The 454,504-nt window shown below is 64.2% G+C and carries 430 protein-coding genes, 13 tRNA genes, 3 rRNA genes, 1 other RNA gene and 3 pseudogenes (2 of these 450 only partly in view); 162 read left to right on the top strand and 288 right to left on the bottom strand.

Features of this window, described 5'->3' with window-relative positions; all coding sequences use genetic code 11:
- The 5 genes from H7A13_03630 to gloB all read right to left on the bottom strand — a co-directional run.
- Positions 1-325, bottom strand: partial view of a phosphoglycerate dehydrogenase gene (locus H7A13_03630; protein ID MCP5332435.1) — the start only. The gene continues 851 nt to the left of window position 1, outside the view; the window shows 325 of its 1,176 coding nt (coding positions 1-325); it begins with the start codon at positions 323-325; its stop codon lies beyond the left edge, outside the window.
- Between the two features lie 33 nt (positions 326-358).
- Positions 359-1,132 carry an enoyl-CoA hydratase/isomerase family protein gene (locus H7A13_03625; protein MCP5332434.1) on the bottom strand — a complete coding sequence of 258 codons (774 nt, stop codon included), beginning with the start codon at positions 1,130-1,132 and terminating at the stop codon, positions 359-361.
- 198 nt (positions 1,133-1,330) lie between these two features.
- Positions 1,331-1,642, bottom strand: coding sequence for a DNA-binding transcriptional regulator Fis (gene fis / locus H7A13_03620; GenBank protein ID MCP5332433.1), 312 nt, complete (start codon positions 1,640-1,642; stop codon positions 1,331-1,333).
- Positions 1,643-1,745: 103 nt separating this feature from the next.
- A complete protein-coding gene (locus tag H7A13_03615; GenBank protein MCP5332432.1) occupies positions 1,746-3,377 on the bottom strand; it encodes a LysM peptidoglycan-binding domain-containing protein in 1,632 nt (543 codons plus the stop codon).
- A 181-nt stretch (positions 3,378-3,558) separates the two neighbouring features.
- The gene (gloB, locus tag H7A13_03610) at positions 3,559-4,338 is read right to left on the bottom strand and encodes a hydroxyacylglutathione hydrolase (GenBank protein MCP5332431.1); all 780 of its coding nucleotides are present in this window, start codon (positions 4,336-4,338) and stop codon (positions 3,559-3,561) included.
- A 136-nt stretch (positions 4,339-4,474) separates the two neighbouring features.
- On the opposite strand from gloB, the gene H7A13_03605 reads away from it, so the two are divergent.
- From H7A13_03605 to H7A13_03585, 5 genes are all read left to right on the top strand, one after another.
- A complete protein-coding gene (locus tag H7A13_03605) occupies positions 4,475-5,251 on the top strand; it encodes a methyltransferase domain-containing protein (protein ID MCP5332430.1) in 777 nt (258 codons plus the stop codon).
- Entirely contained in the window at positions 5,244-5,723 is a 480-nt protein-coding gene (rnhA, locus tag H7A13_03600; protein ID MCP5332429.1) for a ribonuclease HI, read from the top strand. The genes H7A13_03605 and rnhA overlap by 8 nt, the downstream gene beginning before the upstream one ends.
- The gene (gene dnaQ, locus H7A13_03595; protein ID MCP5332428.1) at positions 5,720-6,448 is read left to right on the top strand and encodes a DNA polymerase III subunit epsilon; all 729 of its coding nucleotides are present in this window, start codon (positions 5,720-5,722) and stop codon (positions 6,446-6,448) included. Before rnhA ends, dnaQ begins: the two co-directional genes overlap by 4 nt.
- 109 nt (positions 6,449-6,557) lie before the next feature.
- The gene (locus H7A13_03590; protein ID MCP5332427.1) at positions 6,558-6,833 is read left to right on the top strand and encodes a type II toxin-antitoxin system RelE/ParE family toxin; all 276 of its coding nucleotides are present in this window, start codon (positions 6,558-6,560) and stop codon (positions 6,831-6,833) included.
- 9 nt (positions 6,834-6,842) lie between these two features.
- Positions 6,843-7,265, top strand: a complete 423-nt coding sequence (locus H7A13_03585) for a HigA family addiction module antidote protein (protein ID MCP5332426.1) — start codon at positions 6,843-6,845, stop codon at positions 7,263-7,265.
- A gap of 291 nt (positions 7,266-7,556) precedes the next feature.
- Here the strand turns inward: H7A13_03585 and H7A13_03580 are convergent, their stop codons facing one another.
- Entirely contained in the window at positions 7,557-7,868 is a 312-nt protein-coding gene (locus H7A13_03580) for a hypothetical protein (protein MCP5332425.1), read from the bottom strand.
- On the opposite strand from H7A13_03580, the gene H7A13_03575 reads away from it, so the two are divergent.
- Positions 7,858-8,103, top strand: a complete 246-nt coding sequence (locus H7A13_03575; protein MCP5332424.1) for a hypothetical protein — start codon at positions 7,858-7,860, stop codon at positions 8,101-8,103. The genes H7A13_03580 and H7A13_03575 overlap by 11 nt on opposite strands.
- A 68-nt stretch (positions 8,104-8,171) precedes the next feature.
- On the opposite strand, the gene H7A13_03570 is transcribed toward H7A13_03575, so the two are convergent.
- Entirely contained in the window at positions 8,172-8,336 is a 165-nt protein-coding gene (locus H7A13_03570) for a hypothetical protein (GenBank protein MCP5332423.1), read from the bottom strand.
- 77 nt (positions 8,337-8,413) lie between these two features.
- Here H7A13_03570 and H7A13_03565 point away from each other — a divergent pair, with 77 nt between their 5' ends.
- A complete protein-coding gene (locus tag H7A13_03565; protein ID MCP5332422.1) occupies positions 8,414-8,509 on the top strand; it encodes a DEAD/DEAH box helicase family protein in 96 nt (31 codons plus the stop codon).
- Positions 8,510-9,315: 806 nt separating this feature from the next.
- Here the strand turns inward: H7A13_03565 and H7A13_03560 are convergent.
- Complete coding sequence (locus tag H7A13_03560; protein MCP5332421.1) at positions 9,316-9,531, bottom strand: hypothetical protein; 216 nt, start codon at positions 9,529-9,531, stop codon at positions 9,316-9,318.
- 370 nt (positions 9,532-9,901) lie between these two features.
- On the opposite strand from H7A13_03560, the gene H7A13_03555 reads away from it, so the two are divergent.
- Complete coding sequence (locus H7A13_03555) at positions 9,902-10,309, top strand: DUF3427 domain-containing protein (protein MCP5332420.1); 408 nt, start codon at positions 9,902-9,904, stop codon at positions 10,307-10,309.
- Positions 10,310-10,774: 465 nt separating this feature from the next.
- On the opposite strand, the gene H7A13_03550 is transcribed toward H7A13_03555, so the two are convergent.
- The 4 genes from H7A13_03550 to H7A13_03535 form a co-directional block, all read right to left on the bottom strand.
- Positions 10,775-10,972: a hypothetical protein gene (locus H7A13_03550; GenBank protein ID MCP5332419.1), complete on the bottom strand. Its 198-nt coding sequence runs from the start codon at positions 10,970-10,972 to the stop codon at positions 10,775-10,777.
- A gap of 57 nt (positions 10,973-11,029) precedes the next feature.
- The gene (locus H7A13_03545; protein ID MCP5332418.1) at positions 11,030-12,577 is read right to left on the bottom strand and encodes an acetolactate synthase large subunit; all 1,548 of its coding nucleotides are present in this window, start codon (positions 12,575-12,577) and stop codon (positions 11,030-11,032) included.
- Between the two features lie 39 nt (positions 12,578-12,616).
- Positions 12,617-14,020, bottom strand: coding sequence for an FAD-binding oxidoreductase (locus H7A13_03540; protein ID MCP5332417.1), 1,404 nt, complete (start codon positions 14,018-14,020; stop codon positions 12,617-12,619).
- Between the two features lie 71 nt (positions 14,021-14,091).
- The gene (locus tag H7A13_03535) at positions 14,092-14,286 is read right to left on the bottom strand and encodes a hypothetical protein (GenBank protein MCP5332416.1); all 195 of its coding nucleotides are present in this window, start codon (positions 14,284-14,286) and stop codon (positions 14,092-14,094) included.
- A gap of 133 nt (positions 14,287-14,419) precedes the next feature.
- On the opposite strand from H7A13_03535, the gene dsbD reads away from it, so the two are divergent.
- From dsbD to H7A13_03505, 6 genes are all read left to right on the top strand, one after another.
- Positions 14,420-16,249: a protein-disulfide reductase DsbD gene (dsbD, locus tag H7A13_03530; GenBank protein MCP5332415.1), complete on the top strand. Its 1,830-nt coding sequence runs from the start codon at positions 14,420-14,422 to the stop codon at positions 16,247-16,249.
- Positions 16,250-16,384: 135 nt separating this feature from the next.
- The gene (aroQ, locus tag H7A13_03525; GenBank protein ID MCP5332414.1) at positions 16,385-16,840 is read left to right on the top strand and encodes a type II 3-dehydroquinate dehydratase; all 456 of its coding nucleotides are present in this window, start codon (positions 16,385-16,387) and stop codon (positions 16,838-16,840) included.
- A 28-nt stretch (positions 16,841-16,868) separates the two neighbouring features.
- The gene (locus tag H7A13_03520; GenBank protein ID MCP5332413.1) at positions 16,869-17,336 is read left to right on the top strand and encodes an acetyl-CoA carboxylase biotin carboxyl carrier protein; all 468 of its coding nucleotides are present in this window, start codon (positions 16,869-16,871) and stop codon (positions 17,334-17,336) included.
- Positions 17,337-17,369: 33 nt separating this feature from the next.
- The gene (accC, locus tag H7A13_03515) at positions 17,370-18,710 is read left to right on the top strand and encodes an acetyl-CoA carboxylase biotin carboxylase subunit (protein ID MCP5332412.1); all 1,341 of its coding nucleotides are present in this window, start codon (positions 17,370-17,372) and stop codon (positions 18,708-18,710) included.
- 13 nt (positions 18,711-18,723) lie between these two features.
- The gene (gene prmA / locus H7A13_03510; GenBank protein ID MCP5332411.1) at positions 18,724-19,602 is read left to right on the top strand and encodes a 50S ribosomal protein L11 methyltransferase; all 879 of its coding nucleotides are present in this window, start codon (positions 18,724-18,726) and stop codon (positions 19,600-19,602) included.
- Positions 19,599-20,498 (top strand): zinc-ribbon domain-containing protein, encoded by a 900-nt coding sequence (locus H7A13_03505; GenBank protein MCP5332410.1) that lies wholly within the window; start codon positions 19,599-19,601, stop codon positions 20,496-20,498. The genes prmA and H7A13_03505 overlap by 4 nt, the downstream gene beginning before the upstream one ends.
- 21 nt (positions 20,499-20,519) lie before the next feature.
- Here H7A13_03505 and H7A13_03500 read toward each other — a convergent pair whose 3' ends face one another.
- Positions 20,520-21,467 (bottom strand): HPP family protein, encoded by a 948-nt coding sequence (locus H7A13_03500; GenBank protein MCP5332409.1) that lies wholly within the window; start codon positions 21,465-21,467, stop codon positions 20,520-20,522.
- Positions 21,464-22,639, bottom strand: a complete 1,176-nt coding sequence (gene hmpA, locus H7A13_03495; protein ID MCP5332408.1) for an NO-inducible flavohemoprotein — start codon at positions 22,637-22,639, stop codon at positions 21,464-21,466. Before hmpA ends, H7A13_03500 begins: the two co-directional genes overlap by 4 nt.
- 155 nt (positions 22,640-22,794) lie before the next feature.
- On the opposite strand from hmpA, the gene norR reads away from it, so the two are divergent.
- The 4 genes from norR (at position 22,795) to H7A13_03475 (ending at position 26,750) form a co-directional block, all read left to right on the top strand.
- Entirely contained in the window at positions 22,795-24,348 is a 1,554-nt protein-coding gene (norR, locus tag H7A13_03490; protein ID MCP5332407.1) for a nitric oxide reductase transcriptional regulator NorR, read from the top strand.
- A gap of 260 nt (positions 24,349-24,608) precedes the next feature.
- Positions 24,609-25,487 carry a protease HtpX gene (htpX, locus tag H7A13_03485; protein MCP5332406.1) on the top strand — a complete coding sequence of 293 codons (879 nt, stop codon included), beginning with the start codon at positions 24,609-24,611 and terminating at the stop codon, positions 25,485-25,487.
- A gap of 23 nt (positions 25,488-25,510) precedes the next feature.
- Positions 25,511-25,759, top strand: a complete 249-nt coding sequence (locus H7A13_03480) for a zf-TFIIB domain-containing protein (protein ID MCP5332405.1) — start codon at positions 25,511-25,513, stop codon at positions 25,757-25,759.
- A gap of 13 nt (positions 25,760-25,772) precedes the next feature.
- The gene (locus H7A13_03475; GenBank protein MCP5332404.1) at positions 25,773-26,750 is read left to right on the top strand and encodes a TerC family protein; all 978 of its coding nucleotides are present in this window, start codon (positions 25,773-25,775) and stop codon (positions 26,748-26,750) included.
- 16 nt (positions 26,751-26,766) lie between these two features.
- Here H7A13_03475 and H7A13_03470 read toward each other — a convergent pair whose 3' ends face one another.
- The 3 genes from H7A13_03470 to H7A13_03460 all read right to left on the bottom strand — a co-directional run bounded on the left by H7A13_03470 (position 26,767) and on the right by H7A13_03460 (position 29,604).
- Positions 26,767-28,128: an HDOD domain-containing protein gene (locus H7A13_03470; GenBank protein MCP5332403.1), complete on the bottom strand. Its 1,362-nt coding sequence runs from the start codon at positions 28,126-28,128 to the stop codon at positions 26,767-26,769.
- A gap of 276 nt (positions 28,129-28,404) precedes the next feature.
- On the bottom strand, positions 28,405-29,217 hold the full coding sequence (locus tag H7A13_03465; GenBank protein MCP5332402.1) for an alpha/beta hydrolase: 813 nt from the start codon (positions 29,215-29,217) through the stop codon (positions 28,405-28,407).
- A gap of 39 nt (positions 29,218-29,256) precedes the next feature.
- The gene (locus tag H7A13_03460; GenBank protein ID MCP5332401.1) at positions 29,257-29,604 is read right to left on the bottom strand and encodes a 4a-hydroxytetrahydrobiopterin dehydratase; all 348 of its coding nucleotides are present in this window, start codon (positions 29,602-29,604) and stop codon (positions 29,257-29,259) included.
- A gap of 122 nt (positions 29,605-29,726) precedes the next feature.
- Between H7A13_03460 and H7A13_03455 the strand changes: the two genes are divergently transcribed.
- The gene (locus H7A13_03455) at positions 29,727-30,524 is read left to right on the top strand and encodes an enoyl-ACP reductase (protein MCP5332400.1); all 798 of its coding nucleotides are present in this window, start codon (positions 29,727-29,729) and stop codon (positions 30,522-30,524) included.
- A gap of 59 nt (positions 30,525-30,583) precedes the next feature.
- Here the strand turns inward: H7A13_03455 and H7A13_03450 are convergent, their stop codons facing one another.
- From H7A13_03450 to mutY, 5 genes are all read right to left on the bottom strand, one after another.
- Entirely contained in the window at positions 30,584-31,705 is a 1,122-nt protein-coding gene (locus H7A13_03450; protein MCP5332399.1) for a fatty acid desaturase, read from the bottom strand.
- 166 nt (positions 31,706-31,871) lie between these two features.
- Positions 31,872-31,948, bottom strand: a tRNA-Val gene (locus H7A13_03445).
- 174 nt (positions 31,949-32,122) lie between these two features.
- Positions 32,123-32,198, bottom strand: a tRNA-Phe gene (locus H7A13_03440).
- Positions 32,199-32,252: 54 nt separating this feature from the next.
- The gene (locus H7A13_03435; protein ID MCP5332398.1) at positions 32,253-32,525 is read right to left on the bottom strand and encodes an oxidative damage protection protein; all 273 of its coding nucleotides are present in this window, start codon (positions 32,523-32,525) and stop codon (positions 32,253-32,255) included.
- Between the two features lie 14 nt (positions 32,526-32,539).
- Positions 32,540-33,616 carry an A/G-specific adenine glycosylase gene (gene mutY / locus H7A13_03430; GenBank protein MCP5332397.1) on the bottom strand — a complete coding sequence of 359 codons (1,077 nt, stop codon included), beginning with the start codon at positions 33,614-33,616 and terminating at the stop codon, positions 32,540-32,542.
- A 202-nt stretch (positions 33,617-33,818) separates the two neighbouring features.
- Between mutY and H7A13_03425 the strand changes: the two genes are divergently transcribed.
- Positions 33,819-35,729 (top strand): GGDEF domain-containing protein, encoded by a 1,911-nt coding sequence (locus H7A13_03425; GenBank protein MCP5332396.1) that lies wholly within the window; start codon positions 33,819-33,821, stop codon positions 35,727-35,729.
- On the opposite strand, the gene hemE is transcribed toward H7A13_03425, so the two are convergent.
- The 4 genes from hemE to ffh form a co-directional block, all read right to left on the bottom strand.
- Positions 35,720-36,793, bottom strand: coding sequence for a uroporphyrinogen decarboxylase (gene hemE / locus H7A13_03420; GenBank protein ID MCP5332395.1), 1,074 nt, complete (start codon positions 36,791-36,793; stop codon positions 35,720-35,722). The two genes, H7A13_03425 and hemE, sit on opposite strands and share 10 nt — an antisense overlap.
- A 63-nt stretch (positions 36,794-36,856) precedes the next feature.
- The gene (locus tag H7A13_03415) at positions 36,857-38,275 is read right to left on the bottom strand and encodes an FAD-dependent oxidoreductase (protein ID MCP5332394.1); all 1,419 of its coding nucleotides are present in this window, start codon (positions 38,273-38,275) and stop codon (positions 36,857-36,859) included.
- A gap of 34 nt (positions 38,276-38,309) precedes the next feature.
- Positions 38,310-42,764: a glutamate synthase large subunit gene (gene gltB, locus H7A13_03410; GenBank protein ID MCP5332393.1), complete on the bottom strand. Its 4,455-nt coding sequence runs from the start codon at positions 42,762-42,764 to the stop codon at positions 38,310-38,312.
- Positions 42,765-43,003: 239 nt separating this feature from the next.
- Positions 43,004-44,380 carry a signal recognition particle protein gene (gene ffh, locus H7A13_03405; GenBank protein ID MCP5332392.1) on the bottom strand — a complete coding sequence of 459 codons (1,377 nt, stop codon included), beginning with the start codon at positions 44,378-44,380 and terminating at the stop codon, positions 43,004-43,006.
- Positions 44,381-44,542: 162 nt separating this feature from the next.
- Between ffh and ccsA the strand changes: the two genes are divergently transcribed.
- The 5 genes from ccsA (at position 44,543) to H7A13_03380 (ending at position 50,142) form a co-directional block, all read left to right on the top strand.
- On the top strand, positions 44,543-45,346 hold the full coding sequence (gene ccsA, locus H7A13_03400) for a cytochrome c biogenesis protein CcsA (protein MCP5332391.1): 804 nt from the start codon (positions 44,543-44,545) through the stop codon (positions 45,344-45,346).
- 79 nt (positions 45,347-45,425) lie between these two features.
- Complete coding sequence (locus H7A13_03395; protein MCP5332390.1) at positions 45,426-46,658, top strand: HlyC/CorC family transporter; 1,233 nt, start codon at positions 45,426-45,428, stop codon at positions 46,656-46,658.
- Positions 46,659-46,706: 48 nt separating this feature from the next.
- Positions 46,707-47,561 carry a hypothetical protein gene (locus H7A13_03390; protein ID MCP5332389.1) on the top strand — a complete coding sequence of 285 codons (855 nt, stop codon included), beginning with the start codon at positions 46,707-46,709 and terminating at the stop codon, positions 47,559-47,561.
- A complete protein-coding gene (locus H7A13_03385) occupies positions 47,554-48,528 on the top strand; it encodes a diacylglycerol kinase family lipid kinase (protein ID MCP5332388.1) in 975 nt (324 codons plus the stop codon). The genes H7A13_03390 and H7A13_03385 overlap by 8 nt, the downstream gene beginning before the upstream one ends.
- Positions 48,529-48,618: 90 nt before the next feature.
- Positions 48,619-50,142 (top strand): fumarate hydratase, encoded by a 1,524-nt coding sequence (locus H7A13_03380; GenBank protein ID MCP5332387.1) that lies wholly within the window; start codon positions 48,619-48,621, stop codon positions 50,140-50,142.
- Between the two features lie 37 nt (positions 50,143-50,179).
- Here H7A13_03380 and H7A13_03375 read toward each other — a convergent pair whose 3' ends face one another.
- A complete protein-coding gene (locus tag H7A13_03375; GenBank protein ID MCP5332386.1) occupies positions 50,180-50,578 on the bottom strand; it encodes a hypothetical protein in 399 nt (132 codons plus the stop codon).
- A gap of 108 nt (positions 50,579-50,686) precedes the next feature.
- Between H7A13_03375 and H7A13_03370 the strand changes: the two genes are divergently transcribed.
- The gene (locus tag H7A13_03370) at positions 50,687-51,586 is read left to right on the top strand and encodes an acylphosphatase (GenBank protein ID MCP5332385.1); all 900 of its coding nucleotides are present in this window, start codon (positions 50,687-50,689) and stop codon (positions 51,584-51,586) included.
- A 13-nt stretch (positions 51,587-51,599) separates the two neighbouring features.
- On the opposite strand, the gene H7A13_03365 is transcribed toward H7A13_03370, so the two are convergent.
- From H7A13_03365 to H7A13_03240, 26 genes are all read right to left on the bottom strand, one after another.
- Positions 51,600-52,205, bottom strand: coding sequence for a lytic transglycosylase domain-containing protein (locus tag H7A13_03365; GenBank protein MCP5332384.1), 606 nt, complete (start codon positions 52,203-52,205; stop codon positions 51,600-51,602).
- Positions 52,206-52,350: 145 nt separating this feature from the next.
- The gene (locus H7A13_03360; protein MCP5332383.1) at positions 52,351-52,947 is read right to left on the bottom strand and encodes a DUF938 domain-containing protein; all 597 of its coding nucleotides are present in this window, start codon (positions 52,945-52,947) and stop codon (positions 52,351-52,353) included.
- A 144-nt stretch (positions 52,948-53,091) separates the two neighbouring features.
- Entirely contained in the window at positions 53,092-63,549 is a 10,458-nt protein-coding gene (locus H7A13_03355) for a filamentous hemagglutinin family protein (GenBank protein ID MCP5332382.1), read from the bottom strand.
- Positions 63,550-63,582: 33 nt separating this feature from the next.
- Positions 63,583-65,202 (bottom strand): ShlB/FhaC/HecB family hemolysin secretion/activation protein, encoded by a 1,620-nt coding sequence (locus tag H7A13_03350; protein ID MCP5332381.1) that lies wholly within the window; start codon positions 65,200-65,202, stop codon positions 63,583-63,585.
- A 113-nt stretch (positions 65,203-65,315) separates the two neighbouring features.
- Positions 65,316-66,710, bottom strand: a complete 1,395-nt coding sequence (locus tag H7A13_03345; protein ID MCP5332380.1) for a hypothetical protein — start codon at positions 66,708-66,710, stop codon at positions 65,316-65,318.
- Positions 66,711-66,914: 204 nt separating this feature from the next.
- Entirely contained in the window at positions 66,915-67,784 is an 870-nt protein-coding gene (locus tag H7A13_03340; protein ID MCP5332379.1) for a hypothetical protein, read from the bottom strand.
- Positions 67,785-68,064: 280 nt separating this feature from the next.
- Positions 68,065-68,859, bottom strand: coding sequence for a helix-turn-helix transcriptional regulator (locus tag H7A13_03335; protein MCP5332378.1), 795 nt, complete (start codon positions 68,857-68,859; stop codon positions 68,065-68,067).
- Entirely contained in the window at positions 68,856-69,368 is a 513-nt protein-coding gene (locus H7A13_03330; protein MCP5332377.1) for a type II secretion system protein, read from the bottom strand. Before H7A13_03330 ends, H7A13_03335 begins: the two co-directional genes overlap by 4 nt.
- Entirely contained in the window at positions 69,355-69,759 is a 405-nt protein-coding gene (locus tag H7A13_03325; GenBank protein ID MCP5332376.1) for a prepilin-type N-terminal cleavage/methylation domain-containing protein, read from the bottom strand. Before H7A13_03325 ends, H7A13_03330 begins: the two co-directional genes overlap by 14 nt.
- Positions 69,749-70,222 carry a type II secretion system protein gene (locus H7A13_03320; GenBank protein MCP5332375.1) on the bottom strand — a complete coding sequence of 158 codons (474 nt, stop codon included), beginning with the start codon at positions 70,220-70,222 and terminating at the stop codon, positions 69,749-69,751. Before H7A13_03320 ends, H7A13_03325 begins: the two co-directional genes overlap by 11 nt.
- Complete coding sequence (locus H7A13_03315) at positions 70,222-72,267, bottom strand: secretin and TonB N-terminal domain-containing protein (protein ID MCP5332374.1); 2,046 nt, start codon at positions 72,265-72,267, stop codon at positions 70,222-70,224. The genes H7A13_03320 and H7A13_03315 overlap by 1 nt, the downstream gene beginning before the upstream one ends.
- Entirely contained in the window at positions 72,267-72,782 is a 516-nt protein-coding gene (locus H7A13_03310) for a hypothetical protein (GenBank protein ID MCP5332373.1), read from the bottom strand. Before H7A13_03310 ends, H7A13_03315 begins: the two co-directional genes overlap by 1 nt.
- An 11-nt stretch (positions 72,783-72,793) precedes the next feature.
- A complete protein-coding gene (locus H7A13_03305; GenBank protein ID MCP5332372.1) occupies positions 72,794-73,339 on the bottom strand; it encodes a hypothetical protein in 546 nt (181 codons plus the stop codon).
- Entirely contained in the window at positions 73,336-73,863 is a 528-nt protein-coding gene (locus H7A13_03300; GenBank protein ID MCP5332371.1) for a PilN domain-containing protein, read from the bottom strand. Before H7A13_03300 ends, H7A13_03305 begins: the two co-directional genes overlap by 4 nt.
- 8 nt (positions 73,864-73,871) lie before the next feature.
- Positions 73,872-74,690 carry a hypothetical protein gene (locus H7A13_03295; protein ID MCP5332370.1) on the bottom strand — a complete coding sequence of 273 codons (819 nt, stop codon included), beginning with the start codon at positions 74,688-74,690 and terminating at the stop codon, positions 73,872-73,874.
- Positions 74,677-76,362: a type II/IV secretion system protein gene (locus H7A13_03290; protein ID MCP5332369.1), complete on the bottom strand. Its 1,686-nt coding sequence runs from the start codon at positions 76,360-76,362 to the stop codon at positions 74,677-74,679. The genes H7A13_03295 and H7A13_03290 overlap by 14 nt, the downstream gene beginning before the upstream one ends.
- A complete protein-coding gene (locus tag H7A13_03285) occupies positions 76,362-77,552 on the bottom strand; it encodes a type II secretion system F family protein (protein ID MCP5332368.1) in 1,191 nt (396 codons plus the stop codon). The genes H7A13_03290 and H7A13_03285 overlap by 1 nt, the downstream gene beginning before the upstream one ends.
- Before the next feature lie 6 nt (positions 77,553-77,558).
- Positions 77,559-77,987 carry a type II secretion system major pseudopilin GspG gene (gspG, locus tag H7A13_03280; GenBank protein MCP5332367.1) on the bottom strand — a complete coding sequence of 143 codons (429 nt, stop codon included), beginning with the start codon at positions 77,985-77,987 and terminating at the stop codon, positions 77,559-77,561.
- A 142-nt stretch (positions 77,988-78,129) separates the two neighbouring features.
- Positions 78,130-78,825 (bottom strand): phosphate regulon transcriptional regulator PhoB, encoded by a 696-nt coding sequence (phoB, locus tag H7A13_03275; protein MCP5332366.1) that lies wholly within the window; start codon positions 78,823-78,825, stop codon positions 78,130-78,132.
- Positions 78,826-78,917: 92 nt separating this feature from the next.
- The gene (locus tag H7A13_03270; GenBank protein ID MCP5332365.1) at positions 78,918-79,586 is read right to left on the bottom strand and encodes a hypothetical protein; all 669 of its coding nucleotides are present in this window, start codon (positions 79,584-79,586) and stop codon (positions 78,918-78,920) included.
- A gap of 2 nt (positions 79,587-79,588) precedes the next feature.
- Positions 79,589-81,256 (bottom strand): putative porin, encoded by a 1,668-nt coding sequence (locus H7A13_03265; protein MCP5332364.1) that lies wholly within the window; start codon positions 81,254-81,256, stop codon positions 79,589-79,591.
- 50 nt (positions 81,257-81,306) lie between these two features.
- Positions 81,307-81,984 (bottom strand): TonB family protein, encoded by a 678-nt coding sequence (locus tag H7A13_03260; GenBank protein MCP5332363.1) that lies wholly within the window; start codon positions 81,982-81,984, stop codon positions 81,307-81,309.
- Position 81,985: 1 nt separating this feature from the next.
- Positions 81,986-82,390, bottom strand: a complete 405-nt coding sequence (locus H7A13_03255) for a biopolymer transporter ExbD (protein ID MCP5332362.1) — start codon at positions 82,388-82,390, stop codon at positions 81,986-81,988.
- 2 nt (positions 82,391-82,392) lie between these two features.
- Positions 82,393-82,803: a biopolymer transporter ExbD gene (locus tag H7A13_03250; protein MCP5332361.1), complete on the bottom strand. Its 411-nt coding sequence runs from the start codon at positions 82,801-82,803 to the stop codon at positions 82,393-82,395.
- A gap of 51 nt (positions 82,804-82,854) precedes the next feature.
- Positions 82,855-84,549, bottom strand: a complete 1,695-nt coding sequence (locus H7A13_03245) for a DUF2341 domain-containing protein (protein MCP5332360.1) — start codon at positions 84,547-84,549, stop codon at positions 82,855-82,857.
- A 182-nt stretch (positions 84,550-84,731) separates the two neighbouring features.
- Positions 84,732-86,216, bottom strand: a complete 1,485-nt coding sequence (locus H7A13_03240) for an NAD(P)/FAD-dependent oxidoreductase (GenBank protein ID MCP5332359.1) — start codon at positions 86,214-86,216, stop codon at positions 84,732-84,734.
- A 950-nt stretch (positions 86,217-87,166) separates the two neighbouring features.
- Between H7A13_03240 and H7A13_03235 the strand changes: the two are divergent.
- Positions 87,167-87,262 (top strand): annotated as a pseudogene (locus H7A13_03235) (VPLPA-CTERM sorting domain-containing protein).
- A gap of 55 nt (positions 87,263-87,317) precedes the next feature.
- Here H7A13_03235 and H7A13_03230 read toward each other — a convergent pair.
- The gene (locus H7A13_03230; GenBank protein MCP5332358.1) at positions 87,318-87,743 is read right to left on the bottom strand and encodes an HIT family protein; all 426 of its coding nucleotides are present in this window, start codon (positions 87,741-87,743) and stop codon (positions 87,318-87,320) included.
- A gap of 87 nt (positions 87,744-87,830) precedes the next feature.
- Between H7A13_03230 and H7A13_03225 the strand changes: the two genes are divergently transcribed.
- Together H7A13_03225 and H7A13_03220 are read left to right on the top strand one after the other, a co-directional pair.
- Positions 87,831-88,367, top strand: coding sequence for a C40 family peptidase (locus H7A13_03225; GenBank protein ID MCP5332357.1), 537 nt, complete (start codon positions 87,831-87,833; stop codon positions 88,365-88,367).
- 168 nt (positions 88,368-88,535) lie between these two features.
- Positions 88,536-89,519: a malate dehydrogenase gene (locus tag H7A13_03220; GenBank protein ID MCP5332356.1), complete on the top strand. Its 984-nt coding sequence runs from the start codon at positions 88,536-88,538 to the stop codon at positions 89,517-89,519.
- A gap of 147 nt (positions 89,520-89,666) precedes the next feature.
- On the opposite strand, the gene H7A13_03215 is transcribed toward H7A13_03220, so the two are convergent.
- Positions 89,667-89,742 (bottom strand) — tRNA-Asn (locus H7A13_03215).
- 191 nt (positions 89,743-89,933) lie between these two features.
- Here H7A13_03215 and H7A13_03210 point away from each other — a divergent pair.
- The 3 genes from H7A13_03210 to H7A13_03200 all read left to right on the top strand — a co-directional run bounded on the left by H7A13_03210 (position 89,934) and on the right by H7A13_03200 (position 92,764).
- Positions 89,934-91,121 (top strand): acyl-CoA dehydrogenase family protein, encoded by a 1,188-nt coding sequence (locus H7A13_03210; protein MCP5332355.1) that lies wholly within the window; start codon positions 89,934-89,936, stop codon positions 91,119-91,121.
- 46 nt (positions 91,122-91,167) lie between these two features.
- Positions 91,168-92,313, top strand: coding sequence for an acyl-CoA dehydrogenase family protein (locus H7A13_03205; protein ID MCP5332354.1), 1,146 nt, complete (start codon positions 91,168-91,170; stop codon positions 92,311-92,313).
- A gap of 100 nt (positions 92,314-92,413) precedes the next feature.
- Entirely contained in the window at positions 92,414-92,764 is a 351-nt protein-coding gene (locus H7A13_03200) for a hypothetical protein (protein ID MCP5332353.1), read from the top strand.
- 33 nt (positions 92,765-92,797) lie between these two features.
- Here H7A13_03200 and H7A13_03195 read toward each other — a convergent pair whose 3' ends face one another.
- Genes H7A13_03195 through H7A13_03185 form a run of 3 tightly spaced genes read right to left on the bottom strand, consistent with a single transcriptional unit; the run spans position 92,798 to position 96,788 of the window.
- Complete coding sequence (locus H7A13_03195) at positions 92,798-95,299, bottom strand: ABC transporter permease (protein MCP5332352.1); 2,502 nt, start codon at positions 95,297-95,299, stop codon at positions 92,798-92,800.
- Positions 95,296-95,973: an ABC transporter ATP-binding protein gene (locus H7A13_03190; GenBank protein ID MCP5332351.1), complete on the bottom strand. Its 678-nt coding sequence runs from the start codon at positions 95,971-95,973 to the stop codon at positions 95,296-95,298. Before H7A13_03190 ends, H7A13_03195 begins: the two co-directional genes overlap by 4 nt.
- A 32-nt stretch (positions 95,974-96,005) precedes the next feature.
- A complete protein-coding gene (locus tag H7A13_03185) occupies positions 96,006-96,788 on the bottom strand; it encodes an enoyl-CoA hydratase/isomerase family protein (GenBank protein ID MCP5332350.1) in 783 nt (260 codons plus the stop codon).
- A gap of 183 nt (positions 96,789-96,971) precedes the next feature.
- Between H7A13_03185 and H7A13_03180 the strand changes: the two genes are divergently transcribed.
- Genes H7A13_03180 through H7A13_03165 form a run of 4 tightly spaced genes read left to right on the top strand, consistent with a single transcriptional unit; the run spans position 96,972 to position 102,374 of the window.
- Complete coding sequence (locus H7A13_03180) at positions 96,972-99,440, top strand: leucine--tRNA ligase (GenBank protein ID MCP5332349.1); 2,469 nt, start codon at positions 96,972-96,974, stop codon at positions 99,438-99,440.
- Positions 99,437-99,964 carry a hypothetical protein gene (locus H7A13_03175; protein ID MCP5332348.1) on the top strand — a complete coding sequence of 176 codons (528 nt, stop codon included), beginning with the start codon at positions 99,437-99,439 and terminating at the stop codon, positions 99,962-99,964. Before H7A13_03180 ends, H7A13_03175 begins: the two co-directional genes overlap by 4 nt.
- On the top strand, positions 99,961-101,010 hold the full coding sequence (locus H7A13_03170; protein ID MCP5332347.1) for a DNA polymerase III subunit delta: 1,050 nt from the start codon (positions 99,961-99,963) through the stop codon (positions 101,008-101,010). Before H7A13_03175 ends, H7A13_03170 begins: the two co-directional genes overlap by 4 nt.
- Positions 101,011-101,063: 53 nt before the next feature.
- Complete coding sequence (locus H7A13_03165) at positions 101,064-102,374, top strand: MHS family MFS transporter (protein ID MCP5332346.1); 1,311 nt, start codon at positions 101,064-101,066, stop codon at positions 102,372-102,374.
- A gap of 63 nt (positions 102,375-102,437) precedes the next feature.
- On the opposite strand, the gene H7A13_03160 is transcribed toward H7A13_03165, so the two are convergent.
- Both H7A13_03160 and rluC read right to left on the bottom strand, forming a co-directional pair.
- Entirely contained in the window at positions 102,438-103,439 is a 1,002-nt protein-coding gene (locus H7A13_03160; protein MCP5332345.1) for a S49 family peptidase, read from the bottom strand.
- Between the two features lie 53 nt (positions 103,440-103,492).
- Positions 103,493-104,557, bottom strand: a complete 1,065-nt coding sequence (rluC, locus tag H7A13_03155) for a 23S rRNA pseudouridine(955/2504/2580) synthase RluC (GenBank protein MCP5332344.1) — start codon at positions 104,555-104,557, stop codon at positions 103,493-103,495.
- Positions 104,558-104,772: 215 nt separating this feature from the next.
- Here rluC and H7A13_03150 point away from each other — a divergent pair, with 215 nt between their 5' ends.
- The 5 genes and pseudogenes from H7A13_03150 to H7A13_03130 all read left to right on the top strand — a co-directional run bounded on the left by H7A13_03150 (position 104,773) and on the right by H7A13_03130 (position 109,967).
- Positions 104,773-105,126 carry a hypothetical protein gene (locus H7A13_03150; GenBank protein ID MCP5332343.1) on the top strand — a complete coding sequence of 118 codons (354 nt, stop codon included), beginning with the start codon at positions 104,773-104,775 and terminating at the stop codon, positions 105,124-105,126.
- Positions 105,068-107,275 (top strand): annotated as a pseudogene (locus tag H7A13_03145) (Rne/Rng family ribonuclease). The gene H7A13_03150 and the pseudogene H7A13_03145 overlap by 59 nt, the downstream one beginning before the upstream one ends.
- Before the next feature lie 731 nt (positions 107,276-108,006).
- Positions 108,007-108,372, top strand: a complete 366-nt coding sequence (locus H7A13_03140; GenBank protein MCP5332342.1) for a response regulator — start codon at positions 108,007-108,009, stop codon at positions 108,370-108,372.
- Positions 108,369-109,004, top strand: a complete 636-nt coding sequence (locus H7A13_03135) for a hypothetical protein (protein ID MCP5332341.1) — start codon at positions 108,369-108,371, stop codon at positions 109,002-109,004. Before H7A13_03140 ends, H7A13_03135 begins: the two co-directional genes overlap by 4 nt.
- Positions 109,005-109,073: 69 nt before the next feature.
- On the top strand, positions 109,074-109,967 hold the full coding sequence (locus H7A13_03130) for a diguanylate cyclase (GenBank protein ID MCP5332340.1): 894 nt from the start codon (positions 109,074-109,076) through the stop codon (positions 109,965-109,967).
- 30 nt (positions 109,968-109,997) lie between these two features.
- On the opposite strand, the gene H7A13_03125 is transcribed toward H7A13_03130, so the two are convergent.
- Positions 109,998-111,032: an NAD(P)H-dependent glycerol-3-phosphate dehydrogenase gene (locus H7A13_03125; protein ID MCP5332339.1), complete on the bottom strand. Its 1,035-nt coding sequence runs from the start codon at positions 111,030-111,032 to the stop codon at positions 109,998-110,000.
- Between the two features lie 217 nt (positions 111,033-111,249).
- Here H7A13_03125 and H7A13_03120 point away from each other — a divergent pair, with 217 nt between their 5' ends.
- The 3 genes from H7A13_03120 to H7A13_03110 all read left to right on the top strand — a co-directional run bounded on the left by H7A13_03120 (position 111,250) and on the right by H7A13_03110 (position 112,734).
- Entirely contained in the window at positions 111,250-111,561 is a 312-nt protein-coding gene (locus H7A13_03120; GenBank protein MCP5332338.1) for an antibiotic biosynthesis monooxygenase, read from the top strand.
- A 148-nt stretch (positions 111,562-111,709) separates the two neighbouring features.
- Positions 111,710-112,228 carry a MaoC family dehydratase N-terminal domain-containing protein gene (locus tag H7A13_03115; protein MCP5332337.1) on the top strand — a complete coding sequence of 173 codons (519 nt, stop codon included), beginning with the start codon at positions 111,710-111,712 and terminating at the stop codon, positions 112,226-112,228.
- Positions 112,229-112,248: 20 nt separating this feature from the next.
- Positions 112,249-112,734: an acyl dehydratase gene (locus H7A13_03110; GenBank protein ID MCP5332336.1), complete on the top strand. Its 486-nt coding sequence runs from the start codon at positions 112,249-112,251 to the stop codon at positions 112,732-112,734.
- Between the two features lie 77 nt (positions 112,735-112,811).
- Here H7A13_03110 and H7A13_03105 read toward each other — a convergent pair whose 3' ends face one another.
- Together H7A13_03105 and H7A13_03100 are read right to left on the bottom strand one after the other, a co-directional pair.
- Positions 112,812-113,651: an HDOD domain-containing protein gene (locus H7A13_03105; protein ID MCP5332335.1), complete on the bottom strand. Its 840-nt coding sequence runs from the start codon at positions 113,649-113,651 to the stop codon at positions 112,812-112,814.
- A gap of 45 nt (positions 113,652-113,696) precedes the next feature.
- A complete protein-coding gene (locus H7A13_03100) occupies positions 113,697-114,719 on the bottom strand; it encodes a folate-binding protein YgfZ (GenBank protein ID MCP5332334.1) in 1,023 nt (340 codons plus the stop codon).
- 105 nt (positions 114,720-114,824) lie between these two features.
- Here H7A13_03100 and H7A13_03095 point away from each other — a divergent pair, with 105 nt between their 5' ends.
- Positions 114,825-115,091, top strand: a complete 267-nt coding sequence (locus tag H7A13_03095; GenBank protein ID MCP5332333.1) for a succinate dehydrogenase assembly factor 2 — start codon at positions 114,825-114,827, stop codon at positions 115,089-115,091.
- Positions 115,057-115,548: a hypothetical protein gene (locus H7A13_03090; GenBank protein MCP5332332.1), complete on the top strand. Its 492-nt coding sequence runs from the start codon at positions 115,057-115,059 to the stop codon at positions 115,546-115,548. Before H7A13_03095 ends, H7A13_03090 begins: the two co-directional genes overlap by 35 nt.
- Here the strand turns inward: H7A13_03090 and nadB are convergent.
- Positions 115,462-117,102, bottom strand: coding sequence for an L-aspartate oxidase (gene nadB / locus H7A13_03085; GenBank protein ID MCP5332331.1), 1,641 nt, complete (start codon positions 117,100-117,102; stop codon positions 115,462-115,464). The genes H7A13_03090 and nadB overlap by 87 nt on opposite strands.
- 259 nt (positions 117,103-117,361) lie before the next feature.
- On the opposite strand from nadB, the gene rpoE reads away from it, so the two are divergent.
- The 4 genes from rpoE (at position 117,362) to H7A13_03065 (ending at position 121,145) form a co-directional block, all read left to right on the top strand.
- Entirely contained in the window at positions 117,362-117,937 is a 576-nt protein-coding gene (rpoE, locus tag H7A13_03080) for an RNA polymerase sigma factor RpoE (GenBank protein MCP5332330.1), read from the top strand.
- Between the two features lie 169 nt (positions 117,938-118,106).
- Positions 118,107-118,673, top strand: a complete 567-nt coding sequence (locus tag H7A13_03075; protein ID MCP5332329.1) for a hypothetical protein — start codon at positions 118,107-118,109, stop codon at positions 118,671-118,673.
- Complete coding sequence (locus H7A13_03070) at positions 118,670-119,659, top strand: MucB/RseB C-terminal domain-containing protein (GenBank protein ID MCP5332328.1); 990 nt, start codon at positions 118,670-118,672, stop codon at positions 119,657-119,659. Before H7A13_03075 ends, H7A13_03070 begins: the two co-directional genes overlap by 4 nt.
- A gap of 115 nt (positions 119,660-119,774) precedes the next feature.
- A complete protein-coding gene (locus tag H7A13_03065) occupies positions 119,775-121,145 on the top strand; it encodes a DegQ family serine endoprotease (GenBank protein ID MCP5332327.1) in 1,371 nt (456 codons plus the stop codon).
- A 52-nt stretch (positions 121,146-121,197) separates the two neighbouring features.
- Here H7A13_03065 and mazG read toward each other — a convergent pair whose 3' ends face one another.
- Entirely contained in the window at positions 121,198-121,986 is a 789-nt protein-coding gene (gene mazG / locus H7A13_03060; GenBank protein MCP5332326.1) for a nucleoside triphosphate pyrophosphohydrolase, read from the bottom strand.
- A 179-nt stretch (positions 121,987-122,165) separates the two neighbouring features.
- Between mazG and H7A13_03055 the strand changes: the two genes are divergently transcribed.
- On the top strand, positions 122,166-122,921 hold the full coding sequence (locus H7A13_03055) for a TerC family protein (GenBank protein MCP5332325.1): 756 nt from the start codon (positions 122,166-122,168) through the stop codon (positions 122,919-122,921).
- 44 nt (positions 122,922-122,965) lie between these two features.
- Here H7A13_03055 and H7A13_03050 read toward each other — a convergent pair whose 3' ends face one another.
- Positions 122,966-124,603, bottom strand: a complete 1,638-nt coding sequence (locus H7A13_03050) for a L,D-transpeptidase family protein (protein MCP5332324.1) — start codon at positions 124,601-124,603, stop codon at positions 122,966-122,968.
- Positions 124,604-124,775: 172 nt separating this feature from the next.
- Here H7A13_03050 and H7A13_03045 point away from each other — a divergent pair, with 172 nt between their 5' ends.
- Positions 124,776-125,477, top strand: a complete 702-nt coding sequence (locus tag H7A13_03045; GenBank protein MCP5332323.1) for a murein L,D-transpeptidase catalytic domain family protein — start codon at positions 124,776-124,778, stop codon at positions 125,475-125,477.
- Between the two features lie 187 nt (positions 125,478-125,664).
- Here the strand turns inward: H7A13_03045 and H7A13_03040 are convergent.
- Positions 125,665-125,751 (bottom strand) — tRNA-Leu (locus H7A13_03040).
- A 228-nt stretch (positions 125,752-125,979) separates the two neighbouring features.
- Between H7A13_03040 and H7A13_03035 the strand changes: the two genes are divergently transcribed.
- The 4 genes from H7A13_03035 to H7A13_03020 all read left to right on the top strand — a co-directional run bounded on the left by H7A13_03035 (position 125,980) and on the right by H7A13_03020 (position 132,516).
- Positions 125,980-127,551, top strand: coding sequence for a DUF1302 domain-containing protein (locus H7A13_03035; protein MCP5332322.1), 1,572 nt, complete (start codon positions 125,980-125,982; stop codon positions 127,549-127,551).
- A 28-nt stretch (positions 127,552-127,579) separates the two neighbouring features.
- Entirely contained in the window at positions 127,580-128,950 is a 1,371-nt protein-coding gene (locus H7A13_03030; protein MCP5332321.1) for a DUF1329 domain-containing protein, read from the top strand.
- A 188-nt stretch (positions 128,951-129,138) separates the two neighbouring features.
- Positions 129,139-130,065 carry a hypothetical protein gene (locus tag H7A13_03025; protein MCP5332320.1) on the top strand — a complete coding sequence of 309 codons (927 nt, stop codon included), beginning with the start codon at positions 129,139-129,141 and terminating at the stop codon, positions 130,063-130,065.
- A gap of 45 nt (positions 130,066-130,110) precedes the next feature.
- The gene (locus H7A13_03020) at positions 130,111-132,516 is read left to right on the top strand and encodes an MMPL family transporter (GenBank protein ID MCP5332319.1); all 2,406 of its coding nucleotides are present in this window, start codon (positions 130,111-130,113) and stop codon (positions 132,514-132,516) included.
- A gap of 206 nt (positions 132,517-132,722) precedes the next feature.
- Here the strand turns inward: H7A13_03020 and htpG are convergent, their stop codons facing one another.
- The 10 genes from htpG to sdhC form a co-directional block, all read right to left on the bottom strand.
- Positions 132,723-134,630 carry a molecular chaperone HtpG gene (gene htpG / locus H7A13_03015; protein ID MCP5332318.1) on the bottom strand — a complete coding sequence of 636 codons (1,908 nt, stop codon included), beginning with the start codon at positions 134,628-134,630 and terminating at the stop codon, positions 132,723-132,725.
- Positions 134,631-134,850: 220 nt separating this feature from the next.
- Entirely contained in the window at positions 134,851-135,723 is an 873-nt protein-coding gene (gene sucD, locus H7A13_03010) for a succinate--CoA ligase subunit alpha (protein ID MCP5332317.1), read from the bottom strand.
- On the bottom strand, positions 135,720-136,889 hold the full coding sequence (gene sucC, locus H7A13_03005) for an ADP-forming succinate--CoA ligase subunit beta (GenBank protein ID MCP5332316.1): 1,170 nt from the start codon (positions 136,887-136,889) through the stop codon (positions 135,720-135,722). The genes sucD and sucC overlap by 4 nt, the downstream gene beginning before the upstream one ends.
- Before the next feature lie 57 nt (positions 136,890-136,946).
- The gene (gene lpdA, locus H7A13_03000) at positions 136,947-138,380 is read right to left on the bottom strand and encodes a dihydrolipoyl dehydrogenase (GenBank protein MCP5332315.1); all 1,434 of its coding nucleotides are present in this window, start codon (positions 138,378-138,380) and stop codon (positions 136,947-136,949) included.
- A 46-nt stretch (positions 138,381-138,426) separates the two neighbouring features.
- The gene (odhB, locus tag H7A13_02995; GenBank protein MCP5332314.1) at positions 138,427-139,641 is read right to left on the bottom strand and encodes a 2-oxoglutarate dehydrogenase complex dihydrolipoyllysine-residue succinyltransferase; all 1,215 of its coding nucleotides are present in this window, start codon (positions 139,639-139,641) and stop codon (positions 138,427-138,429) included.
- A 36-nt stretch (positions 139,642-139,677) separates the two neighbouring features.
- Positions 139,678-142,509: a 2-oxoglutarate dehydrogenase E1 component gene (locus H7A13_02990; GenBank protein ID MCP5332313.1), complete on the bottom strand. Its 2,832-nt coding sequence runs from the start codon at positions 142,507-142,509 to the stop codon at positions 139,678-139,680.
- 173 nt (positions 142,510-142,682) lie between these two features.
- Positions 142,683-143,393: a succinate dehydrogenase iron-sulfur subunit gene (locus H7A13_02985; GenBank protein ID MCP5332312.1), complete on the bottom strand. Its 711-nt coding sequence runs from the start codon at positions 143,391-143,393 to the stop codon at positions 142,683-142,685.
- A gap of 29 nt (positions 143,394-143,422) precedes the next feature.
- Positions 143,423-145,195 (bottom strand): succinate dehydrogenase flavoprotein subunit, encoded by a 1,773-nt coding sequence (locus H7A13_02980; GenBank protein MCP5332311.1) that lies wholly within the window; start codon positions 145,193-145,195, stop codon positions 143,423-143,425.
- Between the two features lie 3 nt (positions 145,196-145,198).
- Positions 145,199-145,546: a succinate dehydrogenase, hydrophobic membrane anchor protein gene (sdhD, locus tag H7A13_02975; protein ID MCP5332310.1), complete on the bottom strand. Its 348-nt coding sequence runs from the start codon at positions 145,544-145,546 to the stop codon at positions 145,199-145,201.
- Complete coding sequence (gene sdhC / locus H7A13_02970; protein MCP5332309.1) at positions 145,540-145,914, bottom strand: succinate dehydrogenase, cytochrome b556 subunit; 375 nt, start codon at positions 145,912-145,914, stop codon at positions 145,540-145,542. Before sdhC ends, sdhD begins: the two co-directional genes overlap by 7 nt.
- Before the next feature lie 320 nt (positions 145,915-146,234).
- Between sdhC and H7A13_02965 the strand changes: the two genes are divergently transcribed.
- From H7A13_02965 to H7A13_02920, 10 genes are all read left to right on the top strand, one after another.
- Positions 146,235-146,810 (top strand): UPF0149 family protein, encoded by a 576-nt coding sequence (locus tag H7A13_02965; GenBank protein MCP5332308.1) that lies wholly within the window; start codon positions 146,235-146,237, stop codon positions 146,808-146,810.
- A 26-nt stretch (positions 146,811-146,836) separates the two neighbouring features.
- Positions 146,837-148,168 (top strand): Xaa-Pro aminopeptidase, encoded by a 1,332-nt coding sequence (pepP, locus tag H7A13_02960; protein ID MCP5332307.1) that lies wholly within the window; start codon positions 146,837-146,839, stop codon positions 148,166-148,168.
- On the top strand, positions 148,165-149,421 hold the full coding sequence (gene ubiH, locus H7A13_02955; GenBank protein ID MCP5332306.1) for a 2-octaprenyl-6-methoxyphenyl hydroxylase: 1,257 nt from the start codon (positions 148,165-148,167) through the stop codon (positions 149,419-149,421). The genes pepP and ubiH overlap by 4 nt, the downstream gene beginning before the upstream one ends.
- Positions 149,418-150,650: a UbiH/UbiF/VisC/COQ6 family ubiquinone biosynthesis hydroxylase gene (locus H7A13_02950; GenBank protein MCP5332305.1), complete on the top strand. Its 1,233-nt coding sequence runs from the start codon at positions 149,418-149,420 to the stop codon at positions 150,648-150,650. Before ubiH ends, H7A13_02950 begins: the two co-directional genes overlap by 4 nt.
- Positions 150,651-150,708: 58 nt before the next feature.
- Entirely contained in the window at positions 150,709-151,803 is a 1,095-nt protein-coding gene (gene gcvT / locus H7A13_02945) for a glycine cleavage system aminomethyltransferase GcvT (protein MCP5332304.1), read from the top strand.
- Between the two features lie 31 nt (positions 151,804-151,834).
- Positions 151,835-152,221: a glycine cleavage system protein GcvH gene (gcvH, locus tag H7A13_02940; GenBank protein MCP5332303.1), complete on the top strand. Its 387-nt coding sequence runs from the start codon at positions 151,835-151,837 to the stop codon at positions 152,219-152,221.
- Between the two features lie 20 nt (positions 152,222-152,241).
- Complete coding sequence (locus H7A13_02935; protein MCP5332302.1) at positions 152,242-152,733, top strand: hypothetical protein; 492 nt, start codon at positions 152,242-152,244, stop codon at positions 152,731-152,733.
- Positions 152,734-152,902: 169 nt separating this feature from the next.
- Positions 152,903-154,252 carry an aminomethyl-transferring glycine dehydrogenase subunit GcvPA gene (gene gcvPA, locus H7A13_02930; GenBank protein ID MCP5332301.1) on the top strand — a complete coding sequence of 450 codons (1,350 nt, stop codon included), beginning with the start codon at positions 152,903-152,905 and terminating at the stop codon, positions 154,250-154,252.
- A 29-nt stretch (positions 154,253-154,281) separates the two neighbouring features.
- A complete protein-coding gene (gene gcvPB, locus H7A13_02925; protein ID MCP5332300.1) occupies positions 154,282-155,769 on the top strand; it encodes an aminomethyl-transferring glycine dehydrogenase subunit GcvPB in 1,488 nt (495 codons plus the stop codon).
- Positions 155,770-155,801: 32 nt separating this feature from the next.
- Entirely contained in the window at positions 155,802-156,995 is a 1,194-nt protein-coding gene (locus tag H7A13_02920; protein ID MCP5332299.1) for a class I SAM-dependent rRNA methyltransferase, read from the top strand.
- A 3-nt stretch (positions 156,996-156,998) separates the two neighbouring features.
- Here H7A13_02920 and H7A13_02915 read toward each other — a convergent pair whose 3' ends face one another.
- Positions 156,999-157,652: an HAD family hydrolase gene (locus H7A13_02915; GenBank protein ID MCP5332298.1), complete on the bottom strand. Its 654-nt coding sequence runs from the start codon at positions 157,650-157,652 to the stop codon at positions 156,999-157,001.
- 92 nt (positions 157,653-157,744) lie between these two features.
- Between H7A13_02915 and H7A13_02910 the strand changes: the two genes are divergently transcribed.
- Positions 157,745-158,272 (top strand): RNA pyrophosphohydrolase, encoded by a 528-nt coding sequence (locus H7A13_02910; GenBank protein MCP5332297.1) that lies wholly within the window; start codon positions 157,745-157,747, stop codon positions 158,270-158,272.
- Between the two features lie 150 nt (positions 158,273-158,422).
- The gene (locus H7A13_02905; GenBank protein MCP5332296.1) at positions 158,423-160,216 is read left to right on the top strand and encodes a DEAD/DEAH box helicase; all 1,794 of its coding nucleotides are present in this window, start codon (positions 158,423-158,425) and stop codon (positions 160,214-160,216) included.
- 178 nt (positions 160,217-160,394) lie between these two features.
- Here H7A13_02905 and rplQ read toward each other — a convergent pair whose 3' ends face one another.
- The 46 genes from rplQ to H7A13_02675 all read right to left on the bottom strand — a co-directional run bounded on the left by rplQ (position 160,395) and on the right by H7A13_02675 (position 194,079).
- Complete coding sequence (rplQ, locus tag H7A13_02900) at positions 160,395-160,760, bottom strand: 50S ribosomal protein L17 (GenBank protein MCP5332295.1); 366 nt, start codon at positions 160,758-160,760, stop codon at positions 160,395-160,397.
- Positions 160,761-160,812: 52 nt separating this feature from the next.
- Entirely contained in the window at positions 160,813-161,802 is a 990-nt protein-coding gene (gene rpoA / locus H7A13_02895) for a DNA-directed RNA polymerase subunit alpha (protein MCP5332294.1), read from the bottom strand.
- A gap of 26 nt (positions 161,803-161,828) precedes the next feature.
- Positions 161,829-162,449, bottom strand: a complete 621-nt coding sequence (rpsD, locus tag H7A13_02890; protein MCP5332293.1) for a 30S ribosomal protein S4 — start codon at positions 162,447-162,449, stop codon at positions 161,829-161,831.
- A gap of 50 nt (positions 162,450-162,499) precedes the next feature.
- The gene (rpsK, locus tag H7A13_02885; GenBank protein ID MCP5332292.1) at positions 162,500-162,889 is read right to left on the bottom strand and encodes a 30S ribosomal protein S11; all 390 of its coding nucleotides are present in this window, start codon (positions 162,887-162,889) and stop codon (positions 162,500-162,502) included.
- A 28-nt stretch (positions 162,890-162,917) separates the two neighbouring features.
- Positions 162,918-163,274: a 30S ribosomal protein S13 gene (gene rpsM, locus H7A13_02880; GenBank protein MCP5332291.1), complete on the bottom strand. Its 357-nt coding sequence runs from the start codon at positions 163,272-163,274 to the stop codon at positions 162,918-162,920.
- 29 nt (positions 163,275-163,303) lie between these two features.
- Positions 163,304-163,420, bottom strand: a complete 117-nt coding sequence (gene rpmJ / locus H7A13_02875; protein MCP5332290.1) for a 50S ribosomal protein L36 — start codon at positions 163,418-163,420, stop codon at positions 163,304-163,306.
- 49 nt (positions 163,421-163,469) lie between these two features.
- Complete coding sequence (gene secY, locus H7A13_02870; GenBank protein MCP5332289.1) at positions 163,470-164,765, bottom strand: preprotein translocase subunit SecY; 1,296 nt, start codon at positions 164,763-164,765, stop codon at positions 163,470-163,472.
- 7 nt (positions 164,766-164,772) lie between these two features.
- The gene (gene rplO / locus H7A13_02865; protein MCP5332288.1) at positions 164,773-165,225 is read right to left on the bottom strand and encodes a 50S ribosomal protein L15; all 453 of its coding nucleotides are present in this window, start codon (positions 165,223-165,225) and stop codon (positions 164,773-164,775) included.
- On the bottom strand, positions 165,226-165,417 hold the full coding sequence (rpmD, locus tag H7A13_02860) for a 50S ribosomal protein L30 (protein MCP5332287.1): 192 nt from the start codon (positions 165,415-165,417) through the stop codon (positions 165,226-165,228).
- 4 nt (positions 165,418-165,421) lie between these two features.
- Positions 165,422-165,928, bottom strand: coding sequence for a 30S ribosomal protein S5 (gene rpsE, locus H7A13_02855; GenBank protein MCP5332286.1), 507 nt, complete (start codon positions 165,926-165,928; stop codon positions 165,422-165,424).
- Positions 165,929-165,939: 11 nt separating this feature from the next.
- On the bottom strand, positions 165,940-166,290 hold the full coding sequence (gene rplR, locus H7A13_02850; protein MCP5332285.1) for a 50S ribosomal protein L18: 351 nt from the start codon (positions 166,288-166,290) through the stop codon (positions 165,940-165,942).
- Between the two features lie 5 nt (positions 166,291-166,295).
- Positions 166,296-166,823: a 50S ribosomal protein L6 gene (gene rplF / locus H7A13_02845; protein MCP5332284.1), complete on the bottom strand. Its 528-nt coding sequence runs from the start codon at positions 166,821-166,823 to the stop codon at positions 166,296-166,298.
- A gap of 30 nt (positions 166,824-166,853) precedes the next feature.
- Positions 166,854-167,249, bottom strand: a complete 396-nt coding sequence (gene rpsH / locus H7A13_02840) for a 30S ribosomal protein S8 (protein ID MCP5332283.1) — start codon at positions 167,247-167,249, stop codon at positions 166,854-166,856.
- A gap of 22 nt (positions 167,250-167,271) precedes the next feature.
- Positions 167,272-167,577, bottom strand: coding sequence for a 30S ribosomal protein S14 (gene rpsN, locus H7A13_02835; GenBank protein MCP5332282.1), 306 nt, complete (start codon positions 167,575-167,577; stop codon positions 167,272-167,274).
- 3 nt (positions 167,578-167,580) lie between these two features.
- Entirely contained in the window at positions 167,581-168,120 is a 540-nt protein-coding gene (gene rplE / locus H7A13_02830) for a 50S ribosomal protein L5 (protein ID MCP5332281.1), read from the bottom strand.
- A gap of 16 nt (positions 168,121-168,136) precedes the next feature.
- Positions 168,137-168,454 (bottom strand): 50S ribosomal protein L24, encoded by a 318-nt coding sequence (rplX, locus tag H7A13_02825; protein ID MCP5332280.1) that lies wholly within the window; start codon positions 168,452-168,454, stop codon positions 168,137-168,139.
- An 11-nt stretch (positions 168,455-168,465) separates the two neighbouring features.
- Positions 168,466-168,834 carry a 50S ribosomal protein L14 gene (gene rplN / locus H7A13_02820; protein ID MCP5332279.1) on the bottom strand — a complete coding sequence of 123 codons (369 nt, stop codon included), beginning with the start codon at positions 168,832-168,834 and terminating at the stop codon, positions 168,466-168,468.
- Positions 168,835-168,864: 30 nt separating this feature from the next.
- Positions 168,865-169,134, bottom strand: a complete 270-nt coding sequence (gene rpsQ / locus H7A13_02815) for a 30S ribosomal protein S17 (GenBank protein MCP5332278.1) — start codon at positions 169,132-169,134, stop codon at positions 168,865-168,867.
- Positions 169,127-169,327, bottom strand: coding sequence for a 50S ribosomal protein L29 (gene rpmC, locus H7A13_02810; protein ID MCP5332277.1), 201 nt, complete (start codon positions 169,325-169,327; stop codon positions 169,127-169,129). Before rpmC ends, rpsQ begins: the two co-directional genes overlap by 8 nt.
- Positions 169,327-169,740: a 50S ribosomal protein L16 gene (gene rplP / locus H7A13_02805; GenBank protein ID MCP5332276.1), complete on the bottom strand. Its 414-nt coding sequence runs from the start codon at positions 169,738-169,740 to the stop codon at positions 169,327-169,329. Before rplP ends, rpmC begins: the two co-directional genes overlap by 1 nt.
- A gap of 63 nt (positions 169,741-169,803) precedes the next feature.
- A complete protein-coding gene (gene rpsC / locus H7A13_02800) occupies positions 169,804-170,451 on the bottom strand; it encodes a 30S ribosomal protein S3 (GenBank protein ID MCP5332275.1) in 648 nt (215 codons plus the stop codon).
- Between the two features lie 9 nt (positions 170,452-170,460).
- A complete protein-coding gene (gene rplV / locus H7A13_02795) occupies positions 170,461-170,793 on the bottom strand; it encodes a 50S ribosomal protein L22 (protein ID MCP5332274.1) in 333 nt (110 codons plus the stop codon).
- Between the two features lie 24 nt (positions 170,794-170,817).
- Positions 170,818-171,093, bottom strand: coding sequence for a 30S ribosomal protein S19 (rpsS, locus tag H7A13_02790; GenBank protein MCP5332273.1), 276 nt, complete (start codon positions 171,091-171,093; stop codon positions 170,818-170,820).
- Positions 171,094-171,113: 20 nt separating this feature from the next.
- Positions 171,114-171,941: a 50S ribosomal protein L2 gene (gene rplB / locus H7A13_02785; protein ID MCP5332272.1), complete on the bottom strand. Its 828-nt coding sequence runs from the start codon at positions 171,939-171,941 to the stop codon at positions 171,114-171,116.
- Between the two features lie 14 nt (positions 171,942-171,955).
- Positions 171,956-172,252, bottom strand: a complete 297-nt coding sequence (gene rplW, locus H7A13_02780; GenBank protein ID MCP5332271.1) for a 50S ribosomal protein L23 — start codon at positions 172,250-172,252, stop codon at positions 171,956-171,958.
- Positions 172,249-172,872 carry a 50S ribosomal protein L4 gene (gene rplD, locus H7A13_02775; protein MCP5332270.1) on the bottom strand — a complete coding sequence of 208 codons (624 nt, stop codon included), beginning with the start codon at positions 172,870-172,872 and terminating at the stop codon, positions 172,249-172,251. The genes rplW and rplD overlap by 4 nt, the downstream gene beginning before the upstream one ends.
- 8 nt (positions 172,873-172,880) lie before the next feature.
- Positions 172,881-173,516: a 50S ribosomal protein L3 gene (gene rplC / locus H7A13_02770; protein MCP5332269.1), complete on the bottom strand. Its 636-nt coding sequence runs from the start codon at positions 173,514-173,516 to the stop codon at positions 172,881-172,883.
- 116 nt (positions 173,517-173,632) lie between these two features.
- On the bottom strand, positions 173,633-173,944 hold the full coding sequence (gene rpsJ / locus H7A13_02765; protein ID MCP5332268.1) for a 30S ribosomal protein S10: 312 nt from the start codon (positions 173,942-173,944) through the stop codon (positions 173,633-173,635).
- Positions 173,945-174,067: 123 nt separating this feature from the next.
- Positions 174,068-175,258, bottom strand: coding sequence for an elongation factor Tu (gene tuf / locus H7A13_02760; protein MCP5332267.1), 1,191 nt, complete (start codon positions 175,256-175,258; stop codon positions 174,068-174,070).
- Between the two features lie 40 nt (positions 175,259-175,298).
- Positions 175,299-177,395: an elongation factor G gene (gene fusA, locus H7A13_02755; protein MCP5332266.1), complete on the bottom strand. Its 2,097-nt coding sequence runs from the start codon at positions 177,393-177,395 to the stop codon at positions 175,299-175,301.
- A gap of 39 nt (positions 177,396-177,434) precedes the next feature.
- A complete protein-coding gene (gene rpsG / locus H7A13_02750) occupies positions 177,435-177,905 on the bottom strand; it encodes a 30S ribosomal protein S7 (GenBank protein MCP5332265.1) in 471 nt (156 codons plus the stop codon).
- 81 nt (positions 177,906-177,986) lie between these two features.
- A complete protein-coding gene (rpsL, locus tag H7A13_02745) occupies positions 177,987-178,361 on the bottom strand; it encodes a 30S ribosomal protein S12 (GenBank protein ID MCP5332264.1) in 375 nt (124 codons plus the stop codon).
- Positions 178,362-178,537: 176 nt separating this feature from the next.
- Positions 178,538-182,749 carry a DNA-directed RNA polymerase subunit beta' gene (rpoC, locus tag H7A13_02740; GenBank protein ID MCP5332263.1) on the bottom strand — a complete coding sequence of 1,404 codons (4,212 nt, stop codon included), beginning with the start codon at positions 182,747-182,749 and terminating at the stop codon, positions 178,538-178,540.
- A 67-nt stretch (positions 182,750-182,816) separates the two neighbouring features.
- A complete protein-coding gene (rpoB, locus tag H7A13_02735) occupies positions 182,817-186,962 on the bottom strand; it encodes a DNA-directed RNA polymerase subunit beta (protein ID MCP5332262.1) in 4,146 nt (1,381 codons plus the stop codon).
- 258 nt (positions 186,963-187,220) lie between these two features.
- Positions 187,221-187,592 (bottom strand): 50S ribosomal protein L7/L12, encoded by a 372-nt coding sequence (gene rplL / locus H7A13_02730; GenBank protein MCP5332261.1) that lies wholly within the window; start codon positions 187,590-187,592, stop codon positions 187,221-187,223.
- Positions 187,593-187,665: 73 nt separating this feature from the next.
- Positions 187,666-188,196, bottom strand: a complete 531-nt coding sequence (gene rplJ / locus H7A13_02725; protein MCP5332260.1) for a 50S ribosomal protein L10 — start codon at positions 188,194-188,196, stop codon at positions 187,666-187,668.
- A 298-nt stretch (positions 188,197-188,494) separates the two neighbouring features.
- Positions 188,495-189,190, bottom strand: a complete 696-nt coding sequence (gene rplA / locus H7A13_02720; protein MCP5332259.1) for a 50S ribosomal protein L1 — start codon at positions 189,188-189,190, stop codon at positions 188,495-188,497.
- A gap of 1 nt (position 189,191) precedes the next feature.
- Positions 189,192-189,623, bottom strand: a complete 432-nt coding sequence (gene rplK, locus H7A13_02715; GenBank protein ID MCP5332258.1) for a 50S ribosomal protein L11 — start codon at positions 189,621-189,623, stop codon at positions 189,192-189,194.
- A 78-nt stretch (positions 189,624-189,701) separates the two neighbouring features.
- Positions 189,702-190,235: a transcription termination/antitermination protein NusG gene (nusG, locus tag H7A13_02710; protein MCP5332257.1), complete on the bottom strand. Its 534-nt coding sequence runs from the start codon at positions 190,233-190,235 to the stop codon at positions 189,702-189,704.
- 8 nt (positions 190,236-190,243) lie between these two features.
- Positions 190,244-190,615, bottom strand: a complete 372-nt coding sequence (gene secE / locus H7A13_02705; protein ID MCP5332256.1) for a preprotein translocase subunit SecE — start codon at positions 190,613-190,615, stop codon at positions 190,244-190,246.
- Between the two features lie 72 nt (positions 190,616-190,687).
- Positions 190,688-190,763, bottom strand: a tRNA-Trp gene (locus H7A13_02700).
- A 90-nt stretch (positions 190,764-190,853) separates the two neighbouring features.
- The gene (gene tuf, locus H7A13_02695; GenBank protein ID MCP5332255.1) at positions 190,854-192,044 is read right to left on the bottom strand and encodes an elongation factor Tu; all 1,191 of its coding nucleotides are present in this window, start codon (positions 192,042-192,044) and stop codon (positions 190,854-190,856) included.
- Positions 192,045-192,113: 69 nt separating this feature from the next.
- Positions 192,114-192,189: transfer RNA gene (locus H7A13_02690), tRNA-Thr, on the bottom strand.
- A 40-nt stretch (positions 192,190-192,229) separates the two neighbouring features.
- A tRNA-Gly gene (locus H7A13_02685) sits at positions 192,230-192,303 on the bottom strand.
- A gap of 51 nt (positions 192,304-192,354) precedes the next feature.
- Positions 192,355-192,439 (bottom strand) — tRNA-Tyr (locus tag H7A13_02680).
- A 185-nt stretch (positions 192,440-192,624) separates the two neighbouring features.
- Positions 192,625-194,079, bottom strand: coding sequence for a coniferyl aldehyde dehydrogenase (locus tag H7A13_02675; GenBank protein MCP5332254.1), 1,455 nt, complete (start codon positions 194,077-194,079; stop codon positions 192,625-192,627).
- Positions 194,080-194,239: 160 nt separating this feature from the next.
- On the opposite strand from H7A13_02675, the gene can reads away from it, so the two are divergent.
- Positions 194,240-194,887: a carbonate dehydratase gene (gene can / locus H7A13_02670; protein ID MCP5332253.1), complete on the top strand. Its 648-nt coding sequence runs from the start codon at positions 194,240-194,242 to the stop codon at positions 194,885-194,887.
- A gap of 15 nt (positions 194,888-194,902) precedes the next feature.
- On the opposite strand, the gene H7A13_02665 is transcribed toward can, so the two are convergent.
- Positions 194,903-195,331, bottom strand: coding sequence for a hypothetical protein (locus H7A13_02665; protein MCP5332252.1), 429 nt, complete (start codon positions 195,329-195,331; stop codon positions 194,903-194,905).
- Entirely contained in the window at positions 195,328-195,843 is a 516-nt protein-coding gene (locus tag H7A13_02660) for an N-acetylmuramidase (GenBank protein ID MCP5332251.1), read from the bottom strand. The genes H7A13_02665 and H7A13_02660 overlap by 4 nt, the downstream gene beginning before the upstream one ends.
- A 305-nt stretch (positions 195,844-196,148) precedes the next feature.
- Between H7A13_02660 and H7A13_02655 the strand changes: the two genes are divergently transcribed.
- Positions 196,149-196,385, top strand: a complete 237-nt coding sequence (locus tag H7A13_02655) for a hypothetical protein (GenBank protein MCP5332250.1) — start codon at positions 196,149-196,151, stop codon at positions 196,383-196,385.
- A gap of 31 nt (positions 196,386-196,416) precedes the next feature.
- Here H7A13_02655 and H7A13_02650 read toward each other — a convergent pair whose 3' ends face one another.
- The 6 genes from H7A13_02650 to H7A13_02625 all read right to left on the bottom strand — a co-directional run bounded on the left by H7A13_02650 (position 196,417) and on the right by H7A13_02625 (position 201,235).
- The gene (locus tag H7A13_02650; GenBank protein ID MCP5332249.1) at positions 196,417-196,830 is read right to left on the bottom strand and encodes a type II toxin-antitoxin system VapC family toxin; all 414 of its coding nucleotides are present in this window, start codon (positions 196,828-196,830) and stop codon (positions 196,417-196,419) included.
- Complete coding sequence (locus tag H7A13_02645; GenBank protein MCP5332248.1) at positions 196,827-197,066, bottom strand: type II toxin-antitoxin system prevent-host-death family antitoxin; 240 nt, start codon at positions 197,064-197,066, stop codon at positions 196,827-196,829. The genes H7A13_02650 and H7A13_02645 overlap by 4 nt, the downstream gene beginning before the upstream one ends.
- A gap of 68 nt (positions 197,067-197,134) precedes the next feature.
- Positions 197,135-198,697, bottom strand: coding sequence for an alkyl hydroperoxide reductase subunit F (gene ahpF / locus H7A13_02640; GenBank protein MCP5332247.1), 1,563 nt, complete (start codon positions 198,695-198,697; stop codon positions 197,135-197,137).
- 113 nt (positions 198,698-198,810) lie between these two features.
- Positions 198,811-199,377 (bottom strand): peroxiredoxin, encoded by a 567-nt coding sequence (gene ahpC / locus H7A13_02635; GenBank protein MCP5332246.1) that lies wholly within the window; start codon positions 199,375-199,377, stop codon positions 198,811-198,813.
- Between the two features lie 202 nt (positions 199,378-199,579).
- Positions 199,580-200,413 (bottom strand): enoyl-CoA hydratase/isomerase family protein, encoded by an 834-nt coding sequence (locus H7A13_02630; protein MCP5332245.1) that lies wholly within the window; start codon positions 200,411-200,413, stop codon positions 199,580-199,582.
- 144 nt (positions 200,414-200,557) lie between these two features.
- Positions 200,558-201,235: a dienelactone hydrolase family protein gene (locus H7A13_02625; protein MCP5332244.1), complete on the bottom strand. Its 678-nt coding sequence runs from the start codon at positions 201,233-201,235 to the stop codon at positions 200,558-200,560.
- Between the two features lie 164 nt (positions 201,236-201,399).
- On the opposite strand from H7A13_02625, the gene H7A13_02620 reads away from it, so the two are divergent.
- The 5 genes from H7A13_02620 (at position 201,400) to H7A13_02600 (ending at position 206,748) form a co-directional block, all read left to right on the top strand.
- Complete coding sequence (locus H7A13_02620; protein MCP5332243.1) at positions 201,400-201,861, top strand: glycine zipper 2TM domain-containing protein; 462 nt, start codon at positions 201,400-201,402, stop codon at positions 201,859-201,861.
- A gap of 149 nt (positions 201,862-202,010) precedes the next feature.
- Positions 202,011-202,553, top strand: a complete 543-nt coding sequence (gene hslV / locus H7A13_02615; GenBank protein MCP5332242.1) for an ATP-dependent protease subunit HslV — start codon at positions 202,011-202,013, stop codon at positions 202,551-202,553.
- A gap of 10 nt (positions 202,554-202,563) precedes the next feature.
- On the top strand, positions 202,564-203,892 hold the full coding sequence (gene hslU, locus H7A13_02610; GenBank protein MCP5332241.1) for an ATP-dependent protease ATPase subunit HslU: 1,329 nt from the start codon (positions 202,564-202,566) through the stop codon (positions 203,890-203,892).
- Positions 203,893-204,003: 111 nt separating this feature from the next.
- Positions 204,004-205,770: an acyl-CoA dehydrogenase gene (locus tag H7A13_02605; GenBank protein MCP5332240.1), complete on the top strand. Its 1,767-nt coding sequence runs from the start codon at positions 204,004-204,006 to the stop codon at positions 205,768-205,770.
- An 84-nt stretch (positions 205,771-205,854) separates the two neighbouring features.
- The gene (locus H7A13_02600; GenBank protein ID MCP5332239.1) at positions 205,855-206,748 is read left to right on the top strand and encodes an alpha/beta hydrolase; all 894 of its coding nucleotides are present in this window, start codon (positions 205,855-205,857) and stop codon (positions 206,746-206,748) included.
- Between the two features lie 58 nt (positions 206,749-206,806).
- On the opposite strand, the gene chrA is transcribed toward H7A13_02600, so the two are convergent.
- Genes chrA through H7A13_02585 form a run of 3 tightly spaced genes read right to left on the bottom strand, consistent with a single transcriptional unit; the run spans position 206,807 to position 211,431 of the window.
- The gene (gene chrA / locus H7A13_02595) at positions 206,807-208,186 is read right to left on the bottom strand and encodes a chromate efflux transporter (GenBank protein MCP5332238.1); all 1,380 of its coding nucleotides are present in this window, start codon (positions 208,184-208,186) and stop codon (positions 206,807-206,809) included.
- Between the two features lie 4 nt (positions 208,187-208,190).
- A complete protein-coding gene (gene oadA, locus H7A13_02590) occupies positions 208,191-209,999 on the bottom strand; it encodes a sodium-extruding oxaloacetate decarboxylase subunit alpha (GenBank protein ID MCP5332237.1) in 1,809 nt (602 codons plus the stop codon).
- A 13-nt stretch (positions 210,000-210,012) separates the two neighbouring features.
- Positions 210,013-211,431 (bottom strand): acetyl-CoA carboxylase biotin carboxylase subunit, encoded by a 1,419-nt coding sequence (locus H7A13_02585; GenBank protein MCP5332236.1) that lies wholly within the window; start codon positions 211,429-211,431, stop codon positions 210,013-210,015.
- 277 nt (positions 211,432-211,708) lie between these two features.
- On the opposite strand from H7A13_02585, the gene H7A13_02580 reads away from it, so the two are divergent.
- Positions 211,709-212,026, top strand: coding sequence for a PilZ domain-containing protein (locus tag H7A13_02580; GenBank protein ID MCP5332235.1), 318 nt, complete (start codon positions 211,709-211,711; stop codon positions 212,024-212,026).
- Positions 212,027-212,047: 21 nt separating this feature from the next.
- On the opposite strand, the gene H7A13_02575 is transcribed toward H7A13_02580, so the two are convergent.
- The gene (locus H7A13_02575) at positions 212,048-212,728 is read right to left on the bottom strand and encodes a VacJ family lipoprotein (GenBank protein ID MCP5332234.1); all 681 of its coding nucleotides are present in this window, start codon (positions 212,726-212,728) and stop codon (positions 212,048-212,050) included.
- 320 nt (positions 212,729-213,048) lie between these two features.
- Here H7A13_02575 and H7A13_02570 point away from each other — a divergent pair, with 320 nt between their 5' ends.
- Positions 213,049-214,230 (top strand): lipid-transfer protein, encoded by a 1,182-nt coding sequence (locus tag H7A13_02570; protein ID MCP5332233.1) that lies wholly within the window; start codon positions 213,049-213,051, stop codon positions 214,228-214,230.
- Positions 214,231-214,327: 97 nt separating this feature from the next.
- On the opposite strand, the gene H7A13_02565 is transcribed toward H7A13_02570, so the two are convergent.
- The 8 genes from H7A13_02565 to H7A13_02530 form a co-directional block, all read right to left on the bottom strand.
- On the bottom strand, positions 214,328-214,993 hold the full coding sequence (locus H7A13_02565) for a hypothetical protein (GenBank protein MCP5332232.1): 666 nt from the start codon (positions 214,991-214,993) through the stop codon (positions 214,328-214,330).
- 15 nt (positions 214,994-215,008) lie between these two features.
- On the bottom strand, positions 215,009-216,127 hold the full coding sequence (gene ald, locus H7A13_02560; GenBank protein ID MCP5332231.1) for an alanine dehydrogenase: 1,119 nt from the start codon (positions 216,125-216,127) through the stop codon (positions 215,009-215,011).
- Positions 216,128-216,199: 72 nt separating this feature from the next.
- Positions 216,200-216,475, bottom strand: coding sequence for a hypothetical protein (locus tag H7A13_02555; protein MCP5332230.1), 276 nt, complete (start codon positions 216,473-216,475; stop codon positions 216,200-216,202).
- Positions 216,447-216,914, bottom strand: a complete 468-nt coding sequence (locus H7A13_02550) for a gamma-glutamylcyclotransferase (GenBank protein ID MCP5332229.1) — start codon at positions 216,912-216,914, stop codon at positions 216,447-216,449. The genes H7A13_02555 and H7A13_02550 overlap by 29 nt, the downstream gene beginning before the upstream one ends.
- A gap of 5 nt (positions 216,915-216,919) precedes the next feature.
- On the bottom strand, positions 216,920-217,558 hold the full coding sequence (gene msrA, locus H7A13_02545; GenBank protein ID MCP5332228.1) for a peptide-methionine (S)-S-oxide reductase MsrA: 639 nt from the start codon (positions 217,556-217,558) through the stop codon (positions 216,920-216,922).
- A gap of 14 nt (positions 217,559-217,572) precedes the next feature.
- Positions 217,573-217,878, bottom strand: a complete 306-nt coding sequence (locus tag H7A13_02540) for an MTH1187 family thiamine-binding protein (protein ID MCP5332227.1) — start codon at positions 217,876-217,878, stop codon at positions 217,573-217,575.
- An 84-nt stretch (positions 217,879-217,962) separates the two neighbouring features.
- Positions 217,963-218,205 (bottom strand): glutaredoxin family protein, encoded by a 243-nt coding sequence (locus tag H7A13_02535; protein ID MCP5332226.1) that lies wholly within the window; start codon positions 218,203-218,205, stop codon positions 217,963-217,965.
- Complete coding sequence (locus tag H7A13_02530; GenBank protein MCP5332225.1) at positions 218,202-219,065, bottom strand: alpha/beta hydrolase; 864 nt, start codon at positions 219,063-219,065, stop codon at positions 218,202-218,204. Before H7A13_02530 ends, H7A13_02535 begins: the two co-directional genes overlap by 4 nt.
- Before the next feature lie 201 nt (positions 219,066-219,266).
- On the opposite strand from H7A13_02530, the gene H7A13_02525 reads away from it, so the two are divergent.
- The 6 genes from H7A13_02525 to H7A13_02500 all read left to right on the top strand — a co-directional run bounded on the left by H7A13_02525 (position 219,267) and on the right by H7A13_02500 (position 226,861).
- On the top strand, positions 219,267-220,358 hold the full coding sequence (locus H7A13_02525) for a sensor domain-containing diguanylate cyclase (protein ID MCP5332224.1): 1,092 nt from the start codon (positions 219,267-219,269) through the stop codon (positions 220,356-220,358).
- A 35-nt stretch (positions 220,359-220,393) separates the two neighbouring features.
- Positions 220,394-221,863 (top strand): SLC13/DASS family transporter, encoded by a 1,470-nt coding sequence (locus H7A13_02520; protein ID MCP5332223.1) that lies wholly within the window; start codon positions 220,394-220,396, stop codon positions 221,861-221,863.
- 8 nt (positions 221,864-221,871) lie between these two features.
- Positions 221,872-223,875 carry a bifunctional tRNA (5-methylaminomethyl-2-thiouridine)(34)-methyltransferase MnmD/FAD-dependent 5-carboxymethylaminomethyl-2-thiouridine(34) oxidoreductase MnmC gene (mnmC, locus tag H7A13_02515; GenBank protein ID MCP5332222.1) on the top strand — a complete coding sequence of 668 codons (2,004 nt, stop codon included), beginning with the start codon at positions 221,872-221,874 and terminating at the stop codon, positions 223,873-223,875.
- A gap of 151 nt (positions 223,876-224,026) precedes the next feature.
- A complete protein-coding gene (locus H7A13_02510; GenBank protein MCP5332221.1) occupies positions 224,027-225,556 on the top strand; it encodes an AMP-binding protein in 1,530 nt (509 codons plus the stop codon).
- Positions 225,557-225,740: 184 nt separating this feature from the next.
- Positions 225,741-226,052 carry a hypothetical protein gene (locus H7A13_02505; protein MCP5332220.1) on the top strand — a complete coding sequence of 104 codons (312 nt, stop codon included), beginning with the start codon at positions 225,741-225,743 and terminating at the stop codon, positions 226,050-226,052.
- A 68-nt stretch (positions 226,053-226,120) separates the two neighbouring features.
- On the top strand, positions 226,121-226,861 hold the full coding sequence (locus tag H7A13_02500) for a class I SAM-dependent methyltransferase (GenBank protein MCP5332219.1): 741 nt from the start codon (positions 226,121-226,123) through the stop codon (positions 226,859-226,861).
- On the opposite strand, the gene tsaB is transcribed toward H7A13_02500, so the two are convergent.
- From tsaB to H7A13_02485, 3 genes are all read right to left on the bottom strand, one after another.
- Entirely contained in the window at positions 226,850-227,563 is a 714-nt protein-coding gene (tsaB, locus tag H7A13_02495; GenBank protein ID MCP5332218.1) for a tRNA (adenosine(37)-N6)-threonylcarbamoyltransferase complex dimerization subunit type 1 TsaB, read from the bottom strand. The genes H7A13_02500 and tsaB overlap by 12 nt on opposite strands.
- Positions 227,541-229,460 (bottom strand): ATP-dependent DNA helicase, encoded by a 1,920-nt coding sequence (locus tag H7A13_02490; GenBank protein ID MCP5332217.1) that lies wholly within the window; start codon positions 229,458-229,460, stop codon positions 227,541-227,543. Before H7A13_02490 ends, tsaB begins: the two co-directional genes overlap by 23 nt.
- A gap of 104 nt (positions 229,461-229,564) precedes the next feature.
- Positions 229,565-230,011 carry a hypothetical protein gene (locus tag H7A13_02485; GenBank protein ID MCP5332216.1) on the bottom strand — a complete coding sequence of 149 codons (447 nt, stop codon included), beginning with the start codon at positions 230,009-230,011 and terminating at the stop codon, positions 229,565-229,567.
- Positions 230,012-230,056: 45 nt separating this feature from the next.
- On the opposite strand from H7A13_02485, the gene mobA reads away from it, so the two are divergent.
- Positions 230,057-230,716: a molybdenum cofactor guanylyltransferase gene (gene mobA / locus H7A13_02480; protein MCP5332215.1), complete on the top strand. Its 660-nt coding sequence runs from the start codon at positions 230,057-230,059 to the stop codon at positions 230,714-230,716.
- On the opposite strand, the gene H7A13_02475 is transcribed toward mobA, so the two are convergent.
- Genes H7A13_02475 through mpl form a run of 4 tightly spaced genes read right to left on the bottom strand, consistent with a single transcriptional unit; the run spans position 230,688 to position 233,356 of the window.
- Complete coding sequence (locus H7A13_02475; protein MCP5332214.1) at positions 230,688-230,921, bottom strand: sulfurtransferase TusA family protein; 234 nt, start codon at positions 230,919-230,921, stop codon at positions 230,688-230,690. The genes mobA and H7A13_02475 overlap by 29 nt on opposite strands.
- Positions 230,922-230,970: 49 nt before the next feature.
- Positions 230,971-231,300, bottom strand: a complete 330-nt coding sequence (locus H7A13_02470) for a hypothetical protein (GenBank protein MCP5332213.1) — start codon at positions 231,298-231,300, stop codon at positions 230,971-230,973.
- A 2-nt stretch (positions 231,301-231,302) separates the two neighbouring features.
- Positions 231,303-231,980 carry a UbiX family flavin prenyltransferase gene (locus H7A13_02465; protein ID MCP5332212.1) on the bottom strand — a complete coding sequence of 226 codons (678 nt, stop codon included), beginning with the start codon at positions 231,978-231,980 and terminating at the stop codon, positions 231,303-231,305.
- Positions 231,977-233,356 carry a UDP-N-acetylmuramate:L-alanyl-gamma-D-glutamyl-meso-diaminopimelate ligase gene (gene mpl / locus H7A13_02460; protein ID MCP5332211.1) on the bottom strand — a complete coding sequence of 460 codons (1,380 nt, stop codon included), beginning with the start codon at positions 233,354-233,356 and terminating at the stop codon, positions 231,977-231,979. Before mpl ends, H7A13_02465 begins: the two co-directional genes overlap by 4 nt.
- Positions 233,357-233,525: 169 nt before the next feature.
- Here mpl and H7A13_02455 point away from each other — a divergent pair, with 169 nt between their 5' ends.
- A complete protein-coding gene (locus tag H7A13_02455; GenBank protein ID MCP5332210.1) occupies positions 233,526-234,791 on the top strand; it encodes a 6-phosphofructokinase in 1,266 nt (421 codons plus the stop codon).
- Between the two features lie 36 nt (positions 234,792-234,827).
- On the opposite strand, the gene H7A13_02450 is transcribed toward H7A13_02455, so the two are convergent.
- Positions 234,828-235,751 (bottom strand): histone deacetylase family protein, encoded by a 924-nt coding sequence (locus tag H7A13_02450; GenBank protein MCP5332209.1) that lies wholly within the window; start codon positions 235,749-235,751, stop codon positions 234,828-234,830.
- Between the two features lie 102 nt (positions 235,752-235,853).
- Here H7A13_02450 and H7A13_02445 point away from each other — a divergent pair, with 102 nt between their 5' ends.
- A complete protein-coding gene (locus H7A13_02445; GenBank protein ID MCP5332208.1) occupies positions 235,854-238,574 on the top strand; it encodes a GNAT family N-acetyltransferase in 2,721 nt (906 codons plus the stop codon).
- 12 nt (positions 238,575-238,586) lie between these two features.
- Here the strand turns inward: H7A13_02445 and H7A13_02440 are convergent.
- From H7A13_02440 to H7A13_02430, 3 genes are all read right to left on the bottom strand, one after another.
- Positions 238,587-238,662 (bottom strand) — tRNA-Thr (locus H7A13_02440).
- Positions 238,663-238,750: 88 nt separating this feature from the next.
- Positions 238,751-239,446 carry a class I SAM-dependent methyltransferase gene (locus H7A13_02435; GenBank protein ID MCP5332207.1) on the bottom strand — a complete coding sequence of 232 codons (696 nt, stop codon included), beginning with the start codon at positions 239,444-239,446 and terminating at the stop codon, positions 238,751-238,753.
- Between the two features lie 47 nt (positions 239,447-239,493).
- Positions 239,494-240,426 carry a glycosyltransferase family 4 protein gene (locus H7A13_02430; GenBank protein MCP5332206.1) on the bottom strand — a complete coding sequence of 311 codons (933 nt, stop codon included), beginning with the start codon at positions 240,424-240,426 and terminating at the stop codon, positions 239,494-239,496.
- 166 nt (positions 240,427-240,592) lie between these two features.
- Between H7A13_02430 and H7A13_02425 the strand changes: the two genes are divergently transcribed.
- On the top strand, positions 240,593-241,651 hold the full coding sequence (locus tag H7A13_02425; GenBank protein ID MCP5332205.1) for a glycosyltransferase family 2 protein: 1,059 nt from the start codon (positions 240,593-240,595) through the stop codon (positions 241,649-241,651).
- A 62-nt stretch (positions 241,652-241,713) separates the two neighbouring features.
- On the opposite strand, the gene H7A13_02420 is transcribed toward H7A13_02425, so the two are convergent.
- The 16 genes from H7A13_02420 to H7A13_02345 form a co-directional block, all read right to left on the bottom strand.
- Complete coding sequence (locus H7A13_02420) at positions 241,714-242,490, bottom strand: cephalosporin hydroxylase family protein (GenBank protein MCP5332204.1); 777 nt, start codon at positions 242,488-242,490, stop codon at positions 241,714-241,716.
- A complete protein-coding gene (locus tag H7A13_02415; protein ID MCP5332203.1) occupies positions 242,468-243,190 on the bottom strand; it encodes a WbqC family protein in 723 nt (240 codons plus the stop codon). The genes H7A13_02420 and H7A13_02415 overlap by 23 nt, the downstream gene beginning before the upstream one ends.
- Positions 243,187-243,870, bottom strand: a complete 684-nt coding sequence (locus H7A13_02410; protein MCP5332202.1) for a hypothetical protein — start codon at positions 243,868-243,870, stop codon at positions 243,187-243,189. Before H7A13_02410 ends, H7A13_02415 begins: the two co-directional genes overlap by 4 nt.
- Complete coding sequence (locus H7A13_02405) at positions 243,867-244,991, bottom strand: DegT/DnrJ/EryC1/StrS family aminotransferase (GenBank protein ID MCP5332201.1); 1,125 nt, start codon at positions 244,989-244,991, stop codon at positions 243,867-243,869. Before H7A13_02405 ends, H7A13_02410 begins: the two co-directional genes overlap by 4 nt.
- Positions 244,988-246,211 carry a class I SAM-dependent methyltransferase gene (locus H7A13_02400; protein ID MCP5332200.1) on the bottom strand — a complete coding sequence of 408 codons (1,224 nt, stop codon included), beginning with the start codon at positions 246,209-246,211 and terminating at the stop codon, positions 244,988-244,990. Before H7A13_02400 ends, H7A13_02405 begins: the two co-directional genes overlap by 4 nt.
- Complete coding sequence (gene rfbC / locus H7A13_02395) at positions 246,208-246,756, bottom strand: dTDP-4-dehydrorhamnose 3,5-epimerase (GenBank protein MCP5332199.1); 549 nt, start codon at positions 246,754-246,756, stop codon at positions 246,208-246,210. The genes H7A13_02400 and rfbC overlap by 4 nt, the downstream gene beginning before the upstream one ends.
- A gap of 107 nt (positions 246,757-246,863) precedes the next feature.
- Entirely contained in the window at positions 246,864-247,310 is a 447-nt protein-coding gene (locus H7A13_02390) for a PIN domain-containing protein (GenBank protein MCP5332198.1), read from the bottom strand.
- Positions 247,291-247,515, bottom strand: a complete 225-nt coding sequence (locus tag H7A13_02385) for a hypothetical protein (protein MCP5332197.1) — start codon at positions 247,513-247,515, stop codon at positions 247,291-247,293. The genes H7A13_02390 and H7A13_02385 overlap by 20 nt, the downstream gene beginning before the upstream one ends.
- Positions 247,516-247,688: 173 nt before the next feature.
- The gene (rfbG, locus tag H7A13_02380) at positions 247,689-248,762 is read right to left on the bottom strand and encodes a CDP-glucose 4,6-dehydratase (GenBank protein ID MCP5332196.1); all 1,074 of its coding nucleotides are present in this window, start codon (positions 248,760-248,762) and stop codon (positions 247,689-247,691) included.
- Complete coding sequence (rfbF, locus tag H7A13_02375) at positions 248,762-249,529, bottom strand: glucose-1-phosphate cytidylyltransferase (protein MCP5332195.1); 768 nt, start codon at positions 249,527-249,529, stop codon at positions 248,762-248,764. Before rfbF ends, rfbG begins: the two co-directional genes overlap by 1 nt.
- Complete coding sequence (locus tag H7A13_02370) at positions 249,526-250,812, bottom strand: oligosaccharide flippase family protein (protein ID MCP5332194.1); 1,287 nt, start codon at positions 250,810-250,812, stop codon at positions 249,526-249,528. The genes rfbF and H7A13_02370 overlap by 4 nt, the downstream gene beginning before the upstream one ends.
- A 156-nt stretch (positions 250,813-250,968) precedes the next feature.
- Complete coding sequence (locus H7A13_02365; protein MCP5332193.1) at positions 250,969-251,697, bottom strand: class I SAM-dependent methyltransferase; 729 nt, start codon at positions 251,695-251,697, stop codon at positions 250,969-250,971.
- Complete coding sequence (locus H7A13_02360) at positions 251,681-252,907, bottom strand: glycosyltransferase (protein ID MCP5332192.1); 1,227 nt, start codon at positions 252,905-252,907, stop codon at positions 251,681-251,683. Before H7A13_02360 ends, H7A13_02365 begins: the two co-directional genes overlap by 17 nt.
- Positions 252,900-253,766 (bottom strand): glycosyltransferase family 2 protein, encoded by an 867-nt coding sequence (locus H7A13_02355; GenBank protein MCP5332191.1) that lies wholly within the window; start codon positions 253,764-253,766, stop codon positions 252,900-252,902. The genes H7A13_02360 and H7A13_02355 overlap by 8 nt, the downstream gene beginning before the upstream one ends.
- An 84-nt stretch (positions 253,767-253,850) precedes the next feature.
- The gene (locus H7A13_02350; protein MCP5332190.1) at positions 253,851-255,773 is read right to left on the bottom strand and encodes a hypothetical protein; all 1,923 of its coding nucleotides are present in this window, start codon (positions 255,771-255,773) and stop codon (positions 253,851-253,853) included.
- Positions 255,774-255,846: 73 nt separating this feature from the next.
- Complete coding sequence (locus H7A13_02345; protein ID MCP5332189.1) at positions 255,847-256,275, bottom strand: pilin; 429 nt, start codon at positions 256,273-256,275, stop codon at positions 255,847-255,849.
- Positions 256,276-256,594: 319 nt separating this feature from the next.
- On the opposite strand from H7A13_02345, the gene pilB reads away from it, so the two are divergent.
- The 5 genes from pilB to H7A13_02320 are packed head-to-tail and all read left to right on the top strand — an operon-like array spanning position 256,595 to position 261,383.
- Positions 256,595-258,382 carry a type IV-A pilus assembly ATPase PilB gene (gene pilB / locus H7A13_02340; protein ID MCP5332188.1) on the top strand — a complete coding sequence of 596 codons (1,788 nt, stop codon included), beginning with the start codon at positions 256,595-256,597 and terminating at the stop codon, positions 258,380-258,382.
- A 3-nt stretch (positions 258,383-258,385) separates the two neighbouring features.
- The gene (locus tag H7A13_02335) at positions 258,386-259,606 is read left to right on the top strand and encodes a type II secretion system F family protein (protein MCP5332187.1); all 1,221 of its coding nucleotides are present in this window, start codon (positions 258,386-258,388) and stop codon (positions 259,604-259,606) included.
- 5 nt (positions 259,607-259,611) lie between these two features.
- On the top strand, positions 259,612-260,499 hold the full coding sequence (locus tag H7A13_02330) for a prepilin peptidase (protein ID MCP5332186.1): 888 nt from the start codon (positions 259,612-259,614) through the stop codon (positions 260,497-260,499).
- Between the two features lie 51 nt (positions 260,500-260,550).
- Positions 260,551-261,168 (top strand): dephospho-CoA kinase, encoded by a 618-nt coding sequence (locus tag H7A13_02325; protein MCP5332185.1) that lies wholly within the window; start codon positions 260,551-260,553, stop codon positions 261,166-261,168.
- The gene (locus H7A13_02320; protein MCP5332184.1) at positions 261,165-261,383 is read left to right on the top strand and encodes a DNA gyrase inhibitor YacG; all 219 of its coding nucleotides are present in this window, start codon (positions 261,165-261,167) and stop codon (positions 261,381-261,383) included. The genes H7A13_02325 and H7A13_02320 overlap by 4 nt, the downstream gene beginning before the upstream one ends.
- Before the next feature lie 12 nt (positions 261,384-261,395).
- Here H7A13_02320 and H7A13_02315 read toward each other — a convergent pair whose 3' ends face one another.
- The 3 genes from H7A13_02315 to secA are packed head-to-tail and all read right to left on the bottom strand — an operon-like array spanning position 261,396 to position 266,317.
- Positions 261,396-262,331, bottom strand: a complete 936-nt coding sequence (locus H7A13_02315) for a Nudix family hydrolase (GenBank protein MCP5332183.1) — start codon at positions 262,329-262,331, stop codon at positions 261,396-261,398.
- A gap of 12 nt (positions 262,332-262,343) precedes the next feature.
- Positions 262,344-263,564: a bifunctional glutamate N-acetyltransferase/amino-acid acetyltransferase ArgJ gene (gene argJ / locus H7A13_02310; protein MCP5332182.1), complete on the bottom strand. Its 1,221-nt coding sequence runs from the start codon at positions 263,562-263,564 to the stop codon at positions 262,344-262,346.
- Between the two features lie 32 nt (positions 263,565-263,596).
- Positions 263,597-266,317 (bottom strand): preprotein translocase subunit SecA, encoded by a 2,721-nt coding sequence (gene secA / locus H7A13_02305; protein MCP5332181.1) that lies wholly within the window; start codon positions 266,315-266,317, stop codon positions 263,597-263,599.
- Between the two features lie 175 nt (positions 266,318-266,492).
- Between secA and H7A13_02300 the strand changes: the two genes are divergently transcribed.
- On the top strand, positions 266,493-266,957 hold the full coding sequence (locus H7A13_02300) for a hypothetical protein (GenBank protein ID MCP5332180.1): 465 nt from the start codon (positions 266,493-266,495) through the stop codon (positions 266,955-266,957).
- 22 nt (positions 266,958-266,979) lie between these two features.
- On the opposite strand, the gene H7A13_02295 is transcribed toward H7A13_02300, so the two are convergent.
- The 18 genes from H7A13_02295 to H7A13_02210 all read right to left on the bottom strand — a co-directional run bounded on the left by H7A13_02295 (position 266,980) and on the right by H7A13_02210 (position 286,660).
- On the bottom strand, positions 266,980-267,891 hold the full coding sequence (locus H7A13_02295) for a UDP-3-O-acyl-N-acetylglucosamine deacetylase (protein MCP5332179.1): 912 nt from the start codon (positions 267,889-267,891) through the stop codon (positions 266,980-266,982).
- 267 nt (positions 267,892-268,158) lie between these two features.
- The gene (gene ftsZ / locus H7A13_02290) at positions 268,159-269,340 is read right to left on the bottom strand and encodes a cell division protein FtsZ (GenBank protein ID MCP5332178.1); all 1,182 of its coding nucleotides are present in this window, start codon (positions 269,338-269,340) and stop codon (positions 268,159-268,161) included.
- A 75-nt stretch (positions 269,341-269,415) separates the two neighbouring features.
- Entirely contained in the window at positions 269,416-270,651 is a 1,236-nt protein-coding gene (ftsA, locus tag H7A13_02285) for a cell division protein FtsA (protein ID MCP5332177.1), read from the bottom strand.
- A 45-nt stretch (positions 270,652-270,696) separates the two neighbouring features.
- Positions 270,697-271,764 carry an FtsQ-type POTRA domain-containing protein gene (locus H7A13_02280; protein ID MCP5332176.1) on the bottom strand — a complete coding sequence of 356 codons (1,068 nt, stop codon included), beginning with the start codon at positions 271,762-271,764 and terminating at the stop codon, positions 270,697-270,699.
- Positions 271,765-271,766: 2 nt separating this feature from the next.
- A complete protein-coding gene (locus tag H7A13_02275) occupies positions 271,767-272,705 on the bottom strand; it encodes a D-alanine--D-alanine ligase (GenBank protein ID MCP5332175.1) in 939 nt (312 codons plus the stop codon).
- Entirely contained in the window at positions 272,702-274,156 is a 1,455-nt protein-coding gene (murC, locus tag H7A13_02270) for a UDP-N-acetylmuramate--L-alanine ligase (GenBank protein MCP5332174.1), read from the bottom strand. Before murC ends, H7A13_02275 begins: the two co-directional genes overlap by 4 nt.
- A complete protein-coding gene (gene murG, locus H7A13_02265; protein MCP5332173.1) occupies positions 274,140-275,243 on the bottom strand; it encodes an undecaprenyldiphospho-muramoylpentapeptide beta-N-acetylglucosaminyltransferase in 1,104 nt (367 codons plus the stop codon). The genes murC and murG overlap by 17 nt, the downstream gene beginning before the upstream one ends.
- On the bottom strand, positions 275,240-276,427 hold the full coding sequence (gene ftsW, locus H7A13_02260; GenBank protein ID MCP5332172.1) for a putative lipid II flippase FtsW: 1,188 nt from the start codon (positions 276,425-276,427) through the stop codon (positions 275,240-275,242). Before ftsW ends, murG begins: the two co-directional genes overlap by 4 nt.
- Positions 276,418-277,782: a UDP-N-acetylmuramoyl-L-alanine--D-glutamate ligase gene (locus H7A13_02255; protein ID MCP5332171.1), complete on the bottom strand. Its 1,365-nt coding sequence runs from the start codon at positions 277,780-277,782 to the stop codon at positions 276,418-276,420. Before H7A13_02255 ends, ftsW begins: the two co-directional genes overlap by 10 nt.
- A gap of 3 nt (positions 277,783-277,785) precedes the next feature.
- The gene (locus tag H7A13_02250) at positions 277,786-278,868 is read right to left on the bottom strand and encodes a phospho-N-acetylmuramoyl-pentapeptide-transferase (GenBank protein MCP5332170.1); all 1,083 of its coding nucleotides are present in this window, start codon (positions 278,866-278,868) and stop codon (positions 277,786-277,788) included.
- The gene (locus H7A13_02245) at positions 278,868-280,232 is read right to left on the bottom strand and encodes a UDP-N-acetylmuramoyl-tripeptide--D-alanyl-D-alanine ligase (protein MCP5332169.1); all 1,365 of its coding nucleotides are present in this window, start codon (positions 280,230-280,232) and stop codon (positions 278,868-278,870) included. The genes H7A13_02250 and H7A13_02245 overlap by 1 nt, the downstream gene beginning before the upstream one ends.
- Positions 280,229-281,665 (bottom strand): UDP-N-acetylmuramoyl-L-alanyl-D-glutamate--2,6-diaminopimelate ligase, encoded by a 1,437-nt coding sequence (locus H7A13_02240; GenBank protein ID MCP5332168.1) that lies wholly within the window; start codon positions 281,663-281,665, stop codon positions 280,229-280,231. The genes H7A13_02245 and H7A13_02240 overlap by 4 nt, the downstream gene beginning before the upstream one ends.
- A gap of 50 nt (positions 281,666-281,715) precedes the next feature.
- Positions 281,716-283,431, bottom strand: a complete 1,716-nt coding sequence (locus H7A13_02235; protein MCP5332167.1) for a penicillin-binding protein 2 — start codon at positions 283,429-283,431, stop codon at positions 281,716-281,718.
- Positions 283,428-283,700: a cell division protein FtsL gene (gene ftsL / locus H7A13_02230; GenBank protein ID MCP5332166.1), complete on the bottom strand. Its 273-nt coding sequence runs from the start codon at positions 283,698-283,700 to the stop codon at positions 283,428-283,430. The genes H7A13_02235 and ftsL overlap by 4 nt, the downstream gene beginning before the upstream one ends.
- Before the next feature lie 41 nt (positions 283,701-283,741).
- Positions 283,742-284,692, bottom strand: coding sequence for a 16S rRNA (cytosine(1402)-N(4))-methyltransferase RsmH (rsmH, locus tag H7A13_02225; GenBank protein ID MCP5332165.1), 951 nt, complete (start codon positions 284,690-284,692; stop codon positions 283,742-283,744).
- Positions 284,692-285,159 (bottom strand): division/cell wall cluster transcriptional repressor MraZ, encoded by a 468-nt coding sequence (gene mraZ, locus H7A13_02220; protein MCP5332164.1) that lies wholly within the window; start codon positions 285,157-285,159, stop codon positions 284,692-284,694. Before mraZ ends, rsmH begins: the two co-directional genes overlap by 1 nt.
- Before the next feature lie 307 nt (positions 285,160-285,466).
- Positions 285,467-285,823, bottom strand: an RNA gene (rnpB, locus tag H7A13_02215) — RNase P RNA component class A.
- Positions 285,824-286,012: 189 nt separating this feature from the next.
- The gene (locus H7A13_02210; protein MCP5332163.1) at positions 286,013-286,660 is read right to left on the bottom strand and encodes a carbonic anhydrase; all 648 of its coding nucleotides are present in this window, start codon (positions 286,658-286,660) and stop codon (positions 286,013-286,015) included.
- A gap of 293 nt (positions 286,661-286,953) precedes the next feature.
- Between H7A13_02210 and H7A13_02205 the strand changes: the two genes are divergently transcribed.
- Together H7A13_02205 and ribA are read left to right on the top strand one after the other, a co-directional pair.
- Positions 286,954-287,598, top strand: a complete 645-nt coding sequence (locus tag H7A13_02205) for a TIGR02281 family clan AA aspartic protease (GenBank protein ID MCP5332162.1) — start codon at positions 286,954-286,956, stop codon at positions 287,596-287,598.
- Positions 287,599-287,687: 89 nt separating this feature from the next.
- The gene (gene ribA, locus H7A13_02200; protein MCP5332161.1) at positions 287,688-288,305 is read left to right on the top strand and encodes a GTP cyclohydrolase II; all 618 of its coding nucleotides are present in this window, start codon (positions 287,688-287,690) and stop codon (positions 288,303-288,305) included.
- Positions 288,306-288,325: 20 nt separating this feature from the next.
- On the opposite strand, the gene dxs is transcribed toward ribA, so the two are convergent.
- From dxs to H7A13_02175, 5 genes are all read right to left on the bottom strand, one after another.
- The gene (gene dxs / locus H7A13_02195; GenBank protein ID MCP5332160.1) at positions 288,326-290,236 is read right to left on the bottom strand and encodes a 1-deoxy-D-xylulose-5-phosphate synthase; all 1,911 of its coding nucleotides are present in this window, start codon (positions 290,234-290,236) and stop codon (positions 288,326-288,328) included.
- A 96-nt stretch (positions 290,237-290,332) separates the two neighbouring features.
- A complete protein-coding gene (locus tag H7A13_02190) occupies positions 290,333-291,232 on the bottom strand; it encodes a polyprenyl synthetase family protein (GenBank protein MCP5332159.1) in 900 nt (299 codons plus the stop codon).
- Positions 291,229-291,459: an exodeoxyribonuclease VII small subunit gene (locus tag H7A13_02185; protein ID MCP5332158.1), complete on the bottom strand. Its 231-nt coding sequence runs from the start codon at positions 291,457-291,459 to the stop codon at positions 291,229-291,231. The genes H7A13_02190 and H7A13_02185 overlap by 4 nt, the downstream gene beginning before the upstream one ends.
- A gap of 56 nt (positions 291,460-291,515) precedes the next feature.
- Positions 291,516-294,206, bottom strand: coding sequence for a cation-transporting P-type ATPase (locus H7A13_02180; protein MCP5332157.1), 2,691 nt, complete (start codon positions 294,204-294,206; stop codon positions 291,516-291,518).
- A gap of 7 nt (positions 294,207-294,213) precedes the next feature.
- A complete protein-coding gene (locus H7A13_02175; protein ID MCP5332156.1) occupies positions 294,214-294,837 on the bottom strand; it encodes a class I SAM-dependent methyltransferase in 624 nt (207 codons plus the stop codon).
- A gap of 226 nt (positions 294,838-295,063) precedes the next feature.
- Here H7A13_02175 and mgtA point away from each other — a divergent pair, with 226 nt between their 5' ends.
- Positions 295,064-297,601, top strand: a complete 2,538-nt coding sequence (gene mgtA, locus H7A13_02170) for a magnesium-translocating P-type ATPase (GenBank protein ID MCP5332155.1) — start codon at positions 295,064-295,066, stop codon at positions 297,599-297,601.
- Positions 297,602-297,654: 53 nt separating this feature from the next.
- Here the strand turns inward: mgtA and H7A13_02165 are convergent.
- The 6 genes from H7A13_02165 to H7A13_02140 form a co-directional block, all read right to left on the bottom strand.
- Positions 297,655-297,730 (bottom strand) — tRNA-Thr (locus H7A13_02165).
- Positions 297,731-297,852: 122 nt separating this feature from the next.
- Positions 297,853-297,968 (bottom strand): 5S ribosomal RNA (rrf, locus tag H7A13_02160).
- Positions 297,969-298,066: 98 nt separating this feature from the next.
- Positions 298,067-300,989 (bottom strand): 23S ribosomal RNA (locus H7A13_02155).
- 226 nt (positions 300,990-301,215) lie between these two features.
- Positions 301,216-301,291 (bottom strand) — tRNA-Ala (locus H7A13_02150).
- A 41-nt stretch (positions 301,292-301,332) separates the two neighbouring features.
- A tRNA-Ile gene (locus H7A13_02145) sits at positions 301,333-301,409 on the bottom strand.
- Between the two features lie 86 nt (positions 301,410-301,495).
- A 16S ribosomal RNA gene (locus H7A13_02140) occupies positions 301,496-303,040 on the bottom strand.
- The 16S, 23S and 5S rRNA genes sit together here with 3 tRNA genes alongside, the layout of an rRNA operon.
- Positions 303,041-303,495: 455 nt before the next feature.
- Between H7A13_02140 and tkt the strand changes: the two genes are divergently transcribed.
- Genes tkt through H7A13_02125 form a run of 3 tightly spaced genes read left to right on the top strand, consistent with a single transcriptional unit; the run spans position 303,496 to position 307,806 of the window.
- Positions 303,496-305,499 (top strand): transketolase, encoded by a 2,004-nt coding sequence (gene tkt, locus H7A13_02135; protein MCP5332154.1) that lies wholly within the window; start codon positions 303,496-303,498, stop codon positions 305,497-305,499.
- 37 nt (positions 305,500-305,536) lie between these two features.
- Positions 305,537-306,700: a phosphoglycerate kinase gene (locus H7A13_02130; GenBank protein MCP5332153.1), complete on the top strand. Its 1,164-nt coding sequence runs from the start codon at positions 305,537-305,539 to the stop codon at positions 306,698-306,700.
- Between the two features lie 41 nt (positions 306,701-306,741).
- Positions 306,742-307,806, top strand: coding sequence for a fructose-bisphosphate aldolase class II (locus H7A13_02125; GenBank protein ID MCP5332152.1), 1,065 nt, complete (start codon positions 306,742-306,744; stop codon positions 307,804-307,806).
- Between the two features lie 58 nt (positions 307,807-307,864).
- Here H7A13_02125 and cysQ read toward each other — a convergent pair whose 3' ends face one another.
- On the bottom strand, positions 307,865-308,689 hold the full coding sequence (gene cysQ, locus H7A13_02120) for a 3'(2'),5'-bisphosphate nucleotidase CysQ (protein MCP5332151.1): 825 nt from the start codon (positions 308,687-308,689) through the stop codon (positions 307,865-307,867).
- A gap of 89 nt (positions 308,690-308,778) precedes the next feature.
- On the opposite strand from cysQ, the gene yrfG reads away from it, so the two are divergent.
- The 11 genes from yrfG (at position 308,779) to H7A13_02065 (ending at position 317,352) form a co-directional block, all read left to right on the top strand.
- Complete coding sequence (gene yrfG, locus H7A13_02115) at positions 308,779-309,426, top strand: GMP/IMP nucleotidase (GenBank protein ID MCP5332150.1); 648 nt, start codon at positions 308,779-308,781, stop codon at positions 309,424-309,426.
- The gene (locus H7A13_02110) at positions 309,420-309,842 is read left to right on the top strand and encodes an RNA-binding protein (protein ID MCP5332149.1); all 423 of its coding nucleotides are present in this window, start codon (positions 309,420-309,422) and stop codon (positions 309,840-309,842) included. The genes yrfG and H7A13_02110 overlap by 7 nt, the downstream gene beginning before the upstream one ends.
- Before the next feature lie 159 nt (positions 309,843-310,001).
- A complete protein-coding gene (locus H7A13_02105) occupies positions 310,002-311,564 on the top strand; it encodes a phosphoenolpyruvate carboxykinase (GenBank protein ID MCP5332148.1) in 1,563 nt (520 codons plus the stop codon).
- Positions 311,565-311,720: 156 nt separating this feature from the next.
- A complete protein-coding gene (locus H7A13_02100) occupies positions 311,721-313,253 on the top strand; it encodes a glutamate--cysteine ligase (protein ID MCP5332147.1) in 1,533 nt (510 codons plus the stop codon).
- Positions 313,250-313,936: a DUF479 domain-containing protein gene (locus tag H7A13_02095; protein MCP5332146.1), complete on the top strand. Its 687-nt coding sequence runs from the start codon at positions 313,250-313,252 to the stop codon at positions 313,934-313,936. Before H7A13_02100 ends, H7A13_02095 begins: the two co-directional genes overlap by 4 nt.
- On the top strand, positions 313,888-314,388 hold the full coding sequence (locus tag H7A13_02090; GenBank protein ID MCP5332145.1) for a disulfide bond formation protein B: 501 nt from the start codon (positions 313,888-313,890) through the stop codon (positions 314,386-314,388). Before H7A13_02095 ends, H7A13_02090 begins: the two co-directional genes overlap by 49 nt.
- The gene (locus H7A13_02085) at positions 314,385-314,732 is read left to right on the top strand and encodes a CidA/LrgA family protein (GenBank protein MCP5332144.1); all 348 of its coding nucleotides are present in this window, start codon (positions 314,385-314,387) and stop codon (positions 314,730-314,732) included. Before H7A13_02090 ends, H7A13_02085 begins: the two co-directional genes overlap by 4 nt.
- A complete protein-coding gene (locus tag H7A13_02080; GenBank protein MCP5332143.1) occupies positions 314,729-315,427 on the top strand; it encodes an LrgB family protein in 699 nt (232 codons plus the stop codon). Before H7A13_02085 ends, H7A13_02080 begins: the two co-directional genes overlap by 4 nt.
- A 101-nt stretch (positions 315,428-315,528) precedes the next feature.
- Positions 315,529-316,011 carry an Rsd/AlgQ family anti-sigma factor gene (locus H7A13_02075; GenBank protein ID MCP5332142.1) on the top strand — a complete coding sequence of 161 codons (483 nt, stop codon included), beginning with the start codon at positions 315,529-315,531 and terminating at the stop codon, positions 316,009-316,011.
- Between the two features lie 107 nt (positions 316,012-316,118).
- A complete protein-coding gene (locus H7A13_02070) occupies positions 316,119-316,643 on the top strand; it encodes a superoxide dismutase family protein (GenBank protein MCP5332141.1) in 525 nt (174 codons plus the stop codon).
- A gap of 148 nt (positions 316,644-316,791) precedes the next feature.
- Positions 316,792-317,352, top strand: coding sequence for a hypothetical protein (locus H7A13_02065; GenBank protein ID MCP5332140.1), 561 nt, complete (start codon positions 316,792-316,794; stop codon positions 317,350-317,352).
- Positions 317,353-317,498: 146 nt separating this feature from the next.
- On the opposite strand, the gene H7A13_02060 is transcribed toward H7A13_02065, so the two are convergent.
- The 5 genes from H7A13_02060 to rpsU form a co-directional block, all read right to left on the bottom strand.
- Positions 317,499-317,575 (bottom strand) — tRNA-Ile (locus H7A13_02060).
- A 28-nt stretch (positions 317,576-317,603) separates the two neighbouring features.
- Entirely contained in the window at positions 317,604-319,445 is a 1,842-nt protein-coding gene (gene rpoD, locus H7A13_02055; protein ID MCP5332139.1) for an RNA polymerase sigma factor RpoD, read from the bottom strand.
- Positions 319,446-319,711: 266 nt separating this feature from the next.
- Positions 319,712-321,520, bottom strand: coding sequence for a DNA primase (locus H7A13_02050; GenBank protein ID MCP5332138.1), 1,809 nt, complete (start codon positions 321,518-321,520; stop codon positions 319,712-319,714).
- A 65-nt stretch (positions 321,521-321,585) separates the two neighbouring features.
- The gene (locus H7A13_02045) at positions 321,586-322,032 is read right to left on the bottom strand and encodes a GatB/YqeY domain-containing protein (protein MCP5332137.1); all 447 of its coding nucleotides are present in this window, start codon (positions 322,030-322,032) and stop codon (positions 321,586-321,588) included.
- Positions 322,033-322,061: 29 nt separating this feature from the next.
- Positions 322,062-322,277, bottom strand: a complete 216-nt coding sequence (gene rpsU, locus H7A13_02040) for a 30S ribosomal protein S21 (GenBank protein ID MCP5332136.1) — start codon at positions 322,275-322,277, stop codon at positions 322,062-322,064.
- 246 nt (positions 322,278-322,523) lie between these two features.
- On the opposite strand from rpsU, the gene tsaD reads away from it, so the two are divergent.
- Genes tsaD through folK form a run of 3 tightly spaced genes read left to right on the top strand, consistent with a single transcriptional unit; the run spans position 322,524 to position 324,450 of the window.
- Entirely contained in the window at positions 322,524-323,573 is a 1,050-nt protein-coding gene (tsaD, locus tag H7A13_02035; GenBank protein ID MCP5332135.1) for a tRNA (adenosine(37)-N6)-threonylcarbamoyltransferase complex transferase subunit TsaD, read from the top strand.
- A complete protein-coding gene (folB, locus tag H7A13_02030; GenBank protein ID MCP5332134.1) occupies positions 323,573-323,929 on the top strand; it encodes a dihydroneopterin aldolase in 357 nt (118 codons plus the stop codon). Before tsaD ends, folB begins: the two co-directional genes overlap by 1 nt.
- Entirely contained in the window at positions 323,929-324,450 is a 522-nt protein-coding gene (gene folK / locus H7A13_02025) for a 2-amino-4-hydroxy-6-hydroxymethyldihydropteridine diphosphokinase (GenBank protein MCP5332133.1), read from the top strand. Before folB ends, folK begins: the two co-directional genes overlap by 1 nt.
- Here the strand turns inward: folK and H7A13_02020 are convergent.
- A complete protein-coding gene (locus H7A13_02020) occupies positions 324,445-325,191 on the bottom strand; it encodes a pteridine reductase (GenBank protein ID MCP5332132.1) in 747 nt (248 codons plus the stop codon). The two genes, folK and H7A13_02020, sit on opposite strands and share 6 nt — an antisense overlap.
- Complete coding sequence (locus H7A13_02015) at positions 325,188-326,387, bottom strand: multifunctional CCA addition/repair protein (GenBank protein MCP5332131.1); 1,200 nt, start codon at positions 326,385-326,387, stop codon at positions 325,188-325,190. The genes H7A13_02020 and H7A13_02015 overlap by 4 nt, the downstream gene beginning before the upstream one ends.
- Before the next feature lie 103 nt (positions 326,388-326,490).
- Here H7A13_02015 and H7A13_02010 point away from each other — a divergent pair, with 103 nt between their 5' ends.
- The 3 genes from H7A13_02010 to H7A13_02000 are packed head-to-tail and all read left to right on the top strand — an operon-like array spanning position 326,491 to position 329,570.
- Positions 326,491-327,744, top strand: coding sequence for an MFS transporter (locus H7A13_02010; GenBank protein ID MCP5332130.1), 1,254 nt, complete (start codon positions 326,491-326,493; stop codon positions 327,742-327,744).
- 20 nt (positions 327,745-327,764) lie between these two features.
- Positions 327,765-328,415 carry an alpha/beta hydrolase gene (locus H7A13_02005; GenBank protein MCP5332129.1) on the top strand — a complete coding sequence of 217 codons (651 nt, stop codon included), beginning with the start codon at positions 327,765-327,767 and terminating at the stop codon, positions 328,413-328,415.
- Between the two features lie 45 nt (positions 328,416-328,460).
- On the top strand, positions 328,461-329,570 hold the full coding sequence (locus H7A13_02000; protein MCP5332128.1) for a cell division protein ZapE: 1,110 nt from the start codon (positions 328,461-328,463) through the stop codon (positions 329,568-329,570).
- A 30-nt stretch (positions 329,571-329,600) separates the two neighbouring features.
- On the opposite strand, the gene H7A13_01995 is transcribed toward H7A13_02000, so the two are convergent.
- The 9 genes from H7A13_01995 to H7A13_01955 are packed head-to-tail and all read right to left on the bottom strand — an operon-like array spanning position 329,601 to position 336,828.
- Positions 329,601-330,086, bottom strand: coding sequence for a phosphatidylglycerophosphatase A (locus H7A13_01995; GenBank protein MCP5332127.1), 486 nt, complete (start codon positions 330,084-330,086; stop codon positions 329,601-329,603).
- Positions 330,086-331,084: a thiamine-phosphate kinase gene (thiL, locus tag H7A13_01990; protein MCP5332126.1), complete on the bottom strand. Its 999-nt coding sequence runs from the start codon at positions 331,082-331,084 to the stop codon at positions 330,086-330,088. The genes H7A13_01995 and thiL overlap by 1 nt, the downstream gene beginning before the upstream one ends.
- Before the next feature lie 20 nt (positions 331,085-331,104).
- On the bottom strand, positions 331,105-331,572 hold the full coding sequence (nusB, locus tag H7A13_01985; protein MCP5332125.1) for a transcription antitermination factor NusB: 468 nt from the start codon (positions 331,570-331,572) through the stop codon (positions 331,105-331,107).
- A gap of 5 nt (positions 331,573-331,577) precedes the next feature.
- Entirely contained in the window at positions 331,578-332,060 is a 483-nt protein-coding gene (gene ribE, locus H7A13_01980) for a 6,7-dimethyl-8-ribityllumazine synthase (GenBank protein MCP5332124.1), read from the bottom strand.
- Positions 332,061-332,069: 9 nt separating this feature from the next.
- The gene (ribB, locus tag H7A13_01975) at positions 332,070-333,197 is read right to left on the bottom strand and encodes a 3,4-dihydroxy-2-butanone-4-phosphate synthase (protein ID MCP5332123.1); all 1,128 of its coding nucleotides are present in this window, start codon (positions 333,195-333,197) and stop codon (positions 332,070-332,072) included.
- Between the two features lie 16 nt (positions 333,198-333,213).
- Positions 333,214-333,888, bottom strand: a complete 675-nt coding sequence (locus tag H7A13_01970; protein MCP5332122.1) for a riboflavin synthase — start codon at positions 333,886-333,888, stop codon at positions 333,214-333,216.
- Between the two features lies 1 nt (position 333,889).
- Positions 333,890-335,038, bottom strand: a complete 1,149-nt coding sequence (gene ribD / locus H7A13_01965; protein ID MCP5332121.1) for a bifunctional diaminohydroxyphosphoribosylaminopyrimidine deaminase/5-amino-6-(5-phosphoribosylamino)uracil reductase RibD — start codon at positions 335,036-335,038, stop codon at positions 333,890-333,892.
- 48 nt (positions 335,039-335,086) lie between these two features.
- Positions 335,087-335,554 carry a transcriptional regulator NrdR gene (nrdR, locus tag H7A13_01960; GenBank protein MCP5332120.1) on the bottom strand — a complete coding sequence of 156 codons (468 nt, stop codon included), beginning with the start codon at positions 335,552-335,554 and terminating at the stop codon, positions 335,087-335,089.
- Positions 335,555-335,574: 20 nt separating this feature from the next.
- On the bottom strand, positions 335,575-336,828 hold the full coding sequence (locus tag H7A13_01955) for a serine hydroxymethyltransferase (GenBank protein ID MCP5332119.1): 1,254 nt from the start codon (positions 336,826-336,828) through the stop codon (positions 335,575-335,577).
- Positions 336,829-336,948: 120 nt separating this feature from the next.
- On the opposite strand from H7A13_01955, the gene H7A13_01950 reads away from it, so the two are divergent.
- Both H7A13_01950 and H7A13_01945 read left to right on the top strand, forming a co-directional pair.
- A complete protein-coding gene (locus H7A13_01950) occupies positions 336,949-337,371 on the top strand; it encodes a PilZ domain-containing protein (protein ID MCP5332118.1) in 423 nt (140 codons plus the stop codon).
- Between the two features lie 147 nt (positions 337,372-337,518).
- A complete protein-coding gene (locus H7A13_01945; GenBank protein ID MCP5332117.1) occupies positions 337,519-338,958 on the top strand; it encodes an aldehyde dehydrogenase family protein in 1,440 nt (479 codons plus the stop codon).
- A gap of 193 nt (positions 338,959-339,151) precedes the next feature.
- Here H7A13_01945 and H7A13_01940 read toward each other — a convergent pair whose 3' ends face one another.
- The 9 genes from H7A13_01940 to ilvA all read right to left on the bottom strand — a co-directional run bounded on the left by H7A13_01940 (position 339,152) and on the right by ilvA (position 348,279).
- Positions 339,152-340,447, bottom strand: coding sequence for an adenylosuccinate synthase (locus H7A13_01940; GenBank protein MCP5332116.1), 1,296 nt, complete (start codon positions 340,445-340,447; stop codon positions 339,152-339,154).
- Positions 340,448-340,500: 53 nt separating this feature from the next.
- A complete protein-coding gene (locus H7A13_01935; protein MCP5332115.1) occupies positions 340,501-341,682 on the bottom strand; it encodes an ATP phosphoribosyltransferase regulatory subunit in 1,182 nt (393 codons plus the stop codon).
- Between the two features lie 52 nt (positions 341,683-341,734).
- The gene (locus tag H7A13_01930; protein ID MCP5332114.1) at positions 341,735-341,935 is read right to left on the bottom strand and encodes a DUF2065 domain-containing protein; all 201 of its coding nucleotides are present in this window, start codon (positions 341,933-341,935) and stop codon (positions 341,735-341,737) included.
- 44 nt (positions 341,936-341,979) lie between these two features.
- Positions 341,980-342,864 carry a protease modulator HflC gene (gene hflC, locus H7A13_01925; GenBank protein MCP5332113.1) on the bottom strand — a complete coding sequence of 295 codons (885 nt, stop codon included), beginning with the start codon at positions 342,862-342,864 and terminating at the stop codon, positions 341,980-341,982.
- Complete coding sequence (gene hflK / locus H7A13_01920) at positions 342,865-344,049, bottom strand: FtsH protease activity modulator HflK (protein MCP5332112.1); 1,185 nt, start codon at positions 344,047-344,049, stop codon at positions 342,865-342,867. It lies immediately after the preceding gene.
- 51 nt (positions 344,050-344,100) lie between these two features.
- The gene (gene hflX / locus H7A13_01915; protein MCP5332111.1) at positions 344,101-345,435 is read right to left on the bottom strand and encodes a GTPase HflX; all 1,335 of its coding nucleotides are present in this window, start codon (positions 345,433-345,435) and stop codon (positions 344,101-344,103) included.
- An 8-nt stretch (positions 345,436-345,443) separates the two neighbouring features.
- A complete protein-coding gene (gene hfq, locus H7A13_01910; GenBank protein ID MCP5332110.1) occupies positions 345,444-345,713 on the bottom strand; it encodes an RNA chaperone Hfq in 270 nt (89 codons plus the stop codon).
- Positions 345,714-345,790: 77 nt separating this feature from the next.
- Positions 345,791-346,744, bottom strand: coding sequence for a tRNA (adenosine(37)-N6)-dimethylallyltransferase MiaA (miaA, locus tag H7A13_01905; GenBank protein MCP5332109.1), 954 nt, complete (start codon positions 346,742-346,744; stop codon positions 345,791-345,793).
- A 14-nt stretch (positions 346,745-346,758) separates the two neighbouring features.
- On the bottom strand, positions 346,759-348,279 hold the full coding sequence (gene ilvA / locus H7A13_01900) for a threonine ammonia-lyase, biosynthetic (protein MCP5332108.1): 1,521 nt from the start codon (positions 348,277-348,279) through the stop codon (positions 346,759-346,761).
- Between the two features lie 153 nt (positions 348,280-348,432).
- On the opposite strand from ilvA, the gene hemB reads away from it, so the two are divergent.
- From hemB to H7A13_01885, 3 genes are all read left to right on the top strand, one after another.
- Complete coding sequence (hemB, locus tag H7A13_01895) at positions 348,433-349,446, top strand: porphobilinogen synthase (GenBank protein MCP5332107.1); 1,014 nt, start codon at positions 348,433-348,435, stop codon at positions 349,444-349,446.
- Positions 349,447-349,533: 87 nt separating this feature from the next.
- Positions 349,534-349,860 carry a thioredoxin TrxA gene (trxA, locus tag H7A13_01890; GenBank protein MCP5332106.1) on the top strand — a complete coding sequence of 109 codons (327 nt, stop codon included), beginning with the start codon at positions 349,534-349,536 and terminating at the stop codon, positions 349,858-349,860.
- 209 nt (positions 349,861-350,069) lie between these two features.
- Positions 350,070-351,419: an AAA family ATPase gene (locus H7A13_01885; GenBank protein ID MCP5332105.1), complete on the top strand. Its 1,350-nt coding sequence runs from the start codon at positions 350,070-350,072 to the stop codon at positions 351,417-351,419.
- A 12-nt stretch (positions 351,420-351,431) separates the two neighbouring features.
- On the opposite strand, the gene H7A13_01880 is transcribed toward H7A13_01885, so the two are convergent.
- The 4 genes and pseudogenes from H7A13_01880 to H7A13_01865 all read right to left on the bottom strand — a co-directional run bounded on the left by H7A13_01880 (position 351,432) and on the right by H7A13_01865 (position 356,568).
- Positions 351,432-355,532 (bottom strand): DEAD/DEAH box helicase, encoded by a 4,101-nt coding sequence (locus H7A13_01880; GenBank protein MCP5332104.1) that lies wholly within the window; start codon positions 355,530-355,532, stop codon positions 351,432-351,434.
- 83 nt (positions 355,533-355,615) lie between these two features.
- Positions 355,616-355,966, bottom strand: a pseudogene (locus H7A13_01875) (S-adenosylmethionine-binding protein).
- 126 nt (positions 355,967-356,092) lie between these two features.
- The gene (locus H7A13_01870; GenBank protein MCP5332103.1) at positions 356,093-356,395 is read right to left on the bottom strand and encodes a type II toxin-antitoxin system RelE/ParE family toxin; all 303 of its coding nucleotides are present in this window, start codon (positions 356,393-356,395) and stop codon (positions 356,093-356,095) included.
- Positions 356,383-356,568 carry a hypothetical protein gene (locus H7A13_01865; GenBank protein MCP5332102.1) on the bottom strand — a complete coding sequence of 62 codons (186 nt, stop codon included), beginning with the start codon at positions 356,566-356,568 and terminating at the stop codon, positions 356,383-356,385. Before H7A13_01865 ends, H7A13_01870 begins: the two co-directional genes overlap by 13 nt.
- 198 nt (positions 356,569-356,766) lie before the next feature.
- On the opposite strand from H7A13_01865, the gene H7A13_01860 reads away from it, so the two are divergent.
- The 11 genes from H7A13_01860 (at position 356,767) to H7A13_01810 (ending at position 367,625) form a co-directional block, all read left to right on the top strand.
- The gene (locus tag H7A13_01860; GenBank protein ID MCP5332101.1) at positions 356,767-356,919 is read left to right on the top strand and encodes a lipoprotein; all 153 of its coding nucleotides are present in this window, start codon (positions 356,767-356,769) and stop codon (positions 356,917-356,919) included.
- On the top strand, positions 356,919-358,163 hold the full coding sequence (lysA, locus tag H7A13_01855; protein MCP5332100.1) for a diaminopimelate decarboxylase: 1,245 nt from the start codon (positions 356,919-356,921) through the stop codon (positions 358,161-358,163). Before H7A13_01860 ends, lysA begins: the two co-directional genes overlap by 1 nt.
- 48 nt (positions 358,164-358,211) lie before the next feature.
- Positions 358,212-359,042: a diaminopimelate epimerase gene (gene dapF, locus H7A13_01850; protein MCP5332099.1), complete on the top strand. Its 831-nt coding sequence runs from the start codon at positions 358,212-358,214 to the stop codon at positions 359,040-359,042.
- Positions 359,039-359,755, top strand: a complete 717-nt coding sequence (locus H7A13_01845) for a DUF484 family protein (protein MCP5332098.1) — start codon at positions 359,039-359,041, stop codon at positions 359,753-359,755. The genes dapF and H7A13_01845 overlap by 4 nt, the downstream gene beginning before the upstream one ends.
- Before the next feature lie 14 nt (positions 359,756-359,769).
- Positions 359,770-360,672 (top strand): tyrosine recombinase XerC, encoded by a 903-nt coding sequence (gene xerC / locus H7A13_01840; GenBank protein ID MCP5332097.1) that lies wholly within the window; start codon positions 359,770-359,772, stop codon positions 360,670-360,672.
- Complete coding sequence (locus tag H7A13_01835) at positions 360,669-361,406, top strand: HAD family hydrolase (GenBank protein MCP5332096.1); 738 nt, start codon at positions 360,669-360,671, stop codon at positions 361,404-361,406. Before xerC ends, H7A13_01835 begins: the two co-directional genes overlap by 4 nt.
- Positions 361,407-361,587: 181 nt before the next feature.
- Complete coding sequence (locus H7A13_01830; protein MCP5332095.1) at positions 361,588-363,072, top strand: UbiA family prenyltransferase; 1,485 nt, start codon at positions 361,588-361,590, stop codon at positions 363,070-363,072.
- On the top strand, positions 363,069-364,388 hold the full coding sequence (locus tag H7A13_01825) for an FAD-binding oxidoreductase (protein MCP5332094.1): 1,320 nt from the start codon (positions 363,069-363,071) through the stop codon (positions 364,386-364,388). Before H7A13_01830 ends, H7A13_01825 begins: the two co-directional genes overlap by 4 nt.
- Entirely contained in the window at positions 364,385-366,364 is a 1,980-nt protein-coding gene (locus H7A13_01820; protein MCP5332093.1) for a hypothetical protein, read from the top strand. Before H7A13_01825 ends, H7A13_01820 begins: the two co-directional genes overlap by 4 nt.
- Before the next feature lie 40 nt (positions 366,365-366,404).
- A complete protein-coding gene (locus H7A13_01815) occupies positions 366,405-367,142 on the top strand; it encodes an SDR family oxidoreductase (GenBank protein ID MCP5332092.1) in 738 nt (245 codons plus the stop codon).
- A gap of 69 nt (positions 367,143-367,211) precedes the next feature.
- Positions 367,212-367,625 carry a GtrA family protein gene (locus H7A13_01810; GenBank protein MCP5332091.1) on the top strand — a complete coding sequence of 138 codons (414 nt, stop codon included), beginning with the start codon at positions 367,212-367,214 and terminating at the stop codon, positions 367,623-367,625.
- Positions 367,626-367,824: 199 nt separating this feature from the next.
- On the opposite strand, the gene H7A13_01805 is transcribed toward H7A13_01810, so the two are convergent.
- The 3 genes from H7A13_01805 to H7A13_01795 all read right to left on the bottom strand — a co-directional run bounded on the left by H7A13_01805 (position 367,825) and on the right by H7A13_01795 (position 370,603).
- A complete protein-coding gene (locus H7A13_01805; GenBank protein ID MCP5332090.1) occupies positions 367,825-367,962 on the bottom strand; it encodes a hypothetical protein in 138 nt (45 codons plus the stop codon).
- Between the two features lie 76 nt (positions 367,963-368,038).
- Entirely contained in the window at positions 368,039-369,736 is a 1,698-nt protein-coding gene (locus H7A13_01800) for a hypothetical protein (GenBank protein ID MCP5332089.1), read from the bottom strand.
- Positions 369,737-369,982: 246 nt separating this feature from the next.
- Positions 369,983-370,603 carry a glutathione S-transferase family protein gene (locus H7A13_01795; protein MCP5332088.1) on the bottom strand — a complete coding sequence of 207 codons (621 nt, stop codon included), beginning with the start codon at positions 370,601-370,603 and terminating at the stop codon, positions 369,983-369,985.
- 332 nt (positions 370,604-370,935) lie between these two features.
- Here H7A13_01795 and H7A13_01790 point away from each other — a divergent pair, with 332 nt between their 5' ends.
- From H7A13_01790 to H7A13_01775, 4 genes are read left to right on the top strand one after another with little or no spacing between them, the layout of a single operon-like run.
- Positions 370,936-371,859 (top strand): ABC transporter ATP-binding protein, encoded by a 924-nt coding sequence (locus H7A13_01790; GenBank protein ID MCP5332087.1) that lies wholly within the window; start codon positions 370,936-370,938, stop codon positions 371,857-371,859.
- Entirely contained in the window at positions 371,859-372,593 is a 735-nt protein-coding gene (locus H7A13_01785; protein ID MCP5332086.1) for a heme exporter protein CcmB, read from the top strand. Before H7A13_01790 ends, H7A13_01785 begins: the two co-directional genes overlap by 1 nt.
- A gap of 14 nt (positions 372,594-372,607) precedes the next feature.
- The gene (locus tag H7A13_01780) at positions 372,608-374,527 is read left to right on the top strand and encodes a Gldg family protein (GenBank protein ID MCP5332085.1); all 1,920 of its coding nucleotides are present in this window, start codon (positions 372,608-372,610) and stop codon (positions 374,525-374,527) included.
- A 38-nt stretch (positions 374,528-374,565) separates the two neighbouring features.
- Positions 374,566-375,006, top strand: a complete 441-nt coding sequence (locus tag H7A13_01775; protein ID MCP5332084.1) for a GNAT family N-acetyltransferase — start codon at positions 374,566-374,568, stop codon at positions 375,004-375,006.
- Between the two features lie 42 nt (positions 375,007-375,048).
- Here the strand turns inward: H7A13_01775 and queC are convergent, their stop codons facing one another.
- Genes queC through H7A13_01700 form a run of 15 tightly spaced genes read right to left on the bottom strand, consistent with a single transcriptional unit; the run spans position 375,049 to position 386,906 of the window.
- Positions 375,049-375,738, bottom strand: coding sequence for a 7-cyano-7-deazaguanine synthase QueC (gene queC / locus H7A13_01770; protein ID MCP5332083.1), 690 nt, complete (start codon positions 375,736-375,738; stop codon positions 375,049-375,051).
- Positions 375,739-375,742: 4 nt separating this feature from the next.
- Positions 375,743-376,393 carry a 7-carboxy-7-deazaguanine synthase QueE gene (gene queE / locus H7A13_01765; protein MCP5332082.1) on the bottom strand — a complete coding sequence of 217 codons (651 nt, stop codon included), beginning with the start codon at positions 376,391-376,393 and terminating at the stop codon, positions 375,743-375,745.
- Positions 376,394-376,416: 23 nt separating this feature from the next.
- Positions 376,417-377,139, bottom strand: coding sequence for a tol-pal system protein YbgF (gene ybgF, locus H7A13_01760; GenBank protein MCP5332081.1), 723 nt, complete (start codon positions 377,137-377,139; stop codon positions 376,417-376,419).
- Positions 377,140-377,193: 54 nt separating this feature from the next.
- A complete protein-coding gene (pal, locus tag H7A13_01755) occupies positions 377,194-377,733 on the bottom strand; it encodes a peptidoglycan-associated lipoprotein Pal (GenBank protein ID MCP5332080.1) in 540 nt (179 codons plus the stop codon).
- Between the two features lie 50 nt (positions 377,734-377,783).
- Entirely contained in the window at positions 377,784-379,112 is a 1,329-nt protein-coding gene (tolB, locus tag H7A13_01750; GenBank protein ID MCP5332079.1) for a Tol-Pal system protein TolB, read from the bottom strand.
- A gap of 5 nt (positions 379,113-379,117) precedes the next feature.
- The gene (gene tolA / locus H7A13_01745) at positions 379,118-380,116 is read right to left on the bottom strand and encodes a cell envelope integrity protein TolA (GenBank protein ID MCP5332078.1); all 999 of its coding nucleotides are present in this window, start codon (positions 380,114-380,116) and stop codon (positions 379,118-379,120) included.
- A gap of 1 nt (position 380,117) precedes the next feature.
- Positions 380,118-380,540 carry a protein TolR gene (tolR, locus tag H7A13_01740; protein ID MCP5332077.1) on the bottom strand — a complete coding sequence of 141 codons (423 nt, stop codon included), beginning with the start codon at positions 380,538-380,540 and terminating at the stop codon, positions 380,118-380,120.
- Between the two features lie 2 nt (positions 380,541-380,542).
- The gene (gene tolQ / locus H7A13_01735; protein ID MCP5332076.1) at positions 380,543-381,256 is read right to left on the bottom strand and encodes a protein TolQ; all 714 of its coding nucleotides are present in this window, start codon (positions 381,254-381,256) and stop codon (positions 380,543-380,545) included.
- An 11-nt stretch (positions 381,257-381,267) separates the two neighbouring features.
- Positions 381,268-381,684 (bottom strand): tol-pal system-associated acyl-CoA thioesterase, encoded by a 417-nt coding sequence (gene ybgC / locus H7A13_01730; protein MCP5332075.1) that lies wholly within the window; start codon positions 381,682-381,684, stop codon positions 381,268-381,270.
- A 26-nt stretch (positions 381,685-381,710) separates the two neighbouring features.
- A complete protein-coding gene (gene ruvB, locus H7A13_01725; protein MCP5332074.1) occupies positions 381,711-382,751 on the bottom strand; it encodes a Holliday junction branch migration DNA helicase RuvB in 1,041 nt (346 codons plus the stop codon).
- 28 nt (positions 382,752-382,779) lie between these two features.
- Positions 382,780-383,403 (bottom strand): Holliday junction branch migration protein RuvA, encoded by a 624-nt coding sequence (gene ruvA, locus H7A13_01720; GenBank protein MCP5332073.1) that lies wholly within the window; start codon positions 383,401-383,403, stop codon positions 382,780-382,782.
- Complete coding sequence (gene ruvC / locus H7A13_01715; GenBank protein ID MCP5332072.1) at positions 383,400-383,975, bottom strand: crossover junction endodeoxyribonuclease RuvC; 576 nt, start codon at positions 383,973-383,975, stop codon at positions 383,400-383,402. The genes ruvA and ruvC overlap by 4 nt, the downstream gene beginning before the upstream one ends.
- A 42-nt stretch (positions 383,976-384,017) precedes the next feature.
- Positions 384,018-384,764 (bottom strand): YebC/PmpR family DNA-binding transcriptional regulator, encoded by a 747-nt coding sequence (locus H7A13_01710; protein ID MCP5332071.1) that lies wholly within the window; start codon positions 384,762-384,764, stop codon positions 384,018-384,020.
- 27 nt (positions 384,765-384,791) lie between these two features.
- A complete protein-coding gene (aspS, locus tag H7A13_01705) occupies positions 384,792-386,570 on the bottom strand; it encodes an aspartate--tRNA ligase (GenBank protein MCP5332070.1) in 1,779 nt (592 codons plus the stop codon).
- 45 nt (positions 386,571-386,615) lie between these two features.
- Positions 386,616-386,906, bottom strand: a complete 291-nt coding sequence (locus H7A13_01700; protein ID MCP5332069.1) for a zinc ribbon domain-containing protein — start codon at positions 386,904-386,906, stop codon at positions 386,616-386,618.
- A gap of 324 nt (positions 386,907-387,230) precedes the next feature.
- On the opposite strand from H7A13_01700, the gene H7A13_01695 reads away from it, so the two are divergent.
- On the top strand, positions 387,231-387,584 hold the full coding sequence (locus tag H7A13_01695) for an HU family DNA-binding protein (protein ID MCP5332068.1): 354 nt from the start codon (positions 387,231-387,233) through the stop codon (positions 387,582-387,584).
- Positions 387,585-388,000: 416 nt separating this feature from the next.
- Here H7A13_01695 and H7A13_01690 read toward each other — a convergent pair whose 3' ends face one another.
- Together H7A13_01690 and H7A13_01685 are read right to left on the bottom strand one after the other, a co-directional pair.
- A complete protein-coding gene (locus H7A13_01690; GenBank protein MCP5332067.1) occupies positions 388,001-389,188 on the bottom strand; it encodes a thiolase family protein in 1,188 nt (395 codons plus the stop codon).
- A gap of 280 nt (positions 389,189-389,468) precedes the next feature.
- On the bottom strand, positions 389,469-389,966 hold the full coding sequence (locus tag H7A13_01685) for a glutathione peroxidase (GenBank protein ID MCP5332066.1): 498 nt from the start codon (positions 389,964-389,966) through the stop codon (positions 389,469-389,471).
- Between the two features lie 74 nt (positions 389,967-390,040).
- Here H7A13_01685 and H7A13_01680 point away from each other — a divergent pair, with 74 nt between their 5' ends.
- The gene (locus H7A13_01680) at positions 390,041-391,501 is read left to right on the top strand and encodes a YdiU family protein (protein MCP5332065.1); all 1,461 of its coding nucleotides are present in this window, start codon (positions 390,041-390,043) and stop codon (positions 391,499-391,501) included.
- An 86-nt stretch (positions 391,502-391,587) separates the two neighbouring features.
- Here the strand turns inward: H7A13_01680 and H7A13_01675 are convergent, their stop codons facing one another.
- From H7A13_01675 to H7A13_01660, 4 genes are all read right to left on the bottom strand, one after another.
- Positions 391,588-392,961, bottom strand: a complete 1,374-nt coding sequence (locus H7A13_01675; protein MCP5332064.1) for a DUF1329 domain-containing protein — start codon at positions 392,959-392,961, stop codon at positions 391,588-391,590.
- Positions 392,962-393,419: 458 nt separating this feature from the next.
- Entirely contained in the window at positions 393,420-394,793 is a 1,374-nt protein-coding gene (locus tag H7A13_01670; protein MCP5332063.1) for a DUF1329 domain-containing protein, read from the bottom strand.
- A gap of 39 nt (positions 394,794-394,832) precedes the next feature.
- Entirely contained in the window at positions 394,833-396,590 is a 1,758-nt protein-coding gene (locus H7A13_01665; GenBank protein MCP5332062.1) for a DUF1302 domain-containing protein, read from the bottom strand.
- A 178-nt stretch (positions 396,591-396,768) separates the two neighbouring features.
- Positions 396,769-398,682, bottom strand: coding sequence for a beta-ketoacyl synthase (locus H7A13_01660; protein ID MCP5332061.1), 1,914 nt, complete (start codon positions 398,680-398,682; stop codon positions 396,769-396,771).
- A gap of 208 nt (positions 398,683-398,890) precedes the next feature.
- Between H7A13_01660 and H7A13_01655 the strand changes: the two genes are divergently transcribed.
- The 8 genes from H7A13_01655 (at position 398,891) to H7A13_01620 (ending at position 409,512) form a co-directional block, all read left to right on the top strand.
- On the top strand, positions 398,891-399,754 hold the full coding sequence (locus tag H7A13_01655; protein ID MCP5332060.1) for an acyl-CoA thioesterase II: 864 nt from the start codon (positions 398,891-398,893) through the stop codon (positions 399,752-399,754).
- 21 nt (positions 399,755-399,775) lie between these two features.
- Positions 399,776-400,747, top strand: coding sequence for an NAD(P)H-quinone oxidoreductase (locus H7A13_01650; GenBank protein MCP5332059.1), 972 nt, complete (start codon positions 399,776-399,778; stop codon positions 400,745-400,747).
- A gap of 88 nt (positions 400,748-400,835) precedes the next feature.
- Positions 400,836-401,934, top strand: a protein-coding gene (gene prfB, locus H7A13_01645; GenBank protein ID MCP5332058.1) for a peptide chain release factor 2 whose coding sequence is annotated in 2 segments (ribosomal slippage) — positions 400,836-400,910 and positions 400,912-401,934 — 1,098 coding nt in all. Because the reading frame shifts where the segments join, the coding sequence is not laid out codon by codon here.
- A gap of 33 nt (positions 401,935-401,967) precedes the next feature.
- The gene (gene lysS, locus H7A13_01640; GenBank protein ID MCP5332057.1) at positions 401,968-403,491 is read left to right on the top strand and encodes a lysine--tRNA ligase; all 1,524 of its coding nucleotides are present in this window, start codon (positions 401,968-401,970) and stop codon (positions 403,489-403,491) included.
- Positions 403,492-403,505: 14 nt separating this feature from the next.
- A complete protein-coding gene (ung, locus tag H7A13_01635; GenBank protein MCP5332056.1) occupies positions 403,506-404,192 on the top strand; it encodes a uracil-DNA glycosylase in 687 nt (228 codons plus the stop codon).
- A gap of 559 nt (positions 404,193-404,751) precedes the next feature.
- Positions 404,752-406,674 carry a PrkA family serine protein kinase gene (locus H7A13_01630; GenBank protein MCP5332055.1) on the top strand — a complete coding sequence of 641 codons (1,923 nt, stop codon included), beginning with the start codon at positions 404,752-404,754 and terminating at the stop codon, positions 406,672-406,674.
- Between the two features lie 16 nt (positions 406,675-406,690).
- A complete protein-coding gene (locus H7A13_01625) occupies positions 406,691-407,968 on the top strand; it encodes a YeaH/YhbH family protein (protein MCP5332054.1) in 1,278 nt (425 codons plus the stop codon).
- On the top strand, positions 407,965-409,512 hold the full coding sequence (locus tag H7A13_01620) for a SpoVR family protein (GenBank protein ID MCP5332053.1): 1,548 nt from the start codon (positions 407,965-407,967) through the stop codon (positions 409,510-409,512). Before H7A13_01625 ends, H7A13_01620 begins: the two co-directional genes overlap by 4 nt.
- 15 nt (positions 409,513-409,527) lie before the next feature.
- On the opposite strand, the gene H7A13_01615 is transcribed toward H7A13_01620, so the two are convergent.
- Positions 409,528-410,088 (bottom strand): response regulator, encoded by a 561-nt coding sequence (locus H7A13_01615; protein MCP5332052.1) that lies wholly within the window; start codon positions 410,086-410,088, stop codon positions 409,528-409,530.
- A complete protein-coding gene (locus tag H7A13_01610) occupies positions 410,085-411,332 on the bottom strand; it encodes a HAMP domain-containing histidine kinase (GenBank protein ID MCP5332051.1) in 1,248 nt (415 codons plus the stop codon). Before H7A13_01610 ends, H7A13_01615 begins: the two co-directional genes overlap by 4 nt.
- A gap of 125 nt (positions 411,333-411,457) precedes the next feature.
- Here H7A13_01610 and H7A13_01605 point away from each other — a divergent pair, with 125 nt between their 5' ends.
- Complete coding sequence (locus tag H7A13_01605; protein ID MCP5332050.1) at positions 411,458-412,048, top strand: GNAT family N-acetyltransferase; 591 nt, start codon at positions 411,458-411,460, stop codon at positions 412,046-412,048.
- On the opposite strand, the gene H7A13_01600 is transcribed toward H7A13_01605, so the two are convergent.
- The 8 genes from H7A13_01600 to H7A13_01565 all read right to left on the bottom strand — a co-directional run bounded on the left by H7A13_01600 (position 412,045) and on the right by H7A13_01565 (position 419,324).
- A complete protein-coding gene (locus H7A13_01600) occupies positions 412,045-412,812 on the bottom strand; it encodes a glucose 1-dehydrogenase (GenBank protein ID MCP5332049.1) in 768 nt (255 codons plus the stop codon). The two genes, H7A13_01605 and H7A13_01600, sit on opposite strands and share 4 nt — an antisense overlap.
- A 30-nt stretch (positions 412,813-412,842) precedes the next feature.
- On the bottom strand, positions 412,843-413,754 hold the full coding sequence (locus tag H7A13_01595; protein MCP5332048.1) for a CoA ester lyase: 912 nt from the start codon (positions 413,752-413,754) through the stop codon (positions 412,843-412,845).
- 16 nt (positions 413,755-413,770) lie between these two features.
- Positions 413,771-415,003, bottom strand: a complete 1,233-nt coding sequence (locus tag H7A13_01590; protein MCP5332047.1) for a CoA transferase — start codon at positions 415,001-415,003, stop codon at positions 413,771-413,773.
- Positions 415,000-415,479, bottom strand: a complete 480-nt coding sequence (locus tag H7A13_01585) for a MaoC family dehydratase (protein ID MCP5332046.1) — start codon at positions 415,477-415,479, stop codon at positions 415,000-415,002. Before H7A13_01585 ends, H7A13_01590 begins: the two co-directional genes overlap by 4 nt.
- Positions 415,476-416,639 carry an acyl-CoA dehydrogenase family protein gene (locus H7A13_01580; protein MCP5332045.1) on the bottom strand — a complete coding sequence of 388 codons (1,164 nt, stop codon included), beginning with the start codon at positions 416,637-416,639 and terminating at the stop codon, positions 415,476-415,478. Before H7A13_01580 ends, H7A13_01585 begins: the two co-directional genes overlap by 4 nt.
- Positions 416,636-417,133: a MaoC family dehydratase gene (locus H7A13_01575; protein ID MCP5332044.1), complete on the bottom strand. Its 498-nt coding sequence runs from the start codon at positions 417,131-417,133 to the stop codon at positions 416,636-416,638. The genes H7A13_01580 and H7A13_01575 overlap by 4 nt, the downstream gene beginning before the upstream one ends.
- Positions 417,134-417,135: 2 nt before the next feature.
- The gene (locus H7A13_01570; protein MCP5332043.1) at positions 417,136-418,509 is read right to left on the bottom strand and encodes an MmgE/PrpD family protein; all 1,374 of its coding nucleotides are present in this window, start codon (positions 418,507-418,509) and stop codon (positions 417,136-417,138) included.
- A gap of 176 nt (positions 418,510-418,685) precedes the next feature.
- Complete coding sequence (locus tag H7A13_01565) at positions 418,686-419,324, bottom strand: OmpW family protein (protein MCP5332042.1); 639 nt, start codon at positions 419,322-419,324, stop codon at positions 418,686-418,688.
- Between the two features lie 156 nt (positions 419,325-419,480).
- Between H7A13_01565 and moaB the strand changes: the two genes are divergently transcribed.
- Together moaB and H7A13_01555 are read left to right on the top strand one after the other, a co-directional pair.
- A complete protein-coding gene (moaB, locus tag H7A13_01560) occupies positions 419,481-420,011 on the top strand; it encodes a molybdenum cofactor biosynthesis protein B (protein MCP5332041.1) in 531 nt (176 codons plus the stop codon).
- A 2-nt stretch (positions 420,012-420,013) separates the two neighbouring features.
- Positions 420,014-421,246 (top strand): molybdopterin molybdotransferase MoeA, encoded by a 1,233-nt coding sequence (locus tag H7A13_01555; protein ID MCP5332040.1) that lies wholly within the window; start codon positions 420,014-420,016, stop codon positions 421,244-421,246.
- Between the two features lie 39 nt (positions 421,247-421,285).
- Here the strand turns inward: H7A13_01555 and fabB are convergent, their stop codons facing one another.
- Together fabB and fabA are read right to left on the bottom strand one after the other, a co-directional pair.
- A complete protein-coding gene (gene fabB / locus H7A13_01550) occupies positions 421,286-422,503 on the bottom strand; it encodes a beta-ketoacyl-ACP synthase I (protein ID MCP5332039.1) in 1,218 nt (405 codons plus the stop codon).
- A gap of 122 nt (positions 422,504-422,625) precedes the next feature.
- Positions 422,626-423,144 carry a 3-hydroxyacyl-[acyl-carrier-protein] dehydratase FabA gene (fabA, locus tag H7A13_01545; protein MCP5332038.1) on the bottom strand — a complete coding sequence of 173 codons (519 nt, stop codon included), beginning with the start codon at positions 423,142-423,144 and terminating at the stop codon, positions 422,626-422,628.
- A gap of 190 nt (positions 423,145-423,334) precedes the next feature.
- On the opposite strand from fabA, the gene prsT reads away from it, so the two are divergent.
- The 4 genes from prsT to H7A13_01525 all read left to right on the top strand — a co-directional run bounded on the left by prsT (position 423,335) and on the right by H7A13_01525 (position 427,921).
- The gene (gene prsT / locus H7A13_01540; protein ID MCP5332037.1) at positions 423,335-426,112 is read left to right on the top strand and encodes a PEP-CTERM system TPR-repeat protein PrsT; all 2,778 of its coding nucleotides are present in this window, start codon (positions 423,335-423,337) and stop codon (positions 426,110-426,112) included.
- A gap of 238 nt (positions 426,113-426,350) precedes the next feature.
- Positions 426,351-427,304: a PEP-CTERM sorting domain-containing protein gene (locus H7A13_01535; protein MCP5332036.1), complete on the top strand. Its 954-nt coding sequence runs from the start codon at positions 426,351-426,353 to the stop codon at positions 427,302-427,304.
- A gap of 166 nt (positions 427,305-427,470) precedes the next feature.
- Positions 427,471-427,659, top strand: coding sequence for a type II toxin-antitoxin system HicA family toxin (locus H7A13_01530; GenBank protein MCP5332035.1), 189 nt, complete (start codon positions 427,471-427,473; stop codon positions 427,657-427,659).
- Between the two features lie 4 nt (positions 427,660-427,663).
- Positions 427,664-427,921, top strand: coding sequence for a type II toxin-antitoxin system HicB family antitoxin (locus tag H7A13_01525; protein ID MCP5332034.1), 258 nt, complete (start codon positions 427,664-427,666; stop codon positions 427,919-427,921).
- A 167-nt stretch (positions 427,922-428,088) separates the two neighbouring features.
- Here H7A13_01525 and H7A13_01520 read toward each other — a convergent pair whose 3' ends face one another.
- Entirely contained in the window at positions 428,089-428,793 is a 705-nt protein-coding gene (locus tag H7A13_01520) for a transposase (GenBank protein ID MCP5332033.1), read from the bottom strand.
- Positions 428,794-428,910: 117 nt separating this feature from the next.
- Between H7A13_01520 and H7A13_01515 the strand changes: the two genes are divergently transcribed.
- The 4 genes from H7A13_01515 (at position 428,911) to H7A13_01500 (ending at position 430,209) form a co-directional block, all read left to right on the top strand.
- Positions 428,911-429,213 (top strand): type II toxin-antitoxin system RelE/ParE family toxin, encoded by a 303-nt coding sequence (locus tag H7A13_01515; protein ID MCP5332032.1) that lies wholly within the window; start codon positions 428,911-428,913, stop codon positions 429,211-429,213.
- Positions 429,214-429,513: a putative addiction module antidote protein gene (locus H7A13_01510; GenBank protein MCP5332031.1), complete on the top strand. Its 300-nt coding sequence runs from the start codon at positions 429,214-429,216 to the stop codon at positions 429,511-429,513.
- A gap of 184 nt (positions 429,514-429,697) precedes the next feature.
- On the top strand, positions 429,698-429,931 hold the full coding sequence (locus H7A13_01505) for a ParD-like family protein (GenBank protein ID MCP5332030.1): 234 nt from the start codon (positions 429,698-429,700) through the stop codon (positions 429,929-429,931).
- The gene (locus H7A13_01500; protein ID MCP5332029.1) at positions 429,928-430,209 is read left to right on the top strand and encodes a type II toxin-antitoxin system RelE/ParE family toxin; all 282 of its coding nucleotides are present in this window, start codon (positions 429,928-429,930) and stop codon (positions 430,207-430,209) included. Before H7A13_01505 ends, H7A13_01500 begins: the two co-directional genes overlap by 4 nt.
- Positions 430,210-430,426: 217 nt before the next feature.
- Here H7A13_01500 and ppx read toward each other — a convergent pair whose 3' ends face one another.
- From ppx to rsmI, 7 genes are all read right to left on the bottom strand, one after another.
- Positions 430,427-431,953: an exopolyphosphatase gene (gene ppx / locus H7A13_01495; GenBank protein MCP5332028.1), complete on the bottom strand. Its 1,527-nt coding sequence runs from the start codon at positions 431,951-431,953 to the stop codon at positions 430,427-430,429.
- Positions 431,954-431,975: 22 nt separating this feature from the next.
- The gene (murB, locus tag H7A13_01490; protein ID MCP5332027.1) at positions 431,976-433,034 is read right to left on the bottom strand and encodes a UDP-N-acetylmuramate dehydrogenase; all 1,059 of its coding nucleotides are present in this window, start codon (positions 433,032-433,034) and stop codon (positions 431,976-431,978) included.
- A 37-nt stretch (positions 433,035-433,071) separates the two neighbouring features.
- Complete coding sequence (locus H7A13_01485; GenBank protein MCP5332026.1) at positions 433,072-434,583, bottom strand: M48 family metalloprotease; 1,512 nt, start codon at positions 434,581-434,583, stop codon at positions 433,072-433,074.
- Positions 434,570-435,493, bottom strand: coding sequence for an LpxL/LpxP family Kdo(2)-lipid IV(A) lauroyl/palmitoleoyl acyltransferase (lpxL, locus tag H7A13_01480; GenBank protein ID MCP5332025.1), 924 nt, complete (start codon positions 435,491-435,493; stop codon positions 434,570-434,572). Before lpxL ends, H7A13_01485 begins: the two co-directional genes overlap by 14 nt.
- A 145-nt stretch (positions 435,494-435,638) precedes the next feature.
- A complete protein-coding gene (locus H7A13_01475) occupies positions 435,639-436,733 on the bottom strand; it encodes an acyl-CoA/acyl-ACP dehydrogenase (GenBank protein MCP5332024.1) in 1,095 nt (364 codons plus the stop codon).
- Between the two features lie 18 nt (positions 436,734-436,751).
- Entirely contained in the window at positions 436,752-437,948 is a 1,197-nt protein-coding gene (locus H7A13_01470) for an acyl-CoA dehydrogenase family protein (GenBank protein MCP5332023.1), read from the bottom strand.
- A 156-nt stretch (positions 437,949-438,104) separates the two neighbouring features.
- Positions 438,105-438,965 (bottom strand): 16S rRNA (cytidine(1402)-2'-O)-methyltransferase, encoded by an 861-nt coding sequence (rsmI, locus tag H7A13_01465; protein MCP5332022.1) that lies wholly within the window; start codon positions 438,963-438,965, stop codon positions 438,105-438,107.
- 65 nt (positions 438,966-439,030) lie between these two features.
- Here rsmI and H7A13_01460 point away from each other — a divergent pair, with 65 nt between their 5' ends.
- Genes H7A13_01460 through H7A13_01450 form a run of 3 tightly spaced genes read left to right on the top strand, consistent with a single transcriptional unit; the run spans position 439,031 to position 441,891 of the window.
- On the top strand, positions 439,031-440,902 hold the full coding sequence (locus tag H7A13_01460) for a penicillin-binding protein activator (GenBank protein MCP5332021.1): 1,872 nt from the start codon (positions 439,031-439,033) through the stop codon (positions 440,900-440,902).
- Positions 440,899-441,291, top strand: coding sequence for a YraN family protein (locus tag H7A13_01455; GenBank protein ID MCP5332020.1), 393 nt, complete (start codon positions 440,899-440,901; stop codon positions 441,289-441,291). The genes H7A13_01460 and H7A13_01455 overlap by 4 nt, the downstream gene beginning before the upstream one ends.
- A gap of 3 nt (positions 441,292-441,294) precedes the next feature.
- The gene (locus tag H7A13_01450; GenBank protein MCP5332019.1) at positions 441,295-441,891 is read left to right on the top strand and encodes a phosphoheptose isomerase; all 597 of its coding nucleotides are present in this window, start codon (positions 441,295-441,297) and stop codon (positions 441,889-441,891) included.
- Positions 441,892-441,924: 33 nt separating this feature from the next.
- Here H7A13_01450 and H7A13_01445 read toward each other — a convergent pair whose 3' ends face one another.
- From H7A13_01445 to xthA, 8 genes are all read right to left on the bottom strand, one after another.
- Positions 441,925-442,308, bottom strand: a complete 384-nt coding sequence (locus H7A13_01445; protein ID MCP5332018.1) for a ClpXP protease specificity-enhancing factor — start codon at positions 442,306-442,308, stop codon at positions 441,925-441,927.
- A gap of 45 nt (positions 442,309-442,353) precedes the next feature.
- On the bottom strand, positions 442,354-442,983 hold the full coding sequence (locus H7A13_01440; GenBank protein ID MCP5332017.1) for a glutathione S-transferase N-terminal domain-containing protein: 630 nt from the start codon (positions 442,981-442,983) through the stop codon (positions 442,354-442,356).
- A gap of 172 nt (positions 442,984-443,155) precedes the next feature.
- Positions 443,156-443,938, bottom strand: coding sequence for a cytochrome c1 (locus H7A13_01435; GenBank protein MCP5332016.1), 783 nt, complete (start codon positions 443,936-443,938; stop codon positions 443,156-443,158).
- Positions 443,938-445,149 carry a cytochrome bc complex cytochrome b subunit gene (locus tag H7A13_01430; GenBank protein ID MCP5332015.1) on the bottom strand — a complete coding sequence of 404 codons (1,212 nt, stop codon included), beginning with the start codon at positions 445,147-445,149 and terminating at the stop codon, positions 443,938-443,940. Before H7A13_01430 ends, H7A13_01435 begins: the two co-directional genes overlap by 1 nt.
- Positions 445,150-445,160: 11 nt before the next feature.
- The gene (gene petA, locus H7A13_01425) at positions 445,161-445,760 is read right to left on the bottom strand and encodes a ubiquinol-cytochrome c reductase iron-sulfur subunit (protein ID MCP5332014.1); all 600 of its coding nucleotides are present in this window, start codon (positions 445,758-445,760) and stop codon (positions 445,161-445,163) included.
- Between the two features lie 289 nt (positions 445,761-446,049).
- Positions 446,050-446,442, bottom strand: coding sequence for a 30S ribosomal protein S9 (gene rpsI / locus H7A13_01420; protein ID MCP5332013.1), 393 nt, complete (start codon positions 446,440-446,442; stop codon positions 446,050-446,052).
- A gap of 35 nt (positions 446,443-446,477) precedes the next feature.
- The gene (rplM, locus tag H7A13_01415; protein MCP5332012.1) at positions 446,478-446,906 is read right to left on the bottom strand and encodes a 50S ribosomal protein L13; all 429 of its coding nucleotides are present in this window, start codon (positions 446,904-446,906) and stop codon (positions 446,478-446,480) included.
- A 66-nt stretch (positions 446,907-446,972) separates the two neighbouring features.
- Positions 446,973-447,809, bottom strand: coding sequence for an exodeoxyribonuclease III (gene xthA / locus H7A13_01410; protein MCP5332011.1), 837 nt, complete (start codon positions 447,807-447,809; stop codon positions 446,973-446,975).
- 89 nt (positions 447,810-447,898) lie between these two features.
- On the opposite strand from xthA, the gene H7A13_01405 reads away from it, so the two are divergent.
- The gene (locus H7A13_01405; GenBank protein ID MCP5332010.1) at positions 447,899-449,413 is read left to right on the top strand and encodes an FMN-binding glutamate synthase family protein; all 1,515 of its coding nucleotides are present in this window, start codon (positions 447,899-447,901) and stop codon (positions 449,411-449,413) included.
- Here H7A13_01405 and H7A13_01400 read toward each other — a convergent pair.
- The gene (locus tag H7A13_01400) at positions 449,379-450,398 is read right to left on the bottom strand and encodes a DUF2333 family protein (protein ID MCP5332009.1); all 1,020 of its coding nucleotides are present in this window, start codon (positions 450,396-450,398) and stop codon (positions 449,379-449,381) included. The two genes, H7A13_01405 and H7A13_01400, sit on opposite strands and share 35 nt — an antisense overlap.
- 151 nt (positions 450,399-450,549) lie before the next feature.
- Here H7A13_01400 and uvrA point away from each other — a divergent pair, with 151 nt between their 5' ends.
- Entirely contained in the window at positions 450,550-453,387 is a 2,838-nt protein-coding gene (gene uvrA / locus H7A13_01395; protein MCP5332008.1) for an excinuclease ABC subunit UvrA, read from the top strand.
- 113 nt (positions 453,388-453,500) lie between these two features.
- Here uvrA and H7A13_01390 read toward each other — a convergent pair whose 3' ends face one another.
- Together H7A13_01390 and H7A13_01385 are read right to left on the bottom strand one after the other, a co-directional pair.
- Positions 453,501-454,199, bottom strand: coding sequence for a Bax inhibitor-1/YccA family protein (locus H7A13_01390; GenBank protein MCP5332007.1), 699 nt, complete (start codon positions 454,197-454,199; stop codon positions 453,501-453,503).
- Positions 454,200-454,240: 41 nt separating this feature from the next.
- Positions 454,241-454,504 carry the 3' portion of a hypothetical protein gene (locus H7A13_01385; protein MCP5332006.1) on the bottom strand. Its footprint extends 129 nt past the window's final position, so only the last 264 of its 393 coding nucleotides appear in the window; its start codon lies beyond the right edge, outside the window; it ends in the stop codon at positions 454,241-454,243.

The raw sequence follows: 454,504 nt of genomic DNA, 5'->3' as shown, positions 1-454,504 counted from the left end.
CATAGCGCAACCCTGGCACGATCCCGCGCGAAGCGAGCAGCATCGCGCAGAGCACCAGCTCCTTGACCGCGTTGGCATTGGCGCCCGGGGTGTTGAACACCGGAATGCCGCGCTCGCTCAGCACCGAAACCGGAATGTTGTTGACCCCGGCACCGGCCCGCGCCACCGCCTTCAGGTTCGCGCCCAGTTCGCTGACAGCCAGTTTGTGGCTGCGCAGCAAAATGGCGTCGGGCGCCTCGACCTGCCCGCCAAGCTCATAGCGCTCGCGCGCAAAACGGTCGGTGCCCTTGCGGGAGATCTGGTTCAGCAACTGGATTCGGTACATCTGTGACTGCTCTCGTCAAAACAATGGAATGAACTATTCACCCGAGAAACGCGGTTCACGCTTCTCGAAAAAGGCGCGTATCCCCTCTTCGGCATCCTTGCTGCCGCGCACGCCCTTCACCTCGTCCAGTTCGGCCTGCAAACCCGCCGCCATGCCATGGTTCAGACCGATGTGAATCGCCCGCAGCACGGCACGGGTCGCCAGCGGCGGACGCTTGGCCAATGCCACGGCGAAGGCAAAGGCCTGCTGGAACAGCTCCGCGGGCGCGCAGACCCGGTCCACCAGCCCGATCTGGGCCGCCTCCTCGGCATCGATGCGCTCGGCCAGCAGAATCATCTGGGTGGCACGTGAGCGTCCGATCAGCCGCGGCAGTCGCTGGGTGCCACCCCAGACCGGAATCACCCCGAGCTGGGTCTCGGGCAGGCCGATCACCGCCTTGGGCGCCGCAACCATGAAGCGAAAATGGCACGCCAGCGCCAGTTCACAGCCGCCACCCAGCGCATAGCCGTTGATGGCCGCCACCACCGGCTTGGGGAAGGCCTCGATCTGGTTGCAGACCGCCTGCGCCTTCAGACTGACGGTGGTGGAGTTGGCGGTGTCGGTCAGATCGAAACCCGCGCAAAAGCCTTTGTCACCGGCACCGGTCAACACCACCGCCCGCACCTGCGGGTCGCGGGCCAGGGTGTCGAGCAGCTGCTCCAGTTCGATGAACGCCTGCAGATTCATCGAATTGGCCGGTGGCCGGTTCAGGGTCAGCAGCGCAACCCCTTCACGCTGCTCCAGCAGCACTGGACCATTGATTTCCATACGAAGACTCCTTGTTTTTTCGAATGTCGATGGGGGTCGGGACGACAACCCACCCGATCATTCTACGAAATGGGCGCCAACGGGAATACAGCGGTCGACAGCATGGCCTGTCGCACGGGGAGATCGGCTCAGACGAAGCGGGAGGTGGCAGCGTCGCAGCACGACACTGCCACCGTGCGACGCTCGGATGGCGGCGTGCTACAGCAGCCCGTAGGCTTTCATCTTCTTGCGCAGGGTGCCCCGATTGAGGCCTAGGACCTGTGACGCCTTGGTCTGATTGTGATGGACGTGGCGCAGTACGGCCTCGAGCAGCGGCGGTTCGATCTCGGAGAGCACCATCTCATAGACATCGCTGACTGCCTGTCCATCGAGATTCTCGAAGTAGTTGTTCATGGCGATCTCGACACAATCGCGCAGGGTCTGCGCATCCTGCAACTGTGTGCGGCCGCGCTTGGCGCGCGGCGGACGGCGACGGCTGACCTCGACCAAGGGTTCCATTTCATTGCTCATGCTTCCCACTCCTTCTGCTTCCAGCGAACCTGTATCACGGAGCCTCGATCAGAAATCAAGACCTCGGCAAGTTTACGTCGTTGCCGACAGCGCAGACAATGAATCAGCTCTCTGCCGGCAGCTTTTGCGGTTCGACATAGAGGGTCACCTGATCACCCGGCTTGATGGTCTGCTCGCCGCGGACAGACTCGTTCCACTCCAGAATTTTTTCGACCGGAAGCTTGAAACGGCTGGCAATGCGGTAGAGCGTGTCGCCCTTGCGGACCCGATAGTCCACCCGCTGCGTCGCTGCCTTCTGCATGCTCGGGCGCTCAGCAGTCGGGTCACGCCGCTGCGTTGCCGCTGCCTGGTCCTGCGACCGCACCTGCAGCAGCATGCCCGGACGCAGGCTGGCCACCTTGGCCTCACCATTCAGGCGAGCCAACTCGTCCACTGAAATTCCATGCTGTTGGGCGATCCGCCACGGGGTGTCACCCTGCCTGACTCGATATTGCGCGCTCTTTTCGCCGCTGTCTCGGGCGGACTCGGCGTGCTGTGCAGCGGTGCCTTGCGTGTCACTCTCGCTGCGCTTCGTCAGCAGACTCCAGGGCGCCGGAAGCACCAGCTTCTCTCCGGTTCTGAGCGAGCCGTCCAGTTCGTTGAGCTGCTGGATCGTTGTCGTCGAAGTGTCGAAACGCTGTGCGATCGACTCCAGCGAATCACCCTCCTTCACCTTGTAATGCTGCCAGCCCGCAGCACGCTCGGCAGGAAAGAGCGACAGCTTGTAGTTGAGTGCCTCCGCCTGGGCGGCCGGAATCAGCAGCCGATGATTTCCATGAGAGTCGGTGGTCCCGCGTCTATAGCCCGGATTGAGCCGTTCGATCTCCTCCAACGGCAGTTTGGCCAGTTCGGCCGCAACCGAAAGTTCGATCTGTCGTGCGATGTCGACCGTCACGAAATAGGGTCGATCAGGGATGTTCGGCAACGCAACCTGATATTTGTCCGCCTCGGCGGCCAGTTGGGCAAAGGCAAGGATGCGCGGCACGAACTCCATGGTCTGCTGCGGCAGATTCAGATGCCAGAAATCGGTCGGCTTGCCCAGCGCGCGGTTGCGCTCGATGGCACGGTCGATGGCGCCTTGACCGGCGTTGTAGGCGGCCAGCGTCAGCAGCCAGTCGCCGTCGAAATGCTTCTGCATCTGATCGAGATATTGCAGCGCTGCCTCGGTCGACTCCACCACATCACGGCTGCCGTCATAGCCGGTATTCTTGCGCAAACCCAAATGGCGCGCGGTGGAGGGGATCAACTGCCACATGCCCGTGGCCTGACTCGCCGAGCGTGCACGCGGGTCGTAACCCGATTCGATCATCGGCAAAAAGGCCAGCTCCAGCGGAAAGTTACGCTCGACCAGTGCCTGCTTGACGTGGTAGAGATAGCGCGTCGGATTTTCCGCAGCCTTCTCGACAAAGCTCGACTGTTCAAGCAGCAAGCGCCGCTGCACAGCAACCCGGGGATGCGCCATCTCGTCACGCAGCCTGAAGCCTTTGCGCAGTGATTCCCAGATGTCAGGCGCCGGCTGGTTCAGCGAAGCCACCTCTGGCGCAAACCAGTTGTAGTCTCCTGCCGTGCCATTCTCGATGGCCTGGTGGATCTCTCCACCGGTTGCGCCACCGGGCCGGTTGCCGTTCGCAGCGGAGTGATCCGCCAGTCGGGAGGAGTCCTGTTCGACCAGGCTGCAGCCCGTCGTCAGAACCATACAGAATATGAGTGCAGACAGTGTCTGTTTGAAACTCGGCAAAATGAACACCTCATCGATGTCGATCGCCCAAGCCGCTGGGTGATCGTCTTAGGGTTGCGCCTTTGCAGCCCTGAGTGGGTTTCTACTCCAGTTGAGAAATTGATTCACAACAGCCGTGGTGATGACGGTGGCCTTGTTTCTATCCCTTGAAACCATCCTTCCAGTGGCGGATGGCGCCAAAAATCTCTTCTTGCTGGGCAAGTGGACCCTGTTTCCAAGCCTCCGCCGCCCTTTTGACCTCGGCCACGTGGCCCCTCAGAAAAGGGTTCGTAGCAAGTTCGAGGCCGATTGTCGACGGAACCGTCGGTTCGCCGCAACCTCTTTTTTCATTTTCCGTGACGATCCGGCGCTGTAACTGTGCGTTGTCGGGCTCGACCACCGCCGCAAAACGCAGGTTGCTCAGCGTGTATTCATGCGCGCAATGGACCGCGGTTTGTGGTGGAAGTGCCGCCAGTTTCATCAGCGACTGGTACATCTGCGCCACAGTGCCTTCAAAAATGCGTCCGCAACCGCCGGCAAACAGCGTGTCTCCACAGAAGAGTAGCGCTGTTTCACCCTCGATCAAGTAGGCAATGTGCCCCAAGGTATGGCCCGGAATGTCCAGAATCCGCACTTCATGCCCCAGGATCTGGCAGACATCACCCTCGCCCAGCGGCTGGGTCAGATGGGGGATCTTTTCATGACGCGGCCCCAGTACCGGAATCGAACGCCCTGCCATCAGTCCGGCCACGCCACCGATGTGGTCGGGATGGTGGTGGGTGATGAAAATGCCCGAGAGCGTCAGCCCATGCGCCTCGAGGTAGCGCTCGACCACGGCCGCATCGCCCGGATCGCACACCCACGCATGGGCCCCGTCCACCTCGTGCAACAGCCAGATATAATTGTCGCTGAAGGCTGGAATTGGTATCGTTTTCAACATGATCATCTCCTGACTCCACTGGCCGGACGACACAGGAAACCATGGCCATCGACATCAGACAAGACCAGCACGGCGCCATGGATCCAAAACTTTCGCCTGACCTCACACCCGAGAACTGATCCAGATGGTCAAGACGATGCCCCAATCCACCCTCCACACCCGGGTCATGCTGGAGCAGGCACAGCGCTGGTTCACCAGCCCGCTGGGCCAGGAGCTGCTGGAGATCGAACAGCGTCTGCTCGATCAGATATTGCCAAGCTGCCATGGTGACCTGCTGGTCGAGATCAGTCCCTTTTCGACCCAGTTCGACTACGAACGCTGCCCGATCACCCAGCAGTGCCGACTGAGCCCGCTGCTGCATCCACACTGCCCGCCACCAGCACTGGTGGCGGAACCCACCGCCCTGCCGCTCTATCCGGAGAGCGCCAGCGTGGTGCTGCTCCACCACCTGCTGGAGTTCTGTGCCGACCCGCATCGAACCGTGCGCGAAGCGGTGCAGACCCTGGCCCCCGAAGGCCGCATCCTGATCATCGGCTTCAACCCGCGCTCATTGTGGGGCCTGTGGCAACGCATCGCCGCCCATCGGGGCAGCGGCCCCTGGTCCGGCCACTTTCTGACCGCCTCGCGCATGGAAGACTGGCTGTCGCTGCTGCGCTGCCAGCCCGAGGGGGCCCTCTACGATCGGTTCGGACTGCCGCTGCAACCACGCGCCTGGTCCCGTCACTGGCGCGGGATGAGCCAGATTGCGCGGCAACACCACTGGCCGATCGGCGCCATCTATCTGCTGGTGGCACGCAAAAAACGGGCGGCGCTGATCGCTCAACCCATCGCCCGCCGCCGGCTGCGACTGGCCGCCGTCGGCACCCCCAAACTGGTCATGGGCCAGGTGAGCAAGAGCGAATCGCATGAGTGAGAAGGTCGAAATCTATTGCGACGGCGCCTGCCGCGGCAATCCGGGTCCCGGCGGCTGGGGCGCGCTGTTGCGCTGCAACGGCCACGAAAAGCGGCTTTATGGCAGCGAGCCCCTGACCACCAACAACCGCATGGAGCTCCAGGCTGCGATTGCCGGGCTGGCCGCCCTCAAGCGGCCCTGCCACGTCTCGATCACCACCGACTCCAAATATGTCCAGCAGGGAATGACAGAATGGCTGGCCAACTGGAAAAAACGCGGCTGGAAGAGCGCCAGCCGCCAGCCGGTGAAGAATGTCGACCTGTGGATGGAGCTCGACCAGCAGAGCAGCCGCCACCTGCGGGTCGACTGGCACTGGATCAAGGGACACAGCGGCCACGCCGAAAATGAACTGGCTGATCAACTGGCCAACCAGGCGATCGATGAACTGCTCGGCGGCGGCGCCAACAAAAAGGTCCAGGGAGAGGCCCGATGAGCCGTCAGGTCGTGCTCGACACCGAAACCACCGGGCTCGAAGCCCGTCTTGGCCACCGCGTCATCGAAATCGGCGCCGTCGAGATCATCAATCGCCGCCCAACCGGACGCCACTATCACCAATACCTCAATCCCGAACGGGCGGTGGACGCCGGCGCACTGGCCGTTCATGGCCTCGGCGACGAATTTCTGGCCGACAAACCGCTGTTTGCCGAAATCGCCGCGGAGTTTCTGCAGTTCATCGATGGCGCGGAACTGATCATCCACAACGCCCCCTTCGATCTGGAGTTCCTCAACCGCGAACTGGAGCTGCTGAACCGTGAGCCCCGCCGCATCGAGCAGCTCTGCGCCATCACCGACACCCTGAAGCTGGCACGCAACCGCCATCCGGGGCAAAAGAACAGCCTCGATGCGCTCTGCACCCGCTATGGCGTCGACAACTCGGCCCGGCAACTCCACGGCGCCCTGCTCGACGCCGAGATACTGGCCGACCTCTACCTGCTGATGACCAGCGGTCAGGTCAGCCTCTCGCTCGATGAAGCACAGAGCGCTGCCATCCACCCAGGCAGCCAGACCATGGTCGAACAGCTGACGCAACTGGCAGCCGACCGACCACGCCTGCCGGTCATTGCCGCCTCCGCCGAAGAGCTGGCCCGCCACGAAGCCGCCCTCGATGCCATTGCCCGCGAATGCCGGGGCGAACCGCTGTGGCGAAGGCTGTTGTAGGGTCATCTTTTCTTGATCCGATGCACCCGATTGGCCTATCAGTGGCGGTGGGCGCGATGAAGGCACTCTTTCCGCTTGACATGTTCCGTATCACGGAACATGTTGATCCATGATCCACACGTTCGCCTGTCCCGACACTGAAACGCCTTTCCATAGCCAGTCGGTGCCGCGATTCAGGAACATCGAGCGCGTGGCGCGACGCAAGCTGCTGCAACTGCACGCCGCCACCGAGCTGGCCAGTCTGAAAGTTCCTCCTGGCAACCAGCTCGAAGCGCTGAAGGGCGACCGCACCGGGCAGCACAGCATCCGGATCAACGACCAGTGGCGCCTGCTTCTCTGGCAACAGGACGGCGCGCACCGGGTCGAGATCGTGGACTACCACTAGGAGCGGGACATGGCGGAATTGCTCGACGAAATCCACCCCGGCGAAATCCTGCTGGAAGAGTTCATGAAACCGATGGGCATCACCGCGCGCCAGCTCGCGGCCGACATGGACGTCTCCCCCAGCCGCATCAGCGAACTGGTCAACGGTCGCCGCCCCATCACCGCCGACACCGCGCTGCGCCTGGGCCTCTATTTCGGCATGGACGCGCGGTTCTGGATGAACCTGCAAACGGAATACGACATGCGCGTCGCCACGCGCGAATTAAAGGACAAGATCGCGCCGCGGATTCGGGTGCATGAGCATATCGCTGCGCCGGGCGCTTTTCCGCGCGACGGACGAGCAGAGCCGCACACTCGCTTCCCTGTCGGCCGAAGACGCGCCGGAGCGGCTGGCCGAGGCGATCGCCGCGCAGATCGCCCAGATACTCGATGAACTTCAGGGCGACGGCGCCGACAAGCTGCAACGCCAACTGGAGCTGGCCAACGCGCTGCTGGTGAACGCGCGTCAGCGCCTTTGCACCACCGGCGGCAGAAATCGATCCGCTCGCCGCACCGTTGCAACTGCTGCAGGCTGTGCACCGCCACACGCCAGCACCCACCTTTCCTGATACCGGCCTGGCGCTGCCCTGGCTGTTCACTGCCGGCAAGGGCTCGCCATCGCTGCTGTCCGAGCTGCGCCGCGAGCTGGCGGCCTGTGATCAGGTGGACATTCTGGTCAGCTTCATCACCCACCGGCGTGCGCAAGCTGCTCGACATCCTGCAATCCGCGACTGCAGTCGGCGCCGACGGCCAGCCGCGCACGCGACTGCGCATCCTGACCACCACCTACACCGGCGCCACGGAAATCCGGGCGCTCGACGAGTTGGCCGGCCTGCCCGGCTGCGAAATCCGGGTGTCGCTGGACGGCCGCCGCACCCGCCTGCACGCCAAGGCCTGGCTGTTCCAGCGCCGCAGCGGCTTCGGCTCGGCCTATGTGGGCAGCGCCAATCTGTCGGGCGCCGCGCTGATGGGTGGCCTGGAGGACCGTGAAGTTCACCGAGCGCGGCCAGTCGGACCTGTTCAGGCGCGCCCAGGCGCACTTCGAGACCCTGTGGGAAGACAGCGAATTTCAGCCCTACGATCCGGCCAATCCACAGCACCGGGCAGCGCTCGGGGTAGCGCTCCAGCGCGAAGCCGGCGACGACGTCATCGCCCGTCCGACCTATTTCGACCTGCAACCCAAGGCCTACCAGCAGCAGATGCTCGATCAGCTGCACAACGAGCGTGAATAACATGGGCGCTGGCGCAATCTGGTCGTCGCGGCCACCGGCACCGGCAAGACCGTGGTCGCCGCCTTCGATTACCGGCGCAGTTGCGCCCTGGGGCGGGTCGTCCGCGGCTGCTTTTCGTCGCCCATCGGGAGGAAATCCTCAAACAGGCGCTGCGCACCTACCGGGAGGTGCTGCGCGACCATGCCTTTCGGTGAGCTGCTGGTCGGCGGCAGCGCGCCGCGCAGTTCGATCATGTATTCGCCACCATCGACAGCCTGACGGCGCGCGGTCTCGTGGGCCGCTGGGGGAGAGAGTACTGGCACCCGTGGTGGTGGATGAGTGCCACCGGCTGACGGCCGATCGCTTCGACGCCTTCGTCACCACCGTTCGCCCGCGCGTGCTGCTCGGCCTCACGGCCACCCCCTGAGCGCAGCGACGGCAAGCCCATCCTCGGTTACTTCGACAATCGCCCGGATGGTTCGCCGGCGGTCGAATTGCGGCTGTGGCACGCGCTCGACCTGCAACTGCTCTGCCTGTTCGAGTACTACGCCTGCGACGACGACACGGATTTTTCCGACGCCCCTGGCAGCAGCCGGGTGAAGTTTCCGCCATCGACAAGCTGGTGACCGGCAACGACGTCCGTGCGCGGCTGGTGCTCAACGAATGGCGCCGCCTGGCGGGCGACCCGGCGCGTGGCCGGGCGCTGGTGTTTTGCGTCTCGGTCGCCCATGCGCAGTACATGACTGCCAAGCTCAACGCGGCCGGCATCCGGCGGTCTGCGTCGTCGGCGATATACCGCGACCGAGGAACGACGCCGGGCGCCGCAGCGGCTCGCCCGCGGCGAGATCGCCGCCATCGTCACCTGCGACCTGTACAACGAAGGCGTCGATCTGCCGCTGGTCGACACCCTGTTGCTGCTGCGTCCCACGCAGAGCCCGGTGCTGTTTCAGCAGCAGATCGGCCCGCGGCCTGCGCCTGGCTGCCGGCAAGGAAAGCTGCCTGATTCTCGACTTCGTCGGCCGGCACCGGCAGGAATTCCGCTTCGACCGCCTGCTGTCCACCCTCACCGGATTGCCGCGCGGCCGATTGATCGAAGCCGTCGACAAGGGTTTCCAACGCCCTGCCACCCGGCTGCCACATCCACCTGCAGCGCCAGGCGCGGGAGCAGGTGCTGGGCAGCCTGCGCCGGCTGGTGCAGCAGAACTGGCGCCGCCTGCGCACGGAGCTGCAGGCCTACGCGCGTTGCGCGGCCGGAACCATGTGCGCCTGGTCGATTTCCTGCGCGAACAGGCCATCGAGCTCGAAGACCTCTACCGCGACAGCGGCCGTTCCGGCTGGACCAACCTCAAGCGCGACGCCGGGCTGCTGACCACGCCCCCAGGCAGCGAGGACGATTATTTCGGGCGCCGCTTCGGCGATCTGCTGCACCTGGATGACCCCGGAGCGCATCGACCTGCTGCTGAAGGTTGCCGAACCGGCGCCCGAGTACCGACCGCAAAGGCGAACACGAGCGCCGACTGCTGCAGATGCTGGCCTATCAGGTGGATGCACAGCACCGGCAAACCGGCAGCGGCGAGCAGTTCGTCAAGCGCCTGTCATCGGAGCACCGCGCGGAAGTTGGTGAAATCGCCGAGGCGCTGCAGGCGAGCAGCGTCCTGCTGCACAAACCCGTGCCGGGGCTCGAAGACCTGCCGCTGTGCCTGCATCGCCGGCTACGGCATCCGCGAGATCCTGACCGCGGTCGGCTGGCTGTCCGCCGAGCGCCGGCAGCCCTTCCAGGCCGGCACCCTGGCCCCTGCCGGAGCGCAAGGTCCAACTGTTGTTCGTCACCCTCGACAAACGCGAGGGTTACCACGAGCGCATCGCCTATCACGACTACGCCATCAGCCCGAGCGCTTTCACTGGCAGTCGCAGAATTCCGGCCGGCCCTGAAACCGCGGCCGGACGCCGTTACCTGGAGAGTCTGGGCAACGGCTGGACCTTTCAGCTCTTCGTGCGCAAGGCCAAGGGCGATCCCTACCGCGCCTGCGGCCCGGTGCTGCTGGAACGGGCCGAGGGCGCCAAGCCCATGACCATCTACTGGAAGCTCGCGGTTCCGCTGCCGGTTGCGCTGTTCCAGGAGTTCAGTGTGCTGCGGGAGCGTGACTCTTGCCTGCACCGAGCAACGCAATACTGCGGGAATGAGGCAGCCAAGTGCTATACGGCAGAGCCCCGGCACCTCTCATAAAATGAAACGGAATCACACGAAAATGGAGATCGCTCAGCAACTTCGACGCCCAGCTTTGAGCTGATCGATCACTCCTGCCTCACTGGCGCCTCTTCATGGGTGTGGCGACACCTGTGAGGCTCTGCATGATGACCCGGGATACACACTCATGCAGCCCATGGCTTGCCCGTTTCACTAACCGGCGCCACCTGACCAAGAGGACTACCAATGGAACTGCAAGCACTGTCATGGCACCTGCACCCTCGCCCTGGAGTTCATTCATCAGGTGAGACAGTGACACGTTGTTGTCATCATCTATCGATGCACCGAAGATCATGAAGCAGTAGAAGCGATAAATCAAAAAGCAGTCCTGCCGTTACCTTTCGCGCTTCTGATCGGACCACCGCTGGATCGCATTTCAGTGGGCGCTTCGTCGGCGAGAAGACGACATAATCGTGCTCTTGCCATGGCCTTTGCGTTTCCACTTCATCTCCAAAATTTTGCCGCCGTGTCTATCCAAGCCGACACGAATTCGACCTCAAGCTTGGCGAGTTCCAGGGTGCGTTTCTCTGTGGCAATGCGATCACGATCTTTGAACCACGCACCGACCACCCCGACCAAAACGGGAACCGCACCCACAACGGCACCCAGAAGACCCAACAGTGCAATGTTGAACTCGGACACTTTCAGAGCCCCAAGAATCCGAAGAGAGAACGCAGAGACGCTTGCTGCTCACTCCCCCTACAACATCACCTCGATCAGCCGCGGGCCGCGCTGGGCCATGGCTTCGGCAAACTTGTCGTTGAATTCGGCGGCCGAGGTGACCCGTGCGGCCGGCACGCCCATGGCGCGGGCCATTTCGGCAAAGTTGAGCCGGGGGTTGCCGAGGTTGAGCACCTTGTTGGCGTTGGGGCCGGCCTGCATCACGCCGACCCGCATCAGTTCGAACTGCAGGATGGCGTAGGAGGCGTTGTTGAAGATCACGGTGGTGATGTCGAGGTTCTCGCGCGCCTGGGTCCAGAGCGCCTGGATGGTGTACATGGCGCTGCCGTCGCCTTCGAGCGAGACCACCTTGCGGTCGGGACAGGCGATGGCGGCGCCGATCGCCAGCGGCAGGCCCTGACCGATGGCGCCACCGGTCAGCGACAGCCAGTCGTGCAGCGGTGCGCCCTGGGTCGCCGCCGGAATGGCGAAGCCGGCGGTGACGGCCTCATCGCAGACGATGGCCCGTTCGGGCAGCAGCGCACCGAGTGTGGCGGCGACGCTGGCGCTGTCGAGCGCGCCAGTTGGCAGCGGCGGACGGAACGGTTCGGCCGGCCGACCATGCTCGGCGCCGGCGCCGAGTGCGTCGGCCAGCATCCGCAGTGCACCGGTGCCATCTTCATCGAGACGGGCCAGCGTGTGGATCTGGCAGCCATCGGGGGTGAAGTTGCTGGGCTGACCGGGATAGGCGAAGAAGGCGACCGGCGCCTTGGCGCCGACCAGAATCAGGTGCCGCACGCTGGCCATCACTTCGCGTGCCTGGTCGCCGAAGTAGGGAAAACGCTCGATCGGGATGGCGCCAGCACCACGCTGGACGCGGGCGGCAAAGGTCTCGCTGTAGAGTTTTGCGCCGCTTTTGCCGGCGATGCGTCCGGCCAGTTCCAGGCCCGGCGCCAGCAATACGGTGCCATTGAGCAGAAAGAGCGCGGGCTCCTTTTTTTGCAGGATGGCGGCGATGCGCCCGATGCGTTCGGCAGGCACCGTGCGCGCCGTGACCGGCGGGTTGGCCGGCCAGGCCTCTTCGGCGGCTTCGCTCCAGGAGTTGTCGGCCGGCAGGATCAGCGTGGCCACCTGCCCGGGCGGCCCCATCGCCGCCGCCACCGCCTCGGCTGCATCGGCGGCCACCGAGCGCGGATCGGCGGTGGTGCGCACCCAGCCCGACACGCCACGGGCAATGCTCTCGATGTCGGACTGCAAGGGTGCATCGTACTGCTTGTGGTAGGTGGCGTGGTCACCGACGATGTTGACCACCGGCGTGTAGGCGCGCCGGGCGTTGTGCAGGTTGGCGATGCCGTTGCCGAGCCCCGCTCCCAGGTGGAGCAGGGTGCAGGCCGGTTTGCCGGCCATGCGCGCATAGCCATCGGCGGCGCCGGTGGCGACCCCTTCGAACAGTCCGAGCACGGCACGCATGCCGGGCATGCTGTCGAGCGCGGCGACGAAGTGCATCTCTGAGGTACCGGGGTTGGTGAAACAGACCTCCACGCCATTGTTGAGCAGGGTCTTGATCAGGCTCTCTGCGCCGTTCATCGTGCGGTGCTCCTTGTCGCGCTGCGCGACTTCTTGTTTTCAGTCAAAAATCTTGCCGGGGTTGAGGGTGCCCCTGGGGTCGAGCGCCTGCTTGATGCGTCGCATCAGCGCCACTTCATCGGCGCTGCGGCAGTGGTGCAGGTAGGCTTTCTTTTGCAGGCCAATGCCATGTTCGGCCGAGATGGAGCCATTGCGGCTCGCCAGTTCGCTGTAGACGATCTCTTCGACCCGCTGCCGCTCTTCGCTGCTGTCGGCGCGCAGGCTGACGGCCAGATGCAGATTGCCATCGCCGAGGTGGCCAAAGATGATCAGCCGCGTCTGTTCCCAGTCGGCCTTCAGCCGCTGTTCGACTGCGCTCAGGTAGGCCTCCATCGCCTCCAGCGGCAGGCTGATGTCAAAGCCGGTGAGCGGGTAGTAGCGGCCAAGCTGGGCGACGTCGTCACGCAGCGCCCAGAGTCGGTGCCGTTCGGCCTCCGACTTTGCCACCACCGCATCGCTGATCAGCCCCGACTCCAGTGCCGCGCTCATCGCCCGCTCGAAGCGCGGATGGTCCTGCTGCGGATCGCTGCCGAGCGCCTCGATCAGCACATAGAACGGAAAATGGCCCGGCAGCGGCGGCTGGTGCGGTGCCGGCGGCGTGGTGACGGCGCTGTAGAAGCCGTTCCACATCACCTCGAAGGCGCTCAGCGTGCCATCGAGCTGCCGTTTGGCATGGTTCAGCAGCGCGGTGACCGAGGCGAAGTCGTTCAGTGCGACCAGGGCGGTCTCCTGGCTGGCCGGCTTCGGGGTGAGTCGCAACAGGATGCGGGTCACCACGCCCAGCGTGCCTTCGGCGCCGATGAAGAGCTGCTTGAGGTCGTAGCCGCTGTTGTCCTTGAGGATTTTCTTCAGCGAAGTGAGGATGGTGCCATCGGCCAGCACCACTTCGAGCCCCATCACCATCGCCCGGGTCATGCCGTAGCGGATCACCCGGTTGCCGCCAGCGTTGGTGCCGACATTGCCGCCGAGAGTGGCGCTGCCGCGCCCGCCGAGGTCGAGCGGCAACATCCAGCCAGCCGCTTCGGCCGCCTCCTGCGCCGCCTGCAGCGGCACGCCGGCCTGCGCCAGCAGCGTGCCACTCAGGGTGTCGATCTCCTCGATCGCGCTCATGCGCTCCAGCGACAGCGCCACCTGCCCGGCGGCGATCTCCGCCCCCTCCACCAGGCCGGTCATGCCGCCCTGTGGCACCACCTGATAGCCGGCGTCATTGCACAGTCGCAGCACAGCCGAGACCTCCTCCGTGCTGGCCGGGCGCAGCAGAATGTGTGGCGGCGGCGCCTTGCCCGGCCGCACCAGCCCACCCTTGATGCGCACCGAATCCTCGCCGGTGAGCAGGCCGGATGGCCCGACGATGTCGCGCAATGCCTGAATGAAGGGGGTGGAGTCCCGAGGCTCTGAACTCATGCGCTGCTCCATGCGGCCACGGCCGGGTCGTTGTGATGGTTGCACTGCACCGGAGCGGTCGGCGCGGCGGGTCACAGGGCGCTGTTTTTCACCGCGTCGCAGCGTTCACAGTGCCACACCGTGATCAGCTTGCCGGCGGTGACGTCGAACTGCTGATCCTTGCTGATCTTCCAGCGATGAAAGCCGTTCGCGCAGAGCGTTCTGCCCTTGGCCAGCGCGGCACGCCGTGCTTTTTTCTGTTTGCTGAAGGAGATGATCTCTGCCATCGCTGCCACCGCTGATCGACCCCGATTGAATCACCCACCCAAAGTGCAGTCAAGGCGCGCTCTTTTGCTACAATCGCCGGCGTCAGCCGAACCCGGCCTGTCTTCGCCTCACGGAAAAAATCCCTTGCCATTCATGCGCCTGCTCACCCTGCTGCTGTTCACACTCGGCATTGTGCTGGGTGCGGTGCGCGGCATTCAGGCCGAGCCGACACCGCCGCTGACCTCGCCCTCGGCGACGAAACTGCAATCGCTGCTGCAAAGTGACAGCGGCACGCCACACTTCCTGCCGGTCAACGAGGCCTTTCGGCCCCGGTTGCGGCAGAGCGCAGGCGAATTGCAGATCGATTGGCAGGTGGCCGCTGGCTACTACCTCTACCGCGACCGCTTCAAGTTCCGGCTGATCGCCCCGGCGGGCGTCACCCTCGGCACGCCGCGCTTTCCGGACGCTGTAGAGAAAGAGGATGAGCTGTTCGGCAAGGTGGCGGTGTTCGACCACGACTTCACTCTGACGCTGCCCACCTCTGTGACCAGCGACGCCGAGGTGCTGCTCGAAGTGGAGTTCCAGGGCTGCGCCGAAGCCGGGCTCTGTTATCCCCCGGAGCGGCTGCAACTCGGTTCGGCCACGCCCCCCGCTGCTGCCGGCAGCGCCACCACCGAAGCGGCCAATTCGAGCGCGCTGCTGGCCCAGAAGCTGGCCAGTGCCCGCTTCAGTGTGGTGCTGGGGCTGTTCTTTCTGGCCGGCATCGGGCTCAGCTTCACCCCCTGCGTGCTGCCGATGATTCCGATTCTGTCATCGATCGTCGTCGGCCGGGAGCAACACCCCACCCGGATGCAGGCGCTGCTGCTGACGCTGCTCTATGTGGTCAGCATGGCGCTGACGCTGGCAGTGGCCGGCGCCCTCACCGGGCTCTTTGGCGCCAGGCTCAATCTGCAGGCCTATTTGCAGTGGCCACCGCTGCTGGTCGGCTTTGCGCTGCTGTTCGTGCTGCTGTCGCTGTCGATGTTCGGCCTCTATGAACTGCAACTGCCGGCAGCGCTGCGCAACCGGTTCGACCAGCTCAACCGGCAGATGAGCCATGGCCATCTGCTGGGCGCGATGGCGATGGGCGCCCTCTCGACCCTGGTGATTTCGCCCTGCGTCTCGGCGCCGCTGGCCGGTGCGCTGGTCTACATCAGCACCACCCAGGATGCCTGGCTGGGTGGTGCGGCGCTCTTCGCGCTCGGGCTGGGGATGGGCGTTCCGCTGCTGCTGCTCGCCACGCTGGGGAACCATCTGCTGCCCAAGGCCGGCGCGTGGATGGAGCGGGTCAAGTCGTTCTTTGGCCTGCTGCTGCTCGGGGTGGCGGTCTGGCTGCTGGAGCGGCTGCTGCCCGGCCCGGTCACCCTGCTGCTGTGGGCCGCGCTGCTGCTGGGTGGCGCACTGCTGCTCGGCGCGCTGGAGTTCACCGCCCACGGCTCGGGCTGGCACAAACTGGGCCAGACCCTCGGGCTGCTGCTGCTGGCCTGGGCCGTGGCGCTGGTGCTCGGCGCCGCCGCCGGCGGTTCCGACCCATTGCGGCCGCTGCATGGCCTGGGCATCCGTCAGGGGCAGGCGGCCGCCGTGGAGCATCCCAGCTTCACCGACATCACCGATCTGCCGGGGCTCGACCGGCAACTGACGCTGGCGGCCGGACGCATCACGCTGGTCGATGTCTATGCCGACTGGTGCATCGCCTGCAAGGTGCTGGAGCGCGAGGTCTTTCCGACAGTCACCACGCAGTTGGCACCGCTGCATCGACTGCGCGCCGACATCACCGACTATCAGGCCCCGCAACGCGCCCTGCTCGACCGCTACCGCATCGTTGGTCCGCCGACCCTGCTGTTCCTCGATGCAAAGGGGCAGGAGCTGCCCGATTCACGCATCGTCGGCGAGATCGATGCCACACAACTGGCCAGCCACCTCGCCCGGCTGCTGTCGCGCTGAGTGCGATCCTGCCTTGCCTTTCGGGCGGATCGGCCCTAGAGTGCAGCGGCCCGGAATTGGAAATTTGCTGTCAATTGACGGCAAACTTCGGCAAAATAACAGTGACTTGACCCCAGAATTCCAAAACCGATCCGCATGGCGAAACTGCTGCTGCTCAATGGCCCCAACCTCAACATGCTGGGCCGCCGCGAACCCGGCCACTATGGCCGCCAGTCACTCGACGCGATCACCGATGCACTGGTGCGCGAGGCCGAAGCCCGCGGCCACACGCTCTGCTGCTTTCAATCCAATGCCGAGCACGCGCTGATCGACCGCATCCACGGCGCGCTCGAGGATGGCACCGACTTCATCCTGTTCAATCCGGCGGCCTTCACCCACAGCAGCGTGGCGCTGCGCGATGCGCTGCTGGCGGTCGCCATTCCGTTCATCGAGCTGCACCTGTCGAATGTCCATGCACGCGAGCCATTTCGTCATCACTCCTACTTCTCTGACATCGCCGTCGGCGTGATCAGCGGCTTCGGCGCCGACAGCTACCGTCTGGCACTGCTGGCCGCGATCGAGCGGCTGGCCACGCCAAAACCATCACCCTGACCCATCCCGGGAGTACACAACCATCACCATGGACATCCGCAAAGTCAAAAAACTGATCGAACTGGTCGAAGAGTCCGGCATCGAAGAGCTCGAGATCAAGGAGGGCGAGGAGTCGGTGCGCATCAGCCGCCGCCTGCCACAACAGGCTTTCGCCCAGCAGCCGCCGATCTGGCAGGCCGCCGCGCCGCTGGCCCCGCCCGCAGCGGTGCCGGCAGCCGCGCCCGCCCCGGCGGCAATCACGCCGCCGCCAGCCAGCAGTGTGCAGCAGGCCATCACCTCGCCGATGGTGGGCACCTTCTATCGCTCACCGGCACCGGGCAGCAAGGCGTTCGTCGAGGTGGGTCAGCGGATCAATGTCGGCGATGTGGTCTGCATCGTCGAGGCGATGAAGATGATGAACCAGATCGAAGCCGACAAGGCCGGCATCGTCGAGGCCATCTTGGTCGAAGATGGCGCCCCGGTCGAATTCGACCAGCCACTGATCACAGTCGTCTAGGCCGATCTCTCAGACTCCGGAACCGCTCCATCCATGTTCAACAAAATTGCCATCGCCAACCGCGGCGAGATCGCCCTGCGCATCCTGCGTGCCTGCAAGGAGCTTGGCATCAAGACCGTGGCGCTGCACTCCAAGGCCGACCGCGATCTGATGCATGTGCGTCTGGCCGACGAGACCGTCTGCATCGGCCCCAGCCGGCCGCGCGAGAGCTACCTCCACGCGCCGGCCATCCTCAGCGCCATGGAGGTGACCGACGCCGAGGCGGTGCATCCCGGTTACGGTTTTCTCTCTGAAAACGCCGACTTCGCCGAACAGGTCGAGCAGTGCGGCTTCGTCTTCATCGGCCCAACCGCCAGCGTGATCCGCACCATGGGCGACAAGGTCTCGGCCATCCGCACCATGAAAGCAGCCGGCATTCCCACGGTCCCCGGCTCCGACGGCACCCTCGATGACGACAGCGACCGCACCCTGGCGCTGGCGCATCAGATCGGCTATCCGGTCATCATCAAGGCCGCCGCCGGTGGCGGTGGCCGCGGCATGCGGGTGGTCAGAAGCGAGGCCGCGCTGCTCAATGCCGTTCAACTGACCCGCAGCGAGGCCGGTGCCGCGTTCGGCGACGACCGGGTCTATCTCGAGAAATTCCTCGAACGGCCGCGCCATGTCGAGATTCAGGTGCTGGCCGACACCCACGGCAATGTGATCCACCTGGGCGACCGCGACTGCTCGTTGCAGCGACGTCATCAGAAGGTGCTCGAAGAGGCCCCCGCGCCCGGCATCGATCCCGCTCTGCGCGACCGCATCGCCGAGCGCTGCGTGCAGGCCTGCCGTGAGATCGGCTACCGCGGTGCCGGCACCTTCGAGTTTCTCTATCAGGACGATGAGTTCTACTTCATCGAGATGAACACCCGCGTGCAGGTCGAACATCCGGTCACCGAGATGGTCACCGGCGTCGACATCGTCAAGGAGCAGATCAAGATCGCCGCCGGTCAGCCGCTGACGCTGACCCAGCGCGACATCGTGCTGCGCGGCCACGCCATCGAGTGCCGGGTCAATGCCGAGGATCCCAGAACCTTCATCCCCTGCCCCGGCGAGGTCAAGCTGTTTCATGCGCCGGGCGGCAATGGCATCCGTGTCGACTCCCACCTCTACACCGGCTACCGCGTCCCCGCCGACTATGACTCGCTGATCGGCAAACTGATCTGCCTGGGCGAGAACCGCGACAGCGCCATCGCCCGCATGCGCAATGCCCTCGACGAGACCGTGATCAACGGCATCCGCACCAACCTGCCGCTGCACCAGCAGATTCTCGGCAATGGCAACTTCCAGCGTGGCGAGTTGAGCATCCACTTTCTCGAACGGCTGATCGAATCCTGACACGGAGCACGCCATGCCCTGGTGGCAGTTGACACTGGAGGCCGACTCACCGCAGTGCGAGGCGCTCGAAGCGCTGCTGCTCGAACTGGGCGCCTCGGCGGTGACGCTGGATGATGCCGGTGACGAGCCGCTGTTCGAGCTGGCACCCGGCAACATGCCGCGCTGGAGCCAGATTCGGCTGACCGGTCTGTTTGCCGATGAGATCGCGCTGCTGGCCGCGCTGGCGCAACTGCCCGAACCACTGCCCGCCTACCAGATCAGTACGCTGGCCGATGAACCCTGGGAGCGCAGCTGGATGGCGCGCTTTCAGCCGATTCGCTGCGGTGAGCGGCTCTGGATCTGCCCAAGCTGGCATCAGGTGGACGAACCCGGCGCGGTGGTGCTGCAGCTCGATCCTGGCCTGGCCTTTGGCACCGGCAACCATCCAACCACCCAGCTCTGTCTCGGCTGGCTCGACAGCCACCCGCTCGCCGGCCTGCGGGTCATCGACTACGGCTGCGGCTCCGGCATCCTCGCCATCGCCGCGCTGCTGCTGGGCGCCGAGCAGGCAGTGGCCATCGACATCGATCCGCAGGCGCTGCTGGCCACCCGCGAGAATGCCGAACGCAACCAGATCTCCACTGAACGGCTCACCACCTTCACCACCGAAGACGAACCTGCCGTGGTGGCCGATCTGCTGCTGGCCAACATCCTGGCTGGACCGCTGATCACCCTGGCCCCGCACCTGAGCCAGCGGCTGGCACCGGGTGGCACACTGGTACTCAGTGGTCTGCTGGCCGAACAGGTCGAGGCCGTGGCTGCGGCCTATCGACCCTGGTTCGATCTCGCTGCGCCGACCTTCGCGCAGGAGTGGGTCCTGCTGAGCGGCATCAAAAAGGCTGATCCGACATGAGTCCGGACAGTGACAGCGTCACCCTGACGCCGGCAGAGCCGATCCTCAGCCGCTGCCCCAACTGCGCGACACTGTTTCGCGTCAGCCCGGAGCAGTTGCACTCGGCCCAGGGCAAGGTGCGTTGCGGGCTGTGCATGGCTGTCTTCGACGCGCATGGCCAGCAGGAGCTGGCCAGCGCGGTGCCGCCAGCGGTCACGCTCGTCGAACCTCAGCCGACCACAACCGCCACGACACTGCCCCAGAGCGAGCAGCGCACGCCCGCCCGCGAACGGCGCACCAGCATGCCGGCAGCACCCACCACTGACATCCCGGTTCCGCTCATCACCGCGCAGACCGAGCGGCCGCTGCTCGATCGGCGCCTTGCCCGGCAGTTGCAGCAGCTTCGACTCGATGAACCGCTGCCGACGCCCACATCGCGCTCCAGGCGGCCACTGATCTATGGCCTCCTGTCGCTGCTGGCGCTGCTGCTGCTCGCCGCGCAGTTGGCCTGGTACCGCTTCGACCAACTGGCGGTCGATCCGCTGCTGCGTCCGCTGTTCGACCGCTTCTGCACACTCAGCGGATGCAGCCTGCCGCCGCAGCGCGACCTGCAGGCCATGGTCGTGCAGCAGGTCGCCATCACCCCCGATCCACGCCGGCCCGAAGTGGTGACCGTGGAGATCATCCTCACCAATCAGGCGCCCTTCGCACAGCCGTTTCCGGCCATCGAACTCACCTTCGTCGATGCGGCCGACCAGCCGATCGCCCAGCGCCGACTGCAGCCGCGAGAGTATCTGAGTGGTGAATTGCAAGACCGCACGGAAATGCCGAGCGCCACACCGATCCATCTCGCGCTGCCGCTGATCCGTCCGGCACAGCCCGCGCAGCAGATCAAATTGCGCCTCGTCTCGCCCTGACGGGAGCGTTGCCGAGCGAATTCACGCTTGCGGATCGTCCGTGGCTCCCGAACGCTGCACCCGCCGCCAGCGACCCGACGCCATGCGCACCTCGTAACGCGCCCAGTCCGCAAACTCCGCCACGCCGCATTCGGCCTCGAACTGCTCGCCCGGCCCCACCAGACTGCGGTAGCGCAGTCGCTGGTCGTGGAACATCTCCAGCACCTGACGCACCGACCAGGCCTCTCCATGCGCGCCATTGCTGTAACAGCAGCCGCGCACGATCAGTTCCGGTAGCAGATGCTGGCTGCTGGCGCGCTGGAGTGCCAGCGCCAGAATGTGTCGCAGTTCGACCTCATCGACGTCCACCACCAGCCCCAGTTCACGCACGGCATGGGCAATGTCTTCGGAAGAGAGGGTCTCCTCCTCACGCAAGACACCCTGCGAGAGCGCTGCCCGCGCCCAGCGTGCCGGATAGCGCCGCCAGGCAAAGGGGGCGTTGAACAGCATCGCCAGCAGGAACAGAACGCCGACATGGAGCAGCAGCGGATCGAGCAGGTAGTGCCAGCCCAGTGCCTGCACCTCGGGACCATTCATCGCGGCGATCAATGCCGTGGCACCACCCGGCGGATGCAGACAGCGGGCACCATGCATGGCTGCGATGGCGAGCCCCACCGCCAATGCGGGTGTGAAAGGCACATGGTTCAACCAGCGCGCACAGCCCAGACCGATGATGGCCGACAGCAGATGGCCACCGAACAGCGGCCAAGGCTGAGAGACCACCGCATGCGGCAGCGCGAACAGCAGCATGGCAGTGGCCCCCATCGCCCCGGTCAGCAGCGGCATGTCGCCGGCCGCCGGATGGAAGAATCCCAGCACGGCCACCGCCAGCAGGCCGATGAATCCGCCAACAGAAGAGAGCAGCCGCTCCCTCAGCGGCGCGGCGGCCTCGATGCCAAGCCAGGCGGTGAATCGCTCTCTTCGCCTCATTCCAACGTCTGCAATGGCCCGAAGAACTCATAATGGGTCTGCGGTTCGGGCACACCCAGCTTGGCCAGCAGCCGCTTGACCTCGGCCATGAAGGGCTTCGGCCCGATGAAATAGACCTCGGCATCCCGGTCCGCCGGCAGTGCACCGGCCAGCACTGACTCACTGATCAGACCGACGGCATCGGCCTGGTCGGCCGCTGCCGGCTGGCTGTAGAGATAGGTTCGGCGCAGGTTGGCATGGCGGGCGGCCAGCCCGTCGACATGCTCACGAAAGGCATGCACCGACCGATTGCGTGCACAGTGCAGAAAATGGATCGGCCGACCACTGCCCACCGCTGCGTTCAACATCGCCACCGTCGGCGTCAATCCCACACCACCGCTCAGCAGCAGCAGCGGTTTCAGGCCCGGGTTGAGCACAAAATCACCGCAGGGAGGAAAAGCCTCCAGCAGATCGCCGACCGCCACCCGGTCATGCAGATGGGTGGAGATGACCCCGCCGGGCTCGCGCTTGACGCTGATGCGGTAGTGGCTGCCATCGGTGACATCCGAGAGCGAATAGTTGCGGCGCATCTCCTGCCCATCCATCACGAAGCGCAGCGCCAGATATTGCCCGGGGGTGGCCGCCAGCAGCGGCCGGCCGTCGGTCGCTTCGAGATAAAAAGAGGTGATCTCGTCACTCTCCTTTACCTTGCGTGTCACCTTCAACGGGCGAACGCCCCGCCAGCCGCCATTGGCCTGCTCATGCTCGGCGTAGACCTGCTCCTCGGCCTGAATCAGAATGTCGGCCAACTGCTGATAGGCCTGCGCCCAGGCATCGACGATCTCGTCGGTGGCGGCCGCGCCCAGCACCTCCCTGATCGCCCGCAGCAGGCAGCTGCCGACAATCGGATAGTGCTCCGGCAGCACATTCAGCGAAGCGTGCTTGTGCACGATCAGGCCCACGGCCGATCCCAGCGCTTCGAGCCGATCGATGTGTTTGGCATAGGCGATCACACTGTTGGCCAGCGCCCGCGGCTGATCGCCGCTCTGCTGGTGCGCCTGATTGAACAGTGCCCGCACCTGCGGATATTCGCTGAACATGATCTTGTAGAAGTGGCTGGTCAATTTTTCATTGACCGCCTCGAGGGCCGGAACGGTTGCCTTGATCAAGGCCTGGGTCTGTGCTGACAACATGGAGCATGCCTCTGCAGGTTTGAGTGAAGCGTTCGAACAGAGACATTACAAGAGATGTGCCACAACCAAATCAGTTTAAAAACAGACCATTAATTGCTTTTCGTGTCATGATGACAGTCTCTTTATGACAGCATAAATCGACATAAAGCGTTTAAATGACAACAAATCCGCTGCTTCCAGCCATCACCCGCCTGGTCGCCGACCTCTCCCTCGAACTGCCGCAGAGTGAGCGCTATCGTCGCCTGCTCGAAACCTTGCGCGCACTCTTTCCCTGTGATGCCGCCGGGTTGCTGCGGCTGGAGCAGGAGACACTGATTCCACTGGCGGTCGATGGCCTTTCGGCTGACACCCTGGGACGGCGCTTCCGCCTCGCCGAGCATCCCCGTCTCTCTGCCATCACCTCGTCCGGCAGACCGGTTCGCTTCGCCCACGACTCAGAGCTGCCGGACCCCTACGACGGCCTGGTGATCGGCTTTGCCGAACATCTGCCGATTCATGATTGTCTGGGCGTGCCGCTGATGATCGATGGCAGGCTCTGGGGTGTGTTGACACTCGATTCGCTGGAACCCGGCGCCTTTTCCGCGCTGGACATGGAGGCGCTGCTCGCCTTCGTCACGCTGGTCTGCGCCACGGTCAAGGCCGCCGCGCTGATCGATGCACTCGAATCCCGCGCCGAACATGCGCGACAGGCCTACCTCGATCTGCGCGAGGCCACCGTCACCGCTGCGCCGCAAGAGCTGATCGGCGAGAGCGCCGCCATGCGCCGTCTGCGTGACGAAATCGGTGTGGTGGCCGGTACCGAGCTGACCGTGCTGATCACCGGCGAGACCGGCGTCGGCAAGGAGTTGGTGGCGCGGGCCGTTCACAGCCGATCACTGCGCAGCCAACAGCCGCTGGTCGAGCTGAACTGCGCGGCCATACCCGAGAATCTGATCGAAAGCGAGCTGTTCGGCCATCTGAAGGGGGCCTTCTCTGGTGCGGTGACCGAGCGTCGTGGCAAGTTCGACCTGGCGGATGGCGGCAGTCTGTTTCTCGATGAAGTCGGTGAACTGCCGCTGAACGCCCAGGCCAAGCTGCTGCGCGCGCTGCACGGCGGCGAAATTCAGCGTGTCGGCAGTGACCGCGTTCATCGGGTCGATGTGCGCATCATCGCTGCCACCAACCGCGACCTGCAGCAGGAGGTGCGCAACGGACGCTTTCGGGCCGATCTCTACCATCGACTCAGCGTATTTCCGCTGTGGGTGCCGCCCCTGCGCGAACGCGAACGCGATGCCCTGCTGCTGGCCGGCTACTTTCTGGAGCAGAACCGCGGCCGTCTGGGCGTGCGCGCCCTGCGGTTGGCGGCCGACTGCCAGGCCGCCCTGCTCAACTGTGACTGGCCCGGCAATGTGCGTGAACTGGAGCATCTGATCAGCCGCGCCGCCCTGCGTGCCCGCGCCGAAGCCGAAGCTGACGCGCGGATCGTCACCCTCCACCTGCACCACCTCGGCATGCTGAACCCGCCAGCAGTCGAACGCCCCCACGCCCGATCCGAGCCGGACATCACCCAGACTGTCTCACTGCGCCAGGCCGTCGATGACTGCCAGCGCGATCTGCTGCGACAACGGCTGGCGCTGCACCGCGGCAACTGGGCCAGGACCGCACGCAGTCTCGGTGTCGACCGCGGCAACCTGATTCGCCTCGCCCAGCGCCTTGGATTGCGCAACTGAAACGGCAGATTTCGACGCCCGATCGCGCCATGCTCCCATGCATCCGGCCCTGACCGGAACCCGCACCTCACAAATCAGTTTTTTACGAACAAAAAGCAGAAAATAATCTGCTTTTTGTTCGTAAAAAACGGCTCGAGAATGGCTGCGTCAAAACCCAAAGGCGCAGCAAAATCCATGCGAACACAGAGCTCACGCTACCTTCCGCGCAGTCCAGGCACGGCAAATGGCACTTTACCCAACCGCCACCAGGAGTCTCGGCCATGAAACGCATCGTACTTTTTCTGATCACCAACCTCGCCATCGTGCTGGTGCTCTCGGTCAGCATGCGGCTGCTCGGCGTGGAGCCCTACCTGAATGCACAGGGATTGAACCTCGATGCGCTGCTGCTGTTCGCCGCCATCATGGGCTTTGGCGGCGCTTTCATCTCGCTCGCCCTCTCCAAGTGGATGGCCAAAAAATCGGTCGGTGCGCAACTGATCACCACGCCACGCACACCCACCGAGCAGTGGCTGGTACAGACGGTCGCACGTCAGGCGCAGCAGGCTGGCGTCAGGATGCCCGAGGTCGCCATCTGGGAAGCGGACGAGGTCAATGCCTTCGCCACCGGCATGAGCCGGAACAGTTCGCTGGTGGCGGTCTCGACCGGATTGCTGCGCAACATGACCCAGGAGGAAGCCGAGGCGGTGCTGGCGCACGAGATGGCCCACGTCGCCAACGGCGACATGGTGACGCTGGCGCTGATCCAGGGCGTGGTGAACACCTTCGTGCTGTTTCTGTCGCGGGTGATCGGCCACACCGTCGACCGGGTGATCTTCCGCACCGAGAGCGGCCAGGGGCCGGCCTTCTGGGTGACTGTGATCATCGCCGACCTGCTGCTCGGGCTGCTCGCCTCTGTGATTGTCATGTGGTTCTCGCGGCAGCGGGAGTTTCGTGCCGATGCCGGCGGCGCCCGGCTGGCCAGTCGCCCGGCAATGATCGCGGCACTGCAACGGCTCTCCAGCTTGCACCCCCAACCACTGCCGGACAAGATGGCTGCCTTCGGCATCGCCGGCGGCGGCGCGGGCGGCCTGAAACGTCTGTTCATGACCCATCCCCCGCTTGCCGAACGCATCGAAGCGCTGCAACGCGGTCACGACTGAAACCACCCACCAGGAGAAAGCGCATGAAATGCCCAGTCTGCAAGGAACCTGATCTGCTGCTGAGCGAACGCCAAGGCATCGAGATCGACTATTGCCCGCAATGCCGTGGCGTGTGGCTCGATCGCGGTGAATTGGACAAGCTGATCGAACGTTCGGACTCGCCACGCGGCTTCGACCGTGAGCAGGCCGCACCCCGACACGAGCGCCCCTACGATGACGACGCGCAGCGCTACAAGCGGCGCAAATCCTTTCTGAGCGAACTGTTCGACTGAGGGGAGACTCCATATGAGCAGCACGACAGCCATCGTATCGGTCGGCGAACCCTGGATGTGGGCAGCCTTCGTGGCTTTCGTGCTGCTGATGCTGGCACTCGACCTGTTCGTGTTCGGCGGCCGCACCGCACACCGGGTGAGCATCAGGGAGGCCGCGCTCTGGTCCGCTGCATGGATCGGCCTGGCACTGCTCTTCAACCTGGGACTCTGGTGGCATCTCACCGACACCGTCGGGCCGGAGATCGCCAACCGCAAGGCGCTGGAGTTTCTGACCGGCTACCTGATCGAGAAATCACTCTCGGTCGACAATGTCTTTGTCTTCCTGCTGATCTTCTCGTCATTTCACGTTGCGGCCGAATACCAGCGGCGTGTGCTGATCTATGGCGTGGTTGGCGCCATCGCCATGCGCACGGTAATGATTCTGGCCGGCGCCTGGGTGGTGCGCGAGTTCGCCTGGGTACTCTATCTGTTCGGTCTGCTGCTGGTGGTGACCGGCATCCGGATGCTGGTGATGGCGGAAAGAACGCCCGACCTCGAAAAGAATCCAGTGCTGCGCTTCGCCCGGCGCCACCTGCGCATCAGCGACGATCACCACGGCGAGAAATTCATCGTGGTCAAGAACGGGGTCCGTTACTTCACCCCGCTGTTCCTGGTACTTATTCTGATCGAGGCCTCGGACCTGGTGTTCGCCGTCGACTCCATTCCGGCCATTTTCGCCATCACCACCGACCCCTTCATCGTCTTCACCTCCAACATCTTCGCGATTCTGGGGTTGCGGGCGCTCTATTTTCTGATCGCCGATGTGGCCAGCCGCTTCCATCTGCTCAAATATGGACTGGCGATGGTGCTCACCTTCATCGGCACCAAGATGCTGATCGCCCCCTGGTACCATGTTCCGGTGCAGGCGTCGCTCGCCATCGTGGCGGTGCTGATCGGCGCCAGCGTGGTCGCCAGCCTGATCGCCACCCGCGAACCAGCGCCGGAAAATTGATGAAGAGAGGGATGGATCAGCCGCGCGCGGCAGCCAGATGGCCCAGACAGAGCGTCGTGTGCTGGGCCAGTTGGCGGAACCCGGCCAGATCGGCCGCTGTCAGTGGCACGCCACTGACGCTGCGGTCGGCATAGAACAGGCCGAAACGGCGGTGCCCGACCCCGATCGGCGCCAGCAGAAAAGCGCCGGAACCGAACAAGCGAACCATCTTTTCGCTCAGCAGGGCCCGCTGCTCAGCATTGCGTTCGCTGTCGACCAGCATCGGCTTTTGCGTGGCCAGCAGTTCGGTGAAGAGATTCCTGCCCTCATCGAGCGCAAACAAAAACTCCCCGAACAGCCGTTCGCACCCGCTGCCCGCGGCGTACTTGCCGGTCAGACGGGTGTGGGGGCCATTGAGCACAGCCAGAACCACCCGATCGAGCCCCAGCGCCTGGTGCATCCCCTCGACCATCACCTTCAGCAGGCCATTGATGTCGCACCGCTCGAAGGTCATCTGCTCGGCGGCGGCAAACACCTCCACCACCGTTCCCAGCGGATTGTTCACCGCGGCAGACTGGGCACGCGGCTGCAGAATCCATTGCGCCGCCTGAGGCAGACCGTAATCCCGTACCACCTCGGCCGCCTGCTGTGCATTTCTGAGCAGCGACTCACGCGCTGCCTCGGGCTCGCAGCCCATGAATTTCGACAGGGTCGGCAACAGCCGTCCAAGCTCTGGTCCATCCCAGCCGGACTCGACCGCACGGCTCACCTGCTCACCCAGCAGCACCGCCTGCGCCTGCCGCCCGCGCGGCGTCGGCGAGAGGGCATCCTGCAGCACCTCACCCAGATCCCACTGTTTGGCCAGCCCTCGACTCAGCGATTTGAACTGCACGCCGAGGGTCTGCATGCAGCTCTGTTCGACGCTCTGCGCGCCCTCGGCGAGTTTTTGATCGAGCTGATCAATGCGCGGATCGTCGCAGCACCACAGCGTCAGCTCGCCGATGTTGCAGAGCAGCCCGGCAATGAAGATCTCCTCCCTGTGGCTGTGCGACTTCAACTCGGTCATCAGGTTGCGCGCCTGCACTGCGGCATGAAATGAGCGTCCGTAGGACTGCATCAGCCGCTCGCGCCGCCCGCCTTTATTCATCGAATCGGCCACCAGCGCGGAGATGGCGATCGAGAGAATGCCACCGGTGCCGAGCACGACCGTCGCACGGCTGACCGTGTTGATCGGCACCGATGCGGGGTTGTAGAGCGCGGTATTGGCGATGCGCAGCACCTGGGAGGTCAGATTCGGATCGCGCAGGATCACCTCGGAGAGTTGGTAGATCGACGCATCGTCGCTCTTGGCCAGCCCCTTGATTTCGCTCAGCACCCCATTCAACACCGGCAGATTCATCGACTGGATCTTTGCGAGCCACTCCTGGAGTGGTTGATCTGCTGTTCTTTTGAGCGGAGAAAGTTCTGCCGTCAGACCCACGGGGTGACTCCAAACTGGAAACTGGAAGTGGAAAACCACAAAGTGGCCGGGAGGTCCCCGCTCACGCCCTGATGCACGCCACACCCGAAACCGCCATGGCCTCGCGGAACAGTGGTTTCAGCAGTGACGCTGCATCAGTTTCAGTCTAGTCCAGCTTTGCGAGCAGGATCACGATTCGAGCAGAAATCGGAAGAATCAGGCGGTGAAGGCGCGAATCGCCCGCACCGTGTGTTCGAGGGTGAAGTCACGCGCCTCATGGTGCGGAATGTGGCCCGCTTCGGGATGGATGTGCACGGCGAGCGGTGCGGCCAGATCCTGCTCCAGCGCCTCGATGTTGTGGCGATAGCCATAGGGATCACGGTCACCCTGGATCACCACCACCGGTGCGCGAATCTGCCGCAGCTCTTCGCTCATCTGCCAGCCGGCAAACTCCGGGGAGCTCCAGGCATTGGCCCAGCCGTAGAACATCCGCTCGGTGTTGGCGCCATGGTAGCGTTCGAGACGGCGCTTCAGCTCGCCCTTTTCGAAGGCATTGATGACCGCCTGCATCGCGCCGCTGGCACCGGCCGCCACCGGCGCACTCTGCCGTGGCTTGCCCACCTGCGGTGCCAGGCCGACGATCCCCAGCACCCGTTGCGGATGGGACGCGGCGTAGAGCAGACTCATCGCCCCGCCATCACTGTGCCCGATCAGGATCATTGGCCCGACCGGAAACTGCACCAGCACCTCGGGCAGCACCTCCAGCGCCTCGACCCGGCGATAACTCGGCTTGCGCGGCTCGGTCAGCGGATCGGACTCGCCATGCCCCCAGCGGTCGTACATCAGCACCGGCAGTCCGACCTGCTCGGCCACCTGCGCCGGATAGTCCTTCCACATCGAGATCGAACCCAGCCCCTCGTGCAGAAAAACCAGCGTCGGACGGGCCGGATCGGGCTGCCCGAGCGTGGTGCATTTGAGCCGATGGCCACCGGCCTCGATGAACCGTTCCGCTACAGTGAGATCAATCATCTCTTCCTCCCTGGAGTCTGCGCCAGCCAGTCACCCGACTCAGCCCTTCGTGGCGTAACAGAGGTCGCTCTTCGCCGCCATGATGAAGTCGTTGCGGTGCAACCCTTCGATCTTGTGCGACCACCACCAGACCGTCACCTTGCCCCACTCGGTCAGAATGGCCGGGTGGTGCCCCTGCGCCTCGGCCAGTTCGCCAATCTGCTGCGTGAAGGCGAGCGCCTTCGGGTAGTCGTCGAACCGGTACTCGCGCTTCAGCTTGTCGAGGTGGCCATCGCGCTCGATCTTCCAGTCAGGAATCTTCGGCAGCAGCTCGGCCCGCTCGGCCTCGGTCACCTTGGGGGCGCCGATCCGGCAGGCTTCACACTGCTGTTGGGTCAGATCGTTCATTCGTTTCGCTCCTTCTGGGATGGTTGCTAAAATAGCACTTCCTGAAATGGCGACAAGTGGCTGAAATCACGCCGGCCAGTTCGGCCATTCCACTCACGCGACAATAACCAAAGGACACCTCCATGGGCTTTCTCACCGGCAAACGCGCACTCATCGTCGGAGTCGCCAGCAAACTTTCGATCGCCTACGGCATTGCCGAAGCGATGCACCGCGAGGGCGCCGAACTCGCCTTCACCTATCAGGGCGAAAAGCTCAAGGAGCGGGTCGAGGAGTTTGCCAAAGGCTGGGATTCCACCCTCTGCTATCCCTGCGATGTCGCCAGCGATGATGAAATCGACGCCGTCTTCACCGAACTGGGCAAGGTGTGGGATGGACTCGACATTCTGGTGCACTGTGTCGGCTTCGCCCCGCGCGAGGAGCTCGACGGCGACTACCTTGCGGTCACCTCGCGCGACGGTTTCCGCATTGCCCATGACATCAGCGCCTACAGCTTCGTGGCGCTGGCCAAGGCCGCCCGACCGATGCTGGTGAAGAGCCACGGCTCGCTGCTCACCCTCACCTATCTCGGCTCGCAGCGCACCATGCCCAACTACAACGTCATGGGCCTGGCCAAAGCCAGCCTCGAAGCCTCGGTGCGCTACCTCGCCAACAGCCTGGGACCACAGGGCGTGCGGGTCAACGCGATTTCGGCCGGACCGATCCGCACGCTGGCCGCCTCGGGCATCAAGGATTTTCGCAAGATGCTCTCCTACAACGAGGCGCGCACCCCGCTGCGGCGCAATGTCACCATCCATGAAGTCGGCAACACTGCGGCCTTTCTCTGTTCGGAATTGGCCAGCGGCATCACCGGCGAGGTGGTCTATGTCGATGGTGGCTTCAACATCACCGCCATGGGTGACATCGACGAAGCCTCTTCATGAGAGGGTGACGGCACTGCCCCGAATGGATGGTGCATTCGGGGCAACCGTCCGTTCCACCCTCAGGTCAGGCGGGCCAGCAACAGCTCCCAATCGCGCCGCTGTTCAAGCAGCCGCTGCCGCAGCTCCAGACAGCTGCGACGAATCTGCGCCCGCTCCCACTGCTGCAACAACTGATTGGCACGCGCGTCGGCCCAGCGCTGGCGCGAATCGCCCCACGCCTGCACCATCTCGATCAGACGGTCATACTCCTGCTGCAAGCGGCGCAGGTGCGAATCGGCATCGGGCAGCCGGCTGATCTGCTGTGATGAGCGCCTGAACTGTTGCTGCAAAATCGCCTGCTCGATCTTCTCGGGCGAACAGCGCTTGAGGTTGCGCGACAGTCCCACCCAGGCACAGACCCTGATCAGCCATTTGGTCGGATCGAACTGCCACCAGCGGATGCCATTGCGGTAGTCCCACTGAAACTGATGATGGAAGTTGTGATAGCCCTCGCCAAAGGTCAGCAACGCCACCACCGCGTTGTCACGCGCCGTGCAGTCGCTCGAGTAGGGTTGGCGCCCCCAGAAATGGGCCAGCGAATTGATGAAGAAGGTGAAATGGTGCACCACCACCAGCCGCAGCACCCCCGCCAGCAGCAGCGACCCCAGCAGATCGCCATGCACCACGCCAATCAGGGCCGGCAGCGCGACGTTCATCAGCAGCACCAGCAGCAGGTAGTTGCGGTGCTGCCACATCACGATCGGGTCTTTCTGCAAATCCTTTACATTGCTGAAATCGTCCTGCTGTGCCCGATACTCCCGCAACATCCAGCCGATGTGCGCGAACCAGAACCCGCGCCGTGCCGAATAGGGATCGAGTTGCGGATCATCGACATGACGGTGGTGACGACGGTGGTCCGACGCCCAGTTGAGAATGCTGTTTTGCAGTGCGGCGGCACCCCAGAGCGCAAACCAGAGCCGCAGCAGCGGGTGTGCTTCATAAGCCTGGTGTGACCAGAGACGGTGAAACCCCGCCGTGATCGCCGTGCCACTCGCGGCGCCAAAAAACAGAAAGAGCCCCACCTCGAAACCATCATAGCCATGCCACCACCCATAGAGCGGCACCGCCACCAGCGCCAGCGTCGAGGTGATGACAAACAGCAACAGATTGGTCCAGAGCACCGGCGGCCGCACAGACTTCATGATTCCACCATGGGGTCGACAAACAGAAGGGATCGAACTGATTCAAGCATAGAGGACAGAAGCGGCAACCGCCGCGGCAGTCGTCGATTGAGCAGGAATTTGGATATAAAGAAAAACCGCCATGACGGCGGTCCTTCGCGGCAGATCTGGTTGACCTCTGCCTGATTGGTAGGCGCGATTGGACTCGAACCAACGACCCCCACCATGTCAAGGTGGTGCTCTAACCAGCTGAGCTACGCGCCTGTTGGAGCGCGAATTCTAGTCGTTGCCTCTGACAATCTCAACCCTTTGCATGGGACCAGTGCCTTTTCACCTTGCGCTGAAAGCCTGATCCAACCGGAATCTCCGGCACGATGACGCAGGCATTGCACAAAGCAAAAAAGCTTGCCGGTGTTGAACCATGCAAGCCTTTTGGGATGGTGCCCAGGGGCGGAATCGAACCACCGACACGAGGATTTTCAATCCTCTGCTCTACCGACTGAGCTACCTGGGCGAAGGCCGGCAATTAAACCCTCTGACGCCGCCGTGGTCAATAGAAAAGCTGCCGTTACCGCTCCGGTTGCACGTAGCCCTCAACCGCGGTGAGCGCCTCGCCGCTCAGGAAGCGCTCCATCTCCTCCTGCAGGAATTTGCGTGACGCGCTCTCCATCATGTTCAGGCGCCGCTCGTTGATCAGCCGGGTCTGGTGCGCCAGCCACTCCTGCCACGCCTGCTTCGACACCTGCTGGTAGATCGCTTCGCCACGAGGTCCCGGGTAGGGTGGCGCGTCGAGCCCCTCCATTTCGCGCTTGTATTTGCGACAGAACACCATTCTCGTCATGCGGACCTCACCGATCAGGGTTGCAGTTGCCTCAGCAGCCGGGTGACGGGCGCGGCAAGCCCGACCCGGCATGGTTGCTGAATGTTACACCAGCGCACTCCCTGATGAAGCAGGGCATCGTCCGCCAGCGCCACGTCGATCAGCTGGGGCCGCACCCGCAGCCGCAGGTGGGTGAAGAGATGCTCGAAGTGCGGCAGCGGCGTCACGGCCATCACGCTGAAGCCCCAGCGCGCCTGCACCTCGTGATCGATGTCGACATCGATCGCGCTCTCGGGAAAGGCCCACAATCCGCCCCAGACACCGGTCGCCGGGCGCTGTTCGAGCAGCAGCGACTGACTGGCATTGCGCAGCAGCAGCCAGGTCAGCTCACGCACCGGCACCGATCGGCGTGGCCTGGGCGTCGGCAATTCGGCAGTGCGCCCCTGTTGCCGGGCCACGCACTGCTGCGCGACAGGGCAGGCATCGCAGTGGGGTCGGGCACGGGTGCAGACCAGGGCACCAAGGTCCATCACCGCCTGGGTGTAGTCGGAGAATGCGGTTGCCGGAGTGTGTGCCTCGGCCAGTTGCCAGAGCCGCTGCTCGACGCTCCGTTCGCCCGACCAGCCCTCGACACCATGCAGACGGCTCAGCAGCCGCTTGACGTTGCCGTCGAGAATCGGCGCGCGCACGCCCAAGGCGATGCTGAGAATCGCACCCGCTGTCGAGCGACCGATGCCCGGCAGTGCCGCAAGCTGCTCGACAGTGGTGGGAAAACAGCCCTGATGCTGCTCCACCAGCAATCGGGCAGTGCGGTGCAGGTTGCGCGCCCGCGCGTAGTAGCCAAGACCGCTCCAGCGATGCAGCACCTGGTCGAGCGGTGCCGCAGCCAGATGTTCGAGCGCAGGAAAAGCCACCAGAAACCGTTCGAAGTAGCCGGTTGCCGTCGCCACCTGGGTCTGTTGCAGCATGATCTCGGCGATCCAGACCCGATAGGGGGTGATCTGGGTCCGCCATGGCAACCGCTGACGGCCATGGTCGTGATACCAGGCCAGAATGCGCGAAGTCAGCAAGGTGGGCGGCGGCACGGATGCAGTTTCTGCTGTTTTTTTCATGGGTTCTTTCTTGTGTTAGGCTTTGAAAAACAGGAAATTGGTCAGCAATCGTGCTGGCCATCCTGGCATGGAAGGGGAGCCGCCGCGTGAGCAGATCGATCTTCGCAACCGTCGGCGCGGCCTCTGCTTCGCTGCACCCGTCGGCCCGGCCCATGGCAGATCAGGCTTTGTGCCCTCGCCCTGTTCGCCGACGCCACACTCCATGAACAGCACCGCTCATCACCTTCTGCTCAAAAGACTGCTGGTCGTGCTGGCGGGGTGGCTGGTCCTGCATGCGCTTTCACTCCAGGCCGAACTCCTGCAACTGGATCCCGAAGTGCGCGACTACCCGGTCACGGGCTCTCTGCAGGTGTTGCGCGACCCCCGGCACAGATTCTCCATCAATGAACTGTTGCAGGGCACGGCACACGGCCAGTGGCAACAGCTCACCGCATCTTCGCCTCCCAATTTCGGCTTGACCCGCGATGCGATCTGGCTGCGCCTGCCCATCGAGCAGCGGGCGCGCACCACTCAGTGGCTGCTGGAGATGAGCAACCCGCTGCTGGACCAGGTCGACTTCCATCTGGTGCGAAATGGCCGGGTGCTGGCGCATTTCATCACCGGCGACCACTACCCCTTTGTCCAGCGTCCCCGTGCGCACCGCCACCTGCTCTTTCCGCTCGATCTGGAAGCCGAAGGTCGCTACGAAATCTGGCTGCGCGTCGAGAGCAGCAGCACCATGAACCTGGGGCTGCACCTGTGGCAACCCGATCAATTCTGGAAAAAAGATCAGCCGCTGCTGCTCGGCTATGGCTTCTTCCATGGCATGTTGATGCTGTTCTCGCTCTATTACCTGTTCATCTTTGCCTGGACGCGGGAACGGTCACACCTCTACTTTGCGCTGTTCTCGCTCTCCAGCGCGCTCACCGTCCTCACCATTCATGGCTTCGGTTTTCAATACCTCTGGCCGAACGCCATCGAATGGCAGGAGCAGGCGATCTTCTTTCTCGTGCCGATTGCATGCCTGACGCTCGGCAAATTCGCTGGCCATCTGTTGCGGATGAGGGGTTGGCGCCAACTGCGTCCGTTGCTGCTCACGCTGGCCGTCTGGATGAGTCTGCTGTACATGGTGGCCTCCCCACTGCTGCCGCCACAGCCGCGCATGGGGCTGCTCGGTGCACTGCTGCTCTACAGCTTTGGCATCACCTTTGTGATCTCGCTGCTGGAGCTGTTTCGCGGCAACCGGTCGATTCGTTACTTCATCCTCGGCTGGACGCTGTTCCTGCTCTGCGTGCTCGTGTTCGTGCTCAGCCGCCTGGGCTGGCTGCCACCGCTGCCCAATGCCGAAAATGCCATCGAGGTGGGCCTGGCCGGGCTGATCATCATGCTCTCCTTCGCCCTCACCGCCCGTCTCAACGAAGAGCGGCGCAGCAAACTGGCAGCACAGCAGGAGGCGCTGCACCATGAGCAACAACTGGTGCGGGAGCAGCAGCACAGCCTCGACATCATGCGCCAGGCCAGTGCCGAGCTGGAGCAGAATGTGGCCCGGCGCACGCACGACCTCAATGTGGCCCTCAAGAAGCTCGAACATGCCAACGCCCAACTGCAACTGCTGTCGACGGTCGACAGCCTCACCGGCCTGAAGAACCGCCGCTATTTCGATCAGATCTACCATTCGGAGTGGCGCCGCGCCCTGCGTGAGCAGACGCCGCTGTCGCTGCTGCTGATCGATGCCGACCACTTCAAGCGCATCAACGATCAGCTGGGGCACCCGGCCGGCGACGAATGTCTGCGGCAGCTTGCGCAGCGCATCTGTTCGGCGGTGGCACGCCCCTCCGACCTGGTCTCGCGCTATGGCGGAGAGGAGTTCGCCGTGCTGCTGCCCAGCACGGCGCTGACCGGCGCGCTGCAGATCGCCGAGCGGATCAGGGAGCAGGTGAAGGCGGAGGCCGTCGTCTGGCAGGAGCAGCCGATCTGGCTGACCGTCAGCATCGGCGTCGCATCGCTGAAAATCGACAGCAGCATCACGCCCGATCTGATCGTGCGCCAAGCCGACGAGGCACTCTACCGTGCCAAAAACGAAGGGCGCGACCGCACCTGCTGGTCAGCCGAATCGAACAGCCTTCAGCCCTGAACCCGGTGATAGGGCAGCGAGAGCTCATGCACCGCATCGACCAGCGCGGCGACATGGTCCGGTTCGATCTGCGGGTGAATGCCATGCCCCAGGTTGAAGACATGGCCATTGCCGGCACCATAGCGGGCCAGAATGTCACCCACTTCGTGCCGAATGGCGGCCGGTGAGGCATAGAGCACCACCGGATCGAGGTTGCCCTGCAGCGCCACCCGGTCGCCCACCCGCGCACGCGCCTCACCGATGTCGACCGTCCAGTCGAGCCCCAGCGCATCGCAGCCGGTCGCGGCGATCCGCTCCAGCCAGAGTCCCCCCTGCTTGGTGAACAGAATCACCGGCACCCGACTGCCGTCGGGCGCGGGGTTGAGGCCGGCGACGATCCGCGCCATCGGCCGCAGCGAGAAGCGCTCATACCAGCCGGTGGTCAGGGTGCCGCCCCAGGTGTCGAAGATCTGCACCGCCTGCACCCCGGCAGCGATCTGGCCATTCAGATAGTCGGTCACCGCCAGCGTCAGCTTGTCGAGCAGCAGTTCGAGCGCTTCCGGCTGATCGAGCAGCATCCGCTTGATGGTGCGAAAATCGCGGCTCGATTGCCCCTCGACCATGTAGGTGGCCAGCGTCCAGGGGCTGCCGGAGAAGCCGATCAGCGGCACCCGCCCGGCCAGTTCGCGGCGAATCAGCCGCACCGCGTCCATCACATAGCCCAGATCGCGCTCGGCATCGGGAATCGGCAGCGCTTCGATGGCCGCCGGGGTCGTGACCGGCTGGCGAAAGCGCGGCCCTTCACCCTCCTCGAAGTAGAGCCCCAATCCCATCGCATCCGGCACGGTCAGGATGTCGGAGAACAGGATGGCCGCATCCAGCGCAAAGCGCTCCAGCGGCTGCATCGTCACCTCCAGCGCCAGTTGCGGGCTCTGGCACAGGCTCATGAAGTCGCCGGCACGGCTGCGGGTGGCGCGGTACTCCGGCAGATAGCGGCCGGCCTGGCGCATCAGCCAGACCGGGGTGACATCCACCGGCTCACGACGCAGTGCGCGCAGCAGGCGGTCATTGATCAGGGCGGTCATGAGCGTGTCTTGTACCTGTCAGCAGTGGATGGAATCGAAGCAGACTGTCTTGAGGAGTGCGAATCAGACACCGAGCGCATCGAGGATGCCTTCGGCCGCCTGCCGTCCCTCCCAGATGGCCGTCACCACCAGATCGGAGCCACGCACCATGTCGCCGCCAGCGAAGATCTTCGGATTCGCGGTCTGGAACTGGAAAGCGCCCGGCTGACCCACCTCGACGCCGCCCCAACTGTTGACCGCGATGCCATGCTCGGCAAACCAGGGGGCGGGGCTGGGACGAAAACCAAAGGCCAGCAACACCACATCGGCCGGCAGAATCTCCTCGCTGCCCGGAATCGGTTCGGGACGGCGCCGGCCCTTCTCGTCGGGCTCACCGAGCCGGGTCTCCACCACCTTGACTCCCTCGACCCGCCACTGGCCGACGATCTCGACCGGTTGGCGGTTGAACAGGAAGTGGACCCCCTCCTCGCGCGCGTTCTTCACCTCGCGCTTCGATCCGGGCATGTTGGCTTCGTCGCGGCGGTAGGCACAGGTGACCGACTTGGCCCCCTGGCGAATGGCGCTGCGGTTGCAGTCCATCGCAGTGTCACCACCGCCCAGCACCACCACCCGCTGCCCCTTGAGGTTGATATGGGGGTACTGCTCCATCGGCAGTTGCAGGTGGTGGGAGACATTGCCGATCAGATAGGGCAGCGCCTCAATGACGCCGGCAATCTCCTCGCCGGGGAAGCCCCCCTTCATGGTGTCGTAGGTGCCCATGCCGAGAAAGACCGCGTCATACTCCGCCAGCAACTGCTCCATCGTGATGTCGCGCCCCACCTCGGTGTTGAGGCGGAACTCGATGCCCATGTCGGTGAAGATCTCGCGCCGCAGTGCCATCACCTGCTTTTCGAGCTTGAACTCGGGGATGCCGAAGGTCAGCAGTCCGCCGATCTCGGGATGGCGATCAAAGACCACCGCCTTCACGCCGTTGCGGGTCAGCACATCGGCACAGCCAAGGCCAGCCGGCCCCGCACCGACGATCGCCACCCGCTTTCCGGTCGGCACCACATGTGACAGGTCGGGCCGCCAGCCCATCGCAAAAGCGGTGTCGGTGATGTACTTCTCGGCCGAGCCGATGGTCACCGCGCCAAACTTGGTGTTGAGGGTACAGGCCCCCTCACAGAGCCGGTCCTGCGGGCAGACCCGACCACACACCTCTGGCAGGGTGTTGGTCTCGTGGCACAGCTCCACGGCCTCGATGATGTTGCCTTCGGTGAGCAGCCGCAGCCAGTTGGGAATGTAGTTGTGGACCGGACACTTCCACTCGCAGTAGGGGTTTCCGCAATCGAGGCAGCGATGGGCCTGCTGCTCGGCCTGCTTCTGCTCGAAAAGATCATAGATCTCGATGAAGTTGCGCTTGCGCACCCGGATCGGCTTGCGCGGCGGATCGCTGCGCCCCACCTGGATGAATTGAAAGTCGTTGTTCAAACGGTCACTCATGACCACCACCTCGTCACATCAATGGTATCGCCGCTCATTGGGGGCTCTTGCGCACGCTGTCGAGCAGCTCGGCCAACTCGGCGGCCTTGGGTTTGATCAGCCAGAACTTGCGCACGAAGTCGACATAGTTGTCCAGGATCGTCTGACCCCAGCCACTGCCGGTTTCGGCCACATACGCCTCGATCATGCCACGCAGGAAGTTGCGGTGGCCCTCCATGAACTCATTGCGAATCCGGTTGATGTCGACCAGCTGGTGGTTGTACTTGTCGACGAAGGTGTTGTCGAGATCGAGCACATAGGCAAAACCACCGGTCATGCCGGCGCCGAAGTTGTAGCCGGTGTCACCCAGCACGGTGATGATACCGCCGGTCATGTACTCGCAGCAGTGGTCACCGGCCCCCTCGACCACCGCCTGGGCGCCGGAGTTGCGCACACCGAACCGCTCGCCGACCCGGCCGGCCGCGAACAGCTTGCCGCCGGTGGCGCCATAGAGGCAGGTGTTGCCGATGATCGCGGTCTTCTCCGTCGCCAACCGGCTCTGCGGATGGGGGCGAATCACCACCTGGCCACCGGCCATCCCCTTGCCGACGTAGTCGTTGGCCTCACCGGTCAGGTGAATGTGCAGCCCACCGGCATTGAAAGCACCCAGACTCTGTCCGGCGGTTCCCTCCAGCAGCAGCTGGACCGGGGCATCGCTCATGCCGTTGTTGCCATGGCGGCGGGCAATCTCGCCGGAGAGCCGCGCCCCCAGGGTGCGGTCGCAGTTGGTGACCCGATAGTGGTAGCTGCCGCCGCTTTTGCTTTCGATGGCCGGCAGGATGTCACGCACCATCCGCTCGGCCAGTTCGCCCTTGTCGAACGGCATGTTGCGCAGCGACTTGCAGAACTGCGGCAGCTCGGCCGGCAGCGACTGGTTGGCCAGGATTGGCGTCAGGTCAAGCTTGCGCTGCTTGGCAGTCGCTCCGGGCAGCAGCTCCAGCAGATCGCTGCGCCCCACCAGCTCTTCGAGTTTGCGCACGCCGAGCCGCGCCAGCCACTCCCGCGTCTCCATCGCGACGAAGCGGAAGAAGTTCATCGCCATCTCGACGGTGCCGATGTAGTGCTCCTGACGCAACTGGTGGTTCTGCGTCGCCACCCCGGTGGCGCAGTTGTTGAGGTGGCAGATGCGCAGGTATTTGCAGCCGAGCGCCACCATCGGCGCCGTGCCGAAACCGAAACTCTCGGCCCCCAGCATGGCGGCCTTGACCACGTCGAGGCCGCTCTTGAGTCCGCCATCGGTCTGCAAGCGCACCTTGTCACGCAGGTGGTTCATCCGCAGGGTCTGCTGCGCCTCGCTCAGCCCCAGCTCCCATGGGGAGCCGGCATAGCGGATCGAGGTGATCGGACTCGCCGCGGTGCCGCCGTCATAACCGGAGATGGTGATGAGGTCGGCATAGGCCTTGGTGACCCCGGCGGCAATGGTGCCGACACCTGGTTCGGCCACCAGCTTGACCGAAATCAGCGCCTTCGGATTGACCTGCTTGAGATCGAAGATCAGCTGCGCCAGATCCTCGATCGAATAGATGTCATGGTGCGGCGGTGGCGAGATCAGCGTCACGCCGGGAATCGAATAGCGCAGCCGGGCAATCAGCTCGTTGACCTTGCCCCCCGGCAACTGTCCGCCCTCACCCGGCTTGGCCCCCTGGGCGATCTTGATCTGAATCACCTCGGCGTTGACCAGGTAGTGCGGCGTGACGCCAAAGCGGCCGGAGGCGATCTGCTTGATCTTGGAGACCCGCTCGGTGCCGTAGCGGGCCGGATCTTCGCCACCCTCGCCCGAGTTGGAGCGCGCGCCCAGCCGGTTCATCGCCGTCGCCAGCGACTCATGCGCCTCGGGCGACAGGGCGCCCAATGACATGCCGGCGGAGTCGAACCGCGGCAGAATCGCCTCGATCGGCTCCACCTCGTCGAGCGGAACCGGCTTGATGTCGCCGCGCAATGCAAAGAGATCACGCAGCGTCGCCACCGGCCGCTCATTGACCAGTTCGGCATACTTGCGGTAAGTACGGTAATCACCGCTCTGCACCGCCTGCTGCAGCGTCCCCACCACATCGGGATTGAAACAGTGGTACTCCTGACCATGCACATATTTGTGCAGGCCACCGGCACGCAGCGGCTTGCGCGGTGACCAGGCCTCGGCGGCCAGAATCTGCTGCTCAACGTGAAAATCGTCGAAATCGGCGCCGCCGATGCGGCTGACGGTGCCACTGAAGCAGAGGTCGACCAGATTGCGGTGCAGACCGATCGCCTCGAACAGTTGCGCGCCCCGGTAGGAGGCGATGGTGGAGATGCCCATCTTCGAGAGGATCTTCAGCAGCCCCTTGTTGATCCCCTTGCGATAATTCTTGTGCGCCTCCTCGATGTCGCAGAGCAGGGTGCCATCCTCGACCAGGCTGTTGATCACCTCATAGCCGAGATAGGGGTAGACCGCCGTGGCGCCATAGCCCAGCAGCACCGCCAACTGGTGCGGGTCGCGCGCCGTGGCGGTCTCGACGACGATCGAGGTGTCAGCGCGCAGCCCGCTCGCAATCAGCCGGTGATGCACTGCACCGGTGGCCATCAGCGCATGGACCGGCAGCTTGCCCGACGTGATGCCGCGGTCGCTCAGCACCAGGATGTTGACGCCGTCACGCACCCGTTGCTCAGCCTGTTCGATCAGTTGCCGGACCGCTGCTTCGAGCCCGACTTCGACCGGAAAGTTGAGATCAAGGGTGGCCACCTTGAAACCGGCATGGTTGAGTTGCAGCAACTTGGCGAACTTGGCCGGTGACAGCGTCGGCGAGGTGAGCAGCACCTGTTCGGCGTGCTCCGGGGTCTGGGTGAAGATGTTGCGCTCCGAACCCAGCTTGGTCTCCAGCGACATCACCACGCCTTCGCGCAGCGAGTCGATCGGCGGATTGGTCACCTGGGCAAACTGCTGCCGGAAATAGTCATAGAGTGAACGCACCTGCTGCGACAGCACCGCCATCGGAATGTCGTCGCCCATCGAACCGGTCGCTTCCTGCCCACTCTCGCCCAGCACCCGCAGCGTCTGATCACGCTCCTCGCGGGTGACATGGAACATCTTCATGTAGGCATTGCGTTCACCCGGCGCCAGGTGGGCGAGGTCGATGTCCTCCTCGACCAGCTTCGATTCGATGTGAACCGAGCGCTCCTTGATCCAGCGCTTGTAGGGGTGGGCCGATTTCAGCAGATCATCGATCTCGTCGGTGTGCAACACCCGACCCGCCACCGTGTCGATGGCGAGAATCTGTCCCGGTCCGACCCGACCCTTGGCCACCACCGTTTCGGGCGGTACCCGCCGCACGCCGATCTCCGAAGAGACCGTGATGATGCCATCCTGGGTCATCACCCAGCGCGCCGGGCGCAGACCGTTGCGATCGAGCAGACAGACGGCGGTGCTCCCTTCGGTCAGCACGATCCCGGCCGGACCATCCCAGGCCTCCATCAACATCGAGTGATACTCGTGGAAGGCACGCAGGTCGGTGTCGATGGTCTCGACATTTTCCCAGGCCGGCGGAATCATCATCCGCACCGCCCGGTAGAGATCGACCCCGCCGGCCAGCAGTGTCTCCAGCATGTTGTCCATCGACGAGGAGTCGGAGCCCTCGCGGTTGACCAGCGGCGAGATGGCGGCAATGTCGGGCAGCCAGGGCGTGCTCATGCGCGCCTCACGCGCACTCACCCAGTTGCGGTTGCCCTGGATCGTGTTGATTTCGCCATTGTGCGCCAGCAGCCGGAAGGGTTGCGCCAGCGGCCACTTCGGCAGGGTGTTGGTCGAGAAACGCTGATGGAAGGTGCAGATCGCCGTCTCCATGCGCGCATCGTGCAGATCGGGATAGAAGCGCGGCAGATCGGCCGGCATCATCAGCCCCTTGTAGCAGAGCACCTTGCTCGACAGGCTGGTGATGTAAAACTCCTGGTCGACCGGCGCCACGGCGCGTTCGGCCTTGCGCCTGGCGATGAACAGCCGGACATTGAATGTACGCTCATCGAGGCCGGCCGGTGCTTCGACAAAGATCTGCTCGAAGCGCGGCATGTTGCCGAGCGCGATCGGCCCCAGCACCGTCGGATCGGTCGGCACCGGCCGCCATCCCGTCACGACCAAGCCTTCGCCGATCAACGCCTGCTCCAGCGCCTGCCTGGCCGACAGCGCGGCCGACTCCTGCTGCGACAGAAACACCATGCCACAGCTGTACAGCTCGGCCAGTGGCCGACCGAACAGTTCACCCGCCACCTCACGCAGGAAGCGATCGGGCTTCTGCATCAACAGACCACAGCCATCCCCGGTCTTGCCATCCGCGGCGATGCCACCACGGTGGGTCATGCAGTTGAGCGCATCGATGGCCGACCGCAGCAAGGCATGGCTGGTTCGCCCTTCGATCTGGGCGATCAGACCAAAGCCGCAGTTGTCCTTGAACTCATCAGGGTGGTATAGACCGGTCTGCATGGAAAACTACTCTGATCAAATGGGATGACGGACCCCTCCGCAGCGTCAAGACGCAGGCGCGGCAGAGGCATGTCCTGAGCGAAGCGAAAGGGGAGATATTCTAAGCCATTGCCACACATTGGTGACAAGAGTCAGTCGCACCCGCTACGGATCAGCCTGCAGAGAGGCTGTTTCTGGCATGAATCGGCCCGAAACGCCCGGCGTTTGCGGCCGTCGAAGGATGAAAGCGGGCAAAAAGCCTAAAAATTCATCGGCGGCATGCCGCCGGGCGGCAGCCGTCCACCCATGCCGCGCATCAGGTTGGCCATGCCGCCCTTCTTGCCCATGGTCTTCATCATCTTCTGCATCTGCTTGTGCTGCTTCAGCAGACGGTTGAGATCCTGGATCTGCGTCCCTGACCCCTCGGTGATGCGCCGCTTGCGCGAACCGTTGATCAGCTCCGGCTTGCGCCGCTCCAGCGGCGTCATCGAGTTGATCATCGCCTCCATCTGCACGAACAGCCGCTCGTTGACCTGATTGCGTGCCGCCTGGGGAATGCCGCCACCCAGGCCAGGAATCTTATCGAGAATGCCGGTGATGCCACCCATGTTGCGCATCTGCTGCAACTGGTCACGAAAATCCTCCAGATCGAAGCCCTTGCCCTTTTGCAGCTTCTTGCTGAGCTGCTCGGCCTTCTGTTTGTCGAGCTTGCGCTCGGCCTCCTCGATCAGCGACAGCACATCGCCCATGCCGAGGATGCGCGAGGCGATCCGGTCCGGATGGAACGGCTCCAGTGCATCATTGCGCTCGCCGACACCGATGAACTTGATCGGCTTGCCGGTGATCTGCCGGACCGAGAGCGCCGCGCCACCGCGGGCATCGCCATCGACCTTGGTCAGGATCACCCCGGTCAGGGCCAGCGCATCGTTGAACGCCTTGGCGGTGTTGGCGGCATCCTGGCCAGTCATCGCGTCGACCACGAAGAGCGTCTCGACCGGATTGATCGCCGCATGCAGCTGCTTGATCTCGTTCATCATCGCCTCGTCGACATGCAGCCGCCCGGCGGTGTCGACGATCACCACATCGAAGAACTTTCGCCGCGCCTGGTCGATGGCGGCGCGGACGATGTCGAGCGGCTGCTGGCCAGTCTCACTGGGGAAGAACTCGGCCCCGACCTCGTCGGCCAGCAGCTGCAACTGTTTGATCGCGGCCGGACGATAGACGTCGACGCTGACCAGCAGCGGCTTTTTATGTTCACGCTCGGAGAGATAGCGCGCCAGTTTGGCCACGGTGGTGGTCTTGCCCGCGCCCTGCAAGCCCGCCATCAGGATGACGGCCGGCGGTTGAGCGGCCAGATTGAGCCGCTCATTGCGCTCACCCATCACCGCTTCGAGTTCGCGCTGGACGATGCCGACGAAAACCTGGCCCGGCGTCAGGCTGCGCATCACCTCCTGGCCGACCGCCCGCTCCCGGACCCGTTCGATGAAGTCCTTCACCACCGGCAGCGCCACGTCGGCTTCCAGCAGCGCCAGCCGCACCTCGCGCAGCGTCGCCTTGATGTTGTCATCGGTCAGCCGGGCCTGACCGGTGATGCCGCGCAAGGTCTTTGAAAGCCGATCCGCCAGACTCTCGAACATGTCCGCCTCTGCAATCGCAATAAAGTGACAAAGGGCGATTATAGCCGCGACCTCGACCGCGTCGCGCAACAAAGCGGCGCTATTCCCAGCCTGTGGGGATGCTCCTATACTGACCGCGCACGTGCCCTGCCCGAAAAAACCCGACTCACTGATGAGCCTCTGGTGATCCAAACCGCCTTTTTTGCCATTGCCTGCTACAGCCTGGGCGCCCTGCTGCAGTGGCGCTCCTTCACCGACAGAACCGAGATCGCACCACGCTGGATCCGTCTGCTGGGGCTCACCGGACTGGTGGCCCAGACCCTCCACCTGCGCGGGCTGATCCTGACGCCGCTCGGCATCGATCTGGGGCTGTTTCATGTGGTCAGCGCCGTCGCTGCATCGATGGTGCTGATGACACTCGCCGCCAGTCTGCGCGAGCCGATGGACAATCTGTTCATCCTGATTCTGCCACTGGCAGCGCTCAGCACACTGCTGGGCGCGGTGCTGAAGAGTCCTTACCAGCCCTTTCCGACACCCTCCCCGGGCCTGACTCTGCACATCATCAGCTCGGTGCTGGCCTACAGCCTGCTGGCCGTTGCTGCGTTTCAGGCGCTGCTGCTGGCGTTTCAGAACCGGCAATTGAAGGCACGTCATGGCTGGAAGCTGCTGCGCCACCTGCCGCCACTCGAGACGATGGAGAAGCTGCTGTTCCAACTGATCCGCTTCGGCCTGCTGCTGCTGACCCTCGCCATCGTCAGCGGTGCGCTTTCGCTGGAGAATCTGTTCGCCCAGCATCTGGCCCACAAGACCATCCTCTCGCTGATCGCCTGGTGCATTTTCGCTGCGCTATTGTGGGGGCGACATCGGTTCGGCTGGCGCGGCAGCACCGCCGTGCGCTGGACGCTCTTCGGCTTTCTGGCGTTGATGCTGGCCTTCTATGGCAGCAAACTGGTGCTGGAGCTGATTCTGCACCGTCCGAACCCTTGACCCTCGGACCGGCACTGCCGGGAACAACAGAAAAAGGAAGCCCTTGACCGACCTACCGCTCTCCCTGCTGCTCGGCATCATGGTTGGCCTGATGCTGGTCTCGGCATTCTTCTCGGCCGCCGAAACCGGGATGATGGCGCTCAACCGCTACCGCCTGAAGCATCTCGACGCCAAGGGCCATGGCGGCGCGCGCCGCACCACACTGCTGCTGCGGCGGCCCGATCGGCTGATCGGGTTCATCCTGATCGGCAACAACTTCGCCAACAATCTGGCCGCCTCGCTGGCGACCATCCTGGCGGTCCGGCTGATCGGTGAGGACAACATTGCCACCGCCGCCGGCATCGCCACGGCCATCACCACCTTCGCGCTGCTGATCTTCAGCGAGGCCACTCCCAAGACCTGGGCCGCGCTCTACCCGGAACGGATCGCCTACCCCGCCTCCTGGGTGCTGCTGCCACTGCTGCGGCTGTTTTCGCCGCTGGTCTGGCTGATCAATACCTTCTCCAATGGCCTGCTTTACCTTTTTGGCGTCAAGATCAGACAGAGCAGCCCCGACCAGCTCTCGACCGAGGAGCTGCGCACCGTGGTGCTCGAAGCCGGCGGCATGCAGCCCGGCCGTCACCACAGCATGCTGCTGCGCATCTTCGAACTGGAGGAGCTGACCATCCGCGACATCATGATTCCGCGCGGAGAGGTGATCGGCATCGACATCGAGGCCCCGCTCAACCTGATCATCGAGCAACTGCGCAGCAGCCTGCACACCCGCCTGCCGGTCTATCGCGGCGAGCTCAACCAGGTGGTGGGGATTCTGCATCTGCGCAACGTCGCGCGCTTTCTGACCGATCCCAACCCGACCCACGACAAGCTGCTGGCGCTGGTGCGCGAGCCCTACTTCGTGCCGGAAAGCACCGACCTGCAGAGCCAGCTGCTGCACTTCCAGCATGAGAAGCGCCGCATCGGCATCGTCGCCGACGAGTATGGCGAGGTACTCGGCATCGTCACACTCGAGGACATCCTCGAGGAGATCGTCGGCAACTTCACCAGCAACATCGCCGAAACCGAGTGGGGCATCAGTCAGGATGATGAAGCGGGCTACCTGATCGAGGGCTCGATGCCGCTGCGCGAAATCAACCGCTCGCTCAACTGGCACCTGCCCACCGATGGCCCGCGCACGCTGAACGGCCTGATTCTGGAGCAGATGGAGTCGATTCCCGACGGCAATGCCTGCATCCGCATCGGTGCCTACCAGGTCGAAACGGTGCAGATCAAGGAGCACCAGATCAAGATCGCCCGCATCCGGTTGGCGCCATGACGCCACTGTGATTGACTAGCCTCCGCTTTACCACCGGACCCCCTGCCCATGCCCAACAGTGACTCCAAGCCCGCGGGACCGCCACGCCTCGCACCCGAGATCGATGAGATCGCCACCTATCAGCAGCGCCGCCAGAGCGGCCGGCCACGTGACAAGGAGGGGCAGCCCCCCCCTGGAAAAAGTCGCGGACTGCTGCTGGTCTGGCTGGTGCTGATTGCACTGACCGCCGCCATCGCCGGCGGCGGCTTTCTCACCGTGCAGTACCTGACCGCACTGCAACACGACATCAAGTCGCTGCGGGAGGCCGATCTGAACAACATCGCGGCGCTGACCGCCCTGCAGGCCCGCCTCGGCATTGCCGGCAAGGGTACCGGCGGCACCGGCGACCTCTCCAGCCGCATCGAGCAGCTCGACGCCGAGGTGCGCAAACTGATCGAAAGACAGAAGCAGCGCGATCAGGATCTGAGCACCCAGAGCAGACAGTCGATCGACACGGTGCAGAATCAGATGGGCGACCTCTCCAGCCGCATGAGCAAGGGGCTGACCGACATCGACGGGGTCAACCGCCGCATCGGCGAACAGGCACAGCGACAGGAGGCCATCGAGCGGCAGACCGCCAGTCTGGCGGAACAGCTCAGGAGCATCGAGGCCGGCGTCAAGCGCCAGGATGAGCTGATCGCCCGGCAACTGACCAATCGGCTGCGCACCGTCGAAGAGCAACTGGTCACGGTGCAGCAAGCCGACCCCGGCCTGCTGAACGCGATCGAAAGGCGGCTGCGCGAAAACGAGGCCGCCGTGGCCGCCTTCGATCAGCAGCGGATGCAGCTCAACCGCTCGATGCAGGAGTTGCAGATCAACATGCGCCAGCTTCAGCAGATGCAGATGAACCGCCCCGGTGGCTGAGCGGCCACCACCACGACGCCTGGATGCTGAGCTCCGGTACACGCCCGCCACCGCCAGCAAGCGACTGCTGATCATCCACAACCCGGTCGCCGGTCGCCGCCGTCAGGACTATCTGAATGCCGTGATCGCCGCGCTGCGTCGGCAGGGCTGCGAACTGCTGATCCGGCAGACCAGCGCCCCCGGCGAAGGGGAGCGGCTGCTGCGTGATCACCCGGACCGCTTCGACTGCATCGTTGCCGCCGGCGGTGACGGCACCCTCAACGAAGTGCTGAATGGCACGCGCGGGCGCGCCTGCCGCCTGGGTCTGATTCCGCTCGGCACCTCCAATGTGCTCTGCCGCGAGCTGGCGTTGCCGACCCAGCCCGACCGGCTGGCCCAGGTGTTGGCCGGTGACAGCGAGGTCGTGCTGCATCCGGCCCTGGCCAATGGCCGGCGCTTTCTGCTGATGTGCGGCATCGGCTTCGATGCCTGGGTGGTGAATGGCGTCGACCTCGACCTCAAACGCCGGCTGGGCAAGGGTGCCTACCTGCTGACGATGGCCAGAATGGTCGGCCGCTATGGCCGCCAGCGCTATCGGGTGCGCAGCGACGACCGGCAGTGGCAGGTCGGCTCGCTGATCATCAGCCATGCCCGTCACTATGCCGGCCCCTTCGTGCTCGACCCCGAGGCGAGCCTGTTCGCGCCCCACCTCAACCTGGTCATGCTCGAGCGCCATACCCGGCTTGGCCTGCTGAGCTATCTGCTGGCGCTGCCCACCGGCCGCTCCAGCCGATTGCCCGGCGTGCGGCGGGCCCTCGGCAGCCACATCCACGTCGAAGGCGCAGTGGGTGAACCGATCCAGCTCGATGGCGATCCGCATGGCTGCCTGCCGGTGACGATCACGCTCGATCCGGAGCCGGTGCGCATCGCCGTCGATGCCACGCACCCCCACAGTCACACCGACCAACACTGGATGCAGGCGATCTGAACCCGCACCCATGGCTTGCAGCAGTGCCACCTCGCTGCTGTAGTAAAATGCGCGTCATCGCGTCGACACCGTCCACCAGGAGCCCTTCCCATGACCCTCATCCGCCAGCAGGATCTGATCGACAGCGTCGCCGACGCGCTTCAGTACATCTCCTACTACCATCCACTCGACTTCATTCAGGCGCTGCACCGCGCCTATCAGGCCGAGGAGTCGCCGGCCGCAAAGGAGGCGATGGCGCAGATTCTGGTCAATTCACGCCTCTGCGCAGAGGGCCACCGCCCGATCTGCCAGGACACCGGCATCGTCAACGTCTTTCTGAAGGTCGGCATGCAGCTGCGCTGGGAGGGGACGCTCAGCGTCACCGAGATGGTCAACGAAGGGGTGCGCCGCGCCTACACCCACCCCGACAACCTGCTGCGCGGCTCGGTGCTGGCCGACCCGGCCGGCGCGCGCCGCAACACCCGTGACAACACCCCGGCGGTGATCCACATGGAACTGGTGCCGGGCGACAGACTCGAGGTCACCGTCGCTGCCAAGGGTGGCGGTTCGGAGAACAAATCGAAGCTGGCGATGCTCAACCCCAGCGACAGCATCCTCGACTGGGTGGTGAAGACGGTGCCGACCATGGGCGCCGGCTGGTGTCCGCCCGGCATGTTGGGCATCGGCATTGGCGGCACCGCCGAAAAGGCGATGCTGATGGCCAAGGAGTCGCTGATGGAACCGATCGACATCGATGAACTGAAAGCCCGCGGCCCGAGCAACCGGCTGGAGGAGCTGCGGTTGCAGATCTTCGAAGCGGTCAATGACCTCGGCATCGGTGCCCAGGGCCTGGGCGGCCTCACCACCGTGCTCGACGTCAAGATCATGGACCACCCCACCCACGCCGCCTCGCTGCCGGTGGCGATGATTCCCAACTGCGCCGCCACCCGCCATGTCCACTTCACGCTGGATGGCTCCGGGCCGGCCGAGCTGACGCCACCGCGTCTGGATGACTGGCCCAAGCTGGTGTGGGAGGCCGGCCCCACGTCCCGTCGCGTCAACCTCGACACCCTCACCGCCGACGAGGTCGCCAGCTGGAAGCCGGGTGACAACCTGCTGCTGAGCGGGAAGATGCTGACTGGCCGCGATGCCGCGCACAAGCGCATTGCCGACCTCTTCGCCCGCGGCGAACAGTTGCCGGACGGTGTCGACTTCAAGGGCCGCTTCATCTACTACGTCGGGCCGGTCGATCCGGTGCGCGACGAAGTGGTCGGCCCGGCCGGCCCGACCACGGCAACCCGGATGGACAAGTTCACCGAGGTGATGCTGGAGAAGACCGGCCTGCTCGGCATGGTCGGCAAGGCCGAACGGGGGCAGGCTGCCATCGACAGCATCCGCGCCCACAAGGCGGTCTACCTGATCGCGATTGGCGGTGCGGCCTATCTGGTCTCCAAGGCGATTCGAAAATCACGGGTGGTGGCCTTCGCCGACCTGGGCATGGAGGCGATCCACGAATTCGAGGTGGAAGAGATGCCGGTCACAGTCGCGGTCGACACCTCGGGCAACTCGGTGCACCGCAGTGGGCCGGAGCAGTGGCAGGCACGAATCGCCGCACAGAAGGTGACCATTCGCTGACGAAGGGTCGATGGCTCAAATGTGCAAGGGTCGACCGCTACTCGATGGCCGACTCTTCGAGGTCGTCGGTCGACCGCGCCTTGGTCACGGCCCCTGACTTCGGCTTCATCTGTGGATAACGCGTCAGGAACTTCTGCTTCTCTTTCTGCAGGTCATAGAAGACCTCGTCACCTTCCAGATGGATCGACAGGTCATGCTTCTCCTGCTCGCCATCGGCCAGCGTCGTCAGCAGGTCGATCAGGTTGTTGAGCAGGTCGGTCTCGATGCCGCTGCTGACCGAGATGATGACGCTGGTCCAGCTTGATTCGCTCTTGGTCCTGGGTGCCTGCACCACGATGCCGCGGCCGCGAAAGCTCGCCTGAATGCCCTTGGCCAGCTCCTGATAGCGTGTGCTCTGTGGTCCGATGGCCTCGATCACAATGCTCTTTTCGGTCATCTCCATACCCCGTGCAATGGTCGATGTTGTGCGCTGGTTCACATTTTACGGACCGGCGGGCCCCAAGTTAACCTATCCGCCAGAGCAAAGCGACCTTCGGAGTACGGCATGACACGCTGCCTGCATGTTCTCGTCAGTGGCAAGGTACAGCAGGTCGGCTTTCGCGCCGCCACCCGACGCGAAGCCCTGCGACTGGGCGTCACCGGCCATGCCCGCAACCTGGCGGATGGGCAGGTCGAAGTGGTGATGAGCGGCGAAGAAGAGGCGGTCACGGCGCTCGCACAGTGGCTGCGGCGCGGCCCAGCACTGGCCCGGGTCGACCGGGTACGGGTCGATCCATTGCCAACGCAGCGCTTCGATGATTTCGTCATCCGACAACAACCCTCCGCATCGCCGATGACAGTGGCCTTTGTGCTGTTCGACCAGATCGAACCGATGGATCTGGCCGGCCCGTTCGAGGTGTTCTCGACCGCCGCGCGGCTGCACCGGCGTGCCCACCCTGCGGCACCGGCGCTGTTCGAGCTGATCACCGTGGCCGAGCAGCCCGGCCACGTGGTCCGCAGTCGCGGCGATCTGCTGCTGATGCCGAGCCACGGCCTTGACCAGCACCCCGCGATCGACCTGCTGCTCCTGCCCGGCGGTGACATCGACGCCCTGCTCGATCGCGCGACACTGATCGACTGGATCGCCACCACTGCCCGAGGCGCGCAGATCACCGCCACGGTCTGTACCGGTGCCTTTCTGGCCGCGCAGGCCGGCCTGCTCGCCGGCCGCCGCGTCACCACCCACTGGGAAGATTGCGCCGAACTGGCTGCCCGTTTTGGTGACCTGCAGGTGGTGGAGGGGGTGCGCTATCTGGACGAGGGGAAGGTCATCACTTCGGCGGGCGTCGCGGCCGGCATCGACATGGCACTGCATCTGCTCGCCCGCTTGAGGTCACTCCATCTGGCGCTCGATACCGCGCGGCAGATGGCGCATCGCTGGCGGCCAGCCAACGAGAAGGGCTGACGCCTGGCGGCGTTCAGATCTCGCCAAGATACCAGTGTTTTCGCCAGGCACTCAGCACCCGGCGCGGATACCACGCCTGCCCCAGACTGCCGTTGTAGCGGGCCAGCGCGTTGGGCAGGTTGCCACGCTCACGTTGCAGGTAGTGCGCCAGAATCGCGGCGCCGTAGCGGACATTGATTTCGGTCTGGGTCAGGTTGTCATGCGGACGGCCGATCTCCTTGCGCCAGAACGGCATCACCTGCATCAACCCCTGGGCACCGCTGGAAGAGACCGCATAGCGGTCGAACAGACTCTCGACCTCGATCACCGCCAGCAGAATCTCCGGCCGCAGGCCATGACGCACCGACTCGCGGTGCACCAGCCGCAGCAGCGTGATCCGCTCCTGGGTGGCCGGCACGAAGCGGCGCAACCGCTGCTCCATGTCCATCATCCACACTTCGGCATCGAAGCGGTCGACAAAGAGCGAGGCCTCATCGTCGCGAATCACCTTCAGCAGATGGCTGCGCAGCTCCGGATCGACCTCCAGCGCCGCCGGACCACGTGTCGCCGCGGCCGCGGCGCTCCAGAGCGCGAGCGTGAGCACGAGAATGAGCTGGTACAGATGGTTCGGTCTGGTCATCGGTCACTCAACCGGGACAGTCCATGGGGCTTTGAAACAGCAGGTCATCGATCGGCACGCCGGCCTCGGCCCTCGACAGGATTCGTGCGCGAATTCACGATCCTAACTGTAGCACAGCCGGCAAAGGGCATGAAAACCGCGAAGGTCAACGCTTCTGCCAGACCAGCAGCCGGTTGTTGGCCGGCATGGCGTTGTCTTCGCGCAGCGTCATGCCGGCCTCGTTCGCCAGTCGGTCCACCGCCTCGAAATCGCGAATGCCCATCTGCGGTGCCTGCTGCTTCAGCCAGAGATCGAAACGGGCATTGCTCGGCGCGGTGAACTCGCCCCCATAGTTGAAGGGACCATAGACCACCAGCAGGCCCCCGCTCGGCAGCAGCGCCTGCGCACCACGAAACAGGTTGCAGACCGTGGACCAGCCCATGATGTGGCAGGTGTTGGCGGTGAAAATGCCATCCTTGCCGGCCACCGGCCATGGCAACCGGTCGACATCCAGTTCGATCGGTGGCAGCAGATTGGGTGCCGGCTGCTCGGCAAGCCAGGCACTGATGCCGGCATGGTGCTGCGCCAGGTCACTGGTCTGCCAGCGCAGCTGGGGCAGCCGCGGCGCAAAGTGGACCGCATGCTGGCCGGTGCCGCTGCCGATTTCGAGCAGCTCACGGCAGTCGGCCAGGATGCGCTGCAACAGCTCGACGATCGGCTGCCGGTTGTTTTCGCAGGCTTGGGAAAAAGGTTTTTCCGGCATCGATCGAGCTCTCCTGTCTGCGGCGCAGCGGTGCCAAAGCATGCCGCAGCGGCTTCGGTTCAACAACCCCCGCATCGGCAGGCGCGAGTCCTGCCCGCTTCGGTCGCTCCCTGCCATCGGCTTCGTCGCCACAGCCGGCATCACTCACTGTATCGATTTCTTCTTTTTCCGCTCGTCGGGATCGCCCTCCGTCGCCGGCTCCGGGCCTGTCGCGCCACCGGCAGCGGCAGGCATCTCGCCGAGTGCCAGCACCTCGACCGTCAGAATCGAGCTTCTCTCGCGTTCGCTACGCTGGGGCGCTTCGCTGCCCCTGCTCTGCGCTTCACTGTTCTGCGTGGCGCTGCTGCCGAGGCCGGTCACTGTCGGCACCGCCGGCGCGCTGACCGGATTGGGCGCCACCCCCAGCGCGTTGTCGGCGCCACGAATCTTTTCCGGATCGAAGAAGATGACTGGCGCGCGAATGAAGGCATCCAGCGCAATCACCTCGCCACGTGGTGCAAACAGGTAGGCCGCGCCATCCGCGCTGCTGCCGGCCGCGGCCAGAATGCCGATGCCGCTGCCGGTGGCCAGGGTCGGCAACTCGAACGAGATGCTGCCGTCGAGCGGATTGACCTTCGGCACCAGTGGCGGCACCGTCACCGTGTTGTTCGAGCCCTTGCCGGAGTCGATGTTGCCGTTGGAACTCCACAGCAGGATGTCGCCGCTGCCGATCACGAAGACCTTCTGTGCGTTGACCAGAAAATCGCCATCGGTGAAGGCGCGGATGCCGCCACCGCCAAAGGTCACCACGCCACGCTGGTCCGCCGACTTGGCCTGGCCGATGACGTTGGAGACCTCGGCACTCAGCCCGACGTTCACTCCACCGCCCGGGTTGACGAAGTCGATGCCGCCACCGCTCTTGGTCTGCACCTTGCTCTGGCTGAGGTCGATGCCGCCAACGAAGCCAAAGGGTGCGCCATGGCCCGCCAATTCGATGGCCCGGTAGCCCGGGGCATAGCCTGCCTCCTTGGCAGCCGCACCCCTGGCGGCCGCACCGGCGATGCCGGCCAGCCTGATCTCGTTGAACATGACCTCGCGGCGCATCTGCTCGAAGGCCCTGCCGGCATGGTGGTCCACCGCCACCCCGGCCGCAGCGGCATTCGCGGCCCAAGCTGCCGAATAGGTCTGGCCCGGTTGCAGATAGCTGTTGGCGAACTCCTGTGCCAGAACCTGCTGTATGAAGGCGACCTGCGCCTCACTGCCGAAGCCACGGAACAGCGCCAGTGCATCGTCGTAGCCGTATTCGACCTCTCTGCCCTGCCCGAGCGTCTGCCTGACCTGATCGACCAGTGCATTCCGGTAATCCGCGCCGCTCGGGGCACCGGAGGCGGCAAGATAGCGACTCAAGAACTGATCGAGCCCCTGCGCATCGAGCGTGGCCGCCTGGCTCGCCGCCAACTGCACCGCTGCGCCCTGGACCGGCAGCGTGCCGTTGTAGAGGTTGCCCACCGTCTCCACCCCGGCCGAGGCGCCGAGATTGAGCTGCCGTCCGGCGCTGATCTCCAGCCTGCCGGGCCCCGCCAGCGAGATCAGACCATTGTTGCCGAGCAAGGTGGTGTTGAGGAGGTTGCGACCGGCCTCGATCAGGGTGACATCAGTGCTGCGATGGTGCTGGCCGAACAGGGTCAGATTGAGGATGTCCTGTCCGGCACTGAGCAGCGCCTGCTTGGGCATGATCAGCTTCTTGCCGTCCACGACATTGAGTGAGCCTCGAGCATCGATGTGCACCGGGTTGCTGTCCGCTTGATGCAGGTCGGTGAACAGCAGCTTGTTGATGTCGTAACCGATGGTGCTGCCCACCAGACCGAGAATGGCGCTGTTGGTGGCGGTGAAGACCGGATTGGTGACCCCGGCCAGGTCGGCGAGCCGGTTGTCCATCATCCGCAGCGAGCTGTTGAGGAACAGATCACCACCGGCATGCAGCACCAGGCTGCCCAGCGTCGACGGGTAAAGAGAGATCCCCAGCGTGTTGTTGCGGTTGCCGGACAGAACCACATCCGCGGCATGGGCCATGATCTCTACCCGGGGCGGTGCGATGTAGGGGGTTGGAGTGGTGACCGGCACGAAACTGACCAGATCTTCATTCAGGGTGCCGGTGCCGGTGGGCAGCGCCCGCAGACTGTTGAGCCCGGCGCTGCTCAGATCTTGCCAGTGAAAGTCGCCGGCCGTGCTGGCCAGATTCAGAGTGGCACTGCTGCCATAGCTGTAGAAGAAGCTGCCGCTGTTGCTGCTGTTGGGCACCATGATGGTCGGGTTGAACGCGGCAGTGATCGCCACGTCGCTGCGGCCACGCAGCGTCCAGCCGCCGTCATTGAGGGCCAGCACCGGCGCCAGAGGACCGATGGTCGAATTGAGTGCCGTGCCGCTGCCGATTTCGCCTGCCGCCCTGATCAGCCCCTGACCCCGCCCGACGAAGAAGCTGCCGCCGGCAATGTCGCCGCCGGCCAGAACCTCGATGTCGCCGCCATTCTCGACCAGCAGCTTCGATGCATCGGGGATCCGCGACGTCATGCGTGCCGAGCTGGGGGCGAAGGCGCCGACATCCTGAAGGTTCCGCCCGGCGCTGAGCAGGATGTTGCCGCCGCCAAAGGAGCCGAAGCCGTGACGGAACAGGTCGAGGCGGCTCCACCAGGCCAGGCTGCTCGATGAGAAGTTGCCACCTGCATCGAGCCGTCCGGAGCGCCAGAACCAGTTGTTGATCAGGGTCTGGTCGCTGACCGGACTGCGGATGTCACGCCCGGCGCTGGCGGTCAGTCGGCCGCCATGGGCCGTGAAGAGCGCGTTGGCCGGCGTGGTGAACTCGGCCGCGAGCGCCGGAGCGAGCGTCGAGGCCGTGCCGGTGACCATCACGGTCGCCGGCGCCGTCGTGGTGCCACCCAGCACGATGTCGCGCCCGGCCGCCAGTTCGATGGAGCCGGAGCTGGTGCGCAGCAGCTTGCCACCGGCGAGCGTCAGATCACCGATCGGGTTGCGGTTGACCGCCAGCGGATTGGCCGCAGCCAGATCGGCACCACCCACCAGCCGCATCGACCAGGCATCGCCTGACTGAAGCAGCGAAGTGCGCAGCAGCCCATTGAAACCATCGCTGAGGTTGTTGCTGATATTGAGATTGCCGGCCGCGCGCAGCGTCAGAAAGCCGGGTTCACCGCCGGGACGGCTCGCGGCGTAGAGGTTCCAGTCATTCGTCAGCGTCAAATCAGCGCTTGAGGTGACCTCCACGCCCGGCCGCAGATGAAAGCGCGGATCGGTGGCCACCCCCAGCGCGGTCAGAATCGCGCTCTTGTTCGCCATGAAGCTGGTGATGTCCGCCAGCAGCGTGCTCTGGCCAATGGCCGCACCCAGGGTGGTGCCGCTCTTGATCGAACTGCCGACATAGCGCCTGAGCGCCTCGATCGAAACCTCGGCCGCATTGATCACGCCGGCAATCGGATCGACCTTGACTGTCGTGCCACTGCGTTCGGCCCGCAACACCACGCGGCCATCCTTGTCGTCATCGCCGCCGGCATCGATGGCGGCGCCGGCGGCGACAGTGACCCGGCCCGTGCTGGAAGAGAGCAGCACATCACCCCCATTCGCCCCCGCGCGCGTCGAGTTGGCCAGGATGCGTCCGCCGTTCGCCAGCGTGAGCGCATCCCGCGCGCTCAGTTGCACCACCCCACCCCGGGCGGCACGGGCATCGAGGGTCGAGCCGATGGTCAGGCTGCCGGCATCGGCGGAAATCAGAATCTGCCCGGCTTTCACCTGCCCGGTATTGAGGGCCACATCGCCGCTGCCGACCCGCAGGTTGAAGAGGTGGCTGAAGTCGCCGGTCGCGGCAGCGACTCCATCGAGTCCATCGCTGCCGTCGGCGGCATCATCCGGCAGCGTCATCAGGTCGGCAGAGAAGCTCCCACCCGCGCCGCCGTCACCGGCCTCGCCTTCGAGCAGTGCGTTGTCGCCCAGAATCAGCGTGCCATCACTGCCGATCGCCGAGAGGCTCAGTCGCCCTGCATGGCCACCCCCCGCCTGGGCCGCGACACTGACCCTGCCATCGATCAGGATGGCGCCCTGCCGGGCGGTCAGATCGATCCACCCGGCATCGCCGAATGCCGCCCCACCCTCCGGCAGGGTGGTGGCGAAGCCACCGGCACGGGTGATCGAACCGGCCGACAGTTCGATGCCCTGCACGGCATTGGCACTGTTGGTCGCGATCAGCGAAATCTGCCCGCCGGGCAGGTCGATGGTGCCATGCTGAAACACCTGCTGCCCGGTCAGTGTCAGCTTGCCGCCGAGGCCAACGCGCTCATTCAGGCTGTGGCCCGCGGTCGGCCTGCCGATGGTCAGCACACCGCCGGCCGTGACGGTGTGGTCAGCGGCAGTGGTGGTGGTGAGCCGCTGCGCCAGCAGATCGAGCCGATCCAGCGTGGTGAGCTGGCCGCTGCCGGAGAAGATCAGGTCACCCGCCGAACTCAATGTGACCTGATCGAAGCCGAGCGCCTGGCTGCCACCGCCGAGTTCGAGCCCACCGGTGACCCGGTCACGCAGCGGCGGCTGCGCCTCGATGGTGAGCCTGCCCTGTCCCTGTGCCGCCAACGCCCCGCCCGAACTGTTGCGCAGCAGGACCTCGCCCGCACGCAGATGCACCACGTCATCTGCATCGCCCAGACCGCGCAGCGACGCGGCATCCAGCAACAGACGGCCACTGCCCACCAGCGCCAGATCGAGGCTGTCGAGAAAATCGATGGTGCTGTAACTGCGCAGCGAGAGGCTGCTGGCGCCACGCACCGAGTCGAGCAGCGCCCCCTCGATGACCACGCCATCGCCCTCGGGCGAAGCGGCCGAGAAGGCGATGCGTCCGGCACCCAGGCCAAAGGCGTCGGCAAAGAGGCGGGCACTGCTGTCGAGCGTCAGGCTGCCGGTGGCGTCGATCTCCACCTGCGCTGCGTTGAAGGTCGTGTTCGCGCCGATCAGCAGATCACCGAAGCCAGCGGCACGCGCAACCCCGCTGCGCACCAGGTCGACGCCCATGCGGTTGGAGATGCGCAGCAGCGCGCCATCACCGCTCAGATTCAACTGCCCGGCTGCGCTGTCGCGGCGGCCGGTGGCACTCATGTCGACGTCATCGGCCACCTCCACTGCCCTGCGCGCCGCCAGCAGCAGCTCATCGAGCTGCAGGCCACTCTCGACACGCACCCGCTCACTGCCGGTGGTGATGGAGACGACCCCATCACCGCTGCGCGTACCCCCCAGCAGGATGCTGCCGGCGCCGGTGGCCATCAGCCTGTCGATGCTCACCTGCGTGTAACCATCGGCCGCCGTGTGCCCTGCCGACGCCGCTTCACCCTCCCGCGTCAGCACGATGTTCGGCAGCACCAGATCGAACTCCCCGGCCCGGCCACCCAGTGGTGCGGAGAGATCGAACAGCGCCTTCCAGTCGAGCAACTGGTTGGCCACCAGTGAAATCCGTCCGGCATCCCGCGTCAGGCGACCCGGATCGCCACCGAGTCGGGCCGCCTGCCCGCTGAAAAAGTCATCGCCGCTGACCAGCCGATATTCCGCCTTGGCACGAAAGGTCGCGGCCGGCTCGACCAGATAGCGCTGGAGATCGTCCATCGCCGCCGTACCAGCAACCGTGCGATAGCCGGTCACCACCCGGCTGCCATCGCTCAGCAACAGCGCCCGGTCGAGCGCACTGCTGCCCTGATCGGCCGCCCTGGAGACCAGCACGGCGCCGGGCAGCAGGGCGTAGGCCGCCGGCAACAGCGTGTAGCGGCCGGGCGCCAGCGCCGAGCCCGCCATGGTGATGACGATCTGCTCACCCGGCAGCAGGTCGGTGCCGGCCTGAATCTGGGCATCGTGCGGCGCATAGCCGAAGCTGTAACCGGGCAGCACTGCATGGAGGCCCGGCGTGCTGGCCAGATAGTCGATCGAACCACCGGCGCCGGCGATGAACTCCGCCGCCTGCACCGCGCCGCCACCGGCCGCCGAGACCCGCGCCCCGGCAGAGATGGCCATCGTGCCGCCATTCAGCAGCACCTGCCGGTCGACCGGCAGCGCCGTGATGGTGCGGAACAGCTCCGCATTGCCGGCAGCCGTTCCCAGCGGGAAGTAGTTCCAGCTGCTGCCATTCACCGTGGTGCCCACCGGCACGGTCAGACCGCTGCCAGCGAGCGACAGCTCGCTGCCGTCCAGCAGCTCCAGCCGGTTGGTCGCGGCCAGCTCCAGTCGGCCAAAGGGCGCGCGAATGACACCGCCATGCTCGATGGCGTCCGCGCTCAACCTGAGGCTGCCAAAGGCCGACAGCGGCAGTGCCGCGGTCGAACCGCCGACTGGCGCATGGGTGCGCAGCAGCGAGTCACCGGACAATCCGGTGATGTCGAAGGTGGAGAAGGTGGTCGGCGTGATCTGCCCGGCGGTCAGATCGAGCGTGCCGGCAAACAGCAGTGCACCGCGCTGTGCCGTGCCGCTGAGCGGCGCGCCATGCAGGCGAATCTCACCCTGCTGCAGGCCGTGGCGCGCGGCATTGAGCTGGGTGGCAGAGAAGCCCTGCAAACCCAGCGTGCCCACCAGATCAATCAGGTCGGCATGGGCCGTCAATGTCGCCATGCCCGCAGCCGCCGTCGGCGCGGCCATGCCGGCCACCGGCTGAATGTCACTGTCGCCAAGCCGTAGATAGGGCGCCTCCAGCAGCACCGCCGCGCTGCCCTGGGCAGAGATGACCCGGCTGTCGAGTTCCAGTGCACGCGCCGTGGCGAGTGCGACATCCTGGGTGAATTCGATGCGGTCATCGGCCCGCAGTCTGACCGAGGCGAACCCGGCGCTTTCCACCGCTGCGGCCGACAGCGCGGCCACGCCATTGCCGAGGGCCAGATCGAGCACATCGCCCGGATGCAGCCCGGCCGGCAGCACGGTGCCGTCACGCTGGAGCAGGATCTTGCGCTCGCCGGTCGGGTAGGCGGTGCCCTCGGTGAAGTTGTCCAGCCCCTGCCGACTGATCGACAGCGCCAGGCGGCCGCCCAGCGCATGCGGGCTGGGCGCCATCGCCCGCAGCGTGGCGTCGAACAGAATGCCTTCGGGCGAGGTCAGGGTGAGACTGCCGGCATCCCGCGAGATCAGTGCATTCGCTCTGCCAGCGTAAAGGTCGAAGGTCGTCTCATGGCCACTGATGTCGATCAGCGAACCGGCTTCGGCCAGCAGATAGCCACGGTTGGCGTTCAAGGTCACCGTGCCGCCCCCATGGACCACGCCGCTGCGCAGGCCGAGCGGACTGTAGGACTGTTCGGCGGTGCCGCCGGCCAGCAGCCGTGCAGTGTCGGTCAGCCAGAGCGCCTGTGCCGGCAGAAAGCCGATCTTGTCCGGATCGCTGGCCGAGCCACCGCGCACCCCCTCGATCGACAGATCGATGGTGCCGCCCAAGGCTTGCAGCGTGCCGGCCACGGTCAGGCTGTTGCCGGCGCTGAAGCTCAATGCGCCACCGGCCGTGGTGGCCACGCTGGCACCGCGACCGACCTGCAGATTGGCACCGGTGATGCCGGCCGAGGCCGAGGGCAGACGGGTGGCGGCAAAATTCAGATTGACCGGCCTGTTGGCCACCTCATCCTGCTCGCCCGGCACGGCAAAGTGGCTGAGCGCACTGATCGGCGTGCCGCTGGGGCGATCGGCGGCATCGATGTCGAGCACCCGGTTGCGCAAGCGGGCGTCGATCCGGGTGCCATCGGCGATGAGCAGATCATCGATCGACCGCAAGTCGATCGTCTCGAAACCGTGATCGGAGAAGAATGCCGGCATCAGCCACAGCCCGCCGCTGGCCAGATCGGCCACCGTGATCTCCAGCGATGAGAGCGTCAACCGCCCCCCACCCGCAAAACCGTAGCCGGTGACGCTGCCCGCCAGTTGCACCGTGCCGCTCTGCGTCAATGGATCGCCATTGCCGACATTGGCGGCCAGATCGATGGCGCCGGCCGCGCCCTGGCTGACCTTGCCGGTGGCACTGCGCCAGGCCCCCGCCGACACATCGAGCGCCGCACCCGCCGCCAGCAGCACCGAATCGTAAGCCGCCACCTTGATCGACCCACCGCCGACCGCCACCGGGGCATCGAAGGTCGTCCCGTGCAGCGTGCCCAGCGCATCGTTGCTCCAGCGCCCTGCGGTGTCGAGCCGGGCCGACGGCGCCAGCAGCACCGAGAGCCCGGCGTTCGGCGCCGGCGTGGCGCCGGTCAAAATCGTCGGCCGGGCATTGAGGGTGATGCCCCCCGCCGCGGCCTGGATGCGACCCTCCACCTCGATGCGCCGGGCCGTGGCGGTGAAGCTGCCACCCGGACCGAGATCGAGGTCGCTGTCGGCGGCGACCTGCACCCGATCATTGGCCAGCAACTCGATGCGACCCAGCCCGCCCGCCATCAGCATCCGGGACGAGAGGGTGGTGGTGGCGGTGCGCGCGGCCGGCAGCAGCGCCGTGAACGGATTGGCGAAAAAGTCGGCCCCAACGCGCTCGCCACCGGCCGCAGCCAGCAGCACGCTGCTCAGATAGTGGTCCGGCGATGCGGCGGGTCCCGCCACCATGCCCAGTTGCAGGCGACCTGCCAGCGGGCTGGCGCCGGCCGGACCGCCGCGCTGATAACGTCCCAACTGCACGCCGCCGCGCAGGGTGCCATCCAGCAGCAGTTGCCGTCCGACCAGCGTCAGCTCGCCGGCGTTCCTGCCCTCGACATAGCCGGGTTCATAACGGCCCCGCGTCGACGGCATGATCTGGTCATAGACCACGTCGGGCCGGGCGGCGCTGATGTCGACCAGCTGGTTGCCCTTGCGCAACTGCGTGGTGCGGATCTCGCCACCGGCATAGCGCAGGCTGCCGCCGGAGAAGTCGAGCGTCGCCCCCTCACCGACCACCACTGCGCCATCCGCCCGGATGTCGATGCGGCCGCCCGCGGTCAGCCGCTCGGCCGCCGTGCGGCCAATCTGTCCGTAAAAGTCGTCGACATCGGCAATCGACAGCCCCTTGCGCAGGTCGAAGGAGATCTCCTGCCGGTAGAGCACGCCGGTGCGTTGCAGCGGCGAGTCGGCCAACTGGATCGAGAACAGCCGCCCGGTCAGTACGTTGCGCTGCATCGGCAGATCGACATCGTTGCCCGACACATCGATCAGCACGCCGGGATCGATGACGATGCGGCTGTCGTCACTGCTGCTGGCATTGGCCACCCCCAGTGCGCCCGAGCTGAGCGGCGTCGCGCTGGCACGCAGCGTGACGCCGCGCCGCGTTTCCGGATACTGGGCATCGGCCGCCGGCGTCACGCCGCCGGCACCGGGCGCGATGATCTGCGCGCCCCCTTGCAGATGGATCTGCTTGCCTTCCAGGCTGACGGTCGAGTTGTAGAAGGGCTCGGCATCGAGCTGGGTGGCACTGCTGGTATCTGCATCGATCCGGGTCACGCTCTGCGGCCCGACCACCAGTTCGCCGAATTCGCTGGCGGCCGCCATCGTGTGGCCGGTGATGCCATCGCTGTGGCTGGCACTGACGGTCTTGCCGTGGGCCAGCAGACGGATCGCGCCATTCTGTCCCTTCACCGCGGTGGTGGCCCGCACCGTGCCGTTCTGCCGCACCGACAGCCCCACCATGCTGACGCTGCCACGCTCGGCGACGATCTCATTGACCCGCTGCACCAGTTGGCCATTGCTCAGCGTACTGGTCGAACCCCGGGCCGCATTCTCGGCCCGGTTGTAGTCCGGATCACCGCCGGTGACCGCGGCCTCGAACGGATCGACCTCGACCAGCAGGCCGCGCTCGGAGGGGTTGAGCGACGCCGCCAGATAGACCTTCTGCCCGGCGGCCAATGCCACCTGTCCGCTCGGTGCACTCAGCCGCCCCTCGTTGAGCAGCCGTGGCGCGAACAGCATGATGTCGCCGCCACTGGCCGCAGCGATGCTGGCGCCGGCCTCGACCCGCACGAAACCCTCCAGCTCGCCGTCGGCCGCGGCGAAGGCCGGCGCATGGCGGGTGATGTTGCGAAAACCCTGCTCGAACTGCTGATCGGCGATGTTCAGCGTGGTGGCGATGAAGTTGCCGCTGCTGACGGTGGCGCCACTGCCGAACAGCACGCCATTGGCGTTGTAGAGAATCAGTTCACCATTGGCTTCGAGCGACCCCAGAATGACGCTCGGCGAGCTGCCGCCGATGCGGTTGAGCGCCGAGCCGCCGGTCGGCTGATTGAACCTGACGCTGTGGTCCCGGCCGATGTCGAAACTCGACCAGTTGAGAATCACCCGCTGATCCTGCTGCTCGACCAGCAGCCGCTGCGGGTTGGTCGCATCCACGGCCTGGGTGGCCCGTCCGAGCTGGTTGAACTGGGCCGCCGCCTGCGGCAGGTTGGCCTGGGGTGCCTGGGTCGCCGAGCTCGGCAATGGCCGGGCCGCGCTGGCCAGCCGCGGCCAGAGCGCGGCCGGCAGCAGCAGGGTCAGCAGCGCGCAGAGCCCCACCAGCCGACCACTGCCGGCCGCCGTGGATCTGCGGGCGCGCACCGACTCCGCCACCGGCACCAGCATGGCGCGCCGCGGGTCGAAAATCAGCCGGTGGATGCCTCGGTTCATGCTAGCTCCTGCCGTGGTGTTCGGCCGTCATCGTCAAAATTCGCCCCGGGCCGACAGATAGAACAGCCCATCGTTGCGGCGGGTGTGACGGGTGGAAAAGAGCGGCATGCCCCATTCGAACCGGCTGCTGAAGCCGTCGCCCTCGGCCGCCAGCCCCAGGCCATAGCTGGCGAGTGCCATGCTGGCATCCTCGCCGGGCAGCGCGTCGATCAGCCAGGCCTGACCGCGCTCGACGAAACCGAGCGCGCTGAATTTCAACGCGCTCCACTGCCAGAAGGGTGGCGTGCCCAGCTCCAGACTCAGCAGGCCGCCCTGGTCGCCAAACTGCTCATACTCCTGATAGCCGCGCACCGAACTGCTGCCGCCGCTGCCATACTGCTCCTGCGACACCAGTGGCCCGTTGGCCCACTGCGCCTCGCCGCGCAGCCGCAGCGTCCAGCCGCTCCAGAGCGGGCGCCGCTGCTCGGCGGCAGCGCGCCAGACCATGAAGTTGGGCTGGGCATTGAAGCGCTTGCAGGCGAACTGATCGGTCGGCACCCCGTCGCAGTCGACCGTGCGCTCGGCCAGACCGCGGATGCCGAGCGTCAGATTGAGGTCGAAGTTGGCGGTGACGCCGTCGCCACTGTCGAAACGGCTCTGGTCATAACGCGCCGCCAGCGACCAGTATTTGAGCGAGCGCGGCACCAGCAGCCCGGCCTGGGTCAGGTCATCCTGGTTGTCCTTGTGGTCGACCCCGAAGCTGAAGCCGTGGCTGAACAGGCCGCCGCGGTTGGGCAGGTCGATGCGGTAACGCGCTCCCAGCGAGGTGCCCTTGACCACGGTGGCGCCACCGACACCGGTGGGCACATCGCTGTCGGAGCGGGTGATGAAGGCATAGGCGTAATCGCCCCCTGCGAACGGCAGCCCGTAGTTGAGCGTCAGAATGTCGGCATGGTCGGGGTTGCCCGGCGCCAGGATCCAGTTGAGCCCCAAGGTGTGGCCAAGCTGGAACAGGTTGTCATAGCGCAGCCCCCCTTCGAGCCGTCCGGCCACCGTGTTGGGGCTCTGCTTGCTGTTGGCCTCCAGCGTGCCATGCAGCGGCAACTGCTCTTCGACCTGCAGCTCCACCTCCAGCGTGCCCGGCGCCTTGCCCGGTCGCAGCAGTGGCGTCAGTCGCCGGTCGGGCTGCCGCCCCAGATCGGCCAGCTCCTGCTGCACCTGACCGAACTGCGGCACGCTGCCGGCGGCCAGACTGGGCAAGCCTTCGCGAATCGTGCTCGGCAGGTGGTATCTGGCCCCGGTCACACGCAGCTTCTCCACCCGGCCCTCGACCACCTGCAACCGCACCTCGCCATTCTCCACCTGCTGCTCCGGCAGTTCGACGCTGACGGTCAGGTAGCCGCGCTGCTGATAGGCCTTCTCCAATGCCGCGCGGGCGGCTTCGATCTCCTGCACGCTGCGCTGCGGACCCAGAAACGGGTAGACCGCCCGCTCGATCTCCGGCGTCGACAGCACGCTGTTGCCATCGACCAGATAGACCAGCACATCAAAACGCAATGGCGCTGCGGCCGGCGCCTCGGCGGACAGCAGCGCGCTCCACGGCAGCAGCGCGCACGGCAGCCAGCGCGCCAACCGGCGGGGCATCCGTGCATCGAATCGACAGCCTCGCGGCATGAAACACCCTCCAGAAAAATGCAACGGCCCCTTCCATTGCAGAAGAGGCCGTTGCCGGGTCGCGCCCGCCCGGCCGGGGTCAACCCCCGGCCGTCAGATCACGCACGAGTCGCTCAGAACGGCCGGCTGACCGGCTGGCAGGAGTTGGGGCCCGAGCCACCGCGCTGGTAGACCGAGACCTCGGTCGGGTGGTCGGCATGGCTGTAGCCGGCCGTGTTCTCGGGGATGATGAAGAGGCCAACGGTGGCCGGGCCGCCATCGGCGGTCACCGTCGCCATCTTGCCGCTGATGGCGTCGAGCAGCGTGCCTTCAGCGTCGTCGGTCTTGGCCGCCGGCCCCTTGTAGCTGACCGCCTCGACGAAGTAGTCATAGCCGCCATCGATGGCGTTCTGCTTGTTGAGGCCGGTGCTGGTGCCATCCGAGAAGTAAGCACCATTCAGCTTGATGAACTTCCAGCCGGTGGTGGTGCTCGGCGCGCGGTTCTCGCCCGAGACCCAGCCGAAGGCGTAGGCACTGTTGCCGGCGGCGTTCAACCGGTTGATCACGTCACCGGTGCCGGAGTTGGCCGACACCGTGAACAGGCCGCCGTTGTAGCTCTGGGTGGCGCCGGCGGCGATCTCATCGCCGATCACCTGCAACTCACCGCCGTTACTGCCGGTCAGGCAGCCCTTGCCGAGAAAGAGCACCTGCGCCGAGCTCTGGGTGCCGGAGGTGGTGACGCGGCGGGCATACTCGATCGACGCACCAGCGGTCAGCCCGAGCGCCTCGGCGCCACTCTTGTGGGCGGTGAACTCATTGTTGTTGATCAGCGACACCACGTCGGCGCGGCTCAGCGACGGCTGGCAGGCCGGCAGCGGATCGCCGGCGGTGCAACCGGCAGCGGTCAGCCCCTGCGCCGCTTGCAGATCCTTGTACAGCTTCTCGCTGACCGCCAAGCCGAACACCTGGGCCACCCCGGTGAAGCCCTGGGTCACCTCGTCGACGCTGAAGCCATCGACATCGCTCTTCAGCACATCGACCTGCTCGCGCACCGGCGCGTACTCGACATCGGAGAAGCCGCCGTCAGAGGGGGCGGCCGCCGTCTCGAGCGCACAGTTGGCGCGCACGCTGTAACCAGCCAGCGCACCACTGCCGGCAACCGCTGCCGTGCAGCCCGAGGTCAGCGACACTGGCGTCTGCTGCTTGGCGGCGTCGTCGGACATGCCCAGAATCGAGTTCAGCGAGCCGCCGGTGACGGTGTGCAGCACCGTGGTGATCGGCGTGCCGGCCATCGCTGCCGAGCAGACATAGGCCATCTGGTTGGCCAGCGAGCTGGTCGATGCGCCATTTTTGTAGACCGTCAGCGTGCCGCCATCGGCAGTGCACTGCGCCTTGATCGCGGCGGCGACGTTGTTGCGGATCGCCGAGGCGCCGGTCAGGTAGAGGTTGGTGGCGCTGTCGGTGTAGGCCTGCGCCAGCCCGGCAGAAGAGAGGGCGGCGACGGCGAGGGCGAGGGATTTCAGTTGCATGGTCGTTTTCTCCTGTGGTGGGTTCAAGAACATGGTCAAAGTCAAAGCACAAAAGACATGAGAGGCGAATCGACTTCTTCTCGGCTTTTTCAGCGCGACCGCAACCTGCGGTGACGCCAGAGGTGGCGACCGCGCAACAGAAGCGTCGAGGAGGGTCCGCTGCCACCGCACCCCGGCGGTGGCAGCGAACGGCTCAGGCCGGGGTCAGCCCGCCTGGCCGGCGCGGCGGCGCGCCAGCGTGCCGAGCAGGCCGAGGCCGGCCGCCATCAAACCGACCGCCGGCGGCAGCGGCACCGGTGCCGGCACCGAGTAGGTCAGCACGCCGCTGCTGTAATGGAAGGTCGCCGGGCCGGTCGGGTTGTCCAGCGCATACTGCACCGCCAATGCCTTGGTCGAGCTGATGCCGTTGTCGCCGCTCAGCAGGTAGAGCGACTGTGCTTCGCCCTCCAGTGCATAGGCACTCCAGCCAATGGTCTTGTTCTCCCAGGTGCCCGCGACGTTGAAGGCATCAGGGGTGCCCACATAGGCGGCGCCGGCCGTGGCCGTGCTGCCATTCTGGCCACTGGCGGCGCTCTGCAGCAGGTTGTTGGCGTTGTACAGGCTGTCGACGCCGGAGAAACCCGATAGGTTGAATTTGGTCTGGTTCTGCAGCGTCGTCAGCGGCGCCGTGCTGGTGCTCAGATAGCGGATCGGCGTCGAGGTGCTGGCAGTCGACAGCGAATCACCGCCGATCACCGCCCATTTGGTCTCGCCGGCATTGGCAGTGGCCTGGAAGGTGCCGAGGGCGCTGCTCCAGTTGGTCTGAGTGCTGGTCGACAGCACGCCATTGACCGTCAGCCTGTTCTGGTTGAAGTCCCAGACGATCTGGGTGCCGGCGGCGCCTTGGTTCGACGGCAGGAAGTCGTCGAGCCTGAAGTCGAGGTCCATCATCACCGAGATCGGCGAGCCGACCGAGTCGAGCGCGACGAAGGCCAGGCTGCTGTTGCCGCTGATGAAGTTGTCCATCGCCGCATTGGCAGTGGCGGAGCCGGCCAGCGCCACCGCGGCCGCCAGCAGTTTGAGTTGTGAGTTCATCGGTTGATCTCCTTTGAGCAGTTGGGTTTGACAGATCGCAAAAATCGTCTTCACTTGATTCATGGGGGCCTCCGTGTGGAGACAGCAGCACGATAGCCGACGAAAGTTACCGTTTTGCGGTCGCGCTGCCGCTGCGGAGATAGTCCATTTGGCCCGGTTCCGCTGCGGCCGGCGTCGCTGCACGCACCCTCCTCCGACTCCACCACTCTAAGGCGCCGTTGTGACAGGGTCGTTAAGGCGTGATGGCCCAAAAATAGTCCATATGGACTATTGGGCGGGTTCAATCGGCCGTTTCGTCGGCTGGCGGCTTCGCCGCACTGCCTTCGTTGGCGGCCTGGGTGCGGTTGTTGACCTTGAGCTTGACCAGAATCCGCTGCACATGGTTCTTGACCGTCAGCGGACTGATGCCGAGGAGCCGCCCGATCTCCTTGTTGCTCTTGCCGTTGCGCACCCAGTGCAGCACCTGCCGCTCACGCGGGGTGAGCAGCCGCTCGATGGCATCGGGCGCGGCGTCCGCCTCGTCGGGCTCATTGGCCAGCAGCCGCTGCAGCGCGGCGTGCAGGTGCGGCACCAGCAGTTCGAGCAGGTGGCGGTCGCGCGGGCCATAGGGCACAGTGCCGATGAAGACGAAGAAGCTGCCCTGCCCGCCCTGCATCTGCCGCAGGCCATGGGCGGCGACATGGTCGAGATCGGCCTCCCGCAGCGCACGCAGCAGTTGCCAGCGTCCGCTCTGTACATCGGCCTCGGGCAGCGCGTCGGCACCGAGCAGACAGGGCGTGCCCCCCTCGCGCAGCCAGAGCGTGACCAGCCGGGGCAGCAGGTCATGCAGCGGCGGGTCGAGCGCCTGCCCGGTCTGACGGTCGGGCTGGGCATCGGCAGAGAAGCTCAGGTGGCTGAGTTGGCGCTTCTCGAGGTCACCATGGGCGCACAGCAGCGTCCGATGGGGAATCACTCCCTGCAGCACCCCTTGCGCCCAGAGAAAGAACTGGAAGCGCCGGCCGATCTTCAGCGAGGCCTCGATGGTGAACAGCAGGTGCTCGCGGTCCTGACTGCTGAGCAGGATGTCGTCACTCACTCTGGCACCCTCATCGACTCGCCGGCGGCGTCACCGGCCACGGTGGCGCTGAACAGCCAGTCGCTGTAGCGCTGCTTGCCGGTCAGGTCGGCATCGCGCCCGTCGAAGCGCTGCTTCAGCGGCCGTGCGCTCGACAGGCTGTGGATGGCGACGATGCGGCCATCGAGCCGGACCAGCCCCCAGTCGCGCTGACCGGTCAGCGGATCGCGGTAGATCTGCCGCAGATGACGGCGTGGCGTCGGAAAGCGGCGATCCTCCAGCAGCTCCTGCAGCGTCGCCGGAGCGCGGCTGGCCGCCTCGGGCGAGCTCTGTTGGTAACGGCTGAGCGCCCGACGGAACTGCTCGCCGATCCAGAGCAGCTCGGCCTCCTTCTCGCGCTGCATCGTCGTGGACCAGACCTCGCCGGCACCGGCCAGCAGCAGGCCGATGGCGGCAATCGCAAACAGCGCCAGCAGATAGCCGAAGCCGCGCTGGGCCGCAGCCGAGCCCAACCGCTCACCACTGCGCATAGGGCTGCGCCTCGCCGCCGGCGCCACTGCGGATGTCCCAGACACCGCTGGCGGCCTGCGTGTCGGCCGGATCGGTCGGCTCGGCGGGCTCGGCCGGTGGCGGCAGCAGGATCCAGGTCTCGCTGCTCTCGCTGACCGGATCGATCGGCAGCGTGCGCAGATAGCGCCGGCTCACCAGCTCTTCGAGACTCTCCGGGTAGCGGCCGGTGTCGCCATGAAACTTGTCGATCGCATCGCGCACCACCACCAGCGTCTCGCGCAGCGCCGCCTCGCGCGCCCGGTCGAGGTGGGTGAAGTAGCGCGGCGCGACGATGCTGAGCAGCGTGGCGATGATCGCCATCACCACCAGCAGTTCGATCAGCGTGAAGCCACGGCGCCGGTCACCATTCACGGTAGGGCACCCCGTTCAGGCCGATCCGCTGCGAACGCGAGTAAACATCGAACACATCCTCGCCCTCGAAGGGTGCATCGGGTGGACTGCGGTAGGCACGCTTGCCCCAGCTGTCGGCCGCCGGCAGCTGGGGCGCGGCAAAGGGATCGCGCGGCAGGCGGCGCAAAAAATAGATCTTCGCCCCGCTGGGGCTCCTGGCATCCTCGACCCCTGCGACCAGCTCATCGAGCGAACGGGGATAACCGGAGCCGTCGGCCCGGCCGCGGATGCGCCCTTCATCCACCGCCTGGCGGTAGGCATCGAGACCGTCACGAATCTGCCGCAGCGCACTGCGCAGATCACGCTCCTTCATCCGCTGCACGGTCAGTTCGCCAAAGGGCAGCGCCACCGAGGCCAGCACGCCGATGATCGCCACCGTCACCACCAGTTCGAGCAGCGTGAAGCCCCGGCTGCGGCGCTGCATCACTGCGGCGCCGGCAGTGGCGGCGTCCTCGCTGCAGGCAGTGGCAGCGCCGGCATGGCGGCCGGTTCCGGCGGCAGTGACGGCGGTTCGGGGGCGGGTGGCGGCAGTGGCAGCTCGGGCGTCTCGACCGGTTCGGCCGGCTGCTCTGACAGCGGCGGCGACACCACGGCAGAGCCGCCCGCCGGCTGCGATGAGAGTGACAGGCCATGCAGCCCCGTCTGGTTCACCCGCAGTGCCGGGGCGCCCACCGCGGCCTCGGAGCCCGCTGCGTTCACCGCCGTGGCGCCCTCCGGCAGTGCCAGATTGCGCACGACCCGTGGGGTGATCAGCAGGATGATCTCGGTCTTGCTGCCACTGTCGCGCTGATTGGAGAAGAGCCGGCCGACGACCGGGATGTCGCCGAGGCCCGGCAGCCGGTTGGCGCTGCTGCGCTCCTCGTCGCTGATCAGGCCGGCCAGCACCTGGGTCTCGCCATTCTTCAGCCGCAGCACGGTGCCGGCAGTGCGACTGCCGATCTGATAGGCCAGTGAGCCGGCGGGCCCCGGCACCTCCTTGACGACGCTGCTCACTTCGAGGTCGACCTTCATCGAGACTTCGTCGTCGAGATAGACGTTGGGCTCGATGTCGAGCTTGAGCCCGACGTCGAGGTAGGAGACCGAGGAGGAGACGCCGACATTGGCGGTCGAGGTGGTGGTAAAGACCGGCAGCTTGTCGCCGATGTGGATCTTGGCCCGCGAGCGGTTCTTGACCCGGATGCGCGGATTGGCCAGCAGGCTGCCATCGCCGGCCTCGTTGCGCAGGTTGAGCACCAGCGCCGGGTTGGTCACATAAGCGGTCAGTTCATCGGCATTGCTCAGATCGACCACGCCAGGCGCCACCTCGGCCCCGGCCTCCGGTACCACCTGCCCGCCGACCCCCTGGGTGGGCTGCAACACGATGTTGGGGTTGCGCAACAACCCGTAGCCGATCCGGTCGGGGTAACGCAGCCCCAGCTCGCGCAGCTTGCTGCGGGTCATCTCCATCACCTCGAGCTCCAGCATCACCTCGGGCTCGGCAATGTCGAGCGATTCGAGCAGCCGTTCGGCCATCCGCACCGCCTCGGGGGTGTCCTTGATCACCAGCAGGTTGAGCTTCTCATCGACGAAGATGTCCTTGCTCTTGACCAGTGTCTTCACCAGCGCCTGCGCCTGCTTCACCTCGGCATTGGCCAGATAGAAGCTGCGGGTCACCAGCTCCTGATATTCCTTGGCCTTGGCCGGGGTGTTGGGGTAGATCAGCACCGAGTTCTCGTTGAGCATTTTGCGCTCGAGCTGGTTGGTGGCGAGAATCAGCCGCACCACCTCATCGATCGAGGTGTCGCGCACGAACAGCGTCACCTTGGTCTGCGACTTGACGTCCTTGTCGAAGACGAAGTTGATCCCGGCGCTGCGCGAGATCATCTCGAACACCGTCTTCATCTCGGCGTCGTGAAACTCCAGGCTGATCGGTGCGGTGAAGGGTGACTTGAGCGCGCGCCTGAGCGGCTCCTCGCTCTGCTGCGCCTTGCGCCGCACATCCTGCAACAGCCGTTTCGCTTCGCTGTTGAGCGGATTCTCGGCCACCAGCGTACGCAGGATGCGTTCGGCGGCCGCGGTGTCGTTCTGGGCCATCAGGACCCTGACCTCGGCGAGGGCGGCCTGGTGCCGACGCTCCATCGCGACCTCGGTCAGGCCGTTGCGGGCGCGCTGGTTGTTGGCATCGAGCTTCAGCATGCGCTGGTAGAGCGCTTCGGCCGCATCGATCCGGCCTGCCTCGCGCTCGGAAGCCGCAGCTTCGGACAACTGGCCGAGCAGCCGCTCACGCTGACGCAGATAGCGCCCCTGCAATTGATGGTCGTCGGGATTTTCCTGCACCGCCTGCGCCAGCCGCAGCACCCCCTCTTCGGTGTGCCCCTGCGCGATCAGTCGATCGCTCTCGTCGATCGCCGGGTGGGTCGCACAGCCGCCCAGCAGCAGCAACAGGGTCAGCACGAGGCGGCGAAGCGTGGCGTGCGCGTGAGGTGACATCAATTTTCTCTGGTGAATTTCAGCAGTTGTCGCTGGTTACTGGGCAGATGGACGAAGGTGGCCTCCTGCGCTGCGATGCGCACCAACCGGTAGCGCTCCAGCACATCGCCCTCGCGCAGCAGATGGCTGCGCGGCCCCTGGCCGACGAAGAGCACGCTCTGCCGGCCGTCGAACAGTTGGCCGAGGTAACGGAACGGCAACGGTGGCACCCTGGGTGCGGTGGACCGCGGCGGTGCCGGCATCCGCTCGACCAGCGGCAGGCGTTGCCAGCTGTGGGCCGCGAAGAGGTCGATGCCCTGGGCGACATGCTGTTCCCGTACGGCAGGCGGAACCCTCGACTCCGGAACTCTCCGGGACGAGGCATCGGCCTCGCCGGCGGCGCGCCCGGCGAGCGGCTCACGCTGTCGTGGTTGCACCAGCTCCGGTTCACCGAAGTCGACGAAGGCGGCGATCAGCGTGGCGATCAACGCCAGTGCCAAAACAGCTTGCCGCCGCAGCGATCGGGAGGGTGCCACCGTTGCCATGCTCAGCCCGCTTTCAGAAACAGGGTCAGCCGCACTCTGGCGTCGATCCGGCCACTGCCGACGTCGTCACGCTGGACGGCCAACCCATCAAGCGCGATGGTCGGCAGCGCATTCATCAGATCGGCCAGCCAGGCGCGCAGTTGCGGATAGCCACCGCGTGCCGGCAGGGTGATCTGGTAGCGCAGCAGGGTGCCGCTGGCATCGCGGCTCAACCGGTAGTCGCCCTGGGGCAGCTCGACGCCATGGAGGGTGGCGGCATGGTGCAGGCGTTCGATGACGGCCAGTGCATCCGAATCGGTCGGCAGGCTGGCGTGGAGATCGCTCAACCGGCGGCCCTCCACCTGCTGCGGTGTCGACTGCGCCGCGCGCTGGTGCCGCAGCGCCTCCAGCGCGGCCTGCTGCGCCAGCGTCTCACTGCGCACGGCCTGCACGATGACAAGCTGCCAGAGGAGGGCCATCAGGCCCAGCAGCAGTCCGGCCGCCGCCGGCCAGCCGTGCCGGTGAAGTTGATGCCGAAGGTGGGCAGTGAACAGCTCCGCGGTGATCACTGGCGGCTCCAGTCGACATCCAGCGTGAAGCGGATCACGCTCTCCTGCTCCACTCGCCGCTGTTCATGACGCGAGAGTGTCACCGCGGCAACCTGCGATGACTGATCCAGCCGCTGCGCATAGACCACCACGTCATCGATCGTCCGCGCCTCGCCCATCAGGTGCAACTGGCGCGTCTGTCCTTCGCTTTCGAATGAGAGCAGCGCCACATTGGGGTCGGCACTCCGCTCGAGCGTGGCCAGCAGTGCGTTCCACGGCAGATTCAGCTGGGCAGCGATGCGCTGGGCCGACTTCAGTTCAGCCTGCTCCAGCTCGCTCCGGCCAGCGCGTCCGGCTGGCTGCGCCTGCTCTCTCTGCTGCGACAGGCGCGCCTGCTCGACTTCGACCAGGCGCAGTGCATCGAGCGCCGCAAGATGATCGAGGCTGACCAGCACCATGGCCACGGCCCCCGCTGCCAGCAGCAGCCAGCCGAGCGGCGAGGCCAGGCGACGACGTGCGCTGAAGTCGATCTCGAGCGGTGGCATCCTCATGGTCACAGCCCGAGCGCCATGCGACAGCCGATGCCATCGAACTGGGTCTGGCTGCGCGGTTGCAGCCAGACGAAGGGGTGGCGAGGGTCGGCGGCCGGGGCTTCGCCCGCTCCGGTCAGATAGAACCGTGGCGCCGCAGTCTCGACCTCATCGAGGCCGGCCTGAATGCCGATCTGCGCCATCATCCCCGGCAGCAGTTCGCGCCAGTCACTGTCGAGCCGCTGGCTGCGCAGACCCAGCCACTGCTCCTGTTGCAGCAGCCCCAGCGCCAGAGAGTCGGCTTCGAGCACACCGAACCAGACCACCCTGCCCTCGAGCGCACTGCGCCAATGGTCGAAGGCGACCGAAAAGTAGGGCGCCACCGTGGCCAGGGTCGCGCCGGCCTCAGCGCAGGCCGTGCGCAGTGCGCGCAGAAGTCCGGCATCGACCGCACAGGCCGGCACGGCCTGCTGCGGTGGTTGCAACGACGGTTGCACCTGCCACTCGCGGGTGACGGCACCGAAGGTCTCCTGAAAAGTCACGGCGGCGTAGGCGCTCCACTCCTGGGGTCGGGTCAATCCTGCACGCCATGGCAGCAACTGCCAGCGGGCAAAGCGTCCGCAGAGCACGACATGCAGCGCAGCACCCTGCGCCTGCCGCTGTGCCAGCAGCCGCGTCAGCGCGTCGACAGCCGGACGCCACGGCGCGGACTCCGCCACGCCTTCAGATCGATAGTGGAGCTGCTGGACCGCCGTCGGCCGCCGCGACCACGGTCGGCTGTGCTCGACCAGCACCAGTTGCTGCGTCGACAGCGCCACCCGCAGTCGCCTAGCTGACCACACGGTTGAGCTCCTGCAGCGTGGTTTCGCCGCGCCGGACCATCTCCAGCCCCGCCTCGCGCAGCAGCCGCGTGCCCTTGTGACAGGCGGCCTCCTTGATGCGGCGCACCGGTTCGCGCGTCACGATCATCTCGCGCAGCTCGTCGTCCAGCAGCAGCACCTCGGCAATCGCCTTGCGTCCACGAAAGCCGCTGCCGCGGCAGTGGCCGCAGCCGCGCCCGCTGCGAAAGTCGAACTCCTCGGCCGCATCGATGCCGGACATCGCCAGCAGGGCGGCATCGGGCTGGCTCTGCTGCGAACAGTCCGAACAGATGACCCGCAGCAGACGCTGCGCGACGATGCCGTTGAGCGCCGCGACCAGGCTGTAGGGGTCGAGCCCCATGTGGGTGAAACGGCCCAGCACGTCGAAGACGTTGTTGGCATGGACGGTGGTGAGCACCAGATGGCCGGTGAGCGCCGCCTGCACCGCGATCTGGGCCGTCTCGCCGTCGCGGATCTCCCCGACCATCACCTTGTCCGGGTCGTGGCGCAGGATGGAGCGCAGCCCGCGCGCGAAGGTCAGTCCCTTCTTTTCATTCACCGGAATCTGCAACACGCCGTTCAACTGGTATTCGACCGGATCCTCGATGGTGATGATCTTGTCATGGCCGGTGTTGATCTCGCCGATGGCGGCGTAGAGCGTGGTGGTCTTGCCGCTGCCGGTGGGTCCGGTGACCAGCAACATGCCGTAGGGCTCGGTCGCCAGCCGGCGCAGCGCGAAGAGCGTGGGGGCATCGAAGCCGAGCGATTCGAGGCGCAGTCCGCTCACCTCGGCGGAGAGGCGCTGCTTGTCGAGGATGCGCAGCACCGCATCCTCGCCATGGATGCTGGGCATGATCGAGACCCGGATGTCGATCTCGCGGCCGGCCAGCGCCACCTTGAAGCGGCCATCCTGCGGGACACGCCGTTCGGCGATGTCGAGCTCCGCCATCACCTTGATGCGCGAGATCACCTGCTCGGCGTTTTCGCTCCCCTGAATGCCACCCACCGAGGCCAGCACGCCATCGATGCGGTATTTGATGAAGATGCCCGACGGCACCGTCTCCAGATGGATGTCACTGGCGCCGGCCTTGAGCGCGTCGTAGAGCGTCGAGTTGACCAGACGCACCACCGGACTGCTGTCTTCGCTGATGCTGCGCAGCGAGATGTCCTCGGCCGCCGCATCGCGTCGGCTCGATGCCTGCATCGCCACCAGGCCATCCATCGCCCGCAGCGTCTCTTCGTGGCGCGCGAGGTAGGCGGCAATGTCACCGCGGCTGGCCAGCCGGATCTCCAGCCGCTCGGGCGCCCGCTCCTCCAGCCAGCCCCGCAGTCCGGCATCGAACGGATCGGCCAGCAGCGCCACCAGCCCCTGCCCATCCGTGGCAGCACGAAACAGCAGACACTCCCGCTGCAGCGCCTCGCCATAGGCGAGCAGATCGAAGGCCGGCGTCATCTCGTGCATCGCCTCGATGCCGGCCACCTTCATGCGGACGGTGACGGCCAGCCGCGCGACGCAGGCCGCATCCGGGCCATCATGCGCCTGCGCGAGCGCCTCGATCAGGCGACAGCCGCGTGCCCTCATCAGCACGCGGGCGGCCTGGAGCTCCGCAGGCGAGAAGGGGACGACCGGCGGGTCGAGCGCGGCATGGCCCATCACTGGATGCCCTCGGTCAACTGGAAGATCGGCAGGTACATCAGCACGACGATGAATCCGATCATCAACCCCATCAGCAGCATCAGCAGCGGACCGAACAGCCGGGTCGCCCACTCCGCCCAGCGCGCCATCTCTTCATCGTGAAAGGCCGCGATGCGCTCCATCATTTCGCCCATGTTGCCGGCACGCTCGCCGACCCTGAGCATGCGCAGCGCCACCGCGGTGGTCAACCCACCCGCCTCGAAGGCCTGCGAGATGCCGCGCCCCTCGCGGATGGCCTGGGTCGCACTGTCCAGCCGCGGCTGCAGCGCGGCGGAGAGCAGCCCGCTCACCATCTCCAGCGCCGGCACCACGGCAATGCCGCCCAGCAGCAACATGCCGAGCGTGCGGTAGAGTCGGGTCAGTTGAAACACCCGCATCCGCTCGCCGACCGCTGGAATGCGCCACAGCAGGCCGAGCAGGCGCTGTGCCATCCAGTGTCGCACCCGCTCCTGCATGGCCAGCCCCAGCAGTGCCGCCACCATGCCGATCAACAGCGGCCAGTAGCGCTCCACCGCCAAGCCCCACTCCAGCAGCAGTCGCGACGGCAGCGGCAGATCGCCACCCATGTCCTGATAGATGTGCGAGAAGCGCGGCACGACATAACCGAGCAGAAACAGAATGACCAGCGTCCCGACCACCACCAGCAACAGCGGATAGATCGCTGCGCTGATGAGCCGACCGCGCAAGGTCTCGAGTTGTGATGCGTAGGCGATGTAGCGCGACAGCGCTTCGCCCAGGTCACCGGTGCGTTCGCTGGCGCGCAGGGTGGCGGCATAGAGTGGCGGAAAACTGTGCGGCGCCTCTTCGAGCGTCGCCGAGAAGGCCTTCCCTTCACGCAACCCGCTCAGGATACGCCGCAGCGTCTGCTGGATGGCGGGACGCTGCTCCTTCTCGGCCAGCGTCTCGATGGCCTCGACGATCGAGATGCCGGAGTTGAGCAGGGAGAGCAGCTCCTGACTGAACAGCAGCAGCGGAAAGCGCGCCTTGCCGGCACTGCGTAACCCGCCACCGAGTGGCAGAGGGGTGACCGACAGCACGGCATGGCCCTGTGCGGCGGCCTGGTGTCGGGCTTGCGCCTGATCACTCGCCTCCAGCACGATGATGTCGACACCCTTGTCTGCATTCAGCGTCTTGACCTGGTACTTCATCATCGATCACCAGTTGGTGATGTCTTCGGCCTCGTCACTGCCGCCCGCCTGGCCATCCTTGCCGTAAGAGAGCAGATCGTACTCGCCATGCTCTCCCGGAGAGCGGTAGAGGTAGGGCCGCCCCCAGGGATCCAGCGGCACGGCTTTTTGCAGGTAGGGGCCAGACCACCTGGCCTCGCCGGCGGGGCGCTCGTTCAATGCAGTGAGGCCCTGTTCGGTCGCCGGGTAGCGACCCACATCGAGCCGGTACTGGTCCAGCGCCTTGCCGAGGGCATCGAGCTGGGCCCGCGCCGTCTTGACCTGCGACTTGCCGATCTGGGAGAAGAACCGGGGCGCAACAAAGCCGGCCAGCATGCCGATGATCACCATCACCACCAGCAGTTCGAGCAGCGTGAATCCGCGAGCACGGATCTTTGACACAGAGCGTGGAAACATATCGACCGGATCCCGGCTGAAGAGCCAGCGCAGGCTAGGCTTCATCGATGACAGAACAATGACAAACCGGCGCAGCGCTCAATTTTTATGCAGCTTGCAGGTGACCGGAGCACTCCGGCACCACCGATGCGGACCTGCCCGATCAGGACGAACAGGAAGAGAAGCGGTAACCGCTGCCACGCACGGTCTGGATCAGCCGATCCCGGCCGCTCGGCTCGAGTGCGACCCGCAGCCGGCGGATGTGCACGTCGACCGTCCGGTCGTCGAAAAAGGCATGGTCGCCCCACACCTGATCGAGCAGGTGGTTGCGGCTGTGCACCCGCTCCGGATTGGCCATCAGAAAACGCAGCAGACGAAATTCGGTCGGCCCCAGGGCCACCTCCATGCCCGACACCGTGACCCGGTGGGCGAGCGGATCGAGACGCAGGCCATCGATCTCGATCGCATCAGTGGAGGTGTGGGGCAGACGACGCCGCAACACGGCGGTGATGCGGGCCAGCAGTTCACGCGGGGAGAAGGGCTTGGTGATGAAGTCGTCGGCCCCCGCGTCCAAGCCGACGATCTTGTCGCGCTCTTCGCTGCGCGCCGTGAGCATGATGATCGACAGCTCGCGCGAGCGCGGATTGGTTCTCAGTCGCCGCATGAGGTCGACGCCCGACAGACCGGGCAGGCCCCAGTCGAGCAGAATCAGGTCGGGCAGTGTGCTGTTCACCAGATTCTGCGCCGTCTCGGCATCGGCGGCACGTTGCACCCGGTAACCCGCTCGAGCCAGATTGACCGAGATCAGTTCCTGAATCTCCAGGTCATCTTCCACCACCAGAATCTGTGCTGCTGCCATGTCCATGAACAAGCTGATGTTTTTGAATCAGCGCACTCTAGACAGCAGTGATGACAGCTCGGTGACAGATTGAAAAATGTTCAGATCCGGCCTCACTGCCGATCACGGGCGCCATCCGATTCAGCCGGGGAAGCGCTCAGCTTCTGCTCATCCAGTTGGTCGCGGTACGTCTCCTGGAAATTTTCGATCTCGGCGCGCTTCAACTGGGTGAAGGGGTCAGCCTGCAGCAGCGCATCGCTGCAACGCTTCTTTTCATAGCGCTCCAGCAGCTCCATGCCGTAGCCATGCAGCTTTTCGTTGCTGGCCGCACAGGCCGAGAGCGCCGTACGCTGCTCTGCGAGCCTCTCATCGAGCCGTTGCGCGGCGGTGACCGCTCGCTGCAGCGCCTGCTGCGTCTGGGCAGCGCCTTGAGTCAGTGACGCATTTTCCGCCCTGCTGGCCGCCAGCTCCCGCTCCAGCACGGCCACGCGCTCCGCCAGCCCCTGCCGGTTGCGATCGCTCTCGTCCAGCAGGTCGCGGTTTTGCTGCAACTGCGCATCGAGTTGGGATTTTTCCTGCACCATCTGTGCTTTTTCTGCCTCGATCTGCGCCTTTTCCTGTTCGAGCTTGCGCACTGCCTGTTGCAGCCGCCGCAATTGCATCTGCTCGCGGTCGCTCTTGGGGTCGTCAGCGGCATGGAGCGTGCCGGCGACCAGTCCGCTCAGCGCACAGAGCAGCAGAACGGCGAGACGCAGCCGACGAGGTGTGAGCTGGGCCACCATGGTCAGAACTTCACGCTCACGTCGGCCTGAAACAGGTCGACGGCAAACTTGTGGTCGGCAATGAACGAGAAGGAGTCGATCGAATCGGCCGACAGCCAGCGCAGGTTCAGCACGGTGTTGCGATCGAGTCCATACTGCGCGCCCAGCAGATAGCCCTTCAGGTTGGTGCCGCCCAGCCCGAAGTCGGAATCGGTGAAGGCATCCAGCACCGCATCGGAACCGAGATGGCGATAGGCCACCGACAGCTGCCAGTCCCGTCGATTTCTGACCTCGGCCGTCCCGACGGTGAGCCGGTACTGGTAGCCCTGGTCGCTGCCATCGGTCAGGTTGATCCGCCCCTGGGTGCGCGAGAGGATCTGCGCGCGGTCGAAGGCGGTGTTCTTGACCCAGTCCCCGCTCAACACCACATGCACCGGCGCAAACTGCGCCAGCTCCAGCGATGCAGTCAGGTTGACCGGCCGGAACTCCGCGGCAAGCCCCCAGTAGGGGGTCGATCCGGTGTCGCCCAGCGCATTGGTGACGAACAGCGAGTTGCCCTTCTGCCGCAGTCCGTTGCCATACTCATACTGCCCGTAATTGGCGGTGATCGGGTTTCCGGTGCTGTCGAGCGCACTGGCAGGCTCGACCTCCCCGGCCAGATCCTGGTAGTCATACCAGGCCAGTCCCACCTTCAGTCGCATGTCCGGACTGAAGTCCCACTGCGTGCCGCCCTGCACCCCCCGCAGCCAGCGGCCACTGGAAGAGGGCGGGTTCTCTTCCTGAAGTGGAAAGGCGCCCAGCGTCACGAAGGGCTTGACCCTGCTGCTGGAGAGCACGGGTCGAAAGTTGGCGGCCAGCCCTTCGAAGTTCAGATCCTCATCCCAGACCAGATCGGTCGAAAACCAGGGGTTGGGAATGCGACCACCGCTCAGCGAGAGCCAATCGGCCGGGTCGAACCTCAGGTAGGCGCGGTCGAGCAGAAGGGTGTATTTGTTGAAATCCTGCCCCAGCGTCTGATTGGTCGACACCCGGTCGCTGTTGCTGCCGGTGGCGAGTCGCACCCCACCGCTCCACTCATCGGAAAGCCGGGCCAGCATTCCCAGCCTTGCCCGCAACCGCAGGCGGTCGCGGTCTTCTGTGGTGTTGGCAGTGGGGATGCCCTGGCCATTGACCCTGGCGAACTCGGCAGCGCGCGTCTGGTCGTTGGGCAGCGGTGGCGGTGCATTGGTCCCGGCAGCGGTGGCATAGTCAAACGGCGTTGCATTGTTTTCATCGAAACGGTCGAGCTGCTCGCGCAGCCGCAGGTCGCCCTCCCACTTGATGCGATCCAGCCACTCCGGTATCGCATTGGGCGTGGCCCAATGCTCACGCCTGGCCTGATCGAGCACCTCCTGCTTGATCTGCTCGCGCATCTCGCTCTTCACCACCTCGGGCACATACTGCACCCGAACGGTGTTGTCGGGTTTCTTCGGCGTCTGCGCCACCGTGGCCGCTGCGTCCTGCTCCGCCTTTTTGATCAGTTCATCGGCCTTCTGCCGGGTGATTGCGCCGGAGTCGACCAGTGCATTGATCAGATTCAGCGTCGTCTGCCGCAGCACTTCCAGTGAGGCGCGCGAATCTTCGGCCCACACCGGCGCGCTCAACAGCGCCGAGGCCAGCAGCACGCCGCAGCGCAGTGTCTTGAATGTCATGGTCCGGGCCTTTGCATGGTTGGGTTCTCGCGGTGGTCGCACTGGCTGCATCAGCCCGCCATGCGATTGGTGATGCGCAGCCTGATCGGTTGCGGCAGATTCTCGGGCACGGCGGTGCGCAGCGGTGGAAGCTGGTTCAGCGCCTCCCGAATGGCGCGGTCGGTGTCGGGATTGCCGGTCGACTCGGCCAGCTCCACCCGGCGCATGACGCCCTGGGCATCGATCCAGACATTCACCAGCACCCGGTAATCGCCCAGCTTGAGCGCGCGGTTGCGCGCCAGCTCCTGCTGGATGTGGCGTTGCAGCGCACTGGAAAAGAACGCGAACTGCATGCCGCCACCACCGCCGCCCACCTTGCCGCCGATGTAATCGCTCGACACCGTGCCGGCCGCAAATGGGCTCGAACCCTCCCCGGCAGCACCCTCCATCTTCAGCGGTTGCGGCGCCTGCGGCGCCTCCACCGGTTTGGGCTGCGGCGCCTTGATCTCCTTGCTTTCCCTGGGCTGCTCCTTGGGTGGGGGCGGCGGCGGGGGCGGTGGCGGAGGGGTATCGGGCAGGATGGTGATCTTGCTCACCTGCTTCTGCTGCACCGGGCCACTCCTGCCCAGCCCCTGCAACAGGTAGACGGCCACCGCAATGCCCGCTGCCAGCAGCAGCAACCCGGCCACGATGCGCCAGCGGCGACTGGCATCACTGCGCTCCAGCTCCTCTTCGGCCAGTCCGCTCATGTCAGTTGCCGATGCGCGCGGTCACCAGCCCAACCCCCTCGATGGCCAGCAGGTTCGCCATGTCCACCACCGCGATCACCCGTGCATACTGCGCCAGTGGATCGCCCTTGATCATGACCGACAGCTTGGGATCGCGCGCCTTGGCCTGCTCGAGCTGGCTCTTCAGCTCCTCCAGCGTGACGCCCACCCCATTCAGCAGCAGCGACCCTTCCGGGGTGATCTGCACGATCTTGACCTCATGCTGCTCGCTGCTCGGTTTGTTGCTGGGCTTGGGCAGGTTCATGGTCAGCCCCTGCACCGTCGCGGTGGTCATCAGGATGAACACCACCAGCAGCACATAGACCAGATCGAGCATCGGCGTGACATTCATCGAGTCATAGGGTTTGGTCTCGCTCTGGAGCTGCATGGTCAGCCTCCCGCCCGCTTGGTGACCAGCCCGATCTCGACGATGTCCAGACGCTTGCAGATCTCCAGCACCTGCATCACCTTGTCGTACTGGGCCTCGGCATCGCCCTTGAGCACCACCGGCAGCGCCGGATTGGCCACCTTGTACTGCGCCAGCCGCACCTCCAGTTGCTGCATGTCCACCGGATAGGCGTCCAGAAAAACATTGCCCTCGCGCGTCACGGTGATGGCACGGGTCTGCGGTTTGGCCAGCGTCTGCGCCGTCACCGTGCGGGGAGGCTCGACCCTGACGCCCTGTACCGAGGCGGTGGTCATGATGATGAAGATGACCAGCAGCACATAGGTGAGATCGAGCATCGGCGTGATGTTGATCTCGTCATAGGGTTGATTGTCTTCGTGGATTTCGACCGACATCGTCAGGCCCCGACAAGCACCATGGCACCATGCAGCCGCATCAGAGGCGGCTCAATGGCTGTGACTCTCGGCAATGCGGGTGATCAGCTCATCGACGAAGATCTGCATGTCCGCCGAGATGTTCTTGATCCGCGAGGCCAGATAGTTGTAGCCAAACAGTGCCGGGATGGCGACCGCCAGACCCGCGACCGTGGCCAGCAGCGCGGCGGCAATGCCGGGCGCGATGGCGTTGACATTGACATCTCCGGCAGCCGCGATGGCTGCGAAGGTGATCATCACCCCCACCACCGTCCCCAGCAGACCGAGAAAGGGCCCCCCCGAAATCGCAATCGTCAGCAGCACCATCTGCGCATTGAGCCGGTGCGACTCCCGCACCAGATCGGCATCCACCGCCGCCTTGATCGCACTGATCGAGGCATTGCTGAGGTTGATTCCACCCTGCTCGCTGCCGCGCTTCATCACTTCGCGAACGGCAGCCTGGTAGAGACGATAGAGCGATGAGTGCGCATGGCTGGCACCTTGCTTCTCCAGGTCGAGAAAATCATCGGTCGCATCGCGAAAACGTCTGAGAAAGAGGCGGTTCTCCTTGTCGGTGACACTGACCAGGCGGGCCTTGGCCACCATCACCACCACGGCGATCGCCAGCATCACCATCAGCAGCACGATCACCACCCAGGCATCGGTGGTGAGGTTGCTGACGAGGATGCCCATGTAGGAGACCTCGCCCGCTTCACTCGCCACCTCTTCGTCGCCACGCACCGCGATCAGTCTGGACTCCACCCCCTGGGCACCCACCGCCAGCCTGATCCAGTCGGCCGAGCGCAGATCGCTGGCGATCTGCAGCTCATCCATCAGGCCGCCCAGACCCTCGCCGATCAGCACCTCATCCTGCACCGCCGGCAGAGCAGCCTCACCTGCGGCCACCTCGGCACCATTAACATGGAGCGTCGCCTTGCCGCCACCCACCGTCACCGCAATGTGCTGCCAGCTTCCGGCGCTCAGCGCACCACCCGTCAGCGGTTGCGCTCCAACGCCGGCGAGCGTCAGCCTGCCCTGCTCGACCCTGATGGCCACCGGCCCCTGCCGGTAGAGCACCGCCCCGCCATTCACGTCATCGAGCCGAACCCAGCCGGAAAAACTGAAGCGCCCATCGGGCGCCAGTTGCAGACTGGGCGATGCGGAGATCCGCAGCGGCACCTGAGCGAATCGTGCACTCGCACCGAGCAGACCCGCCTTCTCGATCGTCAATTCACCGCTTGCGCTGTTGCCATTGGCCGAGACATCGCGCGCAGTCGCCTCGCCTTCATCGAAATGGAACACGGCACGGGTCGCTGGATCGTAACTGGCCGCCGGCGCACTGCCCTCTGCCGCTGCGTCCGGATTGCCGAAGTAGAGATAGATCTTCTGTCCGGCGCTGTTCGGCGCAATCTGCGGCAGCTGCACCCAGAGCAGGGCCAGCTCGTTGACGCTGTCGAAACGCTCGATGTGGAATTTCAGCGGGGTCTTGTCATCGGCAGCCAGCAGACGCAGGTCGCTCCCATCGGGCTTGGCGGCCAGAAAATCGAAGTTGCCGCTGTGCAGTCGCACCGGCAGCACGGCGCCAGAGACTGCCGAGGTCGTCGCGACCCCTGCTTCGGATGTGTCCAGCAGCACCAGCCGACGCTCACTCCAGGCGTCATTCCACCAGGCTTGCGCGGTCAGAGGAATGATCAGTGCAAACAGCAACAGTGCGTTTCTTGGACTCATGGACGGCAGCGGCAGAGTGAGGACGGACCGGCACTCTAGCCGTGACAGATGACGAAAAAGTGACGGCCGACCCTGCCGGGCAGCGCCAGATAGAACGCTTCTTGAGCAAAGGATCTCTCATCTGCCGATGCACGGCGGCAGTGAACGGGTGATCTGGCTGTCCAGACCACCCGGACCGGCAGTCAGGCCACCAGTTCGAAATCCTCGAACTTCGGTTGCGCCATCACCTCGCGGAAACGGTCGAAGCCCCAGGGCCAGGCGGCAGGAATACCACGGTCATCCAGATACCAGCTGCGGCAGCCGCTGACCCAGACGGTGTTCCTGGTCGCCTCGACCCGCTCGTTTTCGAACCGCTCGGCCGCCTGCGGCTTCACCGACACCTGGTGCGCCTGCCGGCGACGCGCCTCTTCGATCAGTTGCATGATGTAGTCGAACTGAATCTCGGCCACATCGATCAGCGAGAAGTTGCCGACCGGTCCGTTGGGACCATTGAGCATGAACAGGTTGGGAAAGTCGGGGATCGAGATCGCCAGGTAGGCCGAGGGCCGCTTGGCCCACACTTCGTCGAGCGTCATGCCGTTGCGCCCCACCACCTCGATCGGCCGCATGAAGCGGTCAACCTGAAAGCCGGTCGCCAGCACCAGTACATCCAGTTCATGCAGCACGCCATCCACCGTGCGCACCCCGCCGGCCTCGACCGCCTCGATCGACTCGGTCACCAGTTGCGCGTTGGGCCGCTGGATCGCCTGATAGAAGTCCGGCGACATGATCAGCCGCTTGCAGGCCGCCCGGTAGTGGGGGCGCAGCTTCTCGCGCAGCACTGGATCGGTCACGTTCTCTTCGAGGTTGGCCAGGCAGAGTTGCTCGATCTCACGCAGTTGTGGCGAGTTGATGTTGACCACCGCCGTGGCGAAATTCTCGGAGGCCGATTTGCCCAGTTCGGCCCGCATCGCCGCCATCACCGCCGGATCGCTGCGAAACAGCGCCTTGTCCGCTTCCGCAATCGGCGGATTGGGCCTTGGCATGATCCACTGCGCCGTGCGCTGGAACAGCTTCAACTGGGCGACGCGGCCCACCAGCGCCGAGACGATCTGCACCGCCGTCGAGCCGGTGCCGACGATGCCGACCCGCCGGTTGTCGAGCGGCACGCTCTGGTCCCAGCGGGCGGTGTGGAACATCGCACCCTGGAAGCGGTCAAGGCCGGCAATGGCCGGGTAGGCCGGATGGTGCAGTACGCCGGTGGCAGCGATCACGAAGTCGGCAACATCACGCTCGCCGGTCGAGAGCTCGAGATGCCAGCGGCCATCACGGAACGCCATGCTGCGCACCTCGGTGCCGAAGCGAAAATCCTTCACCACGTCATAACGCCGCGCCACCTCTTCGAAGTAGCTCCAGATCTCCTCGCCCGGCGAGAAGACATGGCTCCACTCCGGATTGGGCGCAAAGGAGTAGCTGTAGAAGTGCGACGGCACGTCGCAGGCCACCCCCGGATAGCGGTTCTCGCGCCAGGTGCCACCCAGCCGGTCGGCCTTCTCATAGCCGATGAAGTTGGTAAAGCCGGCCTCGCGCAACTTGATGGCACTCAGGATGCCCGCCATGCCACCGCCCATGATGATGAAGCGCGGCGAATCGCCCCGCGCGGCCACGCCCTGCTGAACACTGCCCATGGTCACTCCCCCTGTTGAAAAAATTCACACTTCCAAGTCGAGGGATGATCCTCCCAGAGCGCACCGGCAATGTCCAGACAGTGTGTCAGGTCAATGGCCCGTCAGCCCGGCGGATGGGCCTGAAGCGCCGGCTTCGGCAGAGTCTGCCGGCCGCGCCATCCAGCCGAAAAGTGTCAACTTTTTTTACAGATTGCTCCAGGCAATGCTCTGCCCCATCAACTTTGAAGATACAACCATCTGATAAAAAAAATAATTTTTTATTGGCACGTCTGTTGTATATAAAGGCTGAGGTACGACTCAACACACTCTGCACAGATCAGGAGACCGACATGAAACGACTGGCTCTTGCCGCCGCCACCGCGGCCGCCCTCGGCGCGGCACCCGCCTTCGCCGCCACCCTCTATGTGCCTGATTTTGACAGTAGCGGCTGGCAACAGTACAGCTATACCTTCGGCGGTACATTTACCGGCACGGTAGTTCTTGGCGTCAGTGATGAAGGTCACGACCAGATAAGCTTTGTTAATGCGTTACTTCCCTCGCAACTGCTGCTCGACAACCTCGACAGCACTGCTGTGCTACCGCAATTGGTCTCAAACCGAGGCTTCGAATTCGGCAATCTTGCAGGATACGGCGCAGCAGGCGACGTCAAGGTCGTCAGCAGCTTTGACAGCTACAGCCCGACCGAGGGTGGCCAGATGGCGCTGCTCGACAGCGTGGATGGCGACTCCGGTGTCAGCACCTCGCTCTACCTGAACACCCAAGGCAATCCCGGCGTTGATGGTTCGCTCATCCAATTCAGCATCTCCGCCAATGCCGGCGACACCCTGACCTTCGACTGGGCCTTCAGCGCCGGTGATTATGCGCCATTTGGCGACTTCGCCTTCATCTCCCTGGTGGGTACCGGCGCGGCCAATGGCCACTATGAGGTGCTGGCCGAAATCACACCCGTACCGGCACCGGTGCCGGTACCGGCTGCGGTCTGGCTGATGGGCAGCGGTCTGCTCGGTCTGGCGGGTGTCGCCCGCCGCAGTCAGCAGAAAGCCTGAACAGACGGTTGACGCAAGGGCCACCTGCGGGTGGCCCTTTGCATTTCAGCGCTGCTCACGGCTGCACCTCCATCAGTCCCAACTCCGCACCCAACCGCCGGCGCAACTCGGCAATCTGCTCAGAACCGTACTCGACCGGCGGCAAGCGTGCACCCCAGACCACATCGGGCCAGCAGGGGTCATCCTGACGGCGGCCGATCAGATGGATGTGCAGTTGCGCCACCCGGTTGCCGATCGCAGCCAGATTGAGCTTGTCGCAGTGGAACTGCCGCTTCACCCAGGCCGCCAGCCCCTGCACCTCACGATCGATCGCCTGTCGCAGCGGTTCGTCGATCTCATGCCACTCCAGCACCGCCACCTCCGGCAGCAGAATGAACCAGGGCAGTGCGGCATTGCGGTTGAGCAGCAGATGGCAGTGATGAAATCGGCCCAGATGGTGGTTGTCGGCACGCAACTGGGGATGAATGGCAAAAGGCGGCATGACGGCTCCAGAAAAAAAGATGAGAATGAATCATGAAACAGGCTTCATCTTTATGAATGACATGTCAAAATAAAACAAACTTGACCCATGTTCGACGCAGGCGGACCCCTGATGAAACCGGCCCTGCCACTGCTGTTGGCGGCAATGCTCTCATGGCTTGCAGGCTGTAGCACTGCTCCGTCCCGCCCGGCCCCGCCTGCGGCAGTCGCCCCCTCGCCCGCCGCCTCCAGCAGCGGAGTCGGCCCCTATCAGATCTTTGCCCTGGCCGCCGCGCAGGGTTCGCTCGGCATTCCCTACCAATTTGGCGGTGCCGACCCCTACCGGGGGTTTGATTGCAGCGGCCTGGTCCAGTACAGCTATCTGCAGGCCGGCCTGCTGCTGCCGCGCACTGCGGCAGAGCAACTGGCGCAGACCCAGCCGGTCACCCCCGAGCGCCTGCTGCCCGGCGACCTGCTCTTTTTCAGGATCGATGCCCCCGCCACCAACCATGTCGGCCTCTACCTGGGCAGCGGCACATTCCTGCATGCGCCTTCGACCGGCAAGCGGGTGCGGCTCGATCGCCTCGACGATGGCTACTGGCGACCACGCTTCGCCGGGGCCGGGCGGGTCATGCCACCTCCTTGACGCCCCTCCTGCACCGACCCTGGCAGCAACCGGGGACGATGGCGCGCGAGGATGGTAAAATTCCCATCGCGTGAATGCGGGCATGACGGAGCACTCCAGACCCTGCCCGACCCACCCTGGCAAACCGCCCTCTTTTTCATTCCGACCCTTGATCAAGGAGAATCTTCGATGAAACCAGCCGTGCGCGTTACCGTCACCGGCGCCGCAGGACAGATCAGCTATGCCCTGCTGTTTCGCATCGCCTCGGGCGACATGCTGGGCAAGGACCAGCCCGTCATCCTGCAACTGCTGGAGATCACCCCCGCCCTCGATGCGCTCAAGGGGGTGGTCATGGAGCTGGATGACTGCGCCTTTCCACTGCTGCAGTCGGTGGTGGTGACCGATGATCCGCTGGTGGCCTTTCGTGACAGCGACTGCGCGCTGCTGGTCGGCGCCCGACCCCGCGGCCCCGGCATGGAGCGCAAGGATCTGCTGGCCGCCAATGCGCAGATCTTCTCGGTGCAGGGCCAGGCGATCGATCAGGTGGCCAGCCGCGCCATCAAGGTGCTGGTGGTGGGCAACCCGGCCAACACCAATGCACTGATCTGCCAGCGCAACGCCCCGAACATCGATCCGCGCCAGTTCACCGCCATGACCCGCCTCGACCACAACCGCGCACTCTCGCTGCTCGGCCAGAAGACGCAGCAACCGGTCACCGCGATTCGACGCATGACCATCTGGGGCAACCACTCATCGACCCAATATCCCGACATCAGCCAGACCACCATCGCCGGCAGCGCAGCCAAAGGCGTGATCGACAACGGCTGGTATCAGCAGGAGTTCATTCCACAGGTGCAGCAGCGCGGCGCCGCCGTCATCAAGGCGCGTGGCTCATCGAGCGCCGCCTCGGCCGCCAATGCCGCACTCAACCACATGCGTGACTGGGCACTCGGCACCCCCGCCGATGACTGGGTCAGCATGGGCATCTACAGCGACGGCAGCTATGGCATCGCCAAAGGATTGATCTACTCGTTCCCGGTGCGCTGCGCGGGCGGCGCGTTCGAAATCGTCCAGGGACTCGACATCGACGCCTTCAGCCGCGAAAGGATGACCGCCACCGAGGCCGAACTGATCGAAGAGCGCGATGCCGTGGCCCATCTGCTGCCCAGCTGAAGCGCACCGAGGTTGATCGGGCAACATCCCGAATCAAAAGGCCGCCTGATGGCGGCCTTTTGATTCATCGGGATCAAAGCACAGCCACGCCAAAAGCGCAGTGAGTGCGGATGGCTCAAAGCGTGCGTGGAATGCGAACGAAGAAGATGGCTCCCCGAGTAGGACTCGAACCTACGACCCGATGATTAACAGTCATCTGCTCTACCTGCTGAGCTATCGGGGAAGAGTGCGAAGGCCGCGAAGTCTACGTAAAAACATTCAGGGGGTCAATCTCTTCGCCATCGTCCGGCACGGCTCAGCCTTGCGCCGCAATCACCGTGCTTTCCGCCATTGTGTCGCGCGCGGCAAACTATGCAGCGCCCCGCTCTGGGCATAGAATTGCGGGTCTCAATAAATCCATAACGAGAGGGCGTCATGAGCAATCTAGAACAATTCCGGGGCGAAGTGCGCGAATGGCTGGCAGCCAACTGCCCCGCCAGCCTGCGTCAGCCCGGTGCCGTCAACGACAGCCAGTTCACCAGAAAGCGGCGCTCCGGCGACTCGTTGCTGTGGCTCGAGCGCATGGCTGCCAAGGGCTGGACTGCGCCAACCTGGCCGAAACAGTATGGTGGCGGCGGTCTGACCCCCGAAGAGAACCGCGTGCTGCAAAGTGAAATGCGACAGATCAATGCGCCCCCGGCCCTGATGGGCATGAGCCTGACGATGATCGGCCCCACCCTGCTGGAGATGGGCACCGAAGATCAGAAACAGCGTCACATTCCCAAGATCGTCGCCGGTGAAGTGCACTGGTGTCAGGGCTACAGTGAACCGAACGCCGGCTCCGACCTGGCCAACCTGCAAACCAAGGCCGAGGACAAGGGCGACCACTTCATCATCAACGGCTCCAAGATCTGGACCTCGGGCGCGATGTATGCCGACTGGATCTTCTGCCTGACCCGCACCGACAGCACCGTACAGAAACAGAAAGGGATCAGCTTCATCCTGTTCCCGATGAGCAATCCCGGCGTGACCCTGCGGCCGATCCGGCTGATCAGCGGCGATTCACCGTTCTGCCAGGTCTTTTTCGACAATGTCCGCGCCGAGAAGTGCGACCTGGTCGGCAAGCTCAACGAAGGCTGGACCGTCGGCAAGCGGCTGCTGCAACACGAGCGCAACTCGATCGGTGGTGGCAGCACCTCCAGGCCCGGCCTCGAAGTCGGCGTGCTGCAGGTGGCCAAACAGTACCGCGGTGATGAGAACGGCAAGGTCGAGGATCCACTGCTGCGCCAGCAACTGATCCAGCACCAGATCAACAGCCAGGCCTTTGCGCTGACCAACCGCCGCATCGCCGAAGAGGCGCAGGCCGGACAGACCCCCGGCTTTGCCACCTCGATGCTGAAATACTATGGCTCCGAGCTGACCAAGCGCGGATCGGAACTGATGGTGTCGATGATGGGACCGCGCGGCCTGGGCCAGGGCGATGACACCGAGAACTTCACCGAGAACGAGCGCGAGATCACCCGCAACTGGCTGTTCCACAAGGCATTGACGATTGCCGGCGGCTGCTCCGAAGTGCAGCTCGACATCATCTCCAAGCGGATTCTCGAGCTGCCCTCGACCTGAGCCTTCAGCACGCCCGAATTCGCAACCTTCATCAGAGATTATAAAAATGGCCCTAGTACTGAACGAAGAACAGAACCTGCTGAAAACCTCAGCCAAGGATTTTTTTACCAATAACATGCCGGTCAGCCAGTTGCGCAAGCTGCGTGACAGCAAGGATGCGGTCGGCTACTCCACCGAGAGCTGGCAACAGATCGTCGAGCTCGGCTGGAGCGGCATCATCGTCGAAGAGGAGTTCGGCGGTCTGGCCTTTGGCTACACCGGCCTCGGTGTGGTGATGGAAGAGGCCGGCCGCACGCTGGCCGCCTCGCCACTCTTCGCCACCTGCGTGCTGGGCAGCAGCGCCATCACGCTGGCCGGCAGCAAGGCACAGAAGAGCGATCTGCTGCCACAGATCGTCCAGGGCAGCCTGACGCTGGCGCTGGCCATCGAAGAGAGCGCGACCCATGGTCCGCAGCGCACCCGCACCACCGCCAGCAAAAGCGGTGACGGCTACACGCTCAATGGCGAGAAGGTGTTCGTGCTCGACGGCCACAGCGCCGACATGCTGGTCGTGGTGGCGCGCACCTCGGGCAAACCGGGCGACAGCAGCGGACTGACGCTGTTTCTGGTTGACCGCAACAGCGCCGGGGTCAGCGTCAAGCGCGTTTTCATGGCCGATGGGCGCAACGCGGCCACGGTCACCTTCAGCAATGTCGCAGTGCCGGCCAGCGCCGTGCTCGGCACGGTCGACCAGGGCAGCACTGCATTGCAGGACATCCTGTCGGTCGGCCAGATTCTGCTCGCCGCCGAGATGCTCGGCAGCCTGCAGGAGGCCTTCGAGCGCACGATCAACTACATCAAGACCCGCGTGCAGTTCGACCGGCACATCGGCTCGCTGCAGGCGATTCAGCACCGCGCAGCGCACATGTACGCCGAGATCGAGCTGGCCAAATCGGTGGTGATCGCCAGCCTGGCAGTGCTCGATGAGGGTGTACGTGGCGACGAACTGGCCAAGCAGGCCAGTCTGGCCAAGGCCAAGCTGGCCGAGGTCTTCCTGCTCACCAGCAGCGAAGGGGTGCAGATGCATGGCGGCATCGGCATGACCGATGACGAGGAGATCGGCTTCTTCCTCAAGCGCGCCAGAACCGCCGAGCACACGCTGGGTGACATCCGTTACCACCAGAACCGCTTCGGCGATCTGCTGGCGATCTGATCCGCCTGCTCAGGCTGCAAAGGAGCGGAAGCCGGGAGATCGGCTTCCGCTTTTTTTGTCCAGCCACCCCATTTTCAGTCAGTGCAACGAGGTAGGCACGATGGATCTCGCCCAGCAATCCGATGCGGCGATCTGGCGTATCGTCAATCCGATCATGGACAACCTGATGGAGGCCTCGACCGCCATCGACTACGCACGGCATGTCAGGGACTTCACCCCACGCGCCCGCAGCATGTTGAACGAAGAGGGGTTCAGATCTCTCTGCGAATGTTACCAGGCCGCCCGAGGATGTTTTGCCGAGCGCGAGCCGGTGGCCCTGTTCCGGCGGCCGGAGTCGGTGGCGGCGATCTGGCGGCAGAGATTCACCCGGCAGCCGGGCGATTTCGTTGCCGAAATGGTGCTGGTGCAAAGCGGCGACCGCTATCTGGTCGACCATGTGCTGGTTTTTTAGCTCGGGTTGGTACTGCCACGTTTTCGCAGAGCGCTATCCATACTCGCGCAGCACCTGCATCGGCGGAGTCGACACCACCCGGCGGCTCACCAGCAGGCCGGTGCCGCCCACCAGCAGGGCGCCGAGTGGTGGCGCCAGCAGCCAGAGCAGCGGATGCCAGGTTGGCGCAATGCGGAAAATCTCGCGGTAGAGGCCCCACAACGCCAGTTCGGCGCCCACCACCGCCAGCAGTCCGGCCGCAGCGCCCAGCAGCGAGAACTCCGCCAGCAGACTGCCGAGAATCAGTCGACGGCTGGCGCCGAGGGCGCGCAGCAGGCCATTTTCGAGAAACCGCTCCTCCATGCTGGCGCGCACGCTGGCGACCAGCACCAGCAGACCGGAGAGCAGAATCAGCAGCAGCACCAGGTTGATCGCCTGGGTCACCTGACTGACGATGCGCTGGATCTGGCGGATCAGGGCATCGACCTCGATCACCGAGGTGCTGGGAAAGGCGCGCAGCAGCTCGTTGAGCAGCAGCTTGCGCTCGGGCGGCAGATAGAAGCTGGTCAGATAGGTGTGAGGAAAGCGCTCCATGCCGTCGGGCTGAAACAGCAGGTAGAAGTTGGGCTGCATGCTGTCCCACTCCACCCGGCGCAGCGTGCCGACCCGCGCCAGCAGTTCGGTCTCGCCGATGCGCAGCGTGAGCCGATCGCCAAGCCCGAGGCCATGGCGGCTGGCGAACTCCTGCTCCAGCGAGACCGTGACCTCGGCTCCGGCGACCGACTGCCCCCAGACTCCGGCAATGATGCGGTTGCCCGTCGGCAGCTCGGTGCTCCAACTGAGGTTGATCTCCCGGTCGACGCCGTAGTTCTCCGGCTGCGTCTGATCCGGTGGCGCAGCGGCAAGCGGCGACTCGCCATTGATGGCCGTGATGCGGCCGCGCGCCACCGGATAGATGACTGCCGCGGCGATCTGCCGGCTGGCAAAGAAGGTGCGCAGCGGCTCGACACTCTGCGGCGCGATGTTGAGCGCGAAGTGGTTCGGCGCCCCTTCGGGCAGTTGCCGACGCCACTCGTCGATCAGCGCGGTGCGCACGACGATGATGATCAACAGCAGCATCAGCACCACCGAGAAGACCAGAACCTGCAGATAGTTGCTTCGCGCGCGCCGTTGCAGCCCCGCCAGCGCCAGCCGCCACAGGTTGCCGGCCTGCATGCCGAGGCGACGCCCCCCGCGCAGCAACAGCCAGCTGAACAGTGCGCTCACCGCAGCCGCAACGCCGAGGCCCAGCAACAGCAGCAGCGTCAGCCGCCAACTGCCGCCATACCAGCGCAGCAACGCCATCATGCCGAGCAGCGCGGCAGCATGGCTCAACGTCGTGCTGATCGGCGCGCTGATCGCATCGCGCCGCAGCACCCGCAACGGCGACAGCGCCCGCAGCCGCAGCAGTGGCGGCAGTGCAAAGGCCGCCAGACAGAGAAAACCGGTCAGCGCACCGATGCTCCACGGCAGCCAGCCGGCCGCCGGCAACTGTTTCGGCAGCGCATCGCCGAGTGACCAGATCACCAGATGCTGCAACAGCAGACCTAGCAGTTCGCCAATGATGACGGCCAAGGTGCCGAGGTAGAGCAACAGTGCCAGATAGATCAGCAACACCTGGCCCGAGGTGGCGCCAAAGCTCTTCATCACCGCCACCGCGTCGAGCTGATCCTCGCTGAAGCGTCGCGCCGCCAGCGCCACGGCGGCGCCGCAGAGCAGCACCCCCAGCGAGCCGCCGAGCAGCAGGAACTGCTCGGCCCGCCCCACTGCGGTCGCCAGCGGTGGTCGCCCCTCCTTGAGACCGATCCAGCGCTGCACCGGCGTCAACCGCGTGCGCAGCCAGTCGCCGTAGTCACGCAGCCGGTCAGGCGCCGCAGCGAACAGATAGCGGTACTCGACCCGGCTGCCAGGCTGGACCACCTGGGTTGCCGCCAGATCATCCAGATGCATCAGCAGGCGCGGACCGACGCTGAAGTAGTCGCCGCCCAGGTCAGGCTCACCGACCAGCACCCGGGTGATGCGCAGCCGGGCCGCTCCCAGTTCGAGCTGATCGCCGACCCCGATGCCCAGCAGCGCCAGCAGCCGCGCCTCGGCCCAAGCGGTGCCCGGCTCCGGACCCTGCGCGACCTGCTCCTCGGCACCAAAGGGCTCTGCGCTGACCTTGAGCTCACCCTTCAGTGGATAGCCGGCGCCATAGGCCGCCACTGCGGTCAGCTGCATGGCGCTGCCGGCAAAACTCATCGAGGCAAAGCGCACCCCGCGCGCCTGCCGCAGACCGAGTCGTTCGGCTTGATCCAGCCACGCCTGAGGCACCGGATCGGGGCTGGTCAGCACCTGATCGGCTGCCAGAAAGGCACCGGACTCCTCGACGATGGCGCGCTGCAGGCGGTCGGCAAAGAGCGCGATGCTGCTCACCGTGGCCACCGCCAGCGTCAGCGCCCACAGCAGCACGTTGAGCTCGCCACCGCGCAGATGGCGCAGCAGCAGCCGTCCGGCAAAGCCCAGCGAACGGCTCAATGATTCACCACGGCGCCGGCGCGCAGCTCGATCCTGCGGTCACAGCGTTCGGCCAGAGCGTGGTCGTGGGTCACCAGAATCAGCGTGGTACCAGCACTGCGGTTGAGCTCGAACAGCAGATCGATGACCGCGCCGGCGGTGACGGTGTCGAGGTTGCCGGTCGGCTCATCGGCAAACAGCAGCTTCGGCCGGCTGGCGAAGGCGCGGGCGATCGCCACCCGCTGCTGCTCGCCGCCGCTCAACTGTCGGGGATAGTGGTTGATGCGCCCGGCCAGCCCGACCCGCGTCAGCCACTCCAGCGCTTGCTGCCGCGGATCGGCCAGGCCGTTGAGCTCGGCCGGCAGCATGACATTCTCCAGCGCGGTGAGTCCGTGCAGCAGTTGAAAGGATTGGAACACGAAGCCGACCCGCTGGGCGCGCAGCCGGGCACGCGCCTCTTCGTCGAGCGCGGTGATCTCGACACCATCGAGCCAGACGGTGCCTTGGGTCGGCTCATCGAGTCCGGCCAGCAGACCGAGCAGGGTCGATTTGCCCGACCCCGAGGCACCGATGATCGCCAGCGATTGGCCCTGCTCCACCTGAAGGTCCACCCCATCCAGGATGGTGAGCGTGGCACCGGGTAGCGTGACGCTCCGGCTCAGTTGCCGGGCCTCGAGAATCAGCTTGCCTGTCATTCGAATTCCGTGCGTTGCGTTGACGGCATCGGTCAGTTGCCCGGCCAGTCGGGTGGCCGCTTTTCGTTGAACGATGCAAAGCCTTCGCGGGCATCGTCGGTCTGCGACATCAGCGGAATCACCGCCTGGGCATAGTCGAAGGCTTCGTGGATCGACATGTCCTGCATCGCATGGAAGGCATGCTTGCCGATTTTGATTGCCGTCGGCGAGCGGTTGACGATGGTCGACAGCAGGGCATCGAGCTTGCTGTCGAGCTCCGCAGCCGGCACCGCGTAGTTGATCATGCCGAGCCGCAACGCCTCCTGCGCGTCGATCGGCTCGCCGGTGATGCACATCTCCAGCAGCTTGCGCCGCGGAATGATGCGCAGCATGTAGCTGAGGATCATCATCGGAAAGAGCCCGATCTTGGTCTCCGGCGTACCGAACAGCGCCGAATCGCTGGCCACTGCCAGATCACAGGCGCAGAGCAGCCCCATGCCGCCGGCCATCACATGGCCGTTGACCCGGGCGATGATCGGCAGGTTGCAGGTCTCGACCAGCTTGAACAGCCCGATCATCGGGTTTTCGATCTGGGCGGCGCTGAAGCTGAAGGGACCACCGCCGCCACGCTTCAGGTCACCACCGGCACAGAATGCCTTGTCGCCGGCGGCGGTCAGGACGATCGCACGCAGTTGCGGATTCTGCATGGCATCGCGGATGCCGTCGCGAATGCCATTGAGCACCACATCGTTGAGGGCATTGCGCACCTCGGGACGGTTGATGGTGATCCACTGCACCGCGCCACGCCGCTCGACCAGTAGCTGAGATTCAGACATCGTTGCCTCCTGTTGTATTGAATTGCTCTTTCCATGCCGACCTTGCCGGTCCGCGCCGCCCCTACCTGCCGGGGGGCGGCTGCGTTATGCTATCGGGCCTGATTTTCACCCATCCAACCTCATCCAGCTGCGCCCCTGCCGCCTCGCCGCGCACGGCCCGCCGATGGATTTTCCGGTTTCGTCATGTCCACAGAAGCACCCTACCATCCGCAACGCCTCGAACCGCAGATTCAGCAGCAGTGGGAAGAAGCCCGCACCTTCGTCGTCGACGAACGCGGCGACGCACCCAAGTTCTACTGCCTGTCGATGTTCCCCTATCCGAGCGGACGCCTGCACATGGGCCACGTCCGCAACTATACCATCGGCGATGTGATCAGCCGCTACCAGCGGATGCGCGGCCACACCGTGCTGCAACCGATGGGTTGGGATGCCTTCGGCCTGCCGGCCGAGAATGCCGCACTGAAGAATGGCGTGCCGCCGGCGAAGTGGACGCTGGAGAACATCGACTACATGCGTGGCCAACTCAAGCGGCTCGGCTTCGGCTACGACTGGCAGCGCGAGATCGCCACCTGCCACCCCGACTACTACCGCTGGGAGCAGTGGTTCTTCATCGAGCTGTTCAACAAGGGGCTGGTCTACAAGCGCGAATCACTGGTCAACTGGGATCCGGTCGACCAGACCGTGCTGGCCAATGAACAGGTGATCGATGGCCGCGGCTGGCGCTCCGGCGCGCTGGTCGAACAGCGCAGCATTCCGCAGTGGTTCCTGAAAATCACCGCCTATGCGCAGGAGCTGCTCGACGCACTCGACAGCCTCGATGGCTGGCCGGAGCAGGTCAAGACCATGCAGCGCAACTGGATCGGCCGTTCCGAAGGGGTCGAGGTCGACTTCGCACTGAGCGACGACGCGGCAGCACCGCTGCGGGTCTACACCACCCGTCCCGACACGCTGTTCGGTGTCACCTGTCTGGCGGTGGCGCCGCAGCATCCGCTGGCCAGTGCCGCCGCAGCGGACAACCCGGCCCTGGCGGCCTTCATCGAGCGTTGCCAGAACGTCAAGGTCGCCGAAGCCGAACTGGCGACACTGGAGAAAGAGGGGATGCCGCTCGGCATCACCGCCCGCCATCCGCTGACCGGGGCCGAGGTGCCGGTCTGGGTCGCCAACTTCGTGTTGATGGAGTATGGCTCGGGCGCGGTGATGGCGGTGCCGGCCCACGACCAGCGCGACCACGAATTCGCCAGCAAGTATGGCCTGCCGATCAAACAGGTGATCAGCCCCGTCGAGGCCGGCACGGCCATCGACCTGACCCAGGGCGCCTTCACCGACAAGGGAATATTGATCGACTCGGCGCAGTTCAGCGGCCTAGGCTCGGCGGCCGCCTTCGATGAGATTGCCAAGACCCTGCAGGCCCAGGGACGGGGCCACCGCCGCGTCAACTTCCGGCTGCGCGACTGGGGCGTGTCGCGGCAACGCTACTGGGGCTGCCCGATTCCGATCATCAACTGCCCGCAGTGCGGCGCCGTGCCGGTGCCGGCCGAGCAGTTGCCGGTGCGGCTGCCGACCGAGGTGGTCATCGACGGCGTCGGCTCACCGCTGAAGCGGATGCCCGAATTCCTGCACACCACCTGCCCACAGTGTGGTGGTGCCGCCGAGCGCGAAAGCGACACCTTCGACACCTTCATGGAGTCCTCCTGGTACTACGCCCGCTTTGCCTGCCGCGATGGCGACAGCGCGATGCTCGATGGACGCGCCGACCACTGGACGCCGGTCGATCAGTACATCGGCGGCATCGAACACGCGATCCTGCACCTGCTCTATGCGCGCTTCTTTCACAAGCTGATGCGCGATGCCGGACTGCTGCACTCCGACGAACCCTTCACCCGGCTGCTGACCCAGGGCATGGTGCTGAAGGATGGCGCCAAGATGTCCAAGTCCAAGGGCAACACCGTCGATCCACAGGAGCTGATCGATCATTACGGCGCTGACACCGTGCGGCTGTTCATGATGTTCGCCGCACCGCCGGAGCAGTCGCTGGAGTGGTCCGACAGCGGCGTCGAGGGGGCCAACCGCTTTCTCAAGCGGCTGTGGCGGCTCTGCCATGAACTGCCGCTCGATGCTGCACCGGTCGAACTGGCCACCGCCTCTCTCAGCGAGTCGGCCCGGGCGGTGCGGCGCAAGAGCCACGAGACCATCCAGCGGGTCAGTGACGACTACGGCCGGCGCCAGCAGTTCAACACCGCCATCGCGGCGGTGATGGAGCTGATCAACCTGCTCGGCAAATTCGATGAAAGCTCCGCTGCCGCCATCGCGGTGCGCCGTGAGGCGCTCGACAGCGCACTGCTGCTGCTGTCGCCGATCGTGCCGCACATCACCCAGGCACTCTGGCAGCGGCTCGGCCACACCGGCCTGATCGTCGATGCCGGCTGGCCCGGCGTCGATGAGCGCGCGCTGCAACGCGACACCGTCGAACTGGTGGTGCAGGTCAACGGCAAGATGCGCGGGAAGATCGAGGTGGCGCGCGATGCCGACGAGGCGACGGTCAAACGGCTCGCCCGCGACAACGACAACGTGGCCCGCTTCATCGCCGGTCAGACCGAACTCAAGACGGTGGTGGTGCCGGGACGGCTGGTCAACATCGTGGTGAAGAGATGAACCGCCGCTGGCTGCTCATCCCGCTGCTCATGCTGGGCGCCCTGCTGAACGGCTGTGGCTTCCAGCCCCGTGGCACCCTGCCCGGACAGATGCAGGCCGGCGACCTGCCCTACCTCGATGTGGTCGGTGACCGGCAGAATGCCGATCTGGAGTTCATGCTGCGCCGCGCACTGATCATCCAGGGCTTTGCCCGTGAACCTGGCCAGGCCGCCCCGATCCGGGTGAAGCTGCTCGGCACCCATCAGTACGAGATGCCACTCAGCTACGACCAGCGCATCCAGGTCGCCGAGTACCGGCTGGTGCGGTCGGTCTCCTACCGGCTGATCGAACTGCAGGGCAAGGAGCGCAGCATCCCGCTGCAGGTGAGCGCCGAGCGCAACTACCCCGCCGCCCCGCAGAATCCATCGGCCTATCGGCAGCAGCTCGATGAGGCCGTGGCCTCGATCAACCAGGAGCTGGCCACCCGCATGGCGGCGCAACTGGCGAAACTCTGCGCCACCGAACCGGCCAGTTGCCGGCCATGAAGCTGCGCTTCGAGCAGCTTGCCGGCCATCTGCAGGGCGAGATGAAGCCGGTCTATCTGGTCAGCGGCGATGAACCGCTGCTGCTGCTCGAAGCCGCCGACCAGATTCGCCAGGCCGCGCGCCGGCGCGGCTGCGACGAGCGCGAGGTCCATTTCGCCGAACCGGGCTTCGACTGGACGCGGCTGCTGGTCAGCTCGCAGAGCCTGTCGCTGTTCGCCAGCCGCCGGCTGCTGGAGCTGCGCCTGACCAACAAGCTGCCACAGGCTGGCGCCGCCGTGCTGGAGCAATGTCTGGCTGCCCCCTCCAGCGATGACACCCTGCTGATCACCGCGCCACGCCTCGACGCCGAGGCGACCAGGAGCCGCTGGCATCAGGCCATCGACCAGCAGGGCGTGGTGGTGCAGATCTGGCCGATCGAACCGCGGCAGATGCCGCAGTTCCTGCGCCAGCGCCTCAGCCGGGCCGGACTCGAAGTCACCGCCGATGCGCTCGAACTGCTGGCACAACGGGTCGAGGGCAACCTGCTGGCGGCGATTCAGGAGATCAGCAAGCTGAGCCTGCTGCACTCGGGCCGGGGCGCAGTGACCGTCGACGACATTCTCGACGAGGTCGGCGACAGCGCCCGCTATGAACTGCACCTGCTGGCCGAACGCGCCCTGCAGGGTGACACCCAGGCCGCGCTGCGCACGCTCGATGGCCTGCTGGCCGAAGGCGTCGAGCCGCCGCTGCTGCTGTGGAGCCTGCACCGCGAACTGACCACGCTGGCGCTGCTGCATGGCCGGATGGCACAGGGCACCGCGGCGGCCCAGGCGATCGACCAGCACCGCCCATCGATTCCACAGCGCCGGCAGCCGCCGCTGCGCCAGGCGCTGCAACGGCTCGACCGCCGCTGGATCGAACGGCTGCTGCAACAGGCGGCACTGATCGACCGCGCCATCAAGGGTGCCGAATCAATCGACATCGGCAGCGCCTTCATCGATCTGGTGGTCGGTCTGAGCGCACCACACCATGCCCGCCTGCTGCTCGACACCCCGCTCGCCCACTGAGCGCGACACGCCCCCGATCCACCCCCTCGTCACCGCTCCAGGAACCCCCCTCCGTGGCCAACACCTCACCCCAGCTCAACGCGCTGCACACCGCTACGGCAGTGTCCGACAACCGCCACGGACGGCTGCTGTTCGCCAGCCTGGTCGGCACCACCATCGAATTCTTCGACTTCTACATCTACGCCACCGCGGCGGTGCTGGTCTTTCCCACGCTGTTCTTTCCCGGCAGCGACGCCACCAGCGCGATGCTGCAATCCTTCGCCACCTTCGCGCTCGCCTTCTTTGCCCGTCCGCTCGGTTCGGCGCTGTTTGGCCACTATGGCGACCGCGTCGGCCGCAAGGCCACGCTGGTGGCCGCCCTGCTGACCATGGGGCTCTCCACCCTCTTCATCGGCCTGCTGCCCACCCATGCCCAGATCGGCCTGCTGGCACCGCTGCTGCTGGCGCTGTGCCGCTTCGGCCAGGGTCTGGGGCTGGGCGGCGAGTGGGGCGGCGCGATTCTGCTCGCCACCGAGAACGCGCCAGCGCAGCGCCGTGCCTGGTATGGCATGTTCCCGCAGCTGGGCGCGCCGATCGGCTTCATCCTCTCCGGCGGCTCCTTTCTGCTGCTGACCCACTTTCTGAGCGATGCACAGTTCTTCGACTGGGGCTGGCGCATCCCCTTTCTGGCCAGCAGCCTGCTGGTGGTGGTGGGACTCTGGGTGCGGCTGAATCTGCACGAGACACCTGCATTCCAGCGTGCGATCGATGAGCAGCCACCCGAACGGCTGCCGATCGTCACCGTCCTGCGCGACCACCCCGGCCTGCTGCTGCGCGGCACGCTGACCGCGCTCTGCACCTTCGTGCTTTTTTACCTGATGACCGTCTTCACCCTCAGCTGGGGCACCAGCCAGCTGCACTTTCCCCGCGAACGGATGCTGCTGATCCAGCTGTTCGGTGTGCTCTTCTTTGGCCTCGGCATTCCGATCTCCGCCCGCCTGGCCGACCGGTACGACTGCCGGCGGGTGCTGATCGGCGCCAGCCTCGGCATCGCCCTGTTCGGGCTGCTCTTCTCGCCGCTGCTCGATGGCGGCGGCGAAGGCGCGATGACACTGTTCATGGCCAGCGGCCTGGCGCTGATGGGCCTCACCTACGGCCCGCTCGGCACCCTGCTGAGCGGGCAGTTCCCCACCCTGGTGCGCTACACCGGCGCCTCGCTCGCCTTCAACCTGGCCGGCATCTTCGGCGCCTCGCTGGCGCCCTACATCGCCACCTGGCTCGCCACCCATCATGGCGTGCACACCGTCGGCCTCTACCTCAGCGGCGCCGCACTGCTGACGCTGGCCGCGCTGTGGCAGGCGCCGGAGTCGACCGCGGCCGATTGACCACCCCGGCCGCCAGCGGCGCAACGCGGCAGGCAGGAACTGAACCCGCGCCGGATCAGCAGTTCACCAGCCCGGCAGCGTCCGGAACAGGTCACTGGTCAGCGCGGCGCCATCGAGGCGGTTCTCCATCCTTCTCGCCAGCTTCTCGAAGGGTGTCGGTTTCTCGGTGTAGTTGACGATCTGCTCCGCGCCGATCACCTCGCGGGCGACATAGCCGGGGCTGCCGAGGCCATCGATCAGTCCCAGTTCACGCGCCTGCTCGCCGCTCCAGACCAGACCGCTGAACAGCAGATCGGACTTCTCGCTGTTGAGCCGGCTGCCGCGACCGGCCTTCACCTGCTCGATGAACTGGCGGTGAGTCACGTCGAGCACCTGTTGCCAGTAGGCCTGCTCCTGCGGATTGAGCGGCGAGAAGGGGTCGAGAAAGCCCTTGTGCTCGCCCGAGGTGAACAGCCGCCGTTCGACGCCGAGCTTCTTCAGCGCATCGACAAAACCGAAGCTGGAGGAGACGACACCGATCGAGCCGACCAGACTCGCCTTGTCGGCGTAGATCTGATCGGCTGCCGCCGCGATGTAGTAGGCGCCGGAAGCGCCGATGTCGGCAATCACCGCATAGACCTTCACCTGCGGATGGAGCGCGCGCAGCCGTTTGATCTCGTCGTAGACATAGCCCGCCTGCACCGGACTGCCACCAGGGCTGTTGATGCGCAGCACGATGCCGGCCACATGCTTCTCATCAAAGGCGCTGCGCAGTGCGGTCACGATGCTGTCGGCCTGCGCCTCCTCGCCTTCGGCAATCACCCCCTGCACGTCGATCAGCGCGGTGTGACGCCCGGCAACGCCCACCTTCTCGTCGAGGTGGGTGCTGCGGGAGAAAAGCCCCAGCAGCACAAAGAGGTAGCCGAAGGTCAGGAACTTGAAGAAGATGCCCCAGCGCCGCGCACGCCGCTGCTCGCCAATGCCCGCCAGCAGCGCCTTTTCGATCAGACGCCACTCCTTCGAACTCTCGGCCGGCGGACGGCGCGGTGCGGAAGGTTCATCCTCTCGCCATTGGTCGTCACTCATAAAAAGTCACCTTTTCGGTTCATTGAGGTGTCGAGTCTCTGCCGTGTGCAGGATCAGCCCGGCGACGCATCGGTTCCGGCCTTGGCCAGTCGCGCCAGAACCGCCGCCAGGCTCGCCTCGAGCGGGGCCTCCAGCCTGAGCGGCGCGTTGCGGCTCGGCAGCTTCAGTTCGAGCCGCCAGGCATGCAGGAACAGCCGCTGCAGGCCCTGACCGCGCAGTGCGGCATCGAACTGCGCATCGCCATATTTGGGGTCGCCGGCAATCGGATGGCCCTGCTGGCGCGCATGCACCCGAATCTGATGGGTGCGCCCGGTGATGGGGCGCGCCTCGAGCAGGGTCGCCTGCGCAAAACGCTCGAGCACGCGGAATTCGGTGCAGGCCGGCTTGCCTTCGCTGTCGACCCGCACCAGCCGCTCGCCGGAGCTGAGGATGTTCTTGCGCAGCGGGGCATCCACCCGGCGCACGGCCGCCGGCCACGCGCCCGCCACCAGCAGCTGATAACGCTTGTCGACCTGGCCGCTTTGCAGCGCCTGCTGCAACTCGAGCAGCGCCCGTCGCCGCTTCGCCACCATCACGCAGCCGGAGGTGTCACGGTCGAGGCGGTGCACCAGCTCCAGAAACCGGGCTTCGGGTCGCTGCTGCCGCAGCAGCTCGATCAGTCCGAGCGAGACCCCGCTGCCACCATGCACAGCCAACCCGGCCGGCTTGTTGAGCACCAGCAGTTCGTCATCCTCATGCAGTACCATTTGCGCCAGCGCCTGCAACTGGCGCGGCGCCGCCGGCACCTCGTCCCGCACGCCCACCCGCACGGGCGGAATGCGCAGGGCGTCGCCATCCTGCAGCCGGTAGCTCGGCTTGACCCGGCCCTGATTGACCCTGACCTCACCCCGCCGCACGATGTTGTAGATCTTGCTCTTCGGCACGCCGGGCAGTGCGCGCAGCAGAAAGTTGTCGACCCGCTGTCCGGCCTCTTCGGCCTGGATCGTTCTGATCTCCACGGCCGGCGGGCGTCGCGCGGACGCGCCTGACTCCTGGGGGGTGTGCGTGGCGATGACAGCGTGCCCTGTTTGAAGAAATTTGATGACTGGTGCTATATTAGCAAACCCGATGGGTCGCATGTTGTCAAAGGCGCGGTCGCAGCGGGCAGCCGGTGGCCGTTCAATGCGCCACCGGGCGGACGCAACAGCACCCTCGGTCCAACCGTGGGCCAGCGTCGGGCGAGCGGGCCAGTTGTCCACCTCCCGTCGCGCTTTTTGCTCCGCATGCCCTGGCGTGCAATCCGCAACCAGACCATCTCCTGTCGGCCAACCTGATTCCATTGCGCCAACCCGGCATGATGTACATCAAGCTGCCCACCGCCAATTCGTCGTCGAGCCACGAAGAGATTCAGAACCTGTCGATGGTCCACCGCCTCTTCTTCATGCTCGCGCAACCGCTGCGCCACTGCGCCGTGCTGTTTTGCGCGCTCATTGCCCGACACTTTGAACCCTGGCCTGCATCGCCCTTGCAGCGACCCACGTGGACGCTGTCGATCCGCCATGGATTCGCCGCAACGAGGTCGCTGGTCGGCAGCCAACCCTTCCCGCAGTTTTTGACTGCACAAATTCACCGAACAAGCGAAAGTCACCATGAAAAGAATTCTGATCAATGCGGCCCACCCCGAGGAGCTGCGCGTCGCCCTCGTTGATGGGCAGAAACTCTACGACCTGGACATCGAGCACCGCACGCGGGAGCAGACCAAGGCCAACATCTACAAGGGCAGAATCACCCGGATCGAGCCCAGCCTCGAGGCAGCCTTTGTCGATTTCGGCGCCGAGCGGCACGGCTTTTTGCCGCTGAAGGAGATCTCGCGCGACTACCCCGGCCTGAAAGAGGGCCACCAGGTCATCGTTCAGGTCGAGAAGGAGGAGCGGGGCACCAAGGGCGCCGCACTCAGCACCTTCGTCAGCCTGGCCGGCCGCTATCTGGTGCTGATGCCGAACAACCCGCGCGGCGGCGGCATCTCCCGCCGCATCGAGGGTGAAGAGCGCGCCGAACTGCGCGAGATCATGAGCCAGCTCAATCTGGCCGAAGGCATGGGCGTCATCGTGCGCACCGCCGGCATCGGCCGCAGCCTGGATGAGTTGCAGGCCGACCTCGACTACCTGGTGCAGTTGTGGCAAGCGATCACCCAGGCAGGCGCGGAGCGGCCAGCGCCGTTTCTGATCTATCAGGAGAGCAATGTGGTCGTGCGTGCGGTGCGCGACTACCTGCGCCCCGACATCGGCGAAGTGCTGATCGACTCGGAGGAGGCCTATCAGGAAGCCTGCGCCTTCATCCGCCAGGTGATGCCGCAGTACGAGCCGAACATCAAGCTCTATCGCGATGCCATTCCGCTGTTCACCCGCTATCAGATCGAAAGCCAGATCGAGGTGGTCTATCAGCGTGAAGTGAAGCTGCCCTCCGGCGGCATGGTGGTGATCGACCCGACCGAGGCGCTGGTCTCGATCGACATCAACTCGGCGCGTGCCACCCGTGGCGCGGACATCGAAGAGACCGCACTGCAAACCAATCTGGAAGCCGCCGACGAGATCGCCCGCCAGTTGCGGCTGCGGGACATCGGCGGTCTGATCGTCATCGACTTCATCGACATGAGCGCGGCGCGCAACCAGAAAGAGGTCGAGAACCGGATGCGCCAGGCACTGGAGATGGACCGCGCGCGCGTCCAAGTGGGGCGCATCTCCCGTTTCGGACTGCTGGAGATGTCCCGCCAGCGGCTGCGCCCGTCGATCGAGGAGGCCAGCCACATCTCCTGCCCGCGCTGCAACGGGCAGGGCACGATCCGCGGCATGAAGTCGCTGTCGCTGTCGATCATGCGCATCCTCGAGGAGGAGACCACCAAGGGCGGCAGCGCCGAAATTCGCGCCATCGTGCCGGTGCCGGTCGCCGCCTACCTGCTCAACGAGAAGCGCAACAACCTGCTGGAGATCGAGCAGCGCAGCAAAATCCGCCTGCGCATCATCCCCAACCCCAACCTGGAGACCCCGCTGTTCCGCCTCGAACGGCTGCGGCAGGGTGAATCGATCGAAGCTCCCGACTACGAATCGACCGAGATCCTGCTCGAAGAGCTCGAAGAGGAGAGCAGCCAGCAGAGCCGGCCACGCAAGCAGGCGGCCGTGGGCCCCATTGCAGCGGCACCCTCGGCACCGGCCGCTGCAACCGCAACCGCGGCGCCCGCCGCCAGACCGCGCGGCCTGCTGAAGCGGCTCACCAGCGCCCTCTCTGAACTGTTCGAGCCCGCAACCGAAGCGGCCCAACCCGAGAGCAACAGCCGCACTACGCAATCGGCCGCGACCGCAGCAGCATCGGCTCCAAACCTGAAACCGGCCGGACGCCCGACTCCGGCCGCAACCGAAACCGAAACCGGCAGAGAAAACCGTCAGCGCGACCATCGTCCATCCGGCAGGGAGCAGCGCAGCGACGGTGGCAGAGGCGGCCGCGGTGACGGCCGTGGGCAACAACAGCAGTCGCGCCGTCCGGAACGCCCGCCCAGGGAGCCCGCCGCGCAGAAAGAGAGCAGCCCGCCGGCCGCAGCGGAACCGCGCAGCAACCAGGAGCAGACCGAATCACCCAACCGCCGCCCCAGCAACCGCCGTGGCCGCAGCAGCAACAACCAGCGCCGGGCCGACACGGCGGCACTCGGCAATGAGGTCGCCATGCCAACCGCTGCCTCGACTGACTCCGCAGTCGAGCAATACCCGCAGCAGCAACCGGAACCTGCCATGACGGCGCCGATCGAGCGCGACGCTGCTGCCGAGGTCAGAATCGAACCTGCCTCACGGGAGTCTGCCCCCGCTCCGGTGATGCTGACCATGGAGCCTGCGGTATCAGTGCCCGCCGAGGTCGAAGCCCCTTCGGCTGCACCATCCACCGAGACGCCGACGTCTGCACCCATGCCGACAGCGCCCAGAGCTGAAGTGCCCGCCGAATCGCCTGCTCCCAGATCGACCGAAGCCGACGACCGCTCCGAATCGATCATCAGCCGGGCCGGTGCCTTCGAGCGCGGCGGGTTCAGGGTGCCCAATGACCCGCGCATCGCACCGCGCAAGGTCGCGCTGGAGGCGGTGGAGAGCAGGCCGAGCCAGCGACCAACAGCGCAGGAGCAGGAGATGGTCCAGGAGCCGATGGCAACGGTCACTCCCACGGTCGAGAAGATCGCGCGCGCGCCCAATGACCCGCGCGCACGACGCACCACTCCTCCATCCAGCGCATCACCCGACGAAGAGCACCCTGCGGCACCAGAGTCGCAATAGTTGGCCGGACGCTCAGGGCAGAACGCTCTTCTGCCCTGAGCGTGGCGCCCAGACGCACGTTTTGCCATTCCCTCCAGCCCGAGCCTCGCCATCAGGCTCCCAGCGGCCTCTCAGCCCTTCTTTTTTCTCGTCACCCTGCCAAAGTCTCCCGGCAGGGCAACGACACACCGCGCACAGTCGGTGCGGCAAAACTCTTGCTTTTCATGTGGTCTGAAAAATCGGAACTATACTTCCGATCAACCTATGTTCACTCAGGCGTGTGCTCCGAGAACAACATGTCCGTACCCTTACTGATTTGCGATGACTCGGCGATGGCCCGCAAGCAGGTGGTCAAGGCGCTGCCTGCCGAGTGGGATGTCGACGTCACCCTGGCCACCAATGGGGTCGAAGCGCTCGATGCCATTCGCCAAGGCAGAGGCGAAGTGGTGTTGCTGGATCTGACGATGCCCGAAATCGATGGCTATGGCGTGCTGGAAAGGGTCAGATCAGAAGGACTCAAAGCCGCCATCATCGTGATTTCGGCCGACATTCAGCCCGAGGCCCGCGATCGGGTGATGAAGTTCGGCGCGCTCGATTTCATCAAAAAACCGGTGGACCACCACAGATTGCACGATGCGCTGCGGAAGTGTGGCCTGATATGAACAGGACGCTGGCGCTGTCGGAAGATCAACGGGACTGCCTGCAGGAGGTGGTCAACGTCGCCATGGGACAGGCCGGCGACTCGCTGGCCCGCTTTCTGGAGGTCTTCATCCAGCTCTCGGTGCCGCGCATCCAACTGCTGCATCGGGACCAGCTCATCCACCAGTTGACAACCATGACCGGGGGCGATCGGGTCAGGGTCTCCGGCGTCAGCCAAGGCTTTTACCAGTTGAGCGGCAGCCGTGGCATGCGCGGCGAAGCCATCGTGCTCTTTACCGACAGCTCCTTCAGGGAGCTGGCCGATCTGCTGGCTTACGACAGCACTTTGAGCATGGAGACCGAGAAAGAGCTGCTGCTCGATGTCGCCAACATTCTCAGCGGTGCCTGCCTGAATGGCATCGCCGAACAGTTCGACACCGAGATGGGTTTCTCCACGCCAGCCATTCTGGGTCAGCGCATCTCCGTCCACGCAATGCTGGAGCACGAAAAACCAGAGTGGGATCACGCATTGCTGGTTGAAATCTCCTACACCCTTGAAGACCGCTCATTCGGTTGCACTCTGTTCCTGCTGATGCCGGGTGAATCGATCCTGCTGGTCAAGAGGATGCTCGACCAGCTGCTGGAACTGCTCTGAGTGTCCGCTTTCTCGCCCTCCTCGCAACTGCTGGAGTGCGTCGTCGACCGCATCAATGTCGGCGTGTTCATGGTCGACAGAGATCTTGAAATTCAGTTCTGGAACGGATTCATGGCCACCCACAGCGGCATCCATGCCGATGAGGTTCTGGGCAGAAAGCTGTTCGACTGCTTTCCGCAACTGCCGCAGCGCTGGCTTGAAAAGAAGATCAACAGCGTGTTCATGTTGAAAAATTTCGCCTTCAGCTCATGGCAGCAGCGCCCCTACCTGTTCCAGTTCCGGCACAACCGCCCAGTGACCGGTGACATGGAGTTCATGCGTCAGGATCTGACGCTGATACCGATCAAGCGTGACAGTGGCGAAGTCGATCATGTCTGCATCATCCTGCTCGACGTGACCGACACCGCGATCTATCACGCCCTGCACCAGTCAGCGATGCAGAAACTGGAAAACGCCAGCCGCATCGATGGCCTGACCCAACTGCTCAATCGCAGCCACTGGCAATCCCGTCTGACCGAGGAGTTCAACCGGGCAACACGTTACCAGCAACCGCTGTCGCTGATCCTGTTCGACCTCGATCATTTCAAGTCGATCAACGACAGCCATGGCCATCTGGGTGGCGACGCGGTGCTGGTTGAGGTCGCGGCCATCGTCAAAAAGAGCCTGCGCGACTCGGACATCGCCGGGCGCTACGGCGGCGAGGAGTTCGGCCTGATCCTGCCAGGCACCCCGGCGGCCGAGGCGATGAGGACCGCGGAGCGCCTGCGCACCACCCTCCAGGAGCAGCCGATCCTGTTTGAGGGAACGCCGATTGCGGTGACCGCCAGCCTCGGCATCGGTGCGCTCGATGCCACCATTGCCGATGAGAACGGGCTGATCGCCGCGGCTGACGCCGCGCTCTACAGCGCCAAGAGATCGGGTCGCAACCGTGCTGTGCTCCACGAGGAGAGGCAAAGCGCGTAAAGCACCCCGCAGGGCACGTCCGCCCACGGATCAGACCACCTGCTGCTGACCCCTCAGGGAGAACTCCACGTCACGCTTGCCGCTGCCGAGCATCAGCGCCTTGGCGACATCGAAGGCCATGCCGGGATTGCTGAGCACAGCATCCAGTCCCATCACCAGCGGCATGTAGATGTCCAGTTCGATCGCCTTCTGCTTGACCAGATTCAGCGTGTTGACCCCTTCGGCCACCTGCCCGACCTCGGCCATGGCCTCGGCCACGCTCTTGCCACGCCCCACCAGGGCACCGACACGGTAGTTGCGGCTGAGCGGTGAGGTGCAGGTCACCACCAGGTCGCCCACACCGGTCAGGCCGAGAAAGGTCATCGGCTCGGCCCCAAGGCGTACCGCAAAGCGGCTCATCTCGGCCAGACTGCGGGTGATCAGCATGCCGCGGGTGTTGGCGCCCATTCCCAGCGCATCCGCCATGCCGGTGATGATCGCGTAGATGTTCTTCAGCGCGCCGGCCAGCTGCACGCCATACAGATCGATCGCGGAATAGACGCGGAGGTAGTCGCAGCCCAGGGTCTCCTGAATGGTGTTGCAGAGCGCTTCATCCGCGCTGGCGATCACCGTGGCCGTTGGAAAACGCGCGGCAATCTCCCGCGCCAGATTGGGCCCGCTCAGGGCGCCGATGCGGGCGTTCGGCATCTCTTCGACCAGCACCTGACTCATCATGCGAAAACCTTCCGCCTCGATGCCCTTGGCGGTGCTGACCATGATGACATCGCTCGGCAGCCAGGCACTGGCGGCACGCACCACCGCCCTGACCGTCTGGCTCGGCACACTGACAAAGACGATCTCGCTGTCGGGCAGACAGGCGGCCATCTCTGCCGTCACCTGAAGCGCATCATGCAGCCGATAGCCCGGCAGGTAGGCGGCATTCTCGCGCGACTGCGCGACCTGCTCGACACGGTCACGGTCGCGCATCCACAGCCAGACGGTGTGGCCATTCTCGGCCAGGATGTTGGCCAGTACCGTGCCGAAGGAGCCTCCTCCCAGCACCGTGACGCGCCTGGCGGTTTTCATCTCATCTTTTATTGTGCTTGTCATGCCGGCGAATCCAACCAGGGCCACCCTGTGCCATGAGGCGCAAAGCGGCGGCATCATAACCCAGGCGGCTCCGCGTCCCAAACAGACGCCCGTGCTCACCCGAAGCCCAATCTCACCATGGGCAAATTGTCTTTTCAAACCGCCTTGCTAAGATGCCCCGGCTCAACGATCAATACCGACAGGAGAATTCAGCATGTTTGTCGCCATGAACAGGTTCCGGATCGCGCGCGGCCAGGAAGATGCCTTCACCGAAATCTGGCAGACCCGTGACAGCCACCTGCAGGGTGTTCCCGGCTTCAGGGAGTTTCATCTGATGCGCGGACCGACCGAAGAGGACCACACCCTGTTCGCCTCCCACTCGGTCTGGGAGTCGCGTCAGGATTTCGAGAACTGGACCCGCTCCGAAGCCTTCCGCAAGGCCCACGCCAATGCCGGCAACGCCAGCGGCGTGCGCACCATGTATCTGGGGCCACCCAAGCTCGAAGTGTTCGAGTCGGTACTCTGAACCGACTCGACCGCTACAGGCCGGCGTGGTCAATCGCGCCGCGCGAGGCAGCAGATTGTCTGCCAGTGCAATTTGTGCTTCGATACCGCTGGCATCGGTCATCGACCGAACACCCATAACAATAAAGTCAGGATGGCAGGATGACACCATGAGTGACAGCAACACTCCGATTCTCACCCCCGAACTCCTCGCCTGGATCGGCAAGGAGGGCCCCGTCTCGACGGCCGAAGTCAGGCTGGAGGCAATCCAGAACTACGCCAATGCGGTCGGCTTCGGCGGACCCGATCCACTCTACTTCGACGAGGAGTTCGCCCAGGGCACTCCCTATGGCGGCATCACCGCACCGCCGATGTTCTTCGGCACGCCGTTCAGCCGCATCGTCCCACACATGGATCTGCGCGACGATGGCCTGCCGAAGGATGATGACGTCCACAGCGGTCTGCGCCCGCCGCTGCCACTGCCCCGATTGATGGGCGGCGGCACCGAGGTGGAGTTCTTCCGCCCGGTCCGTCCCGGCGACCGTCTGACCCGGCGCTCGAAGCTGGCCGATCTGACCGAAAAAAATGGCCGCACCGGCCCGCTGGTCTTCACCACCATCGAGACCGAGTACCGCAACGAGGCGGACGAGTTGGTGCTGATCGTCAGAAGCTCGACCATTTCCCGCTGAGCGGCGGCAAGGAGAACGTCATGAATTCGATTCCCGCACCCACCACCCGCCGGCTGATGTGGCCCTATGTCACCGAAGGCGACCTGCTGCCACCGCTGTCGGTCACCATCGGTGCCGCCCAACTGTTTCAACTGTCGGCGGTGATGAATCTGGCCCATCGCATCCATTACGACCTCGAATGGGCCCGTCACGAAGGCTACCCCAACCTGGTCATCCATGCGCCCTTCCATGGTGAGGTGATGGTGCAGATGATCCGCAACTGGATGGGACCCTCCGGCTGGCTGAAGAAGATCTCCTACCAGAACCGTCACTATGCGGTGCTCGGCGACACACTGACCGGCAGCGGCGTCATTGCCCGTCGCTATGAGGAGGGCGATCTGTTTCTGGTCGATCTGAAGCTGGAGGTGAGCAAAACCGGCCCGGATGGCGAGCGCATCGTCACCGCACCCGGCACCGCAACGGTGGCCCTGCCAACCCGCGCCGTCCAGGTGCCGATTCCGCATTGACCTGCAACCGCCCGCAGTGGCGCCCGATCAGCTCCAGACTGTCGGCGTCATCCTGGCACGCATCGGCGCTGCGGCTTTCAGCCATTCAGCAGCGCCATCGCCGCCTCCATCTCGTCGCTGACATCCTCGATCTGCCGGGCGTCGATGTCGGGATCGAGCCCCAGCTTGCCGAAGGCCGGAATGGTGCTCCAGTCAAGCTTGAGATCGGGATGGTCGCTGTCAAGACGGCTGTGCAGTGCCGCAACCATCACGACATCGACATAGTCCGGCGCACTGCTGTCGCGACCAAAATCGCGGTAGCGTTCCGGCACTTCGACCAGTGCCGGCGGAAACTCCCAGCGCTCGAGAATGGCGCGGCCCAACTCGTGGTGCAGCTCCTCGATCAACCGATCGATCAACGCCGGTGACGCCAGCAGTTCAGACCGGCCTTCGGCATAGGTGAGAATCGGCAGTGCGCCCAGGCGATGCATCAACCCGGCCAGCATGGCCTGATCAGGCTTGAGCCTGGTGAAATTCTGCGTCAGCACCAGCGCGATGCCCGCCACCTCGGTGCTCTCGTGCCAGATCTGCCGCAGCCGCTGATCGATCGCCCTGGAGCTGCTCTGGAACATCTGCTGCATCGCCAACCCGGTGGCCAGGTTGCTGCTGTACTGTACCCCCAGCCGGCTGATTGCCATCTGCAGATCATTGATGGCGCGCGAAGCGCGCAACAGCGGACTGTTGGCGATCTTCAGCAACCGGGCGCTCAGCGCGGCATCGCGGCCAATGGCCCGTGCCAGGCTGGCGGCGGTGGAGTTGGGATTGCTCGCTTCGGTCCGGATCGTCAATGCCACCTCCGGCAGGGTCGGCATCACCAGCCGATCTGCCTCGATGGCTTGCAGAATGTCGCTGCGAACTTGTGCGCAGAGGTCGGTCATGTCATTGCTGCCTGCTCAAAAGAAGAAACGGCAGCCCACGGCCGCCTACAGCGATAAAGTATAGGGGAGATCGAGCAGTCTGACCGGCGGCCCGTTGCTGTCGCCCCAGCGCAGCTCGGCATCCAGCCGGTCATCCTTGAGCACCGCCAGCAGCTCCCAGCCCGCACCAGCGCGCGCTGCCGTCACCACCGTGCCGACCGGAGCGGCCTCCCCGGCTGCATGGATTTCGCTGCCTGGCGCGATCCGCTCCACCGCGTCGGCCACCACTGCACGCTGGGTGTGCCGCTTCTGCTTGCCACGGTAGTGCGAGCGGGCAATGATCTCCTGACCGGTGTAGCAGCCCTTGCGGTAGTTGATGCCCCCCAGCTCGTCGAAATTGAGCATCTGCGGAATGAAGGCCTCCTGGGTCGCCGCCGTCACCATCGGTACGCCGGCACGAATTTCCAGCAACCGCCATCCATCGCTGCCGACCAGGGTGGCGCCCTGCTTCAGCCGTGGCCAGATGTCGAGGGCGGCATCGAACGGGAGCCAGATCTGAAAACGGGCCACACTGCCCGGCAGACGGAGGATCGCCCCCGCGCTCAGCGGCATCACCTCATAGTCAGCGGCCGGCAACGCACCAAAGTTGGCGCCGAGCAGTTCGCTGGCATGGTGGCCCGCCAGGCCGATGCGCACCCACTCATCACTGGCATCACGCAGCGTGGCCTTGGAGAAGACGATGTACTTGCCCAGTGTCGCCAACAGCTGCGGCAGCGCCGAGCGGTCGAGCTGCAGGTGGTAGTCGCTGCCGATGCGGTTGAGAATGAAGGTGGCCACTGCGCGCCCCTGATAGGTGCAGAGCGCGCCGAGCCGCGCATGGTGGCTGTCCACTTCGCGCAGATCGCAGGTCAACTGCCCCTGCAGAAACTTTTCGCTCTCCACACCGCTGACCTGAATCACCCCCTCGTGGCTGAGGCCGGTCAGCAGGGTCGATGCGCCCTGTCCAGCCTGGGGATCGCCAAAGTCGAGCAGCTCGAACCCGTCGAAGCGGGCTCCCTGGCTGCGCAGAAACTCCTGCCATCTGGACATACACTACTCCCTGCCAAACAGTGGTGAACAATCGGCAGCCCCCTTGACGGGTCGACCGATCGTGGCCGCTATAATAGCCGCTGCAACAGGCGCAGAGGCAATCAGATGGTGGATGAGACGGAACTGCATCGGACATACTGGCACAGCCGACGCGGCATGCTGGAGCTGGACCTGATTCTGCTCCCCTTCGTCAAGATGCACTACCCCAACCTCGGCCCGGCCGACCGCGCCAGCTATCAGCGGCTGCTGCGCGAAGAGGACCAGTCGCTCTTTCTCTGGCTGCTGGGCCGCGAAACAGCGCCCGATGCCGAACTGGCGCGGATGATCGGAAAAATCCGTGCAGCAACCACCGCCCCTGACCATCCGGCTTGAGCAGTCGTTGCTGCTCATTGCACTGGTCGGACTGGCACATGGCGCCGGCCTGATCGGACTGCTGAGCGCCGAGCTGCCCGCTACCGTGCGCTGGGGCGGCACGACACTGCTGCTGCTGTCATGCGCACTGCAGGAATCGCGGCTGCGTCGACGCCATCCCGACCGCATCGTTCGACTGACGCTGCATCCGCACCACACCGAGCTGACCACCTACGGCGGACAGCGCCGACTGGCCACGCTGGAGCCCGGCACGCGCATCACCCCCTGGTGCATTGCGCTCAGCCTCCGTCCGTTCGAGTCACCCTGGTGGAGGACACGCTACCCGCTGTTGCTGCTGCCCGACGCCTTGACGGCCACCGACTGGCGCCGATTACGGATTGGGCTCCAGCAGGGTCATGGTCGGCGCCGCACCGCCGATGACGGGGATCAGCACGGTGTCGAGCGCACGGGGCAATAGATCAGGATAATCAAGGGTATAGTGCAGCCCGCGGCTCTCCTTGCGGGCAATCGCGCAGCGCACGATCAACTCGGCGACACAGGAGAGGTTACGCAGCTCCAGCAGGTCATTGGTCACCCTGTAGTGACCGTAATAGTCGGCAATTTCCTGCTTCAGCAGCTCGACCCGGCGCAATGCCCGCGCCAGCCGCTTGTCGGTGCGCACGATGCCGACATAGTCCCACATGAAACGGCGCAGCTCCTCCCAGTTGTGCGCGATCACGATCTCTTCGTCCGAATCGATCACCCTGGATTCGTCCCATGGCCGGATCGGCGCCGGCGCTGGCGTCGCGTCACTGCGGCGCAGAATCGACTGGGCCGCCGCTTGGGCATAGACCAGACATTCAAGCAGCGAGTTGCTGGCCATGCGGTTGGCGCCATGCAGCCCGGTGCAACTGCTCTCGCCGATGGCGTAGAGTCCGGGCAGGTCGGTGGCGCCATCGAGATCGACCACCACCCCGCCACAGGTGTAGTGGGCCGCCGGCACCACCGGAATCGGCTCGCGGGTGATGTCGATGCCGAACTCCAGGCAGCGACCGTAGATGGTCGGAAAGTGGCTGCGGATGAAGTCGGCCGGCTGGTGGCTGATGTCGAGGTAGACATGGTCGATGCCCAGCCGCTTCATCTCGTGGTCGATGGCGCGGGCCACCACATCACGCGGTGCCAGCTCCTGCTGTGGATGAAACCGCTGCATGAATGCGGTGCCATCGGGCAGCAACAATCTGGCCCCCTCGCCACGCAGCGCCTCGGAAATCAGAAAGGATTTGGCCTTGGGGTGGTAGAGGCAGGTGGGATGGAACTGGTTGAACTCCATGTTGGCCACCCGGCAGCCGGCACGCCAGGCCATGGCGATGCCATCACCGGTGGCGGTGTCAGGATTGGAGGTGTAGAGATAGACCTTGCTCGCCCCGCCGGTGGCCAGCGCAGTGAAGCGCGCCTGAAACACCTCCACCTCGCCGTTCTGCTGGTTGAGGAGATAGGCACCGGTGCAGCGCCGCTCTCCCTGCGCATCCTGCTGCACGATCAGATCGACCGCGGTGCGGTACTCGAACACACCGATGTTGGCGTGGCTGTGCAGCCGGTCGATCAACGCATTGGAGACCGCCTGCCCGGTCGCATCCTCGGCATGGATGATGCGGCGCAGGCTATGCCCCCCCTCCTGGGTCAGGTGGTAATCCTCAAAACCCTGCTCGGGCCGGTCGGTCTTGGTGAAGGGCACCCCCTGCTCGATCAGCCACTCGATGATGCCGCGACTGTTGCGCACCGTGAACTCGACCGCATCGCGGTGACACAGCCCGGCGCCGGCACGCAAGGTGTCGGCCACATGCGCCTCGATGCTGTCATTCTCGGCCAGCACCGCGGCAATGCCGCCCTGCGCGAAGTAGGTCGAACTCTCGATCAGACTGCCCTTGCTGACCAGCGCGATCTTCAGGTGCGCGGCCAGTTTGAGCGCCAGGGTGAGACCGGCAGCGCCCGCGCCGATGATGAGCAGGTCGTAGGAGGCAGGTTGCGGCATGAACAGAAGGGTCCGGATTGATCACCATAAGGTGACAGAGTGATGAAGCGGCCAATTTAACCAGAAATGGACCCGGGCCGGCAGTCTCTCTTTATTCCATCGCATGGCTGCATCGGGCGAATTTCTGCTAGGATGGCGCCCTTTGGACCATCCCACGGCGAATGAGATGCTTCACTTGCGTTTCCGATCAGGAACATGCCCACCTCCAAACCACGCCTGATCGGGCAGCCGCGGCTGTCCCAACTCCACTGAACCGAACATGACCCAGTCAGACAACGACCAGCAGCTGGTCGCGCGGGTCCAGAAAGGGGACAAACGCGCTTTCGACCTGCTGGTGCTCAAGTACCAACACAAGATCGTCTCGCTGGTCAGTCGCTATGTGCATGACAACCACGAGGCGGAAGATGTGGCGCAGGAGTCCTTCATCCGCGCCTACCGTGCACTGCGCGACTTCCGCAGCGAGAGCGCCTTTTACACCTGGCTCTACCGCATCGCCATCAACACCGCCAAGAACCACCTGGCCACGCGCCACCGCCGTCCGCCCAACAGCGACATCGAGATCGAGGATGCCGAACTGCAAGGGGGACACAACCAGCTCAGGGAGACGGCCTCGCCCGAAGGGCTGCTGATGCGCGATGAACTCGAGCAGGTCGTCAACCGCACCATCCGCGAACTGCCCGAAGAGCTGCGTGCGGCCATCACCCTGCGCGAGTATGACGGCCTCAGTTATGAGGAGATCGCCGAGATCATGGAGTGCCCGGTCGGCACGGTGCGATCAAGGATTTTCCGCGCCCGCGAGGCCATTGACCAGCGCATCGCCGCCATGGTTCAGTAGCCACGAAAAACAAGAAGATGCAGAAAAAAACCAACCGAAACCAGCACGCCCGCCCCGATGCTCGGCACCGGGTGCAGCGCGTTGACACCACAATTTCTGTCTTGCCATGGCACTTTCACCGAGTTGCCGTGTCAAACGGGGGTCAATGATGCAACTTGGGGTCACTGAGATGAACGAAGCGATCGAGGAGTCGCTGTCAGCCTTGCTGGATGGCGAGGCCGATGAACTGGAGACCATGCGGGTGCTGCGCGCGCTCGAAACCGATCCGGAACTGCGCGAAAAGTGGCGCCGCTACCATATGATGGTGACCTTGCTGCGTGGCGAGCAGAAGGTCTCGAGCCGACTCGACATCGGCCGCAAGGTGACCCTCTCGCTGGCCGGAGAGTCGGTGGCGCAACGCAATCGATCCGAGCAGAAAACCCGCCCCTGGTCGAAGTCGGTCGCCATTCTGGCAGTGGCTGCCTCGACCACCTTCATCGTGGTCTTTGGTGCGCAGCAGTGGGGTCGAATCGACAACAGCCAAAATCCCGCAACCCTGGCCGCCCAGAACGCCACCCCAACCACCAGCGCCAGCACAGCCCCGACTCATCTCCAGCCCACCACCACCGAAACCGCACTCGCCACCGACCAGGAACGCCTCGAACGGCACATGTCCCGCCATGCCCAAGGCAGACTGGGCAGCGAACCCACCCTCACCCAACCCTTCGCCCGTCCAGCCAGTCTCGATCAACAGTGATTCCCTCCTCTCTTCGTTGGGTCCTGCTGCGCGGCTGGCCACTGCTGCTGCCGTTATGCCTTGCCTCCTCAGCACTCTGGGCAGAGAGCGCCGACGAATGGCTGCTGCGCATGGGTCAGGCCTTTCGGGAACAGAACTACGATGGCACCTTCATCTACGTGCGGGGAGATGAACTGCAAAGCTTCCGCATCATCCACCGCGCCGATGCCGGCATCGAGCAGGAGCGGCTGATCCACCTCGATGGCGCCGCGCATGAACTGCTGCGCACTGGCGAAGGTCTCTTTGCCATCCAGGCCGACGCTCCAATCAGCGAAACCGCAGCCAAGGCCTCCTTTGCCCAATCCTTTGCCCGCGAGCCCGGCCAACTGGCCCAGCACTACCGGCTCGAGTTGCTGGGCGATGAACGGGTCAGCAACCGGCAGTGCAGACGCATCGCCATTCGGCCACATGACCCGGACCGCTACAGCCATGAGCTGTGGATCGACCAGGCGTCCGGTCTGCTGCTGCGCTCGCTGCTGCGTGATACCGATGGCCGCACACTGGAGCGCTTCCAGTTCGTCACGCTACGAGTGGCCGATGATGTGAGCGTGGGCGACCTGACATCGATGACCCATGGCTCCGCCACCCTGCACCGAGTACAACCCAGGACGGTCCCAAACCCGTGGAAAATCTCCAGGGAGTGGCGGGTTGGCTGGACACCCAAGGGTTTTGTCTCTCAGCAGCATCCCACAGACAACCAGGTCGAGACCCAGCCGAGCCTGCTGCACAGCGAACTGTTCAGCGATGGGCTCTATGCCTTCTCGGTCTTTGTCGAAACCCTGGACCAAAACGAGACGGCACAGGATGGCCGCCGCCAACGCGGTGCCACCTCGGCGGTCACCAGTCGAATTCCCTACCGCGGCGAGAGCGTGATGGTCACGGTGGTCGGCGAAATTCCGCTGGAGACCGCCAGTCGAATCGCCCGCTCCGTGGCGCCTTCCCCCTGAATCTCATGGATCATCCACCATCTTCCACTGCACAAGAGGAATAGAAATGGCGAATGCAATCAAGGAACTGCGTCCCGTTGGCGTTCTGTTTGCCACGCTCTGCCTGGCCGCGCTGATGACACTGACTGTCCAGGCCGCCGAACTGCCCGACTTCTCGCCATTGGTCGAACAGTACTCGAACGCCGTGGTCAACGTCAGTTCCGTCACCAAGGCACCGCGCAACGCGGCCCTGCCCTTTCAGGGACAAGGGCCCTATGGCGAACTGCCCGAAGAGGCCCAGGAGTTCTTCCGGCACTTTTTCGGCGCCCCGCCACAAGGCGGACCGATGCAGAAGCGCGCCTCGACCGGTTCAGGCTTCATCATCTCCTCCGATGGCTATGTCCTGACCAACAACCACGTCATCGATGGCGCTGACGAAATCACCGTCAGACTGCGGGATCGGCGGGAGATCGAGGCCAAGGTGGTGGGCACCGACCCCGGCACCGATCTGGCACTGCTCAAGATCGATGGCAAGGATCTGCCAGTGGTCAAGCTGGGCAATTCCGACCGGCTGAAGGTCGGCGAGTGGGTGCTGGCCATCGGCTCGCCCTTCGGTTTCGACTACTCGGTCTCGGCCGGCATCATCAGCGCGCTGAACCGCAGCCTGCCCAACGAGCAGAATCAGAACTACGTGCCCTTCATCCAGACCGATGTCGCCATCAACCCCGGCAACTCCGGTGGCCCGCTGTTCAACATGGATGGCGAAGTGATCGGCATCAACTCGATGATCTACACCCGCTCCGGCGGTTTCATGGGGCTGTCGTTCGCCATTCCGATCTCGGTGGCGATGGATGTGGTGGGTCAGATCAAGGAGAAAGGCCATGTGCTGCGCGGCTGGCTCGGCGTCAGCATCCAGGAGGTGAACCGCGACCTGGCGGAATCGTTCGGACTGGAGCGCCCGGCCGGGGCGCTGGTGGCCGCCGTGGTGCCGGACAGTCCGGCGGCCAAGGGGGGCCTGCAGGCCGGTGACATCATCCTCAAGGTCGATGGCACTGCGATCGAATTCTCGGCCGACCTGCCCCATCTGATCGGGCGCAAGCGCCCCGGTTCGACCGCGGCACTGGAGGTGGTGCGCAACGGCAAGCCGCTCGATCTGAAGGTCAAGGTGGGTGAACTGCCGAGCGAACCGGAGAAGCTGGCCCAGCAGGGGGGCGGCGGAGCGCAGCCGCAGAACCGCCTCGGCATCCTGGTGAGCGACCTGACTGCGGAGCAGCTGCGTGAACTGGAGCTTCCCCATGGCATCGTGATCGAGGAGGTGGTCGACGGTGTCGGTGCGGCCATCGGGCTTCGCCCCGGCATGGTGATCACCGCCATCGCCAACAAGCCGGTCAAGAGTGCCGCCGAGTTCAACCTGATCGTCAAGTCGCTGCCGGCAAACCGGCTGATTGCGATGCGGGTGCTGCGCGACGGCGTGCCGCTGTTCGTGACCTTCAAACTGCCAAAGTAATCCACATTTTCGCCGGGGGATGGGCCGCGCGGCAGCGCGCCCATCCCGTCGGTCACTCGCTCTGCTTGGCGCGCTGCCAGAGCTGCTCCTGCTGATCGAGTGACAGCGCCTCCAGCCGCTGCTCCATCACCCTGGCCATCTGTTCCATCTGCCCGAAGCGGCGGCGGAACTTGTGGTTGGCATGGCTCAGCGCCTGCTGTGCATCCACCCGCAGATGGCGCGCCAGATTGGTCACCACGAACAGCAGATCACCCACCTCCTCCAGGCAGGCGGCCGAATCAGCCAGCGCCATCGCCTCACGCACCTCGTCGACCTCTTCATGCAGTTTGGCAAATACCGGCTCGGCATCGGGCCAGTCGAAACCGACCTTGGCGGCACGCTTCTGCAGCTTCTGCGCCTCGGCGAGTGCCGGCAGGTTGGCCGGCACCGAATCGAGCAGACCCTGCTCGGGTTGCCCGGCCTTCTCCTGCCGCTTGATCTCGTCCCACAGCAGCTGCTGCCCCTGTGCCGTGGTCCGCTCCGCCTGTGCAAAGACATGGGGATGGCGGCGGATCAGCTTGTCGTTCAGGCTGCCGGCCACCGCCTCGAAATCGAACAATCCGCGCTCGCTGGCGATCTGGCAGTAAAAGACGATCTGCAGCAGCAGATCGCCCAGCTCCTCCTGCAACCCGGCAAAGTCATTGCGCTCGATCGCATCGACCACCTCATAGGCCTCTTCGAGCGTGCAGGGGGTCAGGGTGTTGAAATCCTGCTCGACATCCCAGGGACAGCCCTGTTGCGGATCGCGCAGGCGTGCCATGATTTCAAGCGTTTTCAGCATGTTGGTCAAAGATCGGCTCATAAGGGATCTGCGATGGGGGGATGGCAGGGGCGTCAATTATTGCCCTCCTGGTCGACGCTGACAAACCGGAAACAGACCTGAAAGGCCCAGCCCCGCGCACTGCTGCTTTGAGCACAATGCGGCTTGCGGTAAAGTGGCGACCTTCACCGTACATCATTCAACCGCGAGTGCAGTCGTTCATGTTCGAATGGATCGCCGATCCGAGTGCCTGGCTGGCGCTGGTCACCCTGACCGTTCTCGAAATCGTGCTGGGCATCGACAACATCATCTTCATCAGCATCCTGGTGGGGCGCCTGCCCGAGTCAATGCGCCGCCGCGCCCGCACCCTGGGGCTGGCTCTGGCGATGGTGACCCGCATCGCGCTGCTGTTCTCGATCACCTGGGTGATGAAGCTTGCCGAACCCCTGCTGACGGTGATGGAACAGAGCTTCTCGGGCCGCGACCTGATTTTGCTGGGCGGTGGACTCTTTCTGCTGTGGAAAAGCAGCGTGGAGATCTACAACAGCCTCGAAGGCGAAGAGGAAGAGGCGCACGCACCGACCGTCAACCTGAAGCTGGGCATTGTTTCCATCATGATCCAGATCGCACTGATCGACATCATCTTCTCGCTCGACTCGGTGATCACCGCAGTCGGCCTCGCCAACGACTTCTTCGTGATGGCACTGGCGATCGTCATCGCCGTGCTGATGATGATGTTCATGTCGCACATCATCGCCGACTTCGTCGACCGCCATCCCAGCATCAAGATGCTGGCGCTGAGCTTTCTGACGATGATCGGCATGGCGCTGATCGGCGAGGCCTTCCAGGTCCACATTCCCAAGGGCTACATCTATTTCGCGATGGGCTTCTCGGTGCTGGTCGAGGTGCTGAACATCCGCCGGGCCTCACGCCGCGCCGTTCCGGTCAAGCTGCACCACACCCTTCCCGGCGATTGAACCGCACGCAACAAGCGGCAAAAAGCCAGGGCCGGGCCCCACCCTCAGTGTGACGGCGCTGCTGCGGCCAGCGGCCGGTTCAGCGCCGCCAGCACTGCCGCGTCGCGCTGGTAGATATCGGGACGAAAACTCACCACACCCTCGGCATCGACCGCCACCGTCCAGTAGTACAGAATCAGCGGCACGCGTCGGGCCAGCGCGACTTCACGCGTCAACCCACTGGCGACCAGCTCATCGATCGCGGCCTGGTTCCACTTTTTCTCATCGTCGAGCAGCAGACGGGCCAGCTCCAGCGCATTGGCAACCCGGATGCAACCCGAGCTGATCGCGCGCCGATCGAGGTTGAACAGCCCCTGCGCCGGCGTGTCGTGCAGATAGACATCATGCCGGTTGGGAAAACGGATCGCCACCCGCCCCAGCGCATTGTGCGGACCGGCACGCTGCCGCAGCAGCAGATTGCCTGGATGCCACCAGTCGATCTGTCGTGGATCAAGCGGCGCTCCAGACAGCGAAATGACCTCGATGTCCTCCCGCGTCAGATAATCCGGATCCTTGCGGATCATCGGCAGCATGTCCTCGCGCAGGATGGTGGGCGGCACCGTCCAGGTCGGATTGAAGGTCAGGCGGTTGATCTCCGAGCGCAGCATCGGTGTACTGCGGTAGGGCCGCCCCACCATGATGCGGCTCTGCCAGAGCGTCCCATCGGGGCGAAAATAGCTCAACCGGTAACCGGCGATGTCCACCAGCACGAAGGTCCGCGGCAGGCCATGCAGCAGCCAGCGGGCCCGCTCCAGATTGGCCCGGATCTGCTCGATGCGTGTCGCCACCGGCACATTCAACGCCGCCAGCGTCTGCCTGCCGACGATCCCATCCTCCCGCAGCAGGTGGCGGCGCTGGAAACGGTGCACCGCAGCGACCAGGTTTTCATCATGGCAGTATGGGTCCGGGCCCCCGACCGCTGCCTCCGCAGGGTTGCAGCCACCCGATACCGGCAGTGCGGCGCCCTCCTCGATTGCCAGACGCTGACGCAGCAGCGGAACATCGGCATCCCGATCACCAGGATGCAGTGCGTCGTGACGGGCCGGCAGCATCGGCCAGCCACCCTGCAACTTGATGTCACGATAATGCTTCAGGGCGGAACGCAACCGCGCATGGAGCAGATGGTCCGGCCGCACAGCGGCAATGAGCTGATCGAACTGCCGGGCATCGACCGCCTGCGACACCGCAGCCAGATCGAGCCGCGGTGCCGCGCGCGGCAGCTCCCAGTTCGGATCGATCGCCGCCGGATCGAGCTTGCCACGCTGCACATGATGCAGCACCGTCAGCAACAGTTCGCTCAGTTGCAGATCGAAGCGTGCCCGCGCCAGCGGCTCAGCCGCCGCCTGCGCCAGCCGATAGGCCGGCAGCAGTGCCGTCGGGTGGTAATCAGCCGGTCGCAGGCCATCGCCATCGAGGGTTCCGATGGCCGCCGCCAAGGCAGCCACCGCCTGGTCATCAGGCCATGCCGGCCGTCCAGCACGCGCCTGATAAAAGCCGCGCAATTCAGGCTGTTGCCCCGACAACAATCGGGCAATGCCGGCTGCCACCGCATCGTCATCCTGCTCGGCCACCACACTGGCACCCTGCAGGGTCACGCCCAGCAGCAGGAGCGCGACAGCGGCCAGCCTGACGAGATCGCTCATCAGATGCCTTGCCGGATCGACAGAAAAATTTGGCCGCTCCGCTGCCCCTGTCGATAATGGTGCTCGCCGCTGCCGCAGTACACCCATGCCGTGCGCTCTGTCCAACCCAAAGACCCGGATCGCAAGACCCTCATGGATGACGGCCTCACGCAGAACAGAGGATGACGCTTCGATGACATGTCCCAGGCCATTTCTGTCATGGTGCCGCACGGTGCTGACCACCCTGCTGATGCTCGTGGGCGCTACAGCCTTCGCGGCCAACTCCACCACCCTGCGGCAACCGCCTCTCGACCACCTCCTGACCCGCCTGGCGCCCGGTGCCGATCCGGTCATGCTGCGGCTGGCCGCCAAGGCCCTCTCCTGCGCCGCGCCACGGGCCGACCGGCTGGCAGTGATCGACTACTCGCTGCCCTCCTCCGAACCGCGCCTGTGGGTCTTCGATCTGGCCCGGCAGCGGCTGCTGTTCAAGGAGCGGGTTGCGCATGGTCGCGGTTCCGGTGACCTGCAGGCCAGCCTCTTTTCCAACAGGCCTGAAAGTTTTCAATCGAGCCTGGGGCTGTTCCGCACGCTGGAGAGCTACCATGGGCGCAATGGCTACTCATTGCGACTGGAGGGACTGGAGCCCGGCATCAATGACCGCGCCTACCAGCGCGCGATCGTCATCCATGGCGCCGGCTATGTCAGTGACACCTTCATCAGCCGGACCGGACGCCTGGGTCGCAGCCATGGCTGCCCGGCAGTGCGACTGGAGATCACCCAGCCACTGATCGACAGCATCAAGGATGATCAATACCTGTTCGCCTACTATCCAGACCGCAACTGGCTGAAAGAGTCCACCCTGTTGCACTGCCAGCACAGCCTGTCGCAACGCTGAGCCATTCGGATCGGACCACACTGCGCCTCTGGCCGACGCGGCCGAAAACCCCATCGCAATGCCGACGCCGGAACGTCAAGGCCGCCCTGCTGGTCGTCAAGGTAAATGGGGGTGGAACCCAACCCGCAATCGTGAGCTGGAGCGGACCATGGAGATTTCAGATGCTGCTGTGGATGCAGATCACGGTTGGTGCCGAGGAGAGGACTTGAACCTCCACGGGGTTTCCCCCACTAGCACCTGAAGCTAGCGTGTCTACCAATTTCACCACCTCGGCAATCAGACGCCATGGCGTGACCATGTGCCCGAGGCGCGCAATCTACCGGCGGCGCCGCACCTTGTCAACAATGCAACCCGTCGTCCCCCTGCCGCAAGGCCCTTTCGACGACAATCGCTCTGGAAATCAGCCAAAAACTGCGCATCCGGCTTGCGCGATGCGCCAACCGCCTATACCCTCGGCACCGTCGATGACACCAAGTCGATAACATCAATAAGGAGAGACTTCATGCTCGCACTCAATGACAGGACGCCTCGCGCCGCCGCGCTGAGCAGATTCGGCATGCCGACCCTCTGCGCCAGCGCGATTCTGCTGACAGCGGCCAACGCCCACGCCTTTCAGTTCAAGTTCGAAGACCCGCAGATGAAGGGCTTCCTCGACACCTCGACCACCCTCAATGCCACTTGGCGTACGCAGAAAGCAGACGCACGCAGGGTCAGCTATGGCAACCAGAATTTCAGCGAAGGCGACCTGGTCTCCACCCCGCTCAAGATCACGCCGGAACTGGGTCTGAGCTACGGCTCGATGGGTCTGTTCACCCGCGCCAACTATGTCTATGACGCCAAGATCGAAGGCAACGAACGCATCTCCGACGCGGCCGAGGATGTGCTCAGCAACAAGTTCCTGCTGCTCGACGCCTTTGTCTATGACAGCTTCGAATTTGGCAACGCCAAACTGACCGCCCGCCTCGGCAGCCAGGTGGTCAACTGGGGCGAGAGCACCTTCATCGGCAATGGCATCAACAGCACCAACCCGGTCGATGCCACCAAGGCCCGAGGCGCCGGTGTCGAAGTGAAGGAGGTGAACCTGCCGCTGCCGATGCTCTGGGCATCGATGGATTTTGGCGGCGCGTTCAGCATCGAGGCCTATTACAACTCGGAGTGGAACGAGACCATCCTTGACCCGGTCGGCACCTTCTTCAGCACCAATGATGCGGTCGGTGAAGGTCCCAATCTTCTCCGAATTCCTGGGCTCTCTCTTCCGCGCAGAAACGACATCCTGCCGGACGATGGCGGCGCCTACGGGGTGGCGCTGCGCACGGTGATCGAACCGCTCAACAGCGCGGAAGTGGGCCTGTATCACCTGCGCTACCACAGCTTTGCTCCTTATGTTTCACTGACCAAGACTGGTGCCAGCCCGACGACTGCGTACTACCAACTGCTCTATCCGGAAGACATCGACCTCTACGGCCTCAGCATCAATGCCGACCTGCCGGGCGACCTGGGCATCTCGCTGGGCGGCGAGATCTCCTTCCGCCCCGACGCCCCCCTGGCGCGTGACAGTTCAGCAGTGATACCCAGAATTCTGGGCGGCGCGCCCAACACGGTGATCTCACCCTATGACGAAGGCAACCTGACCCAGGCGCAGTTCACGCTGACCTATCAGGTCGGTTCAGAGAACCCCTTCGCCGCCGACAAGATGACGCTGGTGTTCGAGCCGGCCGTTGCCCTGGCCAACCTGCCGGACAAGACCTACTACGGCAACTATGACTCGGTCTCCTGGGGCTATGCGTTCCGTGGCAGTCTCGAATATGCCGATGCCTTCCTGAACATGACGCTCACCCCGACACTGGCCTTCCGCCACGACGTCGCCGGTACCACCCCCGGCGCGCCCAGTGGCACCTTCCTCAATGACCGCAAGTCGGCCACGCTGTCGGCACAGGCGGTCTACCTCGACTATCTGACCTTCGAGTTGGGCTACACCCGCAACTGGGGCGCCGAATTCAGGTCGGCCAGTGCACTCATCAATACGGTCGCTGACCGCGACTTCCTCGCCCTCAGCGCCAAATACAACTTCTGACCCGCAGCAATACCGAGGACTCTCAACCATGAACAAGAAGGAATTCCTGCCCATCGGCCTGGCAGCGGCACTGAGCCTGCTGCCTGCCACGCTGCTGGCCAAGGCCACCCCTGAAGAGCTGAAGAAGATCGGCCTGGAGGGCACCGAGCTGACCCCGGTCGGAGCGATTCGCGCCGGCAACGCCGATGGCAGCATCCCGGCCTGGACCGGCGGTCTGCCGCAGAAGGATGTGCCCAAAGGGCAGTGGCTCGACAACCCCTTTGCCGCCGACAAGCCGCTCTTCACCATCACCGCGCAGAACTACAAGCAGTATGCCGACAAGCTGAGCCCCGGTCAGGTGGCAATGTTCGAGCGCTACCCCGACTACAAGATGAACATCTACCCATCGCGGCGCTCGGCCTCGTTCAAGCCCTACATCTACGAGGCAGCGCTCTACAACGCCGCCAATGCCGAGATGAACCCGTCGGGCATCGACTTCCATGGCGGCAAGATCACCTGGGCCTTCCCGATTCCGCACACCGCCAACGAAGCGATGATGAGCTACAGCAGCAAGCCGCGGGAGTTGGGCACCCGCCGCTGGGCCAACAGCACCGTGGTGACCTCGACCGGCGACTACCAGACCAGCAAGATCGTCGAGGAGATCCTCAGCGACTGGTCGAAGGAGGGCAACACCCCCGAGACCATGACCGGCGAGAGGGATGTCTTCTACTTCCTGCAGTCGGTGATGGCGCCACCCAAGACCGCCGGCGGCGTGATCCTGATCCTCGACGGCATCCACCAGGATGGTCAGGCACGACGCATCTGGTCCTACAACCCCGGTCAGCGCCGCGTGCGCCGCGCGCCGCAGGTGCAGTACGACAACCCCAAGACCGGCGGTGATGGCCTGGCCACCAGTGACCAGCTGGGCATGTACAACGGCAAGATCGACCGCTACGACTGGAAGCTGGTCGGCAAGAAGGAGATGTTCATCCCCTACAACGCCTACATGCTCCACACCGACAAGGTGAAGGTGGCCGATGTCATCCGCCCGGGCCACATCAACCAGGATCTGGCCCGCTATGAACTGCACCGGGTCTGGCATGTCGAGGGCGACCTGAAGCCCGACACCAGCCACATCTACAAGAAGCGGGTCTTCTTCATGGACGAAGACAGCTGGCAGATCGCCGTCATGGATCACTACGACAAACGCGATCAACTGTGGCGGATGACGGAGGGGCATGTGATCAACTCCTATGATGTCCTGATGGCCACCAACACCGCCGAGATCCACTACGACCTGCAGTCAGGGCGCTATCTGGCGGTCGGCCTCGACAACGAGGACACCCCGCCCGACAACAGCTTCCGTGCCGGTCCTGAGCGCTACACCCCAGACGCCCTGCGTCAGGAGGGCGTGCGCTGAGCCAGCGCGCCTTGCCAGCGAGCGCCCCCAACCGGCTCGATTGACCGGATTGGGGGCGCCACCTCAAAATGGCCGACGTCGAGCAGCCCGCTCCGGGTCGATCCACCTCGACGCAGACCCAACAATAACGACTCCACAAAGGAGATTTCTCCATGGACCACCGGCCAAGGCTGCGCACGTGGTTTTGTGTGCTTGCAACGCTGTTCTCGCTCTCATCCACGCTGCCAGCATTCGCAGCCGAATCGCTGCAGCGCCCATCCACCGCCTCGCCCCTCTCCAGCAAGACACTGCTGACTGATTCGACGCTGGCCGGCCAGCGGATCGTCGCGGTCGGCACCCGTGGCCACATCGTCTACAGCGACGACCAGGGCAAGAGCTTCAGCCAGGCAGCGGTCCCCACCCGGATGCTGCTGACGGCGGTGGACTTCGTCTCCGATCAGGAGGGCTGGGCCGTCGGTCATGATGCGGTGATCCTGCACACCCGCGATGGCGGCAACAGCTGGGAGCTGCAACATGAGGACGCCGCACTCGAAAAACCGCTGCTCGATGTGCTGTTTCTGGATGCCCAGCATGGCATCGCGGTCGGCGCCTATGGCCTGATGCTGAAGACCAGCGACGGCGGCAGCAGTTGGGAAGCCGCAGAGGTCGAGGAGGCCGACTGGCACTTCAACGCGCTGATCAAGATCAAGGAGGGTCTGCTGATCGTCGGCGAAGCGGGCAATCTGCTGCGCTCCGATGACATGGGCGAAACCTGGACCGCGCTCGAATCGCCCTACGTCGGTTCACTGTTCGGCGCCAACAGCGTCGGGCCTGATCAGCAGATTCTGATCTACGGCCTGCGCGGTCATATCTACCAGTCGAACGACCGCGGTGATTCGTGGGAAGAGCTGAAGACCGACCTGACCCGCAACCTGTTCGACAGCGCCGAGTTGCCGAATGGCGACGTGGTGGTCGTGGGCGGTGGCGGCACCGTGCTGGTGAAGGCATCCGCTGATCAACAGTTCAAGAAAGTGCCCTATCCCGGTTATGGCAACCTGGTCTCCGTGCTGCCGCTGAGTGACACCGAGGTGCTGCTGTTCGGCGCCCGCGGTGCCCAGCCGCTCAAGGTCAGATAACAACAACCGCCGTCATTGCGAACGGACCAACGGAAGGATTTTGTCATGCTAAGAGATCGATTCACCCTGCTGACGGAAAAACTGGTTTTCGCCAATCGTGTGGCGATTCTGGTGATCTTCGCGCTCATCACCGCCTTCATGGGCTACAAGGCGATGAGCCTGCGCATGGAGGCCGGTTTCGTCAAACTGCTGCCCTACAAGCACCCCTACATGCGGACGCTGATCGACTACAGCGCCAAGTTCGGTGGCGGCAACCAGATCATCGTCGCATTGATGCAGAAGAAAGGTGACATCTTCACACCGGAGTTCTTCACCACCCTGCACGAGGCGTCGGATGAGGTCTTCTTTCTGCCCGGGGTCGACAAGTCGAAGGTGACTTCGATCTTCACCCCCAATGTGCGCTTCACCGAATTCGTCGAGGATGGCTTTGCCGGTGGCAACGTGATTCCGGCCGAGTTCCAGCCGACACCGGAGTGGCTGGAGATCGCCCGCCAGAACATCATCAAATCGGGCGAACTGGGCCGTCTGGTCACCTTCGACTTCACCGGCTCGCTGATTCGTGCCGAACTGCTCGATCGCGATCCGATCACCGGCAAGAAGCTCGACTATCAGCAGGTCTCCAAGGATCTCGAAGAGAAGATTCGCCAGCGCTTCGAGAACGACAACGTCAGTGTGCACATTCTCGGCTTTGCCAAGTCGATCGGTGATATTGCCGAAGGTGCCCGCAGCGTGATCGCCTTCTTCGGCATCGCCTTCGTCGTCACCGGGGTGCTGCTGTGGCTCTACTCCGGCTCGATTCAGCTCACCCTGATGCCGCTGCTCTGCTCGTCGGTGGCGGTGATCTGGCAGCTCGGCACATTGAGCCTGTTCGGCTTCGGCATCGACCCGATGAGCATCCTGGTGCCCTTTCTGATCTTCGCCATCGCCGTCAGTCACAGCGTGCAGATGGTCAGCGGCTGGATCGGCGAGGTGCTCTATGGTGCCAACGAGCAGGATGTCCACCATCCTGTGGTGCCGGTCAATACCAGGACCCAGGGCGTCGATGGCTACAGTGCCGCCCGCCGCACCTTCCGCCGCCTGCTGATCCCCGGAAGCATCGCGGTGCTCTGCAACATTCTCGGTTTCGTCACCATCCTGATGATCAACATCGGCATCATCCAGGAGATGGGCATCACCGCCAGCATCGGCGTCACCATCATCATCCTGACCAACCTGCTGCTGTTGCCGATCCTGCTGTCGTTCATCAACCTGCCCAACATCGAGCAGTACCGGCAGAAGCGGGTGGCGGCAGAGAGCAAGCGCGACGGCCTGTGGCGCACCCTCTCGAAGTTCGCAACCACCGCCTGGTCGATTCCGACACTGGTGATCATTGCCATCACCACGGTCATGGCCCACTTCTACAGCCAGGGCCTTCAGGTCGGCGACCTGCATGCCGGGGTCTCCGAACTGCGCGAGGATGCCCGCTACAACCTCGACACCAAGATGGTCACCAGCAAATTCGCCATCGGTGTGGATGTGCTGTCGGTGATCGTCGAGACGCCGAAGAATGCCTGCATCGACTATGACACCATGGTCGCGATGGATGAACTGCACTGGTTCGCACAGAACCTGCCGGGCGTGCAGTCGGTGCTGTCGCTGTCGGAAGCGATGAAGATCGTCACCGGTGGCAACAACGAGGGGTCACCGAGGTGGGAGACCCTGATGCGCAACCAGTACAACCTGTCGGGTGCGCTGCGCTACATGGAGACCAGCAGCGGGCTGATGGATGCCGAATGCACCGCCATGCCGCTGCTGATCTACACCAAAGACCACAAGGCCGACACGGTGGAGACCATCGTCCGCGCACTGGAGAAGTATGATTCCGGCCTGCCGAAGGAGAAGTTCAATCCGCGGCTGGCCTCGGCCAACGTCGGCATCATCGCCGCCACCAACCAGGCCGTGCATGCGGCACAGGAGCCGATCATGGCCTATGTCCATGGCGCGATCGCCCTGCTGGTGCTGCTGAGCTTCCGCTCGGTGATGGTCACCGCCTGTCTGATGATTCCGCTGCTCTATGTCTCTTCGCTCTGCTATGCGCTGATGACCTATCTGAACATCGGTCTCAAGGTGAACACGCTGCCGGTGGTGGCACTGGGGATCGGCATCGGGGTCGACTACGGCATCTACCTCTACAGCCGGATGGCCGACTTCCTGAACGAAGGTCTGGGACTGCAGGAGTCGCTCTACCGCGCCCTGAAGCTGACCGGCAAGCCGGTGATGTTCACCGCCGCAACGTTGGCGGTCGGCGTGGCAACCTGGATATTCTCCGACCTGAAGTTCCAGGCTGACATGGGCATTCTGCTCACCTTCATGTTCATCGTGAACATGATCGGCGCCATCCTGGTGATCCCGGCCCTGGCACGCTGGCTGCTGCCCGCCAGGCTGCGCAATCCGAGCACGCCAGCCGGCTGACCACCGCGCTTCACCCAAAAAAGAACCCGGCCAAGGCCGGGTTCTTTTTTGGGTTTCTCTCATTGATCCGGTCAGAAGAAGTCTGGAGCATGTCCCTCTACCCCAGCCCCTCTCCCGCATGCGGGAGAGGGCGGATTCAGACATGTTCGTTCCGGATCGATCTGAAGCCGCGCCCGCCACCTCATGGAGACGGTGCACGTCGAAACTCACCCCAGCAGATCACTCAGCAACCGATTGAGCCGCGCACTGTAACGGCCCGGCTCGGCCAGCTGCTCACCGTTGGCCAGGCGTGCCTGATCGAACAGGATCTCGACCAGGTCGGCAAAGCGCTCACCCTCGGGCTGCTGCTTCAGTCGGGCGATCAGCGGATGGTCGGGATTGAGCTCGAAGTAAGGGGTGCTCTCGGGCAGCTTCTGGCCGACGGCCTGCATCATCCGCCGCATCTGGCCACCCAGGTCGGCTTCGTCACTGGCGAGACAGGCTGGCGAGTCGGTCAGCCGGTGGGTCAACCGCACCGCCTTGACCCGCTCGGCAAGCTGTGCCTTGACCCGCTCCAGCAATGTCTCGTACTCCTTGGCCTGGGCCTGCTGCGCACTCTTGTCGGCCTCGTCCTCCAGCGCCGTCAGGTCGAGGTCACCACGCGAGACATCCTGGAACTGCTTGCCCTCGAACTGATGCAGGTGGCCCATCACCCATTCATCGATCCGGTCGGACAGAATCAGCACCTCGACCCCCTTCTTGCGGAAGATCTCCAGATGGGGGCTGTTGCTGCCGGCAGCGAAGCTCTCGGCGGTCAGGTAGTAGATCTGCTGCTGTGCCGGTTTCATTGCCGCCAGATACTCTTTCAGCGAACGCACCTGCCGCGCGCCATCGCCCTGGGTCGAGGCAAAGCGCAGCAGCGCGGCGATGCGTTCACGGTTGGCGTGGTCCTCGGCCAGTCCCTCTTTCAGCACGGTGCCGAACTCTTCCCAGAAGGTCTGATATTCCTGCGGCTGCTCCTCGGCCAGTTTGTCGAGCATGTCGAGCACCCGCTTGACCAGCGCCGCGCGCATCGAGTCGATCACCGGATCCTTCTGCAGAATCTCCCGCGAGACGTTCAGCGAGAGGTCATTGGAGTCGATCACCCCCTTGATGAAGCGCAGGTAGAGCGGCAGAAACTGCTCGGCATCGTCCATGATGAAGACGCGCTGCACGTAGAGCTTGAGTCCACGCTGGCGGTCGCGGTTCCACAGGTCGTAGGGCGCACGCCGCGGCAGATAGAGCAGGCTGGTGTATTCGAGCTTCCCCTCGACCCGGTTGTGGCTCCAGGCCAGCGGGTTCTCGAAGTCGTGGGCGACATGCTTGTAAAACTCCTGATACTCGGCCTCGTCGATCTCGTTGCGCGGCCGGCTCCAGAGCGCCTTGGCCACATTGACCTGCTCATAGTCGGGCGTTTCACTCGGCTGCTCCTCTGCATCACCGGTCGCCTCGGCCCGCATCATCACCGGCAGCGCAATGTGGTCGGAGTAGGTCTTGATGATGTGCCGCAGGCGAAAGTGCTCGGAAAATTCCGCCTCATCCTCCTTCAGATGCAGCACCACCCGCGTGCCGCGCTGCGGCAATTCGACCGGTGCGACCGAGAACTCCGACTCGCCCTGTGACTGCCAATGCACCCCCTGCTGCGCCGGAAGACCCGCCTTGCGGCTGAACACCTCCACCCGGTCGGCCACGATGAAGGCCGAGTAGAAGCCGACACCGAACTGGCCGATCAGGCTGGAGTCCTTGCGCTGGTCGCCGGTCAGCGAGCGCAGAAACTCCGCGGTGCCCGACTTGGCGATGGTCCCGAGATGGGCGATCACCTCGTCACGGCTCATGCCGATGCCGTTGTCGGTCACGGTCACGGTGCGCGCGTCGGCATCGCAGTCGATCCAGATCCTGAGCTCGGGATCGTTCTCGTAGAGCGAACTGTCGGCGAGGGCGGCAAAACGCAGCTTGTCCGCGGCGTCGGAGGCGTTGGAGATCAGCTCGCGCAGAAAGATCTCCTTGTTGCTGTAGAGCGAATGGATCATCAGATGAAGCAGTTGCTTCGCTTCGGTCTGGAATCCGTAGGTTTGCGCTTGCTGTGGTGCACTCATGTGGTCAGACGACTCCTTGCAGGGCGCGGAGGCAGTGCCCGGCCGCGCTGTTCGAACGATGGATTTGACTGGGGAATATGGGGGAGTTGCCGGGCTTTTCAAGCCGATCGTCCGCTGCATGGCCCAGCCGCAGGTTCGACTCGATGCTGACTGGACCGTAACGAAAGGGGCGGTCACCCTGCGGCAACCGCCCCTTCGATTCCCAGCGGCGTCACGCGCTCTACCAGCCGGTCACCTCGGCAATCGCCTTGCCGATGTCGGCCAGACTGCGCACGGTGCGCACACCAGCTGCTTCGAGCGCGGCGAACTTTTCGGCCGCAGTGCCCTTGCCGCCGGAGATGATGGCGCCGGCGTGGCCCATCCGCTTGCCGGCTGGCGCGGTGACGCCGGCGATGTAGGAGACCACCGGTTTGGTGACATGCTGCTTGATGAAGCGGGCAGCCTCCTCCTCGGCGCTGCCACCGATCTCGCCGACCATGACGATCGCCTCGGTCCCGGGGTCGGCCTGGAACAGTCCCAGGATGTCGATGAAGCTGCTGCCCGGAATCGGATCGCCACCGATGCCGACGCAACTGCTCTGGCCAAAGCCGAAGTCGCTGGTCTGCTTGACCGCCTCATAGGTGAGGGTGCCGGAGCGGGAGACGATGCCGACCTTGCCGGGCAGATGGATGTCGCCGGGCATGATGCCGATCTTGCACTCGCCGGGGGTGATGACACCGGGACAGTTGGGGCCGATCAGCCGGACACCCAGCCGGTCGCACACCAGCTTGCACTGCAACATGTCGAGGGTCGGGATGCCCTCGGTGATGCAGACCACCAGCTTGACGCCGGAGTGGGCCGCTTCGAGGATCGAATCCTTGCAGAACGGCGCCGGCACGTAGATGACCGAAGCATCGGCGGCCGTCGCCTCGACCGCCTCACGCATGGTATTGAACACCGGCAGGCCCAGATGGGTCTGGCCGCCCTTGTTCGGCGTCACGCCGCCCACCAGTCGGGTGCCATAGTCGAGCGCCTGCTCGGAATGGAGCGTCGCCTGCGCGCCGGTGAAGCCCTGGCAGAGCACCTTGGTGTCTTTGTCGATCAGAATGCTCATGGCTGACGCTCCGCGGCCTTGACGACCTGTTGTGCTGCGTCGGTCAGACTCTGTGCAGCAATGATGTTGAGGCCGCTATCGGCCAGTATCTGTGCGCCCAGTCTGGCGTTGTTGCCCTCCAGCCGCACCACGACCGGAATCTTGACGCCCACCTCCTCGACCGCACCGATCACCCCCTCGGCGATCAGGTCGCAGCGCACGATGCCGCCAAAGATGTTGATCAGCACCGCCTTGACCTTCTCATCGGACAGAATCAGTTTGAAAGCCGCGCTGACCCGCTCCTTGGTCGCACCGCCGCCGACATCGAGGAAGTTGGCCGGATTGCCGCCATGGTGCTTGATGATGTCCATGGTGCCCATCGCCAGACCAGCGCCATTGACCATGCAGCCGATGTTGCCCTCCAGCGCGACATAGTTGAGCTCCCAGGCCGCGGCCTCGCGCTCGCGGGCATCCTCCTGGCTCGGGTCATGCAGCGCCTTCAGTTTCGGCTGCCGGTAGAGTGCATTGCCATCGATGTTGATCTTGGCATCGAGACAGTGCAGGTCGCCCTGTTGGGTGATCACCAGCGGGTTGATCTCCAGCAGTGCCAGATCGCACTCATGGAACAGCCGGCTCAGGCGCACGAACAGGTCGGTGAACTGTTTGACCTGCTTGTCATTGAGGCCGAGCTGGAAGGCGATCTCCCGCGCCTGGTAGGGCTGTGCGCCGACCAGTGGATCGATGATCGCCTGCAGGATCTTCTCCGGGCTGCGCTCGGCCACCTTTTCGATCTCGACCCCACCTTCGCTCGACGCCATGAAGACGACCCGCTGCGATGCACGGTCGACCACTGCACCCAGATAGAGCTCGCGGTCGATGTCGGTGCAGTTCTCGATCAGAATCTGGTTGACCGGCTGCCCATCGGCATCGGTCTGATAGGTCACCAGCCGCTTGCCGAGCCACTGCTGGGCAAACTGTTCGATCTCGGCCTTGCTGCGCACCAGTTTGACGCCACCCGCCTTGCCGCGCCCGCCGGCATGGACCTGCGCCTTGACCACCCACTGTTCGCCGCCGATGAGGCTGGCCGCCTCGACTGCGGCGGCGGCACTGTCGGCCACCACCCCCTTCGACACCGGCAGGCCATACTCGGCAAACAGCTGCTTGGCCTGATATTCATGCAGATTCATCTCGTTACTTCCGTCCGTCTGGTTGAATGAAAATTTCCGTGATCGACCACCGGGTGGCTACTTTCTTGCCCGGTTCACTGCGTGAATCGCCTGGCCATTGACTGACAATGCCGCCTCGTGAACCGCCTCGGAGAGAGTGGGATGGGCAAAGACCGTCAACGCCAGATCCTCGGCACTGGCAGAGAATTCCATCGCCACCACCGCCTGCGCGATCAGCTCCGACGCCTGCGGGCCGATGATGTGAACGCCAAGAACCCGATCGCTCTCGGCATGGGCCAGCACCCGCACCAACCCTTCGGACTGATGCGCGGCCAAGGCGCGACCATTGGCGGCAAAGGCGAAACTGCCGACCTTGTACGGTTCGGCGCGCGCCTTGAGCACCTCTTCGGTGTCACCCACCCAGGCCACTTCGGGCTGGGTGTAGATCACCGACGGGATGCAGTCGTAGTTGACCTGGCTCAGTTGACCCGCGATGCGCTCGGCCACCATGATGCCCTCCTCCATGCCCTTGTGCGCCAGCATCGGACCACGCACGACGTCGCCGATCGCATAGACCCCTGGCACGTCGGTGCGGCAGTGGTCGTTGACGAAGATCGAGCCCCGTTCATCGAGGTTGACACCGCAATCGGCCGCCAGCAGGTTGGCCGTCTGCGCCCGGCGACCCACCGCAACAATCAGGCGATCGACCCGCAGCGCCTGATCGCCCTTGGCGTTGCTGTACCTGACCAGCACTTCGCCCTCCTTGACCTCGGTGTGGGTCACCCGGGCACCCAGTTGGATCGTGAGCCCTTGCCGGGTCAGCAGCTTCTGCGCCTCCTTGGCGATGCGCTGATCGACCATCGGCAGGAAGCGCTCCTGCGCCTCGAGCAGCACCACCTCGGCACCCAGCGCACTCCACAGACTGCCCAGCTCCAGACCGATGACACCGGCACCGATCACACCCAGCCGCTTCGGCACCTCTTCAAAGGCCAGCGCGGCCGAGGAGTCGACCACATGGTGACCATCCAGTGGCGCCTGTGAAATCGGAATCGGCTCGGAACCGGCAGCGATGATGACATGTTCGGCCTCGTACTCCTCGACCGCGCCAGCGGCATCGGTCACCTCGACCCGCTTGCCCGCCAGCAGCCGGCCGCGACCGGCCAGCGTGGTGACGCCGTTGCCCTTGAACAGCGCCTGGATGCCGCCCGTGAGATTGCCGACGATCTTCTCCTTGCGCGCCATCATGGTCGCCAGATCGAGCGACACCTCTTTGGCCAGCACGCCATGGTCGGCGAGTTGCTCTTTCGCCTCACGGTACTTGTGGGCCGATTCGAGCAGCGCCTTGGAGGGAATGCAGCCGACATTGAGGCAGGTGCCACCCAGCACGGTCTGCCCATCACGACGCCACTGCTCGACACAGGCGGTGCTGAGGCCCAACTGCGCGCACTTGATCGCGGCCACATAGCCGGCCGGACCGGCGCCGATGACGATCACATCAAACTTGCCTGCCATGAGCTTTTCTCCAGCGTGGTGGTGATTGATCCCCTGTCACGGGCCTTTACAGATCCAGCAGGATGCGTGCGGGATCTTCGAGAAAATCCTTGATGGCGACCAGGAACTGTACCGCCTCGCGACCATCGATCAGACGATGGTCGTAGCTCAGCGCCAGATACATCATCGGCAGAATCTCGATCTTGCCATCGACCGCCATCGGTCGCTCCTGCACCTTGTGCATGCCGAGAATGGCGGTCTGCGGCGGATTGAGGATCGGCGTCGACAGCAGCGAACCAAAAACACCGCCATTGGAGAGGGTGAAGGTACCGCCCTGCATCTCCTCGATGGTCAGCTTGCCATCACGCGCCTTCAGGCCATAGTCGCGCACCTGCGCCTCGATCCTGGCCAGGCTCATCTGTGCGGCATCGCGCAGTATCGGCACCACCAGTCCGCGGTCGGTCGAGACCGCCACGCCGATGTCCTGGTAACCGTGGTAGACGATGTCATTGCCGTCGATCGAGGCATTCACCGCCGGAAACCGCTTCAATGCCTCGACCGAGGCGCGCACGAAGAAGGACATGAAACCGAGCCGCACCCCATGGCGCTTCTCGAACTGATCCCTGTACTTGGTGCGCAACTCCATCACCGGCTGCATGTTGACCTCATTGAAGGTGGTCAGCATCGCCGCCGTCTGCTGCGCCTCGACCAGCCGTCTGGCGACGCTGGCGCGCAGCCGGGTCATCGGTACGCGCTTTTCGATCCGCGCACCCGACTCGGCCACGACAGCCGGTTCGGCGGCACGCGGCGAGGTGGCGGTAGAAACAGCCGGTACCGGTTGCGCCGGCGGCTGACCCTGTTCGAGATGCTGCAACACATCGCCCTTGGTGAGACGCCCCCCCTTGCCGGTGGCGGCGATCTGCTCCGGCGTCAACCCATGCGCCTGCACCAGTCGGCGGGCGGCAGGATTGACCAGCGGTTGCTGCGATTGCGCGGCGGCCGCTGCCGGCGGTTCGGCACTGGGCTGCGTCCCGGTCAGGGCACTGCCTGCCTCGAACAGTCCGATCAGCTCGGTGCTGAGCACCGTCTCACCCTCCGGCTTCAGGATTTCGCTCAACCGGCCATCCGCCGGTGCCACCACCTCCATCACCACCTTGTCGGTTTCGATGTCGACGAGCACTTCATCGCGCAACACCGCCTCGCCCACCTTCTTGTGCCAAGTGGCCACAGTACCGTCGGAGATCGACTCCGGAAAACTCGGCGCTTTAATTTCCAGCATCATGGTTGTTCCTGTCATCAGTGCAAATCATTGAATCGATCAGAGCCCCAGGGCCTCTTTGACCAGCCGCTGCTGTTGCTCGACATGCAGGCTCAGGTAACCGGTCGCCGGTGCCGCCGAGGCCTCACGGCCGACATAGTCGAGCTTCCAGCCTGGATTGAGCCGGCCCAGGACATGGCTCATGTGATGCTGGCTGCTGTACCAGACCCCTTGATTCATCGGCTCTTCCTGGCACCAGATCACCTGCTGCGCCTGTGCGAAGGGGGCCATCGCCTGTTGCAGCTGCTCATGTGGAAAGGGGTAGAACTGCTCGATGCGGATCACCGCGGCATCCTCGCGCTGCGCCGCTTCGCGCGCCTCGATCAGATCGTAGTAGACCTTGCCGCTGCACAGCACGATCCGCCTGACCTGACTGGCCTCGAGCGGGACGCTCTCTGGAATCACCAGCTTGAACTCGCCCTCGGCCAGATCCTCCAGCGACGAGATGGCCAGCTTGTGCCGCAGCAGGCTCTTGGGCGTCATCACGATCAGCGGCTTGCGCAGTGGTCTCAGCATCTGTCGCCGCAGCAGATGGAAGATCTGTGCCGGCGTCGTTGGAATGCAGACCTGGATGTTGTGCTCGGCACAGAGCTGCATGAAGCGCTCCAGCCGCGCCGAGGAGTGCTCGGGCCCCTGCCCTTCATAGCCGTGCGGCAGGAACATCACCAGACCGCAGAGACGCCCCCACTTGGTCTCGCCACTGGCGATGAACTGGTCGATCACCACCTGGGCGCCATTGACGAAGTCGCCGAACTGCGCCTCCCAGATCACCAGTGCCCGCGGATTGGTGGTGGCGTAGCCATACTCGAAGGCCAGCGCTGCCTCTTCCGACAGCAATGAATCATGCAGCGTGAAGCGTGCCGTCACGCCCGGAATGTTCGCCAGCGGCACATGGGGCGATCCATCTTTCTGGTTATGAATCACCGCGTGCCGGTGCGAAAAGGTGCCCCGACCGCTGTCCTGCCCCATCAGCCGCACCGGATGGCCCTCGGTCAACAGGGTGGCATAGGCCATCGTCTCGGCAAAACCCCAGTTCAGCGGCAGTGCACCGGCGATCATCTTGCGGCGATCGTCGATGATCTTGTCCACCTGTTTCTGCACCACCACCCCCTCGGGCACCTTGCAGACCTCCGCCGCCAGCTGTTGCAGCTGCCTCAATTCGAAACGGGTGTCGGCGGTGGCCGACCAGTAGTCATGGCCGAGGTAGGGTGTCCAGTCGACGAATAGCTTGAGATTGGGTTCGGTGACCAGACTCTTGGCGACATGCCTGCCCTCCTCCAGCGCCTTGCGGTAGTCGGCGATCCAGGCATCGACCAGCTCGCGGCTGATCACCCCGCTGTTGACCAGCCTGTCGGAGTAGAGCTGCATCGTGCTCGGCAGCGTGCGGATCTTGGCGTACATCAGCGGCTGGGTGCCGGAAGGCTCGTCGGCTTCGTTGTGGCCACGGCGGCGGTAACAGACCATGTCGATCACCACATCACGCCTGAAGGTTTCGCGGTAGTCGACCGCCAACTGGGTCACGAACAGCACCGCCTCGGGGTCATCGCCATTCACATGGAAGATCGGTGCCTGCACCATCTTGGCCACGTCGGTGCAGTACTCGGTGGAGCGGGCATCATCGGCCCGACTGGTGGTGAAACCGACCTGGTTGTTGACGATGATGTGAATGGTGCCGCCGATGCGGTAACCACGCACCTGCGACATCTGCAGCGTCTCCATCACCACCCCCTGGCCGGCAAAAGCGGCATCGCCATGGATCGCCACCGGCACCACCTGGTTGCCCAGCGGGTCGTTGCGGCGGTCCTGCCGTGCCCGCACCGATCCGGCGACGACCGGGGTGACGATCTCCAGGTGCGAAGGGTTGAACAGCAGCGCCAGATGGGTCTGTCCGACCGATGTCATCACATTGGAAGAGAAGCCCTGATGGTACTTGACGTCGCCGGAGCCGGCACCATGGGCATGCAGCCCCTCGAACTCCTCGAACAGTTCGGCAGGATTCTTGCCGAAGTTGTTGACCAGTACGTTCAAGCGACCACGGTGGGCCATGCCGATCACGATCTCCTTGGCGCCGTAGCCTCCCGCGCGCTGAATCAGTGCATCGACCAGCGGGATCAGGCTCTCTCCACCCTCCAGCCCAAAGCGCTTGGTGCCGGGAAAGCGCGATCCCAGCAGCTTCTCCAGCCCCTCAGCCGCGACCAGCCGCTCCAGCAGGTGGTGCTTCACCTCGACGCTGTAGTCGGGATGGGAGCGAACGCTCTCCAGCCGCTGTTGCAGCCAGAGCTTCTGCTGGCTGTCGACGATGTGCATGTACTCGACGCCCACGGTCTGGCAGTAGGTCTGTTCCAGCGCCTCGACGATCTCCTTCAGCGTGGCTTCGCCTTGCGCCAGCGACGGTGCACCAGTCTGGAACCGGGTGGAGAAATCCGCGGCCGACAGGCCATGGTAGGTCAGCTCCAGATCGGGCACGGCCGGCCGCTGCTGCAGGCCCAGCGGGTCGAGCCGCGCCTTCTGATGCCCCCGATGGCGATAGGCATCGATCAGTTGCAGCACCCTGACCTGGAGCTGCTGATGGTCACGGTCGGCAGCCAGCGCCAATTCGCCGCGATGCGCCTGTCGTCCGATTTGCAGAAACTGCTCACGGATCGTCGAATGGGGCACATCCTGCACCACCACATTCGCCACCTGCGGCAGCGAGTCGAAGTAGTTTCGCCACGCCTCGGGCACACTGTTGGGGTCGCGCAGATAGCTGTCGTAAAGCGCCTCGACATAGTTGGCATTGCCGCCAGAGATATGCCCACTGCGCCACAACATCTCCATTGAAGGTTCAGTCATCGCCGATCTCACCTGCTGAATTTCAATTCGCGTTTTTAAAGCAAAGAAAATGCCGCTATTGCTGCTTCATGGTCGACAGCCCATCACCCTGACTGCCTGCGCAACAAAAAAGGGATTGGTTCCACCGAACACAACCCCTTTTCATGATAGCGCGCAACGGACCGCTTGAGCCTCTAGGTCGCCCGCCTCAGCAGCATGGAGCGGATGTGTCCGATCGCCCGGGTTGGGTTCAGCCCTTTCGGACAGACATTGACGCAGTTCATGATGCCGCGGCAGCGAAAGACGCTGAAGGGGTCATCGAGCGCCGCCAGCCGCTCATCGGTGGCACGGTCACGGCTGTCGGCCAGGAATCGATACGCCTGCAGCAGACCGGCCGGACCGATGAATTTTTCTGGATTCCACCAGAACGAGGGGCAACTGGTCGAGCAGCAGGCGCAGAGGATGCACTCATAGAGTCCATCGAGCTTTTCGCGCTCTTCGGGCGACTGCAACCGCTCGATGCCGCTGGTCACCTCATCGTTGATCAGGTAGGGCTGCACCTTCTCGTACTGGCGATAGAAGATCGCCATGTCGACCACCAGGTCACGGATCACCGGCAGACCCGGCAGCGGCCGCAGCACCAGCTTGCCGCCCTGGCCCTTGACGAGGGAGGAGAGCGGGGTGATGCAGGCCAGACCATTCTTGCCATTCATGTTGATGCCATCGGAACCGCAGACCCCTTCTCGGCAGGAGCGCCGGTAGGCAAAGGTGGGATCCTGCTCCTTGATCAGTTGCAACACGTCGAGCACCATCAGATCCCGGCCTGCAGGGATCTCGACCTCGACCTGCTGCATCTGCGGCTCGGCATCGGTGTTGGGATTGTAGCGATAGACACTGACTTGCATCGTCGTACTCTGTCTGGGGCGGGCTGCGATTAGTACTGCCGGACTTTCGGCTCGAAGGGCTCGACAGTTTTGGGAGAGAAGTTGACGTCGCGCTTGCCGACCCTGCGTTCGCGCGGGAAGTAGATCGAGTGCTTCAGCCAGTTCTCGTCATCACGCTCCTGGTAGTCCTCTCTGGCATGGGCACCCCGACTCTCCTTGCGCGCCTCGGCGGCGATGGCCGTCGCCTCCGCCACCTCGAACAGGTTGTCGAGTTCGAGCGCCTCGACCCGTGCGGTGTTGAACACCATGCTCTTGTCGACCAGAAAGCCATCGCGCAACCGCTCGCGCAGCGCCGCGATCGTCTGGATGCCCTGCTTCATCGACTCCTCCTTGCGGAACACGCCGAAGTAGTTCTGCATGGTCTTCTGCAACTCGGCACGCAACTCAGCCACGCTCTCGCCGCTTTTTGATGCGTTCCAGCGGTTGACCCGCGCCAGCGCGGCATCGAGATCGCTGTCACTGGCCGGCTGGCTGTCGATGCCGTGGCGCAATGCCTGCTCGATGTGCAGTCCGGCAGCACGGCCAAACACCACCAGGTCGAGCAGCGAGTTGCCACCCAGACGGTTGGCACCATGGACCGACACGCAGGCCACTTCGCCCACCGCATAGAGACCGTCGACGATCCGGTCGGCACCGGCACTGTCCTGGGTCAGCGCCTGGGCATTGATGTTGGTGGGGATGCCACCCATCATGTAGTGGCAGGTGGGCACCACCGGGACCGGCTCCTTGACCGGGTCGACATGGGCAAAGGTCTTCGACAGCTCGACGATGCCCGGCAACCGCTTGTGCAGCACTTCCGGGCCGAGGTGGTCGAGCTTCAGCAGTACATGGTCGCCCTTGGGGCCGGCGCCACGTCCGGCCAGAATCTCCAGAATCATCGAGCGTGCCACCACATCGCGGCTCGCCAGATCCTTGGCATTGGGTGCATAGCGCTCCATGAAGCGCTCGCCATCCTTGTTGATCAGATAGCCGCCTTCTCCACGGCACCCTTCGGTCACCAGCACCCCGGCATCGGCAATGCCGGTGGGGTGGAACTGCCACATCTCGATGTCCTGCACCGGGAATCCGGCGCGCAGCGCCATGCCGACGCCATCTCCGGTGTTGATCAGGGCATTGGTGGTCGACTGGTAGATGCGTCCGGCGCCACCGGTGGCCAGCACCGTGGCCTTGGCCTGCAGATAGGCCATCTCGCCGGTCTCGATGCACAGGGCCACCACACCGACCACCTGGCCGCGCTGGTTGACCACCAGATCGATCGCGTACCACTCGTTGAGAAAGACCGCATTGTTCTTCAGGTTGGCCTGATAAAGCGTGTGCAGCAGCGCATGACCGGTGCGGTCGGCGGCCGCGCAGGTGCGGGCAGCCTGGCCGCCGCGGCCGAAATCCTTGGACTGCCCGCCGAACGGCCGCTGGTAGATGCGCCCGGTCTCGGTGCGCGAGAAAGGCAGCCCCATGTGCTCGAGTTCGAACACCGCCTGAGGGCCGACACTGCACATGTACTCGATCGCATCCTGGTCGCCGATGTAGTCCGACCCCTTGACCGAGTCATACATGTGCCAGCGCCAGTCATCATTCGGGTCATCGCTGCCGATCGCGCAGGTGATGCCACCCTGGGCCGACACCGTGTGCGAGCGTGTCGGAAACACCTTGCTGACGACCGCCGTCTTGTAACCCGATTGTGCCAATTGCAGCGCGGCGCGCATTCCCGCGCCACCGCCACCGACGATGATGCCGTCGAACGAAAGAGTTTGCAGCTTCGTCATTGATCAGATACTCCAGACAATCCGTACACCCCAGACCAGATAGACGAACAGCACCAGGCTGCAACCACTCTGAAACAGAAAACGCAGCAGCAACGGCTTCAGGTAGTCGGTGGAGATGGTCCACATGCCGACCCAGGCATGGCCGATCAGCGCGACCAGCGCCAGCAGCGTGAAGCCGCGCACCCAGCGCTGCTGGAACAGCTCCATCCAGCGCACATGATCGAGGTCGGGATTGATCAGCAGAAAAACCAGCAAAAACAGCGTGTAAGCTGCCAGAACCAGCGCCGAGAGCCGCTGCACCAGCCAGTCATGCAGACCGCTGCGTCCGAAATTGGTGACGTTGGTTACCATAGCCAGAACCCCAGAATGACCGCCAGAAGCAGCGTGATGGCCAGCACCGCCTGGGCCCCCAGCCGGCCACCCTCCAGTGACTCGCCGATGCCAATGTCCATCAGCAGGTGCTTGATGCCGGCCACCAGGTGGTAGACCAGCATGCACAGCACCGCCCAGATGATGAATTTGGCGCCGATGCCGCTCAGCAGCACCTTGATCTCGGCAAACCCCTGGGCCGAAGAGAGCGAACGCTGCAACAGATAGAGCAGCAGCGCGATGGCGGCAAAGAGCGCAAAGCCGGAAACGCGGTGCAGGATGGAGGTGAATGCAGGAAGGGGCAGTTGTATCGTGGTCAGATCGAGGTTGACCGGTCTTTTTTTGTTCACAGCAGGCTCGCTTTGTTGTACAACAAAACGCGGACAGCGAAACGCCGGTCCGCCCATCGAAAAACAGCCGATTGAAGGACTCGCCGGCCCGTAGAATTGCCGGCAGAGGAGCTCGGAATGGGACGGGAGTATAGAACCAGAGCGCCATGATTACAATTGGACCTCCCCGGCGGCAACACCCATCCTCGGGCTTCATCCGCCGTGCAAACTGATAACATGCTCATCTCCCGGACAGGCTGTCCAGGCGCTTCAGCCAGACAGCCACCCTTGCGGCACACCGATTGCGTGCCCCTCTTCGGACCCATCACGACTCCATCACCATGAGCACCTCTCCACCCGACCATGACCAGTTCGACGAGCTGCTCTACCTCTATCAGGTGGCGGCAGAGGCGGCCGAGATCGATGGCTTCTTCGCCGGACAGCTCTGCGTGGCCGGCCGGCAGCCCGCCAGCGAGACGCTGCGCGCGCTGTGGCGCCACCTCGATCAGCCTGCGCCCGAGGCCGAGCCGCTGCTGGAGCAGCTCGGTTCGCTCCAGGCCCGTACCGCACTGGCCATGCGGGCTGGCGACTTCAGCTACCAGTTGCTGCTGCCGGATGATGAGGCCCCGCTCGGTGACCGACTGGCTGCGCTGGTCGCCTGGTGCCAGGGCTTCATCGCCGGACTCACCTCGAACGGGCGGCTGAACGATGCCAGAATGGGCGACGCGCTGCGGCAGATGGTGGCCGACGTGATCGAAATCAGCCACCTCGATTGCGACGAGTGTGAAGAGGGCGAGGAGAGCGAACGCGACTACATGGCGCTGAGCGAACATCTGCGCTGCACGGCAATCGCGCTCCATGCCGAGCTCACAACCGATGCCGATCGGACCGCAACAGCGCCATCCCGACTCCATTGAACCCGAACCTCATCGATGGGAACCCCATGAGTCTGCCCGCCAAAGAGTTCAGCAACCGCCGCCGCGCCCTGATGGAGCGGATGGCGCCCAACAGCATCGCCATCCTCGCCAGCGCGCCGGTGCGAATCAGAAACCGTGATGTCGACTATCTCTATCGACAAGAGAGTGACTTCCACTACCTCAGCGGCTTTGTCGAGCCGGAGTCGGTGCTGGTGCTGCTGCCCGACCGTGAGCAAGGCCGCTTTCTGCTGTTCTGCCGCGAGCGCAATCCGGAACGGGAGCTGTGGGATGGCTACCGCTGCGGACCGGAACGGGCGCCGGAGCTGTACGGCGCCGACGATGCCTTTCCGATCACCGACATCGACGACATCCTGCCCGGACTGATCGAAGGGCGCGACCACCTCTACTACACACTGGGGCGCGATGCCGAGTTCGATCGCCGGCTGATCGACTGGGTCAACCAGGTGCGCGGCAAGGTGCGCAGCGGCGCCCACCCCCCCGACCAGCTGATTGCGCTGGAACATCTGCTGCACGACCTGCGGCTCTACAAGAGTCCGGCCGAACTGAAGCTGATGCGCGAAGCCGGCGCCATCTCGGCCCGCGCCCACGTGCGGGCAATGCAGGTCTGCCGTCCCGGCCTGTGGGAGTATCAGCTCGAGGCCGAACTGCTGCACGAATTCATCCGCAGCGGCAGCCGGGCGCCGGCCTACTCCTCGATCGTCGGTTCCGGCCCCAACAGCTGCATCCTCCACTACCGCGAAAACAACCGGCAGATGGCCGACGGCGAACTGGTGCTGATCGATGCCGGCTGCGAATTCGAGTACTACGCCTCCGACATCACCCGCACCTTCCCGGTCAACGGCACATTCAGCGGCGAACAGCGCGCCCTCTACGAGGTGGTGCTGACCGCCCAGCAGGCCGCCATCGACGCCACCCGCCCCGGCGCCAGCTGGAATCAGCCGCACGATGCCAGCGTCAGGGTGATCACCGAGGGGCTGCTGGCACTGGGACTGCTGAGCGGCGAACTGAACGAGCTGATCGAGACCGAAGCCTGCAAACCCTACTACATGCACCGCGCCGGCCACTGGCTGGGAATGGATGTGCATGATGTCGGCGAGTACAAGGTGGCCGGCGCCTGGCGGATGCTCGAACCGGGTATGACCATGACCTTGGAGCCGGGCATCTACGTCGCCCTCAACCAGCCCGGCATCGACCCGCGCTGGCGCGGCATCGGCATCCGTATCGAGGATGACGTGGCGGTCACCCGCAACGGTGTCGAACTGCTGACACCGGGTGTACCGAAACAGATCGATGAGATCGAGGCGCTGATGGCCGAGGCCCGAGGCCGACAGCCATGAAACCGCCTGCGTGCGATGTCGCCATCATCGGCGGCGGCATGGCCGGACTGAGTCTGGCGCTGGCGCTGAGCCACCAGTGCGGCGACGACCCACCGCGCATCACGCTGATCGAGCGGCATCCCTTCCCGCAGCAGAACGAACCCCCGTTGCAGCCCAGCTTCGACGCCCGCGCCACGGTGCTGTCACAGGGCAGCCGGCAGATCTATCAGACGCTCGGCCTGTGGGAGCTGCTGGCCCCATGGGCGACCGCCATCTGCCAGATCGAGGTATCGAGCCAGGGGCAGTTCGGCATGGCCCACCTCGACTGCCGCGAAGCCGGCGTCGAGGCCTTCGGCCATGTGATCGAGAACCGTGCCCTGGGCCATGTCCTGCTGGCGGCCACCGCACGGCATCCCAACATCACACTGCTGGCGCCGGCCGAGGTGACAGCGCTGCAACCGCTCGCCGCCGGCATGCGGCTGACCCTGACCGACCAGAGCGGTCCACGCCAACTGGAGGCGGCGCTGGCGGTCATTGCCGATGGCGGTCGCTCGGGCCTGCGCGAGGCACTCGGCATCGCCATCCGCCGCCGTGGTTACCGGCAACATGCGCTGATTGCCAACCTGGTCACCGGCACACCGCACGACGGCCGCGCATTCGAACGCTTCACGCCACAGGGTCCGATCGCCCTGCTGCCGCTGAGTGAAGGGCGATCGGCGCTGATCTGGACGCTGCCCGAAGCCGAGATCGAGACGCTCATGCAGTGCAGCGAGGCTGACTTCATCGCCCGGTTGCAACGCTGTTTCGGCCTGCGCATGGGGCTGATCGAGCACGTCGGCGAGCGTCACCACTACCCGCTGGAGCGGGTCGAGGCGCTGGAGCAGATCCGCGCCCACCTGCTGCTGCTGGGCAATGCCGCGCATACCCTGCATCCGGTGGCGGGGCAGAGCTTCAACCTGTCGCTGCGCGACACCGCCACCCTCGCTGCCGTGCTGCAACGAGCACGGCAGCAGGACCAGCCGCTGGGCGCACTCTCGACCCTGCAAGACTATCTGGCAACTCGCCAGGACGATCAACGGCAGACCGTGGCACTGAGCCACCAGCTGCCACGGCTGTTCGGCCAGGCGCCGCTGTGGCTGCGCGGCGGCCGCAGCCTCGGTCTGCTGGCCTTCGACCTCTGCCTGCCCGCCAAACAGCTGTTCTCCCGCTTCACCATGGGGCTGAACCCGCCCAATCCGCTGCGGGCAGGCGGTCACGGAGGTGCTGGACGATGAATACTGCCTGCGACATCGCCATCGTCGGTGGCGGCATGGTGGGACTGACGCTGGCCGCACTGCTGCGCGGGCAGGGGCTGAAGCTGCTGCTGCTCGACGCCGATGCGCCGCCACGAGACGACCTGCCGCTGCAACCCGACCGTTACCAGCCACGTGTCAGCGCTCTCAGCCTCGCGTCGCAGCAGCTGCTCGAACGGGTCGGTGCCTGGCCACTGATGCGGGCGCAGCGGGTCTCGCCTTACCAGCGGATGGTGGTCTGGGATGGCGAGGGCAGCGGGCAGATCGAGTTCGATGCCGCCGCCATCCAGCAGCCGGCGCTGGGGCACATCGTCGAAAACGAGGTGACCCGCCATGCCCTGCTGACAACGCTGGCGGATCAGCACGGTGTCGAGCTGCGCTGGCGCAGCCCGGTCACCGCGCTCGGCAGCACCACTGGCGGCAGGCCACTGCTGCAACTGGAAGATGGCTCGACCGTCACCGCCCAGTTGCTGGTGGCGGCCGACGGCAGCCACTCCCCGCTGCGACAGATGGCCGGCTTTCGCTGCCGGCAGTGGTCCTACCGGCAACGGGCCATCGTCTCCACGGTGCGCTCGACTCAACCCCATGCGGCCACCGCCTGGCAATGTTTTCGCGATGGCGCGCCGCTGGCGCTGCTGCCACTCACCGATCCGCACCACTGCTCGATCGTCTGGTCGTTGCCGGAACCAGCGGCCGACAGCCTGCTGGCCAGCGACGAGGCCAGCTTCAATCAGGCGCTGACCCGCGCCAGCGAAGCGCGGCTGGGTGCGCTCGAACTGGCCGATCGCCGCTACAGCTTCCCGTTGCGGCAGTCGCACAGTGTCGACTATGTGCAGGGCGCACTGGTGCTGATCGGCGATGCCGCCCACAGCATCCATCCACTGGCCGGACAGGGGGTCAACCTCGGCCTGCTCGATGCCGCGGTGCTGGCCGAGGAGCTGGGCAAGGGAGTGGCGCGCGGCCTGCCGCTGAACGATCCACTGCTGTTGCAGCGTTACCAGCGCCGCCGTCAGGGGGAGAATCTGGCGATGATGGCAGCAATGGAGGGGCTGAAGCGGCTGTTCGCGGCCGATCCGTTGCCACTGCGGCTGCTGCGCAACCGCGGGCTGTCGCTGGTCGATCGCAGCGCGCCACTCAAGCGCTGGCTGATCGGGCGCGCCAGCGGCATGGCCGGCGATCTGCCTGACATCGCTCGCGCGGTGTCGCGGTGATGATGCCGCTGCCACGGCAAAACCGGCGTAGAATGGCGCTCTTTGTTCTGGACGGCCAATGCTGAAACGGACCCCCCTTCACGCCCACCATGTCGCCGCCGGCGGCCATCTGGTCGATTTCGGCGGCTGGGAGATGCCGCTGCACTATGGCTCGCAGATCGAGGAGCATCTGCAGGTCAGACGGGCCGCTGGCATGTTCGATGTCTCGCACATGACCATCGTCGACCTGCATGGCCCCGACGCCCGCGACTTTCTTCGCCATCTGCTCGCCAATGAAGTCGACAAGCTGAAATCCATCGGCAGCGCACTCTACGGCCTGATGCTCAACGAAGAGGCCGGCGTGGTCGATGACCTGATCGTCTATCGTCTTGCCGAGGGCTACCGCCTGGTGGTCAACTGCGCCACCCGCGACAAGGATCTCGCCTGGCTCGCCACACATGGCCGCCATTTCAGCGTCACCTGCCAGGAGCGCCGCGACCTCGCCATCATTGCGGTACAGGGCCCCGCGGCCCGGCACCGACTGGCCGAACTGCTTGCACTGCCCGCACTGCTCGACCTGCCCCCCTTCATGGCCATGCAGCATGGCGACCGCTTCATCGCCCGCACCGGCTACACCGGCGAGGAGGGCGTCGAGATCCTGCTGCCCGGCGACAGCGCCGGCGCACTGTGGGAGCAGTTGCGCAGCGCCGGCATCACGCCGGCCGGCCTGGGTGCCCGCGACACGCTGCGCATCGAGGCCGGCCTCAACCTCTATGGCGCCGAGATGGATGAGAGCGTCAACCCGCTGATCGCCAACCTCGGCTGGACCATCGCCTGGGAGCCGCCCACGCGTGACTTCATCGGCCGCGCCGCGCTGACCCGACTGCGCGAACAGGGGGTGCAGCAGTGCCAGCTTGGCCTGCTGCTCGAAGGCCGCGGCGTGCTGCGTGCCGGACAGCGCATCTTCACCGCCACCGGCGAAGGCATCGTCACCAGCGGCACCTTTTCGCCGACGCTGGGCCATTCGATCGCCATCGCCCGGCTGCCGCTCGGCAGCAGCGGCCGGGTCGAGGCCGAGATCCGCGGCAGACGGCTGCCGGCCCAGGTGGTGAAGCTGCCGTTCGTGCGCCATGGCCAACCGCTCCATCCACCGGTCACCCCCACCTCTGCCTGACCCTTTCAACTTCATAACAAGAGAGACTGCCATGAGCCAGATACCCGATCACCTCAAATACCTCAGCAGCCATGAGTGGGCGAACCTCGAACCGGGCGGCCTGGTCAGCGTCGGCATCACCGACCATGCCCAGGAGCAGCTGGGCGATGTGGTCTTTGTCGAACTGCCCGACGTCGGCATCAAGGTGAGCGCCGGACAGGAGGTGGCGGTGGTGGAGTCGGTCAAGGCGGCCTCGGACATCTACGCCCCGGTCTCCGGCACCGTGGTCGAGGTCAACGATGCACTCGGCACGGCACCGGAGCTGGTCAATCAGTCACCCTACGAGCAGGGCTGGTTCTTCCGCATCGAACCGAGCGACCTGACCGAACTCGACGGCCTGCTCGATGCCGATGGTTATGCCGATGTGGTCGAAGGGTAGTTGGAGGCTCGAGGTCCGCTATGGCTCCGGAGATACTCCAATCTACATCCACTTACGCCGCGTCGCTGGCGGCATTGGCGGCGATTTTCTCGGGCTGGTGCGCCTTTCTTAGCTATCGGCTGGCGCGCAAGATCCACGACGATTTAAAAACAGACGAACGGATTGTCGCTGGAACCTCGATCCATCCTGATTTACACGAACACATGCATTCTGACTGCGTCATTCAATGCACTCTATTTAACAAATCGAAGAGAAAGGCATACGTAAACGCGGTATCGGTTTACGACAAGAATGGCACGAAGATCGACGTCACGTGGTCTGACGCGATTGATCGACTAGGTAACGTACAGAACCCGTGCCAACTGATCGGACTCGTGGATACATGCCCGCTTTTCATCAGAGAGAAAAACGGAAAATCAATAAGCTACGCTCGAATCAAAATCTCTCATTCCTTCTCGGATACACCGATGGAGGTAATCTTTGATCTCACGGCAGGTTGGATTAGCGAATGAAACGCGCTGCGAGCGCGTGCTCCAAAGAGCGGACCAATAACGATGCTGGAATTCAGTTCGCATGTACCTCCCAGAACATTTCAAGACAACCGATCCGGAGCGCATTGCGACGCTCATCGCACACGAAGCTGACCCCGCCCTCTCCCCCACCCTCTGAGCAGTCCACCCCATGCCCTTCATCCCCCATACCGAAGCCGAAGTGACGCAGATGCTCGCCACCATCGGTGTCGACCGCATCGATGCGCTGTTCGACGAAATTCCGCCTCACCTGCACGACAGCAGCCTCGATGGGCTGGATGCCGGCCTCAGTGAATGGGAGATGCTGGCCGAACTGCGAACGCTGGCGGCGCAGGATGACAATGTGCTCTGCTTCGCCGGCGCCGGCTGCTATGCCCACCACATTCCGGCCGCGGTCTGGGACATCATCGGCCGTGGCGAATTCATGACCGCCTACACCCCCTATCAGGCCGAGGCGAGCCAGGGCACGCTGCAACTGCTCTACGAATACCAGAGCATGATGGCCACGCTGATGGCGATGGAGGTCTCCAACGCCTCGCTCTACGATGGTGCGTCGGCGCTGGCCGAGGCGATTCTGATGGCGCTGCGCGCCAACCGCTCGGCCTCGGCAAGACGGGTGTGGGTCGCCGGCACCATCCACCCGCTCTATCTGCGCGCCGCGCGCGACATCGTCCGCAACCAGCAGATCGAACTCGATCTGCTGCCGCTCGACGCCAGCGGCGTGGTCGATCTCAAGGCACTGCCCGCTGCGAGTGACGACCATGCAGCCCTGGTCATTCCACAGCCCAACTACCTGGGCCGCCTCGAAGCGGTCGATCAACTGACCGACTGGGCCCACGCCAACGGCCTGCTCGCCATCGCGCTGGTCAATCCGCTGGCGATGGCGCTGCTGAAGCCACCGGGTCAATGGGGCAGCCGCGGCGCCGACATCGCGGTGGGCGATGGCCAGCCACTGGGCATTCCGATGGCCTCCGGCGGCCCCTCCTTCGGTTTCGTCTGCTGCCGTGAGGCGCTGGTGCGCCAACTGCCCGGCCGGCTGATCGGTCGCACCCTCGACCGCGACGGCCGGGTTGGTTTCACCCTGGTGCTGCAGGCGCGTGAACAGCACATCCGCCGCGCCAAGGCCACCTCCAACATCTGCACCAACCAGGGGTTGCTGGTGGCAGCCGCCACCCTCTACCTGAGCCTGATGGGGCCGGGTCTGGCCCGGATCGCCGCCCGCTGTCACGACAACTGCCGCACGCTGGCCGAGCGGCTGCGCGCCATTCCCGGTGTCGAGCTGCCACTTGATGGCCCCTGTTTTCATGAGCTGGTGGTGCGGCTGCCGCGCGATCCCCGCCAGACGCTGGCACGCCTGGCCGATGAGCGCATCTTCGGCGGCGTGCCACTGGCCGATGACTTTGCACAGTGGTCCGACTGCATGCTGGTCTGCACCACCGAAACCAGCAGCGCCGCCGACATCGACCGCTACATCGCCGCGCTCGAACGCGCCCTCGGCTGATCGATCTGCCCGCTCACGGAGTTGCCGCCATGCTGATTTTTGACCAGAGCCGTCCCCAGCGCGCCGCCCATGCACAGGCGCCCGATCGATCGACCGATTGCAGCGACCTGCCCACCGAACTGCTGCGTGCGACACCGCCACCGCTGCCGGAACTCTCCGAACTGCAGGTGGTGCGCCACTACACCCGGCTGTCGCAGCGCAACTTCTCGATCGACACCCACTTCTACCCGCTCGGCTCCTGCACGATGAAGTACAACCCGCGCGGCGCCCACAAGGCCGCCTCGCTGCCGGGCTTTCTCAACCGCCATCCGCTGGCGCCGATCAGCCTCAGCCAGGGTTTTCTCGGCGCGCTCCATCGGCTGCAGGAGATTCTGCAGAGCGTGACCGGCATGGCCGGTGTCTCACTGACGCCGATGGCCGGGGCCCAGGGCGAATTCGCCGGCGTGGCGATGATTCGCGCCTACCACCAGGCCCGCGCCGACCATGCCCGCAGCGAGATTCTGATCCCGGCTGCCGCCCATGGCACCAACCCGGCCACGGCAGCGATGTGCGGCTACGGCGTGCGGGAGATTCCGCTCAAGCCCGATGGCGATGTCGACCTCACCGCACTGCGGGCGGCGCTCGGCCCCCACACCGCCGGGCTGATGATGACCAACCCCTCGACCTGCGGCCTGTTCGAGCGCGGCATCAGCGAGATCGCCGACGCCGTGCATGGCGCCGGCGGCCTGCTCTACTACGACGGCGCCAATCTCAATGCCATCCTCGGCCGCGCCAAGCCGGGTGCGATGGGCTTCGATGTCCTGCATCTCAACCTGCACAAGACCTTCGCCACCCCCCATGGCGGCGGTGGACCCGGTGCCGGTCCGGTGGCGGTCAACGAGCGGTTGCTGCCCTACCTGCCGACGCCCTATGTCGGCAAGGTGGTCGATGCCGACGGCCAACCCCGGTTCGGCTGGATCGATCAGGCGCAGGCCCCCGCTTCGATCGGCCATCTGAGCAGCTTCATGGGCAATGCCGGCATCCTGCTGCGCGCCCTCGCCTATGCGCTGATGCTGGGGCGCGAAGGCATGGCGCGAGTCAGCGACCACGCCACCCTCAACGCCAACTACCTCGCCCAGCGTCTGGTCGAGATCGGCTATGAGCTGGCCTATCCGCAGCGGCGCGCCACCCATGAGTTCATCATCACGCTGCAACAGAGCGCCAAGGCGCTTGGCATCACTGCAATGGATGTGGCCAAGCGGCTGCTCGACCACGGCTACCACGCCCCCACCACCTACTTTCCGCTGATCGTGCCCGAAGCGCTGCTGATCGAGCCAACCGAAACCGAGAGCAAGGAGACGCTCGATGGATTCATCGATGCGATGGCAAAAATTCTCACCGAGGCCACACACGACCCGGAGCGGCTGCGCCAGGCACCACACAGCCTGCCGGTACGTCGCCTGGATGACACCCGCGCCAGCCGCAATCCCGATCTGGTCTGGCGCCCCGATGCCAATCTCAACCGCAATCCGAGCTGATTGCTTCACCTTCCTTCACATCCGGTATCGACATGACCAGCACCCTGCCCAGACTCCTCCTCAAATCAGGCCATGACCGTCGCATCAAGAAGGGGCACCGCTGGGTCTACAGCAACGAAGTCGACACCAACCGTTCACCGCTGACCCAGTTCGCCCCCGGCACCCTGGCGACGGTCACCAGCGCCCAGGGCAAACCGCTCGGCAGTGCCCTGGTCAACCCCAGCACCCTGATTGCGGCCCGACTCTACAGCCGTGAGGGCGATGTGGTCATCGACGAAGAGATGCTGACGCGGCGACTGGAGGCCGCATTGCGGCTGCGCCGGCAACTCTTCGCCAGCGATCACCATCGCTGGGTCTATGGCGACAGCGATGCCTTGCCGGGACTGGTGCTCGACTGCTACGGCGAGGTGGTGGTCGGCCAGATCAGCAGCGCCGGCATGGAGCAGCTGAAGCCGATGCTCGAAACCGCCATCGCGGCCGTCTATGCGCCCGCCACGCTGATCTGGCGCAATCAAGGTGGCTTTCGCGCCATCGAAGGGCTGGACGAATACACCGAGGTGGCCAGCGGCGAACTGCCGCAACAGCTTGAGATCAGCGAGAATGGCGGCCGTTTCGTGGCGCCGGCCCAGGGCGGGCAAAAAACCGGCTGGTTCTATGACCATCGCCTCAACCGCGCCCGACTCGGCATCCACGCCCGCGCACGGCGGGTGCTCGACCTCTACAGCTACGTCGGCGGCTGGGGTATTCAGGCGGCACTGGCCGGTGCCAGCAGCGTCACCTGTGTCGACAGTTCGGCCCATGCCCTGGAGTGGGTCAACGAGAACGCCCGCCGCAATGGCGTGGCCGAGCGGGTCAGCACCGAACAGGGCGATGCCATCGACTTCCTCAAGGCGTGCCGCGACAGCCGGCGCCAGTTCGACCTTATTCTGCTCGATCCGCCGAGCCTGATCCCTCGCCGCAAGTTCCACACTCAGGGGCTCAAGAGCTACCACCAGCTCAATCAGCTTGCGCTCAAGCTGTTGAGCGACGAGGGCATTCTGATCACCTCATCCTGCTCCAGCCACCTGCAACCTGCCGAACTGTGGGAGGTGGTGGTCAGTGCGGCCCGCCATGACGGCCGTCTGGCACAGGTTCTCGAGCAGGGGCATCAGGGACCGGATCACCCGATCCATCCAGCAATGCCGGAGACCCAGTACCTGAAGAGCCTGACGGTGCGCGCCTGCTAGCGGCTATCGCAGCGAGATGACCGGCCAGCTCGCGCCGCGCGCGTGGGCCTCCAGCAGTGGGTCAGGATCGACCGCCACCGGATTCTCCACCAGGCTCAGCAGCGGCAGATCGTTGTGCGAGTCGCTGTAGAAGCTGCTGCCATCCAACGACAGCGCACGTTCGTCAAGCCACTGCCGCAGCCGCGCCACCTTTCCCTCGCGAAAGCTCGGAACACCGGCCACCCGGCCGGTGAACTCGCCATCGGCCAGCTCCGGCATGGTGGCAATCAGATCATCCACCGCCAGTTGGCTGGCAATCGGCTCGGTGATGAAGTGACTGGTGGCGGTGATGATCAACAGAAAGTCGCCGCGACGCCGATGCTGCTCCAGCAGCGCCAGCCCCTTGGGCAGAATCAGCGGAGCGATGCGCTCAGTCAGAAATCGTGCACGCAACTGTTCTGCCATCGCGCGCCCCATCTCCTTCAGCGGCGCCAGGGCAAACGCCTGATACTCAAAAATATCAAGGTCACCATTGAGATAGCGCTGATAGAACAGATCGTTGCTGGCACGAAATCGCTCCGCATCGACCCAGCCTTCGCTCACCAGAAACTCTCCCCAGGCATGGTCGCTGTCGCCACCGAGCAGGGTGTTGTCGAGATCAAAGATTGCCAGTGGCACTGCTTGCATTCCCCGCTGAAAGTCGCAATAGTGAAAATATGGAAAACAGTGAAAGTCTTGCACCATCCCCAACCGGCGCCAATGGCATTATAATGCCGCGCTCGCCGGCGCGGGGTGGCCGCAGCCGCGATGAGATCGACGCATCCGGCTACCGTCCCAACGTCGGCATCATCCTGGCCAATCCACAGGGCCAACTATTTTGGGCCAGACGCATCGGACGACAAGAGGCATGGCAATTTCCCCAGGGCGGCATTCAACGTGGCGAATCGCCTGAACAGGCGCTGTTCCGCGAACTCCATGAAGAGGTCGGTCTTGAGCCGCACGATGTCCGCATCCTCGCCTGCACCTGTGGCTGGCTTCACTACCAGTTGCCCAAGCGACTGGTGCGCAACCAGCCTGACAGCCACTTCGTCGGTCAGAAGCAGAAGTGGTTCCTGTTGATGATGCAGGGCGAAGAGAGCCGGGTACGGGTCGATCACAGCCGCCATCCCGAATTTTCCCAGTGGCGCTGGGTGAGCTACTGGCATCCGTTGAGCCGCGTGGTGGAGTTCAAGCGTGAGGTGTACCGCCGCGCCCTGCATGAGCTCTCGCTGCCCCTGGCCGAACATCTTGCCGGCTGACGGCAGCCACACCCCTTCATCCAACAGACACTGACTTTTTCGTTCATATCTGGCGGGAAGCCACCCAACCGACTCCGCAAGCCCGCGACGGGATGACCCATCTTCCGCGCGGCGGCCTATTTACATTTTCAGGTTACCAGACAATCCATGATGCACTCTGCCACTGCCGACGCTCCACAACCCCTCAACTTTGCCGACCTTGGCCTGCCGGAACCGATCCAGCGCGCACTCGATGATCTCGGCTATGAAAGCCCCTCGCCCATCCAGGCCCGAACCATCCCCTTTCTGCTGGCGGGTCGGGACCTGCTGGGGCAAGCACAGACCGGCACCGGCAAGACTGCCGCCTTTGCACTGCCGCTGCTGACGCAGATCGACCTCAGCCGTCCGCAACTGCAAGGGCTGGTTCTGGCCCCGACCCGCGAACTGGCACTGCAGGTGTCTGAAGCCTTCCGCAGCTATGCAGTCCATCTGCCTGGCTTCAGGATCTGCACGGTCTACGGCGGTCAGGGCTACCGCGAGCAGTTGATACAGTTGCGGCAGGGGGTCCATGTCGTCGTCGGCACCCCGGGGCGGGTCATGGACCACATGCGCCGCGGCACCCTCGACCTCGGCACCATCAACCACCTGGTGCTTGATGAAGCCGATGAAATGCTGCGGATGGGCTTCATCGACGACGTCGAATGGATCCTGGAACAGACACCACCCAAGCGGCAGGTTGCGCTCTTCTCCGCCACCATGCCAGTGCCGATCCGCCGTATCGCCCGGCAGCACCTGCATGACGCCGAAGAGGTCGCCATCAAATCGCAGACCACCACGGTCGAAGCGATTCGCCAGCGCTTCTGGCGCGTCGGCGGTGTCGACAAGTTCGAGGCCTTGAGCCGAATTCTCGAGACCATCGACCACGATGCCATCATCATCTTCGTGCGCACCAAGACCGAAACCCTGGCATTGGCGGAGCAGCTCAACGCCCGTGGACACACTGCTGCACCGCTCAATGGCGACATCCCGCAAAGCCTGCGGGAGCAGACCATCGCCCGGCTCAAAAGTGGCGAGACCGCCATCCTAGTCGCCACCGATGTCGCCGCACGTGGACTCGACATCGACCGCGTGACCCATGTGATCAACTACGACATCCCCTACGATCCCGAAGCCTACGTCCACCGCATAGGACGCACTGGCCGCGCTGGACGCAGCGGTGAGGCGATCCTCTTCGTCACCCAGCGCGAAAACCGCCTGCTGCATGCCATCGAACAGACCACTGGGCACAAAATCGAGCGGATGTACCTGCCCACAGTGGCTGAAGTCAACCAGAAGCGCATCGAACGTTTCCATGCACACATCAGCAGCGCCCTCGACACCTTCGACCTGACGCTCTATCAGAAACTGCTGCAGGAGTATCAGACACAGAGTCAACGGCCACTGATCGACATCGCCTCGGCACTCGCCGCCATGCTGATCGGTGGAGAGTTGCTACTGCCGCAACCAAGTGAAGAAGAAGAGCAGCTTCAACAGCGCAGTCGAGATGGGGGTCGTACTCGCGAACGCGAGGCCCCCAGCGTTCGACGTGCGACATCAGACACCGGACCGAAACGCGGAAAAATGACCGCTCCAGTGGATGCTTCGCTGGAGAATTACCGCGTCGAAGTCGGTCGCAACCAAGGCCTCAAGCCCGGTAACCTGGTCGGCGCCATTGCCAATGAAGCCGGCATCGACAGCAAATATATCGGCCGCATCGAAATATTCGACGACTACAGCCTAGTTGGACTGCCGCAAGGCATGCCCAAAGAGCTGTTGCATCTGCTCAAGAAGGTCTGGGTCGCCGGCAAACAGCTCAAGATCAGCCGCTATGAGCAGCCCACCACTACAAAGGGCGCAGCCAAGACAAAATATCCCCCCTTTGCAGAAAAGCAAAAGGGCCGTCCAGCAGGCAGCAAAAACAGGTGATTTTCGCCTCTTCACCGCGGGATGGCATCAGGCAGACATGGCGTACTGGATCACGGACCCATAAATCAAAAAACCAGTGGTGGCGAGGCCATCTCACTGGTTTCGTTTTTTCTCAACCATCATCCGTGATCGACGTGCCGAATCGAATCACTGTCGACTCGGCACTCCGCCGGGAGTTTCACTCCTCGGGACGATCGACCAACTCCACATAGGCCATCGGTGCATTGTCGCCTGCCCGATAGTCGCACTTGAGAACACGCAAATAACCCCCTGGGCGGTTTTTATAGCGTGGACCCAAGGTCAAAAACAGCTTACCGACCGCCTTTTTATCCCTGACCCGATCAAACGCCAACCTTCTGTTGGCAACCGTATCCACTTTGGCCAAAGTGATCAACGGCTCCGCAAAACTGCGCAGTTCCTTCGCCTTGGGCAAAGTGGTCTTGATCAATTCATGCTCAAAAAGGGAGGCCGCCATGTTCCGGAACATGACCTTGCGATGCGCACTGGTTCGACTGAATGAACGCCCACTGTTTCTATGGCGCATAAATAGAATCTCCCACCTATCACTTCGTATGAATAATCGCAAAAAACAGAAATCAATCCGGCTTCTTCAACTCGTAAGGAGGCCAATCATCCAACCGCATACCCAACGACAATCCATGAACCGCCAGCACATCCTTGATTTCGGTCAGCGATTTTTTGCCCAGGTTTGGCGTCTTCAGCAATTCGACTTCTGTGCGCTGGATCAGATCGCCGATATAGTGGATATTCTCTGCTTTCAGACAGTTGGCAGAACGTACCGTCAGCTCCAGCTCATCGACGGGCCGCAAAAGAATCGGATCAACCTGGCTCTTGTGGCGGCTTGGCTCACGCTTGATCTCATCTCTCAAATCAATGAAGACTGCCAACTGCTGTTGGAGAATTGATGCAGCACCACGTACTGCCTCTTCAGCACCAATGGTGCCGTTGGTTTCAATTTCAATGATCAGTTTATCCAGGTTTGTGCGCTGCTCGACTCGTGCCGACTCAACGCTGTAAGCAACCCTTCTGATCGGGCTGAAGCTTGCATCCAGATAAAGTCTGCCAATTGGCACCGTATCGCTGTCAAGAGCCCGTGTAGAGTCGCTGGTCACGTAGCCAGTGCCCTTCGAAACCTCCAGTGACATTTTCACTTCTGAATCGTCAACGATGTGTGCAATGACGAAATCAGGATTGGCAACCTCCATGTCATTAGACAGTTTGATGTCGCCTGCGGTAATGGTCCCTGGACCTTGCTTGGTCAAAGTGCACAGTGCGCGCGAACGCCCATCCATGCGAATTGCAACATTTTTCAAGTTGAGCATGATCTCGACCACATCTTCCCGTACACCCTCGATGGTGCTGTAAGCGTGATCGACACCAGTGATTTCAACATGGCTAATGGCAGCACCAGGCATCGATGAGAGCAGAATGCGCCGCAATGCATTGCCCAGCGTATGACCAAAGCCAGATTCCAACGGCTCCAGAATGATCTTGGCTCTGTGACGCGATATTTCCTGGACTTCAATAGATCCGGGAGCCAAAAGATCAGCTGTGAAATTTTGCATCTATAGGTACCTGTAACCAAACAAAATCATCGCGAATACAGCTCGACAATCAAATTTTCATTGATCTCGGATGGCAGATCCTGTCGATCCGGGAATCGCGTGAAGACACCTTGCAGCTTTGTCATGTCCACCGAAATCCAATCACAGCTTTTTCGGCCTTCAGACAATTCAAGCGCAGAACGGATCCGCAACTGCCCTTTCGCTTTTTCACGAACTTCAATTGAAGAACCGGCCTCAACCTGAAACGAGGGAATGTTTACAACCTTTCCATCAACCAGAATGGATTTGTGGCTCACCAGTTGGCGTGCTTCCGCTCTCGTTGAAGCAAACCCCATGCGATACACCACATTGTCAAGACGCGACTCCAACAATCTGAGCAAATTCTCACCGGTGGCGCCTTTCAAACGGGCTGCCTTCAGGTAGTAGTTCTTGAATTGTTTCTCAAGCACTCCGTAGATTCGGCGAACCTTCTGCTTTTCTCGAAGCTGGACTCCATAATCAGAAAGCCTGCCTTTCTGCTGCCCATGCTGCCCTGGCAAAGCCGCAATCTTGCATTTTGACTCAAGGGGTCGGACGCCACTCTTAAGCGAAAGATCTGACCCTTCACGCCGCGCCAACTTACAGGTAGATCCAATATACCTAGCCATTTATCAACTCTCTATCTGTTAATCCAGCCAGTGGTGTGACTACAATCCAATCAGACACGGCGCCGTTTCGGAGGACGGCAACCGTTGTGCGGAATCGGTGTAACATCAGTAATACTGCCAACTTTCAGCCCACTGTTGTGCAGTGCACGCACTGCCGACTCTCTTCCAGGGCCCGGGCCCTTTACTTCGACATTCACATTCTTCAGGCCATACTCCTGGGCAGCCGTGGCAGCGCGCTCCGAGGCAACCTGAGCCGCAAAGGGTGTGCTCTTTCTTGAACCACGAAAGCCAGAACCACCCGAGGTGGCCCATGACAATGTGTTTCCTTGACGGTCAGTGATCGTGACGATGGTATTGTTGAAGGAGGCAAAAATGTGCGCAACCCCTTCAGTGACATTCCTTTTCGCCTTCTTTCTTGAACTGCTATCGTTCTTAGCCATGGATTCTGTCCAAATCTGTAGAAAAAAATTACTTACGGATCGGCTTGCGCGGGCCTTTACGGGTTCGCGCATTGGTACGGGTACGCTGGCCTCTCAACGGCAAACCACGACGATGGCGCAATCCGCGGTAGCAGCCAAGATCCATCAATCGCTTGATGCTCATCGACGTCTCACGTCTGAGGTCACCCTCCACAACAAACTTGGCGACTTCATTTCGGATGACATCAAGTTGCTCTCCCGAGAGATCCTGAATCTTTTTCGCAGGATCAATTCCAGAATTCGCACATATCTTGAGCGCAGTGGTCTTGCCAATCCCGTAGATGTAAGTCAGAGATATGACAGCATGCTTGTTGTCTGGAATGTTAATTCCCGCAATACGAGCCATTCAGATGCTCCAATGACAAATTAATTGAATCAGCCTTGCCTTTGCTTATGCCGTGGCTCGACTGCACAAATGATCCGGACCACGCCTTTGCGCTTCACCACTTTGCAATTTCGGCAAACTTTTTTGACAGACGCTCTGACTTTCATAACAACCCCATGCTCATGATCACGTAAAGAGTATAAATTCGATCCTTTATCATTTTCTGGCCGACTTCTTCATCAACGATTCATAGCGATGACTCATTAGATGCGACTGGATTTGCGCCACAAAGTCCATCACGACAACCACAACGATCAGCAGCGATGTTCCACCAAGGTAGAACGGCACATTAAACAAAACAACCAGAAACTGCGGCAACAGACAGACAGCGGCAATATAAATCGCGCCAAAAAGCGTCAACCTCATCAACACTCCATCGATGTAGCGCGCAGACATATCCCCAGGTCGAATCCCCGGGATCAAAGCGCCAGATCGTTTCAGATTTTCCGCCACTTCACGAGGGTTGAACATCATAGCCGTGTAGAAGAAGCTGAAAAATATTATCAAAACCGCAAAAAGAATGATATTCAGCGGTTGCCCGGGGCTGAGCATCATCGCAACCTCCTGCAGCCAGGAGAAGCCATTGGACTGTCCTAACCATTGCGCAATCGAGGCAGGAAACAGAAGAATGCTGCTGGCGAAAATGGCAGGTATCACACCTGACATGTTGATCTTGAGTGGCAGATGAGAAACTTGCGCGGCATAGCTTGTCCGACCTTGCTGTCGCTTTGCATAGTTGATCGTGATACGTCGCTGACCACGCTCAATGAAGACCACAAAGGCCACGACCACCAATGCAACCAGTGCAATCACAAAAAGAACAAATATATTCAACTCACCCTGCCGAGTCTGCTCGATCGCCTGACCAATTGCAGAAGGAAAACCTGCAGCGATTCCAGCAAAAATGAGCATGGAGATGCCGTTTCCAATGCCTCTCTCAGTAATCTGTTCGCCAAGCCACATTAAAAAGATTGAGCCCGTGATCAAGGAGACTGACGCCACGAAATGGAAACTCAAGTTTGAAGCAAAAGCCAAATTCTGCCCCGCCAGCCCGAGAGACATGCCTACCGCCTGGATGGATGCCAGCACAAGCGTCAGATAGCGGGTATATTGCGTTATCTTCCGGCGACCAGCCTCTCCCTCCTTTTTCAACTGCTCAAGCTGAGGAGTGATGGTCGACAGCAACTGCATGATGATCGATGCCGATATGTACGGCATGATCCCAAGCGCAAGAATGCTCATCCGCTCAAGCGCACCACCTGAAAACATGTTGAAAAGACCGAGAATCGTTCCCTGGCTCTTCTCAAACAGTGCAGCCAACCGATTCGGGTTGATGCCAGGAACAGGTATATGTGTTCCAATCCGATAGACAATAATCGCCAACAGAAGAAAGCCCAGCCGGTTGATGAGCTCATTGAATCCAGCTGGAGCTTTTTGTGGAACTTGCGCCATCGTTCGATTACGAATCAAGTCTTCCGCCAGCGGCTTCAATCGCAGCAAGCGCACCGGCGCTGACCATTATACCTCGCAGAGTAATGGCGCGATCGAATCCAGAGGCACCGATCAATTTGGCACGCTTCATGTCTTTTCTGACGATGCCGAATTTCTTCAGCGTCGAAAAATCGACTTCGATCACCTCTTGAGGGAGAGCGTTCAATTCCTGGAGCCGAACCTCAGCCGTTCTCAGAGAGATCTGCGAAGTGAAGCCAAATTTCGGTAACCGCCGCTGGAGCGGCATCTGACCACCTTCAAACCCGGCTTTGACATTGCCACTTTTGCGTGCCCGCTGCCCCTTGTGTCCGCGACCGCATGTCTTTCCAAGCCCGCTACCAATGCCGCGGCCGACCCGTTTTTTTCCAGTCTTGGAACCCAACCCGGGAGAAAGCTCATTCAGGGAGAGTAAATTGCCCATTTATTCACACTCCTCGACGCGCAACAGATAATTGACCTTGAAAATCATCCCGCAATTTTCTGGGGTATTCATCACTTCGACAGTTTGACCGATACGACTCAGGCCCAGCCCCTTGAGACAAGCTTTGTGCTTTTTCAGTCTGCCATGCAAACTTGACTTGAGCGTTACTCTGATTTTTCCAGACTTGTTCATATAGTTACCCAACGATCTCTTCCAAACTCTTTCCGCGTTTATTCGCAACCATGTCGGGAGATTGAATCTGCTTGAGCCCATTGAGAGTTGCCTGCACGACATTGACAGGGTTGGTTGATCCATAACACTTGGCAAGAACATTCTGTACGCCCGCCAGCTCAAGAACAGCACGCATGGCACCGCCCGCAATGACTCCGGTGCCTTCCGATGCCGGCTGCATGTAGACCTTGGCCGCACCATGACTGGCCTTGACTGGGTAAAACAGGGTCGAGCCATTCAGACGCACATCAACCATGTTCTTTCGTGCTGCTTCCATGGCTTTCTGTATCGCCTGCGGAACCTCCCGGGCTTTTCCGCGACCGAAGCCAACACGCCCCTGACCATCACCCACAACAGTCAGCGCGGTAAAAGAGAATATACGCCCGCCTTTGACAACCTTGGCAACTCTGTTTACTTGAACAAGCTTCTCAAGAAGCCCTTCGTTCGCATCAACTTTTTCAGTCAGCGCCATGATCTTTTCCTCTAAAATTCCAAACCGCCAGCGCGGGCGGCTTCCGCCAGGGCCTTGACTCTGCCATGATATTTAAAACCGGAACGATCGAATGCCACTTTATCCACCCCGGCGGCCAATGCCCGGGCTGCGATCAAGGAACCGATCTTCGCGGCCGACTCGCTGTTGCCAGTCACGCCCTCAACAACACCCTTTTCACAAGTTGAGGCAGAGGCCACGACATTCGAACTTCCTGACTGAATGATCTGTGCGTAGATATGTCTTGGAGTACGATGTACGCACAGACGGTGCACGCCATTCTCTTTGATTTTCGCTCTGGTCCGCATCGAGCGCCGCAAGCGTAATGCTTTTTTGTTGATCATGAAAATCACTTCTTTTTGGCTTCTTTACGATGAATCTGCTCATTGAAATACCGAACCCCTTTGCCTTTGTATGGCTCTGGCGGACGGAAGGCGCGGATTTCCGCAGCAACCTGGCCAAGCAAACGCTTGTCGATCCCTGACAGAACGATTTCCGTCTGGGACGGCACCTCTGCGGTAATGCCCTCTGGAAGCTTGTAATCAATCGGATGTGAATAGCCAAGCGAAAGATTCAATACATCGCCAGTCACCTTAGCCCGGTAACCCACACCAACCAGCTGCAATCTCTTCGAAAATCCTTGAGCGACCCCGGAAACCATATTGTTCAACAGGGCACGCGTCGTTCCTGCGATCGCCCACGCACGACTGTCTCTCACTGAAAGAGCCAGTGATCCCGATTGCTGCTCCAGCGCAATATCCGAATTCAACAGCGTCGAAAGCGTTCCCTTCGGACCCACAATCGAAACGACATTATTTTCCAGCTTTATCTCCACGCCTTTAGGAACAGAGATCGGCTTTTTTGCAACCCTAGACATAACTTTGTCCCAGCAACCATTCGTAAAACATCAAAAAACGGTGCAGATAACCTCTCCGCCCACACCTGCTTTTCTCGCATCTCTATCAGTCATCACCCCACGACTGGTCGTCAGTATGGCAACGCCCAGACCATCTTTTACTTTCGGAATATCCTGGCTCGCGCAATATCTTCTCAGTCCAGGACGGCTGATTCGTTTGATTTCCGAGATGACTCCTGCACCCTCGTGATACTTCAAATTTATTGTCAGGAGCGGTTTTAGATCATCCGACGCGCAGGAATAGTCAGCGATGTAGCCTTCGCTTTTCAAAACTTTCACCACATCAATCTTTATCTTCGACGCCGATATAGAGACTTGCTTCAGTCCTGCCATCTGCGCATTTCTGATTCGAGTCAAAAGGTCGGCCAATGGATCTTGCATGCTCATAAATTTTCTCTCCAGTGCGACCTTACCAACTGGCCTTAACCAGGCCAGGAATATCACCTTTCATGGCATGCTCACGAAGTTTGTTTCTGGCCAGGCCAAATTTCCGGTAATAGCCATGGGGACGTCCAGTCAATTGGCAGCGATTCCGCTTCCTAACCGCGCTCGAGTCTCTCGGAAGTTTCTGAAGCGCGAATTGCGCATTCCACTTCTGCTCATCTGTCGATGAAGGGCTCAGTATTACCTCCTTCAAAGCAGCTCGCTTCTCTGCATACTTCTCGACAGTCGCGGCTCTTTTCAGCTCGCGTTGAATCACCGAAAGCCGTGCCATCACTCACCCCCTGAAGGGAAAATTAAAAGCTTTCAACAAGGCAAGCGCTTCTTTATTGGTCTGCGCCGTTGTTGTAATGCAGATATCAAGACCTCTGACGCGATCGACCTTGTCGTAGTCGATCTCCGGGAAAATTATCTGCTCCTTGACCCCCATCGAGTAGTTTCCACGCCCATCGAAGGATTTTGGGTTCAGCCCCCTGAAATCTCTCTCACGCGGCAGCGCAATCTGCAACAGACGCTCAAGGAACTCATACATCCGATCCCTTCTAAGCGTGACCTTGCAACCAATCGGCCAACCTTCTCTGACCTTGAATCCAGCGACCGACTTCTTGGCACGGGTCACAACCGGCTTCTGTCCACTGATCTTCTCCATGTCAGCAAGAGCATGATCAAGAATCTTCTTGTCACCAACCGCTTCCCCAACCCCCATGTTCAAAGTCACTTTGACAATCTGGGGAATTTCATGTGGATTCATGTAACCGAACTCGTCCTTGAGCTTCGGCATTATCTCATTCTTGAATTTATCTTTCAGCGCTGGCATTTGGCCCACCAAAGAATTACTTTTCTATCACTTCATTGCTTGACTTGAAGAAGCGAACCTTCTGGCCATCTTCAAGATACCTGAATCCAACTCTATCAGCCTTCCCCAGTGACGCATTGAAGATCGAGGCATTGGAAACGTGTATTGGAGCCTCTTTCTCAATGATTCCACCAAGGACGCCAATTTGCGGATTGGGCTTCTGGTGCTTCTTGATCAGATTGACCCCAGAGACAAGTATTCTGTCATCTGGAAAAACTCTGAGAATCTTCCCGCGCTTTCCTTTGTCCTTACCAGCAAGGATGATGACTTCATCATTCGTGCGAAGTTTGTTCATCTCAACCTTTCCTATAGAACTTCCGGGGCCAGAGAAATGATCTTCATATACTGTTCAGAGCGCAGCTCTCTGGTGACCGGACCAAAGATGCGGGTCCCAATCGGCTGCTTCTGATTGTTCAGCAGCACGGCTGCATTACCATCAAAACGGATGATCGAACCATCAGAACGGCGCACGCCACTCCTGGTCCTGACCACGACCGCGTTCATCACCTGCCCTTTTTTCACCTTGCCACGCGGAATAGCCTCTTTGACCGTGACTTTGATCAGGTCGCCGACACCCGCATAGCGGCGGTGAGAGCCGCCAAGAACCTTGATGCACATCACTCGTCGCGCTCCACTGTTGTCGGCGACATCCAAAACAGTTTCAACCTGAATCATTTAGCGCTCCCAGAAAGTCGCCTGCCAGCTTCAATCAAGCTGTACCGCTCGACTCTCAATGTTTACCAATTCCCAAAACTTTGTCTTCGACAGTGGTCTGGAAGCCTTGATGAGCACTTTATCCCCAATACGGCACTCATTTTTTTCATCATGCGCATGGACCTTGGTCGATTTGCGCACATATTTGCCATAAACCGGGTGCTTGACCTTTCTTTCGATCAGAACGGTTATGGTCTTGTCCATTTTATCGCTGACAACCTTGCCTGCCAGCGTCCTCACACTTTCGTGTTTTTCAGCCATTGCTCTCACCCGCTTTCTGCCTGATTGCCGTCTTCAATCTGGCGATATCCGCTTTCACTTCACCAAGCAGGTGTGTTTGTGCAAGCTGTGAAGTCGCCTTTTGCATCCGGTAACGAAACTGACTGCTTCGCGCCGAAAGCAACATCTCTTTCAGCTCCTGGAGAGATTTGCCTGAAAGCTCACTGTATTTCATTACATCAATGCCCGCTTGACAAAAGAAGTCTGTACCGGAAGCTTTGCTGCTGCAAGCGTAAATGCTTCATTGGCAAGCTCTTCGGAGACCCCTTCGATTTCATAGAGTATTTTGCCTGGCTGAACCAGAGCAACCCAATACTCGACCGAACCCTTGCCTTTGCCCTGCCGGACTTCCAAGGGCTTCTGAGTGATCGGTTTGTCCGGGAAAACCCGTATCCAGATCTTACCACCACGACGGACCTTGCGCGTCATGGCGCGTCTCGCTGATTCAATTTGACGGGCAGTAATCCGACCTCTTGACGTCGCTTTCAGCGCGAACTCACCAAAGCTTACCTCGCTGCCGCGATGCGCCAGACCGCGATTGCGTCCTTTAAACTGTTTTCTGAATTTGGTTCTTTTAGGCTGAAGCATTGTTTGGCCTTTTATCTTCGAAGCAATTTAGATCGAATTTCCTTCAAGTTTAACCTGCGCACCTTACTCTTTGCGCTCGCGGCGATCCAAAACTTCGCCCTTGAAAATCCACACCTTGACGCCGATGATTCCATAAGTGGTCTTGGCGGTCGATGTGGCGTAATCAATCTCTGCACGCAATGTGTGCAAGGGTACGCGCCCCTCCCGATACCATTCGGTCCGCGCAATGTCAGTACCACCAAGGCGACCGGAAACCTGCACTTTGACCCCTTCAGCCCCCTGGCGAAGTGCATTTTGAACCGCTCGCTTCATGGCACGACGGAACATCACCCTGCGCTCCAGCTGCTGCGCAATACTGTCTGCAACCAGCTGCGATTCGATGTCCGGCTTTCGGATCTCCTCAATGCTGATCTGCACCGGAACATTCAGAATGCCGAAGACTTCTTTCTTCAGTTTTTCGACATCTTCGCCTTTCTTTCCGATCACAATTCCTGGGCGCGCCGTATAGAGCGTAATTTTGGCCGTCTGCGCCGGCCGCTCGATTTCTATGCGGCTGATCGATGCTCCCGCGAGCTTCTTGAATATATACTCCCGTGCCCGGACATCAGCGAGCAAGGTTTTCTGATAACGATCACGGTCCGCATACCAGACTGAATTGTGCCCCTTGGTAATGCCCAGGCGAATTCCGGTGGGGTTGACTTTCTGACCCATGATCAGCTCCTAGATTTCGGACACTTTAATGGAGATGTGGCAGCTGCGCTTGGAAATGCGGTCAGCGCGGCCCTTGGCACGCGGCCGTATTCTCTTGAGCGTTACACCCTCATCAACATATGCAGTTGAAATTTTGAGCCTATCGATATCCGCGCCAAAATTATGCTCCGCATTGGCAATCGCTGAACTCAGAACCTTTCTGATCACTTTTGCAGAATTTTTAGGACTGTAGGCCAGAAGATTCAGCGCCTCATCAACACGCTTACCTCGAATCTGATCCACGACCAATCTGGCTTTCTGGGCAGACATCCCCGCCATCTTCAGCCGCGCCATCGTCTCCATCGTAAATCCTCTCTAAAACCGCTGTTAGCGCTTGGCCTTCTTGTCCGCCACATGCCCGCGGAAGGTTCTGGTTGCCGCAAACTCTCCCAGCTTGTGCCCAACCATGTCTTCCGAAACAAAGATCGGAACATGCTGCTTGCCATTGTGAACCGCAATGGTCAAACCAACCATTTCCGGAAGAATCATCGACCGCCTCGACCACGTCTTAATTGGCCGCTTGTCACTTTTTGTCGCTGCAACTTCCACCTTTCTGAAAAGATGAAAATCGCAAAATGGACCTTTTTTTAATGAGCGAGGCACAAGAATCTCCGAAAATTCAATTACTTCTGATTTCTACGCTTGATGATAAGGTCTTGGGTGCGCTTGTTTGACCGCGTCTTGTAACCCTTGGTCGGAATACCCCACGGCGTTACCGGATGCCGACCACCGGATGTTCTACCCTCTCCACCTCCATGCGGATGGTCAACCGGGTTCATCGCCACACCACGCACTGTGGGCCTGCGACCACGCCAGCGCGACGCGCCCGCTTTACCCAGCGATCTCAGGTTGTGCTCGCTGTTAGAAACCTCGCCAATGCTGGCCCGACACTCGATCGAAACCTTGCGCATCTCTCCAGATTTAAGGCGAAGGGTCGCATAAACACCCTCTTTCGCCACCAACTGGATCGACGCACCGGCACTTCGGGCCAATTGCGCACCCTTTCCAGGTTTCAGTTCAACACAGTGAATCAGGCTTCCCAACGGGATGCTTCTGAGCGCCAATGCATTACCCGCCTTGATCGGCGCCAATGGACCTGAAACAACCTCATCGCCGGCTTTCAACCCTTTTGGCGCAACGATGTAGCGCCGCTCGCCGTCGCGGTATTTAAGCAGCGCGATGTGGGCACTGCGGTTTGGATCATACTCGATTCGCTCAACGACAGATGGAATGGAATCCTTGTCGCGGCGAAAGTCGATCACTCGATAGTGTTGCTTGTGCCCGCCGCCCTGATGCCGAACGGTGATTCTCCCAGCGTTGTTTCGCCCGCCATTCTTGCGCTTCTTTTCCAGAAGCGCCGCGCACGGCGCACCCTTGTGCAATTCTGGATTGGTGACACTGATCTGGAATCTTCGCCCCGGCGAAGTCGGTTTTTTACTCAAAACTGCCATCAGAAATCCCCAGATCAGCCTATCGAAGTGAAGTCGATGTCATTGCCGGGCTCAAGAAGCACATACGCTTTCTTCCAGTCCGGCCTGTTAACCAGCCCATGCCGGTTTCTTTTGACTTTGCCTTTTACATTGAGCGTTTGAACAGAAGAAACTTTTACCTTGAAAAGCGTCTCGACCGCCTTGTGAATCTCTCTTTTGTTCGAGTTTTTTGCAACCCGGAAGACATACTGGTTGTATTTCCCAGCTACTCCGGCTGCTTTCTCGGAGACATGAGGACTCAGCAGTATGCTGTAAATGCGCTCCTGATTCATGCCAACGCCTCTTCAATTTTCTTCAATGCAGAAAGAGTCACTAGAATCCTTTCGCTTCCGACCAAGGAAACCGGATCGACCGAATCGGCCTCAAGGACATCAACCCCGATCAAGTTTCGTGAGGCCAGATAGAGATTGTTCTCAAACTCCAGCGTAACGATCAGGATCTTCTGCTCCTGGATTCCACTCAGTTTCTCCAGGAGATTCTTGGTCTTGGGCGACTCAAGAGAGAAGTCAGCCAACACAGTGACCCGCTCCTGCCGAACCAGCTCAGAAAAAATCGAGCGAAGCGCTGCCCGGTACATCTTTCTGTTGACCTTCTGCCCATGATCACGCGGAGTGGCCGCAAAGCTTTTACCACCCGATCGCCACAGCGGGCTGCGGCTCGATCCAGCGCGCGCACGCCCTGAACCCTTTTGTCGCCACGGTTTTTTCCCGCCACCACGCACCTCGGCGCGCGTCTTCTGCCCCTTCGAGCCCTGCCGACCACCCGCCAAGTAGGCCACGACAATCTGATGAACCAGCGACTCGTTGAACTCCTGACCGAAGACCTGATCAGAAAGCGAAATCGATCCAGAAGGAATTTCGCCATCGACAAAGGATTTAACTTCAAGCTCCATGATCGGCCTCACTTTGACTTCACAGATGGTCTGACGATCAAATCACCACCTGCCGCTCCCGGTACGGCACCCCGCACGAGCAGCGCATTCTTCTCGAGATCGATCTTGACAATTTCCAGATTGAGCGCGGTGACCTGCTCGGCCCCCATGTGCCCAGCCATCTTTTTTCCTTTCCAGACCCGACCTGGCGTCTGGTTCTGACCAATCGAGCCAGGCGCGCGGTGCGACAGCGAATTGCCATGCGTCGCATCCTGCGTACGAAAATTCCAACGCTTCACCACACCCGCAAAGCCCTTGCCTTTCGACACTCCAGTCACATCCACATGCTGGCCGACCTCAAAGATCGAAAGATCGAGCTCGCCGCCAGACACCAACTCCGACTCACCCTCAATCACGAACTCCCACAACCCGCGCCCCGCCTCGACATTCGCCTTGGCGAAATGACCCGCTTCAGCCTTTGCAACCCGCGACGCTTTTCTCGAACCCGTCGTGACCTGAACGGCACAATACCCATCACGCGCGGCACTCTTGACCTGAACTACGCGATTGGGCGAAACCTCCAAAACCGTGACCGGAATCGATTCACCCGCAGGCGTAAAAAGCCTGGTCATGCCGCTCTTCCGCCCCACTAAACCAATCGACATCAGACTCTCTCCTGTGCATGGGGCTCTCACCCGCTATGGCCACTTATTTCAAAGTGCTACACATCATTATTCATGGGATCGCGATTTGCGCGATGATTAACCATCAGCAGACCAACTCAGCCGAGACTGATCTGAACATCAACCCCTGCAGCGAGATCGAGCTTCATCAATGCATCGACCGTCTTGTCTGTCGGATCGACGATGTCCAGCAGTCTTTTGTAAGTGCGGATCTCATACTGATCGCGCGCATCCTTATTCACGTGCGGCGAAATCAGCACCGTGAAACGCTCCTTGCGAGTCGGCAGCGGAATCGGCCCCTTGACCTGCGCACCAGTGCGCTTGGCAGTTTCCACGATCTCTTGTGCTGAAACATCGATCAGGCGATGATCAAAAGCTTTGAGACGTATGCGTATTCGTTGATTTTGCATTTGGTCCTACACTGTCTATCAGACACCGAATCCATGCCGGCCAAAAAAGGAAGCAGCATGTTATAGATGGCCGCTCCTGCTGTCAAGAAAGGATGCCGGCACAATCCGCTTGGAATCCCTCGCTCAGGCAATCACTTTGGAGACGACGCCGGCGCCGACGGTGCGGCCGCCTTCGCGGATCGCAAAACGCAGCCCCTCTTCCATCGCAATCGGCGCAATCAGTGTCACCGTGACTCGGATGTTGTCTCCAGGCATCACCATCTCGGTCCCTTCGGGCAGTTCGACCGATCCAGTGACGTCGGTGGTCCTGAAGTAGAACTGCGGACGGTAGCCGGCAAAGAACGGGGTGTGCCGCCCGCCTTCGTCCTTGCTCAGCACGTAAACCTCAGCCTCGAACTTGGTGTGCGGGGTGATGCTGCCAGGCTTGGCAAGCACCTGACCACGCTGCACGTCGTCACGCTTGGTGCCACGCAGCAGGACGCCGACGTTCTCACCCGCGCGACCTTCGTCGAGCAGCTTGCGGAACATTTCAACACCGGTACAGGTGGTCTTGGTGGTCGCCTGGATGCCGACGATTTCGACCTCGTCACCCACCTTGATGATTCCCCGCTCGACCCGGCCCGTGACCACGGTGCCGCGACCAGAGATGGAAAAAACATCTTCGATCGGCATCAGGAAGGGCTTGTCGATCGCGCGCTCGGGCTCAGGAATGTATTCGTCCAGCGTCAGCACCAGCTTCTTGACCGCACCGCCGGCCATGTCGGAGGTGTCGCCCTCCAGCGCCTTCAGCGCCGAGCCGATGATGATCGGGGTGTCGTCGCCCGGAAAGTCATACTGGTCGAGCAGTTCGCGCACTTCCATCTCGACCAGCTCGAGCAGCTCAGCGTCGTCGACCATGTCGGCCTTGTTGAGAAAGACGACGATGTAGGGCACGCCCACCTGACGCGCCAGCAGAATGTGTTCGCGCGTCTGCGGCATCGGACCATCCGCCGCCGAGCAGACCAGAATGGCGCCATCCATCTGTGCCGCACCGGTGATCATGTTCTTGACATAGTCGGCGTGACCCGGGCAGTCAACGTGGGCGTAGTGCCGCGTCGGCGATTCGTACTCGACGTGCGAGGTCGCAATGGTGATGCCGCGCTCGCGCTCTTCCGGCGCATTGTCGATCTGGTCGAACGCACGCATCTCGCCACCCCACTCCTGGGCACAGACCCGCGTCAACGCCGCCGTCAGCGTCGTCTTACCGTGGTCAACGTGTCCAATCGTCCCCACGTTGACGTGCGGCTTCTTACGCTCAAACTTCTCTTTCGCCATGGCACACCCCTCCTTGCATCAAGGGAATGAATCAGTTGTTTTACTTGTTCTTGCTGATGATGGCTTCAGCAATGTTGTTGGGAGTCTCGGCGTAGCGCTTGAACTCCATCGAATAGGTCGCTCGCCCCTGCGTTGCGGAACGCAGGTCGGTGGAGTAGCCGAACATCTCGGCCAGTGGCACCTCGGCGGTGACCACCTTGCCAGAAGGGGAATCATCCATGCCCTGGATCATGCCGCGGCGCCGGTTCAGGTCGCCCACCACATCTCCCATGTAATCCTCTGGCGTGACCACTTCAACCTTCATGATCGGTTCGAGCAGTACCGGGTCCGCTTCGAGCGCACCCTTCTTCAGCGCCATCGATCCTGCGACCTTGAAGGCCATCTCATTTGAGTCGACATCGTGGTATGAGCCATCGAAAATCGTGGCCTTCAGTGCCAGCAGCGGGTAGCCGGCCAAGATGCCATTCTGCATCTGCTCGCGCACCCCCTTGTCAACCGCTGGAATATATTCGCGGGGCACGGTGCCGCCCACCACTTCGTTGACGAATTGATACTCTTCACCCTCGGGGAGCGGTTCGAGCCGCAGCCAGACATGACCATACTGGCCACGACCGCCCGATTGCCGGACGAACTTGCCTTCAACCTCGACCTTCTTGCGAATGGTTTCGCGGTAGGCCACCTGCGGCTTGCCGATGTTGGCCTCGACGCCAAATTCACGCCGCATCCGGTCGACGATGATGTCGAGGTGCAGCTCGCCCATGCCGGAGATGATGGTCTGACCCGACTCTTCGTCGGTCTTGACCCGGAATGACGGATCCTCTTGCGCCAGCTTGCCGAGCGCCACCCCCATCTTCTCTTGATCGGGCTTCGATTTCGGCTCCACCGCAACCGAGATGACCGGCTCCGGGAACTCCATCCGCTCGAGCACCACCGGCTTGTTGAGGTCGCACAGCGTGTCACCGGTGGTGACATCTTTCAGACCCACCGCAGCAGCGATGTCACCCGCGCGAACCTCTTTGATTTCGGTGCGGTCATTGGCATGCATCTGCACCATGCGGCCTACACGCTCGCGCTTGCCCTTGACCGAGTTGTAGATCGCATCGCCCGAACTCAGCACGCCGGAGTAGACTCGGAAAAAGGTCAGGGTGCCGACATAGGGGTCGGTGGCGATCTTGAAGGCCAGCGCCGCAAAGGGCTCGTCGTCGGAAGATTTGCGCTCGATTACCGTCTCGCCATCCTCCAGCATACCGCTGATGGCCTTGACCTCGTCGGGCGCTGGCAGATATTCGATGACCGCATCCAGCATGGCCTGCACGCCCTTGTTCTTGAAGGCGGAACCACAGAGCGCCGGCACGATTTCGCCGCGGATGGTGCGCGCACGCAGCGCCTGACGAATCTCGTCGGTGGTGAGCTCACTGCCTTCGAGGTACTTCTCCATCAGTTCATCGCTGGCCTCGGCGGCACTCTCGATCAGCAGCTCGCGATAGCTGTCGCAGATCTCCTTCATTTCGGCAGAGATCGGCCGCGCCTCGTAGGTCATGCCCGCGTCGGCTTCGTTCCAGTAGATCGCCTTCATGCGCAACAGGTCGACCACGCCCTCGAAATTCTCCTCACTGCCGATCGGCAACTGAATCGGCACCGGATTGGCACCCAGACGGTTCTTGATCTGATCGACGACACGCAGGAAATCGGCCCCCGCCCGGTCCATCTTGTTCACAAAGACGATGCGCGGCACGCCATATTTGTTGGCCTGACGCCAGACCGTTTCCGATTGCGGCTCCACCCCTGCGGTTGCGCAGAAGACCACCACGGCACCGTCCAGCACCCGCAGCGAACGTTCCACCTCGATCGTGAAATCGACGTGGCCCGGGGTGTCGATGATGTTGATGCGGTGCTGGTCGAACTGCTGGTCCATCCCTTTCCAGAAACAGGTGGTGGCCGCGGAGGTGATGGTGATGCCACGCTCCTGCTCCTGCGCCATCCAGTCCATCGTGGCGGTCCCTTCGTGGACCTCACCCAGTTTGTGCGAGACGCCGGTATAGAGCAGCACCCGCTCGGTGGTGGTGGTCTTGCCTGCATCCACATGCGCGCAAATGCCGATATTTCGGTATCGTTTCAACGGGGTCGTACGTGCCACGAAACTGCTCCTGAACTTGGATCAGAGATTACTGCGAGATTAAAAACGGTAGTGCGAGAACGCCTTGTTGGCTTCGGCCATCCGGTGGACATCTTCACGCTTCTTGACCGCTGCGCCGCGACCCTGCGCGGCATCCATGATTTCGCCCGCCAGCCGTTGCGGCATCGATTTTTCACTGCGGGCACGGGAGTATTGCACCAGCCAGCGCATCGACAACGCACCACGGCGCGAAGCCCTGACTTCGACCGGAACCTGGTAGGTTGCGCCACCCACCCGTCGCGATTTCACCTCGACCAGTGGCGCCACTGCATCGAGCGCACTCTCGAAAATCTTGAGCGGATCGCCCTTGGTACGCTCGGCGACGATATCGAGCGCACCGTAGACGATTCTTTCGGCGATGGATTTCTTGCCATCTTCCATCACGTGATTCATGAATCTGGCGACCAGCGGGCTGCCATATTTGGCATCGGGCAGGATCTCACGCTTGGCAATGACGCGTCTTCTTGGCACAACAGTTACCTCTTTTGATGCTCTTCAGGTTGATCCGGAACAGCTGCACAAGCAGCTCTCCGGCCTTACTGCCAACGTCTTTTACGACTTTGGCTTCTTGGTTCCATACTTGGAACGCGCCTGCCGCCGGTCCTTGACCCCGGAGGTGTCGAGGCTGCCGCGGACGGTGTGGTAGCGCACCCCTGGCAGATCCTTGACCCGCCCGCCACGAATCAGCACCACCGAGTGCTCCTGCAGATTGTGGCCTTCGCCGCCAATGTAGGAGGAGACCTCGAAACCGTTGGTCAACCGCACCCGGCACACCTTGCGCAGCGCCGAATTGGGTTTTTTCGGGGTCGTCGTGTAGACGCGGGTGCAGACCCCACGACGCTGCGGACAGGATTGCAGCGCGGGGACATCGCTCTTCACGACCCTGCGCTTGCGCGGCTTGCGAACCAATTGGTTGATCGTCGCCATACAACCAAACTCCATATCAAGATTTCTTCATAAATAAAAAAGGCAGGAACACTCGAAAAGGCCCCTGCCAACAGGCCGGCGGATTCTAATGATCACGCCACTTCACGTCAACTTTTCCTGCTGCTGCAAGCCGACCCATCCGGCCGCGCAGGCGACCGGATGGGTCCAGCACCCTCTCAGATCGACTTCAGCTCTTCACTCAGCGCCTGTTCGACCTCACTGGCCGTCGAGGTGCTCTCCATCTCGCCGCGGCGGCGCCTGCGCCGCGCTTCGCTGTGGTAGGAGAGCCCGGTTCCAGCCGGGATCAACCGGCCGACGACGACATTTTCCTTCAGACCGCGCAGTTGATCCTGCTTGCCGGTCACGGCAGCTTCGGTCAGCACGCGGGTGGTCTCCTGGAAGGAGGCCGCCGAGATGAAGGATTCGGTCGCCAGAGAAGCCTTGGTGATGCCCAGCAGAACCCGCTCGAACAGCGCCGGGGTTTTGCCCTCGGCAACCAGACGGTCATTCTCCTCGAGCACCAGCGCATACTCGGACTGTTCACCCTTGATGAAGCTGGAGTCACCGGCATCGACGATGTCCACCTTGCGCAACATCTGCCGGATGATCACTTCGATGTGCTTGTCATTGATCTTGACCCCTTGCAGCCGGTAGACATCCTGGATTTCACTGACGATGTACTTGGCCAGCTCGTTGACGCCCTTCAGACGCAGAATGTCGTGCGGATTGGTCGCCCCCTCGGAGACCACCTCGCCCTTCTCGACGAATTCGCCCTCGAAGACCGACAGTGTGCGCCACTTCGGAATCAGCTCCTCGTAGTGCGAACTGCCATCGATCGGATTGACGCCATCGGCCGGCGTGATCATCAGCCGCCGCTTGCCCTTGGTCTCCCTGCCAAAACTGACCACCCCGGAGATCTCCGCCAGAATCGCCGACTCCTTGGGTTTTCTCGCCTCGAACAGGTCGGCCACGCGCGGCAGACCGCCGGTGATGTCCCGCGTCTTCAGACCTTCCTGCGGGATGCGCGCCAGCACATCGCCGACGTCGACGCGGGCATTGGCCGCCAGACTGACGATCGCCTTGGCAGGCAGCAGGTAGTGCGCCGGCAGGTTGCTGCCCGCCAGCAGGATTTCGTTGCCCTGCTCATCGAGCAGCATGATGGCCGGACGCAGATCCTTGCCTGCCGCCGGACGCTCCGAAGGGTCCATCACCGAGATGCTGGAGAGTCCGGTCACCTCGTCGGTCTGGTGGCGGATGGAGATACCCTCCTCCATGCCGACGAAGCGGACGGTTCCGGCCACCTCGGTGATGATCGGATGGGTGTGTGGATCCCATTTGGCCACGACCGTTCCCGCCTCGACCACCTGCTCATCGCGCACCGTCAGCACCGCACCGTAGGGCACCTTGTAACGCTCGCGCTCACGGCCATCCTGATCGGCGATCGCCAGTTCACCGGAGCGGGAGACCGCCACCAGGTTGCCATTGTGCTGCTCGACGAATTTGAGGTTGTGCAGACGAATCTTGCCGCCATGCTTCACCTGGATGCTGTCGGTGGCCGATGCCCGAGACGCCGCACCACCGATGTGGAAGGTACGCATCGTCAACTGGGTGCCCGGCTCGCCGATCGACTGCGCCGCGACGACACCGATCGCCTCACCGACGTTGACCACATGGCCGCGGGCCAGGTCACGTCCATAGCAGCTCGAGCAGATGCCATGGCGGGTCTCGCAGGTGATGGCCGAACGGACCTGCACCTCGTCGATGCCCAGCTCCTCGATGCGCTGAATCCACTGTTCGTCGATCAATGTACCCGCCGGAATCGCCACCTCTTCGGTGGTGCGATTGATCACATCCTCGGCCAGCACGCGGCCGAGGATGCGCTCGCCGAGCGCCTCGATCACATCGCCGCCTTCGATCACCGGTGCCATCAGCACACCGTTGCGGGTGCCGCAGTCGACTTCGGTGACCACCAGATCCTGCGCCACATCCACCAGTCGCCGGGTGAGGTAGCCCGAGTTGGCGGTCTTCAGCGCCGTGTCGGCCAACCCTTTGCGCGCGCCGTGGGTCGAGATGAAATATTGCAGAACCGACAGCCCCTCGCGGAAGTTGGCGGTGATCGGCGTTTCGATGATGGAGCCATCCGGTTTGGCCATCAGCCCGCGCATCCCGGCCAACTGCCGGATCTGTGCAGCCGAGCCCCGCGCGCCGGAGTCGGCCATCATGTAGATCGAGTTGAACGACTCCTGCTGCACCTCGTTGCCGTCGCGGTCGCGCACCTGCTCACTGCCCAGGGTGGCCATCATCGATTTGGCCACCAGATCGTTGGTCCGCGACCAGATGTCGATCACCTTGTTGTACTTCTCGCCCTGGGTCACCAATCCCGAGGCATATTGCGCCTCGATCTCCTTGACCTCTTCTTCGGCCTGGTCGATGAACCGCGCCTTGGCCTGCGGGATGACCAGATCGTCGATGCCGATCGAGACGCCTGACTTGGTCGAATAGAAGAAGCCGGTGTACATCAACTGGTCGGCGAAGATCACCGTCTCCTTCAGCCCGACATTGCGATAGCAGGCGTTGATGATGCGGGAGATGGCCTTCTTAGTCATTGGCCGGTTGATCAAGTCGAAGGGAACCCCATTGGGCAGAATCTTCGACAACAGCGTGCGACCGACCGTGGTGTCGATCAATGCGCTGCGGGCGGCGGCGCCCTCTGCGTTGATCAGCATCTCATCGAGGCGCACCTTGATTTTGGCATGCAGATCGACCTGACCGCAGTGGTAGGCGCGGTCGACCTCCTCGACATCGCTGAAACACATGCCTTCACCACGCGCATTGATGCGCTCGCGGGTCATGTAGTACAGGCCCAGCACCACATCCTGTGACGGAACGATGATCGGCTCGCCGTTGGCGGGTGAGAGAATGTTGTTGGTCGACATCATCAGGCTGCGCGCCTCGAGCTGTGCTTCGAGCGTCAGCGGAATGTGTACGGCCATCTGGTCGCCGTCGAAGTCGGCGTTGTAGGCGGCACAGACCAGCGGATGCAACTGGATCGCCTTGCCTTCGATCAGCACCGGTTCGAACGCCTGAATGCCGAGACGGTGCAGTGTCGGCGCCCGGTTGAGCAGCACCGGGTGCTCGCGGATCACCTCGGCCAGGATGTCCCACACCTCGGGGGTCTCCCGCTCCACCATCTTCTTGGCGGCCTTGATGGTGGTGGCCAGTCCGCTGTGCTCCAGCTTGCCGAAGATGAAGGGCTTGAACAGCTCGATCGCCATTTTCTTCGGCAATCCGCACTGATGCAGCCGCAATGTCGGGCCGACCACGATCACCGAACGGCCCGAGTAGTCGACCCGCTTGCCCAGCAGGTTCTGCCGGAACCGACCCTGCTTGCCCTTGATCATGTCGGCCAGCGACTTCAGCGGACGCTTGGTCGATCCGGTGATCGCGCGGCCACGGCGGCCGTTGTCGAGCAGCGCATCGACCGCCTCCTGCAGCATGCGCTTTTCGTTGCGGACGATGATGTCCGGCGCATTGAGATCGAGCAGCCGCTTGAGGCGGTTGTTGCGGTTGATGACGCGGCGATAGAGGTCGTTCAGATCGGAGGTGGCGAAGCGGCCACCATCCAGCGGCACCAGTGGACGCAGGTCGGGCGGCAGCACCGGCAGCACCTTCAGCACCATCCACTCCGGCCGATCGCCAGAGCCGAGCAGCCCTTCGAGCAGCTTCAACCGCTTGGAGTACTTCTTCAGCTTGGTCTCGGAACTGGTTTCTGGAATCTCCGCACGCAGGCGGGTGATTTCAGCTTCGAGGTCGATCTCCTTGAGCAGCTCCTGAATCGCCTCCGCGCCCATCTTGGCGGTGAATTCGTCGCCGAACTCCTCGAGCGCCTCGTAATACTGCTCGTCGCTGAGCATCTGCCCCTTCTCCAGGGTGGTCATCCCCGGATCGAGCACAACAAAGGATTCAAAGTAGAGCACCCGCTCGATGTCGCGCAGCGTCATGTCCAGCAGCAAACCGATGCGCGATGGCAGCGACTTCAGAAACCAGATGTGCGCCACCGGACTGGCCAGCTCGATGTGGCCCATCCGCTCGCGGCGCACCTTGGTCAGCGCCACCTCGACACCGCATTTCTCGCAGATCACACCGCGGTGCTTGAGCCGCTTGTACTTGCCGCAGAGGCACTCGTAATCCTTGATCGGGCCGAAAATCTTGGCGCAGAACAGCCCATCACGCTCCGGCTTGAAAGTCCGGTAGTTGATGGTTTCCGGCTTCTTGACCTCGCCATAGGACCAGGAGCGGATCATCTCCGGCGAGGCGAGTCCGATGCGGATGAAGTCGAACTCTTCGGTTTGGGTCTGGGTCTTCAGCAGGCTGAGTAAATCTTTCAAAGCAATACCTCCATCCGGAGCGACACTTGACTATCTATGACCTGAAATCGAACGGGGCCGCGCAGACTCACTGGTTCTCCAGTTCGATGTTGATGCCCAGGGAGCGAATCTCCTTGACCAGCACATTGAACGATTCGGGCATGCCCGGATCCATGCGATAGTCGCCATCGACGATGTTCTTGTAGATGCGGGTACGGCCATTCACGTCGTCCGATTTGACCGTCAGCATCTCCTGCAGCGTGTAGGCGGCACCATAGGCCTTCAACGCCCAGACCTCCATTTCGCCGAACCGCTGCCCGCCGAACTGCGCCTTGCCACCCAGCGGCTGCTGGGTCACCAGGCTGTAGGAGCCGGTTGAGCGCGCATGCATCTTGTCATCGACCAGGTGGTTCAGCTTCAACATGTACATGTAGCCAACCGTCACCGGACGGTCGAAGGCTTCACCGGTGCGTCCATCATACAGAAGGGTCTGGCCACTCTCCGGCAGGCCGGCCAGCCGCAGCATCGACTTGATCTCGTCCTCGCTGGCGCCATCGAAGACCGGCGTGGCCATCGGCACCCCTGCAGTGAGGTTTTCGGACAGCTCGATCAGCTCGGCCTCGGTCAGCTCATCCAGCCGCTCCTTGCGCCCGCCGACACGGTTGTAGATCTGGTCGAGAAAGCTGCGCAGCTCGTCGATGCTGGCCTTGCGCTCGAGCAGCTCGCCGATCTTGCGCCCCAGCCCCTTGGCTGCCCACCCCAGGTGAGTCTCCAACACCTGCCCGACGTTCATCCGCGAAGGAACACCCAGCGGGTTGAGTACGATGTCGATCGGCTCGCCATTCTGGTCATAGGGCATGTCCTCGACCGGCATGATGACCGAGATGACCCCCTTGTTGCCGTGCCGCCCGGCCATCTTGTCGCCGGGCTGCGCCTGCCGCTTGATCGCCAGATAGACCTTGACGATCTTCAACACCCCCGGCGCCAGATCGGCCCCGCTGGTCAGCTTGCGCCTTTTGTCCTCGAATTTGCGATCCAGCTCCTGCTGATGCTCCTTCAGCCGGGCTTCGGTCTGCTCCAGCTGTTCATTGAGCAGCTCGTCGGACATGCGGATACGGAACCAGTCGGCCGCCGCCAGCTGATCCAGATAGTCCGGCTGGATCGGATCACCCTTCTTGAGACCAGGCGCACGCACCACCGGCTGTCCGACCAGTGCCGCGCGCAGCCGTTCGTAGCTGGCGTCGCGGATGATGCGCTGCTCTTCCTTCAGATCCTTGCGAATCTCGTTCAACTGCATCTGCTCGATCTGCAGCGCCCGGCTGTCTTTTTCGACGCCGTCGCGGGTGAAGATCTGCACGTCGATCACCGTGCCCTTGGTGCTGGAAGGCACCCGCAGCGAGGTGTCCTTCACATCCGAAGCCTTTTCCCCAAAGATCGCCCGCAACAGTTTCTCTTCCGGGGTCAGCTGTGCCTCGCCCTTCGGTGTGACCTTGCCGACCAGAATGTCGCCGGCATTGACCTCGGCGCCGATGAAGACCACGCCGGCCTCATCGAGCTTGCCAAGCGCGGACTCACCGACATTGGGAATGTCGGCGGTGATCTCCTCGGGTCCCAGCTTGGTGTCGCGCGCCACACAGGTCAGCTCCTGAATGTGGATGGTGGTGAAACGGTCCTCCTGCACCACCCGCTCGGAGATCAGAATCGAATCCTCGAAGTTGTAGCCATTCCACGGCATGAAGGCGACGCGCATGTTCTGACCCAGCGCCAGTTCGCCCTTGTCGATGGAGGGGCCATCGGCCAGGATGTCGCCGCGCTCGATCCGATCGCCCTTCTGGACAATCGGCCGCTGGTTGATGTAGGTGTTCTGGTTCGAACGGGTGTACTTGGTCAGGTTGTAGATGTCGACCCCGGCATCGCCCGCTTCGGTCTCGGCATCGCTGGCGCGCACCACGATGCGGGCCGCATCGACGCTCTCGATGACACCCCCACGCCGGGCGACGACACAGACCCCGCTGTCCTCGGCCACGGTGCGCTCCATGCCGGTGCCGACCACCGGTTTTTCGGCACGCAGCGTCGGCACCGCCTGACGCTGCATGTTCGAGCCCATCAACGCGCGGTTCGCATCGTCATGCTCGAGAAAGGGAATCAGCGAGGCCGCGATCGACACCACCTGCTGCGGCGAGACATCCATGTACTGCACCTGCTCCGGCGCCATCACGGTGAATTCGTTCTGATGCCGTACCGCCACCAGTTCATCGATCAGGCGGCCCTCGACGTCGACCTCGGCGCTGGCCTGCGCGATGACGAATTCGGCCTCTTCGATGGCCGAAAGGTAGTCGATCTGATCAGTGATCCGGCCATCGACCACCCGCCGATAGGGGCTTTCGAGAAAACCGTAGGAGTTGGCGCGGGCATAGGTCGCCAGCGAGTTGATCAGGCCGATGTTCGGCCCCTCCGGCGTCTCGATCGGGCAGACCCGGCCATAGTGGGTCGGATGCACGTCGCGCACCTCGAAACCGGCCCGCTCCCGGGTCAATCCACCCGGCCCCAGGGCCGACACCCGCCGTTTGTGTGTCACCTCGGAGAGCGGGTTGTTCTGGTCCATGAACTGGGAGAGCTGGCTCGATCCAAAGAACTCCTTGACTGCGGCCGCCACTGGTTTGGCATTGATCAGATCCTGCGGCATCAGGCCTTCGGTCTCGGCCATGCCGAGCCGCTCCTTGACGGCGCGCTCGACCCTGACCAGGCCGACACGGAACTGGTTCTCGGCCATCTCGCCGACCGAGCGCACCCGACGGTTGCCGAGGTGATCGATGTCATCGACCACGCCGAAACCGTTGCGGATGGCGATCAGCGTGCGCATCACGTCAACGATGTCTGAAATTTCGCTGCCGTACTCCTCATGCAGCATTTCGGTCAAGTCGTCGTTCTTGCGTCCGGCGCAATATTTGCCGTCATAGAGGATGCCGACCGACTCGTCGATCTTGCTGCCGACCCGGCGGCCGAACTTCATGCGGCCGACTGCCGACAGGTCGTAGCGCTCCTGCGAAAAGAACAGATTGTGGAACAGTGCATCGGCCGACTCCTTGGTCGGCGGCTCGCCCGGCCGCATCATCCGGTAGATCTCGACCCGCGCATCGAACGCGTTGCGGGTCTGATCGAGACGCAATGTTTCGGAGATGAAGGCCCCGCAGTTGAGCTCATTGGTATAGAGCAGTTCGACGCTGGCGATGCCCTTGGCCTTGATCAGTTGCAGCAGCTCTTCGGTGATCACGCTGTTGCAGGGACAGATCACTTCGCCAGTCTCGGTGTCGATCAGATCCTTGGCGGTGACATGGCCCAGCACATACTCTTCCGGCACCTCGATCTGCTTGAGGAGGGCCTTCTCCATCGCACGGATGTGGCGTGCGGTGATCCGCCGCCCCTTCTCGACCAGCACATTGCCCTTGCCGTCGACGATGTCGAAACTGGCCGACTCGCCACGCAGACGCCCTGGAATCAGATCCAGCACATACTTGTCGTCCTGCAGATGAAGCACATCGTTGTCGAAGAAGAGCGCAAGAATCTCCTCGGTGCTGTAACCCAGCGCCCGCAGCAGAATGGTGGCATAGAGCTTGCGGCGGCGGTCGATGCGCACGAAGAGGATGTCTTTCGGATCGAACTCGAAGTCGAGCCATGAACCGCGGTACGGGATGATGCGGGCAGAGTAGAGCAGCTTGCCCGACGAGTGGGTCTTGCCCTTGTCATGGTCGAAGAACACCCCGGGCGAACGGTGCAACTGCGAGACGATGACCCGCTCGGTGCCATTGATGACGAAGGTGCCGTTGTCGGTCATGAGCGGAATCTCGCCCATGTAGACCTCTTGCTCCTTGATGTCCTTGATGACCTTGTTCGAAGACTCCCGGTCATACAGAATCAGCCGCACCCGCACCCGCAACGGCGCTGCGTAGGTCACACCACGCAGTTGACACTCGCCGACGTCAAAGGGCGGCTCGCCGAGCGCATATGAGACATATTCGAGTGCGGCATTGCCCGAATAGCTGACGATCGGAAAAACTGACTTGAAGGCGGCGTGCAGACCGATGTCCATACGTGCCAGCGGATCTTTGTCGATCTGCAGAAACTCCCGGTAGGAGTCGAGCTGAATCGCCAGAAGATAAGGGACTTCCATGACCTGCGGCAGCTTGCCGAACGCCTTGCGAATCCGCTTTTTTTCAGTGTAGGAGTATGCCATTCGCCTATCCGAGCCTCATTCAACGGGTTATCGAGACAGTTTCAATCACATCGGGCATCAATACGAAATCGACTGACGGTGGTTGCGCCGATCAGCGAACCGATCGCTGCAATCCTTGCACCGTGCACACTGGTGCAAAGGTGCGCACCGCTCTTCAAAACTAAAACTGATCCGGAACTGAATTCTGTACAACAACGAAAGGCCGATGGCGGAATGCCACCAGCCTTGCGCTGCTTTTTAGCGTGTTGGACAAGAGGATTACTTGACCTCCACCGTCGCGCCAGCCTCTTCGAGTTGCTTCTTGATGTCCTCGGCTTCGGCTTTGGAAACACCCTCCTTGACCGTCGCCGGCGCGCCGTCCACCAGATCCTTGGCCTCCTTGAGACCCAGATTGGTCAGCGAACGGACCACCTTGATCACGTTGACCTTCTTCTCGCCGGAATCTTTCAGAATCACGTTGAACTCGGTCTGCTCCTCGGCGGCGGCAGCTTCGCCAGCGGCTGCCGGTGCGGCCACGGCCACCGCGGCGGCGGCGGTGACACCAAATTTCTCTTCCATCGCCTTGATCAGATCGACCACTTCCATGACAGTCATGGAAGCAATTGCGTCAAGGATCTCGTCTTTGTTCAGAGCCATTTACGTTTCTCCACTTCTATTCGTTTGCTGTTCGTCTTAAGCCGGGATCACGCTCGAAGGTCGAGCGTCATGCCGCCTCTCTCTTTTGATCGTTGACAGCGGCCAGGGTGCGTACCAGTTTGGAAGGCACTTCGTTGATGGTGCGAGCCAGCTTGGCAATCGGACCCTGCATGACGCTCATGAGGCGAGACAGCGCCTCCTCACGGGTCGGCAGCGTCGCCAGAGCATCGATCTGCTCGGCGCCCATCAATTTTCCGCCCACGGCCAATGCCTTGATGACAAAGCGGTCGTTCTGCTTTGCGAACTCTTTCAGCAGCCGCGCCGCAGCACCTGGGTCCTCCATGGAGAACGCGAGAATGGTCGGACCGACCAGCGCCTGCTGCAGACACTGAAATTCGGTTCCTTCCACTGCTCGACTTGCCAGGGTGTTGCGCACGACCCGCAGATAGACACCCGAATCACGCGCCTTCACGCGCAATCCGGTGATATCGCCCACAGTGACGCCACGGTAATCAGCAATGACCACAGACAGAGCACGTCCGGCCACCTCATTGACTTCAGCGATGATCGCCTTTTTGTCTTCGAGTCTTAATGCCATCGGTTTACTCCAGAATTAACCCTCGGTCGATGATCAACGACCATCGGTCGAGAGCACGCCAGCGAACCCTCCGAGCCTTGAAGATCAAGGGTTCGCCTCTTTACAACAACGCGGGAGAGACTGAGGTCTCAGTCGCACCGCCTACATAGGCAACATTAACCTTTCGACTGCGTGGTTACCCACACATAAAGGACCTATGGTCTCTGACAGCTCCCGGTGATCGCCAAAAAGGCCTCGCCGGCAAGTGCAAAGTCTTTTCGTCAGATTCCGACTCTGACCAATTCGGTTTTTGGAGGGGTCACAGCTCGAGGCTGGACTGATCGATCGTCAGGCTTGGCCCCATGGTGGTGCTGAGACTCACCTTGCGCATGTACACCCCTTTGGAGGTCGACGGCTTGGCTCGTTTCAGATCGGAGAGCAGCGCGAGCAGATTCCCCTTGATCGCGTCAGCCGGAAAACCGATCCGGCCGATCGAGCCATGGATGATCCCGGCCTTGTCGGTCCGGTAGCGCACCTGACCCGACTTCGCGTTTCTGACCGCCTGCGCCACGTCCACCGCCACGGTGCCGACCTTGGGGTTCGGCATCAGGCCACGCGGACCCAGAATCTGACCAAGCTGGCCCACCACACGCATCGCATCGGGCGAGGCGATCACCACACCAAAGTCGAGATCACCGCCCTTGATGCGCTCGGCCAGATCCTCCATGCCGACGACATCGGCACCGGCCGCCAGCGCTTGGTCTGCCTTCTCGCCTGACGCAAAGACAGCAACCCGCACCTCCTTGCCTGTGCCGTTGGGCAGCACGGTGGCGCCCCGCACCACCTGATCGGATTTGCGCGGATCAACTCCAAGGTTGACTGAGACATCGAATGACTCGACGAACTTGACCTTGGAGAGATCGGTCAACAACGCCACCGCCTCTTCGACGCTGTAGAGTTTGCCCGGCTCGATGCGAGCGCGGATCTGCTGCGCCCGTTTGCTCAATTTCGCCATGTCACAGCCCCTCCACTTCGATGCCGGCACTGCGCGCGCTGCCGGCAATGGTGCGCACGGCCGCCTCCAGCGTTGCCGCCGTCAGATCGGGCATTTTCTGCTTGGCGATCTCTTCGACCTGCTGCCGGGTGACCTTGCCCACCTTGTTCTTGTTGGGCACCTTGCTGCCACTCTTGATGCCTGCCGCTTTCTTCAGCAGCACGGTCGCAGGCGGGGTCTTGGTGATGAAGGTGAAGCTTTTGTCGGAGTAGACCGTGATCACCACCGGCAGCGGCAGACCCGGCTCGACACCCTGGGTCTGCGCATTGAACGCCTTGCAGAATTCCATGATGTTGAGACCACGCTGACCCAATGCCGGACCGATCGGCGGGCTTGGATTGGCCTGCCCGGCCTTGACCTGCAGCTTGATGTACGAATCTATCTTCTTTGCCATCTCTATCGACTCCTATGACGGGTGCAAGCGCTCGAAAGCTCCCCATTGATGCCAGCCGCCAAGCGACTGACTCTGCCGTCAGACCTTTTCGACCTGACTGAATTCGAGATCCACCGGCGTTGAGCGGCCAAAAATCAGCACCGCCACCCTGATGCGGTTCTTGTCGTAATTGACCTCTTCGACGACTCCATTGAAATCGTTGAACGGTCCTTCGACGACCCGGATCATTTCGCCCGGCTCGAAAATCTTCTTGGGCTTGGGTTTTTCGACCCCCGCCTCGATGCGATCGAGGATCTCTGCGGCCTCGCGATCACTGATCGGTGCCGGCTTGTCGGCGGTGCCACCGATGAACCCGATGACGCGGGGCGTCTCCTTGACCAGGTGCCAGGTGTCATTGTCGAGCTCCATTCGCACCAGCACATAGCCAGGGAAGAACTTGCGCTCACTCTTGCGTTTCTGTCCGGAACGAATCTCCACCACCTCTTCGGTTGGCACCAGAATTTCGCCGAATTTCTCCTCCATGCCATGCAGGGCAATGCGATCCTGCAGGGCACCCTTCACCTTTTTTTCGTAGCCGGAATAGGCCTGCACCACGTACCAGCGTTTGCTCATCTTGGTTCCTAGCCGATGACGATGGAGACCAGCCAACCCAACAGCGAATCGAGCGCCCACAAGATGAGCGCGGCAATCAGCACGATTGCCACGACCACCAGCGTGGTCTGCTGGGTCTCCTGCCGGGTCGGCCATACGACCTTGCGAATTTCGACCCTGGACTCCTTGGCGAACGCAATGAAACGCTTGCCTTGGTCGGTCTGCAGGGCGATCACCGCGGCGACAGCGCCCACGACGACCAGCACCATCGCACGATAGATGACGGCAAACTGCTCGGCGTAATACTGGTTGCCCACCACGGCGACCAACGCCAGCAGAACCACCACACCCCACTTGAGCTTATCGAGAGCGCCGCTCTCGGAGTTGCTGCTTGCAGCCATCTTTTATCAAAAACTCTCTTGTCAAGCGGGAAATGAATCAGACAGGTGAGCCAGTGAAACTGCCTGCCGATATGGCAGGCCAGGAGGGAATCGAACCCCCAACCTGCGGTTTTGGAGACCGCCGCTCTGCCTATTGAGCTACTGGCCTATTCCGGCAAGCGGAAGCCTCTGCCACTTCGGCATTCGCTCCACCCATCGAAACCTCTTACTCTTCCCGATGCCTGCCCTGTCGAGCCGCTCAGGCAATCACTTTGGAGACGACGCCGGCGCCGACGGTGCGGCCGCCTTCGCGGATCGCAAAACGCAGCCCCTCTTCCATCGCAATCGGCGCAATCAGTGTCACCGTGACTCGGATGTTGTCTCCAGGCATCACCATCTCGGTCCCTTCGGGCAGTTCGACCGATCCAGTGACGTCGGTGGTCCTGAAGTAGAACTGCGGACGGTAGCCGGCAAAGAACGGGGTGTGTCGCCCGCCTTCGTCCTTGCTCAGCACGTAAACCTCAGCCTCGAACTTGGTGTGCGGGGTGATGCTGCCCGGCTTGGCGAGCACCTGACCACGCTGCACGTCGTCACGCTTGGTGCCACGCAGCAGGACGCCGACGTTCTCACCCGCGCGACCTTCGTCGAGCAGCTTGCGGAACATTTCAACACCGGTACAGGTGGTCTTGGTGGTCGCCTGGATGCCGACGATCTCGACCTCGTCTCCCACCTTGATGATTCCCCGCTCGACCCGGCCCGTGACCACGGTGCCGCGACCAGAGATGGAAAAAACATCTTCAATCGGCATCAGGAAGGGCTTGTCGATCGCGCGCTCGGGCTCAGGGATGTATTCGTCCAGCGTCAGCACCAGCTTCTTGACCGCACCGCCGGCCATGTCGGAGGTGTCGCCCTCCAGCGCCTTCAGCGCCGAGCCGATGATGATCGGGGTGTCGTCGCCCGGAAAGTCATACTGGTCGAGCAGTTCGCGCACTTCCATCTCGACCAGCTCGAGCAGCTCGGCATCGTCGACCATGTCGGCCTTGTTGAGAAAGACGACGATGTAGGGCACGCCCACCTGACGCGCCAGCAGAATGTGTTCGCGCGTCTGCGGCATCGGACCATCCGCCGCCGAGCAGACCAGAATGGCGCCATCCATCTGTGCCGCACCGGTGATCATGTTCTTGACATAGTCGGCGTGACCCGGGCAGTCAACGTGGGCGTAGTGCCGCGTCGGCGATTCGTACTCGACGTGCGAGGTCGCAATGGTGATGCCGCGCTCGCGCTCTTCCGGCGCATTGTCGATCTGGTCGAACGCACGCATCTCGCCACCCCACTCCTGGGCACAGACCCGCGTCAACGCCGCCGTCAGCGTCGTCTTGCCGTGGTCAACGTGTCCAATCGTCCCCACGTTGACGTGCGGCTTCTTACGCTCAAACTTCTCTTTCGCCATGGCACCTTTCTCCTCGACCAAGTTCAGACCAAAGGCCACCAGCAGGGGGCGACCATGCATCACAAAAACTGGAGCTCATAACCGGATTTGAACCGGTGACCTCTTCCTTACCAAGGAAGTGCTCTACCGACTGAGCTATATGAGCGACTCAAAAACCGACAACAGCGCTGCACATCATTTGAAACTGGAGCGGGTAGCGGGAATCGAACCCGCGCCATCAGCTTGGAAGGCTGAGGTTCTACCATTGAACCATACCCGCAACACTTCTTTCGCCTTGCACGCGGCCAGCACCTGAACCCGGCAGGCGATCTGGTGGAGGGGGGAGGATTCGAACCTCCGAAGGCTGAGCCGTCAGATTTACAGTCTGATCCCTTTGACCGCTCGGGAACCCCTCCAAAATCGAGCGGCGCATTGTCCTAAAAGATTCGCCAAAGATCAACACAAAAACCATCTCGGCCTTTCGCGATGAATGAGTCCGTCACGTCGATCTGGCGACCAGGCGCATATTCGCCGCTCTGCCAGCGCAATGATCATGCTTTGTGACAGCGTGTGAAACGGTTTCCGCGCTGCCTAACCCAGCTCAGGCCAGACGTCTGGCCACCCAGTTCAGCACCTTCAGCGCACGCTCGTTGTAGGGGGGCTTCAGCAGTGCAGCCGGAGAGAAGCGTCCCTGGTAGAGCACCGCCTTTTTGTGCGAGAACTCCACGAAACCATCGAAACCATGGTAGGCACCCAGCCCGCTCGGGCCGATGCCGCCAAAAGGCAGATTCTGGTGGGCGATGTGCAGCATGGTGTCGTTGACGCAGACGCCGCCCGAGATGGTTCCGTTCACCACCCGCCTGATCCTGTCGTCATCCTCCTCGAACAGATAGAGCGCCAGCGGCCTGGGACGCCGGTTGACGTAGTCGATGGCCTGATCGAGGCTGTCGTAGGTAACGATTGGCAGCAGCGGGCCGAAGATCTCCTCCTGCATCACCCTCATCTGATCGGTCACCTCATACAGCAGGGTCGGTGCGATCACCCGCACGCCGGCCGGAATCTCGGCATGACCCGGGTTGAGTTCGTGGATTCTGGCACCCTTGTCGCGGGCATCCTCGATCAGACCGAGAATCCGCTGATGATGGCGCTCGTTGATGATCCAAGTGATGTCGGGATTGTCGACCACCCGCGGATAGCGCTCGAGAATCGCCGCCGTCGCCACTTCGAGGAACTCCTGCAACCGTGCCTTCGGCAACAGCAGATAGTCGGGTGCGATGCAGGTCTGACCGGCATTGAGCAGCTTGCCCATCAGAATGCTCTGCACCGCCCGCGCCATCGGGAACCGCTCGCCGATCAAGGTCGGGGATTTGCCGCCCATCTCCAGCGTGACCGGGGTCAGATTGCGGGCCGCGGCCTGCATCACCTGACAGCCCACTGCGGTGCCGCCAGTGTAGAGCAGGTGGTCAAAGGGCAGCGTGCTGAACAGCACCGAGACGCCGACATCGCCAGTGACGACCGCGCAGTAGCTTTCCTCGAAGGTTTCCGCCACCAGTTGCCGGATCACCTCGGCGGTGCGCGGCGTCAGGTCGGAGGGTTTGACCAGCATGTGGTTGCCGGCGGCAATGGCGCCGATCATTGGCGAGAAGCAGAGCGCTGCCGGATAGTTCCAGGCACCCATGATGCCGATCACCCCCTTGGGCTGATAGAGAATCCGGCCGACCGAGCCGAGACTCTGTACCGTCGGCCGCACCCGCCGCTGTTTCATCCAGCCCTTCAGCTTGGCCTTGGTGAAGCGAATCTCCCCGAGCGCACTGATCACCTCGCTGATCAGCGTCTCATGGCGGGAACGGTGGCCAAAATCGGCCATCACCGCATCGACCAGCGCCTGCTGATGACGACCGATGCCAGCGGCGAGCGCATCGAGCCGGGCAATGCGCTCGCGATGGTCCGATGGTGGCCGCGCATTGAACGCCTGCCGCTGCCGATCGAGCAGCGCACGCAGCTGCCCGACCTGATCGCCCTGCCCGATGAGGGCTGGATTCACGCTCTGATTCATCTGCATGGCTCCTGTAACAGGCAATTGTTCCAATCAACCCCAAACACCTGACACCGGGAACTCAGCCCTGGCGCGGACCCAAGCGGCCGATTTTGCCCTAGAATGCCGCGCCAGCCTCATCGATGACAACCTCGCCGTTCAACCGATCCAGGAGTTCCCCATGTCCGATCTGACCAACCTGTTCACCAACAACAGCCGCTGGGCAGCCTCGATGACCGCACAGGATCCAGACTTCTTCCATCGTCTCTCCGCCCAGCAGGCGCCGGAATATCTCTGGATCGGCTGCTCCGACAGCCGGGTGCCAGCCAATGAGATCGTCGGGCTGCTGCCGGGCGAGCTCTTCGTGCACCGCAATGTCGCCAATGTGGTGGGCCACACTGACCTCAACTGCCTGTCGGTGATGCAGTACGCCACCGACGTGCTGCAGGTGAAGCACATCATCGTCTGCGGCCACTATGGCTGTGGCGGCGTGCAGTCGGCCGTGCGCCGGAACAAGCTCGGTCTGATCGACAACTGGCTGCGCTATGTGCAGGATGTCCATCAGAAGCACGCCGGCACGGTGAATGCGATCGACTGCGATCAGGAGCGCATTCGCCGGATGTGCGAACTCAACGTCATCGAACAGGTGCTGAATGTCAGCCAGACCACCGTGGTGCAGGATGCCTGGGACCGCGGCCAGCCGCTGACCATCAACGGCTGGATCTACGGCATCGAGGATGGCCTGCTGCGCGACCTCGGCATGGGCGCTTCCAGTCTGCTCGAGGCGATCGAGCGCTACCACCAGACCATCGCCAACCTGCTGAAGTAGGCACGGCCGATCGACTCAGCGACCGACCATCTTCAGGTCGGTCCCCTTCATCTTGTCGAAGCTGCGCATCCCGGCGATGCCGAGCAGTCCGCTGACCATTGCGAACAGCACATCACCATCGAGCACTGGCGGGATGGTGGTGCCGGCCGGCAGCGTGCCGCGTGCGATCAGGATCGGCCAGACCCACGTCAGCAGTGGGTAGAGCAGAAACTGGTAGGCCATGCCGAAGCCGCCGACCCAGCCGATGAACGGTCGCCAGCCGGCCACGAAGACGCTGGCGTGCTGCGCCTCGACCTTGTTGACCTCGACCTGCGACTGGATCAGCCCGGCTTCGATCTTCTTCTCCTCGATCGCCAGTGTCAGCCGCTCCTTGTCGGTGGTGATCAGGTCATCGGCGATCTTGCCGACCCCGCCGATGATTTCGCCGATGCCTAACAGATTCATGTCAGCTCCTTCAGCGTGCGGTTGATCCAGCCGAGTAGGAATTTGCTCTGCGTCCGGTCGCGGTTGCAGATTTCCGCATAGCGCGACACCTTGGCCAGCGCGTACTTGAGCGCGAACAGCTCTGGCTCACAGCCGTTGAGTGCGGTCAGCGTCTTGGGACCGATGCCGCCATCCGGCACCACCCCCACCACGATCTGCGCCAACTTGGCAGCCGTGCCGCTGCCGGCGTTGACGGCAAAGTCGAACAGGGTCTCGGCAATGGTCTGATGGGTGATGGCGTCTCCGCCGATGCGGTTCCAGAATTCGCGGCGGTAGAAGTCACGCACGCTCTGGGTCAGCTCGACCTGAGTCAGGTCATTGGCATCAACGTAGCGCCAGCCCGGCCAGTCGGGGTGGGCATTGCGGGCGATGCCGGCGTAGGTCTGCCCGCCACGGTCGCCCTCGATGTGGGTGAGTTTGAACCCGCCTTCGTTGCGGATCATCTTGTCAAAGGCGGGGTCGAAGGTGGCCATGTCGCAACTCCTTGGCTGTTTCAATCCGTCCCCGGCTTTTCGGCCGGGCCAAACTGGCAGTGCTCTGTTTACCTCATCTCGTTCATGCTGAAAAGCCCCTGCCCCGTGGAGCAGCCCGCACGCGCGCCTGTGCAGACTTGAATCCGGTGAGCAGGCACTGCCTGCTGTCGCGAAGGGACTGAAGCGTGCCACCCTGGCGACCAGACCCGATAATGCCAACCCGTTCTCATCCTCGACCATTTCTGCTCGCGGCAGCCGCATTGGCGTTCTATCTTGCCGAACATGTTCAATAGCGGAGCGAAGCGATGATGATCACGCCAATCGCCAGCGGCCTTGGCATCCTGCAACGGGCCGAGCAGCAGTTGAATCGCCATGCCAACACCCTGGCCCGGCTCAGTGCCGAAGGCAACACATCGGAAGTCAATCAGATGACCGACGCACTGACAGGACTGAAGCTGGTCGAACGTGATGCCAGACTCGGCATCAAGGTGATCGAGGCCGAAAACCAACGGGTCGGCAGTCTGCTCGATATTCTGGCCTGAACGGTCAGGCTGGCTGAGGAATCCTGTGACGTCAGACCGAAAAGACGCCAACCTTGGCGCTCTCGGCCGCCCGTTTCAGTTTGGTGTCGAGTGTCGCCAGCGGCAACCCCTCACGGATCGCCAGTTCGAGATAGACGCCGTCATAAGCTGAAATGCGATATTTGTGTGCCAGTTGATAGATGCGGTTGAAGGTGCGCGGCGAGTTGTCATCCGCCACCTTGATCGGCAGTTCGGTCAACCAGGCCATGAAGCGCTCGGCCTCCGGCGAGCTCTGCCCCCGCTGTCGTTCCCATGACAGCAGGATGTTGGCCACCTCTTCATACCACAGGCGTGGCACCAGCACCTGGTTGCTCTGCAACTGTTCGAGCACTGCATCGGCATAGCCGGTGAGGTCATTCTTGAAGAACCACGGCAGCGTCACCGACGAATCGAGCACGAAATTCATCGCCGTCCCTCCAGACGCAGTTTTTTCAGATCGACCGTCTCGCCACCGCTCGGCGCCAGCGCCCGAATGTCGGCGATCACCTGCGGCACGGCCCGCTGACCGGTCTCGCGACCGATCGGCAGCAACTGCGCCACCGGCTGTCCGCGATGGGTGATGATGTAGCCATCACCGGCCATGACCTCCTGCAGCAGCCTGGAAAAATGGGTTTTCGCCTCGTAGGCACCGATGTTTTTCATGTCGCTCCCTCCATGTGTGCGAACCAGTCTATGGAACTGGTCGGCTCGCCGCAACCGCGGCCACGGAATCAGGCAGGCGCAGAAGTGCGGATCAGGTAATCGAAGGCGGTCAGACTGGCCTTGGCTCCTTCGCCCATCGCGATGACGATCTGTTTGTAAGGCACAGTGGTGCAGTCGCCGGCACCGAACACACCCGCGACGTTGGTCTGTCCGCGGGCATCGACGATGATCTCGCCACTGCGCGACAGCTCGACGACCCCCTTCAGCCAGTCGGTGTTGGGCAGCAGGCCGATCTGCACAAACACTCCTTCCAGCGCGATCTGCCGGCTCTGACCGGTGGCGCGATCGGTGTAGAGCAGTCCGTTGACCCGGCCGGCCTCACCGCTGATCTGCCTGCTCTGCGCACGGGTGATCACGCTGACATTGGGCAGGCTGCGAAGCTTTTCCTGCAACACCGCATCGGCCCGCAGCGTACTGTCGAACTCGATCAGCGTGACCTGGCTGACGATGCCGGCCAGATCGATCGCCGCCTCGACGCCCGAGTTGCCGCCGCCCACCACGGCAACACGCTTGCCCTTGAACAGCGGTCCATCGCAGTGCGGGCAGTAGGCCACCCCCTTGCCGCGGTATTCGCGCTCGCCTGGCACATTCAGCTCGCGCCAGCGCGCTCCTGTGGCGATGATCAGGCTTTTCGCCCTCAGTTCGGCCCCACTGTACAGTTTCAGGCTGTGGTAGCCGCCGGGCGCGCCCGGAATCAGCGCATCGGCACGCTGGAGGTTGATGATGTCGACCTGGTGCTGCCGAAGATGCGCCTCCAGCGTGCGCGCCAGCGTCGGCCCCTCGGTATGCGCCACTGCAATCAGATTCTCGATCGCCAGGGTATCGAGCAGTTGCCCACCGAACCGCTCGGCGACCACACCAGTGCGAACGCCCTTGCGCGCCGCATAGATGGCGGCCGCCGCGGCAGCCGGCCCACCACCCACCACCAGAAGTTCATAGGGCGGCTGCCCGGAGAGTCGCTCGGCCTCGCGCACGGCGCTCCCTTCATCCAGCCGGGCAATCAGCTCATCGAGGGTCATGCGTCCGCTGCCGAAGGGCTCGCCATCGAGGTAGAGCGTCGGCACCGCCAGCACCTGGCGCGCATCGACCTCATCCTGAAACAGCGCGCCATCGATCATCACATGCTCGATGTCCGGATTCAGCGCCGCCAGCACATTGAGCGCCTGCACCACATCAGGACAGTTGTGGCACGACAGCGACACATAGCTCTCGAAGCGGTGTCGACCTCTGAGGGCCGCGATCCTTGCCGCCTGCTCGTCGGAAATCTTTGGCGGATAGCCGCTGGCCTGCAACAGCGCCAGCACCAGCGATGTGAACTCGTGGCCCAGCGGCAGCCCGGCAAAACGGATGCGCGCCGGCTGATCGAGTCGCCCAACACTGAACGAGGGTCGACGGGCATCACTGCCATCCTCGCGCAGCCGAACCTGGTCGGAAAGCTCGCTGATCTCGGTGAGGAGCTGGTGCAGCTCCTGTGATTTGGTGCTCTGGTCGAGCGAGGCCACCAGTTCGATCGGAGCGACCAGTCGCTCCAGAAAGCCTTTCAATTGTGCCTTGAGGCTGTTGTCGAGCATCAGAATCTCCCGCCATGAATTTGCATGGCAACAAAAAGGCGCCGGCAGCCGCACGGCGGCCGACGCCTCGGTTCAGATTCGGCTGCCCCGCCCGCTGGGAGGGACAGGCATCATCAGATCTTGCCCACCAGATCGAGCGAGGGCGCCAGTGTGGCTTCACCCTCCTTCCACTTCGCCGGGCAGACCTCGCCGGGGTGGTTCGCCACATACTGCGCCGCCTTCACCTTGCGCAGCAGCTCCCCGGCATCCCGACCGATGCCACCGGCATTGATTTCGATGATCTGGATGCGGCCCTGCGGATCGATCACGAAGGTACCCCGCTCGGCCAGACCGGCCTCCTCGATCATCACCCCGAAATTGCGGGTCAGGGTGCCAGTGGGATCGCCGATCATCGGGTACCTGATCTTGCCGATGGTCTCGGAGGTGTCATGCCACGCCTTGTGGGTAAAGTGGGTGTCGGTCGACACCGAATAGATCTCCACATTCAGCTTCTGGAACTCGGCGTAATTGTCGGCCAGGTCGCCCAGCTCGGTCGGGCAGACGAAGGTGAAATCGGCCGGATAGAAAAACAGCACCGACCACTTGCCCTTCAGATCGGCATCGCTGACCTCGGAAAATTTGCCGTCATGGAACATCATTGCCTTGAACGGCTTGATTTCGCTGTTGATGAGACTCTGCATACTTCAGTACTCCGATGAGAAAGCGGGACAAAACGTCACGAAAGATGACGGTGGCCACTCTATCGACGCCGGTCGGCGCCGGCCAATTCAATTTTTAAATGGGCGCGATAGCCAATTTCAATCGGACAGCCGCACGGCCGGCCGCGCGGCCCGCTGGCAGTGATGGGGTGATGACAGGAAGAGGATGGATGGGCGCGCCGGTTCAGCGCGCCTCGAACCGGGGCGTGCGCCGGGCAAAGCTGGCGCTCATGCCCTCACGGGCGTCGGCGGTCTGGATCAGCCAGGCCTGCTCCTGCTGCTCGCGCTGGGTGGCCGCCCGCACCCGCTCGGCCAGTCCCATCCGCAGCGTCTGTCGCAGCGACACCACCGCCAGCGGCGCGGCGGCGGCAATCTCGCGGGCCATCGCCCGGGCCGTGTCGCGCACCTGATCCTGCTCCACCAGCCGGTCGGCCAGGCCGATGGCAACGGCCTCGTCGCCCTTGATGCGACCGCCGGTGTAGAACAGCCACTGCGCCCGCTGCGGACCGATCAGCGCCGGCAGCGTGTGGGTCAGACCAAAACCGGGGTGGATGCCCAACTGGGTGAAGTTGGCGCTGAAGCGCGCCTGCGGGCAGGTGACGCGAAAATCGGCCACCAGTGCCAGCCCCAGACCACCGCCGATCGCGGCGCCATGGATGGCCGCGACGATCGGCTTGCGGTTGCCGAACAGCCGCACCGCCTGCTCATAGAGTCGCGCCGAGCTGAAGCTGAAGCCAGCACCGGCTGTCACCGCGCCCTGCTGCGGCACGCCACCCAGCGCGTTGTCGGTGTCGCGGCCATCACCGAAGTTGGCGCCGGCGCAGAAGGCCTGACCGGCCGCCGCCAGCACGATGGCGCGGCAGTCGGGGTCGGCATCGAGCCGGTCGAAGGCATTGCCCAGCGCCTGCACCATGCCCAGTTCGAAGAAGTTGAACGGGGGATTGCACAGCTCGACCAGGGCAACGAAGTCGTCACCCTGCTCGACGCGGATGAGCGTGGCGGCCTGCTGCTCGGACATGGTCGTTCTCCGGTTGCGAACTCGACGGCCATTGCAGTGTGGCATGAGGCTGTGCGCCACGACAAACATGGCATCACTCTGTCGATGCAGCTCCGCATCGCCATCTTGAGTTTGTGGGCAATGGGTTCTCCAAGGACTGCGTGATCATGTTCCCTGTACCAGCGCCTCGGCAAAGAGTTGCAGCGTGCGCTGTTCAGCCAGTTCTGCCGAAGGGGCGTGGTAGCTGGCGCGGTGGTCGCAGCCGAATCCATGGTCGGCCGGATAGCGGTACACCGGCAGTTCGGGGTGGGCGGCGGCGATCTCGTCGACCTTGGTCAGCGGAATCATCGCGTCCAGTTCGCCAAAGTGGAGCTGCACCGGACAGTGTGGCTGCAACTGGCGATATTGGTGAATCAGGCCGCCGTAGTAGCAGGAGGCCGCCGCCACGCCGTCGATCTTGCAGGCGGCCAGCCAGGCCATGGCGCCGCCATAGCAGTAGCCGACCACGCCGACCCGGCCGGTCGAACGCAGTGCCGCCACCGCAGTGGCCAGATCGTCCAGCGTCTTCTGTTGCGGAATCTGCGCCACGATGGCGCGGCCGGCTTCGATGCCGGCGGCGTCGTAGTTCAGCTCGACGCCCCGCTGCACCCGGTCATAGAGCGCCGGTGCCGCGGCCCGGTACCCCGCCGTCGCATAGCGGTGGCACAGCTCACGGATGTGGGCATTGACGCCGAATATCTCCTGGATCACCAGCACGCTGCCTTTGGCCGCGCCGCTCGGCAGCACCTGATAAAGGGCAAAGCGGTGGCCATCACTGGCGGTCAGCTCGATGGTCTCATGCATGGGCGGGGCTCCTGTGTGGTTGCCGGAAGGTGCGGGAGCAGAAAATCCACACGCTGTCCCGCAGCGCTTTTGACCCGGAATCAAAACAAATCGGCCACCCACGGGTCAAACCGGGCGGGATCGACGATCCCGACGATCAATCAACCCGGAACAAGAGAGCAGCAATGCACAAAGGCAAGATGACGATGATCATGGCCCTGACCACCACCCTTGGCCTCGGCGGTTGCGCCAGCCAGCAGGGGCAGCAGCAACAGGCGGGCACGGTGATCGGTGGCGTGCTGGGAGGGGTGCTGGGTTCGCAGGTGGGCGGCGGCGATGGACGTACCGCGGCCATCATTGCCGGCTCGCTGGCCGGTGCCATGATCGGCGGTGCGGTCGGCAAGTCGATGGATGACACCGACCGGCTGCGCACCACCCAGGCGCTGGAGAACAGCCGCACCGGCAGTGCATCGAGCTGGCGCAACCCTGACAGCGGCAACAGCTACCGCGTCACCCCGACCCGCACCTACGAGTCGAGCGGCGGACCCTGCCGCGACTACGTGATGGAGGCCCAGATCAATGGGCGGCCGGAACAGGTGCATGGCACCGCCTGTCGCGATGCCAATGGCACCTGGGTCAACCAGTAGGCCGCGCACGACCGGATCGGTCGGCATCTCGCGCCAATCGATCCGGCCTCTCCCCGCCCCGGCACTGAATTGCCGGAGCCCGACTTGAAAAGCCGGCGGATGCCCTCATCACGCCACTTCTGACTTTTGGCACGCATGAGGAGCCACGCTTGGAACAGTTTCATGGCACGACGATCATCTCGGTCCGGCGCGCCGGCCGGGTGGTGATCGGCGGTGACGGGCAGGTCACCCTGGGCAACACGGTGCTCAAGGGCAACGCGCGCAAGGTGCGCCGGCTCTATCAGGATCGGGTACTGGCCGGTTTTGCCGGCGGAACCGCCGATGCCTTCACGCTGTTCGAGCGGTTCGAGGCCAAGCTGGAGAAGTACCAGGGCCACCTGCAGCGCGCCGCCGTCGAGCTGGCCAAGGATTGGCGCAGTGACCGCGCCCTGCGCCGGCTCGAGGCGCTGCTGGCGGTGGCCGACCACACCCACTCGCTGATCATCACCGGCAACGGCGATGTGGTGGAGCCCGAGAACGCGCTGATCGCCATCGGCTCGGGCGGCCCCTACGCACAGTCGGCGGCGCGGGCGTTGCTCGAACACAGCGAGCTGTCGGCGCGCGACATCGCCGAGAAGGCGCTGCACATTGCCGCCGACATCTGCATCTACACCAACCATCAGCTCACGATCGAAGAGCTGGAGAGCCGCTGAGCCAGACCCCATGCCCACTCTGACCCCGTTACAGATCGTCCAGGAACTCGACCAGCACATCATCGGCCAGGCCGAGGCCAAGCGTGCCGTGGCGGTGGCGCTGCGCAACCGCTGGCGACGCATGCAGCTCGATGAGACGCTGCGCGCCGAAGTGACCCCGAAGAACATTCTGATGATCGGCCCCACCGGGGTCGGCAAGACCGAGATCGCCCGCCGGCTGGCCCGGCTGGCCAACGCGCCCTTCATCAAGATCGAGGCGACCAAGTTCACCGAAGTGGGTTATGTCGGCCGCGATGTCGAGTCGATCGTGCGCGACCTGGTGGAGATCTCCATCAAGCAACTGCGCGAGGAGCGGCTGCAGCGGGTCGGCGAGCAGGCCGAACTGGCCGCCGAGGAACGGATTCTGGACGCTCTGCTGCCGCCACCACGCCACGAGAGTTTCGAGCCGCGCGAGACGGTGGAGTCCTCGACCCGGCAGACCTTCCGCAAGAAGCTGCGCAATGGCGATTTCGACGAGAAGGAGATCGAGATCGAGCTGTCGAACCGCGCCGTCGGCGTCGAGATCATGGCGCCGCCGGGCATGGAGGAGATGACCAGCCAGTTGCAGGGGCTCTTCTCCAACCTCGCCAGCGGCCAGAAGCGCAAGCGGCGCATCAAGGTGGCGGTGGCCCGCAAGCAGTTGCGCGAAGAGGAGGCGAGCCGGCTGATCGACGAGGAGGAGGTGAAGGCGCGGGCAGTCGAGGCGGTCGAGCAGAATGGCATCGTCTTCATCGATGAACTCGACAAGGTCTGCAAGCGTGGCGAAACGGTGGGGGCCGATGTCTCCCGCGAAGGGGTGCAGCGCGACCTGTTGCCGCTGATCGAGGGCTGCACCGTCAGCACCAAGTACGGCATGGTGCGCACCGACCACATTCTGTTCATCGCCTCCGGCGCCTTCCATCTGGCCAAACCCTCCGACCTGATTCCGGAGCTGCAGGGGCGCCTGCCGATCCGCGTCGAGCTGCAGGCGCTGACCACCGAGGATTTCGAGCGCATCCTGACCGAACCGAGCGCCTCGCTGATCAGGCAGTACAGCGCGCTGCTGGCGACCGAAGGGGTCGAACTCAGCTTCACCCCCGAGGCGATCACCACCCTCGCCCGCACCGCCTGGGAGGTGAACGAGCGCACCGAGAACATCGGCGCCCGCCGGCTGCACACGGTGCTGGAACGGCTTCTGGAAGAGATCTCGTTCGATGCCGGCACCGGCGAGGCCAAGCCGATCGTGGTGGATGCCGCCTATGTCGAGCGCCATCTGGGCGAACTGGCGCGCAACGAAGATCTGAGCCGCTACATCCTCTGACGCCGCCCCGGCAGGCCGATCGGAACCGATCGGCCTGCCGCGCTACAGCTTCGACGCACTTTGCGGCACACTGGGCTGCCTCACCCCAGCCTGCCACCGTCGAGAGTCGCCATGCAGAACCCGCTGAGCCTGCACCAAGAGACCCGCTTTCTGCTTCACGAGCTGTTCGAGGTCGGCCGGCTCTGGCCGCAGATGCCGGCCACCCGGGACCTCGACGCCGAACTGGTGGAGCAGATTCTCGACGAAGGCGGCCGGCTCTGCGATCAGCTGCTGGCGCCACTCGACCGCCGGGGCGATGAACAGGGCTGCCGCTGGGTCGATGGCGCAGTGCTGACGCCGGCGGGCTTTGCCGAGGCCTGGCGCAGCTGTGCCGAAGCCGGCTGGATGGGATTGGGCGGCGAGCCGGAGCATGGCGGACAGGGCCTGCCCAAGCTGGTGACCGTGCTGTTCGAAGAACGGCTGTTCGCCGCCAACAGCAGCTTTGCCCTCTATGCGGTGCTCACCAGCGGTGCCGCCCTCACCCTCGCCAGTCATGGCACTGCGGCACAGCGCGAGCGTTACCTGCCGGCGCTCTATGCGGGCCGTTGCAGTGGTGCGATGTGCCTGACCGAACCGCAGGCCGGCAGCGACCTGGGGCTGATCCGCAGCCGGGCCGAGCCGGATGACAACGGCCAGTACCTCATCACTGGCAGCAAGATCTTCATCACCGGCGGCGAGCACGACCTCAGCGACGACATCCTCCATCTGGTGCTGGCCCGCCTGCCCGATGCACCGGCCGGCAGCCGCGGTCTGTCGCTGTTTCTGGTGCCGAAGTTCCTGCCTGCGGCCAGCGGTGGTACCGGCCCGCGCAACCGGATCTTCTGCCGGGGCATCGAGCAGAAGATGGGCATCCGCGCCTCGGCCACCTGCACCATCGATTACGAAGGAGCCATGGGTGAGCTGGTCGGCGCCCCGCATCAGGGGCTGGCGGCGATGTTCACGATGATGAACTACGAGCGGCTGTCGATCGCGCTGCAGGGGCTCGGCCTTGGCGAGGCGGCCTATCAGGCCGCGCTGGTCCATGCGCGGGAGCGGCAGCAGGGGCGTGCCGCCACCACCTCGCTGCAACGGAACGAACTGCCGGCCGATCCGATCGTGCTGCATGGTGACGTGCGCCATTCGCTGCTGACGCAGAGGGCGCTGAACGAAGGGGGGCGCGCCTTCGCCTGCTATGTCGCGCTGCAACTCGATCTGGCCCGCTTTCACCCCGATGCGCAGCAGCGCGAACAGGCCGCTGCGCTGGTCGCACTCCTGACTCCGGTGGCCAAGGCCTTCATGACCGATCAGGGCTTCGAGAACTGTGTGCGCGCCCAGCAGCTGTTCGGTGGACTGGGCTACATGACCGCCACCGGCATCGAGCAGCGGCTGCGCGATGCACGCATCGCCCAGATCTACGAGGGGACCAACGGCATCCAGGCGATGGACCTGCTGGAGCGCAAGGTGCTGCGCGATGGCGGCGCGATGCTGCGGCACTTTTATGGCGAGATCGACCACTGCCTGGCCGCTGAACGGGACAACCCGTCACTGGCGGAGTTCACCCAGCCGCTGGCGGCGGCGCTGGCGCGGCTGCGCGAGACCAGCGACTGGCTGATCGGGGCGGCACCGCGCGATGCCGAACTGCCGGGCGCGGTGGCCAGCGACTACCTGAAGCTGGTCGGGCTGACCGCCTATGCCTTCGTCTGGACGCTGACGGCCCGCGCGGCCCTGCGCCAGTCGACGCCATTCCATCAGGGCAAGGTCGCCACCGCCCGCTTCTTCTTCGCCCGACTGCTGCCGCAGAGCCTCGGGCTGGCCGCTTCGATCCGAAACGGCGCAGCCAGCCCGCTGCCGCTGTTCTAGACAATCGCATCGATCCGTTACCATCTGCATCGCAGCGGTACACGGCCGCCGTCCATGAGATGTCAACCCGATCAGGAGCCGACGATGAGAGACTGCCCGCAACTGGCCGAAGGCACGCCCTTCACCCACCTTTTTGAAGAAGAGAGCCTGACACTGCGCGGCAACGAGTGGCTGCAACGGCCAGAACGGCCAATCCTGCACTTTCTGCATGGCGTCGCCTTCTGCGGCCACCTCTACTGGCCCTATCTGCGTGAACTGCTGCCCGACTGTCAGCTCTGCCTGCACGATCTGGAAGGCCATGGCGCCAGCGACCGTGGCCAGCACTATGCCGGCTGGCGCCGCAATGTCGATCGGCTGGCCGAGGTGATCGCCGCGCGCGGCTGGCGTCAACCGGGCACCCCGCTGATTGGCGGCGGCCACAGCTATGGCGCCGGTCTGACGCTGATTCTGGCGGCCGAGCAGCCCAAGCTGTTCGATGCGCTGATTCTGCTCGACCCGATGATCATGCCCCAGGCACAACTGACCAACGTGCTGCCGTTCGAGCGCAATCCGGCGGTGCAGAAGACACTGCGCCGGCGCCGGCAGTGGCAGAACGCCGAGCAGGCACGGGACTTCCTGCGCGACAAACCGGCCTTCGCCGACTGGACCCAACAGGCCCTCGACAGCTTCATCGACCACAACCTGCAACCGGAGCCGGATGGCAGCCTGACACTGCGCTGCGACCCGGTCACCGAAGCCCAGGTGCTGGCCGACCCGCTGGTGACCATCTGGGAGCACCTGCAGGCGCTGCGCGTGCCGACCTTTCTGCTGCATGGCAACGATCCACGCTCGCCGATTCCGCAGAACTGCCAGAAGGCCGCCAGCCTGAACCCGGTCATCAGCGCGATCGAGATCGAGGGCGGCCACAACTTCATGCAGGAGCGTCCCGCCGAGGTCGCCGCGCTGACCCGGCAACTGCTCGAACAGCTCGGTCACTGAAACGCAGGCATCGCCACGTTATTCACTCGAAGCCTTCGCCCTGCAGATCATCGGCTGCTCAGACCGGCAGCACTTGGCCGAGCAGTCCAGCCAGGGCACAGCCCGCGATCACCTCGATCGTCGTGCGCCGGTAATGCAGCAGCGCAATCGCCGCACCAAGCGTGATCAGTGCCGACAGCCAATCGAAGGAACCGGAAAAGCCGTGCGGCCAGAGGGTGGCGCGGGCAAAAAAGAGCACCAGATCGAGGATGACACCGACCACGGCCGCAGTGATGGCGGTCAGCGCAGCGGTGTAGCCGAGCTTGCCACGGGTAGACTCCACCAGCGGGCCCCCGGCCAGAATGAACAGGAAAGAGGGCAAAAAGGTGAACCAGGTGACCAGGGTTGCCGCCGCTGCGCCCGCCAGAAACAGCGCATCCGGTCCGAACAGCGCCTTGCCGTGGCCGCCGACGAAACCGACGAAGGCCACCACCATGATCAGGGGTCCCGGTGTCGTCTCACCCAAAGCCAGACCGCTCATCATCTGCGTCTGGGTCAGCCAGCCAAACTGCTCCACCGCCCCCTGATGGACATAGGGCAGCACCGCATAGGCACCGCCGAAGGTGAGCAGGGCCGCCTTGGTGAAGAACCAGCCCATCTGGGTCAGGGTGTGTTGCCAGCCGAACCGCAGGGTCAGCAGGCCGATCGACGCACCCCACAGCAGCAGTCCGATCACCATGCTCCGCACAAACCGCTGCCAGCGAAATCGTGCATGTGGCGGCGGCGGGGTGTCATCGTCGATCAGCGCCGCGCCGGAGCTGCCTGCGGAGTGGCTCGGCAGATTGCCGGCAGCGAACTGGCCAGGCGTGACACGATCCGCCAGATGGCCGATCAGCGCCGCTGCGGCGACGATGGCCGGAAAAGGCAGCTCGAAAACGGCGATTGCCACAAAGGCGCTCCCGGCAATCGCCCACAGCAATGGACTGTGCAGCGTGCGGTTGCCGAGGCGGTGGGCCGCCTGCAGTATGATTGCGGTGACCGCGGCCTTGACACCATAAAAGAGTGCCGCCACCCAAGGCAGTTCGCCAAAGCTGACATAGAGCCATGACAGCGCGATCAGAATCAGCAGCGACGGCAACACGAACAGGGTGCCGGCGACGATGCCGCCCAGCGTGCGGTGCATCAGCCAGCCGATGTAGGTGGCCAGTTGCTGTGCTTCGGGGCCCGGCAGCAGCATGCAGTAGTTGAGCGCGTGCAGAAAACGCTGCTCGCTGATCCAGCGCCGCTGCCCGACCAGCTCCTGATGCATGATCGCAATCTGTCCTGCCGGGCCGCCGAAGCTGATGAAACCGAGCTTGAGCCAGAAGCGCACGGCCTGCCCGAACGGAATGGAGCTCTCCGCAGCCGCGACCGTGGCCAGTTCACGCTCCTGTGCGGGCTGCGGGCTCACGCCGCTCATCGGATCAGGCTGGCTGAATCTCCAGCAGCGACTCATCGGGGTGGACGCTGTCGCCCTTGTGCACATGGACCGCGATGACGGTGCCGGTGACCGAGGCCTGGATCTCGTTCTCCATCTTCATCGCCTCCACCACCAGCAGCGGATCACCGGCCTTGACCTGATCGCCCGGCTGGCAGTTGACCGCGACGATCACCCCCGGCATCGGCGTGGTCAGGTGACCGGCATGGGCCGGACGGGGCCGCAGCGTGCCGGTCGCTGCCGTCGACAGCCCGGTTTCACCGAGGGTCTCGACCATCACCTCTTCCGGCATGCCGTCGATGTAGACATAGTAGGGACGCAATCCGCTGCCGGGATGGCCGCTGCCGGTGACCCGGACATTGTAGGTCTCGCCATGCACGGTCACGTTGAAGTCGGTCGGCGCAGTGCGCGCGACTCCCGACGCGGCAGAGCCCGGCGGCAGCAGCGGCTCGGGGGTCAGCGTGCCGGCGGCGCGTTCGCGCAGGAAGTTCTCGGCCAGCTCCGGATACATCGCGTAGGTGAGCAGATCCTCCTCGCTGGCGGCGAAGGCTTCGCTCTCGCTGCGCAGCCGGTCGAACTCATCGGGCAGCAGGTCGGCCGGTCGGCAACTGACCGGCACCTCGTCACCCACCGCGCTTCGGCGCACCTGGTCATCGACCACGCCCGGCGCAGCACCATAGTGGCCGAGCAGATACTGCTTCACCTCCTTGGTGACCGACTGGTAACGCTTGCCCGTCATCACATTGATCACCGCCTGGGTGCCGACGATCTGCGAGGTGGGGGTAACCAGCGGCGGATAGCCAAGATCGGCGCGCACCCGCGGAATCTCCGCCAGCACCTCGTCGAGCCGCTCCAAGGCGCCCTGCTCCTTCAACTGATTGATCAGGTTGGAGATCATGCCGCCGGGCACCTGATGCAGCAGCACGCGTGGATCGACACCACTGACGCCGGCCTCGAACTGCCAGTACTTCTTGCGCACCAGGCGGAAGTACTCGGCCACCTCCTCCAGCTTTGCCAGATCGAGCCCGGTGTCGAACGCGGTGCCCTGCAGTGCGGCAACGATGCTCTCGGTGGTCGGGTGGCTCGGCCCCTCGGCGAAGGCGGAGATGCAGGTGTCGAGAAGGGTCGCGCCCGCCTCCACCGCCTTCAGCTGACTCATGCTGGCCAGACCCGCCGTGGCGTGGGAGTGCACCTGAATCGGCACACCGACCGCCTTGACCAGCGCACCGACCAGTTGGGTGGCCGCCTGCGGCGTCATGATGCCGGCCATGTCCTTGATGGCGATCGAGTGGCAGCCCATCGCCTCCAGCTCGCGGGCCATGGTGACGAACTGTTCGATCGAGTGGACCGGGCTGACCGTGTAGCTGATCGCCCCCTGTGCATGTTTGCCGGCGGCGTTGACCGCCTCGATCGCCACCCGCAGATTGCGCAGGTCATTGAGCGCATCGAAGATGCGAAAGACATCGATGCCATTGTCGGCCGATTTCTGCACGAAGGCGCGCACCACGCTGTCGGAGTAGTGGCGGTAGCCGACCAGATTCTGTCCGCGCAGCAACATCTGCAACCGGCTGTTGGGCAGTGCCCGGCGCAGCTTGCGCAGCCGCTCCCACGGATCTTCCTTCAAAAAGCGCAGGCAGCTGTCGAAGGTGGCACCGCCCCACACTTCGAGCGACCAGAAGCCGATCCGGTCGAGCGCCGCGCAGACCGGCAACATGTCCTCGGTGCGCAGCCGGGTGGCAATGAGGCTCTGATGGCCGTCGCGCAGCACGACATCGGTGATTTGCACTCTTGACATGGCGACTCCTTGATCAAAGGCCGGCTTGCGCGGCGATCACCGCCGAGATCGCCGCGGCGATGTTCTCGTGCGGACGACGCAGACTGTAGGCGAGCAGCTCCGGGTGCGAATCGACGAAGGTGGTGTCGAAACGCCCGGCGCGAAAGGCCGGATGTTGCAGAATTTGCAGGTAGTAGGGAATGGTGGTCTTGACCCCGGAGAGGCTCAGGTCGTTGAGCGCCCGCCGCGAGCGGGCGATCAGCGCCTCCCAGTCGAGCGCCCAGGCCGTCAGCTTGACGCACATCGAGTCGTAGTAGGGCGGAATCACATAGCCGGTGTAGATCGCCGCATCGGTGCGCACCCCCGGTCCGCCGGGCGCATAGTAACGGCTCACCCGGCCGAAGCTCGGCAGAAAGCTGTTCTGCGGATCCTCGGCATTGATGCGGAACTCGGCGGCAAAGCCGCGAAAGCTGATGCCATCCTGTTGCATCGACAGCGGCTCGCCGGCGGCAATGCGAATCTGCTCCTGCACGATGTCGAGCCCGGTGATGGTCTCGGTGATGGTGTGTTCGACCTGCAGGCGGGTGTTCATCTCCATGAAGTAGAAATCGCCCTGGGCATCGAGCAGGAACTCCACGGTGCCGGCATTCTGGTAACCCACCGCGCGCGCCGCCTCGACCGCCAGCGTGCAGACCCGCTGCCGCTGCTGCGGCGAGAGCTGCGGTGACGGCGCGATCTCGATCAGCTTCTGGTTGCGCCGCTGGATCGAGCAGTCGCGCTCGAACAGATGCACCACGTTGCCATGGGCGTCGGCCAGCACCTGCACCTCGATGTGGCGCGGCGCGACGATGCACTTCTCGACGAAGACCTCCGGCTTGCCGAACGCCTTGCTCGCCTCCGAGACCACCCGCTCATAGTTGCGCAGCAGTTCGGCATCGTCGGCACACTGGCGAATGCCGCGGCCACCGCCACCGTTGGTCGCCTTCAGCATCACCGGGTAGCCGATCTGCGCGGCGATTGTTCGCGCCTGCTCGACGCCGGCGAGGTTGCCCTCGCTGCCCGGTGTCACCGGCAGGCCGGCGGCGATCATCGCCTTGCGTGCCTCGACCTTGTCGCCCATGCGCCGGATCACCTCGGCCGAGGGGCCAATGAAGCGGATTCCGCGCCGCTGGCAGGTCTCGGCCAGCAGCGGGTTCTCGGACAGAAAGCCATAGCCGGGATGGATCGCATCGCAGCCCGAGGCCACCGCCAGATTGACGATGGTGTGGGCATTCAGATAGCCCTGCATCGGGTCGGCGCCGACCGAATAGGCTTCATCGGCCTTCTTGACATGCAGTGCATGGCGATCGGCATCGGTGTAAATGGCCACCGACTTGATCCCCATCTCGGCGCAGGCGCGGGCAATGCGCACCGCGATCTCGCCCCGGTTGGCAATCAGGATTTTACGAATCACGCCGAGCTCCGTCTGGGTTGTCCGTTACTGGAATCTGCGTCAATCAGAAGCAAAAGGGCGTGCAGCTTACCCTGTCTGCACCCATTTCACGATATCAAGCAAATTGCATCCCAACAGGCGCTGCACCCGATGGAAGCAATCAGTTCAACAGAAGAGACCCTCGACCGACGAACGGGGAAAGTGTGAACCCTTTCAAGCTGTTATACACTGTGGCCGCCCGGCCTGCCGTACCGTCCATGCAGGCCATGCCCTGATCCCTTTGCCAGGAGTGCCGCCAATGCCTTCAGTTGAACGAAATTGGGCCGAGAAACGTGATTTCATCCGGATGCGGCTCAACAGCGAGGTCACTCTCGAAATCGACCAGCCGCCACGCACACTGCGCGGTCGCTGCCGCGACTTGAGCGGTGCCGGCCTGTCGGTGGAACTGGACGAGGCGCTGCCGACCGGCACCCACTTTACCGCCGCCTTTGCCAGCATCGACGGCAGCCGGCTCGACGAAACGGCGATTCAGACCCGTGCCGAGGTGGCCCGCGTCGAGCGAACCGCCAACGGCCACTTCCTGCATGGCTGCCTGATGCTGGAGATTCTGGCCTGAGCGACGCCGACGGTCGGCGGACTATTCGTCGCTCTCGTCCAGAAAGGGATCCCTGGTCTGCCCCTTGATCAGAAATTCACGGTTCTGCAGATAGACATCGCGGATGAACAGGTAGCGGTCGCCACTGATCAGCTTTTCGCTCGACAGCAGGTGCGCCCGAACGATCACCGCCTTGAAGCCGATCACTGCGTAACGGGTCTCATCCTCGTCGATCCGGGCGATCGGATCGAGCATGAAGTCCGGCGCCAGCCCGACACCGTCGCGCACCGTGCTCGGCCCCAGCAGCGGCAGCACCAGATAGGGCCCGCTGGAGAGACCCCAGACGCCGAGGCTCTGGCCGAAATCCTCGTCATGCTTGCGCAGATCGAACCGCGATGCCACATCGATGAAGCCCAGCAGGCCCACGGTCGAGTTGAGCACGAAGCGCAGCCCATCGCCGCCAGCCTGTTTGAACTTGCCCTGCAGCAAGCCGTTGACGATCACCCGGGGCTCGCTCAGGTTGCCAAAGAAGTTGTAGAGCCCGCGGTCGGCCCAGTCGGGCATCACCACCATGTAACCGCGCGCCAGTGGCTTGAGCAGATAACGATCGAAGGTGTCGTTGAAGACGAACACCTTGCGGTTGAACCCCTCCCATGGATCGGGGTTGTCGTGCTGCTGCTCGCCACTCCAGGCGGGCGGCACAAACAGCAGCGCCATCATCATGAAACGGCGCACTGCTCTGCCAGACAATCTGCTTTCTCGCCACACCTTCAAAACCCGCTCTCCTCATGGGCGCCTGGTCATCACGCCGGCGCTGCCGTTTTAATGATACTTCACCGCCGCGCCCTTGCCAGAACCTCCGCCAATCTTGCCGATGCCGACTGCCTGTGTGACCATTGCCACTGTCAGGGAAATCCGCCTCATGCAGGCTGTACAGCGCTGCGCCAACCGGCAGGACGACCTGCCATCATCCGCAAGCAGACCTGACCAGACACCTGACCAATCCACCCTTCACAATAATCACACCATTGATAGGTAACCGTATGAGCAGACCCGTCCACGTCATCGGCGTCGGCATGACCCAGTTCACCAAACCCGGCGCCAGCGAAGACTATTCGGTCATGGGTGCCAAGGCGATCGCCGACGCCCTCAAGGATGCCGGCATCGACTACCGCGAAGTGCAGCAGGCCTTTGCCGGCTACGTCTACGGTGACAGCTGCTGTGGCCACAAGGTGGTCTACAGCGCCGGACTCACCGGCATCCCCATCTTCAACTTCAACAGCAACTGCTCGACCGGTTCGAGCGCGCTGGCCGTGGCGCGCCAGGCGATTGCCTACGGTGCCATCGAGTGCGCGCTGGTGGTCGGCTTCGAGCAGATGACCGCCGGTGCCCTCAAGAGCTACTTCGGCGACCGCAGCTCGCCGGGCGAGCGCCACGGCGCCACCATGGCCAGACTCCAGGGCGTCGACATGAACGCGCCCGGCGCGGCACAGATGTTCGGCGGCGCCGGGCGCGAGCACATGAAGAAATATGGCACCAAGGCCGAAACCCTGGCCAAGATCTCGGTCAAGGCGCGCAAACATGCCGCCAACAACCCGCTGGCCCTCTTCAATACCCCGCTCAGCCTCGAAGAGATCATGGCCGCGCCGATGGTGTTCGAGCCCCTGACCCGCTACCAGTGCTGCCCACCCACCTGCGGTGCCGGCGCGGCGGTGCTCTGCTCACCCGAATTCGCTGCCCGCCATGGCCTCGGCAATCTGGTCACCATCAAGGCCCAGGCCGTCACCACCGACACCGAAAGCAGCTTCGGCGACAGCATGATGAAGATGGTCGGCTACGACATGGCCCGCTCGGCCGCCCAGCAGGTCTACCAAGCTTCGGGTGTCGATCCGCAGGACATCGATGTGGTCGAACTGCACGACTGCTTCACCGCCAACGAGCTGATCTCCTACGAATCACTCGGTCTCTGCCCCGAAGGCGGCGCCGAAAAGCTGATCGAGGACAATGACAACACCTATGGCGGCCGGTTCGTCGTCAACCCCTCCGGCGGACTGCTCTCCAAGGGCCATCCGCTGGGAGCCACCGGCCTGGCACAGTGCTACGAACTGGTGCAGCAATTGCGCGGCCGCGCCGATCGGCGTCAGGTCGAGGGCGCACGTCTGGCACTCCAGCACAACCTCGGCATCGGCGGTACCTGTGTGGTGACCCTGTACGAGCGCGGCTGATCGGCCACGGCCGAAGGGCCCACGCAAAAAGCCGGATCGATCTGATCCGGCTTTTTTTTCGGGTGAAACCGCCCGGCAAGGCGACGCAGAAGGGGAGTCAGCCAGCGCTCTGGCGCGCATCCAGCCGCAGCAGTGGGGACCAGGCGACTCGCTGGGCAAAGAAACCGATGCCGCCCCACATCGTGACGAACCAGAGCGGCACCCCGCCCCAGGGGGCACCGGGATAGTGCCACTGGCCGCTGTGGACGCCGACATATTCGAACAGCGCGCCCAGCAGCAGCAGATAGCCGGCATGGCGCCAGGCCAGAGGGTCGGCATCGAGCCAGCGGGTCACCGCCAGCAGTGACGCACTGGCCAGCAGCAGCCAGGTTGGGTCGCTCAGCGCGGTGAAACAGAGCGCGAAGAGCCCCATCAGCAGCCAGCAGACCGCTGTTGCCGGCGCCGAGCAGGCAGGTCCGAGCAGGCGCCGGGCATGCAGCAGGTAGAAGCCCCACATGAAGAACTCATACCAGGGCAGTCCCAGCAGGTCAGGGGAAGTGAAGGCGAAGATCCCCTGCCGCAGCGCCATCAGGTTCATCACCGTGAACAGCAGGCAGGAGAGCCCGAACAGCCAGCGCTCGCTGCGCCGGGTCGGGCCGAAACTCCACCACCAGAACAGCAGCAGCAGCGGACACTTGATCCAGTTGGAGATCGGCAGGGCCACCAGGGCGACTGTGACCCAGGGTTGCAGCCACAGTGGCCAGCGGCGCTCACTGCTGCTCATCGCATCACCCTTTTCTCAGGCCGCGAACAGTGTGTCGGCCGCACAATAATCGCGTCCCTGCGCCTCGGCCACCGCCTGACAGGTGAGCCGGCCCTGATGGACATTGAGCCCCGCCCGCAACCCGGGGCTGCGCAGCAACGCGGCAGACAGCCCCGCATCGGCCAGCTCGAGCACATAGGGCAGCGTGGCGTTGTTGAGCGCCAGCGAGGCGGTGCGGGCCGCCGCGCTCGGCATGTTGGCGACGCAGTAGTGGACGACACCCTGTTCGACATAGGTCGGCGCACGGTGGGTGGTCGGTCGGGAGCTTTCGAAACAACCGCCCTGATCGATCGAGACATCGACCAGCACCGCACCGGGGTTGAGGCTGCCCAGCAGCGTCCGGCTGATCAGTCGTGGTGCGCGAGCGCCCGGAATCAGCACCGCACCGATGATCAGATCGGCGGTGACCGCCTCGCGCTCGATGTTGTGGGTGGTGGCGTAACAGGTGTCGAGGCGGCCGCCAAACTGCTGTTCGAGCTGCCGCAACCGTTCGATCGAGCGGTCGAGCAGCGTCACATCGGCCCCCATGCCGAGGGCGATCAGCGCTGCGCTGCTGCCGACCACGCCGCCGCCGAGAATCACCACCTTCGCCGGCTTGACGCCGGGAACGCCGGCCAGCAGCAGCCCCCGCCCCCCCTGCGACTTCTCCAGAGCGTGCGCGCCGGCCTGGATCGCCAGCCGGCCGGCCACCTCCGACATCGGTGTCAGCAGCGGCAGTTGCCCGCCGGCACTGGTGACGGTCTCGTAGGCGATGCAACTGGCGCCGCTGTCGAGCAGGGCCTGGGTCAGGGTCGGATCGGGCGCCAGATGCAGGTAGGTGAAGAGCAGCTGCCCAGCGCGCAGCAGACCATATTCGCCCGGCTGCGGCTCCTTGACCTTGACGATCAGCGCCGCACGCGCCCAGATCTCGGCAGCGCTGTCGATCAGCGTGGCACCGGCGCGCTGATAGTCGTCATCGCCGAAACCGCTGCCCAGTCCGGCACCACGCTCGACCAGCAGCCGATGCCCATGCAGCGCCAACTCGTGCACGGCATGGGGCGTCAGCCCGACGCGGTACTCCTCGGTCTTGATCTCTCTGGGAACACCAATGATCACGTGGTCACCTCACCGCGAGAAAATGTCTGTCCAGCCGGCAGCAAAATGGGGGCCAGGACGACGGTGCGCCACTCAAAGCGGCTCGCCGCGCACATCCCGATCGACGATCCGGTACTTCTGCTCGCGCGCCCAGTTCTTGAACCTGCGGACATCGAGCTCGCTGACGAAGCGGAGCACCGCATAGCGGGTCATGTCCTGCAGGATCGGCCCGGCAGCGATGATGCGGGCATTGCGCGGATGAAAATGATCGAGCAGCCACTCGATCACCTTCACATCGTGATGGTGAGGATAGTAGACGCTGAGCAGGATGATCGGTTGCTCAACGGGCGTGCGGCGCGGTTGCATCATGTTCGATTCCATGAAACCTGAAACGGGCGCTGAAGGGTGCGCTGCTGCGCGGACGGACGGCACGGCCCGGCCGCTCGAAGCGCCAGGGCGGCCCGGATTGACCACGGCAGGCCGGCGCCAGCAGATAGACCGCGGCGGCCACCGCCGCACCGCCAGCCTGCGGAGTGACCCGCAGCGACCGACGACGGTAGCGGGCGCCTTCATAACGATCAAGCCGCTGCCATTCGTCGGGAGCAAGACCACGGTAGAGCGTTCCGGGCGTCACTGCACCTCGCCGTGGCCGCAGACAAGGATAGGGCGTGCCACGCAGCCGAACCACGGCATGGTCTGGCAGCCAGGCCCGAGCGGCAGCGGGGAGGCGCCCGATCAGCGCGGTGATCAGCGCAGCCCGCCGCAGGGTGCCATAAGCGAACAGCAGCGTCTCCGGGTTGTCGGTCACCACGCTCACACCGAACAACTGACGCCGGTGCCCTTCAGCCCGCAGTAGCCGCCCGGATTCTTGTCGAGGTACTGCTGATGATAGGGCTCGGCGTAGTAGAAGGGGCCAGCCAGCGCGATCTCGGTGGTGATGCGACCAAGGCCGGCACCCGCCAGCGCCTGCTGGAACTGATCGCGCGAGGCCAGTGTGGCGGCCAACTGCGCATCGCTGAAGCAGTAGATGGCCGAACGGTACTGGGTGCCGAGGTCATTGCCCTGCCGCATTCCTTGCGTGGGGTCATGCCGCTCCCAGAACAGCGTCAGCAACTGCGGATAGCTCACCCGCTCGGGATCGAACAGCACCCGCACCACCTCGCTGTGGCCGGTGCGGCCGGAGCAGACCTCCTCATAGGTCGGATTGGGGGTGAAGCCGCCGGCGTAGCCCACTGCCGTGCCGTAGACACCCGGCGTCTGCCAGAACAGCCGCTCGGCGCCCCAGAAGCAGCCCATGCCGAACAGCACCTGCTGCAAACCCGCCGGAAAGGGCGGCTGCAACGGGGTCTTCAGCACGGTGTGCAGTGGCGGAACCGGCATCGTCTGCGACCTTCCTGGCAGGGCCTGCTCGGCGCTGATCGGTTCCAGTTTGCTGCGGTTTGCAGGGGACATGGTTCACTCCGCTGTCACAGGTTTTTCAGTTTGCGTTCGACGCTTTCGACCTTCTGCTGCATGCTCTGGTCGCGGTCGGTGCGGGTGCCGACCCGCAAGGTGGTGTGGATGCGCGGCGCACCCATCGCGTGGACGCGCTGGTGGCACTGCTTCACCACGGCGAAGACCTCATCCCAGTCACCTTCGATGATGGTGCCATAGGGATGGAGCTGATGGCTGAGGCCAGCCGCAGCGATGATCTGCTGGCAGGCCGCCACATGGTCGGAGACCGAGACGCCGACACCGATCGGCACCACGCAGAGATCGATCATCACCTTCATCGGCCCGCCCTCACCTGCTCACCTCATCATGAAGCAGGATGATGCCGCCACGGCGCCATGCAGGCAATATGAACCTCTGTGTGCTCAAACCCGATCGAGCCACACCTGCAACTGCTCGCCATCGAACGGCCAGCCCAGTTCTGCGCCATCGGCCAGACGCCTGAGCACCGGAATGGTGGTGCCATAGCGCTGCAGCAGCGCCTCATCGTCGGCGATTTCCACCTCGGTCAGCATCTCGCCACGCAGCGTCAGCAGCGGCAGCGCGCTCTGCAGCGCCAGTTCGCAGAGGTGGCAGCCCGAGGTGGAGTAGAGTACAAAACCGCTCATGCCGCCCTGCCGAGAAAGTCGAGGATGGCCTGCGCCACTTCGGGCGCCGAATCTTCCAGGTGCAGATGGTGGCCACCGGGCAGGATCAGCTTTTGCAGGTTGCGGTGCACCGCGGTGCGCCGCGCGATGAAGTCGGTGCTCCAGGGCCAGCCCTGTTCGCCCAGAATCAGCAGTGTCGGTGCCTCGACGGCCTGGATGAAGGCCTGCACCTCCTCCTCGGTCAACCGTGCCGGATCGGGGTAGCGCAGCCGCGAATCGGAACTCCAGGTCAAGCCGCCATTGCAGGGCGTGACACCACGGTCGAGCAGCGTGCGTGCGGCCGCCTCGGTGATGTTGCCAACGGTCTTCATGCGCGGCAGCAGCATCGCCTCGAAATTTTCATACAGCGGCGGTGTGCGGTTTTCCAGCCCATGCAGCCGCTCCAGCGCCTGCCGCGTTTCAGCGACGATGCGTTCGCTCTTGAGGCCGGGATGGCCGATGGCATCGATCAGCACCAGCCGGTCGATGCGCTCGGGAAAGGCCGCCGCCATGTAGAGGCCCAGGTGTGCTCCCATCGAGTGACCCAGCAGCGTGAACTGCGCCCAGCCCAGTTGATCGGCGACGGCAAAGGCGTCGTTCATCTGCAGAAACCAGCTGTAGGGCACCCCCGGCGGCAGGTGGTCGGAGCGGCCATGGCCGGCAAAGTCGATCGCGCAGGTCTGATACCCCTCCAGCAGCGGCGCCAGCAGATCGAAGGTGGCGGCATTGTCGAGCCAGCCATGCAGCGCCAGCAGTGGCCTCCCCTGCGGATTCGGCCAGAAACGGGCCGCAATGGTGCGGCCAAAGACGGTAAAATTTTTCTCGGTACAGACCAACGACATCCAGATGACTCCTGACTGCTGAGACTTCAAGGCGGGCAAACCCAACCATCAATCAAATCAGTATGTTACCTCACTAGAGCGCGATTTCGCACCGGCCCGGCAGCGCTTGATCCGATTTTGTTCGCGCTGCGCCGGCGAAGCGCCGATCCCCGTCTATACTCAAAATGTGTGAAACCGTTCTCACTTTCGCGGCCCGGATCGATGACCTCTCTGAATCAACTGCTCGACAACCTGCGCACCAACGAAACACTCGCCCGCAAGATCTTCGAGATCGAGAGCGAGGTGCTGGCGATCTACAACAGCCGCAACTTCTTCGATCGGCTGCTGGCGCTGATCCAGGAGAAGTTCGGCGTGCCCGAGGCCTGGGTGGCGCTGATCGATGAGCCGATCACCGCGCCGCTGATTCACCACCTCTCCCACTGCGACCAGTTGACCCGCAGCCTGGTCCCGCTGTCGGCAGCCGGCCTGCGGCAACTCTCTGGCCACTTTCCCGATGCCTGGCTGGTCAGCCACTGCGCGGAGCGGCACAACTGGCTGATTCCCCCCTATCTGCAAGGGATGGTGCGGTCGATGGCGGTGACGCCGTTGCAGCTCGAAGGCCGGCTGATCGGCGCGCTGGTGCAGGGCGATCGCAAACCAAACCGCTGGGATCCGTCGATGGACACCTTTTTTCTGTCGCAACTGACGGTGAAGGTGTCGCTCTACCTGGCCAACCTGGCCTCGCGCGAGCAGCTCGAATACCTGGCGACCCGCGATGCGCTCACCGGCCTGTACAACCGCCGCGAGTTCGATCAGGCGCTGGAGCGGGAGATCAGCCGTGCCCAGCGCAGTGGTGCACCGCTGTGTGCCATCTTCATCGACTGCAACGACTTCAAGCAGATCAACGACACCCATGGCCACGATGCCGGCGATGCCGTGCTGCGCCATCTGGCCCAGGGACTGGAGAAGCTGATCCGCCGGGTCGACTGCGCCTTTCGCTACGCCGGTGACGAATTCGTGCTGCTGCTGCCCGGACAGCGACAGGAGCAGGCACAGTGGGTGGCACAGCGGCTCGACCACTACTTTCGCACCCACCCCTGTCCATTCCGTGGCCAGTCGATCCCCTACAGCATCAGCTGCGGTGTCGCCAGCACCGAGCAGAGCGGCATCGACAGCGGCACGGCACTGCTGAAGCAGGCCGACATGCAGCTCTATCAGGCCAAGGGGCGCAAGCATGAGGCGGTCGACCACCGCATCTCCACCCGCATCCATGCCCTCTGGCACCGCTTACAGAAGGTGTTCGACACCGTATAATCGCCCGCTTCATCGACCGGGAGCGAGCATGGCCCATGCGGCAACGAATCGGACTCTGGCTGGGGCCCTTGCTGCTGTTGGCGATCCTGTTGCTGCCCCGGCCCGAAGGGCTCTCCAGCGAAGCGCAGCGGGTCGGTGCCGTGGTGGCGATGATGGCCATCTGGTGGCTGCTCGATGCCGTACCGGTCGCCATCACCGCGCTGCTGCCGATCCTGCTCTATCCGCTGCTCGGGGTGATGAAATCCTCCGAAGTGACCCCCAGCTACGCCAACCACCTGATCTACCTCTTTCTGAGCGGTTTCTTGCTGGCACTGGCGATCGAAAAGTGGGGGCTGCACCACCGCATCGCCCTGCGCACACTGGCAGTGATGGGGCATTCGCCGGAGCGGGTTCTGCTCGGTTTCATGCTGGTCACCGCGCTGCTCAGCATGTGGATGAGCGCCACCATCACCGCAATGATGATGCTGACGGTGGCGCTGGCGCTGCTGCACGATGAGTTCGGCAGCGCGCCCAGCCCCTACACCGAACGCGGCCGCGATCAGCGCGCCTTCGCCACCAGTCTGACACTCGGCATCGCCTATGCCGCCTCGATCGGCGGCGCAGTGACGATCGTCGGCTCGCCACCCAACGCCATTCTGGCCGGCATTCTGGCGCAGCAGCACGAAATGAGCCTCAGCCTGATCGGCTGGATGCTGATGACGCTGCCGGTCGCGCTGGTCATGCTGTTCGGTGTCTGGTTCTACCTCTCCCGCATCGCCTACCCGACCCGTTTCAACCACCTGCCCGGCGGCACCGCGCTGTTCCACAAGGCGCACCAGGATCTGGGCGACTTCAGCCGCGCCGAGCGGCGGCTCATCGCAGTCTTTGCGCTGGTGGTGGTCGGCTGGATTGTGCGCGCCCTCAACCAGAGCGAGTTTTTCGACTGGGTGCAGGATTCGACCATCGCGCTGGCCGGTGCCGTCGCCCTCTTCGTCATCCCCTCCGGCCGTCGACCCGGCGAGCCGCTGCTCGACTGGAAGAGCGCCAAGCAACTGCCGTGGGAGATCATTCTGCTGTTCGGCGGCGGTTTCGCCATCGCCCAGGGCTTTCAGGAGACCGGCCTGACCGAGTGGCTGGCGGGGCAACTGCTGAACCTGCCCGACATCGCCCCGTTCTGGATCCTGCTGATCACCACCCTGTTCGCGCTGGCCCTGACCGAGGTCACCTCCAACATCTCCACGGCCGCGCTGATCCTGCCGCTGGTCGGCGCCATCGCAGTGATCTTCGACCTGCCGACCCAACTGCTGATGAGCAGCGCGGCCATCGCCTGCTCCTATGCCTTCATGCTGCCGACCGCGACGCCGGCCAATGCCATTGCCTATGGCTCCGGTTACTTCTCGATCGGGCAGATGGCGCGAACCGGCCTGCCGATCAACCTGCTCGGCGCCCTGCTGATCAGCGGTTACCTCTACCTGTTCATGGATGCGTTCGCGCCGCTGCTGTTCAGCAGCAGCCACAACGGCTGAGCCGAGCGATGTCCGAGGCCGACCCACCCTTTGCGCTGCCCCAGGCCGAGATCGACTGGTCGGCGGACGATGAACCCTTCTCATCCCGCTTCGGTGACCACTATGCCAGCCGCGCCGGCGCCCTGGCCGAAAGCCGGCTGGTCTTTCTCGATGCCAACCGGCTGGGCGAGCGCTGGTCAGGATTGCGCAGCGGTGACCGCTTCACACTCGGTGAGACCGGCTTCGGCACCGGCAGCAACTTTCTGCTCGCCTGGGAGCTCTGGCAGCGGCTGGCGCCGGCAGCGGCCCGGTTGCACTATCTGGCGGTCGAGGCCCATCCACTGCACCCGGACGATCTGGCCCGCGCACTGACCCGCCATCCGCCGCTCACCGCACTGAGCGAGCCGTTGCTCGCGGCCTATCCGGCCGCCATCCCCGGCATCCACCGCCTCGAACTGCATGCCGGCACCAGCCCTGTGACCCTCGATCTGCTGTTCGGCGACGCCGAGGCGATGCTGGCGCAGCTCTGCACCCGACAGGGCTTCGCCATCGATGGCTGGTTCCTCGACGGCTTTGCCCCGCAGCGCAACCCCGGCATGTGGCACGACGGGCTCTACCGGCAACTGGCCCGGCTGTCGCGTCCCGGCACCACCTTCGGCACCTACACCGCTGCCGGTGCAGTGCGCCGCGGCCTGAGCGACGCCGGTTTCAGGGTGGAGCGCGCCAGCGGTTTTGGCCACAAGCGTGAACGGCTGCTCGGCCATTTCGTGGCAGCGACCGCACCGGTCGTCGAGCCAGGTCCTCCATGGAGCTGGCTGCCACCGGCCCGCCATGCCGCCACGGCCTCTGCACCGGTGGCCGTGATCGGCGCCGGCATCGCCGGCAGCAGCACCGCGCAGGCACTGGCCCGGCGCGGCATCGAGGTCGCACTGTTCGACAGCGAGAACGGCGCCGGCCGCGCCGCCTCGGGCAATCCGCAGGCGGTGCTCTACAGCAAGCTCTCGGCCCACGCCACGCCACAGAGCCGCTTTGCGCTGCACAGCTACCTCCACGCACTGCGGTTCTACCAGGCACTGGAGCAGCAGCGCAGCGCCGAACAGGCGACGCTGCTGCATGGCTGCGGCCTGCTGCAACTGGCGACGCAGGCGGCCACCCGCCAGCGGCTGCTCGACATCGCCCACCGTTCCGGCCTGCCGACGACGCTGGTGCGCTGGGTCGACGCAGCAGAGGCCAGTCAGCTCGCCGGCGTGGCGCTGGCACAGGGCGGGCTGCTCTTTCCGACCGGCGGCTGGCTCACCCCGACCGCGCTCTGCCAGCAGTTGAGCAGCCATCCGCGCATCCGTTGTCACTTCGGCACCGCAGTGACGCAACTGCGCCACGACGCCGAGCATGGCAGCTGGCAGTTGCTCGATGGCTCCGGTCACTGCCTGCTGCGCACAGCGACCGTGGTGATCAGCGCCGGCGCTGCCTCGACCCGCTTCGAACCGCTGGCAGCGCTGCCGATCAAGCCGATCGGCGGGCAGGTGAGCCAACTGCCCGTCTCCAGCGCCAGCCGGTCACTGCAACTGGTGCTGTGTGGTGAAGGCTATCTGGCACCGGCGGACCAGGCGGCGCACACCTTTGGCGCCAGCTATCGGCTGCACGATGACGACGGCCTGCCAAGCATCGACGACCATCGGCGCAATCTGGCGATGCTGCAGCAGGAATTCCCGACCTTCCACCAGCAGCTGGCAGACGAACAGCTCGATCCAGCCCGCCTTGCTGGACGCTACGGCATTCGTGCCACCACCCCAGACCGATTGCCGCTGGTCGGGCCGGTGACAGCGGGCGCGCAGCCGATCCGCCACCTGCCGGGCCTCTACATCAATGCCGGCCATGGCTCGCGCGGATTCGTCCAGGCGCCGCTGTGCGCCGAACTGATCGCCGCGCTGGTGAGCGGTGACAGCCTGCCGGTCGAGAGCACAGTGATGACGGCACTCAACCCGGCACGCTTTGCCGTTCGTGCGCTCAAGCACCGCAAACAGCAGTCGTAATCAACACCGGTTTTCGGTAAAGTTCACCCCGGCCGATGATCCGGCGACCCGGCTCGAAGCGCCCGCTTCGACCAACAAGATCAATAACATCAACGACCAGAATAAAATCGAGGAACAACCGATGAGCGAACCTGCCTACCTGAACGATCCGATGGCCGCAGCTGGCTGCGGCATGATCGTGGCCTTCCATGCCAACAAAAACCCCAACCGTGTCGCGATCATGGCTGATCAGGGACCCACCCGCAGCTACGGCGAACTCAATGCCCGCATCAACCAGATCGCCCATCTGATGCGCGCCAACGGCATGAAGGCCGGTGATGCAGTGTCACTGATCTGCTCCAACCGCGCCGAATTCGTCGAAGCGCTGATGGCCTGCTTCCGCACCGGAATGCGCGTATCGCCGGTCAACTGGCACCTGACTGCCCCGGAGATGGCCTACATCGTCAACGACTCGGAATCCAAGGTGCTGTTTGGCGATGCCCGCTTCGCCGACACCATGGCCAAGGTGCTCAAGGAGAGCCCCGACGTCAAACTGGCGCTGTCGATCGGCGGCGACATTCCCGGCTTCCAGAACCTGGAGAGCGCCATCAAGGAGCAACCGACCAGCAACATCGACGCGCCGGTCCGCGGCTTCCAGATGCTCTACACCTCCGGCACCACCGGCTATCCCAAGGGGGTCTACCGCGAGGCCGCCTCTTCGCCCTCGGCCGTCACCCAGTATGCCAACTACCAGCCGGCGACCGACGTCACCCTCTGCACCGGGCCGCTCTACCATGCCGCACCGCTCGGCATCGACCTGCTGGCCGCGCTCGGCAACGGCCTCGGCGTCTACCTGATGGACAAGTGGGATCCTGAACGAACCCTGCAACTGATCGAAAAACACAAGATCACCCACAGCCACATGGTCCCGACCATGTTCCACCGAATGCTGGCCCTGCCCGAAGAGGTGCGCAAGAAGTACGACCTCTCGTCGCTGAAGTTCATCATTCATGGTGCCGCGCCCTGTCCGGTGCACGTCAAGCAGCAGATGCTCGACTGGGTCGGCGACATCATCTATGAATACTACGGCGCCACCGAAGGGGTCGGCACCACCATCACCCCGGCCGAATGGAGAAAGAAACCGGGCGGCGTGGGTCTGGCACCGGAAGGACTGATCATCGTCAGCGAAGAGACCGACCAGGAGCTGCCACCGGGCGAGATCGGCATCATCTGGATTCCGGTGCCTCCCGAGGGCGGTTTCAAATACTTCAAGGCCGAAGAGAAGACGCAGAAGGCCTACCGCAATGGCACCCACTACTCGATGCATGACATGGGCTGGGTCGACGAAGAGGGCTGGCTCTACCTCTCCGACCGCCGCGCCGACCTGATCCTCGCCGGTGGCGTCAACATCTACCCCGCCGAGGTCGATGCCGCGCTGCTCAAGCATCCTGCCGTCAGCGATGCCTGCACCATCGGCGTGCCCAACCCCGACTGGGGTCAGGAGGTGATGGCGGTGATCGAACTGAAAGAGGGCGTCAAACCCTCTGAAGAACTGAAGCAGGATCTGATCAGCTTCTGCCAGCAGAACCTGGCCAAGTTCAAGTGCCCGCGCAAGATCGAGTTCATGGACGCACTGCCGCGCAGCGATGCCGGCAAGATCCAGCGGCGCAAGGTGCGGGACATCTACATCCCAGCCGCCTGAGCCCGCTGCGGGTCAGACCACCCGTCTGATCCACACTGACCGATCGATGAAAGGCCCTGGCCTCAAAGCCAGGGCCTTTCTGTTGGCGTGAAGATTCAAAGGTCGGATCACAGGGCATGCCGCTTTCATTTATACTTCGGCCATCTCACCCACATGGCTACCGCCAACACCGGCCACCGCACCCATGTCCTCCAGCGCAATCACCCCCTCCACCCTGCCGGCGCCACGCAGTGCCACACCGCAGTGGCCGGTGCGTGCAGCGGAACGCACCAGTTTCGCCACGCGGGAGGCCGTCGCGGCTAAGGACAGCGTGGAAACCCTGCGCCGCCCCGTCTGGCGCGAGTCGAGCCCGCGCGGCGGTACCAATCTCGACCCATGGCAACGCACGCTGACCGCACAGGCGCGCGCCGCACTGCGTGCCTATGGCGAGTGGGCTACGCCACCGGTAACCGAAACGCCTGAAGTCACCCTGGTGGGTGTCGACCTCTACGTGTGACCCTTCAGCGCGTCGGCATCCTGCACGACTCCACCTCCTGCTTCGCCGAGCAGGCCGAAGCGCTGGCCATGCGCCACCAGTTGCCGCTGATCGCGATCGAACAGGCCGATTCCGCCGCGCTGCTGTTGATTCTCGATCAGGATGGACTGGCCCTGCACAGCATGGACGCAGCGGGCGAACAGCCGCTGCGGATCGATTTCGGCCATGGCCGCCTCGATTACCGGCGTCGTCACGGTGGCGGCACCCAGGAACCCCTGGCCCGGGCAGTGGGTCTGCGTGGCGGTTTTCGTCCGCAACTGCTCGATGCCACCGGCGGTTTCGGCACCGATGCCTTTGTGCTGGCCAGCCTCGGCTGCCAGGTGACCCTCTGCGAGCGCTCGCCGGTGATGGCGGCACTGCTGGCCGATGCACTGGCACGCGCCGGCCAGAAGGCGGAGTTGGCCGCCATCGTCACCTGCATCACCCTGCGGCAATGCGACGCCCGCGACGAGTTGGCCAGCGGACGACAGCACGATGTCATCTGCCTCGACCCGATGTTTCCACCGCGCCGCAAGTCAGCGCTGCCACGCAGGACGATGGTGCTGTTGCAGCAGTTGGTGGGGCATGACGAGGATGCCGACGCACTGCTGCCGCTGGCGCTGGAGCGGGCGCGCTATCGGGTGGTGGTCAAGCGGCCGCGCCAGGCGCCACCGCTGGCGGGCCTGACCGCGCACCACAGCCTCGAGGGCTCCAGTTGCCGCTTCGATGTCTACACGCTGCGCAAGCTGCCGTCGAAGCAGGAGGCGGCAGAGGCGGCTTCAACCTCCTGAAGAGAGACCCCGATCGGCCCGCTTGCGCCAGGAGATCTGTTCGCGCAGATAGCTGGGCTGGGCGGCTTCGGGCGGCAGCAGTTCACCGCGCGCCAGCGCCGGCAGTGCCAGCGCCACCACAGCGGCTGCACTGGGCAGCAGTCCGGCATCGATCCGGGCCGGCTCTCCACCGAGCGCTTCGACCAGCGGCTGTGGCTGGCTCCAGCCGTTGCCGACCCCGACCGTGTCGGCCAGATCGAGTCCGGCCGGCAGCGGAATCTGCGCTGCCGGCCCCAGCCACTCCTCCAGCAGCGGCTGCGGCCGCTGCGCTTGCAACTGATAGCCGCACCAGTAAATCTCGCCCATGCGCGCATCGACGGCGGTCAACACCCGCTGCTGCGGATGACGCAGCGCGGCCGCATGGGCCAGCGCCGCCAGACTCGACACCGGCAGCACGCCGATCTCCGCGCCCAACGCCAGCCCCTGCGCGACGCCACAGGCAATGCGCAGTCCGGTGAAGGAGCCGGGTCCGGCGCCGAAGGCGATGGCATCGAGCTCGCCAAAGCGGGCATCGTGCTCGGCCATCAAGGCTTCGATCAGGCCCAGCAGCTGGCGGTTGTGTTCACGCGGCAGATCGACCTGGCGCTCGCTGAGCGCGCCCTCCCACCACAGGGCAACCGAGCAGCGTTCACTGGAGGTCTCAAGGGCAAGCAGTCTGGCCATGGTCGGGCATTTCGCTGTCGGCGGCAGGGAGGGGTGAGCAGAGCGCTTCGAGGAACTCGACCGCCTGCGCTTCGTAGTCGGTCACCGGCATCGGCGGCAGCGACTGGCGGAAGATTCTGCCATAGCTGCGGCTGCGCAATCGAGGGTCACCGATCACCAGCACGCCCCGGTCGGTCACGCCGCGAATCAGCCGCCCCACCCCCTGCTTGAGGCTCACCACCGCCTGCGGCAACTGGTAGTCGTTGAACGGGTTGCCGCCCTGGCGACGCATCGCATCGACCCGCGCCTGAGTCACCGGATCGTCCGGGCTGGCAAAAGGCAGCTTGTCGATCGCCACCAGCCGCAGCGATTGACCGGGGATGTCAACCCCCTGCCAGAAGCTGCTGGCCCCCAGCAGCAGGGCATCATCACGCTCGATGAACCGTTCGAGCATGGCGCGCCGCGACAGCTCGCCCTGCACCAGCAGCGGCAGGTCAATCTGTTGCCGCAGCAGCGTCGCTGCCTCGCGCAGCGCCCGATGGCTGGTGAAGAGCAGAAAGGCCCCGCCCCGGCTGGCGCGCAGCAGCGGCAGCAGCCGCTCGATCCAGCAGTGGGTGAAGTCGGGCTGGTTGGGCTCGGGCATCTGCGCCGGCAGATAGAGCAGTGCCTGACGCGAATAGTCGAACGGGCTGGGCAGCACGCAGCCGCGCGGTGGCCGGGGCAGCCGGTCGAGCCCCAACTGGGCGATGAAATGGTCGAACTTCTGACCGACGGCCAAGGTGGCCGAGGTGAAGATCCAGGCCGCACGGTAGCCGGTGAGCGCCTGACGGAAGGGTTCGGCCACCGACAGCGGCGTGCGGTTGAAGGCAAAGCCCTGCTCGCTGGTCTCGTACCAGCGCACCGACTCCTGTGCCTGCTCGCTCAGCAGCGTGGCCAGAATGGTCGACAGCCGGCCGGCGCGCTCGCAACAGAGGGCCAGTTCGCGGCCCCGTCCCTGCACCAGTTCGAGCCGCTGCCGCAGTTGCTCGAGCATCTCGTGCAACTGGTCGGCCTGGGCGCTGAACTCGGCGCGGTCGAGCAGGCGGTTCCACGGCGCGCGCTGCTCGCTCGGCCCCAGCGTCCGCCGCAGCCGCCGCGCAGCCTGTTCCAGCCCGGCCGCCAGCTGCCGCAACGGCAGGTCATCGGCCGCCTCCTTGAGCGCCGCACCCTCGCTGTCGCGCGCCAGTTCGATCAACTGCCGGCTCGACAGCCGCTCGCCGAAGAACTGGCCGGCAATCTCCGGCAGCAGATGGGCCTCGTCGATGATCAGGGCATGGGCACCCGGCAGCAGTTCGCCGACGCCTTCCTCCTTGAGCACCATGTCGGCAAACAGCAGGTGGTGGTTGATCACCACCAGTTCGGCCTTCAGCGCCTCGCGCCGCGCCTCCATCAGCGGACAGCGGCTGAAATCGGGACACTCCTGCCCCAGGCAATTGTCGGCACTGCTGGTGATGCGCGGCCAGAGCGGATGGGCCTCGTCGAGCGCAGGAAAGTCGCCCAGATCACCACTGCCGCCACCGCTGTGCCACTGCGCAAGTTCGCCCAGCAGTTGCCGATCTTCGTGCTCGAACAGTGTCACGCTCTCGAGCGTCAGGCCCAGCCGGTGCGGACAGAGGTAGTTGCCACGCCCCTTCAGCAGCGCGCTCGACAGATCGAGTCCCAGCACCCGCAGCAGCGCCGGCAGGTCGCGGAAAAAGAGCTGCTGTTGCAGATTCTTGGTGCCGGTGGAGATGATCACCCGCTTGCCGCTGATGACGGCCGGCAGCAGGTAGGCGAAGGTCTTGCCGGTGCCGGTGCCGGCCTCGATCACGGCGATGTCGCGCGCTTCGAGGGTGTCGGCCACCAGTGCCGCCATCGCCATCTGCGACTGGCGCGGCATGAAGCCCGGCAGTTGTGCGGCAAAGGGACCGGCCCGATCGAGCAGCGCGGCGACCGGGTGTATGGCGGGCGGCCCGGTTGCGGCGTCGACGGCCGGCGGTTGGCTCAAGTCGGGCTCCAGACCCGCGTGGCCAGCGCCTTGATCCGGGCCACCGAGAGGGCGCCGCGCTTCTGCCGCCCGGCACTGCCGTCGCCGACCGCCGCGCTGGCCGCTTCCCGATCGAGCTGATAGATCGCCGTCGGCTGGTAGCTGGCATCCATGGTCACCAGCAGCAGCCGATCCCAGCCACCCTCGAGGCTGATCTGGCCGATGCGCTGCCCGCCACGCTCCTGATTGAAGATCACCCGGCTCTTGATCTGATACTTGAGCTGCGCCGCATCGATGGCATCCACCCCCTGCTCGGCGTTGTGGAGCAGGGTCAGACCGAGCAGGCGCGCCGCGTCATGGCGGGCCAGCTCGCCGCTCACCGGCAACACCTGCCCTGTTGCGCGCCGGTATTCGGCGGCAATGCGGCGGGTCTCTTCGATCAGTCTGTCGACCTGGTAAAGCATGGGGCTCTCTGTGACCTGGTTGCTGGGCGATGGTAGTATCCCGCCATGCGTGACGCAAACAGTCCAGACCCCGCTCTGCCACGCGCCCAGATCACCGGCGTGATTCTGGCCGGCGGCGCCGGTCAGCGATTGGGGGGGTGCGACAAGGGACTCCACCCCCTTGCAGGCCGCCCGCTGATCGCCCATGTGCGCGAGCGGCTGGCGCCGCAGGTGGGCACACTGCTGATCTGCTGCAACCGCCACCACGACCGCTACGCCCAGTTCGGCGATCGACTGATCAGCGACTCGCAGCCAGGCCATGCCGGGCCACTGCATGGCATCGCTGCCGCGCTCGCGGTCTGCACCACCCCCTATCTCGCCATCGCGCCCTGCGACACGCCGGCGCTGCCAGCGCACTGGGTGGCGCGGCTGGGCCGACAACTGCTCGAGCACAATGCCGAGGTGGCAGTGGTGCATGATGGCGAACGGCTGCAATCGCTCTGCGCGCTCTGGCGCGTCGAGCTGGCCGGCGCGGTGGCCGACCATCTGGCCGCCGGCGGCAGTGCGCCACGCGAATTCTATCGCCGCTGTCGCAGCCGGTGGGTCGATTTCTCGGCCGAGCATGCCGCCTTCGTCAACCTCAACCGTGCGCAGGAGATCGCCGCCTATGGCGACCTGATCGCGCAGGGCCACGGCATCACGGCTTGTAGAGCAGGTGATGGATGAACTCGGCCTCGTGCCACTGTCGCAGCAACTGGTAACTGCTCTGTTTGGCGAAGATCTGGAAGTCGCGCTCCGAACCGGGGTCGGTGGCGACCACTTCGAGGTAACTGTCGGCCGGCAGCCGATTGAGCGCCTGCTTGGCCTTCAGCAGCGGCAGCGGGCAGTTGAGCCCGGTGACGTCCAGACGCTGATCGATCCGTTGCGTCATCGGCTGCACCCTGTATCAGCCCATTGAAATCGATGCATCCGGGTTGCCCTCATCGAATCAGACAGACCATCACGAAACCGGCAGCGACCATGCCGGTGAGCGCCACAAAGAACAGCCCGTCGGCGACCATTTCGAGCCGCTGCGCGTGGCGACTCTCCCTGTGGCGCAGCGCAAAGAAGATCAGATAGCAGCTCAGCAGAAACAGCAGTGCCGAGAAGGCGAGCATCTCATCGGCCAGACTCTCCATCCTTGAGCTGCCGGCCAGGCCATGCAGCAGGGTCACTCCGGTGATGCACAGGCCCGCCAGAGTGCCCGACAGTGACAGCAGGTGGAGCAGCTCTTCGCGGGCCCAGCTCTTCTTTGGCGAGAAAAACACCATGGCTATGATCCTGAATGTGAAGAAACTTTTTCGTTTTCAACCGGCTGCACAGCAGAGGCATACCCCCATGCCGGCAGCAGCCGCTGCTCGATGCCCAGATGGGTGAGAATGCGGGCCACCACGAAGTCGATCAGATCCTCGATGCGTTGCGGACGGTGGTAGAAACCGGGACTGGCCGGCAGCAGCAACGCCCCCATGCGGGTCAGCCGCAGCATCTGCTCCAGATGAATCTCCGAGTAGGGCATCTCGCGCGGCACCACGATCAGCCGGCGCCGCTCCTTCAATGCCACATCGGCGGCCCGCTCGATCAGGTTGTCCGACAGCCCCTGCGCAATCGCCGCCAGCGTGCCCATGCTGCAGGGGCAGATCACCATGCCGGCGCTGGGGGCCGATCCCGACGCCGGTGGCGCCAGCCAATCCTCGCGCCCGAAGGCGGCGATCTGTCCCGGCGCGGCCCTGAACCGCTCGGTCAACGCTGCCTGCAAAGCAGCTGGATTGGCCGGCAGGCTCCAATCGGTCTCGATCTCGATCACCCGATGCGCCGCCTTGGAGAGCAGCAACTGGATCGGGCGGTCGGCCGCCACCAGCAGTTCGATCAGCCGCAGCCCATACTGCACCCCCGAAGCACCGGTCAGCGCCACCACCACCGGCGCCCCGACCAGCATCGACGGCGAACTCATGGCACAGCCAACCCCAGCGCCTCGACCAGCCGCCGTGGCAAGCCGTCGAAGCCGCCGTTGCTCATGATCACCAGATGCTGCCAGCGGCCACGTTCGGCCACCAGCCGTTCGATCATCCCGGTCACGCTGGTGAAGCGGTGCACCGGCACTGTCGGATCGGCTGCGGGCACCCAGTCCATCCCCTCCGGCTGATACCAGAAAACCGCATCGGCCGACGACCAGGCGGCCGGCAACTGCCTGCGGTGCACGCCACTGCGCATGGTGTTGGAGCGCGGCTCGATCAGCAGCAGCAGCGACTGATTGCCGATGCGGCGCCGCAACCCGCGCAGCGTGGTGGCAATGGCGGTGGGATGGTGGGCGAAGTCGTCATAGACAGTGATGCCATCGCCGCTGCCGATCACCTCCAGCCGCCGCTTCACTCCCTGAAACCGGCCCAGCGCGGCCGCGGCCACCACCGGATCGACCCCCACGTCGGCGGCAGCGGCCATCGCCATCACCGCGTTGGCCACATTGTGACGCCCGAGCAGCGACCACTGCACCTCGGCCCGTTGCACGCCATCGCGGCCGACGACAAAGGCCGAGCCATCCTCCTTCACCAGTCGCGCCCACCAGCCGCTCTGCGGAATGGTCTCGCCCCGTTCGAGACAGCCGAGCCACGCCTGCCGCCGACTCCAGCAGCCCTCGCTCAACACCTCCTGCAGGGCGCTGTCTGCCGTCGGGGCGATGATCACCCCTTCGCCCGGCACGGTGCGCACCAGATGGTGGAATTGCCGCTGAATCGCCGCCAGATCGGGAAAGATGTCGGCATGGTCATACTCGAGGTTGTTGAGCAGCAGGGTGCGCGGCCGGTAGTGGATGAACTTGGAGCGCTTGTCGAAGAAGGCGGTGTCATACTCATCGGCCTCGACGACGAAGTGGCTGCCCGAACCGATCCGTGCCGAACAGCCGAAGTCGCGCGCCACCCCGCCGATCAGAAAGCCCGGATCATGGCCGGCGCACTCCAGTATCCAGGCCACCATGCTGGTGGTGCTGGTCTTGCCATGGGTGCCGGCCACCGCGATCACATGGCGCCGGTTGAGCAGATGGCGCGCCAGCCACTCCGGACCCGAGCAGTAGTCGAGGCCACGGTTGAGCACCGCCTCGACAGCGGGATTGCCGCGCGACATCGCATTGCCGATCACCACCAGATCGGGCCGGGCATCGAGCGGAGCCGGGTCATAGCCCTGATGCAGCGCAATGCCCCGCGCGGCGAGCTGATCGCTCATCGGCGGATAGACATTGGCATCCGAACCGGTGACCCGGTGCCCCAGTTCGCTGGCGAGAATGGCCAGACTGCCCATGAAGGTGCCGCAGATGCCGAGAATGTGCAGATGCATGAGATCAGGATGACTCGATTGAAGGAGCAGGCGCGGAATCGGTGCGACCGCCAGCGCCGGCTGGCGCGGACGCGGTTATTATAGTGACATTCGCCGGCGCCATGGTCGACCCCGATGGAACGGCGCGTGCATCGGCAATGCCTCCAGCAACCTCGACAAGGGACGCACCATGACCCAGATGAATGCCTTCTATGCCCAATCCGGCGGTGTCACCGCAGTGATCAACGCCTCGGCCTGCGGCGTGATCGAATGCGCCAGCCGGCACAGCGACCGCATCGGCAAGGTCTACGCCGGCCGCAACGGCATTCTCGGCGCCCTGCATGAAGAGCTGATCGACACCAGCCAGGAGTCGGCCAGCGCCATCGCCGCACTGCGCCACACCCCGGCCGGCGCCTTCGGTTCCTGTCGCTACAAGCTGAAGGGGTTGCAGGAGAACCGCGCCGAGTATGCGCGGCTGATCGAGGTCTTCCAGGCCCACCGGATCGGCTACTTCTTCTACAACGGCGGTGGCGACTCGCAGGACACCGCGCACAAGGTGTCGCAGATCAGCGTCGAGATGGGCCATCCGATCGTCTGTGTCGGCATTCCCAAGACCGTCGACAATGACCTGCCGATCACCGACAACTCGCCCGGCTTCGGCTCGGTGGCCAAATATGTGGCGGTCTCGACCAGGGAGGCCGGCCTCGATGTCGCCTCGATGAGCGAAAGCTCGACCAAGGTGTTCATTCTCGAAGTGATGGGCCGCCACGCCGGCTGGATTGCCGCCGCCGCGGGCCTGGCGGCCGACAAGACCGGCGACCCGCCCCATCTGATCATCTTTCCGGAGATCGCCTTCGACGAGGCGCGCTTTCTGGCCAAGGTCGATGCCAGCGTCAAACAGCATGGCTACTGCGTCATCGTGGTCTCGGAGGGGGCGCACCATGCCGACGGCCGCTTTCTGAGCGATGCTGGCAGCCGGGATGCCTTCGGCCATCTCCAACTGGGCGGTGTGGCACCGACCCTGGCGGCACTGGTCAAGCGCGAGCTGAACTACAAATACCACTGGGCGGTGGCCGACTACCTGCAGCGGGCGGCGCGCCACATCGCCTCGAAGACCGATGTCGACCAGGCCTATGCGGTCGGCGAGGCCGCCGTGGAGTTCGCCCTGGCCGGCCGCAATGCGGTGATGCCGACCATCGTGCGTCAGCCCGGCACGGTCTACCGCTGGAGCATCGGCGCCGCGCCGCTGGCCGAGGTGGCCAATGTCGAGCGCAAGATGCCGCGCGACTACATCAGCGCCGATGGCTTCGGCATCACCGACGCCTGCCGCGACTACCTGCTGCCGCTGATCCAGGGCGAGGACTACCCCCCCTACCACAACGGCCTTCCGCAGTATGCCAACCTGAAAAAGGTGCTGGTGCCCAAGAAGCTGCCGCCGTTCAACCCCGGAAAGTGAGCATCAGGCGCTGATTGCATCCGCTGCGAAGAGGCGTCAGAAACCGCCCAGCGCGCGCAGGTGGGCCGCCACCGAGCGGGCCAGCGCCGGCAGGTGGTAACCCCCTTCGAGCACCGAGACGATGCGCCCCGCTGCATGGCGCTCGGCCAGCGTCACCAGCTCCTGGGTGATCCACTGGTAGTCGCTCTCGTCGAGCCGCAGGTGCGCCATCACATCCTCGCGGTGGCCATCGAAACCGGCCGAGACCATGATCAACTGCGGCTTGAAGTGGTCGATGTAGGGCAGCCAGCGCCGCCGCAGCGCCTCGCGGAACTCCGCGCCGCCGGCACCGGCCGCAATGGGCGCGTGGATGATGTTCTCGGCCGGAAAGTTGATGTCGGTGAAGGGATAGAACGGATACTGGAAGCTGGAGAGGAACAGCACCCGCTCATCGTGCTGAAAGATGTTCTCGGTGCCATTGCCATGGTGAACGTCGAAATCGACCACGGCCACCCGCTCCAGTCCATGGGCGTGCAGCGCATGCAGCGTTCCGATGGCGATGTTGTTGAACAGACAGAATCCCATCGCCCGGTCATGTTCGGCATGGTGACCGGGCGGACGCACCGAGCAGAAGGCCCGCTGCACCTCGCCGGCCAGCACCAGATCGACCGCCCGCACCGCCGCACCGGCCGCGCGCAGTGCCGCTCTCAGGCTGTCGGGACCCATCGCGGTGTCCTCATCGAGATAGAACAGCCCCGACTGCGGAACGGCCTCGCGGATGCGTTGCAGGTGGGCCCGCCCATGGGCCGCCTCGATCGCCTGATCCTCGGCCAGCGGCGCATCGTAATGCTTCAGCAGATCCCACAGTTGCGTCTCGATCAGGTGATCCTGAATCGCGCTCAGACGCTGCGGGCACTCGGGATGGTGGCTGCCGCTGTCATGCAGCAGGCAGTCGGGATGGGTGATGAAGGCAATCGACATCAAGCGACTCTCGGTGCACGGATTGGGCTGACTTCGGTCATGGTAACAAATCGCCGTTGCGCTATGCTGCAACGGCGTTGATCACCGTCAAGAGAGACCGACATGGAACATCGTCACTACCTCGCCTCGCTGTTCGAGCCCCGCTCGGTGGCCGTCATCGGCGCCACCGAACGGCCCGACGCGGTCGGCCACTTCGTCATGCGCAACCTGCTGGGACACAGCTATCAGGGCAAGGTCTTTGCCATCAATCCCAACCGCGACAGCATTCACGGCCTGCTGGCCCATCCCGACATCGAATCACTGCCGAGCACGCCGGAGGTGGCCATCATCGCCACCCCGGCCCACACCGTCGCCGAACTGCTGCGCGCCTGCGGCCGCAAGGGCGTGAAGTTCGCCGTGGTCTACAGCGGCGGCTTTGCCGAAATCGGCGCGGCCGGCCTCGATGCACAGCGTGAACTCGACGCCGCCCTGCGCGACAGCGGCGTGCGCATCCTCGGCCCGAACGGCCTCGGCACCGTGCGTCCTGCACTCGGTTACGATTGCAGCATCGGCCATGGTCAGGTCGCCCGCGGCAACCTGGCGCTGGTGTCGCAATCGGGCACGCTGTGCAATGCCATCATCGACTGGGCCAAGGTCAACCGCATCGGCTTCTCCAACATCATCACGCTCGGTTCGAGCCTCGATGTCGACGTCGGCGAGGTGCTCGACTACCTGATCAACGACAGCCAGACCGCCGGCATCCTGATCTACCTCGAAGGGGTGAGCCATGCGCGCCGCTTCATCAGCGCCCTGCGCGCCGCCTCGCGCGTCAAGCCGGTCATCGCCATCAAGGTGGGCCGCCACCAGAGCGGCTCCAGTGCCGCCTTCAGCCACACCGGAGCGCTGGTGGGTCACGACGAGGTGTTCGACGCCATCCTGCGCCGCACCGGCGTGACCCGGGTGCAGAACATTCCCGAACTCTTCGCCGCCGCCCGCACCCTCACCTCACGCTACCGCGAATGTGGCGAGCGGGTGGCCATCGTCACCAACGGTGGTGGACCAGGCGCTCTGGCGGCCGACCGGGCAGCCGACCTGCAACTGACGCTGCCGGCGCTCAACCACCGCACCCTCGAACGGCTCGACCAGTTTCTGCCACGCGACTGGTCACGCGCCAACCCGGTCGACATCAACGGCGACGCGACGCCCGAACGCTTTCGCGACGCGGTGGCTGCCTGCCTGGAGGATGACGAGATCGACGGCGTGCTGGTGATCCTGACGCCACAGGGCATGACCGCGCCCACCCAAGTGGCGCAGGCACTGGTCGAACTGGCTGATCGGCACGCCAAGCCGATTCTCTGCTGCTGGATGGGCGGCGAGACGGTGCGCGAAGGGCGGCTGCGGCTGATGGAGGCCCGCATTCCGGTCTTTCAGTATCCGGAGACGCTGGTCGGCGGCTACCACTGCCTGCTCACCCACCGCAAGAACCAGCAACTGCTGCTGCAGATGCCGGCGCCGACACCCGACCGCGCGCCGCCCGACCTCGAACGGGCCCGCGCGCTGATTGCCGAGGTGCGCGCCGACGGCCGCAGCGCACTCAACCAGCAGGAGGCGATGGCGCTGCTGGCGGCCTTTCACATCCCGGTACCGCAGGCCGGCATCGTGCAGCGGGTCGATGCGGCGATCGAACTGGCCGAGAAGATCGGCTATCCGGTGGCGATGAAGATCCACTCCCCCGACATCGACCACAAATCCGAAGTCGGCGGCATCGCCCTCAACCTCAGAACCGCCGCCGAACTGGTCGCCAGTTACTGGCAGATGATGCGCGACATTCCCAAGCGGCTGCCCGATGCGCGGCTCGATGGCGTGCTGATCACCGCCATGGCCACCCGGCCGCGGGCGCGGGAGCTGCTGGTCGGCGTCACCACCGACCCGATCTTTGGCCCGGTCATCAGCCTCGGCACCGGCGGCATCTGGGTCGAAGCCTACGACCACCACGCCGTTGCGCTGCCGCCGCTCAACGAAGAGCTGGCCCTCGACCTGATCCGCAATGTCCGCTTCAGCCACCTGCTCGGCGCCCACCGCAGATTTCCGGCGATCAGCCAGAGCGCGCTGGCCACGGTGCTGATCCGGGTCTCCGAACTGGTCGAGGAGTTCCCCGAAATCGCCGAACTCGACATCAACCCGCTGCTGGTCGACGAACAGGGCACCATCGCCGTCGATGCGCGGGTCTACCTGCGCGAACCTGCGATCCAGTGCGACCCCTACGACCATCTGGCCATCTGCCCCTATCCCAAACATCTGATCCGCACCTGGCAACTGCGCGACGGCACCCAGGTCACCGTGCGGCCGATACGCCCGAAGGATGCCGAGATGGAGCAGAACTTCGTCCGCAACCTCTCCGACCGCAGCCGCTACCTGCGCTTCTGGAGCGGGCTTTCGGAGCTGAACCGGCGCATGCTCGCCGAGTTCACCAAAATCGACTACGGCACCCGAATGAGCCTGATCGTCACGCTGGAGCAGGATGGGCAGGAGATCGAGATTGCCGTCGCCCAGTTCAGCACCACCGCCACCGGCCAGAGCTGCGAATTCGCCATCGTCGTCGCCGACGGCTGGCAGGGACAGGGCCTTGGCGGCAAGCTGATGGCCTACCTGATCGAGATTGCCCGCTGCCGCGGCTACCGCAGCATCGAAGGCGAAGTGCTCAGCGAGAACCGCGACATGCTCAACCTGATGCGCGCGCTCGGCTTCAAGGTCGAAATCGACCCCGAAGATCTGAGCGTCAGACGGGTGGTGAAGAACCTGCTCGAACCCGACCCACCCCGGCGCGGGCCAGCATCGGCATGAAAAGAGGACGGATGGTGCCGGAGATAGGAGTCGAACCTACGACCTTCGCATTACGAATGCGCTGCTCTACCAACTGAGCTACACCGGCGGGGAGCGGTATTCTAGCAACCCGCGACCAATAGACAATGCCTTGGCGTGGGTGGACCGTGACCTTCCGCCTTGGAGGGTTCAGAATCTCACTTGGCCAGCACCATCAATGAAGAGCAGCCAAGGATCCGAACGGCAAGCTCTTCATTCAGGACAAAAAGGGAACTGAGCACCCACTTCGTGACGTTGTCGACCAGACCAGATTGCGGCGTGTCGCAGAATTTGTGGGTGTAGAAGTGGTCGGTGATCTCATACCCCGCATCCCGCAACGTGGCCAGCGCTGTATCTTTCGTAAAGTAATGAATGTGTCCAATCGAGGCGCGACGCTGCAACAGTGGGGTCGCCCTCAATACCGTCTGCACCGACAGATCGAGCGGGATGTGGAACAGCTTGTAGACCGCCTTGCTCTTTATTTCGCGCAGAAAGGCGAAGCAATCCTCGACATGCTCGAACACATCGACGCAAAGAAGAAGATCATAGGGCTGCTCCGACGCGCCTGGCAGCGGCTCCAGACGAAACCCGAGGTTGTCACGCGCCTTGCGTTTGGCTATTTCATGAGCAAAAGGTGAAATGTCGTAGCCAACGAACGTCGCAGAGGCCGTGCTCTCTTCGGCAAGCAGCCTGAGGATCTCCCCGGAGCCGCAGCCAACGTCACATACCCGCATTGGACTGAGCCCATTGCGAGCAAGCATCTTCTTGATCTGAGTGACCTTCCAGGGTGCATCCTGCTCATGCCACTGCGGATTGTTTTCAAGATAGACACCGCTTTCATAAATGCTCGTCATGTTTCTTCTCTCTGATCTGATCACCCCGGCACGGAACTGCCAAAGGATCAGATGGCCAGGACTTCTGCAAAAAGCGCCTGATAGGCTCCCACCATTCTGCCGACACTGTGCTGCTGTTCGACGAGCCGCCGGTTCTCCTGCCCCATCGCTCTGACCTTGGCGCGTGACGACGCCAAGCTGCGCAAGGCGGCGGCATAGGCTTCCGCTTCTGCGACCGGGCAGAGATGACCACCGACGCCCTCGGCGATCAGTTCTGGATTGGAAGAGGCATTGCTCGCCACCACCGCAAGACCGCTCGCCATCGCCTCCAGCAGTGCCAGACTCATGCCCTCACGGACCGTTGGCAGCAACAGCACCTCGAACTGCCGATACAACGTCGGCATGTCGTGATGCGGCACGCGGCCGACCGGATGCAGTCCCGCCCAGCCCGGGTCCGTGAGCTCGGCACGCGCGCCGGCGGTGTAGTGGATGGCCACATCGGGTCCGGCCAGCCGGGCAATCTCCGGCAACAGCTGCGCCCCCTTTCGACGCGTGAGGTTGCCGCTGAACAGCACCCGCAGCGGACCGCCCTCGCGTGCTTCCTCTGCCGGGTGGAAGCGCTGTGTGTCCACCCCGTTTGGAATCACCGCGATGGTGCCGGCAAAGCGCATGTCGTCCCGCACCAACTGTGCCGTGAAATCACTGACGGCCGTGACTGCCACGGCCTGACGCAAGGCAAGACGGGTCAACAGGCGCAAATCACCCGCATAGTGTAGCCGTTGCGCGAGCGAGCCATGCGCCCGCATCGCCGGGTCGAGCACATAGTTGTGAAAAGTGATCACCAGTGGCGTACGGCGCGGGCAAACAAATATGGCGTGATCCGGCGGCGCGTGGACCAAGGCGGCCGTCGGTTCACGCAGCTGGCGCAATTTGAACGGGCAGTATTCCCAGGTCGGCGGGTAGGTCTTGACCTTGTAAGATGGAGTGTTGTCTTCGATCATGCGATGAACAACTGCCGCCCCACTGCCACTTGGTACGGCCGCGACGATTGGCGCGTACTGGTCCAGATTGCCTACACTCTTTTTCATCGGTTCATTTTGGACACATCCTGTCCGAACACCAAATGCCAAAATTCACCACATACCGCTCCAAGTGAAAACGCCTACCATGCTTGACGAAAACCCGTTGATCACCACGGTCATCCCGACCCATCGAAGACCCAATTTGCTGCAACGCGCCATCAAGAGCGCGCTCGCACAGCATGGCGTGTCATCTCAGGTCTGTGTCTATGACAACGCCTCTGGCGACACCACCGGTGAAATCGTCCAGGCCATGGCCCGCGACGACCCGCGCGTCAAATACTTTTGCCATCCAGAAAATATTGGGGGGTTTTCCAATTTTCAACATGCGCTGGCGCGAGTCGATACTCCACTCTTTTCTCTGCTATCAGACGACGACGTACTCCTTCCAGGCTTCTACTCCAAAGCCATTGCGGACTTGAACCATAACCCATCGGCGAAACTATGGGCAGGCGTGACCATCAGAATGTCCGAAGCTGGCCAGGTTTACGATGCACATGTCGAACAATGGCCGAGAGAAGGTCTCTATTCCGGCATGGATGGCCTCACCCACATGGCCAGCGGCCATGCCCCAGTCTGGACAGGCGTACTCATCAACAGCGAAGTCTTGAGCACAGTTGGTCCTCTTGATCCAGCCGTGGGCTCTGCCTCGGATCTTGACTGGCTGTTACGCATCACCGCACGTTACCCATTTATCATCTCAAGCCAACCCGTCGCCCTCCTCACGCTGCACATGAATTCCTTCAGCGAGAATGCCCCTTTCTCCTCCATCTGGCCTGGTTGGCTGAAGATGATCGAGAATGTCACTGCCGTCGACACCTTGAGCAGCCATGAGCACGATATACTGGCAAACATGCTGCATAGATTTGGTAAGAAATTGACTTTCCGGCACGCGGCGGACGCCTTATCCAAGGGCAATCATCCCTACGTAAACGAGGCCGCTCGAATACAGCAGGAATTCTTCAACGACCGGTATTCATCCCTGCTGCTGCGCAGCTTGAACCAGCTCTGTACCGGCTCAAGCACGTTCCAAAACGCCTACAGCTGGTTGTACAAGTCAATTGTGACACTGGCACTCGCACGGCGACGCGACTTGCAAAAGCGCTATGGACACCTCGCTCGATACCTTGCAACAGACAGTGAGTGAACGCTTGTCGCGAAGCACCAAATTTCTTCCGTGAGATTCCTTGCCTCGATACCGGTTGCACATCATGTGCGTCGCAAATATCCATCCGGCGCAACGGTGATCAGCAATTTGTGCTGGATGCTGTTGTCGATCTCGAATTCCGGGTGGCTTTTCAGGTACTCCCAAACTGCCGTCTTCGGATTGTTGCCCGGCGCCCAGGGGCGATCGGGAAACATGCGCTCGGGCATGTCCTCGATGATGGTGTCGAAGACCACGCAGTAGCTGTCTGCGCTGACCAGCGGCGCATAGGCCTCCAGCTCGGCGAGCACATGTTCATGGGTGTGGTTGCTGTCGAGGCACACCAGTACCCGCGAGTGGCTGGCTGCGATGGCCTGCACCTGCGCGATCACGTCCGGCGCGATGCTGGAGCCCTGGAGCATCTGGATGCGGGTTGCCATCGGGTGCGCTTCGATTGCCGCGCGGTTGTGGGCGCGGATGTCGATGTCGATGCCAAGCACCTTGCGCCGCGATTCCCGGGGGTTGATGCTGACACCCGCCTCGATGGCTTCGCAGATATCGAGTTGGGCGAGCATGGAGGCGCTGAAGATCAGCGAGCCGCCATGCGCGATGCCGGTCTCAATGATCAGGTCGGGCTTGACCTGCCAGATGAGTTCCTGCATGGCCCAGGCGTCATTTGGAAACTGGATGGCTGGACGACCCATCCAGGAAAAATTGTACGCCCATTTATAAGGGGTAATTTCGCGTATCCAAATGCGGGAAAGTGCCTGCAGGTCGGCATCCTTTCCAAGATGCTCGACGCGCTCCAGAATCTCGGCGTTAAATTGTTGAATCGGGCTCATTCAGAAAATCCTTCCAGTACATTGTATCCGAGCAAATGGCTTTTGCGCCTTCCCGCCCACAATTGGCTACAAGATCAAGAGCAGTCACGTAAGGTGTAAACTCTCCATGCATCTGCGGGTATGGCACCTTGCGATAGTTCATGTACTCGACCCGGATTCCTGCTTTCTCGAACATCTCATGATCAAGATAGTTTCTGGCACCATGTCCGGTGATATACATTGTTGCTTCAAAAGCGAGACATATATCGTGGATGCGGCGACTTCCACTTCCACCAATGCCCAGCGAATCTGAGAAGTGTGTCTTTTCTGACAAACCAAAATAATCGGAAAGTGCGATGATGGATGCACGCGACACATCCGACAGAGTATCTGAATTTTTTGCAAAGACGCTATCAACGAGGGCAAGCATTTCCTTGCAAAAAGGAGTTTTGGAATAAGCTTGTCTTAGAATTTCGTAATGCTGCCCTCTCCAGTCACCACGATCGTCGATGCGAACTTCGTCGATTCTTTGCCCCTGATGCCAGTCTCGTAAAGGGACGGTGATCCATCTGACACCGTTTCCGGTCTTTATCTGAACCCGATTATAGAAACCCCGAGTGTGCTGGACGTCATCGTAATGAACGAATGTATCGGCCAAACGAATCTGCTCCAACAGACCCGCCCAAGGGAAATACATTGATTGAGAGATTACCAGCTTCATTGACTGAGTAGTCTTTCGGATCGCGCCAGAAAATTCAGGTACGCAAGCTTCAGTCCATTATCCAGAAGAGAGGGATTCGATATTGCCACGCCTGGCAAATATGAATTTCTTGAATCGACATGACAGTGAGAATGATGCAGCTGCTCAAACCAGATAAGCGTCAGCCATACTTTCTGCAGGTAGCTCACATGCTCCACATCGTCCAGCTTCAATGATGCGGGAAAAGGCGCGCCAACCTGAGCAACGATTTTTCCAGAATCAAGCCCCGAATCGACATGGTGAAGTGTTGCACCGAAAAGTCGTACTCCTGCCGCTGCTGCGTCGCGAACCGCATGAAGCCCGGGGAAAGCGGGCAATAATGAAGGATGAATATTCCAGACTCTGAGTCTGTCGATCAGCGGCGAGGCAACCCGACGCGTGTAGAACAACAAAATGTTAGTGCAGTCGGCTGCGCGAAACGTTTCGAATGCACTCTTTGAAAATGTCTCAGCATCTTTGTAATCAATGCGACTGGGCGAGAGGCCGCGCCCTCTCGCCCAGTCCTCCAAGCCACACTGGCGATCTGTCACAACAACCCAATCGACATGTTTGCCCGCCTCGACAAGACATTCAGCAGCCGCAGCAAGCGCGCTGCCACCGCTAGAGCCAATGATTCCCAAACGCACGGGTCTCGTGTTCATTGGCACTTCACAATGCTTTTGGTAATGTTCAGCAACGGCGAAATCACCATGTCTTGTTCCACAATCGTCATGTCATGATAACTGGGAAGATTGACCGCGCGCTCTGGAATACTGGTGGCCAGCGGATTGATGTTGTTCTTTTCGAACGGCGGCAATCCAGATAGCGGATAAAAGAACACCCTTGCATCGATGTTCTCCTCAGCGAACACCGCTTGAAGCATCTCGCGCGCGATGCCGAGAGAATGATCGAACACGACCGTCGGCATCCAGGCACCATTGATGGTGCCCGGCGGCTCCGGATTCATCTTGACGCCTGGGAGTCGTTCCAGCCGCGCCTTGTAGTACGCGAGTATCTCCCGCTTCCGGTTGACCAGTTCGTTGATGCGTTCCAGTTGGGCACAGCCGATGGCGGCCTGGATGTTGGACATCTTGTATTTGAAGCCGACCACGTCGGGCCAGAACTGTTTGGTTTGTCCGCGCGCGCGGCCGTGGTTGCTGAGCGTCAGCACCCGCTCGTAAAGGTCGGCATCGTTGGTGACGAACATGCCGCCTTCGCCGGTGGTCAGCGTCTTGGTGCCGTGAAAGGAAAACGCGCCGAATCGGCCCATCGAACCGGCACGCCGGCCGTGGTAGACCGAGCCGATGGCCTCCGCCGCATCCTCGATGACCGGGATGCCATGCCGCTCGCCAAGCGTGAGCAGTTCGTCCATCGCGCAGAGATTGCCGTACAGGTGAACCGCGAGGATGGCCTTGGTACGAGGCGTGATGGCCTGTTCGACCAGCGCCGGGTCCAGACACCAGGAGTCGGGCAGGATGTCCACGAACACCGGCTTTGCGCCCAAGTGCACGATGGGCGCGGCGCTGGCGATCCAGTTGGTGTCGGCCATGATGACTTCGTCACCCGGCCCGATGTCGAGTGCGGCCATGCCCATATGGAGCGCGCCGGTGCAACTGGACGTTGCAATGGCGTACCCGACGCCGAGGTGAGTCTTGAACGCTTCCTCGAATCGCAGGATGTAGTCGTAGCAGTGCTCACCCCAGCCGTTCGCCGCCGCGTCGGTGGCGTAGCGGACCTCCAGCTCAGTGATCGACGGCTTGGTGTACGGGATGCGCGGTTTCATGTGATGCGTAGCTCCGGAACCGCGGTGACAAAGCGCGTGCCCGTGGCCGTCAGGTGGGCGTTTTGTTGTCTGATTTCCGGCGCGATGTTCCACGGCAGGATCAGCACATAGTCCGGCCGCTGCTCCCGCAGGGCATTGGGCGGCAGGACAGGAACGTGGCTGCCGGGCAGGAACTTGCCTTGTTTGGACGGCGCCGCATCGCAGACGAAGGGCAGCAGGTCGGGCTTGACGCCGGCGTAGTTGAGCAGGGTATTGCCCTTGGCGGCGGCGCCGTAGGCGGCGACCTTCTTCCCCGCCTTCTTTTGCTGGATCAGGAATTCGAGCAGGTCGTCCTTGATGCGATCCGCACGGGCCTGGAAGTCGGCGTAGGTATCCAGACGTTGCAGGCCGCGGCGGGATTCTTCCGCCAGCAGTGCGCCGACGGTGGCCGCGGTGGCACGCGCGTCGTCCACATGGCAGCCGAACAGGCGCAGGCTGCCGCCGTGGGTGGGCAGCTCCTCCACGTCGAACACGCGTAGGCCGGCGGCCGCCAGGATGCGGCTCGCGGTATGCAGCGACAGGTAGGAGAAATGCTCGTGGTAGACGGTGTCGAACTGGGTGTGCTCGATCAGCCGCATCAGGTGCGGGAACTCCAGCGTGACGGTGCCGCCCGGTTTGAGGGCGGCCTTGAGGCCGCGGGTGAAGTCGTTGATGTCCGGCACGTGAGCGTAGACGTTGTTGCCGACGATCAGATCTGCCTGCCGGCCCTGGGCGGCCAGTTGCTTTGCCAGTGCTTCGCCGAAGAATTCCCGCAGCACCGGGATGCCGAGTTGTTCGGCCGCTGCCGCGGTGCCCGCGGTGGGCTCGATGCCGAGACACGGGATGCCGGCGGCGACGACATGCCGGAGCAGGTAGCCGTCGTTGGCGGCGACTTCGATGACGAAGCTGTCTGCGCCCAGCGCGAGCCGCTCGCGCATGGCCTCGACATAACGCCGGGCGTGCTCCAGCCAGGTGCTGGAGGTGGATGAGAAATAGGCGTAGTCCGGCCGGAACAGGTCATCGGCGCGGGCGTAGTCCTCGGTCTGCACCAGCCAGCAGTGCGCGCAGACGTAGAGCTTGAGCGGGTACCAGGTCTCCGGGGCGTGCAGGTCGTCCGCCGTCAGGTAAGCGTTGGACGGCGGGGCGAAGCCAAGGTCCAGAAACACATGCTCCAGCGGCTGGGCGCAGTGGCGGCAGTTCATGGCGCCCGTCCGAACGGGTCCCCGATCAGCGGGTGGCTGCGGTCGCGCGGCGAGAGGTCGGTGACCGGCAGCGGCCAGCGGATGCCGAGCGCCGGGTCGTCGTGGCGGACGCCGCCTTCGGCGTCGGGTGCGTAGAAGGCGGTGTGCAGGTAGAGCAGCTCGCTGTCCGGCGCCAGCACCTGAAAGCCGTGCGCGCAGCCCTCCGGTATCACCAGCATGCGCTGGTTGTCAGGAGTCAGTTCCTCGGCGTGCCAGTGCAGAAAGGTCGGCGAATCGGCACGCAGGTCCACGGCCACGTCCCAGACCCGGCCGCGCAGGCAGCGCACGAGTTTCATCTCGGCGTGTGGCGGGCGCTGGAAGTGCAGGCCGCGGATGGCGCCCACGGCGGCGGTGCGGGAGTGGTTGATCTGCACGATGCGCCGCTCGCCCAGCACGCCGGCCAATTCGCGCTCGCAGAACAGGCGGGCAAAGCTGCCGCGCGCGTCGGTGTGGGGAGTGCTGGTGACGACCGTCACGTCGGGGAGCGGGGTGGGGGTGAGGGTCATGCGCGGTGCGTGTTCAGGCGACGCGGGCACGGCGGAACAATCGCTGCCGGGATGAAAACTGCAATTCTCCTGACGAGGTGTGTCCATTGCACAGGCACGCGGCAAACCTATTCCAGTGAGTCCACATGAACAATTTCATTGAAACAGGCGAAATCCTCCACGTTTTGGGTGAGCAGCTTCGGGATATTCCACGCCAGCATGGTGGCGACGATATTGGCGTCGTGAATGCGCTTGCCGCCGACCGGGTGCACGGCCAGAAGCGCCAGCAGGTGGTGCGTGACGTCGGCCGAGTCGTCTGCAATGTTGAAATGGCCGCCAAAAGCGCGTACCTGGTCGAGGACGAGTTCTCTCGACAACGAGGCGAATGTCTGCGGCCGGGTCATGACGACAAGGTATTCCCGGATCACCTGGCGGCTGATCCACAGCCGGCAGCCGCGATCGCTTGCCTGGGAAATGGCATCCAGCGCCGCCTGGTGGAACGGCGCCTCGGCGACATTGGCATACACCAGCACATTGGTATCGACGAACAGCCCGTCACCGTCCGTCGTCGCCATACAAATCTTCTCTGTGCAGACTCAGATCGCTCGGCCACCGCCCGACGCTGATGACCGGAAAATCTGGCGTCGGACGCGGCGCAGTGTGCCAAGGGGCCACAACACGACTGAGCAGAAAGTCGATGAAATCGTCCACCTCGGCCAGACGGTCCGGGGGCAGATGACGCAGCTTTTCAAGCATGGTTTGGGTTGGGTCGCCCTGCATGTGCAGCCTCCGGGATATGGCCAGTTTTCGCTTTGAAGGACAGGCCCACATTATTGATCCGGCCAAGTGAAGTTTGAAGTATGTATGCCCTCTCCCTCGGCTCCTTTCCCGCATACGGGAGAGAGATGCGCGACAGCGCGGCGCTTGGTTGGGCCAACCAGTCATCGCAATCTTCATGCCTCAGCGCCGGCGTAGTCTTCGATCTGCCGCAAACAGACCGCTTGCATGTTTTCCCGCCGCAGGTGGGCACGCTGCCAGTCGACGATGGCGTCGAGCGCCCGCTCCAGCGGCCAGCGCGGCCGCCAGCCGAGTCGAGCGTTCGCCTTGGCGCAGTCGAGCTTGAGGCACTGCGTCTCGTGCGGGTGGGGATCGGTATCGGGCCGCCAACTCGCGCCCTCGCCCCACGTTTTGGTGAGCCGTTCGACGATCCACCGCACCGGCCGGGCATCGGTATCCGCAGGGCCGAAGTTCCAGGCCTCGGCATGGGCCGGGCCGTCCTCGATCAGACGCTGCGCCAGCAGCAGGTAGCCGGACAACGGCTCCAGCACGTGCTGCCACGGACGAATGGCGCCGGGATTGCGGATGGCGACCGGCTCGCCGGCGGCAATGGCGCGAAGGATGTCCGGAATCAGCCGGTCTTCGGCCCAGTCGCCGCCGCCGATGACATTGCCGGCGCGCGCGCTGGCCAGTGCCGTGCCGTGTTCGGCGTAGCGCTGCGGCGCAAAGAACGACTGCCGCCACGACTGCGCGACCAGCTCCGCGCACGCCTTGCTGCTGCTGTAGGGGTCCACGCCGCCCAGGGGTTCATCTTCGCGATAGGCCCACAGCCACTCGCGGTTTTCGTAGCACTTGTCCGAGGTGACGACGACCACCGCGCGCACGCCGCCCACCTGACGCACCGCCTCCAGCAGGTTGACCGTGCCCATCACGTTGGTGGCGTAGGTGCCGGCCGGGTCGGCGTAGCTGGCGCGCACCAGCGCCTGCGCCGCCATGTGGAACACCACCTCCGGTTGAACGCGGCGTACCAGCGCGGTCAACGTTTGCGCGTCGCGCACGTCGCCGAAGGTCGACTCGACTGCATCGGCAACCTTGGCCAGCGCGTACAGGCTGGGGTCCGTGGACGGCGGCAGGGCGTACCCGTACACCTGCGCACCCAGCCGGGCCAGCCACAGGGAAAGCCAGCCCCCCTTGAAACCGGTGTGACCGGTGATCAGCACGCGCCGGCCACGCCAGAACGCTGCGTCCATCACCAGCTCCTCCACGGCGCCTGTCCGCTGTCCCACAGTGATTCGAGCAGGTTCCGGTCGCGCAGCGTGTCCATCGGCTGCCAGAAACCGTGGTGCAGAAAGCCGCTCAGTTGCTGGTCGCGCGCCAGTCGCTCCAGCGGCTCGCGCTCCCAGACCGTGTCGTCCCCGTCGATGTAATCGAACGCGCGCGGCGAGAGTACGAAATAGCCGCCATTGATCCAGGCGCCGTCCCCGGCCGGTTTCTCCAGAAACGAGGTGATGCTGGTGCCGTCCATGCCGAGCATGCCGAAGCGGCCTGGTGGCTGCACGGCCGTCACAGTGGCGACCTTGCCGTGCGCGCGGTGAAAGGCAATCAGGCGAGCGATGTCGACGTCACTGAGCCCGTCTCCGTAGGTGAAACAGAAATCCTCTTCACCGACGTAGTCCCGCACCCGCCGCAGCCGCCCGCCGGTGCTGGTGTCTTCGCCGGTGTTGACCAGCGTCACGCGCCAGGGTTCGACCTCCTTCTGATGCACTTCCATGCGGTTGTTGGCGATGTCGAAGGTGACGTCCGACGAATGCAGGAAGTAGTTGGCGAAGTACTCCTTGATCAGATAGCCCTTGTAGCCCAGGCAGATGATGAAGTCGTGCAGGCCGTGGGCGGAGTAGCTCTTCATGATGTGCCACAGCACCGGCTTGCCGCCGATCTCGACCATCGGCTTGGGGCGGATGGTGGTCTCTTCGGCCAACCGGGTGCCGAGGCCGCCGGCGAGGATGACGACTTTCAATTCAAGCTCCTCGCGAGCCTTGAAGAAGACTTGAAGCCACGGGGGCTCCATATGAGTATCCAGCCCTGAATGACGATGAGCACTGTCTCTGTACCGTAGGCCGCCCATATCGCTCCGGTCAGCCCAAAAGTGGCGGCCAGTGACGCCACCAGCAGGACGTTCGTCACTGCACCGGCGCCGTGGACGAAATAGAAATGGCGGTGAAGATCGAGGCCGGTCACGGCCGTGCCCAGCAGCCAGCGAAACACTTGCACGGCTGGCAGGGCGGCCAGCAGAACGACGGCCGGGACGGATGCCTCGAAGCTCGGCCCCAGAATCCAGGGAATGGCTTCCGCCGCCGCGACCAGAGCGCCGCCACCCACTATCGCCGTGGCGAGGGGGACCAAACCGAGCGTAAAGGTCGTCGCCACCGGACGCTCCGAGCGATAGACGCGCGGTGACAGTGTTTCGACCATGGCCAGAATGGGCAGCAGCAGTAGATCGGTAAATCTTTGCGCGGCGCTCAGTGTTCCAGCGCCAGAGACGTCATTGATACGTGCCAACAGCGGTTTGTTGATCTCGGCCTGTATTTTCTGCGCGGCATACGAGAACGAAAAAGGCAAACTGGCTTTTGCCGTATGGGCTATTGATTCTCCCTTGATGCGCAGCGAACTGCGATTCATCATCAGAATCAGAATTCCAAGGTAACCCGCACTGCCAGCCAAATAGCCGAAGGCCCATGTCGTCACGGTCCAGTGCAGAAACGGACTCAAGACGACAAAGGTTGCCAGCCGGATGAGCATCAAGCCGCTGGACACCAGACCCATCATGGCCAGACGGTCCTGACTTTGGTAGATGCGACCAATTCCATCCACGGCAGTCGCACACACCACCTCGGCCATGATGATGGCAGCCGCGGCCGATATGGGCACCAGGTCGCCAAGAAGCAGCAGGGTGATGCCAAATGCAAGTGCACACAGCACTGGCATGTAGAACAGCCAGAGTCGAACCATATCCGCGACAAGCTGCGGCAACCGGAGCGGATCGCGCGCCCCCTCACGTACCAAGACGGCCGAAACCCCCATCACTGCAAAGGAAAAAACGCCAGCCAAGGCCATGACCGAAACCAGCTCTCCGTACCCCTTCGCACCCAGCGTGCGCGCCACCAGTATAAACAGCACGGTCTGCGCCAAGGTACGCACGGCGAGCCAGCCAAACAGCGCGCCACTGGCGCGCAGGTAGCCGCCGGGGCGCCAGGCCAACGCTCGGTGCAGAGAGGCCAGAATGGTAGTCAGTGTGACCATCTGTGGGTGGTTGCAAATCGGGTGATGCAATCCTGCAGTTTCATTGCTCCGGATCCTTGGCTGAAATGACGATGCAAAGGGACATTCCAGTTTCTTCAAATAATGCTAGCACAGCCCATCCGGGGTGCTTGGGCCCGATGCCTTTCAAGACCACACTCATGGCCGCTGCGCTCTCTTCAGCAGAAAAATCAGCGTCGGCACGGCCCAGCGCAACCGTTGGTAGAAAGCGTGTGGCAAAAAGCCCAGCAGTGCGGCCAGCCAGTCGGCGACATCGAGGTGGTAGCGCCTTGGCTGGCGGATGATCATCGGCGTACAGTCGGTCACGGCAAAACCGGCGCCAAACGCCAGCCGCTGCAACGAGCGGGAGCCCAGCAGATGGAGCGGTTCATGAAAGCGACCCATGCGACGCAGCAGCGTCCAGAACAGCGTGCGCGGCAGATAGTGCAGCAGCGGCAGGCGGTAATGCACCTCCCAGGGCCACCAGCGGTTCGGCGTGGCCAGGTAGACCAAGCCACCCGGACGCACCACCCGCGACAGCTCCTGAAGGTGCAGTGGTGCATCGTCCAGGTGCTCGATCACATGGTTTGAGATCGCCACGTCGAAGCTGGCCTGCGCAAAGGGCAGCGCGGTGCCGGCACGGACATAGCGATAGCCGTCGACATGCTGCCGCTGATCGGCTGGGTCGATGCTGACCAGTTCGCACCGCTGCCCCAGAATGTGGGCGATCTCGCCACTGCCGGTGCCGACATCGAGCAGCCGCAGTCCATCGAGCGGCCGGCCCAGCCCCTCCTCCAGCACGCGCATGATCTTGAGCGCCTTGGCCTGGCGGCCGCTGGCCACCGCAAAGCCGGCACCCAGCGCGACCGGCTCAGGCGGGCCGTTCATTGCGTTCGATCATCCGCAGCAGCAGATCGGCATAGCGTTCGGTCACCTGCTGCCAATCGAACCGTTCGACGACCCGTTGCCGGGCGGTGGTGGCGAGTCGTCGTGCCTGTTCCGGCTGGTCGAGCAATTGGCCGATGGCATGCGCCAGCGCGGTCGGGTCGGCCGGCGGCACCAGCAGCCCGGTTTCGCCATCGATGACGATGTCGCCAATCGCCGGCAGCGCGGAGGCCACCACCGGACAGCCGCAACCCATCGCTTCGACGATGACCAGCCCGAAGCCCTCCTGATCACCCCCTTCGGCCACCACCGAGGGGGTGACGGCCAGGGTCGCCAGACGGTAGAAATCGGCCAGCCTGGCATGCTCGACGGCACCCCAGAAGGTCACCCACGCTGCAAGCCCAAGCCGCTCGGTCTGGGCTTGCAGCGGCTCGAGTCCGGGGCCCTGCCCCACGATCCAGAGCTGCAACTGCCGCCCCTGCCGTTGCAGCTGGGCCAGCGCATCGAGCAGGTGGTTCACCCCCTTTTTTTCGACCAGCCGGCCAACGAACAGCAGCGTGTCGCCGCGCCGTGCCGAGTCGGAACCCGGGGTGAAGCGCCCGGTCAGATCGGTGCCCATCGGCACCACTTCGGCCATCTGCCCCGGTAGCAGCCGCTGCACTTCGTCACGCATCGCCCGGCTGACGACGGTGACGGCGGAGCAGCGCTTCAGCACCCAGGCCTTGATGGCAGGCAGCGGCGCGGCGCGCAGGCCGAAGAGGTCTCCGCCATGGCTGGTGCAGAGCAGCGGCGCCTTCCGGCCGGCACCGGCCAGCAGTGCGATCAGCGTCTGTGGAATCAGCCAGTGGCTGTGGATGGCGTCGAAATGCTGCCGACGCAGCAGGCGGTGCAGCGCCCACCACTGCGCGGTGATGAAGAGCGGCACCAGCAGCCAGCGCCACGGCTGCTGCTTCAGGCGGGCCAGAATGCCGCCCTGGTAGGCCAGCTGCTCCAGGCGGTCAGGCGCATAGCGGAACCGTTCGACCTCGATGCCGGCCATCTGCTCCTGTCGCCGTGCACCCGGTGCGTGGGGAGCCAGCAGCCAGACATCGAAGCGCTCGGCCAATCGCCGGGAGAGCTCCAGCACGAAAGGGGGTTCATGGTCGCCCGGCCAACGGGGAAAGGTGGAGCTGAGCACCAGAATGGCCGGCCGCCGCCCAACGGCGTCAGCCATCGCGCTCTCGCGGCTGGTAGAGCAGTTGGGTGATCTGCTCGGAAACGAGGCCGATCAGAAAAATGGTGACGGCGGCGGTGAACATGAACACCGACATGTTCGACAGTCGGTGCTGGGTCAGGAAGGTGAAGAGGTAGTAACCGGCACCCAGCATGAAGTGGGCGATGGCCAGCGGCGCAAAGAGCTTCAGCGGCGAGTAGAGGGTGCCCACCTTGAAGATGATCAGCAAAAAGCGCAGGCCATCGTGCAGCGGCCGGATGTGGCTCTTGCCCACCCGGGCCGCGGCATGAATCGGCAGGTAGCCCACCGGATAGCCGGCGCGAAAGAACGCCATGGTGCTGGTGGTGGGGTAGGAAAAACCGTTGGGCAGCAGGTGCATGAATTCACGGAAGCGGCGGGCACGCACCAGCCGAAAGCCCGAGGTGAGGTCATCGACCCGCTGACCGGTCATGTAGCTGGCAATGCGGTTGTAGAGCCGGTTGGCCAGGCCGCGTCCCCAGCTCGCCTGGGAGTGCGCATCGCGCGCACCCACCACCATGTCATAGCCCTCATCGAGTTTTTCCAGCAGGCGCGGAATGTCGGCCGGGTCGTGCTGGCCATCGGCGTCCATGAACAGCAACAGCTCGCCGGTGGCGTGGCGCGCGCCGCTCTTGATCGCCGCGCCATTGCCCATCGAGTAGGGGTGCGAGATCAGCCTGACACCATGCTGCCGGGCCACCTGGGCGGTCGCGTCGGTCGAACCATCGTCCACCAGATGGATCTGCTCGGCGCGGACATGCTCCAGCAACCTCGGCAGCAGCCGTTGCAGGCCGGCCGCCTCGTTCTTGGCCGGAATCACCAGGCTGACGCTCTCTCTGATCATGAAAAGTCCTTGTCGTCGTTCCGCGAATCGCTCTCATCGACATGGCCGCGCTGCCACGCCACCAGATGAAGCGGGAGAATATCACCCCTGCGATGCCGCCTGCTCTGCCTGCTGCCGTTGCTGATGTTCGAGAATCTGTTGCAGGCGGGTGATCTTGTAGCGGTCGGGGGCCAGCCGCCCCTGGGTGGTCATGGCGGTCTTGAGGGCCACTTCCGCCGTGACCGTGTCGCTGGCACCCAGGGCCAAGTCGGCCTTCTCGATCAGCACGGCCGTGCCGCCGCCGGCCTGATAGGCCAGGTCGAGCTGCTCATAGGCCGCCGCCAGATCGCCCCGCGCCACCGCCACCTGTGCCTGCAACCGATGCAGGTAGCTGCGGCTCGATCGCGACTGCTCGCTGGCCAGCGACCCGGCAATCATCTGCCACAGCCGGTCGGCCTCGATCGCGTTGCATTTGCCATGTACCAGCCGCTGCGCCAGCATGTTGAGGCCGCTCAGCGCATAGGGGTTGACCGGGTAATCGATCAGCCGCTGCGCCGCCTCGACCAGCAGCGGCTCCGGCATCTGTGCCTCGTTGCAGTGGCTGCCCATCAGATGCAAAGTGACCCCGGCATCGGGCAGCAGCCGGGTGCGGATGTATTCCAGTTGCTCCCGCCCCTTGGCCAGCTCACCGCGCTCGAACAGATAGTTGGCATAGTAGGAGCGCGCCCTCGCCGAGTCGGGATGCTCCTGCACCGACATCTCCTGCAGCAACCCATCGTCGCTCCACACCTTGGCGCGGGCCGAGGTCATCAGGGCAAAGCTGCACAGCAGCGTCACCACCACCCCCCATTTGAACGGGCGCATCTGTTTCGAGAAGGTCAGGATGCCATAGGCCACCAGCAGCAGCGGACCGAAGGCCGCCAGATAGTTGCGGTGCTCGAACACCATCTCCAGCGGCAGCAGGGTCGACTCCAGCAGATGGCCGACAAAGAACCAGCCGATGCCCAGCGACACCACCGGCCAGCGCTTGCGCACCGCCCCGGCCACGGCCAGCAGAGCAGCCAGCCCGGCGCCGGCCAGCCAGGTGAGCAGCGACGGCTGGCTGACGATGGCAAAGTCATCGTGGTAGAGCCCCATCTCGCCCAGTCGCGGCAGCAGTATCAGCTTGAGATAGAACCAGAGCACATGCAGTTGGGTGTAGATGCGCTCAGGCAGTGTGAACAGCCGGCCGCTGTAGTCGAGCAGGCGCGGCCAGCGCAGGGCAAAGTAGAGCAGGCCCAGCAGCAGCGGCAGCAGCACCAGCAGCAGCGCGAAGTTCCGTTGCAGTCCGATCACTCCCTGCCGTGGTCGCAATGTCGGCCAGATGAAGCCGAGTGCCAGCAACGTCAAGGGCAGCAGCAGCACCCCGCTCTCCTTGCTGGCCACGGCCATCGCCAGCAGCAGCGGATAGCCAAAGAACAGCAACCCGATCGCACTGCCACGCCGGCCATCGCGGGCCTGTTCCAGCCCCAGCAGCGCCACATAGAGCCCCGCCACCGTGAAGAGCACACCCAGTTGCGCCATGCGCTGCACCGGATAGAGCACCGTGCTCACCTGCAACGGATGCAGCAGCCAGAAGATGCCGGCCAGCACGGCAAGAGGCCATGCCTCGCGCTGCGCCAGCCGCCAGCCAAGCAACCGGCCACAGCAGCCGATCAGCAGCAGCCCGGTCAGCAGATGAATCAGCAGGTTGTGATATTTGAAACCCCAGGAGCCGGGGCCATGCAGCCAGCCGGTGAAGAGCAGGCTGGCGGTGGAGAGCATCCGCCCGAACAGGCCGCTCTCATTGTGGGTCAGCGCATACCAGATCGCCGACGGGCTGTAGCTGCCCAGCAGCAGCGGGGCAATGTTGTACTCATCATCGAGCAGAAAGGGGCCGGTCAGACCAGGCCAGTAGAGCCACAACGTCAACGCCAGCGCAGCGCCCAGCATCAGCAGCAGCCACCATTGCCAGCCTGAACTCGAAAGTGTGTTGCGCTGCTTCATTGGAGTGGACGGCAACAAAAAGAGGCTGGCCACCGGGATGGCCAGCCTCTGTCACCCGCCGAGGGTCAAGCGGTTATCGGCAAGAGGCTGGCAGGTACTTGGTACCGGCGGTGGCACCGCAGGTCCAGTTGACCGTGCCGGAGGTGGTGGCGATACGCGGCGTCAGCGTGAGGGCAATGTTCTTGTTGTTCAGTGCCGACGCCTTGCCATTGACGGTGATGACGCCACCGGCACCGTAGCCGATGCTGCTGACATACTTCGAGGTGACGTTGGTGCTGACACCCACGGTCGCCGCAGTGGCCGGGAAGGTCGTTGCGTTGCGCGACACCATGTATTCGCTCACTGCCATCTTGGCTGGCGAGGCAAAGCCGACCAGTTCCGATGCCTTGGCGCGGATGGTGTAGTCCTGATAGGCCGGAATCGCCACTGCCGCCAGAATGCCGATGATCGCCACGACGATCATCAGTTCGATCAGGGTGAAACCCTTCTGTACCGTTTTCATGCTCAAAATCTCCTGAGGTTGATTGCAATGCCGGAGTGCCCGACAGCTTCGCATTCCAAGTATAGTCAAACCTGCCGGGATGCAAGGATGACGACGCTGCCATGGTCGCGGCTGAAGCCCGACGACCATGCCGAACCGACCAAAGCAGTTGCCATGCCATGTTTTAGATCGACCTGGCGCTCATCTTTATTTGTGCCAGGTCACACTTTATCGGCCAGACTGCCCGGCATGGCGCCCTCGACCGCCGCCAGCATGGCCCGCTGCGGCAACAGGTGACAATTCTGGTCACCCTTGCAGCCGAGGTCATTGGGTTGCCATCATGGCAGCGTCTACTAGAATTACCGGGAAACTCTTCGTTCCCCTCTACCTACGGCCGACAGGAAGTTCCAGCGTGGCATCACTCTCCCCGATCAAACTGACCGGCTTCTCGCGCCGTCTGGTCGAGAATGGGCTGTTGAGCGAAGAGGTGGCCGTCGAGGCGCTCAGCAAGTCGCGTCAGGAGAATGTGTCGCTGGTGTCGCACCTGGTGAAGCGCAAGCTGGCCAGCAGCCTCGACATCGCGATGGCGGCCGCCGAGGAGTTCGGCACGCCGCTGCTCGATCTCGACGCCTTCGACGCCACCATGCATCCGAAGCGGCTGATCGATGTCAAGCTGGTCCGCCGCCACCATGTGCTGCCACTCTACCGCCGCGGCAACCGGCTCTACATCGCGCTGTCGGACCCGACCAACCTGCGTGCGCTCGACGAGATCACCTTTCACACCGGCATCACCACCCAGCCGGTGCTGGTCGAGGAGGAGAAACTCGGCAAGAGCATCGATGCCTACATCGACGCCCAGGATGACCAGCTCTCCTCGCTCGGCAACCTCGACGACGCCTCGCTCGAGGATCTCGAAATCAGCGCCGGTGACGAGCGCGGCGAAGAGAACGACAATTCCGAGGTCGACGAAGCGCCGATCGTGCGCTTCATCAACAAGCTGCTGCTCGACGCCATCAAGCTCGGCTCTTCGGACATCCACTTCGAACCCTACGAAAAGAACTACCGGGTGCGGTTTCGCACCGATGGCATTCTGCAGGAGATGGCACGTCCACCGCAGAACCTGGCGCCACGCATCGCCGCACGGCTGAAGGTGATGTCGCAGATGGACATCTCCGAACGCCGCATCCCGCAGGATGGCCGCATCAAGATGAAGCTGTCGAAAACCCGCGCGATCGACTTTCGGGTCAACACCCTGCCGACGCTGTGGGGCGAGAAGATCGTGCTGCGGATTCTCGACCCCAGCAGCGCGCAGATGGGCATCGACGCGCTCGGCTATGAGGAGGAGCAGAAGCAACTCTATATGCGGGCGCTCGAACAGCCACAGGGGATGATTCTGGTCACCGGCCCGACCGGCAGCGGCAAGACGGTGTCGCTCTATACCGGCCTCAACATCCTCAACACCGAAGAGCGCAACATCTCCACCGCCGAGGATCCGGTCGAGATCAACCTCGAAGGGATCAACCAGGTCCATGTCAACCCGAAGGTGGGGCTCGACTTCGCCACCGCGCTGCGCTCGTTCCTGCGCCAGGACCCGGACGTGGTGATGGTGGGCGAGATCCGCGACCTCGAGACCGCCGAAATCGCCATCAAGGCGGCGCAGACCGGTCACCTGGTGCTGTCAACGCTGCACACCAACAGCGCGCCCGAGACGCTGACCCGACTGCGCAACATGGGGGTGCCGGCCTTCAACATCGCCACCTCGGTTTCGCTGATCATCGCCCAGCGGCTGGCCCGACGCCTCTGCGAGCACTGCAAGGCACCCAGCAGCGCACCGGTCGAGACGCTGCTGGCCGAAGGTTTCACGCCCGAGCAGCTCGAAACCGCCCGCATCTACACCCCGGTCGGCTGCGAGCGCTGCGTGCGCGGCTACAAGGGCCGAACCGGAATCTATGAAGTGGTTCCCATCACGCCAGCGATCAGCCAACTTATCATGGAAGAGGGCAACTCCCTGCAGATCGGCGCCCAGGCGCAGAAGGAGGGGTTCCGCAACCTGCGGCAGTCCGGACTGCGCAAGGTTGCCCAGGGCATCACCTCGCTGGAAGAGATCAACCGCGTCACCAAAGAGTAACCCATGGCCACCGACATCAAATCGAAGCAGACCTTTCTCTGGCAGGGAACCGACCGCCGCGGCAACAAGTCCAGGGGCGAGATCGACGGCGTCAGCCAGGCACTGGTCAAGGCGCAGTTGCGCAAGCAGGGCATCAACCCGACCAAGGTGAAGAAGAAGCCCAAACCGCTGTTCGGTGGCGGCAAGAAGAAGATCACGCCGCTCGACATCGCCTTCTTCACCCGCCAACTGGCGACGATGATCAAATCGGGGGTGCCGCTGGTGCAGGCCTTCGAGATCGTCGCCGATGGCCTCGACCACATCGCCTTCAAGGAGCTGGTGCTGACGATCCGCAACGACATCGCCGGCGGCGACAGCTTCGCCGGTGCCATCCGCAAGCATCCGCTCTACTTTGATGACCTCTACTGCAGCCTGATCGCCTCGGGCGAGGATTCCGGCTCGCTCGAAACCATGCTCGACCGGGTGGCCACCTACAAGGAGAAGACCGAGGCGCTCAAATCGAAGCTGAAAAAGGCGATGAAATATCCGATCGCGGTGGTGACGGTCGCGGTCATCGTCACCGGCATCCTGCTGGTCAAGGTGGTGCCACAGTTCCAGGAAATTTTCACCAGCTTCGGTGCCCAGTTGCCGGCCTTCACGCTGTTCGTGATCGGCCTGTCGGAGATCGTGCAGGCCTACTGGTTCATCGTGCTGGCCGTGATCTTCGCCCTCGTCGCCGGTTTCAACCGGTTGATGAAGACCTCGGAATCGTTTCGCCACAACTTCGAACGCCTGACGCTGAAGCTGCCGGTGGCCGGACCGATCATTCAGCAGTCGGCGCTGGCCCGCTACGCCCGCACGCTCTCCACCACCTTCGCGGCCGGCGTGCCGCTGATCAGCGCGCTGGAGTCGGTGGCCGACGCCACCGGCAACATCGTCTACAAGGAGGCGGTGCTCAAGGTGCGTGACGATGTCTCCACCGGCCAGCAGTTGCAGTTCTCGATGCGCGCCACCGGCGTCTTTCCGGCGATGGCGGTGCAGATGGTGGCGATTGGCGAAGAGGCCGGTTCGCTCGACGAGATGCTCGACAAGGTGGCCACCTACTACGAGGATGAAGTCGACACCCAGGTCGACAGCCTGACCAGCCTGATGGAGCCGATCATCATGTCGGTGCTGGGGGTGCTGGTCGGCGGTCTGGTGATGGCGATGTACCTGCCCATCTTCCAGCTCGGCAACGTGGTCTGATCCCGTTGCCCACAGCGCTGATCGAACTGCTGGCCCAGCATCCGGGCGGGCTGGCCGCGCTGCTGTTCGGCCTTGGCGCGCTGATCGGCAGCTTTCTGAATGTGGTGATCCACCGCCTGCCGAAGATGATGGAGCAAAACTGGCGTCACGAGTGCCAGACCCTGCTGGAACTGCCCGTCAGCGCGCCGCCAGCGCGCTTCGACCTGCTCTGGCCCAGCTCGCACTGCCCCCACTGCCAGACCGAAATCCGGCCCTGGCACAACATCCCGCTGCTGAGCTACCTCTGGCTGCGCGGCCGCTGCGCCCACTGCCAGGGCCGCATCTCGCTGCGTTATCCGCTGATCGAGCTGATCACCGCGCTGCTGAGCGTCACCACCTTCATGCTGCTGTGGGATGGCAGCCAGCTCTGGCCGCCCGTCGCGGCACTGCTGCTGACCTGGACCCTGATTGCCCTGACCGTGATCGACCTCGACCACCAACTGCTGCCCGACAGCCTGACCCTGCCGCTGCTCTGGCTCGGCCTGCTGCTCAATCAGGCCTCACTGTTTGCCGCACCGGCGGATGCACTGTATGGCGCCGTCGCCGGCTACCTGTCACTGTGGAGTTTCTACTGGCTGTTCAAGCTGACGACCGGCAAGGAGGGGATGGGCCATGGCGACTTCAAGCTGCTGGCGCTGCTGGGCGCCTGGCTCGGCTGGCGGCTGCTGCCGCTGATCCTTATACTTTCGTCGCTGATCGGCGCCCTGGTCGGCATCGCACTGATCGCACTGCGCGGCCATGACCGGCAGATACCGATTCCGTTCGGACCCTTTCTGGCCGGCGCCGGCTGGATCGCGCTGATCTGGGGCGAGACGCTGACCCGCGGCTATCTGGCCTACCTCGGCATCGGCTGACAAAACTGCGCAGCCCGTGCACCTCCCGCACTCCAACACGGTGACCTCAGGATGTTTGTGATCGGACTCACCGGCGGCATCGGCAGCGGCAAGAGCGCCGTGTCGGACCGCTTTGCCCAGCATGGCATCACCATCGTCGATGCCGACGTCGCCTCCCGCGTGGTGGTGGAACCGGGTCGCCCGGCACTGACGCGCATTGCCGAGCATTTCGGCGCCGAACTGATCACATCCTCTGGCACGCTCGACCGCGCCCTGCTGCGCAGCAAGGTGTTCAGCAGCGAGCAGGAGCGCAAATGGCTCGAAGCCCTGCTCCATCCACTGATTGCCGAAGAGATTCAGTCAGGTCTCGCCAACAGCCGCTCGCCCTACACGGTGCTGGTTTCGCCGCTGCTGCTCGAAACCACCCAGCACAGCTACGTCGACCGCATCCTGGTGGTCGACGTGCCGGTCGAGCTGCAACTGCGCCGCACCATGGCACGCGACAACAACAGCGAGAGCCAGGTGCGCGCCATCATCGCGGCGCAGATGGCACGCGACACCCGCCGCAGCCGGGCCGATGACCTGATCAGCAACGATGGCAGCCTCGAACAGCTCCAGCAGCAGGTCGATGCGCTGCACCAGCGCTATCTGGCACTGGCGGCAGCCAAGGCCGCAGGAGCACCCGCTTGAACCGATCGAGCGCCGACGCGCCGACCCGCATCCACCCCTGCCCGGTCTGCCGCAAGCCGGTCGCCTGGAATGCCAGCTCGCCGCAACGCCCCTTCTGCTCACGCCGCTGCCAGCTGGTCGACCTCGGCACCTGGGCCAGCGAGGGCTACCAGATTCCAGCCGAACCTTCGAGTGCATTGGAGCAGGCACCGCTCGAAGACGAAGAGCAGCCGTAGCCGAACCGCCACTCAGCCACGCCACAACGCCCGGATCGCCGCCACCCCCTGCCCGCCGCGCTGCAGGACGTTTGGCAGATCAGCCTCGCCAACCCCGCCCAACGCGTAGACCGGCAATGCCGCCGCGCTGACCCACTGCTCGAACCGCGCCCAGCCGATCGGCTGCGCCGCGGGGTGTGAGGCGGTCGGCTGCACCGGCGCCAGCGTGGCATAGTCGGCGCCGATGGCCACCGCCTGGGCCAGTTCAGCGGGTGAGTGGCAGGAGGCCCCAAGCAGCAGCGTGGCCGGCAGCGGCCGCTCGCGCAGTGCCAGCAGTTGCCGACTCGGCAAGTGCAGCCCATCCGCACTCACCTGCTGGAGCAGTTCAGGTTCACCATGCAGCAGCAGTTTGGCACCCACCGCGCGACAGCGCGCCAGACTCAGCTTCGCCAGTCGCAGGTAATCGGACTGCTTGACCTCCGGCAGCCGCAGTTGCAGCAGGCGAATGCCGCGCGTCAGGGCGGCCTCGATGCCGGCGAGCAGTTCGGTCTCGGTCAGCCCTGAAGGTGTGATCAGCAGCCGTTGCGGCAGCAGCAGGCTCTGCACCAGCGGCCGGTTGGCGGCCAGCAGCGGCAGGCCGAGCAGCGCTTCAGGGCGACACCAGCGCAGCCCCTGCCCTTCGCGCGGCGCGGGTTCGCCGCTGAAGGAGTCGATGGCGAACAGCTGGATGCGCACCCGCTTGGTGGGGTAACGGTAGGGAAGTTCGATCAGCCGCCGCCCCGGAGTGGCGTCGATGCCGAGCTCTTCGTGCAGTTCACGCCTGAGCGCCGCCTCGGCACTCTCGCCGGCTTCGATCTTGCCTCCGGGGAACTCCCAGAGCCCGGCGAACTCCTTGCCGGCCGGACGGCAGCAGGCCAGTACCCTGCCACTGCGGTCAAAGAGGGCGGCGGCGACGACCTCGACCGTCATCGCTGGCCTGCCTCAGGTGCGGTACTCGGCATTGATGCGCACATAGTCATGCGACAGGTCGGTGGTCCAGATCTGCTGCGCCACGCGTCCACGACCCAGTTCGATGCGCACCCGGATCTCGGCCCGATCCATCACCGCCTGGCCGCGCTCTTCACGGTAGTCGGGATCGCGTCCACCGGCGCTGACGATGCGCACTTCATCCAGATCGATGTTGATCAGCCCGACATCGAGCCCCTCGACACCGGCACGGCCGACGGCGGCCAGAATGCGGCCCCAGTTGGGATCACTGGCAAAGAAGGCGGTCTTCACCAGCGGCGAGTGGGCCACCGTGTAGGCGACCTGCAACGCCTCGGCCTCACTGCGCGCCTGCTCGACCTCGATGGTGATGAACTTGGTCGCCCCTTCGCCATCGCGGACGATCGCCTGCGCCAGTTCGCGGCAGACCTCGGTGACCGCGTCGATGAACTGCCGCCCCAGCGGGCTGTCGAGGTCGGTCAGGGCAGTCGCGCCACTGCGGCCGGTGGCGGCCAGCACACAGGCGTCGTTGGTCGAGGTGTCGCCATCGATGGTGATGCGGTTGAAGGAGGCATCGACCGCCTGGCGCAGCACGGTGTCGAGCAGTGGCCTCGACACTTCGAGGTCGGTGGCGAGAAAGGCCAGCATCGTCGCCATGTCGGGGCGGATCATGCCGGCCCCTTTGGCGATGCCGGCCACCCGGACCACTTTGTCACCCTGCATGAATTCGCGCTGGCTGCCCTTGGGCAAGGTGTCGGTGGTCATGATTGCCCGCGCTGCCGCCTCCCAGCCATCGGCAGCGAGTGCCGTTACCAGCCTCGGCAGCGCCGTCTCGAAGCGCGCCACCGGCAGCGGCTCGCCGATCACCCCGGTCGAAAACGGCAACACCTCTTCAGGCCGGCAACCGGTCTCGGCGGCCAGCAGTTCGCAGCAGCGCCGTGCGGCCGCCATGCCGCCCGGTCCGGTGCCGGCATTGGCGTTGCCGCTGTTGATCAGCAAATAGCGCGGCGGTGCCAGCGCCAGATGCGTCTCGGCCAGCAGCACCGGCGCCGCACGAAAGGCATTGCGGGTGAAGAGCGCGCTGACCACACTGCCGGCATCGAAGGCAAAGAGGGTGAGGTCGGCGCCGCCACGGCGCTTGATGCCGGCCTCGGCAGTCGCCAGACGCACTCCGGCAACCGGCTGAATCGACGGCCAAGGCAGCGGAAGCACGGCCATGCTGTTCTATCTCCTGATGGATGAGCGGACGACTAATCGAGCTTGCCGTGGCACTGCTTGTATTTCTTGCCGGAGCCACAGGGGCAGGGGGCGTTGCGGCCGACCTTTTCACCGACACGCACATAGGGTTGCGCGCCGGCTGCTTCGGCCGCTTCCTCTTCGGGGGGCTGCAGCGCCGACGCCTGATCGTGCTGATAGCGCAGCGCCTGCCGCGCCTGCTCCTCGCGGCGACGCCGCTCGATCTCCTCGATGTCTTCCTGCACGATTTCGATGCGCGACAGCGTCTTCACCACCTCGTGCCTGAGGTTGCTCAACAGCTGCTGGAACAGCTCGAACGCCTCGCGTTTGTACTCCTGCTTCGGGTTGCGCTGTGCATAGGCGCGCAGGTGAATGCCCTGCCGCAGGTGGTCCATGGTGGCCAGATGCTCTTTCCACAGGTTGTCGAGAACCTGCAACATCACCTGTTTTTCGAGCAGCCGCATCTGCGTGCCGAGAAGCTGCCCCTTGCGCTCGTAGGCCTCGATCAGTGCCTGCAGGATGCGCTCGCGCAGCGTCGCCTCGTGCAGGTCGCTCTCCTGGTCCAGCCACTGCGCCAGCGGCAGCGAAAGCGCCAGATCGGCACTGAGGTGCTGCTCCAGACCGGCAATGTTCCACTGCTCTTCGAGGCTCTGCGGTGGAATGAATTCGTCGATCACCTCATTGACCACCACCTTGCGGAAATCGACGATGGTGTCGCTGATGTCGTCCGACTCAAGCAGCGCACGGCGCTGCCGATAGACGATCTGCCGCTGCTCGTTGGCCACGTCGTCATATTCGAGCAGCTGCTTGCGGATGTCGAAGTTGCGCCCCTCGACCTTGCGCTGCGCCTTCTCGATCGCGTTGCTGACCATGCGATGCTCGATCGCCTCGCCCTGCTCCATGCCGAGCCGCTGCATGAACTGGCGCATCCGCTCCGAGGCGAAGATGCGCATCAGGTTGTCTTCGAGCGAGAGATAGAAGCGGGAAGAGCCGGGGTCGCCCTGCCGGCCGGACCGGCCGCGCAACTGGTTGTCGATGCGTCGCGACTCATGCCGCTCGGTGCCGATGATGTGCAGTCCACCACTGGCCAGCACCTGCTCATGGCGCAGCTGCCAGGCCTGGCGGGCCGCCTCGCGCTGCTCGGGGGTCACGCTGCCCAGTTGCGTCAGCTCGACCTCGAAATTGCCACCCAGCACGATGTCGGTGCCGCGGCCGGCCATGTTGGTGGCAATGGTGACCGCCCCGGGTTGCCCGGCCTGGGCGACGATCTGCGCCTCCTGCTCGTGGTACTTGGCATTGAGCACCTTGTGCTCGATCTTGCGCTTCTTCAATGCGCTGGAGAGCAGCTCGGAACTTTCGATCGAGGCGGTACCGACCAGCACCGGTCTGCCCTCGGCACGACAGGATTCGATGTCTGCGATGATGGCGTCGTACTTCTCTTCCAGCGTCAGGTAGACCAGGTCGTTGTGGTCGATGCGCAGCATCGGCTTGTTGGTCGGGATCACCACCACATCGAGGTTGTAGATCTCCTTCAGCTCAAAGGCTTCGGTGTCGGCCGTGCCGGTCATGCCGGAGAGCTTGTGGTAGAGCCGGAAGTAGTTCTGGAAGGTGGTCGAGGCCAGCGTCTGGCTCTCGGCCTGCACCGCCACCCCTTCACGCGCCTCGATCGCCTGATGCAGCCCTTCGGAGAGGCGCCGGCCCGGCATCGTGCGGCCGGTGTGCTCATCGATCAGAATGACCTGACCATTCTGCACGATGTATTCGACATCACGATGGAACAGCACATGGGCGCGCAGTGCCGTGTGCACATGGTGCAGCAGCCCGAGATTGGCCGCCGAATAGAGGCTCTCGCCCTCACCCAGCAGACCGGCTTCGGTCAACAACTGCTCGACATGCTCATGTCCCTCTTCGGTCAGTTCGACCTGCCGCAGCTTCTCGTCGACCAGATAGTGACCCGCCACCGCCGGCTGAACCTCGCTCGCCTCGACCGCCCGGGTCAGCTTCGGAATCAGCCGGTTGATGCGCCGGTAGAGCTCGGAGCTGTCTTCGGCCTGGCCGGAGATGATCAGCGGTGTACGTGCCTCGTCGATCAGGATCGAGTCGACCTCGTCGACGATGGCGAAATTGAGCTCGCGCTGGACGCGCTCCTCGACCGTGAAGGCCATGTTGTCGCGCAGGTAGTCGAAGCCATACTCGTTGTTGGTGCCGTAGGTGATGTCGGCCGCATAGGCTTCACGCTTGCTGGCCTGATCCTGCCGCGACAGGATCACGCCGACGCTCATGCCGAGAAAACGGTAAACCGGCGCCATCCAGTTGGCATCGCGCTGGGCCAGATAGTCATTGACCGTGACCAGATGCACCCCCTTGCCGGCGAGGGCGTTCAGATAGGCCGGCAGCGTGGCCACCAGGGTCTTGCCCTCGCCGGTGCGCATCTCGGCGATGCGCCCCTCATGCAGCGTGATGCCGCCCATCAACTGCACATCGAAGTGGCGCATGCCCAAAGCACGCCGCGCCGCCTCACGCACCACCGCAAAGGCTTCCGGCAGCAGTTGGTCGAGCGTCTCTCCGGCCGCCAGCCGCTGGCGGAACTCGGCGGTCTTGCCCGCCAATTGGCTGTCATCGAGACCGCGACAACTCTCCTCGAAGCCATTGATGCGGGCGACAATCTTGCCCATCCGCTTCAGTTCACGGTTGTTTTTGGTCCCTACGAGCCGTCTGACAAAAGCGGTCAACATGCCTGAATCCGGTGAGCGTTGCGGTGCAAAAAAGTGGGCCATTCTACCGTGAAAAGCCGGCAGACTTAAGCAGAGGCCCGGCACCCCGCGCCGCAAACCCTTGCCAGAGCGCGGTGGCCAGCGCATTCTTGCGCCTGATTCGAAGGTGGTTGTTTCCTCGGCCCGATTGATGCCCATGCCCGATCCAGCACACTCCCGAGCGCAGACCCCTGCCCGCTTCACGCCACCCCGGCACTCCACGCTGGGCGATCTCTATCAGCAGGCAGAGACTCTGGCGGCACTGCAGCGGCTGCTCGCCCCATTGTTTGAGCAGTTCGGCATCGACTGTGACGTGGCCGGCTACCGTGAGGGTCGGCTGCTGCTGATCTGCGCTGACGCCGCCCGCGCCCTGCGCGCGCGCCACAGCGGCGCCCGATTGCTGCTCGAACTGCGCCGGCTTGATCGGTTCAGGGCGTTGCAACGGATCGAATGGCGGGTGCGTCCAGTCCAGCAGCCAGCGCGTGCGCTGCCACTGCCGCAGCGACCAAAGCCAGCGTCGGCTCGCCTGCTGAGCGAGCTGGCGCACAACACGGCCGACTCACGACTGCGCAGCGCGCTGGAGAAGCTGGCTCAGCCGGCCAAGAGTGCGGACCGGGGGTGAAGGGAGCAGGGAGAGGGGGTGATCAGGCCACGGTCAGCGGGCGGGAGTAGGAGATCGGCGCCTGTTCGGCATCGTCGAAGGTGACCAGCTCCCACGCCTCCTTGTCGGCCAGCAGCGTGCGAATCAGCCGGTTGTTGAGCTCATGGCCCGATTTGTGACCGACGAAACGGCCAATCAGCCCATGGCCAAGCAGGTAGAGGTCACCGATCGCATCGAGGATCTTGTGCTTGACGAACTCATCCTCGTAGCGCAGGCCATCCTCATTGAGGATGCGGTATTCATCGACCACCACTGCATTGTCGACACTGCCACCCAGGGCCAGATCACGCGCACGCAACTGCTCGATGTCGCTCATGAAGCCAAAGGTGCGCGCCCGGCTCACCTCCTTGACGAAGGAGGTGCTGGAGAAGTCGACCTCGGCGCTCTGCGTCCGGTTGCGGAATACCGGATGGTCGAAATCGATGGTGAAGGCCACCTTGAAACCGGCAAAGGGGTAGAGCGCGGCGCTCTTGTCGCCATCGCGCACCTCGACCTTGCGCTTGATGCGGATGAACTTTTTCGGCCGCGCCTGCTCTTCGATGCCTGCCGACTGCAACAGGAAGATGAAGGGACCGGCGCTGCCATCCATGATCGGCACTTCGGCACAGTTGATGTCGATGTAGGCGTTGTCGATGCCGAGCCCCGCCATCGCCGACAGCAGGTGTTCGACCGTCGAGATGCGCACACCATCCTTGACCAGGGTGGTGGAGAGGGTGGTGTCACCGACATGCTCGGCGCGGGCCGGAATCAGCACCATCGGCTCGAGGTCGGTGCGACAGAAGATGACTCCGGTGTCGACCGGTGCCGGACGCAAGGTCAGATAGACCTTCTTTCCACTGTGAAGACCGACGCCGGTGGCCCGGATGACGTTCTTCAGCGTGCGTTGTCTGATCATTGAGCCGTCTCTCTCCTGCTGTCTGCGCGGGCCAGTTCGCCACCCTGTGGCCAGGCCCGCTCTATTGCGATGTCGACACCGTGCTGTCGGTCAGATGGACTGACCGCACAGCGATTAGTTCCCCCTGCCAGCGACCAAAGAGGCGGCATGGTAGCAAAAGTGTCACCCTGCCTCCAGCGCGACCTGGACAGCGCAAGGCTGTCAATGGACCCGAGTGCGCCCCCGCAAGAACCTGTCCACCTCAAATGTTGCTGGCGGGAACCGGCGTCAGTCGGCCTGGCGACGCAGGAAAGCCGGGATGTCCAGGTAGTCGATCTCCTGCCGCGCCAGCTCACGCAGACCAGGCTGCGGCCGCTGATCACGCTGCGGCTTGAGCGCCTGGGATCCGGCAGTCAGCGGACGCTGCGGCCGCACCGGAGGCTGGAGCACGCTTTTCTCCCGCGGCTCTTCACCACGCTGGGTGTCGATCACGGTCAGTGTCGGCTGGATGGCCACGCCACCAAGTCCGGTGGCCACGACGGTCACCCGCAGCTCGTCGGTCATCAGTGGGTCGATCGCCGTGCCCACGACGACGGTCGCGCTCTCCGAGGCGAACTCGGCCACGGTCTCACCGACCGCGGTGAACTCGCCCAGCGACAGACTCGGGCCAGCGGTGATGTTGACCAGAATGCCGCGGGCACCCACCAGGTTGATGTCATCCAGCAGCGGGCTGTGCAGGGCGCGCTGGGCGGCCTCGTAGGCGCGGTTGGCACCGCTGGCGCGGCCGCTGCCCATCATCGCGATGCCCATTTCTGACATGACGGTGCGCACATCGGCGAAGTCGACGTTGATCTGGCCCGGACGCATGATCAGGTCGGCGATGCCCTGCACCGCGCCCAGCAGCACGTCGTTGGCGGCATTGAAGGCATCGGCAAGCGAAACGTCGCGCCCCAACACCAGTTGCAGCTTTTCGTTGGGGATGGTGATCAGCGAATCGACATGCTCGGCCAGCTCCTCGATGCCGCGCTCGGCGACCTGCATCCGCTTGCGGCCCTCGAACGTGAACGGCTTGGTCACCACCGCCACGGTCAGAATGCCGAGGTCACGGGCAATCTGCGCCACCACCGGCGCGCCGCCGGTGCCGGTGCCGCCGCCCATGCCGGCGGTGATGAACACCATGTCGGCACCACCCAGCACCTCGGCGATGCGCTCACGGTCCTCGATTGCCGCCTGTCGGCCGACATCGGGCGAGGCACCCGCGCCCAACCCCTTGGTGATGCCGCTGCCCAGTTGCAGCAGGGTTCTGGCCTGCAACCCCTTGAGCGCCTGGGCATCGGTGTTGGCGCAGATGAACTCCACCCCCTCGACGTCGTTGCTGAGCATGTGGTTGACGGCGTTGCCGCCACCACCACCGACACCCACCACCTTGATGATCGGGCTCTGGGTCACATTGTCTACGAGTTCAAACATGGTCGCGCTCCTGTTTTGGTGATCGTTTCCTGAAAAACCTTCTCTGTTCCGGCCAGCCTCGGCTGGCCGCCCGGACTACAAATTGTGCTGGAACCACTGCTTCAGCCGACTGAGCAGATTGCCCACCGCCGGTCCGCGACTGCCACCGCCGGCGGGCCGCTGCTCATGCTGCCTGAAGCCGTGCTGCAGCAGCCCGACAGCCGTGGCATAGACCGGATTGGCGATGATGTCGGCCAAGCCATGGACATTCTGCGGTACACCGAGCCGCACCGGCATGTGGAAAATCTCTTCGGCCAGCTCGACCGCCCCCTCCATCTTCGCCGTGCCACCAGTCAGCACGATGCCGGCCGTCATCATGCTTTCGTAGCCGCTGCGTTGCAGTTCGGCCCGCACCAGCGTGAAGAGTTCGTCGTAACGTGGCTCCACCACCTCGGCCAGCGCCTGCCGCGAGAGCTCCCGCGCCGGCCGGTCACCGACACTCGGCACCCGGATGATCTCATCGGCACGCGCCAGCTGGGTGTGGGCACAGGCATACTTGATCTTGATCTCCTCGGCGCTGGCGACCGGCGTGCGCAGTGCCACCGCAATGTCGTTGGTGACCTGATCTCCGGCGATCGGGATGACGCCGGTGTGGCGAATCGCGCCATCATGGAAAATGGCGATGTCGGTGGTGCCGCCACCGATGTCGACCAGACAGACACCGAGATCGCGCTCGTCGTCGGTCAGCACGGCGTAGCTGGAAGCGAGCTGCTCCAGGATCATCTCCTCGATTTCGAGGTTGCAACGGCGCACGCACTTTTCGATGTTCTGCGCCGAGTTGACCGCGCAGGTGACCACGTGAACCTTGGCCTCCATCCGCACGCCGGACATGCCGAGCGGCTCCTTGATCCCCTCCTGATCGTCGATCCGGTACTCCTGCGGCAGGATGTGCAGCACCTTCTGGTCGGCGGGCACCGGCACCGCCTGGGCGGCATCGAGCACACGGTCGACATCGCTCTGGTTCACCGCCCGCTCACGGATGGCGACGATGCCATTGGAGTTGAGACTGCGGATGTGGCTGCCGGCAATGCCGACATAGACCGAATGGATCTGGCAACCCGCCATCAGCTCGGCCTCTTCGATGGCGCGCTGAATCGACTGCACGGTCGACTCGATGTTGACCACCACCCCTTTTTTCAGGCCGCGCGAGCGCTGGGTGCCGATGCCGATGACCTCGATCACGCCGTTGTCGCTGCGCTCGCCCACCATCGCCACCACCTTGGAGGTGCCAATGTCGAGCGCCACTATCATGTTCGTACTATTCGCCACCATGAACTCCAGGCATCCGCCTCCGATCGAGGCCAATTTTCATTGTCATCAGTTCTGCTCCCGCCATCTGACCGCGGCAGCACTTGGGTATCTCATGTCGATCGCGGCCACCCGTGACAGCGCCGGCTTGAGGCTGTGGCGCAGCAGGCTGGCCAGATGGTCGATCCGCTGCTCGAGGTCACGACTGCCCAGCTGCACCTTGACCTCGCCGTCGAGCTGCAGCCACCAGCCAGCGGCCGGGTCATATCCCAGTCCGCTGCACGGCACTCCGACCCGCTCCAGTTGCTGCCTGATCTGCTGATAGCGGGCCAGAATCTCCTTGCCGAGATGGGTGGGTCCGGCCAGCTTCGGCAGATGCTCGTAACCCTCGATCGATGGCGGGTAGAAGGGTTCGCCGGCATCGTTGAGCAGTCCGCGCTCGCCCCAGCGCGCCACCGGCTGCTGCTCGACCACCGTCACCGCGATCGCCGCCGGCCAGATCCGCTTCACCTCGACTGCACGGATCCAGGGCAACCCCAGCAACGGCGCCCGCACCGCTTCGAGGTCGACCGTGAAAAAGCGTCCCCGCGCCACCTGCTCGAGTTGGCGCTGCAGATGCTGCTGCTCCAGCCGGTTCAGCGTGCCATGCACCGCCACCTGCTCGATCAGCGGATTGAGCCGCTCGATCGCCCTGGGTGCTCCCCAGACGATGCCGACCACCGCGGCAACCAGGCCCAGCCGCAGCAGCAGCCAGACCAGGGCCCGGCCGACGTCGACCAGTTGCTGCCAGCCCTGCAGCACCACTGCCTGCATCCGCACATGCAGTGGTGGCTGCGCCACCTTGGGCCGGATGCGCTGATTGACCTTGCGCCCCGACAACGGACGCGGTTCGATTCTGCCGGTCGCCGCCGACATTCTGCCAGTCGCGCTCGGGACCGGCCGGCTGCGCGCCGCCGTCGGAGCCGCTGCCGTGCGGCGCGCCGGTGTGACTGCGCGCGCCATGCCCTGATCGCGCCTGGCAGACCGCGCCGGTTTGCGTGGCACTTCGCGCCGCTGCAGTGTGGCCATCGACGGCCGCCCCGATTTGGCGGGCGCCTTCTTCAGCGGCTGCGCATGACGTCCAAGCACGCTCTGCATCATCACCGCTCCCTCTCGGAGGTGGCCAGAATGTCGATCACCAGTGCCTCGAATGAGAGCCCGGCCGCCTTGGCCGCCATCGGCACCAGGCTGTGGTCGGTCAGGCCGGGGACCGTGTTGGCCTCCAGCAGCCAGAAGTTGTCCGCCGCATCGGCCAGCAGGTCGATCCGCCCCCAACCCCGGCAACCGAGGGCGGCAAAGGCCGCCAGCGCCAGCGACTGCACCTTCTGCTCATCGGCCGGCGCGAGCCCGCAGGGGCAGAGATAGCGGGTGTCGTTGGCCTGATACTTGGCGACAAAGTCATAGAAGGTGTGCGAGGTCTCGACCCGGATCACCGGCAGCGCCTCTCCATGCAGAATCGACACGGTGTATTCGGCGCCCTCGATCCAGCGCTCGGCCAGCACCTGCTGGTCGTAACGCAGTGCCAGCGTCAATGCCTGCGCATACTCCGCCGCGGAGCCGACCCGGCTGATGCCAATGCTCGACCCCTCATGGTTGGGCTTGATCGCCACCACCGGACCGACCCGGTCCAGCACCTCTTCCCACGGCGTCTGCGCCGTGACCTGCATGAAAGGCGGCGTCGGCAGACCCAGCCCCCGCCACATCTGCTTGCTCATCTGTTTGTCCATCGCCAGTGCCGAGGCCAGCGCCCCGCTGCCGGTATAGGGACGATCGAGCAGATCGAGCAGCGCCTGCAGCGAGCCATCCTCGCCTCCGCGACCATGCAGGGCGATGAAGGCGCGGTCAAAGCGGCTGTCGACCAAGCGCTCGACCAGTCGCTCATCGGCATCGACCACCTCGACCTCGATCCCCTGTGCCCGCAGCGCATTGAGTACCGCCGCACCGCTGCGCAGGGAGATCTCGCGCTCGGCCGAGCGGCCGCCATGGAGCAGCAGCACCTTGCCGAACCGCTCACGCAGTGAAACCGAAGCCGTGCTCATCGATACTCCGCCCAGTTCAGTCTGCTGGCCGCGATGCGGTTGGCCAGGGCACCGACATTGCCCGCTCCCTGCACCAGCAGGATGTCGCCACCCTTGAGCAGTTGCCGCAACAGCTCCGGTACAGTGGCCTGATCCTCGACGAAGAGCGGCTCGACCGGGCCTCTCTGGCGGATGCTGCGACAGAGCGCCCGGCCGTCGATGCCGGGAATCGCCGGTTCGCCCGCCGCATAGACCTCGAGCAGCAGCAACAGATCGGGCCGCGACAGCACCTGCACGAAATCTTCGTAGAGGTCACGGGTGCGGCTGTAGCGGTGCGGCTGGAACAGCATCACCAGCCGCCGCTCCGGCCAGCCGGCCCGGATCGCATCGATGGTGACGGCCAGCTCGCGCGGATGGTGGCCATAGTCGTCGATCACCATCACCTCGCCGCCGCTGTCGAGCGCAAACTCACCACGCAACTGAAAGCGCCGCCCCACGCCGGCGAACTCACCCAGCCCCTGCTGGATCTGTTCGACATCGACACCCTCGTCGACCGCCACCGCCATGGTGGCCAGCGCATTGAGCACGTTGTGCCGGCCCGGCATCTTCAGCTCGATCGGCAGGCCGGAACCACCCGGCCAGCGCACGTTGAAGCGCACGGTGTTGCGCTGCTGGACGACGTCATACGCATGGAAGTCGGCCTCTTCGCTGAAGCCATAGGTGAGCACCGGCCGGCCGATCTGCGGAATCAGTGCGCGCAGCCGTGGTTCATCCAGACAGACCACCGCCAGGCCGTAGAACGGCAGGTTGTGCAGGAATTCGAGGTAGGTGCGCTCCAGCCGGTTGACGTCGCCGCCGTAGGTCTCCATGTGGTCGAGATCGATGTTGGTCACCACGGCGACCAGCGGTTGCAGGTGCAGGAACGAGGCGTCACTTTCGTCCGCCTCGGCGACCAGGTAGCGGCTGGCACCCAGCCGGGCATTGCTGCCGGCGCTGTTGAGGCGCCCACCGATCACATAGGTGGGATCGAGACCGGCCTTGGCCAGCACGCTGGCGATCAGGCTGGTGGTGGTGGTCTTGCCATGGGTGCCAGCGACGGCGATGCCATGCCGGAACCGCATCAGCTCGGCCAGCATCTCGGCACGCGACACCACCGGCAACCGCTGGGCCCGCGCCGCCAGCAGTTCGGGATTGTCCGAGGTCACGGCGCTGGAGTAGACCACCACATCGGCACCGCTGATCCGACCCGCCTCGTGGCCGAACCCAATGGTGGCACCGAGCCGTTCGAGCCGGCGGGTGTTCTCGCCGGCCGACAGATCCGAACCGGAGATGCGATAGCCCTGATTCAGCAGCACTTCGGCGATGCCGCACATGCCCACACCACCGATGCCGATGAAGTGGATCTGGCGGATGCGGCGCATCTCCGGAATGTCGATGGCGACCCGGTTGACCGGTTCAGGCAGCTTGACCATGGGCCACCTCCTGACAGCAATCGGCCATGCGCTCGGCCGCCTGGGGCCGGGCCAGGGTCTGGATTCGCACGCCCAGCGCCAGCGCACGGGCCGGTTCGCGCACGAACGGCTCGAGCCGGGCTGCCAGCGTCGAGGCATCCAGCGTGGCCTGCGGCAGCAGTTGTGCGCCACCGACCTGCTCAACCACCCGACCATTGACACTCTGATGGTCATCCACCGCAAAGGGATAGGGCACCAGCAGCCCACCGACACCGGCGCAGCAGAGCTCGGCCAGGGTCAGTGCTCCGGCCCGGCAGAGCACCAGATCGGCCCAGCCGTAGGCTGTGGCCATTGCGTCGATGAAGGGCTCGACCCGCGCCTCGACACCGGCCTGTCGATAGCCCGCCCGACAGGCCTCATCCTTGCCGGCCCCGGCCTGATGCCAGACCCGCGGGCGCAGCTCGGCCGGCAGCAGCGCCAGCGCCTGCGGCAGCAGCTCGTTGAGCGCGGCCGCCCCCAGGCTGCCTCCCAGAATCAGCAGATGCAGCGGTTCGCCATCGGCACGGCGCCGCTCGAACCGCTGTCGTGGCGATTCCAATGCACAGATCTCTGCCCGCACCGGATTGCCGACATGCTCCACCCCGGCGCCGCCGAAGGTGGCAGGAAAACCTTCGAAGGTGCGCCGCGCCAGCGGCCGCAGCAGCCGATTGGTCACTCCAGCCACCGCATTCTGCTCATGGATCAGCAGCGGACGGCGCAGCAGCCAGGCCGCCAGACCCCCAGGGCCGGCCGCAAAACCGCCCATGCCGAGCACACAGTCGGGAGCGATGCGGCGGATGCAGCGCACGGCCTGCCACACTGCCCGCACCAGTTGCAGCGGCGCGCCGAGCCAGCGCCGCACTCCAGCACCACGCAGACCGCCGACATCGAGGCAGTTGAGCGAAAAACCGGCCGCCGGCACCAGCCGCTGCTCGATGCCGTGGCGGCTGCCGAGCCACTCGATCCTGGCGCCCCGGCTTTGCAATACATCGGCCACCGCCAGCGCCGGAAAGACATGCCCTCCGGTGCCACCGGCCATGATCAGTACCGTGAGGCTGCGCTGGCTCATGGGCTCTCCTCCTCGCTCCGGATGGGCAGGCCGCTTTCGGCCTCCACCCGCAGCAGCAGCGCCAGCATGAAGCCGGTCACCACGATGCTGCTGCCGCCATAGCTGATCAACGGCAGCGTGAGCCCCTTGGTCGGCAGCAGGCCAGTGTTGACGCCGAGGTTGATCAGTACCTGGATCGCCAGCATCAGCGTGATGCCGTAGGCCAGATAACCGCCGAACAGCCGCCCTTCGCACTCGGCGTTGCGGGCAATCACCAGCCCGCGCCAGATCAGCATGACGAAGAGCGCAACCAGCGCCAGACAACCCAGCAGTCCCAGCTCCTCGGCGATCACCGCAAAGACGAAATCGGTGTGCGCCTCAGGCAGATAGAAGACCTTCTGCACACTGTTGCCAAGACCCAGTCCGAACCACTCTCCTCGTCCGAAGGCAATCAGCGCCTGCACCAACTGATAGCCACTGCCATACTGGTCGGCCCAGGGATCGATGTAGGCCTTGATCCGCTCCAGACGGTAGGGTTGCGCCACCAGCAGCAGGCTGCCCAGGGCAATGCTGCCGAGGATCAGCGTCGAGAAGCGCAACACCGCCATGCCGGCAAGAAAGAACAGACCCAGCACCGTCGACATCAGCACCACCACCGCGCCATAGTCGGGTTCGAGAATCAGCAGGGCGATCACCAGCCCCAGAATCAGCATCGGGTTGAAAAAGCCGGTCCAGCGCTGCTGCACCTCGACCCGGTGACGCACCAGGTAGCCGGACAGATAGATCAGGATGAACGCCTTGGCGATCTCCGAGGTCTGCACGCTGACACTGCCGAAACCGAGCCAGCGCGCGCTGCCATTGACCTTGCGGCCAATGCCCGGCACCAACACCAGCACCAGCAGCACGATGGCGACCAGCAACAGGCGCGCGCCATGCCGCTCCCACCAGGCCAACGGCACCCGTCGGGTCAACAGCAGCACACCGGTGCCGATCAGCAGCCACAGACCATGCCGCTTGCTGTGATACCAGGCATCCCCCAGGTTGGTGGCATCGATGTCGACCGAAGCCGACGTGACCATGACCCAGCCGAACAGTGCCAGCGCCAGCATCGGCAGCGCCAGCAGCAGGTCGACCCGATCAGCCGCCACCGGCCGCTTGAGCAGGTTGCCCCACAGGGTGGTCATGGCCGGTGGACTCAGTGACATGCTGCCAACTCCCGCACTGCGCGCTGGAACGCCGCACCGCGCTCGGCAAAGCCGCTGAATTGATCGAAACTGGCACAGGCGGGTGCCAGCAGCACGCAATCGCCGGTCTGCGCCAGATCACGCGCCTGCCGGACGGCCTCATCGATCCCTTGCACCTGCACGCTGGGCGTGACCGGATCGAGCGCGGCAGCGATTTCGCCACCATCAACCCCCATCAGCACCACCGCCCGCGCGTGATTCCGCACCGGCTCGCGCAGGCCGGAAAAATCGGCGCCCTTGCCGACACCACCCAGAATCAGCACCAGCTTGCCAGCGAGATCGGCTGCCAGACCCCGTATCGCCGCGACGGTGGCCCCGACATTGGTCGCCTTGGAATCATCGACATAGTCGACGCCATCGATGCGGTCGATCCATTGGCAGCGGTGCGGCAGACCACCGAACTCGAGCAGTGCCTCGACCATCGCAGCGCGCGGCAGGCCGATTGCGCTGCCGGCCGCCAGCGCGGCGAGCATGTTGCCGTGGTTGTGCAGGCCGCGCAGCTTGAGCGCATCGGTTGCCACCCAAGGCTCGTCCCCTTGGGCGAGATAGCGCCTGCCACCCTGCTCGATCAGGCCGAACTCCTGCGCACTGGCCGGCCGTCGCAGCCGGTAGGACCAGCGCCGCACCGTCGCCCCGTCCATCCTGGTCTCGGGGTCGTCACTGTTCGTCACCACCTGGCGGACGCCATTGAAGATGCGCCGCTTGGCCGCGCGGTAACTGGCCAGGTCAGCGTAGCGGTCCATGTGGTCTTCGCTGAGGTTGAGCAGCAGCGCCACTTCGGCATCCAGCTGCTCGACCAGCTCCAGTTGAAAGCTGGAGAGCTCCAGCACCACCACCTCGGCTGCGCCCTGTTCCAGCAGCTCCAGCGCCGGCGTGCCGAGGTTGCCGCCCACCACCACCCGACAGCCGGCACGCCGTGCCATCTCACCGATCAGCGTGGTCACCGTGCTCTTGCCGTTGGAGCCGGTCACGGCCACCAGTGCGCCCTCGGTCTGCGCCCGGAACAACGCGATGTCGCCGGTGATGCGCGCGCCCGCCGCTGCGGCCTGGCGGATCGCCGGCTCGCCGAGCGGTACGCCCGGGCTCACCACCAACTGCTCGAAACGGCTGAACAGCGCTCCATCGAAAGGCCCCAGGTGGCAGGCCACGCCCGGCTGTTCAGTGCGCAGCTGCTCCAGCCCGGGCGGCATGGTGCGGCTGTCGGCCACGGCGAAATGGATGCCCTGGCGCGCCAGAAAACGGGCCACCGACAGGCCAGTCGCGCCCAGCCCCACCACCAGGGTCTGCATCTTTTCAGTGGTCGCGACACTGTGCATGCGTCACCTCAGCTTCAGCGTGGCCAGACCGATCAGCACCAGCACCAGGGTGATGATCCAGAAACGGACGATCACCCGCGGTTCGGGCCAGCCCTTCAGCTCATAGTGGTGGTGCAGCGGCGCCATGCGGAAGATGCGCCGCTTGGTCAGCTTGTAGTAGCCGACCTGCAGAATGACCGAGACCGTCTCCATCACGAAGACCCCCCCCATGATGAACAGCACGATCTCCTGGCGCACGATGACCGCCACGGTGCCCAGTGCAGCGCCCAGCGCCAGCGCGCCGACATCGCCCATGAAGACCTGCGCCGGATAGGCGTTGAACCAGAGAAATCCAAGTCCGGCACCGACGATCGCCGCACAGAACACCAGCACCTCGCCGGCCCCCTTGATGTGCGGAATCAGCAGGTAGTCGGCAAAACCGGCATGGCCGGCGACATAGGCGAACAGGCCCAATGCACCGCCGACCATCACCGTCGACATGATCGCCAGCCCATCGAGGCCATCGGTCAGGTTGACGGCATTGCTGGTGCCGACGATGACGAAGTAGACCAGCGGGATGAACAGCAACCCGAGGTTGATCGAGACATTCTTGAAGAAGGGCAGCAACAGCTGGGTCTGCTCCGCAATGGTGGCATTCTGGAACAGGAACAGCGCGGCGGCGATGCCGATCAGCGACTGCCAGAAATATTTCCAGCGCGCCGGCAGGCCGATCGAGTTCTTCTGCACCACCTTGCGGTAGTCATCGACCCAGCCCACCGCGCCAAACAGCAGGGTCACGCCCAGCAGCAGCAGGATGTAGCGGTTGCTCAGATCGGCCCACAGCAGCGTGCTGGTCAGCATCGACAGCAGAATCAGCACCCCGCCCATCGTCGGCGTGCCGGCCTTGCTCAGATGGGTGGCGGGTCCAAGCGTGCGGATGCTCTGCTTGATCTGCAATCCGGCCAGACGGTCGATCACCCAGGGACCGGCCAGCAGCGCGATCGCCAGCGCGGTCAGCACGCTGAGAATCGCCCGCAGCGTGAGGTAGCGGAACACGCCGAACAGCGACTCATAACCGGCCAGCTGACCTGTCAGCCACAGCAACATCAGCAGACCTCCTGCTGGCTCAGCGCCTCGACCACCCGTTCGAGCCGGGCACTGCGCGACCCCTTGATCAGCACCACCCAGCCCTGCTGCAACCGTGGCTTCAGCCAGGCAATCGCCGCATCGACATTGCCGCAGGCCACGGCGCCGGCACCGAAGGTTTCGGCCGCCACTGCCGCCACCTCACCGACCGTCACCAGCTGATCGACCCCATGCTGTCTGGCATGGCGGCCGATGTCGCGGTGCAGCTCCAGCGTCGTCTCGCCCAGTTCGGCCATCTGTCCCAGCACCAGAATGCGCTCCCCCTCCTGCAGGCAGAGCAGATCGATCGCCGCCTTCACTGCCGTCGGGCTGGCGTTGTAACTGTCATCGATCACCACTGCACCGGAACTGCCCTGCAACCGCATCACCCGGCCGGCGGTTGGCTTCACCCGCGACAGACCGCGGGCGATGCTGGTCAGATCGATGCCGAACGCCACGGCCGCCGCCGAAGCCGCCAGCGCATTGGAAACCATGTGGCGACCGTAGAGCCTGAGCGCGACGGCGATCTGGCCTGCCGGCGTGTTCAGCTCGAAACGGTACCGCCCATCCGCATCCGCCACCTGGTCGGTCGCGGTGATCTCGGCATCGCTGCCGCCCTGCAGGCTGAAGCTGATGACGCGCCGACCTGCCGCCCGTTCACGCCAGGCGTCGTAGCCGGCATCATCCCGGTTCAACACCGCAACGCCATCAGGCGGCAGGGCATCCAGAATCTCACCCTTGGCCATCACGACCCCGGCGTGAGAGCCAAAACCCTCCAGATGTGCCTCGCCGGAATTGGTGATCACCGCCACCTTCGGCTTGGCCAGAGCGGCGGTGTAGGCGATCTCGCCCAGGTGGTTGGCCCCCAGCTCCAGCACGGCATAGCGGTGCTGCGCTTCCAGTTCGAGCAGCGTCAGCGGCACGCCGATCTCATTGTTGAGGTTGCCGCGGGTGGCATGGGTCGGCGCCACTTCAGCCAGAATCGACGCGGTCAGCTCCTTGGCCGTGCTCTTGCCGCAACTGCCGGTGATCGCCACCAGCTCTCCGGTGAAGCGGCCGCGGTTCAACTCCGCCAGCCGCCCCAGCGCCAGCCGGCTGTCACTCACCTGACAGTGCGGCAGCGGATAGGGAATCGGCTGCTCCACCAGCGCCGCCACCGCGCCGCGTGCAATGGCCTGATCGATGAACTGATGTGGATCGAATTGCGGTCCGGGCAGCGCCACGAACAGATCGCCCGCCACCAGCTTGCGGGTGTCGGTGCAGACCGAGCCGAAACAGACATCCGCACCTTGCAGCCGGCCCGCGCACGCTGCACAGCAATCACTCAGCTTGAAGCTGCCGATCATGCGACCCGGTACCTTTGCAGCGCGGCCTCGACGATCGCATGGTCGTTGCAGGGATGGCGCTGACCTGCCACCTCCTGGTAACGCTCATGCCCCTTGCCAGCCACCAGAATCCAATCCTCGGCGGCCGCCTGTCCGATGACCTGCTCGATGGCGCGCGACCGCTCATGCTCAACCAGCACCTCGGCCGCACCGACACCAGAGAGGATCTGGTCGGTGATGGCGACGGGCGACTCACTGCGCGGATTGTCATCGGTCACCATCACCCGGTCGGCCAGGCGGACGGCAATCGCCCCCATCAACGGCCGCTTGTCGCGATCACGGTCGCCACCGCAACCGAACAGACACCAGAGCGCTCCGTCACAGTGCTCGCGCAGTGCTTCGAGCACGCTCTGCAGCGCCGCTGGCGTGTGGGCATAATCGATCACCACCGTGGGCCTGCCGGCACCGCCCAGCCGCTCCATGCGCCCCTCGACCGGCCGCACCGCACGGCATGCCGCCAACAGGGCAGAAAACTCAAAACCGCGACCCGCCGCGACCGCCAGCGCTGCCAGCAGATTGGCCAGGTTGAAACGACCGAGCAGCGTCGTCACCAGTTCGCCACGTCCCCAAGGGGTGGTCAGCCAGGCGCGCAGCTCACCCTGGGCGATCGACCGGATTTCGGCATGCAGGTCGGCCTCGGGCCGCTCCAGGCTGCAGGAGAGCGCCTCGACACCCTCCGGCACCCGCTTCAGGAGTTCACGACCGAACGGGTCATCAAGGTTGATGACCACCCGCTGCAGCCCCGGCCAGACGAACAGCCGCGCCTTGGCGGCGCCGTAGCGCTGCATGTCGCCGTGATAGTCGAGATGGTCGTGGCTCAGGTTGGTGAAGACCGCCTCATGGAAGCGCACGCCATCGACCCGCCCCTGATCGAGCGCATGTGAAGAGACCTCCACCGCCACCGAATCGGCCCCCTGCGCCAGCAGTCGGGCCAGCAGGCCATGCAGTTGCACGACATCGGGGGTGGTGTGGCGGGTCGGCGACAACTGACCGAGAAAGCCATTGCCCAGGGTGCCGATCACCGCGCAGTTATCGCCCTGGCTGCCCAGCAACTGCGCCAGCTCATGACAGACCGAGCTCTTGCCATTGGTGCCGGTGACCCCGGTGACCCGCAGCTGCGTCGATGGCGCATGATTGAAGCGGTCGGCCAGTTCACCCAACCGCTGCCGCAGCGCCACAATGGCCACCACCGGCGCGGTGGTGGCCGTCGGCGGATCAAAGCCCTCCGCCTCGCAAAGCACCGCCGCCGCCCCGGCGGCCAGCGCCGCATCGATATGACGCCGACCATCGCCATGCAGTCCCGGCACCGCCAGAAACAGATCTCCCGGCCGCACCTGCCGACTGTCGAGCGCAAGGCCGGTCACCGGCAACTCACCGCCGGCCATCCCCGGCATGGCCAGCAGCGTGGCGAGACTCATTGCGGCACTGCCCGTCTGCTGCTGCATCATGGCGTGCCACCCTTGGCCACCTGCAGCCCCTTGCCGCCCTCGGGCGGCACATCCAGCAGCCGCAGGGTACCGGTCATGACCTTGCCGAACACCGGCGCCGCCACCGCACCACCGTAGTAGGCACCCGCAGTGGGGTTGTCGATGATGATGACGGCCACCACCCGCGGCTGCTCGACCGGCGCGAAGCCAGCAAAGACCGACAGGTAGTTGCTCGCCTCATAACCGCCAGTGCCGATCTTGTGGACCGTGCCGGTCTTGCCGGCCACCCGGTAGCCCGGCACCCGCGCCTTGAAGCCGGTGCCGCCCGGGGTCACCACCTGCTCGAGCATCGCGACGATCTGACGGTTGACCTGCGAATCGATGACCCTGACCCCCGGATCCACCGCGCTGTCGGCCAGAATCTTGATCCCGCGCCGCACACCATCGTTGGCCAGCACCGAATAGGCTTCGGCCAGTTGCAGCGGGGTCACGGCCAGCCCATAGCCAAACGAGAGCGTGGCCCGCACCAGTGGATGGCGCATCGAGCCGGATGGCAGCGATCCCACCGCCTCACCAGGAAAGCCACTGCCGGTGGAACGCCCGAGTCCCACCTGATCGAACAGGTCGCGCACCGCCGTCTCTTCCAGCGTCAGCGCCACCTTAATGGTGCCGACATTGCTCGACTTGGAGAGCACATGGCTCAGATCGATCACGCCGTAGTTGTGGACGTCACGAATCACCTTGCCATTGATCTGGATGTATCCCGGCGTGGTGTCGATGACCGTGCTCGGCTGATAACGGCCGCTCGCCAGCGCCACCGCCAACGTGAAGGGCTTGACCGTGGAGCCCGGCTCGACCAGATCGATGATCGCGCGGTTGCGCAGATTGTGCGGCTGGAGTCCAATGCGGTTGTTGGGGTTGAAGGAGGGCTGATTGACCATCGCCAGCACATCACCGGTGGTCGAATCGAGCATCACCACCGAACCACCGGCGGCGCCATTCTCCTGCACCGCCGCCTTCAGTTCGCGGTAGGCCAGCGCCTGGATGCGGGCATCGAGACTGAGCCTGAGCTCTCCGCCCGGACGCGGATCCCTGATGCGACTCAGCTCACGAATCGGCTCGGCACGCCGATCCTGCAGCACCTTGCGCCGTCCATCCTGACCGCGCAGATGGCCATCGAAGGCCAGCTCCACCCCCTCCTGACCGTGGTCGTCGACATTGGTGAAACCCAGCACATGGGCCGTCACCTCGCCATCGGGGTAGTAACGTCGATATTCGGTCCGACCGTAGATGCCCGGCACCTTCAAATCGAGAATCGCACTGGCCAGATCGGGCGGAAGCTGACGACGCAGGTAGAGAAATTCCCGACGCGCGGCGGCCCCCGCCTGCAGCTTGGCGATCAGCTCTTTCGGGTCGATTTCGAGCGCGCGTGCCAGCTCCGGAATCCGCTCGGCAGCGGCCAAAACGGATTTGGGATTGGCGCAGATCGACTCCAGCGGCGTACTCACTGCCAGCGGATGACCATTGCGGTCGATGATCATGCCGCGGTGCGCCTCGATCGTCTCGGTGCGGATGGCCCGCGCGTCGCCATGCCGCTGATAGAAGTCGCGGTCGAAAACATGCAGGTCGAACAACCGCCCCATCATCGCCAGCGCCGCCACCGACAGCAGGACGGCGGCCAGCCGCAGCCGCCAGACCGAAGCCGGTTCCAGCAGTGCGACTGCCTGTTTCATGGCTTCACCACCAGCAGATTGGCGGCATCCGGCGCCCCCATCTGCAACCGGCTGACGGCCAGCTCCTTGATCCGATCGTGTGAAGCCAGGGTGCCGCGCTCGAGCAGCAGGCGGCTCCACTCGACCTGCAACTGGTCACGCTGCCGCTCCAGATCCCGCAGCTCGCCGTGCGCCTGCCGGGTCAGATGGGTGCTCTGCACCACGGCGATCGCCGAAGCCACCACCGCCACAACCAGCGCTCCCAATATCAGGTTCGTCACTCGGCCCATGCCCGTTTTCCGTTCTGTTTTCATCGGGTTCCGCCTTCAACTCAGGCCAGCTTCTCGGCCGCACGCAGCACCGCACTGCGCGCCCGCGGATTGCTGTTCAGCTCCTGCTCGCCTGCGCGCTGACCACCCGACAGCAGCCGCAGGCGGCGCTTGAGCAGAGCGGCCGGCACCGGCAACTTGGCCGGCAGATCGTCACCGCGCGCGTGGTGACGAAAAAACCGCTTGACGATGCGATCTTCCAGCGAGTGGAAGCTGATCACCACCAGCCGCCCTCCGATCGCCAGCACTTCGAGCGCCTGCTCCAGTGCACGCTGCAACAGCGTCAACTCATCGTTGATGGCGATGCGGATCGCCTGAAAACTCTGGGTGGCTGGATGACGATCCTTGGGCCAGCGAGGGTGAGCCGCCGCCACCACCCTGGCCAGCTGCACCGTGCCAAGCAGCGGTGTCTGCCGCCCGGCCGCGACAATCGCCGCCGCGATGCGGCGAGCGAAGCGCTCTTCACCATACTCGCGCAGCACCCGTTCCAGCTCCGCCTCATCGACCCGCGCCAGCCACTGGGCTGCACTTTCGCCCCGACTGGGATCCATGCGCATGTCGAGCGGCCCATCGCGCATGAAACTGAAACCGCGCCGCGCCTCGTCGAGCTGCGGCGATGAGACCCCCAGATCGAGCAGCACGCCACTCACCTGACCACGCCAGCCACGGCTGCTGGCCAGTGCTTCCAACTGGTCGAACGCGGCGTGGACCAGCTCGATGCGCGCATCGCCGCCGAATTCCTGCACGCCATGGGCGATCGCTTCCGGATCACGGTCGAGCGCCAGCAGTCGTCCCCGCTCGCTCAACCGCTGCAACAGCGCCCCGCTGTGCCCGCCACGACCGAAGGTGCCATCGATGTAGCAACCACCGCCATCGCTGAACCAGAGCGCCATCGTTTCCTCCAGCATCACCGGTCTGTGCGCCGGCTCGATCGGAACAGGCTCCCGCGACATCAGATCGAAAACCCGCGCAGCTCATCCGGCACCATGCCACTCTGGACGCGCTCCTCTTCGATCCAGCGATCCCGCTCGACACTCCAGCGATCCTCGGCCCAGATCTCGAAACGGTTGCCCTGCCCAAGCAGGATCACCGGCTTGCTCTTTTCCAGATTGGCGTATTCGCGCAGCAGCGGCGGCAACAGAATGCGCCCTGCCGTGTCCATCTCGACATCGTTGGCATGACCCAGCAACAGTCGCTGAATGCGTCGGGTGGCCGGATTGAAGCTCGGCAGCGCGCTGATTTTTTCCTGAAGCACCTCCCATTCCGGGAGCGGAAAAAGCTGCAAACAACTCTGCTGGGTATCGATGGTCACCACCAATCCGGCACCACCGCAGGCCAAAAGCTGGTCACGAAACCGGGCCGGGATCGCAATGCGACCCTTGGGATCAAGACTGACCTGCGCAATGCCGCGAAATGCCATGAAGTTTCCACCCAGCGGGAGGGCATTTCAGCCCTTTCACGCCACATAACGACACTTTTCACCACCACGCACACTATATGGAGCGCAAAATGGGCTTGTCAAGGAAAATCACGGCCTCTCACAGCAGAAACGCTGTCATTAAAATTCTTTTTTAATCATATAGATAAAATTATTATCAAGCACTTGCCAACCAAAGCAAAACAGTCTCGCAAGTGTGGAGCAAGACTGGCGCGAAACCGACCCGCGCAGACAGATTGCAGTCGCCGTGCAACGGTTCAATCGAAGCAGAGATGAGAAGGGGAAGGGTGCATGGAGCCGGCCGATAAGCCGGGTTCTGTCGAGGACAATCATTCATCTGGGCCGCGAATCACTCCGCGGCTCTAGCGACCTACCCGAATCCGGTGCGGGCCGCACCGATGGATTCCTATTTGGTCTTGCTCCGGGCGGGGTTTGCCATGCCACGCGTGTTGCCACCCGTGCGGTGCGCTCTTACCGCACCATTTCACCCTTACCACACCGACGATGTGTCGCCAGCGGGCGGTATCTTTTCTGTTGCACTTTCCGTGGGCTCGCGCCCCCCAGGCGTTACCTGGCGCCCTGCCCTGTGGAGCCCGGACTTTCCTCCCCACCTGCAACCAGGCAGAGCGATTGTCTGGCCAACTCCATGCCGCACCAGCTTAACCAACTCGGCACACCGGCGACAAGCCTTTCGGCCCAGACAAGGTCACTGTTTTTTCATTCTGGCATCAAAAATGCTGACAGACTGGAGGCAGACCCAATGAAAACCCCGGTGGGTGTGCACCGGGGTTTTCTTTTTTGTGTGACGCTTCGCCAGCAGACGGCATGAAACAGCTCAGCACAGCCATCGGAATTGACCACTGGCTCTGTCCAGCTCTTCGAGGGCGGCTGAGTCGGGATCAAAATACCAGCCACGCAATCGCAATGTCCCCTCGTTCAGGCGCGCGGCGATGAAGGGATAGCGCTCGAGGTTGTTCAGCGACAACGACAGCGCCTTGCGGCTCAACTGGTCGACCTGCCAATCGAGATCGCTGCGGAACCCCGCGCGCAACACCTGTTCGGCAGCCTGCTCGGCGATTTCGGTCCACTCCGCCAGCGGATGGCTGGCCAAAGAGCCATCGATCAGACGGTGCAGCAGCGTGCGCAGGCCGTTGCAGCGACCATGCCCCATGACGATCAGCTCTTCGACATCGAGGTAACAGACGCCATATTCGAGCGCTGCCGGGGTCTCCTGGTAGTGCTTGTCGGGCTGGCAGGGCGGAATCAGGTTGGCAACGTTGCGCACCACGAAGATGTCGCCGGCGTCGGAGTTGGTGATGATGGCCGGATCGAACCTGGAGTCACAGCAACCCACGACCATCACCCTTGGCGTCGACAGATTCTGCATCTTCAGCTTCTGCTGCCCATGGTGGCGCGCCAGATACTCCTGCTTGAAGCTGGCAAAACCGTCGATCAGCGCGTCGATGTCAGACTTCGACTGCATCGTTCCATCACCGCGCAGGGCAAGATGGCGAGAGTGGGACAGCATGGGAATCAACCTCCATGAACACAGGGCATTTCTCAAAAAATACTCAAGACAAGTTACATGCCAATGATGCATGGAGGCCCATTCCGGCCGATGGGAAGCCCCGTTGCGGTTTTTCGACACCATCCTGCGCCAGATTGGGGCGACAGCGCCGCGCGGAGGCCAAGTCGAGTGCATCCGAACGGGTGACCGCCATTCACATCGGCAGCGGGCGTGCTAAGGTTTATTCAGGCCCAATCTGGATGAATCCCATGCGTCGTACAGCCTGGATCACACTGCTGCTTCTGACCGCACCAGTCACCGCCTTCGCCAGGGCACCAGACATTGCCATCTCCGGACTGTTCAATGGCGCGGCACTGCTGACCATCAATGGTCAACCGAAGATGTTGCGGGTGGGCGAGCCGGCCTACGCCGGAGTCCGCCTGATTTCGGCCGATCCGCATGGGGCCGTGGTCGAGGTGAATGGCGAGCGCAGGCCGTTGCGGCTCTCGGAGCAGATCGGCGACCGCTTTGTGCCAAGAGAGCGCGCACGGGCCACCATCGTGCCGGATGCCCGGCAGCAATACCTGACCCAGGGCAGCATCAATGGTCTGAGCGTCTCCATGCTGGTCGACACCGGCGCCACGGCCATCGCCATGAGCGAAACCGAGGCACGTCGGCTTGGCATCGACTTTCGCTACCGGGGCGAAGAGTCCATGGTCACCACGGCCAGCCACCAGGTGAGAGCCTACCGGGTCGTGCTGGAGCAGGTGACGGTCGGTGAGATCACCGTACATCAGGTCGAGGCGGCCATTCTCGAGGGTGATCTGCCCGAGCAGATCCTGCTGGGGATGAGCTTTTTGCGGCACGTCGAGCTCTCCGAACGTCAGGGCATGCTGGAGTTGGTCGAAAAATAACCTGAAACGCCCAGCCGGCTCAGCAGGGCATTCGCCTCGGCTGCGTGTTCGTTGCTAAAATCGCCGGCTTGCTGTTCAAGAGGTGGCGTGTGGCAGTCCAACATATCGCATCGGCGGCACTACCCACTCCCTGGGGGGAGTTCGAGGTGCATGCCTTCGAAGACAAAGCGACCGGCAAGGAGCATCTGGCGCTGACACTGGGGTCGATCGGCGGCGGTGAGCCGGTGCTGATCCGGCTGCATTCGGAGTGTCTGACCGGCGACGCGCTGTTCAGCCTGCGTTGCGACTGTGGCTCACAGCTGCAAAGCGCGCTGCAGCAGATTGCCGAGACCGGCCGCGGCGTGCTGCTCTACCTGCGCCAGGAAGGACGCGGCATTGGTCTGATCAACAAGATACGGGCCTATCACCTGCAGGATGGCGGCGCCGACACCGTCGAGGCCAACCAGCGGCTCGGCTTCGAGCCCGATCTGCGTGACTATGGCATGTGCGGTGAAATGCTGGCATGGCTCGGCGTCAGCCGGGTGCGGCTGCTGACCAACAATCCGCGCAAGGTCGAACAACTGCAACGGCAAGGGGTCGAGGTGGTGGAGCGAATTCCGCTGGAGACCGGCCAGAACCCGCACAATCTGCGCTATCTGGCCACCAAGGCCGACAAGCTCGGCCACCTGCTCGACCGCAGCGGCATGGCCCGCTGCGACGAGGAGTGATCTCGCCCGTCCACACGGTCTCACCCCAGCCCTGCCGCGCTCTCCCGACGCGGCAGGCGCGCCTCGACCGACCGACAGATGCCCTCGGCATCCAGCCCGCATTCGGCCAGCAGCGCAGCCGTTTTGCCATGGTCGATGAAGCGGTCCGGCAGACCGAGATTGAGCGGCGCCATCAGCACGCCGTGTGCGGCCAGGCACTCGTTCACCGCTGAACCAGCGCCCCCCATCACCACATTCTCTTCGATGGTCACCAGCAGCTGGTGGCTTTCGGCCAGCCGCAGCACCAGCGCTTCATCGATCGGTTTGACGAAACGCATGTCAACCACGGTGGCGTCGAGCCGTTCGGCGGCGGCAAGCGCCGGGCGCACCATCGATCCAAAGGCCAGCAGCGCCACCTCGCGTCCTTGGCGCCGCACCAGAGCGCGGCCGATCTCCAGCGCGCTCATCGCCTCGACCACCTCGGCCCCCGGCCCCGTGCCGCGCGGGTAGCGCACGGCCGCGGGTCCTGGATGGATGAAGCCGGTGCAGAGCATCTGCCGCGTCTCGTTCTCGTCCGATGGCGCCATCACCAGCAGATTCGGAATCGCGCGCAGGTAGCTCAGGTCGAAGCTGCCGGCATGGGTGGCGCCATCCTCGCCCACCAGACCGGCGCGGTCGAGCGCAAACAGCACGTCGAGATTCTGAATGGCGACATCGTGGATCAACTGGTCATAGGCCCGCTGCAGAAAGGTGGAGTAGATCGCCACCACCGGCTTGGCCCCTTCGCAGGCCATGCCGGCAGCCAAGGTCACTGCATGCTGCTCGGCAATGCCGACATCACAGTAACGCTGCGGATAGCGCTGCGAAAAGGTCACCAGATCTGAGCCCTCGGCCATCGCCGGGGTGATGCCGATCAGCCGCGGCTCCTGCTCCGCCATGTCGCACAGCCACTGGCCAAAGATGCTGGAGTACTTCTGTCCCTTGTTGACGACAGTCAAAAGCTCGCCCTGCCGGGTCTCGAGCTTGGAGATGGCGTGGTAACCGATCGGATCCTGCTCGGCCGGTGCGAAGCCCTTGCCCTTGCGGGTGATCACATGCAGCAGTCGCGGACCCGGCAGAAATTTCATGTCGCTCAGCGTCTTGACCAGCGCCGGCAGGTCGTGGCCATCGAGCGGACCGATGTAGTTGAAGCCGAGCTCCTCGAACAACACACCGGGGGCCACCATCCCCTTCATGTACTCCTCGGTGCGGCGCGCCAGCTCCCAGAATGGCGGAATGCGGCTCAGCAGCCGCTTGCTGCCCTGGCGCACCGAGTTGTAGGTCTTGCCGGCCCAGATGCGCGCCAGATATTGCGATAGCCCGCCGACATTGCGCGAAATCGACATGTCGTTGTCGTTCAGCACCACCAGCAGGTCATTGCCGACGTGGGCTGCATGGTTCAGTGCCTCGAAGGCCATGCCCGCGGTCATCGCCCCATCGCCGATCACCGCCACATGGTGGCGCTGCTCGCCCTTGAGCCTGCTGGCCAGCGCCATGCCGAGTGCGGCACCGATCGAGGTGCTGGAGTGGCCGACACCAAAGGTGTCGTAATCACTCTCGCTCCGCTTCGGAAAGCCGGAGATACCCCCCTGCTGACGCAGCCCGGCCATGGCCTCGCGCCGACCGGTCAGAATCTTGTGCGGATAGGCCTGATGGCCGACATCCCATACCAGCCGGTCATGCGGCGTGTCGAACACATAGTGCAGCGCGATGGTCAGCTCGACCACGCCCAGACCGGCGCCGAAGTGGCCACCGGTCTGGCCGACGGTGTAGAGCAGATACTCACGCAGTTCACGGGCGAGCTGCGGCAACTGCTGCTCCGGCAGGTCACGCAGCTGCGCCGGGATGTCGATCTGATCGAGCAGCGGCGTGGCTGGCCGCTGTCTAGGAATTTCGTCAAAAGTGACCGGCATGGTTCAGCCCGACAAAACGCGGCGACAACAGAAATTGATTTGATTGCAAATCATACCACCGTCGGCCGCTTTCACTCTCATGCCGACCGGCGCCGTTCAGTGGCTGCGCTGCTGCAACTGCTCGCACAGTGCGCGCAGTGGCCAGGCCCGACTGCCGAGGGGTTCGAGCGCCGCCAGCGCCTGCTGATGCAGCGCTTCGGCCCGCGCCTTGGCCTCATCCATGCCCAGCAGCCGCGGATAGGTCAGCTTGCCACGCGCGGCATCGGCACCCTGCCGCTTGCCGAGCAGCGCCGTCTCACCCTCGACATCGAGAATGTCATCCCGGATCTGAAAGGCCAGCCCCAAGGCCGCGGCATGACGATCGAGCGCCGTGAGCCGCAGCGCATCCTGCTCCCCTGCGGCCAGTGCACCCAGTCTGACACTGGCGCGCAGCAGTGCACCGGTCTTGCGTGCATGCAGCGACTCCAGTTCGGCCAGCGTCAGCGGCGGGTCATGGCGCGCCTCAACGGCCAGATCGAGCGCCTGTCCGCCCACCATTCCGCCACCACCGGCCGCCCGCGCCAGCGTCAGCACCATCGCCATGCGCAGTTCGACGCTGGGTTGGCTGGCTGTCGCCAACAGTTCGAAGGCCAGGCTCTGCAAGGCATCGCCGGCCAGAATCGCACTGGCCTCGTCAAAGGCGATGTGGCAGGTGGGACGGCCACGGCGCAGGTCGTCATCATCCATCGCCGGCAGGTCATCATGCACCAGCGAATAGCCATGGATCAGCTCGACCGCCAGGGCCGGCAGCTCCGCGACCTCTGCCGTGCCACCACAGCTTTCGCAGGCCGCATGGACCAGCAGCGGACGAATCCGCTTGCCACCGCCCTGCATCGCATGGCGCATCGCCTCGAACAGGCGGGCCGCCGCCGGATCGGCCGCGGGCAGGTGGTGGTCGATCAGCGCTTCGAGCCGCCGCCGATGTGGGTCGGCCCACTGGTCGAAGGCTGCACTCATTCCGCCGGCTCGAAGGGTTGGCGGGTTTCGCCATCGGCGAGCAGGATCTCCACCTTCTGCTGGGCATCCCGCAGGCTGCCCTGGCATTCTCGTGCCAGCTTGACGCCCTGCTCGAACAGGTCGAGCGCCTCCTCGATCGGGATGTCACCTCGTTCGAGCGTGGTGACCAGACTCTCCAGCCGGGTGAGTGATTGATCGAAGTCGCTCTTTTTGCGCTTGGTGGTCATGGGGGACAGATGCATCGGTTCAAACTTGAATGGTAGCGCAGTCTGGGTCGATCTCCCTAGCCCGCCGCCACCTGGCTCCACCGCCGCCGCACCGCCTTGCGCGCCTCTTCCAGCGCCAGCATCGCGAGCGGGAACGGCAGCATGAACCACCACGCATCCATCGCCAACGGCGCGGTGCCGAACAGCGCGTTGCCCCAGGGCGTGTAGAGGATTGCCGCCAGCAGCAGCAGTTCGAAGCCGATGCCCCAATACAGCAGCGGGCTCGGCCGGCCGTTGCCGGCGAACAGCCCGCCGCGCGCGGAGCGGCACAGCCAGACGTTCGCCACCTGCATCAGCACGATGGCGGCCAAACACGCGCCGGTGGCGGCGCGGTACAGCGGGTCGGTGGGCGCCAGCTGCTGTCCGTACTGCCAGCCGCCCGCGTGCAGCACGAAGAAGTAGGCCGCCATGGCGGCGCCGGCTTCGAGCAGACCCAGGAACAGGTAGGCGCGTGCGATCAGCGCGCCGTCGATCAGCCGTTCGCTGGCGCGGCGCGGCGGGCGCTGCATCACCTGCGCGGCGGGCCGTTCTGCGCCGAGCGCCAGCGCCGGCAGCATGTCGGTGCCCAGATCCACGGCCAGAATCTGGATCACCGTCAGCGGCAGCGGGATGCGCAGCAGCGCAAAGGCGAGGTAGGGCACCACCTCGGGGATGTTCGAGGTGAGGATGTAGGTGAGGAACTTGCGCAGGTTGTCGAACACGCCGCGCCCTTCCTCGACGGCGGCGACGATGGTGGCGAAGTTGTCGTCGAGCAGCACCATGTCGGCCGCCGCCTTGGCGACATCGGTGCCGGCCACGCCCATGGCGATGCCGATGTGCGCCTCGCGCAGCGCCGGGGCGTCGTTGACGCCGTCGCCGGTGACGGCGACGATCTCGCCGCGGCGCTTGAGCGCCGCGACGATGCGCCGCTTTTGTTCGGCGCTGACGCGGGCGAACAGCACCTCCGGCCCGTCGAGCAGCAGTTGCAGCTCGGTGTCGGTCAGGCGCGCCAGGCGCTCGCCGCTGACCACCGTCGAGTGCTCGCTGTTGGCCAGACCGATCTGCCGCGCCACCGCCAGCGCCGTGCGCGGATGGTCGCCGGTGACCATGATGGTGCGGATGCCGGCACTGCGGCAGCGGGCGATGGCGGCCGGCACTTCGGGTCGCGGCGGGTCATGCAGGGCGACGAGGCCCGCCAGCACCAGGTCGCGTTCGAGCTGCTCGGGCGTGGCGCCAAAAGCGGTGACGGGCGCGGTGTCGGGCGCGACGGGGCGGCTCGCCAGCGCGATCACCCGCAGTCCGTCCGCCGCGAGCTGCGCCTCGGCGGCCAGCACCGCCGCGCGCGCGGCATCGGTGAGCGGCACGATCGCGTCCCCGTGGCGCACGGCGCTGCACAGCGGCAGCAGCGCTTCGAGCGCGCCCTTGGCGTAGAGCAACCGCTCGCCGCCCTGCCGCACCAGCACCGCCATGCGCCGGCGCTCGGAATCGAACGGCAGCACCTGCAGGATCTCCACCGCCGGCGCGCCGCCGCGCTCGCGCGCAAAGTCGATCAGCGCCGCCTCCAGCGGGTCGAGCGCTGCGACATCCACCGCCGCCTCCGCCGCCAGTGCGTGGCAGTGGGCGGCGACCGCCAGCAGCGGCGCGTCCGGCGGGGCAGTCCATTCATCGACCGCGACGCTGTTGCCATCCACGTGCAGCCGCTGCACGCGCAGGCGGTTCTCGGTCAGCGTGCCGGTCTTGTCGGTGCAGATCACGGTGGCGGAGCCGAGCGTCTCCACCGACGGCAGGTGGCGGATCAATGCCCGACGCCGCGCCATGCGCTGCGCGCCCATGGCGAGCGCCAGCGTCACCGTCGGCAGCAGCCCCTCCGGCACGTTGGCGACGATGATGCCGATGGCGAACAGCACGTTGCCCCACAGCGGCAACCCGAGCGCCTGGCCGATGGCGAAGAAGGTCACGCCGAGCGCCACGGCGAGCGCCGCCACCCAGCGCGACAGGCGCGTGATCTCCTGCTGCAACGGCGACAGCCCCTTACTCGTGGCCTGCGTGAGCTGCGCGATGCGCCCGAACTCGCTGTGCATGCCGGTGGCGAACACCACCGCGCGCGCCTCGCCGGCCACCAGCGCCGTGCCGGCCAGCAGCAGGTTGCGCGCGTGCAGTGCCTCCGCGGCCGTGGAGGGCTCGGCCGACACCGTCATCGGCAGCGCCTCGCCGGTCACCGTGGCGGTGTTGACGCGCGCCGCGTAGGCCTCCAGCACCCGGCAGTCGGCCGGCACCTGATCGCCGGCACCCAGCAGCACCACATCCCCCGGCACCAGCTCGCGCGCCGGCGCCAGGCGCACCACGCCCGCGCGCTGCACCCGCACCGCGTGCGGCAGCAGGCGCTGCAGGGCATCGAGTGCCCGCTCGGCGCGGTACTCCTGCCAGAACGAGAACGCGCCGTTGATGACGATCACGCCCAGGATCGCCGCGCCCAGCGTGGCCATGCCCTGCCCCGGCTGGTAATGCTCTGCAACGAACGCCAGCGCCGCCGCCAGCCACAGGATCAGCGCGAAGAAATGCGTCACCTGCCGCGCCGCGCCGCGCCACAGTGGTTCCCGCGCCGAGGCTTCCATTTCGTTGACACCGAAGCTGGCGAGACGCCGCGCGGCCTCAGCCTCGCTCAGACCCTCCGCTGTCGTATTGAGGCGGGCCAGCGCTTCATCGATCGGCAGCGCATACAGGTGCATCGCCAGGTCACTGACCCTTGACCGCCTGTCCCATCGAAATGTAGCCAGCGAAGCGGGGCATGCCCTCGGCATAGTTGCTGTCGAGCTGCTCGATGGCAAAGCCGCCCTCGGCCAGACAGTCAGCGATCGGGCGGTTGAGGTGGCAGCCGCCGAAGAGACGCTTCCAAAGCGGATTCAATCGATCCTGCCATCTGGAGACTGCCACATCGGGTGCCCGGCCATGCTCGCAGAACAGCAATTTACCGCCCGGTTTCAACACCCGCGCCATCTGCTGCAGCGCCAGGCGCCAATCCGGAATGGTGCAAAGGGTAAAGGTCAACAGCACGGTGTCGACGCTGTTGTCTTCGAGCGGAATCTGCTCGCCCGGCAGATCAAGCCAGCGCACCTCGACTGCGGAGCGGGCCAGGTTGCGCTGAGCCCGACCGCGCATCCCGGCCGAGGGTTCCAGCCCCCAGACCAACTCGACCTGACCGGAGTCATACAGAGCCAGATTGTGCCCGGAACCGATGCCAACCTCGAGCACCCGGCCTCGCGCCAGCGGCACGATCTTCGCTCTCAGCGCCATCACATCGCGTGTCGAGCAGGCCAGATCGAGCAGACCCGGCAAGATCTTCTCTTCATAAAAAGCCATAAACACACCTCGGAACCGGTCGGACAGTAAAGGAGACACTCCCGAAATCCATGAGCAGCAACCCACCGGCACAGTAAAAGAGCGGCATCACTTTCTCAAGCATCCGTATCGACGATGCCGCTCGCTTCCGCAACAGCAACTCGAATCGGCAACAGACCACGACAGTGGAAAAATCGATACACTTGGCCCATTGACCGGTTATCAATGCCATCAATGGGATCGTCTCATGGCCGATGAAGCGCTGGATGCCTACTGGTCCCTGCCAACACCGAAACTCCATGCCGCACTGCACAGTGGCGCAGCCGGTCTGACCAGCAGCGAAGCCGCCCGCCGCCTTGCCGAGCACGGCCCGAACCGCCTGCCGGACGGCCCGGCGCTGGCGCCGCTGGCGCTGCTGCTGAAGCAGTTCACCGATCCGCTGGTGCTGATCCTGCTGTTCGCCGGCCTGCTGTCGCTCTACCTGCACGAGTGGCTCGACGCCGCCATTGTGCTCGGCATCGTGCTCGGCAGCGGCGGGCTCGGCTTCGTGCAGGAGTACCGCGCCTCGGCGGCGGTGGCGGCGCTGCGCGAACAGGTCGCGGCGCGGGTGACGGTGCTGCGCGACCGCGCGACGGTGAGCCTGCCGGCCGAGGCAGTGGTGCCGGGCGACGTGGTGCAGCTCGCCGCCGGCAGCCTGATTCCGGCCGACGGCGTGCTGCTGGAGGCGAAGGATTTTTTCGTCACCGAGGCGGTGCTGACCGGCGAGACCTTCCCGGTCGAGAAAACCCCCGGCACGGCACCGCCGCAGGCGGGCCTCGCCGAGCGCCACGGCTGCGTGTTCATGGGCACCTCGGTGCGCAGCGGCACCGCCCGGGCGTTGATCGTCGAGACCGGTGCCGGCACGGCGTTCGGCGCCATCGCCCACCGCCTGCGCCGGCGCGCGCCGCCGACCGAGTTCGAGCTTGGCATCCGCCGCTTCGGCGCGCTGCTGACGCAGGTGATGGTGGCGCTGACGCTGGCGGTGTTTGCCATCAACGTCCACTTCGAGCGGCCGGTGGTGGAGGCGCTGCTGTTCTCGGTGGCGCTGGCGGTGGGGCTGTCGCCGGAGCTGCTGCCGGCCATCATGACCCTCACGCTGTCGCACGGCGCCCGCGCCATGGCCCGCCAGGGCGTGATCGTGCGCCGGCTCGCCGCCATCGAGAACCTCGGCAGCATGGATGTGCTGTGCACCGACAAGACCGGCACGCTGACGGCGGGGGTGATCAAGCTCGACGGCGCACTGGGTGGCGATGGGCAGCCCTCGGCGCGGGTGGCGCAGCTCACCTACCTCAACGCCCACTTCGAGACCGGCATCGACAACCCGCTCGACGCCGCCATCGAGGCGGCCGGCGTGCCGGCCGGGCTCGATCCCGCCGCCTGGCGCAAGCTCGACGAAATCCCCTACGACTTTCTGCGCAAGCGCCTGTCCATCGTCGCCGCCGGGCCGGATGGCACGCCGACGTTGCTGACCAAAGGCGCCTTCGCCAGCGTGCTGGCAGTGTGCGAGCGCCTGCGCCTGGGCGAGGCCGAAGTCGCCCTCGACGACGCGCAACGGGCCGCCCTCGAACAGCGCTTTGCCGCGTGGAGCGAACAGGGTTACCGCGTGCTCGGGGTGGCCAGCCGCAGGCTCGACGAGCGGCCCGCCTACCACGCGAGCGACGAGACCGGCCTCTGCTTCGAGGGCTTTCTGCTGTTCTTCGACCCGCCCAAGCCCGGCATCGAGCGCACGCTGGCCGACCTCGGGCGTCTGGGCGTGGCGGTCAAGATCATCACCGGCGACAACCGCCTGGTGGCGGCGCACCTGGCGCGCGAGGTGGGCATCGCGGAACCGGTGGTGCTGACCGGCGCGCAGATCGACGACATGCGCGACGAGGCGCTGTGGCAGCGGGTGGTCGACACCGACCTGTTCGCCGAGGTCGACCCGAACCAGAAGGAGCGCCTGATCCTGGCCTTGAAGCGCTCCGGCCACGTGGTGGGGTATCTGGGCGACGGCATCAACGATGCGCCGGCGCTGCACGCCGCCGATGCCGGCATCTCGGTCGATCAGGCAGTGGACGTCGCCAAGCAGGCGGCCGATTTCGTGCTGCTGCAGCACGATCTTGACGTGCTGTGCCGCGGCATCGAATTCGGCCGCAGCACCTTTGCCAACACGCTCAAGTACATCTACACCACCACCAGCGCCAACTTCGGCAACATGATCAGCATGGCGGCGGCGAGCCTGTTTCTGCCGTTTTTGCCACTGCTGCCGAAGCAGATCCTGCTGAACAATTTCCTGTCCGACCTGCCGGCGATGGGCATCGCCACCGACCGGGTGGACGCGGAGGCCGTGCAGACGCCGCACCGCTGGAACGTGGCCGCCATCCGCCGCTTCATGCTCACCTTTGGCCTCATCAGCTCGCTGTTCGACGGCCTCACCTTTGCGCTGCTGCTGTGGTTGACCGATGGCGCACCGGCCCACTTTCGCACCGGCTGGTTCGTGGAGTCGCTGCTGACCGAGCTGTGGGTGCTGCTGGTGGTGCGCACCGCCCGCCCCGCCTGGCGCAGCCGGCCGGGCACGCTGCTGTGGAGTCTGACGCTGGCGCTGACCGGCGTTGCGATCGCGCTGCCCTACCTGCCGGCGAGCCACGCGCTGTTCGAGTTCACGCCGCTGCCGGCGAACGTGCTGGCGGCGGTGCTCGCCATCACTGCCGGCTATCTGGTGTGCACCGAGTTCGCCAAGCGAAGGCTGTTCCGCACGCTGTTGTGAGCGGCACGCAGAGCCGGGGAAACCTTGGCGAGATGCCAGAAGAGGAGGGAACATGGAGCTGGCGAGAGGACTTGAACCCCCGACCCGCTGATTACAAATCAGCCGCTCTACCAACTGAGCTACGCCAGCAGCTTCGGCACTGCGCCGAGCCGGAGAATTCTAGTGCAAGGCCCTCTGGCCGGCAACTGCGGTGCAGTGTTTCATCAAGCACAAAAGCCCCGTTGTTGAAGCGGGGCTTTTGTTTTTTGGGAGCCTGACGATGACCTACTCTCACATGGGGAGACCCCACACTACCATCGGCGATGCATCGTTTCACTTCTGAGTTCGGAATGGGATCAGGTGGTACCAATGCTCTATGGTCGTCAGGCAAACTGACGGCTTGCTTGGTGCAAGCCAGATTCTCCCACCCTGGGGTGGGCCGGCCATGACGGTGTGACTCGATCGGATTCTTTCTTCGGTGTGTCACCCAGACTTCTTGGGTGTTATATGGTCAAGCCTCACGGGCAATTAGTACGGGTTAGCTCAACGCATTGCTGCGCTTACACACCCACCCTATCAACCACGTAGTCTTCATGGTTCCTTTAGGGGAGCTCGTGGCTCCCGGGAGATCTCATCTTGAGGCGCGCTTCCCGCTTAGATGCTTTCAGCGGTTATCGCTTCCGAACGTAGCTACCCGGCAATGCCACTGGCGTGACAACCGGAACACCAGAGGATTCGTCCACTCCGGTCCTCTCGTACTAGGAGCAGCCCCTCTCAAACCTCCAACGCCCACGACAGATAGGGACCGAACTGTCTCACGACGTTCTGAACCCAGCTCGCGTACCACTTTAAATGGCGAACAGCCATACCCTTGGGACCGGCTACAGCCCCAGGATGTGATGAGCCGACATCGAGGTGCCAAACACCGCCGTCGATATGAACTCTTGGGCGGTATCAGCCTGTTATCCCCGGAGTACCTTTTATCCGTTGAGCGATGGCCCTTCCATACAGAACCACCGGATCACTAAGTCCTACTTTCGTACCTGCTTGATCCGTCGATCTCGCAGTCAAGCACGCTTATGCCTTTGCACTAACCGCATGATGTCCGACCATGCTTAGCCCACCTTCGAGCTCCTCCGTTACTCTTTGGGAGGAGACCGCCCCAGTCAAACTACCCACCATACATGGTCCCCGACCCGGATTACGGGCCCAGGTTAGAACGTCAAGCACATCAGGGTGGTATTTCAAGGTTGGCTCCATGCGATCTGGCGACCACACTTCAAAGCCTCCCACCTATCCTACACAGACGAACTCAACGTTCAGTGTAAAGCTATAGTAAAGGTTCACGGGGTCTTTCCGTCTTGCCGCGGGAACGCTGCATCTTCACAGCGATTTCAATTTCACTGAGTCTCGGGTGGAGACAGCGCCGCTGTCGTTACGCCATTCGTGCAGGTCGGAACTTACCCGACAAGGAATTTCGCTACCTTAGGACCGTTATAGTTACGGCCGCCGTTTACCGGGGCTTCGATCAAGAGCTTCGCTTTCGCTAACCCCATCAATTAACCTTCCGGCACCGGGCAGGCGTCACACCCTATACGTCCTCTTACGAGTTTGCAGAGTGCTGTGTTTTTAATAAACAGTCGCAGCGGCCTGGTTTCTTCGACCGCCCCAGGCTCCAGACGCAAGGTCCTTCACCCGAAGCGGCGTACCTTCTCCCGAAGTTACGGTACCATTTTGCCTAGTTCCTTCACCCGAGTTCTCTCAAGCGCCTTGGTATTCTCTACCCGACCACCTGTGTCGGTTTGGGGTACGGCCTCTCGTTGCCTGAAGCTTAGAAGTTTTTCCTGGAAGCAGGGCATCAACCACTTCTCCCTCCGTGGAGGGATCGTCATCACGTCTCAGGATTGTGCGCCCGGATTTGCCTAAGCACACTCCCTACTCGCTTAAACCTGGACTACCAACGCCAGGCTGGCCTAGCCTTCTCCGTCACTCCATCGCAGCAACGAGCGGTACAGGAATATTAACCTGTTTGCCATCGATTACGCCTTTCGGCCTCACCTTAGGATCCGACTCACCCTGCCCCGATTAACGTTGGACAGGAACCCTTGGTCTTTCGGCGAGGGGGTTTTTCACCCCCTTTGTCGTTACTCATGTCAGCATTCGCACTTCTGATACCTCCAGCAAGCCTCTCGACTCACCTTCATCGGCCTACAGAACGCTCCTCTACCACTTGGCAATGCCAAGTCCGCAGCTTCGGTGGACAGTTTGAGCCCCGTTATATCTTCCGCGCAGGCCGACTCGACCAGTGAGCTATTACGCTTTCTTTAAAGGATGGCTGCTTCTAAGCCAACCTCCTGGCTGTCTGTGCCTTCCCACATCGTTTCCCACTTAACTGTCACTTGGGGACCTTAGCTGGCGGTCTGGGTTGTTTCCCTTTTGACGACGGACGTTAGCACCCGCCGTCTGTCTCCCTCGCTGACACTTCCTGGTATTCGAAGTTTGCATCGGTTTGGTAAGTCGGGATGACCCCCTAGCCGAAACAGTGCTCTACCCCCAGGAGTGATACGAGAGGCGCTACCTAAATAGCTTTCGAGGAGAACCAGCTATCTCCGAGCTTGATTAGCCTTTCACTCCGATCCACAACTCATCCGAATCTTTTTCAACAGATTTCGGTTCGGGCCTCCAGTTGGTGTTACCCAACCTTCACCCTGGTCATGGATAGATCGCCCGGTTTCGGGTCTATTCCCAGCGACTATGGCGCCCTATTAAGACTCGGTTTCCCTACGGCTCCCCTATACGGTTAACCTCGCCACTGAGAATAACTCGCTGACCCATTATACAAAAGGTACGCAGTCACCCGTCCGCAGACAGGCTCCCACTGCTTGTACGCACAGGGTTTCAGGGTCTATTTCACTCCCCTCTCCGGGGTTCTTTTCGCCTTTCCCTCACGGTACTGGTTCACTATCGGTCAGCTGGGAGTATTTAGCCTTGGAGGATGGTCCCCCCATCTTCAATCAGGATACCACGTGTCCCGACCTACTCGTTTTCATCGGCAATGCCCTTTCGTGTACGGGGCTGTCACCCGCTATGGCCCCACTTTCCAGAGGGTTCCACTAGAACAATGCCAACTTAAGGGCTAATCCCCGTTCGCTCGCCGCTACTAAGGGAATCTCGGTTGATTTCTTTTCCTCCGGGTACTTAGATGTTTCAGTTCCCCGGGTTCGCCTCGCACACCTATGGATTCAGTGTGCGATACTCAGGTTTTCCTGAGTGGGTTTCCCCATTCGGACATCTCCGGATCAAAGCTTGTTTGCCAGCTCCCCGAAGCTTATCGCAGGCTTCCACGTCCTTCATCGCCTCCAGCTGCCAAGGCATCCACCCTGTGCGCTTGTTCACTTGACCATATAACCCCAAGAGGTCTCGGTCAGTGACACACATACATTCAGAATCCTATCGCTTGAGTCACACTCAACGCCAATCAAACCTGCTCGCGCAAGCCCGATTCGCGTGATTCGTCATAGCCAGATTGTTAAAGAGCGTTCTGCCAGAGGACAGAGAACGATGGACTCAGGAAATCCGCCGTTCTCTCTTCTCTATCTGTGATTTCAGTCTTCTTCCCAGGCGCTCTCATCAGGTGGTGGAGCCGAGGAGGATCGAACTCCTGACCTCCTGCGTGCAAGGCAGGCGCTCTCCCAGCTGAGCTACGGCCCCGGTCGACCCGATGCGCACGCACGCCGCACCCCTGCGCCATCTGGTGGGTCTGGGCCGATTTGAACGGCCGACCTCACCCTTATCAGGGGTGCGCTCTAACCAACTGAGCTACAGACCCAGATTGACCCGCGATCTTCCATCAGAAAGAACCGAAATCTTCGATCAAGCAATACGTTGTGAGCGCTGATACAGGCTCAAGGATTCGTTTAAGGAGGTGATCCAGCCGCAGGTTCCCCTACGGCTACCTTGTTACGACTTCACCCCAGTCATGAATCACACCGTGGTAACCGTCCTCCCGAAGGTTAGACTAGCTACTTCTGGTGCAACCCACTCCCATGGTGTGACGGGCGGTGTGTACAAGGCCCGGGAACGTATTCACCGCGGCATTCTGATCCGCGATTACTAGCGATTCCGACTTCATGGAGTCGAGTTGCAGACTCCAATCCGGACTACGATTGGCTTTCTGGGATTGGCTTGCCCTCGCGGGTTAGCAGCCCTCTGTACCAACCATTGTAGCACGTGTGTAGCCCTGGCCGTAAGGGCCATGATGACTTGACGTCATCCCCACCTTCCTCCGGTTTGTCACCGGCAGTCTCCTTAGAGTTCCCGGCATGACCCGCTGGCAAATAAGGACAAGGGTTGCGCTCGTTACGGGACTTAACCCAACATCTCACGACACGAGCTGACGACAGCCATGCAGCACCTGTCTCTCGGTTCCCGAAGGCACCAAGTCATCTCTGACAAGTTCCGAGGATGTCAAGGGCAGGTAAGGTTCTTCGCGTTGCATCGAATTAAACCACATGCTCCACCGCTTGTGCGGGCCCCCGTCAATTCATTTGAGTTTTAGCCTTGCGGCCGTACTCCCCAGGCGGAGAACTTAGCGCGTTAGCTACGCCACCAAACCCCGAAGGGCCCGACGGCCAGTTCTCATCGTTTACAGCGTGGACTACCAGGGTATCTAATCCTGTTTGATCCCCACGCTTTCGCACCTCAGCGTCAGTATCAGTCCAGGGGGCCGCCTTCGCCACTGATGTTCCTCCCGATCTCTACGCATTTCACCGCTACACCGGGAATTCCGCCCCCCTCTACCATACTCTAGCCTGACAGTTTGGGATGCAGTTCCCAGGTTGAGCCCAGGGCTTTCACATCCCACTTGTCAAACCGCCTACGTGCGCTTTACGCCCAGTAATTCCGATTAACGCTTGCACCCTCCGTATTACCGCGGCTGCTGGCACGGAGTTAGCCGGTGCTTATTCTGTGGGTAACGTCAATCATCCATGGTATTAGCATGAATGCCTTCCTCCCCACCTAAAGGGCTTTACAACCCGAAGGCCTTCTTCACCCACGCGGCATGGCTGGATCAGGCTTGCGCCCATTGTCCAATATTCCCCACTGCTGCCTCCCGTAGGAGTCCGGACCGTGTCTCAGTTCCGGTGTGACTGGTCATCCTCTCAGACCAGCTACGGATCGTCGCCTTGGTGAGCCCTTACCCCACCAACTAGCTAATCCGACGCAGGCTCATCCAATAGCGCGAGGTCCGAAGATCCCCCGCTTTCCCCCTCAGGGCGTATGCGGTATTAGCCTGGGTTTCCCCAGGTTATCCCCCACTACTGGGTAGATTCCTACGTGTTACTCACCCGTCCGCCACTCGCCACCCAAAGAGCAAGCTCTTCTGTGCTGCCGTTCGACTTGCATGTGTTAGGCCTGCCGCCAGCGTTCAATCTGAGCCATGATCAAACTCTTCAGTTATTTCATCTCTTCGCAGCACTCCGCCAAACTTCAGCGAAGCACCACTGTCTGCTCAGAACATACTTTCATCAAACTCAAATGTTCAACGAGTACGCTCTTATCAGGTGTCCTCGACACCCGTAAAAGCGCCCACACGTATTGCTTGATCCAATCTCTTAAAGATCACGGCCGCCCTCAGCAACCGTCAGAGCAGCGCATTATACGGACCAATCCAGTCGTGGCAAGAGGTTTCGCGGATTAATTTTTCACGCAACCGTCACATAGGGCATCCGGCCTGTCTTGCGCTCTGCTCGAACAGGCGGTCACCTCCCCTCCTTCTATCTGCCTGCAGCTACCAGCTTCATTGCTGCCCCGCATGGCATGGGTGAAAATGGCGACCCTGTTTTCACGGCGTATCCATTTTCGACAGCCGCTGCTCCCGCAGCGGCGATGGTTGCCACTAGCGGAGTTGTCTTATGTCTCGGTCAGATGCCCTCGCCAATGCCATCCGCTTCCTCAGCATGGATGCGGTGGAGCAGGCCAAATCGGGCCACCCCGGCGCGCCCATGGGCATGGCTGACATGGCCACCGTGCTGTGGCGCAACCATCTGCGTCACGATCCGCGCCAACCGCAGTGGGCGGATCGTGACCGCTTCGTGCTTTCGAATGGCCACGCATCGATGCTGCTCTACTCTCTGCTGCATCTGAGTGGCTATGACGTGACGCTGGATGATCTGCGCCGGTTTCGTCAGCTCGACTCCAAGACTGCCGGCCACCCGGAATATCTCCACTGTCCCGGCGTTGAGACCACCACCGGTCCGCTGGGACAGGGTCTGGCGAATGCAGTCGGCATGGCGCTCGCCGAGCGGTTGCTGGCAGAGCAGTTCAACCGTCCCGGCTTCGACATCGTCGACCACCGCACCTGGGTGTTCGTCGGTGACGGCTGTCTGATGGAGGGCATCTCGCACGAGGCCTGCTCACTGGCCGGCACCCTCGGGCTGGGCAAGCTGACCCTTTTTTATGATGACAATGGCATCTCCATCGATGGCGAGGTCGAGGGCTGGTTCACCGACGACACCGCAGCCCGTTTTCGCGCCTATGGCTGGCAGGTGCTGGGCCCGATCGATGGCCACGACGCCAACGCCATCGAAGCGGCGATCCAGGCTGCCAAGGCCGAAGCCACCCGCCCGGCACTGATCATCTGCAAAACCACCATCGGCTTCGGCGCACCCACCAAGGCCGGAACCGAGTCGGTGCATGGCGCACCGCTGGGCGCGACGGAGGTGGCGGCAGCGCGCCAGCAACTGAACTGGCCCCATCCGCCATTCGTGATTCCGGAGGAGATTCGCGTGGCCTGGGATGCCCGCGCCAGCGGCGCGGCGCTCGCTCGGCAGTGGCAGGCGCTGTTCGCGGCCTACCGCGACGCCCACCCGGAACTGGCCGCCGAATTCGAGCGGCGACAGAGTGGTGCACTGCCCAGCGACTTTCTTGCCCAGGCCAACCACCACATCGAATCGCTACAACAGCAAGGGGTGACCGTCGCCAGCCGCAAGGCGTCGCAGATGGCGCTCGAGACCTACTCGCCGCAGCTTCCCGAACTGCTGGGCGGTTCGGCCGACCTGACTGGCTCCAACCTCACCAACTGGTCCGGCAGTCAATCGATCGGCGCCGACAACGGCGGCAACTACCTGCACTATGGTGTCCGCGAATTTGCGATGGGCGCGATGATGAACGGCATCGCGCTGCATGGTGGATTCATCCCTTACGGCGGCACCTTCCTGGTGTTTCTCGACTATGCCCGCAACGCGGTGCGCATGGCGGCACTGATGCGGCAGCGGCTGGTGTGGGTCTTTACCCATGATTCGATCGGCCTGGGTGAGGATGGCCCGACCCACCAACCGATCGAGCAGTTGTCCGGTCTGCGCAGCACGCCCAACCTCTCGACCTGGCGCCCCTGTGACGCGGTCGAGAGCGCAGTGGCCTGGCGCGAGGCACTGCTGCGCCGCGACGGCCCGACGGCGCTGGCACTGAGCCGGCAGAATCTGCCGCACCAGCCGCGCGATGCCGCACAGCTTGCCGCGATTGGTCGCGGCGGCTACATCCTCCATGAGCCGGCACAACCGCCGCGGGCCGTGGTGATCGCCACCGGTTCTGAGGTGGCGCTGGCGATGCGTGCGGCGCAACAGCTCGACGAGCGCGCCCTGCCGGTGCGGGTGGTGTCGATGCCTTCGACCGACCGTTTTCTGGCCCAGAGCAGCGACTACCGTGACCAGGTGCTGCCGGCAGGCGTGCCGCGCATCGCGGTGGAGGCAGCCCATCCTGACTGCTGGTATCGTTTTGTCGGGCTCGAGGGTCGGGTGATCGGCATCAACGATTTCGGCAAGTCGGCGCCGGCCGAACAGCTGTTCCAGCACTTCGGCATCACTGTCGAACGCGTCGTGGCGACCGTGCTGGAGTTGACTGGTCAGTCGAGCAGCTAATCCAGACCAGACCTGATCCATTCCAAGGAGCTTTGGCATGACATTCAAACGGATGCTCGACCTTGACCTCAGCGGCAAGCGGGTACTGATTCGCGAAGACCTCAATGTGCCGATCAAGCAGGGGCGCATCGGCAGTGACGCCCGCCTGCTGGCCAGCCTGCCGACACTGCGTGCGGCGCTCGATGCCGGCGCCCGGGTGATGGTGCTGTCGCATCTGGGCCGCCCCGAAGAGGGCAAGTTCGACCCGGAACTGTCGCTGGCACCGGTCGCCGCCCGGCTCGGTGAGCTGCTCGGGCGCGAGGTGCCGCTGGTGCGTGACTGGCTCGACGGTGTCGAGGTGGCTGCGGGCAGCCTGGTGCTGTGCGAGAACGTCCGTTTCAACAAGGGTGAGAAGAAGGATGATCCCGCCCTGGCACAGAAGATGGCGGCACTGTGCGACATCTTCGTGATGGATGCCTTCGGCACCGCCCACCGCGCCGAAGCCTCGACCCATGGCGTGGTGCAGCATGCCCCGGTCGCCTGTGCCGGTCCATTGCTGGCCGCCGAGCTGGATGCACTGGCGCTGGCGCTCAAGAATCCGCAGCGGCCGCTGCTGGCGATCGTCGGTGGCTCCAAGGTGTCGACCAAGCTGACGGTGCTCGATTCACTGTCGCAAAAGGTCGACCGGCTGATCGTCGGCGGCGGCATCGCCAACACTTTTCTGGCCGCCGCCGGCTACCCGGTGGGCCGCTCGCTGTTCGAGGCCGATCTGCTCGACGAAGCGCGGCGGCTGATGGCCAATGGGCAGATTCCACTGCCGAGCGACGTGGTGGTGGCCACCGAGTTGAGCGCCGAAGCCCGCGCCACCATCAAGCCGGTCGATGCCGTCGCAGAAAATGAGATGATCCTCGACATCGGCCCGGTCACTGCCGCCAGCTATGCCGAGATCATTCAGCAGATGGGCACGGTGCTCTGGAATGGCCCGGTCGGCGTCTTTGAACATGAGCAGTTCGGCCATGGCACCCGGACAGTGGCCGAAGCCATTGCTGCCAGCACGGCCTTTTCACTGGCCGGCGGGGGCGATACGCTGGCCGCGATCGACAAATATGGCATCGGCGAGCGGCTCTCCTACATCTCCACCGGCGGCGGCGCCTTTCTTGAATATGTCGAGGGCAAGACCCTGCCGGCCGTTGCGGCGCTCGAACTGCGCGCCAGCCGCTGAAGAATCACTTATCCACCAATCTCAATCAAAGGTGAACGATCATGGCCCTAGTCAGCATGCGTCAACTGCTGGACCACGCCGCCGAGCATGGTTACGGCGTACCCGCCTTCAACGTCAACAACCTGGAGCAGATGCGGGCGATTCTCGAAGCCGCCAGTGAGACCGACAGCCCGGTCATCGTGCAGGCATCGGCCGGCGCCCGCAAATATGCCGGTGCCAACTTCCTGCGCCACCTAATCCTGGCGGCGGTCGAGGAGTTTCCGCACATCCCGGTGGTGATGCATCAGGACCACGGCACCAGTCCGGCCGTCTGCCAGCGCTCGATCCAGCTCGGCTTCTCATCGGTGATGATGGATGGCTCACTGGGCGAGGACGGCAAGACCCCCACCGACTATGACTACAATGTGGCCGTCACCCGCCGGGTGGTGGAGATGGCCCACGCCTGCGGCGTTTCGGTCGAGGGCGAACTGGGCTGTCTCGGTTCACTGGAGACCGGCACCGCCGGAAAGGAGGACGGCATCGGCGCCGATGGCGTATTGAGCCATGACCAACTGCTGACCGACCCCGATGAGGCTGCCCGCTTCGTCAAGGAGACCGAGGTCGACGCGCTGGCCATTGCCATCGGCACCAGCCATGGCGCCTACAAGTTCAGCCGCCCACCGACCGGTGACATTCTCGCCATCGATCGCATCAAGGCGATCAACGCCCGCATTCCCGACACCCATCTGGTGATGCATGGCTCCTCCTCGGTGCCGCAGGAGTGGCTGGCGATCATCAACGAGTATGGCGGCGAGATTCCGGAGACCTACGGCGTGCCGGTCGAAGAGATCCAGGCCGGCATCAAGCATGGCGTGCGCAAGATCAACATCGATACCGACCTGCGGCTCGCCTCGACCGGCGCCATTCGCCGCTACTTGGCGCAGCACCCGTCCGAGTTCGATCCGCGCAAATACCTCAGCGAGACCGTCAAGGCGATGAAGTCGATCGTCAAGGCGCGCTATGAAGCCTTCGGCACCGCCGGGCAGGCCTCGAAGATCAAACCGGTCTCGCTCGAGCTGTTCTACCAGCGCTATCAGCGGGGCGAGCTGAAGCCGCGCATCCAGTGAGCCTTCCACCCTGCCGAGGCCATCCCCCCTGATGGCCCCGGCAGGAGGGCGACCAGGCTCAGAGCAGCACCGACCGCCAGTCGATGCCGCGGTCGCCCATGGCGTAGAAGAAGGGATTGAGCAGCTCCTCTTTCTGGTTGTAGCGCAATGGCTGCAACTGCGGGTCGGTCAGCATGCCGCCGGCGGCTTCGAGCACCGCCTGGGCCGCAGCGGTGTCCCACTCACAGGTGGGACCGAGACGGGGGTAGAGGTCGGCCTCACCGGCCGCCACCAGACAGATCTTCAGCGAGCTGCCCATGTTGGTCAGCTCCACTGGCCCCAGTTTTGCGCGAATGCGCTCGATGCAGGCCTCCAGTTGCTCGGTGCCATGCCGGCGACTGCCGACCACCACCACCGGCTGCTGTGCCGCCAGCCGTGGCGCCAGCGGCCGGACCTGAATCGTCCGCGCCGGCTGGCCCGACTGCCGGCTCTGCGCACCCAGCCCCTGCGCGCCGGCATAGGTACGTTGCTGCACCGGCACATGGACCACACCGAGCACCGGACAACCCGCCTCGATCAACGCGATATTGACAGTGAATTCGCCATTGCGGTTGATGAACTCCTTGGTGCCATCGAGCGGGTCGATCAGCCAGTAACGCTGCCAGCTTCGGCGCTCTGCTGTCGTGATACCCCCCGACTCCTCGGAAAGCAGTGGAATCTCCGGCGTCAACCGCGCCAGCTCGGCCACGATCAGGTGGTGCGCCGCCAGGTCAGCAGCCGTCAGCGGCGAGGTGTCGGCCTTGTCGGTCACGCCGTGGTCATCGCGTTGATAGATTTCGAGTATCGCGTCGCCGGCATGGCAGGCGATGTCAATGACAGCTTCGAGCAGGGCGCGTTGATCCATGGTGGTTCCTGTAGAATGCGGAGGTTCAAAAGGCTTGCCCGCACAAGCCTAACAGCAAAACCGCCCTTGCCAACCGCCGGATTGACCGAATGCTCGACTGGAAAGAGATCGACACCGTACTGCTCGACATGGATGGCACCCTGCTCGACCTGCACTTCGACAACCACTTCTGGGTCGAACATCTGCCGCGCCGCTATGCCGAACGGCATGGCATGGCGCTGACCGAGGCGGCGCCACGGCTGCGGCAGGCGGTGGCCAACCAGCAGGGAACGCTCAACTGGTACTGTCTCGACTTCTGGTCGCGCACGCTGGAGCTCGACATCGTCGGACTCAAGCGCGAGGTGGCCCACCTGATCGCACTGCGTGGTGATACCGTGGCCTTTCTGCAGCGACTGGCCACCGAGCGCAAGCAGCGCATCCTGATCACCAATGCCCACCGCGACAGCCTCGACCTCAAGCTGCTCCACACCCGGCTCGATCAGCACCTCGATGCGCTCTACAGCGCCCACGATTTCGGCCAGCCCAAGGAACAGCCGACCCTCTGGCAATCGCTGCAACAGGTGACACCGTTCGATCCGGCCCGCACCCTGCTGATCGACGACAACGAGTCGGTGCTGCGCAGCGCGCAGCAGTTCGGCATTCGCCACCTGATCACCATCGCCCAGCCGGACAGTCAGCAGCCCCCTCGCGACGGGCTTGCCTTTCCGGCGATCGAGCAGTTCTCGGCCCTATGGTAAAAAAGGTCAGCGAACCTGCCGACGCCGAACCGGTCCGGCTCGACAAATGGCTGTGGGCAGCACGCTTCTTCAAAAGCCGGACGCTGGCCCAGGAGGCAATCAGTGGCGGCAAGGTCCACTACAACGGCCAGCGGGTCAAACCGGGTCGGGAGGTGCAGATCGGCGCCCTGCTGCGCATCCGTCTGGGTTGGGATGAGAAGGAGGTGGTGGTGCGCGCGCTGTCGGCACGACGCGGCGCCGCACCCATTGCCCAACAGCTCTATGAAGAGACCTCCGCCAGCCTCGCTGCCCGTGAAGCGCGTGGCCAAATGCGCCAGCTCGATCGGTTGCTGGCCGCCCCACCGCCGGGTCGCCCCACCAAACGGCAGCGGCGGCAGTTGCACAATCTGCAAGATGCTTCAGACTTTGAGCCATGATGGCAGCGGCCGCAAACATGGCACAGCAGGGCCGCTTTTGCCATAATTGCCGGCCATGGCGCCTTCCCGACCGATCACACCATCCCGCATCGTGCCCCTCAGCCGCTTTACCTGCGCCAGTTCATTCACCGCCCACCGCATACAGGATCGAGTAAGCCCATGACCACTGCGCTCTCCGCCAAGATCGAACCCGCGATTTACCGCGACCTCAGCCCCGCCCAACTGGCCGAAGAGGCCGTCCGACGGGGTGAGGGCATCCTTGCAAGCAATGGCGCACTGGTCGTCTCCACCGGCCGACGCACCGGTCGCTCGCCAGTCGACCGCTTCATCGTCGAAGAGCCCAGCACCGCCGATGCCATCCACTGGGGGGCGATCAACCGGCCATTCAATGCCGATGATTTCGATGCATTGTGGGAACGGGTCGAGAGCTACCTGGCCGACAAGGACCAGTTCGTCTCTCACCTGCATGTCGGTGCCGATCCGGAGCATTACATCCCGACGCGGGTGACCACCGAAACCGCCTGGCACAACCTCTTTGGCCGCAACCTGTTCATCCAGCCCGGAAAATACAACCCCAAGGGCAAGGGTGAGTGGCAGATTATCAATGCCGCCAACTTCGTCTGCGATCCCAAGCGTGACGGCACCAACAGCGATGGCACCGTCATCATCCACTTCGCCCAGCGCAAGGTCCTGCTGGCCGGCATGAAGTACGCCGGCGAGATGAAAAAGGCGATGTTCGCGGTGCAGAATTTTCTGCTGCCCGAAAAAGACGTGCTGCCGATGCACTGCGCCGCCAACATGGGCGATGATCAGTCGGTGACGCTCTTCTTTGGCCTCTCCGGCACCGGCAAGACCACCCTGTCGGCCGATCCGGAACGCTACCTGATCGGTGATGACGAGCATGGCTGGGGTCGTGGTACCGTCTTCAACATCGAGGGCGGCTGCTATGCCAAATGCATCAACCTGAGCCGCGAGAACGAGCCGGTGATCTGGGATGCGATCAAGTTCGGCTCGGTGATCGAAAATGTGGTGGTCAACCCGCTCACCCGCGAACCCGACTATGCCGATGACTCCCTGACCCAGAACAGCCGGGCGGTCTATCCGCGCGAGCATGTCGAGCGACGGGTCGAGGAGAACCGCGCCGGCGAACCGAAGGTGATCATCTTTCTGACCTGCGACCTCACCGGCGTGATTCCGCCGGTGTCGCTGCTGTCGAAAGAGGCCGCCGCCTACCACTTCCTGAGTGGCTACACCGCGCTGGTCGGCTCCACAGAAATGGGCTCGGGCGGCGGCATCAAGTCGACCTTCTCCACCTGCTTCGGCGCGCCGTTCTTTCCGCGGCCACCGAGCGTCTACGCCGAGTTGCTGATGAAGCGGATCGAGGAGTTCGGCAGCCAGGTCTATCTGGTCAACACCGGCTGGACCGGCGGCGCCCATGGCCGCGGCGGCCAGCGCTTCAGCATCCCCACCACCCGCGCCATCATCAAGGCGGTGCAGTCCGGCGCGCTGCTCCATGTCGAGACCGAACTGCTGCCGGGACTCAATCTGCGCGTTCCCACCAGTGTGCCGGGCGTCGATCCAAAGCTGCTGAACCCGCGCAACACCTGGGAAGACCCTGCCGCCTATGACGCGCAGGCACGCAACCTGATCCAGCAGTTCGCCGACAACTTCAAGAAGTTCACCGTCTCCGACGCCATCCTGCAGGCGGGCCCCGCTCTGTAACCGCCATGCCCTGGAGGACTCCCCTGCGGAGTTCTCCAGCAGGTCGAATCACCCGTGGCCGTGGTAGAGTCTCCGGCTCAACACTCGCGCTGGAGTTTGACCGTGCCCAATGACAACACCGACCTCTCCACGTTCGACAGCGATGAGCTGGCGCCGATGTTGCGCGGCATTCTTCGCGGCATCGAGAAGGAGAGCCTGCGCATCGACCGCAGCGGATTGCTGGCGCCGACCCGCCATCCGGCCGCGCTGGGCTCGGCGCTGACCCATCCGCTGATCACCACCGACTACTCCGAAGCGCTGATCGAGCTGATCACCCCCACCTCGACCGGCATCGAGGCGACGCTGACACTGCTCGACGAGATCCACCGCTGTGTCTATGGCGCCCTCGATCAGGAGCTGCTCTGGTGTGCCAGCATGCCCTGCGTGCTCGCCGACGATACGCAGATTCCGGTGGCGGAGTATGGCAACTCGAACATCGGCCGCCTGAAGCACCTCTACCGCATCGGCCTGGGCCACCGCTACGGCCGGGCGATGCAGACCATTGCCGGCATCCACTACAACTTCTCGCTGCCCGACAGCCTGTGGCAGGCCCTGCAGGCGCGGCAGGGCGACCGGCGTTCGCTGAACGACTACAAGACCGACCGCTACTTTGCACTGATCCGCAACTTCCGCCGACACTTCTGGCTGCTGATCTATCTGTTCGGTGCGGCCCCGGCGCTGTGTCGCAGCCTGGTCGCCAATCGGCCACATCAGCTCGAATCCTTCGATGACGGCTCGCTCTACCTGCCTTACGCCACCTCGCTGCGCATGGGCAGCGTCGGCTACCAGAGCGATGCCCAGTCGAGCCTGACCATCACCCACAACGACCTCGACAACTACATCGACACGCTCTACGGTGCCATGACCACCCCCTATCCCGCCTATCAGAAGATCGGCGTCAAGGTCGATGGCGAGTACCGGCAGATCAACGCCAACCTGCTGCAGATCGAAAACGAGTACTACAGCCCGATCCGCCCCAAACGGGTGGCGAACTCGGGTGAAAAACCGCTCCATGCGCTGCACCAGCGCGGCGTGGAGTATGTCGAGGTGCGCTGCCTCGATCTCAACCCCTACCTGCCGCTTGGCATCGATGCCGAGCAGATTCGCCTGCTCGACATCTTTCTGCTGAACGCCGCCCTTGACGACAGTCCGCCAATCAGCCGTGACGAGTGCCACGCCATCCAGCACAACCAGAAAACCGTCGTCAACGAGGGACGCCGTCCCGGAGTGACCCTGCTTCGCGCCGGCAGCCCGGTGCGACTGACCGACTGGGGCCATGCGCTGATGGAGCAGATGGCGCCCGCCGCGGAACAGCTCGACCAAAGCTGGGGTGGCGACAGCTACCGCCAGACCCTCACCCGGCTCACCGCCCGGCTGCACGATGCAGACCTGACCCCGGCCGCACGCATCCTGGCCGAGATGCGCGATCAGCGCCTCAGCTTCTCGCAGTTCGCCATGCAGCACTCCCTGGCGCACGAACGGCACTTTCGCAGCCGGCCGCTGCCGCCGGACCGGCACGCCCATTTCGCCGAACTGGCCGAGGCCTCCTGGCATGCGCAGCAGCAGATCGAAGCCAGCGACCAGCTCGATTTCGACAGCTTCCTGCAGGCCTATCAGCAACAGCCGATTCGCGATGAAACCCGGGCATGAACCATCTGGCCCACTTCCTGCTGGCCGGCACCGAGGATGAGTGGCGACTGGGGGCACTGCTGGGCGACTTTCGCAAGGGACCGATCGCCACCCCCTACCCCGACCTGCTCAGTGCCAGCATCATGCTGCACCGGCGCATCGATGCCTTCTGCGACCGCCATCCGCTGACACGGCAACTGATCGAACACTTTCCGCCGGCACTGCGCCGCCTGGGTCCGATTCTGCTCGACCTTGGCCGGGACCACTTCCTCAGCCGCCACTTCACCTGTTTCAGCCCGCAGCCGCTGGCCGACCATGCCGCCGACATCTATGCACTGCTGGAGCGCGAGCAGGCGCGGTTGCCGGCCGAGGCAGCCCGTTTCGCCCGTCTGCTGGCACAGCACGACCTGCTCTGCCGCTATCTCGACCCCGCCGCAGTCGGCGCGACAGCGGCGCGCATCATTCAGCGGCGACTGGGTCCACACCAGCCGGTGCAGCAACTCGAACGGTTCTGGCTGGCGCATTACGACCAGATCGGCGAGAATTTCCGCGAATTTTTCCCGCTGCTGTATGACTTCGCGGCCATTGAGCGCGAACGCCTGCGACAGGCGGTGATTCCGCCGCTCCCTGCAACCCATTCCGAACAGATCGACCGATGCTCTCCTGGCGCTACTGGCTGCAAACCCGTCCTCTCAATGGCCTGATCCTGCTCGGCTGTGCGCTGCTGCTGGCCATTGCCCTCGGGCTGGAACATGGCCTCGGCCTGCTGCCCTGCAATCTCTGCATCCTGCAACGGATCGCCTTCGCCGCCATCGGCCTGACCGCACTGCTGGCGCTGCTGCACAACCCGGCACGGGTCGGCCGCAAGATGTATGGCCTGCTGATGCTGATCTTCGCCGACCTCGGCATCGCGCTGGCAGGGCGGCAGATCTGGCTGCAACACCTGCCACCGGAGCAGGTGCCGGCCTGTCTGCCGACCATCGACTACCTGGTGAAGGTGATGCCGCTCAACGACGTGCTGTTGCTGGCACTCAAGGGCGATGGCAACTGCGCCGAGGTGACCTGGCGCCTGCTCGGGTTGTCGATCGCCGACTGGTCGCTGCTCGCCTTCGTGCTCTTTTGCGGCCTTGCCCTCGTGCAGTTGCTGCGGCGATGATCCGTGGCCTCACCCTGCTGTTCGCCGCCCAGTGGCTGGGCGAAGTCACCACCCGCCTGCTGCAGCTGCCGATTCCCGGTGCAGTGCTCGGCATGTTGCTGCTGATGCTGTTGCTGCGCGCGGCACCCGGCCTGATCGATGATGCCGAGAGCGCCGGTGGCCCGCTGGTCAGCCATCTGTCGCTGTTCTTCATCCCGCCACTGATCGCCGCGCTCTTTCTGGTCGGGCTCTCCGCCAGTGAATGGATGCGGCTGCTGCTCGCCATCACCCTCAGCACCTTGGGCGCGCTGGTCGCGACCGCCCTCACCCTCAAATGGGCGCTGGCGCGCTGGCCCGGTCGATGAGTGCGCTGCTGCCGATGCCGGTGACGGCCCTCGCGCTGACGCTCGGCGGCTACCTGCTGGCGCTGTGGATGCATCGCCGGCTGGGACGGCCGGTCTGGCTCCATCCGGTGCTGATCGCCGCCCTGCCGATCGCGCTGCTGATCGGACTCGGCCTGCTCGACGCCGGCGACTACCGCCAGGCCAGCCAGCCGCTGGTGCTGCTGCTGGGACCGGCCACGGTCGCGCTCGGCCTGCCACTGCGCCGCCACTGGGATGAGATTCGCCGGCTCTGGGGGCCGCTCAGCATCGCGCTGCTGATCGGAGTGGCCACCGCCACCGCCAGCGCCATGCTGCTGGCCGACTGGCTCGGACTCGACCGCCGGCTGATCGCCACCATCGCGCCCAAGACCGCCACCTCGCCGATCGCCATGGAGGTGGCACGCATTCTCGGCGGCGAACCGGGTCTGGCCGCCGGTCTGGTCATCATCACCGGCATCATCGGCGCCACCGCCGGGCCGGTGCTGTTCGATTGGCTCGGCATCAGCGACCCACGCATTCGCGGCTTCAGCCTCGGTCTGGCTGCCCATGGCGTCGGCACCGCCCGCGCCCTCGACGAGGGTGCTCAGGCCGGCGCCTTCGCCAGCCTCGCCCTTGGCCTTACCGGCACGCTGGTCGCGCTGGCAATCCCCACCGTTCTGGTCTATTGGTTTGCATGAGGCTGTGAAGTAGGTCACATTCACGGTTTCTTGTAGACTGGCCAACCCCGGCGCTCGCCAGCGATCGGCACGCCTTTCAGGATTCGACCCAGGTGCAACCCATGCAGAAAGAACAACGACGGCAACCGGCCGACACGACCACTCCGATCGAAACCCTGCTGCACGACTGGCTGCAACGACGCCAGGAACTGACCGTGCTCTATGTCGCCGTCGATGGTCTGCGGCAGTTCACCCCCAAGAAGGTGCCGATCACCATCAAGGTGCAGGCGCTCTGTCAGGCACTGCTCGACTACCTCTGCGCCGGCCACTTCAAGGTGTTCGAGCGGCTGATCGAGGAGTTCGAGCACCACGACGCCGACAGCCGGGCCCTGGCCGCCCGGCTGCTGCGCCAGATCGACCGCAGCACCGCCGCCGCCATCGCCTTCAACGACATCTACGACACCGAAGCGCACTGCGCCGAACTGCTCGATGCCCTGCCGGAGGATCTGTCGCGTCTCGGCTTGGTGCTGGCCGAACGGTTCGAGCTCGAAGACCAGTTGATCGAACGGCTGCAACAACGGCAACCGCAGCCCAGCATGGCCTGAGCGCACGCTGGCGACGGACCGTCTCGTCGATCAGTGGCCTGATGTCCACCTGCGGCTGGATGAATGGAACACGACCTGGAATTTCCCTCGCACACAAGGAGCCCCCCATGCGCATTCCCGCCCTCTTCGCCACCTGCCTGCTCGCCAGCACCGCGGCGCTGGCTGCCGAGACCAGCACCCCCCTCAACCTGGTGACGGCCCAGGGCATCGGCGCCGCCGTGGGCAGCGTGCGCATCACCGAAACTCCCTATGGACTGGTGTTCCAGCCGGCCCTGCAGGGACTGCCACCGGGCCTGCACGGCTTTCATGTGCATGAGCATGGCACCTGCATGCCGGCGCAGAAAAATGGTGTCGCAGTGGCGGCGCTGGCGGCGGGTGGCCACCTCGACCCCAAAGGCAGCAAGAAGCATGGCGAGCCCTGGGGCGATGGCCATCTGGGTGACCTGCCGCCGCTCCATGTCGCCGCAGATGGCAGCGCCACCCACCCGGTACTGGCCCCCCGACTCAAGCTGGCGGATGTCAGCGGCCGCGCGCTGATGCTGCACGCCGGCGGCGACAACCACGCCGACCAGCCCGCGCCACTCGGTGGCGGCGGCGAGCGCATGGCCTGTGGCGTCATCCCCCAGCCATAGCGTGGCCGGCGCTCATTGTTGCATGAATGGGCGCACGGATGGACGCCAGCCGCAATGCCTGAGGAAACCGCGGTCTGTCTCCAAGGCGGGAACGGGATTATCCATCCGGAAAAATTGGGCTGTCTAATTCTAGTCGGGCGTGTCGGAAATGAACCCGGAACAGCAAACCTTCCTTGAAGATGAATTTTTCAGCATGACGCTGATGGCTACAGTGCAGCGTGGAAAACTATACCGAGTAGGCTCGGGCGAAGCCGAGAAGGATGCATTCCGCCGTGCTCTGCGCTCAGAACTGGAGCGTCTCACCGAGCAATATAGTGTCGGCGTTTCGGAAGCGCAGCACCTTGCGAACATCGAGAGCCTTGCAAACTCCCTATCTGGTTCGCACCCCAATGCTCTGAATGCAGGACGGTTCAGAATCGGCTCCGCGCAAAAAGCGCTCAATCTCCACCTCAAGTACATGTGGTGCCTAGGACTGATTCCGGCACCGCCGCACTGCCCGTTTGATTTTATGGTCTTGTCGCGCATCCCAACCTGTCGGAACGTGAAATGGACACAACATGACTCTTTACCCGAATACGAGCGAATTGTCTGTCTTGCCAAAACGGCGGCAGGCAACAGCCCCCTTGCCGAGTGGGAGTTGCGCTTGTACAACGCCGCCCAGCCCGTCGCTCCAGCGGGATGCGCCGCAAGCGGCGCGCCCCTGAGCTAGCACGTTGAGAATCGGGGACGACGAGAATCGGGGACAGACCCCGACGAGAATCGGGGACAGACCCCAGTTTCCTCGGTTTCCGCTCCACTTTGGCAGAAACCGTACCCCCAATCCTTACTTCGGCCAACAGTTTTACGGTGGTGATTTGGTGGGCCTTGCAGGACTTGAACCTGCGACCAATCGATTATGAGTCGAGCGCTCTGACCAACTGAGCTAAAGGCCCGGAGACTTCGTCGACCGGCGCTGCCGGTTCACTCGTCGAGAAAACTGCGCAGATGCTCGGAGCGGGAGGGGTGGCGCAGTTTGCGCAACGCCTTGGCCTCGATCTGCCGGATTCGCTCGCGGGTGACGTCGAACTGCTTGCCGACCTCCTCGAGCGTGTGATCGGTGTTCATGTCGATGCCGAAGCGCATCCGCAGCACCTTGGCCTCCCGTGCGGTCAGCCCGGCCAGCACCTCGCGGGTGGCCTCCTTCAGGCTCTCGGCGGTGGCGGCCTCGATCGGCAGATCGACCGTGTTGTCCTCGATGAAGTCACCGAGGTGCGAATCTTCATCATCGCCGATCGGCGTCTCCATCGAGATCGGCTCCTTGGCGATCTTCAGCACCTTGCGCACCTTGTCTTCGGGCATCTCCATGCGTTCGCCCAGCTCTTCGGGTGTCGGCTCCCGTCCCATCTCCTGCAGCATCTGCCGGGAGATGCGGTTGAGCTTGTTGATGGTCTCGATCATGTGCACCGGAATGCGGATCGTGCGCGCCTGGTCGGCGATCGAGCGGGTGATGGCCTGGCGAATCCACCAAGTGGCGTAGGTCGAGAATTTGTAGCCGCGGCGGTACTCGAACTTGTCGACCGCCTTCATCAGGCCGATGTTGCCCTCCTGAATCAGGTCGAGGAACTGCAGGCCGCGGTTGGTGTACTTCTTGGCGATCGAGATCACCAGCCGCAGGTTGGCCTCGACCATCTCCTTCTTCGCACGGCGCGCGCGGGCCTCGCCCAGCGACATGCGCCGGTTGATCTCCTTGATCTCGCCGATGGTCAGACCCACCTCGCTCTCGATCGCCTGCAGGCGCCGCTGCAGCCGCTGCACCTCATCCCTGACCGCAACCAGGCCGCGGAATTTGGCCTTGCTCTTGCCATGGCCGGCGGCAACCCGATCGATCCACTCCGGGTCGGCCTCGTGGCCGGGGAACTGGGTGATGAAGTCGCGCCGCGCCATCTGCCCTTCGCGCAGACAGAGGTTCATGATCTCGCGCTCCTGCTCGCGAATCCGGGTCAGCACCGCCCGGATCGAAGCCACCATCGGATCGAAGATACGCGGGGTGAACTTGAAGAACTTGAAGACATCACCCACGGCCTGCAGGGCTTCGTCGGCAGGCTTGCTGCCACGACCATGGGTTTTCAGCGCCTGCTCGCTGGCTTCGAACCTGAGCATCAGGTCGGCAAAACGGCGTGCGGCCTCTTCTGGATCGGGACCGGTATCGACCTCGCTCTCCTCGCTCTCTTCGGTGACGACGTCGGCGGCCAATTCAGCCTCTTCCTCGACGACCGGCACCACCTCCTCGACCGGCAGCGCGACGACCGGATCGAGATAACCGCTGATCAGCTCGGCCAAGCGGCGCTCACCCATGCCGACCCGGGCATATTCATCGAGCACCTTGCCAACGGTGCCGGGATAGCAGGCCATCGCACAGAGCATCTCGCGCACACCCTCTTCGATGCGCTTGGCAATGACGATCTCACCTTCACGGGTCAGCAGGTCGACGCTGCCCATTTCGCGCATGTACATCCGCACCGGATCGGTGGTGCGACCGACCTCGCTCTCCACGGCAGCCAGCACTGCGACGGCTTCGGCGGTCGCAGTCTCATCCGCGGTGGCATCGCCTTCGGTCATCATCAGGGTGTCGACATCGGGGGTCTCCTCAAAGACACCAATCCCCATGTCGTTGATCATCTGGATGATCTCTTCGACCTGATCAGGGTCGGAAATGTCCTCAGGCAGGTGGTCGTTCACCTCCGCGTAGGTCAGGAAACCCTGCTCCCGTCCCCGGGTGATGAGCATTTTGATACGGGACTGCTGCTGTTCCATTTCGGACATTGCACACCTTTAGCAAAGTGGTCGGACCGGATCGGTCCGACGAAGAGCAAAAACCAACGCTTCAACTCCGATCAAGATAGTCGCAAGCGCTGTTCGATGTGGTGATCTTTCCCGCAAAAGCAAGGAGGGGATGCACAATCAGACAAAAGGTTCTGGATTGGATGGCTCGCCGGCCAAAAAATTCCCGTGATCGACCAGGATTCATTCGCAGGCATCTCGCCCAACCAAACGCGAAATACTACCAGAAATTTTTTAATGATGCTGGACTACCGCCGAGGCGGCGCAGAGGCTCCCGCTCTTTCGCTCTCCAGCAGCACCTTCAATTGCGCTTTTTCGTCCGGCGTCAACGCATCGAACGGACGGGCCAGCAACGCATCGAGCAGCCTGCGCTCGCCATGGCCACTCAGCTTGGCGAGCAGCGCATCAAGCTCCACCTCGGCCTGCGGCTGCGACAGAAAACTCTCCCGTGCCGCCAGTCTGGCCAGCAGATCGGCCTGGTCGGTGCCATGCCAGCGGCCAAGCAGTGCGGCCACCCCAAGCCCGGGCGACCTCTGCAACTGCTGGAGCACTTCGCGCAGCAACTGACTGTCGCCCTGCGTCGGAAAATCACGCAGCGCATTGACACAGGCCTGGCGTGTCGCCAGCAGCGGCCACTTCAGCAGCAGCAGCAGCGCGGCCTGGGCCGGCGGCAGCGGCTGACGCCCGCGCCCAGTGCGCCGCTGATGCAGGGGGGGACGGGCATGAGGCATCGAGTCAAACGGGCGCGAATCGGGATCGGGCTGCTCGACCTGCGTCGCTGATGTCAGCAGCAGATCAGCCGCGGCGATGCCGGTCAGTTCCGCCAGCCGCTGCACCATCAATTGCCGGAATGAACCGGTTCGCAGCCGCTCCAGAAACGGGCGCGCCAGGCTGACCAGCCGCGCCCGGCCATCGATGCTGCCCATGTCGACCTGCGCGCAAAGCTCGCTGTAGAAGAATTCCGACAGCGGTTGCGCCTGCTGGCTGCGCGCCGCAAAGGCCTCCGCCCCCTCCTTGCGCACCAGCGAGTCCGGATCCTCCCCGTCAGGCAGAAACAGAAAGCGTGCCTGCTGCCCCTCCTGCAGCAGGGGGAGCAGATGCTCCAGTGCCCGCCAGGCGGCACGGCGCCCCGCTGCGTCACCATCGAAGCAGAACAGCAGCTCATGGACGCGGCGATAGGCCAGCTTGAGATGTTCGACACTGGTGGCGGTGCCAAGCGTCGCCACTGCATGGGTGAGGCCATGCTGCGCCAGCGCCACCACATCCATGTAACCCTCGACCAGCAGCAACCGGTCCAGTTGCCGCTGCGCCTGGATCGCCTCATGCAGGCCGTAGAGCAGATGGCTCTTCTGGAACAGTGGCGACTCGGAGGAGTTGAGGTACTTGGGCTGCCCTTCGCCCAGCAGCCGGCCACCGAAGCCGACCGTGCGGCCGCGCGGATCGCGGATCGGAAAGATCACCCGATTGCGAAAGCGGTCACGCGCGACACCGCCGTCACTCTTCTGGATCAGCCCCAGTTCGAGCAGCGCCTGCTCTTGCGTCGGAAATTGCTGCAGCAGGGCGCTGCCGGCCGTCGGCGGCGCAAAGCCGATCGCAAAGCGCTCGATGATGTCGCGGTCGAGACCGCGCTGATGCAGATAGCGCCTTGCCGTCTCGGCAGCCGGGCCGCTGGAGAGTTGGCGCCGGTAGTGGTCGGCCACCTGCGCCAGCAACTGGTGGTGCGCCTCGCGCTGGCGCTCCTGCGCACTCGGCTTCTCGCCTTCAGGCAGCGCGACACCGACCCGCCGCGCCAACTGCTCGACCGCCTGCGGAAATTCGAGTCGGTCGTAGGCGATCAGAAATCCCAACGCGTTGCCGCTCGCGCCACAGCCGAAGCAGTGATAGAACTGCTTGTCGCCGTTGACCGAGAACGAGGGGCTCTTCTCCTGATGGAACGGACAGAGGCCGAAGTGGTTGGCGCCCGACTTGCGCAGCCGGATGCGCTCGCCGACCAGATCGACGATGTCGACCCGCTCGAGCAGGTCATCGATGAAGGATTGGGGAATCAGACCGGCCATGACGCTTCACAACAGTGGCCCCGGACTGGAGCCGACCGCCACTGTGCGCGAAACCGAGGCGTGGATCAACCGCTGAGTCGGGCCTTGACGGCGGCACTGACGCTGGCCATTTCGGCGCGTCCCTGCACTCTGGGCTTGAGCCAGGCCATGACCGCGCCCATCGCCTGCGGACCGCTGACCGTCAGTTGCCCGAGCGCCTCGTCGATCAGCGCGGCAATCTCCTGCTGTGTCAGCGGTGTCGGCAGAAAGGCCTGGATCGTCGCGATCTCGAACCGCTCCTGCTCGGCCAGATCGTCGCGCGCAGCACGCTCGAAGTGGTCGAGCGAGTCGCGCCGCTGCTTGAGCATGCGGTCGAGCAGCGTGATGACCCGGGCATCGTCGAGCTCGATGCGCTCATCGACCTCGACACGCTTGATCTCGGCCATGACCAGCCGCAGCGCGGCGACGCGGCGTTTCTCGCCGGCCTTCATCGCCTGCTTGACCGATTCGGCGATCTGCGTCTTGAGGGGGATGGAGCTCATGCTGCGCGGCAGCGAGGGGATCAGTAGAGTCGCTGCAGGCGGCGCGATTCGCGCTGCAACTTCTTGGCGTGGCGCTTGACGGCCGCGGCAGCCTTGCGTTTGCGCACCGAAGTGGGCTTTTCATAGAATTCGCGGCGACGCACCTCGGCCATGACACCGGCCTTTTCACAGGCGCGCTTGAAGCGGCGCAGCGCGACATCGAAGGGTTCGTTCTCTTTGATCTTCACCGACGGCATATAGGATCCTGTGTGGGTTTGATTCCAACGCCCATGACAATGGGCCCCGGCTTGATGGAGCGGGGCCGGCATTCTAGCACCGATCGGAAGCGGTACAAACCATCGGGAGAATTTCGACCGGTGGGCGACAGGCCCATCGAGGCGAAGCGTGATCACCACGCGGCCCAACGATTCCACACGCCGGTCGGGACGGCTATCATCGTTCCCCCTTCTGGAGCTCTGTCTCCGCTCAATCACTGAAGCACCATGCTGGTACTTGGCATCGAAACCTCCTGTGACGAGACCGGCATCGGCCTCTACGACAGCACCCGCGGCTTGCTGGGCGAGGCGCTCTACAGTCAGACGGCGCTGCATGCGGAGTATGGCGGCGTGGTGCCGGAACTGGCGTCGCGCGACCACATCCGCAAGACGCTGCCGCTGATCCGGCAGGTGCTGGCCGAGTCGGGACAGCGTCTGCGCGACCTCGATGGCATCGCCTACACCAGCGGACCCGGTCTGATGGGGGCGCTGCTGGTGGGCGCGGCCATCGGCCGCTCGCTGGCACTGGCGCTCGACCGGCCGGCCATCGCGGTGCACCACATGGAAGGCCATCTGCTGGCGCCGATGCTGGAGCCCGATCCACCCGATTTTCCGTTCGTCGCACTGCTGGTTTCGGGCGGCCACACCCAGTTGGTGGCGGTCACCGGCATCGGCCGTTACCGCCTGCTGGGCGAGTCGCTCGATGATGCCGCCGGCGAGGCCTTCGACAAGAGCGCACTGCTGCTCGGGCTCGACTATCCGGGTGGCGCCGCACTCGCCCGGTTGGCCGAACAGGGGCGGCCGGGGCGGTTCCGCTTCCCCCGGCCGATGCTCGACCGTCCGGGACTCGACTTCAGCTTCAGCGGCCTGAAGACCGCCGTGCTGCAGGTGGTCGAGACGCAACGTCGCGCCGGCACGCTCGATCAACAGCAGCGGGCCGACATCGCCCGCGGCTTCGAGGAGGCACTGGTGGAGACGCTGCGCGAGAAGTGCGAGCGGGCGCTGGCCGAAACCGGTTACCACCGGCTGGTGATCGCCGGCGGCGTCAGCGCCAATCTGCGGCTGCGCGCCGAACTGACGGCGATGGCCGAGCGCCGAAGTGCGCGATTGCATGCCCCACGCCTGCGCTTTTGCACCGACAATGGCGCGATGATCGCGCTGGTCGGTGCACTGCGGCTCGCTGCCGGCGAATGCACGCCGGCGACCATCGAGACCCAGCCGCGCTGGCCGCTGGAGCAGCTCCCACCCATCCCCCCGCTGATCCATGGAGTCGGTTGATGGACATCGTCTACATCGAGGATCTGCGCATCGAGACCGTCATCGGCATCTATGCCTGGGAGCAGGAGGTCAAACAGGTGATCAGCATCGACCTGGAGATGGCCACCGACATCCGCCGTGCGGCTGCCACCGACCGGATCGAGGAGACCCTCGACTACAAGGCAGTGGCCAAGCGAATCATCGCCTATGTGCAGCAGAACCGCCCCGAGCTGGTCGAGACGTTGGCCGAACGCATCGCCGAGCTGATTCAGCGGGAGTTCGCGGTCCCTTGGTTGCGGCTGCGGCTGAGCAAGCCCGGTGCGGTGCGCGGTTCACGTGCGGTGGGCATCATCATCGAGCGTGGAGAGCGCGGCTGATGGCGAAGGTCTATCTCAGCATCGGCAGCAACATCGACCGCGAGCAACACATTCGCGGCTGCCTCGATGCGCTGGCGCAGCGGTTTGGTCCGCTCGAGATCTCCTCGGTGTTCGAGAGCGCCGCGGTCGGCTTCAGTGGTGCCCCTTTCTACAACCTGGTGGTCGGCATCGAGACCGAGCTCGATCCGGCAGCGCTGAATCAACGGTTGCGCGCGATCGAGGAGGCCGAGGGACGCCGGCGTGATGGAGCGAAGTTCTCGGGTCGCACGCTCGACATCGACATTCTGCTCCATGGCGACCGGCAAGGGGAGTTTGCCGGCCTGCTGCTGCCGCGTCCGGAGATCACCGAAAATGCCTACGTGCTCTGGCCGCTGGCCGAGCTCTGCCCGACGCGGATTCTGCCCGGCAGCGACCAGTCGATCGCCATGCTCTGGGCCGGCTACGATCGGGACAGTCAGCCGCTGCACCCGGTCGATTTCAGTTGGCGCGGACGCGCCATCTCGCCACGAAGCGCTTCATAGATAGAGCGAACGGCCACCATCGACGGCGATGATCTGGCCGGTGACATAGGTTGCCTCGGCCAGAAAGTGGACCGCCTCGGCAATCTCTTCCAGCCGGCCGGTGCGCCCCAGCGGCGTCTGCGCCAGAATCCGCTGCTGCGCGGCGGCCTGCTCGGCCGAGGGCTGCTCCGGCCAGAGGATGGCACCCGGTGCCACGCCGTTGACCCGCACGTCGGGCGCCAGCTCGCGCGCCATGCTGCGGGTCAGCATCGCCAGCCCCGCCTTCGAGATGGAGTAAACGCTGTAGCCCTGTAGCGGCCGCTCGGCATAGATGTCGATCAGATTGACCACCGCGCCGCGCCGCGCCCGCAGCGTCGGCAGCAGCGCCTGCAGCAGAAAGAACGGTGCCTTGAGGTTGCTGTCGAAGAGCGCCTGCCACTGCGCCTCGCTCACCGCGCCAAGCGGCGTGGGATCAAAGCTGGAGGCGTTGTTGACCAGCAGCCCGACGCCGCGCTGGCTGGCCAGCTCGGCCAACTGCTGCACTGCCTCCATCTGACACAGATCAGCCGGCAACAGCTCGACCGACCCCGCGCGCAGCGCGTTCAGCCGTGCCGCCAGCGCCTGCGCCTCCTCGGCCGAGTGGCGGTAATTGAGCAGAATCTGATAGCCGGCGCCATGCAGCCGCTCGACGATGGCGGCGCCGACGCGCCGCGCCGCGCCGGTGACCAGTGCCACCTTCGGCACCGGAATGGGTTCGTTCATGGGTGCTCCCTTGAATCAGTCAGGGTCTCTCGGAGCTGCTCGATCGTGGCGAGCCGTGCCTGTCGCAACCGCTCACCGATCGCCTTGCCACTGAGCGTGCCGCTCAACTGGCCGGCATCGATCTGACGGCAGGCGGCATGGAGCCGGCGCAGCCAGGCCGCCTGCGGATAGCCCGACTCGGCGGCCAGTGCCGGCCAGCGTCCGGCATCGGCCTCGGCGGCCAGCAGAAACTGCTCGAACCGTTCGGGACGACGCCAGGCATCGAGACTGTCGAGCAGTTGCAGCAGTGCCGCGGCATCGAGCCGCAGTGCGGCATGGGCCGTCAGCGACTGCGCTGCCAGCAGCCGGGCCAGTTGCCGATGGCGATTGGGGATGCGGCAGCGGTCGCAGATCTGGTCGATCAGTCGCAGGTTGGCGGCACGGTGGGCCGCTGTGCCCGGTGGCTGCTCAGGGTCGAGGTCATGCAGCAGCAGCGCCAGCCGCACCTCCGGCTGCGGGCTCAACATCGCGACCCGCTCCAGGGCTTCCAGCAGAGGCTCGCCCCCGTCGCACTCCAGCCGCTGATCGAGTTCGGGCAGCAGCCAGCCCAGCGCCCCGCAGGCGCGCAGCAGGTCGATGAAGAGGCGCGGACGGGCCTCGCCCAGTGCCCGCTCCAGCTCCTGCCAGACCCGCTCCGGCACCAGATCGGCCAGTTCGCCACTGGCACTGATCTGCCGCATCAGCTCCAGGGTCTCGGGCGCCACCCGAAATCCCAGCGGTGCGTAACGGGCAGCAAAGCGGGCCACCCGCAACACCCGCAGTGGATCCTCGGCAAAGGCCGCAGAGACATGCCGCAGCCAGCGCCCGGCCAGATCACGCTGGCCACCGTAGGGGTCGATGATCCGTCCATTCTCATCTTCGGCCATGGCGTTGATGGTGAGATCGCGGCGGCGCAGATCGGCCTCGAGGGTCACACTGGGGTCGAAGCAGGTGACGAAGCCGGTGTAGCCGCGCCCCGCCTTGCACTCGGTGCGGGCCAGCGCGTACTCCTCCTTGCTGCGCGGATGCAGGAAGACCGGAAAATCCTTGCCGACCGGACGAAAGCCCTGCGCCAGCAGCTCGGCAGGCGTGGCACCGACCACCACCCAGTCACGCTCGGTCACCGGCCGCCCCAGCAGCCGGTCGCGCACCGCGCCACCCACCAGATAGATTTTCAAGCCTTCTCCTCTTGATCGATCCGCTGCCTTTCATGCCTACCGGCAAGGTTATACACTGCCGGGCTGTTCGATCCCAAAAACCATAACAGACAGGAACAAGCGCATGTATTACGGCTGGCGACTGCTGATCGCGCTCTGTGCGATCTATTTTCTCTCCATCGGCACGGTCTTCTACGGCTTTGCCGCCACCATGCCCGACCTGATCCAGGCCTTCGGCTGGAGCCGCAGTCAGGTCAGTGCCGGCTTCTCGATCGCCAGCGCCACGCTCGGGCTCTGCGGTCCGCTGATCGCCTGGATGATTCGCCGCTTCGGCACCCGCATGACCATCTTCATGGGCGGCTTTTCGATCCTGATCGGCGCGCTGCTGACCTACACCACCCAGACGGTGCTGCAATTCTATCTCTCCTGCCTGTTTCTCGGACTGGGTCTGGCGATGCAGACCATCATCCCCGGCACCCAGCTGATCTCCAACTGGTTCGCCCGGCGCCGTGCGCTGGCCATCGGGCTGTTCATGGCGGCGGGTGGCGTCGGCAGCGGTGTGCTGACCCCGCTGTTCGCCTTGCTGGTCAAGCAGACCGGCGACTGGCGGATCGTCTGGCTGATCATGACCGGCGCCGGCATGGGTTCGTCACTGCTGGCACTGTGGGTGGTCAAGGAGATGCCGGCCGATGTCGGACAGCAGGTCGACGGCGTCTCGGAAACAAGCAGCGGCAGCACCAAGCCGGTCAAACAGGTCCGGGTCTATCAGACCAGCCACCCGTGGGAGACCAGAGCCGCCTTCTCGACCGTCGTGCTGTGGCTCGCCATCCTCTGCGCCTCAATGGCCTCGCTCGGCGGTGGCCTGGTCAACACCCAGGCGCTGCTGCACCTGCAGGATCTGGGACACGAGAAGGTGCTGGCCGCCTCCTCGATCGGGCTGGTGGGCTTCCTCAGCGTGGCCGGTCGGGTCTTCTCCGGCACCCTCGGTGACTACATCGAACCCAAGTACATGCTGAGCGCCGGGCTGCTGATCTCGCTGGTCGGCATCTACCTGCTCAACATTGCCCATGAGCCGATGCTGGTCTATCTGTTCGCCATCCTGTTCGGCCTCGGCAACGGTCTGGCGGTGGTGACCAGCCCGATGATCATCGCCAACTACTTCGGCAGCAAGAACTACGCCTCGCTCTTTGCGGTGCGCAGCATGATCGTCACCATCATCGCGGCGCTCGGTCCGGTGCTGGCCGGCGCCTGGTTCGACAAATTCAACAGCTACAGCCAGGTGTTCTGGTTCTACATCGGCATGTGCCTGATCGCCGGCATCGCCGCCCTGATGATGCGACCGCCAATTCCGGCCGCACAGGCGGTGGCGACATCCTGATCGGACCAAACGACGCCCGCATGGACAAGGCCACCGAACAGCCGCTGCGCCTCCCGGCACCCTGCGGGGTGCTGGAGGTGCGCTACGCGGCGCCGACGGCAGGCCGGCCGGTGGCGGTGATCTGCCACCCTCACCCGCTGTTCGGCGGTTCGCTCGACAACAAGGTGGTCTTCACGCTGATGCGCAGCTTTCAGCAACTGGGTCTAGGCACCCTGCGCTTCAACTTTCGCGGTGTCGGTGCCAGTTCCGGCCATTACGACGACGGGCGCGGCGAACTCGACGACCTCGCCGCGCTCTGCCACTGGCTGGCACAGCAGGGCAACGCCCGACTCTGGTTGGCCGGTTTTTCGTTTGGCGCCTACATCGCCGCACGGGGTTGCCAGGCGGCAGCGGACTGGGGTGTGACGGTGGAGCAGTTGATTCTGGTCGCCCCGCCGGTCGGGCGCTTCGATTTCAGCCTCCTGCAGCGCTTCGACTGCCCGGTCACGCTGTTGCAGGGCGAGGCCGACGAACTGGTCACCGCCGACGGTGTCGCTGCCTGGGCCGAGCAACTGCACAGCCCGCACCAGTTGCTGCGCTTTGCCGATTGCTCTCATTTTTTTCATGGACAGTTGGTAGAATTGCGCAGCCGCCTGGTCGCGGCACTCGCCCCAACCCTGGTGACCGCCTGACTCTTTCGGCTGACGCTGTTGTCCATTCCCGCCCTCCTGCCCTCGATCTCCCCGCTCGAACGCTACCGCGCCTCGCTGGCGCAGCCCGGTTTCGAGCATGATCCGGCACAGGAGCAGGCCGTGCGCCACCTGCAGCGGCTCTACGATGAGCTGGTGGTGACGCAGCCGCAATCCACTGGCCTGCTCGGTCGGTTGAGCCGACCCTTCCGCAAGCCGCCGACGCCGATCAAGGGACTCTACTTCTGGGGCGGTGTCGGCCGCGGCAAGACCTACCTGATGGATCTGCTGTTCGATGCCGTGCCGATCGCCGAGAAAGCACGCATGCACTTTCACCGCTTCATGCGCGAGGTGCATGCACAGTTGCAGGCGCGGCAGGGCGAGAGCGACCCGCTGCGCGGCGTGGCCCAAGCCTGGTCGAGCCGCATCCGGCTGCTCTGTTTCGATGAGTTCTTCGTCAGCGACATCACCGATGCGATGCTGCTCGGCACGCTGCTGGAGCATCTGTTCAACCAGGGGGTCATCCTGGTGACCACCTCCAACATCCACCCCGATGGCCTCTATCCGAACGGCCTGCAGCGGTCGCGTTTTCTGCCCGCCATCGCGCTGCTGAAGGCGCACACCGAGGTGGTCAATGTCGATGGCGGCATCGACCATCGTCTGCGCACGCTGACCCGCGCACCGCTCTACTACAGCCCGCTCGGTCAGGCGGCCGATGACAATCTGATGGCCTGCTTTCAAAGACTCGGCTCGACGACGATTGAGGCCGATGCGGTGATGACCATCGACAACCGGCCGATCCAGACGCGCTATCTGGTGGACGATCTGGCCTGGTTCGACTTCGACCAGCTCTGCGACGGTCCGCGCAGCCAGCGTGACTACATCGAACTGGCCGAGCTGTTCGAGACCGTGGTGATCAGCAACATCCCGCTGCTGACCACCCATCATGAGGACCAGAGCCGCCGCTTCATCAACCTGGTCGATGAGTTCTACGACTGCGGCGTCAAGCTGATTCTGTCGGCGGCCGCACCGCTTGCCGAGCTGTATCAGGGCGAGCGGCTGCGCTTCGAGTTCGAACGCACCCGCAGCCGCCTGCTGGAGATGCAGTCGCACGACTATCTGGCCAGGGCACACCGGCGCACGACCGGGGGGCCGTGAAGCCGGCGCTGTCGCGTCGCATTCAATGGTTCAGAAGATCAGCCAGCGCACAGCCTGCAGCGCCAGCCAGGCGTAACCCGCCGCCAGCAGGTCATCGAACATGATGCCCCAGCCGCCCTTGATCCGCCGGTCGGCCCAACGCACCGGCCAGGGCTTGGTGATGTCGAACAGCCGGAACAGCGCAAAGCCGAGCAGCAGCCAGAGCGGTTCGGCCGGCACCCCCAGTAGCACCACACCGATGGCCGCCATCTCGTCACAGACGATGGCCGGATGGTCATCGACGCCGAGTCGGCGGGTCGCCGTGGCGGCGGCCCAGACGCCGAGCACGATCGCAGCACCCAGCAGCAGCAGGTAGAGCCCCAGCGGCGCGGCCGAGCTGAGCCAGCCCCACGCCGGCAGCGCCAGCGCCGTGCCGACCGTGCCCGGCGCCCAGCGGGAGAGCCCCGCGCCAAAGCCGAGCGCCCAAGCATCGAGCGGGCTCGCCGTCAGCTGTTTCCAGCCCGGTTTCGGGCGCATCACTGCGGCGCCTCGAAGTGGCGGTAACCATGCAGCGCCGCATCGGCCGGCTGCTGCTGACCGTCGAGAGTCAGGGTCAATCCGGCTGCTGCAGTCGCCAGCCCGATCCGTCGACAGCCGACGCCCACCGCGGCCAGCGCGGCCTCGATGCGCGCCTCATCGGCGCGTGGCGCCGTGAAGCAGAGCTCATAGTCATCACCCTGACCAAAAGCCCAGCGGCGGGCGGTGGAACGATCAACCACCCGGCACAGCGCGGCCGACAGCGGCAGATCGTTCAGTTCGAGCGTGAAACCGACGCCGCTGCCGCTGATCAGATGGTGCAGATCACCGGCAAGACCATCCGACAGGTCGATCATCGCGCTGGCGAGCCCGCGCAGTTGCAAGCCGGCCTCGATGCGCGGCGTCGGTTGCAGATAGCGCTGGCTCAGGAACTCACGGTCCGTCGCGTCGGCCTGCAACTGGCCGCGCAGCAGCGCCAATCCGGCCGCCGCATCACCCAGGGTACCGGTGACATAGAGGCCATCGCCCACCCGGGCACCGCGCCGTGACAGCGCCAGCGCCACTGGCACCTCGCCGGCCACCTGCAGCGTGATGCTGCGCGGACCTTGCGCCAGATTGCCGCCGACCAGCAGGCTCCGGTAGCGCACTGCGCAGGCGGTCAGGCCACGGCTGAAGCCATCGAGCCAGAACTCGTCGACCACCGGCAGTACCAGCGCCAGGGTGAACCAGCTCGGAGAGGCGGCAACGGCGGCCAGATCACTCAGGTTGACCGCCAGCGCACGCCAGCCGATCGAAAAGGGGTCGGCGTCTGCCAGAAAGTGCACCCCCTCGACCAGGGTGTCGATCGAGATGGCGAGCGCTGCATCGCGCGGCGGGTCGAGCAGGGCACAGTCATCGCCGATGCCCCAGCGCACGCCGGCGCAGGGCGCAACTCCGACCGCCGCCAGCGGCGGCTGGCTGAAGTAGCGTTCGATCAGTTGGAATTCGTGCAGAGCCATGTGGCGCCCTTCGCCAGCCGTCAGCGCCGCCGGGCCTCGACTTCCGGTCGGCGAAACTGCGCTGCGATCCGGTCGAGCACGCCGTTGACATATTTGTGGCTGTCCGGCGCGGCAAAGGATTTGGCCAGTTCGATCGCCTCGTTGATCACCACCGGATAGGGCAGCTCGATGCAGTGCATCAACTCGTAGCTGCCAATCAGCAGAATCGCCCGTTCGACCGGGGTGAGCTGTTCGAGCGGCCGGTCGAGCAGCGGCGCCAGCACCTGATCGAGCTCGCCATGCAGCGCGATGATGCGCCGCAGCAGTTCGGAGAAGTAGTCGAGATCGGCCTGCCTGACCGGCTGCTCTTCACGAAACTGCCGGTCGATCTCGGCCGCGCTGGCGCCGGCCAGCTGCCACTGATAGAGCGCCTGCAGCAGCAGCCGGCGCGCCTGATGGCGCGCCTTCGACTTCGGTTTGGCCGCAGCGGGCGGCGGCGTGTCGCTCATCGCGCTCATCGTGCCGGTTGCAGCTGGCGCAGCAGGCTCACCATCTCAAAGGCGCAGAGCGCTGCCTCGGCCCCCTTGTTGCCGGCCTTGGTGCCGGCCCGCTCGATCGCCTGCTCCAGCGTATCGACCGTCAGCACGCCGAAGGCCACCGGCAGGTTGCTCGACAGGCTCACCTGCCCCAGCCCCTTGACGCACTCGCCGGCGACATAGTCGAAGTGGGGCGTGCCACCGCGAATCACCGCGCCAAGCGCGACGATCGCATCGAAGCGGCCACTCTCGGCCGCCTGCCTGACCACCAGCGGCAGCTCGAACGCGCCGGGCGCGCGGATCAGCGTGATCTGCCCGGCCGGAATGCCATGGCGCAGCAGGACATCGGCGGCGCCGGCGATCAGGCTCTCGACGATGAAGGCATTGAAGCGGCTGGCGACCAGCGCGAAGCGGGCATCACGGGCGGTGAAGTCGCCACTGATCTGTTGAAACTGGCTCATGTTCTGCGGTTACTCCAGGTGGATGCTGCGGCCATCGGCGGCCAGATACTCGACCACGGTCAGGTCGAATCCGGAGATGGCATTGTATTTGATCGGCGAGCTCATCAGGCGCATCTGGCGCACGCCCAGATCGCGCAGGATCTGCGAGCCGGTGCCGACGGTGTAGAAAACGTTGGGGTTCTGCTCGACCCGGCGCCGCTGCGGTACCGCTTCGAGCCGCGCCAGGCTGGCCAATGTGGCGTCGGGTGGCTCGTTGCCGGCGATCAGTACCAGCACCCCCTGTCCGGCCGCGGCGATGGCCGCCAGCGCGTCATGGACCGACCAACTGGCGGTCGAGCTGGCGATCTGCAACAGGTCGCGCAGCCGGTCGGCCTGCTGCACCCGCACCAGCACCGGCTGGTCGGGGTCGATCTCGCCACAGACCAGCGCCAGATGGATGTCACCCTGCAGGGTGTCGCGGTAACTGACCAGCGTGAAGGGACCGTGGCGGGTCATCACCTCGCGGCTGCCGAGACGGATGATGGTCTTCTCATGCAGGATGCGGTAGTGGATCAGGCTGGCGATGGTGCCGATCTTGAGGTTGTGGGTGGCCGCGAACTGCTCCAGCTGTGGCCGGCGCGCCATGCTGCCATCCTCGTTCATGATCTCCACGATCACCGCCGCCGGCTCCAGCCCGGCCAGCCGTGCCAGATCACAGCCGGCCTCGGTGTGGCCGGCCCGGCTCAGCACGCCACCCTCGCGGGCCACCAGCGGAAAAATGTGGCCCGGCTGCACCAGATCCTCCGCCACGGCATCGGCTGCCACCGCCACTTGGATGGTGCGGGCACGGTCGGCGGCAGAGATGCCGGTGGTCACCCCTTCGGCCGCCTCGATCGACGCGGTGAAATTGGTCGCGTGCGCGGTGCGGTTGTCGCTGACCATTGGTCCGAGCCGCAGCCGCTGGGCGCGCGCCTCGGTCAGCGTCAGGCAGACCAGCCCGCAGGCATGGCGCACCATGAAGTTGACATCCTCCGGCCGCACCTTGCTGGCGGCCATGATCAGGTCACCTTCGTTCTCGCGGTCTTCGTCATCCATCAGGATCACCATGCGACCCTGGCGAATCTCCTCGATCAACTCTTCGATGCTGTTCAATTCCATGCCATCTTCTCTTGATTCAGCCTGATACGGTGGGCGTCACCAGCCCGGCCTGCTCCAGCAGCCGGCTGGTCAGCGGTGCCGCGCTGCCCTCGGCGGCCTGCTCGCCCAGCAGCAGCCGTTCGAGATAGCGGGCCAGCAGGTCGACCTCCAGATTGACCGGCTGACCGGGCTGCCAGCCGCCGAGAGTGGTGGCAGTGAGCGTGTGCGGGACGATGTTGAGCTCGAACTCCGCCCCCTCGACCCGGTTGACGGTGAGGCTGACCCCCTCGACGGTGATCGACCCCTTGGCGGCGATGTAGCGGGCCAGCTCACGCGGAGCGCGCAGGCGCAGCAGGCGCGAGCGGCCGGCCGGCGCCAGCGACAGCAGCTCGCCGACACCATCGACATGGCCGCTGACCAGGTGCCCGCCCAGCGGCGTCGCCAGCGTCAGCGCCTTTTCGAGGTTGACCGGCGATCCCGCCCGCAGCCCCTGCAGCGTGGTGCGGTTGAGCGTCTCGATCGACAGATCGGCGCTGAAGCGGTCGGCACTCAGTTCGACCGCGGTGAGGCAGACACCATTGACGGCGATGCTGTCGCCCAGTGCGGCCGTGCGCAGATCGAGCGCTCCGGCCTCGACCGTCAGGCGGTAGTCACCGCCGACGGGCCGCAGTGCCGCCACCGTGCCGATGGCCTGGATGATACCGGTAAACATCTCACTCCTGGGTGGCGTGTGCCGCATGGTCGAAACGGGCGCGAATGCGCCAATCATCGCCGAGCGGGCGGATTTCGTCGATCAAAAGTGGCCAACGGTCGGCCATCCGCTCGATGGCCGGCAACTGCAACAGCGGCCGGGCAGCGCTGCCCAGCAGCAGCGGCGCCAGGTAGATCCACAGCTCATCCACCAACCCCTGCTGCACCAGGTTGCCGGCCAGCCTGGGGCCGCACTCGGCCAGCAGCTCATTGCACTGCAACGCCGCGAGCCGTTGCAGCACCGCATCGAGATCGACCCCCTGTCCGGTGGTTGCCGCGATCGCCTCGATGCGCACATGTGCGCGGTCGCGCAACTGCGCTGCCCGTGCCTCATCCAGTGGCTGCCGGGTGAAGATCAGCGTCTCGCCCGCCTCGTGCAGCAGCCGTGCGCCGGGTGGCGTGCGCAGTTGCGAATCGACCACCACCCGCAACGGCTGGCGCAGCGGCCGCTCGGCCCACTCGCCCAGCGCATCGAGGTCACGCACCGTCAGTGCCGGATCGTCGGCCAATACCGTGCCACTGCCGGTCAGGATTGCCGAACTGCGCGCCCGCAGCCGCTGCACGTCGGCCCGTGCCGCCGGCCCGGTGATCCACTGGCTGACGCCGTTGTGCAGCGCCGTGCGTCCATCCAGACTCATCGCCAGCTTGAGCCGCAGCAGCGGACGCCCACCACCCATCCGCCGGATGAAACCGGGGTTGAGCGCAGCCGCCGCCTCCGCCAGCAGGCCGCACTCCACCGCGATGCCGGCGCGCCGCAGGGCGGCCAGACCGCCGCCGGCCACCCGCGGATTGGGGTCTTCCATCGCCGCCACCACCCGCGCCACGCCGGCGGCAATCAACGCCTCGCTGCAGGGCGGCGTGCGGCCATGGTGGTTGCAGGGCTCCAGCGTCACATAGGCGGTGGCGCCGCGCGCGGCGGCTCCGGCCATCCGCAGCGCCTCGACCTCGGCATGGGGTTCGCCGGCGCGGTGATGCCAGCCTTGGCCAACCACCGCACCCTGCCTGACCAGCAGACAGCCCACCCGGGGGTTGGGGTCGGTGCCATAGAGACCACGCTGCGCCAGTTGCAGCGCCTCGGCCATGAAACGGCGATCCTGCTCGCTCTCGGTCAAGGCGGCACTCTCCTGCGCTGGACGCACGCTGATGAAGTGGGGGCGGCCTCAGCCCTCACCGCCACCCTTCTGCTCCAGCCGCTCGATCTCCCGACGGAATTCATCGAGATGCTGAAAGCGGCGATAGACCGAGGCGAAGCGAACATAGGCCACCTCGTCGAGCTGCTGCAACTGCGCCATCACCGCCTCGCCGACCAGATCGGAAGCGACCTCGCGCTCGCCGGTGGCACGCAATTGATGCTTGATGCGGTTCAGCGCGGCCTCGACATCCTCGACACTGACCGGCCGCTTTTCGATCGCGCGCAGAATGCCGCTGCGCAGCTTCTCTTCATTGAAGGGCTCGCGCTGGCCATTGCGCTTGATCACCTTGGGCATCACCAGCTCGGCCAGCTCGAAGGTGGTGAAGCGCTCCTGACAGGCAGTGCATTCGCGCCGCCGCCGCACCTGGTCCCCGCCCGCGACCAGCCGGGAGTCGATCACCCGGGTCTCTTCGGTTCCGCAGAACGGGCAGTGCATCGCGACGGCACCGGCACGCTTCAGCCGTAGACCGGGTGGCGCGCGCAGATCTCGCTGACCTGCTGCCGGATGCGCTGGCAGGTGGCATCGTTGCCGAGGTCATCGAGCAGGTCGCAGATCCAGTGGGTCAACTGCTCCACCTCGCCGCTGTCGAAGCCGCGCCGGGTCACCGCCGGTGTACCGATGCGGATGCCGCTGGTGACGAAGGGCGAACGTGGATCGTTCGGCACCGCGTTCTTGTTGACGGTGATGTGCGCCCGGCCGAGTGCCTCTTCGGCCTCCTTGCCGGTGATGCGCTTGTCGGTCAGATCGAGCAGGAACAGGTGGTTGTCGGTGCCGCCGGAGACGATGCGATAGCCGCGGGCGATGAACTGCGCCGCCATCGCGCGGGCATTGGCCAGCGTCTGCTGCTGGTAGAGCTTGAACTCCGGGCTCATCGCCTCCTTGAAGCAGACCGCCTTGGCGGCGATCACATGCATCAGCGGTCCCCCCTGAGTGCCGGGAAAGACTGCCGAATTGAGCTTCTTCTCGATCTCCGGATTGGCCTTGGCCAGAATCAGCCCGCTGCGCGGGCCGGCCAGCGTCTTGTGGGTGGTCGAGGTGGTGACATCGGCAATGCCGACCGGGCTGGGGTAGGCGCCGACCGCCACCAGACCGGCGACATGGGCCATGTCGGCCACCAGAAAGGCGCCCACGCTGTCGGCGATGGCACGAAAGCGCTGCCAGTCGACCAGCCGCGAATAGGCCGAAAAGCCGGTCATGATCATCTTCGGCCGATGGGTTCGTGCCAGCGTCTCGACCTGATCGTAGTCAATGCGGCCGCTGGCCGGGTCGAGCCCGTAGCTGACCGAGTGGTAGATCTTGCCCGAGAAGTTGACCTTGGCACCGTGGGTGAGGTGGCCGCCGGCGGCCAGATCCATGCCGAGCACCGTGTCGCCCGGATCGAGCAGCGCCATGTAGACCGCCGCGTTGGCCTGCGAACCGGAGTGCGGCTGCACATTGGCATAGTCGGCACCGAACAGTGCCTTGGCCCGGTCGATCGCCAACTGCTCGACCTGGTCGACATACTCGCAGCCACCGTAATAACGCTTGCCGGGATAGCCCTCTGCATACTTGTTGGTCAGCACCGAGCCCTGCGCCGCCAGCACCAGCGGGCTGGTGTAGTTTTCCGATGCAATCAGTTCGATATGCGCCTCTTGCCGCCGGCTCTCGCCCTGCATGGCGGCCCACAGATCGCTGTCGAAGTCGGCAAGGGTCAGGTTGCGGTCAAACATCGGCACCTCGAACACGGACAAAAAGAAAAAAGGCCGGTCATTGTACTCCAGCCGGTCACAAAAGCGCTCTTGCACCTGCTAGGCTTTGCAATGCGCACCGCCACTTTCGGAACCCTCGGAATGGACCAGCCACCGACCCGCCTTGCCGGAGAGATCTTCCACCACACCGACCGGCGTCGGGTGTCACGCATCCGCTGCTACGCTCCAGTGCTGGTCGAAAGCACGGCCGGCTGCTACCCGGCCGCACTGGCCGACCTCTCGCTGCAAGGCGCCCTGCTGCAGGTGCCGCAGTGGCAACCGGCCGTCAACGAATGCGCCACGCTGCTGGTCGAGCTCGACACTCAGGGCATCCAGCTGATTCTCGAAGCGCGGGTGCGCCATCAGCACGACGCCCGCATTGGCGTGCAGTTCACCGAAGTCAACGACCTCCAGCAGCGCTGCCTGCGGCAGTTCCTGTTCCGTGGCACGGCGGATCAAAAGCAGCTCCCTCGAACATGGCGCAACCTGTTCGGTCGCGGTCCAATCCGGCAGCCCCCGCAGTAACAGAGTAAAAGGCCACACGCTTGCGCTGCCGAGGCGTCTTGGGCAAACTTGCCGGACGCCTGTTTGAATGGCGGAGTTTTCGGCCCCGCACCGGGTTCGCCAGGGTGCAGCCCCCTCTCAACTTCTGAAAATAACCAAAGGTCGATCATGAGAAACTACGACAAGCTCTATATCAACGGTGAGTGGGTCGCACCCCATGGCAAGGGGAGCAGTCAAGTCACCAACCCCTTCAACAACGAAGTCATCGGTAGCGTGCCGCAGGGTGACCTGCAGGATGTCGACCGCGCCGTGCAGGCCGCCAAGGCCGCCTTTCCGGCCTGGGCGGCCACCAGCACCGAAGAGCGCGCCCAGTACCTCGAGAAACTGGTCGGCGCCATGTCCAAGCGCGCCAAGGAGCTCAGCTCGGTGATCTCCCAGGAGCTGGGCATGCCGATCAGCCAGGCCGAGATGATCCAGGTCGGCATGGCCATCGGCACCCTCAACAGCTTCCCCGCCCTGCTGCGCAGCTACAAGTTCGAAAAGCAGATCAACAACTCGACGGTCGTGCGTGAGCCGATCGGCGTCTGCGGCTTCATCACCCCGTGGAACTACCCGCTCTACCTGATCGTCGCCAAGGCCGCCCCCGCGCTGGCCGCCGGCTGCACCATGGTGCTGAAGCCGAGCCGCGAAACCCCGCTCAACGCCTTCATCTTCGCCGAACTGATCAACGAAGTCGGTCTGCCGCCCGGCGTCTTCAACCTGGTCAGCGGCCCTGGTGGCGTGGTCGGTGAAGGGCTGGCCGCACACCCCGACGTCGACATGGTCTCCATCACCGGCTCGACCGAAGCCGGCATCAGCGTCGCCAAATCCGCCGCCAACACCGTCAAGCGCGTCGCGCAGGAGCTGGGTGGCAAATCGGCCAACATCATCCTCGACGATGCCGACCTCAACACCGCCGTCGCCGCGGGTGTGCGCGGCGTGATGATGAACTGCGGCCAGACCTGCGCCGCGCTGACCCGCATGCTGGTCCCCGAAAGCCGCAAGGACGAAGTCATCGCCATCGCCAAGGCCACCGCCGAATCGATCACCCAGGATGACCCTTCCAAAGAGGGCTTCCACATGGGGCCGCTCTCCTCGCTGCAGCAGGCCAACACGGTCCGCAAATACATCCGCAAGGGGATCGAAGAGGGTGCCACCCTAGTCACCGGCGGCCTCGAAGAGCCAGCGGGTTTCGAAGGCGGCGCCTTCGTCAAGCCGACCATCTTCGCCGATGTGAAGAACAGCATGACCATCGCCCAAGAAGAGATCTTCGGACCGGTGCTCAGCATCCTCACCTACAAGGATGAGGCCGATGCCATCCGCATCGCCAACGACACCGTCTATGGCCTCTCCGGCTCGGTCTGGTCTTCCGACCCCAACCGCGCGCTGCGCGTTGCCAAGCAACTGCGCACCGGCCAGGTCTCCATCAATGGTGGCGGCATGAACCTGATGGCGCCGTTCGGCGGCTACAAGCAGTCGGGCAACGGCCGCGAACTGGGCGAGTTCGGTCTCGAAGAGTACCTCGAGATCAAATCGGTGCAGATGCCGCCGGCCGCTGCGGCCAGCTGAGTCGCGCGCTCCAGACCGCAAACCGGTCTGGAGCGGCAGTCAAAAAACCCGTCGCCGGCGTGCCGGCGGCGGGTTTTTCATTGGAGCTCATCCGCGCTGGTCGCTCGGTGCAAAAATCACTACCAAGGAGCGGGGAAGAACCAGCGCGTGGCCGCGGCCTGACGGCCTTTGCCCACCCTGTCTCTGGCTGCGCTCAGCCACCAAAGGCATGGCGCAGCACGATGGTCTCGTTGCGGTCGGGGCCGGTAGAGATGATGTCGATCGGCGCGCCAACCAGTGCCTCGATGCGGTCGAGGTAGGCGCGGGCATTGGCCGGCAACTCTTGCAGGCGGGTGAGGCCGAGGGTCGATTCGCTCCAGCCCGGCAGCTCTTCGTAGATCGGCACCACCTGATCATAGCCCTCGCTGTCGAGCGGAATCGGCAGCGGCTGGCCACTGGCATCCTGGTAGCCGATGCAGACGCGGATCAGATCGAGCCCATCCAGCACATCGAGCTTGGTGATGCACAGGCCCGAGAGGCTGTTGAGTTCGACCGAGCGGCGCAGGATCACCGCGTCGAACCAGCCGCAGCGGCGGGCGCGACCGGTGGTGGAACCGAACTCGTGGCCGCGCTTGGCGAGGTGGGCGCCGGTGGCGTCGAACAGTTCGGTAGGAAAGGGGCCGGAGCCGACCCGGGTGGTGTAGGCCTTGGTGATGCCGAGCACATGGTCGAACTGCAACGGGCCCATGCCGCTGCCGGTGGCGGCGCCGCCGGCGGTGGTGTTGGAGGAGGTGACGAAGGGATAGGTGCCGTGGTCGATGTCGAGCAGCGCGCCCTGCGCGCCCTCGAACAGCAGGTTGGCACCATCACGGCGCAGCCGATGCAACAGACCGGTGACATCGGTCACCATCGGCCGCAACTGCTCGGCCAGCGCCAGGTTGTGCTCCAGCGTCTGCTGAAAGTCGATCGGCGCCTGCTGGTGATACCGTTCGAGAATGAAGTTGTGGTAGTCGAGCACGTCGCGCAGCTTGCTGGCAAAGCGTTCGGGCTCGAACAGGTCACCCAGGCGCAGGCCGCGGCGCGCCGCCTTGTCTTCGTAGGCCGGGCCGATGCCGCGACCGGTGGTGCCGATCTTGGCGGCGCCGCGCGCCTGCTCCCGTGCCTGGTCGAGCGCCACATGCGACGGCAGGATCAGCGGGCAGGCGGCGCTGATGCGCAGCCGCTCGCGCACCGGCACCTTGCGCGCTTCGAGCATGGCGATCTCCTCGAACAGCGCCACTGGCGAAACCACGACGCCGTTGCCGATCACACAGGTGACGCCCTCACGCAGGATGCCCGACGGAATCAGGTGCAGCACGGTCTGCGCGCCATCGATCACCAGCGTGTGGCCGGCATTGTGGCCACCCTGGAACCGCACCACCGCGGCGGCCTGGTCGGTGAGCAGATCGACGATCTTGCCCTTGCCCTCATCACCCCACTGGGTTCCCAGAATGATGACGTTCTTGCCCATGCTTGCTCTCTCCGCTGCGCTGGCGCGCCGTTGTTGGTTTGATTGGGTTGGTATCACAGCTCGACCAGTCGCCACTGGCCCCCGGCGCTGAACAGCAGTTGCCGGTCACAGCCGAGGTCACCAACGCTGCCGGAGTCGCCCGGCAGGGCCGAAATCACCCGTTCGCCGGCGGCGCGCAACTGGTCGATGACGGCGCGGTGGGCCGGCTCATCGCTCGGCTGCGGTACAAAGATCGCCCCAGGCACCGGGTCGGCGGGTCGGCGCAGCTCAAAGAGCGACTTGAGGTCGGTGCTGAAACCGGTGGCCGGTCTGGCGCGGCCAAAGGCTTCGCCAATGTGGTCATAGCGGCCGCCCTTGGCCACTTCGCGGCCGTGGTCACTGGTGTAGGCGGCAAAGACCAGGCCGGTGTGGTAGTGGTAACCGCGCAGTTCACTGAGGTCGCAGTAGAGCGCCACCGAGGGATAGAGCCGACCGATGCGACGCACCACCTGCTCCAGGTCGTCCAGTGCCTGCTGCACCGGTGCAGGCGTGGCAGCCAGCAGCTGGCGGCTGCGTGGCAGCACCAGCCCGGGTTCGCCATGCAGATGCGGCAGCTCACGCAGCAGTGGCGCCGGCACCGGCTGCCGGTCGAGCAGTTGATCGATCTCGGTGCAGGCCTTGGCCTGCATCAGCTCGAACAGCTCCTGCTGGATGGCGGGCGCGAGCTGGCTGGATTCGGCCAAAGTGCGGTAGATCGCCACATGGCCGAGGTCGAGACTGAGGTCGGTCAGGCCGATCTTCATCAGCCCTTCGAGCATCAGCGCGATCACCTCCAGATCGCTGTCGATGCCGGCATGGCCATAGAGCTCGGCGCCGACCTGGATCGGACCACGGCTGTCGAAGGGCTGGTCGGTGCGGGTGTGCAGCACGCTGCCGGCATAGCAGAGCCGCACCGGACCATTGCGCCGCAGCGCATGGGCGTCGATGCGCGCCACCTGCGGGGTGATGTCGGCACGGATGCCCATCATCCGCCCGGTCAGCTGGTCGGTGACCTTGAAGGTTTTCAGGTCGAGGTCATGGCCGGCGCCGATCAGCAGCGATTCGAGGTATTCGATGAAGGGCGGCATCACCAGCTCGTAGCCCCAACTTCGGTAGAGGTCGAGCAGTTGCCGGCGCAGCTGCTCGTGCACCTGGGCATCGGGCGGCAGAATCTCTTCGATGCCATCCGGCAGCAGCCAGCGATCGGCAATGGTCATGGCGTTGGCTCTCGGGCCGCGACCGTGGCGCCTGCCACACCCGCGACCGGTGTCAGTGGTTGATCAGATGGAGCAGCCCGGCTCCGGTCAGCATGCTGCCGAGGCCCAGCAGGCGGATGGCGCGCCGGTCGAGCCGGGCGATCTGCTGGAGCAGTCCGCGCCACTGTTCGGGCGCGACAAAGGGGAGTATCCCCTCCAGCACCAGCAGCAGACAGAGAGCGACCAGCAGTTCATGCCATCCGACGCCGGTCACCCCGCTGCCCAACCGTAGCGCGACAAAACGTCAGGCAACGGCGTTCAGCGCGCCCGCGGAGCGCCTTCGCGCTCCTTGAAGTATTTGAAGAAATCGCTGGTCGGCGAGAGCACCAGCAGATCCTTGCGGTCGCTGAAGCTCTTGCTGTAGGCATTGATGCTGCGGTAGAAGCCGTAGAACTCCGGATCGACCTTGTAGACGGCGGCATAGGTGGCAGAGGCGACGGCGTCACCCTCGCCGCGCAACTTCTCGGCATCACGGTAGGCATTGGCCGAGATGACCGCTTTCTCGCGGTCGGCCTGGGCCCGCAGCATCTCGGCCTGCTCCTTGCCACGCGAGCGGTACTCACGCGCCAGCCGCTCGCGCTCACTCTTCATCCGGTCGTAGACCGAGCTGCTGACATCCTCGGGCAGGTCGATGCGCTTGATGCGGATGTCGACCAGTTCGATGCCCAGCTCGCCACGGATGATGTTGCCGAGCTTGACGATCAGATCCTTCATCAGCTGTTCTCGTTCGCTGCTGACCACATCATGCATGGCGCGCTCGCCGACCTGGTCACGCAGGCCGTTGTTGACCCGCTGCGCCAGCAGGCGGGCGGCCTGGGACTCGTCGCCCGAGGTGGCGGTGTAGTAGGTCTGCACATCGGCGATGCGATACATCACATAGGAGTCGATGATCAGCGCCTTTTTCTCCAGCGTGAAGAAGCGCTGGGGCTGGGCATCGATGGCGGTGGTGCGGGCGTCGAACTTCTTCACCTCATTGATGAAGGGCTTCTTCAGGTGCAGCCCGGGCTGGATGTCGGCCTGCACCACGCGGCCGAATTCGAGCAGCACCGCGCGCTCGGTCTCGCTGACGGTGTAGAGGGCCTGGTAACCCGCCAAGGTGAGCAGTGCGCCCAGCAGCAGGGCCAACATAGATCGATTGCCCATCTAGCGACTCTCCCTTGAACGGCTGCTGTTCTGCCGGTTGCGCAGCTCTTCGATGACACGGTCGGTGAGCCGGCCGACGTCAACGCCGCTGTCGGCGGTGAAGGCGGGTGTCGTCGAAACCGGCGGCAGGGTGGAGGTTGTCGCCGCGCCAGCCAGCCGGTCGAGTGGCAGGTAGATCATGTTGTTGCCGCCACTCTGGTCGATCAGCACCTTGCTGCTGTTGCCCAGCACCGACTCGATGGCATCGATGTAGAGCCGCTGACGGGTCAGCTCGGGGGCTTTCTGATACTCGGCCACCATGCTCTGGAAGCGCAGCGCATCACCCTGGGCACGGGCGATCACCCCCTCCTTGTAACCCTCGGCCTCCTGAATCTGCCGCTGCGCATAGCCGCGCGCCTCGGGCACGATGCCGTTGGCATAGGCCTCGGCCTCGTTGCGGAAACGTGCTTCATCCTCGCGCGCCTTGATCACGTCATCGAAGGCGGCCTGCACCTCCTTCGGTGGTTTGGCCTCCTCGATGTTGACCTTGCTGATCTGGATGCCGCTCTGATAGAGGTTGAGGTACTCCTGCATCTTGCTGTGCACATCGATGCCGATCTGCTCGCGCCCTTCGGAGATCACCCGGTCCATCTTGGAGGTGCCGACGACATGGCGCAGCGCACTCTCGGTGGCGTTTTCGAGCGCCGACTCGGGATCACGCACCCGCAGCAGAAAATCCTTGGGATCACTCACCACATACTGCACGGTGACGCTGACGTCGACGATGTTCTCATCTTCGGTCAGCATCAGGCTGCGGTGGTTGCGGTCGCGCACCCGGGTCACGTTGACCTTGTAGAGCGCATCGATCAGCGGAATCTTCCAGTGCAGGCCGGGCATGACGCTGCTTTCGTAACGGCCGAACCGCAGCACGATGCCGCGCTCCTGCTGATTGATGGTGTAGAGCGCGTTGTAACCCAGCAGGAACAGCAACAGAACCAGCAGCCCCAGCAGCAGGCCACCCATGCTGCTGCCGCCATCGCCCTGAGCGGTGCCGCCGCCCTTGCCGCCGCCACCCAGCAGGCCACCGAGCGTGGCGCCCAGCTTGCGCAGCAGTTCGTCGAGATCAGGCGGCCCCTGATGCTGATTGCCACGGTTGTTGCCCCAGGGATCCTTGGGCTCACCGCCGCCGGGCTCGTTCCACGCCATTGCTGTTCCGCCTGACCGTTCTTGAAGAGAATGCGTTGAAAAGCGGCGATTCTAGGGGGGTGCAGGCGATGCCGCAAGCTGGCGCAGCCGCTGTGAGCCCCCCAGCGCGGCCGGGTCGATCCCCTCACGCGCCAGCAGGCGGCTCAGCGCCTGACCGGAGAAGCGAACCGCGACCCGCGAAATGCCGCTCTCGTCGGTGGTTTCGCCAAACACCGCGCCCAGTGCATAGAGCCGGGCGCGCAGGCGACCGAGACTGGGAGGCAGTCGCAGCTCCTCCTCGACCCAGTCGGGTTGCAGCAGTTCGGCCAGCGCCTGTCGCAGCAGATCGAGGCCGGCGCCGCTGCGGGCCGAGAGCCAGACCCGCGTCGGCCGCCCCTGGCTGTCGCGCTCCAGACGGGGCGACAGGCCATCGACCAGATCGATCTTGTTGCAGATGCGCAGCCGCGGCACAGTGTCGGCACCGATCTCGGCCAGCACCGCCTCGACCTCCTGGCTGCGCTCCTGCTGGTCGGCGTCGGCAGAGTCGATCACCTGCAGCAGCAGGTCGGCCTCGCGGCTCTCTTCGAGGGTGGCGCGAAAGGCTTCGATCAACTGGTGCGGCAACTGACGGATGAAACCGACGGTGTCGGCCAGGATCGCCGGTCCCAGATGGGGCAACTCGATGCGGCGCAATGTGGAGTCGAGCGTGGCGAAGAGCTGGTCGGCGGCGAAGGTGTCGGCACCGGTGAGGGCGTTGAACAGGGTCGACTTGCCGCTGTTGGTATAGCCGACCAGCGACAGCACCGGAATCTCGCCACGGCGCCGGGCGCGCCGCCCCTCGGCACGGCGCTTGCGCACCGCTTCGAGCCGCTGCTCCACCCGCTGCGTGCGCTGCCGCAGCATCCGCTGGTCGAGCTCGAGCTGGGTCTCACCGGCACCGCGCAGACCAACGCCGCCTTTCTGCCGGTCGAGGTGACTCCAGCCGCGCACCAGCCGGCTGGAGAGGTGCTGCAACTGCGCCAGCTCGACCTGCAACTGCCCCTCATGGGTGCGGGCGCGCAGCGCGAAAATGATCAGGATCAGCCCGGTGCGGTCGAGCACCCGCAGTCCGAGCCGGCGTTCGAGGTTGCGCTCCTGCGATGATGAAAGCTCATGGTTGAACAGAACGATACCGGCATCGAACTGCAGGGCAGCGGCGGCCAGTTCATCGACCTTGCCGCTGCCGAGAAAGTGGCCGGGGGCCGGTTTGGCTCGACTGGCGCGGAAGCGGAGCACCGGTTCGAGGCCGGCAGAGCGGGCCAGTTCATGCAGTTCGTCCAGGTCGGCGCTGTCGCCGGGCAGGTCGAGCTGAACCAGGATGGCGCGCTGGCCGATCTCGGGACGGTCGAAGAACTGAAGCGAAGCGATCGGGGCGATTACTCGTTGCCTCCTTCGTAGGGCTCCTCATCCTCCATGTCGGCATTGCCGGCCGGCGGCAGCCGCACCGGACGTGCCGGCACCACCGTGGAGATGGCATGCTTGTAGACCATCTGGCTGACGGTGTTCTTCAACAGCACGACAAACTGGTCGAAGGATTCGATCTGTCCCTGCAACTTGATGCCGTTGACCAGATAGATCGAAACCGGAATCCGCTCCTTGCGCAGCACGTTGAGGTAAGGGTCTTGTAGCGAGTGCCCCTTAGACATGGCAGGTCTCCTTGATGGTAATGCTCGAATTGTACTGCAAATTTCCCAACTCGACAGGCGCGCGGCTGCGGATCTGTTCACCGCCTCGAAATGGGTAACGGTGTCACGATTTTCAAGGCCAGCGCCAGCTGCTCGGCGCGCTCCAGCGGCAGCGGCCGCAATCCGGGCCAGCCGCGCATCCAGGTCAACTGCCGCTTGGCAAGCTGCCCGGTGGCGATCAGGGACCGTTCGATCATCTCGGCATGGCTGCTCTGCCCGGCCAGATGGCTCCAGACCTGCCGGTAACCGACCGCACGGATCGCCGGCAGGTCGGGGTGAAGATCGCCGCGCTCGAACAGTCGCTGCACCTCTTCGACGAAGCCCATGTCGAGCATCTGCCGAAAGCGCTGCGCGATCGGCCCGCTCAGCAACTGGCGGCTCTGCGGCTGGATGCCGAGGGTGACCCACCGCTGTGGCAGCGGCGCCGCCTGCTGTTCGGCATGGTGCTGACTGAGCGGAATGCCGGTGTCGATGAACACCTCCAGCGCCCGGATCAGCCGCTGGCGGTTGCCGAGCGGAATCTGTTCGGCAGCGACTGGATCGACCTGCCACAGCCGCTGATGCAGTCGGGACCAGCCGTCGGCCTCGGCCTCGTCCAGCAGACGCGCGCGCAGCGCCGGCCGCGCCGGCGGCAGCGTGGTGATGCCGCGGCACAGCAACTGAAAGTAGAGCATGGTGCCGCCGACCAGCAGCGGCGTGTTGCCGCGGGCGCGAATCTGCGCCATCACCGCCAGCGCGTCATCACGAAAGGCCGCCGCCGAGTAGGGATCGGCCGGATCGCGCAGGTCGATCAGATGGTGCGGATAGCGCGCCTGCAGCGCCGGGGTCGGCTTGGCCGAACCGATGTCGAGACCGCGGTAGACCTGCGCCGAGTCGACACTGACGATCTCCACGGCAAAGCGGTCCGCCAGCTCCAGCGCCAGCGCGCTCTTGCCCGAGGCGGTGGGGCCGAGCAGCAGCAGCGCCAGCGGTGTGTCATCGGGCAGCGTCATTCCACCCGCCCCGGTCAGCCAAGAAACAGCCGGTAGGCCGGATTTTCCGACTCATCCCACCAGGGGTAACCGATGGCCGCCAGCTCCTGGTTCAGCCTGGCGCGCTCGCTTCTTGGCACCTGAATACCGCTGAGAACCCGGCCATAGGCCGCGCCATGGTTGCGATAGTGGAACAGCGTGATGTTCCAGCGCTCGCCCAGCCGGCTCAGAAAGTTGAGCAGCGCGCCGGGCCGCTCCGGAAACTCGAAGCGGTAGAGCCGCTCGTCGGCCACATCGGTGGCATGGCCGCCGACCATGTGGCGGATGTGCAGCTTGGCCATCTCGTTGTCGGTCATGTCGACCACCGGATAGCCATGGTGGTGCAGCTTCTCGATCAGGGCGGCGCGCCCTTCGCCCGGCGCGCCCTCGTTGACCTCGACGCCGACGAAGATGCGCGCCTGCTGCGGATCGTTGTAGCGGTAGTTGAACTCGGTGATGTTGCGCCGCCCCAGCAGGGTGCAGAAGGCGTGGAAACTGCCCGGCCGCTCCGGAATGGTCACCGCCAGCACCGCTTCGCGCCGCTCGCCGAGTTCGGCCCGCTCGGCGATGTGGCGCAGCCGGTCGAAGTTGACGTTGGCACCGCTCAGCAGCGCCATCAGGGTCTGCTGTTCGACCTGGTTGCGCTCGACATACTGCTTGAGGCCGGCCAGCGCCAGCGCCCCGGCCGGTTCGGCGATGGCACGGATGTCGCTGAACAGATCCTTGATCGCCGCGCAGATCTCATCGGTGGTGACGGTGATCACCTCGTCCACGCTCTTGCGCAGCACGCGGAAGGTCTCCTGGCCGATCTGTGCCACCGCCACCCCATCGGCAAACAGTCCGACCTGCGGCAGCACCACCCGCCGCCGTTTGGCCAGTGCCGCTGCCAGACAGGCCGACTCCTCGGCCTCCACGGCGATCAGGCGAATCTCCGGCCGCAGGTATTTGATGTAGGCGGCAATGCCCGCCATCAGGCCGCCACCACCCACCGGCACGAAGAGCGCATCGAGCGCGCCGGTATGCTGGCGCAGAATCTCCATGCCGATGGTGCCTTGGCCGGCAATGACGTCGGGGTCATCGTAGGGGTGGATGTAGGTGAGTTGCTGCTCGGCCATCAGCTGCTGCGAGCGAATGAAGGCCTCATCGAAACTATCGCCCTGCAGCAGCACCTTGCCGCCCAGCGCGCGCACGGCAGCCACCTTGATCGCCGGGGTGGTGCGGGGCATGACGATGGTGGCCCTGATCTTCAGCCGCTGGGCCGCCAGCGCCACCCCCTGGGCATGGTTGCCGGCCGAGGCGCAGATGACGCCGGCCGCGCGCGCCTCGGGCGTCAGCTTGACCATCTTGTTGTAGGCGCCGCGCAGCTTGAAGGAGTGCACCGGTTGCAGATCCTCGCGCTTGAGCAGAATCTGGTTGCGGTAGCGCCGCGACAGCAGCGGTGCCGGCTGAATCGGTGTCTCGATCGCCACGTCATAGACGTTGGCTTCGAGAATCCTGCGGATGTAACTCTCCGGCATGGTGGCGGCCCGCTGTCGATAGGTCGGTCGGTGGCAGCATGCAATTGTACACGGCGCGGCCGCAGTGAGGCCGGTCGATGGGCGGCGGAGGCTTTGGCATCCACCGATCCGTGGCGCACAATGGCGGCCAACCTCGACATCGGAATGCCGCGCATGAGCCAGATTCTCTCCCGCCCCCACCCCCGTTTTCGTCCACGGCGCATGCGCCGCGACGACTTCAGCCGCCGGCTGATGCGAGAAACCCGACTGAGCAGCGATGACCTGATCTATCCACTCTTCGTGGTCGAGGGCAACAACCGGCGTGAACCGATCGGATCGATGCCGGGCATCGAGCGGGTCAGCATCGATCAACTGCTGCACGAGGCAGAGGCAGCGCTGCAACTCGGCATTCCGGCCATTGCGCTCTTCCCGGTCACCCCGGCGCAACTCAAGAGCAGCGATGGCGCCGAAGCCTGCAATCCGCAGGGGCTGGCGCAGCGGGCGATTCTCGCGGTCAAGGCGCGCTTTCCAGAACTGGGCGTGATTGCCGATGTGGCGCTCGACCCTTATACCAGCCATGGCCAGGATGGCATCATCGATGCCAGCGGTCATGTGCTCAATGATGTCACCATCGAGGTGCTGGTCCGGCAGGCGCTGTCGCAGGCCGAGGCGGGCGCCGACATCGTCGCCCCCTCCGACATGATGGATGGCCGCATCGGCGCGATCCGGCAGGCGCTGGAAGGTGCCGGCCACAGCCACACCCGCATCCTCGCCTACTCGGCCAAATATGCCTCGGCCTACTACGGTCCGTTCCGCGACGCGGTCGGCTCGGCCGGCAACCTCGGCAAGAGCGACAAGAAGAGCTACCAGATGGATCCGGCCAACCTGGAGGAGGCACTGCAGGAGGTGGCACTCGACCTCGAGGAGGGCGCCGACATGGTGATGGTGAAGCCGGGCATGCCCTACCTCGACGTGGTGCAGCGCATCAAGCGGCAGTTCGGCGTACCGACGCTGGTCTATCAGGTGAGCGGCGAGTATGCGATGCACCGCGCCGCCATCGCCAATGGCTGGCTGAGCGAGGCGGTGATTATGGAGTCGCTGCTGTCGATCAAGCGCGCCGGTGCCGACGCGATCCTGACCTACTTCGCCAAAGAGGTGGCCACCGAGCTGCGCCGGTTCGGCGGTTGATCTGGTTGAAAAGACTCACCGAACCTTCATAATGAAACCCGCCTTCCGTGACCATCCAACCCACTTTTTTCCGGAGCAGAGCCAATCATGAGCGACGCCATCGTCCATGTGTCCGACGAGACTTTCGAACAAGAGGTGCTGAAGAGCCCGACACCGGTGCTGGTCGACTACTGGGCAGCCTGGTGTGGCCCCTGCCGGATGATCGCCCCGGTGCTGGATGAGCTGGCCGATGACTACGATGGCCGGGTCAAGGTGTGCAAGGTCGATATCGACCAGAACGAGATGACGCCCGCCAAATATGGCGTCCGTGGCATCCCGACACTGATGCTGTTCAAGAATGGTCAGGTCGAGGCAACCCGGGTCGGCGCGATGTCGAAGTCCGAACTGACCACCTTCATCGACAGCAACCTCTGAACCTCTGCCGTCCGCCATCGCGGGCCTCTTTTCGTCCCTTCCCGTTTCCGCCATGGAGGGCGGACACCCCGTTCGACCACCCGTCAGCACCGTCTCAACCCGGACCTCGGCACGCCCTGTGCCATTTTGACCATGCGGTCATCCAATTCATCCACTCTGCGGTATGATCGGCCTGCCCACATCCGGGCAGCGTCCGCGAGGTTCCCCGCATGACCCCGGCTCATCCGCACGACGACATCGGCCTGCTCTTCTCCCTGCTGCCACTGCCATTGCAGCATGCCCTCTCCCTCCTGCCACGCGAACAACTGCTGGAGATCGTGCTCGACCTGGGCCGGGTGCCGCAGGCGCGACTGCGCGATGGTGCGGTGATGCTCGGCAGCGAGCCGATCAGCCATGACCAGTTGCAGCAGATCGTCGGCCGGATCGGCCCCTTCGGCCAGGACAACCGTGCCGGCATCGAGGGCACGCTGCACCGGCTGTCGGCCCTGCGCAATCGCCGCGGTGAGATCGTCGGCCTGACGCTGCGGGTGGGACGGGCGGTGATCGGCACCATCGGCCCGCTGCGCGACCTGGTCGAACGCGGCGCCAGCCTGTTGCTGCTGGGTCGCCCCGGCGTCGGCAAGACCACCCGGCTGCGCGAAGTGGCCCGCTTTCTCGCCGATGAGCTGGGTCGGCGGGTGATGGTGGTCGACACCTCCAACGAGATCGGCGGCGACGGCGACATTCCGCATCCGGCCATCGGCTGCGCCCGGCGCATCCAGGTGCCGACCCCCGAGAAGCAGCATGCGGTGATGGTCGAGGCGGTCGAGAACCACATGCCGGAGGTGATCATCATCGATGAGATCGGCACCGCCGCCGATGTGCTGGCGGCACGCACGATCGCCGAGCGCGGCGTGCAGCTGATCGGCACCGCCCATGGCAACACGCTGGCCAACCTGCTGGCCAATCCGACCCTCTGCGACCTGATCGGCGGGGTGCAGACGGTGACGCTGGGCGATGAGATGGCACGGCTGCGCGGCACGCAGAAGACCATTCTCGAGCGCAAGGGGCCCGCCACCTTCGACTGCGTGGTGGAGCTGATCAGCCAGGATGAACTGCTGATCCATGCCGACAGCAACGGCTCGGTCGATGCACTGCTGCGCGGCGAGTCACCGCCGGTGCTGCATTGCGGCGACGCGGCGGCCGAACCAGCGGATGGCGAATCTGGCGTCGTTCAGTCGCTGTTGCCGCGGCGACGCCGGCTGACGCCGAGCAGTCAGACCCCGCCGCTGGTCAGCAGCGGCCATCCGTTGATGATCTACCCCTACGGCGTCGACCGCGACCTCATCGAGCGGGTGCTGCGCGATCTGCGGCTGCATGCCCGCACCGTGCGGCGGGTCGAGCGTGCCAACCTGATTCTGGCGCTGCGCGAGCAGGTGGAGGATCAGCGGCTGTTGCGGATGGTGCAGGCGACCGGCATCCCGGTCTACTTTCTGAAGCGAAACAGCACCGCGCAGATTCGCCACCTGTTGCAGCACAACCTCGAACTGCAGGGCGTCGCCGCCAACGGGACGCACTGAGAAACCGCCGGCTCAACCCTCTTCATGCCGCACTGCCCGCAGCGCGCCGATGGCCTCGGGCAGCGCATACTGCTCGCCGCTGACACCGGCGATGAAATGGCCGCCGCGAATCTCACCACTGGCCTCGAGCCGGCGATAGATGCGCAGCAGGTCACGCCAGGGTGGCAGCAGCCGGCTTTCGCGCTCCAGCAGTTGCCGGTGGATGATGCCGTAGCGGCGCAGCAACTGTCCGGCGATGGCGCGGGTCACCTGCTCACTGTGGCGGGCGCCGAACCAGCTGGCAGCCTGCTCCTGCTGCAACGGTGGCGGCAGCAGCGACCAGCGGCCCGCCTCGGCCAGTGCCGAGCTGCCACGGCGGCGGTAGCGCGGGTGGTTCTTCCAGGCCGCCGGCTGAATCAGCCCGCGCATGCCGGCAAAGCTGTCGGCGCTCACCTCGCCCCGCTGCACCAGTTCGGCAAGATAACGCTCCAGATGGCTCGGCAGCAGACTGAGCCGCTGGCACAGCTCGTCGAAGAAGAGCGCCCCGCCACTCGCCAGCAGCGCGCGCACCCGTTCGGCCCCGGCGCTGCACGGGGTGCCTTGGTCGGCATCGGCCAGCGCCCGCCACAGCGGAAACTCGCCACGCGGCAGCAGCATGATCGGCGTGCGGCGCAGCGGACCACCGCCCTTGCCGCTGCCGCCCAGCCGGGTCCAGACCACCCGGCCGCTCAGCGTGAGCTGATCGAGCCAGGCGGGGTCGTAGTGCGCCAGCCGGGCCGGCAGCAACTCACCCTCCCACTGGCTGGCGGTGGCTTCGAGCCCGGCCAGTTGCCCGATCACGGCATTGAGCCGCTCGACGCCGCTGCCGCTGGCACCCACCCCCTGCCAGTGGTCGATGAAGCGGTGGAACTGCGCGATCGACACCGGTTCGATGGCGCGCCGCAGACGGTCGAGGGTGTAGCGATTGATGCGCGCCAGCAGCCGCCGCTCGCACCACTGCTCACGCTGCGGGTCGCTGAAGGCGCCGCGCAGGATGAACCCCTCCTGCTCCAGCTTCAGCAGCGCCGCCATGATGCGCGGCGGCGGCAGTGCAAACAGGCTGGCCAATTCATCGACATCGAGCGGACCGCTGCTCTCCAGCCGGGCGCGCAGCAGCTCGACCAGCGCGGCCTCGGCCGTCCAGTCGAACTCTTTCAACGGATCGGGCAGCGGTGGCAGCGGCTGCTCGGCCAGTTGCGGATGCAGTGCCAGCAGTTGTGGCAGCCGCTCGATCGCCAGCCAGCGCCGCTCTCCGGCCAGTTCGATGCACAGGACCCGCCCCTGCGCCTGCGCTGCCGTCAGCAGCGTGGACCAGCCGGCCGTGCGCGGCTGCGCCAGCTCCTCTTCATGCAGCAGGCCGACCAGCAGCAGCGCATCGCAGAGCGCATCACCATCGTGCGCCACCGGCCAGGCTTCGCCGCGCACCCGTTCGATCGCTGCCGCATCGAGCCGTCCCAGATCGGCGGCGGTGGCCGGGTCGAGCCAGCGCCGGCTGATCACCGCCTGGGTGCGGCGCTCCTCGAGCGGGGCATCGTCGAGAAAGGCGTAGGGCCGGGCCGCCAGAATCTCCTGGGCGAAGGGCGAGGCTTCGGTCAGCTCGGCGCAGACCAGCCTGATCTCGCCGGCGGCCAGCCGCTGCAGCAGCCGCTCCAGCCCGTCGATGTCCATCGCCTCGGTCAGACAGTCGTCGAGGGTCTGCGCCACCAGCGGATGGTCGGGAATCTCCCGCTCCCCTTGCAGATTCTCGAAACAGGCCAACTGGTCGGGAAAGACCAGCGCAATCAGATCCTCGGCTTGGATCCGCTGCAGAAAGGCCGGCGTGCGCTGACCGCCACGGCGACGGGGAATCGCCAGCGCGGTCAGCGCATTCCAGCGCCAGCGCGCCTGGAACAGCGGTGCATCGAGCAGCGCCTGCACCAGCAGCGGCCGCACAGTGCGCGCCTGGAGGTAGCCGGCCACCTCCGCCAATGGAAAGCTGTGGGTCACGCCGAGCGAGAGGATGATGCTGTTCTCGCTCGCCGCGGCCTGCAGCTCGAAGTTGAACTGGCGGCAGAAGCGCTTGCGCAGCGCCAGCCCCCAGGCGCGGTTGATCCGGCCGCCAAAGGGGGCATGCAGCACCAGTTGCATCCCGCCCGATTCGTCGAAAAAGCGCTCCAGCACCAGACAGTCGTCGCTCGGCATCGCGCCGAGCGCGGCCCGCGCCGCCGCCAGATACTCCACCAGTTGCCAGCAGGCGGCCGCCGGCAGCCCCAGACGCGCCTGCAACGCCCTGGCCGCGGTCTCGACACTGCCCTGTTGCAGCGATTCATCGACCTCGCGCCGCAACCGCGACACCGCCCGCGACAGCGCATCGCTGCGCGCAGGCGCCTCGCCGAGCCAGAAGGGGATGGTGGGTGGTTGGCCAGCCGCATCCTCGACCCGCAGCCGGCCCGACTCGACCTTCACAATGCGCCAGCTGCTGTTGCCGAGCTGGAAGATGTCGCCGGCCATGCTCTCGACGGCGAAATCCTCGTTGACGCTGCCGATCAGGGTGCCGGCCGGCTCCAGGATGACGTCGTAGTCGGCGGTGTCCGGAATGGTGCCGCCACAGGTGAGGGCGGTCAGCCGGGCACCCGGTCGCGGCCGCAACATCCCCTGCAGCAGGTCACGATAGAGGTAGGCGCCACGCCGTCCGCGCCGGCTGCTGTAGCCTTCACCGAGCATCCGCACCAGCTCCGCAAAGGTGTCGTACGGCAACGCGCGGTAGGGTTGGGCGCGGGTCAGCAGCGCATACAGCGCCCGCTCCGACCAGGGCTCGGCCGCCACCTCGGCCACGATCTGCTGCGCCAGCACATCGAGTGGTGCCTGCGGAATGCGCAACTGATCGAGTTCGCCCCGTTTGACCGCATCGATCAGCGCCGTCATCTCCACCAGATCGTCGCGGCTCAACGGCAGCAGTCGCCCCTTCGGCAGGCCGCCGACGCTGTGGCCGGAGCGACCGACGCGCTGCAACAGCGTGGCGATGGCGCGGGTCGCGCCCAGTTGGCAGACCAGATCGACCGCGCCGATGTCGATGCCGAGTTCGAGCGAGGCGGTGGCCACCAGCGCCCGCAGCTCGCCCGCCTTCAGCCGCTGCTCGGCCTCGAACCGCTGCGCCTTCGACAGGCTGCCATGGTGCGCAGCAACCGCCTCGCTGCCCAGCCGCTCGCTGAGCTGCCGCGTCACCCGTTCGGCCAGCCGGCGGGTGTTGACGAAGATCAGCGTGGTGCGGTGTTCGAGAATCAGCGCGGCGAGCTGGTCATAAAGCAGGCCCCAGACCTCGTTGCTCATCACCGTTTCGAGCGGTGCCGCCGGCAGCAGCAGGTCGAGGTCGAGCGCCCGTCGATGGCCCTGATCGATGATGTGGCACGGGGGCGGCGCCACACCGTCGCCCGCGCCGACCAGAAAATCGGCCACCGCCGCGATCGGGTTCTGGGTGGCGGAGAGTCCGATCCGGGTCAGCGGCTGGCGCGCCAGATGTTGCAGCCGCTCGATCGACAGTGCCAGATGGGCGCCGCGCTTGCTGTCGATCAGCGCATGGATCTCGTCGATGATCAGCGTGTGGGTCTGGCCGAACAGTGCCCGTCCGCCGCTGCTGGTCAGCAGCAGGTAGAGCGACTCCGGGGTGGTGACCAGAATGTGCGGCGGCCGCTTCAGCAGCGCGGTGCGCTCCGCCGGCGTGCTGTCACCGCTGCGCAGACCGACCCGCAGCGGCACCGCCGGCAGCCCCAGCACCTCCAGTTCACTGGCGATACCGGCTAGCGGCCAGGCCAGATTGCGCTGGATGTCGTTGGAGAGCGCCTTCAGCGGCGAGACATAGACCACTGCGGTGGCCTCGACCAGTTCACCAGTCAGCCCCTGCCGCAACAGCCGGTCGATCACCGCCAGAAAGGCCGCCAGCGTCTTGCCGGAACCGGTCGGCGCCGCGATCAGCGTGTGCTCACCGCGCTGGATCGCCGGCCAGGCGGCGCGCTGCGCCGGCGTCGGCCCGCCAAAGGTCCGCTCGAACCAGCGCGCCACTGCCGGATGAAACGGCAGCGCCTCGGCCGTCTCCTCAAGCCGATCGGGCTGCTGCATGGTGAAGGTTTCGCCGGGTGGCGCGAAATGAAAATCGCCGACGCCGAGGCATGTCGGTGCGCAGCACCGTTGCCTGCGGCGGCCTACAGCGACGTTGCGCCATCGGCCGTCGCCCGAGCGCTCGTCTCGTCGCGGCCCACCTGGCTGTGGTTGGCATAGGTTTCCCAGGTCGGAAAGTAATCGTCCGCCTGCTGGCCCCAGGTGGTCCAACCCGTGCGGCTGCCGCGTGCGAACATCTCGAGCCAGGGGCCAGGAGAGCAGGCTTCGATGATGTCATAGGCCTCGTCCGGCTTGCGGCTGTGCTCGCGCTTCATCGTGGCCAGAAAGTTGACCTGTCGCCGTCCCGGCGCGAGCGTCCGGGTACCCTTGCCCCGCACGCCGAACAGAATCAGCTCGGTCACGTTGCGGAAATAGAAGCCGACCCCACGCCCGTCTGCTCCGCATTGAGACGGGGAAGCAATTTGCCGATCCAGGTGGTCGATGCGCCATATTTGGTCTTGACGCCAAGGGCGGCAAATACGGAATCGCGCGTCTCGTGCGCGTCAACAACACGCCGGCCCTCATGGTAGATACCTTGCCAGATCCAATGCGCCGTGAAAGACACCCAAAATGTCGATCAGTTGCGATGGCGATGGCCGCCGCAGATAGACGATTCGATAATGGCCATACAGCAGGATTCTGATCTCTCCTTCGGGTTCGACTCGATATCGGTGGCCAATTTCGGGAAAGTGCCGCAGCACTTGTGCCCGCTCAATGATGCCCGCCATGACTTTCGATGCCGCCACCGGGTTATCCACTGCAATGTAGTCATGGATGTCACGAAGCCAACGTCCGGCTTCCTCGGTCCAGACTATTTCTGCCATGTGCGAATCCGTTGCTCCAGCTCATCCTGGGTCATCACTCTGCCGTGACGGGCGTCTTCGAGACCCCGTTCCACCATTCCCTCGAACAGCAGTTCGCGCATGATCTCTTCATAGGTGGCATCCTCCGGCTGCGATTGGATGACCTCCGCCATTTTCTCTTTCACGTTCGACATGAGATTTCCCTACGCATCAATTCCGCAGTGGTGCTGCTGGCGGATGCAAAACACGACGCCCGCGTGGCGCACCTGTCAAGCCAGCCCCTACGGTAACGGCTTGCACGCTCAGCGGCAATCCAGTTCAACTCACGCCGCTGTGTAGGTTTGGCCGGCCCCGACCGCTATACTGCCGGCCTGCCGTTGCGACCGGAACCGATGATGCCACGACGACTCCTGCTGCTCTGTGTGACCCTCTGCTGCCTGGCCGGCTGTGGCCAGCGCGGGCCGCTCTATCTGCCGCCGCCGACTGGCGATCAATCCGCGCCGGCAGCCAGCACGCCGCCATCCCCGCTGCGGAATCCATCATGATCGACCCCTTCGGTTACCGTCAGGGCCGGCTGCATGCCGAGGATGTGCCGCTCGAGCAGATTGCCGCCGAGTTCGGCACCCCCTGCTATGTCTACTCCCGCGCCGCCATCGAGCAGAACTATCTGGCCTTCGAGCAGCCGCTGCAGGGCCAGCCCCATCTGCTCTGCTATGCGGTCAAGGCCAACTCCAATCTGGCGGTGCTCAACCTGCTGGCGCGGCTGGGCGCCGGCTTCGACATCGTCTCGGTCGGCGAACTGGAGCGGGTGCTGGCGGCCGGCGGCGATCCGGCCCGGGTGATCTTCTCCGGCGTCGGCAAGCGCGCCGACGAGATGGCACGGGCGCTCGAGGTGGGGGTGCGCTGCTTCAATGTCGAGTCGATTCCGGAGCTCGACCGCCTCGAAGCGGTCGCCCGGGCACATGGCCAGCGCGCGCCGATCTCGATCCGGGTCAATCCCGATGTCGATGCCCGCACCCATGCCTACATCGCCACTGGCCGCAAGGAGAACAAGTTCGGCATCGAATTCGCCGATGCGCTGGCGCTCTACGGGCGCGCGGCCGCATCGCCCCATCTCGAGGTGGTCGGCGTCGATTGCCACATCGGCTCACAGCTCACCGAGATCGAGCCCTTTCTGGTCGCGCTCGAACGAATGCTCGAGCTGATCGACCAGCTGCGTGCCCAAGGCATCGAGATCAGGCACCTCGACCTGGGCGGCGGACTCGGCGTGCGCTACCGCGACGAGACGCCACCGACACCGGCCCAATACATCACCGCGCTCAGCCGGCGGCTGGCCGGAACCGGGCTCGAACTGGTGCTGGAGCCGGGCCGCGCCATCGTCGCCAACGCCGGTCTGCTGCTGAGCCGGGTCGAATATCTCAAGCAAAGCAGCGTCAAGCGCTTTGCGATCATCGACGCGGCGATGAATGATTTGCTGCGACCCACTCTATACAATGCCTGGCAGGCAGTCTGCGAGGTGACCCGCCGTGGCGGCGAGCCGGTGGAGTACGAAGTGGTCGGCCCGGTCTGCGAAAGCGGTGATTTTCTCGCCAAGGCGCGTCTGCTCGACATCGAGGCGGGCGACCTGCTGGCGATCCGCTCGGCAGGCGCCTATGGCTTCGTCATGGCCTCCAATTACAACAGCCGGGGTCGGCCTGCCGAGGTGATGGTGAGTGGCACCCAGATGCATCTGGTCCGCCCGCGCGAGACCCTGGCCAGCCTCTACGCCGACGAGCGGCTGCTGCCCTGAGCGGGCGCTTTTCCCGACACAGGAACAGACACTGATCAAGGGATTCCGATGCGGTTGCGATTCACCAAGATGCAGGGTGCCGGCAACGACTTCATGGTGGTCGACCTGGTCACCCAACAGGCGGTGCTGACACCGACCCAGATCCGGCAACTGGCCGACCGCCACTTTGGCGTCGGTTTCGATCAACTGCTGCTGGTCGAACCCCCCACCGACCCCGGCATCGACTTCAAGTACCGCATCTTCAATGCCGATGGCGGCGAGGTGGAGCAGTGCGGCAACGGCGCCCGCTGTTTTGCCCGCTTCGTGCGCGACCAGCGGCTGTCGTGGAAGGAGCGGATCACCGTCGAGACGCGCGGCGGCCTGCTCGAACTGCTGCTGGAGCGCGACGGTTCGGTCACCGTCGACATGGGTGCGCCCGATTTCAGCCCCAAGGCGCTGCCGTTCCAGGCTGAGGCCGAAGCGCTGCACTATCCGCTCGAGGTGGCCGGCCAGACCCTCGAGATCGGCGCGGTGTCGATGGGCAACCCCCATGCCGTGCTGGTGGTCGACGATGTCGAACGGGCGCCCGTGACCACGCTGGGTCCGGCCATCGGCAGCCACCCGCGCTTTCCCAAGGGGGTCAATGTCGGCTTCATGCAGATCGTCGATCGCACCACCATCAAGCTGCGGGTCCATGAGCGCGGTGCCGGCGAGACGCTGGCCTGCGGGACCGGCGCCTGTGCCGCTGCGGTGATCGGCATGCGCCGGGGGCAGCTCGATGGGCAGGTCACGGTCAGACTGACCGGTGGCGAGCTGTTGATCCGCTGGGCCGGCAATGGCGCGCATGTCTGGATGAGCGGGCCGGCAACACGGGTTTACGAAGGTTGGATTCAGCTATGACAATTTCCGGACAGGCCGGTGGCAACAGCCACGGTGAGACCAGTGCCCCCAGCGAGGCAGAGGTGGCCGCCTACCTCCATCTGCACCGCGACTTCTTCGGTCGCCACGAACCGCTGCTGGCCGAGATGTACTTTCCTTCTCCCCAAGCTGGCGCCATCTCGCTGGTCGAGCGCCAGCTCGGCATCCTGCGCGAACGGCTGCAGAGCACGCGTCACGAGCTGGCACTGCTGATGGGCCGCGCCGAACAGAATGACCGGCTGATCACGCTGACCCAGACCCTCAGCCTGCAACTGCTCGACGCCGCGCATGGCAGCGAAATCAATCTGCTGCTGCGCCGTGCGCTGATCGGCGAGCTGGGCAACTGCGCGCTCAGCCTGCTGGTGGCGACACCGGGGACGGCGGCCGCCGCGCTCGGCTTCCACACTCCGGCCAGCGCGGAGGCCGAGCGGCGCGTCGAGGCGGTGCTGGCCAACCGCTGCGCCAGTCTTGGCCTGTTCCGTGACGAGGAGCTGGCGGCACTCTTCGGCAGCGAGGGCAGCGGCGTCGGTTCTGCGGTGCTGCTGCCGATCCAGCGCGGTCCGGTCCAGGCCGTGCTGGCGCTGGGCCATGCCGACCGTGACCACTACCGCGCCGGCATGGGCACCCTGTTCATCAGCCACTTGGGCGAGGTCATCGGCCGGGTGATCGAGCGGCTGCTCAAGAGCGCCGCCTGAAGCGGGCCGCCCCGATGGACGCGCAGATCGACCACTTCCTGCGCCAACTGCAGCAGCAGCGTGCGCTGTCGAACCACACCCTTGCGGCCTACCGCCATGAGCTGACGCGCTTCGCCCGCTTTGCCGGCGAGCGGCAGCTCCAGCTTGCCGACATCGATCAGCCGCAGATCCGGCTGTTCGCCAGCGAACTGCGGCGCCACGGCCTCGGCGGCCGGTCGATCCAGCGCGCCCTTTCCGCACTGCGCAGCTTCTTTCGCTTTCTGCTGCGCGAAGGGGTGGTCGGCGACAACCCGGTGCTCGGCGTGCGCCTGCCGGGCAGCCGGACCCGGCTGCCGCGTCCGTTGCCGGTCGAGGAGGCGGTGCAACTGGTCGAACTGAAGGGCGAGGCGTGGCTGATCCGGCGCGACCGCGCGCTGCTTGAACTCTGCTACGGCGCCGGCCTGCGGCTGGCCGAACTGACCAGCCTGAACTGCGCCGACCTCGATCTGAATGAACGGCTGGTGACCGTCACCGGCAAGGGACGCAAGCAGCGGCTGGTGCCCTTTGGCCGCGCCGCCGCAACGGCATTGCGCCAGTGGCTGACCGTGCGGGGAGCGCGGTTGGCCGACGACCGCGAGCCGGCGCTCTTCATCAGCCGGCGCGGCCAGCGCATCCATCCGCGCACCGTCCAGGCGATGATGCACAGGCGCGGCGTCGAGCAGGGGCTGACCAGTCGGCTCCACCCCCACCGGCTGCGCCACTCCTTCGCCACCCACCTGCTGGAGTCGAGCGGCGACCTGCGGGCGGTGCAGGAGCTGCTCGGCCACCGCGACATCAGCACCACCCAGATCTACACCCACCTCGATTTCCAGCATCTGGCCGCCAGCTACGATGCCGCCCACCCCCGCGCCCGACGGCGCGGCAAGAGTGTGCCATGACGCCGCCCCGGCTGAAGCTGGTCACCTTCGACCTCGACGACACCCTGTGGGAGAGCACGCCGGTGCTGATCGAGGCCGAAGCGGCCATGCAGCGCGCTCTGCAACAGCAACTGCCCGCGCTCGGCGACACATTGCGCTCGGGCATCCTGCGCCAGCAGCGCGCGCTGCTGCTGGCGGCGGAGCCGGCGCTGATCCATCGGGTCAGCGAGCTGCGGCGGCGGGTCATCGCAACGACGCTGCGCGATCTGGGCCTCGACGCCGAGCGCGCACAGCAGATTACCGAAGCCGCCTTCGAGCAGTTCCTGCAGGCGCGCCACCAGGTGCGTTACCACGCCGATGCGCTGGAGATGCTCGAACTGCTGGCGCGGCGTTACCGCCTCGGCGCCCTCACCAATGGCAACGCCGACATCCGCCGCCTGGGGCTCGACCGCTACTTCGACTTCGGCTTCAGTGCCGAGATGCTGGGGGTCGGCAAGCCCGACCCGGCGCTGTTCCGGGCCGCGCTCGACGCCATCCGATGCAGTCCGGCGCAGATGGTGCATGTGGGTGACCACCCCCAGCATGACATCGACGGGGCGCAGCGGCTCGGCATCCACACCATCTGGGTCAACCACACCGCCAGCGACTGGCCCGGCGGCACACCCCCCAGCGCGACCATTCACCATCTGGGTGAACTGCCCGCTGCGCTGGCCAGGCTTGAGTCGATCACTCCAGCGGGTGACGCACAGCGATGATCACCCACCGCCTCCGCCGGCGGAAAATCATGCTTTTTCTGATTGTTGGCATGAAATCGTTACACGGAATTGTTAAGCTTCGCTGCTTCCCGTCACCCGCTGCTTGGTCAAATCGTTGAACTGACAGTGACGACATGAGCACGTTGAAGAGTGAAAATCGGACAGGAAGGAACTCTGCACCATGAAATCAGCCAAGCAGCAAGCCCAGACAGACCACCATCCAGCCGCTGACAGCAGCGCCCCGGCGCTGCCGCCGCTGGCGGTCGACCTCGACGGCACGCTGCTGCGCTCCGACCTGCTGGTCGAGTCTGCCTGCGCATTCGCCCGCCACCATCCGCTGCAAGCCTTCATGCCACTGCTCTGGCTGCTGCAGGGCAAGGCCGCACTCAAGCAGCGGCTGGCGGCCATGGCGCCGATCGAGGTGGCCGCACTGCCCTACGACCCGCAGGTGCTCGAATTTCTGCAACAGGAGCACGCCGCTGGCCGCCGCCTGATTCTGGCGACCGCCAGCCACCGCCACTATGCCGAGGCGATCGCGGAGCACCTCGGCCTGTTCGAGCAGGTGCTGGCCACCGAGGGCGAGGTCAATCTGTCGGCCCACCACAAGCGTGACCTGCTGGTGCAACACCATGGCGAGCAGGGGTTCGACTACCTCGGCAACTCGCGCGATGACCTGAAGGTGTGGGAGGCGGCCCAGCGCGCCCACCTGGCCAACCCGGAGCGCGGTGTCGAAGCCGCGGCCAGACGGCAGGGCAACGTCGAGCAGGTGCTGCGCACAGCCGGCAACCCCTGGCGTGACTGGAGCCAACAGTTGCGCCTGCACCAGTGGGCGAAGAACGCACTGCTGTTCGTCCCGCTGCTGGCCGCCCACAAGCTCGGCGATGCCGCCATGTTGCTGAATGGCCTGCTGGCCTTTGTGCTGTTTGGTCTCTGTGCTTCCAGCGTCTATCTGCTCAACGACCTGCTCGATCTGCAGGATGACCGCCAGCACCACCGCAAGCGCCATCGTCCGCTGGCCAGCGGCGCGGTCCCGATCAAGTCGGTGCTGCTGCTGTTTCCGCTGCTGACGCTGACCGCGTTCGCCGGCGCGGCCTGGCTGCTGCCGCAGCAGTTCGTGCTGGCGCTGCTCTGCTACTACGGCCTGACCCTCTCCTACTCACTGCTGCTGAAGCGCTACATGGGGGTCGATGTCATCGTGCTGGCCGCGCTCTACACGCTGCGGGTCATCGCCGGCACCTTCGCCTTCGGGGTCACGCTGACCTTCTGGATGCTGGCCTTCTCGATGTTCCTGTTCCTCAGCCTGGCGCTGGTCAAGCGCTACACCGAACTGCGCGACTCCCGCCTCAAGGGCAAGAGCGAACTGACCCCGGGGCGCGGCTACTACCCGGCCGATCTGGAGATGGTCTCGGCACTGGGCGCTGCCTCCGGCTATCTCTCGGTGATGGTGCTGGCGCTCTACACCCAGGATCAGACGACCGCAGCCCTCTACCAGCATCCCCAGCTGATCTGGCTGGCCTGCCCGCTGCTGCTCTACTGGGTCACCCGCACCTGGATGCTCGCCCACCGCGGCCAGATGCATGAGGATCCGGTGCTGTTTGCAATCAAGGATCGCACCAGCCTGCTGGTCGGTGCCCTCTTCGCCGCGGTCTTCTGGATCGCTGCATGAGTGCCGGGCGGTACTCCTGGGGACGCTACCCGCACCATCCACAGACCCTGCACCACTGTGCCTGGCGCGAAACGGTGCGGCCCACCCTGGCGGCCGTGGCCGCCAAACATGGCAGCCTGCTCCCCTATGGCAATGGCCGCTCCTATGGTGACAGCTGCCTGGCCGCCAGCGACCAGTTGCTGTCGCTGCGGCCGCTCGACCGCTTCATTGCGGCGGATTGGCAGAGCGGGCTGATTCGTGCCGAGGCGGGCATGACACTCGGTGAGCTGCTGGAGCTCGCCATTCCGCGCGGCTGGTTCGTGCCGGTCACGCCGGGCACCAAGTTCGTCACGCTCGGTGGCGCACTGGCCAATGACGTCCATGGCAAGAACCACCATCGGCGCGGCACCTTCGGCTGCCATGTACCCCGCTTCGGGCTGATGCGCAGCGATGGGGCCGAGCTGGTCTGCTCCTCCAGCGAAAACAGCGCACTCTATGCCGCCACCATCGGTGGTCTGGGGCTGACCGGTCTGATCGACTGGGTCGAACTGCAACTGCTGCCGATCCGCTCCAGCCTGCTCGATGTCACCACGGTGCGCTTCGGCGCGCTCGATGAGTTCTTTGCCCTCTCGAACGAACTGGATCAGCGGCACGAGTTCGCCGTCTCCTGGATCGACTGCCTGTCACGGGGCAAGACCGCCGGACGTGGCGTCTACAGCGTGGCCGACCATGCCGAAGCGGGCCCGCTGGCGTGCCACCGCCCCTCCCGGCTGAGGGTCCCGGTCACGCCGCCGCTGTCGCTGGTCAACCGCCTGTCGCTGCGGCTGTTCAACAGCGCCTACTACCGGCTCCACCGGGCGGACCGTCACCAGAGCCGAAACAGCCATGAGCCCTTCTTCTACCCGCTCGACCGCATCCTGAACTGGAACCGCATCTACGGTCCGCATGGTTTTCAGCAGTATCAGTGCGTGCTGCCGCCCGGCAACGCGGCCGCGGCGACCCGCGCGCTGCTCGACAGCATCGCCAGCGCACAGAACGGCTCCTTTCTCGCCGTGCTGAAGCGCTTCGGCGATGCGCCATCGCCCGGGCTGCTCTCGTTCCCGATGCCAGGCGTGACCCTGGCGCTCGACTTCCCGCAGCAGGGTCAGCGCACCCAGCGGCTGTTTGCCCGGCTCGATGCCATCGTCCGCGAAGCGCACGGGCGGCTCTACCCGGCCAAGGATGCCCACATGAGCGGCAGCGACTTCCGCGCTGCCTACCCGGCCTGGACGCAGCTCGAAGCGCTGCGCGATCCGCGGATCCTGTCACGGTTCTGGCAACGGGTCATCGACCAGTGAGTCGACTGTCGCGCTCTGGATGGAAACAGTTTCTGGCCACCCGGCCTGTCGTGCTGGGTGCTCTGCTGCTGCTCGCCAGCCTCCTGGCCTTTGCACCCTTCGCGCCGCTGTTGCCCGGTACTGAACTGGACGACGCCTGGCGCCTGGCGATGAACCAGGCGGTGGCGCAGGGACTGGTGTTCGGGCGCGACATCGTCTTCACCTTTGGCCCCTACGCCGCGCTCTACACCCAGCACTACCACCCCGCAACCTATCCGGCCGCCCTGCTGCTCGGCGTGCTGTTCGGGCTGGCACAGGGCACCCTGCTGCTGAGCTGCCTGCGCCGACGGCACAACGGCTGGCTGTGGACCCTTGCCGGCTTTCTGCTGCTGGTCGACTCGCGCGATGCGCTGTTCTTCGCCTACCCGCTGCTGCTGACCCTGGTGACCTGCATGGAGAGTGCCTCCCACGGCAGTGATGACCGGCTGCGCTTTGTCGGCCAAGAGACCGGCCATCTGCTCGCCATCGCCCTGCTCGGCGCGCTGCCGATCATCAAGGGCTCATTCTGGCCGCTGGCAGTGATGGCCAGCCTGGTCGGTGCGCTGCTGCATGGCCTGAAGGGTGAGCGGCTGCGTGCGGCGCTGTTCATCCTGCTGCCGCTGCTGACGCTGCTGCTGCTGTGGGGGCTGGCCGGTCAACCGCTGGCGGCGCTGCCCGACTACTTCCGCACCCTGTCGCCGATCATCTCCGGTTTTGCCGAGGCGATGTCCAACCGCGGACTGCTCTGGCAGGTGGTGGTCTACCTCGGACTGGCGGCCGGGATCATCCTTGCAACCCTGCGTTCAGCCGGCCCTGCGCTGCCGAAGCGGCTGGCCATCACCCTGGCCGTCGGGCTGTTCCTGTTCATCGCCTTCAAGGCCGGTTTCGTGCGGCATGACCGCGTCCATGCGGGGGCGATCAGCACCGGAACGGTGCTGGCCATTCTGGCGATTCAGGCCACCCACAGCGCAAAGCTGCCGCGGTCGATCGTGGTGACCGCCTTGCTGATGTGCCTGTTCATGCATCTGCGATACATCGGCCTCTCGATCGAACAGACCCCGCTGGCAGCGCTGCGTGGTGTGACGGACAACAATCCCCTCGACATCCGACAGGCATTCACCGAGCGGATGAGACAGCTCGCTACCCAGTCACCCCTGCCCCGACTCCCCGGCAGCAGCGATATCTACCCCTTCGACCTCACTGACCTGATCGCTTCGGGCAACCACTGGGCACCACGTCCGGTGCTGCAGAGCTATTCGGCCTACACCCCGCTGCTCGCCCGGATGAATGAAGCGCATCTGCGCGGCGCAGCGGCGCCGGACAACATCTTCTTTCGCATCGAGAGCATCGATGGCCGCTTCCCCTCACTGGACGATGGTCTGAGCTGGCCGACGCTGCTGTCGCACTACCAGATCACGGGCAGCGACCGCCAATACCTCCACCTGCAAAGACGAACCACGCCGGCCACGACGCAAAAAACCGTGCTGACGCAGCAGAGCCATCGCCTTGGCGAATGGGTGTCGCTCCCCTCTGCCGCGCAGATGCTCTTTGCCGAGATCGAGCTGGCGCCGACGCTGCTCGGGCGACTGTCGATGCTGCTGTTCAAGCCCGATCAGCTCTACCTCTCGGTCGACCTCGGCCATGGCGAGAAGCGGGTCTATCGCTTCATCCCCAGCATGGCGCTGACCGGCTTCGTGCTGTCACCGCTCGTCGAATCCACCGCCGAGTTCGCCCAACTGGCGAATGGTCAACCGCCATCGCTGCACGACACCAGAGTGGTCCAGCGCATCCGCATCCTCTCCTCCCGCGCCGTCACCCGCTGCGGCGAGTCGCTGACGTTCTGCGAAAAAGATCCAGAAAAGCAAGGAAAAGGGAGCAATTCGTTCTCCTGGCGCAGTGACTACCGTCTGACGCTGACGGCACTGGAAATACCGCCTGTCCCGTCAACCTTACCGTGACTTTTGGCAGAGCAAATCAAACCCACCTCGGCAGCCCCTCATGCAAAACATCCTGATCATCGGCGCGACCTCGGCCATTGCCACCGCCGCTGCCCGGCACTGGGCACGGCAAGGCGCAACGCTCTTTCTGGTGGGACGCACCGCCGCAAAATTGCAGCAGGTGGCCGATGACCTGAGCGCACGCGGCGCCACGGTGCACACCCATCTGCTCGATCTGACCCAGCTCGATCAACATGCCGCCATGCTGGAGGCCTGTCGGACCGCGCTGGGGCGCATCGACATCGCGCTCATTGCCCACGGCACGCTGCCGGATCAGCAGGCCTGCGAACGGGACGCCAGGCTGGCCCTGCAGGAGTTCACCAACAATGGCCTGAGCGTGATTGCGCTGCTCACCGAACTCGCCAATCAGATGGAAGCACAGCGCACTGGCTGCATCGCCGTCATCTCCTCGGTGGCGGGCGACCGTGGCCGCCCCTCCAACTATCTGTATGGCGCCGCCAAGGGTGCCGTCACCGACTTCTGCAGCGGGCTGCGTGGCCGCCTGCACCGCAGTGGCGTGCATCTGCTGACCATCAAACCCGGTTTCGTCGACACTCCGATGACCCAAGGACTGGCGCTGCCGCAACTGCTGCTGGCGACGCCGGAGCAGGTCGGCAGTGACATCGTGCGCGCGATCGAAAAGCGCAGAAACACTCTCTACACCCCCTGGTTCTGGCGCTTCATCATGCTGGCCATCATTCATCTGCCGGAGTGGCTCTTCAAACGCCTTGCTCTGTGAAAAGAGGATTCGGCTTTCTGTATTTCTCCGCCCCATCATAAAAGACACCCCATCAGCGAAAATCGTTCAATGCTCTCTTCCGCAAGACTGGCGCTCAAGTATGGCATTTTTGCCTGCATGGCAACCGCAACGAACATCGGCACGCAAGACCTCTCCATCCGCCTTTACAACGGAGCATTCGGCATGCTCATTTCCGTTGCAGTCGGCACAGGAGCTGGACTTTTCGTAAAGTATCTTCTCGACAAACGCTACATCTTTCGCTTTCGCGCGCACAACGCAATCCATGACTCCCAGACTTTTGCGCTCTACACCGCCATGGGCTTGGCCACCACCGCGATTTTCTGGGGATTCGAGTTCACCTTCCATCACCTCTTCGCAACCAAAGAGATGCGTTATCTGGGCGGCATCATTGGTCTGGCCATTGGCTATTTGGCCAAATACCATCTCGACAAGCGCTACGTTTTCCGCACACAGGGCACATGAGAGCCCTTCTTCATGACTCACCAACACCGGACTGCTTTTCTACAGGCACCCTCTGCGTTTCATCGCCAGGCTGAACAGGATTCGAATACGCTGCCTCCTCCAGCAGCATCTCTCTCCAGCAGAAAATCACGCTGGGATCTGGACTCAACCTGTTCGGACAAGATCTCGATCCGGGGCACCTCAACACCTAAATTACCCGTCAAATCACATCAAGCAAGAACATTCGATCCAGACAAGTCAAACCCTGGAACATGATGGCAAGCCTCAGAAACAAAGCCACCAAAACAATCAGAGCGATAGATGCTTTTCCTTTCGCAGCCGCTTTCAGCTCAAACATTCAACGCCCCTGTCAAAAATCATTGAAGCCACGTTGCGCACCACGGGCGACCTTATGATCAGGCGGGACTTGACACTCAATCCCCATAAACAGTGAAGCATGCACTCTTGAAAATGATCCGGGATTTAATCCTGATCTCATCTCCAAAATTCTCCAGCAACTCTTTCCCGCTCCAGTAACATTCATCCACCACGGCGACCCTGCTTTCGGCATTGATTGCCAAAAAATCCGGATGATATGATCGACTGATTTCATGACCATACAGATACCACGGCCATGCACCTTCTGGAATTCGACCCACCCCATAAATCTGGGGGACCAGACCCGGAAAAGAGAACCACGATATTTTATCATTTCTGAACTGACTGACATATGAGAGCGTTTTATCCATTTCACGCGCGTACAAAATAAAAAAGCCAGCCTTATGCCATCCATTGCTGCCATATTCTGATACGGAAAATTCTCTCATGTCCAAAAGATGGCGCAGAGACTGAGGGAGATAGTAAGCATGCGAGAAAAAACCCTTGATGTTCCTGAACTCAACAAATTCAGACCTCAATCCGGCTTCATGCGCAAAAATTGCTGTGCCGGTTATCATGGCAGTTTTCATGACCACCAAAACCGGCCTCACCATCATCAACGAAATCACCAATAGAGCAGAAAAGTACAGGCTCATGCCCCATCTTATCGATTTTTTCGCACTGCGCTCGCGCTCAAGGATCAACTTGCTGCTGCGCAACTCACTCCGATAGACAAAAACCGGGAGCGCCAATGCAAATGCCAGCCTGAGCGGCTGCAAATCCCCCACATTCCCACTGCTCAGAGCAATGCTGGAGAGGAGCGGCAATGATGCAAACAGAAAAATCCTGATCTCTTTTTTCATCAGATAAAAGCAGACCGACAACAGAACTCCAGCAACCCCTGCGAGCGCCGCAAGCACCTCCCACTTCAAAAGCGGTGCAAGCCCCCTGACCAGCACAATATTCCAGACCGTTTCAAAATAGTTCGGCCAGAGCAGATAGAGTCCAGCTGCGGCGCCTGCACCCACAATGCAACTGACCAGCGCTGGACGGCTACGCTCACTCAACACATTCGCCCATAACAGCGCCAGAAAAACGACAAAGTACGAAAGCTTGGTCAGCAAGGCAACGACGAGGGCAAAACTCCAGAACACTGCAACAGAAAACGACTCTTTTTCTTTCTTGACCCAAAAACTCAGGACAAGAAAGCAGTAGATGACATCCATGTAACGGTTGTAGAAACCGTGATAGGCAACCGCATTGGCATCCGCGAAAGAAAAAAAAGTAAAATCCAGAGCCACCGGAACGACACTGAAGACAAGCAGCAGCAAGTAGATGCAAACTGCAAAACGCTTCGGCAATCGAGAAAAAACCGGCTGGTATGTCAGCGCAAATGTGGCCGCACCGATCAAGACATGCGCGACAAAATAATCAACGCCATATCCCGAAATCAGATTGGAAGCCTTGAGAAGCCAAATCGGAAGCATGAAGGGCAGCCACAGTTCGCGGATGTTCGCACTGCCTGCGAACATCTGGACTTCAATCCCTTTGAGCGCCAGATAATCCCACCAGTAATTTCCAATCGGAACGCTCGACACGAAATTGCAAAATATGAGTAGCAGAACGGCATAGGCCAGAATAAAAAACAGAAAGCTCTTCAAGTCTCCTTTTGGCGATTCCAGTCCGGCAGCATCGTCGCTCGCCTCCAGCGCCTTGATTTTCTTGTCTCGGCCTTCAAAAAATGACAGATCCATTGCTTGATGATCACCTTCTAAAGAAAATTGCGATTCGAATCAATATCAGGGAAAACACAGAAAAATGGCACAAAACAAAAAACAACTCCGTGGAATTGTCCTTGGCTTCTTCGACAGGAAAACAGCAAGATGTGATGCGGGAGGATGGCTGGAACGCAACCTATACGCCCATTGCCCAAGATGCACCGAGCCGCCTGCTCGCTTCTGCGTTCATGGGAGTTCGAGCAGTGGAGAAAAACCCACCCCTCACAACCGATCGCGCATCGCGGCGGCCAGGTCGTCGATGATCGGCACCGCCCTGGGGTTGTGCTGGATGCGCTCCCAGTAGCTGCTGATTTTCGGATGTTTTTTGAGCTGATCGGCGCGATCGAAGCTCGGCAGGTAGCGGGTCATCACATAGAGCGTCGGCACCAGCGCGCAATCGGCCAGCGTCAGGGTATTGCCGACCGCGTAATCCGGCCCCTCGATGAAGTGGTTGAGCCGCACCAGTCCCAGCACCAGCTCTTCGAACTTCTGCTCCACCACGGCCTGGTCACGGCTCTGCATCTCGACATGGGGGGCCAGGTCGAACATCGGCGCGAGTATGTAGATGTCGTTGATGCGGTTGATGGTGCGCACCAGCGCCCGTTTGGCCGGGTTTTCGGCCCGCAGCGAGGGGGTGGGAAACTGGTCTTCGAGGTATTCGCAGATCACTTCGGCCTCGGGGATGACCAGCGCGTCGATGTGCAGCGAGGGAATTCTGGCCACCGGATGGATGCTGGAAAAATCCTCCGGCGGTTCGATCAGTTCGATGTCGAGCCCCTTGAAGTTGATCAGCATGCGGCAGCGCGAGGAGTAGGGTGAACGGCGAAAATGGTAGAGCTTCATGGCGTTTCCCGGATCGATGAGGTGAATCGCGAACAGGGGCGGGTGCTGAGAGGGCCCATCCATGCCCGCATTGCTTGCGGGCCATTGTGCGCTGCGCGCTTTGCACAATGCAAGGGCGGAACCGCCTTCACCTCCCGGTAAAGCACCCTCTGTGCCGGACAGGCAATGCGACGGCCATGCCGACAAAAAAACCGCCCGCCACTCCCGCTTGCAAAGCCGCAGGGGGCTGCCTATAGTCCCGCCCCACTGCATTTTTCTCCTCTGATCGTTCGACAAGATTCCGCTGCCATCTGCCAGCTCTCCATGCATCACATGCCCCACAGGTTTCGGCCATGATCCGTGTCTCCTCCCTGACCAAATCCTTTGATGGCTTCGTCGCCGTCGATCGGCTCTCGTTCGAGCTGAAGAGCGGCGAAGTGCTCGGCTTCATCGGCCCCAATGGTGCCGGCAAGTCGACCACGATGAAGATCATCACCGGCTTTCTGGCCCCGACCGAGGGCAGCGTGACCATCTTCGATCAGGACATCTGGCGCACGCCGCTGGCCGCCAAGCGGTTGATCGGCTATCTGCCGGAGGGGGCGCCGGCCTATGGCGACATGACCGCTGCCGAGTTTCTTCGCTTCATCGCCGAGATTCGCGGCTTCTCCAAACAGCAGCGCAGCGAGGCGATCGATCGGGTGGTGGCCGCGCTCGATCTGGAAACGGTGCTGGGCAAACGCATCGAGACGCTGTCGAAGGGCTTCCGGCGCCGGGTCGGATTGGCACAGGCGCTGATCCATGACCCCAGGGTGCTGATTCTGGATGAGCCGACCGATGGGCTCGACCCCAATCAGAAGCATCAGGTGCGCGAGCTGATCCGCGGGCTGTCGAAAGAGAAGATCATCATCATCTCGACCCACATCCTCGAAGAGGTGACCGCGCTGTGCAGCCGGGTGATCGTCATCGCCAACGGCCGGCTGCTGACCGACGCGACACCGGCGCAGCTCGAGGCCCACTCCCGCTACCACCGGGCGGTGACCGTCGAGAGCCGCGAGCCGGCGCTCGGTGAGAAGCTGCGCATGCTGCCCGGCGTGCAGGCGGTGGAAGAGGATCAGGTCAACCAGCGCTACACGCTGATTCCGGTCACGGGGCAGGAGATTCTGCCAGCACTCAACCAGAGAATCGCCAGCGAAGGCTGGGCGATCAGCCAGATCTATGTCGAGAAGGGTGAACTGAACGATGTGTTCCGCCAACTGACCACCGGAGAAGCCGCCTGATGTCCGCCACGACCATTGTCATGCGCCGCGAGCTGGCCAGTTACTTCGCCACCCCGCTGGCCTACATCTTCATCGTGATCTTTCTGGTGGTGGCCAGCGTCTTCGCCTTCAGTGTCGGCAACCTCTACGAGATGGGTCAGGCCGATCTGCTCAATTTCTTCAACTTTCATCCCTGGCTCTACCTCTTTCTGATTCCGGCGCTGGCGATGCGGCTGTGGGCCGAGGAGCGCAAGACCGGCTCGATCGAGCTGCTGCTGACGCTGCCGATCCGGCTGCACGAGGCGGTGCTGGGCAAGTTCCTCGCCGCCTGGCTGTTCAGTGGTCTGGCGCTGCTGCTCACCTTTCCGATCTGGATCACCGTCAACTACCTCGGCGACCCGGACAATGGCATCATCCTCGCCAGCTATCTGGGCAGCTGGCTGATGGCCGGGGCCTTTCTGGCGATCGGCTCCTGCATGTCGGCCTGCACCAGCAACCAGGTGATCGCCTTCATTCTCACCATCGTCATCTGCTTCTGCTACGTGGTGGCCGGTTTGCCGCTGCTGCTCAACTTCTTCGAGGGCTGGGCCAGTCAGCCGCTGCTGGATGCCGTGGCCTCACTGAGCTTCATGACCCACTTCAATGCGATCAGCCGCGGCGTGCTCGATTTTCGTGACCTGCTGTTTTTCGTGCTGATGATCGTCGGCTGGCTCACCGCCACCGCGATCGTGATCGACATGAAAAAGGCACAGTAAACCGGAGCATCACGATGAAATTCACCAGACTCTTCTCCAGAACCGGGCTGATTCTGCTGCTGACGCTGCTGTGTGCAGCCACCCTGCTGATCGATCGGCTGCTGCCCGCAGCACGCATCGACCTGACCCAGGACCGGCTCTACTCACTCTCCGACGGCAGCCGCAAGCTGCTGCAATCGCTCGACAAGCCGGTGCACCTCTATCTGTTCTTCTCCGAAAAGGAGAGCAAGGAGAATCCATTCATCCGCGCCTACGCCAAGCGGGTGCGCGAGCTGATCGATGAGTATCGGCTGGCCAGCAACGGTAAACTGCTGCTGGAGGTGATCGATCCGGAGCCCTTCTCGGAGGCCGAGGACAAGGCGGCCGAACTCGGCATCAACGCCATTCCGCTGCAGGCTGGCGGGCCGCAGATCTATCTGGGATTGGCCGCCAAGGGAGAGAACGGCACCACCGAGCGCATCCCCTTCTTCAGCCCCGATCGCGAACCCCTGCTGGAATATGACATCAGCCGGATGATCTACACCGTCAGCCGCGGCAAGCGGCCGACGGTGGGGCTGATCAGCGCCATCGACGTGCTGGGCGGCATCGACATGCTGCGCCGCCAGCCCACGCCGCCGTGGATGGCCTTCGCGCAGCTGGAGCAGCTCTTCGAGTTCAAGCAGGTGGGCAACGAGACCAGCGAACTCGACCCCAAGCTCTATGACCTGCTGGTGCTGATCCATCCGCAACAACTGCCGCCGCGGCTGGAGTACGCCATCGACCAGTACCTGATGCGCGGTGGCAAGCTGATCCTCTTCGTCGACCCCCATGCCGAGCGCATGAATCAGGGCATGATGGAACTGGGTGACGCCGCCTCCAACCTGCCGGCGCTGATGAAGAGCTGGGGCGTCGAGATGGTCGACAAAAAGGTGCTGCTCGACGATGGCCATGCGATCAACGTCACCGTGGGTGAAGAGGCCCGCCAGGTGCGCCATCCGGCGATTCTGGCGCTCGACAAGAGTGGCTTCGACAGCAGCGACGTCATCATGAGCCGGCTCGAGTATGTGCTGGTCTCCTCCTCCGGTGTGCTGAAGCCGATCGAAGGGGCCACCACCCGCTTCACCCCGCTGATGCAGTCGAGTTCGCAGAGCATGCTGATCGATGCCGACAAGATGCTCGGACTGACCGATCCATCGCTGCTCTATCAGGGCTTCGAACCGGATGGCCAGCTCTACACGGTGGCGGCGCGCATCACCGGCCCGTTGCAGAGCGCCTTCCCCGCTGGCCCGCCGGCCGAGCCCAAGCCGCCGGCCAATGCGCCCAAGGCAGCCGCTGAGCCACCCGCTCCGGCAGCCAAGCCGTTGCTGCCCCATCTCGCCGCCTCGCAGAGCGACAGCAACATCCTGGTGGTGGCCGACACCGACCTGCTCACCGACCGGCTCTGGGTGCGGGTGCAGAACTTCATGGGACAGCAGGTGGGCACCCCCTTCGCCGACAACGGCGATCTTATCGCCAATGCGGTGGACAACCTCAGCGGCAACCCCGACCTGATCGCCATCCGCGGCCGGGGTCAGTTCTACCGCCCCTTCACCCGGGTCATCGCGCTGCAACAGCAAGCCTCTGCCCACTTCAGAGAGAAGCAGGAGCAGCTGCAGGCCAGTCTGAAGGAGACCGAGCAGAAGCTGGGGGCACTGCAAGCCCAGCGCAATGGCGAAGGCGAACAGCAGAAGAGCGCCACGCTGACACCGGAGCAGGAGGCCACCATCGAGCAGTTCCAGCAGGAGAAGCTGCGGCTGCGCAAGGAGCTGCGCACCGTCCAGCATCAGCTCAACCAGGAGATCGAGCAGTTGGGCACCTGGATCAAGGCTCTCAACATCCTGCTGATGCCGCTGCTGATCACGCTGTTCGCGCTGCTGCATCGGACCGTGAAACAGCGGCGGGCGGCGCTCCGCTGACTCCGCCGGCGCTTCTCTTCAGCCTCGGGATGCCAGCGATGCACATTCATCTTGCCGAAACCGATGCGGAGATTGCCGGCTGCCATCCAGCCATGCAGACACTGCGCCCGCAGATCGCGGAGGCGGATTTTGTTTCGCGGATTCGCCGCCAGCAGGCCTCGGGGTACCGCCTGGCCTTTGTCGAACAGGACGGCATGGCCGTGGCGGTGGCGGGCTTTCGCCTCGGTGAAAACCTCGCTTGGGGCCGTTTTCTCTACGTCGATGACCTGGTGACCCTGCCCAACCACCGCTCCCAAGGGCTGGGCGCCACGCTGCCGTCATGGCTCCGGGCATTCGCGGTCCAGGCGGGTTGCCAGCAGTTGCACCTCGACTCCGGCCTGCACAGAGTCGACGCACACCGTTTCTACGAACGCGAAGGGATGTCGAAGCGCAGTTTTCACTTCGCGGAAAATCTCGCGCCCGACGGCGCAGGCGGATGAGCTGTGTGGCCGGAGCGCTGTTCCAGCGCCTGAATGCCCGGTTCAGGCGTAGCGGGTCGGGTCGGGCAGACCGGCGTCGCTGAACCCCTTGGCGCGCAGCCGGCAACTGTCGCAGCGGCCACAGGCTGCGCCGGTCAGATCGGCCTGATAGCAGGAGACCGTCAGAGCGTAGTCGACACCCAGCGCCGCGCCCCACTGCACGATCTGCGCCTTGGTCAGGTCGATCAGCGGCGTCTTCAGTTCGATGCGCTGGCCCAGCACCGCGCGACGGGTGGCGAGGTTGGCCATGCCGGCAAAGGCGGCGATGAACTCCGGTCGGCAGTCGGGATAGCCGGAGTAGTCGACCGCATTGACGCCGATGACGATGGCATCGGCATCGAGCACCTCCGCCCAGGCCAGTGCCAGCGCCAGAAAAATGGTATTGCGCGCGGGCACATAGGTGACGGGAATGCCCGGGCTCGGCTGTTCCGGCACCGCGATGCTGCGGTCGGTCAGCGCCGAGCCACCGATGCCGGCCAGATCGATCTTCATCACCCGATGTTCGACCGCGCCCAGTTGCCGAGCGATCCGCTGTGCTGCCTCCAGCTCGGCCTGGTGACGCTGGCCATAGTCGACCGCCATCGAGTAGCAGTGATAGCCCTCGACACGGGTGGCCGCCAGCGCCGTGCTGGAGTCGAGCCCACCGGAGAGCAGCACCACCGCGCGCCGTTCGCTGCTGGTTGCCATGTTCATCCCCTCAACGTCCGGGCTGATCGCCCCAGAGTACCTTGTGCAGTTGCAACTGGAACCGGACCGGCAGCCGGTCATCGAGCATCCACTGCGCCAGCCGTGCCGGATCGAGTTCCCCCTGACAGGGCGAGAACAGCACCGCTTCGACCCGTTCGGGCAGTCGATGCTGATCAAGCATGAAGCGGGCCCACTCATAGTCGCGGCGATCACGCAGCACCAGCTTGATCTGGTCATGCGGATTGAGCAGATCGAGGTTGCGCCAGAGGTTGCGCTCGACCTCCCCCGAACCGGGCGTCTTCAGATCCATCACCTTGACCACCCGCGCATCGACACCATCGAGGTCGATGGCACCGCTGGTTTCGAGCGAGACCCGGTAACCCAGGTCACAGAGCCGCACGAGCAGGTCGAGACAGCGCGGCTGCGCCAGCGGTTCGCCACCGGTGACGCAGACATGGCGGGCACCATGGCCGGCCGTGGCGGCGATGATCTCGTCGAGTGAGTGCAGGCTGCCGCCGCTGAAAGCATAACTGGTGTCGCAGTAGTGGCAGCGCAGCGGGCAGCCGGTCAGGCGGATGAAGGTGGTGGGCCAGCCGACACTGGGCCCCTCGCCCTGCAACGAGAGAAAAATCTCGGTGATACGCAGTTGCGCCTTGGCCATCTGGAGTGCGGAGGGCTCCGCGGCTACTTGATTTCGCGCAGGTAGATCTCGGCCAGCCTGGCCGCCGAACTGTCGGGGAAGATGGTGCGGGTCTTCTGCAACATCTCCTTGGCGCGGTCGTTCTGCCCCATCTTGTGGTAGACCACGCCGAGCTTGTACATCGCATCGGGGGTCTTGGGATGTTGCGGATAGTCGCCGATCACCTTGGTGAACGAGCGTCGGCCCGCCTCCCAGTCCGATTTCAGCAGGTAGAGCTCACCCAGCCAGTAGTAGGCATTGGCGGTGTAGTCACCCTTGGGAAAGCGCTGCACAAAGGCCTCGAAGCTGCTGCGCGCCTCATCGAAGCGCCGCTCCTTGACCAGTTGATAGGCGCTCTTGTAGGCCTCCTCGGCATTGCCGGTCGCCGCCGCAGCCGGCGTGCTTGCCGGTGCCGCTGCGGTCTGCTGGGGCGCGGCGGCCGCCGGTTGAACCGGAGCTGTCTCACCTGCCGCGGCCGGAGCAGCCGCAGCCGGTGACTTCAGTTCATTGATGCGTCGATCGAAGTCGAGGTAGTGCTCTTTCTGCCGCGTCTTCAACTGCTCGATGTCGTGGCTCTGCTCCTCGATGCGGCCACGCAGTTCGAGGATCTCCTGCTCCATCTGCTGAAGCTTGAGAAACAGCTCCGAACTGACGCTGCCGCCGCCACTGCTGGCAGCAGCCGCCGGCGGGGCTTCCGCCGCAAGGAGCGGAAGGGGCTGCAGCGCCATCACGACAGCCAGCAGCCCCAAAGCACCGAACTTCGACCTCACTGCCTCACCCGATCAGTAGCGGAACTGGGCGCGGCGGTTCTGCGACCAGGCTTCCTCGGAGTGCTCCGGGTTCTCGGCACGCTCTTCGCCATAGCTGACCACTTCGATCTGGTTCGAGGCCACCCCTTCGAGCAGCAGGAAGTTGCGCACCGCCTTGGCCCGCCGCTCACCGAGCGCCAGGTTGTATTCGCGGGTGCCGCGCTCGTCACAGTGGCCCTCGATGGTCAGGCTGGCCTGCGGGTTGTTCTTCAGATAGAGCGCGTGGGCCACCACCTGCTCGCGGTACTCGTCACGGATCGCATCCTGGTCGAAGTCGAAGTAGATCACCTTGACCAGTTCGGCCGGCGAGGAGGGGATGCCGCCACTGCCGCCGTGAGCGCCGATGCCACCCCCGGCGCCGGCCCCATAGCTGGAGGCGCCGCCCTGACCACCCATGCCAGCCGCCGCACCACCGGCCGCGGTTTCATCGATGTCGCCCTTGGAACTGCAACCAGCCAGGCCCACCAGGCTGACCATCAGCAGCGCGAGAGTAAGCAGACGAGACAGTGACATGAAATTCTCCCTTGGAGTGTTGCGAAGTGGTTGAGATCGGTACGACCGCATCAGCGCAGTGGCGACCAGGCCGGTTCGCGCACGTCACCTTCGGTGGCGGGAATGCGAAACCGCACCCGGCCATCGATCGACACGGCGGCAAGTATACCCTGCCCGCGGGTTTCAGTCGCATAGAGCACCATGGTGCCATTGGGCGAAACACTGGGTGACTCATCGAGCCGGGTGTCGGAGAGGATGCGCACATTGCCGCGCTTGAGGTCCTGCGCGGCAATGTGAAAGTTGCCGCCGCTGCGGTGGACGAACACCAGCGTGCGCCCATCGGCAGTCACGGTGCCACGGGCGTTGTAGTCACCTTCATAGGTGACCCGCTTCACTGCCAGCGAATCGAGGTCGAGCTGGTAGATCTGCGGCTTGCCGCCGCGGTTGGAAGTGAAGATCAGCGATTCGCCATCGGGCAGCCAGCGCGGCTCGGTGTCGATGGCGAAGTGGCTGGTGACCCGCTTCAGGTTGCGGGTCGCCAGATCGAGAATGTAGATCTCCGGATCGCCATCCTTCGACAGCACCAGGGCCAGCCGGCGACCATCGGGTGACCAGTCCGGCGCGCTGTTGAGGCCGGAGAAATTGGTCACCTGCTCGCGCTGGCCGCTGCGCACGTTCTGCACATAGATGGCGGGTCGGCCGGTCTCGAAAGAGACGTAGGCGATTCGCTCGCCATCGGGTGCCCAGGCCGGCGACAGAATCGGCTCCCGCGAATCGAGCAGCACCTGTGGCCGCTCGCCATCGGCATCGGCCAGGAACAGCCGGTAGCGCATCGCACCGGCGGAGCGCGACTCGGTGATGTAGATCATCTGGGTGGAGAAGATGCCGGGAATGCCGGTGATCGCCTCGTAGATGCGGTCGCTGACCCGATGCGCCAGCGCGCGGGTCTGGTCGCTGCGTCCGGTCAGCGTCTCGGCCAGCAGGCGGGCGCCGGTGGCGGTGTTGAAGAGCAGATAGCGCACCTCCGACTGCCCATTGGCAGTGCGCTGCAACTGGCCGATGGCGACATAGTCGGCGCCGAGCAGGCGCCAGTCGCGCATCACCACCTCCTGCTCCTCATGCGGTGTGCTCAGCATGTTGTTGCGGGCAATCGCACTGAACTGTCCGGTTCGCTCCAGGTCGCCGGAGACGATGCCGGCCACGTCATCCACCCCTTCTGCACCGCGAAACGGCACGATCGCCACCTTGATCGGATTGTCGACACCCGAGGTGATCTCGATGGTCAGGTTGGCGACACCCAGCCGTGACCAGCCGAGGAGGCTCAACAGCAGCGCCAGCAGTCCGAATGGCCGCCACCGGCGGCGCAACGCGGCGGGCGCGGACGAAAGAAGGCAGGTCATGCGACTCAAGGGAGATCCTCTGGCTTGAAGACGAGGTTGAGGGTGCGAAAGTGTTCGAACAGCCGCGGCTCTTCGGGCACCGGAAAGGTATTGATTCTGTTGACCGCCTGCAAGGCCGATCGATCGAATGCCTCACTGCCGCTCGATTGGACCACGCGGGCAGTCAGCAGTTCACCACCGGGGCCGAGGCGAATCTCCAGCTCGACCTTCATGTCGGGCCGGGTGCCCGGCGGACGGCTCCAGTTCTGCTGAATCTCTTGCGTGATCAATGCCTTGTACTTGGCTATCTCCTTGTCGTCGACCTTGGCATCGGCACTGCTGCCGGCCGCTGGCTGATCCACCTTGCCCGGTGCCGCCGCTGGCGCCGGCGCCGTGGCCGGCGCATTCTTCGCCTCTTCGCTGCGCAGCGCATTGGCCAGATCGGCCAGCGCCTTCTGCCGTTCGTCGGCCGGTTTGGGTGCCGCGTCCGGTTTGGCGACCGGCTTGGGAGACTCCTGCTTCGGCTGCGGCTTGGGCGGCTCCGGTTTGGGTTGAGGTTTGGCTGGTTCGGGCTTGGATTGTGGCTTCGCCGGCTCGGCCTTGGGCGGTTCGGGTTTCGGTTGCGGTTTCGCTGGCTCCGGTTTGGGCGGCGGCTTCGGCAGCTCCGCCTTCGGCTGCGGCTTCGGCGGCTCGGGCTTGGGCTCGGGTTTGGGGGGTTCCGGTTTCGGCGGCTCGGGTTTGGGTTGCGGCTGCGGTGGCTGCGGCTTGGGGGGTTCCGGTTTCGGCTTCGGCGGCTCGGGTCTGACCGGCTCCGGCGGCGTTGGGCGGGCCGCCGAACGGCCACCGGTCGCCGCCGATCGGGTCGGCTGCGGCGTGATCAGCGTGGCCTGAATCGCACGCGGCTGCTCGACCACCCGCGGTTCACTGCGCCAGTTCAGCGCCAGCAGCAGCGCGATGGCGACGTGCAACAGCACGGCGCCCGCGACCGGGAGGCTCCACTCCTGCGATCTGGAGGTCGACGCCATGCTATTTTTCGGCAGGCTGGGTGATCAGCCCCACACTCTTGGCGCCCACCGCCTGCAACGCGGCCATCAGCGTGACCACCTTGCCGTAATCGACCTGCTGATCTCCGCGCACATAGATGGCGACATCGGGGCGCTGCTGCACCACCTTGCCAACGAACGCCTGCACGGCCGCAAGGTCGACGGCCTGTTTGGGATCGGCAGCGGAGTCGATGTAGTAGCTGCCGGTCGCATCAACCGAGACGACGATCGGCTCCTTCTGCTCGGGCACCGGTTCGGTGCTGGCGCTCGGCAGGTTGACCACCACTCCCTGGGTCAGCATCGGCGCCGTCACCATGAAGATCACCATCAGCACCAGCATCACGTCGATGTAGGGGACGACATTCATCTCCGCCATCGGACCACGTTTGCCACGAAGTTGCGCCATGACTACTCTCCCAGACGGTTGGGTCCACGGCTGTGGAGCTGGCGGTGCAGGATGTTGGAGAACTCCTCGGTGAAGGTCTGGTAGTTGGCCATCAGCCCCTCGGCCATCGCCGAGTAGCGGTTGTAGGCCACCACGGCCGGGATCGCGGCAAACAGGCCGATCGCGGTGGCCACCAGCGCCTCGGCGATGCCGGGGGCCACGGTGGCGAGGGTCGCCTGCTGGACGGTGGAAAGACCACGGAAGGAGTTCATGATGCCCCAGACCGTGCCGAGCAGGCCGACATAGGGGCTGGTGGAGCCGACCGTGGCCAGAAACGGCAGTTGCGCTTCGAGCTTCTCCTGCTCCTTCGACAGCGACACCCGCATCGCCCGCTGCACCCCGTCGAGCACCGCTTCCGGATCGGCCCCCTCCTGCTGCCGCAGACGGAAGAACTCCTTGAAGCCGGCGCGGAACAGCAGCTCCAGACCGGTGAAGAGCTGGCCATCGTTGGCGCGGGCATTGCCGTCACGGTAGAGCTTGCCAAGGTCGATGCCCGACCAGAACTGCTCCTCGAACGCCGCCATCTCCTTGCGCGCCCGCCCCAGCGCCCGGCCACGCTGAATGATGAAGACCCAGGAGAAGAACGAGGCGAGGAACAGCGTCAGCATCACCGCCTGCACCGGCAGGGTGGCATGGATGATCAGGCTGATGATCGAGAGTTCACTGGAAGCGGGCACGACGAAAATCCTTACGGGGAGAGGGATGGGGGTGAGACCAGCGCATGGCGCAGAGGTTCAGGAAGTGGCAGCGGCCTGCCACTGTCGGCCGCCACCGCAGCGATTCGCACCTGACCGCTGGCGAGACAGCCTCCGGAAGCGGCATCGAGCACCTGCTGGGCAAACAGCAGACTGGCGCGGCCGGTCTCGATCAGATCGGCGGTGACCTGCAGCAGTTGGTCGAGCCGGGCCGGATGGTGATAGCGCAGTTCGAGCGAGTGGACGACGAACAGCAGGTTCTGCGCCCGCAATGTCTGCTGCTCGAAACCGAGCCGGCGCAGCCATTCGCTGCGGGCACGCTCCATGTACTTGAGATAATTGACATAATAGACCCTGCCGCCGGCATCGGTGTCCTCGATGTAGACCCTGATCGCCAGGCTGAAGGGCACTGCGGCGGGATGCTCCGGCTGGCTGCTCACAACGGCAGTGCCCCTTGCCCGGCATCACCGGTGACCGCCGGCGGTTGCAGACCGAAGTGCAGATAGGCTTGCTGGGTCACCACCCGTCCGCGCGGGGTGCGGATGATGAAGCCCTGCTGGATCAGAAAGGGTTCGACCACATCCTCGAGGGTGCCGCGCTCCTCGCCGATCGCGGCGGCCAGGCTGTCGATGCCGGCCGGACCACCACCGAACTTGTCGATCAGCGTCAGCAGCAGACGGCGGTCGATCGGGTCACAACCCAACTGGTCGACACTCAGCATGTTGAGGGCACGATCGGCCAGTTCGCGGGTGATGTGACCATCACCCTTCACTTCGGCAAAATCGCGCACCCGCCGCAGCAGACGGTTGGCGATGCGCGGCGTGCCGCGGGCACGGCAGGCGATCTCGGTCGCGCCCTGCGGATCGATGGCGATGCCGAGAATCGCCGCCGCCCGGGTGACGATCAGCGCCAGCGCCGGGGTGTCATAGAACTCCAGCCGCTGGACGATGCCGAAGCGGTCACGCAGCGGCGAGGTGAGCAATCCGGCGCGGGTGGTGGCGCCAACCAGCGTGAAGGGCGGCAGATCGAGCTTGATCGAGCGCGCCGCCGGCCCCTCGCCAATCATGATGTCGAGCTGAAAATCTTCGAGCGCCGGATAGAGCACCTCCTCGACCAGCGGGCTCAACCGATGGATCTCGTCGATGAAGAGCACATCACCGCGGTTGAGGTTGGTCAGCAGCGCGGCCAGATCGCCGGCCCGCTCCAGCACCGGACCGGAGGTGGACTTGACCGCCACCCCCATCTCGTTGGCGATGATGTTGGCCAGGGTGGTCTTGCCCAGTCCGGGCGGACCGAAGATCAGCGTGTGGTCGAGCGCCTCGCCGCGGGCGCGGGCGGCGCCGATGAAGATCTCGAGCTGCTCGCGCACCGCTGCCTGACCGATGTAGTCACCGAGGCGGGCCGGGCGGATCGACAGGTCGCTGCCCTCCTCGCGCCCCTTGGGCTGCGCCGACACGATGCGCTCCGATTCGATCATCGACCTGCTCCGTTGACCTGCCCCATGCTCAGCCTCCCACCATCGAGCGCAGTGCCCGACGGATCAACGCTTCGCTGGTCGAGGGCTCATCACCCTCCTGCTGGGCACGGCTGACCGCGCGCGCCGCCTCCTGCGGCTTGTAGCCCAGCGCCACCAGCGCCTGCTCTGCCTCCTGCATCGGCGACACCTCCACCACCGGCGACCGAGTTCCGGCGTCGCTCGGGCCAGAGCCAGCGCCGGCCACCTGCCAATCATCGAGGCGGTCACGCAGCTCCAGCAGCAGCCGTTCGGCGGTCCGCTTGCCGATGCCGGGCAGCCGCACCAGCGCACTGCCATCCTGCGCGCGCACCGCGCGCACGAACTGCTCGGCCGAGACGCCGGAGAGAATCGTCAGGGCCAGCTTGGGGCCCACGCCGGTCACCTTGATCAGTTCGCGGAACAGCTCGCGGTCGGCCAGCGTCAGAAAACCATAGAGCGTCTGTCCATCCTCCCGGCTCGCCAGATGGGTGTGCAATGTGACCCGTTCACCGACGATCGGCAGCGCAAACAGTGTACTGAGCGGCACCTTCACCTCATAACCCAGACCCTGCACGTCGACCAGCAACCCGGCCGGATGACGCTCGAGCAGGATGCCGCTGATTCGGCCAATCATCGATCGCTCTCCGGCCGTGCCGGATGCACTGCCAGCAGCGCCGTGCCGCGCCGGGACCGGGCGCGGCGCGACCGGTCAGTCGACTGCAGCAACAGCAGCGCGCCGCTCTGCAGAGTGTGGGCATGGCAGATGGCCGCCGCCAGGGCATCGGCCGCATCGCTGGCCGGCGCCCGTTCGAGCCGCAACAGCTCCCTGACCATGTGCTGCACCTGCTGTTTCTCCGCCGCGCCCTTGCCCACCACCGCCTGCTTGATCTGTCGGGCCGAATACTCCGCCACCGGCAGACCACGGCTGACCGCTGCCGCGATCGCGGCGCCGCGCGCCTGTCCCAGCTTCAGCGCCGAATCGGCGTTGCGCGCCAGGAACACCTGCTCGATGGCCAGTTCAACTGGCCGGTAGCGGTCGATCAGGGTGGTGACGCCGGTAAAGATCTCACCCAGTCGCACCGGCATCGTCACCGTGCTCATGCGGATGCAGCCGCTGTCGAGGTAGTCGACACGCCCGGCCTCGGCCTGAATCACCCCATAACCGGTCACCCGCGAACCCGGATCGATGCCGAGCAGCACCTTCATCGGACAGATACGCCACGGATGGAAGGCGCGCAGGTCGGCACGTCACTCCAGCCCGGCCAACAGCGCCTCGGAGAGGTTGGCATTGGTGAAGACATTCTGCACATCATCAAGATCCTCCAGCCGCTCCAGCAGGCGCGCCACCTTCTCGCCCGCCTCACCCTCGACCTCGACCTGGGTCGCCGGCAGCATCACCACTTCGCTGCTGTCGGGCCGGCAGCCAGCCGCCACCAGCGCATCCTTGACCGTCAGCAGGTCATGTGGCGGCGTCAGCACTTCGATCGAGCCATCCTCCTCGCTGATGACGTCGGTGGCGCCATGCTCGAGTGCGATCTCCAGAATCTTCTCCTCGTCGGCGCCCGGCGCGAAGGTGATCTGGCCACTCTTGCTGAACAGGTAGGCCACCGAGCCATCGGTGCCGAGGTTGCCGCCATGCTTGGCGAATGCATGGCGCACCTCGGCCACGGTGCGGTTGCGGTTGTCGGTCATCGCCTCGACCAGGATCGCCACCCCGCCGGGGCCATAGCCCTCATAGGTGACCTCGTCGAGCTGCTGCTCATCACCGGCACCGGCACCGCGCTGGATGGCGCGGTCGATGGTGTCGCGGGTCATGTTGCTGCCGAGCGCCTTGTCGACCGCGCTGCGCAACCGCGGATTGTCCGCCGGCAGCGGGCCACCCAGACGGGCCGCGATGGTGATCTCGCGAATCAGCCGGGTGAAGACCTTGCCGCGCCTGGCATCCTGTGCCGCCTTGCGGTGCTTGATGTTGGCCCATTTGCTGTGCCCTGCCATGTCAATCGCGCCTCGCTTGAAGCTGTGTCACTTGCGGTTGGAGTCGACCGTGCGCAGACGGATGTTGAGCTCGCGCAACTGCGGCTCGCCGACCACGCTGGGCGCCTGCGTCATCAGACAGGCGGCGGTCTGGGTCTTGGGGAAGGCGATCACTTCGCGGATCGACTGGGCGCCGGTCATCAGCATCACCATCCGGTCAAGGCCGAGCGCCAGTCCGCCATGTGGCGGCGCACCATGGCGCAGGCCCGCCAGCAGGAAGCCGAACTTGGTTTCGGCCTCCTCGCGGCCGATGCCGAGCAGGTCGAACACCGCCTGCTGCATCCTGGCGTCATGAATGCGGATCGAACCGCCGCCCAGCTCGATGCCGTTCAGCACCAGGTCATAGGCGCGTGACAGCGCGGCCGCCGGATCACGCATCATCTCCTCGGTCGAGCAGGCCGGCTGGGTGAAGGGGTGGTGGGGCGAGCTCCAGCTGCCATCGTCATTGCGCTCGAACAGCGGAAAGTCGACCACCCACAGCGGTGCCCAGTCGCCCTGCAGCAGCCCCCGGTCGGCACCGAGCCGCAGCCGCAGTGCGCCGAGTGCGTCATTGACCACCCTAGCCTGGTCGGCACCAAAGAAGATCAGGTCGCCATCGACCGCCCCGACCCGCTCGATCAGCCGCATCACCACCGCTTCGGGAATGAACTTGAGAATCGGCGACTGCAAGCCCGCCAGCCCCTGCGCCAGCGCGTTCACCTTGATGTAGGCCAGCCCCTTGGCGCCATAGATGGCGACGAACTGGGTGTAGTCGTCGATCTCCTTGCGGCTCAGTGACCCCCCGCCCGGCAGGCGCAGCGCCGCAACCCGCCCCTGCGGATCATTGGCCGGCGCGCTGAAGACCTTGAACTCGACCCCCTGCATCAGATCGGCCACATCGACCAGCTCCAGCGGGTTGCGCAGGTCGGGCCGGTCGCTGCCATAACGCCGCATCGCCTCGGCATGGGTCATCCGCGGCAGCGGCGGCAGTTCGACCTCCAGCAGCTGCCGGAACAGTTGGCGCACCATCGACTCGGTGATCGCCATGATCTGTGTCTCGTCGACAAAGGAGGCCTCCAGGTCGATCTGGGTGAACTCCGGCTGGCGATCGGCCCGCAGATCCTCGTCACGAAAACATCTGGCCACCTGATAGTAGCGGTCGAAACCGGCCACCATCAGCAACTGCTTGAACAGCTGCGGTGACTGCGGCAGCGCGAAGAAACTGCCCGGATGGGTGCGGCTCGGCACCAGATAGTCGCGCGCCCCTTCCGGCGTCTCACGGGTCAGGATCGGTGTCTCGATGTCGATGAAGCCGGCCTCTTCCAGCTGGCGGCGGATCAGACTGGTCACCTGGCCACGAAAGCGCAGCCGCTGCGCCAGTTCGGGCCGGCGCAGATCGAGATAGCGATGACGCAACCGCACCTCTTCACCCGCCTCGGTGTGGCCATCGAGCTGGAACGGCGGCGTGTCGGCGCTGTTGAGAATCTCCAGCTCGACACCGTTCACCTCGATGGCACCGGTCGCCATTTCGCTGTTCTCGGTCCCCGCTGGCCGGGGCCGTACTCGACCGGCAACGCGCACCACATACTCGTTGCGCACCCGATCCGCGTTGGCGAAGGCCACCTGATTGTCCGGATCGAACACCAGTTGCACGATGCCCGCACGGTCGCGCAGATCGAGAAAGATGACCCCGCCATGGTCACGGCGACGGTGGACCCAGCCACAGAGGGTGACCTGCTCGCCCACCTGGCTGCTGCTCAAATCGCCACAGTAATGGCTACGCATGATGATGATTGTTCCTGAGACGAAAACGGAAGGCGATGAAGGGCGACGCTATTCGGCCGAAGAGGCACTGGACGACGAGGTGGTTTCACTGGTGCTGCTGGCGCCAGAGGTCGACTCACTGCCACTGCCGGCACTGTCGGCCAACCCTTTCTTGCTGCCGCTTTTGAAGTCGGTTTCATACCAGCCGCCCCCCTTGAGGCGAAAGCCGGCGGCGGAGATCAATTTCTTCAGTCCGGGCTGGCCGCAGGCCGGGCAATCGACCAGCGGCTCGTCACTGATCTTCTGAATGGCTTCGAGCTTGTGCTGGCAGCGTTCGCAACGGTACTCATAAATAGGCATGGAGTCGCTCCTGATTCTCGACAGATATCGAACCGGGCCCAACAGACCGGGCCACTCCGCAAGGGGTGGGAATTATACCCGAGTCTTGCATCGAGACATCCGCATCATGGTCCCGCCAGCGATGAAGATCGCAGTGACGCCGCCAACGTGATGAAAAACGCTTTTTTGACCGCGTGCCGCTTGCACGCACCGCAATCGATAGGCTATAACGCACTGCGTTTTGGGCGGTTCGGTCAGGGCCTGCCACCACTGGCTGCTTCGCCCCGACCCCCACCAATTGCCTGACTCCACTTATTTCATCCCCCTATGCCCCAGGATTCTCTCATGACAACAAAAAAAGCCCCCGCCACCAAGAGCGCTCCGATTGCCGAAAAGTACACCAAGACCCAGATTCTGGCCGACATCGCCGAAAACACCTCACTGACCCGCAAACAGGTCAGCGATGTGCTCGACGAACTGGCGGTGGTGATCGAGCGTCACCTGGGCAAAAAAGGAGCCGGCGAATTCGTGCTGCCCGGCCTGCTGAAGATCAAGGCGGTCAAGAAGCCGGCCAAGAAGGCGCGCAAGAATGTGCCCAACCCATTCAAACCGGGGGAATTCATGGATGTGGCCGCCAAGCCGGCCTCGACCAGCGTCAAGGTGCTGCCGCTCAAGCGGCTCAAGGACATGGCAGACTGATGGCCGGCAGCGCTCTCTGATCAAGGCGGGCGACCCGGACCAGCCGTTAGGTCTCGCCCGCGCCTTATTCGAGTGATGTTTCTGATCGAACCTGCCAGGGCTCGGGCTGGAGCACCGGCCTGAAACAGCCCATTCCGACCTCTGCACCCGCAGATTTTCTGCGTCCTGCGCTGCGCTGATGCGCATTCGCAGGCAACGGCCCTGTTCAAAAACCGACACACCAGGCAGGTCGGACAGCCCGGAAACATCCAGGCGTTGAATGAAAAAATCCGGCGAACAGGCGCGGTGCCGGTTCGACACCGCGTCATGCAGAGGGAAGAAGAGAAAACGCCGTCAAACTCTTGCGCTGTCCCAGCAGCAGCCCGGTTCCCCGGACCACTGCTGTTTTCACAGCATCCCACTGTCGCAGAGGCGACTCAGCAGGCTTCGAACAGACCGCTGGCGCCCATGCCGCCACCGATGCACATCGTCACCATGCCATAACGCTTCTTCTGCCGCTTCAACTCACGGCACAGATGGCCGGTCAGACGCGAACCGGTCATGCCGTAGGGGTGACCGATGCTGATCGAACCGCCGTTGACATTGAGCTGATCCATCGTGATGCCGAGTTGATCGCGGCAGTAGACCACCTGCGAGGCAAAGGCTTCGTTCAGTTCGATCAGGTCGATCTGATCGATCTTCAGCTTGGCACGCTGCAGCAGCTTGGGCACCGAGAAGACCGGGCCGATGCCCATCTCGTCTGGGTTGCAGCCCGCAACGGTGAAGCCACGGAAGTAGGCCAGCGGTTGCAGCCCCAGCTTTTCGGCCATGTCGGCCGCCATCACCAGCGTCATCGAGGCGCCATCGGAGAGCTGCGAAGAGTTGCCGGCGGTCACGGTGCCATTTTCCGGATCGAAGACCGGCTTCAGCGCGGCCAGCCCTTCCAGCGTGGTCGAGGGGCGGTTGCACTCATCGCGGTCCACCACGGTTTCGATGTGCCTGGTCTCGCCAGTGGCCTTGTCGACCTCCATGTAGGTGGCCTTCATCGGCACGATCTCATCCTTGAACAGCCCCTCTTTCTGGGCGCGGGCCGTGCGAACCTGGCTCTGGTAGGCCACCTCGTCCTGTGACTCGCGGCTCACCTTGTAGCGCTTGGCGACCACTTCGGCGGTCTGCCCCATCGGCATGTAGATGCCCGGTGCGGTCTTGGCGATCTGCTCGTTCAGCAGCCCTTCGCTGTTGCTCTTGCCCTGGGTCAGGGTGACCTGCTCGACACCGCCGGCGGTGATCACATCGGCAAAACCGCTGGCAATCTGGTTGGCGGCGATGGCAATGCTCTGCAAGCCGGATGAGCAGTAGCGGTTCAGGCTCAGGCCAGAGACCGTGATCGGATATTTCGACAGGATGACCGAGGTGCGGCCGATGTTCATGCCCTGATAGCCATCGTGGCTGGCAGCCCCCACGATGTTGTCGTCGACCAGCGCGGGGTCGAGCGCCGGATTGCGGTCGAGCAGCGCATCGATGCAATGCGCGAGCATCACATCAGGCCGCGTCATGTTGAAGCTGCCACGAAACGATTTGGCAAGGCCGGTGCGGACGCTGTCCACGATTACGACTTCACGCATGGTGTTCTCCCTGTATTGTTGTGATTTTGTCTGTCAACCCGCGCCAGACAGACAGGACGGCGGGGTTGGCCGCAGCGGACCACGCAAGAACGGGGTGTGGCTGAAGCGGGCTGACGGGCACAAGCGCAGTCGGGTTGTTATCGGTCTGTGGTTCGGTCCCGCACTGCTGCCAGCATGGTACGTAAGCCCTCTGGGTTGTTCAAGAGAACACCGAGATCACCTGCCGGCAATGAAAACTTCCTTGATCTGCGACAACCGCGGCCGTCGGAGCGAATCAGCCTCACTGCGTCGTCGCAAGCGTCCGCTCGAGGGCTTCGATCAGGGTTGCATCCAGCGGCAACACCCGCGGCGCGAAGCGCGCAGCCACCTGCCCGGTGCGATCGATCAGAAATTTCTCGAAATTCCATTGAATGTCACCCGGCTGCGACTGGGCGGCAGCGGTCAGCCACCGATAGAGCGGATGCCGGCCGCTGCCATTGACCTCGATCTTGGCAAAGAGCGGAAACTGCACCCCGTACTGCGTCTGGCAGAACTGCTGAATCTCCGCTTCACTGCCCGGCTCCTGGTTCATGAACTGATTGCAGGGAAAACCCAGCACCTCCAGCCCGCGGTCACGGTACTGCGCATAGAGCGCCTCGAGGTCGGCGTACTGCGGTGTCAGACCACAGCGACTGGCCACATTGACCAGCAACAGCACCTTGCCCCGATAACAGTCGAGCGCCACCGGTTCGCCCTCGATGTTCCGCACCGAAAAATCGAACGCACTTTGGTTGACCATCTGCGATACCCTCCGACAATATCCAAGCGTTATACTCGGACTTCAGCCCCGATTCCAGCACCGGGAGAGCCGGAATGCAACCCGCCCCGCACCTCAATTTCGACAACAGCTTTGCCCGCCTGCCGGGACAGTTCCACCACCGGCAACCGCCCGATCCGCTGCCCAATCCCTATCTGGTCGCGGTCGATGCCTCGGCCGCCGCGCTGATCGATCTCGACCCTGCCACGCTGGCGGCCACCGATTGGGCGGAGATTTTCAGCGGTCAGCGTACACTGCCCGGCGCCGATCCGCTGGCGATGGTCTATGCCGGCCATCAGTTCGGCGGCTACAGCCCGCGGTTGGGCGATGGGCGCGGACTGCTGCTCGGCGAGGTCTGCAATCGCAATGGCGAGCGCATCGACCTGCATCTGAAGGGCGCCGGCCTGACGCCCTTTTCGCGCATGGGCGATGGTCGCGCGGTGTTGCGCTCCTGCATCCGTGAATACCTGGCCGGCATCGCAATGACCGGTCTGGGCATCCCCACCACGCGCGCACTCTGTGTCATCGGCAGTGACCTGCCGGTGCGGCGCGAGCGGATCGAACCGGGCGCCACGCTGTTGCGACTGGCCGGCAGCCACATCCGCTTTGGCCATTTCGAGTACTTCCACCACAGCGGCGACCAGGCCTCGCTGCAGCAACTGCTCGACTACACCCTCGAGCGCCACTTTCCTGCCGCGCTCGACAGCGCCTGGCCCCCGCTGACACTGCTGTGCGACGTGATCGATCGCACCGCGCGGCTGATTGCCGAGTGGCAGGCGGTCGGCTTTGCCCATGGCGTGATGAACAGCGACAACATGTCGATCATCGGCGAAACGCTCGACTACGGACCCTACGGCTTTCAGGACCACTACCGCTTCGACCACATCTGCAACCACTCCGACCACCATGGCCGCTACGCCTTCGATCAGCAACCGGCCATCGGCTGGTGGAACCTGCGCGCACTGGCGCTCTGCTTCAGTGAATGGATCGAGGCCGAGGCGATCGAACGGGCGCTCGACCAGTACCAGTGGCGCTACCTGCACCACTTCGAGCGCAGAATGCGGACCAAGCTCGGGTTGATGACCGAACAGGCGGATGACCGCCAACTCATGCTCGATCTGCTCAACCTGCTGCATGCCCAGCATGTCGACTACAGCCGCTGTTTCCGGGCATTGAGCAGCGAGGAGAACGAGCAGCGTCGGCGGCAGGCCCGCGCCCTCTTCGCGCAGCCCGATGCCTTCGATGCCTGGCACCGCCTCTACACACGACGGCTGCAACAGGAGCAGACCCAGCCCGCCGAACGCGCCGCGGCCATGCGACAGGTCAACCCCAAATACACGCTGCGCAACTACCTGGCCGAACAGGCGATCCGCCAGGCGGAACAGGGCGACTTCAGCCTGATCGATCGGCTGGCCCGGCTGCTGCACCAACCGCATGACGAACATCCGGCCGATGAAGCCTGGGCCGGTTCGCCACCCGAATGGGGTCAGCGGTTGCAGATCAGTTGCTCATCCTGATTTTTCGAAGAGCCCCATGCGCATAAAAAAGGCCGGTCTCCTGCGAGACCGGCCCGTTCATGCCCGGCAACCGGATCAGTCGAGACTCAGCGTACTCCCTTGCGACGCAGCGCCGCCGGCGTGAAATCCTCGAAATTGAACTTGGTGGTGAACTCGTAGGGCTTCTCTTCGTTGACGAAACCACGCGCATAGTAACGCTTGGCATTCAGGTCGTTGGTGGTGTAGACCTGCACCCAGCCGGTGCTGGCATCCCAGAAGTGGGTGTGGTAACCCTCCTGCACCCGCCACAGCTGGTCCTTGCCGTCATACATGTCATGCTCGGCCACCTGCCAAGTGTCCTCGTCCAGGAACATCACCCGCCGGCTGTAGATGTGGCGCTGATCGGCCTTCAGCTTCGCCTCCACCACCCACACCCGGTGCGGCTCATAACGGCTCCACTGCTGGTTGAGGTGGCCCGGCGTCAGCAGATCCTTGTACTTCACCGCCGGCTGGTTCATCTCGTAGTTGTTGTAGGGGATGTAGATCTCCTTCTTGCCCAGCAGCTTCCAGTCGTAGCGCTCCGGCGAGCCGTTGTACATGTCCACCTGATCGGATGCCAGCAGCCCATCGGCCGCGTCACTCGGGTTGTCGAAGCCGACATCGGGCGCCCGCGCCACCCGCCGCTGGCCGGCGTTGTAGCGCCACACCAGCCGTGGCTCGCGCGACTGGTCGATGCTCTCGTGCAGCAGCACCGGGCTGCCGGCCAGCCGTGATGGCGCCGTCACCTCGGAGGTGTACATGAAGATGATGTTCTCATACTGGCTGCCCGCCTTGCCCGCCTCCGGGTTGAACCAGAAGTTGACCGTCAGCGACACCTTGGTGGCCGAGCCGTCGACCTGCGGCGCAAAGCCGGCCTCGTTCTGGATCACGCCGATGCCGCCACGCCAGCGGAAGATGTGGTTCCAGATCGCCTCCAGTCCATCGCTGGTGATCGGGAACGGGGTCACCTCCTTGTAGTTGGCCACCCCCTTGCCCTGGTTGGCCAGCGTGGCGTTGGCGGCGTTGTATTTGATCGACTCCTTGACCCGATCCGGCACCGTCGCCGTGCGCCGGCTCACATAGACCGGAATCTTGTAGGTCGCAGGGTACTTCTCGAACATCGCCAGCTGGCCCGGCGTCAGCTTCTCCTTGTACTGAGCGACGTTCTGCGCGGTGATCGTGAACAGCGGCTTGTCTTCCGGCCAGGGGTTGGTGTAGACATCGCCCGGCTTCCAGTTGGCCGGTATCCGGCTCTGCGGAAAACCGCCATCCCAGGCCGGAATCGAGCCATCGGCATTGGCCGCCTTCTCGGCGCCAATATAGGTCAGCTTGTCGCCGCCCAGTTGCGCCGCCTGCTCCGCCGGCACCTTGGCCAGCAGCGTCGGGGTGGCCAGCGTGAGCAGCAGGCCGCTCGCCAGCGTCATTTTCGTGCTGAAATGCATCGTCTCTACCTCAATGTGTCATGTTCACCCTGAGCCATCGGGATGATGGCTCCTGTCAAACGCGAATCGGCCCGCGCTGATGCGCACGCTCTGCCCAAACTGAAGTGATCTCTGCGCTGTCCGGATGCTGCTGTGCCCCCCTTGACTGCAAAATGGCTGACGCACCAGCACGAACGAGCCGAACCCGTCCGGCTGGACCAGTGGTGTGCTGTTTGGGAAATCGATCCGAACAGCGCTGCTGTCGGAGTGGCACAGCCTGTGCCGTGCATCGTCGCTCTCTTCATGACCGATTCTTGTTATTGTTATGGCACCGAAGAGCGGCTCTTATATCACATCAACCGGGTTGACAACAGCTTTTCGCTGCCGATCGCATCCAGATCAGATTCGGACGCACACAAAAAAGGCCGGTCTCCTGCGAGACCGGCCCGTTCAGATCAGGCAACCGAATCGCTCTGGATTCAGCGCACCCCTTTGCGCCGCAGTGCCGCCGGTGTGAAGTCCTCGAAGCTGAACCTGGTGGTGAACTCGTAGGGCTTCTCTTCGTTCACGAAACCACGCGCATAGTAACGCTTGGCATTCAGGTCGTTGGTGGTGTAGACCTGCACCCAGCCGGTGCTGGCATCCCAGAAGTGGGTGTGGTAACCCTCCTGCACCCGCCACAGCTGGTCCTTGCCGTCATACATGTCATGCTCGGCCACCTGCCAAGTGTCCTCGTCCAGGAACATCACCCGCCGGCTGTAGATGTGGCGCTGATCGGCCTTCAGCTTCGCCTCCACCACCCACACCCGGTGCGGCTCATAACGGCTCCACTGCTGGTTGAGGTGGCCCGGCGTCAGCAGATCCTTGTACTTCACCGCCGGCTGGTTCATCTCGTAGTTGTTGTAGGGGATGTAGATCTCCTTCTTGCCCAGCAGCTTCCAGTCGTAGCGCTCCGGCGAGCCGTTGTACATGTCCACCTGATCGGATGCCAGCAGCCCATCGGCCGCGTCACTCGGGTTGTCGAAGCCGACATCGGGCGCCCGCGCCACCCGCCGCTGGCCGGCGTTGTAGCGCCACACCAGCCGTGGCTCGCGCGACTGGTCGATGCTCTCGTGCAGCAGCACCGGGCTGCCGGCCAGCCGTGATGGCGCCGTCACCTCGGAGGTGTACATGAAGATGATGTTCTCATACTGGCTGCCCGCCTTGCCCGCCTCCGGGTTGAACCAGAAGTTGACCGTCAGCGACACCTTGGTGGCCGAGCCGTCGACCTGCGGCGCAAAGCCGGCCTCGTTCTGGATCACGCCGATGCCGCCACGCCAGCGGAAGATGTGGTTCCAGATCGCCTCCAGTCCATCGCTGGTGATCGGGAACGGGGTCACCTCCTTGTAGTTGGCCACCCCCTTGCCCTGGTTGGCCAGCGTGGCGTTGGCGGCGTTGTATTTGATCGACTCCTTGACCCGATCCGGCACCGTCGCCGTGCGCCGGCTCACATAGACCGGAATCTTGTAGGTCGAGGGGTACTTCTCGAACATCGCCAGTTGGCCCGGTGTCAGCTTCTCCTTGTACTGACCGACATTCTGCGCAGTGATGGTGAACAGCGGCTTGTCTTCCGGCCAGGGGTTGGTGTAGACGTCACCCGGCTTCCAGTTGGCCGGAATCCGGCTTTGCGGAAAACCGCCATCCCACACCGGAATCGAGCCGTCGGCATTGGCTGCCTTCTCGGCGCCAATATAGGTCAGCTTGTCGCCACCCAGTTGCGCCGCCTGTTCCGCCGGCACCTTGGCCAGTAGACTCGGGGTGGCCAGCGTGAGCAGCAGACCGCTCGCCAGCGTCATTTTTTCAGTCAAATTCATCAGGGTCACCTCGGGACGTTGGTTCAAATCATCTGCTGATCAGAGTGAGTAGATATAGTTCAACGAGACAAAGTCACGGTCCGACAGGTTGTCGGCGTAGGCCTTGCTGTGGAAGAAGTTGGTGTAGCTGACCGTGACCGTGTGCTTGGTCAGGTACTTGGTCTCAAGACCGAGCGTCAGCGACTGGTTGCCCTCCTTCATGCCCTGGCCGACCCCGCTGCGGCTGACGCCATTGACGTCGTGGCTCCAGAGGATCGATGGCCCCAGCGTGAGCCCCAGCGGGCTGATGTTGAAGTAGTTGAGCCCCAGACGGGCGCGGTAGCCCCAGGCAAACTCGTTGACATCGTAGTGCCGCATCGTCATCGGGGTGATGACCTGCACTACATCGTTGTTGAGCGCGGCATAGTTGCCGATCACCTCGACCAGCAGGCTGCCGCTGTCCCACAGTGCGCTCGGATTGAGCACGCGGGTCATCGCCGTAGTGGCCTGCCAGGTTTCGGCCTCTTCGGTCATGTTGAGCGTTGGCACGCCATTGGGCAGCAGGCCGGTCATCAGCTTGGTATTGGTCAACCCGCCGTTGTAGCGCAGGTTGGACAATATCATCGCCTGCTCAGAGAAGTTGAGCGGATTGTTGGGCCGGTAGACCAGCTCACCCTGCCAGGCGCTGCCCCAGGAGTTGCCATTGAAGCTGATGCCATAGCTCTCGATCCCTTCCGGGAAGTAGAAGCCGTAGGAGCCGGTGTTCACGGTTCCGAACGGAGTGGCCGGCCGGCCATAGATGCTACCGGTCGTGGCGTTGGTCATGGTGTAGAACAGCGCCATCTCATACTCGGTCGGCAGGACGAAACGCAGCGCCACGCCGTACTCATCCTTCTCGGGATGGATGTCAGGATCGCGTGGAATGTAGCCCGCAGACACGGCAGTCGAAAAGAGGTCGGAGCCGACGATGTCACCATTGGCGTTGGTGGTCACCGCCGGACCGGCAATGCGCAAATGGGTACAGCTGTTGGCGGCATTCAGGTTGGGACCAGAGCTGCCAGTGATGTCACGCGGCAGAAAGTAGCTGCCGCAGGAGGGCAGGACGGTCTCTTTCCAGAAGGTGTTGGGGCGGTAGAAGCCTTCGGCCGAGACGCTGTCACTGAAGCCGAAGTTCAGCGAGATCATGCCGGTCGGCAGGATGATCTCCTTGACCTCGGCACCCGGCAGGCGGGCGGCGTTGCCATCGACCGGGTTGATGCTGGCAATGCCGCCGGAGGCGAAGATCGCCTCACCCCAGCCAAGCGCCTGCTGACCCACCCGCACCGTCAGCGGATGTTCGCCCAGATCAAAGTTGCCATAGACGAAGGCGTCGAGCAGATCGATGCTGCTGCCGACGTCATTGAGGCCATGCTTGTTGATGCCCTCTTTATAGTAGCGCAGCTCGCCATCCATCATCTTGAAGTCATAGAAGGCCTTGGCGCGAAAGAAACCACCGTAGTTGCCGTTGGTGATCTCCAGCTCCGGCGTCACCTTGACCACCTTGCTGAAGATGTCGCCCTTGTCGTAGTTGAGGTTGGAGTCGTTGCCGCTGCCGGAGTTGCCGTAGGAGACCGGCGTCTCACCAGCTGAGCGGATGTTGTAGTTGGCCCGCTCGCTGACCCGCCAACTGGCGCCGGCCGAGAAGGTGGCGTCGAGCTTGACCTTGGTGTCGCCCGACTCATATTCGATCGCCTGCAGCGGCAGGCTGGCGAAGGCTGCCGTGGCGATGGTCGCGGCCAGCAGGGTGCGCCCGAGGCGAGGCGGTTGGGTTGTCTTCATGGAAGCCACTCCGTATCTGGTTATTGATGTTCGAGAGGGTCGTGCGTGCACGCGAATCATTTTGCGCTGTTATTGTTCTGCGACCCGGACAATGTCCGAGGCGCAAGCTGGAGCTTTATATCACAACAGGTGCATAAAACAACCTTTTCATCAGCGCCGTTGCAGCGGACAACTCGACTCAACCCGAGATGTCCGGATAGGGGTTCTCTTCGCGCAGCGCGATCGGCAGGCTGTCGCCGGGCAGCAGCAGCGCCTCCGGCGACAGCAGCAGATCGCGCTCTTCGCAGACCCCCTCGCCGAACTGGTAGCGGGTGCGCACCTCGCCGCGCAGCGCGCTGCGGTCATGGGCCTCGGCCCGTTCGCGCACCGGCTCGGCCTCGCTCCAGTAGCGGGCGATGGCCTCGCGGCCATGGCGCCGGGCCAGCATCGACTCGGTCTGCAGTGGTGAGAGCAGCAGCGCGGTGGCATTGTTGCCACCGAAGCCCTTGGCGTTGATGAAGGCGGCCGGCAACTGGCGCGGGTCGATTTCGATGTGGTCGCGCTCCAGCCGCAGGTGGCTGTGATGGACATCCTCGGCGATCTGATCGAGCGTGAAGATGCCGGGAATGAAGCCATGGCGCCAGACGCCGAGTGCAGTGGCGATCTGGTCGCCGGCGGCCGCGCCGAGCGCGTGGCCGAGGTAGCATTTGATCGCCGCGACCGGCCACTGCTCGATGCCATGCAGCTTGGCGAATTCATTGAAGATGCGCGATTCGGTGACGCGGTTCTGCGGCGTGCCGGTGCCGTGGGCATGCATGTAGCTGCCATGCCGCAATTTTGCCTCGCCGAGCAGGTCGCGGGCAGTGGCCATCGCCTTGCCGACCGTCAGATAGTTGCCGACACCGGGACCGGCGATCGACTTCTTGAAGCCGTCGGCATGGACGCTGACCATCGGCACGGCGCCATGGATCTGCGCCCCCATCTCCAGCGCCAGCGCATCGTCGAACAGCACCAGGAACTGCGCCGATTCGCCCATCGTGAAGCCGCAGTTGTAGTTGAAAGGGCGGCAGGCGCGGCGGTGGTCCGGTTCGGTCAGACCCAGTTTGCGGTCGAGGTCGACCAATTCGGCATCCTCGGCCAGCGCCCCCATGGCGGCATAGCCCTCCATCGCCTCGGGGTTGATCACCGCCTCAGTGGCACCGACCAGCACCACCCGCCGCCGCCCGGAGCGAATGTCCTCGACACCGCTGCGCAGGTTGTAGAGGAAGGTGGCACAGGCGCCGACCGCGCCGCCGGTGGCGCCGACGCTGCCCAACACATAGGCATTGACGAAGTCGGCCGGCATCTCGGCAAAGCCGAGCGGCAACTGCTTGGAGCTGATGCGCTTGCCGAGGTAGGGCGCCTTGTACATGCCGCCGGTGCCGTTGTCATCGAGCTGACCCATCGAGCTGCTGGCATAGACGGCGATCTGGTCGGGCGCCACCCGCTTCAGCAGGCTGTTCCAGTCGATGCCGAGCGAGCCGATCGCGTCGGAGGCGGCATAGAGCGCCATCTGCAGCGCGCGCGGGTGGTTGCGCGACGGGTAGAGCGCGCCGGGGTCGAAACCGCTCGGCAACTGACCGGCGCTCGACACCAGCGCCTTCTTCTGATCGGGCAGAAACAGGTCGAGACCGTCGGTGAGGGTGACCTTGACCTGCCGTCGATCGATCGGCGTCACCTGCCAGCCGGGCGGCAAAGGTTCCGGCAACTGTCGCACTGGCAGCGCGAATTCGAGCGGTCCAGCGAGCGGTTGCAGTGTCAGTTTGCGGTTGAACGGCACCGCGTCGACATCGAAGTGGCTCTGCTCGATGCGGCGGATCAGGGTGTGGCGCTCGATCTGCGCGCGGTGGCGCTGCGCCAGTTGCGAGGGCGTCAGCGGCGTGCCGTCGTGGTCGCGCCAGTGGCCCTCTTCGAAGCGGGCCAGATTCATCATCATCGCCAAGTCGACCAGTGTTTCGTTGCGACTGGTCTCATCGAGCACATCGAGCACCAGCCGGCGGTAGCCATGGTGGAAGGAGCTGCGACCGGCCGGATTGATGCCACCGAACCCGACGATCACCGGTAATCTGACCAAGCGCCCTTCTCCTGTCGTGCAATGATGACCTCTGGATGACGGGCCATTGTATTGAGTAGGCCGAAACCTTCCAAGCCTGTCTGCAACAGCGCGCCCAACGAATGGATTTTGTTGGGATTTGATGGTTTCGCCACGCAGGCGGCCGATCAGTTACCATTCAGTGCCATCCACCCTCGCCACCCTGTTGACGCCGGAGTACCCACCCGCCATGCAAGCGCGCATCGACCAACTGCTGGAGCTGCTCGATCTGGAGCCGCTCGACACCCATCTGTTCCGCGGCCTCAGCCCGGCCGGCGAGCGCAACCGGGTGTTTGGCGGCCAGGTGCTGGGGCAGGCGCTGGTGGCGGCGGGCCGCACGGTCGATGAGCGGCTGCTGCACTCGATGCATGCCTACTTTCTGCGGCCGGGCGACCCGAAGCGGCCGATTCTGTACGAGGTGGAGCGCAGCCGCGATGGTGGCAGCTTCACCTCGCGCCGGGTGGTGGCGATCCAGCAGGGCAAGCCGATCTTCAACCTGTCGGCCTCGTTCCAGCGCGCCGAACCCGGCCTCGACCATCAGGCGCAGATGGTCGAAACCGCGCCGCCGGAGCTGTTCGTCACCGAGGAGGAGCAACTGGCGCTGCTCTATCAGCAGGATCCGCAGAACTACCGCCATCCCGACTATTTTCAGTGGCCGATCGAGTTCCGCCATGTCGACCACAGCAACAGCCGGCGGCATGAGGCCCACCCGCCCCAGCACCGGGTGTGGATGCGGGCGGTGGCGCCGCTGCCCGATGCGCTGATTCTGCATCAATGCATCTTGGCCTACGCCTCGGACCGCGGCTTGCTCGGCACGGCGCTGCTGCCCCATGCGATCTCGATCGACAATCCGCGGCTGCAGGCCGCCAGCCTCGACCATGCGATGTGGTTCCATCGGCCCTTTCGCGCCGATGAGTGGCTGCTCTATGTACAGGAGAGCCCCAGCGCCAGCAACGGCCGCGGCTTCTGCCTCGGCCACATCTACCGCAGCGACGGCGTGCTGGTGGCCTCGACCGCCCAGGAGGGGCTGATTCGCCACCACAGCGAGCGCTGACACCCGATAATGGAGAAGATGATGAAAGCGATCCTGGTCGACAGCGCACAGCGCCTGCAGTGGCGCGAGACCGCCACCCCGGAACCGGCCGCCGGCGAGGTGCGCATCCGGGTGCGGGCCACCGCGGTCAACCGCGCCGACCTGATGCAACGGATCGGCCTCTATCCGCCGCCAGCCGGGGCCAGCGAGATTCTCGGCCTCGAATGTGCCGGCGAGATCGAGGCGGTCGGCGCTCAGGTCGAACGCTGGAAGCCCGGTGACGCGGTGGTCGCGCTGCTGGCCGGTGGCGGCTATGCCGAACAGGTGGTCTGCCCGGCCGACCACCTGCTGCCGCTGCCGAAGGGGCTGGACTTCAGCGAGGGCGCCGCGCTGCCGGAGGTGTTCGCCACCGCCTGGCTCAACCTGTTCCATGAGGCGGCGTTGCAGCCGGGCGAGCGGGTGCTGCTGCATGCCGGTGCCAGCGGCGTCGGCAGTGCGGCGATCCAGCTCTGCCGGGCGTTCGGCAACCCCTGCTTCGTCACGCTGGGCAGCGCGGACAAATTGCAACAGTGCCTGGCGCTCGGCGCCGAGGCCGGCCACCTGCGCCAGCAGGGCAGCTTCGTGCCGGCGGTGAAGGCGTGGACAGCGCAGGGGGTCGATGTGGTGCTCGACCCGGTCGGCGGCGGTTACCTCGCCGACAACCTGAAGGTGATGGCGGTGGATGGCCGGCTGCTGCTGATCGGCCTGATGGGCGGCGCCAGCAGCGAGCTCAACCTCGGGCTGCTGCTGGTGAAGCGCTTTCGCCTGATCGGCTCGACGCTGCGCAGCCGCAGCAATGCGGCCAAGGCCGCGCTGCTGCGCGACATGGGCGAGCGGCTCTGGCCGCTGTTCGAGACCGGTCGATTGCGGCCGATCATCCACGCCCGCTACCCGATCGGCGAGGTCGAGGCGGCCTTTGCGCTGGTCGAATCGAACCAGACCTTCGGCAAGGTGGTGCTGGAGCTGCCGGGCTGAGCCACGGCACTGCATCGGCGGCCACTGATTGGGTAGAATGGCCGCCCCCGGCGCCTGCGCCACACCATTTTTTTCACGGACACCCACGATGCTGGAAATCAATCCGCTGCTGCAACGCATTGCCGATTACCGCGAGCGCGGCGAGTCGCTCCGGAGGTATCTTTGACTATGCCGAGAAGGCCGATCGGCTGATCGAGGTCAACCGCGAGCTGGAAGCGGCCGATGTCTGGAACAATCCGGAGCGGGCGCAGGCGCTCGGCCGCGAACGCGCCACACTCGAGCAGATCGTCAACGACTGCGAGGCGCTGAGCCACGGGCTCGCCGACAACGAAGAGCTGATCGAACTGGCCGCCAGCGAGGACGACGAGGAGACGCTGGCGGCAGTCAGCCAGGATCTCGACCAGCTCGGCACGCTGCTGGCGCGGATGGAGTTTCGCCGCATGTTCAGCGGCGAGATGGACAGCCACAACGCCTACCTCGACATCCAGGCCGGCTCCGGCGGCACCGAGGCGCAGGATTGGGCCAACATGCTGCTGCGCATGTATCTGCGCTGGGCCGAGCGCAAGGGGTTCAAGGTCGAGCTGATGGAGGCCTCGCCCGGCGAGGTGGCCGGCCTCAAGAGCGCCACCCTCCACCTGCAGGGCGACCATGCCTATGGCTGGCTGCGCACCGAGACCGGCGTGCACCGGCTGGTGCGCAAGTCGCCGTTCGATTCGGGCAACCGCCGCCACACCTCCTTCGCCTCGGTCTTCGTCTCGCCGGAGATCGACGAGAGCATCGAGATCGACATCAATCCGGCCGACCTGCGCACCGACACCTACCGCGCCAGCGGCGCCGGCGGCCAGCATGTCAACAAGACCGATTCGGCGGTGCGCATCACCCACCTGCCCAGCGGCATCGTCGTGCAGTGCCAGAGCGAGCGGTCGCAGCATCAGAACCGCGCCAAGGCGTTCGACATGCTGCGCGCCCGGCTCTATGAACAGGAGATCAAGGAGCGCAACGCGCAGAAGCAGGCGCTCGAAGAGAGCAAGGCCGACATCGGCTGGGGCAGCCAGATTCGCTCCTACGTGCTCGATGCCTCCCGCATCAAGGATCTGCGCACCGATGTCGAGACCGCCAACACCGGCGCGGTGCTCGATGGCGACCTCGACCCCTTCATCGAAGCCAGCCTGAAGATGGGACTCTAAGCCCTGCCGACCGCCCTCCAGGAGCACTCCGCAATGAAAAATGACACGCCCCCGGCCAGCCACGAAGAGGATGGCCTCGACGAACATGAACTGATCGCCCAGCGCAAGGCCAAGCTGGCCGAGTGGCGCCAGAGCGGGCGGGCCTTTCCCAACCAGTTCCGTCCCGACGCACTGGCCGATGACCTGAACCGCCTCCATGCCGACCACGACAAGGCTGCGCTCACCGCCGCGCCGGTGCGGGTCAAGGTGGCCGGGCGGATGATGCTGCGCCGCATCATGGGCAAGGCCAGCTTCGCCACGCTGCAGGACCGCAGCGGACGCATCCAGATCTACCTGCGCAACAGCCTGCCCGATGACAACTACGAGGCGTTCAAGCGCTGGGATCTCGGCGACATCATCGGCGTCGAGGGGGTGCTGTTCCGCACCAACAGTGGCGAGCTGACCATCGAGGTCGAACGGGCCGAGCTGCTGACCAAGTCGCTGCGGCCGCTGCCGGACAAGCACAAGGGGCTGGTCGATCAGGAGAGCCGCTACCGGCAGCGCTACCTCGACCTGATGGTCAACGAGCAGACGCGGCGGCTGTTCCAGATCCGCTCGCGGCTGATCGAGGCGATTCGCCACTTCATGGTGCGGCACGACTTCATCGAGGTCGAAACACCGATGATGCAGGTGATCCCCGGCGGCGCCACCGCGCGCCCCTTCACCACCCATCACCATGCGCTCGACATGCCGCTCTACCTGCGCATCGCGCCCGAGCTCTACCTGAAGCGGCTGGTGGTCGGCGGCTTCGAGCGGGTGTTCGAGATCAACCGCAACTTCCGCAACGAGGGGCTGTCGACCCGCCATAACCCCGAATTCACGATGATCGAGTTCTACCTCGCCTATGCCGACTACCACGACCTGATGAACCTGACCGAGACGATGCTGCGCACGGTGGCCGAGCAGGTGCTGGGCACGCCACGGCTGCATTACCAGGGCATCGACATCGACCTGGCGCAGCCCTTTGCCCGGATGACGCTGCTCGAAGCCCTGATCCGCCACAACCCGGAGCTGCCGGCCGCCAGCTTCAGCGACCGCGACCGGCTGGCCGGCATCGTCGAGGAGCTGGGCATCGCGGTGGCCGCCGGCTGGGGGCTCGGCAAGTTGCAGATGGAGCTGTTCGAGAAGAGCGTCGAGCACCGGCTGCTGCAACCGACCTTCATCACCTGCTATCCCACCGAGGTGTCGCCGCTGGCGCGACGCAGCGACAGCGATCCTTCGGTCAGCGACCGCTTCGAGTTCTTTGTCGGCGGCCGCGAGATCGCCAACGGTTTCTCGGAGCTGAACGACCCCGAAGACCAGGCCGAGCGGTTCCGCAGCCAGGTGGCAGACAAGGAACGCGGTGACGAAGAGGCGATGTTCTACGACGAGGATTACATCACCGCGCTCGAATATGGGCTGCCGCCGACCGCCGGCGAGGGCATCGGCATCGACCGGCTGGTGATGCTGTTCACCGATTCGCCCTCGATCCGCGACGTGCTGCTGTTTCCGCACATGCGGCCGCTGGAGAGACGGTGAACAGCGCGCCACCGTTGCAGCGGGTGCGCCTCGAAGCCTCGTGGAAGGCACGGCTTGGCGCCGAGTTCGACGCGCCCTACATGGTGGCGCTGCGGCAGTTCCTGCTCGAACAGAAGCAGCAGGGCAAGGAGATCTATCCGCCCGGCAGCGAGTGGTTCAACAGCTTTGAGCTGACGCCATTCGACGCCACCCGGGTGGTGATCCTCGGTCAGGACCCCTACCCCGGACCGGGGCAGGCCCATGGCCTCTGCTTCTCGGTGCGCCCCGGCGTCGAGATTCCCCCCTCGCTGCACAACATCTATCAGGAGCTGGCCAGCGACCTCGGCATCGAACCGGCCAGCCATGGCTGCCTGGAGTCCTGGGCACGGCAGGGCGTGCTGCTGCTCAACAGCGTGCTGACCGTCGAACGGGGCCGACCCGGCGCCCACCAGGGACGCGGCTGGGAGCGCTTCACCGACCGGGTGATCGAACTGCTGAACGGCCATCCGCGACGGCTGGTCTTTCTGCTGTGGGGCAGTCAGGCGCAGAAGAAGGGAGAGATCATCGACCCCCGGCGACACTGTCTGCTGAAGGCACCCCACCCCTCACCGCTGTCGGCCTACCGTGGTTTTTTCGGCTGCCGACACTTCTCGAAGGCCAACGACTTTCTCATCGGTCAGGGCGAGTCAGCGATCGACTGGCGGCTGCCGCCGGTCGGCTGAGTCGACTCACACCCAGCCAGCCGCAACAAAAGGGCGCACACCCGGCACTGTCACGCCCCAAAAAAGGGTAGCCTGCACCATCGATGGCGGGTTTTACCCGGACTGCGCACCATTTTGGCCAACCTCGGCCGCAAAGGAAGCACTGATTTATTCGTCGTGCCATTCCTCCCAGCCCCTCACCCCCGGCCCCTCTCCCGCATGTGGGAGAGGGGTGCGCAGCAGCGCGGGTGACCGAATGGGTCATATCTGCCCACCACCGTCATTTGATTGACATCTGACGAAGCGCACGCCGGCAATCGGTGACGGAAACGGCAATTTTCGTCAACTTTCCGGCTGGCACCGCACCACACCCGAGACGCACCGTGAAAAGCGCCAGGACAACCCAGCCATTCACTCGGGATTCCGCGCCCTGCGCCTCACTGCTTCGCAACATGGCCTACAGCTTGCAGAGCTATTGACAAGCGCGTTCGGTGTGGTGTTGCCGCCCAGAACGGCAGACTCAAGTGCCCGCAGAAGGTTCGACTGATTTTCAACGTTCACCCAAGGCGAGGTTGCAGCGATGTCGATATTCAGCCACTACCGCTCCCGTTACGAGGCGACGCAGGAGGAGGAGTTCAGCCTGCAGGAGTACCTCGAACTGTGCAAGCGCGACCCTTCCGTCTACGCCAGCGCCGCGGAGCGCATGTTGATCGCCATCGGCGAGCCGAGCCTGGTCGACACCAGCCGGGATCCGCGACTGAGCCGGATCTTCTCCAACAAGGTGATCAAGACCTACCCGGCCTTTTCGGAGTTCTACGGCATGGAGGAGGCGATCGAGCAGATCGTCTCCTACTTCCGCCATGCCGCCCAGGGGCTGGAAGAGAAGAAGCAGATTCTCTACCTGCTGGGGCCGGTCGGTGGCGGCAAGTCCTCGCTGGCCGAGAAGCTGAAGTCGCTGATGGAGAAGGTGCCCTTCTATGCGATCAAGGGTTCACCGGTCAACGAATCGCCGCTCGGGCTGTTCAACCCCGCCGAGGATGGCACCATCCTGCAGGAGGATTACGGCATCGCGCGCCAATATCTGAAAGGGACCATGTCGCCGTGGGCGGTGAAGCGGCTGCATGAGTTCCATGGCGACCTCAGCAAGTTCCGGGTGGTGAAGAAGTATCCGTCGATCCATGACCAGATCGGCATCGCCAAGACCGAACCGGGCGACGAGAACAACCAGGACATCTCCTCGCTGGTCGGCAAGGTCGACATCCGCATGCTGGAGCGCTTTGCCCAGAACGACCCGGATGCCTACTCCTACTCCGGCGGACTGTGCAACGCCAACCAGGGGCTGCTCGAATTCGTCGAGATGTTCAAGGCGCCGATCAAGGTGCTGCATCCGCTGCTGACCGCCACTCAGGAGGGCAACTACAACGGCACCGAGGGGATGGGGGCGATTCCGTTCGACGGCGTGATTCTGGCCCACTCCAACGAGTCGGAGTGGCAGGCGTTCCGCAACAATCGCAACAACGAAGCCTTCATCGACCGCATCTACATCGTCAAGGTGCCCTACTGCCTGCGGCTCTCCGACGAGGTGAGAATCTACGAAAAGCTGCTGACCCACAGCTCGCTCAGCAAGGCGCCCTGCGCACCCGACACGCTCAAGCTGCTGGCGCAGTTCAGCATCCTGACCCGGCTGAAGGAGCCGGAGAACTCCAACCTCTACTCGAAGATGCGGATCTACGATGGCGAAAATCTGAAGAACATCGATCCGAAGGCGAAATCCTATCAGGAGTACCGCGACGCGGCCGGTGTCGACGAGGGAATGGAAGGACTGTCGACCCGCTTCGCCTTCAAGATTCTCTCCAAGGTCTTCAACTACGACCACACCGAGGTGGCGGCCAACCCGGTCCACCTGCTCCATGTGCTCGAGGAGCAGATCGAGCAGCAGCAGTTCGGTCCGGAGCGGCAGGATCAGTATGTCCGCTTCATCAAGGAGTACCTGGTGCCGCGTTACATCGAGTTCATCGGCAAGGAGATCCAGACCGCCTATCTGGAGTCCTACTCGGAGTATGGGCAGAACATCTTCGACCGCTATGTCATCTACGCCGACTACTGGATCCAGGATCAGGAGTACCGCGACCATGACACCGGCGAGATTTTCGACCGCGCCGCGCTGAACGAGGAGCTGGAGAAGATCGAAAAACCAGCCGAGATCAGCAACCCGAAGGATTTCCGCAACGAGGTGGTCAACTTCGTGCTGCGTGCCAAGGCCAACAACGAAGGCAAGAATCCATCGTGGCAGAGCTACGAGAAACTGCGCGGCGTGATCGAGAAGAAGATGTTCAGCAACACCGAGGATCTGCTGCCGGTCATCTCGTTCAATCCCAAGGCGTCGAAGGAGGAGCAGCAGAAACATGCCGACTTCGTCACCCGCATGACCGAGCGCGGCTACACCGAAAAGCAGGTCAGACTGCTGGCCGAGTGGTATCTGCGGGTTCGCAAGTCGCAGTGAACCGACGGAGGTTGAGATGACCTACATCGTCGATCGCCGCCTCAACGGCAAGAACAAGAGCAGCGTGAACCGGCAGCGGTTTCTGCAGCGCTACCGGGCGCACATCCAGAAGGCGGTCTCCGACGCGGTGACCGGGCGCAAGCTGACCGACCTCGACACGGGCGAGAAGATCACCATCCCGAAGAAGGAGATCAGCGAACCGCTGTTCCAGCATGGCACTGCCGGCAACCGGCGCATCGTCCACCCCGGCAACAAGGAGTTCGTCACCGGCGACCAGATCGCCCGACCCAACGGCGGCGGGGGCGGTGGTGGAGGCAGCGGTGATGCCGGCCAGGATGGCGAGGGTGAGGATGAGTTCTCATTCTCGATCTCGCGCGATGAGTTTCTCGAATTCCTGTTCGAGGATCTGGCGCTGCCCAATCTGATCAAGCGCCATCTGGCCGGGGTCGACAGCTTCAAGCTGCGCCGGGCCGGCGTGGTCAGCGATGGCAGTCCGACCAAGCTCAACATCGTGCGCTCGATGCGCTCGTCGCTGGCGCGGCGCATCGCCATCGGCGCACCACTGCGGGCACAGTTGCAGGAGCTGCTCGACGCGCGTGAGTCGCTGCTGCGCTCGCCGGAGCCCGCCCTGTTCGAGCGGCGCATCGGTGAACTGGACGAGGAGATCGCCCAGTTGCAGTCGCGGTTGCAGAAGATTCCGTTTCTCGACAGCTACGACCTGCGCTACAACTTCCACGCCAAACAGCCTCAACCCAGCGCCAAGGCGGTGATGTTCTGCCTGATGGATGTCTCCGGTTCGATGAACCAGAACATGAAGGAGATCGCCAAGCGCTTCTTTCTGCTGCTCTATCTGTTCTTGCAGCGCAACTACGAGCGCACCGAGGTGGTCTTCATCCGCCACCACACCAGCGCCAAGGAGGTCGACGAGCAGGAGTTCTTCTACTCGCGCGAGACCGGCGGCACCATCGTGTCGAGCGCGCTGACATTGATGCACGAGATCATTCAGGCACGCTATCCGGCCGGCGAATGGAACATCTACGGCGCCCAGGCCTCCGATGGCGACAACTGGGCCGATGACTCGCCGGTCTGCCAGGCGCTGCTCACCGAAAAACTGCTGCCGCTCTGCCAGTACTACACCTACGTCGAGATCATGCCGCGCCGCCACCAGTCGCTGTGGGAGCACTACGAGCAGGTGCGGCAGAGCCACCCCGACCACTTCGCCATGCAGGACATCAACGACCTCCCCGACATCTATCCGGTGTTCCGGCAACTCTTTCAAAGGAGGCTGGCATGACGCTGCGGCAGCCGATTTCAGAAGGTTCGGAGTGGAGCTTCGAACTGATCGACCGCTACAACCAGGAGCTGGCGCGGGTGGCGGCACACTACCGGCTCGACACCTACCCGAACCAGATCGAGATCATCTCCTCGGAACAGATGATGGATGCCTACGCCTCGGTCGGCATGCCGCTCGGCTACAACCACTGGTCGTTCGGCAAGCAGTTCGTCTCGGTCGAGCAGAACTACAAGCGCGGCCGCATGGGGCTGGCCTACGAGATCGTCATCAACTCCAACCCCTGCATCGCCTACCTGATGGAGGAGAACACGATGATGATGCAGGCGCTGGTGATCGCCCATGCCTGCTATGGCCACAACTCCTTCTTCAAGAACAACTATCTGTTCAAGACCTGGACCGATGCCGGCTCGATCATCGACTACCTGCTGTTTGCCAAGAACTACGTGCGCCACTGCGAGGAGCGCCACGGCATCGACGAGGTCGAGCGGCTGCTCGACGCCTGCCACGCCCTGATGAACCACGGCGTCGACCGCTACAAGCGCCCGGCACCGATCTCGCCGCAGGAGGAGCAGCGGCGGCAGCAGGAGCGCGAAGCCTACCTGCAGTCACAGGTCAACGCGCTGTGGCGCACCATTCCGCGCAGCACCAGCGAGCAGGCGCAACAGAAGCAGCGGCTGTTCCCCAAGGAGCCGCAGGAGAATCTGCTCTATTTCATCGAAAAGAACGCCCCGCTGCTGGAGCCGTGGCAGCGCGAGATCGTGCGCATCGTGCGCAAGCTGGCGCAGTACTTCTATCCGCAGCGGCAGACCCAGGTGATGAACGAGGGCTGGGCCACCTTCTGGCACTACACGCTGCTCAACCACCTCTATGACGAAGGCCGGCTCACCGACGGCTTCATGCTGGAGTTCCTGCAGTCGCACACCAGCGTCGTCGCCCAGCCCGACTTCGACAGCCCCCACTACCGTGGCATCAACCCCTACGCCCTCGGCTTTGCGATGTTCCGCGACATTCGCCGCATCTGCGAGGCCCCCACCGACGAAGACCGCCGCTGGTTCCCCGACTTCGCCGGCGCCGACTGGCTGGAGACGCTGCACTTCGCGATGGAGAACTTCAAGGACGAGAGCTTCATCCTGCAATTCCTGTCGCCCCGGCTGATCCGTGAGTTCCGGCTGTTCTGCGTGCTCGACGATGACCGGCGCGACCACCTCGCCATCGACGCGATCCATGACGACAGCGGCTACCGGCAGATTCGCGAGCAGCTCTCCAACCAGTACAACCTGAGCATGAACGAGCCCAACATCCAGGCGGTGCGGGTCGACCTGCATGGCGACCGCTCGCTGACGCTGCGCCATGTGCAGCACAACCGCCGGCCGCTGGGCAAGTCGACCGAGAGCGTGCTGAAGCACCTGCACCAGCTGTGGGGCTTCGATGTCCACCTCGAATCGACCCAGGACGACAGGGTGCAGCAGACCTTCCACTATCCGCCGGCCAAGGGGCTCGACCCGGCGGCACTGTTGAATCAGTTCAGCTTTTTCAACATCTGAATCCGAAGAGGGTGGCTAAAGTCCGACCGGCCGCTTGCCGAGCTTGCGTTGCAGCGTGCGGCGGTGCATCTGCAACTGCCGGGCTGTGACCGAGATGTTGCCGTCATTCTCGGCCAGCACCTGCTGGATGTGCTCCCACTCCAGCCGGCGCACCGACATCCGGTTGAGCTCGACGTTCGCTTCGGCCTCGATGGCCGGACTCTCCTCGGGTGCAGTCAGTGCCGTGATGATCTCGCTGCTGCTGGCCGGCTTGGCGAGGTACTGATCGGCCCCCAGCTTGATGGCGCTCACCGCGGTGGCGATGCTGGCGTAGCCGGTCAGCATCAGAATGCGCATCCGTGGATTGCGCTGGCGCAGCGGCGCGATCAGCGGCAGGCTGCTCTGCTGCTGCAACTTCAGGTCGAGAATCGCATAGTCGAATGGCTGCCGGGCCACCAGTTGCTCGGCCGACTCCAGATCCTCGGCGGCCTGGACCGTGAAACCGGCTGCTTCGAGCCGCTGGCTCAGCAGATCACGGAACACCGCATCATCCTCGACCAGCAGCAGCGGCGCGTCGGTAAAGGTCAAAGTGGTCATGGCTGCAACGGCAGCGTGATGCAGGTGTGGGTGCCGGCCGCCTTGGCGCGCTGCGTCAGGGTCACCCTGCCGCCACGCCGTTCGAGGGTGGCGTTGGCGATGAAGAGCCCCAGGCCAAGACCGCCGGGACGGGCGGTGATGAAGGGCTCGCCCAGCCGCTCCATCACCGCCGGATCGATGCCCGGACCATCGTCATCGATCAGAATCTGCCCTTCGCCGGCCCGCCAGCGGCAGCAGACCTCGATGCCCTGCTTCGAGGCCTGCAACGCATTCTCCAGCAGGTTGAGCAGCGCATGCAGCAGGCTGGGGTCGACCTGCAACCGGGGCGCCGGCTGACTGCCCTCCAGGGTGAACTGGCGCAGCCGGTCCGGCGCACGCAGCAGCAGCCGCTGTCGCAGCAGCTCGGCCAACTGGTCGAACGGCTGCCACTGCGGTGCCGGTTCGGCCGCCGCGCTGGCCTCCTGCTTCAACTGCTCCAGCTCGTCACGGCAGCGCTCGGTCTGCTCGCTCAACTGCGCCACCAGCCGTTCCGCCGGCGGCTCCAGCGACTCCTCCTTCAGCGCTTCCAGCAGCAGCAGCATCGTCGACAGTGGCGTGCCGAGCGCATGGGCGGTGCCGGCGGCCAGCGTGCCGATCGCCACCAGTTGCTCGTTGCGCAGCACCGCCTCGCGCGCCTGATTGAGCGCCAGATCGCGCTCGCGCACCGCCTGCGCCAGACGGCTGACGAACAGCGTGATCAGCAATGCACTCATGACGAAGATCACCCACATGCCGACCAGATGCAGGCGAAAGGCATTGGGGTTGTGCAGGTGGTGGGCGGAGTCGTCCAGATCGTGCAGCAGGTAGGCCGAATAGACCAGAATCGCCGTTGCCATCAGCGGATAGCTGAAGCGCCCCGGCAGAATCGCGCTGGCGATCGCCAGCAGCACCAGATAGAAGGAGATCAGCGGGTTGGTCGAGCCGCCGGAGATCGCCAGAATCGCGCTCAGCAGCAGCAGGTCGATCGCCAGATGGGCCGCCAGCTCGCCCTCGGTCACTGGAAACGGCAACCGCAGTCGGGCAAAGTTGAACAGCACGCTCAGCACACCGGCCAGCAGCAGGGCGGCGAGAATCCAGTAGGGCAGCAGCAGCTCCAGCCAGAGCGCGACCGCGACCGTGGCAACCGCAGTCAGACTCAGGTAGATGATGCGCAACACCAGCAGCCGCGCCAGCATCTCGGCGCGGCCACCCGCGGGAATCAGCATGAAGGATGACCAGGACATGACGCGAAGTATAACGACCGCATTGTCAGCGACGCAGCGGCTGCGACCATTTGTCGCGGCCTGCCAGCCACAGCCGACGAGGTCATGCGGTGGATAGGCCCTTTGCGCTGCAACCGGTGACGCTCGAAGGCAGTCTGGTCACGCTGCGCCCGCTGGCGGTGGAGGACGCCGACCCGCTGGCGGCACTGGTGGCGGCGCAGCGGCTCGACCTGCATCCGCACACGGCGATTCCGGCCCCGCAGCGGATGGCCCACTACATTGCCGAGGCGCTGGACGAGCAGGCCGCCGGGCGGGCGCTACCCTTCGTCGTCATCGAGCGCGCCACTGCCCAGGTGGCCGGTACCACCCGCTTCTGCCGCGCAGTGCCACCGCATCGCCGGCTGGAGATCGGCTACAGCTGGCTCGGCCAGCAGTGGCGCGGACGCGGCATCAACCGGCAGATGAAGTGGCTGATGCTCGACCACGCCTTCACCGCTCTGGGTGCGCTGCGGGTGGAGTTCCACACCGACCTGTTGAACCGGCAGTCGCAGCGGGCGCTGGAGAAGATCGGCGCACTGCGCGAGGGGCTGTTGCGCCACCACATGGTGATGCCGAGCGGCCGAATCCGCGACTCGCTGATCTACAGCATCGTCGCCAGCGACTGGCCGGCGCTGGCAGCCGGCTGGGCCGCCAGCGACGATCCCGCGCCGCTCGACTAACTGATGCAGCGGCCGCCGTCGACCTCCAGCGCAACACCGGTGATGAACTGCGCCTCGTCCGACACCAGATAGAGCGCGGCATTGGCCACATCCTGCGGCTCGGTCAGACGCCCGAGCGGAATGCCGGCCCCCATCGCGGCACGGGTCTCCGGCGTGTTGCGCGCGTGGTCACCGATGAAATCGCCCAGCATCGGCGTGTTGGCCACCACCGGGCAGAGGCAGTTGACGCGCACCTTGGCCGGCGCCAGTTCGATCGCCATCGACTTGGTGAGGGTGATCACCGCCCCCTTGCTGGCGTTGTACCAGGCGAGGTTGGGGCGCGGCCGCAGCCCGGCAGTCGAGGCGGTGTTGAGAATCACCCCCTCTCCCTGGGCGCGGAACAGCGGCACCACCTCCCGGCTGCTCAGGTAGATCGACTTGACGTTGACGGCAAAGACCCGGTCATAGTCGGCCTCGCTGACCGCATCGAGCGGCATGGTGGCATGGGTGTAGCCGGCGTTGTTGACCATCACGTCGAGCCCGCCCCACAGCGTGACAGCCTGCGCCACCATCGCCTTCACCTGATCGGCCTGCGCCACGTCGATCTGGCAGAAGTGCGCCTCGCCGCCGGCGCGGCGAATCTCCTCGACCACGGCCATGCCGCGCTCGGCACTGAAGTCGGCCAGCAGCAGCCGGGCGCCCTCCTCGGCAAAGCGCTGGCTCATCGCCTTGCCGAAACCGGAACCGCCACCGGTGACGATGATTCTCTGGTTGTGCAATCGCATGGGGGCTCTCCTTGGGTACGGGGTTGAGGATCAGACGCCGACCAGATTGGCCCGCCTGACGATGTTGCGCTGGATGCGCACCGAGGCGGCGTCGACCAGCACGCCATCGACCTGAATCGCACCGATGCCGGCGGCCTCGGCCTCGGCATAGGCCTCGTCCATCTTGCGGGCGCGGGCCACATCGGCCGGATCGGGGGTGAAGATCTCCAGCGCCGGCTCGATCTGCGCCGGATGAATCGCCCACTTGCCAACGCAACCGAGCGTCAGCGCGCGCCGGCACTCCTCGCGATAGCCCTCCTCGTTCCTGAAATTGCCGAACGGGCCATCGATCGGATCGATGCCGGCGGCGCGGGCGGCGATCACCATCTTGTTGCGCTGGTAGTGCCAGAGATCGCCGGGGTAGCTGGTGGCGCCACCGATCGCCCGCACATCGATGCCCTGCGAAGCGGAATAGTCGCCCATGCCGAAGATCAGCGCCTCCAGCCGGGGGCTGGAGAAGGCGATCTCCTCGACCCGCATCATCGCCTCGACCTCCTCGATCAGCACCTCGATGCCGATCGGTCTGTCGAGGCCGAGGTCGGCCTCCAGCTGACTCAGCAGGATGTCGACCCAGATCACGTCGGCCGCCCGCTTCACCTTCGGGATCATCAGCACATCGAGCTGGTCGCGGGCGCCGCTGACCACCTCGATGATGTCGCCATAGGCGTAGCGGGTCTCCAGATCGTTGATGCGCACGCAGCGCACCTTGTGGCCCCAGTCGAGCGTGGTCAGCGCCGTGACGATCTGCTGCCGGGCCGGCTTCTTGGCCGATGGCGCCACGGCATCCTCCAGATCGAGAAAGACATGGTCGGCCCGGCTCTGCGCCGCCTTGGCCATCTTCTTGTCATCGCTGCCGGGCACCGCCAGTTGGGAGCGGCGCGGCCGTTGCGGGCGTTGATGCATGGTGCAGACTCCTGATTTATCGACTCGGTTGAATGACGCCCTCGGCACGCAACTGGGCAATTTCCGCCGGGGTGAGCCCCCACTCACCCAGCACCTGCTCGGCATGTTCCCCCAGCAGCGGACCCCGGCCGCGAATGCCGGGCGGCGTTCGGCTCATGCCGATCGGACTGCCGGCCAGCACCACATCGCGGCCGGCACCGGGCTGCTCGACCGGCACCAGCATCCGTGCGGCAAAATGGGGATCGGCGAAGATGTCCGCCACATCGTAGACCGGCGCGAACGGCACCCTGCCGCCGAGCCGGTCGACCAGCTCCTGCTTGCTGAAGCGGAGCGTCCAGCGCTCCACCTCGGCATTGACCTCGTCGCGGTGCAGCGCACGCTGCATGTTGCTGCGGTAGCGCTCATGGCTGACCAGCTCCGGCCGGTTCATCTCATCACAGAGAATCGACCAGAAATTCTCGCGCGGGCAGGCGATGGTGACCCAGCCGTCACGGCAGCGGAACAGCCCGAACGGGCAGAGCATCGGGTGGGCATTGCCCTCGGGGTGGGGCACGGTGCCCTGGTAGGAGTACTGGTAGACGATCCGCTCGCAGAGCGACAGGATGGCATCGGTCATCGAGACATCGACGAACTGCCCCTCGCCGCTGGCGCGGGCATGGATCACCGCCGCCAGAATCGCGAAGGCGTTGAGCGCACCCGGAAAGATGTCGCCGACCCCGGGACCGATCTTCATCGGCGACTGCGCATCGGGTCCGGTGATGCCCATGATGCCGCCCATCGCCTGCGCCACCACATCGTAGGCCGGCCAGGCCTCGTAGGGGCTGCTGCCGTTGCGACCATCGCCAAAGCCGCGGATGGCGGCATAGACCAGCCGCGGATTGATGCCGGCCAGCAGCTCATAGCCGAGGCCCAGCCGCTCCATCACCCCGGAGCGGAAGTTCTCGACCAGCACATCGGCATCGCGCACCAGCCGCTGCAACAGCGCCTTGCCTGCTGCCTGCTTGAGGTCGATCACCAGGCTGCGCTTGCCGCGGTTGATGCTGTGGAAGTAGCCACCGAACAGCCGCGCCGCATCGCCATCGGCAAAGGGACCGGAGTAGCGGGTGCCATCGCCCTCGGGCGGCTCGATCTTGATGACGTCGGCGCCCTGATCGGCCAGCAGCATCGTGCAGTAGGGGCCGGAGAGCATCATCGTCAGATCGAGCACCCTGAGCCCCGCCAGCGCTCCCGGGCCCGACAGCGGTTTCATCGTGCGCCCCAGTGGCTGCGCCGCTTCACCAGCGTGCGCCGCTCGCCCTCGAACACCACCTGCCCGCGCTGGTTGACCCCCCAATGTCTGAAGCGCACCTCGCCGGCATCCTCGCGCTGTGCCGGCTTCACTTCGAGCACTTCGGTGTAGGCGGTCAGGGTGTCTTCATGCAGCACCGGATGCTTGAAGCGGATCCTGTCGAGCCCCAGCTCGGTCAGGGCATTCTCGCTGGTGTCCTGGCTGGTGAGTCCGATGATCAGCGAGGCGGTGCAGCCGCCGAAGGTGATGCGCTGACCGAAGGCGGAGCCCTTCATGCTCTCCTCATTGAAGTGGCCCTGGGCGGTGTTCATCACCAGGTTGGTCAGCAGCACATTCTCCATCACCGAGATGGTCTTGCTGCGGGCATGTTTCATCACGTCGCCGACGGTGAAATCCTCGAAGTAGTTGTCGCGGGCGGTCATTGCGGAGAGTTTCATGCTGATTTCCCCTTGCCGAGCAGATGGTCGGCGATGATGCGTTGCTGGATCTCCGAGGTGCCTTCGAAGATCTTGGTCAGGCGGGCGTCACGCCAGTAGCGCTCGACCGCATGGAGCTTGGTGTAGCCGGCGCCACCGAAAATCTGCATCGCTTCCGAGGTGACCCGCTCCGCCATCTCGGTGGCGAAATATTTGGCCATGCCGGCCTCCTTGTCGCAGCGGCCACCGCGGTCGATCAGGTCACAGACGTGATACATCAACTGCCGTGCCGCCTCGATCTCTGTGGCCATCGTGGCCAGCTTGAAGCGGATCGCCTGGAATTCGCCGATCGGCCGGCCGAACTGCTCGCGCTGCTGTGCATACTTGAGCGCATCCTCGAGCGCGCCGCGCGCCAGACCGATCGCCCGGGCGGCGGTGTGGGCGCGGGCCACGGTCAGCCCCTGCGAAATCGCATAGAAGGCCGCCCCCTCCTCACCCATCAGATTGTCGAGCGGTACCCGACAGCCATCGAAGGCCAGCTCCCAGGTCTTCCAGCCGAAGTAACCGATCTTCGGAATCGGTGCCCCCTTGCAGCCGGCCGGCAGTTCGCCGCGCGGCTTTTCGATGCGAATCGAACTGATGCCGGCATGACGTCGCTTCGGGTCGAGGGGCGCGGTGCGACAGAGCACCTGGATGTAGTCGGCGCCATCGGCAAAGGTGCACCAATATTTGTTGCCGCTGATCACCCAGTCGTTGCCGTCGCGCACCGCCCGGCAGCTGAGTCCGGCCACATCGGAGCCGGCGCCCGGTTCCGACAGCGCGAAGGCGCCCAGATACTCACCGCGCACCGTGCGCGGCAGGATGTCGCGGCGCTGTGCCTCGCTGAGCTGGCTGGCGCCGCCCAGGCCGTTGGCCCGGGCAATCAGGCTGGCCACGCTCATCCAGCCCCGTGACAGCTCCTCGGTGATCAGGCAGTACTCGAAGCAGCCCAGCCCCATGCCGCCATATTGCGGATCGATGGTGATGCCGAAATAGCCCATGTCGGCCAGCTTCTGTCGCAGCGCCATCGGGATGTCGCCCTGGATCGGATCGAGTTCGTTGGCCACCGGCAGCACCTCTTTCATGCTGAACTGCCGCGCGGCCTCCTGAATCATCAACCGCTCTTCGGTGAGATGGCTCATCCCTTGGCCTCCCGCTTTTTGACCATGTTGGTGCGGCGAAAGTCGATCACCAGCTCGCCACGCTGGTTGTAACCCGAGGTGTGCCAGGTGACGATGCCGCTGTCGGGGTGGGAGCTCGACTCCCGCTTGTCGAGCACCTCGCTGCGGGCAGTCAGCGTGTCGCCCGGATAGACTTCGCGGTGAAAACTGAGCGCCTCGACGCCAAGGAACAACCCGCCCGCCTCGCTCAGATCCTCCACCGACAGACCAAAGACCGTGGTGAAGACCAGCATGTGGTTGACCACGATGGCCGGATGGCCATGCCCCTCGGCATAGGGCTGGTTGAAGTAGAGCGGGTTGTAATTCATCGTCAAGGTGGTGAAGAGCGAGTTGTCACCCTCGTTGAGGGTGCGCCCCCAGTGGTGCTCGAACTGCTGCCCGAGGGTGAAGTCTTCGTACTGATTGCCCTTGGGCCTCAATACTGCGCGGTTCATGAACTCATGGGATTGGGACATCGTTACATCCTGTTGGCGCTGTGATCGGAAGCAGAGAGCAGGGCAAACAGCGGATCGAGTGACGGGAGCGTCTCCAGTCGCCCGACGAGCGCCAGCAGCATTTCGCTGCGTTCGGCGCCGAGGATCGGCAGCGTCAGTGCCCGGAACTTCGCCGCCAGCTTCTGCCACTGCAGGTCGAGGTCACGCAGCGGCACGCCGACATCGACCTGCTGCTGAAAATGGGCGCCCTGGGTGGTGATGAGCTCGACCAATGCGGCCGACCCCTTGATCGAACCGCTGGTCTCAAGCCGCACCCGCTCACGCAGCGCCACCAGATCGGTGCGGTTGGCCAGCGCATCGCTGTAGCTGCCGAGCGCTGCAGTGTCGATGCCGGTCAGGGCCAGTGCGGCGGCATGACGCAGGCTGAACTTGCTCTCCAGACCTGTGGTCGGTGCGGGGATGGCACAGACCTTCAGATGGCCGGCATCGACATGCAGCACCACCTCCTTCACCTGCTCCGGCGTCAGGCGGTGTGCCTGCCGCAACCCCGCCACCGCCTCGATGCTCGAATGGGTCAGATAGCAGGCTGCATGGTACTTGAACAGGTTGTCGGCCAGCAGGAATCGATCGTCCGGCAACAGTGCGCGCGCTGGCTGAAAGTCGCGACTCTGGGTGTCGCCAAAGCCCTGTTCGCACTCGATCACCTCGGCCCGGCTGCTGAAACCACGCTGCGCCAGCTCTGCCGCCAGCAGGCCGTTGGCCGCCGCCTTGCCCACCTGAAACGGCTTGCAGGCAGTGCCGAACATCGATTTCAGGCCCGCCGCCTGGGTGCCGGCAATGCCGAATGCCGTGGCCATTTGCGCCGGCTGCAATCCGAGCAGCCAGCCCGCTGCCGCCGCTGCGCCAAAGGTGCCGAGCGTCGCCGTGGCATGCCAGCCACGGTGGTAGTGATCAAGCCCAACCGCCAGCCCCACCCGACACTCGACCTCATAGCCGGTGACAAAAGCCGCAATCAGCGCCTGTCCCGAAGCACCCTGCACCTCGGCCAGTGCCAAGGCTGCCGGCAGCACCGGCGCGGTGGGATGCCCAATGATCGCCATGTTGACGTCATCGTAGTCGAGGGCATGTGAAGCCGTGCCATTGAGCAGCGCCGCCTGCAGCCGGTTCACGCGCGGTGCGTGGCCCACTGCCGTCGCCTGCGGACGGCCACCTTCACTGCAACTCTGCGCCAGCAGCGTCTCCACCAGGGGTTCACGGCTGCCCGCCAGCGTGACGCCCAGCCAGTCGAGCAGACACTGCTTCGCCAGCGCAACCATGCTGGCCGGTAGATGCTCGAAGGTGCGGTGGGCCGCCTGGGCGGCGATCTGTGCGGTCAATCCAGCCGGCTGGGTCATCATGTTCGCCAATCCTCTGGCTGATTCCCCGGTCGAGTGATGGCGGCAGCGCCATCCTCGCCTGTTATTGTTCCGGTCAATCTAGCAAAGAGCACTCGCGCTGTGCAACGGATTCAGCGAAGGCGCCGCATTGCGAAAAGAAAAGGGGGCGAGCCGACCGGCCCGCCCCAAGGGGAGTGTCAGAAGCGGTAGCCCGCGCCGACGCTGAGCAGCCAGGGGTTGACCGTCAGATCGGTCACGTAGGTGCCCGCCGCCGCACCACTCTTCACCCGGATGTCGTTCGCGTCGATCTGCACATACTTGGCATCGAGGTTGACGAACCAGTTGGGCGCAACCTTGAAATCGACCCCCACCTGCGCTGCCAGACCCCAGCTGCTGGTGTCGAGCCGCAGCGGCGCATCCGTCCCGACCGCCGGCGCGGCGTTCAGGTCGACATCACTGAAGTGGGTGTAGTTGATGCCGGCACCGACATAAGGGCGAACCGTCCCTTCCGGGCAGAAGTGGTACTGCAACAGCAGCGTCGGCGGCAGGTGCTTGAGGCTGCCGATGTCGAAGTTGCCGAGCTTCACATCATGCTTCTGCGGGTAGGTCAGAACCAGCTCGGCCGCCAAGTTGGGCGTGAAGAAGTAGCTGATGTCGATCTCCGGAAACCACTTGTCCTCGACATCGACCTCGCCATAGGCCGTGGTCACCGGGGTGATGTTGTTCTCGTTGTCGACATTCATGTCGAGTGCGCGCAGCCGCACCAGCCATGGCCCCTCACCTGCGTAGGCAGAGCCGGTCCCGACCGCGAGCAGACAGAGTGTCGCCATCGCCATGCTTTTTTCATGCTGATCTCCAAAGTTGAGGAATGCAGGGCGGACTATAGGCAAGCGGTCACTGTTCGCCATTGACCTGGATCAAGCGTTGGCCGGTTGCCCGACCCGGTGCGGCAGCGGACAATGGCCGCCCCGTTTCGTTGCGAGAGCCCTGCCATGTCCCATGCCGCCACCGAATTCGTTCCCCTCGATCTGGCCGTGCTGACGGTCTCCGACAGCCGCGATGAGGCCAGCGACAGCTCGGGCCGCTTCCTCGCCGAGGCAGCGCGCGATGCCGGCCATCGCCTGCGGGACAAGCGCATCGTGCCCGATGACCGCTACCAGATTCGCGCAGTGGTCTCGGCCTGGATCGCCGATCCGGCCATTCAGGTGGTGCTGGTCACCGGCGGCACCGGTTTCTCGCAGCGCGATGGCACGCCCGAGGCGCTGGCACCGCTGTTCGATCAGCACATCGATGGCTTTGGCGAGCTGTTCCGCCACTTCTCGCTGGAAGAGATCGGCAGCTCGACGATTCAGTCGCGCGCGCTGGCCGGACTCGCCAACCGCACGCTGATCTTCGTGCTGCCCGGCTCGACCGGCGCCTGCCAGACCGGCTGGAACCGGATCATCCGCGAGCAGATCGACAGCCGCCAGCGCCCCTGCAACTTCGTCGGCCATCTGCTCGGCACGACCAGCGGCGGCCAGTGACGATGGGTGGCACTCCACTGACCCCGGTCGATGTCGCCATCGAACAACTGCTGGCGGCTGCCGACGGCGCCCCGGCAGTGCAACCGGGCGCCACCCTCGATGCGCTCGGCCGGGTGCTGGCGCGCGACCTGCACGCCCCGTTCGACCAGCCCGCTGTCGACAACAGCGCGGTCGATGGCTATGCCGTGCGCAGCCGGGAGGTCGAAGCCGGCCGGCCACTGCCGATCTCGCAACGCATCGCTGCCGGCGATGTCGCTGCCGAACTGGTTCCCGGCACGGTGGCGCGCATCTTCACCGGCGCGCCGCTGCCGGCCGGCGCCGACGCGGTGGTGATGCAGGAGGATGCCGACCCCGAAGCAGACCAGGTGCGGTTCACGGTGACACCCCGACCGGGGGCCAATGTCCGCCGGCGCGGCCACGAGATCGCAGCCGGCAGCCTGCTGTTGCCGGCCGGAACCCGTCTGCGTCCACAGGAGCTGGGGCTGATCGCCTCGGCCGGCGTGGCGCAGATTCCGCTCTGTCGTCCGCTGCGGGTCGCCCTGCTCTCCACCGGCCGCGAACTGCTGGAACCGGGTCAGGGCGGGGCCGAGCAGCTGGCGAGCGGCGCGCGGCTGTTCAACTCCAACCGCTACCTGCTGACCGGGTTGCTGCGCGGGCTCGGCTGCCAGATCGACGATTTCGGCATCGTCGACGACACGCTGGCCGCGACGCGCGCAGCCCTGCAGCAGGCCGCCGCGGTGGCCGACCTGCTGATCACCACCGGCGGCGCCTCGGTCGGCGAGGAGGATCACCTGATCAGCGCCATCCAGCAGCTCGGCCGCCTGAAGCTGTGGCAACTGGCGATCAAACCGGGCAAGCCCTTTGCATTCGGCGAGATCGGCACGACGCCGATCATGGCACTGCCGGGCAATCCGGCCGCCGTGCTGGTCACCTTCTGCATCCTCTGCCGGCCCTATCTGCTGCGCCGGCAGGGGGTGCGCGAGGTCGCACCGCTGCGGGTCGGGGTGCCGGCCGGCTTCAGCGTCAGCCAGCCGGGCAAGCGGCGCGAATACCTGCGCGCCCGGCTGTTGCGTGATGCAACCGGCCACGACCGGCTCGAACCGCACCCCAACCAGGGGTCGGGGGTGCTGCGTTCGGCGGCCTGGGCAGATGGTCTGGCGGTGGTGGAGCCCGGACAGCGCGTGACGGCGGGCGATCTGATCGACTTTCACCCGTTCGCCGCGCTGCTGGGGTGACGGCTGCGGGCAACCCGGTGGCCGCCCGCGCGCCGGGTTTCAGCCCTCGAAACGCTCGAACAGCAGGCAGGCGTTGGTGCCACCGAAGCCGAAGCTGTTGGAGAGCACGCTGTTGAGCTCAACGCCATCGCGGCGCGTGCGCAGGATCGGCAGCCCCTCGGCACCGGGGTCGAGGTTGTCGATGTTGGCCGATGCGGCCAGAAAGTTCTGCTCCATCATCAGCAGGCTGTAGATCGCCTCCTGCACGCCGGCCGCGCCGAGCGAGTGGCCAGAGAGCGACTTGGTCGAGCCGATCGGCGGCGCCTCGTCGCCGAACACCTCGCGGATCGCCCCCAGCTCGCACAGATCGCCCACCGGCGTGCTGGTGCCATGGGCATTGATGTAGTCGACCGGACGCCGGGCGCCGGCCAGCGCCTGATGCATGCAGCGCGCCGCCCCCTCGCCCGAGGGCGCCACCATGTCATGGCCATCGGAGGTGGCGCCATAACCGACCAGCTCGGCCAGAATCGGTGCGCCACGGCGCTGGGCATGCTCCAGCTCCTCCAGCACCAGCACCCCCGCACCGCCGGCGATGACGAAGCCGTCGCGGTCGCGGTCATAGGGGCGCGACGCCCGCTGCGGCTGGTCGTTGTACTGGGTCGAGAGCGCGCCCATCGCATCGAACATCATTGTCATCGCCCAGTAGATCTCTTCGGCGCCGCCGGCAAAGACCATGTCCTGCTTGCCGAGCTGGATCAGCTCCATCGCGTTGCCGATGCAGTGCGCGCTGGTGGCGCAGGCCGAGGAGATCGAGTAGTTGACCCCCTTGATCTGAAACGGGGTGGCGAGGCAAGCCGACACCGTGCTGCCCATCGTGCGGGTTACCCGGTAGGGACCGACCCGCCGCAGCCCCTTGTCGCGCATCAGATCGACCGCTTCGACCTGGTTGGCGGTCGAGGCGCCGCCCGAGCCCATGATGAGGCCGACCCGCGGATCGGAGATCTGCTGCGGCAGCAGCCGGGCATCGCTGATCGCCTGCTCCATCGCCAGATAGGCATAGGCGGCCGCATCGCCCATGAAGCGCAGCAGCTTGCGATCGATGGCGGCTTCGAAGTCGACCTTCGGCGTGCCGCCGATGTGGCTCTTCAGCCCCATCTGCACATAGTCGTCAATGCGCGCGATGCCCGAACGGCCCTCGCGCAGTGAATCGGTGACGCTCTGCCGGTCATTGCCGAGACAGGAGACGATGCCAAGACCTGTAACCACCACGCGACGCATCATCGCGGAACCTCCAGTGAAGGCCTGTTGGAATGATTGCCGGCCGGGACGGCACTGCGCCCTCGGCCACTCGACGGTGCCGGGGCGGCCTGATCAAACCCCAGCAGCGTTAAACTGCCGTTTCAGCCCATGCGCTCGGTCGACTGGAACAGCCCGACCCGCAGATCGCGGGCGCTGTAGATGGTGGTGCCATCGACCGCCATGGTGCCATCGGCAATGCCCATCACCAGCTTGCGTTCGATCACCCGCTTGAGCTGGATGTGATAGGTGACCTTCTGCGCCTGCGGCAGCACCTGACCAAAAAACTTCACCTCGCCGCAGCCCAGCGCCCGACCGCGGCCGGGATTGCCGCGCCAGGCCAGAAAGAAGCCGACCAGTTGCCACATCGCATCGAGCCCCAGGCAGCCCGGCATCACCGGATCACCGGGAAAATGACAGGAGAAGAACCACAGGTCGGGACGAATGTCGAGTTCGGCGGTGATCTCGCCCTTGCCATGGGCGCCACTGTCATCGGTGATCAGCGTGATGCGGTCGAGCATCAGCATGTTGGGAACCGGCAACTGCGCGTTGCCGGGGCCGAAGAGTTCGCCATGACCGCACTGCAGCAGCGCATCGCGGTCGAAGGCATGGGGTCTGGACATAACGCTCTGCAACGCCTGGCAAGTGGAAGGTGGGGAGCCGCCCCGGTTGGTTCTGCTCTGTTCGCTCTGTGGCTGGCCTGCACCCGCAGATAAAACGACGGAGCGCATTATAATGAGACTGCGTGTGGAAATCGCCCCCGCGCCGCCACCGATGCCCTGCCGGCGGCCAATTCTTTCAAAGGAGCCTGAAGTGCCGAACAACCGCCGTCACTGCGCCCGTCTGGCGCTCGTTGTCCTGCTGACCGGTGTCGCCGGCTGTGGCCGTGAACCTACCGCTGCGGAATATCTGGCCAAGGCCCAGCACTATCAGCAACAGGGGCAATACAAGGAGGCCAGCATCGAGGCACGCAACGCGGTCAAGCTGGCGCCCGATGACCCGGCCGGCCGGCTGCTGCTCGGCAACCTCTATCTGCAGATGGGCATCTACGACGCCGCCGAGAAAGAGCTGCGCCGCGCCCATGCGCTGGGCACCGCCGCCGAACTGGTCAACGTCGGTTTTGGCGAGGCGCTGCTGGCGCTCGGCCACTGGCAGGAGGCACTGAAGCTGGCCGAACAGCTCGACCCGGCCCGCGCCAGCGAACCGCTGCGGCTGCAACTGCTGCGCGCCGATGCCGAACTGGCCGGCGAACGGCTCGATGCGGCCGAGCAGCGCTACCGCGACATTCTGAAGCAGGATGCCCGCGCCGCCCGCGCCCACCTTGGCCTCGCACGCATCGCCGCCATCAAGGGCGATGTGACGGCCGTCAACCGCGAGATCGACAGCGCCGCCGCCATCGACAGCGACGACGCCGAACTCTGGAGCCTGAAGGGCGAGTGGCAGCGGCTCAATGGCCAGACCGAAGCCGCCGAACAGAGCTACAGCGAAGCGCTGCGCCGCCGCCCCAACCTGATCAACGACCGCTACCACCGCGCGCTGGCGCGCATCGTCCTCAACAACCCCAGCGGCGCCGACGAAGACATCCAGCTGCTGCACAAGCAGCTCGGCGACCATCCACTGGTTGCCTACCTGCAGGGGATGAACCAGTTCCGCCAGCGCCACTTCGACGAGGCGCAGAGCGCGCTCGAAAAAGCGGTGCGCGGCAACAGCCGCCACTTCACCAGCCACTACTACCTCGGCCTCACCCACCTGCTGCGCAACCAGCCGGCCCAGGCCGAACAGTACCTGAAGCAGGCGCTGGAGATCGTGCCACGCTCGGCAGCGGCACGGCTGGCGCTGGCACTGAGCCAGTACCGCTCCCAGCAGCATGACAGCGCCGCCAAAAATCTGACTGAACTGCTGAAGCAGCAGCCCGACGATGTCGCCGCCCTCAACCTGCTGGGCGAGGTGGAGCTGAAGCGCGGCAACAGCGCCGCCGGCCTGCGCCACCTCGAAGCCGCGCTCAAGCAGGGCGCCAATTCACCGGCAGCCCAGGCGCGGCTGGGGCTGGCCAACCTGCAGGCCGGCCGCACCGATGAGGGCATCGAAGATCTGGAAGCGCTGCTCAAGAGCGATCCACGGCTGGCGCAGGCCAGCGCGATGGCCGCGCTGAGCAAAATCCAGAGCGGCCAGCTCGACGAGGCCGCCAAGGTGATCGCGCTGCTCAAGCGCAACGACGACAAGGGCCCGCTGCCCGACCACCTCGAAGGGCTGCTGCTGATCGCCCGCAACCAGCCCGATGCCGCCCGGGCCGCCTTTGGCCGGGCGCTGCAGAAAGAGCCCGGCAACCCGGCCGCCGGCCAGAACCTGGCGCTGCTGGCGATTGCCGCCCGCCGCTACGACGAAGCCGCCGGCCACTACCAGGCCGTGCTCGCCAGACACCCCGACGACCTGCAAACCCTGATGGGGCTGGCCCAGCTCCATGCGCTGCAGGGGCAGAGCGAGCCGATGGTGCAGCGGCTGGAGCAGGCCCACGCCAGCCATCCGCGCCAGGCCGAACCGGTCATCGCGCTGGCACGCTGGCAACAGCAACAGGATGAGGTCGGCAAGGCGCGCACACTGCTCGAGAGCGCCTTTGCCGACAGTGACGAGGGCCAACTGCTGCTGCGGGCACTGGTCGAACTGGAGATTCGCGCCAAGGAGAGCGAGCGGGCGCTGGCCGCACTCGAACGGCTCGACCCCGACTCGCTGGCCAACCTGCGCTTCAGCCTCGACAGCTACCAGCGGCTCAACCGCCCCGACCGCGGCCTGGCGCTGCTGCGCAGCGTCACCGAGCGCCACCCCGCTGCGCCAGCACCGCGGCTGCTGCTGGCGCAGTGGCTGCTGGCCAGCAATGAAATCGAACAGGCGCGTCAGGCGTTCGAACCGCTGCGCCAGCGCCACCCCGAGCAGATCGAGGTGCTGCTGTTCGAGGGTGAACTGGCGCGGCGCCAGGGCAAGCCCGAGCTGGCGGTGGCCGCCTATCAGCGCGCCTACAAAAAACAGCCCGGCGCCTCACTGGCCCGCGCGCTGGCCCAGGCGCAACTGCAACAGGGGCAGCCGCGCGCCGCGCTCGCCACGCTGGAGGGCTGGAACCGCCAGGCACCCAACGACCTCGAGGCGCTCTACCTGCGCGCCAAGCTGCATGGCGGGCTTGATGAGGCGCCGGCGGCGCGCAAACTGCTGGAGCAGATGGTGGCCATCGACCCCAACAGCATCGTCGCCCTCAATGACCTGGCCTGGGAGCTGAAGACGAGCGATCCGCAGCGCGCCGGCCGCTACATCGACCAGGCCCTGACCCGCTCTCCCGACGCCGCCGCGCTGCTCGACACCCAGGCGATGGTCAGGCTGGCGCAGGGCAACCCGGTCGAGGCCAAGGCCGCCCTCGACCGCGCGCTGGCAATCGAACCAGCCAACCGCGACTACCTCTACCACCAGGCATTGCTGCTGCACCATGCCGGCAAAAATGAAGAGGCCGCGACCCAGTTGCGCGCACTGCTGCAACAACAGCAGCCCTTTGCCGAACGCAATGAGGCCGAGGCACTGCTGCGGCGGCTGGAGGCGGGGCGGTAGTGACATGGGCGTTCATCGACCCAGCCGCAAAAGTGTCAACAAATTTTACACTTTTGCCGAAATCGTCCAGCGCAAGCTCACGTTTTATTGATCAACTTGTTGATTTTATATAAGAAATAAAAAATGGCACGCCCCGTGCCTTATATCATTGCAACAGCGGTGAACGTGGCGCCAACCCAGCAACACCCGACAGCCGACTGCGCACCAGCAACGATTGACCCAACATGGAGATCACACCGTGAACACTCAAAAGACCCTGGCCAAGGCCATCGGCGCAGCCGCCATCGCTCTCTCAGGTACTGCATCGGCAGCGCTTTTTATGCCGCCTGTCAACCAGCCACTGTTCATCAAATTCACCAACAAGGAGCAGATCTGTACGGATGGCTCCAACTGCATCACGCCACCGACCATAACCCCTGGGTACAACTTGCCCAGCGGACTCAGCACCGAGCAGAACTGGGGCATCATCGACATCACCCAGGTTTTCTTGGGCGACGTTGCTATTGATCCAATTCTTTGGCCCAAGACTGGCTTCCCCATCTTCAACGAAGGGCAGAACGGTGGTCAGCAGATCACCGGTATCTTCTACGGCATTCAGGCATATCCACCTTCTGCAGCCAACCCGATCCGCAGCACCTCCGGCTATCTGGACCTCTGGTTCGATGAGCCGGGCACCGGCGGCGGCGGCACCCTTGCTGATTTCGCTAATGCAACGCCCGGCATGCGCACCTCCGCCAATGAGTTCGGTAGCTTCACCGATGGCATCTTCCTCGGCCGCATCGCCTATGCCCCCGGCATCGATACTCTTGGCGACCCCAACGTCAACATCATTGGCAGCATCGATCCAAACCAAGTTGGACAGGGCCTCACTGGCTTTGCCGACAGCTACGGGGATGTCGCGGATGTCAACGGCGACACCATAATCGACTCGATGGATGGCGCATGGGCCGCACTGTTGAATGGCGACTACTTCCCCGTACTGGTTGATCACGGCGCTGGACTGGTCCAAGAGAAACGTGACTTCCGCTTCAAGAACAGCTACAACCTGCTGACGCAGTGGAGCGATAGCGGCATCACCGGCGCAATCAGTGATGACCCCGCCCGGGTCTTTACGGTTCCCGAGCCTGGCTCGCTGGCGCTGATGGGCTTGGGTCTGGTCGGCGCTGGCCTGATCAGCCGTCGCAGAAAATAATCGCCACGCGACGACTGCGATCAAGGCGGCTCCAGTTGGAGCCGCCTTTTTTTGTTGCCCGGAAAACGGGGACGGAAAACGGGGACAGACCACGGTTTCCTCAATTTTCCGCCAATTTCCCATTTTCCGGTTGGGCAGTGCGAGAAAGGCCATGGCATACTTGGTCATGAAAGTCAGCGAGATACTGGAGCTTCTGCGCAAGGACGGCTGGCTGCTGGTGGCAACCCGAGGCAGCCATCGTCAATTCAAGCATCCGGTAAAACCCGGGCGCGTTACCGTTGCTGGGAAACCGAGTGACGACATCGCGTCCGGAACGCTGAACAGCATCCTCAAACAGGCATCACTGAAAGGCTGAAACCATGCGTTACGCCATTGTCATCGAGAAGGCCGGCAATAATTTTTCCGGTTATTCGCCAGATTTGCCCGGCTGCGTCGCTACCGGCGCGACCATCGAGGAAACCGAAACCGAGCTGCTTTCCGCCATACAGTTCCATCTCGATGGCCTGCGCGAGGATGGCATTGCACCACCGCCATGCGAAAGCGTCGTCGAGTATGTTCTCATCCCCGTGCAACCCCTCGCTCCTGGGGAGACGCCGCGAGTCTTGCAGGGTGGGTAAAGCGCAGCGTGCCCACGCGAAGCCTTGGCTGGCGTCAGGGAAAACGGGGAAAACGGGGACAGACCACGGTTTTCTGTTCTCGGCTATTGATCAGGCAAGTGAATCTTGGGCAGTAAACCGTGGTCTGTCCCCGTTTTCCCTCCCGTTTTCCTCTGGGCCAGGGCCGCTTATCCGAACTCCTGCTCCAACGCCCTGCGCGGTCGCCCTGACTTGCCGGGAACCACGCGTCTGTCCAGCGCCAGCGAGACCTGGGCCGCAAAGCGTTCGTTGCCCAACGCAAAATTGCCGTTCGTGGCCCTCCGGATTTCATCCACCAACCCCGATTCCAGCTCATGGCGGAACAGTTCGCGGTACGCGGCTTGTCTGTCAGCCGCATCCCGCCCCAACGCCTGATAAAGCCGATGCGGCTTCAGCAGCGCATCGGCTTCGCCCTGGGCATTGGCCCGGTAGCTCGACCAGGGGTATTCCGCCGGATGCTCCACCATGCCTGCCCGCACCGGATTGAGTTCAATGTAGCGCTGACAGGCCAGCAGGTAGGTCTCTTCCTGTGTCGGGCATGAACGGAAGCGCCCTTCCCAGAGTGTGCCGCTGCGCCGATAGATGCGATTCACGTACTGCACGTAACGCTGTCCGAGCGCCTTCATCAGCGCGCCAGCCGCCCCGGCATGACCGGGAGAGAGCAGCAGATGCACGTGATTGGTCATCAGCACATAGGCATGAACCCGGCAGTCCGTTTTTTCGGCGTATTCGGCCAACCAATCCAGATAAAAGCGGTAATCCTCGTCGGCAAAAAAGCAGGCCTGCCGATTGTTGCCGCGCTGGATCAAATGGAGTGGCACATTCGGCAGTGTGATGCGAGCGCGGCGTGGCATGGCAGGGCTCCGTGGGAAAATTGGCCTGAGTCTAGCAGAAAACCGTGGTCTGTCCCTATTTTCTCTGTCCCTATTTTCTCCTTTGACAAAACGTATCCAAATGGCTACATTTTGTCAATGATCGAAATTCGCAAGACCGACCTCTTCACCGAATGGCTGGATGGACTTCAGGATATTCAGGCCCGCGCCCGGATTCAGGCCAGGATCGAACGTCTGGCGGCCGGGAACCCCGGTGATGTCGAATCCGTTGGCGAGGGCGTTTCCGAGTTGCGAATCAACATGGGTCCCGGTTACCGGGTCTATTTCAGGCAGCGCGGGCGCGAGCTGATCATCCTGTTGGCAGGTGGCGACAAGCGCACCCAGGCCAGAGACATCAAGACGGCCTTGCGCCTCGCCAGGAACCTTTTGGAGTCGCAGTAGATGACGAAGATCACGACCACCCGCTATGACGTTGCAGAACACATCAGAACCCCCGAGGAGATGGCTGCCTATCTCGAAGCCTGCCTTGAAGAGGCGGACGGTGATGCGGCTTTCATCGCCAAGGCGCTCGGTGATATCGCCCGCGCCAAGGGCATGGCCCAGGTCGCTCGCGACGCGGGCCTGTCGCGTGAAAGTCTCTACAAGGCGCTCTCTGGCGAACGCAGCCCGAGCTTCGACACCATCCTCAAGGTGATCGGTGCGCTTGGATTGAAACTGCATGCCGAGGCCAGCCAGCGCTGACAGAGCGAAACGGGGACACTGCTCAAGATTCACTTGCCTGATCAATAGCCAAAAACAGGAAACCGTGGTCTGTCCCCAATTTGTGCCTTTGTGCCAATTTGCCCAATTTGCCTGCGCATTGGGGAGCTACCGCATTTGTAGTAATCTCGTCGCAGTGAACACCGTTCTCAGCCGGAGGCGCAAGATGAGCACTTCAACATCCATCCGCATCGATCAGAAGCTGTATGAACAAGCCCGCAGCGAGGCAGTGAGTGAGCACCGCACCATTGCCGGACAGATCGAGTATTGGGCCAAGGTCGGACGGGCGGCGCTGGACAACCCCGACCTGCCCGTGAGCTTCATTGCCGAGTCGCTGGCCGCGCTGGCCGAGTCACGCACGGAGGTCACTGACTTCGCGCCCCGGTCACGCCGCGCATGACCTATGGGCTCAAGCAGACCCGACGCTTTGCCCGCGCCTACAAAAAGCTGCACGACAACGTCGCCGCCGACGTCGATGCAGCCACCGAGGTGATAGCCGCTGACCCCGCCGTGGGCGAGCGCAAAAAAGGCGACCTGGCCGAACTGCGGGTCTACAGGTTTCGCAGCCAGAACCAACTGTATCTGCTGGGCTACTCCATCGATGACAGCGTTCGGCTGGTGTATCTGGAAGCCGTCGGGCCTCACGAAAACTTCTATCGCGAGCTCAAGCGAAGCTGATACGACGCCTGCCGTGACCACAGCCCGCGCCAAGGGCATGGCCAGGTCGCTCGCGACGCGGACCTGTCGCGCGAAAGTCTCTGCAAGGCGCTCTGTGGCGAACGCAGCCCGAGCTTCGACACCATCCTCAAGGTGATCGGTGCGCTTGGATTGAAACTGCATGCCGAGGCCAGCCAGCGCTGACAGAGGCACTGCCTTTCCTCTCCCATCCCCCGCTTCAGCAGATTTGCAGCTCGAAACCGGCCGGGCGCAGCAGTTGCGCTTCGTTGTCGAAGTCGGCCTGGGTCAGCGGGTGGTCGGCCAGCCAGCGCGGCGGAAAGCGCAGCAGAATCGCCGGGCCATCGACCTCGATCCGCAGCCGTGGCACTTCGTGGGCAGCACGGCCATGGTTCAGCAACACGGCCAGACGCAGCAGCAGCACCAGCCGGCGGGCGACATCGCCCTGACCGCGCAGCACGGCAAAGTCGTCGGCGGCCGGAAAGCGGCGGCGGTGGCCACGCACCAGCAGCGCCAGCATCTGCTGGGTCTGCTGGGTGAAACCGGGCAGATCGACGTTGCGCACCAGGTAGGCGCCATGGCGGTGGAACTGCGAATGCGACACCGCCAGGCCAATCTCGTGCAACTGGGCAGCCCAGCCGAGCCAGCGGCGGCAGCGCGGGTCGTGCAGTGCCCAGCGCTCGACGACCTGGTCGTGCAGCGCCAGCACGGTGCGCTCGACACGGCGCGCCTGGGGGCGGTCGATGCGAAAGCGGCGGCTCAGGGCATCGATGGTGCGGGCCCGCACATCTTCATGGCTCGAACGGCCGATCAGGTCATAGAGCACCCCTTCGCGCAGCGCGCCGTCGGAGTAGCGCATCTGCGCGATGCCGAGGGTGTCGAAGATGGCGGTGAGAATCGCCAGACCCGCCGGCAGGATGGAGGCACGCTCACGTTCGAGACCGGCCAGCCTGATCTGGCCGACATGCGAGCATTTCAGCAGCGCCATGCGCAACTTTTCAAGCCCATCACGCCCGATCTGCTCGTCGTCGCTCCAGCCATTCTGCTGCAGGATGCGCGCGATCGCCCGCACGGTGCCCGATGCGCCGACCACGCTGCTCCAGTCGAAGGGTTTGAGCTCGTCGGCAATCTCGACCAGTTCGCTGCAGGCGGCCAGCCGCGCCCGCTTGAAGCGGGCCTCGCTCAGTTCGCCATTGGCAAAGAAGCGCCGCTCGTAGGCGACGCAGCCGACCGCCAGACTCTCCAGCACCTGGGGTTCGAAGCGTTCGCCGACGATCAGCTCGGTGCTGCCGCCGCCGATGTCGACCACCAGCCGCCGGCCGGCATCGTCGGCCAGCGTGTGGGCGACGCCAAGGTAGATCAGCCGCGCCTCCTCGACGCCGGAGATCACCTCGACCGGATGGCCGAGAATCCCCTCGGCCACCGCGATGAAGTCGTTGGCATTGATCGCCACCCGCAGCGTGTTGGTGGCGCGGATCGCCACCCGCTCCGACGGCATGTTGCGCAGCCGCTGGGCAAAGCGGCGCAGGCACTGAAAGCCGCGCTCGCGCGCCGCCTCGTCGAGCAGCCGGTGGTCGTCGAGCCCCTCGGCCAGCCGCACCTTTTCGCGGAACCGCTGCAATGGCCGCAGTTCGCCCTCGACCAGTTCGGCAATCAGCATGTGAAAGCTGTTGCTGCCGAGGTCGATGGCGGCATATTGGGTCGGCGAGTCGATCAATTCGTGCTGGAGCGGGGGCGTTTCGGTCATGGAAATCGTCTCTACCTGTCGGTCATGTCGCCAGCGCGGCGTGCGGCAGTCCGGGCAGCGGCAGCGGCGGGACGCAGACCGGCTCGATGGTCAGCGTCACACCGAAGAGCTGCCGCACCTGGTCGCTGATCTGTCCTGCCAACGCCAGCAGTTGCGCCGCAGTGGCGCCGCCATGGTTGACCAGCACCAGCGCCTGTTGCGGATGCACGCCGACCGGACCTTGACGCACGCCCTTCCAGCCCAGCCGCTCGATCAGCCAGCCCGCTGCCAGCTTGAAGTCACCGCTGGGCAGCGGATGGCTGACCAGGTCGGGATGGCTGCGCCGCAACCGTGCATGATGGGCGGCACTGACGACAGGATTGTGAAAGAAGCTGCCGGCATTGGGCAGTTGCCGGGGATCGGGCAGCTTGCTGGCACGAATCGCCAGCACCGCCCGGCGCAAGTCAGCAACGCTCGGTGCGGTGATGCCGCGCGCCCGCAGTTCGCTCTGCACCGCGCCATGGTCGCTGCGTGGCGACATGGCACGGTCGAGCCGCAGTGTCACCTCGACGATGATCCACTGGCCATTGCGCTTGAACAGGCTGTCGCGGTAGCCGAATTGGCACTGATCGCGCTCGAAGCGGTGCACCGCGCCGCTGGTGGCATCGACCGCGATCAGATGATCGAAGCAGTCGGCCAGTTCAGCCCCGTAGGCACCGATGTTCTGGATCGGCGCGGCGCCGACCGTGCCGGGGATGCCGCTGAGGTTCTCGATGCCATGCCAGTCGGCTGCGACGACGGTCTCGACCAGCCGATCCCAGACCACGCCGGCGCCGGCACGCACCCAAAGTTGGTCGCCCTGCTGATGCAGTTGAATTTCATCGAACGCCATCTTCAGCGTCAGGCCGGGGTGGTCGCCGCGCAGCAGCAGGTTGCTGCCACCCCCCAGCAGCAGCAGCGGCCAGTGCCGTTCACGGGCGATACTCAACAGCCACTGCAGCGCGGCAAGGCTGTCGACGGTGGCGAAGTGGCGGCTGGTCGCCGGCAGCGCCAGGGTGTTGAGCGGCGTCAGGTCGACCTGCTCGACGATGTCGACCTTCATCCAGCCACCCGCTGCCGCATGGCCCGCCCCAACCGCCTCACTTGACCACCTTCAGCATCTGACCGGTCCGTGGCTCGCCAGCCGGGTAGTGCTGATTGAGCAGCCGCAGTTGTGCCTCTTTCAGTCCCGGCAGGATCGACTGCTGCGCCAGCGTGGCATAGCGGGTGCCATCATCGGCGCGGATCAGCCGGATGCGCAGCGCCTGGGCCAGCGCTCGCTCATCGGGCGTCAGCGCGTGGAAGCTGGCGGCACTCTGCTGCAACTTGCCGTCGTACAGCTCGAAGTCGGCCAGCTCGCGGCTGGTGCCGAGCAGAATGAAGGCCTGGGGGCCCTTGTAGATGACGCTGACCCGCGCCGGCCGTTTGCCCTGGCGGGTCGAGACCACCGTGCGGCCGGTCACCCCCTGCAATGGCTCCACTGCCAGCGGCTGCACATCGCTCAGCTGCAGCCGCAGCCGCTCGGCGATGAACTGCTCGGGCGGCATGGCGCGGTTGAGATCCTGCACCGTCATCACCTGGGTCGCCTCGCCAGAGGGGGCCACTGCCACCACCCGATCGGCCAGGTTCTGCACCTCCCAACCGGTCGGAAACTCGACGGCGATGCCCATGCGGGCATGGTAGAAGCGGTTCTGCCGCCGCACCCCCTGCTCCGGACTGTCGCCATAGACCAGCCCGTCGATCTGCTTCAGAAAGGACTCGACGCCGCGATCGGCCGCCGGCCGGTCGACGTAGAGCGGCAGCGCTTCATTGACCACCTCCTTCAGCCGGGTGTCGTTGTCGGGATGCGAGGCGAACAGGCCATGGTAGCCGCCGACCGATTGAGGGTCGCGCCCCTCGGCCTGGGCGAGCTGCCTGCCATACTCCTCCTGTGCCTTCAGCACCCGCAGCACATCGAGCATCGCCTGCGGCGGATAGCCGCTGCGGGCCAGATACTCCGCGCCGAGCCGGTCGGACTCCAGCTCCTGCTCGCGGCCATAGCCACTCAGCGTGGCCTGGGCGAGGATGTTGAACATGTCCTGTGCCGCCGAGGAGCGCAGTTCAGGCAGCAGAATCTGCGCCACGGTGTAGCCGATGCCGGCCGCCTGTGCCGCACTCTGCTGCCTGACCGCATGGCGGGCGGTGACGTGACCGATCTCGTGGCCGAGCACGGCGGCCAGTTCGGCCTCGGAGTCGAGGTAGGCGAGCAGGCCACGGGTGATGTAGATGTAGCCGCCCGGCAGTGCGAAGGCGTTGATGGTCGGCGAGTCGACGACGGTGAAACGGTAGACCAGCCCGGGGCGGTGGCTCATCGCCGCAACCTTGCCGCCCACCTGCTGCACGTACTCCTGCAGCGCCTCATTGTCGTAGTAGCCATACTCCTTGAGGATTCTCGGATGGTACTGCCGGCCAATGGCGACCTCCTCGGCCTCGCTCATCATCACGAAGTCAGACTGTCCGGAGACCGGGTTGGTGGCACAGCCGCTCGATCCGCCCAGCAGGACCCACAGCAGCAGCCACCACGCCCGCCAGGGCCGGGCGGCGGGGCGGGTCAGTGGCTCACAGGTCGGCATAGAGGCTCTCTTCACCCGGCGGCCGGGTCTTGAAGCGGCGGTGCACCCAGAGGTACTGCTGCGGATGGTCACGGATGATCTCTTCATAGAACCGGTTCATCCGCAGGGTGTCGGCAAAGTCGTCACCACTGGGAAAGTCATCGAACGGCGGGTAGACCTTGATCGAGAGGCCGCGGCCATCGGCATCCCGCAGAAAGGTGAGCGGAAAGACCGGAAAACCGGTCTGACGCGCATAGTCCGAGACATTGGGGATGGTGGCGGTGGCGATGCCGAAGAAGGGCACGAACAGGCTGCGGCGTGGACCGAAATCCTGATCGGGCACCACCGCCACCAGCTTGCCGCTGTGGGCGCGGTCGAGCAGCTCCTGCACCTGCTTGTGCGGAATGATGTAGACATGGTGCCGCTCGCGGATCCGCTTGCTCACCGCCTCGAACACGCGGTTGCCCTGAATCTTGTAGAGCGCATGGAAGTCGCCATGCCGGCCGACGATGCGGGCGGTCAGGTCGATCGCCAGGAAGTGAAAGGAGATCAGCAGGGCGCCCTCTCCCCGCTGCTGCCGCTCGATCAACTGCTCCAGCCCCTCGACCCGGCTGATCCGGTCGATCCGCCGGTCGCTGGCCCACCAGGCGAAGCCGGTCTCCATCAGCGTGATGCCCATCTGCTCGAAATTGCGCTTCAGCAGCCGCTCGCGCTGCGCCGGCGACAGCTCGGGAAAGCAGAGCGCCAGATTGCGCCGCCCCACCGCCGCCCGCGATCGGCCCAGCGCGAACAGCAACCAGCCGATCGGTCGGCCCAGTTGACAGAGCCAGCGGTAGGGCAGAAAGGAGGAGAGGTACCACAGCCCGATCACCAGCCAGCTCGGCCAGTGCCGCGGATGGTAGAGGCTGCCGCGCTCTTTTGATTTGGCCATGGTCAGGCATCCGGTCAGGGTAGAAGACAGGCGACCATTCTAGCTCAAGCCCCGATCGCGGATGGAGTCCCAGCAAAAAAGGGCATGGATCACTCCATGCCCTTTTCATGTTCGACACGCCAGCCGCTGGCGCGCCTGCTGCGCCTCAGGCGGCCACCAGCCCCTGCAGTGCCGCGGCATCGGCCCGCACGGCTTCGGGTCCACCCAGAATCTGGCGGTTGTAGCCGATCCGTTTGAACCAGTAGTGCACCCCCATCAGGTCGGTGAAGCCCATGCCACCATGGCCGAGGGTCGCCTTGTTGGCGATCTCGGTGCAGACCTCGGCCAGGTGCGCCTTGGCGTGGCAGGCCATCACGCTGGCCTCGTTGGGAATCTCGCTCTGGCAGTGCGCCGCGTACCAGACCAGCGAGCGCGAGGGTTCGAGCTCGGCCGCCATCTCGGCACACATGTGCTTGTAGCCCTGGAACGAGCCGATCGGCCGGTTGAACTGCTTGCGTTCGAGCGAATAGACCACGGTCTTCTCGATCATGCGCTGCGCCGCACCGAGGTTGTCGGCCGCCAGGGCCACCCGGCCGGCGTCGATCGTCTTGCGGATCGCCGTGGCGGCACCGCCGACGCTGCCGAGCGGAATGGCAGTGGCGCCATCGAACAGCAGCTCGGCCAGACCGCGGGTGCGGTCGATGTTGTTGAGCGCATTGCGGGTGACACCCGCTTCATTCGCCGGCACCAGCACCAGGGTATCGCGCCCCACCGCCAGCAGCAGCAGATCGGCCACCATGGCATCGAGCACGAACAGTGCCTTGCCATGGAGCTTGCCCTCTTTCAGCGTGAGTCCCGCCCCTTCACGGGCACCCACCGCCTCGCTCAGCCCCACGCCGATCTTCACCTCGCCGGCGGCGATCTTCGGCAGCCACACCTGCTTCTGCATTTCGGTGGCGGCATGCAGAAAGGCGACCGGCGCCATCAGCGCCGTGCTGCTGTAGGGGGCCGGGGTGACCGCCCAGCCGAGGTGCTCCTGCACCAGCGCAGCGTCGAAGAAGCTGAGTCCCGCACCGCCATACTCCTCGGGCACGATGATGCCGAGCACGCCGAGGTCGGCGAGCCCCTGCCAGATTGCCTGATCGAACCCGCTGCGCTCGGCTGCGATCTGACGCACCCGGTCGAGTGGGACCTGTTGCTCGACGAAGCGACGGACGGTTTCGCTGAGCAGTTTCTGTTCCGATGACAGACCAAATTCCATCTTGTTGTTCCCCCTGAATCAGGCGCTGACCGCTTTGGGCTCGCGCGGCATGCCGAGTCCACGTTCGCTGATGATGTTCTTTTGAATGTGCGAGGTGCCGCCGCCGATGATCAGGCCGAGGCTGAACATGTAGCGGCTCTGCCACATGCCCATTGCACGCAGGTATTTGCTCTGGTCGTAGAGAATGCCCAGCTCGCCGAGGGCATCGATCGCCAGTGCGCAGATGTCCTGGTTGAGGTGGGTGCCGATCAGCTTGACCACCAGGATCGGCATCAGCTCCAGCTCGTTCTTGAGGGTGTTGGTCAGCAGCCGCATGCTGTGCCACTGCATCGAGGCCACCCGCGCCTGCAACCGCATCAGCCGATCGCGGTAGAGCGGGCTGTCGATCAGCCGCACGCCATCGACGGTCTCGCTGGTCAGCAGCTCGGTCACCTGGTGCAACAGGTTGGCGCTCTGCGACGGGTCACCCAGCATGCCGCGCTCATGCTTCAGCGTGGCATTGGCCACCATCCAGCCATCGCCACGCCTGGCGACGATCTGGTCGGTCTTCAGACGCACGTCGGTGAAGAAGACCTCGTTGAAGGTGGCATCGCCGGTCATGGTGACCAGCGGGCGCACCTCGATGCCCGGTGTCGTCATCGGCAGCAGCAGGTAGCTGATGCCCATGTGCTTGGGCGCGTCGGCCTCGGTGCGCACCAGCACGAACATCATGTCGGAGAAGTGGGCCGAGCTGGTCCAGATCTTCTGGCCGTTGATGACGAACTCATCGCCCTCGACATGGGCGCGGGTTTGCAGGCTGGCCAGGTCGCTGCCGGCATTCGGCTCCGAATAGCCCTGACACCAGAAGATCTCGCCGGTGATGGTCGGCCTGATCCAGCGCTGCTTCTGCTCTTCGGTACCGAGTTCGAGCAGCGTTGGAACCAGCATCGAGATGCCCTGGCCACTCAACCCCTTGGAGACGCCGGCCTGGTCGAACTCCTGGTCGACGATGACGCTCTTGAGCACATCGGGCTCGCCGCCATAGCCGCCATACTGTCTGGGGATGGTGCGGGCCGCATAGCCCTGCTCGATCAGCAGTGCCTGCCACTCGCGCGCCTGGGCAGTGGGTCGCCCCATCTCGCCCTGCAGGCTGGGCGACTTGTGGCCATGCTTGGCCAGAAAGGCGCGCACCTCCTGCCGAAAATCTTCGTACTCTTTGCCGTACCTGAGATCCATGGATGACTCCTCGCGGCTCCCTGCCCAGTCTGGGTGCTGCCGACTCGCGCCGGCGGACGCTGACAGGGAGAAAAAAGTGTTGTTATGGTGGCAACGGCTGAACCACCGTCGCGCAGCCAAGCTAGTGCCAACGCCCGGCAAATGCAAGCGCCGGGGTCACTTTTCGGACCGATCCGCGTCGTCGCCGCGCTGCCAGGCAACGCCGCGGGCATAGAGCCAGTCGCGCTCGAGCCCGGTCATGCGGCTGGCCAGACGCGCCGCCCGCGCCAGTGGCAGTTCAGTCAGCAGTTCGCGCAGCATCCGCTCGGCCTGCTGCTGCGACAGTGTCACCTCGCGCTCGCAACCGGCCACGACGATCACCACCTCGCCGCGGGCCGACTCCTCGCCGCCACGGAAGCGCTCGGCCAGTTGCGCCAGCGTGGCGCGCCGCACCGACTCATGCAGCTTGGTCAGTTCACGTGCCACCACCGCCGACCGTTCGGCACCGAAAGCCGCCACCATCGCCTCGAGGGTGGCGACCAGACGGTGCGGTGCCTCATAAAAGAGCAGCGTCCGACTTTCGTTGACCAGCCGCTGCAACTGCGCACTGCGCGCCTCTTCACGGGACGGCAGAAAACCTTCGAAGGCGAAGCGATCGCTGGGCAGCCCCGCCACCGACAGTGCGGCAATGGCGGCATTGGCACCGGGAATCGGAATCACCCGCCCACCAGCCTCCGCCACCCGTTTCACCAGCCGGTAACCGGGGTCGGAGATGGTCGGCGTGCCGGCGTCGCTGATCAACGCCACCCGCTCGCCGGCGAGAATGCGCGCCAGCAGCCGCTCCCTGACCCGCTCCGAACTGTGTTCGTGGTAGGCGGTCATCGGGGTGGAAATGCCGAAATGGCTTAGAAGGCCCCGGCTATGTCTGGTATCCTCGGCAGCGATCAGATCGACACCACGCAGCACCTCGAGCGCACGCAGGGTGATGTCGCCCATGTTGCCGATCGGTGTCGCCACGATGTAGAGCGCCGGCGCCAACAGACCTTCGAAACTGACTGCGGTTGTCCCACTCACTCAAGCATCACCCTCTGTTGCCGACTCCCATGCCCTGTTCAACTCTCCAGTTTCGATCCGCGCGCCCCGGTGCCTGGCTGCTCGCCCTGCTGTGGCTGTTGACCGCCGCCGGCTGCGTCTCCACCCGGCCGGTCGAGCCGCCGCCCGGCACGCCCGAGCAGCTCACCGTTGAAGCGCTGCTGAAACAGGCTGAAAAGCTCTCTTCTCCGCAGCGCGAAGAATACCTGATCCTGGCCGCCGAACAGCGTCTGCAACAGCAGCAGATCGCCGAAGCCGATCAACTCAGCGGCCCGCTCGACATCGGACTGCTGCCACTCGACGGCCGCCGGCGTCTGGCACTGCTGCGGGCCGAGATCGCCCTCGACAGCAACCAGATCGATGCCGCCTCCAACTGGTTCAACCTGCCCTCGGCCCAGTTCGAGCAACTGAACGATGCATCCACCCTCGCCCGGCTCTCGCTGCTGCGCGCACGCTGGTTCGAAGCCAAGGATCAGCCTTTGCTCGCCGCGCGTGAACGCATCCTGGCCGACCCGCTGCTGGCCGAAACCGCCCGTGGTGACAACCATCGGCAGATCTGGACGCTGCTCGGACGGGTCAATCCCGATCGCCTGCGCGCCACCGCGCGGGCACTGCCGGACAACGACCTGCGCGGCTGGCTGGAGCTGGCCGCGCTCGACCGGCAGTTCACCGAAGCCAACCCGCAACGGCTGGCCGCCCTGGCCGACTGGCGCAGCCGCTGGCCCCGCCATCCGGCCGCCATCGAACCACCCGCCGGGATCGCCGACACACTGCGTCCGCTGGAGGCCGCGCAACAGCAAGGTCACGCTCGCGTGCTGCTGCTGCTGCCGCTGTCCGGACCGCTGGCCGCCGCCGGTGAGGTGGTGCGCGATGGCTTCATGGCCCGCTACTACCAGCAGCTCGCTGCCCAGCAACCCTTGCCGGAACTGGTGCTGATCGACAGCGCCGCCACGCCCCAGGCCAGCTGGTTGCCCCAGGCGCAAGCGCTCAAGGTCGATGCGATCATCGGCCCGCTGCCGAAGGAGATGGTCGAGGCCCTCAACCAGCAGCCGCTCGACATTCCGGTGCTGGCACTGAACTACCTGCCCGAAGGGGTGACACCACAGCCCAATCTCCATCAGTTCGGTCTGGCCAACGAAGTCAGTGCGCAACTGACGGCCCGGCAGGCCAGCAGCGCCGGCCAACGCCGCGCCGCGCTGCTGTTTGCCGACAGCCCCTGGAGCCGGCGGCTGGAGCGCGCCTTTCGCACCGAGTGGCACAAGCTGGGCGGCGAAGTGGTCGCCAGCGCCAGCTTCAACGAGGCCACGGCCGATCATGCGCAGGCGGTCCGGCAGTTGTTGCAGGTCACGGCACCTGCTGCCCCGACTGTCGCCGGCAGCGCGACCGCTCCGGTTGATGGCACCGCCGCCACCGCCAGCCGTCGACAGGACATCGACTGCATCGTCCTGATCGCCGCGCCGGAACAGGGTCGGCTGATCGCGCCGCTGTTCCGGCTCTACTTCGCCGGCGACCTGCCGCTCTACGGCGTCACCACGCTCTACGCGGGCCGCAGCAATCCCCGACAGGACAGCGCGCTCGACGGCATCATCTTCAATGACATTCCCTGGCTGGTCGACCCGGCCTTTACCGAACGGGCCGAAATCGCCGCCCTCTGGCCGGCCGCCTATCCGGACCATGCGCGGCTCTATGCGCTCGGCCGCGATGCCCTCGACCTGCTCCCGGCGCTCGAACAGCTCAAGGCGCCAGGCGCCGAACTGCATGGTGCCACCGGCCTGCTGCGGCTCGATGCCGATCGCCGCATCCAGCGCGAACAGGTTCCGACCCGGTTCGAAAATGGTGTCGTGGTCAGACTGCCCGCAGCCGGGAGCGGACCAGCACGATGAAGCTGTTCGACCGGCAACGCAACCGGCGCATCGGCGCCGAGGCCGAGGCCAGTGCGCTCGACCATCTGTCACGGGCCGGATTGCGGCTGGTGGCCCGCAACTACCGCTGCCGTGGTGGCGAGATCGATCTGATCATGCGTGATCGGCAGACACTGGTGTTCATCGAGGTGCGTTACCGCTCAGGCGGCCGCTTCGCCAGCGCCGCCGAGAGTGTCGATGCCAGCAAACAGCGGCGCATCACCACCGCCGCGCACCACTATCTGCAACGACAGCCGCAATACCGCGACCTGCCCTGCCGCTTCGACGTCGTCGCCTTCGATCCCGCCGCGCAGCAGGGTCCAGCGCTACAACCCCGCTGGATTCAGGATGCCTTTCACTCGACCCACTGAACCATGAACACGCAACAACGCATCTTCGACCTGTTCCAGGAGAGCATCGCCACCAAGCAGGCCGCACTGGAGCTGCTCGGCCCCAGCATCGAACTGGCCGCACAGATGATGGTCTCCTGCCTGCTGCAGGGCGGCAAGATTCTCTCCTGCGGCAACGGCGGCTCCGCCGGCGACGCCCAGCACTTCTCGTCGGAGCTGCTCAACCGTTTCGAGCGCGAACGACCCGGTCTGCCAGCCATCGCCCTGACCACCGACAGCTCGACCCTGACCGCCATCGCCAACGACTACAGCTACCACGAGGTGTTCAGCAAGCAGGTGCGTGCGCTGGGTCAGGCCGGCGACCTGCTGCTGGCGATCACCACCAGCGGCAACTCACCCAATCTGCTGCAGGCCGTCGGCGCGGCCCATGACCGTGGCATGCAGGTGGTGGCGCTGCTCGGCAAGGGCGGCGGTGAACTGCGCAATCTGCTGGGAGAGGTGGATGTCGAGATCTGCGTCCCCTCCGAGGTGACGGCACGCATCCAGGAGGTGCATCTGCTGGTCATCCACTGCCTGTGCGACCTGATCGACAATCAGCTGTTCGGCAGCATCGAGATGTGACGAATCGCGCGCCGCAACAGCGCGCACGCACCCCTACTTCACCACCGAAAGATGGCGCGGTGACGACTTGCCAGCCGTGCGGTCCGGACCGCCGGGCGGCGGCTCCTCATCATTGGGATCGAAGATCAGCCCCTGACCATTCTCCTTGGCATAGATGCCGCGCACGGCATGCAGCGGCAGGGTCAGGTGGGTCGACACGCCACCGAACCGGCAATCGAAATCGATCTCGCTGTTGCCGATGATCAGCGCATTCACCGCCCCTGGCGCCACATTGAGCACGATCCTGCCTTCATTGACATACTGTCTCGGCACCTGCACCCCCGGCGCGTCGGCGTCGATCACCAGATAGGGCGTGCAGCCGTTGTCGAGGATCCATTGGTGGATCGCTCGCAACAGATAGGGGCGCTGTGAACTCATCGACGGCATGGCTGCACCCTGAAAGATTGGCCGAAACGGGCGCGGTCAGCGCATCTCCCGTTCCTGATCGGTCAGGCTGGCCTGAAAGGATTCACGCTCGAACATCCGCTCCATGTACTTGGCCATCGGCTTGATCTGCCGGATCGGCAGTTCGATGCCCATCAACGGCAGGCGCCACAGCAGCGGGACGACGCAACAGTCGACCAGCGAGAACTCCTCACTCATGAAGAAGGGCGCCTCTTCGAAGATCGCCGCCACGCCGACCAGGCTGTCACGCAGCTCCTTGCGCAGCTTGTTGAGGGTCGTCTCCTTCTCCTCGCCACCGAGGATCCGGTCGGCCAGCGGCGACCAGTCGCGCTCGATGCGGTAGATCAGCAGGCGGCTCTGCGCCCGCGCGACCGGATAGACCGGCAGCAGTGGCGGATGGGGAAAACGTTCATCCAGATACTCCATCATGATGTTGGGCTGATAGAGCACCAGCTCCCGGTCGACCAGCGTCGGCAGCGTGTTGTAGGGGTTGATCTCGACCAGATCGGTCGGCTTGGTCTCTTCGGTCAGTTCGATCAGATCGACAGTGACCCCCTTCTCGGCCAGAACGATGCGCACCCGGTGGCTGTAGTGGTCCGTGGCGCCAGACAGAAACGTCATGGATGAACGCTTGGTGATCATTCCAATGCGCAATTCAGCACGTTGCGATTTCAAAGCCAATACCTCGATGGATGACGAAGATCAGGTTGTTATCCGTACCATGCAGAAATGTTCTCGCGGCCAAGGCCGCAACCCCGCGCAGAAACAGAAAAGGGCGGGCGATTGGATTCGCCCGCCCCAGGACGGAAGGAGACGCGTCTCAGTGGACGTCTTTCCAGTACTCGCGGTTCAGCATGTAGGCCACCACGAAGAAGAAGGCGAGGAACAGCAGCACGTAGACGCCAAGCCGATGGCGCTCGAGCTTTTCGGGCTCTGCGACATAGGCCAGGAAGTTGACCAGATCGCTGACCGCCGTGTCGAACTGTTTGGCCGAGAGCTTGCCGCTGCCTTCGACCACCTGCAGTTGATGACAATCCTCAACGGTGATGTTCTGGCCGCTCAGCGGGTCACGCTTGATGCCGCCGTTTTCGGCAAGCTGCGGCACCTGCTTGCAGACCATGCGCTGCTCGCCCTGAAGCTCCCGCAGCACATTGGGCATACCGACATCCTTGAACACCACGTTGTTGACACCCCATGGCCGGGCCGGATCGGTGTAGAAGGCACGCAGATAGCTGTAGACCCAGTCGCTGCCACGCAGGCGCGTGACCAGCGTCAGATCGGGTGGCGTTGCACCGAACCAGCGCTTGGCATTGGCCGGCGGCATTGCATTCGTCATCAGATCGCCGATCTTGGCCTGCCCGAACACCAGATGCTTCATGAACAGTTCAGGCGGCACGCCCAGCCCCAGCGACAGCTTTTCATAACGCTCGTACTTGAGCGAATGACAGCCCATGCAGTAGTTCATGTAGAGGGCCGCACCGCGCTGCAGGGCATGCCTGTCGGCGGGGTCGATCTTGACATGGTCCAGCGCGACCTCTTCGCCCGAGGCCCACGCCAGCAGTGGCAACCAGCCGAGGATGAGTATTTTCAGAATTTTTTTCATCAGCCTGTCACTCTCTGCGGAACCGGCTTGGTCTTCTCGAGCCGGGTGTAAAAGGGCATCAGGAAAAAGTAGGCGAAATAGAGCACGGTGCAGACCTGCGCGAGCAGGGTCCGCTGTGGCGTCGGCGCCATCGCGCCCAGCACGCCCAAGATCAGGAAGCTGATTCCGAACACCCACAGGAAGAGTTTGCTCAACAACCCCTTGTAGCGAATCGATTTGACCGGACTGCGATCGAGCCAGGGCAGCACGAACAGGATCGCAATCGCACCGGCCATCACCACCAGCCCGCCGAACTTGTCGGGCACCGCCCGCAGCATCGCGTAGAAGGGGGTGTAGTACCAGACCGGCGCGATGTGTGCCGGGGTCTTCAGCGGATCAGCCGGCTCGAAATTGGCAAACTCGAGAAAGTAGCCACCCATCTCCGGAAAGAAGAAGATCACCGAACAGAACACCGCCAGAAAGACCACGACCCCGACGATGTCATGCACCGTGTAGTAGGGGTGGAAGGCGATGCCATCGAGCGGAATGCCGTCCTTGTCCTTCAGCTTCTTGATCTCGACGCCATCGGGGTTGTTGGAACCGACTTCGTGCAGCGCCAGCAGGTGCAGCACCACCAGCGCCAGCAGCACGATCGGCAGTGCCACCACATGCAGCGCAAAGAAGCGGTTCAGCGTGATGCCGGAGATCAGGTAGTCGCCGCGCACCCACTGCGCCAGCGGCTCGCCGATGTAGGGGATGGCGGTGAACAGGGAGACGATCACCTGCGCACCCCAGAACGACATGTTGCCCCATGGCAGCAGGTAACCGAAGAAGCCCTCGGCCATCAGCGCCAGATAGATCATCATGCCGAAGATCCAGATCAGTTCGCGCGGCTTCTTGTAGGAGCCGTAGAGCAGGCCACGGAACATGTGCAGGTAGATCACCACGAAGAAGGCCGAAGCACCGGTCGAATGCATGTAGCGCAGCAACCAGCCCCACTCGACATCGCGCATGATGTATTCGACCGAGGCAAAGGCGCCTTCGGCACTGGGGTTGTAGCTCATCGTCAACCAGATGCCGGTCAACAGCTGGTTGACCAGCACCAGCATCGCCAGCACGCCGAAGAAGTACCAGAAGTTGAAGTTCTTCGGCGCATAGTACTTGCTCATGTGCCTTTCATAGGCTTCGACGATCGGCAGACGCTCGTCCACCCAGCCGATCAGCCCGCTGATCCAGTTGCTCATCAGGCAGCCCCCTCTTCCGAACCGATAAGAATCACTTTATCACCGACGAAACTGTAGGGCGGCACTTCCAGATTGGTGGGTGCCGGCACCCCCTTGTAGACCCGGCCCGACAGGTCGAAGCGCGAGCCGTGACAGGGGCAGAAGAAGCCACCTTTCCAGTCAGCGCCGAGATCGGCCGGCGCCAGTTCCGGACGAAACTTGGGCGAGCAGCCCAGGTGGGTGCAGACGCCGAGCACCACCAGGTACTCAGGCTCGATCGAACGATAGGGCGACTTGATCGACTCTGGCTGCTGGGAGGTGACCGCGCCTGCCGGGTCGGCCAGCACGGCATCCATCTTCGTCAGCTGGTCCAGCGCCTCCTTGGTGCGACGCACGACGAACACCGGTTTACCGCGCCACTCGACCACCACCATCTGGCCGGGCTCGAGCTTGCTGAGATCGGCCTTGACCGGCGCTCCCGCCGCCTTGGCTTTCGCGCTCGGGTTCCAGGAGCCGACAAAGGGCACCGCGGCACCAACCACCCCCACGGCACCCACCACCGAGGTGGCGCCGATCAGGAATCGCCGCCTGCCGGCATTGACCTCGCCTTCACTGCTCATGAGTTTTTCACTCCTCGATCAATATGTTCTTCTTGACGGATACTGGATGCGATTGGACGCCCAGTGAAGGGTCGGCAGCCGCTGAAAAGCCACCGAAAAATGCGCCGATCCACCGCAGATGACACGCGCAAAACCGGCGAAATTCTAATGATTTCCGCTTTGCGTGACAAGCCGGACCACTGCCTGCCGTTGTTCATGGAACCAAAAAAAACGCCCAGAACACAGGAACTGGGCGTTTTGCAATGTTCGAAAACGGAACCCCTGCGCTGCGCTGCCCAGACAGGCCCTGTCAACGCTTCGAGTATTGTGGCCGCTTGCGCGCCTTGCGCAGACCGATCTTCTTGCGTTCGACCTCGCGCGCATCGCGGGTCAGATGGCCCTCTTTGCGCAGGGTGCCACGCAGATCTTCGTTGTACTGGACCAGCGCACGGGCAATGCCATGACGAATCGCACCGGCCTGACCAAAGCTGCCGCCACCGCTGACGCTGATTTTGGCATCGAACCGGCCGGCCAGATTGGCCGCTTCGAGCGGTTGCATCACCACCATGCGCGCCACTTCCCGACCAAAATACTGGTCAAGCGGCCGATCGTTGACCGTGATGGTGCCGCTGCCCGCCCGAAGGTAAACCCGCGCGGCAGCCGTCTTTCTGCGCCCGGTGCCGTAATAGTGTGTCTGCGCCATAGCCTGAATCGATCCTGATCTCGTTCTGAAAGATGTTACAAATCAACCGGAAGCGGTTGTTGCGCCGCATGCGGATGCTCGGAGCCCGCATAGATTTTCAACTTTTTGAACATCGCCTGACCCAGCGAGTTCTTGGGCAGCATGCCCTTGACCGCTGCACCGAGGACGCGCTCAGGATGGCTGCCGATCATCTCTTCGAAAGAGCTGCTCTTGAGCCCGCCCGGATAACCCGTGTGACGGTAGTAGGTCTTGTCGGTGCGCTTGCTGCCGGTGACCCGAATCTTCTCGGCATTGATCACGACGATGTAGTCGCCGGCGTCGACATGCGGGGTGAAGATCGGCTTGTGCTTGCCCCACAGACGCTGGGCGATTTCACTGGCGAGCCGACCCAAGGTCTTGCCGTCGGCATCGACCAGCAGCCACTCCCGCCGGACTTCGGCCGGTTTTGCGCTTAGAGTCTTCATAAAAAACTGTTGCCTGATACCCTGATCCAAAATGAGGCGGCATCTTACCGATGCGGCAACACGATTTCAACCTTCTTGCACCCCGACACCGCAATCGAAGCTGGCCCAGACCGGGCAGTGGTCGGAGGGCCGCTCCATGCCGCGGATGTCGTAGTCGATGCCGACCTGCTGCAGCCGATCGATCATGCCGGGCGTGGCCAGCAGCAGATCGATCCGCAGACCGCGTCGCGGCTGCTGTTCGAAGCCCCGACTGCGGTAGTCGAACCAGCTGTAGAGGTCATCGCGGTCGGGATGAAGCACGCGGTAGCTGTCCTGCAGCCCCCAGGCCAGCAGCTCGGCGAACCAGGCGCGCTCCTCCGGCAGAAAACTGCATTTGCCGCTGCGCAGCCATCTTTTGCGGTTCTCTTCACCAATGCCGATGTCGATGTCGGCCGGCGAGACGTTGAGGTCACCGGTGACGATCAATCGCCGCGCCGGATCATAGTCGGCATCGAGCAGTTGTCGCAGGTCACGGTAGAACTTCTGTTTGGCCGGAAACTTGACCGGATGGTCGCGGCTCTCACCCTGCGGGAAGTAGCCATTGATGACCGACAGTTCGCCGCCATCGGCCAGGGGATAGTCAGCCCGGATCAGCCGGCACTGTGCCTCGGCGCCGTCACCAGAAAAGCCGCATTCGACCTGGCGCGGCGCAACCCGGCTCAGCAGTGCGACGCCATAGTGGCCTTTCTGGCCATGGTAGACGACATGGTAGCCCAGCGCGTCGATGGCCGCCTGCGGGAACTCGGCGTCGCTCACCTTGGTCTCTTGCAGTGCGATGATGTCCGGCCGATGCCGCTCGATCACTGCTGCGAGCTGATGCAGCCGGGCACGCAATCCGTTGATGTTGAAACTGATGACTCTCATGACCCGCTCCACGCCCCGTCTCCTCTGGAACAGCGGATTATAATGGCGGGTCGAGATCCATTCATGTTCGCAGTGCCAAGGAGATGTTCATGCAAGCGCCGATGCATTGGTTCACCACCCTTCTGGACCTTCTGGCGGTGCTGTTCATTTTCATGCTGGGTGCGCTCTGCCTGACGCTGCTGGCCTGGTATTTCATCGACAGACATCAGAAAAGCCACGCCATCCGCCGCAACTTTCCGTTGATCGGCCGCTTTCGCTATCTGTTCGAGTGGCTGGGAGAGTTCTTCCGGCAATACTTCTTCGCCATGGACCGCGAGGAGCTGCCCTTCAATCGCGCCGAGCGCAGTTGGGTCTACCGCGCCGCCAAGAACCTCGAACAGACCGCCGCCTTTGGTTCGACCAACAACCTGGCCACGCCCGGCGCACTCTTCTTCGTTCACAGCACCTTCCCGACCGCCGCCGCGGAACCGCCGGCGCCGGTGGTGATCGGACCCGATACGCCCCACCCCTATCAGGCCGACAAGTTCTTCAACATCTCGGCGATGAGTTATGGCGCCATCTCCAGACCCGCTGTGCTGGCACTGTCACGCGGTGCGGCGCTGGCCGGCTGCTGGCTCAACACTGGCGAGGGCGGATTGTCGCCCTATCACTTGGAAGGCGGTGCCGACCTGGTGTTCCAGCTCGGCACCGCCAAGTACGGCGCGCGCGACCCGCAGGGCAATCTGAGTGAAGAGAAGCTGGCACGGATCGCCGCCAATCCGTCGGTACGGCTGTTCGAGATCAAGCTGAGCCAGGGGGCCAAGCCGGGCAAGGGCGGCATCCTGCCGGCCGCCAAGGTGACCGAGGAGATCGCCGCGATTCGCGGCATCCCGATGGGCCACGACTCATTGAGTCCGGCTGGCCACCTCGACGCCCGGGACATCGACGGTCTGCTGACGCTGATCGACCGGGTCAGACGGGCCACCGGCAAGCCGGTCGGCATCAAGGCCTGCATCGGCGAGAGCAGTTGGCTCGATCAGCTCTGCATCGAGCTCAACTGCCGCGGTTTCGACAGCGCGCCCGATTTCATCACCGTCGATGGCGCCGAAGGGGGCAGCGGTGCCGCGCCACAGAGCCTGCTCGACTACATGGGACTGCCGATCCGCGAGAGCCTGCCGCTGGTGGTCGACACGCTGGTCACCCATGGCCTGCGCGAGCGCATCAAGGTGGTGGCCTCGGGCAAGCTGATCAACCCGGTCGAGGTGGCTTGGGCGCTCTGCATGGGCGCCGACTGCATCAATTCGGCACGCGGCTTCATGTTCGCACTGGGCTGCATCCAGTCGCTGAAGTGCAACCAGAACAACTGCCCGACCGGCATCACCACCCACCGCATCGACCTGCAGCAGGGGCTCGACCCTACCGACAAGGCCGAACGGGTGCGCCACTACCAGCAGAATCTGGAACGGGAGGTGGCGGTGATCGCCCACGCCTGCGGCGTCGAGTCGCCCCGGCAGTTGCGCCGCCACCATGCCCGCATGGTGGTCGAGGCCGGGCGCTCGGTTTCGCTGCATGAGCGCTACCCGCCGGCAGTCATCCCTGTGACAGCAGTTGGCGCAGATCGATGATGGCGGCGTGGGCGCGACTGATATAGGAGGCCAGCACCAGTGAATGGTTGGCGAACAGGCCAAAGCCGTCACCGTTGAGCACCATCGGGCTGGTGAGCGGTCGCTGGGTCGCTTCGAGCTCGCGGATGATCTGCCGCAGGCTCACCTGGGCCCCCTTCTTCTGCAGCACCTCGGCGAAATCGACCTCGACCGCCTTCAGGATGTGCAGCAGCGCCCAGGCCGAGCCCTGCGACTCGTAGTAGACGTCATCGATCTGCAACCAGGGCGTGCGGGTCATCTGCTCGACTGCCGCCGGCGCTGCGGCGGTCGCATCGACCGTGCCGCCCGAAGTCGTGTCAATCCGCACCTGGCCGACACTGGCGCTCAGCCGCTGCGACAGGCTGCCGAGGCGGGTTTCGACCGTCGCCAGCCAGAAGTTGAGGTTGTCGGCCCGGGCATGGAACTGCCCATCGTTGTGATTGTCGTCGCTGCTGCGCTGCAGGTAGCTGCGCAGTGCCCTGAGCCCCTGGCGATACTCGCCCTCGGTCGATGGCAGCGCCCAACTGGCGTTGTCGAACTTGAACTGCGGTTCGGCGATGACCAGGTCGCGGTCCTCGGCCGACTGTGACTGCGAGCGGCTGAAGGATTCACGCATCGCCTCGGTCAGGTCGCGCAACTGGGTCAGCGCCCCGAACTCCCAGTTGGCGATGTCATCGAGCCAGACGCCGGGCGGAAAGAGGTCATTGCCGAGGTAACCGCCCGGCTTGTCGAGCAACCGTGTGCCGATGCCGATCGCGGTGGCCGTCACCACGGTGCCGGGCGGCGGCGTGGTCGGGCCACCCAGTTGCGCCAGCTGCGTCGCCGCCTCGGCGCGCACGTCGAACAGTGCCGGCTTGCGACTCCAGTAGAACGACAGCCCGGTCCACACCAGCAGCAACAGACCGATCGGCAGTGCGATCAGCGTGCGCCGCAGCGGACTGGAACGGTTGCTTTCGCCACTCTGCATTGTGCACTCTCCTTTACTGCCCGCAGACACCGAACCGCATGGTCGGCGATGCAACCATGCTTGGCAAGACAACCCCTCCCCGGCACGCAATATCGGCAGTGACGCTGCCGCCGTATAATCGGTCCTTTTCGTCCGCAATACAGGGCTGCGCATGGATAAGATCGTCGTTCGCGGGGCACGCACGCACAATCTGAAGAACATCGACCTCGAACTGCCGCGCGACCAGCTCATCGTCATCACCGGACTCTCCGGTTCGGGCAAATCCTCGCTGGCCTTCGACACCCTCTATGCCGAGGGACAGCGGCGCTATGTCGAATCGCTGTCGGCCTATGCCCGGCAGTTTCTGTCGATGATGGAGAAGCCCGACGTCGACCACATCGAAGGGCTGTCGCCGGCGATCTCGATCGAGCAAAAGGCCACCTCGCACAACCCGCGCTCGACGGTCGGCACCGTCACCGAAATCCATGACTACCTGCGCCTGCTCTTCGCGCGGGTCGGCGAACCGCGCTGCCCCCGGCACCAGGCGCCGCTCAATGCCCAGACCGTCAGCCAGATGGTCGATCAGGTGCTGGCGCTCGACCCCGAACGGCGCTTGATTCTGCTGGCGCCGGTGGTGCAGGAGCGCAAGGGCGAGCATCTGCAGCTGCTGGAGACGCTGAAGGCCAAGGGCTTCATCCGCGCCCGCATCAACGGCAGCGTGGTCGAGCTCGACGAAGCGCCACTGCTCGAGAAAAACCGCAAGCACAGCATCGAGGTGGTGGTCGACCGCTTCCGGCCACGCAGCGACCTGCAACTGCGGCTGGCCGAGTCGTTCGAGACCGCGTTGCAGTTGAGCGACGGCATCGCCAAGGTGCTGCTCGATGATGGCGAAGAGCTGATCTTCTCGGCCCGCTTCGCCTGCCCCCACTGCGGCTACAGCATCAAGGAGCTGGAGCCGCGGCTGTTCTCGTTCAACAACCCGGCCGGTGCCTGCAGCAGCTGCGATGGGCTCGGAGTGAAGCAGTCATTCGACCTCCAGCGCATCGTTCCCAACCCCGAGCTGAGCCTGAGCGAGGGGGCCATTCGCGGCTGGGACCGCCGCAATGTCTACTACTTTCACCTGCTCAGTTCGCTGGCCGACCACTGCGGCTTCAGCCTCGACCTGCCCTTTGCCAAGCTGAAGAAGCGCCATCAGGAGATCATCCTGCATGGCAGCGGCGACGAGCAGATCGACTTCAGATACATGAATGACCGTGGCGACCTGTTCAAGCGGCGTCACACCTTCGAGGGCATCCTGCCGAACATGGAGCGGCGCTACCGCGAAAGCGACTCGCTGTCGGTGCGCGAAGAGCTGGCCAAATACCTCAGCAGCCACCCCTGCGGCGACTGCGGCGGTGCCCGGCTGCGTGAGGAGGCACGCCATGTCTTCATCCATGACTGGAACCTGCCGGCGGTGAGCCGCCTGCCGGTGGCCGAGGCGCTGCACCTCTTCGACACCCTGACCCTGCAGGGGCAGCGCGCCGAGATCGCGAGCAAGATCATCAAGGAGATCGGCGCCCGCCTGCGCTTTCTGACCGATGTCGGCCTCGGCTATCTGAGCCTCGACCGCGGCGCCGAGACCCTCTCCGGCGGTGAGGCACAGCGCATCCGCCTGGCCAGCCAGATCGGCGCCGGCCTGGTCGGGGTGATGTACATCCTCGACGAACCCTCGATCGGGCTGCACCAGCGCGACAACGAACGGCTGCTGCGCAGCCTGTTCCACCTGCGCGACATCGGCAACACCGTCATCGTGGTCGAGCATGACGAGGATGCGATCCGTCAGGCCGACCACCTGATCGACATCGGCCCCGGCGCCGGCCTGCATGGCGGCCAGGTGGTCGCCCAGGGCAGCGTGGCCGAGATCATCGCCAATCCGGCGTCGATCACCGGCGACTATCTGGCCGGACGGCGGCACATCGCGGTGCCGGCACGGCGGGTGGCGCCCCAGGCGGAGCGCTGGATCAGGCTGCGCAACGCCCGTGGCAACAACCTGCGCGGCATCGATGTCGCCATTCCGCTGGGCGTGATGACCTGCGTCACCGGCGTCTCCGGTTCCGGCAAGTCGACGCTGATCAACAACACCCTCTACCCGCTCGCCGCCACCCGGCTCAATGGCGCCGGCCCGCTGCCGATCGCCCCCTGCGACGGCATCGACGGACTGGAACTGCTGGACAAGGTGATCGACATCGACCAGAGCCCGATCGGCCGCACGCCACGCTCCAACCCGGCCACCTACACCGGCCTGTTCACCCCGATCCGCGACCTGTTCGCCGGCACCCAGGAGGCGCGTTCACGCGGCTATCAGGCCGGACGCTTCAGCTTCAACGTCAAGGGTGGCCGCTGCGAAGCCTGTCAGGGCGACGGCCTGATCAAGGTGGAGATGCACTTTCTGCCCGATGTCTACGTCCCCTGCGACCTCTGCCAGGGCAAGCGCTACAACCGCGAGACGCTCGAAATCCTCTACAAGGGCCGGAGCATCCATCAGGTGCTGGAGATGACCGTGGAGGAGGCGCGGGAGTTCTTCGCGGCGGTGCCGATGCTGACGCGCAAGCTGCAAACCCTGCTCGATGTCGGTCTGGGCTACATCCGCCTCGGCCAGTCGGCCACCACCCTCTCCGGCGGCGAGGCCCAGCGGGTCAAGCTGGCCAAGGAGCTGTCGAAGCGCGACACCGGCCGCACGCTCTACATCCTCGACGAGCCCACCACCGGCCTGCACTTCCACGACATCCAGCAGCTGCTGCAGGTGCTGCATTCGCTGCGCGACGAAGGCAACAGCATCGTCGTCATCGAACACAACCTCGACGTGATCAAGACCGCCGACTGGATCATCGACCTCGGACCCGAAGGCGGCGACCAGGGCGGCACCCTGATCGCCTGCGGCACGCCGGAGCAGATCGCCACACACCCCGACTCCCACACCGGACATTTTCTGCGACCGCTGCTTGGCGAGATCAGATCGGCCGCAGGCTGACCGGAATCACCCTGCCGCCAGCAGCATCTCCTGAACATCACCCATGAAAGAAAAAAAGCCCGAACCTGTCACCACCGGTTCGGGCTGCGGAATCGGCCGCGATCAGCCCACGCTCAGTCGTCGCTGCCGCCCAGGCCGAACAGCGCCAGCAGGCTGACGAACAGGTTGTAGAGGGAGACGAACAGGCTGGTGGTCGCCAGCACATAGTTCGTCTCACCACCGTTCACGATGCGGCTGGTTTCATGGAGGATCATGCCACTCATCAGCAGCACGAACATGCCCGACACCGCCAGGCTCAGGGCCGGCATCTCGAAGAAGAGCGCGCCCAGACCCAGAACAAAGGCCACCAGCACGCCGATGAACAGAAACTTGCCCATGAAGCTGAAGTCACGCTTCGACGTCAGCGCAATGGCCGACAGCCCGAGGAAGGCGACGGCAGTGGTTCCCAGCGCGTTGGTGACGACGGCACTGCCATTTGGCAGAGACAGCACGGAACTCAGCAGCGGGCCCAGCGTATAACCCATGAAACCGGTCAGCGCGAACACCGACAGCACCCCCCAGCCGCTGTCGGCGGTCCTGTTGATCAGAAAGCTCAGGCCGAAAAAGCCAATCAGCGTCAGGAGCAGGCCCGGATGCGGCAACCCCAGACGCATCGACAGGCCGGCCACCGCGGCGCTGAACGCCAGCGTCAGGCCCAGCAGGGCATAGGTGTTGCGCAGCACACGTCGGCTGTCGACCGACAAGGCCGTGCTTTCACGCTCGGCACTGCCCAGCAGCAGCGCGCGGGTCTGGTGGTTCGGATCTTTTGACATGATGCACTCCCTCAATCGATGATCGAAAAATGGTTGAAGATTCAGGTCACCGCGCTGGCATCATCCAATGTCTGCAAGCCATGACGGTTGCCTCCGGCCCGGTGCCGCCCCAATTGGGGGGCACGCACGGCCCGGTCACGGGCTTTGCCAATCTGGCGGCCGATGGTCTGCACCGCACGGTGCAGCACGCGGTCGACCACGGCAAGCAGGTGATCGCCGCGGTCGCGCACCACCGCAGTGGTGTCCACCAGTTCGACCACCAGATGGCACTCCTTGTCGACTCCGCCACGCGGGCCATTCACATC

This window comes from Pseudomonadales bacterium (genome assembly GCA_024234215.1).
GTDB lineage: Bacteria > Pseudomonadota > Gammaproteobacteria > Pseudomonadales > UBA5862 > JACKOQ01.
The sequence above is the reverse complement of the archived record's forward strand: the minus strand, read 5'-3'. Positions and strand labels throughout refer to the sequence as shown.

Excerpts from the sequence above, each read along its gene's own strand:
- pilB (MCP5332188.1), top strand. The coding sequence starts at position 256,595 with ATGGCAGCGTCTACTAGAATTACCGGGAAACTCTTCGTTCCCCTCTAC.
- H7A13_03290 (MCP5332369.1), bottom strand. The coding sequence starts at position 76,362 with ATGGGCCATGCCGCGCTCGACCCGCCGGTCGTCCCCTTCTCGCCTGCG.
- H7A13_01775 (MCP5332084.1), top strand. The coding sequence starts at position 374,566 with ATGCACATTCATCTTGCCGAAACCGATGCGGAGATTGCCGGCTGCCAT.
- ilvA (MCP5332108.1), bottom strand. The coding sequence starts at position 348,279 with ATGCCGGAGAGTTACATCCGCAGGATTCTCGAAGCCAACGTCTATGAC.
- rpoA (MCP5332294.1), bottom strand. The coding sequence starts at position 161,802 with ATGCAAAATTTCACAGCTGATCTTTTGGCTCCCGGATCTATTGAAGTC.
- H7A13_03050 (MCP5332324.1), bottom strand. The coding sequence starts at position 124,603 with ATGAGCGATCTCGTCAGGCTGGCCGCTGTCGCGCTCCTGCTGCTGGGC.
- H7A13_02180 (MCP5332157.1), bottom strand. The coding sequence starts at position 294,206 with ATGCACCTGTATGCGCTGCCGATCGATGAAGCGCTGGCCCGCCTCAAT.
- H7A13_02530 (MCP5332225.1), bottom strand. The coding sequence starts at position 219,065 with ATGTCGTTGGTCTGTACCGAGAAAAATTTTACCGTCTTTGGCCGCACC.
- H7A13_02905 (MCP5332296.1), top strand. The coding sequence starts at position 158,423 with ATGCACTCTGCCACTGCCGACGCTCCACAACCCCTCAACTTTGCCGAC.
- rpmC (MCP5332277.1), bottom strand. The coding sequence starts at position 169,327 with ATGAAATACAGTGAGCTTTCAGGCAAATCTCTCCAGGAGCTGAAAGAG.
- trxA (MCP5332106.1), top strand. The coding sequence starts at position 349,534 with ATGAGCGACGCCATCGTCCATGTGTCCGACGAGACTTTCGAACAAGAG.
- H7A13_01970 (MCP5332122.1), bottom strand. The coding sequence starts at position 333,888 with ATGTTTACCGGTATCATCCAGGCCATCGGCACGGTGGCGGCACTGCGG.
- H7A13_03055 (MCP5332325.1), top strand. The coding sequence starts at position 122,166 with ATGTTCGAATGGATCGCCGATCCGAGTGCCTGGCTGGCGCTGGTCACC.
- gloB (MCP5332431.1), bottom strand. The coding sequence starts at position 4,338 with ATGTTGAAAACGATACCAATTCCAGCCTTCAGCGACAATTATATCTGG.
- H7A13_02910 (MCP5332297.1), top strand. The coding sequence starts at position 157,745 with ATGCCGCGCTCGCCGGCGCGGGGTGGCCGCAGCCGCGATGAGATCGAC.
- ahpC (MCP5332246.1), bottom strand. The coding sequence starts at position 199,377 with ATGCAGAGTCTCATCAACAGCGAAATCAAGCCGTTCAAGGCAATGATG.
- H7A13_03120 (MCP5332338.1), top strand. The coding sequence starts at position 111,250 with ATGTTTGTCGCCATGAACAGGTTCCGGATCGCGCGCGGCCAGGAAGAT.
- H7A13_02360 (MCP5332192.1), bottom strand. The coding sequence starts at position 252,907 with ATGGCTGACGCCGTTGGGCGGCGGCCGGCCATTCTGGTGCTCAGCTCC.
- H7A13_01500 (MCP5332029.1), top strand. The coding sequence starts at position 429,928 with ATGACCTATGGGCTCAAGCAGACCCGACGCTTTGCCCGCGCCTACAAA.
- H7A13_01860 (MCP5332101.1), top strand. The coding sequence starts at position 356,767 with ATGATGCCACGACGACTCCTGCTGCTCTGTGTGACCCTCTGCTGCCTG.
- rplR (MCP5332285.1), bottom strand. The coding sequence starts at position 166,290 with ATGATCAACAAAAAAGCATTACGCTTGCGGCGCTCGATGCGGACCAGA.
- H7A13_03170 (MCP5332347.1), top strand. The coding sequence starts at position 99,961 with ATGAAGCTGCGCTTCGAGCAGCTTGCCGGCCATCTGCAGGGCGAGATG.
- norR (MCP5332407.1), top strand. The coding sequence starts at position 22,795 with ATGACAACAAATCCGCTGCTTCCAGCCATCACCCGCCTGGTCGCCGAC.
- aroQ (MCP5332414.1), top strand. The coding sequence starts at position 16,385 with ATGGCGAAACTGCTGCTGCTCAATGGCCCCAACCTCAACATGCTGGGC.
- odhB (MCP5332314.1), bottom strand. The coding sequence starts at position 139,641 with ATGATGCTGGAAATTAAAGCGCCGAGTTTTCCGGAGTCGATCTCCGAC.
- queC (MCP5332083.1), bottom strand. The coding sequence starts at position 375,738 with ATGAACATGGCAACCAGCAGCGAACGGCGCGCGGTGGTGCTGCTCTCC.
- H7A13_02990 (MCP5332313.1), bottom strand. The coding sequence starts at position 142,509 with ATGACTGAACCTTCAATGGAGATGTTGTGGCGCAGTGGGCATATCTCT.
- rpoB (MCP5332262.1), bottom strand. The coding sequence starts at position 186,962 with ATGGCATACTCCTACACTGAAAAAAAGCGGATTCGCAAGGCGTTCGGC.
- queE (MCP5332082.1), bottom strand. The coding sequence starts at position 376,393 with ATGGCCAAGGCGCAACTGCGTATCACCGAGATTTTTCTCTCGTTGCAG.
- gspG (MCP5332367.1), bottom strand. The coding sequence starts at position 77,987 with ATGTTTCCACGCTCTGTGTCAAAGATCCGTGCTCGCGGATTCACGCTG.
- H7A13_03125 (MCP5332339.1), bottom strand. The coding sequence starts at position 111,032 with ATGAAAACCGCCAGGCGCGTCACGGTGCTGGGAGGAGGCTCCTTCGGC.
- H7A13_01625 (MCP5332054.1), top strand. The coding sequence starts at position 406,691 with ATGACCTACATCGTCGATCGCCGCCTCAACGGCAAGAACAAGAGCAGC.
- dxs (MCP5332160.1), bottom strand. The coding sequence starts at position 290,236 with ATGCCGGTCACTTTTGACGAAATTCCTAGACAGCGGCCAGCCACGCCG.
- argJ (MCP5332182.1), bottom strand. The coding sequence starts at position 263,564 with ATGGCCGTGCTTCCGCTGCCTTGGCCGTCGATTCAGCCGGTTGCCGGA.
- rpsN (MCP5332282.1), bottom strand. The coding sequence starts at position 167,577 with ATGGCACGGCTTTCGGTGATTCAACGCGAGCTGAAAAGAGCCGCGACT.
- H7A13_02100 (MCP5332147.1), top strand. The coding sequence starts at position 311,721 with ATGTTGCGCGGCATTCTTCGCGGCATCGAGAAGGAGAGCCTGCGCATC.
- H7A13_01595 (MCP5332048.1), bottom strand. The coding sequence starts at position 413,754 with ATGCATCAACGCCCGCAACGGCCGCGCCGCTCCCAACTGGCGGTGCCC.
- nusB (MCP5332125.1), bottom strand. The coding sequence starts at position 331,572 with ATGAGCGACACGCCGCCGCCCGCTGCGGCCAAACCGAAGTCGAAGGCG.
- H7A13_01795 (MCP5332088.1), bottom strand. The coding sequence starts at position 370,603 with ATGAAGCTCTACCATTTTCGCCGTTCACCCTACTCCTCGCGCTGCCGC.
- H7A13_02420 (MCP5332204.1), bottom strand. The coding sequence starts at position 242,490 with ATGAGCCCGATTCAACAATTTAACGCCGAGATTCTGGAGCGCGTCGAG.
- msrA (MCP5332228.1), bottom strand. The coding sequence starts at position 217,558 with ATGTCCCCTGCAAACCGCAGCAAACTGGAACCGATCAGCGCCGAGCAG.
- ribE (MCP5332124.1), bottom strand. The coding sequence starts at position 332,060 with ATGAGCCAGTTTCAACAGATCAGTGGCGACTTCACCGCCCGTGATGCC.
- mraZ (MCP5332164.1), bottom strand. The coding sequence starts at position 285,159 with ATGGCATTTCGCGGCATTGCGCAGGTCAGTCTTGATCCCAAGGGTCGC.
- H7A13_03260 (MCP5332363.1), bottom strand. The coding sequence starts at position 81,984 with ATGAGCGGACTGGCCGAAGAGGAGCTGGAGCGCAGTGATGCCAGTCGC.
- H7A13_03175 (MCP5332348.1), top strand. The coding sequence starts at position 99,437 with ATGAACCGCCGCTGGCTGCTCATCCCGCTGCTCATGCTGGGCGCCCTG.
- H7A13_01690 (MCP5332067.1), bottom strand. The coding sequence starts at position 389,188 with ATGCGTGAAGTCGTAATCGTGGACAGCGTCCGCACCGGCCTTGCCAAA.
- H7A13_01680 (MCP5332065.1), top strand. The coding sequence starts at position 390,041 with ATGCAACCCGCCCCGCACCTCAATTTCGACAACAGCTTTGCCCGCCTG.
- rplB (MCP5332272.1), bottom strand. The coding sequence starts at position 171,941 with ATGGCAGTTTTGAGTAAAAAACCGACTTCGCCGGGGCGAAGATTCCAG.
- mpl (MCP5332211.1), bottom strand. The coding sequence starts at position 233,356 with ATGCATCTGCACATTCTCGGCATCTGCGGCACCTTCATGGGCAGTCTG.
- H7A13_02435 (MCP5332207.1), bottom strand. The coding sequence starts at position 239,446 with ATGACGAGCATTTATGAAAGCGGTGTCTATCTTGAAAACAATCCGCAG.
- H7A13_02580 (MCP5332235.1), top strand. The coding sequence starts at position 211,709 with ATGCCTTCAGTTGAACGAAATTGGGCCGAGAAACGTGATTTCATCCGG.
- H7A13_01710 (MCP5332071.1), bottom strand. The coding sequence starts at position 384,764 with ATGGCAGGGCACAGCAAATGGGCCAACATCAAGCACCGCAAGGCGGCA.
- secY (MCP5332289.1), bottom strand. The coding sequence starts at position 164,765 with ATGGCGCAAGTTCCACAAAAAGCTCCAGCTGGATTCAATGAGCTCATC.
- H7A13_01995 (MCP5332127.1), bottom strand. The coding sequence starts at position 330,086 with ATGCGCCCGAAACCGGGCTGGAAACAGCTGACGGCGAGCCCGCTCGAT.
- H7A13_03255 (MCP5332362.1), bottom strand. The coding sequence starts at position 82,390 with ATGCAGCTCCAGAGCGAGACCAAACCCTATGACTCGATGAATGTCACG.
- H7A13_01555 (MCP5332040.1), top strand. The coding sequence starts at position 420,014 with ATGGGTGGCACTCCACTGACCCCGGTCGATGTCGCCATCGAACAACTG.
- H7A13_02210 (MCP5332163.1), bottom strand. The coding sequence starts at position 286,660 with ATGCAGTCGAAGTCTGACATCGACGCGCTGATCGACGGTTTTGCCAGC.
- mazG (MCP5332326.1), bottom strand. The coding sequence starts at position 121,986 with ATGAGCCGATCTTTGACCAACATGCTGAAAACGCTTGAAATCATGGCA.
- H7A13_02385 (MCP5332197.1), bottom strand. The coding sequence starts at position 247,515 with ATGCAGGGCGACCCAACCCAAACCATGCTTGAAAAGCTGCGTCATCTG.
- rplK (MCP5332258.1), bottom strand. The coding sequence starts at position 189,623 with ATGGCAAAGAAGATAGATTCGTACATCAAGCTGCAGGTCAAGGCCGGG.
- htpX (MCP5332406.1), top strand. The coding sequence starts at position 24,609 with ATGAAACGCATCGTACTTTTTCTGATCACCAACCTCGCCATCGTGCTG.
- tsaD (MCP5332135.1), top strand. The coding sequence starts at position 322,524 with ATGCTGGTACTTGGCATCGAAACCTCCTGTGACGAGACCGGCATCGGC.
- gltB (MCP5332393.1), bottom strand. The coding sequence starts at position 42,764 with ATGCAGACCGGTCTATACCACCCTGATGAGTTCAAGGACAACTGCGGC.
- rplJ (MCP5332260.1), bottom strand. The coding sequence starts at position 188,196 with ATGGCATTAAGACTCGAAGACAAAAAGGCGATCATCGCTGAAGTCAAT.
- H7A13_01525 (MCP5332034.1), top strand. The coding sequence starts at position 427,664 with ATGCGTTACGCCATTGTCATCGAGAAGGCCGGCAATAATTTTTCCGGT.
- H7A13_01685 (MCP5332066.1), bottom strand. The coding sequence starts at position 389,966 with ATGGTCAACCAAAGTGCGTTCGATTTTTCGGTGCGGAACATCGAGGGC.
- folB (MCP5332134.1), top strand. The coding sequence starts at position 323,573 with ATGGACATCGTCTACATCGAGGATCTGCGCATCGAGACCGTCATCGGC.
- H7A13_01670 (MCP5332063.1), bottom strand. The coding sequence starts at position 394,793 with ATGAATTTGACTGAAAAAATGACGCTGGCGAGCGGTCTGCTGCTCACG.
- H7A13_03465 (MCP5332402.1), bottom strand. The coding sequence starts at position 29,217 with ATGATTGATCTCACTGTAGCGGAACGGTTCATCGAGGCCGGTGGCCAT.
- H7A13_02010 (MCP5332130.1), top strand. The coding sequence starts at position 326,491 with ATGTATTACGGCTGGCGACTGCTGATCGCGCTCTGTGCGATCTATTTT.
- H7A13_03615 (MCP5332432.1), bottom strand. The coding sequence starts at position 3,377 with ATGGTTCTGACGACGGGCTGCAGCCTGGTCGAACAGGACTCCTCCCGA.
- ftsL (MCP5332166.1), bottom strand. The coding sequence starts at position 283,700 with ATGGGCCGAGTGACGAACCTGATATTGGGAGCGCTGGTTGTGGCGGTG.
- hslU (MCP5332241.1), top strand. The coding sequence starts at position 202,564 with ATGCCCACTCTGACCCCGTTACAGATCGTCCAGGAACTCGACCAGCAC.
- rplC (MCP5332269.1), bottom strand. The coding sequence starts at position 173,516 with ATGTCGATTGGTTTAGTGGGGCGGAAGAGCGGCATGACCAGGCTTTTT.
- murB (MCP5332027.1), bottom strand. The coding sequence starts at position 433,034 with ATGAAGGTCGACATCGTCGAGCAGGTCGACCTGACGCCGCTCAACACC.
- H7A13_03590 (MCP5332427.1), top strand. The coding sequence starts at position 6,558 with ATGATCCACACGTTCGCCTGTCCCGACACTGAAACGCCTTTCCATAGC.
- H7A13_01390 (MCP5332007.1), bottom strand. The coding sequence starts at position 454,199 with ATGTCAAAAGATCCGAACCACCAGACCCGCGCGCTGCTGCTGGGCAGT.
- H7A13_02505 (MCP5332220.1), top strand. The coding sequence starts at position 225,741 with ATGTCCTCCAGCGCAATCACCCCCTCCACCCTGCCGGCGCCACGCAGT.
- miaA (MCP5332109.1), bottom strand. The coding sequence starts at position 346,744 with ATGACGCTGCCCGATGACACACCGCTGGCGCTGCTGCTGCTCGGCCCC.
- H7A13_03570 (MCP5332423.1), bottom strand. The coding sequence starts at position 8,336 with ATGATCGAACTGCGCGGCGCGCTGCCGCCGACCAGCAGCTCACCGAAA.
- H7A13_03545 (MCP5332418.1), bottom strand. The coding sequence starts at position 12,577 with ATGAACGGCGCAGAGAGCCTGATCAAGACCCTGCTCAACAATGGCGTG.
- H7A13_01880 (MCP5332104.1), bottom strand. The coding sequence starts at position 355,532 with ATGCAGCAGCCCGATCGGCTTGAGGAGACGGCCGAGGCGCTGCCGTTT.
- accC (MCP5332412.1), top strand. The coding sequence starts at position 17,370 with ATGTTCAACAAAATTGCCATCGCCAACCGCGGCGAGATCGCCCTGCGC.
- H7A13_02675 (MCP5332254.1), bottom strand. The coding sequence starts at position 194,079 with ATGAATCAGAGCGTGAATCCAGCCCTCATCGGGCAGGGCGATCAGGTC.
- H7A13_03230 (MCP5332358.1), bottom strand. The coding sequence starts at position 87,743 with ATGCCGCCTTTTGCCATTCATCCCCAGTTGCGTGCCGACAACCACCAT.
- murG (MCP5332173.1), bottom strand. The coding sequence starts at position 275,243 with ATGAGCCAGCGCAGCCTCACGGTACTGATCATGGCCGGTGGCACCGGA.
- H7A13_03210 (MCP5332355.1), top strand. The coding sequence starts at position 89,934 with ATGAGCAATCTAGAACAATTCCGGGGCGAAGTGCGCGAATGGCTGGCA.
- H7A13_02935 (MCP5332302.1), top strand. The coding sequence starts at position 152,242 with ATGGCTCCGGAGATACTCCAATCTACATCCACTTACGCCGCGTCGCTG.
- H7A13_02520 (MCP5332223.1), top strand. The coding sequence starts at position 220,394 with ATGCGGCAACGAATCGGACTCTGGCTGGGGCCCTTGCTGCTGTTGGCG.
- dsbD (MCP5332415.1), top strand. The coding sequence starts at position 14,420 with ATGCGCCTGCTCACCCTGCTGCTGTTCACACTCGGCATTGTGCTGGGT.
- mgtA (MCP5332155.1), top strand. The coding sequence starts at position 295,064 with ATGGCCGATGAAGCGCTGGATGCCTACTGGTCCCTGCCAACACCGAAA.
- tsaB (MCP5332218.1), bottom strand. The coding sequence starts at position 227,563 with ATGGCCAGACTGCTTGCCCTTGAGACCTCCAGTGAACGCTGCTCGGTT.
- lysS (MCP5332057.1), top strand. The coding sequence starts at position 401,968 with ATGAAAAATGACACGCCCCCGGCCAGCCACGAAGAGGATGGCCTCGAC.
- hfq (MCP5332110.1), bottom strand. The coding sequence starts at position 345,713 with ATGTCTAAGGGGCACTCGCTACAAGACCCTTACCTCAACGTGCTGCGC.
- H7A13_02085 (MCP5332144.1), top strand. The coding sequence starts at position 314,385 with ATGATCCGTGGCCTCACCCTGCTGTTCGCCGCCCAGTGGCTGGGCGAA.
- ruvA (MCP5332073.1), bottom strand. The coding sequence starts at position 383,403 with ATGATTGGCCGAATCAGCGGCATCCTGCTCGAGCGTCATCCGGCCGGG.
- rpsQ (MCP5332278.1), bottom strand. The coding sequence starts at position 169,134 with ATGGCTGAAAAACACGAAAGTGTGAGGACGCTGGCAGGCAAGGTTGTC.
- H7A13_02235 (MCP5332167.1), bottom strand. The coding sequence starts at position 283,431 with ATGAAACAGGCAGTCGCACTGCTGGAACCGGCTTCGGTCTGGCGGCTG.
- H7A13_02600 (MCP5332239.1), top strand. The coding sequence starts at position 205,855 with ATGAGAGACTGCCCGCAACTGGCCGAAGGCACGCCCTTCACCCACCTT.
- rplV (MCP5332274.1), bottom strand. The coding sequence starts at position 170,793 with ATGGAGACGATGGCGCGGCTGAAGATGGCGGGGATGTCTGCCCAGAAA.
- H7A13_02650 (MCP5332249.1), bottom strand. The coding sequence starts at position 196,830 with ATGAATTTCGTGCTCGATTCGTCGGTGACGCTGCCGTGGTTCTTCAAG.
- rpsI (MCP5332013.1), bottom strand. The coding sequence starts at position 446,442 with ATGGCGCAGACACACTATTACGGCACCGGGCGCAGAAAGACGGCTGCC.
- rpsC (MCP5332275.1), bottom strand. The coding sequence starts at position 170,451 with ATGGGTCAGAAAGTCAACCCCACCGGAATTCGCCTGGGCATTACCAAG.
- H7A13_02390 (MCP5332198.1), bottom strand. The coding sequence starts at position 247,310 with ATGGCGACGACGGACGGTGACGGGCTGTTCGTCGATACCAATGTGCTG.
- H7A13_03180 (MCP5332349.1), top strand. The coding sequence starts at position 96,972 with ATGTCCACAGAAGCACCCTACCATCCGCAACGCCTCGAACCGCAGATT.
- gcvPA (MCP5332301.1), top strand. The coding sequence starts at position 152,903 with ATGCCCTTCATCCCCCATACCGAAGCCGAAGTGACGCAGATGCTCGCC.
- H7A13_01615 (MCP5332052.1), bottom strand. The coding sequence starts at position 410,088 with ATGACCACTTTGACCTTTACCGACGCGCCGCTGCTGCTGGTCGAGGAT.
- H7A13_03110 (MCP5332336.1), top strand. The coding sequence starts at position 112,249 with ATGAATTCGATTCCCGCACCCACCACCCGCCGGCTGATGTGGCCCTAT.
- H7A13_02660 (MCP5332251.1), bottom strand. The coding sequence starts at position 195,843 with ATGGCCACCTTCGACCCCGCCTTTGACAAGATGATCCGCAACGAAGGC.
- H7A13_03185 (MCP5332350.1), bottom strand. The coding sequence starts at position 96,788 with ATGTCTGAATCTCAGCTACTGGTCGAGCGGCGTGGCGCGGTGCAGTGG.
- H7A13_03265 (MCP5332364.1), bottom strand. The coding sequence starts at position 81,256 with ATGACATTCAAGACACTGCGCTGCGGCGTGCTGCTGGCCTCGGCGCTG.
- rpmD (MCP5332287.1), bottom strand. The coding sequence starts at position 165,417 with ATGAACAAGTCTGGAAAAATCAGAGTAACGCTCAAGTCAAGTTTGCAT.
- rplN (MCP5332279.1), bottom strand. The coding sequence starts at position 168,834 with ATGATTCAGGTTGAAACTGTTTTGGATGTCGCCGACAACAGTGGAGCG.
- H7A13_02295 (MCP5332179.1), bottom strand. The coding sequence starts at position 267,891 with ATGATCAGACAACGCACGCTGAAGAACGTCATCCGGGCCACCGGCGTC.
- H7A13_03190 (MCP5332351.1), bottom strand. The coding sequence starts at position 95,973 with ATGACAGGCAAGCTGATTCTCGAGGCCCGGCAACTGAGCCGGAGCGTC.
- H7A13_01825 (MCP5332094.1), top strand. The coding sequence starts at position 363,069 with ATGAGTGCCGGGCGGTACTCCTGGGGACGCTACCCGCACCATCCACAG.
- H7A13_03380 (MCP5332387.1), top strand. The coding sequence starts at position 48,619 with ATGACCCTCATCCGCCAGCAGGATCTGATCGACAGCGTCGCCGACGCG.
- H7A13_02625 (MCP5332244.1), bottom strand. The coding sequence starts at position 201,235 with ATGCATGAGACCATCGAGCTGACCGCCAGTGATGGCCACCGCTTTGCC.
- H7A13_03475 (MCP5332404.1), top strand. The coding sequence starts at position 25,773 with ATGAGCAGCACGACAGCCATCGTATCGGTCGGCGAACCCTGGATGTGG.
- H7A13_02455 (MCP5332210.1), top strand. The coding sequence starts at position 233,526 with ATGACCCAGATGAATGCCTTCTATGCCCAATCCGGCGGTGTCACCGCA.
- H7A13_01810 (MCP5332091.1), top strand. The coding sequence starts at position 367,212 with ATGCTCTCTTCCGCAAGACTGGCGCTCAAGTATGGCATTTTTGCCTGC.
- H7A13_01610 (MCP5332051.1), bottom strand. The coding sequence starts at position 411,332 with ATGCTGATTCCCGCGGGTGGCCGCGCCGAGATGCTGGCGCGGCTGCTG.
- H7A13_02065 (MCP5332140.1), top strand. The coding sequence starts at position 316,792 with ATGAACCCGGAACAGCAAACCTTCCTTGAAGATGAATTTTTCAGCATG.
- H7A13_02655 (MCP5332250.1), top strand. The coding sequence starts at position 196,149 with ATGATGATCACGCCAATCGCCAGCGGCCTTGGCATCCTGCAACGGGCC.
- H7A13_03375 (MCP5332386.1), bottom strand. The coding sequence starts at position 50,578 with ATGACCGAAAAGAGCATTGTGATCGAGGCCATCGGACCACAGAGCACA.
- H7A13_01665 (MCP5332062.1), bottom strand. The coding sequence starts at position 396,590 with ATGAAGACAACCCAACCGCCTCGCCTCGGGCGCACCCTGCTGGCCGCG.
- H7A13_03395 (MCP5332390.1), top strand. The coding sequence starts at position 45,426 with ATGGTTGGCCTGATGCTGGTCTCGGCATTCTTCTCGGCCGCCGAAACC.
- H7A13_03130 (MCP5332340.1), top strand. The coding sequence starts at position 109,074 with ATGGTCGACAGAGATCTTGAAATTCAGTTCTGGAACGGATTCATGGCC.
- H7A13_03370 (MCP5332385.1), top strand. The coding sequence starts at position 50,687 with ATGACACGCTGCCTGCATGTTCTCGTCAGTGGCAAGGTACAGCAGGTC.
- H7A13_01575 (MCP5332044.1), bottom strand. The coding sequence starts at position 417,133 with ATGTCCCAATCCCATGAGTTCATGAACCGCGCAGTATTGAGGCCCAAG.
- hflK (MCP5332112.1), bottom strand. The coding sequence starts at position 344,049 with ATGGCGTGGAACGAGCCCGGCGGCGGTGAGCCCAAGGATCCCTGGGGC.
- mutY (MCP5332397.1), bottom strand. The coding sequence starts at position 33,616 with ATGAAAAAAACAGCAGAAACTGCATCCGTGCCGCCGCCCACCTTGCTG.
- H7A13_03245 (MCP5332360.1), bottom strand. The coding sequence starts at position 84,549 with ATGAGTCCAAGAAACGCACTGTTGCTGTTTGCACTGATCATTCCTCTG.
- H7A13_02555 (MCP5332230.1), bottom strand. The coding sequence starts at position 216,475 with ATGATGCAACCGCGCCGCACGCCCGTTGAGCAACCGATCATCCTGCTC.
- sucC (MCP5332316.1), bottom strand. The coding sequence starts at position 136,889 with ATGAATCTGCATGAATATCAGGCCAAGCAGCTGTTTGCCGAGTATGGC.
- H7A13_02275 (MCP5332175.1), bottom strand. The coding sequence starts at position 272,705 with ATGAGCACGGCTTCGGTTTCACTGCGTGAGCGGTTCGGCAAGGTGCTG.
- rplW (MCP5332271.1), bottom strand. The coding sequence starts at position 172,252 with ATGAATCAGGAGCGCATTTACAGCATACTGCTGAGTCCTCATGTCTCC.
- H7A13_02620 (MCP5332243.1), top strand. The coding sequence starts at position 201,400 with ATGCACAAAGGCAAGATGACGATGATCATGGCCCTGACCACCACCCTT.
- H7A13_02370 (MCP5332194.1), bottom strand. The coding sequence starts at position 250,812 with ATGGTCACACTGACTACCATTCTGGCCTCTCTGCACCGAGCGTTGGCC.
- H7A13_02050 (MCP5332138.1), bottom strand. The coding sequence starts at position 321,520 with ATGGCCGGTCTGATTCCCCAATCCTTCATCGATGACCTGCTCGAGCGG.
- rpoD (MCP5332139.1), bottom strand. The coding sequence starts at position 319,445 with ATGTCCGAAATGGAACAGCAGCAGTCCCGTATCAAAATGCTCATCACC.
- H7A13_01530 (MCP5332035.1), top strand. The coding sequence starts at position 427,471 with ATGAAAGTCAGCGAGATACTGGAGCTTCTGCGCAAGGACGGCTGGCTG.
- H7A13_02250 (MCP5332170.1), bottom strand. The coding sequence starts at position 278,868 with ATGTTGCTGTGGCTGACAGGTCAGCTGGCCGGTTATGAGTCGCTGTTC.
- H7A13_01460 (MCP5332021.1), top strand. The coding sequence starts at position 439,031 with ATGCCCTGTTCAACTCTCCAGTTTCGATCCGCGCGCCCCGGTGCCTGG.
- rplD (MCP5332270.1), bottom strand. The coding sequence starts at position 172,872 with ATGGAGCTTGAAGTTAAATCCTTTGTCGATGGCGAAATTCCTTCTGGA.
- H7A13_03585 (MCP5332426.1), top strand. The coding sequence starts at position 6,843 with ATGGCGGAATTGCTCGACGAAATCCACCCCGGCGAAATCCTGCTGGAA.
- H7A13_02490 (MCP5332217.1), bottom strand. The coding sequence starts at position 229,460 with ATGCCGCGCCAGTCGCAGATGGCGATGGCGGCACTGGTGGCCGACACC.
- H7A13_03160 (MCP5332345.1), bottom strand. The coding sequence starts at position 103,439 with ATGAGTGACGACCAATGGCGAGAGGATGAACCTTCCGCACCGCGCCGT.
- H7A13_01400 (MCP5332009.1), bottom strand. The coding sequence starts at position 450,398 with ATGCAGAGTGGCGAAAGCAACCGTTCCAGTCCGCTGCGGCGCACGCTG.
- H7A13_02245 (MCP5332169.1), bottom strand. The coding sequence starts at position 280,232 with ATGATCGGCAGCTTCAAGCTGAGTGATTGCTGTGCAGCGTGCGCGGGC.
- rpsD (MCP5332293.1), bottom strand. The coding sequence starts at position 162,449 with ATGGCTAGGTATATTGGATCTACCTGTAAGTTGGCGCGGCGTGAAGGG.
- tkt (MCP5332154.1), top strand. The coding sequence starts at position 303,496 with ATGTCTCGGTCAGATGCCCTCGCCAATGCCATCCGCTTCCTCAGCATG.
- H7A13_01655 (MCP5332060.1), top strand. The coding sequence starts at position 398,891 with ATGCAAGCGCGCATCGACCAACTGCTGGAGCTGCTCGATCTGGAGCCG.
- H7A13_02475 (MCP5332214.1), bottom strand. The coding sequence starts at position 230,921 with ATGACGCAACGGATCGATCAGCGTCTGGACGTCACCGGGCTCAACTGC.
- rpmJ (MCP5332290.1), bottom strand. The coding sequence starts at position 163,420 with ATGAAAGTCAGAGCGTCTGTCAAAAAAGTTTGCCGAAATTGCAAAGTG.
- H7A13_01845 (MCP5332098.1), top strand. The coding sequence starts at position 359,039 with ATGACAATTTCCGGACAGGCCGGTGGCAACAGCCACGGTGAGACCAGT.
- lpdA (MCP5332315.1), bottom strand. The coding sequence starts at position 138,380 with ATGGCAGGCAAGTTTGATGTGATCGTCATCGGCGCCGGTCCGGCCGGC.
- cysQ (MCP5332151.1), bottom strand. The coding sequence starts at position 308,689 with ATGGATCAACGCGCCCTGCTCGAAGCTGTCATTGACATCGCCTGCCAT.
- H7A13_01475 (MCP5332024.1), bottom strand. The coding sequence starts at position 436,733 with ATGGAATTTGGTCTGTCATCGGAACAGAAACTGCTCAGCGAAACCGTC.
- H7A13_01835 (MCP5332096.1), top strand. The coding sequence starts at position 360,669 with ATGACGCCGCCCCGGCTGAAGCTGGTCACCTTCGACCTCGACGACACC.
- tolA (MCP5332078.1), bottom strand. The coding sequence starts at position 380,116 with ATGGCGTCGACCTCCAGATCGCAGGAGTGGAGCCTCCCGGTCGCGGGC.
- H7A13_03520 (MCP5332413.1), top strand. The coding sequence starts at position 16,869 with ATGGACATCCGCAAAGTCAAAAAACTGATCGAACTGGTCGAAGAGTCC.
- H7A13_03140 (MCP5332342.1), top strand. The coding sequence starts at position 108,007 with ATGTCCGTACCCTTACTGATTTGCGATGACTCGGCGATGGCCCGCAAG.
- H7A13_03415 (MCP5332394.1), bottom strand. The coding sequence starts at position 38,275 with ATGAGTGACCGTTTGAACAACGACTTTCAATTCATCCAGGTGGGGCGC.
- sdhD (MCP5332310.1), bottom strand. The coding sequence starts at position 145,546 with ATGGTAACCAACGTCACCAATTTCGGACGCAGCGGTCTGCATGACTGG.
- H7A13_03470 (MCP5332403.1), bottom strand. The coding sequence starts at position 28,128 with ATGAATCTGCCGGTGTTGAATGGGGTGCTGAGCGAAATCAAGGGGCTG.
- ftsA (MCP5332177.1), bottom strand. The coding sequence starts at position 270,651 with ATGGTGGCGAATAGTACGAACATGATAGTGGCGCTCGACATTGGCACC.
- H7A13_02325 (MCP5332185.1), top strand. The coding sequence starts at position 260,551 with ATGTTTGTGATCGGACTCACCGGCGGCATCGGCAGCGGCAAGAGCGCC.
- ffh (MCP5332392.1), bottom strand. The coding sequence starts at position 44,380 with ATGTTCGAGAGTCTGGCGGATCGGCTTTCAAAGACCTTGCGCGGCATC.
- ybgF (MCP5332081.1), bottom strand. The coding sequence starts at position 377,139 with ATGGCGCTGCAGCCCCTTCCGCTCCTTGCGGCGGAAGCCCCGCCGGCG.
- H7A13_02095 (MCP5332146.1), top strand. The coding sequence starts at position 313,250 with ATGAACCATCTGGCCCACTTCCTGCTGGCCGGCACCGAGGATGAGTGG.
- H7A13_02980 (MCP5332311.1), bottom strand. The coding sequence starts at position 145,195 with ATGACGAAGCTGCAAACTCTTTCGTTCGACGGCATCATCGTCGGTGGC.
- H7A13_03045 (MCP5332323.1), top strand. The coding sequence starts at position 124,776 with ATGACATGTCCCAGGCCATTTCTGTCATGGTGCCGCACGGTGCTGACC.
- pal (MCP5332080.1), bottom strand. The coding sequence starts at position 377,733 with ATGTCACTGTCTCGTCTGCTTACTCTCGCGCTGCTGATGGTCAGCCTG.
- H7A13_02185 (MCP5332158.1), bottom strand. The coding sequence starts at position 291,459 with ATGACCACCAAGCGCAAAAAGAGCGACTTCGATCAATCACTCACCCGG.
- H7A13_03450 (MCP5332399.1), bottom strand. The coding sequence starts at position 31,705 with ATGAAGTCTGTGCGGCCGCCGGTGCTCTGGACCAATCTGTTGCTGTTT.
- H7A13_02430 (MCP5332206.1), bottom strand. The coding sequence starts at position 240,426 with ATGATCGAAGACAACACTCCATCTTACAAGGTCAAGACCTACCCGCCG.
- H7A13_03240 (MCP5332359.1), bottom strand. The coding sequence starts at position 86,216 with ATGGGCAGTGTTCAGCAGGGCGTGGCCGCGCGGGGCGATTCGCCGCGC.
- H7A13_02090 (MCP5332145.1), top strand. The coding sequence starts at position 313,888 with ATGCTCTCCTGGCGCTACTGGCTGCAAACCCGTCCTCTCAATGGCCTG.
- rplE (MCP5332281.1), bottom strand. The coding sequence starts at position 168,120 with ATGCCAGCGCTGAAAGATAAATTCAAGAATGAGATAATGCCGAAGCTC.
- H7A13_02630 (MCP5332245.1), bottom strand. The coding sequence starts at position 200,413 with ATGTCCGAGCAGCAGGCCGCCACGCTCATCCGCGTCGAGCAGGGTGAC.
- H7A13_03500 (MCP5332409.1), bottom strand. The coding sequence starts at position 21,467 with ATGAGGCGAAGAGAGCGATTCACCGCCTGGCTTGGCATCGAGGCCGCC.
- H7A13_01590 (MCP5332047.1), bottom strand. The coding sequence starts at position 415,003 with ATGAAACCGCTGTCGGGCCCGGGAGCGCTGGCGGGGCTCAGGGTGCTC.
- H7A13_02020 (MCP5332132.1), bottom strand. The coding sequence starts at position 325,191 with ATGAACGAACCCATTCCGGTGCCGAAGGTGGCACTGGTCACCGGCGCG.
- rplQ (MCP5332295.1), bottom strand. The coding sequence starts at position 160,760 with ATGCGCCATAGAAACAGTGGGCGTTCATTCAGTCGAACCAGTGCGCAT.
- H7A13_02500 (MCP5332219.1), top strand. The coding sequence starts at position 226,121 with ATGCGCCACCAGTTGCCGCTGATCGCGATCGAACAGGCCGATTCCGCC.
- gcvH (MCP5332303.1), top strand. The coding sequence starts at position 151,835 with ATGAGCCAGATACCCGATCACCTCAAATACCTCAGCAGCCATGAGTGG.
- H7A13_03460 (MCP5332401.1), bottom strand. The coding sequence starts at position 29,604 with ATGAACGATCTGACCCAACAGCAGTGTGAAGCCTGCCGGATCGGCGCC.
- H7A13_01940 (MCP5332116.1), bottom strand. The coding sequence starts at position 340,447 with ATGGGCAAGAACGTCATCATTCTGGGAACCCAGTGGGGTGATGAGGGC.
- xerC (MCP5332097.1), top strand. The coding sequence starts at position 359,770 with ATGGACGCGCAGATCGACCACTTCCTGCGCCAACTGCAGCAGCAGCGT.
- H7A13_03625 (MCP5332434.1), bottom strand. The coding sequence starts at position 1,132 with ATGGAAATCAATGGTCCAGTGCTGCTGGAGCAGCGTGAAGGGGTTGCG.
- H7A13_02335 (MCP5332187.1), top strand. The coding sequence starts at position 258,386 with ATGGCCACCGACATCAAATCGAAGCAGACCTTTCTCTGGCAGGGAACC.
- H7A13_02345 (MCP5332189.1), bottom strand. The coding sequence starts at position 256,275 with ATGAAAACGGTACAGAAGGGTTTCACCCTGATCGAACTGATGATCGTC.
- fis (MCP5332433.1), bottom strand. The coding sequence starts at position 1,642 with ATGAGCAATGAAATGGAACCCTTGGTCGAGGTCAGCCGTCGCCGTCCG.
- H7A13_02445 (MCP5332208.1), top strand. The coding sequence starts at position 235,854 with ATGGAACATCGTCACTACCTCGCCTCGCTGTTCGAGCCCCGCTCGGTG.
- H7A13_02605 (MCP5332240.1), top strand. The coding sequence starts at position 204,004 with ATGCAGAACCCGCTGAGCCTGCACCAAGAGACCCGCTTTCTGCTTCAC.
- H7A13_03505 (MCP5332410.1), top strand. The coding sequence starts at position 19,599 with ATGAGTCCGGACAGTGACAGCGTCACCCTGACGCCGGCAGAGCCGATC.
- rplO (MCP5332288.1), bottom strand. The coding sequence starts at position 165,225 with ATGGGCAATTTACTCTCCCTGAATGAGCTTTCTCCCGGGTTGGGTTCC.
- H7A13_03340 (MCP5332379.1), bottom strand. The coding sequence starts at position 67,784 with ATGAACTCACAACTCAAACTGCTGGCGGCCGCGGTGGCGCTGGCCGGC.
- H7A13_02645 (MCP5332248.1), bottom strand. The coding sequence starts at position 197,066 with ATGAAAAACATCGGTGCCTACGAGGCGAAAACCCATTTTTCCAGGCTG.
- petA (MCP5332014.1), bottom strand. The coding sequence starts at position 445,760 with ATGAGCAGTGAAGGCGAGGTCAATGCCGGCAGGCGGCGATTCCTGATC.
- H7A13_01580 (MCP5332045.1), bottom strand. The coding sequence starts at position 416,639 with ATGAGCCATCTCACCGAAGAGCGGTTGATGATTCAGGAGGCCGCGCGG.
- H7A13_03355 (MCP5332382.1), bottom strand. The coding sequence starts at position 63,549 with ATGAACCGAGGCATCCACCGGCTGATTTTCGACCCGCGGCGCGCCATG.
- H7A13_01885 (MCP5332105.1), top strand. The coding sequence starts at position 350,070 with ATGACCCCGGCTCATCCGCACGACGACATCGGCCTGCTCTTCTCCCTG.
- H7A13_01505 (MCP5332030.1), top strand. The coding sequence starts at position 429,698 with ATGAGCACTTCAACATCCATCCGCATCGATCAGAAGCTGTATGAACAA.
- H7A13_02070 (MCP5332141.1), top strand. The coding sequence starts at position 316,119 with ATGCGCATTCCCGCCCTCTTCGCCACCTGCCTGCTCGCCAGCACCGCG.
- tolR (MCP5332077.1), bottom strand. The coding sequence starts at position 380,540 with ATGGCGCAACTTCGTGGCAAACGTGGTCCGATGGCGGAGATGAATGTC.
- folK (MCP5332133.1), top strand. The coding sequence starts at position 323,929 with ATGGCGAAGGTCTATCTCAGCATCGGCAGCAACATCGACCGCGAGCAA.
- ftsZ (MCP5332178.1), bottom strand. The coding sequence starts at position 269,340 with ATGTTTGAACTCGTAGACAATGTGACCCAGAGCCCGATCATCAAGGTG.
- dnaQ (MCP5332428.1), top strand. The coding sequence starts at position 5,720 with ATGAGCCGTCAGGTCGTGCTCGACACCGAAACCACCGGGCTCGAAGCC.
- H7A13_03315 (MCP5332374.1), bottom strand. The coding sequence starts at position 72,267 with ATGTCACCTCACGCGCACGCCACGCTTCGCCGCCTCGTGCTGACCCTG.
- H7A13_02365 (MCP5332193.1), bottom strand. The coding sequence starts at position 251,697 with ATGAACGGCCCGCCTGAGCCGGTCGCGCTGGGTGCCGGCTTTGCGGTG.
- H7A13_01570 (MCP5332043.1), bottom strand. The coding sequence starts at position 418,509 with ATGATGACCCAGCCGGCTGGATTGACCGCACAGATCGCCGCCCAGGCG.
- H7A13_02665 (MCP5332252.1), bottom strand. The coding sequence starts at position 195,331 with ATGAATCTGTTAGGCATCGGCGAAATCATCGGCGGGGTCGGCAAGATC.
- dapF (MCP5332099.1), top strand. The coding sequence starts at position 358,212 with ATGCGGTTGCGATTCACCAAGATGCAGGGTGCCGGCAACGACTTCATG.
- H7A13_03105 (MCP5332335.1), bottom strand. The coding sequence starts at position 113,651 with ATGACCGACCTCTGCGCACAAGTTCGCAGCGACATTCTGCAAGCCATC.
- H7A13_01865 (MCP5332102.1), bottom strand. The coding sequence starts at position 356,568 with ATGTCGAACGTGAAAGAGAAAATGGCGGAGGTCATCCAATCGCAGCCG.
- H7A13_02525 (MCP5332224.1), top strand. The coding sequence starts at position 219,267 with ATGACCTCTCTGAATCAACTGCTCGACAACCTGCGCACCAACGAAACA.
- H7A13_02950 (MCP5332305.1), top strand. The coding sequence starts at position 149,418 with ATGAATACTGCCTGCGACATCGCCATCGTCGGTGGCGGCATGGTGGGA.
- H7A13_02465 (MCP5332212.1), bottom strand. The coding sequence starts at position 231,980 with ATGAGTTCGCCGTCGATGCTGGTCGGGGCGCCGGTGGTGGTGGCGCTG.
- H7A13_03425 (MCP5332396.1), top strand. The coding sequence starts at position 33,819 with ATGAACAGCACCGCTCATCACCTTCTGCTCAAAAGACTGCTGGTCGTG.
- H7A13_01565 (MCP5332042.1), bottom strand. The coding sequence starts at position 419,324 with ATGGCGATGGCGACACTCTGTCTGCTCGCGGTCGGGACCGGCTCTGCC.
- H7A13_02300 (MCP5332180.1), top strand. The coding sequence starts at position 266,493 with ATGCCCGATCCAGCACACTCCCGAGCGCAGACCCCTGCCCGCTTCACG.
- moaB (MCP5332041.1), top strand. The coding sequence starts at position 419,481 with ATGTCCCATGCCGCCACCGAATTCGTTCCCCTCGATCTGGCCGTGCTG.
- rsmH (MCP5332165.1), bottom strand. The coding sequence starts at position 284,692 with ATGTCGCGGGAGCCTGTTCCGATCGAGCCGGCGCACAGACCGGTGATG.
- H7A13_03030 (MCP5332321.1), top strand. The coding sequence starts at position 127,580 with ATGAACAAGAAGGAATTCCTGCCCATCGGCCTGGCAGCGGCACTGAGC.
- H7A13_01630 (MCP5332055.1), top strand. The coding sequence starts at position 404,752 with ATGTCGATATTCAGCCACTACCGCTCCCGTTACGAGGCGACGCAGGAG.
- rfbC (MCP5332199.1), bottom strand. The coding sequence starts at position 246,756 with ATGACCCTCACCCCCACCCCGCTCCCCGACGTGACGGTCGTCACCAGC.
- rplP (MCP5332276.1), bottom strand. The coding sequence starts at position 169,740 with ATGCTTCAGCCTAAAAGAACCAAATTCAGAAAACAGTTTAAAGGACGC.
- H7A13_01445 (MCP5332018.1), bottom strand. The coding sequence starts at position 442,308 with ATGAGTTCACAGCGCCCCTATCTGTTGCGAGCGATCCACCAATGGATC.
- yrfG (MCP5332150.1), top strand. The coding sequence starts at position 308,779 with ATGCTCGACTGGAAAGAGATCGACACCGTACTGCTCGACATGGATGGC.
- rplM (MCP5332012.1), bottom strand. The coding sequence starts at position 446,906 with ATGAAGACTCTAAGCGCAAAACCGGCCGAAGTCCGGCGGGAGTGGCTG.
- fabB (MCP5332039.1), bottom strand. The coding sequence starts at position 422,503 with ATGCGTCGCGTGGTGGTTACAGGTCTTGGCATCGTCTCCTGTCTCGGC.
- H7A13_01620 (MCP5332053.1), top strand. The coding sequence starts at position 407,965 with ATGACGCTGCGGCAGCCGATTTCAGAAGGTTCGGAGTGGAGCTTCGAA.
- H7A13_03035 (MCP5332322.1), top strand. The coding sequence starts at position 125,980 with ATGCTCGCACTCAATGACAGGACGCCTCGCGCCGCCGCGCTGAGCAGA.
- H7A13_02540 (MCP5332227.1), bottom strand. The coding sequence starts at position 217,878 with ATGAAGGTGATGATCGATCTCTGCGTGGTGCCGATCGGTGTCGGCGTC.
- H7A13_02255 (MCP5332171.1), bottom strand. The coding sequence starts at position 277,782 with ATGCACAGTGTCGCGACCACTGAAAAGATGCAGACCCTGGTGGTGGGG.
- H7A13_02575 (MCP5332234.1), bottom strand. The coding sequence starts at position 212,728 with ATGATGATGGCGCTGCTGTTTGTGCCGCCCGCCTGGAGTGGCGAGCAG.
- gcvPB (MCP5332300.1), top strand. The coding sequence starts at position 154,282 with ATGCTGATTTTTGACCAGAGCCGTCCCCAGCGCGCCGCCCATGCACAG.
- H7A13_02080 (MCP5332143.1), top strand. The coding sequence starts at position 314,729 with ATGAGTGCGCTGCTGCCGATGCCGGTGACGGCCCTCGCGCTGACGCTC.
- H7A13_01675 (MCP5332064.1), bottom strand. The coding sequence starts at position 392,961 with ATGCATTTCAGCACGAAAATGACGCTGGCGAGCGGCCTGCTGCTCACG.
- H7A13_02410 (MCP5332202.1), bottom strand. The coding sequence starts at position 243,870 with ATGAACACGAGACCCGTGCGTTTGGGAATCATTGGCTCTAGCGGTGGC.
- H7A13_01515 (MCP5332032.1), top strand. The coding sequence starts at position 428,911 with ATGATCGAAATTCGCAAGACCGACCTCTTCACCGAATGGCTGGATGGA.
- nadB (MCP5332331.1), bottom strand. The coding sequence starts at position 117,102 with ATGCCGCAACCTGCCTCCTACGACCTGCTCATCATCGGCGCGGGCGCT.
- H7A13_01485 (MCP5332026.1), bottom strand. The coding sequence starts at position 434,583 with ATGCCGACCTGTGAGCCACTGACCCGCCCCGCCGCCCGGCCCTGGCGG.
- rplA (MCP5332259.1), bottom strand. The coding sequence starts at position 189,190 with ATGGCGAAATTGAGCAAACGGGCGCAGCAGATCCGCGCTCGCATCGAG.
- rpsK (MCP5332292.1), bottom strand. The coding sequence starts at position 162,889 with ATGGCTAAGAACGATAGCAGTTCAAGAAAGAAGGCGAAAAGGAATGTC.
- H7A13_02965 (MCP5332308.1), top strand. The coding sequence starts at position 146,235 with ATGAGCACCTCTCCACCCGACCATGACCAGTTCGACGAGCTGCTCTAC.
- H7A13_02985 (MCP5332312.1), bottom strand. The coding sequence starts at position 143,393 with ATGCAAGTCAGTGTCTATCGCTACAATCCCAACACCGATGCCGAGCCG.
- nusG (MCP5332257.1), bottom strand. The coding sequence starts at position 190,235 with ATGAGCAAACGCTGGTACGTGGTGCAGGCCTATTCCGGCTACGAAAAA.
- ubiH (MCP5332306.1), top strand. The coding sequence starts at position 148,165 with ATGAAACCGCCTGCGTGCGATGTCGCCATCATCGGCGGCGGCATGGCC.
- rfbG (MCP5332196.1), bottom strand. The coding sequence starts at position 248,762 with ATGGACGCAGCGTTCTGGCGTGGCCGGCGCGTGCTGATCACCGGTCAC.
- H7A13_02570 (MCP5332233.1), top strand. The coding sequence starts at position 213,049 with ATGAGCAGACCCGTCCACGTCATCGGCGTCGGCATGACCCAGTTCACC.
- H7A13_01700 (MCP5332069.1), bottom strand. The coding sequence starts at position 386,906 with ATGCCTATTTATGAGTACCGTTGCGAACGCTGCCAGCACAAGCTCGAA.
- rpsL (MCP5332264.1), bottom strand. The coding sequence starts at position 178,361 with ATGGCGACGATCAACCAATTGGTTCGCAAGCCGCGCAAGCGCAGGGTC.
- H7A13_03365 (MCP5332384.1), bottom strand. The coding sequence starts at position 52,205 with ATGACCAGACCGAACCATCTGTACCAGCTCATTCTCGTGCTCACGCTC.
- H7A13_03360 (MCP5332383.1), bottom strand. The coding sequence starts at position 52,947 with ATGCCGGAAAAACCTTTTTCCCAAGCCTGCGAAAACAACCGGCAGCCG.
- H7A13_03200 (MCP5332353.1), top strand. The coding sequence starts at position 92,414 with ATGGATCTCGCCCAGCAATCCGATGCGGCGATCTGGCGTATCGTCAAT.
- uvrA (MCP5332008.1), top strand. The coding sequence starts at position 450,550 with ATGGATAAGATCGTCGTTCGCGGGGCACGCACGCACAATCTGAAGAAC.
- hemE (MCP5332395.1), bottom strand. The coding sequence starts at position 36,793 with ATGACCGCCCTGATCAATGACCGCCTGCTGCGCGCACTGCGTCGTGAG.
- H7A13_03220 (MCP5332356.1), top strand. The coding sequence starts at position 88,536 with ATGAAACCAGCCGTGCGCGTTACCGTCACCGGCGCCGCAGGACAGATC.
- thiL (MCP5332126.1), bottom strand. The coding sequence starts at position 331,084 with ATGGCTCTGCACGAATTCCAACTGATCGAACGCTACTTCAGCCAGCCG.
- H7A13_02565 (MCP5332232.1), bottom strand. The coding sequence starts at position 214,993 with ATGAGCAGCAGTGAGCGCCGCTGGCCACTGTGGCTGCAACCCTGGGTC.
- rpoE (MCP5332330.1), top strand. The coding sequence starts at position 117,362 with ATGACCCAGTCAGACAACGACCAGCAGCTGGTCGCGCGGGTCCAGAAA.
- nrdR (MCP5332120.1), bottom strand. The coding sequence starts at position 335,554 with ATGCACTGCCCGTTCTGCGGAACCGAAGAGACCCGGGTGATCGACTCC.
- secE (MCP5332256.1), bottom strand. The coding sequence starts at position 190,615 with ATGGCTGCAAGCAGCAACTCCGAGAGCGGCGCTCTCGATAAGCTCAAG.
- H7A13_03205 (MCP5332354.1), top strand. The coding sequence starts at position 91,168 with ATGGCCCTAGTACTGAACGAAGAACAGAACCTGCTGAAAACCTCAGCC.
- H7A13_01585 (MCP5332046.1), bottom strand. The coding sequence starts at position 415,479 with ATGAAACTCTCCGCAATGACCGCCCGCGACAACTACTTCGAGGATTTC.
- H7A13_03605 (MCP5332430.1), top strand. The coding sequence starts at position 4,475 with ATGCCCCAATCCACCCTCCACACCCGGGTCATGCTGGAGCAGGCACAG.
- H7A13_02315 (MCP5332183.1), bottom strand. The coding sequence starts at position 262,331 with ATGACGGTCGAGGTCGTCGCCGCCGCCCTCTTTGACCGCAGTGGCAGG.
- H7A13_03350 (MCP5332381.1), bottom strand. The coding sequence starts at position 65,202 with ATGCCGCGAGGCTGTCGATTCGATGCACGGATGCCCCGCCGGTTGGCG.
- H7A13_02280 (MCP5332176.1), bottom strand. The coding sequence starts at position 271,764 with ATGCAGAGCGTGCTTGGACGTCATGCGCAGCCGCTGAAGAAGGCGCCC.
- H7A13_01695 (MCP5332068.1), top strand. The coding sequence starts at position 387,231 with ATGACAACAAAAAAAGCCCCCGCCACCAAGAGCGCTCCGATTGCCGAA.
- H7A13_03455 (MCP5332400.1), top strand. The coding sequence starts at position 29,727 with ATGGGCTTTCTCACCGGCAAACGCGCACTCATCGTCGGAGTCGCCAGC.
- H7A13_03540 (MCP5332417.1), bottom strand. The coding sequence starts at position 14,020 with ATGAGTTCAGAGCCTCGGGACTCCACCCCCTTCATTCAGGCATTGCGC.
- ruvC (MCP5332072.1), bottom strand. The coding sequence starts at position 383,975 with ATGAAGGTGCTGCTCGGCATCGATCCGGGTTCGCGGGTGACCGGTTAT.
- H7A13_02470 (MCP5332213.1), bottom strand. The coding sequence starts at position 231,300 with ATGGTGTTTTTCTCGCCAAAGAAGAGCTGGGCCCGCGAAGAGCTGCTC.
- H7A13_01520 (MCP5332033.1), bottom strand. The coding sequence starts at position 428,793 with ATGCCACGCCGCGCTCGCATCACACTGCCGAATGTGCCACTCCATTTG.
- H7A13_02400 (MCP5332200.1), bottom strand. The coding sequence starts at position 246,211 with ATGAACTGCCGCCACTGCGCCCAGCCGCTGGAGCATGTGTTTCTGGAC.
- H7A13_02350 (MCP5332190.1), bottom strand. The coding sequence starts at position 255,773 with ATGAAGCAGCGCAACACACTTTCGAGTTCAGGCTGGCAATGGTGGCTG.
- fabA (MCP5332038.1), bottom strand. The coding sequence starts at position 423,144 with ATGTCCAGACCCCATGCCTTCGACCGCGATGCGCTGCTGCAGTGCGGT.
- H7A13_02425 (MCP5332205.1), top strand. The coding sequence starts at position 240,593 with ATGCTTGACGAAAACCCGTTGATCACCACGGTCATCCCGACCCATCGA.
- rluC (MCP5332344.1), bottom strand. The coding sequence starts at position 104,557 with ATGCGACCCATCGGGTTTGCTAATATAGCACCAGTCATCAAATTTCTT.
- tuf (MCP5332267.1), bottom strand. The coding sequence starts at position 175,258 with ATGGCGAAAGAGAAGTTTGAGCGTAAGAAGCCGCACGTCAACGTGGGG.
- chrA (MCP5332238.1), bottom strand. The coding sequence starts at position 208,186 with ATGAGCGGCGTGAGCCCGCAGCCCGCACAGGAGCGTGAACTGGCCACG.
- rpsH (MCP5332283.1), bottom strand. The coding sequence starts at position 167,249 with ATGAGCATGCAAGATCCATTGGCCGACCTTTTGACTCGAATCAGAAAT.
- H7A13_02190 (MCP5332159.1), bottom strand. The coding sequence starts at position 291,232 with ATGAGTGCAGCCTTCGACCAGTGGGCCGACCCACATCGGCGGCGGCTC.
- H7A13_01435 (MCP5332016.1), bottom strand. The coding sequence starts at position 443,938 with ATGAAAAAAATTCTGAAAATACTCATCCTCGGCTGGTTGCCACTGCTG.
- rpsJ (MCP5332268.1), bottom strand. The coding sequence starts at position 173,944 with ATGCAAAATCAACGAATACGCATACGTCTCAAAGCTTTTGATCATCGC.
- H7A13_01805 (MCP5332090.1), bottom strand. The coding sequence starts at position 367,962 with ATGTTTGAGCTGAAAGCGGCTGCGAAAGGAAAAGCATCTATCGCTCTG.
- pepP (MCP5332307.1), top strand. The coding sequence starts at position 146,837 with ATGAGTCTGCCCGCCAAAGAGTTCAGCAACCGCCGCCGCGCCCTGATG.
- ppx (MCP5332028.1), bottom strand. The coding sequence starts at position 431,953 with ATGACCGAAACGCCCCCGCTCCAGCACGAATTGATCGACTCGCCGACC.
- H7A13_03390 (MCP5332389.1), top strand. The coding sequence starts at position 46,707 with ATGCCCAACAGTGACTCCAAGCCCGCGGGACCGCCACGCCTCGCACCC.
- phoB (MCP5332366.1), bottom strand. The coding sequence starts at position 78,825 with ATGGCAGCAGCACAGATTCTGGTGGTGGAAGATGACCTGGAGATTCAG.
- H7A13_03115 (MCP5332337.1), top strand. The coding sequence starts at position 111,710 with ATGAGTGACAGCAACACTCCGATTCTCACCCCCGAACTCCTCGCCTGG.
- H7A13_02535 (MCP5332226.1), bottom strand. The coding sequence starts at position 218,205 with ATGAGCGGTTTTGTACTCTACTCCACCTCGGGCTGCCACCTCTGCGAA.
- H7A13_03100 (MCP5332334.1), bottom strand. The coding sequence starts at position 114,719 with ATGTCCAGATGGCAGGAGTTTCTGCGCAGCCAGGGAGCCCGCTTCGAC.
- H7A13_01830 (MCP5332095.1), top strand. The coding sequence starts at position 361,588 with ATGAAATCAGCCAAGCAGCAAGCCCAGACAGACCACCATCCAGCCGCT.
- rpsU (MCP5332136.1), bottom strand. The coding sequence starts at position 322,277 with ATGCCGTCGGTGAAGATCAAAGAGAACGAACCCTTCGATGTCGCGCTG.
- H7A13_01650 (MCP5332059.1), top strand. The coding sequence starts at position 399,776 with ATGAAAGCGATCCTGGTCGACAGCGCACAGCGCCTGCAGTGGCGCGAG.
- H7A13_01600 (MCP5332049.1), bottom strand. The coding sequence starts at position 412,812 with ATGCGATTGCACAACCAGAGAATCATCGTCACCGGTGGCGGTTCCGGT.
- ftsW (MCP5332172.1), bottom strand. The coding sequence starts at position 276,427 with ATGTCACTGAGTCCACCGGCCATGACCACCCTGTGGGGCAACCTGCTC.
- ribB (MCP5332123.1), bottom strand. The coding sequence starts at position 333,197 with ATGGAATTGAACAGCATCGAAGAGTTGATCGAGGAGATTCGCCAGGGT.
- H7A13_03020 (MCP5332319.1), top strand. The coding sequence starts at position 130,111 with ATGCTAAGAGATCGATTCACCCTGCTGACGGAAAAACTGGTTTTCGCC.
- H7A13_02175 (MCP5332156.1), bottom strand. The coding sequence starts at position 294,837 with ATGGCTTTTTATGAAGAGAAGATCTTGCCGGGTCTGCTCGATCTGGCC.
- H7A13_03285 (MCP5332368.1), bottom strand. The coding sequence starts at position 77,552 with ATGAAGTACCAGGTCAAGACGCTGAATGCAGACAAGGGTGTCGACATC.
- tuf (MCP5332255.1), bottom strand. The coding sequence starts at position 192,044 with ATGGCGAAAGAGAAGTTTGAGCGTAAGAAGCCGCACGTCAACGTGGGG.
- ruvB (MCP5332074.1), bottom strand. The coding sequence starts at position 382,751 with ATGATCGAATCGGAGCGCATCGTGTCGGCGCAGCCCAAGGGGCGCGAG.
- H7A13_03225 (MCP5332357.1), top strand. The coding sequence starts at position 87,831 with ATGTTCGACGCAGGCGGACCCCTGATGAAACCGGCCCTGCCACTGCTG.
- mobA (MCP5332215.1), top strand. The coding sequence starts at position 230,057 with ATGCGTGACGCAAACAGTCCAGACCCCGCTCTGCCACGCGCCCAGATC.
- H7A13_02005 (MCP5332129.1), top strand. The coding sequence starts at position 327,765 with ATGGACAAGGCCACCGAACAGCCGCTGCGCCTCCCGGCACCCTGCGGG.
- H7A13_01800 (MCP5332089.1), bottom strand. The coding sequence starts at position 369,736 with ATGGATCTGTCATTTTTTGAAGGCCGAGACAAGAAAATCAAGGCGCTG.
- H7A13_03560 (MCP5332421.1), bottom strand. The coding sequence starts at position 9,531 with ATGCGCTCCGGGGTCATCCAGGTGCAGCAGATCGCCGAAGCGGCGCCC.
- H7A13_03095 (MCP5332333.1), top strand. The coding sequence starts at position 114,825 with ATGGTGGATGAGACGGAACTGCATCGGACATACTGGCACAGCCGACGC.
- mnmC (MCP5332222.1), top strand. The coding sequence starts at position 221,872 with ATGTCCGAGGCCGACCCACCCTTTGCGCTGCCCCAGGCCGAGATCGAC.
- H7A13_03300 (MCP5332371.1), bottom strand. The coding sequence starts at position 73,863 with ATGCCACCGCTCGAGATCGACTTCAGCGCACGTCGTCGCCTGGCCTCG.
- H7A13_02510 (MCP5332221.1), top strand. The coding sequence starts at position 224,027 with ATGGCCGCAGCTGGCTGCGGCATGATCGTGGCCTTCCATGCCAACAAA.
- H7A13_02105 (MCP5332148.1), top strand. The coding sequence starts at position 310,002 with ATGACCACTGCGCTCTCCGCCAAGATCGAACCCGCGATTTACCGCGAC.
- H7A13_02075 (MCP5332142.1), top strand. The coding sequence starts at position 315,529 with ATGCAGAAAGAACAACGACGGCAACCGGCCGACACGACCACTCCGATC.
- prmA (MCP5332411.1), top strand. The coding sequence starts at position 18,724 with ATGCCCTGGTGGCAGTTGACACTGGAGGCCGACTCACCGCAGTGCGAG.
- H7A13_01870 (MCP5332103.1), bottom strand. The coding sequence starts at position 356,395 with ATGGCAGAAATAGTCTGGACCGAGGAAGCCGGACGTTGGCTTCGTGAC.
- H7A13_02450 (MCP5332209.1), bottom strand. The coding sequence starts at position 235,751 with ATGTCGATTGCCTTCATCACCCATCCCGACTGCCTGCTGCATGACAGC.
- H7A13_01785 (MCP5332086.1), top strand. The coding sequence starts at position 371,859 with ATGTCCGCCACGACCATTGTCATGCGCCGCGAGCTGGCCAGTTACTTC.
- ahpF (MCP5332247.1), bottom strand. The coding sequence starts at position 198,697 with ATGCTCGACAACAGCCTCAAGGCACAATTGAAAGGCTTTCTGGAGCGA.
- H7A13_02110 (MCP5332149.1), top strand. The coding sequence starts at position 309,420 with ATGGTAAAAAAGGTCAGCGAACCTGCCGACGCCGAACCGGTCCGGCTC.
- H7A13_01405 (MCP5332010.1), top strand. The coding sequence starts at position 447,899 with ATGCAAGCGCCGATGCATTGGTTCACCACCCTTCTGGACCTTCTGGCG.
- secA (MCP5332181.1), bottom strand. The coding sequence starts at position 266,317 with ATGTTGACCGCTTTTGTCAGACGGCTCGTAGGGACCAAAAACAACCGT.
- oadA (MCP5332237.1), bottom strand. The coding sequence starts at position 209,999 with ATGTCAAGAGTGCAAATCACCGATGTCGTGCTGCGCGACGGCCATCAG.
- H7A13_01955 (MCP5332119.1), bottom strand. The coding sequence starts at position 336,828 with ATGTTTGACCGCAACCTGACCCTTGCCGACTTCGACAGCGATCTGTGG.
- rnhA (MCP5332429.1), top strand. The coding sequence starts at position 5,244 with ATGAGTGAGAAGGTCGAAATCTATTGCGACGGCGCCTGCCGCGGCAAT.
- htpG (MCP5332318.1), bottom strand. The coding sequence starts at position 134,630 with ATGAGTGCACCACAGCAAGCGCAAACCTACGGATTCCAGACCGAAGCG.
- hflC (MCP5332113.1), bottom strand. The coding sequence starts at position 342,864 with ATGGGCAATCGATCTATGTTGGCCCTGCTGCTGGGCGCACTGCTCACC.
- H7A13_01950 (MCP5332118.1), top strand. The coding sequence starts at position 336,949 with ATGGACCAGCCACCGACCCGCCTTGCCGGAGAGATCTTCCACCACACC.
- H7A13_01780 (MCP5332085.1), top strand. The coding sequence starts at position 372,608 with ATGAAATTCACCAGACTCTTCTCCAGAACCGGGCTGATTCTGCTGCTG.
- rplF (MCP5332284.1), bottom strand. The coding sequence starts at position 166,823 with ATGTCTAGGGTTGCAAAAAAGCCGATCTCTGTTCCTAAAGGCGTGGAG.
- H7A13_03345 (MCP5332380.1), bottom strand. The coding sequence starts at position 66,710 with ATGCAACTGAAATCCCTCGCCCTCGCCGTCGCCGCCCTCTCTTCTGCC.
- rplX (MCP5332280.1), bottom strand. The coding sequence starts at position 168,454 with ATGAACAAACTTCGCACGAATGATGAAGTCATCATCCTTGCTGGTAAG.
- rpsM (MCP5332291.1), bottom strand. The coding sequence starts at position 163,274 with ATGGCTCGTATTGCGGGAATTAACATTCCAGACAACAAGCATGCTGTC.
- H7A13_03065 (MCP5332327.1), top strand. The coding sequence starts at position 119,775 with ATGACACTGACTGTCCAGGCCGCCGAACTGCCCGACTTCTCGCCATTG.
- hemB (MCP5332107.1), top strand. The coding sequence starts at position 348,433 with ATGAGCCAGATTCTCTCCCGCCCCCACCCCCGTTTTCGTCCACGGCGC.
- H7A13_01935 (MCP5332115.1), bottom strand. The coding sequence starts at position 341,682 with ATGACCATTGCCGATCGCTGGCTGCTGCCGGATGGCATCGAAGAGATT.
- H7A13_01510 (MCP5332031.1), top strand. The coding sequence starts at position 429,214 with ATGACGAAGATCACGACCACCCGCTATGACGTTGCAGAACACATCAGA.
- H7A13_03250 (MCP5332361.1), bottom strand. The coding sequence starts at position 82,803 with ATGTCGGTCGAAATCCACGAAGACAATCAACCCTATGACGAGATCAAC.
- H7A13_03270 (MCP5332365.1), bottom strand. The coding sequence starts at position 79,586 with ATGGTGGCCCAGCTCACACCTCGTCGGCTGCGTCTCGCCGTTCTGCTG.
- H7A13_01450 (MCP5332019.1), top strand. The coding sequence starts at position 441,295 with ATGAACACGCAACAACGCATCTTCGACCTGTTCCAGGAGAGCATCGCC.
- H7A13_03135 (MCP5332341.1), top strand. The coding sequence starts at position 108,369 with ATGAACAGGACGCTGGCGCTGTCGGAAGATCAACGGGACTGCCTGCAG.
- H7A13_02485 (MCP5332216.1), bottom strand. The coding sequence starts at position 230,011 with ATGCTTTACCAGGTCGACAGACTGATCGAAGAGACCCGCCGCATTGCC.
- H7A13_03330 (MCP5332377.1), bottom strand. The coding sequence starts at position 69,368 with ATGCGCAGTGGTGAGCGGTTGGGCTCGGCTGCGGCCCAGCGCGGCTTC.
- can (MCP5332253.1), top strand. The coding sequence starts at position 194,240 with ATGTCCGATCTGACCAACCTGTTCACCAACAACAGCCGCTGGGCAGCC.
- sucD (MCP5332317.1), bottom strand. The coding sequence starts at position 135,723 with ATGAGCATTCTGATCGACAAAGACACCAAGGTGCTCTGCCAGGGCTTC.
- H7A13_03435 (MCP5332398.1), bottom strand. The coding sequence starts at position 32,525 with ATGACGAGAATGGTGTTCTGTCGCAAATACAAGCGCGAAATGGAGGGG.
- H7A13_01470 (MCP5332023.1), bottom strand. The coding sequence starts at position 437,948 with ATGGATCTCAGGTACGGCAAAGAGTACGAAGATTTTCGGCAGGAGGTG.
- H7A13_02125 (MCP5332152.1), top strand. The coding sequence starts at position 306,742 with ATGGCCCTAGTCAGCATGCGTCAACTGCTGGACCACGCCGCCGAGCAT.
- rpsE (MCP5332286.1), bottom strand. The coding sequence starts at position 165,928 with ATGGCGCTGACTGAAAAAGTTGATGCGAACGAAGGGCTTCTTGAGAAG.
- H7A13_02130 (MCP5332153.1), top strand. The coding sequence starts at position 305,537 with ATGACATTCAAACGGATGCTCGACCTTGACCTCAGCGGCAAGCGGGTA.
- H7A13_01815 (MCP5332092.1), top strand. The coding sequence starts at position 366,405 with ATGCAAAACATCCTGATCATCGGCGCGACCTCGGCCATTGCCACCGCC.
- H7A13_03480 (MCP5332405.1), top strand. The coding sequence starts at position 25,511 with ATGAAATGCCCAGTCTGCAAGGAACCTGATCTGCTGCTGAGCGAACGC.
- H7A13_03075 (MCP5332329.1), top strand. The coding sequence starts at position 118,107 with ATGAACGAAGCGATCGAGGAGTCGCTGTCAGCCTTGCTGGATGGCGAG.
- H7A13_03150 (MCP5332343.1), top strand. The coding sequence starts at position 104,773 with ATGATGTACATCAAGCTGCCCACCGCCAATTCGTCGTCGAGCCACGAA.
- tolB (MCP5332079.1), bottom strand. The coding sequence starts at position 379,112 with ATGACCTGCCTTCTTTCGTCCGCGCCCGCCGCGTTGCGCCGCCGGTGG.
- H7A13_02920 (MCP5332299.1), top strand. The coding sequence starts at position 155,802 with ATGACCAGCACCCTGCCCAGACTCCTCCTCAAATCAGGCCATGACCGT.
- H7A13_02240 (MCP5332168.1), bottom strand. The coding sequence starts at position 281,665 with ATGCCGGGGATGGCCGGCGGTGAGTTGCCGGTGACCGGCCTTGCGCTC.
- H7A13_02205 (MCP5332162.1), top strand. The coding sequence starts at position 286,954 with ATGCGTCGTACAGCCTGGATCACACTGCTGCTTCTGACCGCACCAGTC.
- H7A13_01945 (MCP5332117.1), top strand. The coding sequence starts at position 337,519 with ATGAGAAACTACGACAAGCTCTATATCAACGGTGAGTGGGTCGCACCC.
- H7A13_03320 (MCP5332375.1), bottom strand. The coding sequence starts at position 70,222 with ATGCAGCGCCGCAGCCGGGGCTTCACGCTGCTCGAACTGGTGGTGACG.
- H7A13_02415 (MCP5332203.1), bottom strand. The coding sequence starts at position 243,190 with ATGAAGCTGGTAATCTCTCAATCAATGTATTTCCCTTGGGCGGGTCTG.
- hmpA (MCP5332408.1), bottom strand. The coding sequence starts at position 22,639 with ATGTTGTCAGCACAGACCCAGGCCTTGATCAAGGCAACCGTTCCGGCC.
- H7A13_01790 (MCP5332087.1), top strand. The coding sequence starts at position 370,936 with ATGATCCGTGTCTCCTCCCTGACCAAATCCTTTGATGGCTTCGTCGCC.
- H7A13_01455 (MCP5332020.1), top strand. The coding sequence starts at position 440,899 with ATGAAGCTGTTCGACCGGCAACGCAACCGGCGCATCGGCGCCGAGGCC.
- murC (MCP5332174.1), bottom strand. The coding sequence starts at position 274,156 with ATGGTCAAGCTGCCTGAACCGGTCAACCGGGTCGCCATCGACATTCCG.
- xthA (MCP5332011.1), bottom strand. The coding sequence starts at position 447,809 with ATGAGAGTCATCAGTTTCAACATCAACGGATTGCGTGCCCGGCTGCAT.
- H7A13_03535 (MCP5332416.1), bottom strand. The coding sequence starts at position 14,286 with ATGGCAGAGATCATCTCCTTCAGCAAACAGAAAAAAGCACGGCGTGCC.
- lpxL (MCP5332025.1), bottom strand. The coding sequence starts at position 435,493 with ATGGCCAAATCAAAAGAGCGCGGCAGCCTCTACCATCCGCGGCACTGG.
- H7A13_02405 (MCP5332201.1), bottom strand. The coding sequence starts at position 244,991 with ATGAAACCGCGCATCCCGTACACCAAGCCGTCGATCACTGAGCTGGAG.
- gcvT (MCP5332304.1), top strand. The coding sequence starts at position 150,709 with ATGCTGAAACGGACCCCCCTTCACGCCCACCATGTCGCCGCCGGCGGC.